The sequence below is a fragment of the Citrobacter sp. Cpo012 genome (genome assembly GCF_030333015.1).
In the GTDB taxonomy this organism is placed as follows: domain Bacteria; phylum Pseudomonadota; class Gammaproteobacteria; order Enterobacterales; family Enterobacteriaceae; genus Citrobacter; species Citrobacter portucalensis.
On record NZ_JAOWGR010000037.1, the window covers coordinates 343,030 to 681,622 of the forward strand.

General features: G+C 51.0%; 314 protein-coding genes, 6 pseudogenes and 1 other annotated feature. Of the genes and pseudogenes, 158 read left to right on the top strand and 162 right to left on the bottom strand.

Translation table 11 applies throughout. From position 1 onward, the window contains the following. Positions 1 to 65: 65 nt before the first annotated feature. The 5 genes from ydgU to msrP all read right to left on the bottom strand — a co-directional run bounded on the left by ydgU (position 66) and on the right by msrP (position 3,935). On the bottom strand, positions 66 to 149 hold the full coding sequence (ydgU, locus tag OGX90_RS23905) for a small membrane protein YdgU (RefSeq protein WP_049259791.1): 84 nt from the start codon (positions 147 to 149) through the stop codon (positions 66 to 68). An 86-nt stretch (positions 150 to 235) separates the two neighbouring features. Continuing rightward, positions 236 to 631: an acid resistance repetitive basic protein Asr gene (gene asr, locus OGX90_RS11565; RefSeq protein ID WP_048214236.1), complete on the bottom strand. Its 396-nt coding sequence runs from the start codon at positions 629 to 631 to the stop codon at positions 236 to 238. 137 nt (positions 632 to 768) lie between these two features. Beyond that, positions 769 to 2,256 (bottom strand): carboxypeptidase M32, encoded by a 1,488-nt coding sequence (locus tag OGX90_RS11570; protein ID WP_286576759.1) that lies wholly within the window; start codon positions 2,254 to 2,256, stop codon positions 769 to 771. A gap of 47 nt (positions 2,257 to 2,303) precedes the next feature. Beyond that, on the bottom strand, positions 2,304 to 2,930 hold the full coding sequence (msrQ, locus tag OGX90_RS11575; protein ID WP_286623867.1) for a protein-methionine-sulfoxide reductase heme-binding subunit MsrQ: 627 nt from the start codon (positions 2,928 to 2,930) through the stop codon (positions 2,304 to 2,306). Then, positions 2,931 to 3,935, bottom strand: a complete 1,005-nt coding sequence (msrP, locus tag OGX90_RS11580; RefSeq protein ID WP_286623870.1) for a protein-methionine-sulfoxide reductase catalytic subunit MsrP — start codon at positions 3,933 to 3,935, stop codon at positions 2,931 to 2,933. It lies immediately after the preceding gene. 189 nt (positions 3,936 to 4,124) lie between these two features. On the opposite strand from msrP, the gene OGX90_RS11585 reads away from it, so the two are divergent. The 3 genes from OGX90_RS11585 to OGX90_RS11595 all read left to right on the top strand — a co-directional run bounded on the left by OGX90_RS11585 (position 4,125) and on the right by OGX90_RS11595 (position 7,167). Next, entirely contained in the window at positions 4,125 to 4,847 is a 723-nt protein-coding gene (locus OGX90_RS11585; protein WP_008784719.1) for a winged helix-turn-helix domain-containing protein, read from the top strand. After that, entirely contained in the window at positions 4,844 to 6,334 is a 1,491-nt protein-coding gene (locus OGX90_RS11590) for a sensor histidine kinase (protein ID WP_286623871.1), read from the top strand. Before OGX90_RS11585 ends, OGX90_RS11590 begins: the two co-directional genes overlap by 4 nt. Positions 6,335 to 6,477: 143 nt before the next feature. Next, positions 6,478 to 7,167, top strand: a complete 690-nt coding sequence (locus OGX90_RS11595; RefSeq protein ID WP_032943382.1) for a CPBP family intramembrane glutamic endopeptidase — start codon at positions 6,478 to 6,480, stop codon at positions 7,165 to 7,167. A 30-nt stretch (positions 7,168 to 7,197) separates the two neighbouring features. Here OGX90_RS11595 and ynfM read toward each other — a convergent pair whose 3' ends face one another. Further along, positions 7,198 to 8,451, bottom strand: a complete 1,254-nt coding sequence (gene ynfM / locus OGX90_RS11600) for a multidrug efflux MFS transporter YnfM/SxtP(Kp) (RefSeq protein ID WP_032943384.1) — start codon at positions 8,449 to 8,451, stop codon at positions 7,198 to 7,200. A 107-nt stretch (positions 8,452 to 8,558) separates the two neighbouring features. Here ynfM and ynfL point away from each other — a divergent pair, with 107 nt between their 5' ends. From ynfL to bioD, 3 genes are all read left to right on the top strand, one after another. After that, positions 8,559 to 9,458: a multidrug efflux transcriptional activator YnfL/SxtR(Kp) gene (gene ynfL, locus OGX90_RS11605; protein WP_032943386.1), complete on the top strand. Its 900-nt coding sequence runs from the start codon at positions 8,559 to 8,561 to the stop codon at positions 9,456 to 9,458. Positions 9,459 to 9,586: 128 nt separating this feature from the next. Then, positions 9,587 to 10,807: a sugar metabolism global transcriptional regulator Mlc gene (mlc, locus tag OGX90_RS11610; protein WP_003832888.1), complete on the top strand. Its 1,221-nt coding sequence runs from the start codon at positions 9,587 to 9,589 to the stop codon at positions 10,805 to 10,807. Positions 10,808 to 10,932: 125 nt separating this feature from the next. Beyond that, positions 10,933 to 11,628: a dethiobiotin synthase gene (bioD, locus tag OGX90_RS11615; RefSeq protein ID WP_020996409.1), complete on the top strand. Its 696-nt coding sequence runs from the start codon at positions 10,933 to 10,935 to the stop codon at positions 11,626 to 11,628. Here the strand turns inward: bioD and clcB are convergent. The 6 genes from clcB to OGX90_RS11645 form a co-directional block, all read right to left on the bottom strand. Continuing rightward, entirely contained in the window at positions 11,584 to 12,873 is a 1,290-nt protein-coding gene (clcB, locus tag OGX90_RS11620; RefSeq protein ID WP_267454669.1) for a voltage-gated ClC-type chloride channel ClcB, read from the bottom strand. The two genes, bioD and clcB, sit on opposite strands and share 45 nt — an antisense overlap. A gap of 119 nt (positions 12,874 to 12,992) precedes the next feature. After that, positions 12,993 to 13,607 carry a Tat proofreading chaperone DmsD gene (dmsD, locus tag OGX90_RS11625; RefSeq protein WP_286623874.1) on the bottom strand — a complete coding sequence of 205 codons (615 nt, stop codon included), beginning with the start codon at positions 13,605 to 13,607 and terminating at the stop codon, positions 12,993 to 12,995. A 42-nt stretch (positions 13,608 to 13,649) separates the two neighbouring features. Then, positions 13,650 to 14,504, bottom strand: coding sequence for a dimethyl sulfoxide reductase anchor subunit family protein (locus tag OGX90_RS11630; RefSeq protein ID WP_167819920.1), 855 nt, complete (start codon positions 14,502 to 14,504; stop codon positions 13,650 to 13,652). Between the two features lies 1 nt (position 14,505). Next, a complete protein-coding gene (gene dmsB, locus OGX90_RS11635; protein WP_286623876.1) occupies positions 14,506 to 15,123 on the bottom strand; it encodes a dimethylsulfoxide reductase iron-sulfur subunit DmsB in 618 nt (205 codons plus the stop codon). A gap of 10 nt (positions 15,124 to 15,133) precedes the next feature. Further along, positions 15,134 to 17,572, bottom strand: coding sequence for a selenate/tellurate reductase subunit YnfE (gene ynfE / locus OGX90_RS11640; RefSeq protein ID WP_286623878.1), 2,439 nt, complete (start codon positions 17,570 to 17,572; stop codon positions 15,134 to 15,136). 148 nt (positions 17,573 to 17,720) lie between these two features. Then, the gene (locus OGX90_RS11645; protein ID WP_008784729.1) at positions 17,721 to 18,029 is read right to left on the bottom strand and encodes a DUF1161 domain-containing protein; all 309 of its coding nucleotides are present in this window, start codon (positions 18,027 to 18,029) and stop codon (positions 17,721 to 17,723) included. A gap of 102 nt (positions 18,030 to 18,131) precedes the next feature. Between OGX90_RS11645 and OGX90_RS11650 the strand changes: the two genes are divergently transcribed. Next, positions 18,132 to 18,842: a YnfC family lipoprotein gene (locus tag OGX90_RS11650; protein ID WP_286623880.1), complete on the top strand. Its 711-nt coding sequence runs from the start codon at positions 18,132 to 18,134 to the stop codon at positions 18,840 to 18,842. Between the two features lie 6 nt (positions 18,843 to 18,848). On the opposite strand, the gene speG is transcribed toward OGX90_RS11650, so the two are convergent. After that, a complete protein-coding gene (gene speG / locus OGX90_RS11655; protein ID WP_008784731.1) occupies positions 18,849 to 19,409 on the bottom strand; it encodes a spermidine N1-acetyltransferase in 561 nt (186 codons plus the stop codon). 35 nt (positions 19,410 to 19,444) lie between these two features. Then, a complete protein-coding gene (locus tag OGX90_RS11660; protein WP_003032382.1) occupies positions 19,445 to 19,786 on the bottom strand; it encodes a DUF1283 family protein in 342 nt (113 codons plus the stop codon). Between the two features lie 153 nt (positions 19,787 to 19,939). Between OGX90_RS11660 and OGX90_RS11665 the strand changes: the two genes are divergently transcribed. The 5 genes from OGX90_RS11665 to OGX90_RS11685 all read left to right on the top strand — a co-directional run bounded on the left by OGX90_RS11665 (position 19,940) and on the right by OGX90_RS11685 (position 25,686). Beyond that, positions 19,940 to 20,266 (top strand): YnfA family protein, encoded by a 327-nt coding sequence (locus OGX90_RS11665; protein ID WP_008784733.1) that lies wholly within the window; start codon positions 19,940 to 19,942, stop codon positions 20,264 to 20,266. Positions 20,267 to 20,373: 107 nt separating this feature from the next. Then, positions 20,374 to 21,588, top strand: coding sequence for a starvation-sensing protein RspA (rspA, locus tag OGX90_RS11670; RefSeq protein WP_235123795.1), 1,215 nt, complete (start codon positions 20,374 to 20,376; stop codon positions 21,586 to 21,588). 13 nt (positions 21,589 to 21,601) lie between these two features. Beyond that, the gene (locus OGX90_RS11675; RefSeq protein ID WP_003832908.1) at positions 21,602 to 22,621 is read left to right on the top strand and encodes a Zn-dependent oxidoreductase; all 1,020 of its coding nucleotides are present in this window, start codon (positions 21,602 to 21,604) and stop codon (positions 22,619 to 22,621) included. A gap of 53 nt (positions 22,622 to 22,674) precedes the next feature. Then, the gene (locus tag OGX90_RS11680; RefSeq protein WP_048214215.1) at positions 22,675 to 24,054 is read left to right on the top strand and encodes an MFS transporter; all 1,380 of its coding nucleotides are present in this window, start codon (positions 22,675 to 22,677) and stop codon (positions 24,052 to 24,054) included. A 165-nt stretch (positions 24,055 to 24,219) separates the two neighbouring features. Then, on the top strand, positions 24,220 to 25,686 hold the full coding sequence (locus tag OGX90_RS11685; RefSeq protein WP_286573743.1) for a mannitol dehydrogenase family protein: 1,467 nt from the start codon (positions 24,220 to 24,222) through the stop codon (positions 25,684 to 25,686). A 74-nt stretch (positions 25,687 to 25,760) separates the two neighbouring features. Here OGX90_RS11685 and ydfZ read toward each other — a convergent pair whose 3' ends face one another. The 3 genes from ydfZ to ydfG all read right to left on the bottom strand — a co-directional run bounded on the left by ydfZ (position 25,761) and on the right by ydfG (position 27,675). Further along, complete coding sequence (gene ydfZ, locus OGX90_RS11690) at positions 25,761 to 25,964, bottom strand: putative selenium delivery protein YdfZ (RefSeq protein ID WP_003032393.1); 204 nt, start codon at positions 25,962 to 25,964, stop codon at positions 25,761 to 25,763. A 191-nt stretch (positions 25,965 to 26,155) separates the two neighbouring features. Next, a complete protein-coding gene (locus OGX90_RS11695) occupies positions 26,156 to 26,842 on the bottom strand; it encodes a GntR family transcriptional regulator (RefSeq protein ID WP_286623884.1) in 687 nt (228 codons plus the stop codon). An 86-nt stretch (positions 26,843 to 26,928) separates the two neighbouring features. Continuing rightward, a complete protein-coding gene (gene ydfG, locus OGX90_RS11700) occupies positions 26,929 to 27,675 on the bottom strand; it encodes a bifunctional NADP-dependent 3-hydroxy acid dehydrogenase/3-hydroxypropionate dehydrogenase YdfG (protein ID WP_032943401.1) in 747 nt (248 codons plus the stop codon). Positions 27,676 to 27,812: 137 nt separating this feature from the next. Between ydfG and dcp the strand changes: the two genes are divergently transcribed. The 3 genes from dcp (at position 27,813) to OGX90_RS11715 (ending at position 31,419) form a co-directional block, all read left to right on the top strand. Beyond that, positions 27,813 to 29,858 (top strand): peptidyl-dipeptidase Dcp, encoded by a 2,046-nt coding sequence (dcp, locus tag OGX90_RS11705; RefSeq protein WP_286623886.1) that lies wholly within the window; start codon positions 27,813 to 27,815, stop codon positions 29,856 to 29,858. Between the two features lie 218 nt (positions 29,859 to 30,076). After that, positions 30,077 to 30,337 (top strand): hypothetical protein, encoded by a 261-nt coding sequence (locus OGX90_RS11710; RefSeq protein ID WP_020996405.1) that lies wholly within the window; start codon positions 30,077 to 30,079, stop codon positions 30,335 to 30,337. Between the two features lie 155 nt (positions 30,338 to 30,492). Continuing rightward, complete coding sequence (locus OGX90_RS11715) at positions 30,493 to 31,419, top strand: diguanylate cyclase (RefSeq protein ID WP_286623887.1); 927 nt, start codon at positions 30,493 to 30,495, stop codon at positions 31,417 to 31,419. A gap of 284 nt (positions 31,420 to 31,703) precedes the next feature. Here the strand turns inward: OGX90_RS11715 and mgtS are convergent, their stop codons facing one another. Next, positions 31,704 to 31,799: a protein MgtS gene (gene mgtS / locus OGX90_RS11720; RefSeq protein WP_003032406.1), complete on the bottom strand. Its 96-nt coding sequence runs from the start codon at positions 31,797 to 31,799 to the stop codon at positions 31,704 to 31,706. Positions 31,800 to 32,285: 486 nt separating this feature from the next. Here mgtS and urtA point away from each other — a divergent pair, with 486 nt between their 5' ends. Genes urtA through urtE form a run of 5 tightly spaced genes read left to right on the top strand, consistent with a single transcriptional unit; the run spans position 32,286 to position 37,753 of the window. Further along, on the top strand, positions 32,286 to 33,557 hold the full coding sequence (gene urtA, locus OGX90_RS11725) for an urea ABC transporter substrate-binding protein (RefSeq protein ID WP_003832925.1): 1,272 nt from the start codon (positions 32,286 to 32,288) through the stop codon (positions 33,555 to 33,557). Between the two features lie 43 nt (positions 33,558 to 33,600). Beyond that, a complete protein-coding gene (gene urtB, locus OGX90_RS11730) occupies positions 33,601 to 35,175 on the top strand; it encodes an urea ABC transporter permease subunit UrtB (RefSeq protein ID WP_060682227.1) in 1,575 nt (524 codons plus the stop codon). Continuing rightward, positions 35,175 to 36,248, top strand: coding sequence for an urea ABC transporter permease subunit UrtC (gene urtC, locus OGX90_RS11735; protein ID WP_008784742.1), 1,074 nt, complete (start codon positions 35,175 to 35,177; stop codon positions 36,246 to 36,248). The genes urtB and urtC overlap by 1 nt, the downstream gene beginning before the upstream one ends. Beyond that, complete coding sequence (urtD, locus tag OGX90_RS11740) at positions 36,248 to 37,045, top strand: urea ABC transporter ATP-binding protein UrtD (protein WP_008784743.1); 798 nt, start codon at positions 36,248 to 36,250, stop codon at positions 37,043 to 37,045. The genes urtC and urtD overlap by 1 nt, the downstream gene beginning before the upstream one ends. 9 nt (positions 37,046 to 37,054) lie before the next feature. Further along, a complete protein-coding gene (gene urtE, locus OGX90_RS11745) occupies positions 37,055 to 37,753 on the top strand; it encodes an urea ABC transporter ATP-binding subunit UrtE (RefSeq protein WP_198802171.1) in 699 nt (232 codons plus the stop codon). A 40-nt stretch (positions 37,754 to 37,793) separates the two neighbouring features. Here urtE and ydeE read toward each other — a convergent pair whose 3' ends face one another. After that, positions 37,794 to 38,981: an efflux MFS transporter YdeE gene (ydeE, locus tag OGX90_RS11750; protein WP_032943415.1), complete on the bottom strand. Its 1,188-nt coding sequence runs from the start codon at positions 38,979 to 38,981 to the stop codon at positions 37,794 to 37,796. 197 nt (positions 38,982 to 39,178) lie between these two features. Here ydeE and eamA point away from each other — a divergent pair, with 197 nt between their 5' ends. Further along, on the top strand, positions 39,179 to 40,078 hold the full coding sequence (gene eamA, locus OGX90_RS11755; RefSeq protein WP_286623890.1) for an O-acetylserine/cysteine exporter: 900 nt from the start codon (positions 39,179 to 39,181) through the stop codon (positions 40,076 to 40,078). 769 nt (positions 40,079 to 40,847) lie between these two features. Here the strand turns inward: eamA and marB are convergent. From marB to marR, 3 genes are read right to left on the bottom strand one after another with little or no spacing between them, the layout of a single operon-like run. Further along, complete coding sequence (marB, locus tag OGX90_RS11760; protein WP_003832934.1) at positions 40,848 to 41,066, bottom strand: multiple antibiotic resistance protein MarB; 219 nt, start codon at positions 41,064 to 41,066, stop codon at positions 40,848 to 40,850. A 30-nt stretch (positions 41,067 to 41,096) separates the two neighbouring features. Then, the gene (gene marA, locus OGX90_RS11765; protein WP_003032424.1) at positions 41,097 to 41,480 is read right to left on the bottom strand and encodes an MDR efflux pump AcrAB transcriptional activator MarA; all 384 of its coding nucleotides are present in this window, start codon (positions 41,478 to 41,480) and stop codon (positions 41,097 to 41,099) included. Between the two features lie 18 nt (positions 41,481 to 41,498). Then, positions 41,499 to 41,933, bottom strand: coding sequence for a multiple antibiotic resistance transcriptional regulator MarR (marR, locus tag OGX90_RS11770; protein WP_003832935.1), 435 nt, complete (start codon positions 41,931 to 41,933; stop codon positions 41,499 to 41,501). 257 nt (positions 41,934 to 42,190) lie between these two features. Here marR and OGX90_RS11775 point away from each other — a divergent pair, with 257 nt between their 5' ends. Then, complete coding sequence (locus OGX90_RS11775) at positions 42,191 to 42,856, top strand: MarC family NAAT transporter (protein ID WP_003832936.1); 666 nt, start codon at positions 42,191 to 42,193, stop codon at positions 42,854 to 42,856. Positions 42,857 to 42,893: 37 nt separating this feature from the next. On the opposite strand, the gene OGX90_RS11780 is transcribed toward OGX90_RS11775, so the two are convergent. Both OGX90_RS11780 and ptrR read right to left on the bottom strand, forming a co-directional pair. Further along, positions 42,894 to 44,090: a sugar transporter gene (locus OGX90_RS11780; RefSeq protein WP_008784749.1), complete on the bottom strand. Its 1,197-nt coding sequence runs from the start codon at positions 44,088 to 44,090 to the stop codon at positions 42,894 to 42,896. Between the two features lie 222 nt (positions 44,091 to 44,312). After that, complete coding sequence (ptrR, locus tag OGX90_RS11785) at positions 44,313 to 45,188, bottom strand: putrescine utilization regulator PtrR (RefSeq protein ID WP_048214206.1); 876 nt, start codon at positions 45,186 to 45,188, stop codon at positions 44,313 to 44,315. A 102-nt stretch (positions 45,189 to 45,290) separates the two neighbouring features. On the opposite strand from ptrR, the gene sad reads away from it, so the two are divergent. The 7 genes from sad (at position 45,291) to OGX90_RS11820 (ending at position 53,004) form a co-directional block, all read left to right on the top strand. After that, positions 45,291 to 46,679, top strand: coding sequence for a succinate-semialdehyde dehydrogenase (gene sad, locus OGX90_RS11790; RefSeq protein WP_286623893.1), 1,389 nt, complete (start codon positions 45,291 to 45,293; stop codon positions 46,677 to 46,679). A 103-nt stretch (positions 46,680 to 46,782) separates the two neighbouring features. After that, complete coding sequence (locus OGX90_RS11795) at positions 46,783 to 48,360, top strand: methyl-accepting chemotaxis protein (RefSeq protein ID WP_286623897.1); 1,578 nt, start codon at positions 46,783 to 46,785, stop codon at positions 48,358 to 48,360. Positions 48,361 to 48,422: 62 nt separating this feature from the next. After that, positions 48,423 to 49,349: a glutaminase B gene (gene glsB, locus OGX90_RS11800; RefSeq protein ID WP_003832944.1), complete on the top strand. Its 927-nt coding sequence runs from the start codon at positions 48,423 to 48,425 to the stop codon at positions 49,347 to 49,349. Next, the gene (locus tag OGX90_RS11805; RefSeq protein ID WP_008784753.1) at positions 49,349 to 49,708 is read left to right on the top strand and encodes a DUF4186 domain-containing protein; all 360 of its coding nucleotides are present in this window, start codon (positions 49,349 to 49,351) and stop codon (positions 49,706 to 49,708) included. Before glsB ends, OGX90_RS11805 begins: the two co-directional genes overlap by 1 nt. Before the next feature lie 80 nt (positions 49,709 to 49,788). Further along, positions 49,789 to 50,316, top strand: a complete 528-nt coding sequence (locus tag OGX90_RS11810) for a GNAT family N-acetyltransferase (RefSeq protein WP_286623900.1) — start codon at positions 49,789 to 49,791, stop codon at positions 50,314 to 50,316. Between the two features lie 106 nt (positions 50,317 to 50,422). Further along, positions 50,423 to 51,874, top strand: coding sequence for a tagaturonate reductase (locus OGX90_RS11815; protein ID WP_008784755.1), 1,452 nt, complete (start codon positions 50,423 to 50,425; stop codon positions 51,872 to 51,874). Positions 51,875 to 52,089: 215 nt separating this feature from the next. Beyond that, on the top strand, positions 52,090 to 53,004 hold the full coding sequence (locus tag OGX90_RS11820; RefSeq protein WP_048235395.1) for a bestrophin family protein: 915 nt from the start codon (positions 52,090 to 52,092) through the stop codon (positions 53,002 to 53,004). Here the strand turns inward: OGX90_RS11820 and OGX90_RS11825 are convergent. Further along, the gene (locus OGX90_RS11825; protein ID WP_003832953.1) at positions 53,001 to 53,378 is read right to left on the bottom strand and encodes a GFA family protein; all 378 of its coding nucleotides are present in this window, start codon (positions 53,376 to 53,378) and stop codon (positions 53,001 to 53,003) included. The genes OGX90_RS11820 and OGX90_RS11825 overlap by 4 nt on opposite strands. A 131-nt stretch (positions 53,379 to 53,509) precedes the next feature. After that, positions 53,510 to 54,268, bottom strand: a complete 759-nt coding sequence (gene tam, locus OGX90_RS11830) for a trans-aconitate 2-methyltransferase (RefSeq protein ID WP_032943429.1) — start codon at positions 54,266 to 54,268, stop codon at positions 53,510 to 53,512. A gap of 110 nt (positions 54,269 to 54,378) precedes the next feature. On the opposite strand from tam, the gene OGX90_RS11835 reads away from it, so the two are divergent. Further along, positions 54,379 to 54,900 (top strand): GNAT family N-acetyltransferase, encoded by a 522-nt coding sequence (locus tag OGX90_RS11835; protein WP_079934021.1) that lies wholly within the window; start codon positions 54,379 to 54,381, stop codon positions 54,898 to 54,900. Between the two features lie 9 nt (positions 54,901 to 54,909). Here the strand turns inward: OGX90_RS11835 and OGX90_RS11840 are convergent, their stop codons facing one another. From OGX90_RS11840 to OGX90_RS11890, 11 genes are all read right to left on the bottom strand, one after another. Continuing rightward, positions 54,910 to 55,746, bottom strand: a complete 837-nt coding sequence (locus OGX90_RS11840; protein WP_136391870.1) for a DMT family transporter — start codon at positions 55,744 to 55,746, stop codon at positions 54,910 to 54,912. A gap of 52 nt (positions 55,747 to 55,798) precedes the next feature. Next, positions 55,799 to 56,176: a hypothetical protein gene (locus tag OGX90_RS11845; RefSeq protein ID WP_153753089.1), complete on the bottom strand. Its 378-nt coding sequence runs from the start codon at positions 56,174 to 56,176 to the stop codon at positions 55,799 to 55,801. 23 nt (positions 56,177 to 56,199) lie between these two features. Beyond that, positions 56,200 to 57,201, bottom strand: a complete 1,002-nt coding sequence (locus tag OGX90_RS11850; RefSeq protein WP_286573708.1) for an HAD family hydrolase — start codon at positions 57,199 to 57,201, stop codon at positions 56,200 to 56,202. Continuing rightward, positions 57,198 to 58,211: an oxygen tolerance domain protein gene (locus OGX90_RS11855; protein ID WP_286573706.1), complete on the bottom strand. Its 1,014-nt coding sequence runs from the start codon at positions 58,209 to 58,211 to the stop codon at positions 57,198 to 57,200. Before OGX90_RS11855 ends, OGX90_RS11850 begins: the two co-directional genes overlap by 4 nt. Continuing rightward, a complete protein-coding gene (locus OGX90_RS11860) occupies positions 58,208 to 59,722 on the bottom strand; it encodes a tetratricopeptide repeat protein (protein ID WP_286623903.1) in 1,515 nt (504 codons plus the stop codon). Before OGX90_RS11860 ends, OGX90_RS11855 begins: the two co-directional genes overlap by 4 nt. Then, the gene (locus OGX90_RS11865; protein WP_071446458.1) at positions 59,719 to 60,696 is read right to left on the bottom strand and encodes a VWA domain-containing protein; all 978 of its coding nucleotides are present in this window, start codon (positions 60,694 to 60,696) and stop codon (positions 59,719 to 59,721) included. The genes OGX90_RS11860 and OGX90_RS11865 overlap by 4 nt, the downstream gene beginning before the upstream one ends. Then, entirely contained in the window at positions 60,689 to 61,129 is a 441-nt protein-coding gene (locus OGX90_RS11870; protein WP_079934027.1) for a DUF4381 domain-containing protein, read from the bottom strand. Before OGX90_RS11870 ends, OGX90_RS11865 begins: the two co-directional genes overlap by 8 nt. After that, positions 61,130 to 62,035, bottom strand: coding sequence for a DUF58 domain-containing protein (locus tag OGX90_RS11875; RefSeq protein ID WP_286623905.1), 906 nt, complete (start codon positions 62,033 to 62,035; stop codon positions 61,130 to 61,132). Next, positions 62,035 to 63,039: an AAA family ATPase gene (locus tag OGX90_RS11880; protein ID WP_079934029.1), complete on the bottom strand. Its 1,005-nt coding sequence runs from the start codon at positions 63,037 to 63,039 to the stop codon at positions 62,035 to 62,037. Before OGX90_RS11880 ends, OGX90_RS11875 begins: the two co-directional genes overlap by 1 nt. After that, on the bottom strand, positions 63,036 to 64,331 hold the full coding sequence (locus tag OGX90_RS11885) for an anaerobic sulfatase maturase (RefSeq protein WP_048235385.1): 1,296 nt from the start codon (positions 64,329 to 64,331) through the stop codon (positions 63,036 to 63,038). Before OGX90_RS11885 ends, OGX90_RS11880 begins: the two co-directional genes overlap by 4 nt. An 81-nt stretch (positions 64,332 to 64,412) precedes the next feature. After that, entirely contained in the window at positions 64,413 to 66,005 is a 1,593-nt protein-coding gene (locus OGX90_RS11890) for an arylsulfatase (RefSeq protein ID WP_079934031.1), read from the bottom strand. Positions 66,006 to 66,631: 626 nt separating this feature from the next. Here OGX90_RS11890 and OGX90_RS11895 point away from each other — a divergent pair. The 6 genes from OGX90_RS11895 to OGX90_RS11920 all read left to right on the top strand — a co-directional run bounded on the left by OGX90_RS11895 (position 66,632) and on the right by OGX90_RS11920 (position 73,853). Then, the gene (locus OGX90_RS11895) at positions 66,632 to 68,245 is read left to right on the top strand and encodes a mechanosensitive ion channel family protein (protein ID WP_032943434.1); all 1,614 of its coding nucleotides are present in this window, start codon (positions 66,632 to 66,634) and stop codon (positions 68,243 to 68,245) included. Next, entirely contained in the window at positions 68,245 to 69,360 is a 1,116-nt protein-coding gene (locus OGX90_RS11900) for a BamA/TamA family outer membrane protein (RefSeq protein WP_502872847.1), read from the top strand. The genes OGX90_RS11895 and OGX90_RS11900 overlap by 1 nt, the downstream gene beginning before the upstream one ends. 28 nt (positions 69,361 to 69,388) lie before the next feature. Next, on the top strand, positions 69,389 to 70,327 hold the full coding sequence (locus tag OGX90_RS11905; protein WP_286623907.1) for a hypothetical protein: 939 nt from the start codon (positions 69,389 to 69,391) through the stop codon (positions 70,325 to 70,327). Between the two features lie 17 nt (positions 70,328 to 70,344). Beyond that, positions 70,345 to 71,457 carry a BamA/TamA family outer membrane protein gene (locus OGX90_RS11910; RefSeq protein ID WP_225280800.1) on the top strand — a complete coding sequence of 371 codons (1,113 nt, stop codon included), beginning with the start codon at positions 70,345 to 70,347 and terminating at the stop codon, positions 71,455 to 71,457. After that, a complete protein-coding gene (locus OGX90_RS11915; protein WP_286623909.1) occupies positions 71,458 to 72,573 on the top strand; it encodes a DUF4056 domain-containing protein in 1,116 nt (371 codons plus the stop codon). Positions 72,574 to 72,665: 92 nt separating this feature from the next. Next, positions 72,666 to 73,853, top strand: a complete 1,188-nt coding sequence (locus tag OGX90_RS11920) for an OmpP1/FadL family transporter (RefSeq protein ID WP_079934034.1) — start codon at positions 72,666 to 72,668, stop codon at positions 73,851 to 73,853. 297 nt (positions 73,854 to 74,150) lie between these two features. Here OGX90_RS11920 and OGX90_RS11925 read toward each other — a convergent pair. Both OGX90_RS11925 and OGX90_RS11930 read right to left on the bottom strand, forming a co-directional pair. Continuing rightward, a pseudogene (locus OGX90_RS11925) lies at positions 74,151 to 74,487 on the bottom strand (GNAT family N-acetyltransferase); the annotation flags it as partial. A 102-nt stretch (positions 74,488 to 74,589) separates the two neighbouring features. Beyond that, on the bottom strand, positions 74,590 to 76,572 hold the full coding sequence (locus OGX90_RS11930; protein ID WP_008784770.1) for an alkyl/aryl-sulfatase: 1,983 nt from the start codon (positions 76,570 to 76,572) through the stop codon (positions 74,590 to 74,592). Between the two features lie 254 nt (positions 76,573 to 76,826). Between OGX90_RS11930 and OGX90_RS11935 the strand changes: the two genes are divergently transcribed. Continuing rightward, complete coding sequence (locus OGX90_RS11935; RefSeq protein ID WP_008784771.1) at positions 76,827 to 77,213, top strand: KPN_03583 family lipoprotein; 387 nt, start codon at positions 76,827 to 76,829, stop codon at positions 77,211 to 77,213. A 116-nt stretch (positions 77,214 to 77,329) separates the two neighbouring features. Here the strand turns inward: OGX90_RS11935 and OGX90_RS11940 are convergent, their stop codons facing one another. Next, the gene (locus OGX90_RS11940) at positions 77,330 to 77,959 is read right to left on the bottom strand and encodes a winged helix-turn-helix transcriptional regulator (RefSeq protein ID WP_008784772.1); all 630 of its coding nucleotides are present in this window, start codon (positions 77,957 to 77,959) and stop codon (positions 77,330 to 77,332) included. Between the two features lie 237 nt (positions 77,960 to 78,196). Then, entirely contained in the window at positions 78,197 to 79,384 is a 1,188-nt protein-coding gene (locus OGX90_RS11945; RefSeq protein ID WP_048235374.1) for an OmpP1/FadL family transporter, read from the bottom strand. A 632-nt stretch (positions 79,385 to 80,016) separates the two neighbouring features. Here OGX90_RS11945 and OGX90_RS11950 point away from each other — a divergent pair. From OGX90_RS11950 to OGX90_RS11970, 5 genes are all read left to right on the top strand, one after another. After that, positions 80,017 to 85,350 (top strand): peroxidase family protein, encoded by a 5,334-nt coding sequence (locus OGX90_RS11950; protein ID WP_234692525.1) that lies wholly within the window; start codon positions 80,017 to 80,019, stop codon positions 85,348 to 85,350. Between the two features lie 10 nt (positions 85,351 to 85,360). Then, positions 85,361 to 87,100, top strand: coding sequence for a type I secretion system permease/ATPase (locus OGX90_RS11955; RefSeq protein ID WP_048235372.1), 1,740 nt, complete (start codon positions 85,361 to 85,363; stop codon positions 87,098 to 87,100). Beyond that, positions 87,100 to 88,428 (top strand): HlyD family type I secretion periplasmic adaptor subunit, encoded by a 1,329-nt coding sequence (locus OGX90_RS11960; protein ID WP_353622333.1) that lies wholly within the window; start codon positions 87,100 to 87,102, stop codon positions 88,426 to 88,428. The genes OGX90_RS11955 and OGX90_RS11960 overlap by 1 nt, the downstream gene beginning before the upstream one ends. Before the next feature lie 134 nt (positions 88,429 to 88,562). Further along, complete coding sequence (locus OGX90_RS11965) at positions 88,563 to 88,850, top strand: VF530 family protein (RefSeq protein WP_048235370.1); 288 nt, start codon at positions 88,563 to 88,565, stop codon at positions 88,848 to 88,850. A 12-nt stretch (positions 88,851 to 88,862) separates the two neighbouring features. Then, positions 88,863 to 90,230 carry a glycoside hydrolase family 10-like protein gene (locus tag OGX90_RS11970; RefSeq protein ID WP_234692523.1) on the top strand — a complete coding sequence of 456 codons (1,368 nt, stop codon included), beginning with the start codon at positions 88,863 to 88,865 and terminating at the stop codon, positions 90,228 to 90,230. On the opposite strand, the gene OGX90_RS11975 is transcribed toward OGX90_RS11970, so the two are convergent. The 5 genes from OGX90_RS11975 to hdeB form a co-directional block, all read right to left on the bottom strand. Next, positions 90,227 to 90,745: a hypothetical protein gene (locus OGX90_RS11975; protein WP_008784779.1), complete on the bottom strand. Its 519-nt coding sequence runs from the start codon at positions 90,743 to 90,745 to the stop codon at positions 90,227 to 90,229. The genes OGX90_RS11970 and OGX90_RS11975 overlap by 4 nt on opposite strands. A 54-nt stretch (positions 90,746 to 90,799) precedes the next feature. Then, positions 90,800 to 92,071: a type II toxin-antitoxin system HipA family toxin gene (locus tag OGX90_RS11980; RefSeq protein WP_048235368.1), complete on the bottom strand. Its 1,272-nt coding sequence runs from the start codon at positions 92,069 to 92,071 to the stop codon at positions 90,800 to 90,802. Then, positions 92,064 to 92,378: a helix-turn-helix domain-containing protein gene (locus tag OGX90_RS11985; protein WP_032943458.1), complete on the bottom strand. Its 315-nt coding sequence runs from the start codon at positions 92,376 to 92,378 to the stop codon at positions 92,064 to 92,066. The genes OGX90_RS11980 and OGX90_RS11985 overlap by 8 nt, the downstream gene beginning before the upstream one ends. A gap of 179 nt (positions 92,379 to 92,557) precedes the next feature. Then, complete coding sequence (locus tag OGX90_RS11990) at positions 92,558 to 94,501, bottom strand: methyl-accepting chemotaxis protein (protein WP_234692522.1); 1,944 nt, start codon at positions 94,499 to 94,501, stop codon at positions 92,558 to 92,560. A 155-nt stretch (positions 94,502 to 94,656) separates the two neighbouring features. Then, complete coding sequence (gene hdeB, locus OGX90_RS11995; RefSeq protein ID WP_003019999.1) at positions 94,657 to 94,986, bottom strand: acid-activated periplasmic chaperone HdeB; 330 nt, start codon at positions 94,984 to 94,986, stop codon at positions 94,657 to 94,659. 401 nt (positions 94,987 to 95,387) lie between these two features. On the opposite strand from hdeB, the gene OGX90_RS12000 reads away from it, so the two are divergent. Genes OGX90_RS12000 through OGX90_RS12030 form a run of 7 tightly spaced genes read left to right on the top strand, consistent with a single transcriptional unit; the run spans position 95,388 to position 102,305 of the window. Continuing rightward, on the top strand, positions 95,388 to 96,254 hold the full coding sequence (locus OGX90_RS12000) for a MurR/RpiR family transcriptional regulator (RefSeq protein ID WP_003832990.1): 867 nt from the start codon (positions 95,388 to 95,390) through the stop codon (positions 96,252 to 96,254). Between the two features lie 14 nt (positions 96,255 to 96,268). Then, complete coding sequence (gene ddpX / locus OGX90_RS12005) at positions 96,269 to 96,856, top strand: D-alanyl-D-alanine dipeptidase (protein ID WP_003832991.1); 588 nt, start codon at positions 96,269 to 96,271, stop codon at positions 96,854 to 96,856. Positions 96,857 to 96,871: 15 nt separating this feature from the next. Then, complete coding sequence (locus OGX90_RS12010) at positions 96,872 to 98,434, top strand: ABC transporter substrate-binding protein (RefSeq protein WP_234692521.1); 1,563 nt, start codon at positions 96,872 to 96,874, stop codon at positions 98,432 to 98,434. 44 nt (positions 98,435 to 98,478) lie between these two features. After that, positions 98,479 to 99,501 (top strand): ABC transporter permease, encoded by a 1,023-nt coding sequence (locus tag OGX90_RS12015; protein ID WP_003020008.1) that lies wholly within the window; start codon positions 98,479 to 98,481, stop codon positions 99,499 to 99,501. Beyond that, positions 99,498 to 100,394 (top strand): D,D-dipeptide ABC transporter permease, encoded by an 897-nt coding sequence (ddpC, locus tag OGX90_RS12020; protein WP_191227179.1) that lies wholly within the window; start codon positions 99,498 to 99,500, stop codon positions 100,392 to 100,394. The genes OGX90_RS12015 and ddpC overlap by 4 nt, the downstream gene beginning before the upstream one ends. Next, entirely contained in the window at positions 100,391 to 101,377 is a 987-nt protein-coding gene (locus OGX90_RS12025) for an ABC transporter ATP-binding protein (protein ID WP_191227178.1), read from the top strand. The genes ddpC and OGX90_RS12025 overlap by 4 nt, the downstream gene beginning before the upstream one ends. Further along, positions 101,370 to 102,305, top strand: a complete 936-nt coding sequence (locus OGX90_RS12030) for an ABC transporter ATP-binding protein (protein ID WP_191227177.1) — start codon at positions 101,370 to 101,372, stop codon at positions 102,303 to 102,305. The genes OGX90_RS12025 and OGX90_RS12030 overlap by 8 nt, the downstream gene beginning before the upstream one ends. 19 nt (positions 102,306 to 102,324) lie before the next feature. On the opposite strand, the gene OGX90_RS12035 is transcribed toward OGX90_RS12030, so the two are convergent. After that, on the bottom strand, positions 102,325 to 103,215 hold the full coding sequence (locus OGX90_RS12035; protein WP_003020016.1) for a LysR family transcriptional regulator: 891 nt from the start codon (positions 103,213 to 103,215) through the stop codon (positions 102,325 to 102,327). Positions 103,216 to 103,357: 142 nt separating this feature from the next. Here OGX90_RS12035 and OGX90_RS12040 point away from each other — a divergent pair, with 142 nt between their 5' ends. The 6 genes from OGX90_RS12040 to OGX90_RS12065 are packed head-to-tail and all read left to right on the top strand — an operon-like array spanning position 103,358 to position 109,073. After that, a complete protein-coding gene (locus tag OGX90_RS12040; protein WP_286583759.1) occupies positions 103,358 to 104,065 on the top strand; it encodes a CoA transferase subunit A in 708 nt (235 codons plus the stop codon). 2 nt (positions 104,066 to 104,067) lie between these two features. Beyond that, positions 104,068 to 104,724 (top strand): CoA transferase subunit B, encoded by a 657-nt coding sequence (locus OGX90_RS12045; RefSeq protein WP_191214660.1) that lies wholly within the window; start codon positions 104,068 to 104,070, stop codon positions 104,722 to 104,724. 10 nt (positions 104,725 to 104,734) lie between these two features. After that, the gene (locus OGX90_RS12050; RefSeq protein ID WP_286623918.1) at positions 104,735 to 105,940 is read left to right on the top strand and encodes an acetyl-CoA C-acetyltransferase; all 1,206 of its coding nucleotides are present in this window, start codon (positions 104,735 to 104,737) and stop codon (positions 105,938 to 105,940) included. Further along, the gene (locus tag OGX90_RS12055) at positions 105,930 to 106,853 is read left to right on the top strand and encodes a 3-hydroxyacyl-CoA dehydrogenase family protein (protein WP_286623920.1); all 924 of its coding nucleotides are present in this window, start codon (positions 105,930 to 105,932) and stop codon (positions 106,851 to 106,853) included. Before OGX90_RS12050 ends, OGX90_RS12055 begins: the two co-directional genes overlap by 11 nt. Positions 106,854 to 106,896: 43 nt before the next feature. Next, positions 106,897 to 108,291, top strand: coding sequence for a GntP family permease (locus OGX90_RS12060; protein ID WP_196776256.1), 1,395 nt, complete (start codon positions 106,897 to 106,899; stop codon positions 108,289 to 108,291). Positions 108,292 to 108,302: 11 nt separating this feature from the next. After that, positions 108,303 to 109,073, top strand: coding sequence for a 3-hydroxybutyrate dehydrogenase (locus OGX90_RS12065; RefSeq protein WP_286623922.1), 771 nt, complete (start codon positions 108,303 to 108,305; stop codon positions 109,071 to 109,073). Positions 109,074 to 109,157: 84 nt separating this feature from the next. Here the strand turns inward: OGX90_RS12065 and OGX90_RS12070 are convergent, their stop codons facing one another. After that, entirely contained in the window at positions 109,158 to 109,589 is a 432-nt protein-coding gene (locus OGX90_RS12070; RefSeq protein WP_286623926.1) for an OsmC family protein, read from the bottom strand. Between the two features lie 227 nt (positions 109,590 to 109,816). Between OGX90_RS12070 and sra the strand changes: the two genes are divergently transcribed. The 5 genes from sra (at position 109,817) to OGX90_RS12095 (ending at position 114,642) form a co-directional block, all read left to right on the top strand. Continuing rightward, the gene (gene sra, locus OGX90_RS12075) at positions 109,817 to 109,957 is read left to right on the top strand and encodes a stationary-phase-induced ribosome-associated protein (RefSeq protein ID WP_003833009.1); all 141 of its coding nucleotides are present in this window, start codon (positions 109,817 to 109,819) and stop codon (positions 109,955 to 109,957) included. Between the two features lie 179 nt (positions 109,958 to 110,136). Then, positions 110,137 to 111,834 (top strand): malate dehydrogenase, encoded by a 1,698-nt coding sequence (maeA, locus tag OGX90_RS12080; RefSeq protein WP_003833011.1) that lies wholly within the window; start codon positions 110,137 to 110,139, stop codon positions 111,832 to 111,834. A gap of 309 nt (positions 111,835 to 112,143) precedes the next feature. Then, positions 112,144 to 113,859 (top strand): ABC-F family ATP-binding cassette domain-containing protein, encoded by a 1,716-nt coding sequence (locus OGX90_RS12085; RefSeq protein WP_286623928.1) that lies wholly within the window; start codon positions 112,144 to 112,146, stop codon positions 113,857 to 113,859. A 220-nt stretch (positions 113,860 to 114,079) separates the two neighbouring features. Further along, complete coding sequence (locus tag OGX90_RS12090; protein WP_003833016.1) at positions 114,080 to 114,358, top strand: type II toxin-antitoxin system RelE/ParE family toxin; 279 nt, start codon at positions 114,080 to 114,082, stop codon at positions 114,356 to 114,358. Then, a complete protein-coding gene (locus OGX90_RS12095) occupies positions 114,358 to 114,642 on the top strand; it encodes a HigA family addiction module antitoxin (RefSeq protein ID WP_003833018.1) in 285 nt (94 codons plus the stop codon). Before OGX90_RS12090 ends, OGX90_RS12095 begins: the two co-directional genes overlap by 1 nt. A 41-nt stretch (positions 114,643 to 114,683) precedes the next feature. On the opposite strand, the pseudogene OGX90_RS12100 reads toward OGX90_RS12095, so the two are convergent. The 4 genes and pseudogenes from OGX90_RS12100 to fdnG all read right to left on the bottom strand — a co-directional run. After that, positions 114,684 to 115,284, bottom strand: a pseudogene (locus OGX90_RS12100) (inorganic diphosphatase); the annotation flags it as partial. 129 nt (positions 115,285 to 115,413) lie between these two features. Next, positions 115,414 to 116,070 (bottom strand): formate dehydrogenase-N subunit gamma, encoded by a 657-nt coding sequence (fdnI, locus tag OGX90_RS12105; protein ID WP_003020054.1) that lies wholly within the window; start codon positions 116,068 to 116,070, stop codon positions 115,414 to 115,416. Next, the gene (gene fdnH, locus OGX90_RS12110) at positions 116,063 to 116,947 is read right to left on the bottom strand and encodes a formate dehydrogenase N subunit beta (RefSeq protein ID WP_003833024.1); all 885 of its coding nucleotides are present in this window, start codon (positions 116,945 to 116,947) and stop codon (positions 116,063 to 116,065) included. Before fdnH ends, fdnI begins: the two co-directional genes overlap by 8 nt. Before the next feature lie 13 nt (positions 116,948 to 116,960). Then, on the bottom strand, positions 116,961 to 120,008 hold the full coding sequence (gene fdnG, locus OGX90_RS12115) for a formate dehydrogenase-N subunit alpha (RefSeq protein WP_095533095.1): 3,048 nt from the start codon (positions 120,006 to 120,008) through the stop codon (positions 116,961 to 116,963). Between the two features lie 288 nt (positions 120,009 to 120,296). Here fdnG and yddG point away from each other — a divergent pair, with 288 nt between their 5' ends. The 3 genes from yddG (at position 120,297) to OGX90_RS12130 (ending at position 123,246) form a co-directional block, all read left to right on the top strand. Next, a complete protein-coding gene (yddG, locus tag OGX90_RS12120) occupies positions 120,297 to 121,178 on the top strand; it encodes an aromatic amino acid efflux DMT transporter YddG (RefSeq protein ID WP_048214181.1) in 882 nt (293 codons plus the stop codon). 461 nt (positions 121,179 to 121,639) lie between these two features. Then, positions 121,640 to 122,722 carry a porin OmpD gene (gene ompD, locus OGX90_RS12125; RefSeq protein WP_286623931.1) on the top strand — a complete coding sequence of 361 codons (1,083 nt, stop codon included), beginning with the start codon at positions 121,640 to 121,642 and terminating at the stop codon, positions 122,720 to 122,722. An 83-nt stretch (positions 122,723 to 122,805) separates the two neighbouring features. Beyond that, a complete protein-coding gene (locus OGX90_RS12130; RefSeq protein WP_003833032.1) occupies positions 122,806 to 123,246 on the top strand; it encodes a GFA family protein in 441 nt (146 codons plus the stop codon). A gap of 3 nt (positions 123,247 to 123,249) precedes the next feature. On the opposite strand, the gene OGX90_RS12135 is transcribed toward OGX90_RS12130, so the two are convergent. Continuing rightward, positions 123,250 to 124,734: an MFS transporter gene (locus OGX90_RS12135; RefSeq protein ID WP_286623934.1), complete on the bottom strand. Its 1,485-nt coding sequence runs from the start codon at positions 124,732 to 124,734 to the stop codon at positions 123,250 to 123,252. A 117-nt stretch (positions 124,735 to 124,851) separates the two neighbouring features. On the opposite strand from OGX90_RS12135, the gene OGX90_RS12140 reads away from it, so the two are divergent. The 7 genes from OGX90_RS12140 to OGX90_RS12170 all read left to right on the top strand — a co-directional run bounded on the left by OGX90_RS12140 (position 124,852) and on the right by OGX90_RS12170 (position 134,771). Continuing rightward, a complete protein-coding gene (locus tag OGX90_RS12140; protein ID WP_286623936.1) occupies positions 124,852 to 125,430 on the top strand; it encodes a TetR family transcriptional regulator in 579 nt (192 codons plus the stop codon). Between the two features lie 212 nt (positions 125,431 to 125,642). Beyond that, positions 125,643 to 127,028, top strand: coding sequence for a NarK family nitrate/nitrite MFS transporter (locus tag OGX90_RS12145; protein ID WP_057068225.1), 1,386 nt, complete (start codon positions 125,643 to 125,645; stop codon positions 127,026 to 127,028). A 96-nt stretch (positions 127,029 to 127,124) separates the two neighbouring features. Beyond that, positions 127,125 to 130,865, top strand: coding sequence for a nitrate reductase subunit alpha (locus tag OGX90_RS12150; protein ID WP_008784806.1), 3,741 nt, complete (start codon positions 127,125 to 127,127; stop codon positions 130,863 to 130,865). After that, positions 130,862 to 132,406, top strand: a complete 1,545-nt coding sequence (gene narH / locus OGX90_RS12155) for a nitrate reductase subunit beta (protein ID WP_008784807.1) — start codon at positions 130,862 to 130,864, stop codon at positions 132,404 to 132,406. Before OGX90_RS12150 ends, narH begins: the two co-directional genes overlap by 4 nt. Then, positions 132,406 to 133,101 (top strand): nitrate reductase molybdenum cofactor assembly chaperone, encoded by a 696-nt coding sequence (gene narW, locus OGX90_RS12160; protein WP_003833045.1) that lies wholly within the window; start codon positions 132,406 to 132,408, stop codon positions 133,099 to 133,101. Before narH ends, narW begins: the two co-directional genes overlap by 1 nt. Next, on the top strand, positions 133,098 to 133,778 hold the full coding sequence (gene narI, locus OGX90_RS12165) for a respiratory nitrate reductase subunit gamma (protein ID WP_003833047.1): 681 nt from the start codon (positions 133,098 to 133,100) through the stop codon (positions 133,776 to 133,778). Before narW ends, narI begins: the two co-directional genes overlap by 4 nt. Before the next feature lie 99 nt (positions 133,779 to 133,877). Then, positions 133,878 to 134,771 carry a PhzF family isomerase gene (locus tag OGX90_RS12170; RefSeq protein WP_137377935.1) on the top strand — a complete coding sequence of 298 codons (894 nt, stop codon included), beginning with the start codon at positions 133,878 to 133,880 and terminating at the stop codon, positions 134,769 to 134,771. Positions 134,772 to 134,829: 58 nt separating this feature from the next. Here OGX90_RS12170 and nhoA read toward each other — a convergent pair whose 3' ends face one another. Beyond that, complete coding sequence (nhoA, locus tag OGX90_RS12175) at positions 134,830 to 135,675, bottom strand: N-hydroxyarylamine O-acetyltransferase (protein WP_137377936.1); 846 nt, start codon at positions 135,673 to 135,675, stop codon at positions 134,830 to 134,832. Between the two features lie 157 nt (positions 135,676 to 135,832). On the opposite strand from nhoA, the gene OGX90_RS12180 reads away from it, so the two are divergent. Next, positions 135,833 to 136,405, top strand: coding sequence for a flavin reductase family protein (locus OGX90_RS12180; RefSeq protein WP_003833054.1), 573 nt, complete (start codon positions 135,833 to 135,835; stop codon positions 136,403 to 136,405). A gap of 212 nt (positions 136,406 to 136,617) precedes the next feature. Beyond that, positions 136,618 to 138,594, top strand: a complete 1,977-nt coding sequence (locus OGX90_RS12185; RefSeq protein WP_057068212.1) for an alkyl/aryl-sulfatase — start codon at positions 136,618 to 136,620, stop codon at positions 138,592 to 138,594. Between the two features lie 37 nt (positions 138,595 to 138,631). Here the strand turns inward: OGX90_RS12185 and pptA are convergent, their stop codons facing one another. Together pptA and OGX90_RS12195 are read right to left on the bottom strand one after the other, a co-directional pair. After that, entirely contained in the window at positions 138,632 to 138,859 is a 228-nt protein-coding gene (pptA, locus tag OGX90_RS12190) for a tautomerase PptA (protein WP_032943490.1), read from the bottom strand. 34 nt (positions 138,860 to 138,893) lie between these two features. Continuing rightward, complete coding sequence (locus tag OGX90_RS12195; RefSeq protein ID WP_172111133.1) at positions 138,894 to 139,898, bottom strand: LacI family DNA-binding transcriptional regulator; 1,005 nt, start codon at positions 139,896 to 139,898, stop codon at positions 138,894 to 138,896. A 319-nt stretch (positions 139,899 to 140,217) separates the two neighbouring features. Here OGX90_RS12195 and OGX90_RS12200 point away from each other — a divergent pair, with 319 nt between their 5' ends. Together OGX90_RS12200 and OGX90_RS12205 are read left to right on the top strand one after the other, a co-directional pair. Beyond that, complete coding sequence (locus tag OGX90_RS12200) at positions 140,218 to 141,429, top strand: L-talarate/galactarate dehydratase (RefSeq protein WP_286623937.1); 1,212 nt, start codon at positions 140,218 to 140,220, stop codon at positions 141,427 to 141,429. Between the two features lie 57 nt (positions 141,430 to 141,486). Then, on the top strand, positions 141,487 to 142,797 hold the full coding sequence (locus OGX90_RS12205) for an MFS transporter (RefSeq protein WP_100272444.1): 1,311 nt from the start codon (positions 141,487 to 141,489) through the stop codon (positions 142,795 to 142,797). A 69-nt stretch (positions 142,798 to 142,866) separates the two neighbouring features. Here OGX90_RS12205 and OGX90_RS12210 read toward each other — a convergent pair whose 3' ends face one another. Beyond that, positions 142,867 to 143,484 (bottom strand): glutathione S-transferase family protein, encoded by a 618-nt coding sequence (locus OGX90_RS12210; protein ID WP_008784816.1) that lies wholly within the window; start codon positions 143,482 to 143,484, stop codon positions 142,867 to 142,869. Positions 143,485 to 143,596: 112 nt separating this feature from the next. Here OGX90_RS12210 and OGX90_RS12215 point away from each other — a divergent pair, with 112 nt between their 5' ends. Together OGX90_RS12215 and OGX90_RS12220 are read left to right on the top strand one after the other, a co-directional pair. Further along, positions 143,597 to 144,526, top strand: coding sequence for a LysR family transcriptional regulator (locus OGX90_RS12215; RefSeq protein WP_071445647.1), 930 nt, complete (start codon positions 143,597 to 143,599; stop codon positions 144,524 to 144,526). Positions 144,527 to 144,615: 89 nt separating this feature from the next. Further along, positions 144,616 to 145,605 (top strand): zinc-dependent alcohol dehydrogenase family protein, encoded by a 990-nt coding sequence (locus OGX90_RS12220; RefSeq protein WP_071445645.1) that lies wholly within the window; start codon positions 144,616 to 144,618, stop codon positions 145,603 to 145,605. A gap of 35 nt (positions 145,606 to 145,640) precedes the next feature. On the opposite strand, the gene OGX90_RS12225 is transcribed toward OGX90_RS12220, so the two are convergent. The 7 genes from OGX90_RS12225 to OGX90_RS12250 are packed head-to-tail and all read right to left on the bottom strand — an operon-like array spanning position 145,641 to position 152,257. Beyond that, positions 145,641 to 146,414, bottom strand: coding sequence for an amino acid ABC transporter ATP-binding protein (locus OGX90_RS12225; protein WP_234692508.1), 774 nt, complete (start codon positions 146,412 to 146,414; stop codon positions 145,641 to 145,643). After that, a complete protein-coding gene (locus tag OGX90_RS12230) occupies positions 146,398 to 147,324 on the bottom strand; it encodes an amino acid ABC transporter permease (RefSeq protein WP_048214165.1) in 927 nt (308 codons plus the stop codon). Before OGX90_RS12230 ends, OGX90_RS12225 begins: the two co-directional genes overlap by 17 nt. 9 nt (positions 147,325 to 147,333) lie before the next feature. Beyond that, positions 147,334 to 147,843, bottom strand: a complete 510-nt coding sequence (locus OGX90_RS12235; RefSeq protein WP_003833076.1) for a GNAT family N-acetyltransferase — start codon at positions 147,841 to 147,843, stop codon at positions 147,334 to 147,336. Between the two features lie 10 nt (positions 147,844 to 147,853). Then, complete coding sequence (locus OGX90_RS23910) at positions 147,854 to 148,786, bottom strand: ABC transporter substrate-binding protein (protein ID WP_032943502.1); 933 nt, start codon at positions 148,784 to 148,786, stop codon at positions 147,854 to 147,856. 12 nt (positions 148,787 to 148,798) lie between these two features. Beyond that, entirely contained in the window at positions 148,799 to 150,112 is a 1,314-nt protein-coding gene (locus OGX90_RS23915; protein WP_502872848.1) for an LLM class flavin-dependent oxidoreductase, read from the bottom strand. 25 nt (positions 150,113 to 150,137) lie between these two features. Continuing rightward, on the bottom strand, positions 150,138 to 151,259 hold the full coding sequence (locus OGX90_RS12245) for an amidohydrolase (RefSeq protein ID WP_286623939.1): 1,122 nt from the start codon (positions 151,257 to 151,259) through the stop codon (positions 150,138 to 150,140). Next, entirely contained in the window at positions 151,259 to 152,257 is a 999-nt protein-coding gene (locus OGX90_RS12250; RefSeq protein WP_286623941.1) for an MsnO8 family LLM class oxidoreductase, read from the bottom strand. The genes OGX90_RS12245 and OGX90_RS12250 overlap by 1 nt, the downstream gene beginning before the upstream one ends. 514 nt (positions 152,258 to 152,771) lie before the next feature. Between OGX90_RS12250 and OGX90_RS12255 the strand changes: the two genes are divergently transcribed. Beyond that, positions 152,772 to 154,313 carry a methyl-accepting chemotaxis protein gene (locus OGX90_RS12255; protein ID WP_286623943.1) on the top strand — a complete coding sequence of 514 codons (1,542 nt, stop codon included), beginning with the start codon at positions 152,772 to 152,774 and terminating at the stop codon, positions 154,311 to 154,313. A gap of 280 nt (positions 154,314 to 154,593) precedes the next feature. Then, entirely contained in the window at positions 154,594 to 156,036 is a 1,443-nt protein-coding gene (gene ansP / locus OGX90_RS12260) for an L-asparagine permease (RefSeq protein ID WP_003833088.1), read from the top strand. 41 nt (positions 156,037 to 156,077) lie between these two features. Here the strand turns inward: ansP and OGX90_RS12265 are convergent, their stop codons facing one another. From OGX90_RS12265 to OGX90_RS12280, 4 genes are all read right to left on the bottom strand, one after another. Then, positions 156,078 to 156,299 (bottom strand): YgdI/YgdR family lipoprotein, encoded by a 222-nt coding sequence (locus OGX90_RS12265; protein ID WP_003020157.1) that lies wholly within the window; start codon positions 156,297 to 156,299, stop codon positions 156,078 to 156,080. A 137-nt stretch (positions 156,300 to 156,436) separates the two neighbouring features. Continuing rightward, entirely contained in the window at positions 156,437 to 157,498 is a 1,062-nt protein-coding gene (gene yncE / locus OGX90_RS12270) for a 7-bladed beta-propeller protein YncE (RefSeq protein WP_032943509.1), read from the bottom strand. A gap of 252 nt (positions 157,499 to 157,750) precedes the next feature. Beyond that, the gene (curA, locus tag OGX90_RS12275; RefSeq protein ID WP_048214160.1) at positions 157,751 to 158,785 is read right to left on the bottom strand and encodes an NADPH-dependent curcumin/dihydrocurcumin reductase; all 1,035 of its coding nucleotides are present in this window, start codon (positions 158,783 to 158,785) and stop codon (positions 157,751 to 157,753) included. 58 nt (positions 158,786 to 158,843) lie between these two features. Beyond that, positions 158,844 to 159,419 (bottom strand): helix-turn-helix domain-containing protein, encoded by a 576-nt coding sequence (locus OGX90_RS12280; protein WP_003833097.1) that lies wholly within the window; start codon positions 159,417 to 159,419, stop codon positions 158,844 to 158,846. Positions 159,420 to 159,456: 37 nt separating this feature from the next. On the opposite strand from OGX90_RS12280, the gene OGX90_RS12285 reads away from it, so the two are divergent. Together OGX90_RS12285 and OGX90_RS12290 are read left to right on the top strand one after the other, a co-directional pair. Beyond that, positions 159,457 to 159,975, top strand: a complete 519-nt coding sequence (locus tag OGX90_RS12285) for a GNAT family N-acetyltransferase (protein ID WP_048214158.1) — start codon at positions 159,457 to 159,459, stop codon at positions 159,973 to 159,975. Further along, positions 159,972 to 160,421 (top strand): DMT family transporter, encoded by a 450-nt coding sequence (locus tag OGX90_RS12290; protein WP_048227592.1) that lies wholly within the window; start codon positions 159,972 to 159,974, stop codon positions 160,419 to 160,421. The genes OGX90_RS12285 and OGX90_RS12290 overlap by 4 nt, the downstream gene beginning before the upstream one ends. Positions 160,422 to 160,485: 64 nt before the next feature. On the opposite strand, the gene OGX90_RS12295 is transcribed toward OGX90_RS12290, so the two are convergent. Continuing rightward, complete coding sequence (locus OGX90_RS12295; RefSeq protein WP_003020183.1) at positions 160,486 to 160,719, bottom strand: YdcY family protein; 234 nt, start codon at positions 160,717 to 160,719, stop codon at positions 160,486 to 160,488. A 17-nt stretch (positions 160,720 to 160,736) separates the two neighbouring features. Continuing rightward, a complete protein-coding gene (locus tag OGX90_RS12300; protein ID WP_286623946.1) occupies positions 160,737 to 162,335 on the bottom strand; it encodes an ABC transporter substrate-binding protein in 1,599 nt (532 codons plus the stop codon). A gap of 282 nt (positions 162,336 to 162,617) precedes the next feature. Here OGX90_RS12300 and OGX90_RS12305 point away from each other — a divergent pair, with 282 nt between their 5' ends. Genes OGX90_RS12305 through OGX90_RS12315 form a run of 3 tightly spaced genes read left to right on the top strand, consistent with a single transcriptional unit; the run spans position 162,618 to position 169,070 of the window. Beyond that, positions 162,618 to 163,925 carry an SrfA family protein gene (locus OGX90_RS12305; protein ID WP_286623948.1) on the top strand — a complete coding sequence of 436 codons (1,308 nt, stop codon included), beginning with the start codon at positions 162,618 to 162,620 and terminating at the stop codon, positions 163,923 to 163,925. 4 nt (positions 163,926 to 163,929) lie between these two features. Continuing rightward, positions 163,930 to 166,911, top strand: coding sequence for a virulence factor SrfB (locus OGX90_RS12310; RefSeq protein WP_168978247.1), 2,982 nt, complete (start codon positions 163,930 to 163,932; stop codon positions 166,909 to 166,911). Then, on the top strand, positions 166,908 to 169,070 hold the full coding sequence (locus OGX90_RS12315; RefSeq protein WP_234692506.1) for a virulence factor SrfC family protein: 2,163 nt from the start codon (positions 166,908 to 166,910) through the stop codon (positions 169,068 to 169,070). Before OGX90_RS12310 ends, OGX90_RS12315 begins: the two co-directional genes overlap by 4 nt. A 19-nt stretch (positions 169,071 to 169,089) precedes the next feature. Here the strand turns inward: OGX90_RS12315 and OGX90_RS12320 are convergent, their stop codons facing one another. Continuing rightward, positions 169,090 to 169,263: a GhoT/OrtT family toxin gene (locus OGX90_RS12320; RefSeq protein WP_003020198.1), complete on the bottom strand. Its 174-nt coding sequence runs from the start codon at positions 169,261 to 169,263 to the stop codon at positions 169,090 to 169,092. A gap of 192 nt (positions 169,264 to 169,455) precedes the next feature. On the opposite strand from OGX90_RS12320, the gene yncL reads away from it, so the two are divergent. Next, on the top strand, positions 169,456 to 169,551 hold the full coding sequence (gene yncL, locus OGX90_RS12325; RefSeq protein ID WP_071524268.1) for a stress response membrane protein YncL: 96 nt from the start codon (positions 169,456 to 169,458) through the stop codon (positions 169,549 to 169,551). Between the two features lie 119 nt (positions 169,552 to 169,670). Here the strand turns inward: yncL and OGX90_RS12330 are convergent, their stop codons facing one another. Next, a complete protein-coding gene (locus OGX90_RS12330) occupies positions 169,671 to 170,450 on the bottom strand; it encodes an AraC family transcriptional regulator (protein WP_071445621.1) in 780 nt (259 codons plus the stop codon). Positions 170,451 to 170,551: 101 nt separating this feature from the next. Between OGX90_RS12330 and OGX90_RS12335 the strand changes: the two genes are divergently transcribed. Beyond that, complete coding sequence (locus tag OGX90_RS12335) at positions 170,552 to 171,679, top strand: multidrug effflux MFS transporter (RefSeq protein ID WP_071445619.1); 1,128 nt, start codon at positions 170,552 to 170,554, stop codon at positions 171,677 to 171,679. Between the two features lie 193 nt (positions 171,680 to 171,872). Here OGX90_RS12335 and patD read toward each other — a convergent pair whose 3' ends face one another. The 7 genes from patD to OGX90_RS12370 all read right to left on the bottom strand — a co-directional run bounded on the left by patD (position 171,873) and on the right by OGX90_RS12370 (position 180,122). Then, the gene (patD, locus tag OGX90_RS12340; protein ID WP_003833127.1) at positions 171,873 to 173,300 is read right to left on the bottom strand and encodes an aminobutyraldehyde dehydrogenase; all 1,428 of its coding nucleotides are present in this window, start codon (positions 173,298 to 173,300) and stop codon (positions 171,873 to 171,875) included. A gap of 21 nt (positions 173,301 to 173,321) precedes the next feature. Continuing rightward, positions 173,322 to 174,128, bottom strand: coding sequence for an ABC transporter permease (locus tag OGX90_RS12345; RefSeq protein ID WP_134215524.1), 807 nt, complete (start codon positions 174,126 to 174,128; stop codon positions 173,322 to 173,324). Continuing rightward, positions 174,118 to 175,062 carry an ABC transporter permease gene (locus OGX90_RS12350; protein WP_003833133.1) on the bottom strand — a complete coding sequence of 315 codons (945 nt, stop codon included), beginning with the start codon at positions 175,060 to 175,062 and terminating at the stop codon, positions 174,118 to 174,120. Before OGX90_RS12350 ends, OGX90_RS12345 begins: the two co-directional genes overlap by 11 nt. Further along, on the bottom strand, positions 175,063 to 176,079 hold the full coding sequence (locus tag OGX90_RS12355; protein WP_048235324.1) for an ABC transporter ATP-binding protein: 1,017 nt from the start codon (positions 176,077 to 176,079) through the stop codon (positions 175,063 to 175,065). Between the two features lie 16 nt (positions 176,080 to 176,095). Further along, a complete protein-coding gene (gene ydcS / locus OGX90_RS12360) occupies positions 176,096 to 177,241 on the bottom strand; it encodes a putative ABC transporter substrate-binding protein YdcS (RefSeq protein WP_008784842.1) in 1,146 nt (381 codons plus the stop codon). 327 nt (positions 177,242 to 177,568) lie between these two features. Continuing rightward, positions 177,569 to 178,978 carry an aminotransferase-like domain-containing protein gene (locus tag OGX90_RS12365; RefSeq protein WP_048214150.1) on the bottom strand — a complete coding sequence of 470 codons (1,410 nt, stop codon included), beginning with the start codon at positions 178,976 to 178,978 and terminating at the stop codon, positions 177,569 to 177,571. A 136-nt stretch (positions 178,979 to 179,114) separates the two neighbouring features. Further along, positions 179,115 to 180,122, bottom strand: a complete 1,008-nt coding sequence (locus tag OGX90_RS12370) for a stealth family protein (protein ID WP_208744280.1) — start codon at positions 180,120 to 180,122, stop codon at positions 179,115 to 179,117. A 213-nt stretch (positions 180,123 to 180,335) separates the two neighbouring features. On the opposite strand from OGX90_RS12370, the gene OGX90_RS12375 reads away from it, so the two are divergent. From OGX90_RS12375 to OGX90_RS12390, 4 genes are all read left to right on the top strand, one after another. Further along, entirely contained in the window at positions 180,336 to 181,739 is a 1,404-nt protein-coding gene (locus OGX90_RS12375; RefSeq protein ID WP_286623956.1) for a cytochrome ubiquinol oxidase subunit I, read from the top strand. Further along, positions 181,739 to 182,749: a cytochrome d ubiquinol oxidase subunit II gene (gene cydB, locus OGX90_RS12380; RefSeq protein WP_111465540.1), complete on the top strand. Its 1,011-nt coding sequence runs from the start codon at positions 181,739 to 181,741 to the stop codon at positions 182,747 to 182,749. Before OGX90_RS12375 ends, cydB begins: the two co-directional genes overlap by 1 nt. Next, entirely contained in the window at positions 182,749 to 182,874 is a 126-nt protein-coding gene (locus OGX90_RS12385; protein WP_003020230.1) for a DUF2474 domain-containing protein, read from the top strand. Before cydB ends, OGX90_RS12385 begins: the two co-directional genes overlap by 1 nt. A gap of 191 nt (positions 182,875 to 183,065) precedes the next feature. Continuing rightward, on the top strand, positions 183,066 to 183,296 hold the full coding sequence (locus OGX90_RS12390; RefSeq protein ID WP_003020233.1) for a DUF2554 family protein: 231 nt from the start codon (positions 183,066 to 183,068) through the stop codon (positions 183,294 to 183,296). Positions 183,297 to 183,299: 3 nt separating this feature from the next. Here OGX90_RS12390 and rlhA read toward each other — a convergent pair whose 3' ends face one another. Next, entirely contained in the window at positions 183,300 to 185,261 is a 1,962-nt protein-coding gene (gene rlhA, locus OGX90_RS12395) for a 23S rRNA 5-hydroxycytidine C2501 synthase (RefSeq protein ID WP_167819968.1), read from the bottom strand. Between the two features lie 79 nt (positions 185,262 to 185,340). Continuing rightward, a complete protein-coding gene (locus tag OGX90_RS12400) occupies positions 185,341 to 185,877 on the bottom strand; it encodes a helix-turn-helix domain-containing protein (RefSeq protein ID WP_213752761.1) in 537 nt (178 codons plus the stop codon). A 105-nt stretch (positions 185,878 to 185,982) separates the two neighbouring features. Here OGX90_RS12400 and OGX90_RS12405 point away from each other — a divergent pair, with 105 nt between their 5' ends. Next, complete coding sequence (locus OGX90_RS12405; protein WP_126317998.1) at positions 185,983 to 187,149, top strand: benzoate/H(+) symporter BenE family transporter; 1,167 nt, start codon at positions 185,983 to 185,985, stop codon at positions 187,147 to 187,149. On the opposite strand, the gene OGX90_RS12410 is transcribed toward OGX90_RS12405, so the two are convergent. Beyond that, the gene (locus OGX90_RS12410) at positions 187,132 to 188,001 is read right to left on the bottom strand and encodes an AraC family transcriptional regulator (protein ID WP_286623958.1); all 870 of its coding nucleotides are present in this window, start codon (positions 187,999 to 188,001) and stop codon (positions 187,132 to 187,134) included. The two genes, OGX90_RS12405 and OGX90_RS12410, sit on opposite strands and share 18 nt — an antisense overlap. A 184-nt stretch (positions 188,002 to 188,185) precedes the next feature. On the opposite strand from OGX90_RS12410, the gene OGX90_RS12415 reads away from it, so the two are divergent. Then, positions 188,186 to 189,094, top strand: coding sequence for a DMT family transporter (locus tag OGX90_RS12415; RefSeq protein ID WP_032943534.1), 909 nt, complete (start codon positions 188,186 to 188,188; stop codon positions 189,092 to 189,094). Between the two features lie 37 nt (positions 189,095 to 189,131). Here the strand turns inward: OGX90_RS12415 and OGX90_RS12420 are convergent, their stop codons facing one another. The 3 genes from OGX90_RS12420 to tehA form a co-directional block, all read right to left on the bottom strand. Beyond that, entirely contained in the window at positions 189,132 to 189,806 is a 675-nt protein-coding gene (locus OGX90_RS12420) for a DUF3313 domain-containing protein (RefSeq protein ID WP_048214142.1), read from the bottom strand. A gap of 155 nt (positions 189,807 to 189,961) precedes the next feature. After that, complete coding sequence (gene tehB / locus OGX90_RS12425; RefSeq protein ID WP_048227574.1) at positions 189,962 to 190,558, bottom strand: tellurite resistance methyltransferase TehB; 597 nt, start codon at positions 190,556 to 190,558, stop codon at positions 189,962 to 189,964. Beyond that, positions 190,558 to 191,559 carry a dicarboxylate transporter/tellurite-resistance protein TehA gene (tehA, locus tag OGX90_RS12430; protein WP_286623961.1) on the bottom strand — a complete coding sequence of 334 codons (1,002 nt, stop codon included), beginning with the start codon at positions 191,557 to 191,559 and terminating at the stop codon, positions 190,558 to 190,560. Before tehA ends, tehB begins: the two co-directional genes overlap by 1 nt. Positions 191,560 to 191,672: 113 nt before the next feature. Between tehA and ydcK the strand changes: the two genes are divergently transcribed. After that, on the top strand, positions 191,673 to 192,653 hold the full coding sequence (gene ydcK / locus OGX90_RS12435; RefSeq protein ID WP_286623963.1) for a YdcK family protein: 981 nt from the start codon (positions 191,673 to 191,675) through the stop codon (positions 192,651 to 192,653). Here ydcK and rimL read toward each other — a convergent pair. Then, the gene (gene rimL / locus OGX90_RS12440) at positions 192,645 to 193,190 is read right to left on the bottom strand and encodes a 50S ribosomal protein L7/L12-serine acetyltransferase (RefSeq protein ID WP_286623966.1); all 546 of its coding nucleotides are present in this window, start codon (positions 193,188 to 193,190) and stop codon (positions 192,645 to 192,647) included. The two genes, ydcK and rimL, sit on opposite strands and share 9 nt — an antisense overlap. A 218-nt stretch (positions 193,191 to 193,408) precedes the next feature. On the opposite strand from rimL, the gene alr reads away from it, so the two are divergent. After that, positions 193,409 to 194,635: an alanine racemase gene (gene alr, locus OGX90_RS12445; protein WP_153753008.1), complete on the top strand. Its 1,227-nt coding sequence runs from the start codon at positions 193,409 to 193,411 to the stop codon at positions 194,633 to 194,635. Positions 194,636 to 194,701: 66 nt separating this feature from the next. Here alr and OGX90_RS12450 read toward each other — a convergent pair whose 3' ends face one another. From OGX90_RS12450 to OGX90_RS12465, 4 genes are all read right to left on the bottom strand, one after another. Continuing rightward, a complete protein-coding gene (locus tag OGX90_RS12450; RefSeq protein ID WP_003833168.1) occupies positions 194,702 to 194,926 on the bottom strand; it encodes an HP1242/YdcH family protein in 225 nt (74 codons plus the stop codon). Between the two features lie 167 nt (positions 194,927 to 195,093). Then, entirely contained in the window at positions 195,094 to 196,749 is a 1,656-nt protein-coding gene (locus OGX90_RS12455; protein ID WP_100272422.1) for a glucan biosynthesis protein D, read from the bottom strand. A gap of 193 nt (positions 196,750 to 196,942) precedes the next feature. Beyond that, positions 196,943 to 198,286 (bottom strand): 2-oxoadipate dioxygenase/decarboxylase HglS, encoded by a 1,344-nt coding sequence (gene hglS, locus OGX90_RS12460; RefSeq protein ID WP_071446319.1) that lies wholly within the window; start codon positions 198,284 to 198,286, stop codon positions 196,943 to 196,945. Between the two features lie 120 nt (positions 198,287 to 198,406). Then, positions 198,407 to 199,309, bottom strand: a complete 903-nt coding sequence (locus OGX90_RS12465; RefSeq protein ID WP_286623970.1) for a manganese-dependent inorganic pyrophosphatase — start codon at positions 199,307 to 199,309, stop codon at positions 198,407 to 198,409. Between the two features lie 231 nt (positions 199,310 to 199,540). On the opposite strand from OGX90_RS12465, the gene pcaQ reads away from it, so the two are divergent. After that, positions 199,541 to 200,464: a pca operon transcription factor PcaQ gene (pcaQ, locus tag OGX90_RS12470; protein WP_003020288.1), complete on the top strand. Its 924-nt coding sequence runs from the start codon at positions 199,541 to 199,543 to the stop codon at positions 200,462 to 200,464. Positions 200,465 to 200,504: 40 nt separating this feature from the next. Here pcaQ and OGX90_RS12475 read toward each other — a convergent pair whose 3' ends face one another. The 3 genes from OGX90_RS12475 to OGX90_RS12485 all read right to left on the bottom strand — a co-directional run bounded on the left by OGX90_RS12475 (position 200,505) and on the right by OGX90_RS12485 (position 203,789). Then, the gene (locus tag OGX90_RS12475) at positions 200,505 to 202,193 is read right to left on the bottom strand and encodes a methyl-accepting chemotaxis protein (RefSeq protein ID WP_252431248.1); all 1,689 of its coding nucleotides are present in this window, start codon (positions 202,191 to 202,193) and stop codon (positions 200,505 to 200,507) included. A gap of 169 nt (positions 202,194 to 202,362) precedes the next feature. Next, positions 202,363 to 203,481, bottom strand: a complete 1,119-nt coding sequence (locus OGX90_RS12480) for an S-(hydroxymethyl)glutathione dehydrogenase/class III alcohol dehydrogenase (RefSeq protein ID WP_286623972.1) — start codon at positions 203,479 to 203,481, stop codon at positions 202,363 to 202,365. A gap of 32 nt (positions 203,482 to 203,513) precedes the next feature. After that, positions 203,514 to 203,789, bottom strand: coding sequence for a metal/formaldehyde-sensitive transcriptional repressor (locus tag OGX90_RS12485; protein ID WP_003833178.1), 276 nt, complete (start codon positions 203,787 to 203,789; stop codon positions 203,514 to 203,516). A 722-nt stretch (positions 203,790 to 204,511) separates the two neighbouring features. Between OGX90_RS12485 and OGX90_RS12490 the strand changes: the two are divergent. Next, positions 204,512 to 204,874: pseudogene (locus OGX90_RS12490) on the top strand (CHAP domain-containing protein). After that, on the top strand, positions 204,756 to 205,328 hold the full coding sequence (locus tag OGX90_RS12495; protein ID WP_286623976.1) for a DUF3828 domain-containing protein: 573 nt from the start codon (positions 204,756 to 204,758) through the stop codon (positions 205,326 to 205,328). Before OGX90_RS12490 ends, OGX90_RS12495 begins: the two are co-directional and overlap by 119 nt. Before the next feature lie 491 nt (positions 205,329 to 205,819). Here OGX90_RS12495 and OGX90_RS12500 read toward each other — a convergent pair whose 3' ends face one another. The 4 genes from OGX90_RS12500 to OGX90_RS12515 all read right to left on the bottom strand — a co-directional run bounded on the left by OGX90_RS12500 (position 205,820) and on the right by OGX90_RS12515 (position 209,680). Beyond that, positions 205,820 to 206,608, bottom strand: a complete 789-nt coding sequence (locus OGX90_RS12500) for a hypothetical protein (protein ID WP_286623978.1) — start codon at positions 206,606 to 206,608, stop codon at positions 205,820 to 205,822. A gap of 185 nt (positions 206,609 to 206,793) precedes the next feature. Continuing rightward, positions 206,794 to 207,840, bottom strand: a complete 1,047-nt coding sequence (gene ompA, locus OGX90_RS12505; protein WP_032943541.1) for a porin OmpA — start codon at positions 207,838 to 207,840, stop codon at positions 206,794 to 206,796. Between the two features lie 149 nt (positions 207,841 to 207,989). Continuing rightward, positions 207,990 to 209,258: a Y-family DNA polymerase gene (locus OGX90_RS12510; protein ID WP_048214134.1), complete on the bottom strand. Its 1,269-nt coding sequence runs from the start codon at positions 209,256 to 209,258 to the stop codon at positions 207,990 to 207,992. A 2-nt stretch (positions 209,259 to 209,260) separates the two neighbouring features. Beyond that, a complete protein-coding gene (locus tag OGX90_RS12515) occupies positions 209,261 to 209,680 on the bottom strand; it encodes a translesion error-prone DNA polymerase V autoproteolytic subunit (RefSeq protein WP_003833182.1) in 420 nt (139 codons plus the stop codon). A gap of 260 nt (positions 209,681 to 209,940) precedes the next feature. Between OGX90_RS12515 and OGX90_RS12520 the strand changes: the two genes are divergently transcribed. Beyond that, positions 209,941 to 210,867, top strand: a complete 927-nt coding sequence (locus OGX90_RS12520) for a DMT family transporter (RefSeq protein ID WP_057068151.1) — start codon at positions 209,941 to 209,943, stop codon at positions 210,865 to 210,867. Between the two features lie 75 nt (positions 210,868 to 210,942). On the opposite strand, the gene cybB is transcribed toward OGX90_RS12520, so the two are convergent. Further along, positions 210,943 to 211,473 (bottom strand): cytochrome b561, encoded by a 531-nt coding sequence (gene cybB / locus OGX90_RS12525; RefSeq protein WP_008784870.1) that lies wholly within the window; start codon positions 211,471 to 211,473, stop codon positions 210,943 to 210,945. Between the two features lie 189 nt (positions 211,474 to 211,662). Here cybB and gap point away from each other — a divergent pair, with 189 nt between their 5' ends. Next, positions 211,663 to 212,664 (top strand): type I glyceraldehyde-3-phosphate dehydrogenase, encoded by a 1,002-nt coding sequence (gap, locus tag OGX90_RS12530; RefSeq protein WP_111465516.1) that lies wholly within the window; start codon positions 211,663 to 211,665, stop codon positions 212,662 to 212,664. A gap of 126 nt (positions 212,665 to 212,790) precedes the next feature. Further along, positions 212,791 to 213,717, top strand: a complete 927-nt coding sequence (locus tag OGX90_RS12535) for an alpha/beta hydrolase (RefSeq protein ID WP_060682157.1) — start codon at positions 212,791 to 212,793, stop codon at positions 213,715 to 213,717. 41 nt (positions 213,718 to 213,758) lie between these two features. Here OGX90_RS12535 and aldA read toward each other — a convergent pair whose 3' ends face one another. The 3 genes from aldA to hrpA form a co-directional block, all read right to left on the bottom strand. After that, positions 213,759 to 215,198 (bottom strand): aldehyde dehydrogenase, encoded by a 1,440-nt coding sequence (aldA, locus tag OGX90_RS12540; RefSeq protein ID WP_286623981.1) that lies wholly within the window; start codon positions 215,196 to 215,198, stop codon positions 213,759 to 213,761. Between the two features lie 199 nt (positions 215,199 to 215,397). Further along, positions 215,398 to 216,189, bottom strand: a complete 792-nt coding sequence (locus OGX90_RS12545; RefSeq protein ID WP_071446313.1) for a YdcF family protein — start codon at positions 216,187 to 216,189, stop codon at positions 215,398 to 215,400. A gap of 85 nt (positions 216,190 to 216,274) precedes the next feature. Then, a complete protein-coding gene (hrpA, locus tag OGX90_RS12550) occupies positions 216,275 to 220,177 on the bottom strand; it encodes an ATP-dependent RNA helicase HrpA (RefSeq protein WP_267441849.1) in 3,903 nt (1,300 codons plus the stop codon). 201 nt (positions 220,178 to 220,378) lie between these two features. On the opposite strand from hrpA, the gene azoR reads away from it, so the two are divergent. Continuing rightward, positions 220,379 to 220,984: an FMN-dependent NADH-azoreductase gene (azoR, locus tag OGX90_RS12555; RefSeq protein ID WP_003020341.1), complete on the top strand. Its 606-nt coding sequence runs from the start codon at positions 220,379 to 220,381 to the stop codon at positions 220,982 to 220,984. 42 nt (positions 220,985 to 221,026) lie between these two features. Here azoR and OGX90_RS12560 read toward each other — a convergent pair whose 3' ends face one another. The 4 genes from OGX90_RS12560 to OGX90_RS12575 all read right to left on the bottom strand — a co-directional run bounded on the left by OGX90_RS12560 (position 221,027) and on the right by OGX90_RS12575 (position 224,504). Further along, entirely contained in the window at positions 221,027 to 221,218 is a 192-nt protein-coding gene (locus tag OGX90_RS12560; RefSeq protein WP_008784880.1) for a hypothetical protein, read from the bottom strand. A 124-nt stretch (positions 221,219 to 221,342) separates the two neighbouring features. Next, the gene (locus OGX90_RS12565) at positions 221,343 to 221,669 is read right to left on the bottom strand and encodes a YdbL family probable chaperone protein (protein WP_208744859.1); all 327 of its coding nucleotides are present in this window, start codon (positions 221,667 to 221,669) and stop codon (positions 221,343 to 221,345) included. Positions 221,670 to 221,676: 7 nt separating this feature from the next. Next, positions 221,677 to 221,868, bottom strand: a complete 192-nt coding sequence (locus OGX90_RS12570; RefSeq protein ID WP_008784882.1) for a YnbE family lipoprotein — start codon at positions 221,866 to 221,868, stop codon at positions 221,677 to 221,679. Continuing rightward, positions 221,865 to 224,504, bottom strand: coding sequence for a YdbH family protein (locus OGX90_RS12575; RefSeq protein WP_286573580.1), 2,640 nt, complete (start codon positions 224,502 to 224,504; stop codon positions 221,865 to 221,867). Before OGX90_RS12575 ends, OGX90_RS12570 begins: the two co-directional genes overlap by 4 nt. Positions 224,505 to 225,120: 616 nt before the next feature. On the opposite strand from OGX90_RS12575, the gene OGX90_RS12580 reads away from it, so the two are divergent. Together OGX90_RS12580 and hslJ are read left to right on the top strand one after the other, a co-directional pair. Next, positions 225,121 to 226,110 (top strand): 2-hydroxyacid dehydrogenase, encoded by a 990-nt coding sequence (locus OGX90_RS12580; protein WP_003833196.1) that lies wholly within the window; start codon positions 225,121 to 225,123, stop codon positions 226,108 to 226,110. A 112-nt stretch (positions 226,111 to 226,222) separates the two neighbouring features. Beyond that, entirely contained in the window at positions 226,223 to 226,639 is a 417-nt protein-coding gene (gene hslJ / locus OGX90_RS12585) for a heat shock protein HslJ (RefSeq protein WP_008784884.1), read from the top strand. A gap of 13 nt (positions 226,640 to 226,652) precedes the next feature. Here hslJ and OGX90_RS12590 read toward each other — a convergent pair whose 3' ends face one another. Next, the gene (locus OGX90_RS12590) at positions 226,653 to 226,919 is read right to left on the bottom strand and encodes a putative hemolysin (protein ID WP_003833199.1); all 267 of its coding nucleotides are present in this window, start codon (positions 226,917 to 226,919) and stop codon (positions 226,653 to 226,655) included. Positions 226,920 to 227,193: 274 nt separating this feature from the next. Between OGX90_RS12590 and nifJ the strand changes: the two genes are divergently transcribed. The 8 genes and pseudogenes from nifJ (at position 227,194) to ttcA (ending at position 235,655) form a co-directional block, all read left to right on the top strand. Further along, positions 227,194 to 230,718: a pyruvate:ferredoxin (flavodoxin) oxidoreductase gene (gene nifJ / locus OGX90_RS12595; protein WP_234691979.1), complete on the top strand. Its 3,525-nt coding sequence runs from the start codon at positions 227,194 to 227,196 to the stop codon at positions 230,716 to 230,718. Positions 230,719 to 231,085: 367 nt separating this feature from the next. Next, complete coding sequence (gene ompC, locus OGX90_RS12600) at positions 231,086 to 232,225, top strand: porin OmpC (RefSeq protein ID WP_128611628.1); 1,140 nt, start codon at positions 231,086 to 231,088, stop codon at positions 232,223 to 232,225. Between the two features lie 146 nt (positions 232,226 to 232,371). Next, entirely contained in the window at positions 232,372 to 232,584 is a 213-nt protein-coding gene (locus OGX90_RS12605; protein WP_003833205.1) for a KTSC domain-containing protein, read from the top strand. 81 nt (positions 232,585 to 232,665) lie between these two features. Continuing rightward, positions 232,666 to 233,100, top strand: a complete 435-nt coding sequence (gene uspF / locus OGX90_RS12610; protein ID WP_003833207.1) for a universal stress protein UspF — start codon at positions 232,666 to 232,668, stop codon at positions 233,098 to 233,100. Between the two features lie 163 nt (positions 233,101 to 233,263). Continuing rightward, positions 233,264 to 233,521 (top strand): hypothetical protein, encoded by a 258-nt coding sequence (locus OGX90_RS12615; protein WP_139762107.1) that lies wholly within the window; start codon positions 233,264 to 233,266, stop codon positions 233,519 to 233,521. A gap of 321 nt (positions 233,522 to 233,842) precedes the next feature. Continuing rightward, positions 233,843 to 234,085, top strand: coding sequence for a DinI family protein (locus tag OGX90_RS12620; protein WP_032943565.1), 243 nt, complete (start codon positions 233,843 to 233,845; stop codon positions 234,083 to 234,085). 321 nt (positions 234,086 to 234,406) lie between these two features. Further along, positions 234,407 to 234,670: pseudogene (locus OGX90_RS12625) on the top strand (tyrosine-type recombinase/integrase); the annotation flags it as partial. Between the two features lie 49 nt (positions 234,671 to 234,719). After that, the gene (ttcA, locus tag OGX90_RS12630; protein WP_032943567.1) at positions 234,720 to 235,655 is read left to right on the top strand and encodes a tRNA 2-thiocytidine(32) synthetase TtcA; all 936 of its coding nucleotides are present in this window, start codon (positions 234,720 to 234,722) and stop codon (positions 235,653 to 235,655) included. Positions 235,656 to 235,733: 78 nt separating this feature from the next. Here ttcA and dbpA read toward each other — a convergent pair whose 3' ends face one another. The 4 genes from dbpA to OGX90_RS12650 form a co-directional block, all read right to left on the bottom strand. Further along, on the bottom strand, positions 235,734 to 237,107 hold the full coding sequence (dbpA, locus tag OGX90_RS12635; RefSeq protein ID WP_008784890.1) for an ATP-dependent RNA helicase DbpA: 1,374 nt from the start codon (positions 237,105 to 237,107) through the stop codon (positions 235,734 to 235,736). 28 nt (positions 237,108 to 237,135) lie between these two features. Beyond that, positions 237,136 to 237,303 (bottom strand): proline-rich small protein YnaL, encoded by a 168-nt coding sequence (gene ynaL, locus OGX90_RS12640; protein ID WP_108912468.1) that lies wholly within the window; start codon positions 237,301 to 237,303, stop codon positions 237,136 to 237,138. A 275-nt stretch (positions 237,304 to 237,578) separates the two neighbouring features. Beyond that, a complete protein-coding gene (zntB, locus tag OGX90_RS12645; RefSeq protein WP_003833215.1) occupies positions 237,579 to 238,562 on the bottom strand; it encodes a zinc transporter ZntB in 984 nt (327 codons plus the stop codon). 154 nt (positions 238,563 to 238,716) lie between these two features. Continuing rightward, the gene (locus OGX90_RS12650; protein WP_234691980.1) at positions 238,717 to 239,826 is read right to left on the bottom strand and encodes a methyl-accepting chemotaxis protein; all 1,110 of its coding nucleotides are present in this window, start codon (positions 239,824 to 239,826) and stop codon (positions 238,717 to 238,719) included. A gap of 411 nt (positions 239,827 to 240,237) precedes the next feature. Here OGX90_RS12650 and OGX90_RS12655 point away from each other — a divergent pair, with 411 nt between their 5' ends. Together OGX90_RS12655 and OGX90_RS12660 are read left to right on the top strand one after the other, a co-directional pair. Then, the gene (locus tag OGX90_RS12655) at positions 240,238 to 242,352 is read left to right on the top strand and encodes a putative bifunctional diguanylate cyclase/phosphodiesterase (RefSeq protein ID WP_111465508.1); all 2,115 of its coding nucleotides are present in this window, start codon (positions 240,238 to 240,240) and stop codon (positions 242,350 to 242,352) included. A 67-nt stretch (positions 242,353 to 242,419) separates the two neighbouring features. Beyond that, positions 242,420 to 243,652, top strand: a complete 1,233-nt coding sequence (locus OGX90_RS12660; protein ID WP_008784893.1) for a GGDEF domain-containing protein — start codon at positions 242,420 to 242,422, stop codon at positions 243,650 to 243,652. A gap of 12 nt (positions 243,653 to 243,664) precedes the next feature. Here OGX90_RS12660 and smrA read toward each other — a convergent pair whose 3' ends face one another. Beyond that, positions 243,665 to 244,228: a DNA endonuclease SmrA gene (gene smrA, locus OGX90_RS12665; protein WP_234691981.1), complete on the bottom strand. Its 564-nt coding sequence runs from the start codon at positions 244,226 to 244,228 to the stop codon at positions 243,665 to 243,667. A 225-nt stretch (positions 244,229 to 244,453) separates the two neighbouring features. Here smrA and ogt point away from each other — a divergent pair, with 225 nt between their 5' ends. The 3 genes from ogt (at position 244,454) to uspE (ending at position 247,018) form a co-directional block, all read left to right on the top strand. Next, positions 244,454 to 244,969 (top strand): methylated-DNA--[protein]-cysteine S-methyltransferase, encoded by a 516-nt coding sequence (ogt, locus tag OGX90_RS12670; protein WP_008784895.1) that lies wholly within the window; start codon positions 244,454 to 244,456, stop codon positions 244,967 to 244,969. A 194-nt stretch (positions 244,970 to 245,163) separates the two neighbouring features. Continuing rightward, positions 245,164 to 245,916, top strand: a complete 753-nt coding sequence (fnr, locus tag OGX90_RS12675; protein ID WP_003020397.1) for a fumarate/nitrate reduction transcriptional regulator Fnr — start codon at positions 245,164 to 245,166, stop codon at positions 245,914 to 245,916. 151 nt (positions 245,917 to 246,067) lie between these two features. After that, positions 246,068 to 247,018: a universal stress protein UspE gene (gene uspE / locus OGX90_RS12680; protein WP_003833229.1), complete on the top strand. Its 951-nt coding sequence runs from the start codon at positions 246,068 to 246,070 to the stop codon at positions 247,016 to 247,018. Between the two features lie 48 nt (positions 247,019 to 247,066). Here uspE and OGX90_RS12685 read toward each other — a convergent pair whose 3' ends face one another. Then, positions 247,067 to 247,327: a DUF2534 family protein gene (locus OGX90_RS12685; protein WP_003020403.1), complete on the bottom strand. Its 261-nt coding sequence runs from the start codon at positions 247,325 to 247,327 to the stop codon at positions 247,067 to 247,069. Between the two features lie 245 nt (positions 247,328 to 247,572). Between OGX90_RS12685 and OGX90_RS12690 the strand changes: the two genes are divergently transcribed. Further along, positions 247,573 to 248,604, top strand: a complete 1,032-nt coding sequence (locus OGX90_RS12690) for a mechanosensitive ion channel family protein (RefSeq protein WP_003843943.1) — start codon at positions 247,573 to 247,575, stop codon at positions 248,602 to 248,604. Between the two features lie 38 nt (positions 248,605 to 248,642). Here the strand turns inward: OGX90_RS12690 and OGX90_RS12695 are convergent, their stop codons facing one another. The 4 genes from OGX90_RS12695 to OGX90_RS12710 all read right to left on the bottom strand — a co-directional run bounded on the left by OGX90_RS12695 (position 248,643) and on the right by OGX90_RS12710 (position 251,364). Further along, positions 248,643 to 249,695, bottom strand: coding sequence for an NAD(P)-dependent alcohol dehydrogenase (locus tag OGX90_RS12695; protein WP_286573571.1), 1,053 nt, complete (start codon positions 249,693 to 249,695; stop codon positions 248,643 to 248,645). Positions 249,696 to 249,738: 43 nt separating this feature from the next. Then, complete coding sequence (locus tag OGX90_RS12700) at positions 249,739 to 250,146, bottom strand: cupin domain-containing protein (RefSeq protein WP_020996378.1); 408 nt, start codon at positions 250,144 to 250,146, stop codon at positions 249,739 to 249,741. Between the two features lie 32 nt (positions 250,147 to 250,178). After that, positions 250,179 to 250,808, bottom strand: coding sequence for a carboxymuconolactone decarboxylase family protein (locus tag OGX90_RS12705; RefSeq protein ID WP_020996377.1), 630 nt, complete (start codon positions 250,806 to 250,808; stop codon positions 250,179 to 250,181). Between the two features lie 172 nt (positions 250,809 to 250,980). Then, positions 250,981 to 251,364 carry a VOC family protein gene (locus tag OGX90_RS12710; RefSeq protein ID WP_008784902.1) on the bottom strand — a complete coding sequence of 128 codons (384 nt, stop codon included), beginning with the start codon at positions 251,362 to 251,364 and terminating at the stop codon, positions 250,981 to 250,983. 120 nt (positions 251,365 to 251,484) lie between these two features. Here OGX90_RS12710 and OGX90_RS12715 point away from each other — a divergent pair, with 120 nt between their 5' ends. Next, positions 251,485 to 252,255, top strand: a complete 771-nt coding sequence (locus OGX90_RS12715; protein WP_234691982.1) for a DeoR/GlpR family DNA-binding transcription regulator — start codon at positions 251,485 to 251,487, stop codon at positions 252,253 to 252,255. On the opposite strand, the gene OGX90_RS12720 is transcribed toward OGX90_RS12715, so the two are convergent. Together OGX90_RS12720 and OGX90_RS12725 are read right to left on the bottom strand one after the other, a co-directional pair. Next, positions 252,252 to 252,536 carry a Rho-binding antiterminator gene (locus OGX90_RS12720; protein WP_032943584.1) on the bottom strand — a complete coding sequence of 95 codons (285 nt, stop codon included), beginning with the start codon at positions 252,534 to 252,536 and terminating at the stop codon, positions 252,252 to 252,254. The genes OGX90_RS12715 and OGX90_RS12720 overlap by 4 nt on opposite strands. 66 nt (positions 252,537 to 252,602) lie before the next feature. Then, complete coding sequence (locus OGX90_RS12725) at positions 252,603 to 252,833, bottom strand: glutaredoxin family protein (protein WP_008784905.1); 231 nt, start codon at positions 252,831 to 252,833, stop codon at positions 252,603 to 252,605. A 114-nt stretch (positions 252,834 to 252,947) separates the two neighbouring features. On the opposite strand from OGX90_RS12725, the gene OGX90_RS12730 reads away from it, so the two are divergent. Further along, positions 252,948 to 253,511 (top strand): MarR family winged helix-turn-helix transcriptional regulator, encoded by a 564-nt coding sequence (locus OGX90_RS12730; RefSeq protein ID WP_191227141.1) that lies wholly within the window; start codon positions 252,948 to 252,950, stop codon positions 253,509 to 253,511. A gap of 37 nt (positions 253,512 to 253,548) precedes the next feature. Here the strand turns inward: OGX90_RS12730 and mppA are convergent, their stop codons facing one another. Further along, positions 253,549 to 255,162, bottom strand: a complete 1,614-nt coding sequence (gene mppA, locus OGX90_RS12735; RefSeq protein WP_234691983.1) for a murein tripeptide ABC transporter substrate-binding protein MppA — start codon at positions 255,160 to 255,162, stop codon at positions 253,549 to 253,551. 184 nt (positions 255,163 to 255,346) lie between these two features. Here mppA and mpaA point away from each other — a divergent pair, with 184 nt between their 5' ends. Next, a complete protein-coding gene (mpaA, locus tag OGX90_RS12740; protein WP_060682138.1) occupies positions 255,347 to 256,075 on the top strand; it encodes a murein tripeptide amidase MpaA in 729 nt (242 codons plus the stop codon). On the opposite strand, the gene ycjG is transcribed toward mpaA, so the two are convergent. Further along, on the bottom strand, positions 256,050 to 257,015 hold the full coding sequence (ycjG, locus tag OGX90_RS12745; RefSeq protein WP_103285288.1) for an L-Ala-D/L-Glu epimerase: 966 nt from the start codon (positions 257,013 to 257,015) through the stop codon (positions 256,050 to 256,052). The genes mpaA and ycjG overlap by 26 nt on opposite strands. Positions 257,016 to 257,130: 115 nt before the next feature. On the opposite strand from ycjG, the gene tpx reads away from it, so the two are divergent. Beyond that, positions 257,131 to 257,637, top strand: coding sequence for a thiol peroxidase (tpx, locus tag OGX90_RS12750; RefSeq protein ID WP_003020437.1), 507 nt, complete (start codon positions 257,131 to 257,133; stop codon positions 257,635 to 257,637). 53 nt (positions 257,638 to 257,690) lie between these two features. On the opposite strand, the gene tyrR is transcribed toward tpx, so the two are convergent. The 4 genes from tyrR to pspE form a co-directional block, all read right to left on the bottom strand. Further along, positions 257,691 to 259,235 carry a transcriptional regulator TyrR gene (gene tyrR, locus OGX90_RS12755; RefSeq protein WP_008784910.1) on the bottom strand — a complete coding sequence of 515 codons (1,545 nt, stop codon included), beginning with the start codon at positions 259,233 to 259,235 and terminating at the stop codon, positions 257,691 to 257,693. 147 nt (positions 259,236 to 259,382) lie between these two features. Next, the gene (locus OGX90_RS12760; protein WP_032943592.1) at positions 259,383 to 260,444 is read right to left on the bottom strand and encodes a YcjF family protein; all 1,062 of its coding nucleotides are present in this window, start codon (positions 260,442 to 260,444) and stop codon (positions 259,383 to 259,385) included. Next, positions 260,441 to 261,838, bottom strand: a complete 1,398-nt coding sequence (locus OGX90_RS12765) for a YcjX family GTP-binding protein (protein ID WP_286623987.1) — start codon at positions 261,836 to 261,838, stop codon at positions 260,441 to 260,443. The genes OGX90_RS12760 and OGX90_RS12765 overlap by 4 nt, the downstream gene beginning before the upstream one ends. Positions 261,839 to 261,980: 142 nt before the next feature. Further along, a complete protein-coding gene (gene pspE, locus OGX90_RS12770) occupies positions 261,981 to 262,298 on the bottom strand; it encodes a thiosulfate sulfurtransferase PspE (protein ID WP_008784913.1) in 318 nt (105 codons plus the stop codon). Between the two features lie 155 nt (positions 262,299 to 262,453). On the opposite strand from pspE, the pseudogene OGX90_RS12775 reads away from it, so the two are divergent. After that, positions 262,454 to 262,579: pseudogene (locus tag OGX90_RS12775) on the top strand (LacI family DNA-binding transcriptional regulator); the annotation flags it as partial. A gap of 165 nt (positions 262,580 to 262,744) precedes the next feature. Here the strand turns inward: OGX90_RS12775 and pspD are convergent. From pspD to pspA, 4 genes are read right to left on the bottom strand one after another with little or no spacing between them, the layout of a single operon-like run. Next, positions 262,745 to 262,975, bottom strand: a complete 231-nt coding sequence (gene pspD / locus OGX90_RS12780) for a phage shock protein PspD (protein ID WP_003833267.1) — start codon at positions 262,973 to 262,975, stop codon at positions 262,745 to 262,747. Between the two features lie 8 nt (positions 262,976 to 262,983). Then, the gene (gene pspC, locus OGX90_RS12785; RefSeq protein WP_003020497.1) at positions 262,984 to 263,343 is read right to left on the bottom strand and encodes an envelope stress response membrane protein PspC; all 360 of its coding nucleotides are present in this window, start codon (positions 263,341 to 263,343) and stop codon (positions 262,984 to 262,986) included. Continuing rightward, entirely contained in the window at positions 263,343 to 263,567 is a 225-nt protein-coding gene (gene pspB / locus OGX90_RS12790; protein WP_003020509.1) for an envelope stress response membrane protein PspB, read from the bottom strand. Before pspB ends, pspC begins: the two co-directional genes overlap by 1 nt. 54 nt (positions 263,568 to 263,621) lie before the next feature. Then, positions 263,622 to 264,290 carry a phage shock protein PspA gene (pspA, locus tag OGX90_RS12795; protein WP_003020532.1) on the bottom strand — a complete coding sequence of 223 codons (669 nt, stop codon included), beginning with the start codon at positions 264,288 to 264,290 and terminating at the stop codon, positions 263,622 to 263,624. A 155-nt stretch (positions 264,291 to 264,445) separates the two neighbouring features. Here pspA and pspF point away from each other — a divergent pair, with 155 nt between their 5' ends. Together pspF and OGX90_RS12805 are read left to right on the top strand one after the other, a co-directional pair. Further along, positions 264,446 to 265,435, top strand: a complete 990-nt coding sequence (gene pspF / locus OGX90_RS12800; protein ID WP_161495982.1) for a phage shock protein operon transcriptional activator — start codon at positions 264,446 to 264,448, stop codon at positions 265,433 to 265,435. A gap of 94 nt (positions 265,436 to 265,529) precedes the next feature. After that, positions 265,530 to 266,174: a quinolone resistance pentapeptide repeat protein QnrB32 gene (locus OGX90_RS12805; RefSeq protein ID WP_063866031.1), complete on the top strand. Its 645-nt coding sequence runs from the start codon at positions 265,530 to 265,532 to the stop codon at positions 266,172 to 266,174. A gap of 41 nt (positions 266,175 to 266,215) precedes the next feature. Here the strand turns inward: OGX90_RS12805 and OGX90_RS12810 are convergent, their stop codons facing one another. Then, positions 266,216 to 266,668 (bottom strand): SgcJ/EcaC family oxidoreductase, encoded by a 453-nt coding sequence (locus tag OGX90_RS12810; protein ID WP_003833285.1) that lies wholly within the window; start codon positions 266,666 to 266,668, stop codon positions 266,216 to 266,218. 534 nt (positions 266,669 to 267,202) lie between these two features. Between OGX90_RS12810 and sapA the strand changes: the two genes are divergently transcribed. Genes sapA through sapF form a run of 5 tightly spaced genes read left to right on the top strand, consistent with a single transcriptional unit; the run spans position 267,203 to position 272,485 of the window. Further along, entirely contained in the window at positions 267,203 to 268,846 is a 1,644-nt protein-coding gene (gene sapA / locus OGX90_RS12815; RefSeq protein WP_003833288.1) for an ABC transporter substrate-binding protein SapA, read from the top strand. After that, complete coding sequence (gene sapB / locus OGX90_RS12820) at positions 268,843 to 269,808, top strand: peptide ABC transporter permease SapB (protein ID WP_003020545.1); 966 nt, start codon at positions 268,843 to 268,845, stop codon at positions 269,806 to 269,808. Before sapA ends, sapB begins: the two co-directional genes overlap by 4 nt. Continuing rightward, positions 269,795 to 270,685 carry a peptide ABC transporter permease SapC gene (gene sapC / locus OGX90_RS12825; protein WP_003833291.1) on the top strand — a complete coding sequence of 297 codons (891 nt, stop codon included), beginning with the start codon at positions 269,795 to 269,797 and terminating at the stop codon, positions 270,683 to 270,685. The genes sapB and sapC overlap by 14 nt, the downstream gene beginning before the upstream one ends. Then, positions 270,685 to 271,677 (top strand): peptide ABC transporter ATP-binding protein SapD, encoded by a 993-nt coding sequence (sapD, locus tag OGX90_RS12830; protein ID WP_003020556.1) that lies wholly within the window; start codon positions 270,685 to 270,687, stop codon positions 271,675 to 271,677. Before sapC ends, sapD begins: the two co-directional genes overlap by 1 nt. 1 nt (position 271,678) lies before the next feature. Then, on the top strand, positions 271,679 to 272,485 hold the full coding sequence (sapF, locus tag OGX90_RS12835) for a peptide ABC transporter ATP-binding protein SapF (protein WP_003020558.1): 807 nt from the start codon (positions 271,679 to 271,681) through the stop codon (positions 272,483 to 272,485). Positions 272,486 to 272,523: 38 nt separating this feature from the next. On the opposite strand, the gene OGX90_RS12840 is transcribed toward sapF, so the two are convergent. Then, positions 272,524 to 273,216, bottom strand: a complete 693-nt coding sequence (locus OGX90_RS12840) for an EAL domain-containing protein (RefSeq protein WP_167820200.1) — start codon at positions 273,214 to 273,216, stop codon at positions 272,524 to 272,526. A 442-nt stretch (positions 273,217 to 273,658) separates the two neighbouring features. On the opposite strand from OGX90_RS12840, the gene fabI reads away from it, so the two are divergent. From fabI to osmB, 7 genes are all read left to right on the top strand, one after another. Next, the gene (gene fabI, locus OGX90_RS12845) at positions 273,659 to 274,447 is read left to right on the top strand and encodes an enoyl-ACP reductase FabI (protein WP_020996373.1); all 789 of its coding nucleotides are present in this window, start codon (positions 273,659 to 273,661) and stop codon (positions 274,445 to 274,447) included. Positions 274,448 to 274,661: 214 nt separating this feature from the next. Continuing rightward, positions 274,662 to 275,807 carry a carboxymuconolactone decarboxylase family protein gene (locus OGX90_RS12850; RefSeq protein WP_286623991.1) on the top strand — a complete coding sequence of 382 codons (1,146 nt, stop codon included), beginning with the start codon at positions 274,662 to 274,664 and terminating at the stop codon, positions 275,805 to 275,807. Positions 275,808 to 275,896: 89 nt separating this feature from the next. Next, a complete protein-coding gene (locus OGX90_RS12855) occupies positions 275,897 to 277,831 on the top strand; it encodes an exoribonuclease II (protein WP_057067367.1) in 1,935 nt (644 codons plus the stop codon). A 265-nt stretch (positions 277,832 to 278,096) separates the two neighbouring features. Continuing rightward, on the top strand, positions 278,097 to 280,088 hold the full coding sequence (gene pdeR, locus OGX90_RS12860; RefSeq protein WP_008784927.1) for a cyclic di-GMP phosphodiesterase: 1,992 nt from the start codon (positions 278,097 to 278,099) through the stop codon (positions 280,086 to 280,088). 183 nt (positions 280,089 to 280,271) lie between these two features. After that, positions 280,272 to 280,454: a YciZ family protein gene (locus OGX90_RS12865; protein ID WP_003833313.1), complete on the top strand. Its 183-nt coding sequence runs from the start codon at positions 280,272 to 280,274 to the stop codon at positions 280,452 to 280,454. Positions 280,455 to 280,549: 95 nt separating this feature from the next. After that, complete coding sequence (yciT, locus tag OGX90_RS12870) at positions 280,550 to 281,302, top strand: DNA-binding transcriptional regulator YciT (RefSeq protein ID WP_032943602.1); 753 nt, start codon at positions 280,550 to 280,552, stop codon at positions 281,300 to 281,302. Positions 281,303 to 281,570: 268 nt separating this feature from the next. Further along, positions 281,571 to 281,789, top strand: a complete 219-nt coding sequence (gene osmB, locus OGX90_RS12875) for an osmotically-inducible lipoprotein OsmB (RefSeq protein ID WP_003020583.1) — start codon at positions 281,571 to 281,573, stop codon at positions 281,787 to 281,789. 91 nt (positions 281,790 to 281,880) lie between these two features. On the opposite strand, the gene yciH is transcribed toward osmB, so the two are convergent. The 5 genes from yciH to pgpB all read right to left on the bottom strand — a co-directional run bounded on the left by yciH (position 281,881) and on the right by pgpB (position 285,535). Continuing rightward, positions 281,881 to 282,207, bottom strand: a complete 327-nt coding sequence (gene yciH, locus OGX90_RS12880) for a stress response translation initiation inhibitor YciH (protein ID WP_003833315.1) — start codon at positions 282,205 to 282,207, stop codon at positions 281,881 to 281,883. Further along, positions 282,208 to 282,945: an orotidine-5'-phosphate decarboxylase gene (gene pyrF, locus OGX90_RS12885; protein ID WP_103285296.1), complete on the bottom strand. Its 738-nt coding sequence runs from the start codon at positions 282,943 to 282,945 to the stop codon at positions 282,208 to 282,210. A 191-nt stretch (positions 282,946 to 283,136) separates the two neighbouring features. Continuing rightward, positions 283,137 to 284,306 (bottom strand): lipopolysaccharide assembly protein LapB, encoded by a 1,170-nt coding sequence (gene lapB / locus OGX90_RS12890; protein WP_008784929.1) that lies wholly within the window; start codon positions 284,304 to 284,306, stop codon positions 283,137 to 283,139. Positions 284,307 to 284,312: 6 nt separating this feature from the next. Continuing rightward, positions 284,313 to 284,621 (bottom strand): LapA family protein, encoded by a 309-nt coding sequence (locus OGX90_RS12895; RefSeq protein WP_003020595.1) that lies wholly within the window; start codon positions 284,619 to 284,621, stop codon positions 284,313 to 284,315. A gap of 149 nt (positions 284,622 to 284,770) precedes the next feature. Further along, positions 284,771 to 285,535 (bottom strand): phosphatidylglycerophosphatase B, encoded by a 765-nt coding sequence (gene pgpB / locus OGX90_RS12900; RefSeq protein ID WP_003833318.1) that lies wholly within the window; start codon positions 285,533 to 285,535, stop codon positions 284,771 to 284,773. A 201-nt stretch (positions 285,536 to 285,736) separates the two neighbouring features. Between pgpB and ribA the strand changes: the two genes are divergently transcribed. Further along, the gene (gene ribA / locus OGX90_RS12905) at positions 285,737 to 286,327 is read left to right on the top strand and encodes a GTP cyclohydrolase II (RefSeq protein WP_003020601.1); all 591 of its coding nucleotides are present in this window, start codon (positions 285,737 to 285,739) and stop codon (positions 286,325 to 286,327) included. A 48-nt stretch (positions 286,328 to 286,375) separates the two neighbouring features. Here the strand turns inward: ribA and acnA are convergent, their stop codons facing one another. From acnA to topA, 5 genes are all read right to left on the bottom strand, one after another. After that, positions 286,376 to 289,051, bottom strand: coding sequence for an aconitate hydratase AcnA (acnA, locus tag OGX90_RS12910; RefSeq protein ID WP_100272385.1), 2,676 nt, complete (start codon positions 289,049 to 289,051; stop codon positions 286,376 to 286,378). Positions 289,052 to 289,359: 308 nt separating this feature from the next. Further along, entirely contained in the window at positions 289,360 to 289,530 is a 171-nt protein-coding gene (locus OGX90_RS12915) for a YciX family protein (RefSeq protein WP_165755481.1), read from the bottom strand. A gap of 2 nt (positions 289,531 to 289,532) precedes the next feature. Continuing rightward, positions 289,533 to 289,673 carry a YmiA family putative membrane protein gene (locus OGX90_RS12920; RefSeq protein ID WP_213732144.1) on the bottom strand — a complete coding sequence of 47 codons (141 nt, stop codon included), beginning with the start codon at positions 289,671 to 289,673 and terminating at the stop codon, positions 289,533 to 289,535. A gap of 311 nt (positions 289,674 to 289,984) precedes the next feature. After that, a complete protein-coding gene (gene cysB, locus OGX90_RS12925; RefSeq protein WP_003020610.1) occupies positions 289,985 to 290,959 on the bottom strand; it encodes an HTH-type transcriptional regulator CysB in 975 nt (324 codons plus the stop codon). A 208-nt stretch (positions 290,960 to 291,167) separates the two neighbouring features. Beyond that, positions 291,168 to 293,765, bottom strand: a complete 2,598-nt coding sequence (gene topA, locus OGX90_RS12930) for a type I DNA topoisomerase (protein WP_003833325.1) — start codon at positions 293,763 to 293,765, stop codon at positions 291,168 to 291,170. A 398-nt stretch (positions 293,766 to 294,163) separates the two neighbouring features. On the opposite strand from topA, the gene OGX90_RS12935 reads away from it, so the two are divergent. Continuing rightward, positions 294,164 to 294,415 (top strand): YciN family protein, encoded by a 252-nt coding sequence (locus OGX90_RS12935; RefSeq protein WP_003020616.1) that lies wholly within the window; start codon positions 294,164 to 294,166, stop codon positions 294,413 to 294,415. A 108-nt stretch (positions 294,416 to 294,523) separates the two neighbouring features. Here OGX90_RS12935 and sohB read toward each other — a convergent pair whose 3' ends face one another. Then, entirely contained in the window at positions 294,524 to 295,570 is a 1,047-nt protein-coding gene (sohB, locus tag OGX90_RS12940; RefSeq protein ID WP_032934465.1) for a protease SohB, read from the bottom strand. A 220-nt stretch (positions 295,571 to 295,790) separates the two neighbouring features. Between sohB and OGX90_RS12945 the strand changes: the two genes are divergently transcribed. Next, on the top strand, positions 295,791 to 296,552 hold the full coding sequence (locus tag OGX90_RS12945) for a YciK family oxidoreductase (protein WP_079935307.1): 762 nt from the start codon (positions 295,791 to 295,793) through the stop codon (positions 296,550 to 296,552). After that, positions 296,549 to 297,139: a cob(I)yrinic acid a,c-diamide adenosyltransferase gene (cobO, locus tag OGX90_RS12950; RefSeq protein WP_284878759.1), complete on the top strand. Its 591-nt coding sequence runs from the start codon at positions 296,549 to 296,551 to the stop codon at positions 297,137 to 297,139. Before OGX90_RS12945 ends, cobO begins: the two co-directional genes overlap by 4 nt. 83 nt (positions 297,140 to 297,222) lie before the next feature. On the opposite strand, the gene rluB is transcribed toward cobO, so the two are convergent. From rluB to rnm, 3 genes are all read right to left on the bottom strand, one after another. Next, positions 297,223 to 298,098 (bottom strand): 23S rRNA pseudouridine(2605) synthase RluB, encoded by an 876-nt coding sequence (gene rluB, locus OGX90_RS12955; protein WP_003020625.1) that lies wholly within the window; start codon positions 298,096 to 298,098, stop codon positions 297,223 to 297,225. Between the two features lie 100 nt (positions 298,099 to 298,198). Further along, positions 298,199 to 298,819 (bottom strand): L-threonylcarbamoyladenylate synthase, encoded by a 621-nt coding sequence (locus OGX90_RS12960; protein WP_003833336.1) that lies wholly within the window; start codon positions 298,817 to 298,819, stop codon positions 298,199 to 298,201. Then, positions 298,816 to 299,694, bottom strand: coding sequence for an RNase RNM (gene rnm, locus OGX90_RS12965; protein WP_060682125.1), 879 nt, complete (start codon positions 299,692 to 299,694; stop codon positions 298,816 to 298,818). The genes OGX90_RS12960 and rnm overlap by 4 nt, the downstream gene beginning before the upstream one ends. A gap of 135 nt (positions 299,695 to 299,829) precedes the next feature. Between rnm and trpL the strand changes: the two genes are divergently transcribed. The 6 genes from trpL to trpA all read left to right on the top strand — a co-directional run bounded on the left by trpL (position 299,830) and on the right by trpA (position 306,498). Further along, positions 299,830 to 299,874, top strand: coding sequence for a trp operon leader peptide (gene trpL, locus OGX90_RS12970; protein ID WP_012905981.1), 45 nt, complete (start codon positions 299,830 to 299,832; stop codon positions 299,872 to 299,874). Beyond that, positions 299,851 to 299,945, top strand: a sequence feature (Trp leader region). Its footprint overlaps the gene before it by 24 nt. Positions 299,946 to 299,968: 23 nt before the next feature. Continuing rightward, the gene (locus OGX90_RS12975) at positions 299,969 to 301,531 is read left to right on the top strand and encodes an anthranilate synthase component 1 (RefSeq protein ID WP_071446270.1); all 1,563 of its coding nucleotides are present in this window, start codon (positions 299,969 to 299,971) and stop codon (positions 301,529 to 301,531) included. Beyond that, the gene (gene trpD, locus OGX90_RS12980; RefSeq protein ID WP_003020639.1) at positions 301,531 to 303,126 is read left to right on the top strand and encodes a bifunctional anthranilate synthase glutamate amidotransferase component TrpG/anthranilate phosphoribosyltransferase TrpD; all 1,596 of its coding nucleotides are present in this window, start codon (positions 301,531 to 301,533) and stop codon (positions 303,124 to 303,126) included. The genes OGX90_RS12975 and trpD overlap by 1 nt, the downstream gene beginning before the upstream one ends. Positions 303,127 to 303,129: 3 nt before the next feature. Further along, positions 303,130 to 304,488 carry a bifunctional indole-3-glycerol-phosphate synthase TrpC/phosphoribosylanthranilate isomerase TrpF gene (gene trpCF / locus OGX90_RS12985; RefSeq protein WP_502872849.1) on the top strand — a complete coding sequence of 453 codons (1,359 nt, stop codon included), beginning with the start codon at positions 303,130 to 303,132 and terminating at the stop codon, positions 304,486 to 304,488. A gap of 10 nt (positions 304,489 to 304,498) precedes the next feature. After that, positions 304,499 to 305,692, top strand: coding sequence for a tryptophan synthase subunit beta (trpB, locus tag OGX90_RS12990; RefSeq protein ID WP_003020645.1), 1,194 nt, complete (start codon positions 304,499 to 304,501; stop codon positions 305,690 to 305,692). Further along, positions 305,692 to 306,498: a tryptophan synthase subunit alpha gene (gene trpA / locus OGX90_RS12995; RefSeq protein ID WP_008784942.1), complete on the top strand. Its 807-nt coding sequence runs from the start codon at positions 305,692 to 305,694 to the stop codon at positions 306,496 to 306,498. The genes trpB and trpA overlap by 1 nt, the downstream gene beginning before the upstream one ends. Positions 306,499 to 306,530: 32 nt before the next feature. Here trpA and OGX90_RS13000 read toward each other — a convergent pair whose 3' ends face one another. After that, positions 306,531 to 308,003, bottom strand: a complete 1,473-nt coding sequence (locus OGX90_RS13000) for a GGDEF domain-containing protein (protein WP_286623997.1) — start codon at positions 308,001 to 308,003, stop codon at positions 306,531 to 306,533. 186 nt (positions 308,004 to 308,189) lie between these two features. Beyond that, positions 308,190 to 308,465, bottom strand: a complete 276-nt coding sequence (locus OGX90_RS13005; protein ID WP_003833349.1) for a hypothetical protein — start codon at positions 308,463 to 308,465, stop codon at positions 308,190 to 308,192. 259 nt (positions 308,466 to 308,724) lie between these two features. Between OGX90_RS13005 and OGX90_RS13010 the strand changes: the two genes are divergently transcribed. Next, entirely contained in the window at positions 308,725 to 309,162 is a 438-nt protein-coding gene (locus tag OGX90_RS13010) for a hypothetical protein (protein ID WP_223240868.1), read from the top strand. Between the two features lie 391 nt (positions 309,163 to 309,553). Here the strand turns inward: OGX90_RS13010 and OGX90_RS13015 are convergent, their stop codons facing one another. Further along, positions 309,554 to 310,270, bottom strand: a complete 717-nt coding sequence (locus tag OGX90_RS13015) for a YebC/PmpR family DNA-binding transcriptional regulator (protein WP_003020658.1) — start codon at positions 310,268 to 310,270, stop codon at positions 309,554 to 309,556. A gap of 421 nt (positions 310,271 to 310,691) precedes the next feature. Continuing rightward, the gene (gene ompW, locus OGX90_RS13020) at positions 310,692 to 311,330 is read right to left on the bottom strand and encodes an outer membrane protein OmpW (protein ID WP_003833354.1); all 639 of its coding nucleotides are present in this window, start codon (positions 311,328 to 311,330) and stop codon (positions 310,692 to 310,694) included. A 292-nt stretch (positions 311,331 to 311,622) separates the two neighbouring features. On the opposite strand from ompW, the pseudogene OGX90_RS13025 reads away from it, so the two are divergent. From OGX90_RS13025 to yciA, 4 genes and pseudogenes are all read left to right on the top strand, one after another. After that, positions 311,623 to 311,700: pseudogene (locus OGX90_RS13025) on the top strand (YkgJ family cysteine cluster protein); the annotation flags it as partial. A 28-nt stretch (positions 311,701 to 311,728) separates the two neighbouring features. Then, positions 311,729 to 312,472: a YciC family protein gene (locus OGX90_RS13030; RefSeq protein WP_003020663.1), complete on the top strand. Its 744-nt coding sequence runs from the start codon at positions 311,729 to 311,731 to the stop codon at positions 312,470 to 312,472. Positions 312,473 to 312,526: 54 nt separating this feature from the next. Continuing rightward, positions 312,527 to 313,066 carry a septation protein A gene (locus OGX90_RS13035; protein ID WP_048235264.1) on the top strand — a complete coding sequence of 180 codons (540 nt, stop codon included), beginning with the start codon at positions 312,527 to 312,529 and terminating at the stop codon, positions 313,064 to 313,066. A gap of 165 nt (positions 313,067 to 313,231) precedes the next feature. Continuing rightward, positions 313,232 to 313,633, top strand: a complete 402-nt coding sequence (gene yciA, locus OGX90_RS13040; RefSeq protein ID WP_008784945.1) for an acyl-CoA thioester hydrolase YciA — start codon at positions 313,232 to 313,234, stop codon at positions 313,631 to 313,633. Positions 313,634 to 313,697: 64 nt separating this feature from the next. Here the strand turns inward: yciA and tonB are convergent, their stop codons facing one another. Continuing rightward, on the bottom strand, positions 313,698 to 314,426 hold the full coding sequence (gene tonB / locus OGX90_RS13045) for a TonB system transport protein TonB (protein ID WP_286623999.1): 729 nt from the start codon (positions 314,424 to 314,426) through the stop codon (positions 313,698 to 313,700). Between the two features lie 215 nt (positions 314,427 to 314,641). On the opposite strand from tonB, the gene OGX90_RS13050 reads away from it, so the two are divergent. Continuing rightward, positions 314,642 to 314,938 (top strand): YciI family protein, encoded by a 297-nt coding sequence (locus tag OGX90_RS13050; RefSeq protein ID WP_003020675.1) that lies wholly within the window; start codon positions 314,642 to 314,644, stop codon positions 314,936 to 314,938. A 295-nt stretch (positions 314,939 to 315,233) separates the two neighbouring features. Further along, complete coding sequence (locus tag OGX90_RS13055; protein ID WP_286624001.1) at positions 315,234 to 317,243, top strand: acyltransferase family protein; 2,010 nt, start codon at positions 315,234 to 315,236, stop codon at positions 317,241 to 317,243. A gap of 277 nt (positions 317,244 to 317,520) precedes the next feature. Here OGX90_RS13055 and OGX90_RS13060 read toward each other — a convergent pair whose 3' ends face one another. Both OGX90_RS13060 and OGX90_RS13065 read right to left on the bottom strand, forming a co-directional pair. Then, on the bottom strand, positions 317,521 to 318,135 hold the full coding sequence (locus tag OGX90_RS13060; RefSeq protein ID WP_191227129.1) for a serine acetyltransferase: 615 nt from the start codon (positions 318,133 to 318,135) through the stop codon (positions 317,521 to 317,523). A gap of 236 nt (positions 318,136 to 318,371) precedes the next feature. Then, positions 318,372 to 318,545: a YciY family protein gene (locus tag OGX90_RS13065; protein ID WP_122984013.1), complete on the bottom strand. Its 174-nt coding sequence runs from the start codon at positions 318,543 to 318,545 to the stop codon at positions 318,372 to 318,374. Between the two features lie 142 nt (positions 318,546 to 318,687). On the opposite strand from OGX90_RS13065, the gene cls reads away from it, so the two are divergent. Both cls and OGX90_RS13075 read left to right on the top strand, forming a co-directional pair. Next, entirely contained in the window at positions 318,688 to 320,148 is a 1,461-nt protein-coding gene (cls, locus tag OGX90_RS13070; protein ID WP_003020687.1) for a cardiolipin synthase, read from the top strand. A gap of 34 nt (positions 320,149 to 320,182) precedes the next feature. Continuing rightward, positions 320,183 to 320,512: an HI1450 family dsDNA-mimic protein gene (locus OGX90_RS13075; RefSeq protein WP_003020691.1), complete on the top strand. Its 330-nt coding sequence runs from the start codon at positions 320,183 to 320,185 to the stop codon at positions 320,510 to 320,512. Positions 320,513 to 320,549: 37 nt separating this feature from the next. Here OGX90_RS13075 and OGX90_RS13080 read toward each other — a convergent pair whose 3' ends face one another. The 7 genes from OGX90_RS13080 to ychE form a co-directional block, all read right to left on the bottom strand. Beyond that, complete coding sequence (locus OGX90_RS13080; RefSeq protein ID WP_234691995.1) at positions 320,550 to 321,386, bottom strand: ion transporter; 837 nt, start codon at positions 321,384 to 321,386, stop codon at positions 320,550 to 320,552. A gap of 45 nt (positions 321,387 to 321,431) precedes the next feature. Further along, on the bottom strand, positions 321,432 to 322,436 hold the full coding sequence (oppF, locus tag OGX90_RS13085) for a murein tripeptide/oligopeptide ABC transporter ATP-binding protein OppF (RefSeq protein ID WP_008784949.1): 1,005 nt from the start codon (positions 322,434 to 322,436) through the stop codon (positions 321,432 to 321,434). Further along, positions 322,433 to 323,446: a murein tripeptide/oligopeptide ABC transporter ATP-binding protein OppD gene (oppD, locus tag OGX90_RS13090; protein WP_003833364.1), complete on the bottom strand. Its 1,014-nt coding sequence runs from the start codon at positions 323,444 to 323,446 to the stop codon at positions 322,433 to 322,435. The genes oppF and oppD overlap by 4 nt, the downstream gene beginning before the upstream one ends. A gap of 11 nt (positions 323,447 to 323,457) precedes the next feature. After that, positions 323,458 to 324,366, bottom strand: coding sequence for an oligopeptide ABC transporter permease OppC (gene oppC, locus OGX90_RS13095; protein WP_003020701.1), 909 nt, complete (start codon positions 324,364 to 324,366; stop codon positions 323,458 to 323,460). A 14-nt stretch (positions 324,367 to 324,380) separates the two neighbouring features. After that, entirely contained in the window at positions 324,381 to 325,301 is a 921-nt protein-coding gene (gene oppB / locus OGX90_RS13100; protein WP_003020708.1) for an oligopeptide ABC transporter permease OppB, read from the bottom strand. Positions 325,302 to 325,533: 232 nt separating this feature from the next. Next, a complete protein-coding gene (oppA, locus tag OGX90_RS13105) occupies positions 325,534 to 327,165 on the bottom strand; it encodes an oligopeptide ABC transporter substrate-binding protein OppA (protein WP_286624004.1) in 1,632 nt (543 codons plus the stop codon). A gap of 771 nt (positions 327,166 to 327,936) precedes the next feature. Continuing rightward, positions 327,937 to 328,584 (bottom strand): NAAT family transporter YchE, encoded by a 648-nt coding sequence (ychE, locus tag OGX90_RS13110; protein WP_003020714.1) that lies wholly within the window; start codon positions 328,582 to 328,584, stop codon positions 327,937 to 327,939. A 487-nt stretch (positions 328,585 to 329,071) separates the two neighbouring features. Between ychE and adhE the strand changes: the two genes are divergently transcribed. Next, the gene (adhE, locus tag OGX90_RS13115) at positions 329,072 to 331,750 is read left to right on the top strand and encodes a bifunctional acetaldehyde-CoA/alcohol dehydrogenase (RefSeq protein WP_008784953.1); all 2,679 of its coding nucleotides are present in this window, start codon (positions 329,072 to 329,074) and stop codon (positions 331,748 to 331,750) included. A gap of 236 nt (positions 331,751 to 331,986) precedes the next feature. Here adhE and tdk read toward each other — a convergent pair whose 3' ends face one another. Further along, positions 331,987 to 332,604 carry a thymidine kinase gene (tdk, locus tag OGX90_RS13120; RefSeq protein WP_008784954.1) on the bottom strand — a complete coding sequence of 206 codons (618 nt, stop codon included), beginning with the start codon at positions 332,602 to 332,604 and terminating at the stop codon, positions 331,987 to 331,989. A 610-nt stretch (positions 332,605 to 333,214) separates the two neighbouring features. Between tdk and hns the strand changes: the two genes are divergently transcribed. Next, positions 333,215 to 333,628 (top strand): histone-like nucleoid-structuring protein H-NS, encoded by a 414-nt coding sequence (gene hns / locus OGX90_RS13125; RefSeq protein ID WP_003020723.1) that lies wholly within the window; start codon positions 333,215 to 333,217, stop codon positions 333,626 to 333,628. 136 nt (positions 333,629 to 333,764) lie between these two features. Here the strand turns inward: hns and galU are convergent, their stop codons facing one another. The 3 genes from galU to rssA form a co-directional block, all read right to left on the bottom strand. Further along, on the bottom strand, positions 333,765 to 334,673 hold the full coding sequence (galU, locus tag OGX90_RS13130; protein WP_003020727.1) for a UTP--glucose-1-phosphate uridylyltransferase GalU: 909 nt from the start codon (positions 334,671 to 334,673) through the stop codon (positions 333,765 to 333,767). 204 nt (positions 334,674 to 334,877) lie between these two features. Then, positions 334,878 to 335,891 carry a two-component system response regulator RssB gene (rssB, locus tag OGX90_RS13135; protein ID WP_008784955.1) on the bottom strand — a complete coding sequence of 338 codons (1,014 nt, stop codon included), beginning with the start codon at positions 335,889 to 335,891 and terminating at the stop codon, positions 334,878 to 334,880. Between the two features lie 90 nt (positions 335,892 to 335,981). Beyond that, entirely contained in the window at positions 335,982 to 336,893 is a 912-nt protein-coding gene (rssA, locus tag OGX90_RS13140; protein ID WP_008784956.1) for a patatin-like phospholipase RssA, read from the bottom strand. 111 nt (positions 336,894 to 337,004) lie between these two features. Here rssA and OGX90_RS13145 point away from each other — a divergent pair, with 111 nt between their 5' ends. Continuing rightward, positions 337,005 to 337,460: a YchJ family protein gene (locus OGX90_RS13145; RefSeq protein WP_235127400.1), complete on the top strand. Its 456-nt coding sequence runs from the start codon at positions 337,005 to 337,007 to the stop codon at positions 337,458 to 337,460. 55 nt (positions 337,461 to 337,515) lie between these two features. Next, positions 337,516 to 338,358 carry a formyltetrahydrofolate deformylase gene (gene purU / locus OGX90_RS13150; protein WP_048224038.1) on the top strand — a complete coding sequence of 281 codons (843 nt, stop codon included), beginning with the start codon at positions 337,516 to 337,518 and terminating at the stop codon, positions 338,356 to 338,358. Positions 338,359 to 338,593: the final 235 nt, after the last annotated feature.

Consider the following 338,593-nt stretch of genomic DNA (forward strand, 5'->3'; position numbering starts at 1 on the left):
CAAACCCTCAGTTAATACTATAGACGGGACGGCGAGAAAGTGGGAGTAAAATCAGATAACTACACTCAGGAAAGATAAAAATGCATGGCAATGAGGGCGCAAATTATCAGAGTAATAAGAATGAACTCAAAGCGGTAATGTGACACCATTTTACCCTCCGAAAGGCGGCGCTACATCAGGTTGATCTAGCGCCGTATGCTATGGCGTGGGGGACGCCATAGTGACTACAAATGCATTATGCTGCAGGTTGAGCTGCTGGTTTAGCGGTGTCGTGTTTTACGGCTTTTTTGGTGTGTTTTTTAGCGGCCTGAGCTTTCTGCTCTGGTGCTTTTTGTTCTGCTGCTGGCTTGGTTGCTGCTTTTTTGGTGTGTTTTTTAGCAGCCTGAGCTTTCTGCTCTGGCGCTTTTTGTTCTACAGCCGGTTTAGTGGTGGATTTTTTAGCGTGTTTCTTGGCAGCCTGCGCTTTCTGCGGCGCTGCTTTGTGCTGTTTTTTATGATGCGTGGTTTTTGCCGGCGCTGCTTTGGTGGTTGCAGCAGCAGTCGGAGCGGTAGTAGCAGTTGTTTCAGCAGCAAAAGCAGCAGAAGACAGACCCATAGCAGCGGCAACAACCAGAGCTAATACTTTTTTCATTCTCATACCCTCGATTTGGTTTTTCATTCAACCCCACTGCGGGGCCGTTGAAATAACTATATCGCTGTAAACACAGGGCTTCCGTGAGTCATTGGTTTCGGCGTGTAACGATATGTACAATGACTCACGGTATGAGATTACAAATAGCGGGATTCCAGATGAGAACGGAAATAACGGCTGCTGAGCGGCTCCCCGGTCGCCTGGGTAATAAGCTGTTCAGTAGTAAAGCGGCTGCCATGCTGCCAGATGTTCTGACGTAACCACTCAAACAGAGCACCGAACTCACCTTGGGCAATAGACTGATTCAAATCAGGCAATGCGCGGTTAGCGGCACTGAACAACTGCGCTGCATACATGGCGCCTAATGTATAGGAAGGGAAGTAGCCAAAGCCGCCGTCAGTCCAGTGAATATCCTGCATACAACCGTTACGGTAGTTTCCGATCGTTGACAGCCCCAGCCAGGCCTGCATTTTCTCGTTCCACAATGCCGGGATATCATCCACTTCAATATCGCCATTAATAAGCGCACGTTCGATTTCATAACGCAGGATCACGTGAGCGGGATAGCTTACCTCGTCGGCATCAACACGGATAAACCCGGGTTTGACCTGCTGGTTCCAGGCGATGAAATTGCTTTCTTCAAACGCTGCCTGATCGCCAAAGTGGCGCGTTACAGCCGGAATCAACCGCATCAGAAAGGCTTTACTGCGTCCCAGTTGCATCTCAAAGAACAGACTCTGGGACTCATGAATGGCGGTTGAGCGTGCCAGAGCAATAGGTTGCCCAGACCAGCTGCGTGGCAGGTTTTGCTCATAGCGCGCATGACCGGTTTCATGGATCACGCCAAACAGCGCGCTGAGTAATTCGTTTTCATCATAGCGGGTGGTAATGCGAACATCTTCTGGTACGCCGCCACAGAAAGGATGTGCACTGATATCCAGCCGACCAGCGGTAAAGTCGAAACCTAGCTGTGCCATTGTTTCAAGACCCAGCTCTCGCTGTACAGCTGTTGGGAAGGGACCTACCGGGGCGATGAGCGATTGCTGAGACTGCTTTGCCACCACCTTGTTTAGCAGATCGGGCAGCCAGCTTTTAACGTCTGCGAAAAGGACATCCAACTGAGCGCTGGTCATTCCTGGTTCAAAGATGTCCAGTAGCGCGTCATACGGCGAACAACCTTTAGCTTCTGCGCGCAGTCGGGCTTCTTCGCGGCTGTACTTCACAACTTCTTTCAGGTTATCGGAAAATCCTTCCCAGTCATTAGCTGGTCGCTGGCTACGCCAGGCATGCTCACAGCGGCTTCCCGCAAGAGATTTTGCTTCTACCAACGATTCGGGCAACAAGGATGCCTGGTGATGCAATCGCGACATTTCGCGCAGGTTCGCCTGTTCTACATCGTTGAGATCTTCCTGTTGCGCTGCGGCGATCCACATTGCCACTTTCGGATCGGTTAACAGTTGGTGCTCAAGCACGCTCAGCTCGGCCAGCGCTTCGCCTCGGGCTTTACTGCCTCCTGGCGGCATCATGGTAAACATGTCCCAACTGGCGATTGCCGAGAGGTGGGAGAAGCGAGAGAGCCGCTGGAACGTGCGGGTGAGCTGATGGTAATTATCATTGTTACTCATTTTTTGTTCTCGTTCTGTTTAGGTGTGGTTAAGAAGTTTACCGTGATTCACTCACTTTTCATAAACACACCTTTGTACCCGGTTTTCCGCAACAGCTTTTTATAGCGAAAAGCCAGCAGAACCACAAAACAGATGGCGTAGATAATAGGGAGCGGTGATAGCACTTTTACCGACCACAGATAATGCAGCGGTAGCAAAATGGCGGCCAGGTAGACGTAGTTGTGCAATGTTTGCCAGCGTTTGCCCATTTTACGCTGAGCGGCTTGTGTCGAGGTCAACGTCAACAGGAATAAGATAATCCAACCGGCCATACCCAGCATTAGCCATGGGCGTGAAACCAGTTCACGACCCAACAATTCCAGGTTTTGTATACCCAGTTCCAGCAGAGCATAGCTGGTTATATGCAGTGTGGCCCATGCAAAGCACCATAAACCTAACAACCGCCGGGTACGAAACAACAAAGGCTGCTTTGCATAGCGCGCAAGCGGCGATACCAGCAGGGTAACCAGCAAAAACTTCAGCGCGGTAATGCCCGTAAAGTGCTGGATATCTTTTCCCGGGTCGGCGCCCAACCCGCCATGCTGCGCGGCCCAGAAGAGCCATAGCAGGGGTAAAAAACCGACGAGATGCAGCAGCACTTTCAGGCCGGTTATCTGTTTTGCAGTCAACCTCACTTAAAAATACTCCCGAAGATCCATGCCCTGATATAACGATGCCACCTCATCGGCATAACCATTAAAAGGTAACGTGGGCTGTCGCTGTACATCGAGAATGCCACCCGAACCGATAAAACGCTCAGTAGCCTGAGACCAGCGAGGGTGATCCACCTGCGGATTTACGTTAGCGTAAAAACCGTATTCATTCGGTGCAGACATATTCCAGGTCGTCGGTGGCTGCTCACGCGTCAGCTTGATACTGACTATCGATTTAATGCCCTTGAAGCCGTATTTCCAGGGTACGGTCAGGCGTATCGGCGCCCCGTTTTGCGGCGGCAATGCTTTGCCATATACGCCTAAGGTGAGAAGTGTGAGCGGGTGCATAGCCTCATCCAAACGAAGACCTTCGACATAGGGATATTTCAACCCACCGCCAATAAAGCGGTCTTTCTGACCCGGCATTTCATCAGGGGCGTAGCGTGTTTCAAAAGCGACGTATCTGGCGTGACTGGTTGGCTCAACCAGCGCCAGTAATTTATGCAACGGAAAACCCACCCACGGCACAACCATCGACCAGGCCTCAACGCAACGCATCCGATAAATACGCTCTTCTAATGGAAAGCGTGTGGTCAGCGCATCATGATCCAAGGTTAAAGGTTTGTTGACCTCACCGCTGATGGTTAACGTCCAGGGATCGGTTTTCAGGCTACCGGCATTGGCGGCAGGATCGGCTTTATCCAGACCAAATTCGTAGAAATTGTTGTAGCCCGTCACCTTGTCTTCTGGCGTCAGTGACAGGCTGTTTTGCCAGCGTTCGGGCTTTGTGAACTCAAGCGCTTTGCCTGCGGGTGCAGGTGGACGATCGTTGCCTTTAAACCAATCCAGCAAATTAGCCTGTGTAGGGGAGGACAGCGTGGCCGCAGCCGCACCTATCCCTAGAGCTTTGAGGATCTGTCGTCGTTGCATAAAAAATACTGACTCGGCTGTAACATCTGCTTCCCGAAGTGGACGTTTTTTTAGCATGACTTTTCCTTCTTATTTTCATGTTAAGGAAAACAAAGCGACGTTTCCCTGTTGATGTCTGACGTGTCTGTAACGACATACTGCTCGCATGCGTATCCCTGGATCCTCACGAAAAGTTAAAAATTTTGTGATAACTTCCGCCCCTTGCCTGAGGTAAGCTTTCAGCACGACGAGAGGGGGATGACACTGATGGCAGGCGCGAAAAAGATATTTTTGGTTGAAGATGACAGCGATATTGCCTCACTTTTGCAGCTTAGCCTAAAGGATGAGGGTTACGAGATTGTTCATGAGGCAGACGGAGCTCGTGCGCTTGAACAACTGGAGAAACACGTCTGGGATGCCGTTATCCTCGATCTGATGCTGCCGGGTGTCGACGGGCTGGAGATTTGTCGTCGCATTCGCCAAATGAGTTTTTATTTGCCCGTCATTATCATCAGCGCCCGCACCAGCGAAACGCACCGTGTATTGGGGCTGGAAATGGGTGCCGATGATTATCTGGCCAAACCTTTCTCGGTGCTGGAGTTGATGGCCCGGGTAAAGGCATTGTTTCGTCGTCAGGAAGCGATGAGTCAGAACCTACGTATGGAGGCGGGGATTATCACCGTTCATGGCGTAGAGATTGACCCATTAGCCCGGGAAGTCCGGCTGCATGGTAAATCCCTCGATTTAACGCCGCGCGAATTCGATCTGCTCTATTTTTTCGCCCGTCATCCAGGCGAGGTCTTTTCGCGTCAGGCGCTGTTAGATCAGGTGTGGGGCTACCAGCATGAAGGGTATGAGCATACGGTGAACAGTCATATTAATCGCCTGCGGACCAAAATTGAAAAGGATGCTGCGGAGCCGGAAATTATTCTCACGGTTTGGGGACGAGGCTATAAGCTTGCTGCGGTTAACGCGGAGCATCAGCCATGATTTATCGCCTGTCGCTGAGCCAGCGTCTGACCCTCGTCTTTACCGCCATTATGCTGATTTGTGCGGTTACCGTCAGTGTTGTCCAGATCCGCAGCAGTAAACAGTATGGCGACGCCATGGTGCAAAGGCTCTCGCTGGAGCTGGCGAGCAAGATTGTCAAAAGTGAGTCGCTTATTGATACCAGCGGGCAGATTAATCGCCAGACCTTAAAAGGATTGTTTAATCACCTGATGACGCTTAACCCCAGCGTGGAGCTGTATCTGATTTCACCGTCAGGTGACATACTTGCTGATGCCGCACCGCCGGGGCATATCCAGCGGCAGAAAATTAGCGTACAGCCGATACAGGATTTCCTTAACTCAGATGCGTTGCCCGTCTATGGCAACGATCCGCGTAGCAGCCAGCAAAAGGTATTCAGCGCCGCGCCAGTTTTATATAACGGTGAGTTACATGGCTATTTGTACATTATTCTGCAGGGCGAAGATCTGAATATGCTGGCGAATACCGCCTGGCAAAAAACGCTCTGGAATACCGTGGCCTGGACGTTAATACTGGTTTTATTCGCCGGTGGAATTGCAGGTTTTCTGGTGTGGCGATGGGTGACGAATCCAGTAAAAAGGCTAACCGGACAGGTGGTAAAACTGGAGAAGGACAGCATTACCGTCATCAAACAATTGGCACAAAAAAATCCCGAACCGGTACCGGAGAATGAAATAGCGCTGCTGAACAATGCGTTTATCGAGTTAGCGCAGAAAATTGCCCAGCAGTGGGATTTATTAGCAGACAGCGATCGTCAGCGCAGAGAGTTTATTGCCAATATTTCGCACGATTTACGCACGCCGTTGACTTCACTGTTGGGATATCTGGAAATGCTGTCGCTGAAAGCCGATACGATGACGCCGGAGGAAAACCGGCATTATCTTAGCATCGCGCTGCGCCAGGGGCATAAAGTTCGCCATCTGTCACAACAGCTGTTTGAGCTGGCAAGGCTGGAGCATGGCGGTATAAAACCGCAGCGTGAACGTTTTGCTATTGGTGAATTGATCCAGGATGTGGCACAGAAATTTGATCTCCCTGTTGCCACGCGTCATTTGCAGTTGCACCTTGACGTAACGGGGCCGTTACCGCTGGTGAATGCCGATTTATCGATGATAGAAAGAGTCGTGACGAATTTGCTGGATAACGCTATCCGTCATACGCCTGACGGAGGCGAAGTGTGGCTAAAAGTCTGGCGTGATGAAGACCGTTTATTCGCCGAAGTGCAGGACAGTGGGCCAGGGGTAGAAGACGCTGTGCGAGAAGTATTGTTTCAGCGCCCGACCGCGTTAATTCCCCGTGAGCAGCGGGCCGAGCGCGGCGGCCTGGGCTTACTGATCGTGCGTAGAATGCTCGAACTGCATGGAGGGGATATCAGCCTGGTTAGCTCAACGGCAGGGGCCTGCTTCCGTTTTTCGTTGCCGCTGGCGGATTCTCCCCTGAGTAGTTGACGGTGATGTTTCAGAGTAAATAGGGTTTTGGCATTGTCCACATGGGCATTGCGTAAAAGTTGGTAGGTTGTCAGTGATAATGAGAATTTTTATCATATATCGATAATTCATCAGCTTATCTTCGATGAGCGCAAGGAGATTGTATGTCACAGGATGCCGACAACCTGTATATCGCCAGGACCAAAGCAGTTGCTGGCTGCTTTTCAATGTTTTTACTGATGTTTGGCCTCACGTTTACCCCGTTGTTTTTCCCCGCGAGTCAGGACCTGCTTGCCAAAGGGTTACTTTTTCCGCTGCTGTTTGCGCTGGAATTTGTTGTGCTGGTTCCGCTGTATTATTTCTTCTTTAGAAAAAGAGAGGGGCTGGGCAAAGGCATTTTCAACGCCAGGTGGTTTGCCATTTTGTTCGCGGCGCTGCTGTTTATTCAGCTTATCCTGCCATTGATTTTGGGGCTTAGACAAACTGAAGCGTGGGTGACCAGCCAAATATCCTTAAGTAGTTATGCGTTGTGGTTATCTACGTTGACCCTGATATTTATCGCGCCAGTTTATGAAGAAATTGTTTTCAGAGGCTGTTTATTCAACGCGTTCCAGTACTGGTTCAATAATAAAACCTGGCTGTCGTCAGTGGTGGTATCGGTCATTTTTGCCATCATGCATACGCAGTATGTGGATCTACGCACGTTGCTGATGTTGTTTCTTGTGTCGCAGGTGTTGATCCTGGCCAGACTGAAAAGCAACGGTCTGTTGATGCCAATTATGCTGCATATAGTGATGAACGGGACGGTTATTGCTCTGCAAATGGGAGCCCAGACGTTACTGCCTGATTCATAAAGGTGATGCCCGGAATCCGGGCATCGGGGATTATACGTGCAGACGATGGTGCAAACGTGCACCGACCAGCAACGCCAGCACCAGCATCAGGGCGATAAATCCACCCACGCCGTTCCAGCCGTAGCTGTGCCAGAACACACCGCCCAGCGTACCGGCAATGCTGGAACCCAGATAATAGCTGAACAGATACAGGGAAGAAGCCTGGCCTTTAGCGCGTTTTGCCCGTGGTCCAATCCAGCTGCTTGCTACGGAGTGCGCGGCAAAAAAACCGGCTGAAAAGAGCAGCATCCCGGCGAAGATCAGCCATAGCGATGTGAACAGGGTCATCAAAAGTCCAACCAGCATCACGCCTGTTGAAAAGAGCATTACCGGGCCACGGCCATAACGAGCGGTCATAGAACCCGCCTTTGGCGAACTCCATGTCCCGGTCAGATACGCCACAGATAACAAACCTACAACCGCCTGGCTGAGCTCCCACGGGGAGAGCATCAGGCGGTAGCCGATGTAATTAAACAGCGTGACAAACGACCCCATCAACAAAAAACCTTCCGCAAACAGCAGCGGCAAACCTTTGTCGCGCCAGTGCAAACGGAAGTTGATAAACAACGTTTTCGGGCGCAGCGATGTGGGTCTGAAATGACGGGATTCCGGTAAGATTTTCCAGAACATCAGCGCAGAGGCAAGGGCAAAACAGCCGATCGCCGCCAGCGCGATACGCCAGTTAAAAAAGTCGGTAAACACGCCGCTGATCAAGCGACCACTCATTCCGCCAATTGAGTTACCGCTGATATACAGGCCCATTGAGAAGGCGACGAAACTGGGATGAATTTCTTCACTCAGATAGGTCATCCCTACCGCTGCGACGCCGCTCAGTGAAAGTCCTATCAGAGCACGCATGATTAAAATACCGTGCCAGCTGGTCATCATCGTTGAAAGCAGCGTACAACAAGAGGCGAGCAGTAGCGCGGTAACCATCACCGGCTTGCGGCCAATAGCATCTGAAAGTGGGCCGGTAAACAGTAACCCTATCGCCAGCATCGCCGTCGAGATGGAAAGCGAGATACTGCTGCTTGCGGGAGAGACCCCAAACTCGTGCGAGAGCACTGGCAGTATGGGTTGTACGCAATAGAGGAGGGCAAAAGTCGCCAGTCCGGCGGAAAACAGCGCCAGCGTGACGCGCATAAATGGGGATGTTCCGCGTTTGATAAATCCATCCGGCGGGGTAACTATCTGTTCATCAACATCGCTTGTTGGCGCGGTATCGACAGTTGTTGTACGGCTCACTTGAAATCCTTGCTCATTCAATTACGTCTACAGGACCAGCCTTAAGAGTATGAAAATCACAATATTCTGTCTAATATATTAATAATCTCAAATAATACTTTTAAAATATGAATATCGAACTGCGTCATTTACGTTACTTTGTGGCCGTTGCCGAAGAGTTGCATTTTGGTCGGGCGGCGGCGCGGTTAAACATTTCGCAACCGCCGCTAAGTCAGCAGATCCAGATCCTTGAACAGCAGGTTGGCGCCCGGTTACTTGCCCGAACTAACCGTAGCGTGGCGCTGACCTCTGCCGGAAAGCAGTTTCTGGCGGACAGTCGGCAGATCCTCGGGCTAGTTAATGAAGCCGCCGCCAGGGCTGAGCGTTTGCATCTGGGAGAAGCAGGGGAATTGCGTATCGGCTTTACGTCGTCCGCGCCGTTTATCAAAGCGGTTTCAGATACGTTATCGCTGTTTCGCCAAAGCTACCCGGCAGTGCATATGCAAACCCGTGAAATGAACACGCGTGAGCAAATTGCCCCGCTCAATGAAGGAACGCTGGATTTGGGACTTCTGCGTAATACGCAGCTTCCGGAAACGCTGGAGCGTGAAATCATTCTGCATGAACCACTGATGGCGATGATCCCACGCGCGCATCCGTTGGCGCAAAAACCCGTGGTCACGTTGGCCGAGCTGGCGAATGAGCCATTTGTCTTTTTTGACCCCCATGTGGGGACAGGGTTGTATGACGATATTCTGGGCCTGATGCGTCGCTATGGACTGAAGCCGACGATTGCGCAGGAGGTTGGCGAGGCGATGACTATCATCGGTCTGGTGGCCGCAGGATTAGGGGTTTCTATACTTCCTGCTTCTTTTAAACGGGTGCAGCTGTATGAAATGTGTTGGATCCCGATAGCGGAAGAAGATGCTGTCTCGGAAATGTGGTTAGTGTGGCCAAAGCATCATGAGCAAAGTCACGCCGCGCAACGCTTTCGCGAGCAGCTTCTGGCGGCCGTTCAGAGCGGTTAATTTAGTTTAAAAATGGGCGAAAATGTGCAGTAAATCACAAGGCTAAGTAAAAAGTTGACGGAAGCCATTGAAGTGCTTCACCATAGCCCGCAGATTATTTCGGAGCGCGAAAATAAAGGGAGTAAGTGGTGGTTGCTGATAGTCAGCCTGGGCATATCGATCAAATTAAGCAGACCAATGCGGGTGCGGTTTATCGCCTGATTGATCAGCTGGGTCCGGTATCGCGTATTGATCTCTCCCGCCTGGCACAATTGGCGCCTGCCAGCATTACCAAAATTGTCCGCGAAATGCTCGAAGCGCATCTGGTGCAAGAGCTGGAAATTAAGGAAGCGGGTAGCCGTGGTCGTCCGGCCGTTGGGCTGGTTGTCGAAACGGAGGCCTGGCACTACTTATCCATTCGTATCAGTCGTGGCGAGATTTTTCTGGCGCTACGCGATCTGAGCAGCAAGCTGGTGGTTGAAGATTGTCTTGAAATGGCGCTGGTCAGCGAAACACCGTTGCTGGATCGCGTGATAACCCAGGTCGATCAGTTTTTCATCCGCCACCAGCAAAAGCTGGAGCGCTTAACCTCCATCGCCATCACCTTACCCGGTATTATCGATACTGAAAACGGTATCGTTCATCGCATGCCATTTTACGAAGATGTCAAAGAGATGCCGTTGGGCGAAGCGCTTGAGAACCATACCGGCGTGCCGGTGTATATTCAGCACGATATCAGCGCCTGGACGATGGCCGAGGCGCTTTTTGGCGCATCGCGCGGTGCGCGCGACGTCATTCAGGTGGTGATCGATCATAACGTGGGTGCAGGGGTGATCACTGACGGCCATTTGCTGCATGCAGGCAGCAGTAGCCTGGTGGAGATTGGCCATACGCAGGTCGATCCCTACGGTAAACGCTGCTACTGCGGCAACCATGGTTGTCTGGAAACAATCGCCAGCGTCGACAGCGTGCTCGAATTGGCGCAGGTGCGCCTGAAGCAGTCAATGAGTTCTTCTCTACATGGACAACCGTTAACGGTAGACGCGCTGTGTCTGGCGGCCATGCAGGGTGATTTATTGGCGAAAGATATCATTAGCGGCGTTGGGACCCACGTCGGTCGAATTCTTGCCATCATGGTGAATTTGTTCAACCCGCAAAAGATATTGATTGGCTCTCCGCTCAGTAAAGCGGCAGATATCTTGTTCCCTACCATTGCGGACAGCATTCGTCAGCAGGCGCTTCCGGCTTACAGTCAGCATATTGTCGTTGAAAGTACGCAGTTTACCAATCAGGGGACGATGGCGGGTGCGGCACTCGTGAAGGACGCGATGTATAACGGTTCTTTGTTGATTCGTCTATTACAGGGTTAACATTTTTTAACTGTTGTACGAAAAATTGCGCTATCTCAAGCTGATCCTGGTCGTCATACCTTAGACTTTCTCCACTGTTTTATTTTCCTGACTTATATTTTCAAAGCATAACGGTGGAGTTAGTGATGCTGAAGCGTTTCTTTATTACAGGTACAGACACTTCTGTTGGGAAGACCGTGGTTTCCCGCGCATTACTACAAGCGTTAGCGTCAGGGGGTAAAAGCGTTGCAGGTTACAAACCTGTGGCCAAAGGCAGCAAAGAGACGCCTGAAGGTCTGCGCAACAAAGATGCACTGGTACTGCAAAGTGTGTCATCTATCGAGCTGCCTTATGAGGCGATTAACCCAATTGCGTTGAGCGAAGATGAAAGTAGCGTGGCGCATAGTGGTCCGGTCAATTACACCCTGTTATCCAACGGTCTCGCAAGCCTCAGCGAAAAAGTCGATCACGTTGTCGTGGAAGGCACCGGAGGCTGGCGGAGCTTGATGAACGATCTGCGTCCGTTATCGGAGTGGGTGGTGCAGGAACAACTGCCGGTGCTGATGGTAGTGGGTATCCAGGAAGGCTGTATTAATCACGCGATCCTCACCGCGCAGGCGATAGCCAGCGACGGGCTGCCGCTGATTGGCTGGGTTGCGAATCGCATTAACCCGGGGCTGGCACATTATGCGGAAATCATTGATGTGCTGGGTAAAAAATTACCTGCACCGCTGATCGGTGAACTGCCTTATCTGCCTCGTGCAGAGCAGCGTGAACTGTCTCAGTACATCCGCCTGTCAATGCTCGGCAGCGTGCTGTCGGTAGATAGAGTCGTGGCGTAACGTACGCGACAGTACCGACGCCAGGACACAGGCAATCAGTAATCCGGGGAGCAGGCGATACTCCCCGGTCATTTCACAAACCATCAACGTCGACATTATTGGTGCATGCGTGGTAGCCGCCAGCAGCGTGGCCATCCCCGTTAATCCCAGCAAAATGGCAATTTCATCCGAGCCCGGAAGCCATAATCCCCATACCTGACCCAGCAACATGCCCACCGACAAGCCGACAAACAGCGTTGGCGTAAACACGCCACCCGGAGCACCGGATCCACTGCTGGCAAGCACCGCCAGTAATTTGCAGATAAAAATCCCGCTAACCACGGCCAGCAGCGGTGGTGAAAGTAAATATGACTGCACCACGCTGTAGCCATTACCCCAGACCGTAGGCGTGAGCAATGAAAGCAGGCCAACGATCAACCCGCCAAGCGCCAGTTGCCACGGTGGCGAGAGTTTTAAGCGCAAAAATACATTATGGCTGGCGGTCATCAACCACATGAAGAGCGGTCCGCAGATGCCAGCAGCCAGGCCGGTGCTGACAATCATAACGTATTCCAGAACATGTAATTCCCGCGACAGGTGCACGGTATACAGCAGCGCATTGCTGTCGCAAAGCAGATTGGTGGTGAGTAATGCGACTACGGCGGATACCACTACCGGTCCCAGTGAGGCGAGGATCAGCGTGCCAAACAATACTTCGGCAATAAATAAACTGCCCGCCAGCGGGGCATGATAGGCTCCAGCCATACCTGCAGCGGCGCCGCAGGCAATCCATAACTTCCATTCTGTACGCGGGGTAAAGCGTTGAGCAAAGCAGGAGGCTGCCAGGGCCGCCAGTAAAATCATGGCACCTTCACGTCCGATGGCGCTCCCGCTGGCAACGACCAGTAACGATGCCAGCGATTTCACCAGGCTTGCACTGACGTCAAATTGTCCGTCGGTTTGCAGGGCTTCCATATAATCAGTGGGAGCCTGCGGACGTAAACGGTTAAATTTTTGCCAGCCCCACAGTAGTAATCCAGCCGCCAGACCGCCGAGTGCAGGTGTCAGCATACGCCTTAAGGGCGAAAGGTTTGTCGCTGCGTTGACCAGACTCCCTGTGTTGTTGCTCAGAAACAACCATTCGAGAAGTAGCATGGCATGACGAAATCCTGCGACGGCCAGCGCAGCAAGGACGCCAATCAACGCGGCGATCAGCAGGCGGCGGAACATGGCACGCAGGTCAGGGTAAGCATGTAAATGATGCATGAGTGGCCAGACTGGAAAATTCAGACGCTCTATTTTGCGGCTATTAGGTAACAGAAGCAAAAGCTCAGCGTGCGCAACAGGATGCACCACAGGCAGGACAATTCCTGCCTGTGACGAAACTAACGGAACAAAGGCTTATCGGCTACCGGGATCAGTAACTGTGATTGCCACTGTGCCAGCGTCAGACGCGCCAGCTCACCCAGCTCCTGGTAGAACGGATGGTCGGCTTTTTCGATAAACACATTAAGGAAGCGCGATGACCATGGGAACAGATGCCAGGCCAGAAGTTGCTCGCACTCGGTGTGGCGTTCGTTCTCGGCAAGCCAGGCCGTCAGCAGCAGCAGCGAACCAAAGTGATCTTCTGGCTCATTTTGCTGCATGGCAAACTGGATGCCGTTGTCCCGCATCCACTGACGTAATGCCAGCGTGGAGTCGCCAAACAACACGTTTTCACGATCCAGCCAGACGGATCCCCATGGCGGAGAAGGGAGCGCATAAGGCCCAACAAACAGACGTTGCCAGGCCTGCGGGAGAGACTCATCGGCCTCAGCCTGAAACTGAGCGACTAACGGCGAAAGCGTTGTCTTTTCAAGCGGCCACTGCGCCTGCCAGCCATCGGTTCTTAACGCACTGACCAGTGCCGAAGCTTCCGCACTGTCTGGGGCATAGTAAAATAGCGCGCCGAGCACGCGCGCTGCGGTAGAAAAGTTGTCACGTTGTGAAAAATGGGTCATGCAAACAATCCTGAACAGTGCGGGTTGCCCCGCACCCGAAAGTTAACCTGCGACAGCCATTCCGACTGTCATATGTAAACCGTAAAACAAACCGCGGCCAATGATTTCACCGACAAGCACCAGAATTAACCCGAGCGCCAACCCGCCAACTGACGGTCCTTTGCGACGGATCAACGGACATATCCAGCAACCCAGACCCGCGGCCAGCAGCAGCACACGCCAGACCTGTAAACTGCCGTAGTCGGGAACCAGCGCGCTGGCGGATTGTACCGAACTGTGGATCTCGCCGAGTGACAGTCCCTGCAGCACAATAACGGCCACCGTAACCAGCAGAGCCAATACGCTGATACCGGCGAATCTGGCGGCGTTAAAAGAAACACCTACAGCACGCAGCAGCAGAGCGGCAAATAGCGGTCCACTGAGCAGCATCGTCATGAAAAACGCCAGTGTAGTATAGCCGTTATACCAGGTTGGGACGGTGTCTATCTGGTAGACGTTGGTCATCGCAAAGACAAATACCAGGCCCAGCAGCATGCTCAATAGCATCCAGATTTTACCTAACGCTGCGGGCATTTTACCGAGAAACGCCACCAGCCACCACAGGCCACCGACGGCGAAAAACAGCGAACCGCTGGCGATTTCGTTACTTAGCGCCGATGCGCCAATTCTGTTCAGCGAGTTAAACGCGCGCAGCGGCGAACCTAAATGCATAACCGAGGCGAGAAAGGCGATGCCCATTACCAGCCAGAGAAAAAACATACTGCGAACGATACGTTGTTTTACCAGCTCGTCTTTAGCGGTCAGCCAGCCGTAACCACTGACGATCAGCGCCCCGGCTACGCACTGGCCCAGCACCGTGAACAGTACCAGCGGCCATTCATGCCATCCATTTCCCATTTTACACCTCCTTTGGATTAGCCAGAAAACCCGTGGTATCCCCGGTCGGGCGGCAATTGGCGTTTGGTTTGATCACAATATTTGGTTTGGTGAAGTGCGCACCCGGCAGCGGGGCGACGGCAGCCAGTTCACCATGTTTTTTGCGCAGTTCGTCGATGGGGCCAAAATCCAGCGCACGCAGCGGACAGGACTCGACGCAGATGGGCTTTTTGCCGTCTGCAACACGATCATGGCAGCCATCACACTTGGTCATATGTCCTTTTGCAGCATTGTACTGTGGCGCACCGTATGGGCAGGCCATATGACAGTAGCGACAGCCAATGCACACGTCTTCATCGACCACCACAAAACCATCCTCATGCTTATGCATCGCACCACTTGGACAAACCTTGGTGCAGGCCGGATCCTCGCAGTGGTTACAGGAGATGGAGAGATAGTAGGCAAAAACGTTCTGGTGCCAGACACCGTTGTCTTCCTGCCAGTCACCACCTGCGTATTCGTAAATCCGCCGGAAACTGACGTCAGGGGTGAGGTCTTTGTAGTCTTTGCAGGCCAGCTCGCAGGTTTTGCACCCGGTGCAACGACTGGAATCAATAAAAAATCCATACTGAGTTGTCATGGGTTAGTCCTTAAACCTTCTCGATCTCGACCAGATTAGTGTGCTGTGGGTTGCCTTTTGCCAGCGGTGAAGGGCGCTGTGTTGTCAGCGTATTGACGCAGGCGCCATGGTCAATTTTGTCGCCGGCCATATCAGCATCGTGCCATGCACCCTGGCCCATTGCGCTGACGCCAGGCAGGATCCGTGGCGTCACTTTGGCCGGAATACGTACTTCCCCGCGGTCGTTAAAGACCCGCACCATATCGCCATTTGCAATACCACGCTTTTGGGCATCGACGGGGTTGATCCACACTTCCTGACGACAGGCCGCCTGCAGAACATCGATATTGCCGTAGCTGGAGTGCGTACGGGATTTGTAATGAAAGCCAAACAACTGCAGCGGAAATGCGCTGCGTTTGGGATCGTCCCACCCTTCAAACGTGGAGGCGTAGACGGGAAGTGGGCTAATTACTTCATCCTTCTGCAACTCCCATGTGTTGGCAATTTTCGCCAGCCGGCTGGAGTAAATTTCAATCTTTCCAGACGGTGTTTTGAGCGGATTGGCCTGCGGATTGTCGCGGAATTTTTTATAAGCGACAAAATGCCCGTTAGGATCTTTGCGTTTATAGATCCCCATTTTTTTCAGCTCGTCATAAGAAGGGAGCGCGGGGTCCTTGGCCAGCATTTTTGCATACAGATACTGGAGCCATTGTTCCTGAGTACGGCCTTCCGTAAACCGTTGATAGATATCATTGCCAAGGCGTTTGGCGACTTCGCTCATTATCCAGTAGATCGGTTTGCGCTCGAACTTCGGTGACGTCGCGGGTTGAATAAAAATGAGGTATCCCATGTTGCCCGCATAGTCGTTAGGAATGATGTCTTCCTGTTCGACGGTCATTAGGTCCGGCAGCAGAATATCGGCATATTTCGCCGAAGATGTCATGAAATTTTCGATGACCACTATCATTTCGCATTTCGTATCATCCTGAAGGATCTCATGTGTTTTATTGATATCTGAGTGCTGATTAGTAATGGTGTTACCCGCGTAGTTCCAGATAAATTTAATCGGTACATCGAGCTTATCTTTCCCGCGCACGCCATCGCGGGTTGCGGTCATTTCCGGACCCCGGGCGATGGCGTCGGTCCAGCTAAAGCATGATATCTGGGTCTTGATGGGATTATCCGGCAGCGGCATGCGTTCAATCGTGATGGTGTAGGTTGATTCTCGTGCACCGCTATTGCCGCCGTTGATGCCAACGTTGCCGGTCAGGATTGGCAGCATCGCGATCGCGCGCGAAGTCAGTTCGCCGTTAGCCTGACGTTGTGGACCCCAACCCTGACAAATATACGCCGGTTTTGTACTACCGATTTCTCGTGCCAGTTTAATGATGCGCTCGGCCGGGATCCCTGTGACATGCGAGGCCCATTGGGGCGTTTTAGCGACACCGTCATCGCCATTGCCAAGTATATAGGCCTTGTAATGTCCGTTAGCGGGGGCGTCAGCGGGTAGGGTTTTCTCGTCATAACCGACGCAATATGTGTCAAGGAACGCCTGGTCGACGAGATCTTCGTTAATCAGGACCCAGGCGATTCCCGCCACCAGTGCGGCATCGGTTCCCGGACGGATAGGGATCCACTCATCTTCACGACCCGCAGCGGTATCGGTATAACGCGGGTCGATGACGATCATGCGGGCATTAGAACGCTCCCGGGCCTGCTCAAGGAAGTATGTTATGCCACCGCCGCTCATGCGCGTTTCGGCAGGGTTATTGCCGAACATCACCACCAGCTTCGTGTTTTCAATGTCGGAGGTACTGTTGCCGTCATTTGAGCCGTAGGTGTAAGGCATTGCCGCCGCGATTTGTGCGGTACTGTATGTGCCGTAATGGCTCAGAAATCCGCCATAGCAGTTCATCAATCGAGCGACCAGCGAGGCATAAGGGGAGGAGCGAGTAATATTGCCGCCGACAATGCCAGAGGTGTAGTTGATATACACGGCCTCATTACCGTATTTTTGTACGGTATTTTTTAAACTGGTGCTGATGGTATCCAGCGCTTCCTGCCAGGTTATGCGTTCGAATTTACCCTCACCGCGTTTGCCCACGCGCTTCATAGGATAATTGAGACGATCCGGATGATTGATCCGTCGACGGATTGAGCGTCCACGTAAACAGGCACGCACCTGGTGCTGACCATAAATATCGTCTCCGGTCGTATCAGACTCCACCCATACGACCTCGTCATCTTTGACGTGGAGTTGCAGGGCACAACGACTGCCGCAGTTCACGGAACAAGCGCCCCAAACCACTTTCTCTTCAGCCGGTTGTATCGCCTGTTGTACCGCAGCAGCTGCGGTGCGCATCCCAAAAGGTAACGATAACCCGCCAGCGGCAAGCGCCAACGAACCTATAGCCGAGGATTTCACTAACATCCTGCGGCTAATGCCTCCATATTGCTCAGTATCAGACATAACTCACTCCATTATAGTTATCGCTATATATTAATCTCTACAGCGAAATTAATAGCATGCTAATAATAGAATGAGTTTACCCATTTATGAGTATGGCATCTTAATGCATATCAAACTGGAGTAACCCTCCGCGTACGGAGGGTATGATTTATTGCGGTTCGGCGACGTGCCCGTCCTGTGCAGGTGAGCTGTTGGCAGGGGCGTTTCCACTGTTAGTCCGGGTGTAGAGAATTTTGTGCGTATCGTTTGCACAATGTCCTACCACCAGTGAATCAGGTTGATCGGCCTGATCGTTGGGGACAATGTTCAGCGTAAAGCTGGACTCTGCGACGCCATTATTGATGATGCGCTGCTCGATATCGCTTTTCACGCGTTCACATGACGCAGGTGCCGCCAGAACCTGTGGGGATGCAACTGCCAGTAAGATCGCGGCAATTCCTGTTACGTATTTCATCATCAGCTCCTTTATGATCGACATAGACTAAGATTAGCATTTCTGGTGTAAATAACTGTATTTGCTAATATGATTGAGAATTATCTTCTTATCCCGGTGAAAAATGTGAAGAAACAGACCCTGTTAGGTTTCCTGTGTGTCGTGCTGGTTGGGTGTGATAACGCCAAAAGGCTGGTTTCCTTTACGCCGGAAATGGCCAGTTTTTCCAATGAATTTGATTTCGATCCGCTGCGCGGGCCGGTGAAAGATTTCAGTCAGACGCTGCTCAACGACAAAGGTGAGGTCACTAAGCGCGTCGCTGGTACCCTGTCACAGGAAGGGTGTTTCGATACACTTGAACTGCACGATATCGAAAACAATACCGGTATGGCGCTGGTCCTGGATGCTAACTACTATCGGGATGCCGAAACGCTGGAAAAAAAGATCCGCTTACAAGGTAAATGCCAGCTAGCGGAACTGCCTGCTGCCGGTGTGGTGTGGGATACCGACGATAACGGCTTTGTCGTTTCCGCCACGGGGAAAGAGATGAAGGTGCAGTATCGATATGATGCCGAAGGCTACCCGCTGGGCAAAACAACCGTCAGTAAGGACAGCACTTTGCAGGTTGATGCTAAACCGTCGGTTGACCCATTGAAGAAGTTAGATTACACCGCGGTGAGCATGCTCAACAATCATCCGTTAGGCAATGTCAAACAAACGTGCAAATACGATGAATACGCAAATCCGATCAACTGCCAGCTTGTTATCGTTGATGAGAGCGTGAAGCCGGCAGTTGAACATCATTACTCGATTGAAAACACGATCGACTACTACTAGTCGTGTTTACTGAGCGGTAGGCGGCAGCAGATTAGGGCCTGCCGTTTTGTGCTCTGCCAGATACTGCTGCTGGAAGATACACATACGAATCGTGTTGCGGTATTGACCGTTGATAAAGAACTCATGGATCAGCTCGCCTTCCACCATAAAACCGAGTTTACGGTAGATGTGGATAGCCTTTTCGTTCTCTTTATCGACGATCAGATACAGCTTATAGAGGTTGAGCACGGTAAAGCCATAGTCCATTGCCAGCTTTGCTGCCCGTGAGGCCAGACCCTTCCCCTGATATTCCGGCGAAATAATAATCTGGAACTCGGCCCGGCGGTGTACATGGTTAATTTCAACCAATTCCACCAGCCCGGCTTTTTCACCGTCGCACTCCACCACGAAGCGGCGTTCGCTTTGGTCGTGGATGTGTTTGTCATACAGGTCTGACAGCTCAACAAACGCTTCGTAAGGCTCTTCGAACCAGTAGCGCATTACGCTGGCATTATTATCAAGCTGATGGACGAATCGTAAATCTTCACGCTCCAGCGGGCGCAACTTAACACTGAGGGCGCTAGTCATATCGTATCCTTTCAATATCCTTCAAAGTGCAATGATTATGGGGCAACGGTGCGGCCAGTACGGCGGTCGAGGCAGCGCAGGGTGTTAGGTTCCCAGTACGCATTAATATTAGCGCTCTGCTCGCACTTATCACGGCTATCAAAGGCCGTATCGGCTTTGTCCCACTCTTTCTCTGCACGTTTATTGACTTTCTGGCGAAGCTGACGCGTATCGTTCCATTGTTCCTTTTCCATTGCGGCTTGTTGACGACTTTGCGCACTGTCTCCGGATTCAATGACCAGTTTACTGGTTTCAGCAAATGCGGAAGAGGTGTACACAGCCGCAGCCAGCGTCAGCATAGCCGTCAGGCACAGGCGTTTGGTCAGTGTAATTTTCATGGTGAATTCCTTTTATGGGAAAGGGTAAAAACGATAAAACAGGGTTAAATTCTACACTATTCCAGTTTGCGGGCATACCCACCCGGTGGATATGGATACGCTAACGAGATTCTGTCGTATCATGGTTAAACCGAAGGTAACTGAATAACATCAATGCTTAAGACCACATTTCTTTTTTTCATCACCGCGTTATGCGAAATTATTGGCTGCTTTTTACCCTGGCTTTGGCTTAAGCGAGGAGCTACAGCCTGGTTGCTGATACCCGCCGGGGTGTCACTGGCTTTATTCGTCTGGTTGCTGACACTGCATCCGGCAGCCAGCGGGCGTGTATACGCAGCCTATGGCGGTGTTTACGTGGTGACCGCGCTGCTATGGCTACGTATTGTCGATGGTGTAAAACTCAGTTTATATGACTGGTCTGGCGCGCTGGTGGCGTTGTGCGGCATGCTGATCATTGTGGCTGGATGGGGGCGCGCATAGCGCCTTTTTTGTGATCAAACAGCGTTTTTTTGATCTTTATACTTGTATGGTAGTAGCTCAGTTGAGTAAATTTCCTGCATCACAAGAACAGATGTAGGGAATAAGAAATGAAGATTATTGGGGCTGAAGTGTTTGTCACCTGTCCTGGGCGTAATTTTGTAACGTTGAAAATTACGACAGAAGATGGGATCACCGGGCTGGGAGATGCCACGTTAAATGGACGCGAGTTGTCTGTGGCGTCGTATCTGAAAGATCACGTGTGTCCGCAGCTTATTGGTCGCGATGCGCATCGTATTGAGGACATCTGGCAGTTTTTCTACAAAGGTGCGTACTGGCGTCGTGGTCCGGTCACCATGTCGGCGATTTCTGCGGTGGATATGGCTCTCTGGGATATCAAAGCGAAAGCGGCGAATATGCCGTTGTACCAGTTGCTCGGCGGTGCGTCTCGTGAAGGGGTTATGGTCTACTGCCACACCACAGGCCATACCGTTGATGATGTACTCGAAGATTATGCGCGTCATAAAGAGATGGGCTTTAAAGCGATTCGCGTGCAGTGCGGCGTGCCGGGTATGAAAACCACTTACGGTATGTCTAAGGGCAAAGGACTGGCCTACGAACCCGCCACCAAAGGGCAATGGCCGGAAGAACAGTTGTGGTCAACGGAGAAATACCTGGATTTCACGCCAAAACTGTTTGCCGCCGTGCGCGACAAGTTTGGTTTCAACGAACATCTTTTACACGATATGCACCACCGTCTGACGCCAATTGAAGCGGCCCGTTTCGGCAAAAGCATTGAACAGTACCGTTTGTTCTGGATGGAAGATCCAACACCAGCTGAAAACCAGGAGTGCTTCCGCCTGATCCGCCAGCATACCGTCACGCCGATTGCGGTAGGGGAAGTGTTCAACAGCATCTGGGACTGTAAACAGCTTATTGAAGAACAACTGATCGACTATATCCGCACCACCATCACCCATGCGGGTGGTATCACCGGTATGCGCCGGATTGCTGATTTCGCGTCGCTGTATCAGGTTCGTACCGGTTCACATGGACCTTCCGATCTGTCGCCTGTGTGCATGGCCGCAGCGCTGCATTTTGATCTGTGGGTGCCGAACTTCGGCGTACAGGAATATATGGGCTATTCCGAGCAAATGCTGGAAGTGTTCCCACATAACTGGACCTTTGATAACGGCTATATGCACCCAGGAGACAAACCTGGTCTTGGGATCGAGTTTGACGAAAAACTGGCAGCGAAATATCCGTATGACCCTGCATATCTGCCCGTTGCTCGCCTGGAAGATGGCACGCTGTGGAACTGGTAAGGAGTGATTTGCTATGAAAAGTATCGTAATTGAAAAACCGAATACGCTGATTATCGCCGAACGACCGGTGCCAGAACCCTTAGCAGGTGAGGTGAGGGTAAAAGTGAAACTGGCGGGGATTTGTGGTTCCGACAGTCATATTTATCGCGGTCATAATCCATTTGCACAATACCCGCGCGTTATTGGCCACGAGTTTTATGGCGTGATCGAGGCGGTAGGTGACGGCGTTGACCATTCGCGAATAGGTGAGCGGGTGTCCGTTGATCCGGTCATCAGCTGCGGACATTGTTATCCCTGTTCAATTGGTAAACCTAACGTTTGTACATCGCTGGTGGTGCTGGGCGTGCATCGCGATGGTGGTTTCAGTGAGTACGCTGTGGTGCCAGCGAAAAATGCCTGGACGATCCCCGATACAGTGCCTGATGAGCATGCCGTTATGGTGGAACCTTTCACCATCGCCGCAAACGTGACCGGGCAAATTAAACCAACAGAAAACGATATTGCGCTTATTTATGGCGCAGGGCCTATGGGACTGACCACTGTACAGGCGCTTAAGCGTGTCTATAAGGTCAAAACCGTAGTGATTGCTGACAGAATCGATGAGCGCCTGGCCATGGCGAAGCAGTGCGGTGCAGACTGGGCAATCAATAATAGTCAGCACTCGTTGCAAGAGTTCCTTGCGGAAAACGGACTAAAACCGACCATTATCGTGGATGCAGCTTGCCATCCATCCATTTTACAGGAGGCAATCACGCTGGCATCGCCGGCCGCGCGAATTGTTCTGATGGGCTTCTCCAGCGATCCTTGTCAGATTATTCAACAAGGCATTACCGGGAAAGAACTGTCCATTTATTCCTCAAGATTAAATGCGAACAAATTCCCGATTGTGATTGATTGGTTGGTCAACGGACTTATCGATCCTAATCAACTTATTACTCACACTTTTGACTATCACCACGTTACAGACGCAATTGAATTGTTTGAGAAAGATCAGCAGCACTGCTGCAAAGTCTTACTTACATTCAGTGAATAATATAAATAACTGCGAGTAAGTGGTACGCATCTTACCTCTTAGAGATAGCCAATATGAATCAAGAAAAACACGAAAGATCCACGAAAGATCTGGTTAGAGCTGCCGTATCCGGATGGTTGGGTACTGCGCTCGAATTTATGGATTTTCAGTTATATTCTTTGGGTGCCGCACTGGTATTCCATGAAATATTTTTCCCGGAACAGTCTGCCGCCATGGCGCTTATTTTAGCGATGGGTACATACGGTGCAGGATATATTGCTCGTATCGTTGGAGCATTTATATTTGGCAAAATGGGAGACAGCATCGGCCGTAAAAAAGTACTGTTTATTACCATTACGATGATGGGAATTTGTACGACCTTAATTGGCGTGCTGCCAACATATGCACAAATTGGTATCTTTGCGCCTGTGCTGCTGGTGACGCTGCGTATCGTGCAAGGGCTTGGTGCGGGGGCTGAAATTTCGGGCGCAGGCACGATGCTTGCCGAGTACGCACCAAAAGGTAAACGTGGCATTATTTCCTCACTTGTTGCCATGGGGACCAACTGTGGAACCCTTAGCGCAACGGCCATCTGGGCGGTGATGTTCTTTGCGCTCGACCGTGAGGAGTTATTAGCCTGGGGTTGGCGCATTCCGTTCCTGGCGAGTGTCGTGGTGATGATCTTTGCCATCTGGTTGCGTATGAATCTCAAAGAAAGCCCGGTATTTGAGAAAGTGAATGATGAAGAAAACGCTCCGGCATTAAATAATTCGTCAGAAAATACGCTGGGGGCGATGTTTACCAGTAAATCTTTCTGGCTGGCAACCGGCCTACGTTTTGGACAGGCGGGTAATTCAGGATTAATCCAAACCTTCCTTGCCGGTTATTTAGTGCAGACGCTGTTATTTGATAAATCTATACCCACTGATGCCTTAATGATCAGTTCGGTGTTGGGCTTTATTACAATACCGTTGCTTGGCTGGTTGTCTGATAAGTTTGGTCGTCGTTTGCCTTATATTATCCTGAATATCTCGGCAATTATTTTGGCTTACCCGATGCTGTCAATTGTAGTGGATAAAACGTATAGCCCGGGTGTCATTATGACGGCATTGATTGTTATTCATAATTTTGCCGTATTGGGGTTATTTGCTCTCGAAAATATTACTATGGCGGAAATGTTCGGTGCGCGTAACCGGTTTACGCGAATGGCGATTTCAAAAGAAGCAGGCGGGTTGGTTGCTGTTGGTTTTGGTCCGGTTCTGGCGGGTATTTTCTGCAACATGACTAATTCCTGGTGGCCAATTCTGGTGATGGTCATCGCTTACTCACTGATTGGTCTGATTTCCGCGTTGCTGATGCCAGAAGTGAAAGATCGCGACCTGAGCGTACTTGAGGATGCTGCCGAGGTGAATAAAGCCGAGAAGGTTCGTTGCTCGGTGACTCAGACAAGCTGATACCAGACAGTAGCATGGGCGGATGTACTCGTACGCCGCCCATGCTATTACACAGCTTTACATGATGTCATACCAATCATAAAAAGCTTAATGCAAATCAAAACATACAACCATACAGGCGTTACTCTGGAACAGTCCTGATTTCATTTATAAGTAGGCCATACCATGCAAAACAAGCTCTTAGCGGCTAAGGCTGCACTTCCTGACTACGATCGTACAAAACTGGTTACGCGTATTGTTCATCTGGGATTTGGCGCGTTTCATCGCGCACATCAAGGTGTTTACGCTGACATTCTGGCCGCCGATCACGGCAGTGACTGGGGCTACTGCGAAGTGAACCTGATTGGCGGCGAGCAGCAGATTTTCGATCTGAAACAGCAAGATAATCTGTATACCGTTGCAGAGATGTCTGCTGATGCCTGGACTGCGAGAGTCGTGGGCGTGGTGAAAAATGCATTGCATGCGCAGGTTGATGGTCTGGAAAGCGTACTGGCAGCGATGTGTGAACCGCAGGTCGCGATCGTTTCCCTGACCATCACCGAGAAAGGATACTGCCATTCTCCGGCGACCGGCCAACTGATGTTAGACAACCCGATGATTGCAGCCGATCTGCAAAACCCTAAACAGCCTAAAACTGCGCCGGGCGTGGTGGTTGAAGCCCTGGCGCGTCGCAAAGCTGCGGGTTTAGCCGCCTTTACCGTGATGTCCTGCGATAACATGCCAGAAAACGGTCATGTGATGCGCAATGTTGTCATTGCATATGCCCGAGCGGTAGATATGGAACTGGCCGCGTGGATCGAACAACATGTGACATTCCCATCAACAATGGTTGACCGCATTGTCCCTGCAGTTACGCAGGAGACGCTGGACAAAATTGAACATATCACCGGTGTACGCGACCCGGCAGGCGTGGCATGCGAACCGTTCCGCCAGTGGGTAATTGAAGATAACTTTGTTGCCGGCCGTCCTGAATGGGAAAAGGCCGGGGCGGAACTGGTAGCCGATGTCATTCCGTTTGAAGAGATGAAACTGCGTATGCTCAACGGCAGCCACTCTTTCCTTGCTTATCTTGGGTATCTGGCGGGATATCAACATATTAACGATTGCATGGGCGATGAAAACTATCGTCTTGCTGCACGTGCGCTGATGTTGCAGGAACAAGCACCTACGCTGAAAGTAAAAGGTGTTGACCTACAGCGCTACGCCGATCTGTTAATTGAACGCTACAGCAATCCGGCGCTGCGTCATCGTACCTGGCAGATCGCCATGGACGGTAGCCAAAAACTGCCGCAGCGTATGCTTGATTCCATTCGTTGGCACATTGTGCACGGTAGTGACTTTGCGCTGCTGGCACTGGGTGTCGCTGGTTGGATGCGTTACGTAGGTGGTGTGGATGAACAGGGCCAGGCGATTGAAATTAGCGATCCACTGTTGCCGGTGATCCAGAATGCGGTGCGTAGCAGCAACGAAGGCGAAGAGCGCGTTCAGGCGCTACTGGCAATCGATGCTATTTTTGGCCGTGAACTGCCACAGGTTGAACTGTTCAACCGTCAGGTCACACAAGCGTATCTTACTTTACTGGCTGAAGGGGCGAAGGCGACGGTTGCGAAGTATGCAGCAAAACTGAAGTAACGAAGATTATGCTTTATGTCGCCATCTGGCTTGCAACGGCCAGATGGCGCTGTGTTTTCTGGCATTCACACCAATTAGTTCATGCCTAAACGAATCAGCTCGAGGGGGGCGTATTTGCCTTCACATCCTTCGATTTCCACTGTTTTCCCGCGGCGAATCTGCTCAGCGGTCAGGCCATCGGTATCTATTGCTGTAATGCGGCCTGTGAGTCCGGTGTCGCTGATCATGACGCGGCTGCCAGTGGTGATTGCGTTACGGTTACGATCGTATGTTTTCATGGTGTTTTCTCCTTTCCAACTTACCGTCAAAGCCCGTGGGCTTTTAGTCCCACGTAACGGGCGCAATATAAATACGCTTCTCGTTAATGATTTTTTTTGTTTTCGATCAAAATCACAGCTTTTTTTATGCAGTTATGCGGGAGAGGGGAAAACGCAGGAGAAACTCACCCCGGTGTGAGGTGAGCGTAGTATTAATCTTCGCTGAACCAGTCGCTATTTTCCTGACGAATAAGCTGAACGGACTCACCAATTTCCTGAAGATGGATCATCATTGCGCGCTCGACCGCATCGCCGTCATGCTTCTCAAGGGCGGCAAAGATATCGTGATGCTGGCGTAGCAGCATTTCAGGCGGGGAAATATGATCCAGGCTCATATAACGAACGCGGTCAATTGTAGCCTTTATATTCTCAACGGTATCCCAGGCGAGTTGGCACTCGGCGATTAAAGCCAGTTTCTGATGAAACTCATCATCAAGCTGGAAGAAATCATTAATCTGTTTTCGGTCAATTGCGATGCGCTGCTGATTCAAATTCTGTTCAAGCTGATAGCACTGTTGATCGTTGATCAGCGATGCGGCGCGGCGTACCACGGCACATTCAATTGCCTGGCGAACAAAACAGCCGTTTTGCACTTGCGACAGCGAAATTTTATTCACGTAGCTGCCACGCTGCGGGCGGATCTGAATCAGACCGTTCTCAGCCAGTTTGATGAATGCTTCTCGTACCGGCTGGCGTGACACATTAAAGCGTACAGAAACCTCTTTCTCCGACAGCGGTGTACCGGGTGCAATCAGACAATGCACGATATCACGGCGAAGAATACGGTAAATCTGTTGATTTACTGGCTGTGTAGGGTTGAGCTGCGTTTCTACGGTCATTCATTCTTACTTTTTAGAGAGTTAACCCGGATATTTTATCACTTCTTTCAGGCTATCTATACCCGGCACAAGGCCGGGCAGAGAAATTAGCCACGATGAATACTCAGCCCGGCAAAAGACTGTGTGACAGGCATCATTTCAAGGGTGTTGATATTGACATGAGCCGGTAAAGAAGCCACCCACCATACCGCTTCTGTAACATCTTGCGGAGTCAGCGCCGTGGTATTTTCGTAGGCTTTTTCAGCTTTGGCGTCATCACCTTTAAAACGGACATTAGAGAACTCCGTACCGCCAACCAGACCCGGCTCGATGTCGGTAACGCGAATTGCAGTGCCGTGTAAATCAGTACGTAAATTCAGGCTAAACTGGCGAACAAACGCTTTGGTCGCACCGTAGACGTTACCGCCAGCGTATGGCCAGCTGCCCGCGGTAGAACCGATATTGATAATATGACCGCGGTTGCGTTCAACCATGCCAGGCAGAACGGCACGGGTCATATAAACCAGCCCCTTGTTGTTGGTGTCGATCATATTTTCCCAGTCTTCAATGCTGGCCTTGTGAGCAGGCTCAAGGCCCAGCGCCAGACCCGCGTTGTTGACCAGAACATCAATATTGCGCCATTCAGCAGGAAGGGCGTCCATCATCTCTTCAATCGATGCACGATTACGTACGTCCAGTTGCGCGGTATAGAGGCGGTCACCCAATTCCTCTTTCAGTTCCTGCAGGCGCTCCTGGCGGCGTCCGGTGGCTATAACTTTATGCCCATTCTCAATAAAACGACGCGTAATGCACTCACCAAAACCTGCGGTTGCTCCGGTTACTAAAACGATCATCTCACTGTTCCTCAACGCTTTTTATGTCGTACTACCATAGCACGTCATTTCCGTTCAGAGCTATTCCTGCGTAACGCGATTGCGGTTGATTCCTGGGAAGTCTACTCTGGTAAACAAATCGTTTTCAGGAGTGAAAGATGTCGTTAACGAATCCTTTTTTACGTCACAGCACGTTGCCGTACCAGGCACCGCAGTTTGATCAGATAGAGGTGCAGCACTATCGCCCAGCGTTCGATGAAGGCGTGCGGCAAAAACGTGCAGAGATCGAGGCTATTGTGCAAAACCCGCAGGCCCCTGATTTTGCCAATACATTGCTGGCGCTTGAACAAAGCGGCGCTTTGCTGACACGCGTAACCAGCGTTTTCTTCGCGATGACGGCGGCGCACACAAACGATGAACTACAGCCCCTTGACGAAGAGTTTTCCGCAGAACTGGCGAACCTTGCCAATGATATTTATCTCAATGGCGCGCTTTTTTCGCGCGTTGAAGCGGTCTGGCAACAGCGAGGTTCGCTGGGGCTGGATAACGAATCATTACGCTTGCTGGAGGTCATCCACCAGCGTTTTGTATTAGCCGGCGCGCGTCTGAATGAGGTCGATAAAGCGAACCTTAAAGCGCTCAATACAGAGTCCGCCACGTTGACCAGCCAGTTTAATCAACGGCTGCTGGCGGCGAACAAGTCCGGTGCTCTGGTGGTGGATGATGCACGTTACCTGGACGGACTCAGCGCAGAGGAAATTGCTGTTGCCGCCGAAGCTGCAAAGGAGAAAGGGCTTGAAGCGCGTTGGGTTATCCCGCTATTGAACACGACTCAGCAACCGGCGCTTGCGGCGTTACGCGATCGCCAGACCCGTGAGAATCTGTTCAACCGCGCATGGGCGAGAGCAGAAAACAATGACGCTAACGATACTCGGGCGATTATTCAGCGACTGGTCGAGATCCGGATGCAGCAGGCGAAACTACTCGGTTTTGCCAATTACGCTGCATGGAAAATTGCCGATCAGATGGCAAAAACACCGGAAGCGGCACTCAATTTCATGCGGGCGATTGTTCCCGCTGCGCGAGCCAGGGCATTGGATGAACAGGCCGAAATCCAGAATGTTATCAATCACGAACAGGGGAAATTTAACGTCGAGGCCTGGGACTGGGCATTTTATGCCGAGCAGGTTCGTCGTGAGAAATATGCACTTGATGAGGCGCAGCTCAAACCTTACTTTGCCCTTGATACGGTGCTGAACGAGGGCGTTTTCTGGACAGCCAATCAACTCTTTGGCATAAAATTTATAGAACGGTTCGACATTCCTGTTTATCACCCGGATGTTAGGGTATGGGAAATATTCGATCACGATGGCGTAGGGCTGGCGTTATTTTACGGCGATTTCTTTGCCCGGGAATCGAAAAGCGGTGGTGCCTGGATGGGCAATTTTGTTGAGCAATCGCAACTCAATGAAACCCGGCCGGTTATTTACAACGTGTGTAATTATCAAAAACCGGCAAAAGGTCAGCCTGCATTGTTATTGTGGGATGATGTTATTACGTTATTTCATGAGTTTGGGCACACGTTGCATGGCCTGTTCGCCACTCAGCGTTATGCCACGCTTTCAGGGACCAACACTCCGCGTGATTTTGTTGAGTTTCCTTCGCAGATCAACGAACACTGGGCGAGTCATCCGCAGGTCTTTGCTCGTTTTGCTCGTCATGTTGATACCGGGGAGCAAATGCCGCAGGCGTTGCGGAATAAGATGCAGCGGGCCAGCCTGTTTAACAAAGGTTACGACATGACCGAACTGCTCAGTGCCGCATTGTTGGATATGCGTTGGCACAGTCTGGAAAAGAGCGCGTTATCTCTTTCTGTCGAACAATTTGAACAGCAGGCGCTGGCGGCTGAAGGTTTGGATCTCAAGGCTGTGCCGCCTCGTTATCGCAGCAGCTATTTTGCCCATATCTTCGGCGGCGGTTATGCAGCAGGTTATTACGCCTATTTGTGGACGCAAATGCTGGCCGATGACGGCTATCAGTGGTTTGTAGAGCAGGGCGGATTAACTCGCGAAAACGGGCAAAAGTTCCGTGAAGCGATTTTGTCCCGCGGTAACGGTACTGATTTAACTGAACTCTATCACCAGTGGAGCGGGCGCGATCCCCGTATGGAGCCGATGCTGGAACATCGTGGTTTGAGCGTCTAAGAGATTATTAGCCAGAATATTGAGCCGGGCGTGATGCCCGGTTTTTTATTATTTTAAAAGATGGCAATTTTTAGGGTTTTATATGAAAGTTGACAATAATAGTTATCAACAAATGATGATGAAATATATTCAGGAATGCTAGTTTAATAATGATGATGCCTTTGGATGTTTGATAAGATTAGCGTTCATGTACGGGCAGGTTTCTCAGGTAATTGTTAATGAAAATAGGGGTTCTAATAGCTGTGCTTGTTATGTCCGGATGTGCAGATAGTACAATTGTGCAATCCAGCGTCACTCCGTTTACGCCACATGTTTCACGCTCAAATGCTGAAATCATCGCACGGTATAAAGAAGCGCGTGAATCCGGGTTTTCCCATGGTTCTGCGTATCAATATGCCAGAGGCGACAAAACCTACACATCCGATCAATTAGAGGTGATTGGGCTTAATGAAATGCTGAATGAACCGTTATTGGTTTGACCACTTTATTGACAACGCTATGCCACACCAGAAGGTATAGCGTAATATCCTGTTAATTACGATTTATTAATTACTATTAAAAAATTTACATAAATTTTCTTTTTTATCGTTAAGATAATTTCATCAGAAACGCTCGAACAGGGAGGGAGAACGTGATGATGAGAAATACGAAGGAAATAGATGCAATTTTGATTGAGTTGAACAAGTCCATTGATGCCCACTACAAATGGTTAGTGACAATGTTCCGCTGCGTGGTGTCTTCAGATGTTACACTGCCGGATATTATGGGTGAAAACTCGCATTTTGTTTGTCGATTTGGACAGTGGCTTAATAATCAATCACGGTACAATGAGGATGATTGTAGTTACGTAAGCAAGATAAGCGCCACCCACGAAAAGATGCATTTATCAGGCAAGAAATTGCTAATGGCTATCGTGGAGAATCGTAGTCATTCATGGCATTTCGACAGTTTCCAGGATGCGCTGCTGGCATTTACTTCATCTGTAATGGACTACAAAATATATTTATTGAGTATCCGCAGTAATATCGACGCATTAACAGGTTTACCTGGCAGAAGAATGCTCGATGAGTCTTTTGATCGGCAGTTGCTCGATGCCGAACCGCTTAATCTTTATATATTGTTGTTAGATATCGATCGTTTTAAATACGTTAACGATACCTACGGCCATTTGGTTGGTGACGTGGTATTGCGGGCTCTGGCATCAAATTTATTGTCATGGACGCGATATGATGAGGCGGCGTACCGCTACGGTGGAGAAGAGTTCATTATCATCATCAGAACAAAAACGGACGAGCAGGCATGCAAGGCGGGTTTGCGACTTTGTCGTCTGATTGGTCAGAAAAAAATTCCCTACACTGAGGGAGAGATCGGTATCACGGTGACGGCAGGCATAACCCGGGTTCAACAGGGTGAAACGCTGGATACCGCGCTTGGTCGGGCCGACAGGGCGATGTATCAGGGGAAACAGACCGGCAGGAATCGCTGCATGTTTATAGATGAAAATGAGCAAATTGCGTTGGTGGACACCAATGACGGAACCTCGTATCCCCTCAGTGCGTGAGTTTTCGAAAAATGCTTTGAGGTAGTTGCGTTTCGTTTAACTTTCATTGGGGTTGTCGGTGATAGGTTAGCTGACTATCCGTTATCTTCGCAGGGAATTGCCAGATAGCGTATAAAAGCAAAACACAAATCTATCCATGCAAGCATTTACCGCTGGTTTATCCGGCGGTTTTTTTTATCTGTAAATCAGGAAAAAGGCACAGCGAGTGCGATTCAGGTAAAAAAATGGCCCCTTGTGCAGCTACGCTACAAGGGGCCGGGTCGGTGCAGGACTATCTCCGTTCATCAATCATCCCATCTGTGGCTAAAATACGCGGCCAGGAAACCGGAAAATAAAATAATTCCCAGAACAGCCATAAAAATATTCATATTACCCAGCATAGTAAATGCTCCTTTATCTGTGAGTTTCCTCTCTTACCTTAAGTTCACCTCGCTTATGACTATAGTAGCAATTCAATCTTAAACAAAGGCTGAACTGTGTGATTATTTCGACTGAAAAGTAAATTTTTGACATGATCACGTCGAATAAAATAAATAATAGTGACGAGACACATTTATCTGCGTACAAATAACCCTGTTTTTAAACCCTGAGACGCTGTTATGACGGTGTGCTGCTGATACAGATTGTTGCACGTTTATAATGCAGAGTTGTCTCATGGTGGTTCAATTTTTCGTGTGATTAATCCTTTTGGCGGGAAAATGTAATACTGATCTATGTGCGCGAGATGCTAATTTGTTGATTTTATATGAGGTTTTAATATCTGGCATCGTTTTTGCCTTATCACTTCTGAACACCCTTAATTTGCACCGTTTTGTCTGCCCGGCTGCACCGGAGCTTTCAGCAAGTCTAATTTCAGGAGTGAAACTATGCAGCGTCGTACATTTTTAAAAGCTTTTGCACTTTCTGCCTCTGTTGTCGCAATGGGCGTGAGTTTTAGCGTTCAGGCAGCCGACACCATTAAGGTTGGCATCATGCATTCGTTATCCGGCACGATGGCCATATCCGAAACGCCGCTAAAAGATGTGGCGTTGATGACCATCGATGAAATAAATGCTCAGGGCGGTGTGTTGGGTAAAAAGCTGGAACCGGTGGTGGTTGACCCGGCCTCGAACTGGCCGTTATTTGCTGAAAAAGCAAGACAACTGCTGAGTCAGGACAAGGTGGCGGCAGTTTTCGGCTGCTGGACATCGGTGTCGCGTAAATCGGTTCTACCGGTATTTGAAGAGTTAAACGGTCTGCTGTTTTACCCGGTGCAATACGAAGGTGAGGAGATGTCGCCTAACGTCTTCTATACCGGCGCAGCCCCCAATCAGCAGGCGATCCCTGCGGTTGAGTATCTGATGAGTGAGGACGGCGGTAGCGCGAAACGCTTCTTCCTGCTTGGCACGGATTATGTTTATCCGCGCACGACCAACAAAATTTTACGCGCCTTTTTGCACTCAAAAGGGGTCGCCGATAAAGACATCGAAGAGGTGTACACTCCATTCGGACACAGCGATTACCAGACCATTGTCGCCAGTATTAAAAAATTCGCCGCAGGGGGAAAAACGGCGGTGGTATCAACCATCAATGGGGATTCTAACGTACCGTTCTATAAAGAGTTAGCGAATCAGGGGCTGAAAGCCACCGATGTGCCGGTGGTGGCTTTTTCCGTGGGTGAGGAGGAGCTACGCGGTATTGATACCAAACCGCTGGTGGGCAACCTTGCCGCCTGGAACTACTTTGAGTCCGTCGATAATGCGGCCAACAAAAAGTTTGTCGCTGATTACCGGGCGTATGCCAAAGCGCACAAATTACCGAATGCTGATTCGGTGGTGACGAACGACCCAATGGAAGCCACATATGTTGGCCTGCATATGTGGGCGCAGGCGGTAGAAAAAGCCGGAACTACCGATGTGGATAAAGTTCGTGCTGCTATGGCGGGGCAATCCTTCGCTGCGCCATCAGGTTTTACCCTGACCATGGATGCGACCAACCATCACCTGCATAAACCCGTCATGATTGGCGAGATTGAAGGCAACGGCCAGTTTAACGTGGTGTGGCAAACCGATGAGCCGGTCCGCGCCCAGCCGTGGAGTCCGTACATCGCTGGTAATGATAAAAAATCTGAACAGCCTGTGAAAACCGCCAGCAACTGATCTAACGCCCTCCTGCGGGAGGGTAATGCTTTGGAGAACGCTCATGAAAGCTATGCGCTTTATTCGTGGTGTGTTGTTGCTGATGTGGTTTTTGCCGTGGATAGCCCAGGCCGCAGATGCTGATACCTTTACCGCCGCCAACCGTGCTCAGCAGGCCGCCTTGCTTGAACAATGGGCGGTGAATCCTGACGTTCAGCGCATCCCGCTGCTCAGCGCACTGCGAGATGAGAACCTGCTGACCGATAACACGAAAAATGCCTTCATCATGAACGGCTCGCACGTACAGCCGTTAGGAACAGCGATAGCCCCAAACGGCGAGCTAAAAAAAATTCGCCTGACTAACCGCCTGCGTAATCTGGTAGCCGGAGCGTTGGCTGTCCATCAGCTTTTAAGTGACAGTGTCACGGTAAGGGGGGAGGCAGCTCGTACATTACAGCGTGAGGCGCAGCCGGACATGCTGCCGTTTTTACAACAACGACTGGCTCAGGAGTCAGATGGTGATGTGAAATCCGCACTCGCTATTGTACTGGCAAATCTGCAATTGGGTAGCACCTCGCCGGAAGTCAGGCTTCAGGCAATCGAACTATTAGGGGAGTCAAATGATCCTGAAACTCAGGCGCGCCTGCAGCCATTCACCAGGGCTGAACATGAACCCAATGCCCGAGTGCGTGCTGCCGCTGACGAAAGTCTGAATTCCATCTCGCATCGCATGAAGGTTGGGGATCTTCTTGGGCAGGCTTTCATGGGACTGTCACTGGGTTCTATTTTGCTGCTTGCGGCATTGGGTCTGGCGATAACCTATGGATTACTCGGCGTCATCAATATGGCGCATGGCGAGATGTTAATGCTCGGGGCGTACTGTACCTGGATGGTGCAACAGCTGATGGGGCAGTTTTTCCCGCACGGGTTAGCCTGGTATCCGGTTATTGCACTTCCGGTCGCCTTTTTGCTGACTGCGGCAGTAGGAATGCTGCTCGAGCGTGGGGTGATACGCCATTTATATGGCCGTCCGCTTGAAACGCTACTGGCGACCTGGGGTATCAGCCTGATGCTCATCCAGTTGGTGCGTATGACTTTCGGCGCGCAAAACCTGGAAGTCGCCAATCCGGCATGGCTTTCCGGCGGTATTCAGGTTTATGCCAATCTGATATTGCCGTGGAACCGAATAGTGGTGCTTGGCTTTGCCATGCTGGTGCTGTTCTTCACCTGGCTGCTGTTGAATAAAACACGCCTCGGGCTGCGCGTGCGTGCCGTGACGCAAAATCGCAATATGGCGGCCTGCTGCGGCGTACCCACGGGACGAGTCGATATGCTGGCCTTTGGCCTTGGTTCAGGAATTGCCGGACTGGGAGGTGTGGCGCTCTCGCAACTAGGTAACGTAGGACCGGAGCTGGGGCAAAGCTACATTATCGATTCGTTTTTGGTGGTGGTACTGGGCGGCGTTGGACAGCTTGCCGGGAGCGTGGCTGCAGCTTTTGGGCTGGGGATCTTCAATAAAATTCTGGAGCCTCAGGTGGGGGCGGTTCTTGGCAAAATCATGATCCTGGTGTTGATCATTCTGTTTATTCAGAAACGACCTCAGGGACTGTTCGCGCTGAAAGGGAGGGTTATTGACTGATGACGATGCCAATGACAATAACGCTGGCGCGTAAAGCGCCGCGTACAACACGCGTGCTGGGTCTGGGCTTACTGCTGGCGTTGATTATTCTGCCGTTTCTTGCGCTGTTACCTGCGGAGCATCCGCTGGCCATATCGGTGTGGACGTTGACGCTGGCCGGGAAAATTCTCTGCTATGCCATTGTGGCCGTTGCGCTGGATCTGGTGTGGGGTTATGCCGGAATGCTCTCGCTGGGACACGGTATCTTCTTCGCGCTGGGGGGCTATGCGATGGGAATGTACCTGATGCGCCAGGCTTCCGGCGAAGGATTACCGGCCTTTATGTCGTTCCTGTCGTGGAGCGAGCTGCCCTGGTTTTGGTGGGGGACGCAACATTTTCTCTGGGCGATGCTGCTGGTTGTTCTGGTGCCGGGCCTGCTGGCGCTGGTATTTGGTTGGTTTGCCTTCCGTTCAAAAATCAAAGGTGTCTATTTCTCCATCATGACCCAGGCCCTGACTTTCGCAGGAATGCTGCTGTTTTTCCGCAATGAAACCGGCTTTGGTGGAAATAACGGTTTTACCGGTTTTACCACCATTCTGGGGTTTCCGGTGACCGCGACGTCCACCAGGATCGCGCTGTTTCTGGCGACGGTTATGCTGCTGGTGCTGGCAATATGGCTGGGACTTGCGCTGGCCCGCAGTAAGTTTGGTCGTATTCTGACCGCCGTGCGCGATGCCGAGAACCGTTTGATGTTCTGTGGTTACGATCCGAAAGGTTTCAAGTTACTGGTGTGGACGCTTTCCGCTGTACTGTGCGGCCTGGCCGGGGCGCTTTATGTCCCGCAGGTAGGGATTATCAACCCCAGCGAAATGTCGCCGACCAACTCGATTGAAGCGGCGATTTGGGTTGCTCTCGGCGGACGTGGAACCCTGATCGGCCCGGTATTTGGCGCTGTACTGGTGAACGGTGCTAAAAGCCTGTTTACCGTCATTATGCCGGAATACTGGCAGCTGTTTCTTGGCCTGATCTTTATTGGCGTTACGCTTTTTTTACCCCGTGGTGTGATTGGCCTGTTTCGCAAAGGAGACAAATAATGCAGCCGGATGAAGGACTTTTTACTCGCCAGATGCCGGGCGATCGGTTTCGCGAACAAACGGACCCGGTACTCCAACTGGAAAAAATTAACGTTAATTTCGACGGATTCCAGGCGTTAACGGATCTCTCGCTCAATATTGGCGTCGGGGAGCTGCGCTGTATTATTGGCCCCAACGGCGCCGGGAAGACGACGTTAATGGATGTCATAACCGGTAAAACCAGACCGCAAAGTGGTCGTGCGATATACGATCAGTCGACCGATTTAACAACGCTGGATCCCATTGCCATCGCGCGTCAGGGGATTGGACGGAAATTTCAAAAGCCCACGGTATTTGAAGCATTAACGGTGGAAGAGAACCTGGAGCTGGCGCTGAAAAATGATAAATCTGTCTGGGGGGCTCTACGGGCAAGACTCTCAGGCGAACAACGGGATCGTATTGATGAAGTACTGGCGCTGTTGCGGCTGGGTAATGAGCGGGCCCGCCGCGCCGGTCTGCTTTCGCATGGGCAAAAACAGTTTCTCGAAATTGGCATGCTGCTGGTGCAGGAGCCGCATTTACTGCTACTGGATGAACCCGCGGCGGGGATGACGGATGCGGAAACGGAATACACGGCGGAGCTGTTTCGCCAGCTTGCCGGTAAGCACTCTCTGATGGTTGTTGAGCACGATATGGGATTTGTTGAAACCATTGCCGATCGCGTCACAGTATTACATCAGGGACGTGTCCTCGCTCAGGGGAGTCTTCGCGATGTGCAGGCCAACGAGCAGGTTATTGAAGTCTATCTCGGGCGTTAAGGAGTTCATATGCTGCAGGTGAAAGAACTGAATCAATATTATGGTGGCAGCCATATTCTGCGCGGGGTGAGCTTTGATGCGCGTATCGGTGAGGTGACATGCCTGCTGGGGCGTAACGGCGTGGGGAAAACAACACTACTAAAGTGTCTGATGGGACTTATTCCGGCCCGTAGCGGAAGCGTGCTCTGGCAGGATAAAAATGTCACTCACTGGAAGCCGCATCAGCGGGTCAGGGCCGGTGTGGCGTATGTCCCACAGGGGCGTGATATTTTTCCGCGTTTGACGGTCGAAGAGAATCTGCTGCTCGGTCTTTCCCGTTTTTCAGCACCGGAGGCCCGACATGTTCCTGATGATATTTACGCGCTCTTTCCGGTTTTACAGGAGATGAAGCATCGGCGTGGCGGAGATTTGTCCGGCGGGCAACAGCAGCAACTGGCCATTGGACGAGCGCTGGCAAGTCGCCCACAGTTGTTGATTCTTGATGAGCCAACGGAAGGGATCCAGCCGTCGGTGATTAAAGAGATTGGTCAGGTGATTTCTCAACTGGCGCACCGGGGGGATATGGCTATATTGCTGGTGGAGCAATTCTACGATTTTGCGCAGCAGCTGGCCGACAAATACCTGCTCATGTCGCGGGGCAGCATTATTCAAAGCGGCGATGGTAAAAATATGGAGGCCGAGGGCGTTCGGGGACTGGTTGCAATCTGAGGTATGCGACAGAGCGGCTTCGGCTCTGTCGCTATACTCATCAGCAGACCACCGTCTGCCCCCAGGGCTTGGCGCGCATGCCTTTTATCATGAGCGCCCAGGCAAGAACGATCGCCACTATCAGCGCGACAAACAGCGACCATGGCGGCAATGTGGTTAAAATGACGCCGCTGACTAATGGGTTAACCGCTGCGCCAAGCCAGCCCAACGACTGGGCGGAAAAATAGCTGGCTTTCATGCCTGCTGGCGCGATGTTGTCGATAAGCATGTATTCACCCGGCGCGTAAATGACTTCGCCGATAGTGAAAAACGCAGCAGAAATTCCCCATAACAACAGACTGTTGCCGGAGAAAGCGAAACCGACCAGGCCAACGACAAAGAAGACTGTACCCACTGTCATCAACGGGCGGATATTCGTGGCGGTGAGCCTACGACCAAGTGCGTATTGCAGTGATACTACGATGGCGGCGTTAACGGGCAGGACGACTGCTACCACTTTCTCGGCAAAATCGCCATCCGCTACCACCATAACGTATTGCGAAATACAGGACGCAAAAGCACCGCCAACAAACGATGCCAGAAAGGCCGATAACGTAAACCAAAATAATGCCCGGTCGCGCAGGAGTACCGATGGGGACCACACCGCGGCGTTTAAACCTTCTGATGGTGCAGTCGAACGTTTTACCCAGGTCTGGATAAACACCAGTGGCAATGCTGAACAGGCGGCAGCCAGCCAGAAAGGCAGGTTAATGCTTTGCATCACTAGCAGCGTGCCCAGCGGTGGGCCAACGGTCCAGCCAATATTCAGCACGGTATAGTTGAGCGAGAAAATTTTAGTCTTGTTGGTGGCAGACAGATTATCGGCAAACCAGGCCTTCAGCACCGTGGCGAAGACGGAGTAGGCACAGTTGATCAGGGCAAAAAGCAAAACCACTACCACCACGTTATGCACCAGTGGGATTGCAATAAAGCCGGAAGCAAAGCCACAAATTGCCAGCAGCATATAGCGTTTTTTATCGAACTTGTCGGCCAGAATACCAAAGCCAAGGCTGAACACCACGCCAATGGTCAGCGCGACCGTCATCGCATAGCCGATCAGGTCAACGCTCAGATGATACTGCCGACTGAGGTAAATCGTCATAAATGGCAGAGTGGCGCCACGGCCAATTGTTAATAACAAAGATGACGCGAGTAACGCGAGAGTGGACCTTCTCAAGGAGATATTCATTTGCCTGCCCGACAATGCATGTTGTTATGTTTTTTTAGATATAAGAAACAAATAGCATGTCAAAACTGTGATGTACACTCAATAAGTTGTCCGAAAATGCCTTGCGTGGCCTACCTGAAATAATGATCTGTTACGGCACAACGATTTCCGTTACTTTAACTTGTTTACAAAAATTTAATATTTGCAGGGGCGGTGGTATGTCGCGTAAAGACGGGTTGTTAGCGTTACTGGTTGTCGTGGTTTGGGGACTGAACTTTGTCGTTATTAAAGTGGGTCTGCACAATATGCCACCGCTAATGTTAGCGGGATTACGTTTTTTACTGGTGGCGTTTCCGGCAATACTCTTTGTTGCCAGGCCGAAAATCCCACTTGCGTTATTGCTCGGCTATGGCCTGACCATCAGTTTTGGGCAGTTCGCATTTCTCTTTAGCGCTATCAAATTCGGCATGCCTGCAGGGTTAGCTTCTCTGGTATTGCAGGCTCAGGCGTTTTTTACCATTGTTCTGGGCGCATTTGCTTTCGGTGAGCGTCTGCAGGGTAAACAATTGGTTGGGATTGCGCTGGCGGTATTTGGCGTGCTGGTGCTGATTGAGGCCAGTCTGAATGGTCAGCATGTTGGCATGCTCGGTTTTATGCTGACGCTGGCGGCGGCGCTAAGCTGGGCCTGCGGCAATATCTTTAACAAAAAAATCATGCAGCATACATCGCGTCCGGCCGTTATGTCGTTGGTGGTATGGAGCGCGTTAATTCCCATTGTTCCGTTCTTCCTGGCATCATGGCTTCTGGATGGTCCAACGCAAATGATCCACAGTCTGGTGGAGATAGATATGACCACCATTCTTTCACTGGTTTATCTGGCGTTTGTGGCGACCATTGTGGGTTACGGTATCTGGGGTTCGTTACTCGGACGCTATGAAACCTGGCGTGTCGCGCCGTTGTCGCTGCTGGTGCCGGTCGTTGGACTGGCGAGTGCGGTCGTGCTGCTGGATGAAACGCTGACCGGATTGCAACTGCTCGGTGCGCTACTGATCATGGCAGGGTTGTATATCAATGTGTTTGGCTTTCGGTTGCGTAAGGTTGCGTCGGTGAGGGGCTAAAAAAGCCCCGCAGTGGAGTAATGCTCGTCAGTTAAGCATGTATGGTGAACATGTGATTATTGCTCATGGTTCCGTTCACCTCAGCGGTGTCATTTCTCTGAAGCGCAGATACCTGTGAACGTGCAAGGGAGACTCACCGCCGTCTCTCTTGCATCCCAGGCTCCCGGCGGGAAAATCGTCGCTGCGCGAGTTATTCGTCTTATGTCGTCTGCCTGTCGGGTCGGGGCCGAGCCTGCGTCCCTGCGGGCCGTCCCCTCTGTCCGCATCCCTGCGGACAGACCCGGTCAGCCGTCAACACTCATCGATTTTCAGCCGGACCGGGGTCATCGCTTCAACGCACTGACTTCCAGTTATATCCGTATTGCTGTTCAGAGATATTCAAATAAAAGCGTAGGTGGTGAGGTGTGGACTGGTCCGGCTGAAAATTGCCGACGTGTTTCCGTAAGGCCGGGAGAGCCAGCATGGATGCTGGCTCAGGGCGCGCTTTGCAAGGACGCTTCCTCGCGCCCGGCCCGGTAGCCTTTAGGAATAAGCGGAGGGTATTGCGCAGCAACAATTTTCCTGCCGGGAGCCGGGATTGTAAAGGGCGTGGCGGAGAACGCCCTTTACACGTTCACAGGAGTCAGTGTTTTAGAGAAGCAATGCACATGAGGTGAACGGAACTCTTTCTCCTAGATAGCATGTTATTTACCTCCGCCAGCACAGGTTGATGCTTACTGAAACTGAGGCGCTAACTGACAGGCATTACCGCAGTTGCTGGGCAATATAATTACAGGTTGCGCATATTGTAATAAGGCACACCTAATTCGTCGGACTTGTCACTGCCTGCACCCATATGATTAAAATCGAACGGGGACTGATCGTGCGCAGGGGGCATAATCATCGCGTCGCGACTGTTCTGGGTGGCAGGTTGCGCGGTCTGTTCCGCCATGCTCTGGCCCGAAACAACAAACAGCAGGGCCAGCATTGCATAAGACAGAAGTTTCATGATTTCCTCGGTTACGTCGTTAACTGGCGATTAGCAATTACATTGATTGAGTGGAAGCAAATAGCGTGATTCGCCGTGCATATTCGTCATACGGTACTTATGCGGCGGAACATCAAAATAGTTTTTGAATGTCCGGGTCAGCGTCTGCTGAGACTCAAAACCGTAACGCTCTGCCAGATAAAGAATGGGCTCGTTACTCTCTTTTAATTTTTGCGCTATTTCAGTCATTTTACGGCTGCGAATGTATTGACCCAGTGAATGGCCGGTTTCTTTTTTAAACATCCGTTGCAGGTGCCATTTGGAGTAACCTGAACGCTCAGACACTTTTTCCAGCGAGAGCGGCGATTCAAGGTTATTTTCGATCCAGTCCAAAATGCTATGAATAGTGATTGTGTCAGTATTGCGTCTGGACATCGTCATACCTCTTTCTGTTTACGGCAGGATTCTCTTAAGCAAGTGCTCAAGTGTGGCTACTTCATCCGCCGTTAAGTTTTTTGTTAATTCCTGGTGCAGGTCTTGCCCTACTAATTGATGACACTGCTCGCAAATTGCTGCGCCATGCTCAGTGAGTTTCACCAGCACGCCACGCTTGTCATGTGGATTCGGAAGCCTTTCGATCCAGCCTTTACAGGCCAGTCTGTCCAGCATCCGCGTCAGGGCGCCAAGGTCGACAGACAGCACTTTTTTCAATTCGACAGGGGTGATGCACACCGCGCAACGGATGGAGCAGAGCACCTTGAACTGCGATGCCGTGATATCCAGCGGTGACAGATAGTCGTTTAGCAAACGATCTTTTTTCTGATTAACCATATAGATCAAACGACCCAGTGGGATGATTTCGTTAAACAGATCACTGGTGTTTTTCACAATGGTTGCCCTGGCAAGTAGTTAGTCACGGCTGATATTATTGCTTAGGCAAATATAAGTCAAATGAATGAGTCAGCAAATGCCACGTTTTGCTAAATCATCAGACTTAATACCTGGCGAGTGGAATTTTAACGGTTTGATAATTATGGTTTATACGTGCTGATGAAAAATGAATCCTTACACCACGAAAATGGCTTATCTCGCGGATTTCACCGTATACTTGCCGTTGACGATTAACGCACAGGAAAGATGACATTATGATGGACTTGTTTAAAGCGATAGGACTTGGGCTGGTAGTCCTGTTACCGTTGGCAAACCCGTTAACCACCGTAGCGTTGTTCCTTGGCCTTGCCGGCAATATGAACAGCGCAGAGCGTAACCGTCAGTCACTCATGGCGTCCGTTTACGTGTTTGCCATCATGATGGTGGCGTACTATGCCGGGCAACTTGTGATGAATACCTTCGGGATTTCGATTCCCGGACTACGTATTGCGGGTGGGTTAATCGTTGCGTTTATCGGCTTCCGGATGCTGTTTCCGCAGCAGAAGGCGCATGATTCTCCGGAAGCGAGAAGTAAGTCAGAAGAGCTGGAAGACGAGCCGACTGCCAATATCGCCTTTGTACCGCTGGCTATGCCAAGCACTGCCGGTCCGGGGACGATTGCGATGATCATCAGTTCCGCGTCAACTGTGCGTCATGGTTCCGAATTTCCGGACTGGGTGATCATGGTCGCACCGCCGATTATTTTTGCGGTTGTTGGGATTATCCTGTGGGGCTGTTTGCGCAGTTCCGGGGGGATCATGCGCCTCGTCGGCAAAGGTGGTATCGAAGCGATTTCTCGTTTGATGGGCTTCTTACTGGTGTGTATGGGCGTGCAGTTTATTATTAACGGCGTGCTGGAAATTATCAAAACCTACGCTTAAAACACTGTGCCCGGTAATATCTACCGGGCATATTTTTTTATGAATGCTGAGGTTGTTCTTCCAGCGATACCGGCCATTTACGAAAGATAATCACCGACCATATCAACGCCACCACGGCAGGCACTGCGCCGACGTAACCAATCGTAGACATCGACCAGTGTAAACTCACCTGATTGCCTACCAGCGCGCCAGCGCCAATACCGATATTAAAGATACCTGAGAATAGTGCCATTGCGACGTCAGTCGCATCAGGAGCAAGCGCCAGCACTTTCACCTGCATTCCCAGACCTATCAGCATGATGGCGACGCCCCAGAAAATACTCAGGACAGCAAGGTGCATTTCGCTGTCAGCAGCCGGAAGTAACAGCACCAGGCATACCGTCAACAGGGCAATGGCGCTGCTAATCAGCACGGATGCATGCAGATTCCCCAGCTTACCGAAAATGACGCTACCGACAATTCCCGCGCCACCCAGAACCAGCAACAGCACGGTAGCAAAGTTTGCGCTCAGACCCGCGACGGTCTGCACAAACGGCTCGATATAGCTGTAGGCCGTGTAATGTGCGGTGACCACAATCACCGTCAGTAGATACAGACTCATCAATGCCGGACGATGGAATAACACCGGCAGGCTTTTTAAAGAGCCGGAGTGCTCACTGGGGAGTTTGGGCAGGAGCTTAATCAGGCAAAGCAGGGTAACTAACGCCCCCATACCGATGGCGAAGAAGGTCGTGCGCCAGCCAAAATACTGACCGACGATACGCCCGATTGGCAGCCCCAACACCATCGCCAGTGCGGTGCCAGTGGCAATCAGGCTGAGAGCCTGTGCACGTTTACCTGCAGGGGCCAGGCGGATCGCCAGCGATGCGGTAATCGACCAGAAAATAGCGTGCGCAAAAGCAATACCAATACGGCTAATTACCAGCACGGTAAAATTCCATGCCAGGAAAGAGAGCACATGGCTGGCGATAAACACAACAAACAGACAGATCAGCAGTTTTCGGCGCTCCACCTGACTGGTAAGTAACATAAAAGGGAGCGACATCAGGGCGACAACCCAGGCGTAGATCGTCAGCATGATCCCGACCTGAGCGGTCTGCATATTGAAACTTTGTGCGATGTCGGACAGCAAGCCGACAGGGACAAACTCGGTGGTATTGAAAATAAAACCGGCAATGGCAAGCGTAACTACCCGTAGCCACGCGACCTTGCGGGAAACAGTGTCTGTTGTCATATCAAATAAGAGGATTAGCTGCGAAAAGGTAAGGCCACGATCTTAAAACGTTTGCTGGCGAAAATACAATCATTTTGTGATATGGATCTCATTTCATTGGCAGGGCGCCACAATGTGCTGCCGAACATTCCTCGGATTTTTAAGTATTTCAATAATAATGAAATTCCGGGCGTATGACTTCACCCGGATTTACAGGTATTCATGTTCTGTGAGGAGCGCCAGTTACTCTGGGCTCTGTGATAACTGAGGGTTCAACACCTCAATAAACGCTTCCAACTGACGTGTCATTGCACCTCTGCGCCAGACCAGCCATGTATTCAGCCAGCGCCAGTTCTCGCTTAGCGGCCAGGCGTTGACCTGATGATGCCCTGGCATGCTCTCCAGCATCGATCGCGGGATCAGTGCGATACCCGCGCCGGCAATGACGCAGGCCAGCATGCCATGATATGACTCCATTTCATGAATGGTGCCGGGCATGGCGCGATCGGCATGAAACCAGCTTTCAAAATGGCGGCGATAGGAACAGTTGGCGCGAAAGGCGTAAATACTGCAACCGTTGACGTCGCTGGCCCGCTGAATGGGGGGATGGCCGTGCGGCGTCACGATCATCATCTCTTCACGGTAGACCGGCATTCCTTCAAGTCCCGGATGGGTAATTGGGCCATCGACAAAGGCCGCGTTCAATGTACCGTCGAGTACGCCGTCCAGCATTGTGCCTGAAGGACCTGTCGCCAGCGCGAACTGAATTTTGGGGTAACGTTGGTTATATTCAGCCAGCGTGGCGGGGATGCGTACTGCTGCTGTACTTTCAAGCGAGCCGAGAGAGAAGAGTCCTTGTGGCTCATCCCCGGCGACGACCATCCTGGCTTCCTCAACCAGTGCCAGGATCCGCTGGCTGTAGCGCAAAAAGTTGTGCCCGGATGGGGAAAGCCGCAGGCGCTGGTTTTCACGAATAAACAGATCAACGCCCAGGTCGGCTTCAAGCTGACGTATACGGGTGGTGAGATTGGATGGCACGCGATGCACCTTCGCGGCGGCCTGCGTAATACTGCCAGTCTCCGCGACGGCATTGAACATTTCCAGCTGCGTCAGATCCATAATCTTCTCTATTCGTGAATGGTATGGTTAATATTATTCATTTTTCAGAAAGAGTAAATATGCTCATGATATAACCATACCCTGCGATAAAGAGAGGCACTTATGACTATCACAACAGCAACACATGCGATTTCCATTGACCCTGCCAGCGGTGAAAGGCTGACGGCGACGCCGTGGGCCAGCGCGGAAGAGATTGATCATGCGCTGAACCTTGCCGCGAATGGCTATAGCGAATGGAAACATACTTCCGTTGAGCACCGTGCGCAAACGCTGCGCCAGATCGGGCAAGCTCTGCGCCATCGTGCGGAAGAGATGGCGCAGAGTATCTCACGTGAAATGGGCAAACCCATTAAGCAGGCGCATGCTGAAGTCGCCAAGTCAGCTGCATTGTGTGACTGGTACGCCGAGCATGGACCGGCGATGCTCAATCCGGAACCTACGCTGGTGGAGAATAACCAGGCAGTGATTGAATATCGTCCGCTAGGAACCATTCTGGCGATCATGCCGTGGAACTTCCCGCTATGGCAGGTAATGCGAGGTGCCGTCCCGATTCTGTTGGCCGGAAATAGCTACCTGTTAAAGCATGCGCCTAACGTAACCGGCTGTGCTGCAATTATTGCGCAGATTTTCGCTGATGCTGGTGTACCCGCGGGGGTTTACGGTTGGGTGAATGCCGATAACACCGGGGTCAGTCAGATGATCAATGACCCGCGTATTACGGCGGTAACGTTGACAGGCAGTGTACGTGCCGGTGCGGTGATTGGCGCTCAGGCTGGGGCCGCTCTGAAAAAATGTGTGCTTGAACTGGGCGGCTCCGATCCGTTTATTGTCCTCAATGATGCTGACCTCGATCTGGCCGTTAAGGCGGCGGTCGCTGGGCGTTATCAGAACACCGGGCAGGTTTGTGCGGCAGCCAAGCGCTTTATTATCGAAGAAGGGATTGCGGCAGAGTTTACTTCACGCTTTGTGGCCGCTGCGAGCGCGCTCAAAATGGGGGATCCGCTGAACGAAGAAAACGATCTGGGGCCGATGGCGCGATTTGATCTGCGTGATGAGCTGCACCAGCAGGTAGAAGCCACCCTTTCCGAAGGGGCACGGTTACTTCTCGGCGGGGAAAAAATTGCGGGTCAGGGCAATTACTATGCCGTGACGGTACTGGGCGATGTCACTCCAGAGATGACGGCGTTCCGCCAGGAGCTGTTTGGTCCGGTTGCGGCAATTACCGTGGCGAAGAATGCTGAACATGCCTTAGCGCTGGCGAATGACAGTGATTTCGGCTTATCCGCCACGGTGTTTACTGCGGATGAAGCGCTGGCGCAGAAGATGGCGTCACGCCTGGAGTGTGGTGGCGTATTTATCAATGGTTACAGCGCCAGCGATGCCCGCGTTGCGTTTGGTGGTGTGAAGAAAAGTGGCTTTGGCCGCGAACTTTCTCACTTTGGCCTGCATGAGTTTTGTAACGTGCAGACCGTCTGGAAAAACCGCCTTTGATGGTGTGGGTGCCTCCGCTGGGGGCACCTGTCTTATTTCTGCAATTTTTCTGTCATTTACTCTCCGTACACTCGCAGCTAACGCTTTGATACAGAAGAGTAATATGAACATAACGCAAATTTTCCATCGTCTAATACCCCGTCAGTTCGGTCTGTTAACCGGCATTTTTTGCATTATTGCGCTGTTCTCTGTTTTGCAGGTCGTGTCCTCCTTGATGCTCTCGGCCTCAGTCAGCGACGCACAGCATAATGAAGGGCGTAATCAACTCGCGCTTTTGCAGCAGGCAAAGGTCGATGAAGCGCGGGTGGCGTTATTATCTGCCAGCGATTTACTTAACCGTGCGGGAATTTATTTTATGCAGGATGCCGCCACCGGTTCGGACGGGAGTTGGCGTCCGTTAATGGAAGAGGCGTATCGGGCGCTGGCGCAGTCAAAAAGTGCATGGGATGCCTGGCGGGATATGAAGCCGCAGTCGGATCCGGATCTAACTGAGAGCTATCAGCGTTTTTATAGCGGTATTCAGGAGCAGGCGGATGGGCTGACGCAGTCAGGTTCCATTGATGCGTTTTTTGCCGTACCCGTGCAGGCCTTTCAGACAGACTTTAACGGTAATTACGCGCGCTTTCAGCAGGACAGTGGGCGACATGCGGAAGCTGGGCGTCAGCAGTTGTTGACCAGTCTTGAGCGTTTACAGAATCTATTTTTGTTTATTCCTCTGGTGCTGGTGGTTATCGCCTTTCTGGTCTGGCGTAGTATGTTCCGTTGGGTGATTATGCCGCTGCGACGGCTGATCGATCATATCGATATTTTAGCGGCGGGTGATCTTTCTCGGCCAGCCCCGCAGGTGAGTCAGTTTAATCGGGAAGTGACGCAATTAAGTTCGTGTATTGCTGCAATGCAGCAGGGGCTCTGCGCGCTGGTGCGGCAGGTGAATGATGCCACCACCGCAATGGTAGGAAATATCAACGAACTTGCGCAGAACAATAAACAACTATACCAGCAGTCGGCAAAACAAAGTGAAGAGTTGAGCACTGTGACATCGCATATTTCGGTTCTGGAAACGCATGTTGAGGATAACAGTGGCTTTGCTGAACTGGCGAATCAACGCGCAGTGCAGGCGCGTGATATTGCGGCAGGTGGAGACCGAATGATGGCGACGGTAAATGCGTCAATGCAGGCGATTGTGACTCGCTCGTCTGAAATGCGAGGGATTACAACGCTTATCGACAACATTGCATTTCAGACAAATATCCTGGCTCTCAACGCCGCAATCGAGGCAGCACATGCCGGGGAGCAAGGGCGCGGGTTTGCCGTAGTTGCGAAAGAAGTTGGGCTGCTGGCGCGAAAAAGTGGTCAGTCTACGCAAAACATTCAGACACTGATTAAACACTCGTTACAGGGCATTGAAGAGGGCTTTCACGCGGTTAACGGACTGGATAAGAATTTGCAGCAGGTTATCGCACTGGTGGAAAACCTCGGCGCGTTACTGAACGACATTTCGACTGCAACGTTAAATCAGGGGAACAGTATTCACCAGTTAACCCGTCAGCTTCATGTCCTGAACGGCGAAGCCCGACAAACCAGTGATCTGGTGAATGCTGCATCTGATTCTTCCTTACAGCTTCACCATGAATCTAACCAGCTTATGCAGGCCGTGGCCAGATTCCGCCTTCCGGCCTGACGCTGCGTATTCAGCTCTGTTATACTCGCAGGCCTTTCATACCTGCGAGCAAGGAGCATGTTGTGGCCAGGGCCATGGACAATTCAATTTTAGAGACCATTGTGCAGCAGGTTCGTCCGCTGATTGGTCAGGGTAAAGTCGCTGATTACATTCCGGCATTAGCCTCCGTCGACGGTTCAAAACTGGGTATTGCTATCTGTACCGTTGATGGACAGCACTATCAGGCGGGAGATGCGCAAGAACGTTTTTCTATACAGTCGATTTCAAAGGTGCTCAGTCTGGTCGTGGCGATGCGTCACTATCAGGAAGAGGAGATCTGGCAGCGCGTCGGCAAAGATCCTTCCGGTCATCCTTTTAACTCCCTGGTACAGCTGGAAATGGAGCAGGGTATCCCTCGCAACCCCTTTATTAATGCCGGGGCGCTGGTGGTTTGCGATATGCTGCAAGGGCGTCTAAGCGCACCGCGTCAACGGATGCTGGAAGTGGTGCGGGCATTAAGCGGCGTTTCGGATATCGCCTATGATGCGACGGTCGCGCGATCGGAGTTTGAGCACTCGGCGCGTAACGCCGCTATTGCCTGGCTGATGAAATCCTTCGGCAATTTTCACCATGACGTGCCCACCGTTTTGCAGAACTATTTTCACTACTGCGCGCTGAAAATGAGCTGTGTGGAACTGGCGCGGACTTTTGTCTTTTTGGCAAATCAAGGGCATGCCTTTCATCTTGCTGAGCCTGTGGTCACTCCGATGCAGGCCCGGCAGATCAATGCGCTGATGGCGACCAGCGGCATGTATCAGAACGCAGGGGAATTTGCCTGGCGGGTCGGGCTTCCGGCGAAATCAGGCGTGGGTGGCGGCATCGTGGCGATCGTGCCACACGAGATGGCGATTGCTGTCTGGAGTCCGGAACTGGATCCGGCGGGAAACTCACTGGCCGGTATCGCCGTGCTGGAGCAATTAACACAACAGCTGGGGCGCTCGGTTTACTGATGAAAACGCTCGATCCTCTTTTTGCCCGGCTGGCGAAATCAACGTTTCGCTCGCGGTTTCGTCTTGGTCAGAAAGAAAGGCAGTATTGTCTGGATAAAGGGGCACCAGTTATCGAACAACATGCTGCGGATTTTATAGCTAAACGACTGGCACCTGCGTTTCCCGCCAATGATGGAAAACAGACTCCTATGCGTGGTCACCCGGTATTTATTGCTCAACATGCTACGGCGACGTGCTGTCGAGGGTGTCTGGCGAAATGGCATGATATACCTCAGGGTGTAGCGCTAAACGATGAACAGCAACGTTACGTTGTCACGGTTATTTACCACTGGTTAGTGCTCCAAATGAACAAGCCATAGATAACATTATCCTATGATATGCCCCCTTGAGTTGTGTAATTGTTAAAAGCAGTATGAAGGGGTCAATCTAAGGAGAAACCATGGCTTCCGGCAAACCCTGCATTGTGCTGAGCGCGGCACAGATTCTGTCGAGAATCGACGAGCTCAGCGATGTTCTTGAACAGTGCGTCAATGACGGCGCCTCCATCAGTTTTATGCTGCCCTTTAATCGCGAAAAATCAGATCCTTTCTGGATGAAGGTCGCGCAAAGTGTTTCTCGCGGTGAACGGATCGTTCTTGGTACGCAGAATGCGCAGGGGGTGCTTGTCGGTACCGTCCAACTCATTATCGATCAACCCGAAAATCAACCTCATCGTGCTGATGTCGCCAAACTGCTGGTTCACCCTTCAGCGCGACGCGGTGGCCTGGCCCGTGAATTGATGAATGAACTGGAAAGTTGCGCGCGTCAACAAGGTAAAACGGTGCTGGTGCTTGATACGGCGACGGGCAGTGGTGCGGAGTTGTTCTACCACAATTGTGGGTGGAAAAAGGTAGGGGTGATACCTGACTATGCCCAAATGCCCGACGGGACGCTGACCGGAACCACACTTTTCTATAAAACGCTCTAATTTGTCGCCGGGGATTGATCAAAACAGGGTTTCAATGTATTAAAGTTTGCTAACCTATTAGACCAATTCAATCAGGTTGTATGACTAATCATAAAGGGAACCCATTGTGCAAACACTAAATCGTCGCGATTTCCCCGGTGCTCAGTATCCTGAACGCATTATTCAGTTTGGTGAAGGAAACTTCCTGCGCGCCTTTGTAGACTGGCAGGTAGATCTGCTCAACGAGCATACCGATCTGAACGCTGGTGTGGTCATTGTTCGTCCTATCGAAAGTTCCTTCCCGCCATCGCTGAGTACGCAGGATGGCCTCTATACCACTATCATTCGTGGTTTGAATGAGAAGGGCGAGGCCGTCAGTGATGCCCGTTTAATTCGTTCAGTTAACCGTGAAATCAGCGTCTATAGCGAATACGATGAGTTCCTGAAGCTGGCGCATAATCCTGATATGCGTTTTGTGTTCTCTAACACCACGGAAGCAGGTATCAGTTACCACGCGGGCGATAAGTTTGACGACGCGCCAGCGGTTAGTTATCCGGCTAAACTGACGCGTCTGCTGTTCGAACGCTTCAGCTATTTTAACGGCGCATTGGATAAAGGCTGGATTATCATCCCTTGCGAACTGATTGATTATAACGGTGATGCGCTGCGTGAACTGGTTCTGCGCTACGCTCAGGAATGGGCGCTGCCGGAAGCGTTTATTCAGTGGCTGGATCAGGCCAATGCATTTTGCTCCACGCTGGTGGACCGTATTGTTACCGGCTATCCGCGTGATGAGGTAGCTAAGCTCGAAGCTGAACTGGGCTATCATGATGCTTTCCTCGATACCGCAGAACATTTCTATCTGTTTGTCATTCAGGGGCCGAAGTCATTAGCCGCAGAACTACGTCTGGATAAGTATCCGCTGAATGTCCTGATCGTGGATGACATCAAACCGTACAAAGAGCGCAAAGTGGCGATTCTCAACGGTGCTCACACCGCGCTGGTCCCTGTTGCCTGGCAGGCAGGGTTGGACACCGTGGGCGAGGCGATGAATGACGCTGAGATTTGTGCTTTCGTGGAGAAAGCGATCTATGAAGAGATCATTCCGGTACTGGATTTACCACGTGATGAGTTAGCTTCTTTCGCCAGCGCGGTAACCGGTCGATTCTGCAACCCGTATATAAAACATCAGCTGCTGTCGATTGCCCTGAATGGCATGACCAAATTCCGCACCCGTATATTGCCGCAACTGCTGGCAGGGCAACAGGCCAGCGGTAAGCTGCCGGCGCGTTTGACGTTTGCGCTTGCCGCGTTAATTGCTTTTTATCGTGGAGAGCGCAACGGTGAGTCTTATCCGGTTCAGGATGATGCGCACTGGATAGAACGTTTTCAACAGCTGTGGTCCCAGCATCGCGATCGCCAGATAAGTACCGAAGCGTTGGTCAAATCTGTACTGGGTGTCAAAGAACACTGGGAACAAGATCTGACGCAGGTTTCTGGACTGGTGGAACAGGTCTCTGCCGATCTGGATACCATTCTGGCAAAAGGTATGCGTGAAGCCGTTAAGCCACTGTGCTAAGACGACTACCGACAACCCGGCTCAGGCCGGGTTTTTTCTGGATATACATTAGTTACAACATACTATGTGGTTTATATCATAAACCCGGTCTGTGACTTAGGTGCAGCTTCATTTTAAGCAGAACAAAAGTTGTTGGGATAATGTTGCGATTAACTTGCAACATTGATCGCTATCGCGTCTAATGTGACGGATTTCACATTTTCCCGAAGATAACCATGATCGTTCGTCCCCAACAACACTGGCTGCGCCTGATATTCGTCTGGCATGGTTCCGTATTATCTAAAATATTCTCACGGTTGCTGCTGAACTTCCTGCTCTCCATCGCCGTTATCATCATGTTGCCCTGGTATACGATGTTGGGTATCAAATTTACCCTGGCACCGTTCAGTATTCTGGGCGTGGCGATTGCTATCTTTTTAGGTTTTCGCAATAACGCCTGCTATTCACGTTATGTCGAAGCCAGACACCTGTGGGGACAGTTGATGATTGCTTCCCGATCGCTACTTCGCGAGGTGAAAACCACCTTACCGGATGACGCTGAACTGGGGCAGTTTGTTCGTCTGCAAATCGCATTTGCCCACTGTTTACGCATGACATTACGTCGAAACCCACAGGCAGAGCCGTTGGCGAAATATCTCAGCGAGAAAGATCTGCAGACGGTATTTGCCGCACAATCGCCAGCAAACCGCATTTTGTTGCTGATGGGGGAGTGGTTGGCCATACGCAGACGTGATGGACAGCTGTCCGATATATTATTTCATAGTTTAAACAACAGATTAAATGATATGTCGGCAGTACTGGCAGGTTGTGAGCGAATCGCGAATACACCAGTTCCGTTTGCTTATACTTTGATCCTTCATCGCACTGTTTATCTGTTTTGTATCATGCTGCCATTCGCGTTGGTGGTGGATCTTCACTACATGACGCCGTTTATTTCAGTGCTGATTTCCTATACTTTTATCTCGCTTGATGCGCTTGCGGAAGAGCTTGAAGATCCGTTTGGTACTGAGAACAATGATCTGCCGCTGGATGCGATTTGCAATGCAATCGAAATCGATTTACTGCAAATGAACGATGAAACCAATGTGCCAGCAAAACATATGCCGGATAAACATTACCAACTAACTTAGTTTCGTTCTGTTTCCCACCATGCTGGCCGCATATCAGAAAACGAATGAAACTCCGGCGCCAGATCTTCATCATTAGGATCGTCAAAAGCGCCGGCTAAAAGCGCAATGACCGGAGCGTCATCGATGGCGCCCACGGAACTACCGCACTGAGGGCAAAAAGCCCGGCTGGTAGTTTCAGATGAGCGCCAGGTTGTCGGTTTTCCGGCTTTTCCCGTCCATTCTACATTTTCTGCATCAAACTCAATCCAGACGACGGTCGGGGCACCCGTATGTTTCCGGCATATATCACATGAGCAGGTATGGGAATTATTAGGACTGCTGGCAGTGAAGCGGATCGAGCCACACAGACACCCACCAATGTAGACTTTAGACATAACAACCCCCGTCAGAAACATGTGGCAAGACACTAGCAGATGCCTGACATAGCCACTAGATCCTTATGATAAAAAGGCGAGGGCGCGCATACTCGGTAGCCCTGTCCTGTGATCTGTCTGATGATAAACGCTTAACTATTGCGTCTGGCAACAATAAACAACCGCGGAAATGCCAGCAAAATATTGCCGTTTTCTTGCAACGGATATTGATCCTGAAGCAGTTCATGGTAGCGAGCCAGGTAATGACGCTGCTCGCTTTCGCTCAAATCCTGCAACCAGGGGCGTAGTCCCGTTGAGCTTACCCAGTCGATAATCGCCTGATGCGAATCCATAATGTGATAATACGTTGTACGCCAGATATCCACATCACAACCCGCTTCGGTCAAAATATCATAGTAGGCGTGAACGCCAGGAAGCGGAGCACGCCCCCGGTCGGGGTAATCTTGTTCATAAGCCACTTCGCGCATCAGTACATGCGTGGGCTCCAGCCAGTTATCCGGCATTTGCACGGCCAGAACGCCGTTGTGACTCAGTTGTGAGACCAAATGTGGGAATAATTCATAGTGATCGGGCACCCACTGTAACGACGCATTTGCATAAAGCAGATCCACGGGATGCTCGGGCTGAAACTGGCTAATATCCGCTTCGATAAAATGGCAGTCAGGTAATGCGTTGCGCGCTTCATTCAGCATAGCAGGTGAAGAATCGACACCTGTTGTCTTTGCCGTGGGCCAGCGCTGATGCAGCAATGCCGTACTGTTTCCCGGACCACAACCAAGATCAACAACTGAGCGGACATTTTCTAACGCCACACGGCTGAGTAATTCTGCTGCGGGTCTTGAACGTTCAGTTGCATATTGCAGATAAAGCGAAGGGTTCCAGTCGGCCATGTATAAATCTCCAGTATGAGAGGAAAAGTCGGAAAAGGACGGTATAAGACCTTGCCGATGAGCCACTTATTTTAGAAGATTATATGAAAATGAATGATAAGGGCAGGAATATGCTGGAAACATCAAGGTTGATATTACGACAGTGGGAGGCTAAAGACCGAGCCCCTTTTTCTGTACTCAATGCCGATTCTGACGTGATGCGTTATTTCCCCGCGCCGCTACAGAAAGCTGAAAGCGATAACCTGGCCGATAGATTTAGTGAAGGTATTGCAGAACGCGGCTGGGGATTTTGGGCCGTAGAGCTAAAAGAAACACACCAGTTTGTGGGCTGTGTGGGGTTGCATCCACAACCTGATAAGTTTCATTTTTCACCCTGTACCGAAATTGGCTGGCGCCTTGCTAAAGCATACTGGCACCAGGGTCTGGCGTTAGAAGCCGCGCAAGCGAGTCTTGCATTTGCTTTTGACGTACTGGCGCTAAATGAAGTCGTTTCGTTTACTTCTGTGCTGAATAAACCGTCAGAGAATCTGATGATACGACTTGGTATGAATAAAACAGAAGAGTTTACGCATCCCGCGTTACCGCCAGATCATCGATTGGCACAACATGTTCTGTATCGTCTTTGCCGATAATTAATCAGTCTATTTTGCTCCTTTTCTCATATCAGAGAAAATAACTAAGCCAATTCCAGCCAAAATTATGACGCTTGCGAGAAGGATTCTGACGGTGAGCGTTTCGCCCAAAAATATGATCCCACCGAGAGTGGCCAGACAAGGTACGCTGAGTTGAATAGTACTGGCCGTTGTGGACCTGAGTAAGGGGAGCAATGAATACCAGAGCAGATATGCACCTCCCGATGTAATTGCACCAGAAAGCACGCCCAGAACTAATCCATATATATCAATATGAAGATGAGAGCGGAAGAACAGAGGGATAATCAATGCGACCGGGATTGCCAGGATGAAATTCCCCCCGGTAGAGGCAGCAGCATCCGTGATTTTTTTCCCTGTGATACTGTAGAACGCCCAGGCTAACCCAGCAATAACCATCATTATTGCAGCATACAAGGAAGGGCGTTCTGCACCAGGAAGCAGCAATATGGCTATTCCAGCCAATGCTCCGAGTATTCCTGTTATTTTTAAAATTACGAGCTTTTCTCCCTGAGCTATCCCCCATACTGTCATGACGAGCTGAACGGTACCAAAGAGCAGCAGGGCACCAGCGCCGGTGCTGAGAGAAACATAGGCAATGGAGAATGAAAAAACATAGATGCAAAGTAGCAGGGCATTTAACCACTTGAATTCAAATTTTCTGCTGTCAGATGTTATCGCAATAAATAAAAAAAGGGCAATTGCGCCACTTATCAACCGGAGGCTGCTGAATGAAATAGCATCAGCATGCATCCCCTTCAATGCGAGTCGGCAAAGTACGGAGTTGCCGGCAAATGCGACCATTGCGATGATGATTCTGATGAGCAAGATAACGTCCTTTAGTCGATACGATAATTAGCGCAAGATGCAGGTGTTGTCTTTAAAAACAGGTGTGTTGATTAACATAATTGCCAACATCAACGACTCTATTCGTGTTGGGATCGACATTAAGAACGACAAAACGCATTTGCGGGCAGAACAGCTCTGCACTTTTCTTGCTGCATTCAGTTTGTAGCCATCGATGCTCACCCTGTTCGGTTACAACCGTGTTCACGTTTCCGTATTCGCTGCACACAAAACCTTTTTCAGTTGCTCTTTGCCTTGCTGCCTCCAGGCTCAGACCAATAACATTCAGCTCATCGACCTCTTTGGCATGTGTGCTGTCGGAAACACGGGTTAATGTGCAGCTCGACAGCGTAGAGGTAGAAAGTAGTAACAATATGATACGTAAGAAGATGTTATCGTCTTTCAGGAACATGGACTGATGCCTTAAACTGATCGTTATGGTGATGATTTCACGACGCACTGCGCCGGGTCAAATACGGTCTTCCAGTCCTGTTTCATATCAACCACGGTCCAGCCATGCGATTTCGCCTGCGTTAATCCATCAACAAGTTTTCCGCTTGCGGGTGGGTGACTATCATAGGCGTATTCACGTGCGGCATCGGTATGATGGACCAGCAGTCCGAAGGTTTTCGCGTCCGGATTGGCGGCCGTGTACTGCAGCATGGCGAGATCGCCATCGCTATTGCCAAATGCGCCCACGGGGCGCTGCCCCATAAACAGGTGGATCGCCACGGGCTTGTTCGCCGCGTCATCATTGAAGGCTCCCGACATCGTCTTGGTGATTGTTGTCCCATCTCCGGATAACGCGAACTCGCCGAGCGCGAACGATCCGATCACCTGTTCTGGCGGAATACCATACATTTTTTGCGAGAGCACGCGCATGAAATCTATCCCGCCGCCGGAAACAATCCAGGCTTTAAAGCCATTCTCTCGTAGATAATCCAGCAACTGACGCATAGGTTGATATCCCATCTGGTCATACTGGCAGCCAAAACGTGGGTCTTTATGCGTTGAAACCCAGTTGGTAACGCGCTGAGTAAAGTCCTCCGTTGTCATGCCACTGTGCGTGAGCGATAGCAGGTGCATAAGCCCTTTTTCTCCTGAACCGACGACGCTTTTGAGGTCGTCTTTCAATACGGCCTGCACCAGCGGATCGTTCGACCAATTGGGATTTTCTGGGGCAAGACGTTTAATCTCGTCCAGCGCGAACTGGATCTGAAACGTCATCGGCGCTTCCGGCCACAGTGTCCCGTCATTATCAAATACGACGTAGCGTTTATCAGTGGGAATAAACGTTGGACGATCGGGGTTGGTGGCATTTTGTACCCATTCTTCAATAGCGTGTTTGGCTGCCGTGTCATTCCATGCGGAGAGGGGCTCAGCCGCGGCGGTGCTGCAAAGGCCGCATAAAGCCAGTGTAATTAACGTACGCTTCATTGTGAGTTCCTGTTATCTGGGGTTTGTCCCGGTAACGAAATCGGCTGCCAGAATCGGCACCAGCGGTGAGATAAATAACGCGCGCTACGCAGCAATGTGCGGCGGAAAATAAACATAAGAACGAGTAAAGCGAGGCTGCCCGTCAGCAGCAGCACGGTCGACCATGTGAAGGTGTCGCGGCTGCCTTTTAACACAGATTCTGCCCCAGCGGTGCGTGAAGCGGCAACGGTATATTTACTGCCGGGCAGTTCAGCGATTTGCCATTGCTGATGGGTTGTATCCCACCAACGTAATTTAATCGGCGGTAGTGTGATTTCTCCTGCAACAACCGGTAAATAGCGGAGTGTTTCCACGCGTTCAGCGCCTGTAATGTCACCGCGCCCCGACGTCAGCATACGGTTTTCAGGTGTCAACCGTTGGGTGTGCGTGCCGTTTATAGCATACAGCAGCTGTGGGATCTGAGCGGGCATGACATCGGTAGCGCTGGCGGTGACGACGCGTTCGATTACGTCACCGGCGCGCAGCGTTTTATCTTCACCACTGCGGTAAATATTGACCTTCTGGCTGAGCGAAAAGCTGGAAGCGGGCAGAAAACGGTCCGGTTGTTGGACACCTGTCGGCCAGCTAACCGCCGTTTCCAGTGCAGGCAGTTTGACCGTAACGGGTGCTTGCCCGGATGCGGTTAATGTCATTTCGAAAGCCGGTAAATCCAGCTTACCCTGATCCCATGCAGTGATTTGGCGTTCCATGCGCACGCCGCTCCAGCTTGTACCGCCATCGTGACGGGTCAGCAATTGATTCGGTGACGTGCTGGTTAGAATATCGCCATTTTCTACTGGGAAATCAGGCCACTGCGGCGGCGGGTTAAACCAGGAATCTGTCCAGAACGTTACCGCTACCCGCACCGGCTGGCCAGGGACAACGTGTTCGGGGGCGATCAATTCGCGGGAGACCGTCATTGCCGCCTGGCAGGGAAGTACCGCCAGCAGTAATAACCAGATAAGCTTCATTGGTCTTCTCCTGGCTGGGTTCGGTAGAGGCTTTCTAACAGCCCAGAAGGTGAAACCGCCAGATTTTCATACCACTGATTCACCTGTGGATTCCCTCCGGCAATGGGCTGAATATCCTTTTGTTCTGCCCCCTGGTGGGGCTTCAGGTCGTGCTTAATTTCATCGGGTTTGTAATCTTCTTCTTCTCCCTGAGCCGATTTATTTTCGCGCTCCTTTTGTCGCAGTTGCATGATGATTGCGGCGATTTTTGCGCGGTTACCCTGCGCCAGCTTCCAGTCCGGGCGCAGGCTTAATGCCCGATCGTAGCTGTTCAACGCCTGTTGCCACTGTTTTTGCTGGGCGTAGCTATTGCCTGTCCAAAGCAGCGCTTCCGGGGTTTGTTCAGCCTGTCGGAACGCGGCGGTAGCGGCGGGATAATTTCCCGCCCGATACCATGCGATACCTTGCCGGAGTGGATCGTTAAAATGCTGGGCCGCGCGTGTGTAATCCCCCCTGGAGAACGCACGCTGCCCCTGCACATCGGGGCTTATCCAGGCATCCAGCCAGGCGGCGTGGCCGGAAGGCTGCCAGAACAGCATCGGCGCGACCAAAACCCAGCAAAAGAGCTGGCGTCGCCAGATTAACAGCAGGGCAAGTATTGGGATCGTTAGCATCCAGCCATCGTTCCGCCAGTGTAAATCGCTGCGGGCATTGTTTTGCGCGGTGACACTTTGCTGGATGTGGCTCTGTACCACGGGCAGGTCTTCACCATCGGTGGTTACCAGCGTGACCGGAATTCCGTCGTCGCGCATCTGCTCGAAGCGCGAAACGTTCAACCGTGTATCCGTACCGCTGGCGGCATATTTCTCGGGCAGCGCGCCCCCTTGCGCGGTTCCGGGCACCCAGATTTGTAGCGGCGTATTTTGTTCACCAAGCCATCTGGCGTCTTCCGCGCTTAAGGTATCGGTCACCAGGATAATGCTGCGCGGCGCGGCGGGCATATTGTGCATTGCCAGCGAGACCGCATGTTGTAATCCAGAACCTTCGCCAGAGGGTAATAGTGCAGGCGTTTGCGCATGCAGGAACAGCGAGTAAAAGGCCGTATCGACGGTAAGTGGAGTGGTAAGCCAGGCCCCGGCGTTATAGACCACCAGGCCAAAGCGTGTTCCCGGCATGCGTTCCATCAGCGACATGATTTTGGTCTGCATCCGCTGATGTCGGCTGGGAGGCAGGTCGCTGGCAAGCATCGCGGTATCCTGCTGCAAAATCACCATCACGTTGCTTTCTGGCGTCAGGGCGGCGGGAAGCTGACGCTGCCAGCTTGGGCCTGCGAGCGCGATAACACCAAGCATCACCAGCCACGGCAGCGCCCGACTGAGTTTACGTTGTCGCCCGACGATCAGCGCGTTTGCCAGCGACTTATCCATAATGCGTGACCAGGCGCTACGCCCGGCAGAGGGTAACCACCACAGCGCGATGGCAGGAATCAACAGCAGCAAACACCAGGGGTATAAAAAGTGAAAATCGCTCATGCCATTCTCTCCCTGAGCGCGCGATAAATATTAAAAGCCAGCAATAAAACCAGTGCGGCAGCGAGAGGCCAGGCAAACAACGGTATTCGCCATGACCAGCCAATACTCTTCACCTGCACCGGCGTGATGGCGTCAATTTCTTGCCAGACCGCATCCAGCGACGCACCGCTGTTCTGCGCCGTCCATGCGCGCCCGCCGGTGGTATGGGCGATATCCTGCAAAAGACCTAAATCCACCTTGTCATCGCCGCTGCTGTTGACGTCGCCAAAAGCGATGGTGTGGACCTGTACGTGATGGCTGGCCGCCAGCTGTGCGGCAAGGCGAGGTGTCAACTGCGAAGCTGTGTCGTTACCGTCGGTCAGAAGAATGGCCAATTTGCTGGCTTCATTATCACCGCTGGAATCTAACAGTTTCACCGTCACGCCCAACGCGTCGCCAATCGCCGTCTGTTGCCCCGCCATGCCTGGCGCAAGCTGATTGATACGGGTTTCCAGCGCCTGTTTATCCTCACTGACGGGCGCAAATGGCCAGGCGCTGTTAGCAAAGATCACCAGACCGATACGATCTGATTTGCGGGCGGCCACGAATTTTTTAACCGATTCCTGCACCGCCTGTAGCCGGGTAATGCCCCCCGCAACATCGTTTTTTTCCATTGATCCAGAAACGTCCAGAATCAGCATGATGTTGCGCATTGGTTTTTCAATATGTTGTGGCGGAGTCAGCAATTCCGGGCGGGCAAGCGCGCAGACCAGCAGCGCCCAGACCAGCCAGAACAGCCCGGTCGATAACTTTCCGCTGTGGGCAGGCTGGCTATTGAGCTGGAGTTCATTGATCAGCCCGGGTAAAAAAGGGACCCGAACATACTCTTTAAGTGAGCGCTCTTTGGCCATCACAAAGCGGCCTACCAACGGTAGGATAAGTAGCAGCCAGGCCCATGGCCAGGCGAACGCCAGTCGTGAGAAGTATTCAGACATGGGGTAGTCCTTCAAGCCAGGTGCGAAGCTGCACACGCAGCCGCGCGGTATCGGCATCACTCAACTGGTTGTCTGGTTGACAGTATCGTTCGCAAAGACGTTGGCGCAGCGCATTATCCAGTGGGACGGACGGGAGCCATTGGGCAGGGTCCAGCGCACCGCTAACCTGTTCACGCGGCTGATGCACCAGCAAAATACGTTTCATCAGCAGCAGCCAGCTGTCCACCGTTTGCGGTTGAGTGAGGGCCGTCAGGGCCTGACGACGCCACAGATTGCGGCGCCATCTGGCGACACGAAAGATGAGAAAAACCAGTATCACGAGGAGCACGACGCCGCCCAGAGCGAACCATCCCGGCGGCAGGGGAAACCATGACGGTGAATCGGGGAGAACCGGTTCCGCCAGTTCGGGTACCGTAAATCCTTTCTCCAGCATCTAAACCCCTTTTTGTAGCTGTCTGAGCAGATCCCCGGCGACAACAATCTGCTTCACCTGGACGCCAAGCCGCGTGAGGCGCGACGCCTGCGCCGAAAGCCGCGCTGTAATACTCTGTTTGATGCCGTCCTGTAGTGCAGGCGAGAGTGAAAATGCCACCTCTTGCCCTTCATAACAGGCCGCCAGTCGCCCGTGAGCAGGCAGGCGCAAATGCAGATCGTCGAGCATCACGAACGCGCTCACTTCTCCCCGACGGCGCAGGGCCGCCAGCAGTGCATCGCATTCACTATCCATATCATGAAAGTCGCTGATTAACGCGACCCAGCAGCCGGTTGGAATCAACGGCAGGCTGTGGCGCAGGATGGCTGCCAGCGTGAGCGGATGGGGGGCTTCATGCGGATAGTTGTCCGCCACGGCGTGGTTGTACTGCACTAAATCGTCGAGAAATGCAGGGAGTGAAGCGTTTGGCGCACGGCATTTGCGCAGGGAAAAGTCCTGGTCACCAAAGACGATACCGCCTAAACGATCGCCGTCGTGCCAGCTGCGCCAGGCCAGCAGCCCGGCGGTTTTAGCCGCAGCGACGGATTTTGTCTGCACGCGCGTCGAAAAAAACATATCCCGCCTCTGGTCGACCAACAAGAACACGGGACGTTCTTTCTCTTCGTTATACAGGCGAATCCACGGCGTACGCATGCGCGCGGTGGCCTGCCAGTCAATCAGCCGGACGTCGTCGCCGGGCTGATAGCGACGTAGGCTGTCAAAGTTCAGCCCGCGACCTTGCTGTCGTGATGTGCGCTCTCCGCCAAGTGCGCCTGGTGGGATCTGCCCTGGCGGATTGGCAATGGCTCGCGCATCGCCAGCGAGCTTCAGCAGCGTATCGCGGTCAACGCAAACGGCACTGTTCATCACGCTACCACGGCATCAAGGAGCATCCGTACGGCATCATCCGGCGTGCAGTTGTCGGCGCTGGCCTGGTAGCTGAGCATCAGGCGGTGGCGCAACACGGCCGGGGCTATCTTTTTAATGTCTTCTGGTAGCACCGCATCCCGACCTTCCAGCCAGGCCTGCGCGCGACCGCAACGCTCAAGGGCTAGGGTGCCGCGGGGACTAATGCCAAAGGTCAGGTACCCGGCCAGCGTATCGCTCACTGACTGCGGATGGCGGCTTAAGTCCACCAGATTGACGATATAGTTTTCGACAGTAGAGGAAACATGAACGGCGGAAATAGCCTGCCAACATTCGGCAATTTCTTGTTGGCTCAGCATCAGCGCATCGGGTTGTTCAGGTGCGGCCGGTGTGACGTTCGTCAATTGTTGGTACTTTTGCTGCTGTTCTCTGCGCACCAGTTGCATCACTTTCTGTTCGTTTTCTTTAGACGGGTAATGCACCAGCACCTTCATCAAAAAACGGTCCAGTTGGGCTTCCGGCAGCGGCCAGGTTCCTTCCTGATCCACCGGGTTTTGCGTGGCAAGGACCATAAAAACACCGGGCAGAGGCCAACTGTTGCCCGCCACCGTTACGTGACGTTCTTCCATGGCTTCCAGCAGAGCGGACTGCACGCGCGCCGAGGCGCGGTTAATTTCATCGGCGAGAATGATATTGCCGAACACCGGGCCAGGGCGGAAGCGGAACTGATCCTCTTCGCGGGAAGCGTTTTGCTGATAGATTTCGCTGCCGGTGATGTCTGAAGGCAGAAGATCCGGCGTGAACTGAATACGGCGGTAATCCCCCTCAACGTGGCGCGCAAGCTCACGCACAGCGCGAGTTTTCGCCAGACCCGGTAGGCCTTCCAGCAGAACGTGTCCATCACAAAGCAGGGCGATGATCAGCATGCGCACCAGCTCTTCCTGACCGAGAACCTGCTCATTCATGCGTTGTTCAAGCTGTAATAATTTTTCTCGATTTATCATCGGCGTAGCCCTGCAAAATCACGTTTAAGTAAGGTTGTGATGCCCACCAGAATCGGCTCGGCATAGTTAAAAAAGGCTTTAATGCCCGGGCAAAGGTAGTTCAACCCCAGCTCGCCGTCCGGTGCGCGTACAATGCGGTTTTTCGGGCATTCGCCCCAGCACAGCTTCAGATAAGGGCAGGTTTTGCAGTAATTGGGTAGCGTGTCGCGTTTGCCCATGCCGAAGGCTTTTTGCCGTTCGGAAAAAGCCAGGTGTGAAAGCTGGGCATGTTCAATATTGCCGATCTGGTACTCGGGATAGACGTAGTGATCGCAGGAAAAAATATCGCCGTTTTTCTCGATCGCCAGCCCTTTACCGCAGAACTCTGAATGGGTACAGATTTGAGCAGGCATTCCCATCGTCTGCGCGACCGCCGTTTCGAACAGATTGACCTGTACGCGGCCCAGATCGTTATTAACCCACTCTTCAAACACGGCGATCAGAAATGTGCCCCAGTCCTCCGGGTCAACTGACCAGTCGGTGACGATCGAATCGAGATCGCCAGGGCGTGCGCGGCGGCTACCGGTTAACGGGATGCTTTCGTCCTGCCAGAACTGTGGTGCGGTTTGCTTGAAATCGACTGGTTCGACGCACGGATTAAACTGTACGTAAGTTGCGCCCAGTTCACGGGTGACGAAGCGGTATACTTCCAACGGAAAGCGAGCATTGGTGCGGTTTACCGTGACCAGGGCGTTAAATGGGACGCCGTGACGCTTGAGGGCCTCAACGCCCGCCATCACTTTGTCGAATGTCGGTTTGCCGCTACGGGTAACGCGATAGCGGTCATGCAGTTCTCGTGGGCCATCAATGGACAGCCCCACCAGAAATTGATGTTCTTTAAGAAATTCAGCCCATTTGTCGTTCAGCAACACGCCATTAGTTTGTAAATCGTTCTCGACGCGCTGGCCGGGCTTCTGGTACTGCTTCTGAAATTTGACTACTTTCTGGAAGAATTCCAGCCCCATCAATGTGGGTTCGCCACCTTGCCAGGAAAAGACCACCTGGTCGCCGTCCTGGCCATCAATGTATTGACGAATGAAATTCTCTAGCACTTCATCGCTCATGCCAGTATGTCTGTCCTGATGCAGCAGCTCTTCTTTGTGCAGGTAAAAACAGTAGGAACAGTCAAGGTTACAGGTCGAGCCGGTGGGCTTGGCCATCACATGAAAGCGGCGCTTGTATTCTGGCCCTTTGCCGTCATATTTTTCCGCCGACGGAAGCGCTTTAACCGGTAGTGTGGTGCTGTACTTCATATAGCAGACCCCTAACAAGAAAACGTCACTACTCTTCAAAAAACGGGCAGGCTGTCTGAACAGCCTGCCCGCAGGCTTAGGTTATTTATTGATATTAGAGCCTTGTTCCAGCATCGCCGAAGCGTCGGAAATGGTGAACGAACCCGGTTTCTGACGCGGTGGGAACTCTTTGAAGGTTTCCAGCATCTCTTTCGCGTATTTCTGCGCGCCGCCCATCAGGAACAGACGGTCGTAGAACCAGGAGTTGTAGCCCATACCGTCGCTGCCTTTCTCCAGCGGATCGACTTCAAGGTCAAAGATCAGTGGCGTACGCAACTTGGTGAATGGGTATTTCCACAGATCAAGACCGGTATGCTCCTGAATCATAAAGTGAACTTTCCAACGCTCGTAGCGCATAGCCAGCAGATCGCCGTCATCGCTCCAGTAGAAGAACTCTTTACGTTGATTCGGGCCCTTGCCCTGGAGGTAGTCGAGCTGGTTGTAGCCATCCAGGTGCACCTTGTAGGTAATGGACGGCGTTTTGTAGCCTTTTAACAGCTCGTTTTTAATGTTCGGATCGCCCGCAGCCGCAACCAGGGTAGGGAACCAGTCGTTACTGCCGAAAATGCCGTCAACGATGGTGCCTGGCTTAACGTGGCCCGGCCAACGAATCATCGCAGGTACGCGGAAACCACCTTCCCAACCGGTGTTCTTCTCGCCGCGGAAAGGCGTTTCGCCTGCATCCGGCCAGGTTGCTGTCATCGGGCCGTTATCGGTGGTATAGACGAGGATCGTATTGTCTTCGATGCCGAGATCTTTAATCTTCTGCAGCACTTCACCAATCATCTTGTCATGTTCCACCATGCCGTCGGCGTAGGTTCCAAGGCCCGTAGCACCAATGCTCCCGTCTTTCAGGTGCGTTTTGTTATGCATACGGGTGGTATTGAACCAGGTGAAGAATGGCTTACCGGCTTTAACCTGACGTTCCATGAAGTCGTTGTTGGCCGCGAGCGTTTCTTCGTCCACGGTTTTCATACGCTGGACGGTAAGCGGACCGGTATCTTCAATCTTGCCATCGGCGGTGCTCTTAATGACGCCACGTGGGCCAAACTCTTTGCGGAAGGCCGGATCTTTCGGGTAGTCCGGGTTCTCCGGTTCTTCTTCGGCGTTCAGGTGGTAAAGGTTACCCATGAACTCATCGAATCCGTGCGCGGTTGGCAGGAATTCATCGCGATCACCGAGGTGGTTTTTACCAAACTGGCCAGTAGCGTAGCCCAGTTGCTTCAGGATGTTCGCAATGGTCGGATCTTCTTTTTGCAGACCCTGTGGCGCACCCGGCATCCCCACCTTACTCATCCCGGTACGGAACGGCATTTGTCCGGTAATGAATGAAGAACGGCCAGCGGTCGAGCTTTGCTCAGCGTAGTAGGAGGTGAACTTGGCACCTTCGGCAGCGATGCTGTCGATATTTGGGGTTTTATATCCCATGGTGCCCTGATTGTAGGTACTCAGGTTCCAGTAGCCGATGTCATCACCAAATATAACGACAATATTTGGTTTAGATGAGTCTTGCTTTGGCGCATTTTCCGGTGCGGTAGATGTCGCCGGTGCAGCATGAACAGTGGACACAGCGCCAGCTGCTAACGTTAGCACACTGGCAATCATCGTCCTTCTAAAAGGGACACTTTTATGCATGGTGGGGAACTCCGTTCATTAGGAAAGCCTTTTGAGTATAGACACGAAAAAAATCCTCCAAATTTTTTCTAATGGAGGTTAATTACTTTCACAAGATAACTATTCGAGAATTCCTGCAAAAATATGAATAATGCAGGGCATATCTTTCGCATCGTGATTAATTTAATGCAGCTTAATTAAGGCGGAGGGGTTATTCCATCTGGAAGTTATTTAATAATAAATTATGGAAGAAGTTATCATTATTGGATTTCAACATAATGCTGAATCGATGCAACACACACTGACAGTTAATTTTATGCACCAGGACGCTATGCAAGCCTCGCGGATACATAGCTGCCAAATGCTCTATTCAGGTCAAAGAGGCGCTATTTCTTTACGAATGGATACGCTGACTGACCCCGTAGGGAAGCGTTATTTACCTTTTTATCAGACGGGATAATCAAACGCTTATATTTAGTGATGAGGAAAAGAACCTTTGAAAGGCAATGTCATCTTTCACATGAAATGAAGATCTCTTTATCACTAACATTGCGTAAGTGAAAGGCTGGTCTATGCTAAAAAAAGCAATCAAATTTGCGTTGGCTTTTTGAATAATAACGATAATTCTCGCGTTTTCGGTGGCGAATATGAACAGGATTGTGATCGCTTTTTTAATGTGCTTTCTTTCCTCTTTGGTTGTTAACACATATGCGGCGGAACCTCGTCAGGAGCCCACCGAAAAGGAACGCGCGCGAACGGTTTATATTTTTCATCAACCGATTGTCATGCTCCAGGCGAAATTCGGCCTTACCACGCCAGAAGAACGGGTGCTGCGCATCCGCAATACACTACGAAATTTCACTGAAGCCGATGTTCGCGAACCGCTACAGGTTGTGTCGGTCACGCGTTATAACCAGCCGGGAAGGCTTATCGTGATGAACGGTAAACCGGTGATGTTGCTGACACAAGGCGATCTCGACGAAGGAGACGATCTTACGCTCGACCAGGCGGCGCAGCGCGTACTGGCGCGCATGGAGGCGCAGCGGTCTGCATTGAGCGATCAGTATAACAGCGGCTGGCTGGCGCTGTCGGCGGTGAAAACGGTGGCTGGTCTGGTGGGACTGGTGCTGTTTTGGTTCGGTGCATACCGTTCCTGGCGTTGGGTCAGACGCGTTTATCGTCGTCGCATTTTTGAGAACAAAAGCTGGATCCCCCAGAGTTGGCGGCGTTTTATCGGCGCTATCGAGACACGCCTATACGCACTGTTGATGATCCTGCTGGGTATCGTTGCACTTTACGTTTGGCTGAGTTGGGTCTTTAGCCTGTTTCCCTGGACGCGCGTCTGGGGAGAGTCCCTTGGTGACTGGTCTGTACGCGTAGTGCGTGATATTGCATTGTCGATTGTCTCAGCGTTACCTGGCTTGATGATCGTCCTGATCATTTTTCTCATCACTGCGTTCATACTGAAGCTGCTTAAGGTGGTTCTCAACCAGGTGGAGGCAGGGCGTTTGCAGTTGCCTGGAATTCATCCTGAAACCGTGGGCGCAACCCGGAAGTTGATCTCTGTGGTGGTGTGGCTCTTTGCGCTATCTGCAGCCTATCCCTTTTTGCCCGGTGCCAATTCACTGGCGTTTAAAGGTATCAGCGTTTTCTTTGGCCTGATGCTCACGCTGGGGTCGGCCGGGGTGATGAACCACGCAATGAGTGGACTGGTTTTGATCTATTCGCGCGCGCTGCGCAAAGGCGACATGATTCGGGTAGCGGACAACGAGGGATTGGTAAGCGAAATTGGTATGCTCGCGACCAAAATTATCACTCGTGAAAATTACGTGGTCACCGTGCCAAATGCGGTAGTGGTTAGTGGAAAAATTACTAACCTTAGCGCGCAAAGCACCAACGGCGGCGTCAACCTGACGGTCGGCGTTACCATTGGCTACGACACGCCCTGGCGCCAGGTCCACGCAATGCTGGAGTTGGCAGCCAAGCGTGCCAAAGGAATCGATCTTTCACAGCCGCCGTTGGTGCGTCAGCTGAGTCTGATGGACTGGTATATTTCCTATGAATTGCAGGTGCGCCTGCTGCCGGATGTATCTCTGGCAGATGCCCGCAATGAACTGCACAGCAATATTCAGGACGTCTTCAACGAATTTAACGTGCAGATTATGTCTCCGAATTTTGTGCTACAGCCAGAAAACAGCGTGATGGTGGCCAAAGAGAATTGGTATACCGCACCCGCAACACCGCCAGAAGGCGGGAAATAATGCGTTGGCTTTTTCTGCTAATTCCTCTGCTGTGCTGGCGCGCTATGGCGACAGGGCTTATCGATCCTGAAGACGGCATGGTGGACATGAGCCGTTATTTACAAGAAAACCCGTACGGTTTTCTACCGATTCCGCTGGTTATTACCGAACCGGCCGTTGGTTATGGCGGCGGCCTGTTCGGTCTGTTTCTGCATGGCAAGGGACGACAGGTTGATGGGCAGTTTATTCCCCCGGCCATGAGCGCGTTTGGCGGTGGCGGAACGCAAAACGGTACCTGGTTTGTAGGAGGGGGGCATCGCCACACCTGGCAGGATGACCACATTCGCTATCTGGTTGCAGGAGGCTATGCCGATGTCAATCTGGATATATATTCCGGTGACGTATTGGGCTTTGGCAATAACCGGGCCGTGGAAACCGAAACTCGCGGTTATGGCGGTATGCAAAAGCTTCTCTTTCGCGCAGGGGATTCTCCCGTTTTTTTGGGAGCATCACAGTTCTGGGCAAAGATGGATATCTCTGCCCGCAATAATCCGCTCGTCAACCAGGTATGGCGGCAGCTATTGGGTGAAAGCAGCATCACCTCTGCATTGGGGCTGGTAGCGGAATACGACACAACCGATAACTTCTTTTGGCCCGGACGCGGGCTTTCTCTTAGCGGCGAGTATCAATTCTACGGCCATTATCTTGGGGGCGACTATCGCTACGACCTGCTGACGCTCGAAGGCAAGTTTTTCCTGCCACTGAACGCCGACTGGACGCTTTCACTTGCAGGGAACTATCAAACGCTGTCGCAGCAGGATAAACATCTGCCACCAATGGCGCGCCCTTATATCGAACTTCGTGGTATCTCTCGCTATCGCTACCAGGGGGATGACGTGAGTACCGTTCAGACGCAGTTAGCCTGGCAAATGTCGTCGCGTTGGATTGTTTTGGGTTTTGTCGGTGCTGGAAGTGCGGCAGACAGTACATCAGAGCTTTACCGTAGCGCAGAAGTGGCCTGGGGCAGCGGTATTCGATATTTGATTGCGCGCGAATACGGACTGCGTACCGGTGTAGATGTCGCTTTTAGCGATAACGAACAAGCAGTTTATTTTAATGTTGGCTCTGGCCTGTAGGGATGAGCGGAATGAATGAGGACAAATAATGAAATGGTTCCACGCGGTTGTTCCGTTGCTGTGGGTTTCCGGCGTGGCCAGCGCAGCTGAAACTGATGCCAGCACGTTTCCTATTTGGGGCGAGGAGGCCAGGGCGCGGGGATATGCCATTCCGCTACCGTTTGGCATCAACCTGAGCTATATGAACATGCGGCAAAATATTGATGTCGATAGCATCAGTTTTTCCGGACTGGCGCTTGGCAATCACCCGATTCCTGTCGATATGTTCAATATTGATGCCGGCCATACGCGTGAACAGAGCAAAACTGAAAACCTACGTCTCGACATGTGGGTCTTCCCGTTTTTGAACATTTACGGGCTGGTAGGGCACACACGCGGATCGTCGGTCTCGAATGTTTCAGTAGATGCAGACCCTTCGCGCTACACCGGTGTTGACCGCATTATCGCATCATCTGTGCATCAACTTTATCAGAGCGGTGAGCTACAGGATATTGATTTTATTCTAGATTTTAAAGGAACAACCTGGGGAACCGGTATTACTTTGGCAGGAGGATACGAAAACTGGTTTGCCCTGGTGGATACCAACTATACCCGTACTGATTTTGACATTCTGGATGGCAAAATTTCAGCCCTTACCGTGTCTCCCCGTGTTGGATATCGCTTTAAATTTCAGGGGCCGGTGGGCGAATCTCATCTGAGCGTCTGGGTGGGGAGTATGTACCAGAACGTGCAGCAGGAGTTCAGGGGTAGCCTCTCCGATCTGCATATGCCCGCTGAGCTTCAGCCACTGATCCAGGCCGTAAACCAGGATGGCAACGGGCGATTTGATGTTAAACAGAATCTGACCTCTCCGTGGAACATGCTGCTGGGGACTCAGTTTGAAATGACACCACAATTTAACGTCCTGACGGAGTTTGGATTTAACGAACGCAATAGCTTCTTTATTGCCGGTGAATATCGCTTCTGATGAACGGTTATCGCGTCATGTTGACATCGCTATTGGCTCTGACGACCTGGTCTGCGGAGGCGTTAACATTGGATCAACCCTCAATTGACGCTTTCCTCGGGAAGCTGGGTGCGGATAACCAGTACGATCCGGCAAAAGGGGTGAACTGGAGCGTGTTGCCGGGGCCATTTTACACTCCAGAGCTGAAGCTGGGTCTTGGCATGGCGGTGGCGGGGATCTACCGGGTGGATGCGGCAGATAAAACAACTCAGAACTCTTCTGTTTCCTTGACGGGTTATGTCAGTGCCAGCGGGGCGTTGGGAATGGGGATCAGCAGTTATACCTTTTTTACCGACGACCGTTGGCGATTGTTTGTGGACGGCTCAGTGAACAAAGTGCCAACGGGTTTTTGGGGCATTGGCTACGACGCAGCCCAGGGTAATGAACAGGATTACACCAACAACTCCGTGAGTTTGCATCCTGTATTGATGCGAGAAATCGCTGAACGCGTTTATCTCGGCGCGGGTTGGGATTTTTCTTCTATGCAGGCGGACGTTGACGATCCGCATCAGGGGGACGTGTTCAGCCTAAATAATGCGCAGACATCGCCGTTATCGTCTGGACCCAGTGTAAGTCTGAGTTACGACACGCGTGACGTTGTCACGCGGCCACAGCATGGACACTATTTTAAGCTGGAGTACACCTGGTTTGATCCGTCTTTTGGTTCAGATACTCATTTTACGGCAGCACAGGTTCAATACGATCGTTACCTTTTACTTGATGACAGGACTGTGCTGGCGTTCGATTTATGGGGACGTTTCACTCGTGGAGACGTGCCGTGGGATCGTTTATCAATGGCCGGAGATGACCGCCGTCTGCGGGGGTATTACCAGGGGCGTTATCGGGATAAGGATGTGGTAAGTGGGCAGGTGGAATATCGAAAAAAACTCAACTGGCGACATGGTTACGTGTTGTGGTTGGGCGCAGGAGCTTTAGGCAGAAACATTGACGATATGGGACATCATCCGATCTTACCTAATGCGGGTGTCGGTTATCGCTTTGAAGTGAAGCCCGCCATGAATATCCGCCTGGATTTAGGTTTTGGGAGAGAGAGTGCAGGATTCTATTTTCAAATTGCGGAGGCATTCTGAATGGCTAAAGGATTTCTGTTTTTACTGCTGGTAGCCGGATTTGCCTGCGCGGAAGTTCCTGGCCTCACTCTTAAACAAGCGCATAAGGCATATCCCGTTGTCGGCCATTTAGCACCGCCGGAGTCACTACGCCCATGCTGCGCGTTTGGCTATGATCTTCATGTCAGGGCGATAGGTGTGCCGATCCCTGTCTACCAGATTGGCAATGTATTAACGTTAGATTCACTGGGGCGTCATCACTATAACGATAGTGCGTTGGGGGCCGTGAAAAATATCGTTGGACTGAGTGAGGAAAAAAACGGACTGCTTTATACCCACCGTGGGGGTTTTATCGACATAGCGCACGTTCGCGATACGGCGGATAACACCTTTTACCTCTTTTCTCGTATTTATCCAAAACTTGGTCAACAGTGGCGTTTTTTTTACAGCGAAGAATTGGGCGTCAGACGGATACAGCTACACGGTTTCACACCTCCTGCAGCAATGGCGCAGCGTTACACATTGGCCGCCTGGTTGGCGGGGAATCTGGCCTTTGAACTGGCTCAATGGCACGAAATTGCACAGTGGTATGGATTCGAGTCTGTTCCCGGTTTTTCTGAGCAGATTTCTGCATTTTCCCCGGAAGATCTCTATTCAAATCTACTGGGTGCGCGTATCGCCATCAACGTGATTTTACAGGGCAGGGTGGAATCCATTGCGGAATACAACGCGGCGGTGGATCGCGAACTGCAGCGGGTTTTACTGCAACTTGGCGTCGCAACCCGGACTGAAACTGAGCGTAAGTTTCGCGAATTGGACGGTGACTGGTGGAACAGTAAACGTAGGGTTCCAGATAAATTTCTGGTGTTAAAGCGTAACTATATTCTTGAGCATAACCGGTTACCAACCCCAGTTTCGTACGAGAACGCCACGCCACTGCAACTGACTTTTCCCGCCGTGATCGAAGGATATCGGCTTGCGCGCCTGGGCGAGTTACAAATTTACCCGGGCACTTCCATGCAATCGCTTCCGCGACCGAAAACTTATTACGCACCAGATAGTTTTCAGTCCCTGGCTGACACAGCGAGTGAAGCAGACAAAATCCAGCTCGAACGTATGCACAAGTCGCGCTTTTAATCCGGTGCTTTTGCCTGACAATTTAAATGCTGCGAGCTACGCTTTTACAGACGCTAACTACTTCAATAATGAAGAAATTCTGCAGGTGGCCTATGAAAAAATTGACCTTGATTTATCTTAGTCTTTTTTGCTCGCCGTTAGCACAAGCTAGCGCACTCTATTTTTATGAAATAGGCACCGAAGATACGGCTTTGGCAGGGGCGGGGCAGGCAGCACGTGCGCAGGATGCCTCCACCATCGTGACTAACCCCGCAGGAATGACGCGACTTCCGGATCATATGTTCACCGGTGGATTACAGGCAATGGATGGTGATGTGTCCTACACACTTGAAGACGAGACGGGGCGTAAAAGTCCCGGTGACATCATGCGCTTCTTTCCAAATGCCAGCGCATTCTATGCCCAGAAGGTGAATGACGATCTTTATGCTGGTATTGGGCTATACGGAAATTACGGTCTGGGGATCGATTTTGGCAATTGGTCCGGCGACCGGCTGATTAAGAAAAGCACCATGGTTGCGATGACGCTCAGTCCATCGCTGGCTTATAAGCTTAGTGACAGGGTTTCCGTTGGGGGCTCTGTTAACGTCAATTACGGTTTTCTGTCACTCACTCGAAATGTTGATGGCAACGATGAAAAAGAAAAGGATCATGACTGGGCGATGAGCTATCGTCTGGGATTATTAATGGAACTGACCGATCAAACCCGGGCCGGTATCTCCTGGACCAGCAAAACTGAGTACGATTTTGATATTGACGGCAAAGCGCGTTTCCCGAACTTACCGAACGTGGAATACGATTTGCCTATTTCTGCGCAGGTACGTGCTCCACAGCAGATTATGTTAAGTCTGGTTCATGACATTAATAAACAGTGGTCAGTGATGGGCGATCTTGGCTGGCAGGACTGGAGTCAGTTCGGCGCGCCGCAAATAACGGTGGTCGGGCAAGAAGTTGATAAGTCCAGTCGTCTTAAGGATTCGTGGCATACGGCTTTAGGTGTGCAATTTCGACCTACGGAACAATGGCGTTTGAATGCGGGCGTAGCATTTGATAGTACGGTCTATAATTCGCAAAGCGATGTGGCGCTGACGTTGCCGACCGGTGATGAATGGCGATTTGCTACCGGAGCGCAATATCAAATTACACCACAAAGCAATATCGGTGCTGCCGTGTCGTATCTGCATATGCAGTCGTCCCACGTACAGTCACCATCAATTTATCAGGGGAGTTACGATAATCCGTATCTGTGGTTTGCCAGTGTGAACTACAGTTATCAGTTTTAATGTTCAGTGAAGTGAGAGTCGCGGTGGAATTGTAGAAGACATAAAACAGCTATTTGCATAACCAGCTGTAGTCGAGAGCCATCATCCAGAACTGTTAGCGCTGTTGAGGCAACTGTGCTTGAAAGGGTTTTGAGGCGTCATTATTGAGCAGCACAAGGATGACCATAAAACATCAGATTCAGCCTTTATCTACGTTAGTGCGCATAATGTATATTATGTTAAATACAATTTGATACGTACTCAGTTGAATCCCCATGTGGCCCACGTTTGGCCATTGACCTCCTCTGCTCATTACAATCATGAAAGCCCAAGGAACAGAGTTCGCTCCTGCAGTTGAGATGCTTTGAATCCGTGGTGAAGATAAAAACGTTTAGCTTCGTCTGTGAGCACATGCACCATAACGGCACGCACGCCAATATTTTCTGCCACTTTGTAACACCGCAGTACCGCATCGTGAAGCAGATCGGCCCCTAACCCTTTTCCACGAACAGAAAGGTCTACGGCCAATCTGGCTTGGATCTGGCATGTTACGCCGAAGATTGCCTGTTGCTTCTGTGTGGTTGACGCTACCAGTGGCCAGTGAATAAAAGCCAGCGACTTTTCGCGAGTCTGTTTTGCAGACAACAAACGTCCTGTATAGCAACTGCTATACAGTCTCGTACAACTCAATACTCTGATAAGCAACAATAAAAAACCCGCCAGTGCTGGCGGGTTATGGCATGGTTTGGCTCTACAGTTAAGGCGTTACCATGTTAAACCAGAAATCAAAGCTATCTAAATACCCGAGGAACTCATCAAGCTTGGCATGATTGCCGGAAATTTGTACATCACCCTTCTCTTCTGCCTGTTTCAGCGATTCTTCCTTGAGAATAATTTTGTTCAACGTTGCACGGTTAAGCGTAATGGAGGCATCAGCATTGCTGGCCTGTGCATCAGCGCTATGGTTAAGAACACCGTTTTCCAGTTCCAGTTTGTATTTACCGCCGTCAGCACCTAAATCGACGTTGAAGACTGCTTGCGCATTTGCCGCTTTTTCTCCGTTAATATGTACCGCGAGATAATCAAAGAACATCTCAGGTGACATGGCTTTAACGGTATCCGGGCTGGCGGTATTTGGTGTCGCGCCTTTCACCACACCGTTGCGTAATTCTTGTGCACCAGTCAGATAAAAATTACGCCATGGACCGGACTCAGCCTGGTAACCCATTTGCTCAAGGGCATCTGCTTCCAGATTACGGGCTTCTTTATTGCTCGGATCAGCAAAGACGATATTGTTAGTGACTTGCGCCACCCAACGGTAATTGCCCTGGGCGTAATCCGTTTTCGCTTTTTGCATGATTGCATCGGCGCCGCCCATATAATCGACATATTTCTTCGCGGCATCAACGGGCGGTAATTCATTCAGTGTTGCCGGATTACCATTGAACCAGCCGAGGTAAAAGACATACGTTGCTTTCACATCATGGCTGACAGAACCATAGTATCCACGGCTGGCCCATGATTTTTCCAGGCCAGACGGCAGTTTGAAGTTAGCGGCGATTTCGTCACGGGTCAGCCCCTGGTTAGCCATGCGCAGCGTCTGATCGTTGATGTAACGGTACATATCACGCTGACTTTTCATTAACTTCACCACATTTTCATTACCCCAGGTCGGCCAGTGATGCTGAGCAATAATAATGTTTGCCTTTCCACCCCAGCGGCCAATAACGTCATTGATATATTTTGACCATGCCAGCGGATCGCGGATCTTCGCGCCACGTAATGAATAAGTGTTATGTAGCGTATGGGTGACATCCTCTGCAGCTTCGATCATTCCCTTCTCTTCTACATACCACAGCATTTCAGAAGGTGCTTCCGATCCCGGCGCCATCATGAAATCATAGGTTAGACCGTCGATAACTTCTTTCTGCCCGGTGTGGGTAATATAGTTAGTGGGTTCAATCAGCGTCACCGTACCGGCGGAGGTTGTCGTTCCCAGACCCGCACCGACCTGACCTTTTGCATCCGGTTTCAACAGATTGCCATACATGTAACTGGCTCGGCGACTCATGGCGTTACCTGCCATAATATTTTCAGATACAGCTTCCTTCATAAAACCAGCCGGTGCATATACCTTCACTTTACCGGACTTCACATCCGCTTCATCAATCACGCCGCGGACGCCACCGTAGTGGTCAACATGGCTGTGCGTATAAATGACGGCAACAACGGGTCTTTTACCGCGATTCTTATAATAAAGGTCCATTCCCACTTTCGCGGTTTCTGCCGAGACAAGCGGATCAATGACCGTAATACCCTCTTTCCCTTCCATAATTGTCATATTCGAGAGATCAAGATTACGGATTTGATACACGCCATCGGTGACCTGGAACAAGCCGCCAATATTGATCAACTGCGACTGACGCCACAGGCTTGGATTAACCGTGTCGGGGGCTTTTTCGCCCTCTTTGATAAAGGCATATTGCTGAGGGTCCCAGACAACATTTCCCTGCTTCCCTTTAATCAATTCACTGGGAAGCGGAGCAATAAAACCTTTATGAGCGTTCATAAAATCGGTTTTATCAGTGAATGGCAATTGACCATATAAGGCGTCATTCGCACTTTTGGTCTGAGCAGTCGCATCTTTTGCCCCTTCCTGTGCCAATACAGGTAGTGATATTAATGATGTTGAACACACGCCAGCTAAAGCCAGATAACTTACTAGTTTATTAAGTTTCATAAATCCTCGCTAATAATATATTATCAAGAAGAAAGAAACCCTGCTGCTCTGATTGTTGAGAAGCTTCCTTAATACTGTATTTATCAGGTTTCTATGATCTAATGCTCGTAGGCTAACATGGTCTTATGAAACAATGTAATGCAATGACATTTATTTTTAAATTTCCTTTTGTTTTTATTTAAACAAAATGGCTGTAGACACCTGACTGTATAAAAAGATAATGGCTGGTATCCATTGTCTTTAGAATACTATATATGCGCACTCTCTATCTACTTCTCATCACTGGGATACTTTCTGGCTGTAATACTTCTCCCCCAGAGAAAGTTGTTAAGATCAATAAAATGGTGATCCCTGTTGTTCAGGCACAACCCGAGTCAAAATCAAGTAGTGACTCGGCATCCCTGTCCTTATATCAGGATAATAAACAGCAAATTGAAAACGTCGTGAGTTCGTTAAAAAATGAATATCTTCATGAGGTTAAGCCAAGAGAGATGTTTGACGTTCATAGCCAGGCATACCAGGTTTATGCTTCTTTAACCAAGCTCGAACAAATGCAGCAAATGAACAATTTTTATTATAAGGAGCATAATCAAACAGGACTGTTAAGCATTAATCAGTCCGTGAACTCTCTTATTGAATAACAAGAAGTCCTCCTCAGAGAATGATGAGGAGGTTTTTTTACGATTGATATATGGCATGCTACTACAATAGAATATTAAAGTTAGATAATCGATTTGTAACTTGTTTGTGGGTTTATTTAAAATCGCTCAGGCAATTTATTGATGGAAGTAAGATACCCTCCGCGTTCAAAATCAATATACCCTCCTTTTTTTAACGCAGATACAACATTTAAAACACTGCTGCGCGATAAGTGGGTCCGATCCTGAATATAATCCAAAATAGAAACACGCTTGCGCGTCTCTTCCGGCAACAAAATCATCTCTTCGAGGTGGTTACGTATCACTGAATAAGTACGCTGCTGTACGACTAAATCATCACGATAAAAGAGATAACCCGTATGATATGAAAGCACTGCCGCCGCATCTTCCCACAAGCCTTGTTGATGAAAGAGTTCTCGTGCTTTATCGGCATCGACGCGTAATAAGGTTGATTCAGCTTCAGCGCGCAATAAATGGCCGTGTACCGGTTGGATCATTTCGGCAATACCGAACAGATGGGGTTCATAGACGGTCACGATTAACAGACCATCAGAAGAACGTAAAATGGACAGCTCCCCTTGCAAAAAAAGGTAGAGTTGAGGCTTATTCTTGTATTTCCACATGATACGCCGCCGCGGCACAACTTTCATCTTTTCTGCAATCGGTTCAAGTGCTTGCATTAAACGTTGTATGCTTTGTTCTGGGCGTACCGGAGGTGAAATTTGCATAATCAAACCTGTATTATTTAGATTGAAAACAATATGCTTTTACCTATATTCCATGAAGGTAGTACAGATTCATATTAAAACCATAAATTGCTCAATAATAAAAGTACAAATTTATTTTTATTTAAACGAGCGTGTGTGATAAGACCACCAGCAGATGGTCACCAGACACCGCCGGATAGATAATCCGCTATGGTGACTATTAACAATGCGTGAGATATTTAATCGGGAATAACGGCGCTAGAATTGATAGCTGTAGTTGACACTGGCAAACCATAACCACGGGTTCTTATACTGGCCTGCAAAGATATCAGATTTGACGTTGGACGACTGCATGTGCAAATACTCAACGGCAACGCCAATATTGCTGGCTGGCGTAATCTGGTACTGTGCACCGGTGGCAAGTCGCCATTCATCGCCGGTTGGCATCGAAAGCGCTACATCACTTTGCGATTTGTACGGTGAACTGTCATATGCAATACCGGCATTAATGCGCCACTGCTCATCGGGATGATATTGCACGCCCAGCGCTGTATGCCATGTATCTTTCAGACGATTATCACGATCGCTTTGCTGACCATTCATTGTAATCTGCGGGCTGCCAAACTGACTCCAGTCCTGCCAGCCAAGATCGCCCATCACTGACCACTGCCTGTTGATATCGTGAACCAGACTAAGCATCACCTGCTGCGGAGCACGGACTTGTGTGGAGATCGGCAGATCATATCCAATATTAGGTATATTGGGAAAACGCGCTGTCCCGTCAATATTGAAATGATAATCAGTCTTGCTGGTCCAGGTTACACCCGCCCGAGTATTGTCAGTTAAGTCCATTAATAACCCAAGGTGGTAATTCATCGCCCAGTCATGATCGCTTTGTTTCTCATCGTGGCCATCGACATCTCTGCTTAGCGACAGAAAACCATAGTTTAGCCCTGCAGCTGCGCCAACCGACACCTTATCACTTAGTTTCCATGCAACGGCGGGACTCAGCGTCATCGCAACCATGGTACTTTGTTTAATTAACCGATCCCCAGCCCAGTTGCCGAAGTCGATACCTAACCCATAGTTGCCGTACAAACCCAAACCGGCAGAAACGGTATCACTCAGCCGTTGCGTATAAAACATGCTGGCATTGGGGAAAAGCGTCATTACATTACCGGGGCTTTGTCTGCCATCTGTCGTATTATTCAGCGTATAGGGAATATCTCCGCCCATCGCCTGTAATCCTCCGGTGACCATATGGTCAGGTAAACGAGTCATCCCCGCAGGGTTCGTTAACAGCGTAGAGGCATCCTGAGCACGAGCGGCCTGCCCTGCACCAGCCAGTGCGGTATCTTCCGTTCCGATTTCATAGAAATAGAGCGCACTGGCGTGACCGACCGACGAAAAGATCATCCCGGAGAGAAAAATTATATTTTTTTTCATTGTATTACCTGTTTGGAGGGGGCGTTCTTTACTAAACGTAGGGTCAGCTATCACACGGTATTGATTTATGCTAATAGCATAATCAGGCATCAGGAATGATGTCGTGTTAAATTTTATCCAATATTAAATTTTATAATTCAACACAACGACATCTTAAATGCCGACTTAATGAGAACTCTTCTTAATAAGTGATTTGACATAAATTCTAATGTAAAGAAATGAAAATTTAATCTTTTCATAAAAAAGTATGAGTGAAGTCGCCAACGGAAAAACCATAGTTATGATCATCACATAACTGTAATATGCGTTTTAAAAAGTAAAACCTTTACAGCCTTGAGGAGACCTTGTCTTCTCAAAACATTGTGTCTCAAATATGTCTTTGATTTCAATGGGACACGATGATCATTAACCTCTAAAACCTAATATATAAGTGAGGCGAATATCTTATTGTGCTAACTAATCCTCAGGAGAATAACGCTAATCTGGTCATGGATACATCATTTTTAAAATATGGACTTTTAATCATGCAATAACAATCAGGTATCTTATACGACTCATTCTTCTGTCAATTTTTGTAAGTGGAAGAAAAGAGTGATGATAGTTAATACAGGTAAAGATAGGGGTAATGACTTATGGCCTCACAATATGACTTTACTGTCACTCTGCACGATCTTGCTTTTATTCTTAAGCAGATCAAAATATCCGAAGCGGCAACTAACCCGGATGGCAGCGTTAATGCTGAATTGCTTAGGGAATTAGTTTCCAGTCCGCTATTGCCTTATGGACTTCGCACGGTAGATGGTTCATGGAATAATCTTCTACCGGGTCAGGAGTTATATGGCTCTGCCGACCAGACAATGCCGAGATTAACCGCGTTAAACTGGCAAGATGCGGACCAAATGACCAGTTATATCCAAATTGGTGGCACCGTTATTGATGCCGACCCACGTATTATTAGTAACTTAATTTCCGATCAAACGGCATCTAACCCAGCCGCACTGGAGGTATTTAACGCGTTAAAAGATGCTCCCGGCGGGGGGACTATTACAGGAGACGGAGAAACGTTATCCATTCCTAACCAGTCTCCCGATATCGGTCTCTCCCCTGCTTTTAACGGCTGGATGACCTTCTTTGGCCAGTTTTTTGACCACGGTCTGGATTTGATTCCCAAAGGAGGCAACGGTATCGTTTTCATTCCGCTACAGCCGGATGACCCTTTATATGTGGAAGGGTCGTCAACAAACTTTATGCTATTAACCCGGGCAACGGTGGATGAAAATCGAGAGACAGTAAACCTGACGACCCCCTTCATCGACCAAAACCAAACCTACACCTCCCATCCTTCACATCAAATTTTCATCCGCGAATACGTCATTATTGATGGGAAACCTGAGCCTACCGGGAATTTATTAGGCGGTGCGAACGGTGGACTGGCGACCTGGGCCGACGTTAAAAACCAGGCTGAAACCCTGCTTGGCATTAAACTCACCGATCAGGATGTGTTTAATGTTCCCCTGCTGGCTACGGATCGCTATGGTAATTTGATTTTAAGTGAAAATGGAAAGGTACAGATTGTTACCACCGGGGGACTGGTTGAAGCCAACGGCGGTCTGTTGCCTGAGGGAACATTCCGAACCGGCCATGCGTTTCTTGATGATATTGCGCATACTGCCGCGCCAAAAGCGGGTCTGCTGGCAGATGATGACACTGCGATTGGGGGCGAAGGAGCGCAACCGGCAGGAACCTATGATAACGAACTGCTCGATCGTCACTTTATTACCGGTGACGGGCGTGGGAACGAAAATATAGGTTTAACCGCGGTGCACGCCGTTTTTCACAGCGAGCATAACCGTCTGGTTGAGCAATATAAAACAACACTGCTGGAAACCGGTGATATCGACCTCATTAATCAGTGGTTGATGCCCAATCATCAAATCACGGAATTACCTGCCGATACCAGTACGCTGGTATGGAACGGTGAGTACCTATTCCAGGCAGGTCGTTTCTCCACGGAAATGCAATATCAGCACCTCGTCTTCGAGGAGTTTGCCCGTACCGTACAACCCGCCGTCGATCCGTTTGTTTTCTCCAACACGGCGGATATAAACCCGATGATCTTTGCCGAGTTTGCGCATGTGGTTTACCGTTTCGGGCATTCAATGCTGACAGAAACCGTGGCGCGCACCGACATTGATATGCAAAGTGGCGATATTGACCTGATTTCAGCATTCCTGAATCCGGTAGCATTTAATCAAATCAACGGGGCCACCGTCACGGACGATCAGGCTATTGGCGCAATTGTGCGTGGTATGACGCGTCAGGTGGGTAACGAAATTGATGAATTTATTACCGATGCTCTGCGTAATAATCTCATCGGCCTGCCCCTCGATTTAGGCGCGCTTAATATAGCCCGTGGCCGTGACACCGCAATGCCGACGCTGAACCAGGCCCGCGAGCAGTTTTTTGCATTAAGCGGTGATAGTCAACTGAAGCCTTATACCAGTTGGGCTGACTTCACTACCTACCTGAAAAATCCCGCTTCAATCATTAACTTTATGGCCGCCTATGGTCAGCATGAGCTGATCCTCAATGCCACCAGCCTTGAAGGTAAGCGTGCAGCGGTAAACTTCCTGTTGTTTGGTGATGCTAACAATGCCCCGCCTGCGGATGCGATGGATTTCTTTAACAGTACCGGAGCGTGGGCAACCAAAGAGACCGGCCTGAATATGGTCGATTTCTGGATTGGCGGGCTGGCAGAGCGCAAAAATGAATTTGGCGGCATGCTCGGCTCAACCTTCAACTTCGTCTTTGAAACACAAATGGAAATGCTTCAGGACGGCGATCGTTTCTACTATCTGAGCCGCGTTCAGGGATTAAACTTACTCAATGAACTGGAGGCCAACTCGTTTTCCGCACTAGTAATGCGTAACAGCGATCTTGGTGATGAGGGATCCTCCCACCTGCCCGCAAATCTGTTCCAGACACCGGACCATATTTTTGAAGTGAACCGCGTGCTGCAAACGGAAATCGACCCGAAATGGGGTAATCCGCTGAAGGATCTGCTCTCGCCGTTGTTGGTGCGTCGCGACCCAGGTGTGGATGTTGACGGCGATAGTTTTGCCGATGGCGGGTATCTGAAATATACCGGCGATGGGCATGTGGTGCTTGGAGGGACGGCAGGCAATGATACGTTAATCGGCGGTAAAGGGATCGACAGTCTGTGGGGTGATGGCGGAGATGACCGGCTGGACGGCGGCGACGAAGCAGACGTGGTCCATGGTGGTGACGGTGATGACATTATTACCGATACCGGTACGCCTGTTGGTGATGCGGACTTCCTGCACGGTGATGCCGGACATGACGTTATCTTCTCCGGTAACGGAAACGATCTGGTCTTTGGTGGCAGCGGTAGCGACTTCGTGGTGGTCGGCGAAGATGCGCAGGAGGTCTTCTCGGGTCAGGATAACGACTTTGCGCTTGGCGGCTCGGGTGGTGATTTCCTGATGGGCAACGAAGGCGATGACTGGCTGGAAGGCGGCGACGGGTTTGACACGCTGGCGGGTGACAACTCTGAGTTGTTCTTCAACAGTACCATTATCGGTCACGATGTTCTTAACGGTCAGGGTAACGACACCGACTACGATGGCGAAGCCGGTGACGACATCATGGTTCAGGGCGCGGGGATCCAGCGCAATAATGGCATGGCCGGTTTCGACTGGGCTATCCATAAAGGCGACCCAAATGGCGCTAACTCTGACCTTGGGATCCCTATTTTCGTCAACCAGCAGGAGTTTATTCTACGCGACCGTTTTGATCTTGTTGAAGGGCTGTCGGGCTGGAAATACGACGATATCCTGACCGGGACAGAACAGCCGATAGGTACTGCGCCTGTTCAGGGCGTTCCCCTCTCTAACAACCTGACCCAGGAAGGTGCGGATCGGATCACCGGTTTACAGGCTATTCTCGGCGTAGAGCGTTCTACAAACCCGGACGCGGTGCTCCTGAATCCTGATGATGGTAGCGATATTTTACTCGGCGGTGGAGGTAGCGACCGCATTATGGGTAAAGCCGGTAACGATATCATTGATGGTGATGCATGGCTCAACGTGCGTATTGCCGTTACGGGTATGGCAGGACTCACCAGCGCCGAAGGTATGGCTGAACTGAAATCGTACATGCTGGCCGGCACGCTGAAACCGAATCAACTGTCGATTGTGCGAGAAATCCTGCATGAAGGTAACGGCACGGAAACTGACGTCGCGGTGTACCGTGATGTCAGCAGCAACTATGTCTTTACCCGTATGGCAGACGGTAGCCTGCGCGTCGAACACGCCACGCCGGATGCCGCGCTGAACCTGAATGATGGCATCGATCGTCTGTTGAACATCGAAAAACTGGAGTTTGGCGATGGGAAGCAGCTGTGGGTGACGGGGCAACAAGCGACGGGCGATCTTACCATCAGTAACCCTAACCCTTCGGTGGGCGACCTGCTGCGCGTCAACGTGGCGAACTTGCTGGATGGTAACGGGCTGGCGGCGGATGTGGCCATCACCATGACCTGGCAGGCATTCGTCAACGGCCAATGGCGAGATCAGGCAACCGGCGTTGAGTTCAGAGTGCCTGGCACTATTCAGGGCGCACCGCTGCGTGTGGTAGCCAGCTTTAACGACCGCATGGGTGACGCTGAAACCCTGGTGTCGGCACAAACTCAGGCGATCCTACCGCGAAATCAGGCCACGACCGGTGTGCCGGTAATTAACGACCTCACCCCAACTGAAAGCCTGACGCTGACCGCAGTGGTTTCAGGCATTGCTGACGCCGATGGTCTGAGCGGCGGTAATTTCACTTATCAATGGAGAATGAGTTCGCCAACCGGATTCGTCAACATTAACGGTGCGACTTCCGCCACCTATACGCCGGGTCAGGCTATGGTCGGCAGAACGTTGCAGGTGGTCGTTACCGTCGTCGACGATGAAGGCAACCCCCCTGTTGTCCTGACGTCGACCACCACCCAGCCCGTGGGCGATCTGATTGTGGGTACCAACGGGGCTAACACCCTCGTCGGTACTGCCTGGAGCGATATCCTACGCGGTGAAGGCGGTAATGACACCTTACTCGGCGGTGCAGGTGACGATCTGCTCATTGGCGGTGCGGGAAACGACAACCTCTCTGGTCAGGCGGGGCAAGATATTCTGCAAGGTGATGCCGGTAATGACACGCTTGATGGCGGGCTTGGTGCCGACAGTATGACCGGCGGCACGGGCGATGATACCTACATTGTTGATGATTTCGGTGATGTAGTTATCGAAGGTGTGAATGGTGGCACGGACGTTGTCCGAACCAACCTCAGCAGCTACGACCTCACCGATAACGTGGAAGAACTGGTATTTACCGGCAGCGGTAGTTTTATCGGTACTGGTAATGCCATTGCGAACACCATTACGGGAGGGACCGGTAACGACTATCTGTTCGGCATGGGCGGTAACGACCAGTTGTTTGGTGGTATCGGGAATGACTTCCTCGATGGCGGAGATGGCGCTGATAATCTGCAAGGTGGAGTTGGCAACGACGTCATGATTGGCGGTGCGGGCGCGGATACCCTTTCCGGCGGTAGCGGGGACGATATTCTTAATGGTCAGGAAGGTAACGACATTCTGGACGGTGGTGCCGGGAGCGATATCTTCGCCTTTGGCGCCAACTTTGGGCAGGACCGAATTACCGGTTTTGACAGTAACCCCAACGGCGGGCAGGACTTCCTTGATCTCGTCTTGTTAGGTATCAACGCGGGTAATTTTGCCAGCAGCGTGTCTATCACCGGAAACAATGGCAACACCATTGTGACTATCGGTACAGATACCATCACATTGGTGGGCGTCAATTCGACCACCGTGAATATTGGTGACTTTTATCTGGAAATGCCCACTACCCTTGCCAGTAACAACGGCAATAGTTCATTGATCGTATAAGGAGAAGACTATGTCGCGCCAGCATACGCCAACAGAACTGAATGATGCATTAAAGGGAACGAAGCCCACTTTTCTGATGCTGTTGTTTTTTAGTTGTGTGATTAATATGCTTATGCTGGCGCCGGCAATTTATATGCTACAGGTTTACGACCGTGTGCTGGTCAGTAAAAATACCACCACGCTGTTAATGTTGACCTTATTAATTGTCGGCTTGTACATCGTTATTGCCATGATTGAATCTGCCCGCGCGCAGGTTATGGTCAGACTTGGCAACCGGCTTGATATAAAGCTAAGCCAGTTGGTCTTTAACGCAGCCTTTAAAAGAAAGATGGTTACCGGCGATAACAACCCGGCGCAATCTTTAGCCGAACTGGATCAGGTTCGTCAGTTTCTTTCCGGGAATAGTCTGTTCGCCTTACTGGATATTCCCTGGACGCCGATATATCTGTTCATCGCCTTTTTGGTCCATCCCCTGCTGGGATACCTTTCTCTCGGCGGAATAACGTTATTATTCATTCTGACGCTGGTATCTGAAATCTCTACCAAGCGCCCGATTCAGCAAGCGCACGCCTTAACCATTAACAATGCCAGCAAACTGAATAAACAGCTGCAAAACGCCGATGCCATTGAGGCGATGGGTATGCTCTCGCCCCTGAAGTCCAACTGGCAGGAGCAACATAACAAAGTGCTGGCGCTACAAACGCAGATTGCCGACAAAACGGCCGGGTTAAGCAGCCTCAGCCGCTTTGTGCGGGTGTTGCTGCAATCTATTGCGCTGGGTGCCGGGGCTTTACTGGTGATCGGAGGCCATATTACTCCGGGCTTGATGATCGCCGCCTCGATCATTCTTGGCCGCGTCCTCAACCCGGTAGAACAAGTTATTGGCAGTTGGAAGCAGTTCGTGCAGTTTCGTAGCGCGTGGCATCAGCTCTCAACCTTGCTGAAGGAGTATCCGGCACCGAAAGAGGTACTGACCCTGCCGCGTCCGAACGGCAACATCAGCGTCGAAAGCGTCTTCGCCGCAGCCCCCGGCCAGCCTTCCCCGCTACTGCGTAATATCTCATTCCAGCTGGAGCAAGGTGAAGTCCTGGGGATTATCGGCCCCTCAGCCTCAGGGAAAACCTCGCTGGCAAAGGTTCTGGTTGGCGTATGGAAACCGCTATCAGGGAAAGTCAGATTAGACGGCGCAGATATTTGTCAGTGGGATAAAGCGCTGCTGGGCCCATCTATTGGCTATCTGCCGCAGGATGTGGAACTGTTTGACGGTACCATCGCGCAAAACATTGCCCGCTTCGCGCAGAATGACAGTGAGCTTATCGTCGCCGCCGCATTACTGGCAGGCGTTCATGAGATGATCCTGCGCTTGCCGCAAGGTTATGACACGCTGTTGGGCGCAGGCGGATACCAGCTCTCCGGCGGGCAGCGGCAGCGCATCGGACTGGCACGCGCCGTGTATAACAATCCTGCGTTCATCGTGCTTGATGAACCGAATGCTAATCTTGACGACGCGGGCGAATTTGCACTCGTTAAAGCCATCAATACCCTGCGTACACAGGGACAAACTACCGTCATTATCTCACACCGCCCGACGCTGCTCGGCGTGGTCAATAAGGTTTTGCTGCTTAACGATGGCGCCATACAGGAGTTTGGTACCCGCGATCAGGTTTTTGCCCATTTGCGTCAGGCCAACGTACTGAAACCGGTGGCTACGCCTTCTCCATCCACTACTGAACAGCAACGTGAGGCCTGATGATGAAAAAGAATCCCCACAATACGGCATTTGCTGGCGTAGATACCAATATCTGGTCGCCGATTATCCGGGGCGCGATCGTCATTGTGCTTGGTGTCGGTAGTTTTATCCTCTGGGCAGTGCAAGCTCCGTTAGATGCGGGCGTGGTCGCTGATGGTACGGTAACCGTATCGAGTAACCGCAAAACCATTCAGCATCTGAGCGGCGGTCGGGTAACGGATATCTTTATCAAAGAAGGCGACTTCGTGAAGAAAAATCAGGTTCTCGTCCGGTTGGATAAAATGCAGCTCGAAATGCGTTTTAGCGCGTTAAATGCCCAGTATATTTCTGCAAAAAGTATCGAAGATCGTCTGTTGGCAGAACGCGATGGCCTGGAAGCGATCCGCTTTAATACGACGCTGACGCAGCAATTCTCAGGCAATAAACGGCTGACAGAAGTCAGAAATCTGCAGGCCAAGCTTTTCGATACGCGTCGCAAAACGATTCAGGACGAACTGTCGATGATTGAGGAGACGCTCGATGGTCTGGTTGGGCAAACGGATAATCTCAATAAAATAAAAGGCTATCGCGACCACCAGTTTTCTCTGATTAACCGGGAGTTGGGGGCTATTCGCGCGCTGAGCGAAAAGAATTATTACCCCAAAGCGCAATTACTGGTGCTGGAGCGCGAGGCGGCTGAAATATCTGGCAGCGTTTCAGAAGATATTCTTAATATTGCTAAACTGAAATCGCAGCAAAACGAATTAAAAATTAAAGCCTACCAGGTGCGTCATCAATATTTACGTGAAGTTGAGTCTGAACTGACGGAAAACCAAAAAGAAGTGGCAATGCTGGAGGATGAACTGGTGTCCACCCGTCACGAGCTGGATAACACCGAGATCCGCTCACCGATTAACGGTATCGTGCTGGATGTTAAAGTCAGTACCGTGGGCGGCGTCATTCAACCCGGCGAACATCTTATGGATATTGTCGCCGCCGGACAACCCATGCAAATTGATGCCAAAATACCCGTGCATGCCATTGATAAACTGGTCCCCGGCTTAACCGTTGATGTGCTTTTCCCTGCCCTTAACCATGCCCTGTTGCCGTCGGTTCCGGCCCGGGTTCTGACTATCTCGGCAGACCGCTTAATTGATGAAACCACTCAGCAGCCTTACTACCTTGCGGAAGTACAGGTTTCAGCAGAGGGCGCGCGTTTGCTGGGCGATTACAAAATTAAAGCGGGAATGCCTGCCAGCGTGACGATCAAGACCGGTGAACGAACCCTGATGAGTTACCTGTTTAAACCGTTGATTGCCCGTCTGGAACTGGCTTTTAAAGAGTATTGAGCCATCCATTGCCGGTATGGCGTACGGCTTGTCGCGCCATACCGCTTTCTGCCGTTGCTGGCAGCTTTGCTTTCTTGTAACCTTCTTCCCGTCACACTACTGACAAAATCTGGAACCACTGAACTGGACTTCATATGAATGCTCATATTTCTAAAGACCCTTTACATGGCGTAACGCTTGAAATGCAGGTCAATGCCCTGGTTGAACGTTATGGTTGGGCTGAACTGGCGCAACACATTAATATCAACTGCTTTAAAAATGAACCGAGCGTTAAATCCAGTCTGAAGTTTCTGCGCCGTACGCCGTGGGCGCGGGCAGAAGTTGAAGCGCTGTACCTTGATTCGCTGCATGACCTGGCCTCAAACAACACCCCCGAACCGGCCTTCGATCCCTGGGCTAACAGCCGCAATAAAAAGAAATAAGAGCAAAATCAGATGGCAGCATCCGGTTTCTTTTCAGGAAATTATCAGAAAAAACTGGCGAATATTCTCGCCCGTTCTCGTGCCAGACTACCGCTGACCAACATGAAATGGTTTGCTGTACTTGTGGGCAGTATGTTGTTACTTGGCAGCTGTTCTTCACAACCGCCCGGCCCCAAAACCACTCCGCTACCTCCGGTGAGCAAACCACAGCAGAGCAAGGAGCCAGTGCGCGGGATCTGGCTGGCCACGGTTTCTCGTCTTGACTGGCCGCCTATCTCATCCGTGAACATCAGTTCGCCTGCCGTACGCATCAGCCTGCAGCAAAAAGCGCTGACGGATAAGCTGGACAACCTGAAACGGCTTGGTATTAACACCGTTTTTTTCCAGGTTAAGCCCGATGGGACCGCATTGTGGAAGTCAAAGATCCTACCGTGGTCAGATACCCTGACCGGTACGATTGGCCAGGATCCGGGTTACGATCCGCTGCAGTTTATGCTCGATGAAGCGCATAAACGCGGAATGAAAGTTCATGCCTGGCTTAACCCCTACCGCGTGTCCGTAAACACCAAACCTTCGACGGTCACTGAGTTAAACAGCACTCTGTCACAGACACCGTCCAGCGTATACGTCCTGCATCGGGACTGGATCCGCACTGCGGGCGAGCGTTTTGTGTTAGACCCCGGTATTCCCGACGTGCGCGACTGGATCACCAGCATCGTGGCGGAAGTGGTTGAGAATTACCCGGTTGACGGCGTGCAGTTTGATGATTACTTCTATACCGAATCTCCCGGCTCTGCGCTCAACGACAGCCAGACCTTCAGAAGATACGGCCAGGGATTCGCCTCCAAGGCTGACTGGCGTCGCGATAACACGCAACGGCTGATTGCCCAGGTTTCGCGGACCATCAAGAAACTCAAGCCTGAGGTTGAATTCGGCGTCAGTCCTGCGGGCGTGTGGCGCAACCGTTCGCACGATCCAGCGGGCTCCGACACGCGCGGCGCGGCAGCGTATGATGAGTCGTATGCAGACACCCGCCGTTGGGTGCAACTAGGTTTGCTGGATTACATTGCACCGCAACTCTACTGGCCTTTTGCCCGCGACGCAGCGCGTTACGATGTACTGGCAAAATGGTGGGCAGATGTCGTGATATCAACCAACACCCGCCTCTACATTGGTGTAGCGCTGTATAAAGTTGGTGAACCATCGAGAAAAGAGCCAGACTGGACGGTAAAAGGCGGTGTGCCGGAACTGAAAAAGCAGCTCGATTTAAACGAATCCGAACCGTACATCAACGGCACGATCCTGTTTCGCGAAGATTATCTTAATCAACCGCAAACGCAGGAAGCCGTGACCTATATTCGTAATCGTTGGGGACGTTAATAGTTGTCCTGAGTGGGAAGTCTGAGCCAGACGCTCACGTAGCGGGTAAATTTCCCCACAAAAACGCCGGCGAACATGCCGCCTGTAATGATAGCCAGAGCGCTCATTGCGGGTTGACGTAAAACGTCGGGAGCAGTGGCGTTAAGTACGCCAAGAACGTACTTAACGCCAAATGCCAGCAGCATAAATGGCAATGCGGAATAATCTGCCGGACGATGAATACTCCGCGGTGCGCTACTGCGGCTCAAACGGTCTGGGTTAATTAATATGTAGCCAATTATCGCGCCGCTGATAATACCTATCGTCCACTGGATATAGGTAATGAGGGTCGGGTCGCGATAAGTGATTAAATCGTAGATATCCCAGAACAGAAAAATAGCCGGGATCAGCGCCAGCTTTTCCAGCGTGACGGTGGCGGGTGTTCTGGCTTTAATCCCTCTGTAAAGTAGAAAGGCAAACAGCAGATACACCCAAACTGGCGTGTGTTCCAGCATACCCAAGACAAATTCAGCCATAACATTGCCCCGCTCAGATTTAATTCTTCGCTAAGTGTAGCGGCTGTATCTGCGTTACCGGGACATTAACCGACGGACATTATCATCAATTTGTTTCTGAATCGTCTTCAGCGTGGATTGCGTTATCTGATCGGGGTATTTGTCCCTGGCGATAGCGCTCAATGCCGTGGCAAAGTGACAGACTTTTTCGATTATGCCGTTCACATGGTCAGCAGATAACTCAGCTTCCTGAACGCCAAGCGACTGAAGGTGCTTTCTTTCGATATCCAGCGCCTCTCCCTGCACGTCCATTTGGTGATACCCGCCAGGCCCTTCGCACCAGGTGACATCGTAAGCCGGAGCCAGAGTCCAGTCTCCATCAGCTGACATTAAATAGGCAAAATTCTTCGGATGATCGTCGCGGTTGTTAAATGCCACGTTGAAAACCACGCGTTCGAACGCTTTTGCCTTTTCTCTGACATCATTGGTACAAATCTGCGTGGCGCGCAGAAAATCCCGGTAGTCTAAAGCGCCGGGTATCTGGTAATTTGCCCCGGTAAGTGCCGCCAGGCTCTGCATAGGAATTCGTGTCGACTGGTCACGGTCGAAACGGCGAGTGGCAAATGCCGCCTGTCCGCCGGGCAGATTGAAATACGCCGTATCAGGCGTGGTTATCCCACATTGGCGCAAGCATTCAGCATAAACCGCTTCGATGGCACATACCTCAGCATGCTCATGCCTGGCGGGAAATTTTATCAGCCAGCTTTCGCTCCCGGGTAGCGGCGCCGTGGTGAATTTAGACGTGACAGTGTCACGATAAAGTAACGCCTTAGGCCTTGCTCCCTGTGGCGAACCGCCCATCTGGAGTAGTTTTTGCAAGAATTCCCCGCCTTCGCCGCTCAGGACTTCCTGAACCTCAGCGGCCAGTTGTGCGAGAGGAACATCCTCTTTTGACAGCGTCTCGGCATCTGACTGAACGGGCTGGAATGTCATGGCGCCCATCGCGTTGTTGCCGACCCAGGTTAAGCGCTCCAATGGACCAATGCGTGCTGCGTTGAGCCCGCGGCGTTTAAATAGTCGGTCCATCAACAGCATACCCCAGCCGTCAGGTAGCGAATCATAGACTGGCCCAGGTAATCCCAGCTGATGAGCCGGGAAATCCCTGCGTAAACGGGGACCGTTCAGCGGTAACATCAGTCGGGACAGTTCCAGCCCCTTACGTAAGGCCTCTTCACTGTATTCAAAGGCGATCAACGGACGTCCGGTCAGGGCTGTGGAAGACACCAGTTTGCCCCACAGCCATTTCTCACCCCAGCCTTCATAGAAGACATCAACTTGCTCAGGCATCAGAATTTTTCCTTTTGATCCGCTGACGTGCCGCGCTCTTTTCGTAACGCAAAATATCATCCAGACTATCAATCCTGGGTTTGAATAACCCCTCCAGTGCATCGCCATAGCCTAACACCATCGCGACTTTGACCAGATTCTCAAATCCTACATTTTTCCCCGCTTCCAGATTCGACACGGTATTCACACCGACCCCTGAACGCGCGGCAACATCAGCCTGCGTCATTTGCCGGGCGAGTCGTTCTTTACGCAATCTGTCGCAAAGTAGTTTGACGATATCGGCTGCAGTATTTAGCGTTAAATCCATAATATTGGCTCTTATTGGGATAAAAACGACTTTACACCCAATATTATAGAGTTAAGTGGGGAATGATTCAAAGTCTTATAAGACACAATAAAAAGGAGTTAAACCGGAAAATCTTGCTTAAGGGACATTATACTGGAGTTATCCGGGCACAAGGTCTGCACCCGGAAATGATGCCGTTATCAGGCAACGGAAGGCTCAGGTAGTCTGAATGACGAAACCAGCATTGCCAGTTGTTCCGCCTCCTCTTTCAGCGCCTGCGTCCGTGCTGCGGCATCATCAATTAATGAGGCGTTTTGCTGAACGGTGCTGTCCATCTCGGTAACGGCCAGCGTAACTTCGGAAACGCCCTTACGTTGTTCTTCACCCGCAACGCGTATTTCCCCCATCAACTGGCGCACCTGACGCACATTGTTGACCAGTTCTCCCAGACGCTCACCTGCATTGTGAATTTGCTGACTTCCGCTACCAACATGAGAAACGGATTCATCAATCAACGTTTTAATTTCCTGGGCGGCGGTGGCACTGCGCTGAGCCAGCGTGCGCACTTCGGAGGCCACGACGGCAAACCCTCTGCCAGCATCGCCCGCTCTGGCTGCTTCAACCGCGGCATTCAGGGCGAGAATATTGGTCTGGAACGCAATGCTGTCGATGACCGCGACAATTTCCACCATTCTGCCGGATGAGGCGCTGACGTTATCCATTGTTGAGATCACGCCCTGCATTACATCGCCGCAGCGGTTGGCCGTTTGCGCGGTGCTATCGGATAGCTCATCCGCCAGTTGTGTATTACTGGCGTTTTGATGAACGGTCGCATTTAACTGCTCCATAGCCGCCGAACTCTCTTCCAGCGCAGCGGCCTGCTGCGTTACGCGAGATGAAAGCTCCATATTACTGTCAGCCAGGCTAACGGCGTTATTCGCTACCACTGTGCTACTGCTTCTGACGGTGATCAGGATGGCCGAGATTTTATCGACGAACAGGTTAAACGCCTCGGCGATAGCCGAAATCTCGTCTTTGCCACGAACATCCAGACGACGGGTAAGATCGCCTTCTCCCTGCGCGATGTCATCAAGTGCCTGACGAGTATCATCGAGACGTGAAATCAGTCGACGAACCACCAGCCATGATCCCACCAGCAACAGCGTCATGATAGGGATCAATACTTCCAGAACGTCCTGCATCATCACTTTGGCAAGACCGACAATACGAGATTCCGGGGTTGCAAGTCCTACGACCCAGCCGGTATCTGGCATCGGGAACAGCATTACCTGTGACGCTGTATTCAGGACGTTGTCGTTTGCCAGCGTGATAGTCTTCACCCCATCTGTCGGGCGCAAAGATTTCAGACCGTTTTGCACCGGGATAAGCCACTGCGCGCTTTGCGCCAAATCGTTAATGGTTTTATATTTTGCCAGGTCGGCCTGCGGGAAATAGAGAATTTGTCCCTGCTTGTCTACCACAAACGCGTAACCACCGGTGCTGTTTCCCTGCTGCTGCATGAAGGTAGCGACGTTATCCAGACGGATATCGGTGGTAGCGACACCGGCAAACTTGCCCGCCTGTTGATAAGGCACGCTGCATGTCACCATGTTGACGCCTGAACTGGCATCCTGGTAAACGTCAGACCATAAACAGCTGTTTTGTGAATGGCCTTTGGCCAGTTGATACCAGCTTTCATTGTGGTATCCACTCGATCCTTCGACGTTATAATCATTGGAAAACACCAGCTTTCCTTCAGCATTACGCGCCCAGAAAAAGCTTCTTTTCTCCACACCTGGGGTGAAGGCGTCTGGTTCTGGCCAGATGCCGCCGCCGGTAATAATCGAGTCTTTACCTTCACCAATAAGATGCGGAACAATGCTTTGGTACAGAGATTCATCGTTAGGCAACACTTCAGCCAGTCGCGACAGGCTGACGGTCTCACCTTCAATTCGGGACAATACGGTACTCAACTGACGGGTTAAACCTTGCCCTGTTTCTTCGATCAGGGCGGTGTTGATTTCAACGACGCGCGGCTGACCGCGCCAGAGCATAATCACCACGATAACAAGGGTCGTTACTGCAAGCAGCAGAATGCCGCCGATGGTTAAACGCGTTGAAATACGAGTAGGATACCAGGCCATACAAACTCCTTCTGCAAAAGGCTAACTTTTATCCAGTATCGGCACAGGCGTTTATATCTTTATAAAGTTTTCTTAAGTATTGCAAAACAAACAAGTGACAGCGTCACAAATAACAAAACCCAGCACTTTGGCTGGGTTTTAATAACGGTTTAATCTTATTTAGATAATTCTTTTTTGATTTCGTCTTTTATTTTACTTAATTCACTCTGCGGATGTTTCTTACAAAGTTCAACGGTCAGAGGAACTGCAGTCGTAACGGTTTCGTTATAGTCGACGTAGTCACCACCTTTGAAGTCTTCGTCTTCATTGAGCACCCAGAAGGCCACCGGAGCCATAGTTTGTGGGTTTAAATCAATAAACTCCTGGCAGTTCATGCCTTTCGGAGTCACTTCAGTTTTAGCGTTATCTGTTGCTGCATTGACGCTGACACTGGTTAACAGCGCTGCGACCAGAATACCTGCTGTAGAAAGGGAGAATTTATTCATTGTAGTACTCCATTTATAATATAAATAATATCTACACTTGCGCTTAACACCGTTAATGTAGCTCGCGAAAAATAATACCCCTACCGTCATAAGAATAAAGATTGCTGTTATTGATATGGCTGAAATTTATATTTCCCATTACTGATTCTTATGTCTGAGGGATAAATGTTGCCCACAATGTGATCGTTCCGACGAAATCAGCAGATTCATACCCCTCTTGCTCTACCGTTGCACCAAAACTGAACTACGCTGCACAAATGTTGATCATTGGTTAATGAATATCGGTTGGTTTTTAACAAAAACAGCCGGCGTGCCGCTGTTACGCACATGGCACGCGTCCTGCATTGTTAATTCGCTAACAGAAATACGGTATCTGACAGGCAACTAACAGCGAGAAGGTAATGACAGCCAAACCAGAGTTATTTACCCGCATAGAGCAAACCTTTAGCCAGCTGACGCCCAGCGAAAAGCGCGTGGCCGGGTGGCTGTTAGCCCATGCTGTGCAGATCCCATTTGAAACCGCAGATGGCATCGCCAAAGCAACCGGAACCAGCGGCATTACCGTCGGACGTTATCTGCGTAAACTGGGCTTTCGTAACCTGGAGGATGCAAAAGCGAGTCTGCGTGAGCTTCCCGTTGTTCCGTATCAGCCCTGGGGAATGAATGAACGACTGGACTCCTGGCACCAGCAACAAAGCCTGCCGGATCGGGCACAGCAGTCGCTGTTACTGGAGATCGACGCCATTACCCACGTCTATCAACTTGCCCAGGGTGAGACGTTTCAACGCATTGCACAGCAGCTGGCGCATGCGGAAGCCGTATACATCCTCGGGATCCAGTCCACCCGCGGGATCGCCAACGCCTTTTTTAGTCACCTGGAATACCTGCGACCTAAAGTCAGCTACTCCGAAGGCCTGTCCGGCAGTTGGGTAGAGTCGCTGAACTCGGGATTCAGCCAGCCTTACGTGGTTATTACCGATATGCGCGCCTACTCCGCTATTTCGCGACAATATTGCCGCGTCGCCACAGAACGCTGTATTCCGCTGGCGCTCATTACCGATGTGTGGTGCCCATGGGCCAGGGATTATTCCATTGATTTACTTCAGGTAAAAACTGACACCGGGCATTTCTGGGACTCACTGGCACCGGTGAGCTGTCTGTTCAACTTATTACTTTCTGCGGTGGTGGCGCAACTGGGTGACGCCCTCGCAGGACGCCTGCAAACCAATCGCCAGTTACAACAACAATTTGGTCAATTCGAACAATAAACAGGAAACGTGCTATGTCAGAACTCCCAGAACTGGTCGATCTGTCGGTGATATTTCCGTCGCTGCATATCGATCTTAAATACGCTACTGCCGACAACATTACCGGCGCACCTATCTACCGGGAAGCGCGTTGTCTGTTGCACACTGAGGCGGTAACAGCGCTGGCTAAAAGCATCAGCATTGCGCAACTGGCCGGCCTGCAGCTTGTGGTGTACGACGCGTATCGCCCCCAGCAGGCGCAGGCGATACTGTGGAATGCCTGTCCCGACCCGCAGTATGTTGTCGATGTCGCAATTGGTTCCAATCACAGCCGGGGTACAGCCATTGACGTTACGTTGATGGACGATCGCGGCCATCTCCTTGATATGGGTGCCGGTTTTGATGAAATGCATGACCGTTCCCATGCCTGGCACCCGTCTGTACCTCCGGCAGCGCAGCGTAACCGCCTGCTGCTCAATGCCATTATGTTTGGCGGTGGTTTTGTCGGTATTAACAGTGAATGGTGGCATTTTGAATTACCTGATGCCGCTCGCTATCCGCTGCTTGACGATCAAATAGATTGTTACACTGTCACGCCTATAACAACACAACATCCCCTTTAATTCTGGAGCCTGGTTATGAAGACTACACCTGCGTTAAACGCGTTTTGCCGCCCCGCTCTGATAGCCGTTGCGTTAGCATTTACCCTGCCCGCCGCACAGGCTGCCGTTCCCAAAGATATGTTGGTGATTGGTAAAGCCGCCGATCCGCAGACGCTCGACCCCGCCGTGACCATCGATAACAATGACTGGACGGTTACCTATCCCTCTTACCAGCGGTTGGTTCAATACAAAACCGACGGAGGTAAAGGATCCACAGAAGTTGAAGGTGATTTAGCCAGCGGCTGGAAAGCCTCTGACGATCAGAAAGAGTGGACGTTTACCCTGAAAAACGATGCCAAATTCGCCGACGGAACGCCGGTAACGGCAGATGCGGTAAAGCAATCCTTTGAACGTTTGCTCAAAATTGGTCAGGGACCTGCGGAAGCTTTCCCAAAAGATCTGAAGGTCGACGTCATTGATAACAATACGGTGAAATTTACCCTCAGCCAGCCGTTTGCCCCGTTTCTGTATACGCTGGCAAATGACGGTGCCTCAATCATTAACCCGGCCATCTTAAAAGAGCATGCCGCAGATGATGCCCGCGGATTCCTGGCGCAGAACACGGCAGGCTCTGGTCCCTTCATGCTGAAGAGCTGGCAAAAGGGACAACAACTGGTGCTGGTGCCGAACCCGCATTATGCCGGGGCGAAACCGACATTTAAGCGTGTCTCAGTCAAAATCATTGGTGAAAGCGCCTCCCGTCGCCTGCAACTGTCACGTGGTGATATCGACATTGCCGATGCGCTTCCTGTTGACCAGCTTGCCGCTTTAAAACAGGAAGGCAAAGTGAACGTGGCGGATTATCCCTCATTGCGCGTGACCTATCTGTATCTCAACAACAGTAAAGCGCCGCTCAATCAGGTGGATTTACGCCGCGCCATCTCGTGGGCCACCGATTATAAAGGCATGGTCAACGGGATCCTGAGCGGCAACGGGAAGCAAATGCGTGGCCCGATCCCTGAAGGCATGTGGGGTTTTGACGACAAGGCCATGCAGTACAGCTTTGATGAAGCCAAAGCCAAAGCAGAGTGGGACAAAGTTGCCACCAAACCTGAAAGCCTGAGCTTCCTGTACTCCGATAATGACCCTAACTGGGAACCTATCGCGCTCGCCACCCAGGCAAGCCTTGGCAAACTGGGCATTAAGGTGAAACTGGAAAAACTGGCAAACGCCACCATGCGCGACCGCGTGGGCAAAGGTGATTACGACATTGCCATTGGCAACTGGAGTCCGGATTTTGCCGACCCGTACATGTTTATGAACTACTGGTTTGAATCAGACAAGAAAGGCTTGCCGGGTAACCGTTCGTTCTATGAAAACGCTGAGGTCGATAAACTCCTGCGCAGCGCGCTGGCCACAACCGATCAGGTGGCCAGAACCAATGACTACCAGCAGGCGCAAACCATCGTGATTGATGAAGCAGCCTACGTCTATTTATTCCAGAAAAACTATCAGCTGGCGATGAATAAAGACGTCAAAGGATTTGTATTCAACCCCATGCTGGAACAGGTCTTCAATATCTCCACCATGAGTAAATAAGCCACGTTTATGCGGAGCCGCTCTGGCTCCGCAAGGGGAAGCTAATGACGTTCTGGAGTATTTTACGCCAGCGATGCTGGGGACTTATTCTGGTGGTTATCGGTGTTTGCGTAATCACCTTTATTATTTCACACCTGATACCTGGCGACCCCGCGCGGCTGCTGGCGGGCGATCGCGCCAGCGATGAAATTGTCGAAAATATTCGCCAACAGTTGGGGCTGAATCAACCGCTGTATGTCCAGTTTTTTCGCTATGTCAGCGATATTTTTCACGGCGATTTAGGCACTTCCATTCGCACCGGACGTCCGGTACTGGATGAGCTGCGCATTTTCTTCCCCGCGACCCTTGAATTGGCTTTCTGCTCTTTGTTGTTGGCGCTGGTGATAGGTATCCCGCTGGGTATTTTATCTGCGGTCTGGCGTAACCGCTGGCTTGATCACCTTGTTCGGCTAATGGCAATTACCGGTATCTCCACGCCTGCATTCTGGCTGGGGCTGGGGGTTATCGTGCTGTTTTACGGTCATCTGCAAATTTTACCCGGCGGTGGGCGTTTAGACGACTGGCTGGATCCACCTGCTCACGTCACCGGTTTCTACCTGATTGATGCTCTGCTGGAAGGAAACGGCGAAGTCTTTTTCAATGCGCTTCAGCACCTGATTTTGCCATCGCTGACATTGGCTTTTGTACATCTTGGGATCGTTGCCCGTCAGATTCGTTCCGCCATGCTGGAGCAACTGAGTGAAGATTACATTCGCACCGCGCGCGCCAGCGGGCTGCCGGGCTGGTACATCGTGTTGTGCTATGCATTGCCTAACGCACTTATCCCATCAATCACCGTCCTCGGCCTGGCGCTGGGCGATCTGCTCTACGGTGCGGTATTGACCGAAACAGTCTTTGCCTGGCCTGGCATGGGCGCCTGGGTGGTGACCTCAATTCAGGCTCTCGACTTCCCGGCGGTAATGGGCTTTGCAGTGGTGGTCTCGTTCGCCTATGTGCTGGTCAACCTGGTGGTGGATTTACTCTATCTGTGGGTAGACCCTCGAATTGGACGTGGAGGTGCTGAATGATGCTCACACAAGAAACACCGACCGCCCCTCAGACTGCACGCCGCCGCACGGACTGGGCCAAACTGTTCTGGATGATGAAAAGTAGCCCGCTGACGCTGGTTGGCGGGGTCATCATCGTATTGATACTGCTGCTGATGGTGCTGTCGCCGTGGATAACACCCCACGATCCGAATGCCATCAATTTGAGTGCGCGCCTGCTGCCCCCGTCAGCCGCTCACTGGTTTGGAACCGATGAAGTCGGTCGCGATCTGTTCAGCCGCGTTCTGGTAGGAAGTCAGCAATCTGTCGTTGCGGGTCTGGTGGTAGTGGGTATCGCCGGGGGATTGGGCTCACTGCTGGGTTGCTTGTCGGGTGTCATGGGTGGGCGTGCCGACGCGATAATTATGCGGATGATGGACATTATGCTGTCCATTCCTTCGCTGGTGTTGACGATGGCGTTAGCCGCCGCGCTGGGCCCCAGCCTGTTTAACGCCATGCTGGCGATTGCAATCGTCCGTATCCCTTTCTATGTACGCCTCGCCCGTGGTCAGACGTTAGTGGTACGCCAGTTTACTTATGTACAGGCTGCCCGGATCTACGGCGCTTCACGCTGGCATCTGATTAGCTGGCACATTTTACGCAATTCTCTGCCGCCGCTCATTGTTCAGGCGTCGCTGGATATCGGCAGTGCGATCCTGATGGCCGCCACGCTCGGGTTTATCGGTCTTGGCGCGCAGCAGCCCAGCGCTGAATGGGGTGCGATGGTCGCAATTGGCCGCAATTACGTGCTTGATCAGTGGTGGTATTGCGCTTTCCCCGGCGCCGCCATTCTGATTACCGCCGTGGGCTTTAATCTCTTTGGCGATGGTATTCGCGATCTGCTGGATCCGAAAGCCGGAGGAAAACAGTCATGACACAACCCGTACTGGAAATCGAAGATTTGCATCTGAGTTTCCCCGGCTATAAAGCTGACGTGCATGCGCTGAACCATGTATCACTGCACATCAACCGCGGAGAAATCGTTGGTGTGGTGGGTGAATCCGGTTCCGGTAAGTCCGTGACCGCCATGCTCACCATGCGTCTGCTACCGGAGGGAAGCTATCGTATTCACCAGGGACGCGTTTCGCTGCTGGGTGAAGATGTGCTCAACGCCAGTGAGAAACAAATGCGCCAATGGCGCGGCGCACGCGTCGCGATGATCTTTCAGGAGCCCATGACGGCACTGAATCCGACCCGCCGTATCGGCCAGCAAATGGTGGAGGTGATCCGCCATCATCAGGCGTTAAGCCGCACGGATGCCCGCCAGAAAGCCGTCGCTCTACTCGAAGAGATGCAAATCCCGGACGCGCCGGAGGTCATGAAACGTTTTCCGTTTGAGCTTTCCGGCGGTATGCGCCAACGCGTGATGATTGCGCTGGCCTTTTCGTGCGAGCCGGAGCTTATCATTGCCGATGAACCGACCACTGCACTGGACGTCACGGTGCAACTGCAGGTGCTGCGTTTGCTGAAGTTAAAAGCGCGCGCCAGTGGAACAGCCGTGTTATTTATCAGCCATGATATGGCGGTGGTTTCACAGTTATGCGACCGGTTGTACGTCATGTATGCCGGGAGCGTGATTGAGAGTGGCCCGACGCAAACCGTTATTCAACGCCCGACACACCCCTATTCCATCGGCTTGCTGAAATGTGCACCGGAACACGGCGAACCGCGCGCATTGCTGCCCGCCATTCCCGGCACCGTGCCGAACCTAACCTGCTTACCTGCCGGATGCGCGTTTCGCGACCGCTGCTTTGCCGCTGGTCCTCGTTGTGAAGAAACGCCGGCGTTAAGTAGTCAGGGAGGTGCAGATCAACAATCTGCCTGCTGGTATCCGCAACTGGAGACAACACATGTCTGATTTTTTACTGGCGCTGCAGGATGTTCATGTCAACTTTCCTGCGCGTAAAAACTGGCTTGGCAAGGTTACGGAACGGGTGCATGCGCTCAACGGTCTGGATTTACAGATTCGTCAGGGTGAAACGCTGGGGATTGTTGGCGAATCCGGCTGTGGAAAAAGTACGCTGGCGCAACTGTTGATGGGCATGTTGAAACCCAGCCAGGGAAGCTATTCTCGCCGTGGTGATAAGCAGCATAACGGTATGCAAATGGTCTTTCAGGACCCTCTTTCATCACTGGATCCGCGCTTACCGGTGTGGCGGATAATTACCGAACCGGTGTGGATCCAAAAACGGAGCCCGGAGCGTGAACGACGCATGCTTGCCGAGGATTTGGCACGGCAGGTGGGGATTCGTCCTGAATATCTCGACCGCTTGCCGCACGCGTTTTCCGGTGGACAGCGCCAACGTATTGCTATTGCCCGGGCGCTATCGTCAGAGCCGGATGTTATCGTCCTTGATGAGCCAACTTCAGCACTGGATATATCCGTGCAGGCGCAAATTCTCAACCTGCTGGTGTCGCTACAGGCGCGCAGAAACCTGACCTACGTATTGATATCGCATAACGTGTCGGTGGTCCGCCATATGAGCGACCGTGTGGCGGTGATGTACCTCGGGCAAATTGTTGAGCTGGGCAATGCCCAACAGGTTCTCACTCATCCCGCCCATCCGTACACACGATTATTGCTGGACTCGGTACCTAAAACGGGCGCACCGCTGGCGGAAGATTTGGTGTTACGTAAAACCGAGCTACCGGGAAACCGAACGTTGCCCCAGGGCTGCTTTTTCCGTGACAGATGTCCATTGGCAACCCAAGGTTGTGAGAAGAAACAGGCATTGCTGAAGAGTGATACCGGATGTGACGTTCGCTGCTGGCGGGCGGTTACATGACCTGAGCCGTTGAGAAAAGTCAGGTGCGATACGCCTTTTTCAGTGAATCCACCAGCACCTCGGAAGCGGTAGATAATTTATGATGCGCCGAACGCAAAACCCCGATCCGACGCTGGATCACCGGCGTATCCAGATCGATACAGGTTGCGCCTAACTCTGTCATTTGCGTGCGGCATAGTGCAGGTACGGCGCTACCGCCCAGACCGTTAGCCACCAGACGGCCAACGGTCACCAGTTGATGGCTCTCCAGCGCTACTTCCAGCGTATGTCCGCTTTGCACCAGTTGTTCTTCCAGCATCAGCCGCACGGCGGACGGGCGTTGCAGGGTGATAAAATCCAGCGTCAGCAGTTCGCGCCACGCAATACGATCCCTGTCTGCCAGTCGACAGGTTGGCGGCACAATCGCGATAAAACGATCCACGCCGAGCGGCGTGAAATGCAGATGTCCCGAATAGTCCGGCTCGAAGGCTATGCCCATCTCGACCCGGCCTTCACTGACCATTTCAATCACGTGTTCATTGATCACATCGTGAACCGTTACGTTGATACCGGAATAAGAATCACGAAATGTTTTCAGTACCGATGGCAGGACGTTAGCGGCAAATGAGGGCATGGCGGCGATCGATATTTTACCGCGCTGCAGCGTAAAGCGCTGGCGCATGGCTTCTTCCGTATTCTCCCAGTCCGCCAGCAGCTGTCGCCCCATATTCAGCAGCGTTTCTCCCTCCTGCGTCAGGGTCACTTTGCGAGTTGTTCTTAACAGTAACGCCCCGCCCAGCGAATCTTCCAGTCCTTTAATCGCCAGGCTTAACGCGGGTTGCGACATATTCAGTCTTTCGCTGGCATGAGCAAAATTCAGAGTGTGAGCTACCGCTAAAAATGCGCGTAACTGTTTGATGCTCATTCCCATTTCGCATTCCTTTAACTTGTTGAATACCTTTAATTAACATTAAATTGATAAAAAAACCCAATGAGTGAGTCACAAATTTAAAATTAACAAATCATTTTTCACCCCCAATGATGTCGGCAAGGACAACTGGGGAGGCAAGTGTATGGCTGGACTGGATAAACGTGTTGCCACTTATCAAGAGGCGCTGGAAGGACTGACCGACAACATGACGCTGCTGGCAGGTGGTTTTGGTCTATGTGGGATCCCTGAAAACCTGATTACCGAAGTACGCCGTCGGGAGGTTCAGGGACTTACCGTTGTATCAAACAACTGCGGCGTGGATGGCTTTGGCCTTGGCGTACTGCTGGAAACGCGTCAGGTGCGCAAAGTGGTCGCGTCCTATGTGGGGGAAAACGCCCTGTTTGAGAGACAGGTGCTTAGCGGCGAACTGGAAGCCATCCTGACGCCACAGGGTACGCTGGCAGAGCAGTTGCGCGCGGGCGGCGCGGGGATCCCGGCATTTTTTACCGCGACCGGATATGGAACCCCCGTGGCGGAAGGGAAAGAGGTTCGCGAGTTTGCCGGACGCCCTTACATCCTTGAGCAGGCGATAACCGGTGATTTTGCGTTGGTTAAAGGCTGGAAAGCCGACTGGTACGGCAACATCATCTATCGCCACACCGCACAGAATTTTAATCCGCTGATGGCCGCTGCCGGGCGCATTACCGTCGTGGAAGTCGAAGAGATTGTCCCTCCCGGAGAACTGGACCCTGCTGCGATTCACACTCCCGGAATTTTCGTTAACCGCATCATTCAGGGGCAGTTTGAAAAACGTATTGAACAACGCACCCTGCGCCAGAAAGGAGCCTGACCATGTTAACGCGTGAACAAATGGCGATGCGCGTCGCCCGCGAGCTGCGCGACGGATATTACGTCAACCTTGGGATCGGCATTCCCACGCTGGTGGCAAATTACATCCCTGATGGCATGGACGTGATGCTGCAATCAGAAAACGGTTTGCTGGGTATGGGCCCGTTTCCCACAGAAGACGAAATTGATGCCGACATGATCAACGCCGGGAAACAGACAGTGACGGCGCGAAAAGGCGCGGCGATTTTCGACTCGGCGCAATCCTTCGCCATGATCCGCGGCGGCCACGTTGATCTGACGGTGCTCGGTGCGTTTGAAGTCGATGTTAACGGCAATATCGCCTCATGGATGATCCCCGGAAAAATGGTGAAAGGCATGGGCGGCGCGATGGACCTGGTTGCCGGAGCTGACAATATCATTGTGGTAATGACCCATGCTTCCAAAAACGGTGAGTCCAAACTGCTTCCCGCCTGCACCTTGCCGCTGACCGGCGTGGCCTGCATCAAACGCGTGCTTACCGACCTGGCTCTGCTGGAAATTGCCGACGGTGCGTTCATTCTGCGTGAACGCGCACCGGGCATTAGCGTGGATGAGATTGTCGCCAGAACAGCAGGCAAGCTGATCGTTCCCGAAACTGTCCCCGAAATGCACTTTAGCTGAGGAGCTGACCATGCAGGATGTTGTCATTGTCGCGGCAACGCGCACCCCGATTGGCAGTTTTCATGGCGCGCTGGCACCACTTTCCGCGGTTGAGCTTGGTTCAGTGGTGATCCGTTCGCTGCTGGAAAAAACGGCTGTGGTGCCTGAGCAAATTGATGAGGTGATTTTAGGTCAGGTTCTGACTGCGGGCTGCGGTCAGAATCCGGCCAGACAAACGGCGTTACGGGCAGGACTGCCGGTCACCACGCCCGCGTTAACCATCAACTTGGTGTGTGGTTCGGGTCTGAAGGCGGTGCATCAGGCGGTACAGGCGATTCGCTGTGGCGATGCGCAAATCGTGATTGCCGGGGGCCAGGAGAGCATGAGCAATGCGCCCTATTATCTCGACGGCGCGCGGGCCGGTCTGCGGTTGGGTCATGCCAGTATGAAAGACAGCGTGGTGCATGACGGCCTGTGGGATGCGTTCAACGACTATCACATGGGTATTACTGCCGAAAATCTGGCGGATAAGTTCGTAATCAGTCGTGAGCAGCAGGACGCTTTTGCCCTGCACTCCCAGCAAAAAGCTGCCGCCGCCATTGAAGCGGGTCGTTTTAACGCGGAAATCACGCCGGTCAGCGTCCCACAGGGCAAAAAGCCGCCACGTGTGGTGGACCGTGACGAACAACCTCGCCCGGATACTCAGGCCGACAAGCTGGCGCAACTTAAACCGGCGTTTCGTCCGGGTAACGGCACGGTGACCGCCGGAAATGCATCATCCATCAATGATGGTGCCGCCGCGGTGATGTTGATGAGCGCCGCCAAAGCCGCGGAACTCAATCTGCCAGTGCTTGCCCAGGTGGCGGGCTACGCGGTTTCTGGCGTCGATCCCGCCATTATGGGCATTGGGCCGGTAGAAGCGTCACTCCAGTGCCTGAAGCGTGCTGGCTGGACGCTAAATGACGTGGATCTTATCGAAGCCAACGAAGCCTTTGCTGCGCAAGCGCTGGCGGTTGGCGAATCCCTGAACTGGGACAGCAACCGGGTAAACGTGAACGGCGGTGCGATTGCGCTGGGGCACCCGATTGGCGCATCAGGTTGCCGAATTTTGGTAACACTGCTGCACGAAATGGCTCGCAGCAATGCAGCTAAAGGGCTGGGTACGCTGTGCGTAGGTGGCGGTCAAGGTGTGGCGCTGGCGGTAGAACGTCCGCAGGGGGTAGCTCATGCAAAGTAAGCCTATCTGCGTTCTGGGCGCGGGGTTAATGGGTGTCGGCATTGCTACCCACTTCGCCCGTTTTGGTTACGATGTCTGGTTATACGATACCGATAGCAGCCGAATTGCAGAAATAAGCGGAGTTGCTGGCGGTATCCTGGATGAGCTGATTGTCACTGATCAATTTGCAATTGGTGAAAAAGCGACGGTCGTGGCTCGCCTGCACGGCACAACCTCGCTACAGGATATTGCCGCATGCCGGTTACTGATTGAAGCGATCCCGGAGCGGCTCGAACTTAAACACGCACTGTATGCGCAACTGGAAGAGCTGATCGCGCCGGAGGCCGTTATTGCCAGTAATACCAGCGGCCTGCCGCCGGATGCGTTGGCAGAAAAACTCGCCCATCCTGAACGGTTGCTGATCGCCCATTTCTGGCACCCGCCACATTTTATTCCGCTGGTCGAAATTGTACCTGGCACCGCAACGAAGCCGGAGTATCTCCATGAATTGCAACAACAACTGATCGCGATGCAACTTGAGGCCGTGGTGCTCGACCGCGCAGCACCAGGGTTTGTTGGCAATCGACTGCAGTTTGCTCTGCTGCGTGAAGCGCTACATATCGTTAAAAGCGGCATCGCCAGCGCAGAAGTGGTTGATCAGGTGATGCGCGCCTCGCTCGGACGTCGCTATGCAATGGTCGGTCCGCTGGAGGCTGCTGATATGACCGGACTTTCTACGGTGCAGGACATTTGTCGGCATCTGCTTCCGGAACTGGCAACCGGCAGCGACATGATGTCGCTGGTCGCTGACAAGGTTGCCAACGGTGATACCGGGTTGCGCAGCGGCCAGGGATTTTATCGCTGGGATGATTCGCGCAAGGAATACATCCAGCAACGCAGGGAGCATCAACTGCGCTTTGCCCTGAAACCGTAACTTCTCTTTCTGTACCCCACTATAACAATGATATTGAGGAGTCATGATGAGTGTATTAATCGCCCTGGCAGCGTTGGGCCTGCTGATGCTGGCAGCCTATCGCGGATATAGCGTTATCCTGTTTGCCCCCATCGCGGCATTAGGTGCTGTATTGCTTACCGAACCTAGCGCCGTCGGCCCTGCTTTCACCGGCCTGTTTATGGAAAAAATGGTCGGTTTTGTGAAGCTTTACTTCCCGGTGTTCTTGCTGGGGGCAGTGTTTGGCAAGTTAATCGAGTTATCTGGGTTTTCACGTTCCATTGTTGCCGCCGCTATCAACATTCTCGGCCGTCGCCATGCCATTCCGGTTATTGTGCTGGTATGTGCGCTGTTGACCTACGGCGGCGTATCGCTGTTCGTCGTGGCGTTTGCGGTGTATCCGTTCGCGGCCGAACTGTTCCGTCAGAGCAATATCCCGAAGCGGCTGATCCCGGCAACCGTTGCGCTGGGCGCGTTCTCCTTCACCATGGATGCCCTGCCAGGCACACCGCAGATCCAGAACATTATTCCGACCAGTTTCTTCGGTACCAACGCCTGGGCCGCGCCGTGGCTGGGTCTGATAGGTTCCGTGTTTATCATCGTTGTTGGTCTGGTTTATCTCGAACGTCAGCGTCGTAAAGCGCAGGCAAAGAATGAAGGCTATGGGACTGAACTGTTAAACGAGCCGGAAACGCCGGATAACATTAATCTGCCGAACCCGATCATCGCGATCTCTCCGCTGATCCTGGTTGGGGTATTTAACCTGCTGTTTACCCGCTGGATCCCGCAATGGTATGGCGCCACGCATCAACTGGAGCTTCCGGGTCTCGCCAAACCGATTACCACCGAAGTCGGTAAAATCACTGCTATCTGGGCAGTGGAAGCGGCGCTGATTTCTGGGATCCTGCTGGTGGTGCTCTTCGGCTATCGCAACATTAAAGGTCGCCTGGCGGAAGGCAGCAGAACGGCGGTTGGCGGCGCGATCCTCGCGGCGATGAACACCGCGTCAGAGTACGGTTTTGGCGCAGTGATCGCCGCCCTGCCAGGTTTCCTTGTACTGTCAAAAGCGCTGGCGGCTATTCCTGACCCGCTGCTCAATGAAGCTATCAGTATCACTACGCTCGCCGGGATCACCGGTTCGGCGTCTGGCGGGATGAGTATTGCCCTTGCCGCCATGTCTGACACCTTTATCGCGGCCGCTCACGCTGCCAATATCCCACTTGAAGTCTTTCACCGCGTGGCGTCTATGGCCAGCGGCGGTATGGACACCCTGCCGCATAACGGCGCAGTCATTACCTTATTAGCTATCACCGGTCTCAGCCACCGTCAGGCGTATGGCGGAATTTTTGCTATTACCGTCATTAAAAGTCTGGCCGTACTGTTTGTCATCGGCGTCTTCTACACCACCGGAATTGTTTAAGGAGAATCATCATGAACTTAACGGGAAAAACCGCCCTGGTTACCGGCTCGACCAGTGGTATCGGATTAGGTATCGCACAGGTGCTGGCGCAAGCGGGCGCCACCCTGATCCTCAACGGGTTTGGTGATGTGGATGCCGCCAAAGATGCTGTTGCCCAATATGGCAAAACACCAGGCTATCATGGCGCAGATCTGAGCGATGAAGCGCAAATTGCCGACATGATGCGCTATGCCGAGAGCGAATTCGGTGGCGTTGATATTCTGGTCAACAATGCGGGGATCCAGCATGTATCCCCGGTGGAAACCTTCCCGGTTGATAAATGGAACGCGATTATCGCTATTAATCTCTCTTCCGTTTTTCACACCACGCGTCTGGCACTTCCTGGTATGCGCGCGCGAAACTGGGGGCGCATCATTAATATCGCTTCTGTTCACGGCCTGGTGGCCTCAAAAGAGAAATCTGCCTACGTAGCGGCGAAGCACGGCGTGGTGGGATTCACCAAGACCATCGCACTGGAAACCGCGCAGACGGGTGTCACCTGCAATGCGCTGTGTCCCGGCTGGGTGCTCACGCCGCTGGTCCAGCAGCAGATCGATAAGCGTATTGCCGAAGGCGCAGAGCCTGAGGCTGCGCGTGACGCCCTGCTGGCGGAAAAGCAGCCATCGCGCGAATTCGTCACGCCGGAACAGTTAGGTGAGCTGGCAGTATTTCTGTGTTCAGACGGTGCGGCGCAGGTGCGCGGCGTGGCGTGGAATATGGATGGCGGTTGGGTAGCGCAATAACATCATCAGGTGCCGGATAAGACTGACTTACATCCGGCACAGTCGTAGGCCGGATAAGACGCAGTCGCATCCGGCGCGCCATGATTAAGACTTCAGCTGATAATCCAGCGTAATATCCGCGTTCAGTACCTGCGATACCGGGCATCCAGCTTTTGCTTTCTGGATGATGCCGTCAAACGTGGCGGCGTCTATCCCCGACACGCTCACCTGGCTATGCAACGCGACTTTAGTGATCGCAAACCCGGCATCTACTTTATCCAGAGAAACATCGGCAGTGGTATCAATGGTATCTGGTGTAAACCCTGCTTCGCCCAGCATCAGCGAAAGTGCCATCGAGAAGCAGGCTGCATGGGCCGCGCCAATCAATTCTTCAGGATTGGTGCCTTTCACACCTTCAAATCGTGTATTAAACCCATACGGTTGCTGATTCAACACGCCACTTTCGGTCGACACAGTGCCTTTGCCGCGCTTAATGTCGCCTTCCCAGTGTGCCTGACCTTTCTTATGGATAGTCATTACCGCTCTCCTGTATTGTCGTCGGAGTTACTAGTATAGAACGGCTGAGAAAAAGCATGTTACATACGGGATAGTTCTCATTTGCCGCTTAAGCATTGACCTTTCAGATAAAATGACCGACCATCCAGAAAGCCGTTATGTTGAACATCGGCTTTATATCAGGTTGTATTTCGTCCGTTCTCATACGGGCTCGCCCTTGAAACCAGTAACAGGATTAAGGAGTTAGAATGAAATCGAACCGTCAGGCCCGTCATATTCTCGGACTGGACCACAAAATCTCAAATCAACGTAAAATCGTGACCGAAGGTGACAAAACCAACGTGGTCAATAATCCTACTGGAAGAAAGCGCCGCACTGACGGCAAGTAGCCTTTCGCACGTCTGACTGAGTAACGAGATAAACACCATTGCAACCGCAGTGGTGTTTTTGCTTATAAAACCCCTTAACCCATTCACAATGCTTTATACTTCGCCCGTTTCCCTGGCGGACAGGCCACATACGATCATAAAGAGCGCCAGGGACGGTTATTCAAAAAAGAGTGAGTGACATGGAAAACGAAACCAAAAAACTGCGTTCCCTTTACATCCCCTACGCTGGCCCGGTACTGCTGGAATTCCCTTTACTGAATAAAGGGAGCGCCTTCAGTGTGGAAGAACGCCGTAACTTCAACCTGCTGGGGTTACTGCCGGAAGTGGTCGAGACGATTGAGGAACAGGCTGAACGCGCCTGGATCCAATATCAGGGATTCAAAACCGAAATCGACAAACATATTTACCTGCGCAACATCCAGGACACCAACGAAACCCTGTTTTACCGACTGGTGCATAATCACCTGGATGAGATGATGCCAGTTATCTATACCCCAACGGTCGGCGCGGCCTGTGAGCGTTTCTCTGAGATTTATCGTCGTGCGCGCGGCGTGTTTATCTCTTATCAGAACCGCCACAATATGGACGATATCCTGCAAAACGTCCCTAACCACAATATCAAGGTCATCGTTGTCACCGATGGCGAACGTATTTTAGGTCTTGGCGATCAGGGGATCGGCGGGATGGGCATTCCAATCGGTAAACTGTCGCTATATACCGCATGTGGCGGAATTAGCCCGGCCTATACTCTTCCGGTGGTACTGGACGTGGGGACCAACAACCAGCAACTGCTGAACGATCCGTTGTATATGGGCTGGCGCAATCCGCGTATCACTGATGATGAATACTACGAATTCGTTGATGAATTCATCCAGGCCGTGAAGCATCGCTGGCCGGACGTGCTGTTGCAGTTTGAAGATTTCGCCCAGAAAAACGCTATGCCACTGCTGACCCGTTATCGTGATGAAATTTGCTCGTTTAACGACGATATTCAGGGCACCGCGGCGGTTACTGTCGGTACGCTGATTGCGGCTAGCCGCGCGGCCGGTAGCCAGTTGAGCGAACAGAACATCGTCTTCCTCGGTGCGGGTTCCGCCGGTTGCGGGATCGCCGAGCAGATCATTGCGCAGATCCAGCGTGAAGGTCTAAGCGAAGAAGCGGCGCGTCAACGCGTATTCATGGTCGACCGCTTCGGCCTGTTAACAGACAAAATGCCGAACCTGCTCTCCTTCCAGACCAAACTGGTGCAAAAACGCGAAAATCTCCAGCATTGGGATACCCAAGAAGATGTGCTGTCGTTGCTCGATGTGGTCCGCAACGTTAAGCCGGATATCCTGATCGGCGTTTCCGGACAAACTGGCCTGTTTACCGAAGAGATCATCCGCGAAATGCACAAGCATTGTCCGCGTCCGATCGTCATGCCGTTGTCTAACCCCACTTCCCGTGTTGAAGCTACACCACAGGATATTATCGCCTGGACCGAAGGGAACGCGCTGGTTGCGACCGGTAGTCCGTTCGCACCGGTACTGTGGAAAGATAAAATTTACCCAATCGCCCAGTGTAACAACGCCTATATCTTCCCGGGTATCGGCCTGGGTGTGATTGCGTCTGGCGCGTCGCGCATCACTGATGAAATGCTGATGTCGGCGAGTGAAACGCTGGCGCAGTATTCACCGCTGGTGCTCAACGGTGAAGGTCTGGTGCTACCGGAACTGAAAGATATTCAGACCGTTTCTCGCGCCATAGCCTTTGCCGTCGGTAAAATGGCTCAGCAGCAAGGTGTGGCAGTGAAAACCTCCGCCGAAGCGCTGCAACAGGCAATTGACGATAATTTCTGGCAGGCAGAATATCGCGACTACCGTCGTACCTCTATTTGACGGTTTGCCCGGCGGCACACTGCTGCCGGGCGTTCAACACTTGCGCTTTTGCGTAACTTACGATTACACTTTCACCACCGATTAACATTCTGAAAAACAAAAGGAGGATACTTATGCTGTACTGTGAACGTTTTATCGTTTCACATGCTTTTGGCGATCGCCAGTGCTCAAGCGTTATCGGTATCGTGCTGCGATAACTTCTGCTTGAGCGAAGCTAACTTCTAAATCCCCTTCTCTCGGGCTTACCGGGTTATCGTCAGCGATGTTTGACGAGGCGTTTTCACGCCTGTAACTCTTGAGTAAGCAACAATGAGCACATTACTAACCACACAATCCTTACACGTTGATACGGCATTCGGCACGCTATTCGACGATCTTTCCTTTACCCTGAAAAAAGGCGACCGCATCGGGCTTATCGGTTACAACGGCTGCGGCAAAAGCACGCTGTTAAAACTGCTCGATGGCACGATCTCGCCCACCAGTGGGGCAATCGCGCAGGCGAATCACTGCCATCTCGCGCGTGTAGAACAACATCTACCTGACGATATACTGCCGCTTACGCTACAGGAAGCCGTTCTCGCTCAACTTCCCGAGCATGAACGCGCAGCTCAGCAGTGGCGGGTTGAAGCACTGCTTGCCGAAATGGGTTTTACGCCAGAGAATTTATCTCTTACAGCGCAAACGTTGAGCGGTGGCCAGCACACGCGCTTGCTATTAGCGCGGGCGCTGATGCGTAATCCTGACCTGCTGCTGCTGGATGAACCGGGTAACCACCTGGATTTGCCAACATTACTGTGGCTGGAGCAGTTCTTACAGAACTGGTCTGGTAGTTTTGTGGTGGTTTCCCACGACCCGCAGCTGCTGGACGCGGTGACTCACGGAACCTGGATCTTGCGCGATCGCACCCTGCATGCCTTCGATCTACCCTGTAGCGCGGCGCGTCAGGCTCTGGCAGAAAGAGATGTCAGCGATGCTCTGCGCCACAAGGCTGAGCAAAAAGAGATAGACCGGGTGACTGCCAGCGCCAAACGGCTGGCAACCTGGGGGCGGGTCTACGACAACGAAGATCTCTCCCGCAAGGCCAAGCAGATGGAAAAACAGGTACAGCGCCTGAAAGAGGTGCAAACAGAAGTGACGTCAGGAAGTCAGTGGACACTAACATTGCAGGGTGATGCCCTGCGTGCAGATCGTTTGCTGGAGATGACCAATCTGTCTGTAGCCCCTGCTCCCGGTGCAGATACACTGTTTTCCATTGCCGGTATCCGGTTAAAAAGCGGCGATCGCGTGGCGATTGTCGGGCGTAACGGTTGCGGGAAATCATCGCTATTAAGGCTTATCTGGCAACAGTTTCAGTCACAGCTGGCATCGCCTTCACTGGTGTTACACCCGCGCGTTACCCTGGGTTATTACGACCAGACGCTGCATCAGCTTGCCGATAACGATTCATTGTTTGACGCGCTGGAAGCGTTTGCCCCGCAGCCAGAGATTCGCAAGATGGCGTTGATTAGCGCGGGATTTCCGTGGGTTCGTCATGCGCAGCGAGTCAGCACGTTAAGCGGCGGTGAGCGCTCCCGGTTACTATTTGTTGGGCTGACGCTTGCGCGCTACAGTCTGCTGATGCTCGATGAACCGACCAACCATCTGGATATGGAAGGCAAAGAGGCGCTGGCAGAAACGCTACAAAGCTATAACGGCGGCGTGTTGCTGGTCAGTCACGACCGGCAGCTTATCAGCCAAAGCTGCAACCGGTTCTGGCTAATCGACAATGGCGAACTCAGTGAATGGCACGATCTGGAGGCGGTCAATGCGCGTATTCGGGAAACGTCCGCGGAGATAACCGTTCCCAAAACGGCGGTCGAAGCGAAAACTGAAATAAGCGGTGACAGCGATAGATTGCTGGAACAACTTCTCGATCTTGAGCAGCGTCTGGCCGACGATCTCGCCCGCAAGCCGAAACATCAAAAACCGTTGTTACAGGCGCAATGGCGTAAAGAGATTGAACGTCTGAACGCACAACTGGAGTAACCTTTATTGCCGGATGGCGCAAGCTTATCCGGCCTACATCAGCAAAATGCGCGTGTAGGCCAGCCATCCGGCAATTCTTGCGTGACGCTTTCCAGTTATTCCCCTTCTCCCTTTTTCTTTTTGCACATTCGCCGCACAATTTTAAATATCGCAATCTTGGTGTTGCGTTTAACGGAACATTGATGGTAGTGTTCCTCTTGAAGGAACAAGGATGATACGGATGATCATGAACTTCAGGCACAAGGGATTGCGCGATTTGTTTCTTCATGGACGAACATCAGGCGTTATGGCGAAACATGTCCGACGATTACGACACAGACTTGCCGTTATTGATGCGGCAAGCAAGGTTACAGATATCAATATGCCCGGTTATAAGCTACATCCTCTGGTGGGTGAACGCGACGGCATATGGGCAATTTCTGTTTCAGGTAACTGGCGTATTACGTTTGAATTCGTCAATGGCGACGCGTACATACTGGATTACGAGGACTATCATTGATGAAGATGGCAAATCATCCCCGTCCTGGGGATATCATTCAGGAAGCGCTGGAAGAACTCAATGTCAGCCTGCGCGAGTTTGCCAGAGCTATGGAGATTGCACCGTCAACGGCAAGTCGACTATTAACCGGGAAAGCGGCTCTGACGCCTGAGATGGCGATTAAACTCTCCGTAGTGATTGGCAGTTCACCCGAAATGTGGTTAAACCTGCAAAATACCTGGAGTCTGGCAGAGGCCCAAAAAAGCGTGGATATTTCACGTCTGCGTAAGCTGGCGGTACAGTGATATAAATGCCGGATATACTTTTGTCATCCGGCATACCATTTATTGCTGCGGTTTTTTCTCTTTCCAGGCATCCCAGGCCTGTTTGATCTCTTGCTTTGCCGTAGCGGCGTCATTGAAACCGTTTAATTCGACCTTCTTGCGCCCTTCCGGCAGATCTTTGTACACGCGGAAGAAAGATTCCAGACGTTGAACTTCAATCTTGGGCAGATCGCTCAACTCTTTGATGTCGTCATAAGTTGGGTCAATTTTACTGGCCGGAACGGCGACAATTTTGTCGTCCTTTTCACCGCCGTCGATCATCTTCAGGACGCCAATAGCGCGCAGCTTAATCAACGTTCCCGGAGCAAGCGGCGCACGGGTATAAAAAATGACGTCCAGCGGGTCACCGTCACCGGCTAAAGACTGGGTGAGTGAACCGTAGTTGGCGGGATAGGCAACCGGCATTGACTGGAAGCGATCGGCAACGATAAAACCGGTTTTGGCGTCGGTTTCATATTTAATCATTCCACCTGCAGGAATTTCGGTTACGGCATAAAACTCTTCCGGGTTGTTCTCCGGCTGAGGAAATTCGAGGATGTTCTGTGCCTGAGCTGAAGCACAAAGAAACACGCTGACTGCGAGTAATTTTTTCACCAGATGCATTGTCTTTTAACTCTTCTATTATCGGAAAGACAACACCTTACGTTCAGCAGATGACAGAAACATGACGTTTTTTTGGCAAAAAAATGGCGCTACCGATGTAGCGCCATTGCGTAGAGGGAACATCAGGGATTAGTTAACCCCCTCCTCGCTCTCTTTTTTCGCTTCTTGTCTTTCAACTTCGCGATACCAACGTGGGTGATGTTTCTTCGCCCAACGACGGCTCACTTTCCCTTCGACCATGCCTTTAATCGATCCTTTCACCCAGAACGCCATATACATATGGATGAGGATGGCGTGCATCAGGATAATCCCCGCAGCCGCATGGATCAGCAGGCTATAGCGCACGACCTGCATCGGGAAGAACTGCGCAAAGTACGGACGCCAGATAATGATACCGGTAATCAGCAGCACGAAAATCATGCTCATAATCGACCAGAACATCATTTTCTGCCCGGCGTTGTATTTGCCCACATCCGCCACTTTGTGTTCATTGCCTTTCAGTACTTCCACAATGTTTTTCAGCCACGGAATATCTTTCTTATCCGGGATGTTGTGGTGCACAAAGCGTACAAACATGAACATCAGTGCCACGAAGATCAGTATGCCGAAGAACGGGTGCAAAATGCGTCCCATCTGCGGCGTACCGAAGGTTTGCGTCAGCCATTGCAGAGTCGGGAAGAAAAATGAAATCCCCGACAGCGCTACCAGGAAGAAGCAGATCACCACCGTCCAGTGACAGGCGCGGTCGATAAATTTCGTGCGCACAATCATTTTCGACTTACTCATGATGATCCTCCTCGTCGTCGTCCACTTCCTTATTCGGACCAATACCAATGTAGTGGTAAATCAGTCCGGCGAAGGTGGCGATAAATCCGGCAGCGGCCAGCGGCTTCAGCGCTCCTTTCCACAGATTGATAGAGGTATCTATCTGCGGGTCTTTTGGCAGGCCGTGATACAGTTCAGGCTGGTTGGCATGATGCAGAACGTACATGACGTGCGTGCCGCCCACACCTTCCGGGTTGTAAAGACCGGCATGTTCAAAACCGCGTGCCTTCAGTTTGGCCACACGCTGTTCACCCATTTCCAGCATTTCCTGCTTGGTGCCGAAATGTATTGCCCCGGTCGGACACGTTTTCACGCAGGCAGGTTCCTGCCCGACGCTGACGCGGTCCACACACAGCGTACATTTATACACGCGGTTATCCTCTTTATTGAGGCGCGGAATATTAAATGGACACCCGGCAATACAGTAGCCGCAGCCAATACAGTGCTCTGACTGGAAATCGACAATCCCGTTGGCGTACTGGATGATGGCCCCGGCAGACGGGCACGCCTTCAGGCAGCCCGGATCCTCACAGTGCATACAGCCGTCTTTACGAATCAACCACTCCAGCTTGCCGTTCTGTTCGGTTTCGGTAAACCGCATCACCGTCCAGGACTTGGCGCTGAGATCGGCGGGGTTGTCATAAACCCCGACGCAGTGGCCGACTTCATCGCGGATATCGTTCCACTCTGAACATGCCACCTGACAGGCCTTACAGCCTATGCAGGTGGAAACGTCGATCAGCTTCGCGACCTCTGCTTTGTAATCACGAGCCTGAGGTGGCGGCGTGATGGAGTTTGTTGCGGACCGTTTGATGATGTCCTGCGTTTCCATAGACATATGTTCGCCTCCCTTACGCCTTCTCGATGTTAACTAAAAACGCTTTGTATTCCGGCGTTTGCGAGTTTGCATCACCGACGTTCGGCGTCAGGGTGTTGGCGATAAAGCCTTTACGCGCGACTCCTTCAAAGCCCCAGTGGATTGGGATCCCAACCGTTTCTACCTGCTGACCGTTGACGTTCAGGGTACGCAGACGACGAGTGACCACGGCAACTGCGCGAATAAATCCACGTTTGCTGCTGACTTTCACGTGATCGCCGTTGTTGATCCCCTTCGCTGCCGCCAGCGTTTCGCTGATTTCCACAAACTGCTCTGGCTGGGCAATCGCATTCAACAATGCGTGCTTGGTCCAGGTATGGAAATGTTCGGTCAGACGATAGGTCGTCCCGACGTACGGGAAGTCCTGTTTCGTGCCCATACGGAGTTTATCCGCTTCGTACAGACGCGCTGCCGGGTTGGAGATCACATTCGGGTGCAACGGATTAGTGCCCAGCGGCGTTTCCATCGGCTCGTAGTGTTCCGGGAACGGACCTTCCGCCATCTTATCGATAGCAAACAGACGCCCCAGCCCTTCCGGCTGCATGATAAACGGATTGGTGCCACTGCCCGGTGCCGCGGTATTGAAGTCCGGGATATCGTTCCCCGTCCACTTCGTACCGTTCCACTGGATAAGCATGCGTTTTGGATCCCACGGTTTACCCTGCGGATCCGCCGAAGCGCGGTTATACAGCACGCGACGGTTTAGCGGCCATGCCCAGGCCCAGCCCAGCGTATTACCGAGACCTGACGGGTCGGCGTTATCGCGATTGGCCATCTGGTTGCCCTGCTCGGTCCAGCTGCCGGTATAAATCCAGCAGGATGATGACGTAGAACCATCATCGCGCAGCAGCGCAAAGCTGTTGAGCAACTGACCTTTCTTCGCAACCAGCACGCCGTTGGCATCATAGAGATCTTCCAGCGCATAGCCGTTGTTCTCTTTCGCCACTTCTTCGGAGTGCGGTTCGTCCGGCTGCTTATAGTTCCAGCTCATTTTCAGAACGGGTTCTACAGCTTTACCGCCTTCAGTGCGATACATGTCGCGCAGGCGGTGGTAAATACCGGCAAGGATCTCGCCGTCGTTGCGGGCTTCACCCGGTGCGTCCTGACCTTTCCAGTGCCACTGCAGCCAGCGGCCAGAGTTGGCGATGGAGCCGTCCTCTTCCGCAAAGCAGGTAGAAGGCAAACGGAAAACTTCGGTCTGAATCGACGCCGGATCAACGTCGTTTGATTCACCGTGGTTCTGCCAGAACGTTGAAGTTTCGGTCACCAGCGGATCGATAACCACCAGATACTTCAGTTTGCTGAGACTCTGCACCACTTTGTTTTTGTCCGGGAAGGACGCAACAGGGTTAAAGCCCTGACAGATGTAGCCGGTGACTTTCCCGCTATCCATCATGTTGAAGTATTTAATGACGTCGTAGGACTGATCCCACTTCGGCAGCCACTCAAAGCCCCAGTCATTTTCTTTCTGCGCTGCATTGCCGTAGAAAGATTTCATCAGGCTGACGAAGAACTTCGGATAGTTGCCCCAGTAGTTAACCTGATCGGCCAATGTCGCTTTTGGCGTGTTTGCGGCCAGATAGGTTTGCAGGTCTGTCTGTTTCTCTGACGGCAGCGTCAGGTAGCCCGGCAGGCTGGTAGAGAGCAGACCTAAGTCGGTTAACCCTTGAATGTTGGAGTGGCCGCGCAAGGCGTTGACACCGCCACCTGCCATCCCCATGTTGCCGAGCAGCAACTGGATCATCGCCATGGTGCGGATGTTCTGCGCCCCGACGGTATGCTGAGTCCAACCCAGCGCATACAGGAACGTGGTGGTGCGATCGGCTGCGCTGGTGGAAGCCAGCACTTCGCAGACTTTCAGGAAGTCTTCTTTCGGCGTACCACAAATGTTTTCCACCACATCCGGCGTGTAGCGGGAAACGTGCTGTTTTAGCAGGTTCCAGACACAGCGAGGATGGCTTAACGTTTCATCGCGTTTCGCGTAGCCGTTTTCATCGAACTGGTAGTTCCAGGACGATTTATCGTATTGGCGTTTTTTCGCGTCGTACCCGCTGAACAGACCGTCTTCAAAAGCATAGTCATCCCGCACCAGCAGGCTGGCGTTGGTGTAATGCTTAACGTATTCAGCGTTAATTTTGTTGTTTTCAATCAGGTACAGCAAGACGCCGGACAAGAACGTAATGTCCGTGCCGGAACGAATTGGCGCATAGATATCCGCCACCGAAGCTGTACGTGTAAAACGAGGGTCAACAACAATCAGCGTGGCATCATTGTTGTTTTTAGCTTCCATCGCCCAGCGGAATCCCACTGGATGTGCTTCAGCGGCGTTACCGCCCATCACCATCACGACGTTAGCGTTTTTAATATCAACCCAGTGGTTGGTCATCGCACCGCGACCAAATGTTGGAGCAAGACTTGCTACCGTTGGTCCGTGTCAGACGCGCGCCTGGTTGTCTACTGCCAGCATGCCGAGTGAGCGCACAAATTTTTGCGTCAGCATACCGGTTTCATTACTTGCCGCAGATGCACACAGCATCCCGGTTGAAAGCCAGCGGTTTACCGTTACGCCCTGCTCATTCTTCTCAATAAAGTTGGCGTCACGGTCAGTTTTCATCAGCTTCGCGATACGGGTGAATGCTTCATCCCAGCTGATACGCTGCCATTTGTCGGAACCTGGTGCACGGTATTCCGGGTAACGCAGACGGTTTTCACTGTGCACGTAATCCAGTAATCCTGCGCCCTTAGGACATAATGCCCCACGGCTCACCGGATGATCCGGATCCCCTTCAATATGGTAAATCGACTCTTTGGCGTTTTTTGCTCCATCTCCCAGGCTATACATTAATAGCCCGCAACCTACGGAACAGTATGTGCAGGTGTTTCGGATCTCTTTGGCGCGTAACAGCTTATAGTTTCGCGCCTGAGCCAGTGCCATTTTGGGTGCAAAACCCAGAGCAGCTACTGTTGTTCCCGCCATACCGCCCGCGCAGATTTTAAAAAATTGTCTGCGGCTGACGTCCATTGCTTTCCTCTTTTTTGCAGGGATTCGTACAGGACATCTCTCAAATCGCGCCGGCGAGGCATAATTGAAAAATGACATGTACAACTTCGCGACGAAACTATCAGCTATATCCATATTTTTTTTGCGTCAAATCAATAACGAAACGGTTCCGCTACTAAATAGTGCACTTTGTTTAACCTTTGTACCCATAAGGGGGTAGGTGAAAGGTAATTAGTTAGCGCGCTACGGTGTAAAAGTGCTATAAATTTCAGCTTAAATTTTTGCCAGCACCATGGACAGACAATCAGAATGACAAAACAAAAAGCGACGTTAATTGGGCTCATTGCCATCGTGCTCTGGAGCACGATGGTCGGGCTAATGCGTGGGGTAAGTGAAGGGCTGGGTCCTGCGGGTGGCGCAGCAATGATTTTTTCGTTAAGTGGCCTGTTGCTGATTTTTACCGTTGGCTTTCCGAATATCAGAAAAATTCCTGTGCGTTATTTAATCGCGGGTAGCGTGCTTTTTGTTACCTATGAAATATGTTTAGCGCTGGCTCTCGGTTATGCGGCTACTCGTCACCAGGCTATTGAAGTCGGTATGGTCAATTATCTCTGGCCGAGTCTGACGATATTGTTTGCTATTTTATTTAATGGTCAAAAAACAACCTGGCTGGTAATCCCTGGATTAATTATCGCATTGACCGGGGTTTGTTGGGTATTGGGTGGCGAAAATGGCCTTAATCCTGGTGAAATTATAAACAACGTTGCCAGCAGCCCGCTGAGCTATTTCCTCGCCTTTCTTGGCGCATTTATCTGGGCAACGTATTGCACGGTGACCAATAAATACGCAAAAGGCTTTAACGGTATTACCGTATTCGTTTTACTAACTGCTGCAAGTTTGTGGGTTTACTATTTTATGACTCCGCAACCAGAAATGAATTTCAGCACTTCGGTGACTATTAAAATGTTCTCAGCGGCATTAACGTTAGGATTTGCCTATGCGGCGTGGAATATTGGCATTTTGCATGGCAACGTGACCATCATGGCCGTAGGTTCCTATTTTACCCCAGTGCTATCCTCCGCTCTGGCTGCTGTGTTACTCAGCGCCCCGTTGTCGCTATCTTTCTGGCAGGGTGCATTGATGGTTTGTGCGGGTTCGCTACTTTGCTGGTTGGCAACACGCCGCGCCTGAAAAAAAATCCGGGTTTTATCGCGCAAATCTAAAACCCGGCTACACTGTAATCAAATTAATGAATAATAAATGTTCATTCCACTTGTGGTTTATGTTTGTTTTTGTTTAATTTAATGTTAAATAATTGGTAATTAATCAACTCCCGAAAATATTGCATGCTTATCTATATTCCTCAGTATGTATATATTATACCTGCGTGACTAACGCCATTTAAACCATAGACGGCACAATAGTCCCCTACGTAAATATACCCATTCAGATTTGTCACATATAAAGATTAATACAATCAGCTATATTATGTAGATCTGGATCACACAAATTCAAATATTTCGCAATATTATGAAACTTATTATTGAACTTATACCACTGCGTCATTTAAAAATAGTTTGCCATTGACGAACCCCTTCGTTTAGCAATGGTTTAGGAAACACACCAAGAAAAAATTATAAGGATTATTTAGAATGAAACTTAAATTAGTTGCAGTGGCAGTGACTAGCCTGTTGGCGGCAGGTGCGGTAAACGCAGCTGAGGTATATAACAAAGACGCAAACAAACTGGATATCTACGGTAAAGTTCACGCTCAGCATTACTTCTCTGACGACAACGGCAGCGATGGCGACAAAACCTACGCGCGTCTGGGCTTCAAAGGCGAAACTCAGATCAATGACCAACTGGTTGGTTTTGGTCAGTGGGAATATGAATTCAAAGGTAACCGTACTGAATCCACCGGTGGTTCCAACAGCGACAAAACTCGTCTGGCATTCGCTGGTCTGAAATTCGCTGAATACGGTTCTTTCGACTACGGTCGTAACTACGGCGTAGCATACGACATCGGCGCATGGACCGACGTCCTGCCTGAGTTCGGTGGTGATACCTGGACCCAGACTGACGTATTCATGACTGGCCGTACTACTGGCGTTGCAACCTACCGTAACACCGACTTCTTCGGTCTGGTTGAAGGTCTGAACTTTGCTGCTCAGTACCAAGGCAAAAATGACCGTAGCAACGACAAAGAAGCTAATGGCGACGGTTTCGGTCTGTCTTCTACTTACGAGTATGAAGGCTTCGGCGTAGGTGCTACCTATGCGAAATCTGACCGTACTGACTCTCAGAGCAATGCTGGCAGCGCGTTCAAAGCTGACGGTAAAAACGCTGAAGTATGGGCTGCTGGTCTGAAATATGATGCGAACAACATCTACCTGGCAACCACCTACTCCGAAACCCGCAACATGACCACCTATGGTTCTAAAGTTAACGGTATCGCTGATAAAGCACAGAACTTTGAAGTTGTTGCACAGTACCAGTTCGACTTCGGTCTGCGTCCGTCCGTTGCTTACCTGAAATCCAAAGGTAAAGACATCAACAATTACGGCGACCAGGATCTGGTTGAATACGTAGACCTGGGTGCTACCTACTACTTCAACAAAAACATGTCTACCTTCGTTGATTACAAAATCAACCTGCTGGATGACAATGCATTCACCAATGCTGCCGGTGTAAGCACTGACAACATCGTGGCTATTGGTCTGAACTACCAGTTCTAATTTTGTTGTAGTCTGAATACAAAGCCAGTCCTCCAAGGGCTGGCTTTTTCTCTTAATGTAGACTCGGTCATAAGGAGTATGCCGTGCAGACATTCACTGGTCGTTGTCTTTGCGGACAGAGTCATTTTACCGTTGACGTCGAAATGCTGGATGTCTATGCCTGCCACTGTACGCTGTGTCAGAAATGGTCAGGCGGTATCGCCATGTATCTGGAAGCCAGCGCTCACCCGCTGATGTCGCCAGAATCGGCAGAACCTTCGCACTTTCCTTCTTCAAATCGTGGTGAACGGTTCTTCTGTTCCGGCTGCGGATGCCCACTGTGGTTTACGTTGACGGACAGCGATCGCTACTTTATTCCATGGACACTTCTGGAACTTAATGAGGTAGATCGCCGCCGCCTGATATTAGCGGCAGAGATCTATACGGAAACGCAACCTGCGTTCTGGAGACTGACGGGGCAATACGCTCGACTGAGTGGGAAAGAAGTCGAAGAGATGGATTACCCCTGTCATTTAGCTCACTAGTTATTAACGTTGTACCTTTGCCAGACTGAACCACATTCCTATCGCTAATATGATAAGCATGCTGCCGGCGCTGCTTAAGGCCACGCTATGTGACCAGGTGAACGCTTCTCTGGCAGCCGTCAGCAATGCCTCACTCAGTGACGACGGGAGCGAGTGCGCCAGTTGTACCGCCTCCCCCATTGACGATGTGGCTCGTTCTGCTTCCTGCGGATTAAGTCCGGCTGGCGGCAGAATCGATGCAGAAAAGCTACGGCTCAGCAGTAAGCCAAAGATAGCGATCCCAAGTCCTGCCCCCAGTTCATAAGCCATTGTCTCGATGGCGCCAGCGGCCGCGGCTTTTTCCGCCGGCGCTGCTGCCATGATAGCCGCCGTTGAAGCCAGGAGCGCACTGGCGGCGCTGAAACCGAGCAAAGCCATCAAAATCCAGGCTTGTATCTGTTGGCTACTGAAATCCGTCATCGCCAGGCCGTAAAAACTGACGGCGCTCAGCGCCATGCCCGCCGTTGCCACACAACGTAATCCCAGGCGTGAAACCAACATACCGGCAATCGGTCCGCTGAAACCACTTGCCAGCATCACAGGCAGCATGAACAATCCAGCCTGATACGGTGTTAAACCGTGAACAAACTGTAGTTCCTGAGCCATCAGCAACTCAAAACCCACCAGCGTTATCATCGCGGTCATCGCCATCACTACACCGCTCAAGATAATGCGATGCGTGAACAGACGCATATCAATCATCGGGCGAGCTGCCGCAAGCTGGATACGGACAAACTGCCACAACAGTAAAGCGCCGGTTAACAGCGTCAGGGCGATGGCAACGGTCGCCGTATGCCCTTTCAGCGCAGTTTTAGCGCTGTAAACCAACAGCAGAATGGCAACAATCAGCATGATCGCATGACCAAAATTTAACGATTGATCGCGACGTCCGGCCTGGCGTGGCACTAAGCGTGCGGTTAAGGCCATTACCACCAGGACAATTGGCACATTAATTAAGAATACGGCCCCCCAGTAGAAGTGCTCCAGCAGCATCCCGCCAACCAGTGGGCCAAACGCCGCACCGCCGGAACCGACCGCCGCCCAGACGCCGAGCGCCATATTTCGATGCCGTTGCTCAGAGAACGTGGCGCGAATACCCGCCAGCGTTGCCGGAACAATCATCGCCGCGCCAATCGCCAATACCGCCCGGGTGGCAATCAGCCAGCTTGCGCTATGAGCAAAAGCGGCCGCCAGCGATGCGAGACCAAATAATCCACCGCCTAACAGCAGCAGACGTTTAAAGCCGATGCGATCCCCCAGCGCACCCATTGGCAATACCATTCCGGCCATTACCAGGGAATAAATATCAATGATCCACAGCAGCTCGTTACCACTGGCACCCAGCGTCATACTCAGCGTGGGCGCGGCAACGTGCAGCACCGTTGCATCAATCGCAACAGGGATGTAGACCAGCACAATAATGACTAACGTTAACCACTGACGAAACATAAAACTCCCTAACGAAACCAAAACTGGACACATGTCCAGCTTTAGCGATCCTACGGAAAATTGAACATATGTCCAACTTTTTGTTAGACTGCGATCTATACGGGTACAGGAGGAATGATGAGCTATCTAAATCGGGATGAACGTCGGGAAGTGATTCTGCAAGCAGCAATGCGTGTCGCACTTGAAGAAGGATTTTCCGCCATGACGGTTCGACGCATTGCTGCAGAAGCTCACGTCGCGACGGGCCAGGTACATCACCATTTCGCCTCTGCCGGCGAACTCAAATCCCAGGCATTTGTGCGCCTTATCCGCACCCTACTTGATGCCGAACTGGTCAGCGAAGACGCCAGTTTCCGTGAGCGACTGCATGCGATGCTAGGCAGTGAAGATGGTGGTCTGGAACCCTATATTAAGCTATGGCGTGAAGCACAGGTTGTTGCGGGTAAAGATCTGGAAATTAAAAGCGCCTACCTGTTGACCATGCGAATGTGGCACGAAGAAACCGCCAACATCATTACACAAGGACAGAAAGCCGGTGAGTTCTCATCCGCGCCTGATGCCGCCGACGTCGCATGGCGCTTAATCGCATTAGTCTGCGGCCTGGATGGTATGTACATATTAGGTATTGAGGAAATGGCCGATCCTGCATTCGATCGTCATCTTGATCGTATGATAACGCAGGAGTTATTTATTTGATGTAATAGATGGATTAACAATACATCTTTTATGTTTACAATTAGTAACACTTAAGCAACGTGTAATTCTCCCATCACGCCGCGTTATTGCGCTTTTTTATCTATTCTTTCAGTCAATATTCCTAAAACTTTTCAATAGTTTCTAAAAAGAAGCCGCGCGGCGCTGCATGCGTTTATTTCTTTTTCATGAACGGCATGTGCATGGAGAATAATATGTCATCATCAAATGAGAAAAATAATCGTTATCTTTTAACTGACTGGAAACCAGAGAACCCCGGCTTTTGGGAAAATAAAGGCAAGCACATTGCGCGCAGAAATCTCTGGATATCAGTGAGTTGCCTGCTTCTTGCGTTTTGCGTTTGGATGCTGTTCAGTGCCGTAGCCGTCAATCTGAATAAAATTGGTTTTAATTTCACCACCGACCAACTGTTTTTATTAACGGCATTGCCATCTCTTTCTGGTGCAATATTACGCGTACCCTACTCCTTTATGGTACCTATATTTGGTGGTCGTCGCTGGACCATTTTTAGCACGATTATTCTGGTTATTCCCTGCGTCTGGCTCGGATTTGCCGTGCAAAATACCGCTACTCCGTTTGGAGTATTTATAGTCATTGCGCTGATGTGCGGATTTGCAGGCGCTAACTTTGCCTCCAGCATGGGCAATATCAGCTTTTTCTTCCCCAAAGCGAAGCAAGGCAGCGCGTTAGGCGTTAACGGTGGTCTCGGCAACCTCGGCGTCAGCGTGATGCAGTTGATCGCGCCACTGGTGATCTTTCTGCCCATATTTACCTTTTTGGGCGTACAGGGCGTACCGCAAGCTGACGGCTCGTTATTGTCGCTGGCCAATGCAGCATGGATATGGGTGCCGTTACTGCTGATAGCCACCGTGGCAGCGGGCATGGGAATGAACGACATTGCCAGCTCGAAGGCCTCAATTGCCTCTCAGTTACCGGTCCTCAAGCGTTTTCATCTGTGGTTATTAAGTCTGCTGTATCTCGCCACCTTCGGTTCATTTATCGGTTTTTCGGCAGGCTTTGCCATGCTGGCGAAAACCCAGTTCCCCGACGTGAATATCCTGCAACTGGCGTTCTTCGGCCCCTTCATCGGCGCGCTTGCACGATCGGCGGGTGGTGTTATCTCTGACAAGTTTGGTGGTGTGCGTGTCACCTTAATTAACTTCATCTTTATGGCACTGTTCAGCGCCCTGCTGTTTCTCACTTTGCCCGGCTCGGGCGAAGGTAGCTTTATCGCGTTTTACCTGGTGTTTATGGGCTTGTTCCTGACCGCGGGTCTGGGCAGCGGTTCAACCTTCCAGATGATTGCGGTGATCTTTCGCAAAATCACAATTTATCGGGTGAAGCTGCATGGTGGTACCGAAGAACAGGCTCAGCGGGAAGCGGTAACCGATACCGCCGCCGCCCTGGGATTTATTTCCGCTATTGGCGCAGTGGGGGGCTTCTTCATTCCTAAAGCGTTTGGCTCATCGCTGGCGTTGACCGGCTCTCCGGTGGGTGCCATGAAAATATTCCTCGTGTTTTACATCGTCTGCGTGCTGGTGACCTGGTTGGTCTATGGCCGTAAATCACAAAAAAAATAACAAAATGGATACCGCAGGATCGGACATTTAGGTAGGTCGGATCAGGCCTGGAGTTCGATTCACCGTCGGCAATATTATCGAAGCAGGAGTTATGTCATGAGTAAACTGTTAGACCGCTTTCGCTACTTTAAACAAAAGGGCGATACGTTTGCCGAGGGGCACGGGCAAGTGATGCACACCAACCGGGACTGGGAAGACAGCTATCGTCAGCGCTGGCAGTTCGACAAAATTGTGCGTTCTACCCACGGCGTTAACTGTACCGGCTCATGCAGCTGGAAGATCTACGTTAAAAACGGGCTGGTGACCTGGGAAACGCAGCAAACCGACTACCCGCGTACTCGTCCTGACCTGCCAAATCATGAGCCCCGTGGCTGTCCACGCGGCGCCAGCTACTCGTGGTATCTCTATAGCGCTAACCGCCTGAAATATCCCCTGGTGCGTAAACGCTTAATCGAATTGTGGCGCGACGCCCTCTCCCGCCAGCCCGATCCGGTGCTGGCCTGGGAATCCATTATGAACGACCCGCAAAAATGCCAGAGCTACAAGCAGGTACGCGGGCGCGGTGGATTTATCCGTTCGAACTGGAAAGAGCTTAATCAGCTGATTGCTGCCGCCAACGTCTGGACGGTGAAAACCTACGGCCCGGATCGCGTGGTCGGCTTCTCCCCGATCCCGGCGATGTCGATGGTTTCCTATGCCGCCGGCACTCGCTATCTCTCGCTAATCGGCGGAACATGTCTGAGTTTCTATGACTGGTACTGCGACTTACCGCCCGCGTCACCGATGACCTGGGGCGAGCAGACCGACGTTCCTGAATCCGCCGACTGGTATAACTCCAGCTATATCATCGCCTGGGGTTCTAACGTGCCGCAGACTCGTACCCCGGATGCGCACTTTTTCACAGAAGTACGCTACAAAGGCACCAAGACGATTGCCATTACGCCGGATTACTCGGAAGTCGCCAAACTGTGCGATCAGTGGCTGGCACCCAAACAAGGAACAGACAGCGCGCTGGCAATGGCGATGGGCCACGTCATCCTGAAAGAGTTCCACCTCGACAATCCCAGCGATTATTTCCTCAATTACTGTCGTCGCTATACCGACATGCCGATGCTGGTTTTACTGGATGCCCGCGAAGATGGCAGCTACGTGCCTGGACGCATGATGCGTGCTTCAGACCTTGTCGATGGCCTGGGTGAAAGCAACAATCCGGAGTGGAAAACGGTAGCCTTTAACAGCGCTGGCGAACTGGTTGTCCCGAACGGATCTATCGGTTTTCGCTGGGGGGAAAAAGGCAAATGGAACCTGGAACCACTGGCGGCTGGCGCTGAAACTGAACTTTCTCTTTCGCTGCTTGGTCAGCATGATGAAGTGACCGGCGTGGCATTCCCCTATTTTGGCGGCAACGAAAACCCACATTTTCGCAGTGTAAAACAAGAACCGGTGCTGATCCGTCAACTGCCGGTAAAACATCTTACCCTCGCTGACGGTAGCCGTTGCCCGGTGGTGAGCGTCTATGATCTGGTGCTGGCGAATTATGGCCTCGATCGTGGTCTGGATGACGTTCATAGCGCGCAAGATTACAGCGAAGTGAAAGCCTACACCCCGGCCTGGGGCGAGCAAATTACCGGTGTGCCACGCCGTCATATCGAACAGATCGCCCGTGAGTTTGCCGATACGGCGCACAAAACGCATGGCCGTTCGATGATCATTCTCGGGGCTGGCGTCAACCACTGGTATCACATGGATATGAACTACCGTGGCATGATTAACATCCTCGTGTTCTGTGGCTGTGTGGGACAAAGCGGCGGCGGCTGGGCGCACTATGTGGGTCAGGAGAAACTGCGTCCGCAAACCGGTTGGTTGCCGCTGGCCTTTGCGCTGGACTGGAACCGACCACCGCGTCAGATGAACAGCACTTCGTTTTTCTACAACCATTCCAGCCAGTGGCGTTATGAAAAACTTACCGCGCAGGAACTCCTCTCTCCACTGGCCGATGCGTCGAAGTTTAGCGGACATTTGATTGACTTTAACGTGCGGGCTGAAAGGATGGGCTGGCTGCCGTCTGCGCCGCAGCTTAACCTCAACCCTTTGACCGTTAAAGCAAAAGCCGAACAAGCAGGGCTATCTCCTGCGCAATACACCGCACAGGCGCTGAAGTCAGGTGATATTCGTTTTGCCTGCGAACAGCCAGATAACGGCAAAAACCATCCGCGCAACCTCTTCGTCTGGCGCTCTAACCTGCTCGGCTCCTCCGGTAAAGGGCATGAATACATGCTCAAATATTTGCTGGGTACCGAAAGCGGGATCCAGGGGGAAGCGCTCGGTTCAAGCGAGGGTATTAAACCTGAAGAGGTTGAATGGCAGTCGGCGGCGATAGAGGGCAAGCTCGATCTGCTGGTCACGCTCGATTTCCGTATGTCCAGTACCTGTTTGTTCTCCGATATCGTTCTGCCAACCGCTACCTGGTATGAAAAAGACGATATGAATACCTCGGATATGCATCCGTTTATTCACCCGTTGTCTGCGGCGGTCGACCCGGCATGGGAATCGAAGAGCGACTGGGAAATTTATAAAGGCATCGCCAAAGTATTTTCTGAGGTTTGCGTCGGACACCTTGGACAAGAAACGGATGTGGTATTGCAACCGCTGCAACACGACTCTCCGGCAGAGCTGGCGCAGCCGTTTGACATTCAGGACTGGCGCAAAGGCGAATGCGATCTCCTCCCGGGCAAAACGGCACCGAATATCGCCGTTGTGGAGCGTGACTACCCCGCCACCTACGAACGCTTTACTTCACTTGGCCCGCTCATGGACAAACTCGGTAACGGCGGGAAAGGCATTGCGTGGAATACCCAGGCGGAAGTCGATTTCCTCGGCAAGCTGAACTACACCAAGCGCGAAGGCCCGGCAAAAGGACGCCCGCTGATTGACACCGCGCTGGATGCCTCTGAGGTGATCCTCGCCCTGGCACCGGAAACAAACGGTCAGGTGGCGGTGAAAGCCTGGGAAGCGCTGGGGGCGATGACCGGACGCGACCATACGCACCTGGCGTTGAACAAAGAAGACGAAAAGATCCGTTTTCGCGATATCCAGGCGCAGCCGCGCAAAATCATCTCCAGCCCCACCTGGTCCGGGTTGGAAAGTGAACATGTTTCCTATAACGCAGGCTATACCAACGTCCACGAGCTGATCCCATGGCGTACTCTGTCCGGTCGCCAGCAGCTGTATCAGGATCATGCGTGGATGCGAGCGTTCGGTGAAAGTCTGGTGGCGTATCGTCCACCTATCGATACCCGCAGCGTCAGTGAAATGCGCGAGGTTCCGCCTAACGGCTTCCCGGAAAAAGCGCTCAACTTCCTGACGCCGCACCAAAAATGGGGGATCCACTCTACCTATAGCGAAAACCTGCTGATGCTGACGCTGTCGCGCGGCGGACCGATTGTCTGGATCAGTGAAACCGATGCCAAAGAGCTGGGCATTGAGGATAACGACTGGATTGAAGCCTTCAACGCCAACGGTGCGCTCACCGCGCGTGCAGTGGTGAGTCAACGCGTGCCACCGGGAATGACCATGATGTATCACGCTCAGGAGCGAATCATGAATATCCCTGGCTCAGAAGTGACCGGGATGCGCGGCGGGATCCATAACTCGGTGACCCGCGTCTGCCCGAAACCCACGCACATGATAGGTGGCTATGCGCAGCTGGCATACAGCTTCAACTATTACGGTACGGTCGGCTCTAACCGCGATGAGTTCATCATGATTAGAAAAATGAAAAATATTAACTGGCTGGATGATGAAGGTCGCGATCAGGTACAGGAGGCGAAAAAATGAAAATACGCTCACAGGTAGGCATGGTTCTTAATCTGGATAAGTGCATCGGCTGCCACACCTGCTCCGTCACCTGTAAAAACGTCTGGACCGGGCGTGAAGGGATGGAATATGCATGGTTTAACAACGTCGAGACTAAACCGGGGATTGGGTATCCAAAAAACTGGGAAGATCAGGAAGAGTGGCAAGGCGGCTGGGTTCGCGATGTTAACGGCAAGATAAGACCGCGTCTGGGCGGTAAGATGGGCGTTATCACCAAAATTTTCGCCAACCCGGTAATCCCGCAAATCGATGATTACTATGAGCCGTTTACTTACGATTATCAGCATCTGCATAGCGCGCCGGAAAGCAAGAATCAGCCCACCGCGCGTCCGCGTTCGCTGATCGATGGTAAGCGGATGGACAAGATTATCTGGGGTCCAAACTGGGAAGAACTGCTTGGCGGCGAATTTTCAAAACGTGCCCGCGACCGTAACTTCGAGAAGATGCAAAAAGAGATGTACGGCCAGTTCGAAAACACCTTCATGATGTATTTACCGCGCCTGTGCGAGCACTGCCTGAACCCAAGCTGTGTCGCCACCTGCCCAAGCGGTGCTATCTATAAGCGTGAAGAAGACGGCATTGTGCTGATCGACCAGGATAAATGTCGCGGCTGGCGCTTGTGCATCAGCGGCTGTCCGTACAAAAAAATCTACTTTAACTGGAAGAGCGGTAAGTCAGAGAAGTGCATTTTCTGCTATCCGCGTATTGAGTCTGGCCAGCCGACGGTATGTTCGGAAACCTGCGTTGGACGTATCCGTTATCTCGGCGTATTGCTGTACGACGCCGACCGCATCGAAGAAGCGGCCAGCACCGAGCATGAGACCGATCTCTATGAGCGTCAGTGCGATGTATTCCTCAATCCGCACGATCCGGCGGTTATTGAAGAGGCGTTAAAACAAGGTATTCCGCATAACGTCATCGAAGCGGCCCAACGTTCGCCAGTCTACAAAATGGCGATGGACTGGAAGCTGGCGCTGCCGCTGCACCCGGAATATCGCACCCTGCCGATGGTCTGGTATGTACCGCCATTGTCACCGATTCAGTCGGTCGCCGACGCGGGCGGACTGCCGCACAATGGCAACATTTTGCCGGCGGTTGAGTCGCTGCGAATTCCGGTTCAGTACCTCGCCAACATGCTCAGTGCTGGTGATACCGGTCCGGTGCTGCGCGCACTGAAACGTATGATGGCCATGCGCCACTATATGCGTGCGCAAACAGTGGAAGGCGTGACGGACACCCGCGCGATTGAGGAAGTAGGTTTGACCGTTGAGCAGGTTGAAGAGATGTATCGCTATCTGGCCATCGCCAACTATGAGGACCGCTTTGTGATCCCGACCAGCCACCGTGAAATGGCGCGCGATGCCTTCCCGGAGAAAAACGGCTGCGGATTTACCTTCGGTGACGGCTGCCACGGCTCAGATACCAAATTCAACCTGTTTAACAGTAGCCGTATCGATGCAATCGACATCACCGAAGTGCGCGATAAAGCGGAGGGTGAATAATGCAAATCCTGAAGGTTATCGGCCTGCTGATGGAATATCCCGACGAGCTGCTGTGGGAGTGTAAAGACGACGCGCTGGCGCTTGTGGCCAGCGATGCCCCCATGCTTACCGAATTTAGCCAGGGATTGCTCAATGCGCCACTGCTGGATAAACAAGCGGAATGGTGCGAAATCTTTGACCGGGGCCGGGCCACCTCTCTGCTGCTGTTTGAGCACGTGCACGCCGAGTCCCGTGACCGGGGTCAGGCGATGGTTGATCTGCTGGCGCAGTATGAAAAGGTCGGGCTACAGCTCGACTGCCGCGAACTACCGGATCATCTGCCGTTGTATCTGGAGTATTTGAGCGTGTTGCCGGAGGACCAGGCCAAAGAAGGACTGCAGAACGTTGCTCCGATTCTGGCTCTGTTGGGCGGGCGCTTAAAACAGCGCGATACGCCGTGGTATCAACTGTTTGACGCCCTGCTGCTGCTTGCCGGAAGCCCTCTTTCAAGTGACAGTGTCACTAAGCAGGTTGGTGCTGAAACCCGCGATGATACTCGTCAGGCGCTGGATGCGGTGTGGGAAGAGGAACAGGTGAAGTTTATCGAGGATAACGCCACCGCCTGCGACAGTTCACCGTTACAAAACTATCAACGACGCTTTAGCCAGGACGTGGCGCCGCAGTATGTCGACGTCAGCGCGGGAGGCCCAAAATGATACAGTACCTGAACGTCTTTTTTTACGATATCTACCCGTACCTGTGCGGTACGGTGTTTATCCTCGGCAGTTGGCTACGCTATGACTACGGGCAATACACCTGGCGCGCCTCTTCCAGCCAGATGCTGGACAAACGCGGCATGGTGCTGTGGTCAAACCTGTTCCACATCGGCATTCTGGGGATCTTTTTCGGTCACCTGTTCGGCATGCTAACGCCGCACTGGATGTATGCCTGGTTCCTGCCGATTGCGGTGAAACAACAGATGGCGATGATTGCCGGTGGGCTTTGTGGCGTACTGACGCTGGTTGGTGGCGCAGGTTTGCTGGTGCGGCGTCTGACCAACCCGCGCATTCGTGCAACGTCTTCCACCGCTGATATTCTGATCCTTTGCGTTCTGCTGATTCAGTGTATCCTCGGCTTAACCACCATCCCGTTCTCCGCACAGCATCCTGACGGCAGTGAAATGCTGAAACTGGTTGGTTGGGCGCAGTCAGTGGTGACTTTCCAGGGCGGCGCATCTGCACATCTGGATGGTGTGGCGTTGATTTTCCGTGTGCACCTGGTTCTGGGGATGACTATCTTCCTGCTATTCCCGTTCACCCGTCTGGTCCACGTATGGAGTGCGCCGTTTGAGTACTTCACTCGCCGCTATCAGATAGTGCGTTCCCGCCGATAATTGAACTCTGATGCCCGGTAGCGCTTGCGCTTACCGGGCCTGCATCGCTATCCCGCTTTTTGTACGTTATGATGCTTCTCCATTTCAGGGAGAACGCTAATGAAACCACAGGTTTACCACGTCGATGCCTTTACCTCGGTCCCTTTTCGCGGCAACTCAGCAGGTGTGGTTTTACATGCTGATGGACTGAGTGACGCGCAGATGCAGCTCATCGCTCGCGAGCTGCGTCATTCAGAAACCGCATTTCTGCTGACCAGTGACGACAGCGATGTTCGCATCCGCTATTTCACCCCGACGGTCGAAGTTCCTATCTGTGGGCATGCTACCGTCGCCGCGCATTATGTGCGGGCTAAGGTGCTGGGTCTGGGCAACTGCACGGTCTGGCAAACCTCGCTGGCCGGACGTCATCGGGTGGATATTGACGCTACCGGGAACGACTATCGCATTAGCCTTGAGCAAGGTGAACCGGGTTTTGAACCTCCACTGGAGGGCGCTGTTCGTACTGCGATTCTCGATGCGCTGCACCTGAGCGAAGACGATATGCTGGCAGGCTTACCCATTCAGGTTGCCACGACCGGACATTCGAAAGTGATGATTCCACTGAAACCCGAGGTGGACCTTGACGCCCTTTCCCCTGATTTACCGGCTTTGACCGCCATCAGCCAGCAAATTGGCTGTAACGGCTTTTTCCCTTTTCAAATCCGCGAGGGCGAAAACGCCACTGATGGCCGCATGTTTTCACCTGCTATTGGTATTGTGGAAGACCCGGTTACCGGCAATGCCAACGGTCCAATGGGCGCGTGGCTGGTCCACCATGGGCTGATGGCGCATGATGGGAAAACGTTACGTGTTCAGGGGCATCAGGGCCGTGCGCTCGGGCGCGACGGGATTGTTGATGTGACGGTGACTATCCGTGAAAACCAGCCGGAAAAAGTCACCATTACCGGTTCGGCGGTGATCCTGTTTCACGCAGAATGGGCGATAGATTTTTAATTGTTCCCGAAGGCCGGATAAGGCGATGACGCCGTATCCGGCATGACTTCCGATGCCCCTATTTCCCCGCCTCCGGATGCGTATCAAACGCCGCCATGACCGTCGCCAGCTCATCTTCGGTAAATCCATGCTTCACGTCATCCACACCCAGTCCAAATCGTTCTTGCAACAACGCATACAAACTGGCGACGTCAGGCAAATTAATCTGCTCTACCGCATGTCCATCCTGATAATGGGTAAAGTGAAAATTGGTTAACGTTAATTTCCCGCCGTCGGGCAGATGACGGCACATCAGCAGATGATGACGAAAATGTGATTGCGGCCAGTGTGCGGACCAGAAGTTGCCCATCAGATAATCGCTCTGATGCTGCACGACCAGATCGAAACGATACATTGACTGCCAGTGTTCGTGATGACGGAACTGGAGGATCCAATCTTCACCTTCCTGAATCAGCCGATATTCGCCGTGTGGCGTCTTCTGCTCAGTGTTGGCCTGCAGACGAATTGGTGCTGTCAGCGTTTGCCCGCCAAAGCCAACGTCGGCGATCCACTGCTCTCCCTGCAATTCAACCAGCAACAAACGATGCGTGCGCGGCGGCAGACTTGACGGATTTGCCAGTACCACGCGACCGAGAAGGCTACGTACGTTAAAACCGATTTCGCGTAGCGCGCGTTCAAACACGCCATTCTGTTCAAAGCAATAACCGCCACGACGCGCCGTTACCAGCTTCTCTTCCAGCGACAAATCGTCAAGCTGCATCTCTCTTGGCAGTAATACATCCAGGTTTTCAAAGGGAATTGCGCTGTTGTGCAGTAGATGTAGCGCTTGCAAGGTTTCAAGGTTGACGTTGGCCGAACCTGACCAGCAAATACGGGCAAAATAAGCGGTTAAAAAAGGCGTCATACGGAGTTCCTGTTCGATTAATGCAGTACTTATAACGTATTTTTCGTTTTACGCTGTCGATTTTGTGCGTTGTTAATTCCTGTGAGGCGACAAAATCGCTAATACCGTTAATATCTATGTTTATTGTGGTGTGTTATCTCTCAGCCAAGGAGCATCCATGAGCCATTTTCGTCCGATCGAATTAAAACATGCCAGTCGGCTACTCAATCATGGCCCAACGATATTGATAACCAGCCGGGATGAGCATACCGAGCGGCGAAATGTGATGGCTGCGGCGTGGTCAATGCCCGTGGAATTTGAGCCGCCGCGGGTAGCAATTGTTGTTGATAAGACCGCCTGGTCGCGGGATCTCATTGAACGTAGCGGTAAATTCGGCATCGTTATTCCGGGTATCGCCGCCGTCAACTGGACCTGGGCCGTAGGCAGCGTTTCCGGTCGCGTGGAAGATAAATTCAACTGTTACGGCATTCCCGTGGTACAAGGACCCGTGCTAGGTTTACCGCTGATAGAAGCGAAATGTCTGGCCTGGATGGAGTGTCGCCTGTTGCCAGCCACGGCGGCACAGGAAAAATATGACACTCTGTTTGGGGAAGTGGTCTCCGCTGCCGCTGATGAGCGAGCCTTCGTGGAAGGACGCTGGCAGTTTGATGATGGCAAGCTCAATACTCTGCATCACCTTGGGGCCGGAACGTTTATCTCCAGCGGGAAACGCATTATCGCAGGTGAATGATAGTATGCTAACGGATGGCAGTTCTGCTCTGTCATCCGCAACTGTTTTCTTAAAACTTCTGAAAAACCAGTTAGATAAATTACTCTGCCTTCCTTGCCTAATCATTCATGTGAATTATAGTTAATCTTGCACTAACTCAAATACCTAATCAAAACGCTATCCGTCAAAGCAGCATCCCAACTGTACTTTTGAAGTGTCAGAGAGGTTTTACGATGCAACTTAATAGAATCGCACAAAGTTTTATACTTGCTGGGTTACTCACATCGTTTTCTGTTCCCCTTATGGCCGCTGAAGCCCCCAAAGACGCTACAGCCGCCACGCAACAAGCCAACAACGCGCTTTACAATCAACTGCCCTTCTCCGATAACACCGACTTTACCGACGCCCACAAAGGCTTTATCGCCCCACTCCCGCAGGACGTGATCAAGGGCGAGCAGGGAAATGTTATCTGGAATCCGCAGCAGTACGCGTTCATCAAAGAAGGCGATAAAGCCCCGGATACGGTAAACCCGAGCCTGTGGCGTCAATCTCAGTTGATCAACATCAGCGGGCTGTTTGAAGTAACGGATGGCGTTTACCAGATTCGTAACCTCGATCTGTCAAACATGACCATTATTGAAGGTAAAGAAGGCATCACCGTTGTTGACCCGCTGGTCTCGGCAGAAACGGCCAAAGTCGGGATGGATCTTTACTTTAAAAACCGCGGTAAAAAACCGGTTGTTGCAGTGATTTATACCCACAGCCACGTTGACCATTACGGCGGCGTACGCGGCGTTGTCGATGAAGCCGACGTTAAAGCGGGCAAAGTGAAAGTTTATGCGCCAGCCGGCTTTATGGAAGCCGCGGTCGCTGAGAATATCATGGCCGGTAACGTCATGAGCCGCCGCGCGAGCTACATGTACGGCAACCTGTTAAAACCTGATGCCAAAGGCCAGGTCGGCGCGGGACTGGGAACCACGACCTCCGCGGGAACCGTTACCCTGATTGCGCCAACAAATATCATTGAGAAAGATGGACAAAAAGAGGTCATCGACGGCCTGACCTATGACTTCATGCTGGCCCCGGGTTCCGAAGCACCATCGGAAATGCTGTGGTACATCGAAGAGAAAAAACTTATTGAATCCGCAGAAGATGTTACCCACACCCTGCACAACACCTACTCCCTGCGCGGAGCCAAAATTCGTGAGCCGCTGCCGTGGTCCAAATACATCAACGAAGCGATTGTGCGCTGGGGTGATAAAGCCGAGGTGCTGATGGCGCAGCACCACTGGCCAACCTGGGGTAATGACAAGGTGGTCAGCCTGCTGAAAAGTCAGCGCGATCTGTATCGTTACATCAACGACCAGACGCTACGCATGGCTAACGAAGGTCTGACCCGCGATGAAATCGCTGCCAACTTTAAGCTGCCGGACTCACTGGCACATACCTGGGCTAACCGCGGTTACTATGGCTCCGTGAGCCATGACGTAAAAGCGACCTATGTGCTCTATCTCGGCTGGTTTGACGGCAACCCGGCAACGCTGGATGAGCTGCCGCCGGAAGAGTCTGCGAAGAAATTTGTCGACTACATGGGCGGTGCGGACGCCATTTTGCAGAAAGCAAAAGCCGACTATGACCAGGGTAACTACCGCTGGGTGGCACAGGTGGTAAGCAAAGTCGTGTTTGCCGATCCAAATAACCAGGCCGCACGTAATCTGGAAGCAGATGCGCTTGAGCAACTGGGTTATCAGGCCGAATCCGGCCCGTGGCGTAACTTCTACCTGACCGGCGCGCAAGAGCTGCGTAACGGAGTGGTCAAAGGCCCAACCCCGAATACCGCCAGCCCGGATACCGTTCGTGCTATGACACCGGAAATGTTCTTCGATTATCTGGCAGTGCATATTAACGGACAAAAAGCGGGTGATGCGAAGTCGGTATTTAACATCGATCTTGGCAGTGATGGCGGTAAATATAAGCTTGAGCTGGAGAATGGCGTCCTGAACCATACCGCCAATGCCGAAGCGAAAGATGCCGATGCTACGATCACGCTTAATCGCGATACGCTGAACAAAATCATCCTCAAGGAAGTGACGCTGAAACAGGCACAAGACAGCGGTGACGTGAAGATAACCGGTGACGGCGCCAAGCTTGATGCCATGCTCGGCTATATGGATAAATTCGAATTCTGGTTCAACATCGTTACGCCATAAGCACAACGAAAACGGGCGGAAATCCGCCCGTTTTTTCTTACATACTGTAGCCAGGTTTTTTAATTAATCTCGCCATCTGCGGCACAATTTCCTTATCCCACACGGCCTGCCACGCCTCTGGCTCAACTTCATTGAGCGCCACGCTGACTGAACTGTCTTTGCTTTGCAAATGACGAATAATAACCTCGGTAATATCCGCCGCCAGGGCGGTTTTCTGTTCGTCGGTAAGAGAGCGAGGAAAACATTTAATATCAACGTGCGGCATAGCAGATTCCTTATTGTTTTGGGTTGCAGGTAACTTATGCGGACTCTCGTTCAACCAGATGAAAACCGACATCAATAATATCGTCTTCACGCGGAATTTGTTCGATACGATCGGCAAGCAGTGAGGCAGCACGTTGCCCGATGGCTCGTCTGTCGACGCTGACGGTGGTGATGGCTGGCCGATTGCTGGCAGCAAAATCGAGATCGCCAAAACCGATTACCGCTAACTCTTGCGGCACGCGTATACCGCGACTCTCGGCCTCCATGATCGCCCCCTGAGCTAACGTATCTGAGCTACAGACAATGACATCAAACTTGCGATCCGCCAATAGCTGCGCCAATCCAGTGCGTCCCAATGCCAGAGAGGCCGGAAGTGGGACGTCCACCTGTGCGTCAGCCGCAATACCATGACGACTCAACGCATCGCACAGTCCTTGTTTACGCTGGCCTGCCCGGCGATCGGCAGTCCATAACAACCCCGGACGTCGATAGCCTTTATTCAGCAGATAGTCTGCCACCGCTTGCCCGACCTTTTCATGCGAAAAACCGACCAGCATATCGATGGGTGTTGGGGTTAAATCCCAGATTTCCACGACCGGGATGGCCGCATTAAGAATCACTTTTTTCAGCTCAGCGGTATGATGAATACCGGTGAGTACTACACCATCCGGGCGACGAGAAAGCAGCGTCGCCACCAGCTCCGCCTCAGTTTGCGGTGTATAACCCGACACGCAAAGCAAAATGTGGTATCCGCGTTCTGCCAGTTCATCACTTAATGACTGGATGGTATCGACAAACATATTGTTGTTAATTTGCGGAATAACCACGGCGATAAGCTTGCTGCGACGCGACGCCAGTCCCCCAGCCAGTGCGTTGGGAATATAGCCGGTGGCGCGCACCGCCTGCATCACTTTTTCAACCGTTTTCGGGCGCACCAGCTGCGGGGTATTCAACGCCCTGCTCACCGTCATGGGTGACAATCCCGCGGTACGGGCAACATCTTCCAGCGTGGGAGCGCGCGGTGGTTTGGGATTTTTCACTGTCGATGCCCTTGTCAAAAATCGCTGATTTATCCTGGCATTATTCATCATGATTTTGGCTATTGCCAGCGTTGCTCAGTGATAACGCAGGGAAAACAGCAGCTTAGTTAATTATCGCCACTCAAAATGATAGCGCAATCACAATGATTTGTGCATTTCTCCATAAAGTACTGGAATGTGACGTCGTTTATAATTTACCACCCTTCTCTCTCTGAATTTGTGAGCAATTGTTCAAATCGCAGTCAATTCGCTGGCACAGTGATTGCGCTAACATTAAAAATGATAGCGCAATCATTTGTTATCACCAGGAGAGAACAATATGTCTTTAAGTGCCAATTCCGATGCCGTGACCTATGCCAAATCGGCTAACGCTAAAACCGCAGCAGAAACCGGTGACCGTATTGAATGGGTAAAACTGTCTCTGGCTTTCCTTCCTCTGGCAACACCCGTGAGCGATGCCAAAGTGCTCACCGGTCGCCAGAAACCGCTAACTGAAGTCGCCATAATCATCGCCGAGATCCACAGCCGCGACGGGTTTGAAGGCGTGGGATTTAGTTACTCCAAGCGGGCTGGCGGCCAGGGAATCTATGCGCATGCCAAAGAAATTGCCGATAACCTGTTAGGCGAAGATCCAAACGATATTGACAAGATCTACACCAAGCTGCTGTGGGCTGGCGCTTCCGTGGGGCGCAGCGGCATGGCGGTACAAGCCATCTCCCCTATCGATATCGCATTATGGGATATGAAAGCCAAGCGTGCAGGATTGCCGCTGGCAAAACTGCTTGGCGCGCATCGGGACTCCGTGCAGTGCTACAACACCTCCGGCGGATTCCTGCATACGCCGCTGGATCAGGTGCTAAAAAACGTGGTTATTTCCCGTGAAAACGGCATTGGTGGTATCAAACTCAAGGTTGGTCAGCCAAACTGCGCCGAGGATATTCGCCGCTTAACCGCGGTGCGTGAAGCGCTGGGGGATGACTTCCCGCTAATGGTCGATGCCAATCAGCAGTGGGATCGAGAAACCGCCATCCGTATGGGACGTAAAATGGAGCAATTTAATCTAATCTGGATTGAAGAGCCGCTGGACGCCTACGATGTTGAAGGCCACGCCCAACTGGCCGCCGCGCTTGATACCCCGATTGCCACCGGTGAAATGCTGACCAGCTTCCGCGAACATGAACAGCTGATCCTCGGCAATGCCAGCGATTTTGTGCAGCCCGATGCACCGCGTGTGGGAGGGATTTCACCGTTCCTGAAAATTATGGACCTGGCGGCTAAACATGGTCGCAAGTTGGCTCCACACTTCGCTATGGAAGTTCACCTGCATCTGTCCGCCGCTTATCCGCTTGAGCCATGGCTGGAGCATTTTGAATGGCTGAACCCGTTATTTAATGAACAGCTTGAGTTGCGTGATGGCCGGATGTGGGTTTCCGACCGTCACGGCCTGGGGTTTAGCATCAGCGAGCAGACGCGCCGCTGGACACAATTGACCTGCGAGTTTGGTAAACGTCCTTATTTATTTGGCGGGTAAGTAATACCCGCCCTCTTCCCTACAGAAACGCTCTCAACCTTATGAAAGGAGTGGGTGATGAACACAATAATAAAGCGTACAAAAGTGCGTTACGGCATTCTGATATTTCTGTTTCTTGCTACCGTATTTAATTACGCCGATCGCGCGACGTTATCCGTCGTGGCGCCGATTATGAGCAAAGAATTAGGTTTTGATCCTGAAGCAATGGGGCTGGCCTTTTCTGCCTTCGGTATTTCTTATGTAATTATGCAACTGCCCGGCGGCTGGCTCCTAGATCGCTATGGTTCTCGTCTGGTATACGGCTGCGCACTGATTGGCTGGTCGCTGGTAACGATGTTTCAGGGCACCATTTATCTGTACGCCAGCCCGCTTGTCGTATTGATTATCTTACGATTACTGATGGGTGCGATTGAAGCTCCGGCCTTTCCGGCCAACAGCCGATTAAGCGTGCAGTGGTTTCCTAATAACGAACGGGGCTTTGTTACCTCTGTCTATCAGGCCGCGCAATATATCTCGTTAGGGATTATTACGCCGCTAATGACGATTATTTTGCATAATCTCAGTTGGCACTTTGTGTTTTATTACATTGGGGCAATAGGCGTTATTCTTGGCATCTTCTGGTTGGTCAAAGTCAGAGACCCTATGCATCATCCAAAGGTGAACCAGCAGGAAATTGACTATATTCGGGAAGGCGGTGGTGAACCGTCGCTGGGTAATAAAAAAGAGCCACAGAAGGTTACCTTTGCGCAAATTAAAAGCGTCTGCGTCAACCGCATGATGATTGGCGTATATATCGGACAGTTCTGCGTGACATCAATTACCTGGTTCTTCCTGACCTGGTTCCCTACTTATCTGTATCAGGCGAAAGGCATGTCGATCCTCAAAGTGGGGTTTGTCGCCAGTATCCCTGCCATTGCCGGTTTTATCGGTGGATTATTAGGCGGTGTTTTCTCCGACTGGCTTTTAAAGCGCGGCTACAGCCTGACGATTGCCCGTAAGCTGCCGGTTATCTGCGGAATGCTGCTTTCCTGCGTCATCGTTATCGCCAACTACACCTCGTCAGAATTTGTGGTGATCGCGGCGATGAGTCTGGCGTTTTTCGCCAAAGGTTTTGGCAATCTGGGATGGTGCGTACTTAGCGATACCTCGCCAAAAGAAGTGCTCGGTATTGCAGGTGGCGTTTTCAATATGTGCGGCAATATGGCCAGTATCATCACGCCACTGGTGATCGGCATCATTCTGGCGAATACCCAGTCTTTTGATTACGCCATTCTGTACGTCGGTTCGATGGGGCTGATTGGCCTGATTTCTTATCTGTTTATCGTGGGTCCATTGGATCGTATTACGCTGACCCCTTCTGTCGCGTAATTTAAAACTTATGGCGATAGTTCGCCCGCTGTTCCGGGATTTGCACTCCTGCGGAACAGCGTTTTTTACTCAAATAATCTTATTGCTTTTCAGTACGGTACGCAGCCTCGGATGCTGACAAACCGCATCGGCGATGGCGCTAATATTCGGCGTGTTGTCCTGAAACCAGTCATGCCCTGGTCCCCAGGAGCGCATAACGGCAATGTAAATGTCCAGCAGTGTTAGCTGATCCCCAAATGCGTACGGCTCGGCGCTTAGCTGGTTGTTCAGCCACATATAGAGGGATTTACGGTACTCAATGCAGTTCTTTTTCAACTGCGCCGGGGCGTCCGGTACCCATCGGTCAGGATAATCGGCATAGGTAAACGTGGGATAGACATTTGCCACCAACCATATCAGCAGACGCTGAAACTGCTGGCGTTCGGCGTGTCCAACGGGTGGTGAAAGTTCGGGGCGACGATCGAGGATCATCAGCGCGATCGCCGCCGTTTCCGTCATTACGCTGCCATTTTCCAGTACCAGCGTGGGCACCTGGCATAGTGGATTCATTGTTTTAAGCAACTCCCGCGAAGGACCATCGCTGTCAAAACCGTCCACATCAATAAAGCTGTAAGGGATCTCCGCCAGTGTGAGCATCACTTCACTGATGGCCGATCCCCAGCCCGGTACCCCATAGACCTTAATCATGCTGCAACCCCCAACGTTAAAACCCTAAGTGTAGAGCAGCATTCGGCAACCTATGCAGACATGATTATTACTTTCATAATAACAATGGTCGAATACCGGGAGAGAATAAGCAATGCGTTCCAGTATGTTTGAATACATGAACATTTTTGTACAGGTTGTTGAGCAAGGTGGATTTGCCAGAGCCGCAGATGTGTTACACCTGCACCGCCCTGCGGTCACCAAAGCTATCCAACATCTTGAAGACGACCTGGGGGCAAAGTTGCTTAACCGCACGACTCGTAAAGTGAGTCTGACAGAAGAAGGTGATGCTTTTTACCAACGCACAAAAATACTGCTCAGTGACGTTGATGACATCATGGCTTCTTTCTCGCCAACTCGCCCGCCACGCGGAAAACTCAGGGTTAATGCACCTCTGTCGCTGGCGCACTCCGTGTTAGTTCCTGCGCTGAAAGATTTCCAGTCGCGGTATCCTGACATCGAGATGGTGCTCACCTCCACCGACCGTAGAATCGATATGCTTGCCGAAGGCATCGACTGCATGATCCGTATTGGCGAGCTACAAGATTCGACCTTGATCTCCAGGCGGCTTGGTGAGGTCAAAATGGTGACCTGTGCTTCACCGGATTATCTGCAAAAACAGGGGGTGCCGCAGGTACCAGAGGATTTATCCCGACACCAGGCGCTTAACTTTTTTAGCGAGCGTCATCGCGAAGCGCTGGAATGGACCTTCGTCAACAGAGGTAAAACCGAATCGTTCACCCCCGCAGGGCGGATAAGCGTTGATAACTCCGATATTCTGTTGACCGGCTGCTTATCTGGACTCGGCATTATACGTGGCGTTCATGCTGTTCTTGCGCCCTATCTTCAGTCAGGCCAGCTTGTTGAGGTGCTGGCCGATTATACCGGAGAATCAAAACCAGTTTCGGTGCTTTACCCGGACAGACGTCATCTCGCCCCTCGGGTTCGGGTATTCATTGACTGGTTATGCGAACTTTTTAGCCAACAAAAACCGCGACTTCAGGGATTATTACAAAATAAGTAATAGTGAAGTTCCGCAACAACGGTTTTTCACTCTCATCTGAGTCGTTAAATTGTGCAGACCCAATACAGAACAATTTACTGAGGTCTGCTATGTCTAAGGTCGTAGTTTTTAATCAAATTGGTGGCGCTGAAGTCCTGAAGATTCAGGAGATGCAGGTTCCCGCGCCTGATGCAAATGAGGTTCAGATCCGCGTGCGGGCTATTGGTATCAACCGTGCGGAAGTTATGTACCGCACCGGACAGTATATTTACCAACCTAATTTCCCGGCGCGACTGGGTTATGAAGCTGCCGGAGTCATTGAATCAGTGGGAGACAACGTACGTGAGTTTGCACCTGGCGATTACGTTAGCGTCATCCCGGCATTCAGCTTTCATCAATATGGAATGTATGGTGAAGTCGTTAATGCCCCCGCTCACGCGGTCGTAAAGCATCCACAAAACCTGAGCTTTACCGAGGCTGCTGCCAGCTGGATGATGTATGTGACCGCTTTCGGTGCGCTGGTTGAATATGCGGATATTAAGCCCGGTGATAACGTGCTGATCAATGCTGCTTCCAGCAGCGTCGGACTGGCGGCAATTCAGATTGCTAACATGCGGGGAGCAAAACCGATTGCGATGACACGGACCAGTGAGAAACGTGATCAGTTGCTGCAACTGGGCGCGGCAGAGGTTATTGCAAGCCAGGAGCAGGATCTGGTGGCCGAGATTCAGCGGATTACTGAGGGTAAAGGAACCCGCGTGGTGTTCGATCCGGTCGGTGGCCCAGCGGTGGCAAGAATTGCCCAAGTGATGCCAGCCGGTGGGCTCTTTTTCCAGTATGGTTCGCTTGATTCACGTGACCTTTCTATCCCGGTCATTGAGATACTCGGTCGCCATCTGACCTTCCGCGGCTATGAGATTTTCGAAATCACCACGGACGCAGAAAAACTTGCGCGGGCGAAACGGTTTATCTTTGAAGGATTGCAGTCTGGCCAGCTCAAGCCGCTGATTGATAAAACCTTTGCCTTTGATGATATCGTCGAAGCACATCAATACATGGAAGCCAACGGCCAGGTAGGCAAAATCGTCGTCACTCTGTAACCTCTGTGCGGCACAGCCTTGTGCCGCAATGTGTCTCAAAGCACTTTCGACAAAAACTGCTGAGTGCGCGTGTGGCGTGGATGATTCAGCACTTGCTCGCTGCTGCCCTGCTCGATGATTTTGCCATCGACCATAAACACCACCTGATCCGCCACTTCCCGGGCGAAGCCAATCTCATGCGTTACCACAACCAGCGTGGTTCCCGACTTCGCCAGCGCTTTAATGACATCCAGTACTTCACCGACCAGTTCAGGATCCAGTGCAGATGTAGGCTCATCAAACAGCATGACGCGCGGATTTAACGCCAGCGCACGGGCAATAGCGATACGCTGCTGCTGACCTCCGGATAAGTGGCGCGACCAGGCATCGGCTTTATTCCGTAACCCTACCGCATCAAGCAGAGTTAATGCCCGCTCGGTGGCGGTTTTACGCGTTGCCAGTCCGTGCGCAATGGGCGCTTCAATCAGATTCTCCAGAACCGTTAAGTGCGGGAACAGATTAAAGTTCTGGAACACATAGCCGACGTTAACACGCTGGCGCAAAATTTCCGCCTCTTTCAGCTCATACAGCTTGTCTCCCTGCCGACGATAGCCAATGTAATCGCCATCGATTTGAATAAACCCCTCATCGACGCGTTCCAGATGGTTGATGGCCCGCAGGAGTGTGGATTTCCCTGAACCGGACGGGCCAAGAATAACCGTTACCGTACCGGGAGGGACCTCCAGCGACACATTATCCAGCGCTTTGTGGCGACCATAGTATTTGCTGACGCCGGTAATAGAAATATGGCCTTCAGGCGAGTGGGACATGGACGGCCTCCTGCTGTGGACGTTGACGACTGCGTTTTTCTGCACGCCTCACCCGGGTTGTGTTGATCGCTGAACGTCGTTCGCTGCGTGCCAACGCACGTTCAACCAGGTGCTGAATTAACGACAGGACGCTGGTGATCACCAGATACCACACCGCACCCACCATCAGCAGCGGGATCACTTCCTGCGTGCGGTTATATATCATCTGGATGGTGTAGAACAGCTCCGGCATTGCCAGCACATATACCATCGCCGTCCCTTTCGCCAGGCTGATGATTTCATTGAATCCAGCAGGCAAAATGGTGCGCAGCGCCTGCGGCAGAATAATCCGCAGCGTACGTCGCCCTGCTGGTAAGCCCAGTGCTGCCGCTGCCTCGTACTGACCGTGATCGACCCCTAAAAATCCACCCCGAATAATTTCGGCGGTATAGGCGCTTTGCACCAGCGTCAGGCCAACCACCGCAGTGGAAAACTGACCGAGTACATTGATGGTCTCAAAACTTCCCCACTGAATGGGAGTAAACGGAATACCAATCGTCAACGTGTCGTACAGATAGGAGAAGTTGTACAAAACGATCAGCACCACAATCAGCGGTAACGAACGAAACAGCCAGATGTATCCCCATGCCAGACCGTTCAACAGCCAGGAAGATGAAAGCCGCGCCAACGCCAGCAGACCGCCGATGACAATACTCAACAGCGTCCCGATCAGCGTCAGTAACAGCGTTTGCCCGAGGCCGGACAAGATAACCGGATCAAAGAACCAGCGGGCAAACACGCTCCATTCCCAGCGCGGATTAAACGCCACGGACTGGAGAATTACCGCAAGGGCAAATAAGGCAATGACCGCGCCTACGGTACGCATGGGATAACGTGCCGGTACGACTCTAATGCTATCTGTCGTTTTCATTTTCTCTCCTCAGGCGATTCTGGCCTGACCGGCAATAGTCAGCAGTTTGGTAAAGCGCAGCCGTCCATCAAACGGCGGCAGGCTGTACTCTTCGGGATCGCGCGTCGTATCAAATTGCGGATCGTAGCCCTGGCTTAAATAAAGTCTGACGGCCTCCGGCTGGCGAAATCCCGTGGTCAGATAAATCCGGCTGTAGCCTGCGAGCAGCGCTCTACGTTCCAGTTCCTGCACCACGCGCGCCGCCAGCCCCTGCTGACGCAGGCTGCTTTTTGTCCAGATGCGCTTAATCTCGGCGGTATCTTTATCGTAAGGTTTGTAAGCCCCGGTGGCGATAATTTCGCCGCGGCGCTCCAGTACCACAAAAAGTCCCTGCGGCGCCAGATACCATTCGGTCAGTTCCACTTCAGCGTCGCGAGAAAAGTAATCGCCATAGCGGGCGGCATATTCACCGAACAGACCGTTCAAAATGGGCTGCAGCTCGCTGGCTTCCGGTGAGAGCACGCGAAATTGATCGCTCACGATGACCTCCTTAGTCGCCTAAACCGGCCGGGTTGATTTCAGATTGTGGAATGCGTTCCACCCCTTCTCCCCAGCGATTCAGCACCTTGTCATAGTCGCCGTTGCCAATCACGCCGTTGAGGGCGGTTTGTACCGGCAGAACCAGGCCGCTGTCTTTTTTCAGCGTCACAGCGATATGTGCCGCTTTTGGCCAACCGCCATCAACGCTACCCACTAATTGCGTTTTACCGTTGAGTGCAGCTTTCCACGCGCCGATTACATTAGGACCGAAGTACGCATCGGCGCGGCCCGACTGTAGGGCCAGGGTTTGCGCGGCATCATCTTTGGTATACACCGGCGTAAACGGCTGTAACCCTTTCTTAACGTTCTCATCGTTCCAGGCCAACAGAATGGCTTCCTGGTTAGTCCCCGAACCGACGATAATGCGTAGTCCTGCGATATCTTCCGCCTGCTCGATTTTCTTCAGTTTGCTGCCGGTTTTGACATAAAAGCCAAGAGAGTCCTTCCGATACGTCGCGAAATCGAATTTTTCTTTGCGTGCTTTGGTGACGGTAATATTGCTGATCGCGGCATCGTATTTGCCGGAAGTGACGCCCAGCGGCCAGTCTTCCCATGACGTAGGTACAACGTTGAGTTCCAGTCCCAGACTGTCAGCCACCAGACGCGCGATGTCCGCCTCGCTGCCGATCAACGTCTTATTGTCATCGGCAAAAACGGTCAGCGGTGGCTGGCTGAGCCCGGCAATCGCCACGGTGAATTTACCCGGTACGGCCAGGTGCAGGTTTGCGGGCAACTGCGCAATCGCCTGCGGATTCTTAGCTGTATTGATCGGCGCTTTATTGGCTTCCAGGCTTACGCCGGTGCCGTTAATCGTCACCTCATTTGCCCAAACGGTCGCGCTGAAAGCCAGTGACAGCGCGAGAAATACTGATTTTTTCTGCATAGCGTTTTTCTCTTATTGTGTGAATTGATTTGCAGGTGTCGCTAATCCCAGGCTTGCGCGCAGGGTCGTACCGGGGTATTCATGGCGGAACAGGCCGCGCGCCTGAAGCACGGGGACAACCTGTTCGACAAAACGCGGGAAGGTATCCGGCGTTCCGCCCTGGATGATAAAACCGTCTGCGGCTTTTTCGTCGAACCACTGCTGCAAGCCGTCGGCAACCTGTTGTGGCGTGCCGCTGAAACGCGGACGTGGACTGGCCGCTTCCAGAGCAACCTGACGAAGTGTTAAACCACGCTCGCGTGCGTTGCGCTTGATCTCATCAGTCGTACTGCGAAAGCTGTTTTGTCCGAGAGAGCCCAGATCCGGGAACGGTGCGTCCAGCGGATATTGGGCAAAATCATGATGTTCAAAGTAGCGGCCAAGATAGTTCAGCGCGTCAGTAACGGAGACCAGCGCAGCGGTAGTCTGATACTGCTGCTCAACGTCCTCTGCGCTGTCGCCAACAATAACGCTGACGCCCTGGAATATATGCAGTTGATCGGGATGTCGTCCGGCGACTTCCAGCTGGCTTTTTACATCCTGATAGAACGCTTTAGCCTCTGCCAGCGACTCCTGATGGGTAAAAATGGCATCAGCGTGCTGCGCCGCTAATTTCTTGCCATCTGCTGAAGCTCCCGCCTGAAATATAATCGGACGGCCTTGTGGTGTACGCCCAATATTTAATGGCCCAGCGACCTGGAAATAATCTCCATGATGGTTAAGCGTATGCAGCTTTTGCGGATTAAAAAATTCTCCACTTGTTTTATTACGGGTGAAAGCATCTTCTTCCCAGGAATCCCACAGTCCTTTCACTACCTGTAAATATTCATCAGCAATACGATAACGCTGGGCATGCTCTGGATGCTGAGCGCGAGAGTAGTTTTTTGCCGATCCTTCCAGAGGCGACGTCACCACGTTCCAACCTGCGCGCCCCTGGCTGAGATGGTCCAGGCTAGCGAACTGCCGTGCGGTCGTAAACGGCTCGCTATATGATGTGGACACCGTGCCAACCAGCCCCAGATTCTTGGTGATACTGGCCAAAGCGGATAATACTGTCAGCGGCTCAAAACGATTTAAAAAGTGCGGGATTGATTTTTCATTAATATACAGACCATCGGCGACAAAAATAAAATCCAGCTTCCCTTTTTCCGCAATAAGCGCCGTCTCTTTGACAAAATCAAAATTAATACTGGCATCAGCCTGAGCCGCCGGATGGCGCCATGCGGACATATTTCCAGATGCGCCATGTAGAATAGTGCCGAGCCGTAGTTGCCGATTTCCAGCCATAATAACCCCTACCCAACAGGTAAACTTAAAGGTGTGCGAATGCCGTTTTTGCTAACTGCGCAAAGTAGTGCGCGGCAGGTTCAATTAAACGCTCGTCCGGATTAAATCCCGGGTGATGTAATCCGTATTCACTGGCGCTGCCAATACTGACAAATGCGCCAGGTGTATTTTGCAGGTAGACGGCAAAATCCTCCCCGCCCATATGCAGGTCGGCATGGTGGGTGGTATAGCCTGACTGTTTCGCCACCGCGGTGGCAATATCGGACCAACGATCATCATTTACCAATGCGGTTGGTCCCGCATGCCAGATTACGTCGATTTGTGCGCCAAAGGCGTGGGCAAATCCGGCGGCGATGTCATTAACGCGGGCCTTAACCTGCTGCTGCACCTGGGGTCGGTGCGTTCTGAGTGTCCCTTCCAGCTCAACGGACTCCGGCAGTACGTTCCATGTGTTTCCTCCCTGAATACGGGTCACACTGAGCACCACCGAATCCAGCGTGTTTATGTCGCGGCTGGCAACGCTTTGCAGCACCGTTACCAACTGGCTGGCGAGCAGGATGGCATCTTTACCTTCATGCGGACGCGCCGCATGTGCGCCCTTGCCATTAATGCGCAGTACGAAGCGGTCGACATTGGCATAAAATGCGCCGCCGCGTGTGGCAAATTCGCCCACCGGCAAACCGGGCTCATTGTGCATACCGAAAATAGCCGCTACGTTTTGCAGCGCACCGGCGCGGATCAACGTTTTTGCGCCGCCGAAACTCTCTTCAGCTGGCTGAAACAAAATACGTACTCGCCCCGGTAAGGTTATTTCCTGCTGTTTTAGCAGCAGTGCTGCACCAAGCATGACGCTGGTATGGACGTCATGCCCGCAGGCATGCATCACGCCCGGCGTGAGTGAACGAAACGGAACATCGGCGCTTTCTTCTATCGGTAGCGCGTCGATATCCGCCCGCAGCGCGATGACATCTTCTCCCTGACCAATTTCCACGACCAGACCGGTTTTCAGCTCGAACGGCAGAATGTCGACGTCCGCAGCGTGCAACCAGGCGTGAATGCGCGCCGTGGTTGCTTCCTCCTGCAGGGAAAGCTCCGGATGCTGATGTAGTTCACGACGCCAGTCGATAAGCGTTGATCCGAGAGTCATCAGAGCACCTCCACGGCGTTATGGGCTTGCGCTAACAAACGCAGCGATGTCAGACGCGCATGCCCTTGCGCCACTGGCGTGTCGATAATGAACTCGTCAATGCCAAATTGCGTATGCAGAGCATTCAGCTTTGCCATCACCTCCTGAGCTGTGCCATGTAGCAACGCCTGCTCACGACGCGCGATTTTGCTTGGTGGGCTGCCAGACTGAGCGGCAAACGCCAGCGCCTGTTCTTCGCTGGCTACCGTGACACGTTGACCATCTTCCAGCTCCACGCCCCAGATTTGTACGTTTTCCGCCAGTTGCGCAGCGGTGTCGTAACTGTCAGCCACAATTACCTGCACGGCGACTATCGTCGGGCGTGCACTGTGGGTCTGCCAGAAGGACAAAACGTCATGCAATAACGCTTTGTCACCATTGAGGTGCGCTGCGAAGATGAAATTCCAGTCGGATTGCGCTGCTAACTGCGCGCTTTGCACACTGGCTCCCAGTACAAACTTTTCCGGTGGTATCGGTGGAATTGGCGTCGGGAATACCGTTTCCCCGCTTTCCGTTCCGCTCAGCGCCAGCCAATCGTTAAGCAAAGAAAGCTGGTCGGCAAAACTGCCTTTTTCTTCCTGATGCAGCCCATGCTGTAACGCCTGGGTCGACAGCGGTAAGCCGCCAGGGGCTTTCCCTACGCCGAGATCAACACGTCCAGGAGCCAGCGATGCCAGAAGATTGAAGTTTTCCGCCACTTTGTACGGGCTGTAATGTTGCAGCATTACGCCGCCGGAACCTACGCGGATATGCTGGGTTTGCCCGAGGATCCAGGCGATCACCAGCTCCGGCGATGGGCTGGCCAGCTGTGCCGTATTATGGTGTTCCGCGATCCAGAAACGATGGCACCCCCACTCTTCTGCCAGTTGCGCCAGGCGCAACGTACGGGAAAGCGCGGTCGCGGCAGTTTCACCTTCACCGATGGGGCTTTTATCCAGAATACTCAGGCGATATGACATGTTACGAGCCTATGTTTGTTAACATGTCTTTATTATTAATTTATCAAATAGCCATACTGAAACATTTAATTCACATTTACTCAGCTAAAAAGTAGATAACAGCCCCTGTCGCTGCCAGGGTTAAAATTTGGATCGCCCAGTACTGGTTGTAACGCTAAACAGAAAAACGCCCGCAATTAATAGCCTACAAAATATAATAGGGTCGTTGGAATCACGGTAATAACATCAAAATCATTTCATGCCAGTTTTCTTTTTACGAAAAGGTTTTTTAACGCGATTTACGTTAAGTCAGTTTAAACGACTTGTCACGTTATGCGCTTGTATTAATTGTTTCACTTTTATGACACAGGATGAATGATTTACATAGGAATTTTTATTTTAACTACTTCCACAGAATTGATGATTAGTAGAGAATGCAACGTTCTTATTAAAACGGTTTAAAACAGATTTTAATATCCCCCGATTTTATTGCGGGGATTTTTGTATGGATTATACATAGCACCATGGGACCTCTATGAAAAGTAACATGCTCGTTACACAAATTGAGCACGCACTTAACGATAAAGCGACGCTGCTTTCTACGACGGATAAAGAAAGTCATATTACCTACGCCAACTCCGCGTTTATTGATGCCAGCGGATTTAACGAACACCAGTTAATGGGCGAACCACATAATATTATTCGCCATCCCGATATGCCTCCCGCGGCGTTCGCCGATATGTGGTACACGCTACAGCAGGGAGACAGCTGGACGGGGATGGTGAAAAACCGTCGACAGAATGGCGACCATTACTGGGTTCGCGCCAACGTTACGCCAGTCTGGCACAATGAAAAACTCACCGGCTACATCTCGGTGCGTACCGTTCCTTCGCGCGATGAAATAACTCAAAGCGAAAGCTTATATCAAAAAATTAATAATCAGCAGCTTAAAGGGTTTCGTCTTTTTAAAGGCATTATCATTCGTCGCGGAATATTGTCATGGGCATCAATGTTTAAATGGCTGAGTATTAGCCAGCGCGTCAATTATTCTTTAGGGGTAATCGCCCTGCTCGCTGTGCTATTTCTCTTCGCTCCTGTTAATCCATTTATTCAGGCGGGAGGGTTATTGTTCTTATTTCTGATGCTTGCTATTTACCTTAAGTATCAAATTTGTCAGCCAGTTAATACGCTACTGACGCAAATGAAGAGAGTGGTATCCGGGAGAAAACCTGATAACTGTCATTTAAATCGGGTGGATGAGATCGGAATGCTGATGCGTCTGGTTAATCAGTCCGGGCTTAATCTGAATTCCCTGGTCGATGATGTCAGTACGCAAATATCCGGTATTCGCGCCATCAGTCAGCGGGTATCAAAAGAAGGTACGGCGCTGCACAAGCGTTCAGAAGAAACCTCCGCCGACCTGCAACAAACCGCTGCCGCCATTGAAGAAATTGGTAGTGCGGTACAGCAAACTGCTGAGACTGCGGCTCATACTATGACCATGGCCGATAAAACCAGCGCCAATGCGGCAGAAGGCGGCGATATTATGAAACAAACTATCGCCATGATGCAGGCGATATCGCGTGACAACGGGCAGATAGTCGACATCATCGGCGTTATCGACAGTATTGCTTTCCAGACTAATATTCTGGCGCTCAATGCCGCGGTTGAAGCCGCGCGGGCCGGGGAGTCCGGGCGTGGTTTTGCCGTTGTGGCGGCAGAGGTCCGTAATCTGGCGCAGCATTCGGCGTCTGCAGCAAAAGAGATCAAACAGCTGATTGAGAAGAATGTCGCTAACGTTAACAGCGGTGTCAAAATGGTGGAGCAAACGGAAACGCATCTCACTGGGATGATTGGCGATGTCCTGCAGATGTCGATGATGATCAAAGATATTAGTCTGGCGACGCGTGAGCAAACCCAGGCGCTGGATCTGATTAACGATTCGATTTCACGCGTTGGCACCATGACACACAATAACGCCGAGATGGTGGAGCGTGTCACCGATGCTACCGCCGATTTGACTCAACGTTCATCGCGCTTACAGCAGGCCGTTCAGGTCTTTGGCGTATCAGCATAACCTTACGGCGCTTATCGGGTGAATGTCTCGATAAGCGCACACCTCTCCACGTATTTACGCCCTTCTCTTTTATTGGCTGAATCGAGGCCACACCGCGCCAGTGCTGGCTGTACAAAAATGCTGAATTCTTGTTATCGGGGCTTTGCGGAACCGAACAATTGAATGTAGGATGCTCGGCCGGCAGTTTTCCCCCGTAACACAATGAAGGGTAAGGCTGTTTTCGCCGCAGCAGGTGCGGCAAAAAGGATTTTGTATTTTTGTCAGGTCAACAGGAAAAGTAATGAACACAAACAACACGCAAGCCGCGGAACAACATGCGGCGAAACGACGCTGGTTGAATGCCCACGAAGAGGGGTATCACAAAGCGATGGGTAATCGACAGGTACAAATGATCGCCATTGGCGGGGCAATTGGTACCGGGTTGTTTTTAGGGGCTGGCGCACGCTTGCAAATGGCGGGTCCTGCTTTGGCGCTGGTCTATCTGGTGTGCGGTATTTTTTCGTTCTTTATACTGCGTGCGCTTGGTGAACTGGTTTTACATCGCCCTTCCAGCGGCAGCTTTGTCTCCTACGCCCGTGAATTTTTAGGTGAGAAAGCCGCCTATGTGGCTGGCTGGATGTACTTCATCAACTGGGCGATGACCGGCATTGTCGATATCACCGCGGTGGCGTTGTATATGCATTACTGGGGCGCATTTGGTGATGTACCGCAGTGGGTGTTCGCCCTCGGCGCGCTGGCCATTGTCGGCACCATGAACATGATCGGCGTGAAGTGGTTCGCGGAGATGGAGTTTTGGTTTGCGCTGGTCAAAGTGCTGGCGATTGTGATTTTCCTGGTGGTGGGTACCGTCTTTTTAGGCACTGGAAAGCCGCTGGATGGTAACGCCACCGGTTTTCACCTGATCACCGACAACGGTGGATTCTTCCCACATGGCCTGCTGCCGGCGCTGGTACTGGTCCAGGGGGTGGTTTTCGCGTTTGCCTCCATTGAACTGGTGGGAACCGCTGCTGGAGAATGCAAAGATCCGCAAACCATGGTGCCAAAAGCGATCAATAGCGTTATCTGGCGTATTGGTCTGTTCTATGTGGGTTCTGTCGTGCTGCTGGTTCTGTTACTGCCGTGGAATGCCTATCAGGCGGGGCAAAGCCCGTTTGTTACCTTCTTCTCCAAACTGGGCGTGCCGTATATCGGCAGTATCATGAATATTGTGGTGCTCACCGCGGCGCTTTCCAGCCTTAACTCTGGGCTGTACTGCACCGGGCGTATTTTACGTTCCATGTCGATGGGCGGATCGGCGCCTAAATTCATGGCTAAAATGAGCCGTCAACAAGTACCCTGGGCTGGGATCCTCGCCACGTTGGTCGTCTATGTCGTCGGGGTATTTCTGAACTATCTGGTACCGTCGCAGGTGTTTGAGATCGTGTTGAACTTCGCGTCGTTGGGCATTATTGCGTCGTGGGGCTTTATCATGGTCTGTCAGATGCGTCTGCGCCGGGCCATAAAAGAAGGTAAAACGGCAGACGTCAGCTTTAAACTGCCGGGCGCTCCGTTTACCTCGTGGCTAACCCTACTATTCCTGCTGAGCGTGCTAGTGCTGATGGCGTTTGACTATCCAAACGGCACCTACACCATCGCGTCATTACCGTTGATTGCCATCCTGCTGGTTGCAGGGTGGTTCGGCGTGCGTAAACGCGTCGCGGAAATCCACCGCACCGCGCCGTAATGGCTGAAGGCCTGACTGGTTAACCCTTCAGGCCTTCATTTTTAGTTCGCTTCAATCAACTGCGCTACATCGTTGCTGTTAATTTCCCGCGCATTTCCATCCTGATCGGTATAGCTGGTCATTCCCGTATCTTTATCCAGTTTTGGCTTACCCTGGGTGGTGATGGTTTGTCCGCTTTTGGTCGTCATGACGTAATCGGTGGTACATCCTGCAAGGGTAAACAGCATTACGCCTGCACAAAGACAGATAAATGGCTTTTTCATGGTATTCCCGTGTTATTCAGTTAGCCGTTGAGGGCGTAGTGTAAGTCCCTGAAGTGGCTCGGGCTACCGCCGGGGTGTAACGAGGCGTATCGTGGGGTTTAGAGAAATGACAGGAGGGGTTTCCCCCTCCGGATGTTTTATAGCGCAATACGAATAACATCGTCCGGCTGGGTGGCTTCCTGCTCGCGGGTAGATTTCTGTTTCACGCTGACATACAGGGTTTTACCATCGGCGGAGAGCGCCAGGCTATTCGGGAACGTTGGGGTCTCGAATGTTTTGACGACTTTATAGCTTTTCGCGTCGATCACACTCACTTTACCGGCCTGGCGATGAGTCACGTAGGCTTCATTACGCGTTGGGTTGAACAACACGGCCAGGGATTCCGGCGCGGCTACTTTTGCCAGTACATTGCCATTACGGGTATCGATTACCAGCACTTCCGCCGCTTTAGAGTCGGTGACAAATGCGCGGTTGCCCGCTGTGTCCAGGCTCAGGTTGATAAAGAAATGCTCTTTCCCGTCATCCAGCAGTTTTTTGCGGCTGAGAATTTTGTTAGTGGCGGTGTCAATGGTAATGAATTCACCGTCCGCATTGGCGGTGTACAGGCGTTTAGCCTTGCTGTCGACAGCCAGAGCAGTGCTCATTTTGCCGGTATTCTGGATGGTGTCCTTCAGCTTGATCGTCTCACCGTCCACCACCCAAACCACGCTCTCTTTACCAATACCGCTAATGTATACCGTGTTGGTAGCATCATCGGCGACCAGCTCACGCGGCTGCAGCGGGCGAACGTCTTCAGAACGTTTACGCGCATCCAGCACCAGACGTCCTTTCACCGCACCCGTTTTGGCATCCATCGCCGTTACCGCGCTGTTTACCGTATTGCCGAACCACAGCGTTTGCGTGGCGTTGTTGATGGTGGCACCAAACGGTTTGAGATCGTTATGAATCACCTGGGTCACTTCGAGGGTGACCGGGTCAAGACGATAAACCACCCCGCCGGTATCCAGTTTGCGGCTCTGTGAGGTCGCCAGCCACAGCGCGTTCTCTTGCTGGCTGTACGCCATTTCATAGGCGCCTTTGCCGACGGCTTTGCGCAGCAGTTCTTCTGCAGCCTGCGTAGTAAAAGATGATGCAACGAGCAGTGAACCTAACAGTAAAGAACCACGCAGACGCGGCGAAAACAGATGACGTAAAGACATGACGACTCCCTTTGATAAATTCGTTTGTTACTGCTTCACATAGCTTCAATGAGCAAAATCATGGTTCTGCCTTTTTAAGAATGAGAATAGTAATCATTATTTATCTCAATGTGGAGTGTTTATTCGCTTTCGGGTAGTAACCTTCTTATTTTCTCCATGAATACCAGATAACGACATTGGCATTTTACCAGGCCTACATTTTGTACGAAGCAGGCCTGGTTACAGGCATTCACCGTCTTCCACCTTTACGCATCAATCCTCAGCAAGACGAATCACTACCTTGCCGAAGTTTTTGCCGGTCAGCAGACCGATAAAGGTTTGTGGCGCATTTTCCAGACCGTCGGTCACCTGCTCGCGGTAGTGGATTTTGCCCTCTTTAACCCAGCGCCCCATCTCCCGCTGAAACTCATGAATACGGTGTCCATAATCCTGACCAATGATAAAACCCTGCATGCGGATACGCTTTTTCAGCAGCGTTGCCATTAACAGCGGTAATCTGTCAGGTCCGGCCGGAAGCGACGTTGCGTTATAACCGCTGACCAGGCCACAAAGCGGGATCCGCGCTGAGGTGTTGAGTAACGGCAAGACAGCATCAAATACTTTTCCTCCGACGTTTTCGTAATAAATATCAATACCCTGCGGACAGGCTTTTGCCAGTTGTTGCGCAAAATCTTGTGCGTGGTGATCGAGACAAACATCAAAACCCAATACCTCGGTGGCATGTCGGCATTTCTCTGCCCCACCCGCCACACCGATCACCCGACAACCCTTAAGCTTACCGATCTGCCCGACCGTTGCGCCAACCGGCCCGGTTGCGGCAGCTACCACCAGCGTTTCCCCCGCTTTTGGCTGACCAATATCCAGCAGGCCCATATAAGCGGTAAACCCCGGCATACCCATAACACCCAGCGCCCAGGAGGGATGCTCGGGATGATCGCCAAGCTTCACCAGCCCGTTTCCGTCGGAGATGTCATAGTCCTGCCAACCGCTGTAGCTCAATACCCATTCGCCTGGCTGGTAGTCCGGATGGTGGGATGACACCACGCGACTTACGGTACCCCCCACCATGACACCACCAATCTCTACTGGTGGTGAGTAAGATGGCTCATCGCTCATGCGGCCACGCATGTAGGGATCAAGGGAAAGATAAACGGTGCGCAACAACATCTGGCCTTCGCCCGGTGTTGCGACTTCATCTTCTTCAAGACGGAAGTTCTCTGGGACTGGCGCGCCATGTGGACGGGAAGCCAGTACCCAACGACGGTTACGATTAGTCTGTTGACCCATGATGTGCTCCTCTGCTTTTGGCATGAATCCATCAATAGTAGCAGCCCGTTCCTGCTATTTAGCTGACGACGTGATTTAACCGCACAACCAGGTAAACGCAAGGTTGCGCGGTTTCATTGATAAACCGACAGTCATTCGGCGGGCCAAGTTCCAGGCAATCACCTGCCTGCATTTCATGGCGTACGTCCCCTTCGACAAAGACTAATTCCCCCTGCTGTAACCAGATAAGTTGTCTGGCCTGCACATAGGAAGAGGCTGGCATCGGGATATCACTTCCGGCAGGTAATTCGATCTGCACCAGATCGATAGGCAGATCGCTGCGCGGTGAAACATGGCGGCGCAGATAGTGGCTTTGTGGATCGTGCCAAACAGGCTGATCGACGAAGCGCAATAGCTTGCCCTCCTGCATTTCAGCCCGCGCAATCAGGGTAGACATGCTGATGCCAAACGCGCCGGAAAGCCTGCCCAGCAGCGTAGCCGTTGGACTACTCTCGCCGCGCTCTATTTTATGGATCATGGCCCGCGACACACCCGCGCGCTCGGCAAGTTCCGTGAGTGACCAACCGCGAGATTCCCGCTCAATGCGAATTCTTGCACTGATCCGTTGATTTATGCTGTCTTCAATAGTATTCATATTGTAATACTATAGTGAACAACCCCTGAGGTTCAACATGTCAATTCGATTTGCCAGCAAAGAAGACTGCGCCGCCATTGCAGAAATCTACAACCATGCGGTACTGCATACGGCGGCTATCTGGAACGATCAAACGGTCGATGCCGAAAACCGTATTTCCTGGTATGAAGCCCGCCAATTGATGGGGTATCCGGTGCTGGTGAGTGAAGAGAATGGCGTGGTTACGGGATACGCCTCCTTTGGCGACTGGCGTAACTTTGATGGCTTCCGTCATACCGTTGAACATTCGGTGTATGTTCATCCTGAACATCAGGGAAAAGGGCTAGGACGGGCACTGCTCAGCAGACTGATAGACGAAGCCCGCGCATGCGGCAAGCATGTGATGGTGGCAGGTATTGAGTCTCAGAATCAGGCATCACTGCATCTGCACAGCTTGCTGGGTTTTAAAACCACCGCGCAAATGCCGCAGGTTGGAACCAAATTTGGCCGTTGGCTGGATCTGACCTTCATGCAGTTACAGCTAGACGATCGCCGCGATCCGGATGCCTGTAGATGAATCAGACGCTGACCCTCTCCTTTCTGATTGCCGCAGGTATTGGTCTGGTGGTGCAAAATACCTTGATGGTACGCATCACCCAGACGTCCTCGACGATCCTCATCGCCATGTTGCTTAACTCGCTGGTCGGGATTGTGCTGTTTGTCAGCATACTGTGGTTTAAGCAAGGAGCTGCGGGATTTGGAGAACTGGTTTCCAGCGTGCGCTGGTGGACGCTCATCCCCGGATTGCTTGGATCGTTCTTTGTTTTTGCCAGTATCAGTGGGTACCAAAATGTGGGGGCCGCTACCACTATCGCGGTGCTGGTGGCTAGCCAGTTAATCGGCGGACTGGTGCTGGATATTCTACGTAGTCACGGCGTGCCGCTGCGGGCGTTGGTAGGTCCGGTCTGTGGCGCGGTGCTGTTGGTCATCGGGGCGTGGCTGGTGGCGAGACGTTCATTTTAATTGCCTGATGGCGCTTCGCTTATCAGACCTACAGAACGTGCCTGTAGGTCGGATAAGGGAAATATCAGAGGATTGTGCCGCCTTTGGTCAACTGTTCGCGACGGGCTTCCATATCTTCTTTATGCTGACGGCCATGATGTGCGATAGCCGTACGCAAACGCTGTTGCTGGGTATAGCGGTCTTCCCGGCTCAACGCGACATCATCGCTGAGCTCAATCAGCAATTCATTCATATGCGTAATGACGCTCTCTTCAATGGCGGCATCAACACGTGCGCTGACCTCATCCAGATGCGACATAACCTCTCCTTAACTCATTAATTTAATTTTGCTTTTGAAAAATCACTGCCCATCAGGCTGACGCTGTATCCGCTGACGTTGCTGCGCGTAGCGTAGAACGTTTTACCGTTTGCCAGAGCTATCCACGGAGCCTGCTGGTAGAAAATCTCTTGCGATTGCTGGTAAAGCGCGGCGCGCTCTTCCGGTTTACTCACCAGCTTCGCCTTTTGAACCAACGAATTATACTCTTTATCGCACCAGCGCGCGGCGTTAGATCCGGTTTTTATGCTGTCGCAGCCCAGCAGCACATCGGCGAAGTTATCCGGATCGCCGTTGTCTGACATCCAGCCAAACAACGCGGTGTCATGCTCACCTTTACGCATTCCGGAGAGATATTCCCCCCACTCGTACGACACAATTTTCGCCTTCACGCCCACCTTTGCCCAGTCGTTCTGGATCATCTCAGCAATCCGTCGGGAGTTCGGGTTGTAAGGGCGCTGAACCGGCATTGACCACAGCGTCGCTTCAAAGCCGTTTTCCAGCCCCGCCTGCTTCAGCAGATCTTTTGCCTTTTGCGGGTCGTAAGCGTAATCCTGCAGATCTTTATTGAAGCCCATCATATTCGGCGGAATCGGCGATTTTGCCACCGTACCGGAACCTAAAAAGACGGCGTTAATAATGGCCTTTTTATCGGTCGCGTAGTTTAGCGCCTGACGCACCAGTACGTTATCAAACGGTTTTTTCTCGGTATTAAACGCCAGATATCCGACGTTCAGCGCTTCAACCGAATGCAGCGTCAAATCTTTATTCTTTTTAATCTCGTCAAACTGTACGGGGGCTGGCGCCGGGATTATCTGGCACTCATTGGTTTGCAGTTTTGCCAGCCGCGTCTGGACGTTTGGCGTGATTGAGAAGATCAGGTGCTTCGTTGGAACGGCGCCATCCCAGTAGTTAGGGTTGGCAAGATAGCGGATTTGCGAGTCCTGCTTGTACTGTTGAAACACGTAAGGACCGGTGCCAATCGGCCAGTTATCGACGTTTTCCGGGGTGCCTTTTTTCAGCATCTCGTCGGCATATTCCGCAGAAAGGATGGAGGCAAAATCCATACCCCAGTCGGCAAGAAACGCGGCATTAGGTTCATTGAGGACAAACTGAACGTGATAATCATCGACCTTCTTCACTTCTTTAATCAGTTTATCCAGACCAACATCGTTAAAGTATTCGTAGCTTCCCTGAGAAACCTTGTGATAAGGATGATCGGCATCTTTCTGCCGTAATACCGAGAAAATCACGTCATCTGCGTTGAAGTCGCGAGTCGGTTTAAAGAATTTATTACTGTTGAATTTCACGCCCTGACGCAGGGTAAACGTATAAGTCTTACCGTCCGGAGAAATCGTCCAGTCTGTTGCCAGAGACGGTATCGGGGTATTTTTTACCGGATCAAAGTTAATGAGTCGGTTGTAGAGCACCTGTGAACTGGCCACAAATGAAGGACCTGAACTGGCGATTTGCGGGTTAAATGACTCCGGAGATGCTTCAGAGCAATAGATGATGGTGTCAGTATTGGCCGCGAACGCAGCGCCTGACGGTAAGACAGCGCTGAGAGCCAGCGCGAGTAACGTTTTCCTTGCAATCATGGTTATAAGCCTTCTTATTTTATTATTAACAGGGATATCAGAGCATAGCTGACAAAAACTGACCAATAACAAATCACTATCAGGTTATTCTAATCCGGTGTATTTCGCTGAATAATTCATCACTCCAAGCGAATTAATTTCCCTTAAGTCTTTTTCAAAACGTCAAGATTTTTCCCGGCACTCTATGCCATGAAAATTAGCCCCTTTTTGCCTCTCTTTCGCCGTTTGCTCGTTTTTATAAAACGTAAAGTAGATACGTGAAGAAGTCTAAGGGGTAACAACGTGGCAAAAACTCTCTTGCGCAGCGGCAATTTGGATGACTATCAGGCCGTGGGCGGCGGTGGTCAGGCCGTGTTTGATTCAGCATTGCAAATTCGTGAAACGCTTCGTCTGCGTAAACAGCAGGCGATGGTGGATTGTCTGGCGATCCCACAAATTAACGACAACGGCGATCGGGTTGACTGGTATTCCCCGATAGAAGGGAAAGCCGTGGCGTGGAAAGCCGCTGATGAAGAAGCACGTTTTCGTGCGCTGCGCTATCTGGGGAGCACGCTGGAAAATGCGGCGACCCTGAGCCGTAAAAGCCTGCAATCGGGGAAAACCTCCCTACAGCTGTTTGGCTCACTGCTCGAGAAAGCCATCCAATTTCCCGGTGAAAATCACGTGTTTCTGGTTGATGGTAAACCCGTTATTACATTCTGGGGCTTCGTCAATCTGAATGAAAATCCTCGCGCCGATGTGCTCGACTGCCTGCGCATTGCCGATGTTCCTCCTGTGGTTACCGTAGCAGAGCCAGAACAGGAAGAAGAAATCGCACCGGAAATTACCTTTGCCGAGGCCGATGTCCCCTTACTGACGCCGGTCGTTGATCAGCCAAAACCGGCTGAACCTGAACCTCAACCCCCGGTTATTGTTAACGAACCTGAAGTCACTGCGTCGCCGGTACAGGAGAAGCCCATACGCCGCCTGCCGCTGTGGAGCCTCCCCGTTGCCGCAGTGATTATTGCAGCCATCGTTGGGCCGCTGCTGTGGAAGCAACAGACCACCCAGCCCGTACCCGCAGTAGCCGCTATTGAAGTCGCTAAGGTTGATATGGCACCGCTGCCAGCACTGACATCTGCACTGCCCCTGCATCGTGCTGAAGTGACCCCAACTGCGAAGAAAGAGAAACCTGTCGAAGGACCGGTGGTGATCGCCGCAATTCCAAAAGATGCGCTGGTGATGGATGCCAACCAGATGAAGGCAGGAACGACGCGTTTTCTCAACGGTAACTGGCGCGTCATAGTCGATGTTAAAGATCCGGTGAGCGGCAAAGCGCCGTCGCTGCGCTATCAGATTCAGGCCAATAAAGGCACTGCGCGCGTGGTTCATGGTGACAATATTGTTTGTCGTGCCGAGATTTTCTCTGGTTTGCACCAGTCGGGTGAATTAATGATTAAGAGTCGCGGCAATGCCCGTTGTACCGACGGTTCACGTTATCCGATGCCTGAAATTACCTGTAAAGCGGGAACCAATGACGTCGCCGCCTGTACCGCGCGTTATGACGATCACGCGGAAATCCCTCTGACGATCAAAAAGATAGGTGCCTGATTTTATGTTGGTGAATCTGTGTGATTACAAACAGAGCGTGACGCTCATCGCCAATAGCGGTGTGCAATTTCTGGATTTCGGCCTCACGCCGCAGGAATCTGCGCACCATGGACGCTTTGTGCGCAAAACGGCAAACGGTCCGCTACTGAGACTAGACTTCGATCTGACGTCAGGACGCTATACCCTACCGGGCAGCACCGGCGCGCAACCCGAAGTGGTGAAGCCGGAAAGTACTCAGACGCTGCACTATTCGCTGGACGTGCTCGACGGCGTCTGGCTGCCGCTGCCGTTTTTGCGCTTTAACCCGCCGCGTACGTTTGTTGAAGGTCCGGATAACTGGGCACGCGTGCAGGTGCGAAAGCTGCCGCAGCCGGACAGCGCGGGCAACACCCACCGTGTTACCGTAGCGCTGGACAGCCAGCTTACTGAAAATGCCCCTGCGGCGTTAACCCCCAACGAAAATGATCTGCTTAACGGTACACGGTTTGCGCTGGCCTGGCATGACAACGAAATTGCTGATTTCCTTGACCAGACCTGGATTGACGGCTGGTTGCGCGAATCTTTTATGCACTATGTCACACAACATGAGAACCGCTCAGAACAAGAGATCCAGCAGGCGCTGCGTAACTTTGAATACCAGGCGCACTGGCTGAATGTGCTGACCCTGTTAGGTGAGCAGCTTTCCGTCCCGGAAGTGAAACTGGTTACGCACACCCTTAGCACACCCGCCATTCCCGTCGATCTTATTTTGGATATCGGTAATACCCATACCTGTGGTGTCCTGATTGAAGATCACGGGGATGCCAATGACGGGCTGCGTCAGACCGCTGAATTGCAGGTCCGTTCGTTAAGCGAGCCGCAGTTCCTCAACGATCCGCTATTCACCAGTCGGCTGGAGTTTTCCGAAGCACGCTTTGGTAAGCAGCACTTTTCCGTTGAGAGCGGACGTGATGACGCCTTTATCTGGCCGTCGATTGTGCGTGTGGGTGATGAAGCCCGTAAGCTGGCGATGCAGCGTATGGGCACCGAGGGCAACAGTGGGATCTCAAGCCCGCGCCGCTATCTGTGGGATGAAACGCCGGTGCTGCATGACTGGCGCTTTAGCCAGATGAATGGCAAAACCCAGCGCGAACCGCTGGCTACCGCCTTTCCGCTGATGAACCTGATGAACGATGACGGGCAGCCGCTGTTCAGCCTGCCGCAGGACGATCGTCTGCCAGTGTTCTCACCACAATACAGCCGCAGCACGCTGATGACGCATATGCTGTGCGAAATACTGGCCCAGGCGCTGGGGCAAATTAACAGCGTAGCGACGCGTTTGCGCCTCGGATTCCCGGCGTCTCCTCGTCAGTTACGGACGCTGATCCTGACCCTACCGTCGGCGATGCCCAAACAGGAGCGCGAGATTTTCCGCCTGCGCATGTTTGAAGCTATTGCCCTGGTCTGGAAAGCGATGGGCTGGCACCCGCAGGATGAAGACTTCACCACCCGTAAGCAGCAGGAAAAGAGTGTGGTTCCCGTACCTGAAATTCAGATGGAATGGGATGAAGCCAGTTGCGGACAACTGGTGTGGCTGTATAACGAGGCTATCTCTCACTACGATGGCCACACCGAATCGTTCTTTAACGCCCTTGCCCGCCCGGACCGTTTGCCGGAGCCTGGTGAGACTAAAGGCCGTGCACTGCGCGTGGCATCGATCGACATTGGCGGCGGGACAACGGATATGGCCGTCGTTCATTACCAGCTTGATGACGGCGTTGGCGCGAACGTCAAAATTACCCCGCACCTGCTGTTCCGTGAAGGTTTTAAGGTCGCGGGCGACGACATGCTGCTGGACGTGATTCAGCGCTGCGTGTTGCCTGCGCTGCAAACCCGCTTACAACAGGCTGGCGTGACCGACGCCGCCGCATTGCTGGCCACGCTATTTGGCGATTCTGGTCGCATCGATACTCAAGCAATTCTGCGTCAACAAACGGCGTTGCAGCTCTTTATGCCGCTTGGTCATGCGGTCCTCTCAGCCTGGGAACAAAGCGATATTAACGACCCGGTCGCCGGGCTACATGCCACCTTTGGGGAACTCCTGAGTCAACAACCCACGCGCAACGTGATGAACTACATCCAACAGGCTATCGATCATGCGTTGCCAGCAGGGTCGCCAGCGTTTGATGTTCTGAGCGTGCCGTTACAGGTACAGTTCAGGCAGTTACAAGAAGCACTATTGGCGGGGCAATTTACCCTGACTTCCCCACTGCACGCGGTTTGTGAGGCCATTTCACACTATCGCTGCGATATCTTATTAGTGACCGGCAGGCCCGCCTGTTTACCGGGTGTACAGGCGTTGATCCGCCATCTGCAACCTGTTCCGGTTAACCGTATGATCTGGATGGATAACTACCGCGTGCATGAGTGGTATCCGTTCAGCCAACAGGGGCGGATTGGTAACCCTAAATCCACCGCTGCTGTAGGCGCTATGCTGTGCAGCCTGGCGCTGGATTTGCGTTTACCACGTTTTAACTTTAAAGCTGCCGATATCGGCGCTTACTCGACCGTACGCTTTCTCGGTGTGCTGGATAATACGGTCAATACCCTGCGCGATGAGAACATCTGGTATCACGATATTGATCTGGATAAACCTGGGGCGAAGCTGGATGCCCGGTTGCATTTCCCGTTACGTGGCAACGTGACGTTAGGATTTCGGCAACTGGCAAACAGCCGCTGGCCTGCCACGCCGCTGTATACGCTCAGCATAAACTCTGCCGAACTGGCAAAAACTATCGCCGGAGATGGCGTGTTGAATGTTCGGCTGCAGCTACGCGGCGGCAGCAAAGAAAGTGGCCCGGAATTCTTCATCCTGAGTGATGCCTGGTTACAGGATGGCACCCCCGTTGCCGCCAATGCCTTAACGTTAAAACTGAATACGCTGGCAGACCGTCGCCATAGCGGAAGCCATTACTGGATTGATAGCGGGAGCGTGTACCTGAAATGAGTAAGATGTTAAATACCGCGCAGGCCGCCATCGAGTGGGTGGTAGATACCCGTCAACGTGCGGCGCGTCTTGATGATGAAGCGGATGCCCTGCTGGCACAGCTTACGCTAGCCGCAGTGAGTGAATCTGCGTTGAAGGAGACCTTTTCATCGCAAGGATGTATAGGGTTATACGGACACTCACAATCGGCAAAAGCACATCTGCTGGCGGCATTGTGCTGCAATGCCACTGGCAAAGTGAATATTGTTACCCCGGATCGCAGCTTTGATTATTTCTCGCATATTAATCCGGGCCATGCACCAACCAATATGGCGATCCGCTTTACGCGCGATGAAAATCCGCATGATAGCGAATGGCCGTTGCGTCTGCGATTACTCAGTGAAGCCGAACTGGTACAGCTATTTATCGCCCAGTTCAGCGCGCTCCCGGGCAACCGACAGGTCGAGAAATCGATTATTGAGGCGCGCCTGGAAAAATGGCAAACGCTGCGTCAGCGTCACCCGGTGCCGGGCATTACCGCACATGATGTTGCGGCAATTGGTCGTTTCTGGCGCTCCTGCGTACCGGCAAACCAGCAGCAAATTGACGATGCACTATGGTATCAGTTTGCCACGTTGCTGCCCGCACTGGACCTGACTACCCGGGCAAACGCCTGGGCGTTACTGTGGGGAGAACAACCAGAGCTGACGCAGCAGTGGCTGGCGCTGGCGCACACGTTGCAACAAACCGGACACGCGCAAGAATTAGCGGCCCCGCTGAGCCTGCTGGTTGATCATTTTGGTTTACCTGCCGAAAGTTTCCTGACCCAGGTGGCATTGACCAGCAATAATGAGACGCAAAGCGATGTGGTGGTTCATCCGATTGAAAATCATCAGTTGCTCAATGCGGTCAGTCTTTCTTTGTCGTCACTGGCGCTGCTCACGCGCGAGCTGGTCCTGACGGTTGAAGACTCGGTGCTGGAGAATGTCGATCTGCTCGATATTCCCCTCGCCCCGGATGCTCATCCTAACCCACTGTGGCAGGCAAAATTAGGCTGGATGCTGGAACATTATCGCCAGCACCTGCAACCGGATGTGCTCTTAATCTGCAACGCGGTCTCTGCCCGCGCCCAGACGCCCGCCATCACCCGCAAGCTGTTGGGCTGGGTCAACGATACCCAACCTGTTCATGATGCCGCATTACCGGGCGTGGTTTGGGCCATTACCCCGCAGGATGCGCGTTTTAGTACCCAGCAAAACCTTGATGAATCCGTGCAGCAATTGATGGGCAAGCCCGGGCTGCATTGGGGTACGTTGCAGGCGCTGGATAAACATAGCTTACAACGTCTTGTCGAATGGCTGACTCAGGCAACCTCACCACAGCAGCGCCAGGCCAGGTTGACTTCTCTACGCGAGCAGCATCAACAGCGCATCCGCGAAACGCTGATAAGCTGGATTAATCCCGCTCAAGCTGAATCGGATAGCCACGAGTCGGTGATCCGCCAGTTACAGGCGCAAGCGGCAAAACATGGCGAACTGCTGGATGGTTTGCTCCCGCCGATGCGCATTTTTGAGTCGCTGCTGCGTGTTCAGCAACCACGCGAGGAGCAGGTAAGCGGGTTATTTAATGAGGAGATTGACCTGTTTGCCGAAGTGCGTGACACACTACACTCGCCGGAAAGTCAGGAGACCGGATATCAGGCACACAAAATGTGGATTAACCACGTGCGCCAGTGGTGTCGCGATGAAAATAATGCCCGCCGTTTACGACTCGATCCCCGTACGTTAAGGCTGGTTGCCGACATTCTCGTCACCACCAGCTATCGCCTGGAGATGCCACAACGCTTACAGCGCATTATGCAGCGAGAAAACGTCTGTGCCGCGCAGCTACACGCCGATATTGGTGATTTTATTACCTGGCTTGGATTTGCCGACGTTGCTGAGGAACAGCGCCCTGCCAGCAGGATCCAAAAAGGATCGGCTATTTTTAGCGCGCCGAAGCAATCGCCGATGCTACGCCTGACGAAGCTGGATGAACAACCCTCGCATGGTGCAAGCCGTTACGTTTACGACTGGCTGGTTGCCTTGTACACCCGTGCGAATGAGAATGCGGGATATCAGCACCCACAGGATGTCTCTGAAACCGACAAAAAACGATTAGATGCCCTGCTTTTCTCCTGAAACGGCGTATACGCCGTCATCAGAAAAGAGAAAACATCAGCGCAACGGGAAAACTCATCGGCCAGGTCGCCCCGACTAATACCGCGCTAAGAAAGCGGATCCGCTTTTTATCGCGGGAAAGAAACCAGGTGATGATTGCCGTGATGACGGCCATCACCGCATAAAAAACCAACATTTTTTGGTATAGGGACATTTAAGGCATCCTGGCCAGATGGGAAAATCGCGCGCAATATGCTCTTTTTCATGACTCACATCAAGTTTTATTAATTAATTTAAGAAAAACGGCTGTAAAACAACCCATTTTCATTATGTTCAGAATTCGTACTATTGCGGATAGTTATAAGCCGTACTATACCCATAAGGGTTAAAACGAAAGGTGGCAAAAATGAATGTTTCCAGTAAAACTGTGGTGCTGATAAATATATTTGCTGCTGTAGGACTTTTCAGTCTGATATCCGCAAGGTTCGGCTGGTTTGCTTGATGTAACTCTTCTTGATTAATTGCAGCGTCCGCTGGCAGAGAGGATCTTCTCTCTGCCATCAGTAAACGATCTTCCCACTCTGCTATTACTGGGTAAATTATCCTTAATATGTAATACCCCTAATCCTTCTGCGGCATTATATTGCCCGAATATCGGCCAGGTGTTGTGCCGGTATGTTGATGGAAGAACGCAATAAAAGCACTGTCGCTGACAAACTCCAGATATTGCGCGACCTGGCTGATATGGCCTCCGTCAGCCAACATCTCCATGGCTTTTAACAGCCTAAATTGCTGCCGCCAGTCCTGATAATTCATCCCGGTATCCCTGATAAATATTCGGCTGATCGTCCTCTCGCATGCCCCAACCTGTCGGGACAATTGATTCAGTCGTGGTGGCAATTCACCCATGCGTAATCCCTTGAGCCACTCGTTAAGCCGTGGATCTGAGGGGTACTGCAATGTCCAGTTTTCACTGCGGGCGGCACGCATTTCCTCACAAAAAACGGCAATGAGGCTGGACTGCTGTGCGGCAGGCATTTCCCATGGCCAGAAGGCCATACGTTCTATCACTTCAAAAAACAGCGGATTAACTTCGACTATCTGCAGCGGTAACTCAGATAACGGCAATGTGGTTGAAAAGTACAAAGAGCGATAAGCCATCACACCACGCATTATGGCGCGATGTACCGTGCCTGCCGGGATCCAAACCGCACGGCGTGGCGGTAGCAGACACAGGGCCTGCTCCAGTTCAATCGTAATACTTCCCGCTGCCGAAAAAAGTAGCTGATGACGAAGATGACTGTGCCGCCCGGAATCATGTACCCCCATATCGGCAGCAATACCGATTACCGGTTTATCAAAGCTATCCGCATCAAAAGCATCATCAGGGGCAATTTTCATTATCTGTCTGATATTTGATATTTAAAGTCCTGATAATGGTAATACGACATATCCCTTTCAGCAATAATGCCCGCCTGTTTTCTGTCTCTCTGGATATTGCTATGAACACACTTCGTCGCCCATCGCTGTGGCTTCTTACGCTACTGATTATGTTTCCACAACTGGTGGAAACCATTTACAGCCCGGCATTGCCGGGTATCGCTACCTCTTTTCACGTAAGCAGTGAGCGCGCGGCTCAAACACTCTCCGTTTATTTTGTTGCCTTTGCCGTCGGCGTAGCGATGTGGGGTTGGCTAAGTGACTGCATCGGACGACGTTGGGCGATGTTGGCAGGGCTTATCTGCTATGGAACAGGTTGCGCATTGGCCGTTGTTGCCACCGACTTCAGCGTTTTGCTGCTGGCACGGATGATCTCCGCCGTCGGTGCGGCTGCGGGGTCGGTCGTGGTACAGACCATGCTAAGGGACAGTTATGAATCAACTGCGCTATCGCGCGTCTTTTCCGTGATGGGGGCCGCGCTGGCATTGAGTCCGGTTTTTGGCCTGCTAAGCGGAGGTTGGTTAGTGAGTCTGTACGGCCATACCGGTGTCTTTGTTGCCCTTGTGCTGTTGGCGTTGCTACTGCTAATACTGACAGCGACCATGCTGCCAGAAACCCGGCCCGAACATACGCTCAGCCCGAAGCTTGCCGCGCTATTTTCCCGCATGATGCGGGACAGTGAGTTGCGGAAAAACGCCATGCTGGTTGCCCTGCTGAACACCATGCTGTTTAGCTATTACAGCCTGGCACCGTTTCTTTTTGGGCAATTAGGATGGAGCTCCAGAGCCTTTGGCTGGACGGGGTTGCTACTTGCGTTTGCTTCTCTGTCAGGTAGCCTGCTGAACCGAAGACTGTTAACGACAGCTCTGACGCCGGAGCGACTGGTACGTTATGCCTGTGTGCTGGCAGTGTTGTCAGGTCTCGTCGCGTGGTGTTTACAGCACTCCGCGTGGATCCTGATTCCGGTGTTCGGCGTGGTGATTGCCTATGGTATCGCCATTCCCAATGTGCTGAGTCAGGCGCTGCGTCACTACCGTGAACAGGTCGGGGCCGCCGGTGCTTTGTTCGGATTAAGCTATTACCTGTTACTTGGGATGATGCTGGGTTTAGCAGGCATGGTGCAGCAACTGGGGCTGGTTCTGAGCGTCTGTGCCCTACTCGCCTGGCTTTGCAGCCTGGGCCGCAGATAAACCCGATGGCGATCCTGAAAGCACAAAGCCCCGGCTATATGCTGGGGCTTTGTTGTATCAATTAGCCTGACCTCGCGGATATTTCCAACTTACCGCCGTCCGATGGCGACGAGGCCAGTGGCGCGAATAGTATAGACACACGTATGCCAATATTTAGCTATCCGTGCCCCATTCGCCGATCGCGCTTAAGATATTACTCATGCTTGATCATAACATGGCGAATAACCGTGTAATCCTCCAGCCCATAAACCGACATATCCTTTCCATAGCCGGACTGTTTTTGCCCACCGTGCGGCATCTCGCTAACCAGCGTGAAATGGGTATTGACCCAGGTGCAACCATATTGCAGGCGAGCGCTAAAGCGATGCGCTCGCCCAACATCCCGGGTCCAGACGGAGGATGCCAGGCCGTATTTCGAATCGTTGGCCCATGCCAGCACCTGATCTTCATCATCAAATACGGTCACGCTGACCACCGGACCGAAAACTTCCCGCTGTACGATGGCATCGTCCTGCTTCGCCCCAGCAAGCAGCGTCGGGGCAAAATAGTAGCCTGAACCATCCACTTTTTTACCGCCGGTGATGACCTTAATATGGCCCAACGCTTTAGCCTCATCGACCGCTTTAGTCACGCGATCGAGATGAGCCTGCGAGCTCACTGGTCCCAGCTCGGTCGATTCATCATTCGGCGGACCGATTTTCAGGCTGGCAACGGCGGCGCCAAGTTTTTCGACCAGTGCATCATAAATGCCTTTCTGGGCATAAATTCGGCAAGCGGCGGTACAGTCTTGCCCGGCGTTGTAATAACCAAAGGTCCGCACGCCGCTCACCACTGCATCCAGATCGGCATCATCAAAAATGATCACCGGAGCTTTTCCGCCCAGTTCCATATGCGTACGCTTAATTGACGGCGCGGTGTGCTGAATAATGTGTTCGCCGGTTGCAATGGAGCCGGTCAGCGAAACCATACGCACTTTTTCATGACCGGTCAGCGGATCGCCCACCGTTTTACCGCGACCAAACAGCACGTTAATCACGCCAGCTGGATAAATGTCTTTGGCGAATTCGGCTAATTTAAGCGCTGTCAGCGGAGTAATTTCTGACGGTTTAATCACCACGCAGTTCCCCGCCGCCAACGCTGGAGCCAGCTTCCACGCCGCCATCATCAGCGGATAGTTCCACGGCGCAATAGAAGCCACCACACCCAGCGGATCACGGCGAATCATCGAGGTATGCCCTTCCAGATATTCACCGGCCGCCTGTCCTTGCAGGGTACGCGCCGCACCGGCAAAGAAGCGGAAAACATCGACAATAGCGGGAATTTCATCGTTGAGAACACAGTGCAGCGGTTTACCACAGTTAAGTGATTCCAGCTCAGCGAAGGTTTGCGCGTTATCAGCAATAGCATCCGCCAGTTTCAGCAGCAGTTCAGAGCGGACTTTCGGCGTGGTTTGCCCCCAGGTGGCAAACGCGGCGTCTGCCGCACGTACAGCGGCATCAACCTGCATGGCTGACGCCTCAGCAATCTCCAGAATGAGTTCACCAGTGGCAGGGTTATAGACTGGCTGCTTTTCACCTTCACCGTTGACCAGCTCGCCATTAATCAGTAATTGATGTTGCATAGCAATTTCCCATATCGTCGTTTATTTACCGTTTCCGGCGAGAGTGTCGCCTTCACGCGTTAGCCACCAGGCCCCTAAAATTGGCAGTGTTGTCACCAGCATTACCAGCAATGCCACAACGTTGGTGACAGGCACATCCCGTGGACGGCCCAATTGATTGAGCAACCACAGAGGAAGTGTTCTTTCATGTCCGGCGGTGAACGTTGTCACGATGATTTCATCAAACGACAAGGCAAACGCCAGCATCCCCCCCGCCAGAAGTGCCGATGCCAGATTTGGCAGCACGACATAACGAAAGGTTTGCCAGCCATTGGCGCCAAGATCCATAGACGCTTCGACCAGACTCCATGAGGTACGGCGAAAACGCGCCACAACGTTGTTAAACACCACCACCACGCAAAACGTCGCATGGCCCACTACGATCGTGAGAAAACCCGGTTCCAGGTTGATGGTTTTAAACGCCGTCAACAGCGCAAGGCCGGTAATAATGCCCGGCAGCGCGATCGGCAACAGTAGCAACAGCGATATTGCACTTTTGCCAAAAAAGTCCCTACGCCACAGCGCGGCCGCGGCCAGCGTCCCCAGAATAAGGGCAATAGCTGTCGACAACGCTGCGATCTTAAGTGACAACGTCACAGATTCCAGGATATCGCTACGCTGCGCAGCAACGCTAAACCACTTCAGCGTTAATCCCTGGGGTGGAAAACTAAAAGCAGCCTCCTCAGTATTAAAAGCATAGGTGGCGATGATGAGGATGGGAAAGTGCAGGAAAATAACCCCGCCCCATGCCGCCAGTTTGAGTAGCCAGGGTGCGCGTTCAGAGTGCATCGAAAGCTCCCAGACGCTTCACGAACGCCAGATACAGTGCGATTAACACAATCGGCACCAGAGTAAATGCCGCCGCCATCGGCATATTGCCGATCGCCCCTTGTTGTGAATACACCATGTTGCCGATGAAATAGCCCGGCGGTCCCACCAGTTGCGGCACAATAAAGTCACCCAACGTCAGAGAGAAGGTAAAGATTGAACCCGCTGCAATGCCCGGTATCGCCAATGGAAGCACCACATAGCGGAAGGTTTGACGCGGACGCGCGCCCAAATCAGCAGAAGCCTGTAACAGCGACGGCGGAAGTCTCTCCAGCGCGGCCTGTACCGGCAGGATCATAAACGGCAGCCAGATATAGACGAACACCAGGAAACGCCCTAACCCTGAAGTCGACAGCGTATTGCCGCCTACCGCAGGCAATGTCAGGAACGAAAGCAGCAACGGCTCCAGCCCAAGGTGGGTTAAAAACCACTGCGCCACGCCGTCTTTAGCCAACAGCAGCGTCCACGCATAGGCTTTAACGATGTAGCTGGCCCACATTGGCAACATTACGGCAATGTAAAAAAAAGCCTTCATTTTGCCGCTGGTATAGCGAGCCATATACCACGCCATCGGAAACGCCAGAATCGCGCTGGCGATGGTGACCGCTACCGCCATCGTCAGAGTGCGCAAAATGATGTCGTAGTTAGCGGGATTAAACAGCGCCTGCAAATTCGCCAGCGTCAGGTCTGGTGTGACCGACATGGTGAAATCGTCGAAGGTATAAAAACCTTGCCACAACAGCGTCAGTAATGAGCCAAAGTAGACGATGCCAAACCACATCAGCGGTCCGAGGAGCAGCAAAAATAACCCCAGCCCCGGATTACGCCAGAAGTAACCTGAGATCCGGTTCAGGTTGGTCGACTGTGGAGGCGAATGTAAGACGTTCATAGCCATTCACCTCTCCTCAACCAGCGGTACCATCACGTCGCGTGACCAGGATGCCATCACCTGCTGACCTGGCGACAACGTTGACGGTAGCATTTCTCCCGTCAGGTTCGCCTGGCTAACCAGCAATTTTTCCCCTCCGGCGAGTTTTAGCTCAAACCGCGTCGCCGCCCCCTGATACTGCACCGCCTGAATAACCCCCCGGGCCTGAACTTCTCCTCCGGTATCATTCAAGCGAATGTGTTCCGGACGCAGGGAGAACATCCCCTGTAGCCCACAAACGTTCGCCGACATCGTCGCATCGAAGACATTGGACGTCCCGACGAAACTTGCCACAAACGGCGTACGTGGACGCATATACAGTTCACGCGGAGAATCTACCTGTTCAATGCGACCGTTATTAAACACCGCCACACGATCGGACATCGACAGGGCTTCACCCTGATCGTGAGTAACAAAAATGAACGTGATGCCAAGAGATTGCTGTAATTTTTTCAGTTCCAGCTGCATCTGTTCACGCAATTTAAGATCCAATGCCCCGAGCGGCTCATCCAACAGCAGGACGCGCGGCTCATTGACCAGCGCCCTGGCAATCGCCACGCGCTGACGTTGCCCACCGGAAAGCTGCGACGGTTTACGCTCATGCACAAAACCGAGTGCGACCTTATCCAGCGCTTCACGTGCTTTCGCGTGGCGCTGTTTTTTATCGATGCCTTTGACCATCAGCCCGTAGGCGACGTTGTCGAGAATCGACATGTGCGGGAACAACGCGTAATCCTGAAATACCGTATTGACGTCCCGTTCCCAGGGCGGCAATTCGCTGGCCTGCTTACCAAAAATGGTAATTGCGCCGCCTGACAGCTGCTCAAACCCGGCAATCAGGCGCAGACAAGTGGTCTTGCCGGAGCCGGATGGCCCCAGCATAGAGAAAAACTCACCGTCGTTAATCGCAATACTTACCCCATCAACTGCACGAACATCCCCATACAAACGCGAGACGTTATGAAACTCCACTGCGTACGTCATAAAACCCCCAGTGGAATTAACGACCGCCCATAATGGCGATGTAATCCTGCGTCCAGCGACTGTAAGGAACGAATTTTCCACCTTCGGCAATCGGCGTTTTCCAGAAGGCAATTTTGTCAAAGTAGCTATAGCCGTTGGTTTCACAACCCTTTTCACCCAACAGAGGGCTGGCTTTACAACCTTCAGGTACCACTGGCAGAGAACCAAACCAGGCCGCTACGTCGCCCTGTACTTTCGGGGTTAATGACCAGTTCATCCATTTGTAAGCACAAACCGGGTGTTTCGCTTCACTGTGCAGCATGGTGGTATCAGCCCATCCGGTAACCCCTTCTTTTGGGAAAACCGTGGCAATTGGCTGACCTTCGCCTTTCAAGGCGTTAGCCTGATAAGGCCAGGCGCTTGACGCCACCACGCCTTCGTTTTTGAAATCGCTCATTTGCACGGTGGTATCGTGCCAATAGCGATGGATCAGCGCGTGCTGATCGCTCAGGACTTTGATCACCGCCTGATACTGTTTTTCAGTGAGCTGATAGGGATCGGTAATACCCAACTGCGGCTGAGTGGCTTTAACGAATAACGCGGCATCGGCAATATAGATCGGGCCATCGTAGGCCTGAACGCGCCCTTTATTGCTTTTCCCATCCTCAAGTTTTTGCTCAACAAACACCACGCTCCAGCTATCCGGCGGCGTTGGAAAAATTTTGGTGTTATACATCAGCAGGTTTGGTCCCCACTGGTACGGTGTGCCGTAAACTTTTCCGCCAACGTTAAACCATTCGCCTTTTACCACGCGTGGATCGATGGTTTTCCAGTTAGGGATCAGCGCGGTATTAATTGGCTGAACGCGTTTTCCCATAATCAGGCGCAGTGAGGCATCACCAGAAGCGGTAACCAGGTCGTAGCCGCCTTTTGCCATCAGGCTGACCATTTCATCAGATGTGGCTGCCGTTTTTACATTAACCGCGCAGCCGGTATCTTTCTCAAACTGTGAGACCCAGTCATATTGTTTATCGGTTTGCCCACGTTCGATATAACCCGGCCAGGCAATAATATCCAGGCGGCCTTCCGGTTTATCTAATGATGTGGGGGGTTCGGCTGCCTGCGCAGTCATCAGCGTCATACTGAGTGCGCACAGGCTACTGAGGGCAAACTGCTTGCTCATAACGTCTTACTCCTGTCTAAAAAATATTGAGCGGCAGCCTTGCCGTAAATATATGTCCTTTTCTAAAAATAGTCGGGGTGTTGTAAGCGTTCCTGTTGGCGCAAGGAAATTTAATCAGGTTGTGAGCTAACGCTCATTACGCTACAGACTCTGACCTGGGGGTAATCTTCTGGAGTATAGACAAGGAGTTAGACGCAGAGGTGGCAATAGTATTAACTATTGATATTTTGTATGGACGCACCCGATATAAATAATACCGTGGTTCAGCATTCACTATTTCGAAAATAAGAACACGCTATTCATTTATATTGAATAGCGCGTTATGGTTTATTTCATCATTTCACGAATTAATTTACCAAGCTGTTTTACGGCCTGCTCTTCGCGATCTCCCCAGTGCCATGCCGTATTAAAACGAAAAAAACGTGTCCAGCTTCCCGAGGTCGAGAACATTTTCCCCGGCGCAATACTGATGTGGTGTGCCAGCGCATGGGTACTGAGCACACCGGCATCAAGCGGTTCCGGCAGCTCCAGCCACAGAAAATAACCGCTGTCGTTGTGGTGAATGTTGACTTCCGCCGGAAGATGACGCAGCAGCGTTTGCCAGGCCTGTTGTTTACGTTCCGCCAGTTGCCGACGCAAGCGCCGCAGATGCGCGTCATAGCGCCGGGTTGAAAGATAATCAACAAGGGCAAGCTGCATAGGCGAACTGGTAGATAAGGTGCTCATTAGCTGGAGTCGCTGAATACGCCGGGCATGTTTCCCTGCTGCTACCCAGCCAATACGAAATCCTGGTACCAGACACTTCGAGAAGGACGAACAATGCAGAACGCTGTCGGCGCGATCCCAGGCTTTGGCAGGCAACGGTTTTTCGCGGCCAAAGTACAGCTCGCTGTAAACATCATCTTCAATCAGTATTACGTGGTATTTTTCCAGCAAGGCAACCAGACGCGCCTTTTTCTCTGCGCTGAGCGTAAAACCCAGTGGATTTTGGCTGTTTGTCATCAGCCAGCAAGCTTTTACCGGGTACTCCTGCAACGCCTGCTCCAGCGCGGTGAGATCGATCCCCTCTTTTACGTCGGTGGCAATCGAAAGCGCCTTCAGACGTAATCGCTCCAGGGCCTGCAACGCCCCGTAAAAACAGGGGTTTTCGACAATTACCCAATCACCCGGTTCGGTGACTGCTTGCAGGCTCAGGTTGAGGGCTTCCATCGCGCCGGTGGTGATGACGATTTCGTCCGGTGAAATGGTCATCCCCTGTTGAGCATAGCGACGGGCAATGGCATGACGCAGCTCAGCATTCCCCGGCGGCAGGTTTTCAATCACGCTCATGGCGGTGGCAGTTTTACTCACCTGCGCCAACGAGCGATTCAACTGCTGAAGTGGAAACAGCCGCGGGTCGGGGAATGCGGAGGCAAAGGGCATCACTGACGCATCCCGGCTGGCCTGCAACATATCAAAAATGTAGGTATTGATATCCACCGCTTCATCGCGCATGACCTGCACCTGCGGTGCAGCAAGTTCACGTTCGGGGCGCGCGGCGACATAATAACCAGACTGCGGTCGGGCAATAATCCGCCCCTGGCTTTCCAGCAACTGGTATGCGTGTCCGACGGTCATAAAACTCATTCCGCTGCTGACCACCTGCTCACGCAAGGATGGCAAGCGATCGCCTGGCTGCCATACGCCAGACGCAATTTGATCGCGAATTTGCTCTGCCAGTCGCTGGTACTTTTTCATTCTGAAAATCCGTTCAGGTAACCACCATCATGTATATCAGTTTACATAATCTCTACATTTTTACTAACTGTTATGAATAGTTTTGTTTCAATGCCGAAGTTGCAGCCTGCCAAGTGAAACCTAAACTGTTATTGTCTTAAATCTCATATCCTGACTTTTCACTAAACACATTTTCAAATGCTGTTCGCAATTTGTGAGTCACCGCATCAAAATCATTGAGTATCTCGGTGTCATTAAAACAGGTTTGAGCAGTTCCATCGGTTAGTGTTTTGATAGCATCGTTTATGCTTTTAGAGGATAAATTGAAATACTTACCTCTCTTTATAGGGTTTTTAGGGTTAAATTTCCCATTCGCCAACTGCCAATATCGGAATAAGTATTGCGTTAAGCACAAAGGCTCGCGGAATTTCTTACTGACTGTTTCCCTCAGCAACTGTTCTTCCACCTGCCATATCTCATTGAACGTACTTTTCAAAAATGGTTGCGGAATGTGTCGACTATAAAACCCTTCGAAAAACTTTTCTTTTCGGTTAGCGAAATTTTTCAGTAGCCGTCTTTTATAACACATGCTGTAATATTTATTCTTATTTTCCTGCATCATCGCACGCTTGCTAAAGTGGCTATTTAATATGCTGATGTTGAGAAAATCTGATGAGGCCATGATGAGATTATCTTTGTTGGTTGGAGGGTTTTTCTTTAAAATCAAAAAGTCATTTGGATTTCCATTATCGAAGTAGAAATCTTCAGCCAGCGGTGCCGTAATGAACATATCATCATTAAACAAGACAAACTTGTCGCTCAGATCATTTATCTTATGAATATTAAGCTCTATCGCATTAGAGTTAAATGTAGGCAAGTACTTGTTTTCGATAAACTGTTCATGAAAAACAATGTTTAACTTTTTATGATTCACATTAAGCCATGCGGGAATCTGTCCGCATGTAACTAAATGTATCTTTCTTACCCATGGCGCATATTTTTCCACACACCTGAACCAATAATTAAAAATACCCATATCTCTGAAACGCGCCGGATGCCTAGCCCCCTCATCATGGCAACCCGCCGCTTTATGCTTGGCAAAACTCGCCTGCCAGGCTAAATCACTTGAGTCAACCCACAAAACGACAAAGTCGATTCCGCTCATTTTATTGTTCCAATGAATAATTTTCGGCGAATATAACAAAGTGCCAATTCAATGTTTGAACTAATCAAGGCATCAATATTGAGAATTCCATCTTTTGTGAAAGCTATAGCAATTGTGCAACTGTTATGGTTAAAAAGAACTGTTCTGTTTCTGCCTTCCACTGCTCCTCAGACTTAGAATTGCGCTAAATCAATTTTGCCTGCGGAGTTAAGCATGTTCGGTCTTGACGCGTTTCACCTGGCAAGGATCCAGTTCGCGTTTACGGTATCCTTTCACATCATCTTTCCGGCTATTACTATCGGGCTCGCCAGTTATCTGGCTGTGCTGGAAGGGCTATGGCTAAAAACGAAAAATCCCACCTGGCGATCGCTTTACCATTTCTGGTCGAAAATATTCGCCGTAAATTTTGGTATGGGTGTAGTTTCCGGGCTGGTGATGGCTTATCAGTTCGGCACCAACTGGAGTGGTTTTTCCGAGTTCGCCGGGAGTATCACTGGGCCGTTACTGACCTATGAAGTATTAACCGCCTTCTTCCTCGAAGCTGGTTTCCTTGGGGTGATGTTGTTTGGCTGGAATCGGGTTGGTCCAGGACTTCATTTCTTTGCCACCTGCATGGTCGCACTGGGTACCATTATTTCAACCTTCTGGATCCTCGCCTCCAACAGCTGGATGCAGACACCGCAAGGCTATGAAATAGTTAACGGCCAGGTCGTTCCCGTCGACTGGTTCGCCGTTATTTTCAATCCTTCATTCCCCTATCGTCTGCTGCATATGTCGGTTGCCGCCTTCCTGAGTAGCGCGTTGTTTGTTGCTGCCTCGGGGGCATGGCATTTGCTGCGCGGGAATAACACACCAGCAATTCGAGCGATGTTTTCGATGGCGCTGTGGATGACATTAATCGTCGCTCCACTGCAGGCCTTGATTGGCGATATGCACGGTTTGAATACGCTGAAGCATCAGCCGGCAAAAATTGCTGCGATTGAAGGACACTGGGAAAATCGCCCCGGTGAGCCGACTCCGCTGCTGCTGTTCGGCTGGCCGGATATGGAGCAGGAACGCACCCGCTATGGGCTGGAAATCCCGGCGCTGGGCAGTCTGATCCTGACCCATAGTCTGGACAAACAGGTCCCGGCCCTAAAAGAGTTTCCTAAAGAAGACAGGCCCAACTCCACTATGGTGTTCTGGTCGTTTCGCATAATGGCCGGGCTAGGCATGCTGATGATCCTGTTGGGCGCGTTTGCCCTGTGGCTGCGCTATAAGCAGCGTTTATACACCTCGCGCCCTTTTCTGCACTTTGCCTTATGGATGGGTCCTTCCGGTCTGATTGCCATCCTTGCCGGTTGGGTGACCACTGAAGTTGGCCGTCAGCCGTGGGTGGTTTACGGTCTGCAACGTACGGCGGATGCGGTTTCTGCACATGGCGATTTACATATGAGCATCAGCCTGCTGTCCTTCTTTGTGGTGTACAGCTCAGTGTTTGGCGTGGGTTACAGCTACATGATCCGCCTGATCCGTAAAGGGCCACAGGAAGATGACCCTACCATTCCGCCAACAGGCACGCCTGCCCGGCCGCTTTCAGCCGCCGTCCTCGATTCTCAACCGGAGGCACATCGCTAATGGGTATCGATTTATCAGTTATCTGGTTTGTAATTATCGTCTTCGCCACGCTGATGTATATCGTGATGGACGGTTTTGATCTCGGGATTGGCATTTTATTCCCAGCGATTCAGGACGCTGACGACCGCGATGTTATGGTCAACAGCGTAGCCCCGGTATGGGACGGCAATGAAACCTGGCTGGTATTGGGCGGAGCCGGATTATTCGGCGCTTTCCCCCTGGCCTATGCGGTGATTGTCGATGCGCTGACGATTCCGTTGACCCTGATGCTAATCGGTCTGATTTTTCGCGGCGTCGCGTTCGAGTTTCGCTTCAAAGCCACACCTGCGCACCGACCATTCTGGGATAAAGCCTTTCTCGGCGGTTCAATCCTCGCGACATTCACGCAAGGTGTCGTGGTGGGTGCCGTACTCAACGGATTTTCCGTTACCGGACGCAGCTACAGCGGCGGTCCTTTCGACTGGTTGACCCCGTTCACGTTGTTCTGCGGCGTTGGTCTGGTCGTGGCTTACGCCCTGCTGGGGGCGACATGGCTGGTGATGAAAAGCGAAAATCCGTTGCAGGATAAAATGCGCAGTGTGGCCAAAAAACTGCTGCTGGCAATGTTGGTTGTGATTGCCATTATCAGCCTGTGGACACCACTGGCACATAGCGCAATTGCCGAGCGTTGGTTTAGCCTGCCCAACCTTTGGTTCCTGATGCCGGTTCCGCTGCTGGTTGCGCTTATCAGTCTCTGGCTGTGGCGTTCGCTGGGGCAACATAACTGCCATACGCTGCCTTTTGTATTAACGCTGGGGCTGATTTTTCTCGGGTTTAGCGGGCTGGGGATCAGTATCTGGCCACATATCATTCCACCGTCTATTACGCTCTGGCAGGCGGCGGCTCCGGCACAAAGTCAGGGCTTTATGTTGGTTGGCGCACTGCTGATTATCCCGATAATCCTGGTGTACACCTTCTGGAGCTACTACGTTTTCCGCGGCAAAGTTCAACATGGTGAGGGGTATCATTGATGCAACAAACAATCTGGAAACGCCTGATGTGGCTGGTGATCCTCTGGGGCGGCAGCGTGCTGGCCCTGGCCGCCGTTGGTATGTTCTTTCGTCTCCTGATGACGGCCGCCGGATTTAAGTCCTGAATCTCGCCCTGATAACACCCGGTCAGCGCGCTGCACTGCCCGGGTGTTACAAATCCCAACATCGACTAAACAAAAATGTAAAAAACATCGAAATGGCAAAACAGAGATTGTCATTAACCCGATTAAAATATTGAATAGTCACCGGGCGAAATTATCGCCAATTCCGCAGCTAACGTACCAGAGGGTGCATGATGTTTAAGAAAGGGTTAACGGTGTTATTGCTGGCCAGCGCGCTTTTTTCCGGTCAACTTTTCGCTACTAATCAGGGACATGAATATCTTCAGGTGCAGGATGCCGATCATTTGCTACGACACACGGCCGACAGCGATGAACTTCGAGTGACGGCGGAAGAATCCGCCGCCGATCTTCGTGAGCACCATCACTGGCAAAAATCACGCAAACCCGATACACATCTGAGCTAACGATTAACCTTTGCGCTTTGGCAGTGTCTTCATCAGTTCTTCTGGACTGACCGAAGCCACGACGCTGCCCGGCAACGGCATCTTCAGAATGTGATGCTTCATCTTGCCGATTACGTGCATTTCGCACGGTCGGCAATCAAATTTCAGCGTCAGGACTTCATCGCCGTTAACCAGTTGCATCGGTGTCGCTTTCCAGCTTTTGATGTTACCTTTCGCCTGTTTCGGACACAGGTTAAAGGCGAAACGCAGGCAATGTTTGGTGATCATCACCGGCACTTCGCCCTTTTCTTCATGTGCTTCATAGGCTGCATCAATCAACTGAACGCCATAACGGTGATAAAACTCACGCGCTTTTTGGTTGTAGACGTTAGCCAGGAAACTCAAGTGCGTTTGTGGATAAACCGGCGCTGGCTGAGATACCGGTTTGCGGCTACCGCGCTGATAGCTTTGCAAGCGCGCTGCATCCAGCATATCAACGGCTTCACGCCGGAACTGATTTAGTTGACCGTTTGGCACGAACAGCGCGCCCGGCAGATTCACCTGAATATTGCGGGCGTAGTACATCGTCTGACCAAGTTTTGCCAGTCCGTCCTGTAGGTTACTCAGCGCTTTTTCCGCATTGTTCGCTTCCTCAAACTGGCCGTCCAACGTATGGGTGATACTCACGCCTTCTTCACTGGTGAGCGTCAGAATCAACTGCTCCTGCCAGCCGCCGAGCTCAATATCGATCGCAACACGGCGTTCGCTGGAAGTTTTTGTTAACGCTTGCTGCCAGTTATGATCGAGGTTGCGATTCAGCGGATGATGCGGACGCACTTTGTGCAGGTCGGCGGGCATTTCATTCGGCCATACCCGATAACGATTGTTCCCCGTTTTTTCCACGGTGTTGGCGCGAAATCCAACAACCTCACGTTTGATTAACACGTTCAGGCCATCCCCGTTTGCCAGCGCTTCAGTCACCTCAACATCGAGATGATCTTTCGCCACCTTCAGGACTTCGCCGACCGGCAAACCGATAAACTTTGGTGAGTCGAATGCGCCGATATCCCCTTTACGGGCATTCACAAAATAATCGGTGCTGCCGCGATGGAAGGTTTTCTCTGTGGATGGGGTAAAGAAATGTTCGGTACGTCCCGCTGATGAACGGGCCAGATCGCCGCGTTCTTCAATGATGGCGTCGAGCATCTGGCGATAATGCGCGGTAATATTCTTCACATAACTCATGTCCTTATAGCGCCCTTCAATTTTGAAGGAACGCACACCTGCGTCAATCAACGCGCCCAGGTTGGCGGTCTGATCGTTATCTTTCATCGACAGCAGATGTTTTTCATAGGATACCACGCGCCCCTGATCGTCTTTCAGGGTATACGGCAGACGGCAAGCCTGGGAACAGTCGCCGCGGTTAGCGCTGCGTCCGGTTTGTGCATGTGAAATATAACACTGCCCTGAATAGGCAACGCACAGCGCACCGTGAATGAAAAACTCAATGGTCGCATCGGTAGCCTGATGGATAGCGTTAATCTGCTCAAGGCTCAGTTCGCGCGCCAGCACAATCTGGGTGAATCCCACATCGGATAGAAATTTCGCCTTCTCAACGCTGCGAATATCGCACTGGGTGCTGGCGTGCAGTTCAATCGGGGGAATATCCAGTTCCAGAATCCCCATATCCTGCACGATCAGGGCATCAACGCCGGTCTGATACAGATCGGTAATTAACCGTTGTGCGGGCTCCAGCTCATCATCATGCAAGATCGTGTTTAGCGTCACAAAGATTTTTGCCCCGTAACGATGGGCAAAAGGCACTAATTCGGCAATATCTTTCAGGCTATTACTGGCGTTATGACGCGCGCCAAAACCTGGTCCACCAATGTAAACGGCGTCTGCGCCGTGCAAAATGGCTTCGCGCGCAATGGCGGTATCCCGAGCCGGGCTTAACAATTCAAGGTGATGAGGCTGCTGGCGCATACAGTTGTTACCATCCACAAGCGGTAAAAATGGCGGTTATTGTAGTCACAAGCGCGGCGTTTCGGAATAGTTTTCCCGATTAACCGCGTGGGTAATGGATCAGCGAATGAAAATGAACCGTTTGCTCGCTACTGTTACGGTAACTATGTGCCGTATCTCCAGCGAAACGGACACCCTCACCGGATTTAAAGGTGCGCCACTGCCCCTCAATACACATATCCAGCAGACCACTAATCACCACCACGTGCTCAATTACGCCGGTTTCATGCGGAGTAGATTCACTGAGCGCGCCGGGTGCCAGCAGTATCGAAAAATAATCGAAGCACAGTTGCGGATCCCACGGGAACAACGGTGTGACGACCATCGCCTGCTGCTGGGGATCGAATGTTAGCGTGCCGTCTGACTCTGGTGGTGAAATAAACGTTGAAAATGGGACGTTCAGTCCGGTGGCAATTTTCCACAATGTCGCCACCGTTGGACTGGATTCGTTGCGCTCAATCTGCCCCAGCATCGCTTTTGACACGCCAGTTTCCTCCGCCAGACGCGAAAGGCTCCATTCCCTCTGGTGACGTAGCGTCTTGAGCGTTGTGGCCAAATAGTGGGTTAAGTTGTCCATTTTTCTCCTTCGTCGCTCTCCTTTCTCAGGGCTACAGCTTAGCACTTGTACGCTATAACGCACAGTGTTACAGTGACTGACCGTTATAACGCACGCGGAGTTGCTATGCGCACATTTTCCATCCCCTTGCCTACAGTTTTGTCGGGTTTTGTGGCGGTCCTGGTCGGCTACGCCAGTTCAGCGGCCATTATCTGGCAAGCGGCGCTCGCCGCAGGTGCGACGACCGGACAAATCGCAGGCTGGATGACCGCACTGGGGTTAGCAATGGGGGTCAGTACGCTGGCGCTGACATTGTGGTATCGCGCCCCTGTACTCACCGCATGGTCAACGCCCGGTGCCGCGCTGCTGGTGACGGGCCTGCAAGGGGTATCGATTCAGGATGCTATCGGTGTTTTTATCGTAGCTAATGCATTGATTGTGCTGTGTGGTATAACCGGGCTGTTTGCCCGCCTGATGAAAATTATTCCCCACTCGCTGGCATCGGCCATGCTGGCCGGGATCTTGCTGCGTTTTGGTTTGCAGGCGTTCAATAGCCTGAACAGTGAGCTTATCTTGTGCGGCAGCATGCTGCTGGCGTGGTTGGTACTAAAAGTAATTGCCCCACGGTATGCCGTTATCGCCGCAATGTTGGTAGGTATAGCCATCGCCCTGGTTAAAGGTGACATTGTCACCGATGGTGTTAATCTGTCACCGGTGTTGCCAGCGTTTATTGCACCACACTTTTCATTAGCCCACAGTATCAGTATTGCGCTACCGCTGTTTCTGGTCACTATGGCTTCGCAAAATGCCCCCGGTATTGCGACCATGAAAGCATCTGGATATTCGTTACCCGTTTCACCCCTGATTGTTTTTACGGGTCTGTTGGCACTGCTATTTTCGCCGTTTGGCGTCTATTCCATCTGCATCGCCGCCATAACCGCCGCAATTTGCCAAAGCCCCGAAGCCCATCCAGATGCAAATCGACGCTGGCTCGCCGCAGCCGCAGCGGGTGTCTTTTACATTCTGGCTGGGGTGTTTGGCGGTTCGGTCACAGGACTGATGGCAGCCCTGCCCGTAAGCTGGATCCAGATGCTTGCTGGTCTGGCATTACTCGGCACGATTAGCGGTAGTTTATTTCAAGCCTTACATAATGAAGCAGAACGCGATGCGGCCATCGTGACTTTTCTGGTTACGGCCAGTGGTCTGACGGTATTTGGCGTTGGGTCTGCATTCTGGGGGCTGGTCGTCGGCGGTATTTGCTACTCAGTGTTGACATTATTTCGCCGCGCGTAGCTGCGTTGGCGTTTTACCCGTCACTTGTTTAAACCGGTTACTGAAATGGCTCGCCGAACTGAACCCACAGGCCATTGCAATATCCGACAGGCTGCGTGATGAACAACAGACCAGTTGCTGCGCCAGCGCCATACGGCGTTGCATGACGTACTGATGAGGCGCCATACTCATCGACTGGCGAAACATTCTGGCAAAATGGAATTCACTTAGCGCTGCTTCACCTGCCAGATCGCTCAACGTTATGGGATACGCCAGATGTGCTTCAATATAGGCCAGCACGTTGCGCAATGTGGCAGGCGCAAGCCCTCCGGTGACGACGGGAAGTCGCCATTGCACATTGCTGTAATGCTGGATCAGATGCGTTAACAGTAGTGAAGATGCCGCGCTAAGCGTGAGGTGATTGGCCGGTTGCTGCCAGTCATTACCAAGCAAAAACTGACGGTAAACCGCCGTGATCCCCGGGTCACTGCCAAACGTATGCTCGTCCAGCGTGAAGCTATAGGGGCTTTTGTCCCAGACTTTTTCACCCACTTCGCGCAAATGCGCGTCCGTACAATAGAGATGAACAAAGGAAAGATCGTCACGAATATCCCAACTGGACTCACTCTCTTTCGGCATCAGGCAAAAACGGTCTGGTCCCCCGCCATTCTTCCAGCCTCCCGCCGTCTTGTGGTAACTCTCGTAACCATCTGCGATGTATAAACTGAGCGTATGGTGATCGCAATATTGGGTGATGGTATCGCGTTTGTTCGACCAGGCCGCCAGTTGGATCCCTGAATGTAACGCAACCGATTCATGCAGCACGGCATTATGTTTGCGCAAGTTTTCAAAGGCACCGTAGGGCTGAGACATACCATCACATTCAAAATAAGTTAGCAGGCTTTCAGTCTATATCAGCTACATATCGTTAACAGCTGCCTTTTCACTATTACGCTAAAAAAAGCGCAAGATTTTGCAAGTCCACCGCAAGCCGATGAAAGCCTCCTGCATTCCGTCGTGACACAGTGTAAGTCTGAATGAATAAAGAGAGAGTCGTATGAACGCACTGTTGTACTGCCTGGTAGTGGTTATTTGGGGAACGACATGGATTGCGATTTATTTGCAGCAAGGTCCGGTTTCTGCGCCGGTTTCTATCTTTTGGCGCTTCGCCGTTGCCAGCTCAGTGATGATAGTGATCCTGTTGCTAAGCGGTAAATTACGCAAACTGTCTGGCCGCGATCATCTGTTTTGTCTGTTACAGGGCGGATGCGTTTTTTGCTTTAACTTCTGGTGTTTTTATACGGCTGCGGCGTGGATTAATACCGGCCTGGAGTCGGTGATTTTCTCAATGGCCGTCCTGTTCAATGCAGTCAATAGCTTCATCTTTTTTGGTCAAAAACCACCGCTGCGCTTCTATATTGCAGCGGGTCTGGGACTGACGGGCATCGTGACTCTGTTCTGGCAGGATTTGCTCAACAGCGGGTTTAATCATTCACTGTTACTGGGCATCGGTTTGAGCGCTCTGGGAACCTTCGGCTTCTCACTGGGTAATATGATCAGTCTGCGTCACCAGAAAAAAGGGTTGGAAGTACTGACCACCAACAGTTGGGCCATGCTGTACGGCACATTGCTGATCGCGGCCATTGCGCTGGTGCGCGGCGACAACTTCACGCCACAGTGGACATTCAGCTATCTTAGCGCGCTGTTATATCTTGCTATTTTCGGCTCAGTGATTGCCTTTGGCGCTTATTTCACGCTGGTAGGTCGCATTGGTCCCAGTAAGGCGGCATACAGCACGCTGCTGTTCCCGCTGGTGGCGCTGACGCTGTCAACATTGTATGAAGGATACATCTGGCAAGTTAATGCAATTGCCGGATTGGTGTTGATCTTACTGGGAAATCTGGTGATGTTTGCCCGACCGGAAGCGCTGATGGGTAAACTACTCTATCGTCGTCGTGTGGCATAAAAAAACGCACCATCCTGAGATGGTGCGTTCATCATTTTTATTGTGGTTTTTTGTTCACATCAAACATGGAGGCATCGGTCGCCATGTCATCAACAACTTTCTTCAACGTTTCGAACGCCATCGGCGTACTTTCGTTGTTCAGGTCTTTACCTTCACCCTTACGTACAACTTTAATCACCGGTTTATTGGTCGCTGCATCAATCAACTCACCCTCGAAATAGAGGTTGGTATCCATGGTACGGTGACCCGTCGCCATTTGCGTTCCCGCAACGAGCAGTGCAACCGGGACCACTTCATAGAACTGCAGTCCTTCTTTGCTGGTCGCTACACCGGTAATCGCCCCGCGGAAAATCAGGCTACGCGGTCCAGGGGTCGTAACCAGAGGCTTACGCTTGCTGATGGCGGATTTCAACTGTGTATTGGTATAGGTCAGTAATTGATCAAGAACCTGCTGCCCTACCTGCGTAGTAGGTTTCGGAACCGGATAATACGTTACCGGGTTATACACGATGTTGTCATATTTGGATTCGTTGTAGCTCGGGTCAACCCAACGGAGTACCGTTTGTCCCGAGGCTGATTTTGTTTCCTTCAGATCAGAGTAATTTTTTAAAAACCCAGAATATTTATCCGGCTCGGTCACTTTTGACGCACAGCCGGATAATGCCAACAAGCCAGTAAGCGCTGCAACTTTAAATAAAGTTTGAGTACGCATGAAACGATCCCTTTAGTTTTCGCAATGATGCCTAAAAAGGATAGCAAAACAGTTTCATTTTGGATGTACTAAAAATGGTAAGCACCGCACAATTTTATCTCTGCGCTCAGCACAAAAAATGCTGAACGCAGAAAGAGTTAACCCAGACGCGAGGTTCAGGCAGTTTTGCGTGCCAGCATGGTGGCAAAGCGCAGTTTAATTCGATTACCGTTTTCATCTGTACGATGAAGTTCACCTACGTCTTCGTTATATTTCAGCAGATCCCACCCACTGTAATAGTTGCGTAATTCTCCGGTTTTAAACGCAAACGGAAAACCAACGGTGCACGGAAAATCATCAGTATCCATCGCTGCGACGATTAAGTTATATCCACCCGGTTTAGTACAACGTTGCATATTCTCAATAAGGCCAGGGATCGTTTTGGCTTCAAGAAACATCAGTACAACGGTAGAAAGAATAAAATCGTATTCACCCTCAAAACGCAACGCATTAAGGTCAGCGACCTTCGCGTTCAGGTTGGTCAGCCCCTCAGCCGCTTTGATGCGCTCAAGGTTAGCGATGCTCATGGGGTTTTTATCCCATGCGGTAACGTCATAGCCATTTGCCGCCAGGTACAGGCTGTTTCGGCCGTTACCGCAGCCCAGATCTAACGTTTTACCTGGCGCAACCACTTTTGCCGCTTCAACGACATCGGAATGCGTACGGGTTAAATCATATTTTTCAGTAAAGTAGTTTTCGTCGCAAAGGGTCATTATTTATCCTCAGATTTCAGTAATGCAGCACGCTCCGTGCGGATGAGCAGTTTCCCCTGCATCAGCAATGCAAACGTACGTATCAGTAATAATGCAATGATAAAATTGGTAAAAATAAACAGTGGGATAGACAGCGTATGAAAAAATCCTGATTCGCTGCCGTGTCCAAGATGCAATCCCGTTGTCGCCAGGGCCGACACGCCAAACGAGAAGCTCCAGAAAGACGCATTAAACGGCTGTGACAAATACCACGGCATAAGGCGTAGCATGAACAGAAGTTGCAGCAAACCATAGCCGAACAACATTTTGGCTAACGTATCCCCCTCGCCACCGTTGACGCTAAGCCAGGCGCTACAGGCGACCAGCGCGGGTGCCAACTGAATACCAAGTGAAGTCCGTAAAACCGTCGGCAGCTCGCCGCAGCTTCGTAAACGTTGCAGAATCACTGGCTCCAGGCTGAGCCATGAAAATACCCCGGCGCCCAAAAACACCAATCCGGCATCGTTGAACCCAAGTGCACCACAGGCCATGGCGCTGATAAAGTTATTGGCAACGGTTGGCAGATACAGACCCGGCGTGGTGGCCTCTTCCGGATGCTCCCCACGCCACAGCCCTGCCGTTTGCCAGGCTGCGTATGCCAGCTGTATGACCACGCCAATACTGAATAACCCAATCGCCAGCGGTCGATACCACGGAACAAATCCAATCGCGACCAGCATCGTGGTGGCCGGAAACAGACTGACAAAGCTACTCATCACCGGATGACGAATTTCCGCCAGTACGCTATGCGGAAAACGCAGTAAACGGCTCAGAAAGGCCAGCGTCAGCAATCCCCAGATGACCATTGCAAGGATGACTAAGCCATCAGCAATCCAGTGGCTCACCGGCCACACCTGGCTGGCGTAACGCCACGCAAATCCCATCCCAATTGTACCCAGTACCATGCCAAAATAACCGGCCGGAAGATTGAGGACCCGTTCACTCTGTTTGTTCTTACTCATTTTGTTTATTTTTTAAAGTATATTTGAAATGCATTTTATGGAATATCTGCCGGTTTAGCCAGTGCAGAAAACTTTGCTACGTTTAACTAAGGTGCGCAACATGGAAATGAGCTATGACCAAATACCGTCTAAGCGATGAATCTCGCTCCTTTAGTTACCTGGATAATGGCAATAAAAAAAGTGTATTACTACGCCAAATCATCGCACTCATTGATTTTAATGATGTTAGATCCGGTACGCTCGGTGGCTGGATTGATGATGAAAGCGTTCTGTCGCAAAGCGGTAATTGCTGGATATACGATGAGAATGCGCTCGCGTTTTCCGGCGCGACGATATCCGGAGACGCCCGTATTACACAGGCAAGCGTGGTCAGAGATGGCGCGCAGATTGGTGATGCCGTCTGGATTGACCGAGCAGAAATCAGCCATAACGCGCAAATACGTGACAACGTCACCATTCAGGATTCTGTTGTTCGCGGTGAGTGCCTCATCTGCGGTGATGCACGCATTGTGTGTGACTCTGAAATCATTGCGGCCAGAGGGTTAACCCGTGAAAGCGACCAGCTCCTGCAAATTTACGAGCGGGCGGCAGTCAGCAATTCACGCGTGGTGCATCAGGCGCAAATCTATGGCGATGCGATGATCAATTATGCCTTTATAGAACATCGGGCTGAAGTTTTTGATTTTGCACGGATAGAAGGCAATGAAGAGAATAATGTCTGGATCTGCGATTGCGCCAAAGTCTATGGGCATGCACGCGTCATCGCCGGAACGGATGAAGACGCCATTCCTACCCTGCGCTACAGCTCGCAGGTGGCGGAACACGCGGTGGTTGAAGGTAACTGCGTGCTGAAACACCACGTGCTGGTTGGGGGGCATGCGCAATTACGTGGCGGACCGCTCCAGCTTGACGGTCACATCCTGATTGAAGGCTATGCCTGTATTCTGGGTGAAGTGCTGATCGAGCATCATATTGAGATAACCGATCAGGCCCAAGTTGAAGCCTTTGACGGCGATGCGATCCATCTGCGCGGGCCAAAAGTGATCAACGGTGAACAACGTATCACGCGCACCCCTATCGCCGGTTTATTCTGAAGAGCCATCAATGATGCGGGCGTAGAGATTCACGTCATGGTAATCGCCATTAAGGAACTCCGCCTGTTGCATACATCCTTCCAGTCGGAAGCCATTGCGCAGTGCAACCTGGTTGCTCTTGACGTTATCTACACGACATTTAATCACGAAGCGGCGAATATCCTGGCGCTGCGCATAATGATGAATCATTGCCTGTAGCGCCTGAGACAGAATGCCTTTGCCCTGGTGCTCTTCACCCAGCCAATAACCAATATAAGCGGCTTTGTTCAGCGGCTCTATCTGGTTAAACGAGATAACGCCAGCCACCTCCCCTTGTTCGAAAATAAGGAACATTTTGGCGTAGCCGCGCTGGTGCAACATCATATTCCCCTGCACGTTCTTACGCGTGTCGTCCTCAGATTCGACAAACTGCGGCCAGTTCAGTGACTGTTGGAGCCAGGTTTTATTTTTAAGCACCAACTGATGCAGAAGGGTGACGTGGTGTTCTTCTACCGCCCACAGTTCCAGCGCGTCACTAACGATAATTATTTCTGACATGTTTATCTCCTTTGCGATCGTAAACGGGGCATTTCTGACTGGCAGTAGCCGATATTACTCTGTTTAGCGCCGGGGATGTCTTATTTTTATGCTGTAACAGCAATCACTTAGAAAGAATCTCTGGCGTGGAACCCGTTACTCTGGTGATCCGGGTATCCCCTGATGGATAGACCGTAATGATGACAATAACACTTTCATTCTATTGCTAAGGAGCAAGCATGGCAGCACCTTTGGGTCGTTTAGCACTTATTCCGCTTTTACTGATTACCGCCTGTCACCAACCTGTTTCCACCACGCAAGCGGGCCCCGTTCCCTTTGCCGTCAATAAGCAACAGGTCGTGGATAATACCACGCTGGAAATTTCCCGTAGCGCGCTGGAATATAACATTCATAAAGTTCAGCAACTGCTGGGAGATAAAACCCGGATGTGCGCCATTCTTAAAGGCGACGCGTATGGGCACGATCTCTCACTGGTAACACCGGTGATGATGCAAAACGGCGTGCAATGTATTGGCATCGCCAGCAACGAGGAGATTAGTACCGTTCGCCTGTCAGGCTATACATCGCAGCTCATGCGCGTGCGTAACGCGACGGAAAAAGAGATGCGCCAGGCGGCGGATTTCGATACCGAAGAGCTTATCGGTAATCTGGATATGGCTAAGCGTCTAAGTGCAATCGCTCAGGAGAAAGGTAAAACTATTCGTATCCATCTGGCGCTGAACTCTGGCGGTATGTCGCGTAACGGTCTGGAAGTCAGTACCGCTGCAGGTCTGGAAGAAGCACGCGCTATTTCCGCATTACCTGGCCTGAAAATTGTCGGCATCATGTCGCATTTCCCGGAAGAAGATGCGGCAGTGGTAAAACGCGATCTGGCCCGTTTCAATACGCAATCAGCCCAGGTACTGAAAATTACCGGGCTTAAGCGCGAAGATGTCACCCTGCATGTCGCGAATACGTTCGCTACCCTGACCGTTCCAGAATCCTGGCTCGACATGGTGCGTGTTGGCGGTATTTTCTATGGCGATACCATCGCCAGCACCGAATACAAACGCGTCATGACGTTTAAATCTGCCATCGCGTCGGTAAACCATTACCCCAAAGGAAACACCGTCGGATATGACAGAACCTATACCCTTAAACGTGATTCCGTTCTGGCCAATATCCCGACAGGTTATGCCGATGGTTATCGCCGTGTGTTCAGTAATGCAGGGCACGTGCTGATCCGCGGCCAGCGGGTTCCGGTACTGGGTAAAACATCCATGAATACCGTGATCGTCGATGTAACCGATTTGCCGCAGGTTGCATCCGGTGATGAAGTGGTGCTGTTCGGTAAACAGGGAAATGCACAGGTTAGTGCAGAAGAAGTCGAAGAAATTAGCGGCGCGTTGTTCACTGAAATGTCGATCCTCTGGGGGGCGACGAACAAACGCGTGATGGTCGATTAACACCTAAAACAGGAAGGGCTTCCGTTTCTCGCAGGAAGCCCTTTTACACAGCAAGCGCCGTTCTACTCAGCTCTCACTGACACTCTCTTTTTGCAATATTTTGAGCAAATCTTCCTTCAGGTGGAGTTTCTGTTTCTTAAGACGAACAATGTCCAAACTATACCCCCGACCATCCGAACCTTCCAGTCTGGAGATCTCATGATCAAGGCTGTTGTGTTTTTCGAATAAGGACAGAAAGCGAGGGTTCTCGGATTTCAGTCGGGAAATAAGGTCTCTGTATTCTGGAAACATACTTTCTCCCTGTTAGTGGACAAGAACGTGTATAAGAAATACACACCCACAGAGTACCCATTTGCCATACAGAAAAATGCGAACAGGATCGAGTAAATAGTGTACAGAGTCGTTATGAGGATGATTGCAGATACGGCTCCCCATCAGGAGAGCCGTAAAGGGCGTGATTAACGCATCTCGCGGTCGTCAACGTACTGACGTTTATCCGGCGCTGGCGGGAAGTACTGATACAGCCAGGTTTCGCTGATGGCGTCACCCTGACAACGCAGGAACATACGCATATCTACCGGTTCGGTTGAGTCAGAGGTCGGATACCAGTCAAACTGAATGCGATAACCATCGATAGGCTCCACGTAGAGGATCTCAATCTGTTTCGCTTCACCGCTGGAGAGCGTAATCACCGGTTCAATGCCTTTCGGCGCAGCCGCTTTTAGATCGCCACCAACGAAGTCAACGGCAAAACGACGCGCCCATTTTTCTGGGTAATGCTCGCCCGGTGCCCATCCTTCCGGGAAACCGCCCATGCCTGTCCGGGTCGCCATCACGCGAGCCAGCGGTGAACGCACCGGCGGTTGAGCGCTCCAGTACAGGCGATATTTGAATTCCAGCTCATCGCCGGCTTTGATCTTCTTGTCCGGCTGCCAGAAGCAGACAACGTTATCCAGCGTTTCGCCGGTCGTCGGGATCTCCATCAGACCGATGGTCCCCTTGCCCCACTGGTTGCGCGGTTCCACCCACAGGCTTGGGCGCTTGTTATACCAGCCCATGATGTCCTGATAATGGGAGAAGTCGCGATCGAGTTGCAGCAAGCCAAACCCTTTCGGGTTGTTATCGGTATAGGCGTTGAACTGCAGCTTTTGCGGGTTATTCAGCGGACGGCAGATCCACTCGCCATTGCCCCGCCACATCGCCAGACGATCGGAGTCATGGATTTGCGGGTGAATAGTGTCGCACATCCGACGCTCATTGTTGCCGCAGCTGAACATGCTGGTCATCGGCGCAATGCCAAGCTGCTTGATGTCTTTGCGCGCATAGATGTGGTTTTGTACATCCATAATCACCTGCGTTTTCTCGCAGTGGATCACGAACTTGAATGCGCCGGTTACGCTTGGGCTGTCGAGAAGCGCATACACGGTAAAAGAGGTTGCGCCCGGTTTAACCGTTTCAAACCAGAAAGAGGTGAAATCAGGAAACTCTTCTTTGCTGTCGGTGTAGGTATCTACCGCCAGACCACGGGCCGATAAACCGTACTGATAGGTGTCATCCACGGCGCGGAAATAGCTGGCGCCCAGGAAAGAAACGACATCGCGGCGGGCCAGTTCTGGCGCTTTAAACACGCGGAATCCAGCGAATCCGAGGTCAGTCTGCCCTTCCAATTGTTTGGTATCCACACCCGCGTCGTTGTATTTAAACAGTTCCGGACGGAAGTGAATTTCACGCGCCATATGCGTACTACCATCAACCGAGAACATGCGTACACGGCGACGGAAGCCCATTCCCACGTGGAAGAACTGCGCATCAAGCTGACGATTTTCAACATTGTTCCACAGAGACTGCTCTGCGTCATATTGAATGCTGTTGTAGGCCTGCGGCGTCAGTTTCGCCAGCGTTTCCGGTAACGCGCGCGGTGCGCCGCCCCAGGGCTTCTGTGCTAAGTCATGGGCCATCGATTGCAGAACGGAAAAATCAAAACGTACGGTTTTTCCGTCTGCAATGTCAGACTCTGCCGCAAAGGCGGCGCGGGAAAAGAGTGATGCAATACCACTGGTTCCGCACACGGCGGCCATTGCCATTGAACCTTTAATAAATCGTCTGCGATTCATGCCTGAAAGTGAGTCCTTCTGGTCGTGTAAATGGTCCCGCGCCGGTCAAAATCAGCGGCAAGAGAGTGCACATTTCTGACCGCTCACTCTAGACAAAATTCATTAATAATCCAATTGTTGGTCGCCGATTATCTGTACAAAATCGAAAATATTTTATGTCGATGGGAACAGACCGAATCCCATGTAAATTCCATTAAAGTAAACCACACCGACGTTTACTTCGTTCTTGAGCCTCCTGATACAGCGCAAACTCATCATAAACCGCGCAACCCAGCGCCTGTTCAAACGCGTCGCGGCTGGAATTTCCGTGGCTGCGAGCTTGTGTTTCATTGCCCAAATTGGACTGGAAAATTCCTGCGGCGCTCACCGGTAAAAAATCTTCGTAGGTGATGGGTTGCGCAACCAGCCAGCCCCGTTCAATAAGCGGCTGCGGATCGTCATCAGGGCGAATCGCCTGCCGATGCGCTTCACCCGATGGCGTCAGACGATAGCGGAACCAGGCTAGCCCCTGCTGGCGCAGCAGGAATTCGCTGTCCGGGAAGGCTTTAAACACCTCCTGAAGATGTAGCTGGTGCGTCAGATTGTCTTTCCCCGTTCCCGCTTTATTCAGCAATTCGTCGTACAACGCTCTACCTTTCGGCGTCAGGGCCACGCCGCGCTGTTCGATCTCACCAAAACGTGCCGTGTGAGTGCCGCGCATTTCACCGGCAAACAACACCGGTTCTTCCAGCGCTTTGAAACTGGTCTGACGCAATAAAATGGGCACCTCGCGGCGCGGCGGCCCTTCAATCAGTATTTTCGGTTCAATGCCGCATTCCGGCATCATCGACTGCACCCGGTCAATATCCAGCGTTCGCGGTGTCAGATGGTTGATATGACAACCGGGGAAGCACACCACATCGGCAATCAGCCGGTGTTCGTTGTGTAATGCGTGATAGGCCGCTTCATCGACCGTGGCATGCTGATGCCAGCGAAAAGTTTCCAGCGCTTCATGCACAAATTCTTGCGCCTGTTCAGATGTAAAACTGCCCTGCGCATCAAATTCATCCAGCAGTTCGTGGCAACGGCGAGTGAAAATATCGCGTTTCGCGAGGATCTCAGCGGCTTTTTGCCGCAGCGCGGCGTTTTCGATTAGTTCGAGCCGTAATAACGAGGTGAATACCCGAAACGGGTTGCGCGATAACGAGGCATCGTCGATGGGACGAAAGGCTGTAGAATGTACGGGGACGCCCGCCTGGGAGAGATCGTAATAACTCACCGGATACATGCCCATAACGGCAAACATCCGGCGCAGCGTAGAAAGCTCCTGCGCGGTACCCACTCGAATGGCGCCATGACGCTCAACGTTTAGCCGGGCCAGTTCATCCGCATTCGCCAGTTTTTCATGCAGCGTCGGATTATTTTCCAGTACCGCCAGATTCACATCAGCGACAAGTTCCAGCAACGTGCCGTACTGCGGGACTTCCTGCTGGTACATTGCTGACATTGCCTGCGAAAATTGTTCCCGAATCTCATCTGCCGTGATGGTGTTCGCCATAATGTCATGCCTCCAGTGAATATTACCTGGAGTGTAGAAAACACCGCTGACTCCGGTGGGAAGAATTTACAAAGTGTGACCCCGCGTAAACTTCCCACCCATACAAAAGATGAACAGTACCTACTGGCGTGGTTTCAAATGACTTTCCAGCCAGGGCAGCATCTGTTTTTTACGGCTAAGCATACCTTCGACCTTGCAAGGCTGCGGGATGTCTGAAAGTTCTGATCCAGCAAACCATAGGCTGGTGTCACCCAGATTGATGACAGTGAGCATCAGCACGACTAACGCAGCGTTCTTTTCTTCTGCATAGCGCGCCATTTCCTGACGGAGATCGTCCAGCACCGCATCCACCTGTTGCAGCGCATAGAGTTCGAGCTGCGCGACACAGACTGAATGTCCATGGATGGTGAAGGTTTTAATGTCTTTCTGCAAAAGTTCCCGGGCACTCATCCCTTCCACACTTGTTTTAGCTGACAGCAGGTCGCGACTGAAAGCGTCAAGATCCACTCCGGTTTTTTGGGCCAGCGCATCAACCGCCAGGCGATCGTCAGTGGTCGTCGTTGGCGAACGAAGCGTGACAGTGTCACTCAATACGGCGCCGAGCAGTAAAACAGCCTCAGCGGAAGATAATTGGTTGCGTTCATCCTCCGTCATCAGTTGCCACAGCAGGGTTGCGCTACTGCCGACAGGCTTCACCCACACTTCCGGTGGCAGACGGGTGACTAACCCACCAAGTCGGTGATGATCGATAATTCCCACCACGTTACTTTCTGTTAACGATTCCGGTCCCTGGGCCGGCTCGGTGAAGTCGACCAGCCAGACATCACGATCGGTCAGTTCAAACGTCAACCGTTCAGGCATCGTCAGCCCCGCATGCTCAAAGATAAACTGCGTTTCGCGGTTAGGCTCGCCCAAACGCCATGCCGTCGCCTGCTGGCCACGTAAACTAAGCCAACGCGCCGTCATTGCGGCGGTGCAGATGGCATCGCTATCGGGATTAAGGTGCCCTATTACATGTATCATTCATCAGTGCCTTGTGAAGAGAAATCATTCAAAAGTAAACAATCACCAAAGTATAACGACTGGGCACACTCCCTTCCATGATCCCACCACCCAGCAATGCTGTACAAAACATAAGCAAAATAAATCAGTTGTAAGTAAAACATGATAAATGTTAATAATATTTTGCTATCAGGTTATCAAAAACAAACAACTTTACTTGTCACCGATACGGCTCTGTTTTTAACATCGCTTATGGAAAAAAATGTTCTGTTCAATCAGCGCATTCGCTTGCGCCACCTTCATACTTTTGTCGCCGTTGCACAGCAGGGAACGTTGGGGCGCGCGGCTGAGACCCTTAACCTGAGCCAACCGGCTCTCTCCAAAACGCTAAATGAACTGGAGCAACTGACCGGTACCCGTCTCTTTGAGCGTGGCCGCCTTGGCGCGCAGTTAACGCTGCCCGGAGAACAGTTTCTTACCCACGCGGTAAGAGTGCTGGATGCGCTCAACACCGCCGGACAAGCGTTAAATCAGCGCGAAGAATCGCAGACTGATGTCGTACGGATCGGGGCCTTACCCACCGCGGCACTGGGCATTCTGCCTGCGGTAATTGGTCCTTTCCACAAGCAGCAAATGGAGACCACGCTACAGGTCGCCACCATGAGCAATCCGATGATTCTGGCAGGTTTAAAATCCGGGGAAATCGATCTTGGCATTGGTCGCATGGCCGATCCGGAATTAATGGTCGGTCTGAACTATGAATTGTTGTTTCTGGAATCACTTAAACTGGTCGTGCGCCCTAACCATCCGCTGTTGCAGGAAACCATCACGTTAAGTCGGGTAATGGAGTGGCCGGTGGTGGTTTCGCCAAAAGGAACCGCGCCTCGCCAGCACGCAGAAGCATTGTTGCAAAGTCAGGGTTGTAAAATGCCGCCAGGCTGCATTGAAACGCTGTCAGCATCGCTTTCCCGCCAGCTGACGGTTGATTACGACTATGTGTGGTTTGTCCCTTCAGGCGCGGTTAGAGAGGATTTACGCCAGGCGACGCTGGTGTCGTTGCCGATACCTACCCACGGTGCGGGTGAACCCATCGGTATTCTTACCCGTGTCGATGTGCAACTCTCTCAGGCCGCGCAGATCCTTATCGCCGCAATACGCAAAACCGTACCGTTTTGATGCCAAATATTAAGGGACCATCAGGTCCCTTAATTTATTGTTAAAACGTTTCCCAGTTATCGCCACTGGCCGTTGCCGTCTGCGGACGCGAATGGTCAGGCGTAGTGCTTACGGGAGGGCGTTTAATTGCACTCGTTCCCGTTAAGCGAAATGTACCTACGGCTTCCGTTAAGCGCGCCGCCTGCTCTTCGAGAGAGGCCGCCGCAGCCGATGCTTCTTCAACCAACGAGGCATTTTGCTGCGTAACCTTATCCATTTCTGATATCGCCTGGCTCACCTGTACGATACCCCGGCTCTGCTCATCAGAGGCCGCCGCGATTTCCAGCATGATATCGGTGACGCGTTTTACCGCATCGACAATATCCGTCATCGTATTGCCCGCCGCGACGACTTCTCCGGAGCCCTGGTCAATCAGTCGGACCGATTCGCTGATCAATCCTTCAATCTCTTTTGCCGCCTGAGCGCTGCGGCTTGCCAACGTACGGACTTCACTGGCGACCACGGCAAATCCACGCCCCTGCTCTCCTGCCCGCGCCGCCTCAACCGCAGCGTTCAGTGCCAGGATATTGGTCTGGAAAGCAATGCTATTAATCACGGCTGTGATTTCGGAGATTTTCTTCGAACTCGTTGAGATATTACCCATGGTTTTCACCACGCCAGAAACCATCTGACCGCCCCGACTGGCCTTACCGGACGCATCTTCCGCCAGTTTGCTTGCGTGATGCGCATTGTCGGCGTTTTGCTTCACCGTGGCGGTCAGCTCTTCCATGCTGGCTGCCGTTTGTTCAATCGCTGCGGCCTGTTGTTCAGTACGTGAAGACAGATCGGTATTACCCGCCGAAATCTCGCTGGTACCGCGGTAGATTTCTTCCGCGCCCTGACGTACCGTGCCCACCGTTTTCCCCAACGATCGTTGCATTGTCTGTAGGTGACGGCTCAGACGGCCAATTTCGCTACGCCCGGTCGGTTCATCGTGCATCGTCAGATCGCCTGATGAAATTCGCTCAATACGCTGGGCCGCGCGTAGCAGAGGGTGAATGACGGTACGACGCAGAACAATGAACGTCATCACGGTTAGCACCAGCGCAAGAACGAATGCACCCAGCATAAAAGCCATGCCGAGTTGTGTACGCTGATGCGCCTGTTCGCTTAACTGGTTCGCCCTTGCGGTACGAATGTCGATCGCTTTTAACAATACCTTATTGTAAGCAGAGTCCAGCGGTCGGGCCTGTTCATTTTCATGGTTGATGATCGCTTCAAACATGCCGTTTTTAGCGTACTTCAGCATGGGCTGTAAACCGTCGGTATAGGCTTTGAAGCTGGCGCTCAGTTCAGCATCTAGCGCTTCATCTGCAGACGTTTTTACCGCACGCGACATATAAGCGTTAAAACCGTCCTGCGACTGCTTGATGCGTTTTTCTGCCTCGGCAATATTGGCCTTCATGTCATCCATTTCGGCAATACGGCTCGCCGCGCCGGCGTGGATCATATTGATACGCGCGGTGCGTAAGTGGTTAGAGCTGTTAGATAACCCCATCCTGACCTGAATCTCATCGGTCACGTCGCGCTGATCGCGATCGGCCTGCATAAGAAAATAGCTTGCCAGTCCGGAACTTAAGGCGAACAGCAGAAGGATGCCACCGAGAATGGAGGAAAACAGCGGAACCAGCCGGATTTGATGCAGAAAGCCCAGTTTATGCTGGGCTTGCATCGATGTAGTGTTGTCCATGACCGTCGACTCTCTTGTAGGGTTTATGCGTGAAAACACGCCCGTTAGATAGTCATCGGCAATCCGGGAAGTTTACTTACCGTGAAAAGCGCCGGATTCGTCACACTTTCACAACATAATTCTAAAAAATTCAGGAAAGTGCCAGCGGTTAAATCCGCTGGCCAATGAATCAGTTATCGCCAAAGTGGATAACGGTACGGATGGACTTACCTTGGTGCATTAAATCGAACGCTTCGTTAATCTGCTCCAGCGGTAAACGGTGGGTAATAAAGGGATCCAACTGAATTTTCCCGCTCATTGCTTCTTCAACCATGCCAGGAAGCTGAGTACGCCCTTTCACACCGCCAAACGCGGAACCGCGCCAGACACGCCCGGTAACCAGCTGGAACGGACGAGTTTTGATCTCTTGCCCTGCTCCCGCCACGCCAATGATGATGCTTTCGCCCCATCCTTTATGGCAACATTCCAGTGCCGCGCGCATCACGTTAACGTTGCCGATACATTCAAAGCTAAAATCCACGCCGCCGTCGGTCAGCTCAACGATCACATCCTGAATCGGTTTGTCGTAATCCTTCGGGTTGATGAAATCGGTCGCGCCCATATCACCTGCCAGCTTAAATTTTTCCGGATTGGTATCAACGGCCAGAATACGCCCGGCTTTCGCCTGCACCGCGCCCTGAATTACCGCCAGACCAATACCGCCCAGACCAAATACGGCGACGGTGTCGCCTTCTTTCACTTTTGCGGTGTTATGGACTGCTCCGATACCGGTGGTCACGCCACAACCCAGCAGACACACTTTGTCCAGCGGGGCCTGCGGGTTAACCTTCGCCAGAGAGATCTCCGCGCAAACGGTGTATTCGCTGAAGGTGCTGGTGCCCATATAGTGATAAATCGGCTCACCGTTATACGAGAAGCGCGTTGTGCCATCCGGCATCAGACCTTTGCCCTGGGTCGCACGTACGGCCTGACACAAGTTGGTTTTACCCGATTTACAGAACTTACACTCGCCGCACTCTGCGGTGTACAGCGGGATCACATGATCGCCCGGCTTCAGACTGGTGACGCCTTCGCCTACTTCAACCACAATACCGCCACCTTCATGGCCAAGTACCGCCGGGAATACGCCTTCCGGATCGTCGCCAGAGAGCGTAAAGGCGTCGGTGTGGCACACGCCGGTATGGGTAATTTTAACCAGCACTTCACCTTTCTTTGGCGGTGCGACGTCGATTTCGACAATTTTTAACGGTTGGCCGGGGCCGAATGCAACTGCTGCACGTGATTTCATTTGTCTCTTCCCATTATTGCGAGGTGATGATGTTATTTTAGATAAGCACGCAGAAGATGGCCGATTTCAGCCATGCGCACGGCACGCTGGTCTGGCGTAGTTTCCCCACTGACCAGCTCGTCTTTCAGATGGATCTCAACCATTTCGCCCATCAGGCCATTGGATGCGCCGCGCACAGCGGCAATTTGCTGCAGGATTGCCAGACACGGTTCGCCAGATTCCAGTGCACGCTCAAGCGCATCAACTTGACCGCGAATACGGCGTACACGGGTGAGAATGCGTTTCTTGTCTTCAGGTGAATGCGGCATACGCCCTCCAGATACTATAGGGGGGTATACTATCAGATTTGTTATTTGGCTGTAAAATATATGATTTATTTAATATCAGTAGCTTAGGTTAAGCTGTTATCGGATATATGCGGACACCCGTTTACTATCGCCTGCGCAGGCAAACGGAACCCCGGTTTATATCCACAGCGCTATGTGGGTATGAATGACTGTCGCCAGTTCCCGCTGGCGGCGGTCAACCACCTTCTAATAGTCACTACGCTGCGATGGAGCTGGGTGCTGATTACTGGCAATAAAAAACCGCCCAAGGCCGGCTGATTTTGATGTGTAACGGTTTAGCTAATTGGTTGATGATTAGTGTCTAATATCATTTCCCAAATATTGAAATTCTCTTCAGTACATCTGCCATAAGGTAAAGCTGTCGCCCTGGCTGTACGAAATTACCAATACGATACTCAATCTGTTCACCACCCGATTAGACACAAAAATTTCTTTCATCCGAAGGTTGTTCTGCGCCCCTTTTATTTCACGCTCGCTAATTTAACGACGGACCTTCGTTAACCACTTCGACTCCGCCCCCCCCTTTTTTTATTACCTAAATATATAATCCAATGTTTTATGACTTAATTAACTTCATATTTATTCTTGATGATGATTAACATCACTTAATGATAATTTACAAAAACAATTAAATTTAAAGCGTAATGTTTTATTGTGTTTTTTTATTAATACAAGGAAACGTTATGAGCTGGAATAAAGATGCTGCCGTTAATTACGCACGAAATCGCGCAGGAAGTGCCAGTCAACATAGATGCGCTCATTTTGTTTCTAATGCCGTACGCGCTGGCGGCGCTAGACTCATTAATACAAACTATGCATAAGATATGGCGTTTAACCTACGTGCAGCAGGCTTTCGAGCTGTGTATGGCGCCCCAATGAAAGGCGATGTTGCTGTAATACAACCGATCGCTGGCCATCCGGCGGGACATGCTTGCATTTACGGCGGTGATGGCACCTGGTATTCAGATTATAAACAAAACAGCATGTGCCCTGGCAATAATTGGGCATCTGCGGCACCGTCTTATCAATTATTCAGGCACAATTGATATGAATTTATTAATATTTACCAGCCTATTAATCTGCACTTCCGCGTTCGCGACTGTTTCCCCTACTGGCCCAGAGGCAGCAGCATTGAAATTTAATCACTGGTATGTTGCACAATTGTTAAAAGAGAAAAATCCTTTAACGGATTACGCTGGACTTAAACCTTACGTCACTACCAGCACGATTGCCGCATTGAAAAAATCTAATGCGGCTGACCCCAATACCGAAGACGTACCGGACTCTGATATGTTTATCAAAGCCCAGGATTATAGTGAAGACTGGCGGCAGATCGAGATTGTGTCGTCAGATTATGATCCCGTGTGTATGCAAGTTTATGTGTCGTTTGGAACGAATCAAGCACATACCGTTATCGACTGTATGGTGCAGGAAGGCGGGGCCTGGAAAGTTCAATCTGTAGCCAGACAGGATATCTTGCCGAACATCAGTCTAAAGTAATCTATGTAAAGCCCGTTAATTCGTACGGGCTTCATTCCCCTTAATTATTTTTTCGTTGCGCTATAAGCTTGCGCAAATCGATACCAAACCGTTTTTTAATACCCCGAAGATAACTTCCTTCAGCCCCTTATAACCGAGCATACCCAACACAAACACGATCTCATTGTGTGTAAATGTGACCTCGCCAACTTGCGGGATAGTGAACGTTACGTTTGGGAGGTGAGCTGCTGCAAACATCATGATCACTGCCCCGATCAGGACGTCACCGCAACATTCACGGAACTTTCCACCCCAATGAAAAAACCGAACGATAACGCCCAGGGCAACCAGGATTACTAATTTATGGTTCACCGCAGCAGATTTATCAATACCTCATCACAGGCCATCGCGAGGGAACGGATATTATTCAGCATTTCAAGGAGTACGGCAGCAGAGAAACGCAGCATCACAAGTTTGTATTACTGCCAGGACTAAAAAAAATTGTTTTTTTATCACATTAATTTGAACAACACCCTGATTGGCTTTAACTGTGTCAGATGCACCCAAAGATTATGTAAATTAATAAGGCCTGCCTGAGCTAATATTGCTATCGTGATCATCAATGTGGATGCAGTAATTACAAGCATTAAGCGGTTAATGTTTCGTTGGATCCTGAAATGTTGCTTGTCCCTTCTCTCCTCAGATTCCCATGTGACAATTGTTGAAATAGCCTTGCCTTGTATATAATATTTTTCATCACTAAATCTGACATCCTCTGTAATTACAAGTGACTGGAGCAGCAGAAAGACCTTCCTCCTGAAATCTTCATTCTTGATATGTTTATACCAAAGCGTCCCGTACAATAGATCAATAACCTCATCACATGTTACTCCAGTGTGAGTTTTCTCTGGCGATTGATGTACATATTCGTTCACCAGCATCTGTAGCAACATTATACGATCAAGTCCACTCAACGCCTTGTTACTGGTGAATGAAGAAAAGAGATTGTTTTTTGCTCTCGTCAGCGCATTTTTTGCATAAGCAATACGTGTAAAATAATTTATTGCAAAAAGAAAAATCGAATCAAACCTTAATGGACCTTGCTTTCTCCAATGAATAATCTCAACATTCATTTTTTCAATATCATTGAGTGGAAGGTTTATTTTCTCCATATAGGCGTGCTGCTCAGCATGCCATTTTTCAAGCACAACATTTTTGCCTCTTAGGCTCACAAGCTGATATTTTTCTTGTTTTACATCCGAAAAATAAACACCATAGTAATTATATACTTGATCATCCACATGATTTTTCAGAGTAAACCGTGGCAGAAAATAACGCCATAATCTACCTTTAGCTCTCGAAACTAAGGATTCTATGAACATAATTACGCTCTAACATCTTTAATTTGTCACAGTTAATGATAGTCCACTGTGCGAATAAAAAAGCCCTCCCCATTCGATAATGTGGAGGGCTTTTGTACACCGATTTAGTACTTATCAGTGATCTCAACAACGACATGGCGATCTGGAGCAAGGCAATTAATCAGCTGCTGTCCGGTCTGCCCATCACAACTGGATCCCGTGACAGAATCACTCGAACCGTGTCCTTGTGCAGTAATATTTGCAGCTGGCATGCCTAACGCGACTAATTCATCGGCAACAGCCTGCGCGCGCTGGGCTGACAGTTGCTGGTTATAATCTGCGGCTCCGGTGCGATCGCTATAGCCAATAACAACGGTCGCTTTGTCTTTGGCCGGTTGCAGACCGGGATTTCGGTATAACTGCGCAATCGCCGCTTTCCCTTCTGGGGTTAATGCTGCTGAATCATAACCAAACATCACATCAGATTTTAAGTTAAAACGCTGAGGTTCAGGCGCAGGAGTTGCGGCAACTGCCGGTGCAGGCGTAACCTCCGCGTCGTCATGCTGGCCAAAGCGATATGACAACCCAGCGGTAACGGAACTAACATCACTTGATACGCCAATCTGGTTTTCATTACCCACATTGCTCACCCATTGATATTCCACGCGACCAGCCCAGTTCTTGTTAAAGGCATATTCCGTACCAACAGCCACAACCGGACGCACACCAGTATCAAAGCGGTTATTGCCTTTAATATCTGACTCCGCGCGATATCCCATTGCCCCTGCACGACCGTAGAGATCCCAATCATCAGTCAAACCATAACTTGCTTTCAGCGATAATTGCAGACCCTGGCTTTTCATTTGAGAACCAGAAGAACCATTTTTACCGTTGAATTGCATATTACCTAAATAATCATAGCCGCCTTCAACTGCCAGCCATGGAGTAATCTGGTAGCCTGTAAATACCCCGCCACCGACGTTATCGCTATCAAAACCAACATCACCATATTTATTACCATTAGCCCCCGTTTGCTGGCTTGCGCTGGTATCAAAGTAATGCGACCAACCAAATTTCCCACCAGCATACCAGGTTCCCGCATCCGCTGCGGCAAATGCCGTAGTCGCGGTCAGTGCATTTGCAATAATGAGTGTAATAAGCGTCTTTTTCATAAATTTCCTATTATAGACTTGCCGTTTGTCAGTTAGTTATCTGTTAGTCGGCGCTACAATAAGATTTTTAATGAAGGCTGATAATCGTTTTTTTATTTATTTCTGGACAGTTTTAGAATCGCTCTTAAGACTTATTTACGATAACCACCCTACCCAACCCGCAGTAAATCACTGTATCTCGTTGTATAACGCGGTGAGAGCATATCTCGCTTCATCGCCCACGGTTGTTGTATACCTTGTCCGGCAAAATAGAGCGTTCCTTTACCTTTTTCAGCATTGAGCGTATCCAGAACGGCCATCAGCTTATCGCTGTTATGCCGTGGGGCGTTGTCATCAAACAGATTCAACTGCGCAACGCCAGAACTAAAAAAATCGCCCAGCATGACCCCTGCTTTTTGATAACGCAGCCCCTCCCGCCATATTGCGTCCAGGCTACGTGTGGCCGCCCTTATAATTTCCCGACTATCCTGGGTTGGTGTCAGCAGTTTTATCGATGCGCTGTTACCGTAATACGGTTCATTCAGGGAAAATGGGCTGGTTTTGATAAACGTAGAGATAAACCGGCAGAACTGGTGCTCTCTGCGTAATTTTTCCGCAGCACGTGCAGCATAGGTACAAATAGCCTCTCTCATCGCATTGTAATCCGTGAGTTTTTCACCAAACGATCTTGAACAAATGATCTCCTGCTTAACTGGCGCAAACTCTTCCAACGCCAGGCACGGTTCACCGCGCAATTCCCGCACAGTGCGCTCAAGCACAACGTTGAAATGTTTGCGGATAAAGCGAATATCGGTATCCGCCAGGTCGCAGACCGTTTTAATGCCCATAGCGTCCAGTTTTTTACTGATACGGCGTCCGACACCCCAGACTTCATCAACCGGGAGCGCAGCCATCAGCTTACGCTGACGCTCAATATTCGAGAGATCCACCACCCCGTCAGTCTGTTCCTGCCACTTTTTGGCAGCATGGTTCGCCAGCTTGGCCAGGGTTTTGGTCTGGGCGATACCGACCCCAACCGTGAGGCGCGTTTTCTGTAAAATGGTTTCTCTGATTTCACGACCAAAATCTGTAAGATCCCTGCAGTTTCGCACGCCAGTTAAATCACAAAAGGCTTCATCGATACTGTACATTTCCACGCGCGGAGACAGCTCCTCCAGAATCGACATTACCCTGCTGCTCATATCCGCATACAGCTCGTAGTTCGAACTAAAGCAGAACACGCCGCAGCGCCTGAACAGATCTTTCTGTTTGAAGTATGGTGCTCCCATATTGACGCCAAGCGCCTTCGCTTCCGCGCTGCTGGCAATGACGCAGCCATCATTATTTGAAAGAACAACAACGGGTTTACCTTTCAGGTCCGGTCGGAATGCCGATTCACAACTGGCATAAAACGAATTAACATCCACCAGCGCAAACATGATCAGCCCGCGGATTTAATGATAAATGTCACCACGCCAAATATATCCAGCGTGTCCTCGCTGCCGATCATGATCGGTGCGTAGGCGCTGTTCTCTGGCTTCAACATCACCACCGGATGCAATTGCAGGCGCTTAACGGTGAATTCGCCTTCAATAGCAGCAATCACAATGTCTCCGTGGGCCGCTTTTCTGGCACTGTCGACTACCAACAAGTCGCCAGCACCGATCCCTGCCCCCATCATGGAGTCGCCAGACGATTTTACAAAATAGGTTGCGCTGGGATGCTGCACCAACAGGTCGTTAAGATCGATACGTTTCTCAACGTAATCCTGCGCCGGAGAAGGAAAACCGCAGGGCACGAGATCGCTAAATAGCGGGAAGTGTTTGATTTCGGGGTGTTCAACTGGCTGGAAAAACAACATAATAATCTGCCTCTCATGTAACTGTATTTATATACAGTAGTTTTAATGAGAACAGTGATCAAGTGACAGACGTGGCGAACTGAGCGTTGTTTAACCATCTTGCCGGTAAGCGTTTATGCTATCTGGAAAAATAATTTTCGGTTTTATTCCACAGAAGAAAGTACAAATTTTCGCGACATGTACTCAGCCGGAATGATAACGACTACGGCGCCCTGAAAGCGCGTATAGTGGCGTACTAAAATCATTAAAACGGACACATTATGACCACCGCAGGGAAAAGTCATCCGCTGGCCATTGGCGGCCTCATCACCTTAACGCTCATCTGGAGTTACAGCTGGATCGCGATGAAACAGGTCACGCACTACATCGGCGCGTTCGACTTCACCGCACTACGCTGTTCTTTTGGCGCATTATTGTTATTCATCGTTCTGTTACTGCGTGGCCGAGGAATGCGCCCGACACCTTTCGGCTATACGTTAGCGATCGCCTTGCTACAAACATGCGGCATGGTTGGATTATCACAATGGGCGCTAGTCAGCGGCGGTGCAGGTAAAGTAGCCATACTGAGTTATACCATGCCATTCTGGGTGGTGATTATGGCCGCCATTTTCCTCGGTGAACGCATGCGGCGTTTACAGTATTTCGCCATTGCCGTGGCAGCTGCGGGATTATTGCTGGTTTTACAGCCATGGCAACTGAACTTTGCCTCAATGCAGAGCGCGCTACTGGCGATCCTTTCTGGGATCAGTTGGGGGGCCAGCGCGATTGTCGCCAAGCGAATGTATACCCGCCATCCGAATATCGATCTGTTAGCGTTGACCGCATGGCAGATGCTGTATGCCGCGCTGGTGATGAGCCTGGTGGCCTGGCTGGTTCCACAGCGAGATCCAGACTGGCAACCTGTCGTTTTCTGGGCATTAGCTTATAGCGCCGTGCTGGCGACGGCGCTGGCATGGAGTTTATGGCTGTTTGTGTTGCGTAACTTACCAGCCAGTATTGCCAGCTTAAGTACGCTGGCGGTACCTGTCTGTGGCGTTCTGTTTTCCTGGTGGTTGCTGGGTGAAGAGCCTGGCGTTGTTGAAGGCTGCGGTATTATGCTGATTGTTGTTGCGCTGGCTATCGTCAGCCTGAAAAAACGCGTCTCCCAGGTTCAAAGCGTACGAAAAGCACCACCCTGCGAAAATTAATCGGCTAAAAAAATGCACCTTACTCAGTTGGATGTCCAACTTTTGGGGTGCAGTCCAATTTTGCGGGGCGTTATATCAGGAGCGTTTACGCGGCATCATGCGCAACAGCGTATTATCCTTCCAGAAATAGTGATGCATCAGGGCGGCAACGGCATGCAGACCAATAACAAAATAACCCAGGTTTGCCAGCGTCACGTGCCAGGACTTCAGCATATCCACTAAATCAAAGTTAGCCTCTGCCGCATGCGGCATAACGATGCCGAATGCAATCCACGGATTACCCCGGTTGTACATCATCACCAGCCCAATAATAGGCAGCACAATAAACAACAGATAGATAACCAGATGCCCCAGATGCGCCATGCCGGTCATCATTGGCTTTGGTTTTGGCACAATCGGCGGTGCCGGATATTTCAGCCTGACCAGCAGACGCGCCACCATCAGCGTTAATATCGTGATACCACAGGATACGTGCACCATGTTGAATAAGGGACGATAGCTGCGCGGGAAAAATCCGCGAAACTCCATGGCGCTATAGGCCACAATAACTAACAAAAAGACCAGCCAGTGAATACCGATTTGCAGGCCAGAATACTTATTCCCCATAACACTTCCTGAATAAAAACAATAATGCGTCAACATAACGGGCTTTTGTTAAAAATTCATTAACTTTTGTTCACCCATTTTCAGTCGCTTACGCTTAACCGCAAGAACCGCTATTGCCGAGGATGCCTGTCTGGACTAAGCCTGGTAAGGAAAATATGTCGTACCGCCTCATCCTGACAGGAGAAAACCATGAGTAAAATTGGCATTAACGGTTTTGGTCGTATCGGTCGTCTGGTATTGCGTCGGCTACTGGAAGTCAAAAGCAACGTGGAGGTTGTGGCCATAAATGACCTCACCTCGCCCAAAATTCTCGCCTATCTGTTAAAGCACGATTCAAACTACGGCCCGTTTCCCTGGAGCATCGACTTTACCGAAGACGCGCTGATTGTCGACGGTAAAAAAATCGCGGTTTACGCAGAAAAAGAGGCCAAAAATATTCCGTGGAAAACCACTGGCGCTGAGATAATCATCGAATGCACCGGTTTTTATACCTCGACAGAAAAAGCCAACGCGCACCTGGATGCAGGGGCCAAAAAAGTGCTGATATCCGCCCCGGCTGGCGACATGAAGACCATTGTCTTTAACGTCAACGACGACACAATGGATGCGAACGATCGGATTATCTCGGTCGCATCGTGCACCACCAACTGCCTGGCACCGATGGCGAAAGCGCTGCACGATAGCTTCGGTATTCAGCTTGGCACTATGACCACCATCCACGCCTACACGGGAACGCAGTCGCTGGTTGATGGTCCACGCGGGAAAGATCTGCGCGCCTCGCGGGCAGCAGCAGAGAACATCATTCCCCATACCACTGGTGCCGCCAAGGCCATTGGTCTGGTTATTCCGGCGTTGAGCGGAAAATTAAAAGGCCATGCCCAGCGTGTTCCGGTGAAAACAGGATCTGTCACGGAACTGGTATCGATATTGGGGAAAAAAGTCACTGCTGAAGAGGTCAACAACGCGCTGAAAAAAACCACGCAAAATAATGAGTCGTTTGGTTATACCGACGAGGAAATCGTCTCGTCAGATGTCATTGGTTCGCATTTCGGTTCGGTATTTGATGCAACACAAACCGAGATTACCGAAGTTGGCGATCTGCAACTGGTAAAAACCGTCGCCTGGTACGATAACGAATACGGTTTTGTCACCCAGCTTATTCGTACGCTGGATAAATTTATCAAGCTCTAATGTTCTGGCGGAGGCCTGCCTCCGCCCTCTTTCATTTCCCGCGAATTCAATACGTTGTGAGTCTCTCCCCGTTTTCGATTCACTGACTGTGCTATAGCTAACCTTTGCCACTGAGGGAGCATAGTAATGGAAGCACTGAGTCGTGAAACGTTAGAAAACATGATGGAGCAAGCCGTTGCCCACGCAACCACCGTCTCATTCTGGCCGCAGAGTGAAGCCCCCGGAGCAAAAAACAGCGATGCGGTCTTTACGCCAGAACCCCGACATACAGGAACATCTCAGTATGATCGTGCGGCCACCGGCATTCGTGCCCCGGAAATTACCGTTTATGCCCCCGAAAAACCTAACGGCACAGGGATCCTTGTTACTCCTGGCGGCTCTTATCGTCGCGTGGTGATGGATAAAGAAGGCAGCGCACTGGCACCGTTCTTTAACGCCCGCGGTTATACCCTGTTTGTGATGACCTACCGCATGCCGGGTGATGGCCATGAGGAAGGTGCAAACGCGCCGCTGGCCGATGCCCAGCGCGCCATGCGCTACATTCGCGCCAACGCCCATGAATGGAAAATTAACCCTGATCGTATCGGTGTGTTGGGCTTCTCTTCCGGTGGTCACGTAGCCGCCAGCCTGGGAACCCGGTTTGCCGAACCGGTTTATACACCGATTGATAGCATAGACGAGCAACCAACGCGTCCTGCGTTCATGGCGTTGGTCTACCCGGTGATTACTCTGCGCGAAGACATCGGTCACCCGGGCTCTCGTCTTGAGCTGGTTGGCGCTACGCCAGAAAAGGAAGATCTGCGCCACTATTCTCTGGAAGAGCGAGTGGATAACACAACGCCGCCGACATTCCTGCTACACGCCATCGACGATCCGGCGGTGAAAGTAGAAAACAGCCTGGTTTTCTTTAATGCGCTACGTGGGCTGGGCGTTCCGGTCGAAATGCATCTGTTTGAACGCGGTAAGCACGGGTTTGGTATTCGCGATGCGCAAGGGTTACCGCTGGCCATCTGGCCGGAAATGATGATGAACTGGATCGCCACCAAAGTGTGAGAATTGCGCCGGGTGGCGTACAGGTTCACCCGACGAAAAACTTAAGACTGCAAATACACTACCTGTGTTTGCAGGTATTCATTCAGACCGTGTTTACCATCTGCCCCGCCAATCCCGGACTTGCGCCAGCCAGCGTGGAAGCCCTGCATCGCCTCGAAGTTTTCGCGATTAATATAGGTTTCGCCAAACTTCAGCCCCTTAATCGCCTTCATTGCCGTATTCAGATTCTGCGTATAGATCGATGAGGTCAGTCCGTAGTCGCTGTCATTGGCCATCGTCAGCGCCTGTTCCAGCGTATCAAATGCCACCACCGGCAGCACCGGACCAAACGTCTCCTCGTGCATAATCGCCATATCCTGGCGCACGTCTAACAGTAACGTCGGCGGATAGTAATAACCTTTACCGGCAACGGCTTTACCACCCAGCACCACACGGGCGCCTTCCTGCACCGCTCGCTCGACTTTTTGCTCTACACGCGCCAGCGCAGCGGCATTAATCAGCGGCCCCATCGCAATGTCATTGCGTTCGGCCGGATTGCCAAACTGCACGGCTTTCATCGCCTCACCCAGACGATTAACGAACTGGTCATAGATACCTTTCTGAACGTATACGCGCTCGGCACAGTTGCATACCTGTCCGGTATTGATCACCCGCGAGTCAACAATAGCCTTCACCGCCAGCTCAAGGTCAGCATCTTCCATCACGATAGCCGGGGCCTTACCACCCAACTCCAGACAAACTTTGGTGATGTTTTTGGCAGCGGCGGCCATAATTTTCTCACCCGCACCGACGCTACCGGTCATGCTCACCATGGCGACCTTCGGGTTTCCGGCCAGCTCCTGCCCGACCGTTTCACCGCGTCCCAACACCAGGTTAAAGACTCCGCGCGGTAAACCAATGTCATCAACAATTTTGGCAAAGGCGATGGCGTTATTCGGTGTGAATTCACTCGGCTTAATAACGATGGTATTTCCCGTCAGCAAGGCGGGAGCCAGTTTGCGGGCAATCAGGAAAAACGGGAAGTTCCACGGCAGAATGCCCGTCGTCACGCCCAGTGCACGCTTAAACAGCAGGATATTCTCACCCGGACGATCGCTTTGCAGGATCTCGCCTTCATAGCGACGCGCCCACTCCGCCATGTAATCGATATAATCGGCGGTAAACGCGACTTCAACGTCAGCCAGTTGTTGAGTTTTTCCACCTTCCGCCACAATCAACGCGCTGATTTCATCGGCTCGCTGGCGGATACCTGTAGAAATTTTGCGTAACCAGTTTGCCCGTTCAATGGCAGGCAACGCTTCCCATTGCGGCTGAGCGCGATCCGCGGCATCGATCGCTTTACGCGCATCTTCGGCACGCCCATCGGGAATACGCGAGATAATCTCTTCCGTGGCCGGATTGACGACATCAATCCAGGCGTCATCGTGCCAGGTCACAAACTGCCCATCGATATACATAGGATGTTGTACGGGTACTGACATACGGCTCTCCTGTGATTGATTTGTTTTTAACAAGTAAAACTATTGTTAATTAATATCAATCATGCATGACGCATTATCGCTGGAGTGGCGGTTCTGTGAACTGCTTCATAAAAGCGTCTGGAAAAGTAAGAATAAAGAGAAAAACCAGGTGGGATTTCTGCCCGTTTGCCGTAAAACGCCGACAAACGGGCAGCAAGAATTACAGAGAACGGCTCTCCAGTAAGTCGGTCAGCGCGGTATCATTTTTTAGCTGCTGCCAGGCTTGCTCGACGTCCTGAGGAATATCGACATGTACGATAAAATCGTGTCCACAGGGCCCGTAGCCGGTTGCATCATCACGCAGACGCGGAAGTTCACCGGTAATGAGAGAAAGATAGCGTTCTACCGGCCACAGACCTTCTGCGGCGGGCACAAAATCCACGCCGTTGTGCTGTTGGGCCAGTTCAGGGATGAAACCAGGGAAACTCAACCAGCGCGGCGCATGCGGTTCATCGCGGGTGACGCGCTGAAACGTGGCCATTGTGCGGCGTTGCATAGTGGGATCCTGCACCACAATGACGGTATGAATACTTTCTGCCGCCTGATTCAGTAATGCACAGCTAAACCGGGCATTCTCACCGCAGTTTGTCGACTGATCTTCCACCCAAATTTTCTCACCCGGAATTTGCCAGAACTGGTGAGCAATATCGGCAAGGATCGCCGCTTCCGCGCGTCCGGTAGTACGAATGATGCTATAACGCGGATGCTGGGCAATCGCATCATACAGAAAGCGCGTGGAATGACCGATACCACCGCTAATCAGCAAGGGAACCTGTTGCTCTTTCGCGATCCGACAGGCGGCGTCGATGGTAGGAATAACCGCGTTTCCTGCCAGAATCACGCAATCTGACTGAACGGTGATATTCCCCGTAAAATCATTCTGCGCCAGCCATCGCCCTACGGTATTGATAGCCGCAAGGGTGGTTGCGGAAAGTGTCGGAAACTGACTCATATTGATGACTCCTGGTGTTTATCTTTACCGGGTACAGATGCCGGATGGCGGCTACGCTTCATCCGGCCTACGGCCCTGTACCGATTTATCCCGAAATCTGCTCCATCGCCTGCAGAATACGTTTATCGGAGATCGGATACGGCGTACCAAGCTGCTGGGCAAAATAGCTGACGCGCAGCTCTTCTATCATCCAGCGGATCTCTTTGACATCGGCATCTTGACGGCGCGCGGGAGGCAGTTTATTGAACCACTGCTGCCAGGCCTGCTGCACACTGTCCACTTTCAGCATCTGTGCACGGTCACGGTGCGGGTCGATAGCCAGTTTTTCCAGACGTTTTTCAATAGCCTGCAAATAACGCAACGTATCGCCCAAGCGTTTGAAACCATTGCCGGTAACAAACCCGCGATACACCAGTCCGCCCATTTGCGATTTGATATCCGCGAGACCCAGCGCCATGGTCATATCCACACGCCCTTTCAGACGTTTATTGATATTAAACACTGCGGTCAGGATCTGTTCGACCTGCTTCGCAATCTCCGCCACCGTATCGTTCAGTTCAGCCCGCACTTTTTCATGCAGCGCGGTAAAGCCTTCTTCAGTCCACACCGGGCCACCGTTGGCGTCAATTAACTGATCCACACCGCAGGAGATACAGTCGTCAATCAAATCCAGAACTTTACCGTATGGGTTAAAGTACAGCCCCAGCTTGGCTTTATTGGGCAGTTTCTCGTGCAAGTATTTGATTGGCGAAGGAATATTCAGCAGCAACAGGCGGCGTAAACCACACCACATCGCCTGCTGTTGCTCCAGTGGGTTATCAAACAGTTTGATGGCGACGCTGTCACGCTCATCCACCAGCGCTGGCCATGCTTTGACCTTATAGTTACCGCGTTTTTGTTCGTAACTTTCCGGAAGTTGACCGAAGCTCCAGATGTGCAACCCACTCTGTTCGATGCCGTCATCCGCCACCGCAGACAATGTTTCCTGAACTTTACCCTTCAGCGCATCCTTCAAATCTTGCAGCGAACGTCCTTCCTGTAGCTTCTTATTTTTATCATCCACCACCCGGAAGGTGATTTTTAGGTGATCGGGCACCTGATCCCAGTGCCAGTCTTCACGGTCAACGGTAACGCCGGTCATGCGGCGCAGTTCACGCTCCAGCGAGTCCAGCAGCGGCAGTTCCAGCGGTGTGACGCGGCCTAAAAACGCTTCCGCATAGTTCGGCGCGGGCACAAAGTTGCGTCGTACCGGTTTTGGCAACGACTTAATCAGGGCGATCACCAGTTCGCGGCGCAGCCCCGGGATTTGCCATTCAAAACCGCTTTCTTCGATCTGATTAAGCAGCGGGAGTGGAATATGTACGGTCACACCGTCCGCATCGGCTCCAGGTTCGAACTGGTAGCTCAGGCGCAGCTTAAGGTTACCCTGATGCCAGAAGTTCGGATAATCCAGCTTACTGATTTTCTCCGCACCCTCTTTGATGAGCATGCTCTTTTCAAAGTTGAGCAGATCCGGTGTTTCACGGCTGACCTTTTTCCACCAGCTATCAAAGTGACGAGCAGAAACCACGTCATGGCTGATGCGTTGGTCGTAAAACTCAAACAGCGTCTCATCATCGACCAGAATGTCGCGACGGCGTGATTTGTGTTCTAACTCTTCCACTTCAGCCCGTAACTTCAGATTGTCACGGAAAAACGCATGGCGCGTTTGCCAGTCGCCTTCCACCAGCGCATGACGAATGAACAGTTCACGCGACAACGCGGGATCGATCTGGCTGTAATTTACCTTACGGGCCGCAACAATCGGTAAGCCGTAGACAGTGACTTTTTCTGTCGCCATCACAGCACCCTGCGCGCGTTCCCAGTGCGGTTCACTGTATGAACGTTTGATCAGATGCTGGGCTACCGGTTCCACCCATTCGGGATCGATACGCGCGGCAATACGTCCCCACAGGCGGCTGGTTTCCACCAGCTCGGCGACCATCGTCCACTTCGGCGGTTTTTTGAATAAACCTGAACCCGGGAAGATCGAGAAGCGAGCGTTACGCGCCCCGGTAAACTCCTGTTTATCGGTATCTTTCATCCCGATGTGCGACAGTAAACCGGTCAGCAACGCGACGTGGATCTCCCGATATTCAGCGGGTTCGCTGTTGACCGGAATACCCAACTCTTTCACCACCTGGCGCAGTTGCGTGTAGATATCCTGCCACTCACGCACGCGCAGGTAGTTCAGAAAATCAAGTTTGCACTGGCGACGGAACTGGTTTGACGACAGCGCTTTTTGCTGCTCGCCGAGATAGTTCCACAGGTTCACAAATGCAAGAAAATCAGACTCTTTGTCATGGAAGCGGCGGTGCTTCTCGTCGGAAGCTTGCTGCTTGTCCATCGGGCGCTCGCGCGGATCCTGAATGGACAGCGCTGAGGTGATGATCATCGCTTCGCGCACACAACCATGTTTTTGTGCTTCCAGCACCATTCGCGCCAGCCGTGGGTCTACCGGAAGTTGCGACAACTGACGGCCCAACGGCGTTAACTTGTATGCAGTTGCCTGTTCGTCGGTGGTTATCGCCCCCAGCTCTTCGAGCAGGCGTACACCGTCCTGAATATTGCGCTTATCCGGCGCTTCAACAAACGGGAACGCCGCGATATCGCCCAGCCCCAACGCGGTCATCTGCAAAATAACGGATGCCAGGTTGGTACGCAGGATCTCCGGGTCGGTAAACTCCGGGCGCGACAGGAAATCGTCTTCGGAATACAGACGAATACAGATCCCTTCCGAAACACGACCGCAGCGACCTTTACGCTGGTTAGCAGAGGCCTGCGACACCGGTTCAATCGGCAAGCGCTGAACTTTGGTGCGGTAACTGTAACGGCTGATACGCGCGGTGCCCGGGTCAATTACGTATTTGATTCCCGGAACGGTCAGCGACGTTTCCGCCACGTTGGTCGCCAGCACGATACGGCGACCGCTGTGCGACTGGAACACGCGGTTCTGTTCGCTGTTTGAAAGACGCGCATACAGCGGTAGCACTTCGGTATGGCGCAAATCCAGCTTATTCAGCGCATCGGCGGTATCGCGAATTTCACGTTCGCCGCTCATGAAGATCAGAATGTCGCCAGGCCCTTCACGCCCCAGTTCATCTACGGCATCAAAAATTGCCTGCAGTTGGTCACGCTCAGTGTCATCTGCATCTTCAACAATTGGACGATAGCGCACTTCCACCGGATACGTTCGGCCGGAGACTTCGATAATCGGCGCGTTATTGAAATGCTTTGAAAAACGTTCAGGATCGATGGTCGCCGAAGTGATGATAATTTTTAGATCCGGGCGACGCGGTAGAAGTTCTTTCAGATAGCCGAGTAGAAAATCGATATTCAGACTGCGTTCATGCGCTTCATCGATGATGATGGTGTCGTACTGCATTAGCAGCCGATCCTGTTGGATTTCTGCCAGCAGGATACCGTCCGTCATCAGCTTGACCATGGTGTTATCACTGACATGATCACTGAAACGAACCTTATAACCGATACAGCCGCCCGGCTCGGTCTGCAGCTCTTCCGCAATACGGTTCGCCACGGTGCGCGCCGCCAGACGACGCGGCTGGGTATGGCCTATCAGCCCTTTTACCCCGCGCCCCAGTTCCATACATATTTTGGGTAACTGGGTGGTTTTCCCCGAACCGGTCTCACCGGCGACAATCACCACCTGATGGTCGCGGATTGCCTCCAGAATATCCTGTTTTTTCTGGCTGACGGGCAGGTTTTCCGGGTAGCGGATTTCCGGACGCGCCGCTTCACGCAGCACAACTTTACCGGCTGCCAGCTCAATCTCTTTCGCCATCTCCTGGTAAATGGCCTGTTGTGCATCAGGATTTTTAACCTTCTTCACACCGTGCAGGCGGCGGGCAAAACGCTGTCTGTCACGCAGCATCATTGAGTCCAGCTGTTGCTGCAACATGTTGAAGGTTAATTTTTGTTGTTCTGTCATAGCGTTAAAAGGCAGTGCTCTGCCGGGTTAAATCTCTTTTAGATGATGGGTATAGAGTACCACATCGGCGCTTTTCATGTGTTGTTCAATAATTTCGAACATAGGATTCGATATATTGCGCTATCACTGCGACAGGATTGTGAATAAAGTGTCAACAAGCAACGGGGCACTACCCCTTCAAACACATAAAAGGAAACACCCATGAGCAAGGTATTAGTTCTTAAATCCAGTATTCTGGCAGGGTACTCTCAGTCTGGTCAGTTGTCTGATTATTTTGTTGAACAGTGGCGTGAAAAGCACTCTGCTGATGAAATCACTGTCCGCGACCTGGCTGCAAATCCTGTACCGGTACTGGATGGCGAACTGGTGGGTGCGATGCGCCCGAGCGATACACCGCTGACGCCGCGTCAGCAAGAAGCGCTGGCGCTTTCCGATGAGCTGATTGCTGAGCTGAAAGCGCATGATGTGATTGTTATCGCCGCGCCGATGTACAACTTCAACATCCCAACGCAGCTGAAAAACTACTTTGACCTGATTGCCCGTGCAGGTGTAACTTTCCGTTATACCGAGAAAGGCCCGGAAGGTCTGGTGACAGGTAAACGCGCGGTGGTGCTGACCAGCCGTGGTGGTATCCATAAAGACACACCAACCGACCTGATCACGCCGTACCTGAACGTATTCCTGGGCTTTATCGGCATCACCGACGTGAATGTCGTCTTTGCTGAAGGTATTGCTTACGGCCCGGAAGTGGCGTCTAAAGCACAGTCCGATGCGAAAGCCGCTATCGACAGCGTGGTAGCTGCCTGATAATTCCCCCTCTCACCATCCGGTGGGAGGGTTTCTCCACACTTACTTCTTTCCCTGCATCTGTATCTGTTTGCCGTGAATGCGATTAATATCACGCCAGATGGTTGCATAATCCCTGCATTTCGCCAGATTCTCTTCCCAGCAATGAAGCAAAAATTGTTCAGGCTCCGCGACATCCCGGCTTAACAGCTTGAATACCCAACGATTCCAGACATACCACTTGAGAAGCCACATGATTTCATCCCACGACGCGACCGGTGTTGGACTATACCAGCATCCATTTTATGCCGTGTGGCAACTATTGCGATGTCGATGAATAATCCAGCGTCGTGTCCCTCTGGCTGTGTGAAAAAGCGATTTACTCTTTTCTCAACCACTTACCATTAATACCCTGCACATACTCTCCCGGTTTAGCACGAGCAACCAGCTTTTGCCCGGCCATTTTTGCCACTTCATCTGGAGGAATATTATTGCTCTCAGCCAGTTGCTGATAGCTGGCGTTGCGCGCTTTATTAATCTCACTCACCAGCGCCTGCGTTTCGGCATCGGTTTTCAATGCAACCAGATAGCCATTGAGCGTTTCCCCTACTCGCCCCTGAGTTCTGGCTTCATTCAGGGTCAATGCCCACGTATTGTTGCTGAGTAAACTTAGGACGACCAGCGCCACTGCAAACTGTTTTCTCATCATGACCTCAGAACAAATCGCTGCGCGATTTCAATAAACTTTCGACGTCTTTATCAACTTTGATATGGATCTCATGCTCGATTTTGACGTTCATATTAATGGTGATGGGCTCTTTTGGCGCAGCCACTTCGATTCTGGGAGTACACCCTACCAGCAGAGATGAAGTCAGCAGACCCAGCATGGCAGCTATCGTTTTCATTGTTGTTCCTCACATTCCTTGCCTTCCGGGCAATGGGTTTCCGGCAGCGCTGCATTTTGTTCAAGCCATGCCTGTAAATTGTCGCCAAAACGCAAACTGCGCCATAGCGTAAAGACGTTTTCCTCGTGGGTATAATTCAAATTAACCGTACCTACTTTGCCATCTACCCGACTATTGCCAGTCACGGTTGACTGCATGGTTAAGACACCGAGGTTATCCAGATTTATTTTCGTCCACGAATGGCTTATTTCCATATAACGCAGCCAGTTAATGGCCGCCCCCGCCGCCATGTTATCTTTGACGACCGCATCCGCTGTGTCCTTATCAATACGCAACGTCATCGGTCCTGGATTAGTCAACCAGCCGTCTTTAATGATCCATTTTTCGTTATCCAGCCATAATGGCAACGCGCCACTGACCGGGCCAGACATGGCGAACTGTTTGGGGTTAACTGCACTGATAAGCTCGCTGGAAGAGATATTCTGCACCCGCAATAAGGCCGGGTCGTGCTGCGGCATCCGCAGTTGCTGCATGATGATTTTGCCACCCAGCAGGTCGGCACTGACATCGCTCAACAGTAACGGGTTGTTTTCACTCCAGGGGTACGCCCCCTGCAGATCGGCGGCGATATTCTTCACCGTCACCTGATTCACCACTTCCGCAATACGCAGTGAAATAGGTCCACGCGTACCCAGTTGCCATGCGCCTTCACTGAACCGGAAAGGCAATACAAAATCGACACCGTTGATTTGGTTATCGGGCATCCAGGCGCTACCGCCTTTTAACACCCCATGACCGCCTGCTTCAAAGCCCTGCTCCGGGGCTGCCGAAAACGCGACTTGCGCATACAGATCACCTTCACGTAGCTTCATTTTCCAGTCAGGTGGAACCAGAGGTTGGAATACGGTGAGCGATTGTTTTGGCCACCATGCCTGTCCGCGCAGACGGATACCGTCCCAACGACCATTCAGCTGTACGGGCCCAATCGCCCCCGCGTGAAGCTGGCCTTTGAACTGGAAAATTGTCGGATCGCTACCTTCCACGCTGAACTTCAGCGTCGATGGTGGTAACACGCTTCCCCCGGTGAAGGTGGTGTTTCCTGCGTCCAGCGACAGCGCGCCGCTAAATGTCGGTTTGGTTGCATCCCGCACCCAAACTATCGGTTCGTCCATCACCAGACGCGGATTTTCCACCTTCATCGTGCCGTATTGCAGATGATCAAATCCGGTAGAAAGATCAAATAGCTTCAGAGTGTTGTCATGCCATTCTCCCTTACCCGCTACGTCCCAACGGGCATGCATCGGCGTAAAGCTGCCTTCCCCCCAATATCGCCACTGCCAACGACCGGCATCAGGAAGAAAATCATTTGCCAGGCCATCCAGATGCAGTTCAAAGCCCCCCATCTGGTTTTCATGCGCACGTAAAATAGCCTGCAGACGCCCATCCACACCACGTTGCGTGACTTTTACGCCTGCCAGCGGCCAGCGAATCTCGTCAATATCCAGCGAATCAATCAACCGTCCACGTGAGCGCAGCAGCGCCCCTGGCTCGAAAGCCAATTGCGGATCGTTCAGACTTCCAGTGAGTCTGGCGGGTAATTTCGCGTAGAAGATCAGATCGCCCTGTTTCGCTTCACCGGTCAACTGTAGCGGCATATCGCTACTATCCATGCCAAGCTTACCTGGCCCCAGCGTTAATACGGCGTTTCCTTTACCGGCATCGCCATGCGTCAGAACGTTCAGACGCCCGCTCACCACCGCGTTTTCCAGTCCGGCCTGCCAGTTTTCAACTTTTATGCCCAACCGCCCGCTTAACGGGAATCCCTGATAAGGCCAGTTCCAGCGTCCGTCGCTGATGGTCAGTTGCTGGCGTGTTATTTCCCACGGAAGGTCCAGCAGCGGATCGGCATTATCACGCGCCATGACAATCAGTTGTCCGCTGTTTTCTTGCCACTCCAGTTCGGCGTCCACAAGCGTAGGCTCTTGCGGCAGACTTAACGTCGCAACCGCATGACCGCTTACCGGTAGCCCATCGGGAACCAGTGGCATAGTAAATTCACCGACCAGTTTTACCGGCGGCTGGCCTTCAAATGCCGCAACATCCAGCTCAGTTACCGTGAGGTTTTGCCCGTGCAAACGCCCCTGAAATTTAACTTTTTCACCCTGGTAACGCAGCTGTTGAGTAGCGGGAGTGAGCGAGAGTGACAGTTTTCCCTGCCATTCCTGCCATGGAGAAAGAATAAGTTTGTCGATGTTAATCCAGGTATTGGGCAGCATTGACTGCCATTCAGCCAGCGTTTTAGGCGCTGCTGGCGACGGCTCTGCCTGCGGCAATTTGGCCAGGCAAGCTGAATCCAACTCAATGGTCCCGACATTCAGCGACCAGCGGCTGGGGTGAGACAGATCCGCCTGAGTGATGCGTGCTAGCGGGCAATCTTCAACCAGATAGCGGAGTTCAGGTATATGCAACCCATGCCGTGTCAGCCGCGGGCTCTCATCCAGCGCGATGCGTGTTCCAACGGGTAACCAGATACCCACCAACGTAGGCACCCACAGGCCAAGCGTCATCACTAGCGTCAGCGGCACGAGAATCAATAATAAGAGGAGTGCCAGAACGGCTTTATATTTACCCTTCATGGGTAGTTAATATCCTGATTTAGCAAAAATTTAAGCCGGTTTAGGCCTGTATTGTGGCATGTTTAACTGGATATGCCCACATTAAGGATAGATAACCGATTTCTAGGCACGCTGTTACACGTGCCGTCTGGGATATTAAGATTCAGACTCAATGAGGCCTAAGTTGTCCATCGCTATGTTTAGGTCCGATACGACCTGCTTCTATCAGAATTTCCTCAATGAGTTCTTCGAGGCACTCCCTACCATGATGATCGCAGACCAGATGTACCTGCCGGGAAATCTCATCAGGTTTCATACCATCGCATAATGCCGCCTTGAGCATTAGGGTGGCCCATCGTTTTGCTTCAGAGTGAGTCAGCATAACCCCTCCCGATAATTGCTACCTGTATAAGCGTAGCTGTCCGGATGTGATTCGGCTGGCTTTTTACCTGCCGCGATATTCAGGTGTTGAGTTGGATAGAAAAATATCCAGTTGTTGAAATTGTGTAACCTGCCCACACTAACAACAGATGCGCTGACATTATTCATTACGCCTATGACTATCAATAACTTTTTAGATTTTGTAAAATAATTTGAATTGGATTAATGTGACGTCAAAATCACTGGAGAAAGTCTTATGAAACTCGCCATCTATAGTACAAAACAGTACGACAAGAAGTATCTGCAGCAGGTTAACGAGGCTTTTGGTTTTGAACTTGAATTCTTTGACTTTCTGTTGACGGAAAAAACAGCGAAAACCGCCCATGGCTGTGAAGCTGTGTGCATTTTCGTCAACGACGATGGCAGCCGCCCCGTTCTGGAAGAACTGAAAAAGCATGGCGTGAAATACATTGCGCTGCGTTGTGCCGGGTTCAATAACGTCGATCTCGACGCAGCAAAAGAGCTGGGTCTGCAGGTGGTGCGTGTTCCAGCTTATTCACCAGAGGCCGTCGCTGAGCATGCGATTGGCATGATGATGACGCTGAATCGCCGAATTCACCGCGCCTACCAGCGTACCCGTGATGCCAATTTCTCTCTTGAGGGGCTGACCGGTTTTACTATGTATGGCAAAACCGCTGGGGTGATCGGTACCGGTAAAATCGGTATTGCTGCACTGCGGATCCTGAAAGGTTTTGGTATGCGTCTGCTGGCGTTCGATCCTTACCCGAGCGCTGCTGCGCTGGAGCTAGGCGTTGAATATGTCGATCTTAAAACGCTGTTTGCCGAGTCAGATGTCATCTCTCTGCACTGCCCGTTAACACCGGAGAATTATCATCTGCTCAATCACGAAGCCTTTGAACAGATGAAAAACGGCGTGATGGTCATTAACACCAGTCGTGGTGCATTGATCGACTCACAAGCCGCTATCGATGCGCTGAAAAACCAGAAAATTGGTTCTCTGGGTATGGACGTGTATGAGAACGAACGCGATCTGTTCTTTGAAGATAAATCTAATGACGTCATTCAGGATGATGTATTCCGTCGTCTCTCAGCCTGTCATAACGTGTTGTTCACCGGACATCAGGCATTCCTGACAGCTGAAGCGTTGACCAGTATTTCTGAGACTACGCTACAGAATCTGGCCCAAATCTCCAAAGGCGAGACCTGTCCAAACGCCCTCTTCTAATTCCTGTGCTCCCCTGGCGTCAGGGGAGCATTTTCAGACAATCACCGATGATAAATCATTCAGTATCATTATTATATTGAATGTATTCCCGTCACAAACGTAGAGAAATTTAATGAAGAACGTTGTCACGTTGATTGCGCTCAGCATGCTGATGGCTGGCTGTGTGAGCAATGGAAAAGTTTCCGTCAATCGCGAACAGTTGCAGCATCACCGCTTCGTTTTGCAAAGCGTGAATGGTAAAGCCGTCACCGCCACCAACCCACCTGAGTTAAGTTTTGGCGAAAACATGACGGTATCAGGAAAGATGTGTAATCAATTCCACGGTCAGGGCAAGCTGTCCGACGGTGAGTTGAAGGTAAAAGATATGGCGATGACACGTATGATGTGCGCCGATCCACAGCTTAACGCGCTCGACGGGATCGTCAGCGAAATGTTTAAGCAAGGCGCACAGGTCGATCTGACTGCTGACCAGTTAACGCTGGCGACAGCAGAACAAACGCTGACGTATAAACTCGCGGATTTAATGTAGGAAACGTGGTGGCTTAATAGCTCCCACAACTTCCGGCGGCAAGCGACTGCTCACTACAGCGTTTGCCGTTGGGTAGCGCACACATCCCGATAGCAGAACCATCCAGTTGACGAGCAACAGAGAGCGAACCGCCAATCATGGCGCAATTAGCTTCTCCTGAACTGGACATTGCTGCCTTCATGCCCGGTGCGACATGCGCGGCGGTTGCCTGCTGAACAGGTTCGCTGCTACAAGCCGATAATAATAACGCGGCACACCCTACCCAAAACGCTGCGCGCATCTTACTCCCCTCTGAATATTAACCAAACGACACAGCCATAAATAATAGGCAGCGGAAACACCGCCGTCGAGAGGCAAAATACGCATTTATGCGTACTGTTTACATTTTCTGGCAATTTTTTGCCGGCTCCTTTGATCAAACCATTCATTCTGTTTATTCCGGGGACACAAAAGCGAAAATCTGTCTTTAGCGCTTTTGCTAAAATAGAAAGATAACTACAGGATTCGCCGCTGTTACGCGTGTCCCTCTTTTTGCGCAATGTAAGGGTGTCAGTATGATCACAATTGACGGTAATGGTGCGGTTGCTTCAGTCGCATTTCGTACCAGCGAGGTTATCGCCATCTACCCGATTACGCCCAGTTCGACGATGGCTGAACAGGCAGATGCCTGGGCCGGGAACGGGCTTAAGAACGTGTGGGGGGATACCCCTCGCGTCGTAGAAATGCAGTCAGAAGGCGGCGCGATCGCAACCGTTCATGGCGCGTTGCAGACCGGTGCGCTCTCTACGTCGTTTACCTCATCGCAGGGCCTGTTGCTGATGATCCCAACGCTGTACAAACTGGCCGGTCAGTTGACCCCGTTTGTACTGCACGTTGCGGCTCGTACAATTGCAACTCACGCATTATCGATCTTTGGCGATCATTCCGACGTGATGGCGGTGCGCCAGACAGGATGTGCGATGCTGTGTGCCAGCAGCGTTCAGGAGGCACAGGACTTTGCGCTGATTTCGCAAATAGCCACCCTGAAAAGCCGGGTTCCGTTTATTCATTTCTTTGATGGTTTCCGTACATCCCATGAAATCAATAAAATTGTGCCACTGGCAGACGACACGATCCTCGGACTGATGCCGCAGGCGGAAATCGATGCTCATCGCGCTCGGGCGCTTAATCCTGAGCATCCGGTTATTCGCGGTACGTCTGCGAACCCGGACACCTATTTCCAGTCACGCGAGGCAACAAACCCGTGGTACAACGCGGTTTACGATCATGTAGAACAGGCGATGAACGATTTCGCCGCGGCGACAGGTCGCCAGTACCAGCCATTTGAATATTACGGCCATCCTCATGCTGAGCGCGTCATTATCTTAATGGGCTCGGCGATTGGAACCTGCGAAGAAGTCGTTGAAGAACTGCTGGCGCATGGCGAGAAAGTCGGCGTTCTGAAAGTGCGTCTGTTCCGTCCATTCTCTGCCAGACATTTACTGCGCGCGCTGCCGGAAACCGTACGCAGCATCGCCGTCCTGGATCGCACCAAAGAGCCTGGCGCACAGGCAGAACCGTTGTATCTGGACGTGATGACCGCGTTAGCAGAAGCCTTCAACTGTGGCGAGCGAGAAACGCTGCCGCGCGTGATTGGCGGACGTTATGGCCTTTCTTCCAAAGAGTTTGGTCCAGACTGCGTGATGGCGGTCTTTAATGAGCTGAACAGCGCGAAGCCGAAACCTCGCTTTACGGTCGGCATCTATGATGATGTCACCAACTTGTCGCTACCGTTACCGGAAAACACCCTGCCCGGTACGGCTAAGCTCGAAGCGCTGTTTTACGGGCTGGGCAGCGACGGTAGCGTGTCAGCCACCAAAAACAACATCAAAATTATTGGTAACTCGACGCCATGGTATGCGCAGGGTTATTTCGTCTACGACTCGAAAAAAGCAGGCGGTCTGACGGTTTCCCACCTGCGCGTCAGCGAGCAGCCTATTCGATCAGCGTATCTGGTTTCACAAGCCGATTTTGTTGGCTGTCACCAGCTGCAATTTATCGATAAGTATCAGATGGCCGAGCGCCTGAAACCAGGCGGTATCTTCCTGCTTAATACGCCATACAGTGTGGATGAAGTCTGGGGTCGTCTGCCACAGGAAGTTCAGGCGGTACTGAATCAGAAGAAAGCCAGTTTCTACGTGATTAATGCGGCCAAAATCGCCCGCGAATGCGGTCTGGCAGCGCGTATTAATACCGTTATGCAAATGGCCTTCTTCCATTTGACGCAAATCTTACCCGGCGACAGCGCGTTGGCTGAATTGCAGGGGGCGATTGCGAAAAGTTACAGCAGTAAAGGACAGGACCTGGTTGAGCGTAACTGGCAGGCTCTGGCCCTGGCGCGCGAATCCGTCGCCGAAGTAGCACTCCAGCCGGTTGATCCGCACAGCGCAAACCGACCACCGGTGGTTTCTGATGCCGCACCTGATTTCGTGAAAACCGTCACCGCGGCAATGCTCGCCGGTCTGGGTGATGCCCTCCCCGTATCAGCGTTGCCGCCAGACGGCACCTGGCCAATGGGCACCACGCGTTGGGAAAAACGTAATATCGCCGAAGAGATCCCCATCTGGAAGGAAGAATTGTGTACCCAGTGTAACCACTGCGTTGCCGCGTGCCCGCACTCGGCAATCCGCGCCAAAGTGGTTTCACCTGAAGCGATGGAAAACGCCCCTGCCAGTCTGCATTCTTTGGATGTGAAATCACGCGATATGCGCGGTCAGAAGTATGTCCTGCAGGTTGCACCAGAGGATTGCACTGGCTGTAATCTGTGTGTCGAAGTTTGCCCGGCAAAAGATCGCCAAAACCCGGAAATCAAGGCCATCAATATGATGTCGCGTCTTGAGCATGTTGAAGAAGAAAAAGTTAACTATGACTTCTTCCTCAATCTGCCGGAGATCGACCGCAGCAAGCTTGAACGCATTGATATCCGTACCTCGCAGTTAATCACTCCGCTGTTTGAATATTCCGGCGCCTGTTCTGGTTGTGGTGAAACGCCGTATATCAAACTGCTTACGCAGCTGTATGGCGACCGCATGCTGATCGCTAACGCGACCGGCTGTTCATCGATTTATGGCGGTAACCTCCCTTCAACGCCATATACGACCGATGCCAATGGTCGTGGACCTGCGTGGGCAAACTCTCTGTTCGAAGATAACGCCGAGTTTGGTCTGGGCTTCCGCCTGACGGTGGATCAACACCGTGTGCGCGTCATGCGTTTGCTGGAACAGTTTGCGGATAATATTCCGGCTGAACTGAATGACGCTCTTCATGCTGAAGCGACGCCAGAAGTACGCCGTGAGCAAGTTGCTGCGCTGCGCCAGCATCTGAAAGATGTCGAAGGTGCACAGCAACTGTTAACCGATGCCGACGCGCTGGTCGAAAAGTCCATCTGGCTGATTGGCGGCGATGGCTGGGCTTACGATATTGGTTTTGGCGGGTTGGATCACGTCCTGAGTCTCACCGAGAACGTCAATATTCTGGTACTGGATACCCAGTGTTACTCCAACACGGGTGGACAAGCGTCGAAAGCCACGCCGCTTGGGGCGGTTACCAAGTTTGGTGAGCATGGCAAGCGCAAGGCTCGCAAAGATCTTGGCGTCAGCATGATGATGTACGGACATGTTTATGTCGCACAGATTTCTCTGGGCGCCCAGTTGAATCAGACGGTCAAAGCTATCCAGGAAGCTGAATCCTACCCCGGCCCGTCGCTGATTATCGCGTATAGCCCATGTGAGGAGCATGGCTATGACCTCGCGCTAAGCCACGATCAGATGCGTCAACTCACGGCTACCGGATTCTGGCCGCTGTACCGCTTTGACCCACGCCGAGCAGACGAAGGTAAGCTGCCGCTGGCGCTCGACTCGCGCCCACCGTCAGATGCGCTGGCCGAAACATTGCTTAACGAGCAGCGTTTCCGCCGCCTGAACGCCCAACAGCCAGAAGTTGCAGAACAGCTGTGGAAGGATGCGACGGCTGATTTGCAAAAACGCTACGACTTCCTGGCCCAACTGGCAGGCAAAGCGGAAAAGAGCGGTACCGAATAATACGTTTTTCTCAGTATTAGCCCGGAACCAAAAAAAAAGCCCGAACAGTTGTTCGGGCTTGTCAATTTATTCGCTGGCTAATTAATAAGTGTCATCAATATACCAACGAAAAATAAAACGTGACAATAAAGGCATATAACACGCGCAGAATAGCCCAACAAAATTCAATTGTATAATTTTTATTTTATATATATTTTCATTAACTCATTCATGTAAACTATCACTATTTCCGTAGAATTATTTGTTTAAGGTTTTACTTAAGACGTAACAATTCATATTTATCTCTTTACGGAACTTCTCCTTTAGCATGCTTTTACTCCCTACATGGGTAGTCACAGGTTAATAAAAAAACTAAAGGATTATTTCAATGAACAGAAAAGTACTGGCTCTCGTAATTCCTGCCCTGCTGGCTGCAGGCGCTGCTCACGCTGCTGAAGTTTATAATAAAGACGGCAACAAATTAGATCTCTATGGCAAAGTAGACGGCCTGCATTATTTCTCTGACGACGCTAACAGCGATGGCGATCAGACTTATATGCGTATGGGTTTCAAAGGCGAAACACAGGTTAATGATATGATCACCGGTTATGGCCAGTGGGAATATCAGGTTCAGGCCAACGGCACCGAAGGTGATAAAGGCGACTCCTGGACTCGTCTGGCATTCGCAGGTATTAAAGTCGGCGACTACGGTTCATTCGACTACGGTCGTAACTACGGCGTTATGTACGACGTAGAAGGTTGGACCGATATGCTGCCAGAATTCGGTGGCGACTCTTACACCAAAGCTGACAACTTCATGACCGGTCGTGCAAACGGTGTTGCAACCTACCGTAACACCGACTTCTTTGGTCTGGTTGACGGTCTGAACGTTGCACTGCAGTACCAGGGTGCGAACGAAAATCAGTCACCAGAGCAAGAAGGCACCAATAACGGTGGCGACGATCGTAACATGAAGAACTCTAACGGTGACGGCTTCGGTATCTCCTCTACCTACGATCTGGGTATGGGCGTAAGCTTCGGTGCGGCATACACCTCTTCTGACCGTACTAATGAGCAGGTAAACCATTCTACCGCAGGTGGTGATAAGGCTGACGCATGGACTGCTGGTCTGAAATACGACGCCAACAATATCTACCTGGCAACCATGTACTCTGAAACCCGCAATATGACCCCGTATGGCGGCTCAGATGGTCACGACAATACTATTGCCAACAAAACCCAGAACTTTGAAGTCACTGCACAGTACCAGTTCGACTTCGGTCTGCGTCCGGAAGTTTCTTTCCTGATGTCTAAAGGTAAAGATCTGGGTGTAAACGGATCAGACGGCGACAAGGATCTGGTTAAATATGCCTCCGTAGGTGCCACTTATTACTTCAACAAAAACTTCTCCACCTACGTTGATTACAAAATCAACCTGCTGGATGAAGATGATAGTTTCTACAATAAAGATCACAATGACATCTCTACCGATGACACTGTAGCACTGGGTATGGTTTACCAGTTCTAAGTTCGTCAGCCCGCTGGCAACGGCGGGCTCTCTTTACGCTCTAATAACTCTGTTTTATCCAGATCAAAACATTATATCTGTTGCGTTAAAACACATCTCTGATAGATGATATCTTGCATTAAGGTCTGTAGTAGAGGATACCTGCAATGAATCATCATCCTGTAAAATCATCCCGTATTGCATCCGTCGGCTATGACGAATCCTCTTGCACGCTAGAAATTCGCTTTCACCAGTTGGCTACCCTGCAATATCAACAGGTCCCTGCCCGTATTTTTCGTGATTTCCTGATCGTGGTCTCTAAAGGCCGATTTTACGATGGGGTAATAAAAGGCAAATTTCCTGAAATCAAAATAAAGTGATGCCAAAATGTGATCGTTGTCATTGTACATAAAGTGCCATTACGCGGTAAGCTTTAGGTGGATACTTAAACAGGAGGTTTTATGAACAGAACGATTCTTGTACCCATCGATATTTCAGACTCAGAATTAACTCAACGCGTTATTGCCCATGTTGAAGCAGAAGCAAAGATTGACGATGCGCAGGTTCATTTTTTGACCGTCATTCCGTCATTGCCCTATTACGCTTCCCTGGGACTGGCCTACTCGGCAGAGTTACCGGCCATGGACGATCTGAAAGCCGAAGCGAAATCTCAACTGGAAGAGATTATCAAGAAGTTCAATATCCCAACGGACAGAGTGCACGTTCATGTCGCAGAAGGTGCGCCGAAAGACAAGATTCTGGAGATCGCTAAAAAATTACCGGCTGATATGGTCATTATTGCCTCACACCGACCTGACATCACCACCTACCTGCTGGGCTCTAACGCCGCGGCTGTAGTGCGTCACGCGGAGTGTTCGGTACTGGTAGTCCGCTAAACTTTCTGGCCCGCACATCGTTGCGGGCTTTTTGTTTCTACGCCTTATCCCCCACGATTCCTGTCTTAAATGTGCGGACATTTTTCCCGCCAGAACATTCAGCACGTTGCCGCAAAAGGCAAACTTACTTGTTCCTTTATTAAGCGCCTGTAGTTTCAGTTTTATGAAATTTGATAATGATCCACTTGTGCAAGCAACCTACGCCCCTAATGCGACAAAATCTACAGTTTTTGCCGCAGGTGGAAAACCAGATAGTGAGAAAAATATTCTGGAAATCAATGGGACTTGCATCAACTACACCTTAAGAAAAGATGCAGAGACAATGCCTTTTTATGTGGCATTCGATAAGAATGGGAATAAAAAACATTTTGGCTATATCTCCTGCCAACAGGCGAGAGATAGGGGAATATTTAGCCAATAAGGAAGAATCCTGGCAAGGAGCCATTTAAACAACCCGTTAAGCAATGAGAGTATCATTACTATTTTTTAAATGAGGATATTCAAAAAGAATAAATCGGCCCGCAAAAAGATATATTACATAATGGACCCTATGTTTCTACGCATCTTTCCTACATGACTATCCTAAATGACAGATCGATGCACAGATAATATCGATGGTAAGGTTCCCGCTTTCCTGCGTTGATGTATCGCTACATCGCGACAACATTACGTCCTCTCTTGAAACCCAGGTAAAAACAGAGTATATATACTGTATATATATACAGCAAAAGAGCGATGAGCAATGTTCGTGGAACTCGTTTATGACAAAAGGAATTTTGATGGTCTGCCCGGCGCAAAAGATATTATTCTCGGCGAATTGACCAAGAGGGTTCATCGGATCTTCCCCGATGCTGAAGTTCGGGTTAAACCGATGATGACACTTCCGGCGATCAACACTGACGCCAGCAAGCATGAAAAAGAACAGATAAGCCGAACGGTTCAAGAAATGTTTGAAGAGGCTGATATGTGGCTGGTTTCAGATTAAGCACCTTGAATCGTCATATTGCTTAAGTACCATCCGCTGTGACTGGCAATCATTCAATACTCGCACTATCGGACGTTTGCCGGTCGGCCGCAGCCATGCTCTTGCATACGGCATGGTTGCGGCAGTTTGCCACACCCTGCGTTTTTCGCTCCCTGACATTGCTCGTTGATAGTTCAGAACTGAATTATCTGTCGGTAAGTTGCTCCACAATTTTCTTCAGCGCTTCAATATCTGCTTTCAACTGATTAATTGCTTCCTGTCCGGGGCTATGTACCTTTATCCAATCATGCTGTTCGCTGTTTATTCTGGTCTGGTCACGAAGAGCAAAAATCTTACTACTCTATGAGTAGCATAGGTGCCAGATAGAACTCAGCTGTAAAACGTGCTGGTATTCGTCGCCGTAATCCGTACCATACGCGGCATGCTTTTGCCTGCTGGCTGTAATCGGCTGGAGCGAACCCATCATTTATAGCTAATCAGATGGGGCATGAAAACGCGCAAATAGTGTACGACGTCTACAGTACATGGATTGAAGAAATGAATGACGATCGGGTTGCAATGTTGAATAGCCAACTAGCCCTGTGATTGAAGTTTGCCCATTATATGCCCCTTTTGGTTTTTGAGAACGGTAAGAATGCAAGATAATCAACAAGTTACAAAGAAAGAACAATACAACCTGAACAAACTGCAAAAACGTCTGCGTCGTAACGTGGGCGAAGCCATTGCCGATTTCAATATGATCGAAGACGGCGATCGCATTATGGTGTGCCTTTCCGGCGGGAAAGACAGCTATACCATGCTGGAGATCCTGCGTAATTTGCAGCAAAGCGCCCCGATCAGTTTTTCCTTAGTTGCGGTTAACCTCGATCAAAAACAACCCGGTTTCCCGGAGCACATTCTGCCAGAGTATCTGGAACAGCTGGGCGTTGAGTACAAGATTGTCGAAGAAAACACCTACGGGATCGTCAAAGACAAAATCCCAGAAGGCAAAACGACCTGCTCGCTCTGCTCTCGCCTGCGTCGCGGCATTCTGTACCGTACGGCAACCGAATTAGGAGCCACCAAGATTGCGCTCGGCCACCATCGCGACGACATCCTGCAAACGCTGTTTTTAAACATGTTCTACGGTGGGAAAATGAAAGGCATGCCGCCGAAGCTGATGAGTGATGACGGTAAGCACATCGTGATCCGCCCGCTGGCTTACTGCCGTGAGAAAGATATCGAGCGTTTCTCCGAAGCGAAAGGTTTCCCGATTATTCCGTGCAATCTGTGCGGCTCACAGCCTAACCTACAGCGTCAGGTCATTGCTGATATGTTGCGTGACTGGGACAAACGCTATCCAGGCCGCATTGAAACCATGTTCAGTGCGATGCAAAACGTTGTACCTTCACATCTGAGCGATATCAATCTGTTCGATTTTAAAGGCATTAAGCACGGTTCAGAGGTTGTGGACGGCGGGGATTTAGCGTTCGATCGTGAAGAGATCCCGCTGCAGCCTGCGGGCTGGCAGCCAGAAGAAGATGATGCTCAACTGGATGAATTACGCCTGAACGTGGTGGAAGTGAAGTAAGCGTCTGTCAGGCCTACAACGTGCATAAGCGCCTGTAGGCCTGATAAGCGGAGCGCCATCAGGCGCCCCAACGGGTAGTTATTTCAATAACCGGACCCGGCAAGTCTTGCCTTTAATCTTACCGTTTTGTAATTGTTTCCACGCCTTGTGCGCTATGTTCTGGCGAACGGCGACATAGACGTGTGCCGGATGAACGGCAATTTTGCCGATATCAGCGCCATCCAGACCAATATCACCGGTCAGAGCCCCCAGAACATCACCAGGGCGCATTTTCGCTTTTTTACCGCCATCAATGCATAATGTCGCCATCTCTGCTTCCAGCGGCAGGATTGAGCCGTTAGCTGGCGCAGTTAGCCAGTTCAGCTTCAGTTGCAGCATTTCAGAAAGAATGTTGGCACGCTGCGCTTCTTCCGGCGCACAGAAGCTAATCGCCAGACCGCTGTTGCCGGCACGCGCGGTACGTCCGATACGATGGACGTGGACTTCCGGATCCCACGCCAGTTCGAAGTTAACTACCAGCTCAAGTGATTTGATATCCAGGCCACGTGCGGCCACATCGGTTGCGACCAGGACGCGCGCGCTACCGTTGGCAAAACGAACCAGCGTCTGATCGCGATCGCGCTGTTCCAGGTCGCCATGTAATGACAGTGCGCTTTGCCCTGCCGCATTCAGTGCATCGCAAACGGCCTGACAATCTTTTTTGGTGTTACAAAAAACCACGCACGATGCGGGTTGATGCTGGCTGAGTAGCTTTTGCAGCAGCGGAATTTTTCCGTGGCTGGAGGTTTCGAAAAACTGCTGTTCAATCGCCGGTAACGCATCGACCGTATCAATTTCAATCGTTAATGGATTTTGCTGTACCCGGCCACTGATAGCAGCAATGGCTTCCGGCCAGGTTGCGGAAAACAGCAAAGTCTGACGTGACGCAGGCGCAAAGCGAATGACATCATCAATCGCATCGCTAAAGCCCATATCCAGCATGCGGTCGGCTTCATCCATAACCAGCGTATTCAGGGCATCCAGAGAAACGGTGCCTTTTTGCAGGTGGTCAAGTAAACGACCCGGTGTGGCAACAATAATATGTGGTGCATGTTGCAGGGAGTCACGCTGTGCGCCAAAGGGTTGCCCACCGCACAGCGTTAAGATCTTGGTGTTTGGCAGGAAGCGCGCTAAACGACGCAGTTCACCCGCCACCTGGTCGGCAAGCTCGCGCGTTGGGCACAGTACCAGAGACTGCGTCTGAAACAGCGCGGCATCAATATGCTGTAATAGCCCAAGACCAAAAGCAGCCGTTTTGCCACTGCCGGTTTTAGCCTGCACGCGAACATCTTTACCCGCCAGGATTGCCGGTAACGCAGCAGCCTGAACAGGCGTCATTTCAAGATAGCCCAGCTCGTTAAGATTCTCGAGTTGAGCAGCAGGTAAAACATTCAGGGTTGAAAAAGCGGTCACAATTTAATCTCACGGTAAAAACTCACATTCAGCAGGCGCGTATCCTCGCAGATATGTGCCCGTGATGCGACAATTTAATCGGTTCTTCATCTGGCGGCGGATCCGGCATGGGCTGCGGACGAGGTATGGGATCGGGAATGGGAACCGGATCGGTCGGTAGCGAATCAGTGTTCGACGTTGCAATCAGACAGGTCATATACCCCTCCAGTCATTCAGGTTGACTCTTTTAGGGTAGACGCTGATTTCCTGCAGGCAAAAAAAAGCCGACTAATCTAAGTCGGCGTCGTACGAATCAATTGTGCTATGCAGTAATTCAAAAAAGGAAGTAAGACAATATGGAGCGCAACGCCCATCGCTTGACGTTGCATTCACCTGCGAGAGAGATATTGCCCCGAATAGGTAGATGGTTTATTGACTTCGCTCAAAAATCAGGACGTTTTCATGCGCAAAAGCCACTAAAAAACGTTGTTGTTACAACCATTTACTACGATGCAACCATAAAGTAACACCACCAATCAGGACCACTAACAGAATACAAAAAAGTGAGAAACCAAACTGCCAACCACCGCCGGGGATACCGCCGAGGTTAACGCCGAAAAGCCCGGTTAAAAATGTGCTGGGAAGAAAAACCATTGCCATCAATGACATTGTATACGTTCGGCGAGCCAGAGACTCCTGCATCACCTGCGCAATTTCATCCGCCATAATACCGGTCCGGGCAATACAGGCGTCTATTTCATCCAGCCCTCTCCCCAGCCTGTCAGCGATATCCTGCATCCGTCTCCGATGGTCGTCGGTCATCCAGGGTAAACGTTCACTCGCCAGACGCGCATAAACATCTCTCTGAGGAGCCATATAACGTCGCATCACAATTAGCTGCTTACGCAGTAAAGCCAAAAAACCACGCGGTGGGATCTGCTGATCGAGCAGGTTATCTTCCAGATCGATAATCTTGTCGTGCAGCTGTTCGATAAATTCGCTGGCATGGTCGGTTAGCGCATCACAAACATCCACCAGCCAACTGCCACAATCAGCCGGTCCCGTCCCTTCCTGGAGATCGCTGACCACATCATCCAGCGCCAGCACTTTGCGCTGACGGGTTGAGACAATCAGACGTTCATCCATATATAAACGCATCGCCACAAGTTGGTCAGGACGCTCGTCGGTGCTGCCGTTAATGCAGCGCAACGTGATCAAGGTACCTTCCCCAACTCTACTGACGCGTGGGCGTGTACTTTCGCCTGCCAGCGCATCACGCACATTGTTGGGAAGAAGAGGTGTTGTCGCCAACCATTGGGCACTTTCAGGATGTGTGTAATTAAGGTGTAGCCAGCAGGGATGCTGACTATCAATTACATCATTATCGCTCAGCGGTTTTACTCCACCTCGACCATCCAGCAGCCAGGCAAACACGGCATCCGGCACATTAACATCCGTTCCCTTAATGGCTTCCACAGCGCCTCCACAAACATTCAGCCTTTTTCGTTAGTCTAGCTGTCAGAATATGTTAAGCAATATCTCATTGTCCCATTGTGCTGAAATGATTCATAAAAGTCTCTGATAACAGGAAAAGCTCTGACGAATACGACGCTTGCTTCGAGATACCCGGTTAAGCCCGCTGCCATCTCGCTGACTCAAGAGTGTTACTTAAGCGAAATTTATGTGTCCGCGACTGGAGATCAATCACCTGGTTTTTCAGGATACCCGAGGAATCAGAAAGCTCATCAACCATAATGGCATTACTTTGGGTTACATTCTCCAGTTCGGCCAGTGCATGAGTAATACTGATAATTCCTTTCTCCTGCTCCTGTGTAGTGGTTAATATCTCGCCCATCAGTTGGTTTAATTGACCGGCACCACCGACAATATCATGCATATTTTTTTCTGCTTCACGCACAATAGCTGCACCTTGCTGAACATTTTGATGGGTTTGCGCAATCAGCTGCTTAATATTCTTAGCAGCATCCGCACTACGGTGTGCAAGCATTCTGACCTCACCGGCCACCACGGAAAAACCTTTGCCATGTTCACCGGCCCTCGCCGCTTCCACGGCAGCATTCAATGCCAGAATATTTGTCTGGAATGCGATACCATCAATTAGCGTAATTATTTCCGTCATCTGCTGTGCACATTCGGTGATTGAACGCATATTTGTCGCAACCTGCACCATTAATTCGCCACCCTGAATGGCGCATTGCGTGGCAACTGTTGCCTGGACGCTGGCGATTTGCGTGTTGTCAGCATTATTTCGCGTATTAACGGCTATTTCATCCATATTAGCAGCCGTCTGCATCAATGCTCCGGATTGTTGTTCCGTTTTCACTGAAAGCTCGGCGCTGCGTTCCGCAAGCTGTTCAGAGAGCGCCATCGCCGTTTGTGAGGATGTTCGGATCTCATTAACGAGTGTTGAAATATTACTCGATAAACTATTGATGCCCGGTATTAGTCTACCTGCACAATTATTACCAAACTCTGGAATACTGATCGCCAGATTCCCAGACGTCACTTCCTCAATGCTCCTTTTTACCGTATTGATCGGCATGACCAGGTATTTCGTCATATACCACCATAAGCATAATATAGAAATAACGCTTACCACATTTGTACCAATTATAATTTCCGGCGCGGCCGAGAAAATCATCTCAACAATATTGAGAGCAACTGCCGAAATGAGCAGAAATAAAATAATAAAGGTTCTGACGCTAATATCATTTAACATTTTAGTCCTGTGCACTAAGAAATTATGTAGATATTATTTTTTATAGCACCTGCAATGCAGAATGCCATTGCTCTGCGACGAAAGCTGAACTTTCAATGAGAACCTGCAATCCTTTTACTTAAGGCAAGAAATTACACCCTTTATTCCTGTTAGCTCAGTGTTTTATTCCATCAAATGGCTGTGATGGCGCCAGTCATCAGGTTATTGTGATGACAAGCACATGGAGAGCATAAAACACACAGAACTATAAATTTGGTGAATGTTTATATAAGTAATGGCTCGTTATTTTCACTATCTTCCTGTTCCCTCTAATACCAGTGTAAAAACATAAGAACATTCCCGGTTTTATCATGTTAACTGGACAAAACCTGCTAGATTTATTACCACGGCTTTTTTTCGATAGGTAGTATGATGTTGAACGTGTCGTGGGACCCTGTATTGATTGGGATTTCCTTTGTTGTCGCGTTTATTGCCTCTTTTATTGCTCTCGATAGTGCGGGCAAGGTGGCAATCTCCAATCGACGTGAATCAACCTTCTGGCGCCTGTCTGGCGGGGCTACGCTAGGGATGGGGATATGGTCAATGCATTTTATCGGTATGCTGGCCATGAAAATGAGTATGCCGATCAATTACCATTTTTCGCTCACGGCATTTTCTTTCTTTATTGCGCTCATTTCTGCAACTCTCGCCATTAATATCGCCATTTCCGGTAATACGCTTTCAACAAAACGATTAGTCGTAGCCACAGGAATATTAAGCGCCGGTGTCGTCACCATGCACTACGTTGGCATGTATGCCATCATTGAGCATGTTGCCATCCTATGGAGTCATTCGCTGATACTGCTCTCAGTGATGATTGCCATCGTTGCATCTGGTGTAGGTTTGTGGCTGGCGTTTCATTTACGCCAAAATACCCGTCGAGCCCTGATCAATCGGCTTGTCGCCGCCCTTATTATGGCGCTGGCGATTGCCTCTATGCATTACACCGGGATGGGAGCGGCAACATTCACCCATTTTGGACACACGGTACACAATGGACTCAGCACACTGGAACTCTCTGTCTGGGTCTGCGCCGTCACGCTGGTTATTTTGGGTATCATGCTGGTGGTGTCGATGGTGGATTCGCAACTGCGTACCTCCCGACTGGCAGACAACTTACATCAACTTAACTGCCAGCTTGAGCATCAGGTCCACTTCGACGCACTTACTGGACTTGCCAATCGCACACAGATAGATGCCTGCTTACAGGCCTGTCTGCAGCATTCCAAACTGCATCAGCATCAATTTGCTCTGGTATTCATCGATCTCGATCGCTTCAAAGTCGTTAACGATACCTGGGGACATCACATCGGCGATCAGTTGCTGATCGCCAGTACGCAGCGAATCTACAGCTGCCTTGATGACACCATGACGCTGGCGAGGCTGGGGGGAGATGAGTTTATTCTTCTGGTTCCTGACTGTAATAAAGAGGATATCACCGCTCTGCTGACCCGGATTGCGGCTGCGATTGGTGATCCTTTCACGCTGTTTGGGTACACCATTCGGGTTTCGTTAAGTGCGGGAAGCAGTATTTATCCTGAACATGGTTCCACGTTGCATGAGTTAAAAGTAAAGGCTGATATGGCGATGTATCATGTCAAACAGGCTGGCAGAAACGGTTGGGCTATTTATAGCCCGGAAATGGAAGCTATCGCCGATACACCGCCGACATTTCTACAGGAACTGTCACAAGCACTGGAACACGATCAATTTGAGCTTTGGTACCAACCCAAATACACCGCCGGGGATCATTCCCTGACCGGTTTTGAAGCGTTATTACGCTGGCATCACCCGGAACGCGGCATGCTGTTACCCGCAGAGTTTCTGCCTGCGCTGGAAGAGACAGGCCTTATCATTCCGGTCGGGAAATGGGTTATCCAGCAGGCATGCCAGCAGTTACATCAATGGAAGTTACAAGGCCATGCGGAATGGACCCTCGCCGTTAATCTTTCCCCTTCCCAGTTTGAACAACATGACATCGTTGATGTGGTTTGCAGCGCCCTTGCACAATATCAACTATCACCTGCATATCTCACGCTGGAATTGACTGAAAGTACAGCACTTAAAAATTTAAAACGTAGCGCTGAAGTCTTAAATGCATTTTCAGCTTTAGGGATCACCGTTTCTATTGATGATTTCGGTACCGGTTATTCAAATATATTGATGTTGAAGTCTCTTCCGGCACGGGAATTAAAAATTGACAGAGTATTTGTTAAAGATATTAGCGAGAACAGCAAAAATACAAAGATTGTGTCTACTATTATTGACATAGCCCACTCCATGAATATGCAAGTGGTGGCTGAAGGAATAGAGACCCAGGAGCAGGAAATACTCCTGACCCAGATGGGATGTGGTGTGCTGCAAGGTTTCTTGTTTGCAAAACCGTTGCCTGCGCATCAGATCCATGAATTGATTCCAACGGAAAGCAACATTAAGCAGCAGCGAATCGTACAGTCTTTGTCTCCTCAACAATCAATAACATTATGAGACTGTAATATAAAAAACAGATGCCATTAAACGGGCAACACAGCAGATAAAGATAACGGGATTATCGATGAGCACAACCGAGCTGCATTCACTGGATTTATTAACCCTGCCGGTGTGGATTGTTTCGCCGCATACCGAAGAACTGGTGTTCGCTAATACCGTTGCACGGGAACTGATGCAGGCCCCCTGCTTTTCTCTACTCCGCAAGGGCATATTTTCAACTCATGCCCAGAATGATTTAACCATGTATCTCAGCGATTTGAGAAATCATCACGACATTGTAGAAATCCTTACAGTTTGCCGCGAAGGTGAAGACGTCGCGATGGCCAGCCGCCTGTCCATCCGCTCTCTGCCGGAATCAGGTGACGTTATTCTTTTCGAAGGCATTGAAACACCGACTTCGCAAGGTCTGAAAGCGAGCCGTTCAGCGAATTATCAGCGAAAAAAACAGGGATTTTACGCGCGTTTTTTCCAGACTAACTCGGCCCCAATGTTGCTTATCGATCCGTCCCGTGATGGGCTTATCGTTGATGCAAATCTCAGTGCGCTAAATTTTTATGGCTATAGCCATGATACGATGTGCCAGAAACATACATGGGAAATCAATACGCTGGGCCGTCATATACTCCCGGTGATGCATGAAATCGCCCATCTTCCCGGTGGCCATAAGCCTTTGCATTTTGTGCATAAACTGGCAGACGGCACATCCCGGCACGTACAAACCTACGCCGGGCCAATCGAAATCTACGGCAATAAGCTCATGCTGTGCATTATTCATGACATTACCGAGCAAAAGCGGCTGGAACAGGAGCTTGAGCGTGCGGCCCTACGTGACGCCTTAACGGGATTGCTTAACCGCCGACATTTTTATCAGGTAACCGAGCCGGAACAGACCCACGCGATGTCACTAACACAGGATTACAGCCTGCTGTTGATCGACACCGATCGCTTTAAAAGCATTAACGATCTTTTTGGTCATTTAAAAGGTGATGAGGTACTTTGCGCTCTGGCCCGCACACTTGAATCCTGTGCAAGAAAGGACGATCTGATTTTTCGCTGGGGAGGTGAAGAATTTGTGCTGCTGCTGCCGCGAACCTCGTTAGATATTGCCCTCAATCTCGCAGAAGTGATACGGGCGACAGTGGCCAAAGTTACTCTCCCTGGCCTTCCCCGCTTTACCGTCAGCATTGGCGTAGCTCGGCACGAAACAAATGAAAGCATCGATGAGTTATTCAAACGCGTTGACGACGCGTTGTACAAAGCCAAGAACGAAGGCAGGAACAGAGTGCTGGCCGCCTGATGTTTACGTCGTTCAGCGACTGCGTTTAGCGTGACGCTCCCAGTTGTCCTGTTTTGCCTGTGCGGTTTTACGCAATGCCACATAACATGCCCCGCTGCCGCCGTGATGCGGCAGTGCGGCGCAGTATGCTTGCACGTCGTCAAATTCCGTCAACCAGCGCGCCACGTAGCTGCGAACAATATTGGCATGGGAGTTATCGTCACGTCCCTTGCCGTGTATCACCAGCACGTTACGCAACCTTTCCTGCTGCGCCTGCAGAATAAAGCTAAAGAGCATCTGGCGACATGTTTCAACAGGTTGGCGAATAAGATTAAGGCTCGCCTGCTGCGGGTATTTTCCGTTTCGCAGCTTGTCGGTCACGCCGTTCTGTAAACCTTCGCGACGAAACTCGAGCGGCACATTCAACGGGACAATATCGAGAAATCCCGTCGAGAGAAAATTATCCAGTTGTAGCGTATCGATACGCGCCGGAGTGCGAAGATTGCGCATGGGCTGCCAGTGCACATCGGCATGGTTTTTCAGCGGTTGAACATCCCCCATTGCGTCAAGAAACAGCGATGCATCATCAAGGTTCATGTTTCATCCTCCAGCGTATTGCGACGGGCATTATCATAACCGCGCACTATTATACCGACAACTATACCGGTAACGGTTTACGGTTATTTCCAATAATTAACCGGATCCTCCGCGCTGAACCGATCTACTCACGACAAGTTGATATCCGTTTTTAGGGGTATAGCTGCGACGGTCACTGGCGTGATAATGTGTAGGCTCGCCTGAATGCTGTAATGAGAGAAACGGATGCTTAACTTACTGGAAGACACCATCGACACGCCGCTGGGCCCGCTGTGGGTTATTTGTGATGAGCAATTTCGCCTGCGCGCAGTGGAATGGGATCAGCACAGCGATCGCATGGAACAATTGCTTGATATTCATTACCGTACAGAAGGTTATCAGCGCATTACCGCCAAAAATCCTGGTGGATTAAGCGACAAACTCTCTGAGTATTTTGCCGGAAACCTCAGCATCATTGACACGCTGGAAACGGCAACCGCTGGGACGCCTTTCCAGCGTGAAGTCTGGCAAGCATTACGCACTATCCCCTGCGGGCAGGTCATGCATTATGGTCAGTTGGCCGAACAGTTGGGGCGCCCCGGCGCTGCAAGAGCCGTCGGCGCTGCTAATGGCTCCAATCCAGTAAGCATTGTGGTTCCCTGTCATCGTGTCATTGGACGTAACGGCACCATGACCGGATATGCCGGCGGTGTACAACGAAAAGAGTGGTTATTGCGCCACGAAGGTTATTTGCTACTCTAGATTCCAGGCAATTAATGCCTTATTCATCACACTTCCGCATAATGCGACCCCAAATTAAGTGTGGTTAATCAAGCAGATACAAACATTCGCTCCAGTTATGCCTGAATTATTCTCTATTGGGAGTAGCTCAGGCTTACGTGCTCACCAAAAAGATGTTAAAATTGACAAATATCAATTACGGCTTGAGCAGACCTATGATCCCGGAAAAGCGAATTATACGGCGCATTCAGTCTGGCGGTTGTGCTATCCATTGCCAGGATTGCAGCATCAGCCAGCTTTGCATCCCGTTCACACTTAACGAGCATGAGCTTGACCAGCTCGATAACATCATCGAGCGCAAAAAGCCTATCCAAAAAGGGCAGACGCTCTTTAAAGCAGGTGATGAGCTTAAATCACTCTACGCTATCCGCTCCGGAACGATAAAAAGCTATACCATTACCGAACAAGGCGATGAGCAAATTACCGGTTTCCATCTGGCGGGTGACCTGGTAGGTTTTGACGCCATTGGCAGCGGCCATCACCCGAGCTTTGCTCAGGCGTTGGAAACCTCAATGGTATGCGAAATTCCTTTCGAAACCCTTGATGACCTGTCCGGTAAGATGCCGAACCTGCGTCAGCAGATGATGCGTCTGATGAGTGGCGAAATCAAAGGCGACCAGGATATGATCCTGTTGCTGTCGAAGAAAAACGCTGAAGAGCGCCTGGCGGCCTTTATCTACAATCTGTCTCGTCGCTTCGCCCAGCGTGGGTTCTCGCCTCGTGAATTCCGCCTGACCATGACCCGTGGCGACATTGGTAACTACCTCGGTCTGACGGTTGAAACCATCAGCCGCCTGTTGGGTCGTTTCCAGAAAAGCGGCATGCTGGCGGTGAAAGGCAAATATATCACTATTGAGAACAGCGACGCGCTGGCAGTTCTTGCCGGCCACACGCGTAACGTTGCGTAATCTTTCCGCAAGCCTCTCTGTTATCCTTCTGTCAAATCGCTAAATTTTCCCGATTTATTGATCTGGCAGGAGGTTATTCCCTGTTTCAAACCACATTATTGGGTTACTCTTTTAGTTACAAACTGCGATGACAGTTGTAAGGAGACCCTGTATGGCTATGTATAAAAATATGCTGGTCGTCATCGACCCTAACCAGGACGATCAACCAGCATTACGGCGAGCTGTTTATTTGCATCAACGGATTGGTGGCAAAATTAAAGCCTTTTTGCCGATCTATGACTTTTCCTATGAAATGACTACCCTGCTGTCGCCTGATGAGCGTACGGCAATGCGTCAGGGGGTCATCAGCCAGCGAACTGCATGGATACGTGAACAAGCGAAATACTACATCGAAGCAGGGATCCCTCTGGAGATTAAAGTGGTCTGGCATAACCGACCCTTTGAAGCCATCATCCAGGAAGTCATCAGCGCCAGGCATGACCTGGTCCTCAAGATGGCGCACCAACACGACCGCCTCGAAGCCGTAATATTTACGCCAACCGACTGGCATTTATTGCGTAAATGTCCAAGTCCGGTATGGATGGTGAAAGACCAGCCATGGCCTGAAGGGGGTAAAGCACTGGTTGCCGTAAACCTCGCCAGTGAAGAGGCTTATCACAACGCGCTCAATGAAAAACTGGTTAAAGAGACGCTACAGCTTGCAGAACAGGTTAACCATACCGAAGTGCATCTGGTTGGCGCCTACCCTGTCACACCAATCAACATCGCGATTGAACTGCCTGAATTTGATCCCAGCGTTTATAACGACGCAATCCGTGGACAGCATCTGCTGGCCATGAAGGCGCTACGCCAAAAATTCAGTATTGATGAGAAAGTGACGCACGTTGAAAAAGGCTTACCTGAAGAGGTCATTCCTGATTTAGCCGAGCACTTGCAGGCGGGTATTGTGGTATTGGGGACCGTCGGACGTACCGGTATTTCTGCTGCGTTTCTTGGTAACACCGCGGAACAGGTTATCGATCATCTACGCTGTGACCTGCTGGTCATCAAGCCGGATGAATATCAGACGCCAGTTGAACTGGACGACGAAGAAGACGATTAACCACACAATGAAATGCCGGATGGCGATATCATCCGGCATTTTAAACGCCTAGTGTTGCTCCTCACCGCCGAGGAAATAGATACCAAGCGGGATAGCCAACAGAATCGTAAACACCATGCTGTAGACACAAATCATTGCAGATTGAATGGCGTACATTGAAGCGGTCCAGTCGGATAGCGGAATGTCATACTGTTCAATAACGCCACCTATCGTCGCTCGCGTCACGACCGACGCTGCGATAATAAACACTCCAAGCAGGCACAACAGAAACTTCCGTCCCTTCGCTGTTTTCAGCTTAGCCATGATCATAGTACTGTCCTTTTGCAAATGAAAAACCTTGTTACTTTGCGCTAACAATACCATGACATCAACTGACTGTCTGCTACATAAACCGCATACAGGGTTGACGTCAGCGTTATTTCGCTGAAAATAGCGCTGATTGCATTATTTATCTCTCCTTTTGATTAATGATCTGACCGCCTTAACTGAGTAAAATATCTGGGGATTAGGATGTCAGATGATATTTAGCTAACACGGAGTTGCCAGGAAGAATCATGATCGCTGAACTGTTTATGAATAATGCGTTTAATTTGACGGTAATTCTTAGCTGCTGTGCCGCGCTGGTCCTGATGAGCGTCTGGTATCATCGTGGAGAGCGTCGCTGCAAAGGATTCATATTTCATGCCGCACAATTTTTTGTCTATGCCATTATCATTGGGACGTTTGGCAGCATTGCTAATAACGTTATCGAAAGTTACAGCCTGAAATTTATCTCCCCCAGCGTGGTCGACTTTATCTGCACCTCGTTGATTGCGTTGATCCTGACCATCAAACTTTTTCTGGTGATTAATCAGTTTGAAAAGACGCAGATTAATAAAGGCAGAGATATCACCAGCGCGAGGATCCTGTCGCGTATCATCAAGATTACCATCGTGGTTGCCATCATTTTACTGTATGGCGAACACTTCGGTATGAGCTTATCCGGTCTGTTAACCTTTGGCGGTATTGGCGGTATCGCAGTGGGTATGGCGGGGAAAGATATTCTGAGCAACTTTTTCTCAGGCATTATGCTCTATTTCGACAGACCGTTTAGCATAGGCGATTGGATCCGCTCCCCGGACCGCAATATTGAAGGCACGGTAGCAGAAATTGGCTGGCGAATGACTAAAATAAACACCTTCGACCATCGTCCGTTGTATGTGCCAAACTCGATTTTCTCCTCCATCAGCGTAGAAAACCCAGGGCGCATGACCAACCGGCGAATTAAAACGGTGATCGGGTTACGATATGAGGATGCCGATAAAGTCGGTGCCGTTGTCGAGTCGGTCAGAGAAATGCTGCAAAACCATCCTGGAATAGACCAGAAACAAACTCTGTTGGTCTATTTTAATGAATTTGCCGATTCATCGTTGAATATCATGGTGTATTGCTTCACGAAAACCACCGTCTGGAAGGAATGGCTCGCGGTACAGCAAGACGTTTATTTAAAGATTATCACGATAGTCCAGGCAAACGGCGCCGACTTTGCGTTCCCCAGCCAGACGCTGTATATGGATAATCCTGAAGCATCGCCATCGACACACTAACAAAAGAAAAGACGCGGAAATCCGCGTCTTTTTTGTACTTATTTCAATGAGGCAATATCAATTACGAAGCGGTATTTCACATCGCTTTTCAACATCCGCTGCCAGGCACGATTAATATCCTGAATATCGATCACTTCGACATCGGCGGTAATACCATGCTGACCGCAAAAATCCATCATCTCCTGCGTTTCGGCAATGCCGCCGATAACTGAACCCGCCACAGACCTACGCCCAAGGATCAGGGGAACCGTATTCAAAAACGGATCCAACGCACCAAGATAACCAACCAGCACCAGCGTACCGCTTAGCTCCAGGGTTGGGATATAAGGGTTCAGGTCATGAACGTAGGGCACAGTATCGATAATCAGATCAAACTGATTCGCTGTCGCTTTCATCTGTTCACTGTCAGTGGAAAGCACAACGTGACTGGCACCCAAACGTCTGGCATCAGCTTCTTTGCCCGGTGAACGCGTAAACAGCGTAACTTCCGCGCCCAGCGCATTTGCAAGTTTGATTGCCATATGCCCGAGTCCACCCAGACCGACAACCGCGACTTTACTGCCCTCGCCTACCTGCCAGTGGCGCAGAGGCGACCATGTTGTGATCCCGGCGCAAAGCAGCGGCGCCGCACCGCGTAAATCGATCCCTTCAGGGACCTTCACCACAAACTTTTCGGTAACGACAATTTTGTCAGAATAGCCGCCGAAAGTAGGCAGACCGTCATGACGGTCGATATCGTTATACGTTAGCGTGTTACCTTCTTCGCAATACTGCTCTAGCCCCTGCTCGCAGGCGCTACAGTGTTGACACGAATCAACCATGCAGCCGACCCCTGCGAGATCGCCCACTTTGAATTTTGTTACCGACTTACCAACATGCACCACGCGGCCAATGATCTCATGCCCTGGTACCATCGGATATTTAGCACCGCCCCAATCGTTGTAGGCGTTGTGAATATCCGAGTGGCATACACCGCTGTATAAAATATCGATAACCACATCATCTTCACGCGGATCGCGACGAACAAAATTATGGGGGACTAAATCTTCTTTCACCGCCAGAGCAGCATAACCCTTCACATTCATGACCATTGAGATCTCCTCAGGGATTAGGTGTTACCAGAACCAGCATAGTTCAGGGCAGCAGGTTGTACTCAGCGTCGCTAACCGGTTCCAGCCATTCGTTCGACGCGCCAGGGGCCGGGATTTCCACGGCGATATGGGCAAACCAACTATCACGCGCGGCGCCGTGCCAGTGTTTCATTCCCGCCGGAATGTGCACGACATCGCCGGTTTTCAGCTCACGTGCCGGTTTATTCCACTCCTGATACCAGCCTCTGCCACCGGTCACCAGCAATATTTGTCCACCCTCATGATGAACATGCCAGAAGTTACGACAACCCGGTTCAAATGCGACATTGCCAATTACCACGCCTTCCATGGAGAGCATGGTCAGATAGCTGTCGCCAGTGAAATACTTCGCATACGCTTCATTTTTCTCTCCACGTGGAAAGACGCTGTTACCATCAAATTGTTCGTTCATAGTGACTCCAGTATGGATAATGTCCGCGGTGTTCATACCAGACATTCATCAAGAACCGTACGGGCATTTTCCCCAATCCCGGCCCCACAGTGCTGTTCGAGTATCGTAATAAACTCACTGAGTTGCTCAGGGAGGATCCCGATGTTAAGGCATATCGCAAAATGGCTTTTCAACTGGCTGTTAACGCCGCCCAGAACGGCCAGCGCCGAAACGGTCACCCATTCACGGTCCTGCCAGTCAAGTACATCTCGCTGAAAAATATCGCCAAACAGATGTGCTTTAAGCCAGACATCAATAGCGGGTGCAAAGTCAAACAGCGGACCGCTTACAGGCTGTCCAACCAGTTGCGTCTGAGTTAGGCTCCCAGCCTGAACACTGTTCCAGTCTGCAGGTGGCGGCGTGGCCGTTCTACCTTCGTCGTCTGAAAGCCCTTTCTCGCTTCGACTTTTCACCACCGACATAAAGCAGGACAGACCGTTCAGGCTGCGAGGGAAACCGCAGTATGCGTAGAGCTGTAGCAGGATCTCTTTTACTTCATTGAGCGTGAGTCCCGCATCCAGTCCGGCGTTGAGCGCGACGTCCAACTTTTCCATCTGTCCTGTGGCAGTGAATGCCGCAATGGGGATGATTGCCTGTTGTCTGGCATCCAGTTGGTATTGCATATTCGACTCTCCAAAACGGTGGCAACATTGCACCACCGGGGGCTGAAAACAGTAAAATTATAGAGACTCGACGTGTCGGTGATTAGAGAGGAAAAGAAGGACAAACTTATGAGCTGTGCTCATCAATAATGAGCAGCAGGTACTCTTTATTTGCAGGTAATTGATTGAAGACTTACGCCACAATCTCGATTAAATTGCCGTCAGGATCTTTTATCACCGCTTCGTAATAACCATCGCCAGTAGTGCGCGGACCTGAGACTAATATCCCCTGTTCCTGCGCTTGCATTGCAATGGCATCAACATTTTCATTGCCGCCAACAGAAATGGCGAGGTGTACCCATCCGCAACGATTATTGTCAGGTTGCTGCCCGATAAGACCCGGTTTGGTCATTAACTCAATCGCAATTTCCTCGCCAATTTTGACAAAATAAGATTCAAACCCAGGATTGGTTTTACTGCGGTATTTCTCGTTGATCTTGCCGTCAAAAAACGAGACCCAGAAGCGAGCTTGCTGCTCGAGATCCTGTGTCCATAACGCCATATGCGCAATCTTCATAGCGAACCTCTTCCCGTTGTATCCAGAATAGTACGGCCCCTGTAAGGGATGTTGACATCGTTAATCATAATGCACGATCATGCACTCTATTGCTCGATGTTTATTTCACCTGGAGTATCTATGCTCGATTACGCCGCATTCCCGGAACAGCGCCAGGCGCTTATCTTTCAGATCCTGCAAGAAAACGGCAGAGTCATTTGTTCTGAACTTGCTAACCGATTAGGTGTTTCTGAACACACAATTCGTCGTGATTTGCATGAATTGAGCAAAGATGGCGTGTGTAAAAAAGTCTATGGTGGCGCGGTCATTACACTCCCTGAATCCGAAGACATCGACGTGCGCAAGAGTATTAATGTAGCCAAAAAGAGCAACATCGCGCAGAGATGTGCCCGACTGGTCAAATCTGGAAGCTGTATTTTTATCGACACGGGTAGCACCAATCTGGCGATGGCAGAAGCTCTGCCCGCCGAACTGGCGTTAACCGTGGTGACAAATTCACCGGAGATTGCCGCCGTTTTGCTAAAAAAACCGCTGTTTGAAGTCATTATGCTGGGTGGCGTGGTGCAGAGATCTTCAGGTGGGTGCGTGGGAGCTTCCGCCATCGCACAAGTGCAGGACATTTTATTCGATCAGGGATTTATTGGCGGCTGCGCGATGTCGCCTGAATCCGGCTTAACGGGATTTGATTATGCGGATTGTGAATTCAAAAAAGCGGTGATTAAACAATGTAATGAAACTATCGTCGCGCTAACGGCTGAAAAAATCCCAGCCGTCGCCCGATATGTCGTTACCGAAAGCAGCAATATCGATGTGATTGTTGTAGAGGACAACATCAGCAAAGAGTACGCCACAGAGTTCCAGGCGCACGACATTCGAATTTATACCGTCTAACCGCGGTAGACTCGCTGAAAATTTACTGTGCTAAACGTCGCTCCTGGCGTCAGCGCGGTGATCGCTGACAGATAATCCAGACGGATTTTTTGCTGGTTTTCAGATTGCCCCACGACCAGAAATTCTTCTTTTTCCACGGTGGTACACGTCGTCAGCGCTTTAGCATCAAAACATGTGCCATCCGTTAGTTCAATGCGCAACCAATAGTGGTACATGCAGGCGATTTCCAGATAATCATGAAGATCGCAATCTATCGGGTGATACTCTTCGGTCGTTTTCATCATGCTACCTTCCCCAACGTCTTGTATATTCGGGAAATCGCCAACGCAACTTCCCGAACTATCTAGCTATTTCAACGCTTCAATGGGAGCGCCGAAATTAATATGCAGCACATTGCCGTCAATCACCAGCGCCGGAACAGATTTCACGCCAGCCACTTCAGCCTCAGCAACCCGATCAGGTTGCTCTCCCAGATGAACCACATCGATTTCAACATCTGCAGACAAATGCTGCAGAAGTGTCTGTTCTGCGGAAACACAAACCGGGCAACCTGCATGATAGAAACGAGCTTTAGTCATGATACATCTCCTTTAAATTATAGTATCGATTCGATACTATAATTCATGCTACGCTGCTTTTACCCTTTGTCAATATAGTTTTTAATCGATACTATATGCCGAGGAGGATTTGTTATGCCCGACATGTCACTTTTCGACGTACTTGACCGGCTTTCCAGCCTGACAAGGATGTGGTTTCGCCAGCATCCTTTACTGGCGGATCTCCAGCCAGTACAACTTAGCGCGTTAATGTATCTGGCCCGTTGCAACCGTTATTCCAATACGCCGCTTGGCGTGACAGACTACCTTGGGCTCACCAAAGGTACCGTGTCACAATCGCTGAAGCTTTTGGAAAACAAAGGGTTGATTGTTCGCAAGCCGGATGACCGTGATAAACGTAGCGTCCATCTACACTTAAGTGAGTCGGCCAATACCTTACTGGAAGCCCTGCTGCCCCCCACGTTTTTAGTGGAGGGTGAATTGGCAATGGGTGAACGGGCGATCGTGCTCAGAGAGCTGCTGTTAGAACTGTTACGCGGGATCCAGAGGACCAACAATGTGCCTGGCTTTGGTCTTTGCCATAGCTGTCGGTTCCACCAAAAAATTGATGGTCAGGGATTTTGTAATCTGACGAAAGAGAGATTGAGTGAAGAAGATTCATTGCTGATTTGCCGGGAGCATCAGCCGCCGGAAACATAAAATGGCTGGTGCAAAATCACACCAGCCATTATCTCTGTTAGTGCTTAACGATATACATTGTGCGGCTGTATGCGACATCTTCAGGGTTAGTAATCGGATACCCTTTCAGCCACGGTTTAATTAAACGCCCGTTGGTATACTGATAAATCGGTGCAATAGGTGCCTGTTCCATCAGAATTTTCTCCGCGGCGTTATAATCGGCATTGCGCGCTTTCTCTGTATTCTCCAGAGTTGCCTGGGTCAACACTTTGTCGTACGCCGGATCATTAAAGCGGGAGATATTGCCCGTATGGGTCGATGTTAATAGCGACAAGAACGTAGATGGCTCATTGTAGTCACCCACCCATGAGGCGCGGATCACATCAAAATTACCGGTATTACGGCTGTCGATATACGTTTTCCATTCCTGGTTCTGCAGTTTCACGTCAACACCGAGGTTCTTCTTCCACATAGAAGCCACTGCGATAGCAATCTTCTGATGATTTTCTGAGGTGTTGTACAGCAGCGTCAGTTTAAGCGGTTTCTGTGGGCCATAGCCCGCCGCACGCAGCAGCGTTTTTGCCTGCGCGTTCAGTTCTTCCTGACTCATTTGCTCAAACGGTGAAGGTTCCGGTACAAATCCTGCCGTTACATCCGGCGTAAAATGCCATGCCGGTTTCTCACCGGTACCCAAAACTTTCTCTGCCATCAGACGACGATCGATAGTCATGCTGAGCGCCAGACGCACGCGCGAATCGGCGGTCGGTCCCTTCTGGGTATTGAAAGCATAATAATAAGTACCAAGTTGCGGCGGGGTGTAAACCTGACCCGGGACATCCTTCAACAGTTTCTGGTACATATTTTTCGGGAAGGATTCCGTGATATCAATATCACCCGCAAGATAGCGCTTGGTCGCAGCTGATTCCTGGTTGATCGGCAGGAAGGTGACTTTTTGCAGCACCGTTTTGGCGTTGTCCCAATAATGCGTGTTCGGCACCACTTCCAGTTTTTCGTTCACGACGCGATCTTTGAGCACATAGGCGCCGTTACCAATAAGATTGCCTGGTTTTGTCCACTCTTTGCCGCTCTCAACGTTAGCTTTTTGTACCGGATAGAATGCAAAACTCGCTGTCAGATTGGCAAACCAGGGCAGCGGTTTATCCAGTTGAACTTTCAATGTCCGTGCATCGACAGCACTAACGCCAAGTTTATCAGGCGTGGCTTTGCCATCGATAATAGCCTGAGCATTATTAATTCCCGCCAGCGCCGCAAACCAGGCAAACGGCGACAGCGTTTTTGGATCAACCAGACGCTGCCAGCTATAGACAAAATCCTGCGCCGTTACCGGCGTACCATCGGCCCATTGCGCATTGTCACGCAGCGTAAACGTCCAGATGCGGTTATCGTTACTCTTCCACTGGGTAGCGACGCCAGGCACGATCTCACCCTTCTCATTCTGGTTGACCAGCCCTTCAAATAGATCACGAATAACCTGTATTTCAGGCAGCCCTACAGCTTTTGCCGGATCAAGCGACGCCGGTTCGTCTTTTATATGACGCACCAGTTCTTGTTTCTCTGCCAGTACCGTTCCGCTGGGAACATCAGCAGCCCAGGATAAAGAAATGCTGCTAACCAACAACGCACAACAGGTTACTGAAACAGAATGCTGCATAAGATACCCTCAATTCCGGCTACTAAGTGAATGTGTAATTATTTGTATCGCCAGCAGGAAATGCAATTAACTTCCGACAAGAAAGTGATATTACACCTGAAAAGATAAGTGTGTGAAAACGATTTGATTATCCATACATTTTGCACAACACTGCGAGTAACAATCCAAGCATTCAGAGATGACTATGACCGTTACCCGTCCCCGTGCCGAGCGCGGCGCATTCCCACCTGGAACCGAACATTACGGACGTTCATTGTTAGGCGCACCGCTAATCTGGTTTCCTGCACTGGCAGCCGATCGTGAAAGCGGTCTGATACTGGCGGGAACGCACGGCGACGAAAACTCCTCGGTCGTTACCCTTTCCTGCGCATTGCGTACGCTTAACCCTTCTCTGCGTCGCCACCATGTAGTGCTGGCCGTAAACCCTGACGGTTGCCAGCTTGGACTGCGCGCAAATGCGAACGGCGTCGATCTGAACCGTAACTTTCCCGCCGCAAACTGGAAAGCGGGCGAAACGGTGTACCGCTGGAACAGTAGCGCAGAAGAGCGTGATGTGGTGTTGTTGACCGGCGAAAGTCCGGGTTCGGAACCAGAAACCCAGGCGTTGTGTCAGCTTATTCACCGAATTCATCCCGCCTGGGTAGTCTCTTTTCACGATCCACTGGCCTGTATTGAAGATCCCAGAAGCAGCGAGCTGGGTTCATGGCTGGCACAGTCGTTTGAATTGCCTCTGGTCACCAGCGTAGGTTATGAAACGCCCGGCTCTTTTGGGAGCTGGTGCGCAGACCTGAATTTACACTGCATAACCGCCGAATTTCCGCCCATTTCATCGGATGAAGCGAGCGAAAAATACCTGCTGGCCATGTCCAATCTGCTGCGCTGGCACCCTAGAGATGGAGCTGCCCGGTCGTAAAATGCAGGGCTGGCTCCGCATCGCTGGCCAGCCAGGTAGGGCCATCAAGATCGGCAAAGTTAACCTGCGGCGTAAGCGGTAACGCCGCACCGATAGCCCGGGAGGTACACAGCATGCAGCCCAGCATCAGCGCAAATCCCTGCTCGCGGGCTTCCGTTGCCAGCGCCAGTGCTTCCGTCAGACCGCCTGTTTTGTCCAGTTTGATATTGACCATTTCATAGCGTCCGTGCAGCGCTTTCAGGCTGCTGCGAGTGTGGCAACTTTCATCTGCGCAGATGGGCAGCGGATGCACAAAATTCTCCAGAGCGGCATCATCCTGAGCCGGCAGCGGCTGCTCCAGCATTGCCACCCCTAAATCAGCCAACAGCTGACAGCGTGCCGCAAGGCCTTCTGCCCGCCAGGATTCATTGGCGTCGACAATAATCGTAGCGTCAGGAACAGCCGCACGAATGGCAACCATCCGCTCACTAATCAAGCGAGCATCCAGTTTAACTTTCAGCAGTTTTGCGCCATTTCCCCACAGCGCAGCCGCGCTCGCGGCCATTTGTTCCGGCGAGCCAATCACCACTGTTTGCGCCGTCGTCACCACTTCCGCCAGTTCACTTCCCACCAATTCCGCCAGCGACTTCTGCTGTTGACGCGCACTTAGATCCCACAACGCGCAGTCTACGGCATTTCGTGCAGCCCCTGCTGGCAGCAGCTTTTGCAGCTCATCACGCCTAAGTCCGTTTTCCAGCTGTGGCGCAATGCTCATAATTTGCGCCAGAACAGAGGCATCGCTTTCACCGTAGCGTGGGTACGGTGTGCACTCGCCAATACCTGTGACGCCATTTTCTGTCAATTCGACGACAACCACATGCGCTTCGGTCCTGCTCCCACGGGCGATGACAAAGGGAGTGTGCAGCGGCCAGGCTTCCTCATATACCTTAACTGTTCTCATTTGTTTTCCTTAATGCAGTCCCTGAAGCGGATATCCGCAAATAGCGTTTGCCGTGTTAACTGTTGATGGCATAAACTAGCCTCGACGTTAACTATATGTAAACAGGAAGATAACCATGTCACAAACCGTTCATTTCCAGGGCAACCCGGTTGCAGTTGCCGGCTCCATTCCTCAGGCTGGAAGCAAAGCTCAGGCTTTTACCCTTGTGGCTAAAGACCTGTCTGACGTTACGCTGGGCCAGTTTGCAGGCAAGCGCAAAGTGCTGAATATTTTCCCTAGCATCGATACTGGCGTTTGCGCGGCATCGGTACGTAAGTTTAACCAACTAGCGACAGAAATCGACAATACCGTCGTACTGTGTATTTCGGCCGACCTGCCATTCGCCCACTCTCGTTTTTGCGGCGCGGAAGGTCTGAGCAACGTTATCACGCTGTCCACCCTGCGCAACGCAGAATTCCTGAAAAACTACGGTGTTGAAATCGCTGAAGGCCCGTTGAAAGGTCTGGCCGCACGTGCCGTAGTTGTTATCGATGAAAATGACAACGTCGTCTTCAGCCAACTGGTCAATGAAATCACCAACGAACCAGACTACACAGCGGCGCTGGACGTTCTGAAAGCATAAGCTGCGTTTGCATACAAAAATGCCTCCGGACGGAGGCATTTTCATTTACGGCATTACTCTTCGCTTTTTTTCTGTTGGCTCAGGCCGTACTCGCGCAATTTATTGGCAATCGCGGTATGCGAAACGCCGAGGCGCTTGGCCAGCTTGCGCGTGCTGGGATAATTCATATACAGCTGCGTCAGCACGGAGCGTTCAAAGCGGCTGGTAATTTCATCCAGCGACCCTTCCATCACCTCTTCTCCGACCGCAACCGTTGCCGCATCATAATCCGGCAGTAAAATATCCTGCGGCCGCAGCTCATAGCCTTCAAGCTGGGTCAACGCCCGGTAGATAGCGTTTTTAAGCTGACGCACGTTGCCCGGCCAACCGTAACGGGTTAACACCGTGCTGAGATCGGCGGACAGCTTCGGACGCGGCACGCCCTGCTCATCGGCAAAACGCGCTACGAACAGTTCGGTGAGCGGCATAATATCTTGTGGGCAATCGCGCAGCGGCGGCAGGTTTAACGTCAGTACATTCAGACGATAATAGAGGTCTTCACGGAAAAGTCCTTTCTGCACCAGCTCCACAAGGTTCTTTTGCGTCGCGCAAATCACACGGACATCAACATGAACTTCGTGATCTTCTCCCACGCGACGGAACGTACCGTCATTGAGAAAACGCAGCAATTTGGTCTGCATACGCGGCGACATTTCGCCAATTTCATCTAACAGAACCGAACCGCCATTCGCCTGCTCAAAGAACCCTTTTTTACCTTCCGGCGCATGGCCAAACAGCTCGCTTTCAACCGCATCTTCAGGGATTGACGCGCAGTTCAGCGCCAGATACGGTTTCGACGCACGCGGGCTTGCCAGATGGCAGGCGTGAGCAAAGAGATCTTTGCCGGTGCCGGTATTACCAGTAATCAGCAGCGGCGCGCTCAGCGTCGCCAGCTTGCGCGCCTGTTCCACCACATGTTTCATTTTGGCGCTGACGGCAATAATCTGGCTAAACGCGCTGAGATCCTGCGTTGTCATATTTTGCAGCTGACGTCCCATTCGAATGGTGGAGCGCAACATCACCACCGCGCCGGTCAGCATCTGCTCCTGATTTTCGCCCTGCAAATGGACAGGCGTAATTTCCATCAGGAAATTCTGCCCGTTAATCACGACATGTTCGCTATGGGAATCCTGCGGATTGCTTTCCAGCCAGCGCTGGAAGTTAAACCCATTGATTAACTGGGCTGCGGTATGGTTGCGCATCCGCTCCTGGGTGTGCGCAAAAAGTTGACAGCTCGCAGGGTTCGCCATCTCAACTTTGCTTTTCATATCAAGAGAAAGGACCGGCTCAGGCAACGCTTCAAGCAGCGCACTTAGCGCCAGATGTTCACGTTCAGAAGGCATCCAGGGCACGGTACGCACATCCGTAACCCCTGAAATACGGCGAATTTCAGCCATCAGGCTGCTGAAGTTGGTGAACTCCAGCTCCGCAAAATTAAGGTAAATCCGCCCGATGGGGTCAATCTCGATACCGCGTAAATCAATGCTTCTCAGCACCAGTAAATCGAGCAATTCGCGGGTCAGACCAAGACGGTCTTCACAAAAGACTTCCAAACGCATAGGAACCTTCATCAGGACAAGGGATTATGTAGTAAATGATAAGACAGTATTTGGTTCGCAGGAAGAACTCTGTCAACAAATATTGACAGCGCGCTGGAAAATTGGGCGCCGGGGCGTAAAGTTATACGATCGGCGCCTGTTTTTTAGCTAACTTTCGCGCGGAGATTTGTTCTTTTGTAAGGTCTCTTTCACCTGACCAATCAGTTGACGGCGAAAATCGCCCAGTCGTGGCTTATCATCATCGATCCACGGCAGCGGTCGGCAAAGCTCCATAGCTTTAATGCCCAGACGCGCCGTTAATAACCCCGCGCCAATGCCCTGTGCGGCACGCGTTGATAAGCGGGCGGCTAAATCCTGCGACATCCAGTCCATCCCTACTTCCCGCACCAGCTCACTGGCCCCGGCAAAAGCGATATTCAACAACACCAGGCGGAACAGGCGCAGACGGCTGTAATAACCAAGTTCAATGCCATACAGCGATGCAATGCGATTAATCAGCCGCAGATTTCGCCAGGCGATAAACGCCATATCCACCAGCGCCAACGGACTGACTGCAATCATCAGCGTGGACTCTGCCGCTGAACGGCTAATCTCACGCCGGGCTTGCGCATCCAGTACCGGCTGCACAAGATGGGCATACAGGCTGACCACTTCGCGATCGTTCTGCGTTTCATGAATTGAGGCATACCAACGCTGTAGAGCCGGATGCGACTGATCGATACCCGCCTGCTGCGCCAGTTTTTCACAAAATGCACGACCTTTTCCGGTTCCATGGCTGTGGAGCAAGTCTCGCGCTTCATCACGTTCGTGCGCGCGCTGACGCAATCGCCACAATCTGCGCCACTCGGTCGCCACCGATCCGACACCTGCGCCGATAATCAATGCGCCTGCGGCACATCCTCCCAGCGCGACCCAGTCCTGAGTCTGCCAGGCGTTCATGGTCCACTGCACACCCTGAGCAACAACGCTTACGCCAAACAGCGCCAGCCCGCCCATCACCATCTTGCGCCACAGACTGCGTTTGGGGCGTAAGGCCGCATCAATGACGGCCTCCGCCTGACCTTCGTCTTCCAGGGGTTCATCCACTTTCGCTGGAGAAAAAGTCTGCGCCTCCGTCTCATTGAACATTTGCTGCGCTTTAAACGCCGTGTTTTGTTCCACGTCCAGCGGACCTGAGAAATCGATACGCGGTTTTAACGGCTCGCTCATCGCAATTTATCTCCTATTAAAAACTCCAGCGCGGCATCAAGGCGGATATGCGGTAAGGGTTTATCGACATCCATAACCTGCGGGCGAAACGCCTCAAACTGAAAGCCCTGGCGGTCCCAAAATGCCTGTCCGGGCAGTCGCGCGGGAACCTCGCCCGGATAGACTGTCAGCGGTTCGCCATCGCTCAGACGATTACCTCGCAGCGCCGGGATCTTTTCACCTTTCACATCGATCAAGCCGCTGGTGGTTGCCTGCACCGATGCCAGCCCCAGACAATCCATGCTGATACCTTCGAACGCCGCGTTTTGCCATGCGTCCTGGATCAGCTGCTGCAATAACGACACCATATTGGCGTGCTGATCGACCGTGACGTGGTCGGCTTTGGTGGCGGCAAACAGCAGCTTGTCGATCACCGGAGAAAATAGCCGACGAAACAGCGTACGCTGCCCGTAATGGAAGCTTTGCATCAACTGGGTAAGCGCCAGACGCATGTCGTTGAACGCCTGTGGCCCGCTGTTGAGCGGCTGCAGGCAATCTACCAGCACAATCTGGCGGTCAAAGCGCAGGAAGTGATTCTTATAAAACCCTTTGACGACCTTTTCGCAGTAATAATTGAATCTTTCGCGCAACATGCCCGCGTTGGTGTGTTTGTCAGCCTGCGCCAGCTTTGATTCCCCCCAGGCATCGACATCCGGCCACGGGAAGAATTGCAGCGCAGGCGCGCCCGCCATATCCCCGGGCAGGACAAAACGGCCCGGTTGAATAAAATGCAGGCCCTGCTGTTTACACTGATGCAGATACTCCGTCCAGGCGGCAGCAATTTCCGCCAGACGGTTTTCATCAGCAGGCGCCAACGGATCCAGCCCCTGGCATAACTGCCGCCATTTTGCCGACCATTCGCCCCGCTGCCCCTGCAATAATCCGGTCATTTGCCGCGACCAGCTCAGATAATCCTGGGCAAGCATCGGTAAATCGAGCAGCCACTCCCCCGGATAATCGACGATCTCCAGGTACAGCGTAGAGGTGTCTTTAAAGTGGCGCAGTAAAGAGTCATTGGATTTATAGCGCAGCGCCAGACGTATTTCACTCACGCCGCGCGTAGGGGTCGGCCAGGCCGGCGGAGAGCCGTACAGTTGCGCCAGTCCCTCATCATAGGTAAAGCGCGGAATGCCAAAATCGCGTTGAGGAACCCGTTTCACGCCGAGCAAACGCTCTTCGCGCACGCAGCTGAGCAACGGCAGACGCGCACCGGCATGAATATTGAGTAACTGGTTTACCATCGCAGTGATAAACGCCGTCTTACCGCTGCGGCTAAGTCCGGTGACAGCCAGGCGTAAATGCCGGTCTACGCCGCGATTAACCAGCGAATTGAGTTCATTTTTAAGTCGCTTCATCGCCATCCCGTTTTGCTGAAGGAACCGAAGAAATTATAACAAACAGGAAGTAAAGATAGGGGTCAATTCTTACTTATCAACTACCTGGGCGGAACCTGGCGGCATTATTCTTACCGCCAGGAGCAGAAGAACTGCGTACGGCTTATTTATTCTCTACTTTAGGAAGCGAGATCTGGTTGATGCCACCTTCATTCGTCACCTGCGTATAGCCCATTTCAGTCAACATATCCTTCGCTTGTCCCGATTGACGCCCGGAGTTGCAGTACAGCTTCACAGTGTCGTTCTTATCAGGAACTTCAGCTGCAATACGTGCCTTCATTTCTTTTAACGGAATATTGACGGCCCCCTGAATATGCTGCTGTTGGTACTGTTCAGGAACGCGAACATCGATCCAGTGTTCGGCTGCGTAAACCGGCATGCCGATGACCAGAGCCAACGCTAATACACCTTTTTTCAACATAATATCTTCCTGACTGATAGTTGGATTTACCTCTACACTATACGCCAGTTCTTAAGAAAATATTGCGACCGCATTATCACCGTCTGCAGGCGCGGACGATTGTTCCTCAGGTTACCCATGCTGCAGTTAGCCTGTTGATTTTTCTACCCGCATTTGATGTTCCTACCCAACAATTAGGTGAGCAAAGCTGTAATTTATTATTTAATCTGATTGCAGGAGAGAAGGGATTACAGAATATCACGATAGGAACACAAATATTGCTGACCGACTTCCTGATATAAAACCTGGGTATTAATGCTCTGCGAAATAGATTTTTTAGTTCACCCTCAATACCCGTGGTAACGACCCAAAAGAATTCTGACAGCCCCCAAATTATATTTGTAAGCTGCCGCAAATTAACTGAGGGAATGTTGATTAATTGTTGCTTGCTTTTGCTGATTCAAATATCAGGGTTGATTACCTGAATAACGTTTCGACAATTTTGCCGCAGCCCGACTCAACACCGGTTCCAGAACCAACGCCAGCAGCATTTTTAGCGGGCGTCGGGCGACGGACTTCACCGCCCACCCTGCTACACCCGCCGGGCCGTAGCGCAGCGCGGTCAGAAGCACCAGCTTACCTGCTATTTTAAAGCCCGGCTTAACCCTTTGCCCGGCACGTTGCCAGCGATTGTTCATTTCTGTCCTCACAATTGACGGAAGCGACTACGTAAGGAAAAAGTATCGGACGTCACATAACGCTCCATTTCACGTAAACGCTTTTCACTAGCCGCCAGCTCGCGATCGACGGCATCCAACAGCTCACCGCTTGATGGCTGCTGCTCGCCGGAAACCACATTATCCGGCATCGGATCCAACACAAAGGTCAGCACGATGTAGGCGACGAAGGTGAAAAAGGCCAGGCCAAAAAAGACTGACAACACCACCAGGATCCGTACCAGCTTCACAGGTACATCGAGATAATGCGCAATACCTGCGCAAACCCCCTTCACCATGCCCTGCTGCGGAATACGCCACAGTTTTTTGTTCAGGTTAACGCCTCCCATTAGCGGTCCCTCCAGTTTGGATGTTCAGCATCGAGGATGTCTTCCAGCGCCTGAATGCGCTCGCGCATCCGCTGTGCGTCATCGTTGAGTTCAACCAGGCGTTGCTGTTCACTTTGCGACAGTTCGCCACGGCTGGAACGGTTGCTGTAGTGCAGCCAGAGCCAAATCGGTAAAACGAACAACACAAAGATGGTTAACGGGATAGCCAGAAATAGCGCGCTCATGAGTACTCCTTACAGGTGATGAGCGGCGGCGCGTTCGGGCGCCGCCAGATGTTATTATTGCTTGTCTTGCTGCATTTTGGCTTTAAGTTGCGCCAGCTGCTCGCTGATTTCATCATCTGCTTTCAGGTCAGCAAATTGCTGATCCAGAGACTTCTGTTTACCGAAGTTATGGCTTTCAGCCTCGGCTTCCATCTGATCGATACGACGCTCGAAAGATTCAAAGCGCGCCATCGCTTCATCGAGTTTACCGCTGTCCAGTTGACGACGAACATCACGGGAAGAGCTCGCTGCCTGATGACGCAGCATCAAAGCCTGCTGACGAGCACGGGTTTCACTGAGTTTATTTTCCAGCTCACCGATCTCTTTTTTCATACGCGCAAGCGTATCGTCAACCAGCGTCACCTCATGCTCCAGAGAGGCAATTAAATCGGTCAGTTTCTGCTTTTCAATTAACGCAGAACGCGCCAAATCTTCTTTCTCTTTACGCAGCGCAAGTTCTGCTTTTTCCTGCCACTCTGCCTGTTGGGCACTGGCCTGTTCGATACGGCGAGATAATTGTTTCTTTTCTGCCAGCGCACGCGCTGAGTTAGAACGTACCTCAACCAGCGTGTCTTCCATTTCCTGGATCATCAACCGCACCAGTTTCTGCGGATCTTCAGCCTTTTCCAGCAACGCATTAATGTTGGCGTTCACGATGTCGGCAAAACGAGAAAAAATACCCATAATGTAATCCTCACTTACTGTTCTGATATCGGGCTATGCCCTGCTGTTTTCGTAATGCACTTGGCGTGCCAACTTTTTATATAATTGATTTTATTGTAATAATATAATTTTACCTGCCAGGCTAATTAGCGTAAATTGGTGAATAACACTAACAAATGGTGAATTTCATCATGGCTGGATACAAAGATAATCTTCTGGGTGAAGCGAACAGCTTTATTGAAGTGCTGGAGCAGGTTTCTCATCTGGCACCGCTGGATAAACCTGTACTGGTTATAGGTGAGCGCGGGACCGGGAAAGAACTTATTGCCAACCGCCTGCACTACCTCTCCACCCGCTGGCAAGGCCCGTTTATTTCGCTTAACTGCGCGGCTCTAAACGAAAATTTGCTTGATTCCGAACTGTTTGGTCACGAAGCGGGTGCCTTTACCGGCGCGCAAAAACGCCATCCAGGACGTTTCGAACGCGCCGACGGCGGTACGCTGTTTCTCGATGAACTGGCAACCGCCCCGATGTTGGTACAGGAAAAATTGCTGCGCGTTATTGAATATGGCGAGCTGGAGCGCGTAGGTGGTAGCCAACCATTACAGGTTAACGTACGACTTGTTTGTGCGACCAATGCCGACTTACCTCGCATGGTTAGCGAAGGCACTTTCCGCGCGGACCTGCTGGATCGCCTGGCCTTTGACGTGGTGCAACTCCCACCGTTACGCGAGCGTCAAAGTGACATTATGTTAATGGCCGAACATTTTGCCATTCAGATGTGCCGCGAGATCGGATTACCTCTGTTTCCGGGTTTTAGTGCCGAGGCCAGAGAAACGCTCCTCCACTACCGTTGGCCGGGCAATATTCGTGAACTGAAAAACGTCGTGGAGCGATCCGTTTACCGGCATGGAACCAGTGATTACCCGCTGGATGAGATAATCATTGACCCCTTCCGCCGCCACACTACGCAGCCGCAGGCGCCGGAAACTAAACCGATGTCTGTAGGGTTACCGCTGGATCTGCGTGAATTCCAGCAGCAGCAAGAGAAAGACTTTCTACAAACCAGCTTACAGCAGGCAAAATTTAACCAGAAAAAAGCCGCTGAATTACTGGGTCTGACTTACCATCAGCTTCGCGCTTTGCTGAAAAAACACCAGATTTAACGCACATTTGCAGATGTCATATTGGCGGATTTGACGCATAACCTCATCAGGGTTTACCATGACGCCATTACTGTATAAAAAAACAGGTACAAATATGGCACTGGCACTCGTTGGCGAAAAAATTGACAGAAACCGCTTCACCGGTGAGAAAATTGAAAATAGTACATTTTTTAACTGTGATTTTTCAGGTGCCGACCTGAGCGGCACTGAATTTATCGGCTGTCAGTTCTATGATCGTGAAAGCCAGAAAGGGTGCAATTTTAGTCGTGCGATGCTGAAAGATGCCATTTTTAAAAGCTGTGATTTATCCATGGCGGATTTTCGCAATGCCAGTGCGCTTGGCATTGAAATTCGCCACTGTCGTGCGCAAGGCGCAGATTTTCGCGGCGCAAGTTTTATGAATATGATCACTACTCGCACCTGGTTTTGCAGTGCATATATCACTAACTCAAATCTAAGCTACGCCAATTTTTCGAAAGTCGTGTTGGAAAAGTGTGAGTTGTGGGAAAACCGTTGGATGGGGGCCCAGGTACTGGGCGCGACGTTCAGTGGTTCAGATCTCTCCGGCGGCGAGTTTTCGACTTTCGACTGGCGAGCAGCAAACTTCACACATTGCGATCTGACCAATTCGGAGTTGGGTGACTTAGATATTCGGGGCGTTGATTTACAAGGCGTTAAGTTGGACAACTACCAGGCATCGTTGCTCATGGAACGTCTTGGCATCGCGATTATTGGCTAGTCTTCAGGGAGCGGTGAATATTCCGCCCCCTGCACAGCTTTTTACCCCTCAGGCATCGCTGAAGAGTGGTGTGTGGAAATTTTCCACTCTTTACCGTCCCATGCATAAGTGAATGTGTAGCGGGCTGAAACCGTTGATTTGTCCGCGAAGGTAAATGTGTAGGTACCGGTGTCTATCGCCTTATTGCACCCCAGGCGAATGGTACGCATGTCAATTTTCCCGGTCGGCTTTTTCGCAAGAAAATGCTCGAAATAATCAACACGTTCAGCGTCCGTTAAACGCGCTTTATTGGATACAGTAGGCAGCAATACCGCATCGCTAAGATAATTTTCAGATACCGTCTGCGCGTTACCTGTTTTCAATGACTCGTTCCACTTATCAAATAGCGCTTCGATTTGCGCTTTATTCACCTTCACACAGTCTGGAGTCGACGCTGCAAAAACGGCTCCAGGCAATAGGGCAAGTGAAACAACAAGGCTCAGTAATTTATTCATACAATTCATTCCATTAGAAGTTAAATGGCAACAGAAAACCGTTCATAACCAGGATCAAAGCCAAAATGCATTTAATAACCAATGGAAATCATCACCATAAATGGGTGAGAAGATTAAGATGCCATGAAGAAAAAATGGAATTAACATGTTGAAATAATTATAGATACTTTAGCTATTACAACTCACATAACGTGTACTACTTCCTGAATGATTATAGTTCAGCATTGATAGTGACACTCTAAATGCTCGCTCCACACTTCGTTATCGATGCCATACTCCATCTTCCGAGCACACACTGATATCAATCAGTAAACAACGACAGGTACGCCCCCACGTTTATAGCAAGTCAGATGGGCCATGAAAATGCTAAGATAGTTAACAGAGTAGATTCAAAGTGGATAGCAGGTATGAATTTTGACCATGTCGCGGTGTTGAACTCGCGCTTATCGAGCCTGTTACTCCCAAAAACAAACGGTAATGGCAAATGTCATTAAGTATTAGTAAGATAGCCTCTTTATATAATCCATTAAAATTATGCGCCTGGTTTTATCATCTCTGATCGTGATGGCTGGATTTCTGAGTGGTCAGGCTGCTGCTGCGCCTGAGCAAGCTCCGCACGCTGATATCCGTGACAGTGGGTTTGTCTATTGCGTCAGCGGGCAAGTCAATACGTTCAACCCACAAAAAACGAGCAGCGGTCTCATCGTCGATACGTTAGCGGCCCAATTGTATGACCGACTGCTTGATGTAGATCCCTACACCTATCGGCTGGTGCCTGAGCTTGCTGAAAGCTGGGAGGTGCTGGATAACGGCGCAACCTACCGCTTCCATCTGCGTCGTGACGTTCAGTTTCAGAAGACGGCCTGGTTCACCCCCACCCGCAAACTGAATGCAGACGATGTGGTGTTTACCTTCGAGCGCATCTTTGATCGCCACCATCCGTGGCACAATGTGAACGGCAGCAGTTTCCCCTACTTCGACAGCCTGCAGTTTGCCGATAACGTCCAAAGCGTGCGCAAACTGGACAACAACACCGTTGAATTCCGCTTAACGCAACCGGATGCCTCCTTTATGTGGCACCTTGCCACACACTATGCATCCGTAATGTCGGCGGAATATGCCGCTAATCTGGCAAAACAGGATCGCCAGGAGTTGCTCGACAGACAACCCGTCGGCACAGGCCCGTACCAGCTTTCGGAGAATCGTGCCGGCCAATATATTCGGTTGCAGCGACATGAAAAATTCTGGCGTGGCACTCCTCTGATGCCGCAGGTCGTAGTGGATCTCGGTTCTGGTGGAACCGGACGCTTATCGAAATTACTCACTGGCGAATGTGACGTCCTTGCCTGGCCTGCCGCCAGCCAGCTCAGCATATTGCGTGATGACCCTCGCCTGCGTTTGACGCTGCGCCCGGGGATGAACATTGCCTATCTGGCGTTCAACACCAATAAACCGCCGTTGAATAACCCTGCCGTGCGGCATGCGCTGGCGCTAGCGATCAACAACCAGCGCTTAATGCAGTCTATCTACTACGGGACGGCAGAAACCGCGGCATCTATTTTGCCTCGCGCCTCGTGGGCTTATGATAACGAAGCTAAAATTACAGAATACAACCCGGCAAAATCGCGCGAGCAGCTAAAAGCGCTGGGGCTGGAGAATCTGACGTTACAACTTTGGGTCCCTACCAGCTCTCAGGCCTGGAACCCCAGTCCGCTGAAAACCGCCGAGCTGATTCAGGCAGATATGGCTCAGGTGGGTGTGAAAGTGAAGATCATCCCGGTAGAAGGTCGTTTTCAGGAGGCGAGATTAATGGATATGAACCATGATCTGACGTTATCCGGCTGGGCGACGGACAGTAACGATCCTGACAGTTTTTTCCGGCCGTTGCTCAGCTGTGCCGCCATCAATTCACAGACCAACTTTGCCCACTGGTGTAATCCGCAGTTTGACAGCATTCTGCGCAAGGCTCTTTCTTCGCAGCAGCTTTCATCGCGAATTGATGCCTATGACGAAGCGCAAAATATTCTTGCCCAAGAGTTACCGATCCTGCCACTGGCCTCTTCACTGCGTCTACAGGCTTACCGCTACGACATCAAAGGGTTGGTACTCAGTCCATTCGGTAATGCCTCTTTTGCCGGCGTGTCCAGGGAAAAGAAAGATGAGGTGAAAAAACCATGATTATCTTCACCTTGCGTCGATTTTTATTGCTACTGGTAACCCTGTTCTTCCTGACCTTTATTGGCTTCAGCCTGAGCTACTTCACGCCTCATGCGCCGTTACAGGGTGCATCGCTGTGGAACGCATGGGTATTCTGGTTCAATGGTCTCATTCACTGGGATTTCGGCGTATCCAGTATCAACGGCCAGTTGATCTCAGAGCAGCTGAAAGAGGTGTTCCCGGCCACAATGGAGCTGTGCATTCTTGCCTTTGGTTTTGCACTAATGGTTGGGATCCCCGTTGGTATGCTGGCCGGTATCACGCGGAACAAATGGCAGGACCGCTGCATCAGCGCATTGGCTCTGATGGGGTTTTCTATCCCCGTTTTTTGGCTGGCGCTGCTGCTGACATTGCTCTTCTCGCTGACCCTCGGCTGGTTACCCGTTTCCGGGCGTTTTGATCTTCTCTACGAGGTGAAACCTGTTACCGGTTTTGCCATTATTGATGCGTGGATCTCCGACTCGCCCTGGCGCGATGAAATGCTGGTCAGCGCTATCCGTCATATGGTGCTCCCGGTGCTGACGCTCTCCGTTGCGCCCACCACAGAAGTTATCCGCCTGATGCGTATCAGCACCATTGAGGTCTTTGACCAGAACTACGTCAAAGCGGCGGCCACGCGCGGTCTGTCACGATTAACGATTCTGCGTCGTCACGTCCTGCACAATGCCCTTCCGCCAGTGATCCCGCGTCTGGGATTACAGTTTTCCACCATGCTGACGCTGGCGATGATCACCGAGATGGTCTTTAGCTGGCCCGGTCTTGGTCGTTGGCTGATTAACGCGATTCGCCAGCAGGATTACGCGGCGATTTCAGCGGGCGTGATGGTGATTGGCTCACTGGTTATTATCGTTAACGTCATCTCTGATATTTTGGGTGCTATGGCTAACCCTCTGAAACATAAGGAATGGTATGCCTTACGATAGCGTCTACAGCGAAAAACGCCCGCCAGGTACGTTGCGCACCGCATGGCGCAATTTCTATGGCGATGCGACTGCGATGATCGGCCTGTACGGCTGTGCGGGACTGGCTATTCTGTGTATTTTTGGTGGTTGGTTTGCCCCTTACGGCATCGATCAGCAATTTCTCGGCTATCAGCTTTTACCGCCGTCATGGTCGCGCTATGGCGAAGTCTCATTCTTCCTCGGGACTGACGATCTGGGACGTGACGTTTTAAGTCGTCTGCTCAGCGGTGCGGCCCCGACCGTTGGCGGCGCGTTTGTCGTCACTCTTGCCGCCACGCTGTGTGGCCTGGTATTGGGCGTAGTTGCCGGTGCGACGCACGGCTTGCGCTCTGCGGTGCTGAACCACATTCTGGACACCCTGCTGTCGATCCCTTCTCTGCTGCTGGCGATTATTGTGGTGGCCTTTGCCGGGCCGCATCTGACACACGCCATGTTTGCCGTCTGGCTGGCGCTGCTGCCGCGCATGGTGCGCTCCGTTTACAGCATGGTGCATGACGAGCTGGAGAAAGAGTACGTCATTGCTGCTCGCCTGGACGGTGCAACCACACTGAATATTCTGTGGTTCGCCGTTCTGCCCAATATTACCGCTGGCCTTATTACTGAAATCACCCGCGCACTGTCGATGGCGATTCTGGATATCGCCGCGCTGGGTTTTCTCGACCTTGGCGCACAGCTGCCGTCCCCGGAATGGGGAGCCATGCTCGGCGACGCGCTGGAGCTGATTTATGTCGCACCGTGGACGGTGATGCTGCCAGGCGCGGCAATTATGATAAGCGTGTTGCTGGTTAACCTATTGGGTGACGGCGTGCGCCGCGCAATTATTGCGGGGGTGGAGTAATGCCATTACTGGATATCCGCAACCTGACCATTGAATTCAGGACCGGTGACGACTGGGTAAAGGCTGTTGATCGTGTCAGCATGACCTTGAATGAGGGTGAAATCCGCGGGCTGGTCGGCGAATCTGGCTCCGGCAAAAGTCTGATCGCTAAGGCCATTTGCGGCGTCGCTAAAGATAACTGGCGCGTAACCGCAGACCGTATGCGTTTTGATGATATCGATCTGCTACGCCTTTCCGCGCGTGAACGACGCAAACTAGTCGGTCATAACGTCTCCATGATCTTTCAGGAGCCGCAGTCATGTCTCGATCCGTCCGAGCGTATCGGACGTCAACTGATGCAAAATATTCCGGCATGGACCTACAAAGGTCGCTGGTGGCAGCGCATCGGTTGGCGCAAACGCCGTGCGATTGAACTCTTGCACCGCGTCGGGATAAAAGACCATAAAGACGCCATGCGCAGCTTTCCATATGAGCTGACCGATGGCGAATGCCAGAAGGTCATGATCGCTATCGCATTAGCGAATCAGCCGCGTTTGCTGATTGCCGATGAACCAACGAACGCGATGGAGCCAACCACCCAGGCGCAAATTTTCCGTCTGCTAACCCGTCTGAATCAAAACAGCAATACCACCATTTTGTTGATAAGCCATGACCTGCAAATGCTCAGCCAGTGGGCTGACAAAATCAACGTGATGTACTGCGGACAAACGGTCGAAACCGCGCCAAGTAAAGATTTGGTGACAATTCCGCATCATCCTTATACTCAAGCGTTGATTCGCGCTATTCCGGATTTTGGTAGCGCGATGCCGCACAAAAGCCGCCTGAATACCATGCCAGGAGCTATTCCATTGCTGGAACAATTACCCATCGGCTGCCGTCTGGGGCCACGCTGTCCTTATGCACAACGCGAATGTATTGAAACCCCAAGACTGACCGGAGCAAAAAATCATCTCTACGCCTGTCATTTCCCGCTGAACATGGAGAGAGAGTGAGATGGTAGAAACCCTGCTCGAAGTTCGTAATCTGAGCAAAACCTTTCGCTACCGGACAGGTTTATTTCGCCGCCAGACCGTTGAGGCCGTTAAGCCCCTGAGTTTCACCCTGCGTGAACGTCAGACGCTCGCCGTCATTGGTGAAAACGGTTCGGGGAAATCTACGCTGGCTAAAATGTTGGCGGGTATGATTGAACCCACCAGCGGTGAGCTGCTGATTGACGATCATCCGTTAAAATATGGCGATTATTCATTTCGTAGTCAGCGGATCCGTATGATTTTCCAGGATCCGTCAACATCGCTTAATCCGCGGCAACGTATCTCGCAAATCCTCGATTTTCCGCTACGTCTGAATACCGACCTCGAGCCTGAGCAGCGTCGTAAACAGATCGTGGAGACCATGCGCATGGTCGGGCTGCTGCCCGATCACGTAAGCTATTACCCACATATGTTGGCCCCAGGGCAAAAACAGCGTCTGGGCCTTGCCCGTGCGCTCATTTTACGCCCCAAAGTCATTATCGCCGACGAAGCCCTGGCCTCTCTGGACATGTCGATGCGTTCACAGCTCATCAATCTGATGCTGGAATTGCAGGAAAAACAGGGGATTTCGTATATCTATGTGACCCAACATATTGGCATGATGAAGCACATCAGCGATCAGGTATTAGTCATGCATCAGGGCGAAGTGGTAGAACGCGGCAGTACAGCGGATGTTCTGGCGTCCCCGCTTCATGAGCTTACCCGCCGCCTGATTGCAGGTCATTTCGGCGAAGCGCTCACCGCTGATGCCTGGCGAAAAGATCGTTAGCAAACGGCTGCCCTCCTCAACCGGGGGGCAATCTGTCATCAGTGACACAACGTGGGTAAGAGCAGCGTATCAACTTCGGTAAACGCGACTGACGGGTAAAGGGCACCACCTTGCATTGCCCAGACACCTGCGGTACTGGCCTCGTCGATAAGTCGTACTGTTTCTACTCCCTTCACCACAACACGATCGCAATATTCCCTGATATTTTTGATCAGCACCGGGAACATCGGTTTTTCTACCTGTTCCAGGAAGAAACCGCGATCCAGTTTCACAACGTCAAAATGACCGCAAACCAGCGGACTGGCCCCTACGCTGCCGGAGCCAAGATCGCCCAACCACAATGCGTTTGGGCCGTCGCGAAGTGAATTAATCAGCAGATTATTCAGGCACATGGTATTCGACAGAAAACGTTCTGAAAGTTCCAGTGCAATAAATGGTAGAGCATGTAAGGCCGACTTGATGGCTGGATCACCAATCGCCAGCAGTGCCATTTCGTCAATGAGGTTCAGGGTGCAAATAAGGCTGTTGCGCTCAAACCAGTCACGCTTTTCGGCAATTAGTCGAATTTGCTCGAGCATGAAATTACGCTTTTGTTCGCTATCCCACGCTGAAATGATGAAATCTGGATGCAACGGGTGAACCGTATCTGAAGTAAACCGGGCGTTAATCTCTACACCCAGTAATTTATCTGTTGTGTCTCTCATCGGTTCCGCGATGAAATGATAGTGCATAAGACCACTCCAATTGATCATAACATCCTGATAATGCACTTCTAATCACAATCAATCAATAATATCGATCAATGAATCGATATTGATCGATAAAAACAATATATCATAATAAGCTGAATATTGTCATGTTTTATGTTTTAAGAAAGTTCCTACCTTGCTATGTTTATTAACATCAGCTAGCAATGAAATAATACCATTTCAATGCCTTTGAAACCTCGTATTTTCTCTGATTCACCGACGTTAGATGCCTGAACGAAGCATAAGCGGAGGGGGATGATATACTCCTCACATGTAATAACGTGACAGGTCACGTGAGGCGGATAACCATTCTCCTGGGAAAAAGCGTGGGATATAATTTCAGGCCAATTTCGAGCGTGTTTGATGCGTCAATCATAACTCATTGATTGATAAAAGATAAGTGTTAACCAAAAGGATTAAAGCCATGGGTTTTTTATCAGGTAAGCGCATTCTGGTGACAGGCCTTGCCAGTAAATTGTCTATCGCATGGGGAATCGCTCAGGCGATGCATCGCGAAGGTGCCGAACTGGCGTTCACCTACCAGAACGACAAGCTGAAAGGTCGTGTGGAAGAATTTGCAGCGCAATTAGGCTCCAACATTGTTTTGCAGTGTGATGTAGCTGAAGATGCCAGCATTGACGCCATGTTTGCTGAACTGAGCAAAGCCTGGCCGAAATTCGACGGTTTCGTACACTCCATCGGCTTCGCACCTGCTGACCAACTGGATGGTGATTATGTGAATGCAGTTACCCGCGAAGGATTTAAAATTGCGCATGACATTAGCGCTTATAGCTTTGTTGCGATGGCAAAAGCATGTCGTTCCATGCTAAACCCTGGCTCTGCGCTATTGACGTTGTCCTATCTGGGCGCAGAGCGTGCAATCCCGAACTATAACGTGATGGGCCTGGCGAAAGCCTCATTGGAAGCAAACGTCCGTTATATGGCTAACGCAATGGGGCCTGAAGGCGTACGCGTAAACGCAATTTCCGCAGGTCCAATCCGCACCCTCGCAGCTTCCGGTATCAAAGATTTCCGTAAAATGCTGGCCCATTGCGAAGCTGTTACGCCGATTCGCCGCACTGTTACCATTGAAGATGTGGGCAACTCTGCGGCATTCCTGTGTTCCGATCTTTCTGCCGGTATCTCAGGTGAAGTTGTACACGTTGACGGTGGTTTCAGCATCGCTGCAATGAATGAACTAGAACTGAAATAATCATCCACTCTTCTCTGGGCGGCCCACTGTCGCCCATGATGCTCGTTTTTAATTCCCCTCTACCCTGTCCCATATATGCTTTTCTGATATTTATTATCACGTAACAATCTTTCATCCCCTCTTCTGCTTACGTCAGGATATTGCAGCGCAAACGATCCGGCGTAGTGGTATGACGACGTGTCCGGGTCGCCACTTTTTAGACCAAGGACCGCCCATGGAACAACGCCGAATTGAAGGCAAAAGCCACTGGTATCATGAGACGCAATCCAGCATGTATCCACAAGATGTTCTGCCGCTGGTGCCGGAAGCCGCTCATGTCGACGACTGCTTTTTACTGGATCTGGCGATATCTGATGACGCCCTTTTACCTTTTCAATCCTGGTTAATCCCTGCCCGTAAACTTGCACAGACCCTCTTCCCGACTCACGTAAATCTGAGTCAGATGCACACATTCAGTGCCTATGAACGGATGAGTACGGCGTTAACCGTCGCTCAGGTATATGGCGTCCAGCGATTATGTAATCACTATGCCGCGCGTCTAACACCGCTTCCTGGGCCGGACTCCTCGCGGGAAAGTAACCATCGACTGGCGCAAATCACCCAATATGCTCGTCAACTTGCCAGCTCTCCTGCCGTGATAGGCGCGCGCGATCGCCAGCATCTGGATGCTGTCGGGCTAACCACCAGCGATAGCATTCTGATGAATCAAATTATTGGTTACGTCGGTTTTCAGGCCCGTATCGTGGCCCTGTTTCAGGCCTGGTGTGGGCATCCGGTGCGCCGAATTCCGGGTCTCGATATACAACAATTCGCTCACGCTTCACCATTTAGTTCAGCAAACGCTACCTGGCACGCTTCGCCATTTCCGATTGAAAAACATCTTAATCATGATGAGTCGATAGACAGACGTTATCCCGAGGAACTGCAAGCGTTACTGCCATTACTGATACATTCCCCCGTCATTTTGGATTTACTCGGGTCGCTCATTTCCAGCACGCAACGTAGCGGGATACCGGTACAGGCATTTTCATTGGCGACGCTGATGACTTCACGGATTAATGGCAGCGTGGCCTGTTTTAATGAACATGCGTATTCAACTCATGAATTAACCGAGGCCATTACCGTTCTTCGTCAGGATGAACGTGAATTACAACGGTGGGAACAACGACATCCGGTTGAGCGCGTCACCCTACAGGCGGTACAATGGCTGACCCGGGCGCCCGACCGCTTTAGCACCGCACTGTTAACGCCTTTGTTCGATCAGGGAATCTCTTCAGAGCAGGCCATTAACCTGCTAGCCTGGAGTGGATTGTGCGGATGGTTGAATCGCTTGAAAATCGCGCTGGGCGACACTGATTAACCGATCCACTTACTGAAAGAGCGCTTGCTGCAACTGGCAGAATCGCGTAAAACTGTCAGCCGCTCTTTTAGCCACGAAAATAGACAATTATGCTTCAGGACAACCCGCTGCTAGCGCAGCTTAAACAGCAACTACATTCCCAGACGCCACGTGCTGAAGGGGTGGTAAAAGCCACGGAAAAAGGCTTTGGCTTCCTGGAAGTCGATGCACAAAAAAGCTATTTCATTCCACCGCCGCAGATGAAAAAAGTGATGCATGGCGACCGTATTGTTGCGGTTATCCATACAGAAAAAGACCGTGAGTCTGCTGAGCCGGAAGAACTGATCGAACCCTTCCTGACGCGCTTCGTGGGTAAAGTTCAGGGCAAAAATGACCGTCTGTCCATTGTGCCGGATCATCCGTTACTGAAAGATGCTATTCCTTGTCGTGCAGCCCGCGGCGTTGAACATGAATTTAAAGAAGGCGACTGGGCTGTTGCAGAAATGCGCCGCCATCCGCTGAAAGGCGATCGCACCTTCTACGCCGAGTTAACCCAATTTATCACTTTTGCTGATGACCACTTTGTCCCGTGGTGGGTCACACTGGCACGTCATAATCTGGAAAAAGAAGCCCCAGACGGTGTAGCAACCGAAATGCTGGACGAGGGCCTGGTTCGTGAAGATTTAACCGCCCTCAATTTCGTCACCATCGACAGCGCCAGCACCGAAGATATGGACGATGCGCTGTATGCTGAAGAACAAGCTGACGGCACGCTACAATTAACCGTCGCCATTGCCGACCCAACAGCCTGGATTGCAGAAGGCAGCAAGCTGGATAAAACGGCTAAAATTCGCGCGTTCACCAATTATTTACCGGGGTTCAATATCCCGATGTTACCACGTGAATTGTCTGACGATCTCTGCTCTCTGCGCGCGAACGAAGTGCGCCCGGTTTTAGCTTGTCGTATGAGCATTACCGCCGATGGCACGATTGAAGACAACATCACCTTCTTCGCCGCAACCATCGAGTCTAAAGCGAAGCTGGCCTATGACAATGTTTCCGACTGGCTGGAAGGTACTGGCGAGTGGCAACCAGAAAACGACGCGATTGCGGAACAAATCCGTCTGCTGCATCGTATTTGCCTGAGCCGAGGAGAGTGGCGTCATAACCACGCGCTGGTCTTTAAAGATCGCCCGGATTACCGTTTCGTTCTCGGTGAAAAAGGTGAAGTACTGGACATCGTCGCTGAGCCACGCCGCATCGCAAACCGTATCGTGGAAGAATCCATGATTGCGGCAAATATTTGCGCCGCCCGTGTGCTTCGCGACAAGCTGGGCTTCGGTATTTATAACGTCCATATGGGATTCGACCCGGCCAACGCCGACGCTCTGGCCGCGCTGCTGAAAACCCACGGTATGCACGTCGATGCCGAAGAAGTACTGACACTGGAAGGTTTCTGCAAACTGCGCCGCGAACTGGATGCACAGCCATCCGGCTTCCTCGACAGCCGAATTCGCCGCTTCCAGTCTTACGCTGAAATTAGTATTGAGCCAGGTCCACACTTTGGGCTGGGTCTGGAGGCATATGCCACCTGGACTTCCCCAATCCGTAAGTACGGCGATATGATCAACCACCGTCTGCTTAAGGCTGTCATCAAAGGCGAAACCGTCGCTCGACCTCAGGATGATACCACCGTGCAAATGGCAGAACGTCGTCGCCTGAACCGGATGGCTGAGCGTGATGTGGGTGACTGGCTATACGCCCGTTTCCTGAGTGATAAAGCCGGAACTGACACCCGCTTTGCGGCCGAGATCATCGACGTCAGCCGCGGCGGCATGCGCGTACGTTTAGTTGATAATGGCGCTGTTGCCTTTATTCCTGCACCCTTCCTGCACGCCGTGCGTGATGAACTGGTCTGCAGCCAGGAAAGTGGTACCGTACAAATCAAAGGTGAAGTGGTTTACAAAGTCACTGATGTGATTGACGTAACTATCGCTGAAGTTCGCATGGAAACCCGTAGCGTTATCGCGCGTCCAGCAGCGTAAACTGACAAATCCAACGACCTTTCTCTTTTTTGAAAGGTCGTTTTCTTTTTTTAGCGGCCAAATTTCAACCACACACTACACTTCTCTTATCCAGTCAAAATTTTTTTTTACTATTTTTCAGTTCCGCTGGCTTTGCTTTTTATGGATTCTGGATTACATATAAATATATAAATAAAACAATACGTTCAGCCATAATCACCCTGAATGAATCATGGCTACCCTTACTTTTGAGGCTTTATGCGCTTTAAACGGGATAGTACACATCATGAAAGACGTCCGGGAGCTGGTTACGTTGTATAGCTATGTGGGCACTCATAACCCCTACTGGCGTTTGTCAGAGGATTGCAACATCCTGCATTTCTCTATTGACGAAACAGCAGACGCTGAGCAGACCATCGAATTATCACCCGAGCAGGCCGACCGCATTCGCGAGATGACGGTAATTACGTCAAGCCTGTTGATGACGTTACCTATTGAAGATGACGATATTCCGGTACATTTGGTCGGGCGGAAAATCAATAAGCGCGAATGGGCCGGCAGCGCATCAGCCTGGGATGACACCCCTTCCGTCGCACGCGATCTGGCTCAAGGTCTCTCTTTTGCCGAGCAGGTGGTTTCAGAAGCCAACTCCGTTATTGTCATTCTTGACCGCATGGGCAACATTCAGCGTTTTAACCGTCTGTGCGAAGAGTACACCGGACTCAGAGAACGTGAAGTCATTGGCCAAAGCGTATTCACACTGTTTATGAGTCGACGTGAAGCCGCAGCCTCCAGACGCAACATCGAGGTCTTTTTTCGCGAAGGCAACTCATATGAAGTCGAACGTTGGGTGAAGACCTGCAAAGGTCAGCGCCTGTTTCTTTTTCGCAATAAGTTTGTACATAACGGTAGCGGCAAGAACGAAATATTTCTGATCTGTTCCGGCACCGATATCACTGAAGAACGCCGCGCGCAGGAACGCCTGCGTATGTTGGCTAATACCGACTCCATCACCGGATTACCGAACCGTAACGCCATTCATGAGCTAATAAGCGACGCGATTGAGAACGCAGGTGATACTCAGGTTGGGATTGTATATCTCGATCTGGATAACTTCAAAAAGGTGAACGATGCCTACGGGCATATGTTTGGCGATCAGCTATTACAGAGTGTGTCGCTTGCAATCCTCAGTTGTCTTGACGACAACCAGCTATTGGCTCGGTTTGGCGGTGATGAATTTATCGTCCTTGCCACCGAAACGTCCCAGAGCACTCTGGAAGCTACCGCATCACGCATTCTGACACGCCTGCGTCAACCCTTTCGCATTGGCCTGATTGAAGTCTATACAGGCTGCTCTATTGGTATTTCCCTTGCTCCACAGCATGGTCAGGACTGCGAGAGCGTCATTCGTAACGCCGATACGGCCATGTACACCGCGAAAGAAGGCGGCCGCGGACAGTTTTGTGTTTTCTCTCCGGAAATGAATCAGCGGGTATTTGAATACCTGTGGCTGGATACTAACCTGCGCAAGGCGCTGGAAAACGATCAACTGGTTATCCATTATCAGCCAAAGATAACCTGGCGAGGCGAAGTGCGCAGCCTGGAGGCGCTGGTACGCTGGCAGTCTCCGGAACGCGGCCTCATTCCACCACTGGAATTTATCTCCTACGCCGAAGAGTCAGGGCTTATCGTTCCGCTGGGTCGCTGGGTTATTCTGGACGTTGTGCGTCAGGTCGCAAAATGGCGCGCCAAGGGAATCAATCTGCGCGTGGCGGTAAACGTTTCTGCCCGCCAGCTCGCCGATCAGACGCTATTTACCGATCTCAAACAGGTGCTTCATGAACTCGACTTTGAATATTGCCCCATCGATGTCGAGTTAACGGAAAGCAGTTTGATTGAAAATGAGCAGTTGGCACTGTCCGTCATTCAGCAGTTTAGCCAGTTGGGGGCGCAAATCCATTTGGATGATTTTGGTACTGGATATTCGTCACTGTCTCAACTGGCCCGCTTCCCGCTTGATGCAATTAAACTGGATCAGACCTTTGTCAGGGATGTACACAAACAACCTATTTCGCAGTCGCTAGTACGTGCCATTGTTGCGGTCGCACAGGCACTCAATCTGCAGGTCATCGCCGAAGGTGTTGAAAGCGCGAAAGAGGATGCGTTTTTAACCAAAAATGGTGTCAACGAGCGTCAGGGTTTTTTGTTTGCCAAACCAATGCCAGCGGCTGCATTTGAACGTTGGTATCGACGACATCTGAATAAAAAAACGCGCTAATGCTGTGGGATCAAACGTCATTAATAGCCATAAATGGACATTACGTAACGATCCTATCTGCATGTAATCACAGAATATATAATATTCTTCTATCATTGATAGTTAATACTATTTTTCCCTTCTCTTTTGCCATGAAATTCTGCATCATGAAATTCAAACTCTATTGCTATTAGGATGATAACCATGTCTGATATCGACGCTCAGCGTCTGGCCGAACGCATTGATACCGTGCTGGATATCCTCGTTGCAGGTGATTACCACTCAGCCATCCACAATCTCGAAATTCTGAAGGCTGAGCTGCTAGACACGGCCAAAGAAGATGCCGAGTCTTTGCCCAAAAAGCACAAGGCTCCCTGGGAGATCTGATGACATTAACCCTTTAATGTCGCTGCTATAAGCAAACTGCGTATGAAGCAGTTTCCGTTTAATTTCCGATACGATATCGCAATAAAATTAATATTATGAATTCCCGACAACAATCTATTTTGCAGATGGTGACTGATAAAGGTCAGATGAGCGTTGCCGAACTGGCAAAAATCACCGGTGTCTCGGAAGTGACGATTCGACAGGATCTGAACACACTGGAAAAACAGAGTTATTTACGCCGTGCGCACGGTTTTGCCGTTTCATTGAACAGTGATGATGTGGAAACGCGCATGATGACTAATTTTACGCTGAAGCGTGAACTGGCCGAATTTGCCGCATCTTTGGTAAGCCCTGGCGAGTCCGTATTCATTGAAAACGGCAGCAGCAATGCGCTCTTGGCCAGAACGCTGGCGGAGCAAAAAGATGTCACCATCATTACCGTCAGCAGTTATATAGCCCATCTGCTGAAAGAAACCCCCTGCGAAGTGATTCTCCTTGGCGGCATCTATCAGAAAAAAAGCGAAAGCATGGTGGGGCCCTTAACTCGCCAGTTTATCCAGCAGGTACATTTCAGCAAGGCCTTTATCGGCATTGATGGCTGGCAGGCTGACACCGGCTTCACCGGACGCGACATGATGCGTTCTGATGTGGTTAACGCGGTGCTGGAAAAAGGTGCAGAAGTTATTGTACTTACTGACAGCTCAAAATTCGAAGCCATTCACCCTTACACGCTGGGTCCATTAGAGCGATTCAGCCGCGTAGTCACGGATTCCAGACTCAGCGCCAGCGTACAAATGCAACTCGAGCATTCAGGATTAACCGTCAATATCATTGATGCGAACGCATAAAATCTTCAGGAGATGATTTGTCAGTCGGCAAATCATCTCCTCTCTGAGAGTTATCTGACAGTCCAATTAAGACTTTTTACCTGTCGTTAACAGGATTAAGTCGTAAAATTAATGTTAGCGATATAACAGGAACGAACCTCCAATCTCAGGATAGTGTTTGTCATGCCTTCGCTAAACGGTTTCACGGAAATATCTTCGTTAGCCTAAATTTAGCGCTATTCTTAAAGAACACTGGATTCCGTGAATCAATAATTCAGGAGAAAGTATTATGTTAGTAACGAGCAAAAAAATGACCGCTGCCATTTTGGCAATTACTCTGGCAATGTCGCTGAGTGCCTGCTCTAACTGGTCCAAACGTGACCGTAACACCGCAATTGGTGCTGGTGCTGGTGCAATCGGTGGTGCAGTCCTGACTGACGGCAGCACGCTGGGCACGCTGGGTGGTGCTGCAGTAGGTGGTATTATTGGCCACCAGGTGGGTAAATAATTTACGGTTAAACGGCTCGATATAATAATACGTTTACTTTTTCAGGTCTGTATTATTAAAAAGCCACGGAAAAATTCCGTGGCTTTTTTTATTAACCGCCAGCCAATTTAACTTTCATTCCTTTGGCTTCCAGCAGCGATTTAATCAGGTCACGTTTATCACCCTGTATCTCAATCACGCCATCCTTCACTGCCCCGCCGCAACCACATTTTTTCTTCAGTTCCGCAGCTAATTTGGTCAGTTCAGCATCGTCCTGATCTATTCCAGTAATCAGGCACACGCCCTTACCTTTGCGGCCACTGGTCTGTCGCTGGATACGGACAATGCCATCGCCTTTGGGACGCTCTGGGACGGCTTTCGGTTCATCAATACGCCCGGTGTCAGTTGAGTAGACCAGACGAGAATTTGAGTCGTTCATTTACGCACCTCGTTTCAGGGAGGCATTGATCATCTTCAGCGTCTGAGCCGGATCTGCCGACTGTGTGACCGGACGACCAATAACCATATAATCCACGCCAGCTGACTGTGCCTGTTCCGGCGTCATAATGCGACGCTGGTCGCCTGCCTCGCTACCTTCAGGGCGAATACCCGGCGTAACCAGTTTAAATGCCTGGCCAAATGCCTGCTTGAATCGCACTGCTTCCTGCGCGGAGCATACGACGCCATCCAAACCACAATGTTGGGTTAAACGCGCCAGCCTTTCCGCATGCTCCGCAGGTGACAACGTCACGCCAAGGTCGGCAAGATCGCTGGCTTCCATACTGGTCAGAACTGTTACTGCAATCAGCAGCGGCGCATCCTTGCCAAAAGGCACCAGGGCTTCACGTGCGGCGGTCATCATACGCGCCCCACCTGAAGCATGAACGTTAACCATCCACACGCCAAGCTCAGCCGCCGCCGCAACGGCATGCGCGGTAGTATTGGGAATATCATGAAATTTCAAATCAAGAAAAACGTCAAAGCCACGCTGTTGTAAATCGCGAACCAACTGAGGTCCAAAAAGCGTGAACATCTCTTTGCCCACTTTCAAACGGCAATCACGAGGATCAATTCTGTCGACAAAAGCTAATGCTTTATCACGATTGGAATAATCGAGAGCGACAACGACAGGAGAATCAGTAACAGCACGAGAAAAAGATGAAGCAGTAAACGTCATGACCAGACCTTCCTGAGGATGGGCGCCATCGGCGGCGCAAAATGGGTAAACGGCGTGCATTCTACCTGCGGCAATAGAAAATTAACAGGCGCGATTACATTTCTGCCAGGCGAATTTGGCAACGGAGGTTGAGGATGGATTGGTTACACATCATTAGCATGTTGTAACTAAAGTGAAGTTTTTTTTAAAAATTACAGCCCATCAAGTCCGCGAATAGGCTTAATGGTTGACCATGAGCGACAGGATGGGCAGTGCCAGTACAGTGTATATGCGGTAAATCCGCACTTCTGGCAACGATACCGAGGCTTGCTGCGCACCTGCTCCCCGACCATATCGCGCAGAACCATCAGACTCTCTTTCGCGCGCCCTTCTTCTGCTTCGTTAAGATGGTAATCCATCAACTTGTGGAACACGCGCATCGTAGGATGGCGTTGTAGCTGGCGGGTAATATAAACCTGAGCGGTATCAGTCCCCTCACGCGCTTCAAGAATATCGGCCAGCATCAGCTCTGCGGCGGCGCCAGTATTCTCCTCAACGGCCCGACGTAAAAACTCGGCCCACTCATCGTTTTTCCCCAGATGCTGGTAGCAGCTTTGCAGCATTTCCAGCGTTTCGCTGACCAGTTCTTTATCCTGAGAAATCACGCGTTGCAGACTTTCAACGGCCTTCGCGTAATCGCCTTTCACCATGTACACACGGCCCATCATGATGGAAACACGTGCACTGTTTTTGTCTGCCGCAGCCCCTTTTTTCAACAGCGTCATGGCGCGATCCATATCGTCGCTGCCCATCTGCTGTAAGGCCAGTTCGCAGTAGAAGTGAGCTATCTCGATACGTTGTTTATCTTTACCGAGCTTCACCAGGCGTTCTGCAACATCAATCGCTTTCTGCCATTCGCTGGTCGCCTGATAAATTTGCAGCAGTTGCTGTAATGCACCGACGCGAAAATCTGTTTCATCGGTAAGCTGATTAAACATGTCTTCCGCGCGGTCGTACAGACCTGCGGCCATGTAGTCGCGCCCCAGCTGTTGTACGGCCAACAAACGCTGCTCGTAGGTTAGCGAAGCACTTTCCATTAACGTTTGATGGATGCGGATTGCGCGGTCGACTTCACCGCGCGAGCGAAACAGGTTTCCGAGGGTGAGATGAGCCTCAACGGTGCCCGTATCCTCTTTTAGCATATCGAGGAACAGATCCACCGCTTTGTCTTGTTGGTTGCTCAGGAGGAAGTTAACCCCGGCGACATAGTCACGGGAAAGACGGTTAGCTTCATCCTGCTTGGTTTGTTGCGCACTTCTGCGACCCATATACCACCCATAGGCAGCGGCTACAGGCAAAAGCAGAAACAACAACTCCAACATAAATAATTATTCCTTCACAACCGACGAATCGGCAGAAACCGCAACGTCGGTCGCAGGCGTAAGCTGGTTTTCCAGTCGTTTGATTTTACGTTCGGCACGCGCAAGAGACACACGAACCTTCAGCCAGAAAAGGCCGCAAATTAACCAACCAATCGCAAAACCTGCGGCAAACAATACAGCAAGCAGCGTAGAGATACGATACTCACCCTGAGCCAGCAGGTAATTAAACGTAACCTGTTGATCGTTTTGCGCACCTAATGTCACCGAAATAACAAAAATCGCCAACACCAGTAAGAAAATGAGTAAATATTTCACATTACTTCCCGTTATGTGGTTTGAGCGAATAAATCGTGTACAACTTACCGCGTTGAGCCCTTTAAATTACCATTTTCACAACGAGTGCGAAACGGAAAAGCGCTTTCCCCTTTCTGATTTAAGGGCAAAATTCGAAAAATCAATCATGGCTAACTTTCTTGTTCACGCTGAGCGATTTCTTTTTCCTCCTGCACTGGCGGCGTTAAGGGTCCGCATACCCGCTGCGCAAGCCACGTCGCCAGTGTTACCAGCAACCATGAAATCAGCGTTGCAACGACCAAATCACGGGGCCAGTGCATGCCTAATAGCAAGCGGCTGCCCATAACGCCCGTAGCCCAGATAAGTAAAAACACAATCGTCAGCGTACGTCGGCGTGGCCATAACAGCCCTACTGCCAGTAAAGCCCAACTGGCGGCAAACATCGTATGCCCTGACGGAAAGGCAAAACCCGTTTCTTTTTGCCAGTGCTTACGTAGAAACGTCGGAATATCCTGTTGTTCTGCCAATTGCTCTTTAACTAAGTGACCACGATCTTTACGTTTTAAAGTGTAGAACTCATCAACCGGAATATGGTGCGTTTTTTCCAGCCACACGACAAAGGGCCGAGGTTCCTGCACCCTGTCTTTAACCCAGGACTTCACGCCCTGACCGACTAAAATTGCCGCAGCCAGGATCGCAAACAGCATTACCGCAGCTTTCAGACGAAAACGCAGACACCACAGAAACCATGCACAGAGAACAACGTGAGTGATAATGCCCCACGGCTGGGTCACCGTTTCCGTTATCCAGTACAGAGATTTTAGCCACCAAACGTTATGTCCCGGCTGCCAGCTCCAGCCCGATACCCATACGGCAACCGGCATAATAAGTAGCAGCCCGGCCCCGACCGCAGTGCGCTTTGCAATTGACAGCATTGCCTCTCCTTTCGTCGATAAGTCTCACAATCATAACTGAAAAAAGCGCATGCCGGGGAAATTGACAATTTTGTGCCATTCCAAAAGCGAATCCGTTGTCGCGATTAGGTGAACATCGTTGCCTTATGGCAAAATAGTGCAATATAGAACAGAAGCCAACAGGCGACGGCACGACAGTGCCAGCATAATCTGGAGAATTACATGCAGCTTAAACGTGTGGCAGAAGCCAAACTGCCAACCCCCTGGGGTGATTTCCTGATGGTGGGATTTGAAGAACTGGCAACCGGACACGATCACGTCGCACTGGTTTTTGGCGATATCACAGGCCAAACGCCTGTCCTGGCCCGTGTCCACTCCGAATGTCTGACTGGCGATGCATTGTTTAGCCTGCGTTGCGATTGCGGTTTCCAGCTCGAAGCGGCTCTCACCCATATTGCTGAAGAAGGGCGCGGTATCCTGCTTTATCATCGTCAGGAAGGACGCAATATCGGCCTGCTCAATAAAATCCGCGCCTACGCGTTGCAGGACCAGGGTTATGATACCGTTGAAGCTAACCATCAGTTGGGCTTTGCGGCAGATGAGCGTGATTTCACGCTGTGTGCGGATATGTTCAAGCTGCTTGGTGTGGACGAAGTTCGTTTGCTGACCAATAACCCGAAAAAAGTGGAAATTCTGACCGAAGCGGGAATCAACATTGTTGAACGCGTGCCGCTGATTGTGGGTCGTAACCCGAACAATGAACATTACCTGGACACCAAAGCCGCCAAGATGGGACATTTGCTGGGCAAGTAATAGTTGTTACCGTCGATAAAAAAGCCTGCTCTCGCAGGCTTTTTACTTCTAGCTCAACATATTACGAATCACGTAGTGCAGAATGCCATCGTTTTGGTAGTACGTTAGCTCCGTCGCGGTATCGATACGGCAGCGGCATAAAACAACTTCTTTACGTCCATCCGAGCGAACCATACTCACCGGCACTGTTGCACCCGGTTTGATGTTTTGCAGATCCGTAATATCGATCGCTTCCTCACCGGTTAGTCCCAGCGTTTTACGCGTGACGCCCTGTGGGAATTCCAGCGGCAAAATCCCCATACCAATCAGGTTAGAACGGTGAATTCGCTCAAAGGATTCAGCAATAACCACGCGAACCCCCAGCAAGCGCGGGCCTTTTGCCGCCCAGTCGCGACTGGAGCCAGAGCCATACTCTTTCCCGGCAATAACCGCCAGGGGAATATTCTCCTGTTGATATTGCATAGCCGCATCATAGATAGCCACTACCTCAGTTCCCGGCAAATGACGCGTCATCCCACCTTCCACGCCGGGCACCATCTCATTGCGAATACGAATATTGGCAAAGGTACCACGCATCATGACTTCATGATTCCCGCGCCGCGAACCGTAGGAGTTAAAATCTTTACGCTCTACGCCGTGGCTTTGCAGATAACGCCCCGCCGGGCTGTCCGGCTTAATACTACCTGCAGGAGAAATATGGTCGGTGGTGACGGAATCTCCAAGCATTGCAAGGATACGCGCACCATGAATGTCCTGGACCGGATCCGGCGTCGCCTGCATACCATCGAAGAACGGCGACAAGCGGATATAGGTTGAGTCAGACTGCCAGCCATAGGTATCAGCCCGATCGACCTGGATTGCTTTCCATTCTGGCGTGCCTTCAAACACTTCAGCATACTCTTTATGGAACATGGCGGTAGAAACCTGCTCCACGGCACGGGCAATTTCCTGAGCCGTCGGCCAGATATCTTTCAGATATACGGGATCGCCCTTTCTGTCATGCCCTAAAGGATCTTTAGTCAGATTGATATTCATATTCCCCGCCAGCGCATAGGCCACCACCAGCGGCGGAGACGCCAACCAGTTGGTCTTCACGAGCGGATGGATACGCCCCTCAAAGTTTCGGTTGCCGGAAAGCACAGCACCAACGGTGAGGTCGCCTTTTTTGATAGCTGTCTCGATAGGATCGGGTAACGGACCCGAGTTACCGATACAGGTGGTACAGCCATAACCTACAAGGTTAAATCCCAGCTCATCAAGGTATGGCGTGAACCCTGCCTGCGCCAGATAATCAGACACCACCTTCGATCCTGGAGCCAGCGAGGCTTTCACCCACGGCTGACGTTTCAGACCAAGCGTCACTGCTTTCTTCGCCAGCAGCCCCGCCGCCATCAATACGCTTGGGTTAGAGGTGTTGGTACAGGAAGTGATCGCCGCAATAACCACAGCACCATCCGGCAGCTGGTACTGGTGACCGTTCATTGTATAGTCCACTGGCTGGCGATCTTTCAGTGAGCTATTCACTTCGAGTTCATTACTCGCCGAAAACGCTTTCGGGACATCAGCCAGTGCCACCCGATCCTGCGGACGCTTCGGTCCGGCAAGGCTAGCTTCTACACTGCCCATATCCAGCTCCAGTGAACTGGTAAATACGGGTTCATCCCCAGGATTACGCCACATGCCCTGCGCTTTGGCATAGGCGCTGACCAGCTCAACCTGCTCCTCACTGCGCCCACTCAGACGCATATATTCAAGAGTGATGCTATCGATCGGGAAGAAACCGCAGGTTGCGCCGTATTCCGGTGACATATTCGCAATGGTTGCCCGGTCGGCCAGCGGTAAGGTGTCCAGGCCATCACCGTAGAATTCAACAAATTTACCGACCACGCCGTGCTTACGCAGCATCTGGGTGACGGTCAGAACCAGGTCAGTCGCGGTGATACCTTCCCGCAGCTTGCCCACCAGTTTAAAGCCCACAACATCCGGGATAAGCATAGAGACGGGTTGACCCAGCATTGCTGCTTCGGCCTCAATGCCTCCAACGCCCCATCCCAGCACACCGAGACCATTAATCATTGTCGTATGGGAATCGGTTCCGACCAACGTGTCAGGGTAAGCCACCCACTCACCGTCCTGTAACTCGCTCCAGACGGCTTTGCCGAGGTATTCAAGGTTAACCTGGTGGCAAATCCCCGTTCCTGGTGGTACAACGCTGAAGCGACTAAATGCCTGCTGTCCCCATTTCAGGAACACATAACGCTCATGGTTACGTTCCATTTCCAGGCGAACGTTTTCTTCGAAAGCATCATCATCACCAAAACGGTCCACCGTTACCGAGTGGTCAATGACAAGGTCCACTGGCGAAAGCGGATTCACTTTTGCTGTATCTCCGCCCAAACGTTTCACCGCTTCGCGCATGGCGGCCAGATCGACCACCGCCGGCACGCCGGTAAAATCCTGCATCAGAACACGAGCGGGTCGATAGGCAATTTCACGATCGGCATGGGCAGTCTTCAGCCAATGCGCGAGCGCATGAATATCATCTTCGGTTACGGAATTACCATCCTGCCAACGAAGCAGGTTTTCCAGTAACACTTTCAGCGATTTGGGTAGTCGGGTGATATCACCCAGTGATTTAGCGGCCAGAGGTAAACTGTAGTAGCGGTAGGTTTTATCTTTAACCTGCAATGTGTCCTTACTGGCTTCTCGTAGGGTCGACGACATAGCTCCTCCTTAAATGACAGGGTTGGATCCCCTGATTTCCTCAGGGTTAGTATTAAAGATAACACAAACAAAATGTAACGCTTTGATAACAACTCAAATTGATAAAAGTAGCGCGCGATACAAAAGCGCGAAGTGAGGTCAATGGTAGGGAAGAAGGTCTAGCCGTGTAGATTAATAGGATGAATATTCAGCAGGCAATAGCGCAATCGATAATACGTTGATTAGGTGGCTGATGGTGAATACATGGGATAAACGATTCGATATTTAAGGCCACGAGGTAATCGTTATTATTATAAAATACGTACGAATTATTGTTTCTGTTCATCATCACCGGTTAACAGATCAATAAACGCCCGTTGTTCAGGAGAAAGATTCCAGGATTCGGGTATCTTTGGCTCCTTCTCGGCGACGGTTTTGCTCTCTTGCTCATGGTCATGAGACGCTGGCGTCACGGTAGAGTGCTGCTCCGGTGCGGACATACTTACCCCCACACGTTCCAGGCCACGAGTGCGACAATAATCCAGAATATCGCAGAGCCAAGAAACACGGCGAACCAGGCTTTACGTTTCATCGCGGGATCCCGGCGTGCAGGCTGGTTTCCTGAAGGCATCGCTAACCTCATACTATCGAAATCACTTATCATTTAGGCACCAAACAATTGGTACAATTAATCATCAGATAGGAGGAATCCTAATAAAAAAGGCAAAAAAAAGCCAGTTAATTTTCGGACTCGATCTGATAAATAAATCAATTGTTTGATCAATTATGAATATTTGAGCGTGATTTTTGGCAAGCTGACTAATTTGAAACTACTTTAGAGAACTTTTTCCATAAATAATATATGGTTAATATATAGGAGGAGAAATAATGAATTCAGACTCCCCCGTCGGTATCACTTTATGCTTATAGATACCGACGAGGTAACAACCGTTATTATTTCTCAGGCAATTTAATATCTTTAAACATGGCTTCAATATCATCGTTGGAACGCAGCGCCACCGCCGTGTCCACCACATCACGCGTCAGATGCGGCGCGAAACGTTGAATGAAATCATACATGTAACTACGTAAGAAGGTGCTGCGACGAAAACCAATTTTGGTGGTGCTATGGCTGAAGATATCGTGCGCATCCACACGTACCAGGTCAGGATCGGAAACAGGATCAACCGCCATACTGGCAATTACACCCACGCCGAGACCCAGACGGACATAGGTTTTAATAACATCGGCATCGGTCGCGGTAAAAACAATACGCGGCTCCAGACCCGCACGGTTAAACGCGGTGTCCAGCTCCGAACGCCCGGTAAATCCAAAGGTGTAGGTCACCAGTGGATACTGTGCCAGTTCCTCAATAGAAACCGAGGATTTTCCCGCCAGCGGATGATCCGGCGTGACGACAATCGAACGGTTCCAGTGGTAGCAAGGTAACATCACCAGATCGTCATACAGATGCAGGGCTTCCGTCGCGATGGCAAAATCCGCATTCCCTTTCGAGACGGCTTCGGCAATTTGCGTCGGCGATCCCTGATGCATATGCAATGAAACACGAGGATATCGCTCAATAAAACCCTTAATCACGTTCGGCAAAGCGTAACGTGCCTGGGTGTGCGTGGTGGCGATATATAGCGAGCCTTTATCCGGCCAGGTATGTTCGCCAGCAACGGACTTAATAGCATCTACCTTAGACAGTACTTCGCGCGCAATACGGATGACTTCCTGCCCCGCTGGCGTAACCTGGGTCAGATGCTTACCACTACGGGCGAAAATCTGGATGCCAAGTTCATCTTCCAGCATACGAACTTGCTTACTGATACCGGGCTGAGAGGTATAAAGCCCTTCCGCCGTTGAGGAGACATTAAGGTTGTGGTTCACCACCTCAACAATGTAGCGAAGCTGCTGTAATTTCATGTTATGCCATCCCGATTCGCGCCATCAAATCATCGTTTCAGTGCAGGCTCGTGGGCGCTGCTAATACGATTTAATAATAAAAAGTCTGTTAACTATAACCACTATATCATTTATATGTACGCTGTATAGGTATGACAAAAAATAATATGCCAGAAACAAAAAGGGCCGCTTACGCGACCCTTTGAGGAGAAATTCAGCCGAAACGCTGTTATTTCTTCCCTTCTACCCATTTACCGTCAACGAAGAACGCGGACCAGCCAGTCGCCTTACCGTCTTTCTCAGCGGCAACGTATTGCTGCTTGGTTTTACGGCTGAAACGAACCATAGACTTGTTACCATCCGGGTCAGTTTGCGGCGCATCTGCCAGATAACGCAGTTTTTCCGGCAGGCGATCGCGGAAGCGGTACAACTCTTCCACCAACGGCGCACGAGTCTCACGTGATTTCGGGAACGTATTGGCCGCCAGGAAGATACCTGCAGCACCATCACGTAACACGAAATACGCGTCAGATTTTTCACACGGCAGTTCCGGCAGCGGAACCGGATCTTCTTTCGGCGGAGCAACTTCACCGTTACGCAGGATCTTACGGGTGTTTTTACACTCGTCGTTAGTACACGCCATGTACTTGCCGAAACGTCCCATTTTCAGGTGCATTTCAGAACCACATTTTTCGCACTCTACGATAGGACCGTCATAACCCTTGATACGGAATTCACCCTCTTCGATCTCGTAGCCGTCGCAGGTTGGGTTATTACCACACACATGCAATTTACGCTTAGGATCGATGAGATAACTGTCCATTGCTGTACCGCACTTCTGGCAGCGGCGTTTGGCGCGCAATGCGTTCGTTTCAGCGTCATCGCCTTCCAGCACGTTCAATACTTCGTTTTCCGGCACCAGGTTAATGGTGGTTTTGCAACGCTCTTTCGGGGAAAGTGCGTAGCCGGAGCAACCAAGGAAAACGCCGGTACTGGCGGTACGAATACCCATCTTGCGTCCGCAGGTCGGGCAATCAATGCTGGTCAGCACCATCTGGTTCGGACGCATACCGCCTTCTTCAGGATCTTTCTCGGCTTTATCTAACTGCTGAGTAAAATCAGTGAAGAAGTTGTCGAGTACGCCCTTCCATTCGGCTTCGTGATTCGCCACCTGGTCGAGGCTGTCTTCCATCTGCGCGGTAAAATCGTAGTTCATCAGCTCGCGGAAGTTTTCTTCCAGACGATCGGTGACGATTTCACCCATTTTTTCAGCGTAGAAGCGACGGTTTTCAACGCGAACATAACCGCGATCCTGAATCGTAGAGATGATCGACGCATAGGTGGATGGACGACCAATGCCACGCTTTTCAAGCTCTTTAACCAGCGAAGCTTCACTGAAGCGCGCAGGCGGCTTGGTGAAATGCTGCGCAGGTGTCAGCTCGATAAGCGTCAAGGTATCGCCTTTGTCCACCGCCGGTAAGATGCGATCTTCATCGCCCTTACGCAGCGCTGGCATCACTTTGGTCCAACCATCGAAGCGCAGAATACGACCACGCGCTTTCAGACGGAAATCACCCGCACCCACGGTCAGGGTGGTAGAGTCATATTTCGCTGGCGTCATCTGACAAGCAACAAACTGGCGCCAGATCAGCTGATACAGTTTTTGCGCATCGGCTTCCATATCTTTCAGCGACTCCGCCAGTACGGCGACATCGGAAGGACGGATAGCTTCGTGTGCTTCCTGCGAGTTCTCTTTGCTGGCGTACTGGTTCGCGCTCTCCGGCAAATATTTTTTGCCAAAATTATCACTGATGTAATCGCGAACCATGGTGACAGCATCCTGGCTCAGATTGGTTGAGTCAGTACGCATGTAAGTGATGTAACCCGCTTCATACAAGCGCTGCGCCATCATCATGGTTTTCTTCACACCAAAGCCCAGACGCGTGCTCGCAGCCTGCTGTAGCGTGGAGGTAATGAACGGTGCGCTCGGCTTGCTGCTGGTCGGTTTATCTTCACGTTCCAGGACGCTATAGCGCGCTTTTTCCAACAGGCTAACTGCGGCAAGCGTTTGTTCCCGATTTACAGGACGGAACGGTTTATCATTTTGATGCGTCACCTCAAGCGGCAACGCGTCACCGCCCGGCGTGGTCGTGTTAGCATCAATTTCCCAGAACTCTTCTGGAACAAATGCTTTGATTTCGCGTTCACGCTCAACCACCAGACGCACAGCCACAGACTGTACGCGACCGGCAGACAGACCACGCGCAATTTTTTTCCACAGCAGTGGCGACACCATATAGCCCACCACACGGTCCATAAAGCGGCGCGCCTGTTGCGCATTAACACGATCGATGTTCAACTCGCCCGGTTTTTCAAACGCCTGGCGAATAGCATTTTTGGTAATTTCGTTAAACACCACGCGGCTGTAGCGGGTGTCGTCGCCACCGATGACTTCCCGCAGGTGCCATGCAATGGCTTCCCCTTCACGGTCAAGGTCGGTTGCGAGATAGATGTGGTCGGCTTTTTCAGCCAGTTGCTTCAGTTCAGAAACAACTTTCTCTTTACCAGGCAGCACTTCATAGCGCGCATCCCAGTTGTGCCACGGGTCAACACCCATACGGTTGACGAGAGCGCCACGTTCATCCTTTTTGGGCTTTTTAGCCGTTTTGGTGGAGGTTGAGTCGGCGCTCTTTTTAGTTGCTGAGCCACTGGTCGGCAAATCACGGATATGACCGACGCTGGATTTCACCACGTAGTCATTACCCAGATACTTGTTGATCGTTTTGGCTTTTGCCGGGGACTCAACGATGACAAGAGCTTTACCCATATTCACCTTTACCTAATTTGATTCTTCCAGAATGCGTCGCACGTTGATTCACCTTCCACTGGCGACGAGACATCGATATGGTCTCTGCGTCGGCGGATATCAACCCCTTAAACTGTTTCGCGCTTGTAATGTAACTCTCATGTAACTGAGTTAACAGGCTTTTTTTCTCACAAACGCTCTAGCACGACGAAGTATTGGTCGAATGTCAAGCAAATCTGTTGCCAGATTGACGAAAGCGTCACACTGTACCTGATAAAATGCGTTACGCAACTTTATTAGCATGCAAAAACAAATCTCGCCAGTTGTAACACTGTCGTAAAACCTTCATTTATGTCAGGGAATATTTGCCCATAAGGCGGGCTCAGCGTAGACTAATGTCCTTGTTTAAGGAGTAAATCATGCATAAAGACACTCAACCCATCGATCGCGAAACACTGCTGATTGAAGCCAACAAAATCATTCGTGAGCATGAGGACACGCTGGCGGGGATTGTCGCCACCGGCGTTACACAGCGAAACGGCGTGCTGGTTTTCAGCGGAGATTACTTTTTAGACGAGCAAGGGCTACCAACGCCCAAAAGTACGGCTGTGTTTAATATGTTTAAACACCTGGCGCACGTACTTTCTGAAAAGTATCACTTGATCGATTAACTCGAGAAATAATTTGCCGGATGGCGGCAACACCTTATCCAGCCTACATTGATGCCTATTTGTAGGCCGGATAGGATATGTGAGCATCGCTATCCGGCAATGACAATTTTACATCAGTGGCTTCTGCCCCCGCTGCCACCAGCGCATCAGCAAACGATCGGCGCTCTCCGCCGCACTACCGGTAAAACGATCCATCAGCTTTTTACGCTGCAGATAGCGAACGTTCAACACTTCACGACCTTCCATCAGCCCGAGGATCACCTCATCGCTGGTGTTGATCTCATCCACCAGCCCATTTGCCAGCGCCTGTTGACCAAACCAGTGTTCACCCGTGGCAACCTGCTCAATGTCCAGAGTCGGGCGCATACGATGGACAAAATCTTTAAACAAATGATGTGTTTCGTTCAGATCTTCACGGAATTTCTGCCGCCCTTCTTCCGTGTTCTCGCCAAGCAGCGTCAACGTACGCTTGTACTGTCCGGCGGTGTGCAGTTCGATATCAATATCTTTCCCTTTCAGGAAGCGGTTAAAGTTCGGGATCTGCGCCACCACGCCAATTGAGCCGACGATAGCAAACGGCGCCGAAACAATTTTATCTGCCACGCAGGCCATCATATATCCGCCGCTCGCAGCGACTTTATCTACCGTGACGGTCAGTGGGATCTGCTTATCGCGCAGGCGTTGTAACTGGGACGCAGCCAGGCCATAACCATGTACCACACCGCCCGGGCTTTCCAGACGAACCACCACCTGATCCTGAGGTTTAACAACCGCCAGCACCGCCGTCACCTCTTCACGTAATGCGCTGACCTCATGGGCATCCATACTGCCTTTAAAATCAAGCACCCATACACGAGGTTTATCTGATGACGTACTGTCACCCAGTTTCGCTTTTGCCTTGGCGGCCTTCGCCTCCAGCTTCTGTTTCTTTTTCTGCGCCTTATGCCAGAATTTTTGCTGATGCCCATCCAATAAGGCCAGCGACAGATCTTCCTTCATCTCTTTATATTGATCGCTGAGGTTAATAACCCGCAATTCCCCACGCTGACGTTTGCGTTGTGTCGCGTTTACGATCAGCATCACCACCACTGCAATAGCCACCACGACAGTGACAATTTTTGCCAAAAACAGCCCATATTCAGACAACAATTCCACAAGACCCACCTTGGTTAAACAACGCGACTTCCGCTCAGTGTACAACAGGCGTGTCACCTCGTCTTGCTTCATACATCCAGTGCTGAATCAGTAAAAAGCATGACAAAGCGTTCATTTTGCGGTGTTATTGCCTTTGGCTGATTGAAAAAGAACAGGGTTTAAGGCATAAAGCCCAAAAGTTATTGCGAACGAGATGGCCAGGCGTCGCCGAGGAGTAGCCGTGCATTACCAACCTAAACAAGACCTTTTACAGGGCCGCATTATTCTTGTCACCGGTGCCAGCGATGGTATCGGACGCGAAGCCGCGCAGACCTATGCACGCTATGGCGCGACCGTTATCCTGCTTGGGCGTAACGAAGAAAAACTGCGTCAGGTTGCCCGCACTATCGCCGATGAAAACGGGACACAACCACAGTGGTTTACACTGGATTTACTGACCTGTACCTCTGAAGAATGTCACCAGCTTGCACAGCGCATTGCCGCACATTTCTCACGTCTGGATGGCGTACTGCATAACGCCGGATTACTCGGCGATATTTGCCCAATGAGTGAACAAAACCCGCAGGTCTGGCAGGATGTGATGCAGGTAAATGTGAATGCCACTTTTATGCTGACTCAGGCATTGCTGCCGTTGTTACTCAAATCCGATGCCGGATCGCTGGTCTTTACCTCTTCCAGCGTCGGCCGCCAGGGACGCGCCAATTGGGGGGCGTATGCCACATCAAAATTTGCTACCGAAGGGATGATGCAGGTTCTGGCTGATGAGTATCAAAACCGTCATCTGCGCGTAAACTGTATCAATCCTGGTGGAACACGAACTGGCATGCGAGCCAGCGCATTCCCCACGGAAGATCCACAAAAATTGAAAACTCCCGCCGATATTATGCCGCTCTACCTGTGGCTGATGGGCGATGACAGCCGCCGTAAAACCGGTATGACTTTTGACGCCCAGCCGGGCCGTAAACCAGGAATTGCCCAATGAGTGAAGAACGCTATCAGCAACGTCAACAGCGCGTAAAAGATCGGGTTGACGCACGCGTTGCCGCCGCTACGGACGAGCGCGGGATCATCATCGTATTCACCGGAAATGGTAAGGGTAAAACCACCGCCGCATTCGGTACCGCCACGCGCGCGGTGGGCCACGGTAAAAAAGTCGGCGTCGTACAATTTATTAAAGGTACGTGGCCAAACGGAGAACGTAACTTACTTGAACCCCACGGCGTAGAGTTTCAGGTTATGGCAACAGGATTTACCTGGGAAACGCAAAACCGTGAGTCCGACACCGCGGCCTGTATGGCCGTGTGGGAACACGGTAAGCGGATGCTGGCCGACGATAAACTGGATATGGTGGTGCTGGACGAGCTGACCTACATGGTGGCATACGACTATCTGCCGCTTGAAGAGGTCATCATTGCCCTAAACGCGCGCCCTGCCCATCAAACGGTGATTATCACCGGCCGTGGATGTCATCGCGATATTCTGGAGTTAGCGGATACGGTCAGCGAGTTGCGCCCGGTCAAGCATGCGTTTGAAGCGGGCGTGAAGGCCCAGATAGGGATTGATTACTGACAGTAGGCCGGATAAGGCGCTTGCGCCGCATCCGGCTCCACGCTAAGGCCTGATGGCGCTTTGCTTATCAGGCCCACTCATAATTATCCGTTGTTGCTACGACCACCCGGACGACGGCTGCTACCGACCTGTGAGTGGCGCTTCACCGCACGACGGATCTGATTTGCCTTCATGCGACGACGATCTTTCTCGACGGCAACTTTAGAGGTCGTTTCCGGCTTCAGTTCCACCAGTTCACGCAGATAGTTGGTCTGCGCGAGGTCAAGCTCGGTCCAGCCACCACGCGGCAGGCCTTTCGGCAGCGGGATATCACCGTAACGAACACGAATAAGACGGCTTACCTGTACACCTACAGCTTCCCACAGGCGACGGACTTCACGGTTACGCCCTTCGGTCAGCGTGACGTTATACCACTGGTTGATCCCTTCACCACCGCTGAACTTGATCGTTTTAAATGCCGCCGGACCATCTTCCAGCTGTACGCCACGACTCAGATCGCGCAGTTTTGCATCATCAACCTGACCAAACACACGTACCGCATATTCACGTTCAACTTCACGGCTTGGGTGCATCAGACGGTTAGCCAGTTCACCATCGGTGGTAAACAGCAGTAAACCGCAGGTATTCACGTCCAGACGCCCTACGGCAATCCAGCGAGCATCACGCAGTTTTGGCAAACGATCGAACACGGTCGGACGACCTTCCGGGTCGTTGCGGGTACACAGTTCACCTTCTGGTTTGTAATAGGCCAGAACGCGGCAGATTTGCTCTGCAGACTCTTTAACCGAAATCAGATGACCGTCGATACGGATTTTCAGACCCGGAGTGACTTCAACGCGATCGCCGAGCGTGGCAATTTTGCCATCAACGCTCACGCGACCCGCGGCAATAATAGATTCGATTTCACGGCGAGAACCGTGGCCAGCGCGCGCCAGCACTTTTTGTAACTTTTCGCTCATAGAGCTTCCTTTAGATGTCGCCTTCACAGGCGTCGAACAGGAGAATCAACGGCGCCAGTCAGCGCCATTTTAAGGCCGCGTAGTATAGCGGTTCGCGCCCTTATAAGAAAGGTTTAACGTCGCCGACGCCTTCACGCAACACCACCGGGGAATCGTCGGTTAAATCGATGACCGTGGTCGGCTGCTGACCGAGATAGCCACCGTGAATAATCAAATCCACCAGTTTTTCCAGACGGTCTTTAATCTCTTCCGGGTCTGACTCAGTAAATTCACTGCCCGGCAGCATCAGCGATGTAGAGAGCATCGGCTCGCCCAGCGCTTCCAGCAGCGCCAGCGCAATCGGATTCGATGGCACACGCAGGCCGATGGTCTTACGTTTTTCCTGCAACAAACGGCGCGGAACTTCTTTCGTCCCTTTCAGGATGAAGGTGTAGTTACCCGGCGTGTTGTTTTTAATTAAACGGAATGCCACGTTGTCGACAAACGAATAGGTCGACAGTTCGGACAGGTCACGACACATCAGCGTAAAGTTGTGTCCGTCCGGCAGGTGACGGATGCGGCAAATGCGCTCCATGGCGCCTTTATCTTCAATTTTGCAGCCCAACGCATAACCGGAATCGGTTGGATAGACGATCACCCCACCTTTACGCACGATTTCAACGGCCTGATTGATCAGTCGCTGCTGCGGGTTTTCGGGATGAATATAAAAAAACTGACTCATACTTTCCTCTCTGTGATCGCGGGCTGCTCCCAAAGTTGCCAGACACCTTCTACGCCTGCGGGCAACCAAAGTTTACGGCCCAATTCAATCCATGGGCAGGGTAGATGAAAATCAGACCCTTGCGATGCCCACAGTTGATGCGAACGCGCAAGCGTCGCCAGATGGGTGCGTTCATTGGGAGACTGCTGGCACTGTGCTACTTCCATCGCGTCGCCGCGATGTTCAGCAAAATGTGCAACCAGTCTTTTCAGCCACTTAGCGCTAAGATCGTACCGCCCAGGATGAGCCAGAACAGCCTTACCGCCAGAATGATGAATGACATCAATAGCTTGTTCTATTGTACACCACTGTGGCGGAACGTAACCGGTTTTCCCACGGGCAAGATATTTTTTAAAGACATCCGCCATGGTTGTGGCTTTTCCGCATTCCATCAGGAAACGCGCAAAATGGCCCCGCGTAACCGCCCCGCCATCAGCCAGGCGTAACGCCCCTTCCCACGCGCCGGGGATATGCGCTTTGTCGAGTCGTTCGGCAATCAGGCGCGCACGCTGCTGACGACGTTCCGTTTGTTGCGCCAGAAACTCACACATCATGGGATGGGCGATATCAATGTTCAGACCCACTATATGGATCTCATGGTTTTCCCAGACCGTTGATATCTCTACGCCAGGGATCAAATTTAAGGCTAAACCTGAACGTGAAATTTCTTCTCTTGCCGCCGCAATGCCGGCCGTGGTGTCATGATCGGTGATCGCCAGTGTACCGACTCGCATCTCTACCGCACGGTGTACTAAGGCTTCTGGCGTTAATCGCCCATCGGAGGCTGTAGTATGACTGTGCAGGTCATAAATCACTGCGTAATTCGTGTCGCTCAAGGCGGCTCCCGTTTCAATAAATGTCGTATCACGCCCATCATAGCGGTTTCGACAAATATACTGAAATCAGGTGTTGACTTTATTCCATCGAACTAGTTAACTAGTACGCAAGTTCACATGAAGAAGGTATCTGAGATGAAAGCAACATTTGTTCTGCACGGTTGGTGGCGCACTTCCTGATTTCGGGCAGTGTCTTACGTCTGCAATATGCAACCAGATACCCGGCCCGCCAAATGAGCGGGCTTTTTTTTGAACAAAATTAATGAGAATAACGATGCAAACTCAAAAACCGACACTCGAACTGCTTGCCTGCGATGCCGCCTACCGTGAGAATCCGACGGCGCTGTTTCATCAAGTGTGTGGCGCACGTCCAGCAACACTGCTGCTGGAATCTGCAGATATCGACAGCAAAGACGATCTGAAGAGCCTGCTGCTGGTCGACAGCGCATTACGCATTACCGCTCTCGGTGACACTGTCACTATTCAGGCATTGTCCGCAAACGGCGCATCGCTGCTGTCGCTGCTGGATGCTGCCCTGCCCGCTGGCGTTGAGAACGAACAACAGCCGAATGGTCGTCATCTGCGATTCCCTGCCGTCAGCCCACTGCTCGATGAAGACGCCCGCTTATGCTCCCTGTCCGTATTTGATGCATTCCGTTTATTGCAGGAGCTGGTTAATGTTCCAGCGCAAGAACGTGAAGCAATGTTCTTCGGCGGTCTGTTTTCTTACGATCTGGTTGCGGGTTTTGAAGAGTTGCCACAGCTTGAAGCGGGCAACCGTTGCCCTGACTACTGCTTCTATCTGGCAGAAACGCTGATGGTTATCGACCACCAGAAAAAAAGCACCCGTATTCAGGCCAGTATTTTTACCCCCAATGATGCGGAAAAACAGCGTCTTAATGCTCGTCTGGCGCAATTGAGCCAGCAGCTTACCGAGCCTGCGCCGCCGTTGCCGGTCACTGAAGTCCCGCAGATGCGCTGCGAGTGCAATCAGAGCGATGAAGAGTTTGGCGCCGTAGTTCGTGGCATGCAAAAAGCGATTCGCGCGGGCGAAATTTTCCAGGTGGTGCCATCCCGCCGTTTCTCGCTGCCCTGCCCATCTCCGCTGGCGGCCTACTATGTGCTGAAGAAAAGTAACCCCAGCCCGTACATGTTTTTCATGCAAGACAACGAGTTCACGCTGTTTGGCGCCTCCCCGGAAAGCTCGCTGAAATACGATGCCACCAGCCGCCAGATTGAGATCTACCCGATTGCTGGTACTCGCCCGCGCGGTCGTCGTGCGGACGGTTCGCTTGATCGCGATCTCGACAGCCGTATCGAGCTGGAGATGCGTACCGACCATAAAGAGCTTTCTGAGCACCTGATGCTGGTTGACCTTGCGCGTAACGACCTGGCGCGCATCTGTACGCCTGGCAGCCGCTATGTTGCTGACCTCACCAAAGTCGATCGTTACTCCTTCGTTATGCACCTGGTTTCGCGCGTGGTCGGCGAGCTGCGTAGCGATCTGGATGTGCTGCACGCTTACCGCGCCTGTATGAATATGGGCACGTTAAGCGGAGCGCCAAAAGTTCGCGCCATGCAGCTTATCGCCGAGGCCGAGGGTCGTCGCCGTGGCAGCTACGGCGGTGCGGTAGGTTACTTCACGGCGCATGGCGATCTGGATACCTGTATTGTCATTCGCTCCGCCCTCGTGGAAGACGGTATTGCCACCGTACAAGCCGGTGCCGGGATTGTTCTAGATTCTGTACCGCAGTCTGAAGCCGATGAAACCCGTAATAAAGCGCGCGCGGTTCTGCGTGCTATCGCTACCGCGCACCACGCACAGGAGACCTTCTAATGGCTGACATTCTGCTGCTTGATAACATCGATTCTTTTACCTATAACCTGGCGGATCAGCTGCGTACTAATGGTCACAACGTGGTGATTTACCGCAACCATATTCCGGCCCAGACGTTGATTGACCGCTTAGCAACCATGAAAAATCCGGTGCTGATGCTTTCTCCAGGACCAGGCGCGCCAAGCGAAGCGGGTTGCATGCCGGAGCTGTTAACCCGTTTGCGCGGCAAGCTGCCAATCATCGGTATTTGTCTGGGACACCAGGCCATTGTTGAAGCCTATGGTGGATATGTGGGCCAGGCCGGAGAGATCCTGCACGGCAAAGCGTCCAGCATTGAACACGACGGTCAGGCGATGTTTGCTGGTCTGGCGAATCCGCTGCCGGTGGCACGCTATCATTCACTGGTTGGCAGCAACGTACCTGCTGGATTGACCATTAACGCCCACTTTAACGGCATGGTGATGGCGGTACGTCACGATACCGATCGCGTTTGTGGCTTCCAGTTCCATCCGGAATCAATTCTGACCACCCAGGGCGCGCGTTTGCTGGAACAAACGCTGGCCTGGGCGCAACAGAAGCTTGAACAAACCAATACGCTGCAACCCATTCTGGAGAAACTGTATCAGGCCCAGACGCTGTCCCAGCAGGAAAGTCACCAGCTGTTTTCCGCAGTCGTTCGCGGTGAACTGAAGCCGGAACAACTGGCTGCGGCGCTGGTGAGCATGAAAATTCGTGGCGAACACCCGAATGAAATTGCCGGTGCGGCAACCGCGCTGCTGGAAAACGCCGCCCCGTTCCCGCGCCCTGATTATCTGTTTGCCGATATTGTCGGTACCGGCGGCGACGGCAGCAACAGCATCAATATTTCTACCGCCAGCGCCTTTGTTGCGGCGGCTTGCGGACTGAAAGTTGCCAAACACGGCAACCGCAGTGTCTCCAGCAAGTCTGGCTCTTCGGATCTGTTAGCGGCATTTGGCATCAATCTGGATATGAACGCTGATAAATCCCGTCAGGCGCTAGACGACCTCGGGGTGTGCTTCCTGTTTGCGCCGAAATATCACACCGGTTTTCGCCATGCCATGCCGGTACGCCAGCAGCTGAAAACCCGCACGCTGTTTAACGTGCTCGGCCCGTTGATTAACCCGGCGCATCCGCCGCTGGCGCTGATCGGCGTTTACAGCCCGGAACTGGTGCTACCGATTGCTGAAACGCTGCGCGTGCTGGGATATCAACGAGCAGCCGTGGTGCACAGTGGTGGCATGGACGAAGTTTCGCTGCATGCGCCGACCATTGTGGCAGAGCTGCACGATGGGGAAATCAAGAGTTATCAACTGACGGCAGAAGACTTTGGTCTGACGCCTTATCACCAGGAACAGCTGGCTGGCGGCACGCCGGAAGAAAACCGTGACATTCTTAGTCGCTTGTTACAAGGTAAAGGTGAAGCCGCTCATGAAGCTGCTGTTGCCGCGAATGTCGCCATGTTAATGCGCCTGCACGGTGAAGAAGATTTAAAAGCCAATGCGCAAACCGTGATTAATGTACTGCGTAGCGGTGCGGCCTATGACCGCGTCACTGCACTGGCAGCAAGAGGGTAAATGATGCAAACCGTTTTAGCGAAAATTGTCGCAGACAAGGCGATTTGGGTAGAAGCCCGCAAACAGCAACAACCGCTGGCCAGCTTTCAAAATGATGTTCAGCCTGGCTCACGTGATTTCTACGATGCGCTGCAAGGTGCACGCACCGCCTTTATTCTGGAATGCAAAAAAGCATCTCCATCAAAAGGCGTGATCCGTGATGACTTCGACCCGGCACAGATTGCGAGCATCTATAAACATTATGCTTCCGCGATCTCCGTACTGACCGATGAGAAGTATTTCCAGGGGAGCTTTGATTTCCTGCCTATCGTCAGCCGCATCGCACCGCAGCCGATTCTGTGCAAGGACTTTATTATCGATCCTTACCAGATTTACCTGGCGCGTTTCTACCAGGCGGACGCCTGTTTGCTGATGCTGTCGGTGCTCGATGATGAGCAATATCGTCAACTCGCCGCCGTCGCCCACAGCCTGAAAATGGGCGTACTGACCGAAGTCAGTAACGAAGAAGAGCTGGAGCGTGCTATCGCACTGGGCGCCAAAGTCGTTGGTATCAACAACCGTGACTTACGCGATCTGTCGATTGATCTGAATCGCACCCGTCAACTGGCACCGCGACTGGGTCATGGTGTGACCGTCATCAGCGAGTCCGGCATCAATACTTACGGTCAGGTGCGCGAGCTCAGCCACTTCGCTAACGGTTTTCTGATTGGCTCCGCGCTGATGTCGCATGCTGATCTGCACGCCGCCGTGCGACGCGTACTGCTCGGCGAGAATAAAGTCTGCGGTTTAACCCGGGCTCAGGATGCAAATGCGGCATACGAAGCGGGCGCCATTTACGGCGGCTTGATTTTTGTCCCCACATCACCGCGCGCGGTCAACGTAGCACAGGCGCGAGAGGTCATGACCGGCGCGCCGCTGCAATACGTCGGGGTGTTTCGCAACTCAGATATTGCCGACGTGAGCGCAACAGCGGCGGAGCTGGGACTAACTGCCGTGCAACTGCACGGTAACGAAGACCAGTCCTATGTTGACGCCCTGCGCGACTTACTGCCCGCACAGGTGCAAATCTGGAAGGCACTCAGCGTCAGCGAGACGTTGCCAGCCCGTAATTATCAGTATGTCGATAAATACCTCTTCGACAACGGCCAGGGCGGCAGCGGTCAACGCTTCGACTGGTCACTTTTAGGCGGACAATCACTGGATAACGTTTTACTGGCTGGCGGACTCGGCGCAGATAACTGCGTTGACGCGGCAAAAACCGGCTGTGCCGGTCTCGATTTCAATTCTGGCGTAGAGTCACAGCCGGGCATCAAAGATGCACGTCTTCTGGCTTCGGTCTTTCAGACGCTGCGCGCATATTAAGGAAAAGGACATGACAACATTACTCAATCCGTACTTTGGTGAATTTGGCGGTATGTATGTGCCACAGATTCTGATGCCTGCCCTGCGCCAGCTGGAAGAAGCTTTTGTCAGCGCACAAAAGGATCCTGAATTTCAGGCGCAGTTTACAGATCTGCTGAAAAACTATGCGGGTCGCCCAACCGCACTGACCAAGTGCCAGAACATTACTCAAGGCACCAACACGACGCTGTATCTCAAGCGTGAAGACTTACTGCACGGTGGCGCGCACAAAACCAACCAGGTGCTGGGTCAGGCGTTGCTGGCGAAGCGCATGGGTAAAACGGAAATCATCGCCGAAACAGGCGCGGGTCAGCACGGTGTTGCATCTGCTCTCGCCAGCGCACTGCTGGGGTTGAAATGCCGTATTTATATGGGCGCGAAAGATGTTGAACGTCAGTCGCCTAACGTTTTCCGTATGCGTTTGATGGGCGCTGAAGTTATCCCCGTTCACAGCGGTTCCGCAACGCTGAAAGATGCCTGTAACGAAGCGCTTCGCGACTGGTCTGGCAGCTACGATACCGCGCACTACATGCTCGGTACGGCGGCTGGTCCGCACCCCTTCCCGACCATTGTGCGTGAGTTCCAGCGCATGATCGGTGAAGAAACCAAGGCACAGATTCTGGAAAAAGAAGGTCGTCTGCCGGACGCCGTTATCGCCTGCGTGGGTGGCGGTTCTAACGCCATCGGTATGTTCGCCGACTTTATTAATGAAACCAGCGTCGGTCTGATTGGCGTAGAGCCAGGCGGTCATGGGATTGAGTCTGGAGAACACGGCGCGCCGTTGAAGCATGGTCGTGTCGGGATTTACTTCGGCATGAAGTCCCCGATGATGCAGACCGAAGAAGGACAGATTGAAGAGTCTTACTCTATTTCTGCAGGACTGGACTTCCCGTCAGTTGGGCCACAGCATGCGTACCTGAACAGCATTGGTCGCGCTGATTATGTTTCAATCACCGATGATGAAGCACTGGAAGCCTTCAAAACGCTGTGTCTGCACGAGGGAATTATTCCGGCACTGGAGTCCTCCCATGCCCTGGCGCACGCGTTGAAAATGATGCGTGAGAATCCGGAAAAAGAGCAGTTACTGGTGGTTAATCTCTCCGGTCGCGGAGACAAAGACATTTTCACCGTACACGATATTCTGAAAGCGCGAGGGGAAATCTGATGGAACGTTACGAAAACCTGTTTGCACAGCTGAAGGACCGCAAAGAAGGCGCTTTTGTCCCCTTCGTAACCCTGGGCGATCCGTCTGTTGAGCAGTCACTGAAAATCATTGATACGCTGATTGAAGCCGGTGCCGACGCGCTTGAGCTCGGCATTCCGTTCTCCGATCCGCTGGCAGATGGCCCAACTATTCAGGAAGCCACCCTGCGTGCGTTTGCCGCCGGCGTTACACCGTCGCAATGCTTTGAAATGCTGGCGCTGATTCGCCAGAAGCATCCGACGATTCCCATTGGGTTGCTGATGTATGCCAACCTGGTCTTTAGTAAGGGCATTGATGAATTTTACGCCCATTGTGAGAAAGTCGGTGTGGATTCTGTGTTGGTAGCCGATGTGCCGGTTGAGGAGTCAGCTCCGTTCAGAACTGCAGCGCTGCGCCACAACATCGCGCCGATTTTCATCTGCCCGCCGAACGCTGATGAAGAACTGCTACGCCAGATTGCCTCTTATGGTCGTGGCTACACTTATCTGCTTTCACGTGCAGGTGTGACCGGTGCCGAAAATCGTGCGGCATTACCGCTGCATCATCTGGTCGAAAAGCTGAAAGAATATGGTGCGCCACCTTCTTTACAGGGCTTTGGTATTTCTGCGCCTGAACAGGTCGCTGGTGCTATTGAAGCCGGTGCCGCCGGTGCAATTTCCGGCTCGGCAATTGTGAAAATCATTGAGAAAAATGTTGCGGCACCGGAACAGATGCTGGCTGAGCTGAAAGCGTTTGTCAGCACGATGAAAGCCGCCACCCACCAGTAAGCTAAATCAACCGCCAGAAATTTCTGGCGGTTTTATCCTTCTTTCGTGTGCTTCATTCTATACATAGCGCTATCCGCATTCTGAATGGCCGCATCAAGTTCACCATTCACCTCTGCAATCCCCCACGATACTGACAATGGCACGGTATGGCCATCCACCACAAACACATGGCTGGTCACCTGCCCACTAATACGTTGCGCGATTGCTATAGCGTCAGTTGCCTGCGATCGAAACAGCAGGATCATAAATTCATCCCCGCCGGTACGAATCACAATATCGTGACTGGTGCGGGTGTTTGACAGCATTCTGTTGGCGATAATTTGCAGCGCACGATCGCCTGCCGCGTGGCCCCAGGTGTCATTGACGGCCTTGAACTTATTACAGTCAAGTAGCACCACCGAGCAGTGTGATAAATCCCGACGCTTGATGATGTCGAGAATTCGGCGGTTAAAACAGCCGGTCAGAGTATCGATATAAACTTTTAGGTCGCTTTCGTTTAGCCATGACTTTAACGAGAAGCTAATGATGATGAAAAAGAACGGCGCCAGCAGGATAACAATCCCGGCATGTGCGTCGCGCGCCATAAAACGGCCTAATGAAAGCGAATAGTGCAGCGCATATTTCTCTGAAAAATTGCGCACCATAAAGCGGGATTGACCGGTACATTTACCGGATAAACAGAGACTCTCATTGTTGGTCAAATTCACCAATTCTACGTTCAATTCTGGTGGAATTTGGTAGTCAAATGCCTGGGCTAACGCTTCCTGCAATTCGGACTTTGAATGGTCATAGACCAGATAAGCCACGATTTGGTCTGATATCTCTTTGCCAGACAGATCGTAGATATAACTCACCACGCTGTAAGCTTTTTCACCGGTAATTTTATCGGTATAGAAATTCGTTGAGCTGAGGGCTTTATTTTTGACGTTTTTCTGCAGCAGTCGGGTATAGAAATCGACGGGGGGATAGAAAAATTGCGTGATATCCCGCGCCATTTCAGAATTAGAGAAACTGAAATTGCGCGAATCGGAAGCCATAAACCAGTAAAAATAATCTGAGTTTTTGGCGATAATATAACGATGTGCATCAAAACTGCCCGGGTTTAGCTCATTGACCATACCGCGAATAAACTCCGCCGCCGTATACATACACAGCGCGTTGTGGCTGGTTTGCTGAGCAACCATTGTCCCCGTTGCCGAATGCAGCCGCTTTGGGTCGGCGTTAATTCCCCATTCATTCTCATCCCGGGGGGCGAATTGTGAAATATCACCGCATTGATCACCCGTTTTGATATGGTGGTAGCGCTCGCCAATCGCATCGGCGATCAGCTCGTTGTCGTTAAAAATGTCCATCATGCGCGCTTGCAGGCGGTTAACACCTTCGCTGGCAGCGGCCATTCGCTGTTCATAAATAATAAACAGAAACAACGACGTAAATATCAACGTAATGAGCCCTGATACCAGCAGTGCCTGCCTGTTTCTGAGCTTATCCTGCACAATCTTCACGAGTCCACCCTGATAGTTAACAGTATTGCCAAATCGGTTACCCGTTTATGTTGTTGCATAACAGCGTTGTACGTTGATAGAGAATGTTTGCCACTCCGAAGCAGGTAAGTTGATGTAGCCCGCAGTCGCGCGCTTAGGTTACAGATTTATACATTAAAAGCACATATTTGTTAACATAAGCGCAAACTAATCATCACCTTCGATAGGATATCCTGCCCGCCGGATGGCCTCGCGGCAGTCGTTTACGCCTGCGGCATAGCCCGCCTCAATCTCACAAACCGGACTTGCGCTGCAATAAGGTAGTGTAACCGGAGTCGCAATAATTTTCTCCAGCGCCTCAATTTTATCCATGTAAAGCAATAACTCACGTGCAGCACTCACGGCAAACGCTGCCGTTTGGTCTTCGGAGAACGGTTCCAGAAGTGTGATTTTTTGCTGTAGCAGATGGCGGGTCAACATCATCAGCAATACCCTCAAAGTTGGTTTGCTTAAAGAGTAGCACTACATCAAAGGGGAGAAAGGCTCGATGTTTTCCCCAGAATGTTTAAATGAAGAACGAGGGGAATGTTTCCTGGTTGCTAACCACTATCAGGCATGCTCGGAATCTATACAGTTCAATCATCCTGGTTGTGCAGCTATTAATTAAGTTGACTTCAAAAAGTCCCTTGCGAGACACTGCTTTAAAGCATGCCAAATATGGGTGAACTTGTTGAGACATCTGTTGATTAAATTAGTTGTGTTAAGCGTTGGATTTTTAAGCGCTGGGGACATACTGGCAAATACTCCGGAACAGGTAGTCACCGCTTTCCAGAGGGATTATAAATATTGGAATGACCAGTCATTTCAGAGAAATCAGAACGATGGAAAGCAAGAAGTTATGCTCCAGGCCCAGAAGGGTTGGAATGAGCTTTTGAAAAAATATACAAAACCTGGTTTTCAGGGCGAGCCTATAGCTTTTGGTTCTGAGTCTAGTCATGACCCTGAGCAAGAGAAGATCATATCGGTTCAGATTACTGAAAAAATAGCGGTCGTAACGACAAAATTATCAAGGCAGTATTATTCACCTATTTATGAATATCAGTTGTCCAAAGAAAATGATACCTGGTATCTATCTCAGATTTTTTTAGTTGATGACGATGGAAAATATCCGAGTTTGTAATAACAGTGTACTTGTACTCATTGTTTCCATACTGCCTGAGACTGTCAATCGCTGGACGACTCTGAGCGTGAAGCGGACCACACTATCTGATGAAAAGCTTCACTCATAATGTCGGGACAGCGATAAGTGAGGAACTCACGTTGTGCTTGCATCAGAATGATCTGGAATGATGGAGTTAACATCTCAATTGTTCATAGCGGCGCTGAGTGGATGCAGGATATCGCGTACTTATAAAGTTAAGGCCAGAGATTTTAATTATTACATTTTCTTTTTTAAGATAGTGGTTTTTATCTATTTTTTAGAATAGACATATCTGGCCAGACATTCTTCTTCATAACAAATCTATGAGTTAAAAAAATCTGCCATAATGACAGATTCCTTTAATCTATCATTAGAGATTTGCAACGTTATGATATACTTTTTGAACATCATCGTCATCTTCAAGGGCATCAACAAGCCCTGCAAAGACTTCTAAATCTTCTGGTGAAAGTTCAATTTCTGATTGAGCAATCATCTCTAATTCTGTGGTAGAGAATTCAGTAATCCCTGCTGCTTTTAGAGCTGCAATGCCTTTGTGAAGATCTGTAGATTCAGTATAAATAACGATGTTTCCTTCTTCTTCGGTTACATCACGAACATCTACTTCAGCATTAAGCAAAATTTCAAAAATATGATCAGGATCTGTTCCTTCGAATACAATCACTCCGGTATTGTCAAACATATAGCTGACAGAACCAGCCGCCCCGATATTCCCACCTTTTTTATTAAAAATTGAGCGGACATTAGCAATCGTACGGTTAACATTTGAAGTCAATGTTTCAGCGATAATCAGTGAGCCACTGGGACCAAAGCCTTCATAACGCCCTTGCACGAACGTTTCATCACTGCCGCCTTTGGCTTTATCAATGGCTTTATCAATAACGTGTTTTGGAACCTGCGCTTGTTTAGCACGTTCAATAACGAATTTTAAAGATGTATTTAATTCTGGGTCTGGTTCGCCTTGTTTAGCAGCAGCATAAATTTCGACACCGAATTTTGCATATACATTAGACGTTGCACCGTCTTTAGCTGTTTTTTTAGCAACAATATTTGCCCACTTACGTCCCACTGGAATGATCTCCTCAAAAATTCATTTACATAGCCGACAGGTAAATAACCTAGCATTACATTATATCATGACGTATAAATCCTCGTCTATTAAAAATAAAAATATTAGAATTTTACGATATGTTACTTTAATTTTATCAATAGTTAACATTATTGATAAATTATCCTCTGGTTCTTTTTTGTTCTTAATAAATGGTCCGCAGCAATAATGCATAAGTGAAGAGAAACAAAAGTGATATTCCAGACAAACACTTCTACTATTAAAGTTGCTGCTGCACTGCTTATAGCGAGGTTTCGACACACAAATTTTGTCAGGCCAGAGGAGCAAAATAATGGCCGTTCAAGACAACGACACGCGTGGAAAAGAATGAAAAAAAACTGGTCACTTGATGACCAGTTTTGCAGGGGTTTTGCAGAAGAACTTAAAAACGATAACCCGCAGAGAACATAAACACCCACGGATCGAGGCGTACACTGTCTCGCTGCTGGACGCCACCCATTTTATAGCTTGCAGTGGTATCGATATCCATGTACCAGACCGACATGTTAATCAGCCAGTCGCGGTTAATCAGATAGTCCATACCGACTTGCCCTGCTGCACCCCAGGAATCTTTCAGGCTCAGATCCGATAACCCCGTTTCTTTACCGTTATCGTTAAAGCCTTCATCGAAGAAGGTCGTGTAGTTCACCCCAACACCTACGTACGGACGCAGTTTACTGCTGGAGTCACCGAAGTACCACTGCGCCATTAACGTCGGCGGTAGATGATGTACGGTGGCAATATCACCCGTTGCAGCAGTGCCGATTTTATGGCGGAACGGCGTAGCTGCCAGTAATTCAACACCGATATTGTCGGTTGCCATGTAGGTAAATGTCAGACCTAACTGCGTGTTATTGCTGACATCAAAGCCACCTAAGCTGCCCAGCGTACCACCTGCACCTTCCGTCGGCCTGACGGTGGCTGAACCTGCACGAATAAAGAATTCTCCAGCTTCATGCGCAAATGCGTTACCAGAGAGAAGAGTTGTTAAAGCCAATGCTGCAACTGTTAATTTTTTCATGTCCGCTCCATCGTTATGGTTATAAAAGCGGAACGAATATACCCACATTGGAGTAATAAGTGATCTAACATGGATCACATTGACTTTGATAATTTAACATTTATTGATCCAGATTAAGTTAGAACTTGCATTCAAAATCCTGGTTAAATTAATTCAGATCAATTTTGATATATTTTCAATGTGCAAGTACCTCCAGCTCATTGCTGATGGGTGATGGATATCTGCGCGTGATGCACAGATAACAAACAGCGTTCATGCACGACGCTGAAGTCATAGCCAAAAATTACTGCAGCTTTACAAAGATATGCTTTTCCATACATCGCGCGATGCTGCCACTGTAGAGTTATCCAGGGTACAATTGCCCGCAAATGAACACCTGCAAAACTCAAGGAGAGTGCATGTCTATCACGGCGAAATCCGTTTACCGTGACACGGGAAACTTTTTCCGTAATCAATTCATTACCATCTTGCTGGTATCGTTGTTGTGCGCGTTTATCACAGTGGTGTTAGGGCATGCCTTTTCCCCCACTGACGCACAAATTGCGCAACTCAGTGAAGGCGATCAGTTAACCAGCAGCGTGGGGCTGTTCGATCTGGTGCAAAACATGACCCCGGAGCAACAGCAAATTTTGCTACGCGCATCCGCAGCGTCGACGTTTTCCGGTCTGATTGGTAATGCCATCCTCGCCGGGGGGGTCATCCTGATGATTCAGCTGATTTCAGCAGGTCATCGCGTCAGTGCGTTACGTGCCATCGGCGCCAGTGCGCCAGTGTTACCGAAGCTGTTTATTCTGATTTTTCTGACTACTCTGCTGGTGCAAATCGGTATTATGCTGGTTGTTGTACCCGGTATTCTGCTGGCGATCCTGCTGGCACTCGCACCGGTGATGTTGGTACAGGACAAAATGGGTGTCTTTGCCGCGATGCGCAACAGTATGCGTCTGGCGTGGTCCAATATGCGACTGGTTGCGCCGGCAGTGATCGGTTGGTTGCTGGCAAAAACGCTGCTGTTGCTTTTTGCGCCAAGTTTTGCAGTACTTACGCCGAATGTTGGCGCGGTATTGGCGAATACGCTGAGCAATATGATCTCCGCCGTGTTGCTGATCTATTTGTTCCGCCTGTACATGCTGATTCGCCAATAAACCCTGAACGCATTCCGGGCTTGTACCCGGTGCTTTTGATGACGGAATCGAAGAATGAAGCAGTTTCTTGATTTTTTACCGCTGGTTGTCTTTTTTGCTTTTTATAAGCTTTACGACATCTATGCGGCGACCTCGGCGCTGATTGTCGCGACGGCTGTAGTGTTGATTTACAGCTGGGTTCGCTATCGCAAGGTCGAGAAGATGGCGTTAATCACCTTTGTCCTGGTGGCCGTATTTGGTGGCCTGACTATTTTTTTCCACAACGATGAATTCATTAAGTGGAAAGTAACGGTGATTTACGGGCTGTTTGCTGGTGCTCTGCTGGTTAGCCAGTGGGTGATGAAAAAGCCGCTGATTCAACGCATGTTAGGTAAAGAGCTGACCCTACCGCAGTCAGTGTGGTCGAAACTTAATTTAGCATGGGCCGTCTTTTTCATCCTGTGTGGTCTGGCGAATATCTATATTGCATTTTGGCTACCGCAGAACATTTGGGTCAACTTCAAGGTGTTCGGTCTGACCGCCCTGACTTTATTCTTTACGCTGCTGAGTGGGGTCTATATTTACCGTCATCTGCCGCAAGAAGATAAATCATAATTCATGCTCGCCAGATCTGCGGATCTGGCGAATTTTTATCCCCTCGCGTTCCATTGTGCTGACAACCTGACTTACATCTGCTCTGCACGCCGCATCACCTCTGTTCTCAACGCACAAATTCTAGTAGCATCGCGCCTGTAATCTTTCTCTATAGTCGGTTCTACAATGACAACAACGAATAACACTCCCCAGGGTGAACTGGTTTTACGTACTCTGGCCATGCCTGCCGATACCAACGCGAACGGTGATATTTTTGGCGGCTGGCTGATGTCACAAATGGATATAGGTGGCGCGATTCAGGCCAAAGAGATCGCACATGGTCGTGTGGTAACGGTGCGAGTGGAAGGGATGAGCTTTTTGCGCCCGGTCGCCGTAGGTGATGTGGTGTGTTGCTATGCGCGCTGTGTGAAACGCGGGACAACCTCGATCAGCATCAATATTGAAGTTTGGGTGAAGAAGGTCGCTTCTGAACCTATTGGGCAGCGCTATAAGGCCACCGAAGCTCTGTTTATCTACGTTGCCGTTGATAAAGACGGGAAACCGCGTCCAATTCCCACGTTGGTCTGATAGCACACGTCAGTACTGCTATCCGGCAATCATCACTCTTGATCATTGCCGGACGGCCTGATGCTTACTCGATCTGCGTTGTGCCGTTTAATTTGAAAACAATATTCACCACAAGTCCGGAACCGGGTTTACCAGCTTCATAACGCCATCTACGCATCGCGTTTTTCACTTCACGTTCAAACATATTGGCAGGCTGTGCAGACAGGATTTCCACATTTTCAACCCGGCCATCCAGCGTTACGTTAAATTTGACCTTTACCCGGCCTTCAATGCGCAGCGCCTGAGCTCGCGCCGGATACTGAGGCTGATTACGGCTTAAAGCACGTGGACCCGATGGCGCACTGACCACCGGTTTGCTGGTAGTTGCCGGCGCGGTATTGGTCATTGTGCGAGTAGGTGCCGTATTTTCCAGTGGGAAGGCCGGGCGCGGTTCTGCTGGTTTAACATCGCGTTTCGGTTGCTCTTCCACCTTTTTCACCGGTTTTGGCTTCGGTTTAGGCTTGGGCTTCGGTTTTTCAATCACCACCGGCGCCTCTTTTGGTGGCTCTGGAATCGGTTCAGGTTCCGGTTCAGGCTCGACAACGGGTTCCGGCTGCGGCTGAACGGCCTGAGGCGGTTCGAGATCGGCAGGCGCGACCATCGTGACAGAGATCGGCTGCGCTGGCGCAGGTAGTTCAATAACCTGATGTACCGAGGTATACAGCAAACCAGCCACTACGGCACCATGAATGCCGACAGACAGTAACGTTGGCCAGGGAAAGCGACGAGGTAAATCAAGGGTCATTGAAGTCATAATCGTTTCAGTAAAAAAACCAGACCCTGATTTTAAATGCAAATAGCAATCATATTCAATAAGCCCGTGGTGCTAACTGACATTTAAAACGCGATTTTATGATAAAAAACCACTTTCAGAGTATGGCCTTAACATATCAGTTATCTTTCCGTTGCAGTTGTTAGGCCTTTCCAATAACGTTATTAACGACTTTTACCGTTCAAGGAGCCCTACCCGTGCTGTATGTTATTTACGCTCAAGATATCGCAGACTCTCTCGAAAAACGTCTTTCCGTGCGCCCTGCTCATCTGGCTCGCCTGCAACTCCTTCATGACGAAGGTCGTTTGCTCACGGCGGGCCCCATGCCAGCGGTCGATAGTAACGATCCCGGTGCGGCGGGTTTTACCGGCTCGACGGTGATTGCCGAATTTGAATCTTTGGAGGCGGCACAGGCGTGGGCAGAAGCCGATCCGTATGTTGCGGCGGGCGTTTATGCGCAGGTTTCAGTAAAACCTTACAAGAAAGTATTTTGACAAAACAAAAAGCCATTTTCATTTATAAAAATACTGAACAGTAAGCAAAATACATAGCCATTGAGGGCGCATTTAGGTGCACATTAGTCTAAACGCCCTCACTTCTCGTCTCTATGCATTAATTCAGCATATCAAAGCAATGATAAGTACCCTTATAAAAGGTAGCTACGACCGTTTATTAGCGTGTCATTGATTGTTTCTTACTCAACCTCAGTGTATTTTATTATCTGTCGAGATTAATTTGTCACAATGCAGACAGGTTGCGTTGTCACGATATACGGGATTTTAGTCAATTATGGCTTTTGATTCGTTCCGTCCCGCCTCTCCCTCTCCTAAAGCATTCCGCCATGATATCAATGGCCTGCGAGCATGGGCTGTATTAGCGGTCGTATTTTATCACTTTGGCGTACCCGGATTTAGCGGTGGCTTTATCGGCGTTGATGTTTTTTTTGTTATATCAGGTTTCCTGATGACCGCCATCATCGTGAACGGCCTTGAACGTGGCAATTTTTCATTATGGAGTTTCTATCTGGCACGTGCCAGACGAATTATTCCTGCCTTAATTGCATTATGTAGCACGTTACTTTTCTTGGGTTGGTTTTGGTTGCCCACCGCTGATTATCATGTGCTGGCAACCAATGCGATCACAGCGCTTACTTTTGTTTCCAATCTCAAGTTTTGGCGTGAAGCGGGTTATTTCGATATCACTTCCAGAGAAAACTGGTTGCTGCACACATGGTCTCTTTCGGTGGAGTGGCAATTTTACATTTTGTTGCCTGTTGGCTGCATTTTACTCTGGCGCTGGTTTGGCCGGCAGGGTGTTAAGTTTGCACTTATCGCCGCAGGCGTACTGTCATTAGCTCTATCAATTTACGTGAGCCCTCGACTCCCAGGTAGTGCGTTTTATCTACTCCCCACCCGCATTTGGGAATTATTAGCTGGAGGAGGTGTATGGTGGCTAACTCGTCGGCATTCTATGTCGCAACGCCCAGCCCGGATACTAGAGTTGGTGGGTTTTATTTTAATTGCCCTGTCAGTCACACTTCTGGATGCGACACGACCATGGCCGGGAAGTTATGCCGTGGTCCCTGTGCTGGGGACCGTGCTGGTTCTTGCGGCTAATCGCCAGCGATCATTATTTACATCTACGGCAATTTTTCGCCAGATAGGTGCCAGTTCTTATTCAATTTATCTGTGGCACTGGCCGCTTGCGGTGCTGCTTAGTTATGCCGACAAACATCACAATCCCTGGTGGATTGCTACTGGCATTGTAATGAGTGTGCTATTGGGAAAGATCTCTTTATTGCTCGTAGAGATTCCTACACGCAAACAGCTTGCGCTAACCCCTGCACGCAAACAGAGCTGGGTACTATTACTGTTAATTTTGAGCACTGGTGGAATGGCCGCAGGGGCTCGTTATCAGCAAGTCGATGGCAGAATTAACCCGGCAATTGAATTAGCGATGATCCCGAAACTTGATTACGCAGTCCGATTTGAAAAATGTCTGCTCGCGCCGGGTAAAGGAAGCGAGTCTCCTATGTGCAGATATGGCAAAGGAGAGTTAACGGCCATTGTCCTGGGAGACAGTCATGCAAGCATGCTGGTTTCAGCTGTCGCAGAGGCTGCACCCGGTGCGGTTGTTGAGTTGACCTATGCGAGCTGTCCGACAGTGTTAGGCATGAAACGAAGAGAGGATATTAATGATGACTGTAAACTATTTAATGATCGAGCTATTAATTTACTAAATAATGAATATAAAAATAAACTCGTCTTTATCGCCAACAGAAGCAGCCTCGCTATCCTGGGACAAAATGAAAAGGACGATTTTTTTAATATTCCTATGGGATTTTTTGATACACTGAATGAACACCCCAATCAGAATTTAACACAGCAGTTTAGCCAGCAACTCGTAAAAACTCTGTGTTCCATAGAGAATAGTCAGAGGGTATTTCTGGTCCGCCCTATTCCTGAAATGGCAGTCGATGTGCCTAATACAATGGCCAGGGCACTGATGTTTGGTAAGTCAGACAGTACAGTATCTATTTCTCTCGATGAATATTACCAGCGACAAACAGCCATTTGGGCAGCACAAGATGAGGCGGCCCTGCGCTGCGGCGTCAATATTCTCAATCCGTTACCCTATCTTTGCAAGGATGGGCGGTGTTGGGGAGATGCTGGTGGACGTCCACTTTACTCAGACAGTAACCACCTAAGTGCATTTGGCAGTACGCTTTTACTCCCCATGTTTCAACGCGCATTTAAACAAGCAGAACATACCGAGGCAACTAACGCCCTGCAACTTTGACGTTTGACCAGAAACATGGGGATCATATCCATTCGGATACTAATATTCACTCAAGTAAAAAAGCCGCAGATAGCGGCTTTAGTTGTTACTTTTTCTCGTCAGTGTAGCGACGAGCGTTGTCAAAAAGATTTGTACACATAATGACCTCCCTCAAAAGACAATAAACTAACAGAATAGGATAACGGGTAATACCTGACCACACTATTATGAACCACTAGCCCCAGAATGTAGAATCATCGTATTGATAATAAAAAGAAAAGTATAATCAGCGAGAAATTTACGCTGCTGTTTTTTCAACAGTTCTTTCTTGAAACAACGGTGCTTTATTCATTACGTCTGGGATGCACCCGGTTTTAACAATCACACCAGGATTACCAACAACGATAGAAAAAGGCGGGATACTTTCGGTCACAAACGCCCCGGCAGCAATTTTACTCCCTTGCCCAATGATAACCCCGCCGACGATGACAGCATTTGGACCAATCCAAACTTCATCTTCAATAATGGGGTAACCCGTGATGCGGGTTCCTGCTCCCTGAATAGTATCTCGCTGACCGATGGTTACACCATGAAATAAGGTAACGTTCTTTCCAATTCTTGCACTCGGCGATATCACTATCCCCCAGCCATGAGTGATAGCCAACCCGGCACCAACCTGTGTGCTCGATGGAAAATCCATCGAGCCCATGTGAGCAGCACACCGATGCAAGATCTTAAATGGATAGAGCATGATACGCAGCGGTGTGCGCGAAACCGCACAGTATTGGCATAAACGCATCATCACAATGATACGGAATGTTCTGCTAATTACTGTACCAATTATTAGTTTACTCCATGAGAAATAACCAAATTCACGGTGGGTATCGGCTTTAATTTTGTCGAATGCCATCATACTGTCTCGTTGTTTAATCGTTAAAATGTATCAGTTCTCACTGAAATAAAAACATATTTTCTTGTCACCAGCATTCTTCTTTTCGAGTAGATACGGCACCAGAAAGATGACAATAATATAAATAATGAAATGGTTATCTCTTACCTGGACCAAAAACAATAATGACGGCAGGAAAGTATTTAAGAATCAATACGGGAAAACAGACATTGGGCACCGCCAGCGGTGCCCTTTTGGGATCAGATGCTGTGGATCGCAAACAACAACGAGTTACGCTGGTGGTTGAGAACGCACTTCCTGATGGTATGGATACGCATATTACGACGCGATTGTCCTTCAAGCCAACGTGCTTTACGGCGGCTAGCTTGACGCAGCATCCGCCAGCGTCCCACTTCCGTTCTACTACGCTTCATGTTAACTACTCTTCCAGTCACTGAGCGGCCATTATAACGCCAGACCGAATGCAGACCAGTGGTTTTCCCGTGTTTTTATTTGCCAGATTAATCCTGATGCGTAAACTCTTAACAATACGCTTTCAAAAGGATTTTTAAATTTATGACAACCTTCTACACCGTGGTGAGTTGGCTGGTCATTCTGGGTTACTGGGTACTCATTGCTGGCGTAACGTTACGCATTCTGATGAAGCGACGCGCAGTGCCCTCCGCAATGGCCTGGCTGTTGATCATCTACATTCTGCCATTGGTAGGAATCATTGCTTATCTGTCTTTTGGTGAACTTCACCTGGGCAAGCGACGTGCCGAACGCGCCCGGGCGATGTGGCCTTCAACCGCCAAATGGCTGAACGACCTCAAGGCCTGCAAGCATATTTTTGCCCAGGAAAACAGCAGCGTCGCCTCTTCGTTATTTAAACTGTGCGAGCGTCGTCAGGGTATAGCTGGCGTAAAGGGAAACCAGCTGCAGTTGCTCACCAGTTCAGATGACGTGATGCAGGCGCTGATCCGTGATATTCAGCTGGCGCGCCACAACATCGAAATGGTGTTCTACATATGGCAGCCAGGCGGTATGGCCGATCAGGTAGCCGAGTCGTTAATGGCTGCTGCGAGACGTGGCATTCACTGTCGCCTGATGCTGGACTCCGCCGGCAGCGTAGCGTTCTTCCGCAGTCCTTGGGCGGCGATGATGCGTAACGCAGGTATCGAGGTTGTAGAAGCGCTGAAGGTGAACCTGATGCGTGTATTTTTACGCCGTATGGACCTGCGTCAGCACCGCAAAATGATCATGATCGATAACTACATTGCTTATACCGGCAGCATGAACATGGTCGACCCGCGTTTCTTTAAACAAGATGCGGGCGTCGGGCAATGGGTTGATTTAATGGCCAGAATGGAAGGCCCTGTCGCTACTGCTATGGGCATTGTCTATTCCTGCGACTGGGAAATTGAGACCGGAAAGCGCATTTTACCTCCGCCACCGGACGTCAATATCATGCCGTTTGAGCAGGCCAGCGGCCACACCATTCACACTATCGCCTCGGGTCCTGGTTTCCCTGAAGATTTGATTCATCAGGCGCTGCTAACCGCTGCTTATTCAGCGCGTGAATATTTAATTATGACCACCCCCTATTTCGTCCCCAGCGACGACCTGTTGCACGCGATCTGCACGGCGGCGCAACGTGGGGTTGACGTCAGTATCATTCTTCCACGTAAAAATGACTCCCTGCTGGTTGGCTGGGCAAGCCGGGCCTTTTTCACCGAGCTGCTGGCGGCTGGCGTTAAAATTTATCAGTTCGAAGGTGGCTTGCTGCACACCAAGAGCGTACTGGTCGATGGCGAGCTGAGCCTGGTCGGTACGGTTAACCTGGATATGCGCAGTCTGTGGCTCAATTTTGAAATCACGCTGGTCATTGATGATGCCGGATTCGGTGGCGATCTCGCGGCAGTACAGGATGATTATATTTCGCGTTCCCGCCTGCTTGATGCCCGTTTGTGGGTAAAACGACCACTCTGGCAGCGGATAGCAGAGCGACTGTTTTACTTCTTTAGTCCGTTGCTGTAAAACGTGCCCATCAGACAGTAAACAGGTAGTCATTATGGATATGGATTTGAACAATCGCCTGACCGAAGACGAAACGCTTGAGCAGGCTTACGACATTTTTCTCGAACTGGCTGCGGACAATCTGGATCCAGCCGACATCATTCTGTTCAATTTGCAGTTTGAAGAGCGTGGCGGTGCCGAGTTGTTCGATCCGGCAGAAGACTGGCAGGAGCATGTTGATTTTGACCTGAACCCTGACTTCTTTGCCGAGGTGGTGATTGGTCTGGCAGATACAGAAGACGGCGAGATTAACGATATTTTCGCGCGCGTTTTATTATGTCGCGAAAAAGATCATAAGCTCTGCCATATTCTCTGGCGCGAATAATCAAACAAAAAAGCTGCTCTCGCAGCTTTTTTCATTTTTAACCCGGCAGTTTACTTCCACAGCGATTACAAAATTGCGCACTATGTTCGTGCTGCGCCTGCTGGCACTGGGGACATTTTCGTTGGTGCCCGCGCTGCTGGAACGCACTGCTCATGTGCGTGGTAATCAATCCCGTCGGTATCGCAATCACCGAGTAACCAATCAGGATAAGCACAGACGCCACCATGCGCCCCAATGGGGTGTGCGGCGTGATATCGCCATAGCCGACGGTGGTTACAGTAACAATCGCCCAATACACCGACGCATTCAGCGTAGTAAACCCATATTTTGGCCCTTCAATCAGATACATCATCGCGCCAAAAACCACCATCAGGATGGCAATAAAGGAATAGAACAGCATCAGCTGATGTCGGGCGCTTTTTAACGCATTCCAGAACACCCGCAGAGAAGGCATAAAGCGCAGCAGCTTGAGAATACGCAGGACGCGCAGGACACGCATCGCTCGCCAGGCGAAAACATAGCTCAGACTGATTTCCGGCCATAGCCACATTACATACAGCGGCAGAATGGTGGCAAGGTCAATTATCCCCCAGAAGCTGAACGCATATTTAGCGGGGTTGGCCCAGCAACATAAGCGCAGAAGATATTCGAGGGTGAAGACCAGAGTAATAAAGATCTCCAGCCAGACAAAAACGCGCCATTCCTCAAAGGTTAAATGGTATTGCGTCCCTACTCCGGACTCAATGAAGATAACGATAACGCTGAGCAAGGCAAATAGCGCACACATACCTTCAAAGCGACGCCCTGAACGGGTATTTAAATCAAATAATTTGCGATAGAGCGCACGGCGGACAGAAGAGACTAAACCTGGCACAGATACCTCACCAAAAAAAGGGCTGACCTTTGTCAGCCCTCAGGATTATAGCGGGTCTACTTTCAGGCAGGAAACTGCATGTCGGAAACTTCCTTCCAGAACCGGGCGCGTTTTTGCGCATTCCGGTCCAGCAATCGGACAGCGCGTACGGAACACGCAACCGGAAGGAGGATTAATCGGGGACGGTAACTCGCCTTCCAGCAACTGGATAACCTTGTTCCTTTCCTGATCCGGATCGGGGATCGGCACCGCAGACATCAGCGCTTTGGTATAAGGATGCAGCGGGTTATGGTACACCTCGTCATAAGTCCCTAATTCCACCGCATGTCCGAGATACATAACCAGCACACGGTCGGAGATGTGTTTAACCACCGCGAGGTCGTGAGCAATGAAGATTAACGATAATCCCATTTCGCGCTGAAGCTGTTGCAGCAGATTAACCACCTGGGCCTGGATTGATACATCCAGCGCCGAAACCGGTTCATCGCAGATAATCAACTTTGGTTCAAGGATCAGCGCGCGGGCAATACCGATACGCTGACACTGGCCACCGGAAAACTCATGTGGGTAGCGGTTAATCAGGTTGGGCAGTAATCCAACCTTCATCATCATCGCCTTCACACGGTCGCGGACTTCCTGACCAGGAAGATTCGGATGATAAGTTCGCAGCGGTTCGGCAATGATTTCACCAATGGTCATGCGCGGGTTTAACGATGCCAGCGGATCCTGGAAAATCATCTGGATATCGCTGCGCACTTCCCGCCACTCATCGGGTTTCATGCCCAGTAAATCTTTACCCAGCCAGGCAACCTTGCCATCGGTGGCCTTCACCAGGCCGATAATCGCACGGGCAAAGGTCGATTTCCCGCAGCCTGATTCACCGACCACGCCCAGGGTTTCGCCCTCATACAGTCGCAGGGTTACGCCATCAACCGCCTTCAGGGTTTTAGACGGTTGCCAGAACCACTGTTTGCCATCTTTAATATCGAAATGGACTTTAAGGTCGGCAATCTCAAGGAGCACTTTACGTTGTTCGGTCACCGTATTCATACCAGTTCCTCCACCGGCTTAAAGCAGGCACGCAGACGGCCTGGGCTAAATTCCTCCAGTGGCGGAGCACTGCTACAGATTTCCATCGCATGCGGGCAACGCGGCTGGAATGGACAACCTTTTGGTAGACGCAGTAAGTTCGGTGGGTTGCCAGGGATAGTGAGCATCTCTTCCCCTTCGGCATCCAGACGAGGTACGGCATTTAGCAAACCAATCGAATACGGATGAACGGGTTTATAAAAGACATCCCGCGCACTGCCGTATTCCATAGTACGTCCGGCATACATCACCAGGACTTTATCGCAAATACCGGCAACAACCCCCAGATCGTGGGTGATCATGATAATCGCGGTGTTGAATTCACTTTTCAGTTCATTCAGCAGCGTCATAATTTGCGCCTGTACCGTCACATCGAGCGCAGTGGTTGGTTCATCGGCAATCAGTAATTTGGGCCTGCACAGCAGCGCCATGGCGATCATTACGCGCTGACGCATACCACCGGAGAATTCATGAGGATACATTTTCATACGCTTACGCGCTTCCGGCATTTTCACCGCATCCAGCATTCTGACCGACTCTTCAAAGGCTTCCGCTTTGCTCATGCCTTTATGCAGCATCAGAACTTCCATCAACTGCTCCCCGACCCGCATGTACGGGTTGAGAGACGTCATCGGGTCCTGGAAAATCATCGAGATTTGCTCGGCGCGCAGTTTGTTCAGCTCACGTTCCGGTAAATTCAGAATTTCACGCCCGTTGAACGTTGCGGAGCCCCCGATACGACCATTCGCCGCCAGCAGCCCCATCAGGGCAAAGGCCGTCTGCGATTTACCCGAACCGGATTCACCGACAATACCCAACGTTTCTCCGGCTCGCAGAGAAAAGTTTAAATCGTTGACCGCAGTTACATCGCCGTCGGGGGTCGCAAACGTCACACGCAAATCTTTTACGTTTAGCAGTGCGTTAGCCTGTTGTTGCGCGAGCGGCGCGGTTGAGGTTTCAATTACGCTCATGGCTGCACTCCTTAACGGTCTTTCGGGTCGAGGGCATCACGCAGGCCATCGCCAATAAAGTTAAAACAGAACAAAGTGACCACCAGGAAACCAGCCGGGAACAGCAGCAGCCATGGTGAGACTTCCATAGAGTTGGCACCATCACTGAGCAGCGCGCCCCAGCTACTTAACGGCTCCTGCGTACCTAGTCCCAAAAAGCTCAGGAAGGATTCAAACAGGATCATGCTCGGCACCAGCAATGAAGCGTAAACCACCACCACACCCAGCACGTTCGGCACAATATGGCGGATAACGATACGCACGGTAGACACCCCACCCACTTGCGCCGCTTCAATAAACTCTTTGCGCTTGAGACTCAGCGTTTGCCCACGCACGATACGCGCCATATCCAGCCAGGAGACCATCCCGATAGCGACAAAAATCAGCAGGATATTTTGCCCAAAGAAGGTGACCAGCAGGATCACGAAGAACATGAACGGGAAGGAGTTGAGGATTTCCAGCAGACGCATCATCACCGAGTCAATTTTTCCGCCGAGGTAGCCCGACAGAGAACCGTACAGCGTACCAACAACCACCGCGACTAACGCCGCCGCAATGCCGACCATCAGCGAAATGCGCCCGCCAATTGCCACGCGCACCAACAGGTCTCGTCCCGAAGAGTCAGTACCGAAATAGTGGCCTGATTCCGTATCCGGCGCACTGGACATCATGCCCCAGTCGGTATCGAAGTAGGTAAACTGCGACAGCATCGGTGCCAGCGTCACGAACAGCGCAATAATTACCAGCACCACCAGGCTTGCTACCGCCGCGCGGTTATGCATAAAGCGTCGACGCGCGTCCTGCCACAGGCTGCGGCCTTCGACCTCCAGCTTTTCACTGAAATTCTCCAGTGCCTCGCTGTTTTTCTTACTTAACATCATAGCGAGCTCCAGTATCAGTAACGAATTTTCGGGTCGATAACGGCATACAGCACATCGACAATCGCGTTAAACACGATGGTCAGCGTACCCACCAGTATGGTCAGGCTAAGAACCAGCGAATAGTCGCGGTTTAACGCCCCATTGACGAACAACTGGCCAATACCCGGCAAACCATAAATGGTTTCAATAACCATCGAACCGGTGATAATACCGACAAATGCCGGTCCCATATAGGACAACACTGGCAACAGCGCAGGTTTCAACGCATGGCGGAAAATAATCCGCCGCATCGGCAGCCCTTTAGCGCGTGCGGTACGAATAAAGTTAGAGTGCAGTACTTCAATCATCGAACCGCGAGTAATACGGGCAATACTGGCGATGTAGGCCAGTGACAAGGCCACCATCGGCAGGATCATAAATTTCAGCGCCCCGCCGTTCCAGCCCCCGCCGGGTAGCCATTTCAAGGTTATGGCAAATATCATGACCAATAAGGGAGCGACCACGAAACTGGGGATAACCACCCCGGTCATTGCCACCCCCATCACCGTATAGTCCCAACGTGTATTTTGCTTCAGCGCGGCTATCACTCCGGCGCTAACACCGACGAGTACCGCCAGAATAAAGGCTGCCGCACCCAGCTTCGCAGAAACCGGAAAGCTCGAGGCAACGAGGTCGTTAACCGTGTAGTCTTTATATTTAAAGGATGGTCCAAAATCGCCGTGCGCCAGCTGTTTCAGATAGCTGAAGTACTGCGTCGAGATGGGATCGTTAAGATGATATTTCGCTTCAATATTAGCCAGCACCTCTGGCGGTAACGCGCGTTCCCCGGTGAATGGGCTTCCGGGCGCAAGGCGCATCATAAAGAATGAAATCGTAATAAGAATAAACAGCGTCGGAATCGCTTCCAGACAGCGACGTAATATAAATTTTAACATTGCCCGTACCTTCTGGCGTGTGCCTTTATACCCGTCATACTTCAAGCTGCTAGTGCGTTGGCTTTACTCGCTCACGTCAGTCACTTACTTAAGCAAGCTCCTGGCGATTCGCTGCGTTGCCGCCTTCCTGCAACGTGAATTATTTAGGGTATACCTCTCTTTGTCTAAAGAGGTATATATAGTTCGAAGAAAAAGACACTGTGGGGCAACATAATTGCCCCACGTCTTGCCATTAATGCTTGATAATATACAAGTCTTTAACGTGGATATTATCCATCGGGTCTTTACCGGAGTATCCGCCAACCCATGGTTTCACCAGGCGGGCGTTAACGTAGTAATAAACCGGTACAATCGCAGAATCTTTATCCAGCTGCTGTTCCGCTTTCGAATACAGTTCGCTGCGCTGCGCTTCATCCGTCACTTTCAGCGTATCCGCAATCAGCTTATCAAATGCCGGGCTCTTATAGTGGACGGTATTATTGGAGCTGTCGGACAGCACCATATTCAGGAAGGAGGTAGGTTCGTTATAGTCCGCACACCAGCCCGCACGTGAAACATCATAGTTGCCCTGATGGCGCGTATCGAGGAACGTTTTCCATTCCTGATTTTCCAGCTTCACATTAGCACCCAGATTTTTCTTCCAGATAGATGCCGCGGCAATAGCCAGCTTCTTATGCAGGTCTGAGGTGTTATACAGCAGATCAAAGGTCAGCGGTTTCTCAGCGGTATATCCGGCCTCAGCCAGCAGTTTCTTCGCTTCTTCATTACGTTTTTCCTGAGACCACTTGAACCACTCTGGCTCAACCAGTTTCGCACCATCGGTGTATGGAGGAGTAAAGCTATATGCTGGCAGGTCACCCTGGTTTTTCACTTTATTGACGATAATGTCACGATCCAACGCCAGCTTTAGGGCGGTACGAACACGAACATCGTTGAACGGTGCTTTCTGGTTGTTGATTTCGTAATAATAGGTGCACAGATACGGGTCAACGTGGACTTCGTTCGGGATCTCTTTTTTCAGTTTCTGGAATAACTCAATCGGCATGTTGTTATAGGTCATGTCGATTTCACCGCTGCGATAGCGGTTAACGTCAGTCACTTCAGAAGAAATAGGCAGGTAGGTTACCTGGTTAATAACCGTTTTGGCGTTGTCCCAATAGTTGGTATTACGCTCAAGCACAATGCGCTCGTTCACAACCCAGTCTTTCAGTTTATACGCACCGTTAGTAACGATGTTAGCGGGCTGGGTCCACTTCTCGCCAAATTTTTCAACAGCCGCTCTGGGAACCGGTGAAACGGAAGAGTGCACTAGCAGTTTGTAGAAATAAGGAACTGGTTCGCTGAGGGTAACTTCAAAAGTATGATCGTCGAGAGCTTTTACGCCCAGATCGGTGACCGGCTTTTTACCGGCGATAATATCATCAATGTTGACAATATGACCGTACTGCAAATAACTGGCATACGGTGATGCAGTATTTGGATTAGCCAAACGTTGCCAGCTATACACGAAATCTTGCGCGGTAACAGGCGTGCCGTCAGACCACTTAGCATCTTTACGCAGATGGAATGTCCAGACTTTATAATCTTTATTTTCCCATTTTTCAGCCACGCCAGGCGATGGTTTGCCATCGACATCACTGATTAATAAACCTTCAAACAGGTCACGGTTAATGTTGGATTCAGGTACACCTTCGATTTTGTGGGGATCGAGTGATTGCACTTCCGAACCGTTATTACGCACCAGAGTCTGCTTTTCAGCAAGCTGCACACCCGCTGGCACTACTGCCGCCGTGGCAACATTTCCAGCGACTAGCGCAGTTAAGATCCCCGCAGCTACTAAACTTTTTTTAGTGATGTTAGTCATTGTGTTGTACTCCCTCATTATTATGGCTGGTTTTTTAACCAGACTGTTAATCCTGTCAGGATCCCTGTACGGCACCGGAGATTTTCTGCCGTCAGGTGGTTTATTGTTTTACTGCTTGCTATCACCGACTTTATTTATTCTGGCGATTCGTATGACCGCCTTGCGTCGATTCTCTACGTGCCTCCCCTGCCGGAAACACGCTATTACCCTGTTGAGAGAAACTAACTGCAAATGATTCTCATCAACGTGAATTCTTCTGCATAATACTTGGCCGGAAAGTATCAAATGCGTTTCTTAACCGCCAATACATTTTACAAATTTGTTAACCAATTCTCTTTTATTGGAAATAAATCTCACTTAAAAAGTCTTACGAATGAAGATTTATTATGGGAAGTTCACAAAAATCAATGCATTATGTCGACCATGGTGTTAACCATCCTGTCCTAAGTCAACGCCATGTCAAAATGCACATAAATTTAACAATTGGTTATTAATTAGCACATTCATCTGAAATAAAGGCTGAAATAACTAATAACATTTCGATAATCCTTCAGCAAGCCCCAGAGTATGATGTTAATAAAATAACAGCAGTATCGGTCTTCGCCGGGCGTGCTGGGACGTGTTATATCTTTAGAATCAATGGCTAACAGGAGAGTTAATCATCAGCATTTTTTATTATTGCTCTGCTGATTTTCAACTTTAGTGAGAAGTTTTACTGATAATGAAAGGAAACGGAGCCGGACACGACTCCGTTTGCACAGAAGAGAGGTTTCAGGCCAGCAAACCTGGGAAAATGGATTTGATCCCTGTAACGATAAATTCGATACCCAAAGCCATTAACAGCAGCCCCATAATACGCGTAATGACGTTGATACCGGTTTGGCCCAACAGGCGCACTAACCATGGTGCCATGCGGAACAGCCCCCAGCAGCACAGGGCAAACAACGCAATCGCTACAAAAAAGCCAAACAGGTTAATCGCGCTATGATACCGCGTACCCCAGACAATAGTTGAGCTTATCGCCCCCGGCCCCGCCATCAACGGTAATGCCAACGGCACAACGCCGATACTTTCACGGATTGCGGTTTCTGATTTTTCCTGTTTGTTTTGTTTATCTTCCCCTAGTTTTCCGCTAATCATTGACATCGCGATAGTCACAACCAGAATGCCGCCAGCGATCCTGAACGAGTCAATTGAGATGCCGAAGAGTTGCAGAATACCATCACCAAGAAACAGCGAAGTCCACAGGATGATTGCGACCGATAGGTTTGCCGTGAGGTTGGTTTTGTTTCGTGCTGCGGCAGTTTGATAGCTGGTCATACTGATAAAGACGGGGATGATCCCTACCGGGTTGACCAACGCAAATAACCCAATGAAAAATTTAAAATAGACAGGAAAATCAAATAGCGTTTGGATCACGGTTAGCTCCGAAGCGTTAGCCGGATAAAATGAGTCATAAAAATTGATAAAATCCGCGCTGAAGATACGCCTTTTGTCAGCATACTTCACCTTCTATCTGCGTATATCAATGTAAATACGCTACCAATACTCAGTGTTATTAATATGTATTAAATATGCTAATGTTATTAGCATTCATTACGTCAATTTATTAACACTTAACGAGAAACGCTAAAAGGGCTTGCTGAAAGGTGTCAGCTTTGCGAATTTTTGATCCAGATCACGCAATTACTACTCAGAAGTGAGTAATCTTGCTTACGCCACCTGGAGGTAACGCGTTAGAGTTAACAGGCGCTAGCGTATAAGCTCTTTTAGTAAATCAAAGTAAAGTGGACGTTAATTAACCGTTTGATTTTCAAACCATTACACAAATTTTCGTCGGTCTGTCTATACTCTCGTATCGAGCAGATGATTTACTAAAAAAGTTTAACATTATCAGGAGAGCATCATGGCTGTTACTAATGTCGCTGAACTTAACGCACTTGTAGAGCGCGTAAAAAAAGCCCAGCGTGAATATGCCAGTTTCACTCAAGAACAGGTTGACAAAATCTTCCGTGCCGCCGCTCTGGCTGCCGCAGACGCTCGAATTCCTCTCGCGAAAATGGCCGTTGCCGAATCCGGCATGGGTATTGTCGAAGATAAAGTGATTAAAAACCACTTCGCTTCTGAATACATTTACAACGCTTACAAAGATGAAAAAACCTGTGGTGTGCTGTCTGAAGACGACACTTTTGGTACCATTACCATTGCTGAACCGATTGGTATCATCTGCGGTATCGTTCCAACCACTAACCCGACTTCTACTGCAATCTTCAAATCACTGATCAGCCTGAAGACCCGTAACGCCATCATCTTCTCTCCGCATCCGCGCGCAAAAGATGCAACTAACAAAGCAGCTGACATCGTTCTGCAAGCAGCAATCGCTGCTGGCGCACCGAAAGATCTGATCGGCTGGATCGATCAACCTTCCGTTGAACTGTCTAACGCGCTGATGCACCACCCGGACATCAACCTGATCCTTGCGACCGGTGGTCCAGGCATGGTTAAAGCGGCATACAGCTCCGGTAAACCGGCTATCGGCGTAGGCGCAGGTAACACCCCTGTTGTTATCGACGAAACCGCTGATATCAAACGTGCTGTTGCATCTGTTCTGATGTCTAAAACCTTCGATAACGGCGTAATCTGTGCTTCTGAGCAGTCTGTCGTCGTGGTTGACTCTGTATATGATGCAGTACGTGAGCGTTTTGCGACTCACGGCGGCTACATGCTGCAGGGCAAAGAGTTGAAAGCAGTTCAGGACGTTATCCTGAAAAATGGCGCGCTGAACGCAGCTATCGTTGGTCAGCCGGCATATAAGATTGCTGAACTGGCAGGCTTCTCCGTACCAGAAACCACTAAGATTCTGATCGGTGAAGTGAAGGTTGTCGACGAAAGCGAACCGTTTGCTCACGAGAAACTGTCTCCGACGCTGGCAATGTACCGTGCGAAGGACTTCGAAGACGCAGTCATCAAAGCTGAAAAACTGGTTGCGATGGGCGGTATCGGTCATACCTCTTGCCTGTACACTGACCAGGACAACCAGCCAGAGCGTGTTGCTTACTTCGGCCAGATGATGAAAACCGCACGTATCCTGATCAACACCCCGGCTTCTCAGGGTGGTATCGGTGACCTGTACAACTTCAAACTCGCACCTTCCCTGACTCTGGGTTGTGGTTCCTGGGGTGGTAACTCCATCTCTGAAAACGTTGGTCCTAAGCACCTGATCAACAAGAAAACCGTTGCTAAGCGAGCTGAAAACATGTTGTGGCACAAACTTCCGAAATCTATCTACTTCCGTCGTGGCTCTCTGCCAATCGCACTGGATGAAGTGATTACCGATGGTCACAAACGTGCGCTGATCGTGACCGACCGCTTCCTGTTCAACAACGGTTATGCAGACCAGATCACCTCCGTTCTGAAAGCTGCTGGCGTTGAAACCGAAGTGTTCTTTGAAGTTGAAGCTGACCCGACTCTGACCGTTGTTCGCAAAGGTGCTGAGCTGGCTAACTCCTTCAAACCAGACGTAATCATCGCACTGGGTGGTGGTTCCCCGATGGACGCCGCGAAAATCATGTGGGTTATGTACGAGCACCCGGAAACTCACTTCGAAGAACTGGCACTGCGCTTTATGGACATCCGTAAACGTATCTACAAGTTCCCGAAAATGGGCGTAAAAGCGAAGATGGTTGCAGTTACCACCACTTCCGGTACTGGTTCTGAAGTGACTCCGTTTGCGGTCGTTACCGACGATGCAACTGGGCAGAAATACCCGCTGGCAGACTACGCGCTGACTCCGGATATGGCGATTGTTGACGCCAACCTGGTTATGGATATGCCGAAGTCCCTGTGTGCGTTCGGTGGTCTGGATGCCGTCACTCACGCTCTGGAAGCTTACGTTTCAGTACTGGCTTCTGAGTTCTCTGACGGTCAGGCTCTGCAAGCGCTGAAATTGCTGAAAGAAAACCTGCCAGCGTCTTACCATGAAGGTTCTAAGAACCCGGTAGCGCGTGAGCGTGTACACAGTGCAGCAACTATCGCTGGTATCGCGTTTGCTAACGCCTTCCTGGGTGTATGTCACTCAATGGCGCACAAACTGGGTTCTCAGTTCCACATTCCTCACGGTCTGGCGAACGCCCTGCTGATCAGCAACGTTATTCGTTACAACGCGAACGACAACCCGACTAAACAGACTGCATTCAGCCAGTACGACCGTCCGCAGGCACGCCGTCGCTACGCTGAAATCGCAGACCATCTGGGTCTGAGCGCACCGGGTGACCGTACTGCCGCGAAAATCCAGAAACTGCTGGGCTGGTTGGAAGAAATCAAAGCTGAACTGGGTATTCCTAAGTCTATCCGTGAAGCTGGCGTTCAGGAAGCTGACTTCCTGGCACACGTGGACAAACTGTCTGAAGATGCGTTTGACGACCAGTGTACTGGTGCTAACCCACGTTACCCGCTGATTTCTGAACTGAAACAGATCCTGCTGGATACCTACTACGGTCGTGAGTATAGCGAAGGTCAGACTGCCGCTAAGACTGAAGCAGTAGCTGCACCGAAAGCAGAAAAGAAAGCGAAGAAATCCGCTTAATTTGCTCAGATAAGTTTTAGCTTCATCATAAACGGTCCCAATTGGGGCCGTTTTTTTCGTCTTGTGTTATGAAAATCGGGGAATACACAATTTAACCATGTGAATAGAATGGCAGTGTAAGAGATGTATTCAGGAAGATGTGAGACCAGCCGTCAGAAAAGAGTCTGACAGGGTAGAGAACATTGACGAAGGTTCCGGCCTACCCTGTGTTTATAAGCGCTCAGAAGCGTACAGGGTTAATCGTGGCTGTGTCGTTCTTGTATCGCCGTCAGAGAGCCCTCAGACTGCGCTTGTTTGTAGTGTTTACGACATACCGACACATAGCGTTCATTCCCGCCGATAACCACCTGCTCGCCCTCGTTATAAGGTCTTCCAGCCTGATCAAGGCGTAATACCATGCTGGCCTTACGGCCACAAAAACAAATGGTCTTTAATTCAACCAGTTTATCTGACCACGCAAGCAGGTATTCGCTGCCACCAAATAACTCACCACGAAAATCAGTGCGTAAGCCGTAACACAAAACAGGAATATCCAGTTGATCGACAACTTCAGATAATTCATAAACCTGTTGTCGGGTCAGAAACTGAGACTCATCGACCAGTACACAGTGAATTCTTTGCTGCGCATTCTCAGCGCGAATCTCTTCGAACAATGATGAATTTTGGTTAAACAATTTTGCAGGTGACGACAGACCTATACGTGAACTTACTTTTCCAGCACCAAAACGGTCATCAATTTCCGCTGTATATACAACGGCACGCATCCCACGTTCCTGATAATTGTACGAAGATTGCAACAAGGCAGTCGACTTACCTGCGTTCATTGCAGAATAGTAAAAATATAGTTGTGCCATTGACCGAAGGCCCTCACGAGGGGAAATAAATATGGGCTGGATTGTATCATATTTCACGAACATGTCGGTGTAGCGTTGGCCACAAAGGCGTATAAATGAGCGGGCAAGCTCGCACAGTGCCGCCTGAATTTAAGTAACGGATAGTGAGAGAGCATACAACCATCGACCAAACAGCCTGAACTCGGACGCGTATATACACACTCTTTCACAAATAGTGCTCATGAAATTTATCAATGTCACTTATCATCATACGGCAATAAAGAAACCCTTCCCATATTGTTATTGAATCTACCCACTGTCGCCGTGTATTAGCGAATTCACGTAAGCAAAACTAATACAAAAGGTTGAAATCACTGCAAAGAGATACTATTTGTACACCATAAAATGTGACCTGAATCTTGAATTTTTACTCTCAGCCGCTGAGAAGCCCCCTCGTCAATAAGCCTTTTTTATGCCCAACATCATGGGGAATTTAAGACAGGAGAATTAATTCTGATACTAAATAAAGCGCAATTTTGAATTCCTTACATTCCTGGCTATTGCACAACTGAATTTATCGCTCTATTATTAGCTCAACAAACCACCCCAATATAAGTTTGAGATTACTACAATGAGCGAAGCACTTAAAATTCTGAACAACATCCGTACTCTTCGTGCGCAGGCAAGAGAATGCACTCTGGAAACGCTTGAAGAAATGCTGGAAAAATTAGAAGTTGTAGTTAGCGAGCGTCGCGAAGAAGAAAGCGCTGCTGCTGCTGAAGTTGAAGAACGTACTCGTAAACTGCAACAATATCGTGAAATGCTGATCGCTGACGGCATTGATCCGAACGAATTGCTGAATAGCATGGCTGCTGTTAAATCTGGCACCAAAGCTAAACGCGCTGCACGTCCGGCTAAATATAGCTATGTTGACGAAAACGGTGAAACTAAAACCTGGACTGGCCAGGGCCGTACACCGGCAGTGATCAAAAAAGCGATGGAAGAACAAGGTAAACAACTGGACGATTTCCTGATCAAGGAATAATTCAGAAATAGTTTGCTTAAAATCCCGCCACTGGCGGGATTTTTTTTACCGGTACTTCGCTCAACCCTACCCGGATTAGGTATAAAAAAACGGCGCTGTTAATACAGCGCCGTTCTGACCAGATAATACCAGAAGGTTACTTCTTAATACCCATCTCGTCTTCCAGCCAGGCTTTAAATTCGGCGCCGAGAGTATTATGGCGAATACCATATTCAACGAACGCCTGCATATAGCCCAGTTTATTACCACAGTCATGGCTTTTGCCCTTCATGTGATAAGCTTCAACCGTTTCTTTTTCAATCAGCATATCGATAGCATCTGTCAGCTGAATTTCATCACCCGCTCCTGGAGGGGTTTTAGCCAGCAGAGGCCAGATATCGGCACTAAGAACGTAACGACCCACAACGGCCAGATTAGAAGGCGCAACATCAGCTTTTGGTTTTTCAACCACGCCAACCATCGGGACGCTTTCGCCCGGGGATAATTCAACGCCTTTACAATCAACAACGCCATAAGCCGTAACATCTTCTACCGGTTCAACCATAATCTGGCTGCTACCTGTTTCATCAAAACGATGAATCATTTCGGCAAGGTTGTCGCGGGATAAATCAGATTCGTATTCGTCAAGAATTACGTCCGGCAGGATTACAGCTACCGGTTCATCGCCAACCACAGGGTGCGCGCACAATACCGCGTGGCCCAGACCTTTAGCTAGCCCCTGACGCACCTGCATAATAGTCACATGTGGCGGGCAAATAGATTGCACTTCTTCCAGAAGCTGGCGTTTTACACGTTTTTCCAGCATCGCTTCAAGTTCAAAGCTGGTATCAAAGTGGTTTTCAATAGAATTTTTAGACGAGTGAGTTACAAGTACAATTTCAGTGATGCCCGCAGCAATACATTCGTTTACGACGTACTGAATTAATGGCTTATCAACCAACGGTAGCATCTCTTTCGGGATTGCTTTCGTAGCCGGTAACATCCTGGTTCCTAATCCCGCAACCGGGATAACGGCTTTTTTGACTTTTGAATTAAGGGCAGCCATTTAAAACTCTCCTGGACTGTTCATGTATTGAACGTGTTCATCATTCTGTATCGCATCCGAGTATATCAGTACAGCGACAAGCTTCTGGTCTGAAAAGGACGCGCGTCGGTATAATTAAGATAAATACGAATAAAACTGGCGCTGATAGTAGCACTCACAGCATGGGGAGGGTGAACCAATTTCATTTACACGCCTCTCAATCGTTCATTCTGCGGACAACATCAAGCGCAGGCGACCTCCCGCCCCCCAAATTTGGCATTGCCATGACTCACAATGTTGGCTCAGCTGATTAAGATACGTATTACCTAAGGTACCCAGCGGAACGCCATTGCTGATTTGCACTTGGTGGGAACCTGTATTTAATGTCGCATTCAGCCCTGCCGATACCAGAATCAGATTTTTTAATCCGCTGTGGTAATACCCCACCAGTAAGGGAAACTGCCCTGGTAAATTGGCTTGTCGCAACAAATGATTTACCTGTTTCAATAACGTACCTAGCTCTGGCAGTCGCTGATTTTGTTGTGTCAGTTGCTCCTGCAGTAAACCATTAAATAGCGCCCTCAGTAATAATGCAGCCAGGACGCCATTATCCCCTGCCCGCGTCACATCAAGGCAATAGAATGCAAGGTCATGATCAGAAAGCGGAGCAATATCCAACACCAGCCCCGGTTGGTCGGCTGCCACCAATTGTCGATAGTTAACGCGACAGTGCGAAATCACTTGCGACACTGGAGGCTGTAATTCTTTTAGCAACTTCGCAGCTGCAGCAGGATCGTCCACCATCGCATCCCAGTCGCGAAACAGCCGTTCTTCTTCTTCCACGCGTGAATTAAACATGTTGGGATAAAGACATGCAAAGACGGTTTCTCGCAAGCGATTAAGATCTTTCACCGGCTTCAACAGGACGTCATCCACACCGAGTCGTAGCGCTTTGGCTATGTCGGACATGTTTTCCGTCGCAGAAATCACCAGTATTGGGGTCTGATCGCCACGATTGCGTAAATACTCAACCAGTTTGAGACCGTTCATTCTTGGCATAGCCAGGTCGCAGATCATCAGGTCGGGTTTAAAATGCCCAAGCAAGTCCAGTGCTTCAAGTCCGTCACCAGCTACCGCCGTTGTCGCTCCCAAAGAGGAAAACCATGAGTCCATGAGTGAGCGAAATACCGGCTCATCCTCAACGATAAGAATCTGTTTTCCGACCAATGGCTGCGTCATATTCTCCCCCCTGACTGGCTTTAATAAATAGTGGCATGCTATTGCCACTCACGCCTGTCAGAATTAGCTTAAGTGTTGATAAAAAATGCGTTAGACGTTGGTTTTCACCAGGGGTAGAAGCTCATCCATTTTCTTCTCGACCGCTAACTGCCCGGCAGCAATTGCCGCACTGGCGCGGTGAAAATCCAGCGTGGATATTTGTGGACAAAACGGCTGAATCAGAATGTCTGGAGGGTCACCGGCCATGCGGTTACGTTTCAGTCGGTTTTCCAGAACCTGAATAGACGTCGTCATAATCTCCATCGCCGTGGGCGCAGTTACTGCACGCCTGGCCGTAATGTTGCTCAAGCGTTCTTTCAGACGGGCATGCCATGAGAGTTCGTCAGCATCATCACCCGATTCGGCATCGCTATTGACGTTGAAGGAGAGTAAATCTTGTTGCATGAGATGCGCATCGTGTTGCAGGTCGACCGCTATAACAATATCGGCCCCCAACGCGCGAGTCAGGGAGACAGGGACAGGATTCACCACCGCACCATCGACCAGCCAGTAACCATTGTGCGCCACAGGTGACATCAAGCCAGGAATACTGCAGGAGGCCCGGACGGCCAGATGTAAATCACCTTCGGTGAACCAAAGTTCCCGACCCGTACTCAGATTGGTAGCCACTGTTGCGAAACGGCGAGTACATTGCTCAATTGCTTCTACCGGCATCACATTACGGTACTGATTGAATACCCGTTCACCGCGCAGTAAACCTCCCCTGCGCCACGAGAGATCCATCAACCGTAAAACATCCCAATAGCTGAAAGAACAGACCCACTTTTCGAGAGCAGGCAGCTTATTGCAGGCGTAGGCAGCGCCAACCAACGAACCGATGGAGCACCCTGCCACAATATCAACATCAATACCCATATGCTTAAGGGCTTTAATAACGCCAATATGCGACCAACCTCGCGCCGCGCCGGAACCTAGCGCCAGCCCAATTTTTATTTTTCTCATTATACGTACAAACTTCCCCTGGCTTGCAGACGTAGCAACATCGCTACCGCTCAGTTAACATAGTGCCACTCTGGCGTTTTTACGCCGTTTTTATATTCCAGGGAGTACTTTGTGTCTCAGCTTTGTCCCTGTGGTAGCGCTGTCGAGTATAGCCTATGTTGCTACCGTTATGTGTCCGGCGCGCAAGTAGCACCTACGCCGTCACACCTCATGCGTTCTCGTTACTGTGCTTTTGTGATGAAAGACGCAGATTACCTTATCAGAACCTGGCATCCGGATTGTCATGCGGCCGAGTTTCGCGACGACATTATCGCAGGATTTACTCATACCGAATGGCTTGGACTGACCGTTTTTGAACAAGAGACGGCAGACACAGAAAATACCGGCTATGTCAGTTTTGTCGCACGGTTTTCTGAACAAGGTAAAACAGGTGCAATTATCGAGCGCTCTCGTTTTTTAAAAGAAAACGGTCAGTGGTACTATATAGACGGTACACGCCCTCAAATTGGACGAAACGATACCTGCCCTTGTGGCTCAGGTAAAAAATTTAAAAAGTGCTGCGGCTAATCAACGCCCGACAGTATCAATTTTGCAAACATTCTCAACAGGATCACCGCTGCAAATGCATTCATTACAACGAAAAGTGCTGCGTACTATTTGCCCGGACCAAAAAGGTCTGATCGCGCGCATTACAAATATCTGTTACAAGCATGAACTGAACATCGTGCAGAACAATGAGTTTGTGGACCACCGTACCGGACGCTTTTTTATGCGCACCGAACTGGAGGGCATTTTTAACGACGTCACGCTGCTTGCCGATCTGGACAGCGCCTTACCTGAAGGCTCGATTCGTGAATTAACCCCAGCAGGCCGCCGCCGCATCGTCATTTTGGTCACCAAGGAAGCGCATTGCCTGGGCGATTTATTAATGAAGGCCAATTATGGCGGGCTGGATGTTGAAATCGCCGCGGTGATCGGCAATCACGAGACCTTGCGTCCTCTGGTTGAACGGTTTGATATTCCGTTTGAGCTGGTGAGCCATGAAGGTTTAACACGTGACGAACATGATGAGAAAATGGCTGATGCTATCGACGCCCATCAGCCGGACTATGTCGTGCTGGCTAAATACATGCGCGTTCTGACCCCGACATTTGTTTCACGCTTCCCGAATAAGATTATCAATATTCACCATTCATTCCTGCCAGCATTCATTGGTGCTCGTCCGTACCATCAAGCTTATGAACGCGGCGTGAAGATTATCGGCGCGACGGCCCACTACGTGAATGATAACCTCGATGAAGGCCCAATCATTATGCAGGACGTGATCCATGTTGATCACACCTACACCGCCGAAGATATGATGCGCGCGGGTCGCGACGTTGAAAAAAATGTATTAAGCCGTGCGCTGTATCAGGTTCTGGCTCAACGCGTCTTTGTTTACGGTAACCGAACGATTATTCTGTAATCGATTGATAAGTTAATTGGTTACCTTTACATCTTTACGTGTAAAAATCAGGCAACCAGTTCTTTTTTATCAACGGAATGCTTTACAGGGGCGCATCATTTGATATGATGCGCCCCGCTTCCAACGGAAGCAGGCCAGTAATTAGCATTACCCCGTGGTGGGGTTCCCGAGCGGCCAAAGGGAGCAGACTGTAAATCTGCCGTCATCGACTTCGAAGGTTCGAATCCTTCCCCCA

What these genes read in the sequence shown, in the direction of transcription:
- ydgU (WP_049259791.1), bottom strand. Translation starts at nt 149, where the DNA reads ATGGTGTCACATTACCGCTTTGAGTTCATTCTTATTACTCTGATAATT.
- asr (WP_048214236.1), bottom strand. Translation starts at nt 631, where the DNA reads ATGAAAAAAGTATTAGCTCTGGTTGTTGCCGCTGCTATGGGTCTGTCT.
- OGX90_RS11570 (WP_286576759.1), bottom strand. Translation starts at nt 2,256, where the DNA reads ATGAGTAACAATGATAATTACCATCAGCTCACCCGCACGTTCCAGCGG.
- msrP (WP_286623870.1), bottom strand. Translation starts at nt 3,935, where the DNA reads ATGCTAAAAAAACGTCCACTTCGGGAAGCAGATGTTACAGCCGAGTCA.
- OGX90_RS11585 (WP_008784719.1), top strand. Translation starts at nt 4,125, where the DNA reads ATGGCAGGCGCGAAAAAGATATTTTTGGTTGAAGATGACAGCGATATT.
- OGX90_RS11590 (WP_286623871.1), top strand. Translation starts at nt 4,844, where the DNA reads ATGATTTATCGCCTGTCGCTGAGCCAGCGTCTGACCCTCGTCTTTACC.
- OGX90_RS11595 (WP_032943382.1), top strand. Translation starts at nt 6,478, where the DNA reads ATGTCACAGGATGCCGACAACCTGTATATCGCCAGGACCAAAGCAGTT.
- ynfL (WP_032943386.1), top strand. Translation starts at nt 8,559, where the DNA reads ATGAATATCGAACTGCGTCATTTACGTTACTTTGTGGCCGTTGCCGAA.
- bioD (WP_020996409.1), top strand. Translation starts at nt 10,933, where the DNA reads ATGCTGAAGCGTTTCTTTATTACAGGTACAGACACTTCTGTTGGGAAG.
- clcB (WP_267454669.1), bottom strand. Translation starts at nt 12,873, where the DNA reads ATGCATCATTTACATGCTTACCCTGACCTGCGTGCCATGTTCCGCCGC.
- dmsD (WP_286623874.1), bottom strand. Translation starts at nt 13,607, where the DNA reads ATGACCCATTTTTCACAACGTGACAACTTTTCTACCGCAGCGCGCGTG.
- OGX90_RS11630 (WP_167819920.1), bottom strand. Translation starts at nt 14,504, where the DNA reads ATGGGAAATGGATGGCATGAATGGCCGCTGGTACTGTTCACGGTGCTG.
- dmsB (WP_286623876.1), bottom strand. Translation starts at nt 15,123, where the DNA reads ATGACAACTCAGTATGGATTTTTTATTGATTCCAGTCGTTGCACCGGG.
- ynfE (WP_286623878.1), bottom strand. Translation starts at nt 17,572, where the DNA reads ATGTCTGATACTGAGCAATATGGAGGCATTAGCCGCAGGATGTTAGTG.
- OGX90_RS11645 (WP_008784729.1), bottom strand. Translation starts at nt 18,029, where the DNA reads ATGATGAAATACGTAACAGGAATTGCCGCGATCTTACTGGCAGTTGCA.
- speG (WP_008784731.1), bottom strand. Translation starts at nt 19,409, where the DNA reads ATGACTAGCGCCCTCAGTGTTAAGTTGCGCCCGCTGGAGCGTGAAGAT.
- OGX90_RS11660 (WP_003032382.1), bottom strand. Translation starts at nt 19,786, where the DNA reads ATGAAAATTACACTGACCAAACGCCTGTGCCTGACGGCTATGCTGACG.
- OGX90_RS11665 (WP_008784733.1), top strand. Translation starts at nt 19,940, where the DNA reads ATGCTTAAGACCACATTTCTTTTTTTCATCACCGCGTTATGCGAAATT.
- rspA (WP_235123795.1), top strand. Translation starts at nt 20,374, where the DNA reads ATGAAGATTATTGGGGCTGAAGTGTTTGTCACCTGTCCTGGGCGTAAT.
- OGX90_RS11675 (WP_003832908.1), top strand. Translation starts at nt 21,602, where the DNA reads ATGAAAAGTATCGTAATTGAAAAACCGAATACGCTGATTATCGCCGAA.
- OGX90_RS11680 (WP_048214215.1), top strand. Translation starts at nt 22,675, where the DNA reads ATGAATCAAGAAAAACACGAAAGATCCACGAAAGATCTGGTTAGAGCT.
- OGX90_RS11685 (WP_286573743.1), top strand. Translation starts at nt 24,220, where the DNA reads ATGCAAAACAAGCTCTTAGCGGCTAAGGCTGCACTTCCTGACTACGAT.
- ydfZ (WP_003032393.1), bottom strand. Translation starts at nt 25,964, where the DNA reads ATGAAAACATACGATCGTAACCGTAACGCAATCACCACTGGCAGCCGC.
- OGX90_RS11695 (WP_286623884.1), bottom strand. Translation starts at nt 26,842, where the DNA reads ATGACCGTAGAAACGCAGCTCAACCCTACACAGCCAGTAAATCAACAG.
- ydfG (WP_032943401.1), bottom strand. Translation starts at nt 27,675, where the DNA reads ATGATCGTTTTAGTAACCGGAGCAACCGCAGGTTTTGGTGAGTGCATT.
- dcp (WP_286623886.1), top strand. Translation starts at nt 27,813, where the DNA reads ATGTCGTTAACGAATCCTTTTTTACGTCACAGCACGTTGCCGTACCAG.
- OGX90_RS11710 (WP_020996405.1), top strand. Translation starts at nt 30,077, where the DNA reads ATGAAAATAGGGGTTCTAATAGCTGTGCTTGTTATGTCCGGATGTGCA.
- OGX90_RS11715 (WP_286623887.1), top strand. Translation starts at nt 30,493, where the DNA reads ATGATGAGAAATACGAAGGAAATAGATGCAATTTTGATTGAGTTGAAC.
- mgtS (WP_003032406.1), bottom strand. Translation starts at nt 31,799, where the DNA reads ATGCTGGGTAATATGAATATTTTTATGGCTGTTCTGGGAATTATTTTA.
- urtA (WP_003832925.1), top strand. Translation starts at nt 32,286, where the DNA reads ATGCAGCGTCGTACATTTTTAAAAGCTTTTGCACTTTCTGCCTCTGTT.
- urtB (WP_060682227.1), top strand. Translation starts at nt 33,601, where the DNA reads ATGAAAGCTATGCGCTTTATTCGTGGTGTGTTGTTGCTGATGTGGTTT.
- urtC (WP_008784742.1), top strand. Translation starts at nt 35,175, where the DNA reads ATGACGATGCCAATGACAATAACGCTGGCGCGTAAAGCGCCGCGTACA.
- urtD (WP_008784743.1), top strand. Translation starts at nt 36,248, where the DNA reads ATGCAGCCGGATGAAGGACTTTTTACTCGCCAGATGCCGGGCGATCGG.
- urtE (WP_198802171.1), top strand. Translation starts at nt 37,055, where the DNA reads ATGCTGCAGGTGAAAGAACTGAATCAATATTATGGTGGCAGCCATATT.
- ydeE (WP_032943415.1), bottom strand. Translation starts at nt 38,981, where the DNA reads ATGAATATCTCCTTGAGAAGGTCCACTCTCGCGTTACTCGCGTCATCT.
- eamA (WP_286623890.1), top strand. Translation starts at nt 39,179, where the DNA reads ATGTCGCGTAAAGACGGGTTGTTAGCGTTACTGGTTGTCGTGGTTTGG.
- marB (WP_003832934.1), bottom strand. Translation starts at nt 41,066, where the DNA reads ATGAAACTTCTGTCTTATGCAATGCTGGCCCTGCTGTTTGTTGTTTCG.
- marA (WP_003032424.1), bottom strand. Translation starts at nt 41,480, where the DNA reads ATGTCCAGACGCAATACTGACACAATCACTATTCATAGCATTTTGGAC.
- OGX90_RS11775 (WP_003832936.1), top strand. Translation starts at nt 42,191, where the DNA reads ATGATGGACTTGTTTAAAGCGATAGGACTTGGGCTGGTAGTCCTGTTA.
- OGX90_RS11780 (WP_008784749.1), bottom strand. Translation starts at nt 44,090, where the DNA reads ATGACAACAGACACTGTTTCCCGCAAGGTCGCGTGGCTACGGGTAGTT.
- ptrR (WP_048214206.1), bottom strand. Translation starts at nt 45,188, where the DNA reads ATGGATCTGACGCAGCTGGAAATGTTCAATGCCGTCGCGGAGACTGGC.
- sad (WP_286623893.1), top strand. Translation starts at nt 45,291, where the DNA reads ATGACTATCACAACAGCAACACATGCGATTTCCATTGACCCTGCCAGC.
- OGX90_RS11795 (WP_286623897.1), top strand. Translation starts at nt 46,783, where the DNA reads ATGAACATAACGCAAATTTTCCATCGTCTAATACCCCGTCAGTTCGGT.
- OGX90_RS11805 (WP_008784753.1), top strand. Translation starts at nt 49,349, where the DNA reads ATGAAAACGCTCGATCCTCTTTTTGCCCGGCTGGCGAAATCAACGTTT.
- OGX90_RS11810 (WP_286623900.1), top strand. Translation starts at nt 49,789, where the DNA reads ATGGCTTCCGGCAAACCCTGCATTGTGCTGAGCGCGGCACAGATTCTG.
- OGX90_RS11820 (WP_048235395.1), top strand. Translation starts at nt 52,090, where the DNA reads ATGATCGTTCGTCCCCAACAACACTGGCTGCGCCTGATATTCGTCTGG.
- OGX90_RS11825 (WP_003832953.1), bottom strand. Translation starts at nt 53,378, where the DNA reads ATGTCTAAAGTCTACATTGGTGGGTGTCTGTGTGGCTCGATCCGCTTC.
- tam (WP_032943429.1), bottom strand. Translation starts at nt 54,268, where the DNA reads ATGGCCGACTGGAACCCTTCGCTTTATCTGCAATATGCAACTGAACGT.
- OGX90_RS11835 (WP_079934021.1), top strand. Translation starts at nt 54,379, where the DNA reads ATGCTGGAAACATCAAGGTTGATATTACGACAGTGGGAGGCTAAAGAC.
- OGX90_RS11845 (WP_153753089.1), bottom strand. Translation starts at nt 56,176, where the DNA reads ATGTTCCTGAAAGACGATAACATCTTCTTACGTATCATATTGTTACTA.
- OGX90_RS11850 (WP_286573708.1), bottom strand. Translation starts at nt 57,201, where the DNA reads ATGAAGCGTACGTTAATTACACTGGCTTTATGCGGCCTTTGCAGCACC.
- OGX90_RS11855 (WP_286573706.1), bottom strand. Translation starts at nt 58,211, where the DNA reads ATGAAGCTTATCTGGTTATTACTGCTGGCGGTACTTCCCTGCCAGGCG.
- OGX90_RS11860 (WP_286623903.1), bottom strand. Translation starts at nt 59,722, where the DNA reads ATGAGCGATTTTCACTTTTTATACCCCTGGTGTTTGCTGCTGTTGATT.
- OGX90_RS11865 (WP_071446458.1), bottom strand. Translation starts at nt 60,696, where the DNA reads ATGTCTGAATACTTCTCACGACTGGCGTTCGCCTGGCCATGGGCCTGG.
- OGX90_RS11870 (WP_079934027.1), bottom strand. Translation starts at nt 61,129, where the DNA reads ATGCTGGAGAAAGGATTTACGGTACCCGAACTGGCGGAACCGGTTCTC.
- OGX90_RS11875 (WP_286623905.1), bottom strand. Translation starts at nt 62,035, where the DNA reads ATGAACAGTGCCGTTTGCGTTGACCGCGATACGCTGCTGAAGCTCGCT.
- OGX90_RS11880 (WP_079934029.1), bottom strand. Translation starts at nt 63,039, where the DNA reads ATGATAAATCGAGAAAAATTATTACAGCTTGAACAACGCATGAATGAG.
- OGX90_RS11885 (WP_048235385.1), bottom strand. Translation starts at nt 64,331, where the DNA reads ATGAAGTACAGCACCACACTACCGGTTAAAGCGCTTCCGTCGGCGGAA.
- OGX90_RS11890 (WP_079934031.1), bottom strand. Translation starts at nt 66,005, where the DNA reads ATGCATAAAAGTGTCCCTTTTAGAAGGACGATGATTGCCAGTGTGCTA.
- OGX90_RS11895 (WP_032943434.1), top strand. Translation starts at nt 66,632, where the DNA reads ATGAACAGGATTGTGATCGCTTTTTTAATGTGCTTTCTTTCCTCTTTG.
- OGX90_RS11900 (WP_502872847.1), top strand. Translation starts at nt 68,245, where the DNA reads ATGCGTTGGCTTTTTCTGCTAATTCCTCTGCTGTGCTGGCGCGCTATG.
- OGX90_RS11905 (WP_286623907.1), top strand. Translation starts at nt 69,389, where the DNA reads ATGAAATGGTTCCACGCGGTTGTTCCGTTGCTGTGGGTTTCCGGCGTG.
- OGX90_RS11910 (WP_225280800.1), top strand. Translation starts at nt 70,345, where the DNA reads ATGTTGACATCGCTATTGGCTCTGACGACCTGGTCTGCGGAGGCGTTA.
- OGX90_RS11915 (WP_286623909.1), top strand. Translation starts at nt 71,458, where the DNA reads ATGGCTAAAGGATTTCTGTTTTTACTGCTGGTAGCCGGATTTGCCTGC.
- OGX90_RS11920 (WP_079934034.1), top strand. Translation starts at nt 72,666, where the DNA reads ATGAAAAAATTGACCTTGATTTATCTTAGTCTTTTTTGCTCGCCGTTA.
- OGX90_RS11930 (WP_008784770.1), bottom strand. Translation starts at nt 76,572, where the DNA reads ATGAAACTTAATAAACTAGTAAGTTATCTGGCTTTAGCTGGCGTGTGT.
- OGX90_RS11935 (WP_008784771.1), top strand. Translation starts at nt 76,827, where the DNA reads ATGCGCACTCTCTATCTACTTCTCATCACTGGGATACTTTCTGGCTGT.
- OGX90_RS11940 (WP_008784772.1), bottom strand. Translation starts at nt 77,959, where the DNA reads ATGCAAATTTCACCTCCGGTACGCCCAGAACAAAGCATACAACGTTTA.
- OGX90_RS11945 (WP_048235374.1), bottom strand. Translation starts at nt 79,384, where the DNA reads ATGAAAAAAAATATAATTTTTCTCTCCGGGATGATCTTTTCGTCGGTC.
- OGX90_RS11950 (WP_234692525.1), top strand. Translation starts at nt 80,017, where the DNA reads ATGGCCTCACAATATGACTTTACTGTCACTCTGCACGATCTTGCTTTT.
- OGX90_RS11955 (WP_048235372.1), top strand. Translation starts at nt 85,361, where the DNA reads ATGTCGCGCCAGCATACGCCAACAGAACTGAATGATGCATTAAAGGGA.
- OGX90_RS11960 (WP_353622333.1), top strand. Translation starts at nt 87,100, where the DNA reads ATGATGAAAAAGAATCCCCACAATACGGCATTTGCTGGCGTAGATACC.
- OGX90_RS11965 (WP_048235370.1), top strand. Translation starts at nt 88,563, where the DNA reads ATGAATGCTCATATTTCTAAAGACCCTTTACATGGCGTAACGCTTGAA.
- OGX90_RS11970 (WP_234692523.1), top strand. Translation starts at nt 88,863, where the DNA reads ATGGCAGCATCCGGTTTCTTTTCAGGAAATTATCAGAAAAAACTGGCG.
- OGX90_RS11975 (WP_008784779.1), bottom strand. Translation starts at nt 90,745, where the DNA reads ATGGCTGAATTTGTCTTGGGTATGCTGGAACACACGCCAGTTTGGGTG.
- OGX90_RS11980 (WP_048235368.1), bottom strand. Translation starts at nt 92,071, where the DNA reads ATGCCTGAGCAAGTTGATGTCTTCTATGAAGGCTGGGGTGAGAAATGG.
- OGX90_RS11985 (WP_032943458.1), bottom strand. Translation starts at nt 92,378, where the DNA reads ATGGATTTAACGCTAAATACTGCAGCCGATATCGTCAAACTACTTTGC.
- OGX90_RS11990 (WP_234692522.1), bottom strand. Translation starts at nt 94,501, where the DNA reads ATGGCCTGGTATCCTACTCGTATTTCAACGCGTTTAACCATCGGCGGC.
- hdeB (WP_003019999.1), bottom strand. Translation starts at nt 94,986, where the DNA reads ATGAATAAATTCTCCCTTTCTACAGCAGGTATTCTGGTCGCAGCGCTG.
- OGX90_RS12000 (WP_003832990.1), top strand. Translation starts at nt 95,388, where the DNA reads ATGACAGCCAAACCAGAGTTATTTACCCGCATAGAGCAAACCTTTAGC.
- ddpX (WP_003832991.1), top strand. Translation starts at nt 96,269, where the DNA reads ATGTCAGAACTCCCAGAACTGGTCGATCTGTCGGTGATATTTCCGTCG.
- OGX90_RS12010 (WP_234692521.1), top strand. Translation starts at nt 96,872, where the DNA reads ATGAAGACTACACCTGCGTTAAACGCGTTTTGCCGCCCCGCTCTGATA.
- OGX90_RS12015 (WP_003020008.1), top strand. Translation starts at nt 98,479, where the DNA reads ATGACGTTCTGGAGTATTTTACGCCAGCGATGCTGGGGACTTATTCTG.
- ddpC (WP_191227179.1), top strand. Translation starts at nt 99,498, where the DNA reads ATGATGCTCACACAAGAAACACCGACCGCCCCTCAGACTGCACGCCGC.
- OGX90_RS12025 (WP_191227178.1), top strand. Translation starts at nt 100,391, where the DNA reads ATGACACAACCCGTACTGGAAATCGAAGATTTGCATCTGAGTTTCCCC.
- OGX90_RS12030 (WP_191227177.1), top strand. Translation starts at nt 101,370, where the DNA reads ATGTCTGATTTTTTACTGGCGCTGCAGGATGTTCATGTCAACTTTCCT.
- OGX90_RS12035 (WP_003020016.1), bottom strand. Translation starts at nt 103,215, where the DNA reads ATGGGAATGAGCATCAAACAGTTACGCGCATTTTTAGCGGTAGCTCAC.
- OGX90_RS12040 (WP_286583759.1), top strand. Translation starts at nt 103,358, where the DNA reads ATGGCTGGACTGGATAAACGTGTTGCCACTTATCAAGAGGCGCTGGAA.
- OGX90_RS12045 (WP_191214660.1), top strand. Translation starts at nt 104,068, where the DNA reads ATGTTAACGCGTGAACAAATGGCGATGCGCGTCGCCCGCGAGCTGCGC.
- OGX90_RS12050 (WP_286623918.1), top strand. Translation starts at nt 104,735, where the DNA reads ATGCAGGATGTTGTCATTGTCGCGGCAACGCGCACCCCGATTGGCAGT.
- OGX90_RS12055 (WP_286623920.1), top strand. Translation starts at nt 105,930, where the DNA reads ATGCAAAGTAAGCCTATCTGCGTTCTGGGCGCGGGGTTAATGGGTGTC.
- OGX90_RS12060 (WP_196776256.1), top strand. Translation starts at nt 106,897, where the DNA reads ATGATGAGTGTATTAATCGCCCTGGCAGCGTTGGGCCTGCTGATGCTG.
- OGX90_RS12065 (WP_286623922.1), top strand. Translation starts at nt 108,303, where the DNA reads ATGAACTTAACGGGAAAAACCGCCCTGGTTACCGGCTCGACCAGTGGT.
- OGX90_RS12070 (WP_286623926.1), bottom strand. Translation starts at nt 109,589, where the DNA reads ATGACTATCCATAAGAAAGGTCAGGCACACTGGGAAGGCGACATTAAG.
- sra (WP_003833009.1), top strand. Translation starts at nt 109,817, where the DNA reads ATGAAATCGAACCGTCAGGCCCGTCATATTCTCGGACTGGACCACAAA.
- maeA (WP_003833011.1), top strand. Translation starts at nt 110,137, where the DNA reads ATGGAAAACGAAACCAAAAAACTGCGTTCCCTTTACATCCCCTACGCT.
- OGX90_RS12085 (WP_286623928.1), top strand. Translation starts at nt 112,144, where the DNA reads ATGAGCACATTACTAACCACACAATCCTTACACGTTGATACGGCATTC.
- OGX90_RS12090 (WP_003833016.1), top strand. Translation starts at nt 114,080, where the DNA reads ATGATCATGAACTTCAGGCACAAGGGATTGCGCGATTTGTTTCTTCAT.
- OGX90_RS12095 (WP_003833018.1), top strand. Translation starts at nt 114,358, where the DNA reads ATGAAGATGGCAAATCATCCCCGTCCTGGGGATATCATTCAGGAAGCG.
- fdnI (WP_003020054.1), bottom strand. Translation starts at nt 116,070, where the DNA reads ATGAGTAAGTCGAAAATGATTGTGCGCACGAAATTTATCGACCGCGCC.
- fdnH (WP_003833024.1), bottom strand. Translation starts at nt 116,947, where the DNA reads ATGTCTATGGAAACGCAGGACATCATCAAACGGTCCGCAACAAACTCC.
- yddG (WP_048214181.1), top strand. Translation starts at nt 120,297, where the DNA reads ATGACAAAACAAAAAGCGACGTTAATTGGGCTCATTGCCATCGTGCTC.
- ompD (WP_286623931.1), top strand. Translation starts at nt 121,640, where the DNA reads ATGAAACTTAAATTAGTTGCAGTGGCAGTGACTAGCCTGTTGGCGGCA.
- OGX90_RS12135 (WP_286623934.1), bottom strand. Translation starts at nt 124,734, where the DNA reads ATGTTTCGTCAGTGGTTAACGTTAGTCATTATTGTGCTGGTCTACATC.
- OGX90_RS12140 (WP_286623936.1), top strand. Translation starts at nt 124,852, where the DNA reads ATGAGCTATCTAAATCGGGATGAACGTCGGGAAGTGATTCTGCAAGCA.
- OGX90_RS12145 (WP_057068225.1), top strand. Translation starts at nt 125,643, where the DNA reads ATGTCATCATCAAATGAGAAAAATAATCGTTATCTTTTAACTGACTGG.
- OGX90_RS12150 (WP_008784806.1), top strand. Translation starts at nt 127,125, where the DNA reads ATGAGTAAACTGTTAGACCGCTTTCGCTACTTTAAACAAAAGGGCGAT.
- narH (WP_008784807.1), top strand. Translation starts at nt 130,862, where the DNA reads ATGAAAATACGCTCACAGGTAGGCATGGTTCTTAATCTGGATAAGTGC.
- narW (WP_003833045.1), top strand. Translation starts at nt 132,406, where the DNA reads ATGCAAATCCTGAAGGTTATCGGCCTGCTGATGGAATATCCCGACGAG.
- narI (WP_003833047.1), top strand. Translation starts at nt 133,098, where the DNA reads ATGATACAGTACCTGAACGTCTTTTTTTACGATATCTACCCGTACCTG.
- OGX90_RS12170 (WP_137377935.1), top strand. Translation starts at nt 133,878, where the DNA reads ATGAAACCACAGGTTTACCACGTCGATGCCTTTACCTCGGTCCCTTTT.
- nhoA (WP_137377936.1), bottom strand. Translation starts at nt 135,675, where the DNA reads ATGACGCCTTTTTTAACCGCTTATTTTGCCCGTATTTGCTGGTCAGGT.
- OGX90_RS12180 (WP_003833054.1), top strand. Translation starts at nt 135,833, where the DNA reads ATGAGCCATTTTCGTCCGATCGAATTAAAACATGCCAGTCGGCTACTC.
- OGX90_RS12185 (WP_057068212.1), top strand. Translation starts at nt 136,618, where the DNA reads ATGCAACTTAATAGAATCGCACAAAGTTTTATACTTGCTGGGTTACTC.
- pptA (WP_032943490.1), bottom strand. Translation starts at nt 138,859, where the DNA reads ATGCCGCACGTTGATATTAAATGTTTTCCTCGCTCTCTTACCGACGAA.
- OGX90_RS12200 (WP_286623937.1), top strand. Translation starts at nt 140,218, where the DNA reads ATGTCTTTAAGTGCCAATTCCGATGCCGTGACCTATGCCAAATCGGCT.
- OGX90_RS12205 (WP_100272444.1), top strand. Translation starts at nt 141,487, where the DNA reads ATGAACACAATAATAAAGCGTACAAAAGTGCGTTACGGCATTCTGATA.
- OGX90_RS12210 (WP_008784816.1), bottom strand. Translation starts at nt 143,484, where the DNA reads ATGATTAAGGTCTATGGGGTACCGGGCTGGGGATCGGCCATCAGTGAA.
- OGX90_RS12215 (WP_071445647.1), top strand. Translation starts at nt 143,597, where the DNA reads ATGCGTTCCAGTATGTTTGAATACATGAACATTTTTGTACAGGTTGTT.
- OGX90_RS12220 (WP_071445645.1), top strand. Translation starts at nt 144,616, where the DNA reads ATGTCTAAGGTCGTAGTTTTTAATCAAATTGGTGGCGCTGAAGTCCTG.
- OGX90_RS12225 (WP_234692508.1), bottom strand. Translation starts at nt 146,414, where the DNA reads ATGTCCCACTCGCCTGAAGGCCATATTTCTATTACCGGCGTCAGCAAA.
- OGX90_RS12230 (WP_048214165.1), bottom strand. Translation starts at nt 147,324, where the DNA reads ATGAAAACGACAGATAGCATTAGAGTCGTACCGGCACGTTATCCCATG.
- OGX90_RS23910 (WP_032943502.1), bottom strand. Translation starts at nt 148,786, where the DNA reads ATGCAGAAAAAATCAGTATTTCTCGCGCTGTCACTGGCTTTCAGCGCG.
- OGX90_RS23915 (WP_502872848.1), bottom strand. Translation starts at nt 150,112, where the DNA reads ATGGCTGGAAATCGGCAACTACGGCTCGGCACTATTCTACATGGCGCA.
- OGX90_RS12245 (WP_286623939.1), bottom strand. Translation starts at nt 151,259, where the DNA reads ATGACTCTCGGATCAACGCTTATCGACTGGCGTCGTGAACTACATCAG.
- OGX90_RS12250 (WP_286623941.1), bottom strand. Translation starts at nt 152,257, where the DNA reads ATGTCATATCGCCTGAGTATTCTGGATAAAAGCCCCATCGGTGAAGGT.
- OGX90_RS12255 (WP_286623943.1), top strand. Translation starts at nt 152,772, where the DNA reads ATGAAAAGTAACATGCTCGTTACACAAATTGAGCACGCACTTAACGAT.
- ansP (WP_003833088.1), top strand. Translation starts at nt 154,594, where the DNA reads ATGAACACAAACAACACGCAAGCCGCGGAACAACATGCGGCGAAACGA.
- OGX90_RS12265 (WP_003020157.1), bottom strand. Translation starts at nt 156,299, where the DNA reads ATGAAAAAGCCATTTATCTGTCTTTGTGCAGGCGTAATGCTGTTTACC.
- yncE (WP_032943509.1), bottom strand. Translation starts at nt 157,498, where the DNA reads ATGTCTTTACGTCATCTGTTTTCGCCGCGTCTGCGTGGTTCTTTACTG.
- curA (WP_048214160.1), bottom strand. Translation starts at nt 158,785, where the DNA reads ATGGGTCAACAGACTAATCGTAACCGTCGTTGGGTACTGGCTTCCCGT.
- OGX90_RS12280 (WP_003833097.1), bottom strand. Translation starts at nt 159,419, where the DNA reads ATGAATACTATTGAAGACAGCATAAATCAACGGATCAGTGCAAGAATT.
- OGX90_RS12285 (WP_048214158.1), top strand. Translation starts at nt 159,457, where the DNA reads ATGTCAATTCGATTTGCCAGCAAAGAAGACTGCGCCGCCATTGCAGAA.
- OGX90_RS12290 (WP_048227592.1), top strand. Translation starts at nt 159,972, where the DNA reads ATGAATCAGACGCTGACCCTCTCCTTTCTGATTGCCGCAGGTATTGGT.
- OGX90_RS12295 (WP_003020183.1), bottom strand. Translation starts at nt 160,719, where the DNA reads ATGTCGCATCTGGATGAGGTCAGCGCACGTGTTGATGCCGCCATTGAA.
- OGX90_RS12300 (WP_286623946.1), bottom strand. Translation starts at nt 162,335, where the DNA reads ATGATTGCAAGGAAAACGTTACTCGCGCTGGCTCTCAGCGCTGTCTTA.
- OGX90_RS12310 (WP_168978247.1), top strand. Translation starts at nt 163,930, where the DNA reads ATGTTGGTGAATCTGTGTGATTACAAACAGAGCGTGACGCTCATCGCC.
- OGX90_RS12315 (WP_234692506.1), top strand. Translation starts at nt 166,908, where the DNA reads ATGAGTAAGATGTTAAATACCGCGCAGGCCGCCATCGAGTGGGTGGTA.
- OGX90_RS12320 (WP_003020198.1), bottom strand. Translation starts at nt 169,263, where the DNA reads ATGTCCCTATACCAAAAAATGTTGGTTTTTTATGCGGTGATGGCCGTC.
- yncL (WP_071524268.1), top strand. Translation starts at nt 169,456, where the DNA reads ATGAATGTTTCCAGTAAAACTGTGGTGCTGATAAATATATTTGCTGCT.
- OGX90_RS12330 (WP_071445621.1), bottom strand. Translation starts at nt 170,450, where the DNA reads ATGAAAATTGCCCCTGATGATGCTTTTGATGCGGATAGCTTTGATAAA.
- OGX90_RS12335 (WP_071445619.1), top strand. Translation starts at nt 170,552, where the DNA reads ATGAACACACTTCGTCGCCCATCGCTGTGGCTTCTTACGCTACTGATT.
- patD (WP_003833127.1), bottom strand. Translation starts at nt 173,300, where the DNA reads ATGCAACATCAATTACTGATTAATGGCGAGCTGGTCAACGGTGAAGGT.
- OGX90_RS12345 (WP_134215524.1), bottom strand. Translation starts at nt 174,128, where the DNA reads ATGCACTCTGAACGCGCACCCTGGCTACTCAAACTGGCGGCATGGGGC.
- OGX90_RS12350 (WP_003833133.1), bottom strand. Translation starts at nt 175,062, where the DNA reads ATGGCTATGAACGTCTTACATTCGCCTCCACAGTCGACCAACCTGAAC.
- OGX90_RS12355 (WP_048235324.1), bottom strand. Translation starts at nt 176,079, where the DNA reads ATGACGTACGCAGTGGAGTTTCATAACGTCTCGCGTTTGTATGGGGAT.
- ydcS (WP_008784842.1), bottom strand. Translation starts at nt 177,241, where the DNA reads ATGAGCAAGCAGTTTGCCCTCAGTAGCCTGTGCGCACTCAGTATGACG.
- OGX90_RS12365 (WP_048214150.1), bottom strand. Translation starts at nt 178,978, where the DNA reads ATGAAAAAGTACCAGCGACTGGCAGAGCAAATTCGCGATCAAATTGCG.
- OGX90_RS12370 (WP_208744280.1), bottom strand. Translation starts at nt 180,122, where the DNA reads ATGAGCGGAATCGACTTTGTCGTTTTGTGGGTTGACTCAAGTGATTTA.
- OGX90_RS12375 (WP_286623956.1), top strand. Translation starts at nt 180,336, where the DNA reads ATGTTCGGTCTTGACGCGTTTCACCTGGCAAGGATCCAGTTCGCGTTT.
- cydB (WP_111465540.1), top strand. Translation starts at nt 181,739, where the DNA reads ATGGGTATCGATTTATCAGTTATCTGGTTTGTAATTATCGTCTTCGCC.
- OGX90_RS12385 (WP_003020230.1), top strand. Translation starts at nt 182,749, where the DNA reads ATGCAACAAACAATCTGGAAACGCCTGATGTGGCTGGTGATCCTCTGG.
- OGX90_RS12390 (WP_003020233.1), top strand. Translation starts at nt 183,066, where the DNA reads ATGTTTAAGAAAGGGTTAACGGTGTTATTGCTGGCCAGCGCGCTTTTT.
- rlhA (WP_167819968.1), bottom strand. Translation starts at nt 185,261, where the DNA reads ATGCGCCAGCAGCCTCATCACCTTGAATTGTTAAGCCCGGCTCGGGAT.
- OGX90_RS12400 (WP_213752761.1), bottom strand. Translation starts at nt 185,877, where the DNA reads ATGGACAACTTAACCCACTATTTGGCCACAACGCTCAAGACGCTACGT.
- OGX90_RS12405 (WP_126317998.1), top strand. Translation starts at nt 185,983, where the DNA reads ATGCGCACATTTTCCATCCCCTTGCCTACAGTTTTGTCGGGTTTTGTG.
- OGX90_RS12410 (WP_286623958.1), bottom strand. Translation starts at nt 188,001, where the DNA reads ATGTCTCAGCCCTACGGTGCCTTTGAAAACTTGCGCAAACATAATGCC.
- OGX90_RS12415 (WP_032943534.1), top strand. Translation starts at nt 188,186, where the DNA reads ATGAACGCACTGTTGTACTGCCTGGTAGTGGTTATTTGGGGAACGACA.
- OGX90_RS12420 (WP_048214142.1), bottom strand. Translation starts at nt 189,806, where the DNA reads ATGCGTACTCAAACTTTATTTAAAGTTGCAGCGCTTACTGGCTTGTTG.
- tehB (WP_048227574.1), bottom strand. Translation starts at nt 190,558, where the DNA reads ATGACCCTTTGCGACGAAAACTACTTTACTGAAAAATATGATTTAACC.
- tehA (WP_286623961.1), bottom strand. Translation starts at nt 191,559, where the DNA reads ATGAGTAAGAACAAACAGAGTGAACGGGTCCTCAATCTTCCGGCCGGT.
- ydcK (WP_286623963.1), top strand. Translation starts at nt 191,673, where the DNA reads ATGACCAAATACCGTCTAAGCGATGAATCTCGCTCCTTTAGTTACCTG.
- rimL (WP_286623966.1), bottom strand. Translation starts at nt 193,190, where the DNA reads ATGTCAGAAATAATTATCGTTAGTGACGCGCTGGAACTGTGGGCGGTA.
- alr (WP_153753008.1), top strand. Translation starts at nt 193,409, where the DNA reads ATGGCAGCACCTTTGGGTCGTTTAGCACTTATTCCGCTTTTACTGATT.
- OGX90_RS12450 (WP_003833168.1), bottom strand. Translation starts at nt 194,926, where the DNA reads ATGTTTCCAGAATACAGAGACCTTATTTCCCGACTGAAATCCGAGAAC.
- OGX90_RS12455 (WP_100272422.1), bottom strand. Translation starts at nt 196,749, where the DNA reads ATGAATCGCAGACGATTTATTAAAGGTTCAATGGCAATGGCCGCCGTG.
- hglS (WP_071446319.1), bottom strand. Translation starts at nt 198,286, where the DNA reads ATGGCGAACACCATCACGGCAGATGAGATTCGGGAACAATTTTCGCAG.
- OGX90_RS12465 (WP_286623970.1), bottom strand. Translation starts at nt 199,309, where the DNA reads ATGATACATGTAATAGGGCACCTTAATCCCGATAGCGATGCCATCTGC.
- pcaQ (WP_003020288.1), top strand. Translation starts at nt 199,541, where the DNA reads ATGGAAAAAAATGTTCTGTTCAATCAGCGCATTCGCTTGCGCCACCTT.
- OGX90_RS12475 (WP_252431248.1), bottom strand. Translation starts at nt 202,193, where the DNA reads ATGGACAACACTACATCGATGCAAGCCCAGCATAAACTGGGCTTTCTG.
- OGX90_RS12480 (WP_286623972.1), bottom strand. Translation starts at nt 203,481, where the DNA reads ATGAAATCACGTGCAGCAGTTGCATTCGGCCCCGGCCAACCGTTAAAA.
- OGX90_RS12485 (WP_003833178.1), bottom strand. Translation starts at nt 203,789, where the DNA reads ATGCCGCATTCACCTGAAGACAAGAAACGCATTCTCACCCGTGTACGC.
- OGX90_RS12495 (WP_286623976.1), top strand. Translation starts at nt 204,756, where the DNA reads ATGCTTGCATTTACGGCGGTGATGGCACCTGGTATTCAGATTATAAAC.
- ompA (WP_032943541.1), bottom strand. Translation starts at nt 207,840, where the DNA reads ATGAAAAAGACGCTTATTACACTCATTATTGCAAATGCACTGACCGCG.
- OGX90_RS12510 (WP_048214134.1), bottom strand. Translation starts at nt 209,258, where the DNA reads ATGTTTGCGCTGGTGGATGTTAATTCGTTTTATGCCAGTTGTGAATCG.
- OGX90_RS12515 (WP_003833182.1), bottom strand. Translation starts at nt 209,680, where the DNA reads ATGTTGTTTTTCCAGCCAGTTGAACACCCCGAAATCAAACACTTCCCG.
- OGX90_RS12520 (WP_057068151.1), top strand. Translation starts at nt 209,941, where the DNA reads ATGACCACCGCAGGGAAAAGTCATCCGCTGGCCATTGGCGGCCTCATC.
- cybB (WP_008784870.1), bottom strand. Translation starts at nt 211,473, where the DNA reads ATGGGGAATAAGTATTCTGGCCTGCAAATCGGTATTCACTGGCTGGTC.
- gap (WP_111465516.1), top strand. Translation starts at nt 211,663, where the DNA reads ATGAGTAAAATTGGCATTAACGGTTTTGGTCGTATCGGTCGTCTGGTA.
- OGX90_RS12535 (WP_060682157.1), top strand. Translation starts at nt 212,791, where the DNA reads ATGGAAGCACTGAGTCGTGAAACGTTAGAAAACATGATGGAGCAAGCC.
- aldA (WP_286623981.1), bottom strand. Translation starts at nt 215,198, where the DNA reads ATGTCAGTACCCGTACAACATCCTATGTATATCGATGGGCAGTTTGTG.
- OGX90_RS12545 (WP_071446313.1), bottom strand. Translation starts at nt 216,189, where the DNA reads ATGAGTCAGTTTCCGACACTTTCCGCAACCACCCTTGCGGCTATCAAT.
- hrpA (WP_267441849.1), bottom strand. Translation starts at nt 220,177, where the DNA reads ATGACAGAACAACAAAAATTAACCTTCAACATGTTGCAGCAACAGCTG.
- azoR (WP_003020341.1), top strand. Translation starts at nt 220,379, where the DNA reads ATGAGCAAGGTATTAGTTCTTAAATCCAGTATTCTGGCAGGGTACTCT.
- OGX90_RS12560 (WP_008784880.1), bottom strand. Translation starts at nt 221,218, where the DNA reads ATGTGGCTTCTCAAGTGGTATGTCTGGAATCGTTGGGTATTCAAGCTG.
- OGX90_RS12565 (WP_208744859.1), bottom strand. Translation starts at nt 221,669, where the DNA reads ATGAGAAAACAGTTTGCAGTGGCGCTGGTCGTCCTAAGTTTACTCAGC.
- OGX90_RS12570 (WP_008784882.1), bottom strand. Translation starts at nt 221,868, where the DNA reads ATGAAAACGATAGCTGCCATGCTGGGTCTGCTGACTTCATCTCTGCTG.
- OGX90_RS12575 (WP_286573580.1), bottom strand. Translation starts at nt 224,504, where the DNA reads ATGAAGGGTAAATATAAAGCCGTTCTGGCACTCCTCTTATTATTGATT.
- OGX90_RS12580 (WP_003833196.1), top strand. Translation starts at nt 225,121, where the DNA reads ATGAAACTCGCCATCTATAGTACAAAACAGTACGACAAGAAGTATCTG.
- hslJ (WP_008784884.1), top strand. Translation starts at nt 226,223, where the DNA reads ATGAAGAACGTTGTCACGTTGATTGCGCTCAGCATGCTGATGGCTGGC.
- OGX90_RS12590 (WP_003833199.1), bottom strand. Translation starts at nt 226,919, where the DNA reads ATGCGCGCAGCGTTTTGGGTAGGGTGTGCCGCGTTATTATTATCGGCT.
- nifJ (WP_234691979.1), top strand. Translation starts at nt 227,194, where the DNA reads ATGATCACAATTGACGGTAATGGTGCGGTTGCTTCAGTCGCATTTCGT.
- ompC (WP_128611628.1), top strand. Translation starts at nt 231,086, where the DNA reads ATGAACAGAAAAGTACTGGCTCTCGTAATTCCTGCCCTGCTGGCTGCA.
- OGX90_RS12605 (WP_003833205.1), top strand. Translation starts at nt 232,372, where the DNA reads ATGAATCATCATCCTGTAAAATCATCCCGTATTGCATCCGTCGGCTAT.
- uspF (WP_003833207.1), top strand. Translation starts at nt 232,666, where the DNA reads ATGAACAGAACGATTCTTGTACCCATCGATATTTCAGACTCAGAATTA.
- OGX90_RS12615 (WP_139762107.1), top strand. Translation starts at nt 233,264, where the DNA reads ATGAAATTTGATAATGATCCACTTGTGCAAGCAACCTACGCCCCTAAT.
- OGX90_RS12620 (WP_032943565.1), top strand. Translation starts at nt 233,843, where the DNA reads ATGTTCGTGGAACTCGTTTATGACAAAAGGAATTTTGATGGTCTGCCC.
- ttcA (WP_032943567.1), top strand. Translation starts at nt 234,720, where the DNA reads ATGCAAGATAATCAACAAGTTACAAAGAAAGAACAATACAACCTGAAC.
- ynaL (WP_108912468.1), bottom strand. Translation starts at nt 237,303, where the DNA reads ATGACCTGTCTGATTGCAACGTCGAACACTGATTCGCTACCGACCGAT.
- OGX90_RS12650 (WP_234691980.1), bottom strand. Translation starts at nt 239,826, where the DNA reads ATGTTAAATGATATTAGCGTCAGAACCTTTATTATTTTATTTCTGCTC.
- OGX90_RS12655 (WP_111465508.1), top strand. Translation starts at nt 240,238, where the DNA reads ATGTTGAACGTGTCGTGGGACCCTGTATTGATTGGGATTTCCTTTGTT.
- OGX90_RS12660 (WP_008784893.1), top strand. Translation starts at nt 242,420, where the DNA reads ATGAGCACAACCGAGCTGCATTCACTGGATTTATTAACCCTGCCGGTG.
- smrA (WP_234691981.1), bottom strand. Translation starts at nt 244,228, where the DNA reads ATGAACCTTGATGATGCATCGCTGTTTCTTGACGCAATGGGGGATGTT.
- ogt (WP_008784895.1), top strand. Translation starts at nt 244,454, where the DNA reads ATGCTTAACTTACTGGAAGACACCATCGACACGCCGCTGGGCCCGCTG.
- fnr (WP_003020397.1), top strand. Translation starts at nt 245,164, where the DNA reads ATGATCCCGGAAAAGCGAATTATACGGCGCATTCAGTCTGGCGGTTGT.
- uspE (WP_003833229.1), top strand. Translation starts at nt 246,068, where the DNA reads ATGGCTATGTATAAAAATATGCTGGTCGTCATCGACCCTAACCAGGAC.
- OGX90_RS12685 (WP_003020403.1), bottom strand. Translation starts at nt 247,327, where the DNA reads ATGATCATGGCTAAGCTGAAAACAGCGAAGGGACGGAAGTTTCTGTTG.
- OGX90_RS12690 (WP_003843943.1), top strand. Translation starts at nt 247,573, where the DNA reads ATGATCGCTGAACTGTTTATGAATAATGCGTTTAATTTGACGGTAATT.
- OGX90_RS12695 (WP_286573571.1), bottom strand. Translation starts at nt 249,695, where the DNA reads ATGGTCATGAATGTGAAGGGTTATGCTGCTCTGGCGGTGAAAGAAGAT.
- OGX90_RS12700 (WP_020996378.1), bottom strand. Translation starts at nt 250,146, where the DNA reads ATGAACGAACAATTTGATGGTAACAGCGTCTTTCCACGTGGAGAGAAA.
- OGX90_RS12705 (WP_020996377.1), bottom strand. Translation starts at nt 250,808, where the DNA reads ATGCAATACCAACTGGATGCCAGACAACAGGCAATCATCCCCATTGCG.
- OGX90_RS12710 (WP_008784902.1), bottom strand. Translation starts at nt 251,364, where the DNA reads ATGAAGATTGCGCATATGGCGTTATGGACACAGGATCTCGAGCAGCAA.
- OGX90_RS12715 (WP_234691982.1), top strand. Translation starts at nt 251,485, where the DNA reads ATGCTCGATTACGCCGCATTCCCGGAACAGCGCCAGGCGCTTATCTTT.
- OGX90_RS12720 (WP_032943584.1), bottom strand. Translation starts at nt 252,536, where the DNA reads ATGAAAACGACCGAAGAGTATCACCCGATAGATTGCGATCTTCATGAT.
- OGX90_RS12725 (WP_008784905.1), bottom strand. Translation starts at nt 252,833, where the DNA reads ATGACTAAAGCTCGTTTCTATCATGCAGGTTGCCCGGTTTGTGTTTCC.
- OGX90_RS12730 (WP_191227141.1), top strand. Translation starts at nt 252,948, where the DNA reads ATGCCCGACATGTCACTTTTCGACGTACTTGACCGGCTTTCCAGCCTG.
- mppA (WP_234691983.1), bottom strand. Translation starts at nt 255,162, where the DNA reads ATGCAGCATTCTGTTTCAGTAACCTGTTGTGCGTTGTTGGTTAGCAGC.
- mpaA (WP_060682138.1), top strand. Translation starts at nt 255,347, where the DNA reads ATGACCGTTACCCGTCCCCGTGCCGAGCGCGGCGCATTCCCACCTGGA.
- ycjG (WP_103285288.1), bottom strand. Translation starts at nt 257,015, where the DNA reads ATGAGAACAGTTAAGGTATATGAGGAAGCCTGGCCGCTGCACACTCCC.
- tpx (WP_003020437.1), top strand. Translation starts at nt 257,131, where the DNA reads ATGTCACAAACCGTTCATTTCCAGGGCAACCCGGTTGCAGTTGCCGGC.
- tyrR (WP_008784910.1), bottom strand. Translation starts at nt 259,235, where the DNA reads ATGCGTTTGGAAGTCTTTTGTGAAGACCGTCTTGGTCTGACCCGCGAA.
- OGX90_RS12760 (WP_032943592.1), bottom strand. Translation starts at nt 260,444, where the DNA reads ATGAGCGAGCCGTTAAAACCGCGTATCGATTTCTCAGGTCCGCTGGAC.
- OGX90_RS12765 (WP_286623987.1), bottom strand. Translation starts at nt 261,838, where the DNA reads ATGAAGCGACTTAAAAATGAACTCAATTCGCTGGTTAATCGCGGCGTA.
- pspE (WP_008784913.1), bottom strand. Translation starts at nt 262,298, where the DNA reads ATGTTGAAAAAAGGTGTATTAGCGTTGGCTCTGGTCATCGGCATGCCG.
- pspD (WP_003833267.1), bottom strand. Translation starts at nt 262,975, where the DNA reads ATGAACAATCGCTGGCAACGTGCCGGGCAAAGGGTTAAGCCGGGCTTT.
- pspC (WP_003020497.1), bottom strand. Translation starts at nt 263,343, where the DNA reads ATGGGAGGCGTTAACCTGAACAAAAAACTGTGGCGTATTCCGCAGCAG.
- pspB (WP_003020509.1), bottom strand. Translation starts at nt 263,567, where the DNA reads ATGAGCGCGCTATTTCTGGCTATCCCGTTAACCATCTTTGTGTTGTTC.
- pspA (WP_003020532.1), bottom strand. Translation starts at nt 264,290, where the DNA reads ATGGGTATTTTTTCTCGTTTTGCCGACATCGTGAACGCCAACATTAAT.
- pspF (WP_161495982.1), top strand. Translation starts at nt 264,446, where the DNA reads ATGGTGAATTTCATCATGGCTGGATACAAAGATAATCTTCTGGGTGAA.
- OGX90_RS12805 (WP_063866031.1), top strand. Translation starts at nt 265,530, where the DNA reads ATGGCACTGGCACTCGTTGGCGAAAAAATTGACAGAAACCGCTTCACC.
- OGX90_RS12810 (WP_003833285.1), bottom strand. Translation starts at nt 266,668, where the DNA reads ATGAATAAATTACTGAGCCTTGTTGTTTCACTTGCCCTATTGCCTGGA.
- sapA (WP_003833288.1), top strand. Translation starts at nt 267,203, where the DNA reads ATGCGCCTGGTTTTATCATCTCTGATCGTGATGGCTGGATTTCTGAGT.
- sapB (WP_003020545.1), top strand. Translation starts at nt 268,843, where the DNA reads ATGATTATCTTCACCTTGCGTCGATTTTTATTGCTACTGGTAACCCTG.
- sapC (WP_003833291.1), top strand. Translation starts at nt 269,795, where the DNA reads ATGCCTTACGATAGCGTCTACAGCGAAAAACGCCCGCCAGGTACGTTG.
- sapD (WP_003020556.1), top strand. Translation starts at nt 270,685, where the DNA reads ATGCCATTACTGGATATCCGCAACCTGACCATTGAATTCAGGACCGGT.
- sapF (WP_003020558.1), top strand. Translation starts at nt 271,679, where the DNA reads ATGGTAGAAACCCTGCTCGAAGTTCGTAATCTGAGCAAAACCTTTCGC.
- OGX90_RS12840 (WP_167820200.1), bottom strand. Translation starts at nt 273,216, where the DNA reads ATGCACTATCATTTCATCGCGGAACCGATGAGAGACACAACAGATAAA.
- fabI (WP_020996373.1), top strand. Translation starts at nt 273,659, where the DNA reads ATGGGTTTTTTATCAGGTAAGCGCATTCTGGTGACAGGCCTTGCCAGT.
- OGX90_RS12850 (WP_286623991.1), top strand. Translation starts at nt 274,662, where the DNA reads ATGGAACAACGCCGAATTGAAGGCAAAAGCCACTGGTATCATGAGACG.
- OGX90_RS12855 (WP_057067367.1), top strand. Translation starts at nt 275,897, where the DNA reads ATGCTTCAGGACAACCCGCTGCTAGCGCAGCTTAAACAGCAACTACAT.
- pdeR (WP_008784927.1), top strand. Translation starts at nt 278,097, where the DNA reads ATGAAAGACGTCCGGGAGCTGGTTACGTTGTATAGCTATGTGGGCACT.
- OGX90_RS12865 (WP_003833313.1), top strand. Translation starts at nt 280,272, where the DNA reads ATGTCTGATATCGACGCTCAGCGTCTGGCCGAACGCATTGATACCGTG.
- yciT (WP_032943602.1), top strand. Translation starts at nt 280,550, where the DNA reads ATGAATTCCCGACAACAATCTATTTTGCAGATGGTGACTGATAAAGGT.
- osmB (WP_003020583.1), top strand. Translation starts at nt 281,571, where the DNA reads ATGTTAGTAACGAGCAAAAAAATGACCGCTGCCATTTTGGCAATTACT.
- yciH (WP_003833315.1), bottom strand. Translation starts at nt 282,207, where the DNA reads ATGAACGACTCAAATTCTCGTCTGGTCTACTCAACTGACACCGGGCGT.
- pyrF (WP_103285296.1), bottom strand. Translation starts at nt 282,945, where the DNA reads ATGACGTTTACTGCTTCATCTTTTTCTCGTGCTGTTACTGATTCTCCT.
- lapB (WP_008784929.1), bottom strand. Translation starts at nt 284,306, where the DNA reads ATGTTGGAGTTGTTGTTTCTGCTTTTGCCTGTAGCCGCTGCCTATGGG.
- pgpB (WP_003833318.1), bottom strand. Translation starts at nt 285,535, where the DNA reads ATGCTGTCAATTGCAAAGCGCACTGCGGTCGGGGCCGGGCTGCTACTT.
- ribA (WP_003020601.1), top strand. Translation starts at nt 285,737, where the DNA reads ATGCAGCTTAAACGTGTGGCAGAAGCCAAACTGCCAACCCCCTGGGGT.
- acnA (WP_100272385.1), bottom strand. Translation starts at nt 289,051, where the DNA reads ATGTCGTCGACCCTACGAGAAGCCAGTAAGGACACATTGCAGGTTAAA.
- OGX90_RS12915 (WP_165755481.1), bottom strand. Translation starts at nt 289,530, where the DNA reads ATGTCCGCACCGGAGCAGCACTCTACCGTGACGCCAGCGTCTCATGAC.
- OGX90_RS12920 (WP_213732144.1), bottom strand. Translation starts at nt 289,673, where the DNA reads ATGAGGTTAGCGATGCCTTCAGGAAACCAGCCTGCACGCCGGGATCCC.
- cysB (WP_003020610.1), bottom strand. Translation starts at nt 290,959, where the DNA reads ATGAAATTACAGCAGCTTCGCTACATTGTTGAGGTGGTGAACCACAAC.
- topA (WP_003833325.1), bottom strand. Translation starts at nt 293,765, where the DNA reads ATGGGTAAAGCTCTTGTCATCGTTGAGTCCCCGGCAAAAGCCAAAACG.
- OGX90_RS12935 (WP_003020616.1), top strand. Translation starts at nt 294,164, where the DNA reads ATGCATAAAGACACTCAACCCATCGATCGCGAAACACTGCTGATTGAA.
- cobO (WP_284878759.1), top strand. Translation starts at nt 296,549, where the DNA reads ATGAGTGAAGAACGCTATCAGCAACGTCAACAGCGCGTAAAAGATCGG.
- rluB (WP_003020625.1), bottom strand. Translation starts at nt 298,098, where the DNA reads ATGAGCGAAAAGTTACAAAAAGTGCTGGCGCGCGCTGGCCACGGTTCT.
- OGX90_RS12960 (WP_003833336.1), bottom strand. Translation starts at nt 298,819, where the DNA reads ATGAGTCAGTTTTTTTATATTCATCCCGAAAACCCGCAGCAGCGACTG.
- OGX90_RS12975 (WP_071446270.1), top strand. Translation starts at nt 299,969, where the DNA reads ATGCAAACTCAAAAACCGACACTCGAACTGCTTGCCTGCGATGCCGCC.
- trpD (WP_003020639.1), top strand. Translation starts at nt 301,531, where the DNA reads ATGGCTGACATTCTGCTGCTTGATAACATCGATTCTTTTACCTATAAC.
- trpCF (WP_502872849.1), top strand. Translation starts at nt 303,130, where the DNA reads ATGCAAACCGTTTTAGCGAAAATTGTCGCAGACAAGGCGATTTGGGTA.
- trpB (WP_003020645.1), top strand. Translation starts at nt 304,499, where the DNA reads ATGACAACATTACTCAATCCGTACTTTGGTGAATTTGGCGGTATGTAT.
- trpA (WP_008784942.1), top strand. Translation starts at nt 305,692, where the DNA reads ATGGAACGTTACGAAAACCTGTTTGCACAGCTGAAGGACCGCAAAGAA.
- OGX90_RS13005 (WP_003833349.1), bottom strand. Translation starts at nt 308,465, where the DNA reads ATGATGTTGACCCGCCATCTGCTACAGCAAAAAATCACACTTCTGGAA.
- ompW (WP_003833354.1), bottom strand. Translation starts at nt 311,330, where the DNA reads ATGAAAAAATTAACAGTTGCAGCATTGGCTTTAACAACTCTTCTCTCT.
- OGX90_RS13030 (WP_003020663.1), top strand. Translation starts at nt 311,729, where the DNA reads ATGTCTATCACGGCGAAATCCGTTTACCGTGACACGGGAAACTTTTTC.
- OGX90_RS13035 (WP_048235264.1), top strand. Translation starts at nt 312,527, where the DNA reads ATGAAGCAGTTTCTTGATTTTTTACCGCTGGTTGTCTTTTTTGCTTTT.
- yciA (WP_008784945.1), top strand. Translation starts at nt 313,232, where the DNA reads ATGACAACAACGAATAACACTCCCCAGGGTGAACTGGTTTTACGTACT.
- tonB (WP_286623999.1), bottom strand. Translation starts at nt 314,426, where the DNA reads ATGACTTCAATGACCCTTGATTTACCTCGTCGCTTTCCCTGGCCAACG.
- OGX90_RS13055 (WP_286624001.1), top strand. Translation starts at nt 315,234, where the DNA reads ATGGCTTTTGATTCGTTCCGTCCCGCCTCTCCCTCTCCTAAAGCATTC.
- OGX90_RS13060 (WP_191227129.1), bottom strand. Translation starts at nt 318,135, where the DNA reads ATGATGGCATTCGACAAAATTAAAGCCGATACCCACCGTGAATTTGGT.
- OGX90_RS13065 (WP_122984013.1), bottom strand. Translation starts at nt 318,545, where the DNA reads ATGAAGCGTAGTAGAACGGAAGTGGGACGCTGGCGGATGCTGCGTCAA.
- cls (WP_003020687.1), top strand. Translation starts at nt 318,688, where the DNA reads ATGACAACCTTCTACACCGTGGTGAGTTGGCTGGTCATTCTGGGTTAC.
- OGX90_RS13075 (WP_003020691.1), top strand. Translation starts at nt 320,183, where the DNA reads ATGGATATGGATTTGAACAATCGCCTGACCGAAGACGAAACGCTTGAG.
- oppF (WP_008784949.1), bottom strand. Translation starts at nt 322,436, where the DNA reads ATGAATACGGTGACCGAACAACGTAAAGTGCTCCTTGAGATTGCCGAC.
- oppD (WP_003833364.1), bottom strand. Translation starts at nt 323,446, where the DNA reads ATGAGCGTAATTGAAACCTCAACCGCGCCGCTCGCGCAACAACAGGCT.
- oppC (WP_003020701.1), bottom strand. Translation starts at nt 324,366, where the DNA reads ATGATGTTAAGTAAGAAAAACAGCGAGGCACTGGAGAATTTCAGTGAA.
- oppB (WP_003020708.1), bottom strand. Translation starts at nt 325,301, where the DNA reads ATGTTAAAATTTATATTACGTCGCTGTCTGGAAGCGATTCCGACGCTG.
- oppA (WP_286624004.1), bottom strand. Translation starts at nt 327,165, where the DNA reads ATGACTAACATCACTAAAAAAAGTTTAGTAGCTGCGGGGATCTTAACT.
- adhE (WP_008784953.1), top strand. Translation starts at nt 329,072, where the DNA reads ATGGCTGTTACTAATGTCGCTGAACTTAACGCACTTGTAGAGCGCGTA.
- tdk (WP_008784954.1), bottom strand. Translation starts at nt 332,604, where the DNA reads ATGGCACAACTATATTTTTACTATTCTGCAATGAACGCAGGTAAGTCG.
- hns (WP_003020723.1), top strand. Translation starts at nt 333,215, where the DNA reads ATGAGCGAAGCACTTAAAATTCTGAACAACATCCGTACTCTTCGTGCG.
- galU (WP_003020727.1), bottom strand. Translation starts at nt 334,673, where the DNA reads ATGGCTGCCCTTAATTCAAAAGTCAAAAAAGCCGTTATCCCGGTTGCG.
- rssB (WP_008784955.1), bottom strand. Translation starts at nt 335,891, where the DNA reads ATGACGCAGCCATTGGTCGGAAAACAGATTCTTATCGTTGAGGATGAG.
- rssA (WP_008784956.1), bottom strand. Translation starts at nt 336,893, where the DNA reads ATGAGAAAAATAAAAATTGGGCTGGCGCTAGGTTCCGGCGCGGCGCGA.
- purU (WP_048224038.1), top strand. Translation starts at nt 337,516, where the DNA reads ATGCATTCATTACAACGAAAAGTGCTGCGTACTATTTGCCCGGACCAA.